Source organism: Shewanella gelidimarina (genome assembly GCF_023283945.1).
Lineage (GTDB): Bacteria > Pseudomonadota > Gammaproteobacteria > Enterobacterales > Shewanellaceae > Shewanella > Shewanella gelidimarina.
Genome location: NZ_JAKIKW010000003.1, coordinates 1 through 336,396 on the forward strand (window position 1 = coordinate 1; position 336,396 = coordinate 336,396).

Consider the following 336,396-nt stretch of genomic DNA (forward strand, 5'->3'; position numbering starts at 1 on the left):
CATGACGCCGGCTTCGAGTACTTCCCCAGTCGCATCTTCAATGGTTGAGGTAATGAGCGGAATATCGTTGGTACCGGTGACAGTCACGGTGACAATTTGAGTGCTGAATGCACCAAACTCATCGGTGACGGTGACTAAGAAGGTCTCGTCGTGGGTTTCACCCGAGGCGAGGGCATCGACCAAGACGTTGTTGGCTAAGGTGTAGCTCCAGACGCCGGTGGTGGCATTAACGCTAAAGCTACCGTAGTCATTGACTTGAGGGACAAAACTCCAGCTCCAACTGGCGCCGTTATCCACATCACTGGCGGCTAGAGCGCCGCCGGTGGTGGGGTTGCCAGGCTCTGGATCATTACCGCCATCTATTACGCCGGCTTCTAAGACTTCGCCTGTGGCGTCGGCAATGGTGGAAGTGATCAACGGAATATCATTGGTACCCGTGACGGTCACTGTGACCTGTTGGCTAGCCGACAATCCGTATTCATCTGTTACTGTTATATTAAAAGATTCGGTAACGATATCGCCAAAGGCTAAGCTATCAGCTAGTTCATTACTCAGTGTAAAAGACCAGACCCCGGTGTCTTCATCGAGAGTGAATAGTCCGTATGGGGTCTGAGCAGGGCTATCCAAACTCCATGTAAGCACGGCGCCATCATCAACATCCATCGCCGTTAACGTTCCGCTTGTTTGGGCTTGACCGGCTGTCTCAATATTGCCACCGACTAAAACTCCCGCTTCAATCACGTTACCCATGGCATCTTCCAATGAGGAGGTCACTTCTGGTGCGTCATTTTCTCCGGTAATAGTAATGATTAAGGTGAGAGAAACCTGATCACCGTCGGCATCTACCAGAAGGTAGTCAAACGATTCAAATACTTGATCACCCAACGCGAGAGCCTGTATATCGGTGGATTGCTCATTGAGGGTGTAGGTATAGCTGCCATCAGCAGCAATGGTTAATGATCCATAGTTTCCTGCAATTAAGTTTTCAGTAGTTAAATCTATTGAACCTGTCGCGGTGGATACTTGTGTCACCTCCGCTAGGTCAGCTCCTAAGGTGTCGTTAGCTAAAACATTACCTAAAACGCCTTCAAGATTGTCTTCATTGATGGCATTTACATCGTCAAGACCCGATGGAGCATCATCAACAATACTGGCAGTGACGATTGCTGTTGTTATATCCCCTTGATTATCTGTTAATTGTACTAAGAATAGTTCTGATAAAATATCTGATTCACTATGGTCTAATGCACTATTAAGTGTGTAGCTGTAGGTGAGGATTGAATTAATTGGATCATAGCTAGAAATGACAAGTGAGCCGTGTTCACTGGGGATAGTGACGGGGCCAATAAAATTACCATCGACAAATACTTGGACACCGTTAATGGTTAATGCGTTTATTCCAGCTTGCACCGTGACAGAAACGCTTTCAGCTTGTGATAGTGATGCCATTTGCGGATCTGAGCCATCAGAGAGGTTTTTCTCGTAAAGCATCACCGAACTAGTTGCAATTGTAGGCAGAGAAAACTGCTCTAAGAAGTTTGGCAACTCCTCTATTCGAGTGGTTTGTACCTGTTCAAAACCGTCAGTGTTATGTCCTGCACCTGCAATAGTTTCGTCACCTGAACGGCTTACTGATACGAACCCTCCACCTTCATTTGCTGTTGGGCTTGCTTCGCCTGCAGCAGTATCGGGTAGGTTTAGAGTTGGATCTTCACCGCTTAAAATTTGTGCCTGTAACGCTGCAATTTCAGGATCAATTGCTTCTGTAATGGTATCCGTCGCTTCAAATCCTGAACTCACCACTTCGTTACTGTCTTTGAAGTCAGCTTGTGTGGCGGTAGTACCATCGCTGTATTGAAGTTTAAATGTTGCATCGACGGCGACATTAAACTTAGTATTTTGGCGTAAGGTATCACCCACTTTTAGTGGGGACGTCTCACCTTGATTATTTTGGCTGTTAACTACGCCAGAAAGTTCAACAATGGTGGCATCCTGCTTTGAAATATATGTACCCATAGTGATCTACTCTACTGTCTCATCCGTGAGATAAATGAAGAATAAGTCAGTACTTAGTCATTTAGAATTAGTGTACTGACAGTACAAATTTCGTACGTCATTGAAGCGTTGTCAAATGGGCTAAAGTCAAGATGAGTAAGCGATATGTTTACTGAGTTTGATACCCATTTTTAAAAATTAACTTTATCAACTAGCTAGCTATAAATAGGATGATAGTAGGAGTGTTGGAAATAGAAAAAGCCACTAAAAAGTGGCTTTTATATTCAAAATTAATATAAGCGGTAGCTACATTTTTGCAGCGTTACGTCGAGTTTGTAGTGCTCTGTTAAGTTCGCCTTGATGCTCTTGAGCATCGGCGAGAGCATACAAGTTAGTTATATCATCTTGCAGGTAGCATGCTTTTTGCCACCATATTTTAGCATTGTGGTAGTCGTGATTTTGCTGATAGAGCTTAGCTAAACAGATTTGATAATCAACATTGTCTTCAAAGTGAGACTCAAGCGTTAGTAGCTGCTTTTTAGCTTCAACATCTGCTGGCAAAAGCACTTGTGATAATGCTTCGAAGATAGGCTTTGAAGGCGCTGCTTTTAGTTGCTTTTGCAGCAACTTTATCGCTTGTTCTTTTTGGTCAAAATGGCTTAATCCAATGGCGTATTCTGCAATATAGTCTGCTTGCTTTCTTTCGCCACGAGATAACCAATGCCAGCATTTTTCTAATTCTTGCTCATTGGTTTTCGAAGCGCTTTGCAGTAAGGAAATATTGGTCTCGAGCGAGAGCGTATTAAAGGCTTCTTCAGTGAGGATCTGCTTTTTACTGACAATAGGTAAGATTAACTTAAGTGCCTGCCAGTCTTGTTGTGCTTGGTATAGATCTACAGCCAGTTTTAAAACAGGGACTTTACTCTTACTGGTCGGATTTAATTTTTCTAGCTCCTCTCGGGCTAAATCGAGCTCACCTTGTTGTAATAAATAACGGGTACGAGTAGTACTTACAGCTTTGACCGCTAACGGTTCCAGCTCCGCTTTTGCTAAATATTCATCACGAGCACTAATGTTATTTTGATGCTGAGCAGCACGGGCTGCAGCAAGTAGATTTAGCGCGGGTATCTCACCTTTTTCGGCGCCTTTAACCATGGCTTTTTCTGCGGCTGGCCAATCTTCTTCTGCTAAGGCTAGTGCGCCCATCAGGGTATGTTTTCTTGCCGCCTTTTTACGCCACTTTTCAGGTAAAAGGCGACTGCCAAGAATGAGGTTAAGTACCCACACAACAACAAATTCGACCACTTGTAGCAGGCTGTAAAATATAATGAGTGCGATAAAAGCAAATACAATACTGGTTTCAGCTTGGTAGTCTCCAAGGGCAATATAAAGGTATCCTTTATTGCCTGCGAGGAAAGGGCTTACACATAATCCAAGTAAAATAATGCCAAGATAGACGAGAGCACGAACCATTATTGTGTCTCCTCAGTCATCAAGTCACCGTATGTCACCAATTGATTTAGTAAGTTAGATGAATCAAAACGCTCAATTGACGCCGTTTGAATCTTTAAGGTTTCCAGTGCGTCGAGTGTGGCTAACGCGTCGATGACATGTTGATCTTCTAGGTCAAAATATTGATAAACCCACTTTCTAGCCAATTTAACCGAATTGCGGTAATTGACTTGATCTTGTCTGTAAAGCGCGAGTTGAGCTTGTAGTAACTTGTTACGTGTATTTTCAACTAGATACCACTGTTGATCAGGCTCTAATAGTGGTGCAGCATCAGTGGTTCGCTTTCTAATAATGACAAAGTCATCGATGAGTGCTTGCCAAGATTTGGCTAGATTTGATTGCCAGTCATCCAGTGAGGTACTTACCTCGGTGTCTTTTAGTTCTTCTGCTGAAAAATGCGTCTCAGCGCGATTTAGCGGTAAGGTTTCTAGTCCTTCAATAAGCGTATCTAGGGTTAATACCGTGCCTGCTATATCAGTGTTTTTTATCGATGCTGTTGCTGCTATATCATTTGCTAATGCCTTTCTTAATGGCATTAAAGAGGGATCGCGCATTGACTTAATACGTTCATCCGCCGCCTTCAATAAGCTCGTTGCTGTGCTTGGATCTTGCTCCAGCCATAACTTCTGCCCAGCAAGTCTGACGAGGTATTTAGCTTCTTCTGCTCGCCAGTGATTGGGGTTACGTTGAGCAATAATCGATACGCGTTCTTGCAACTGTTCTTGCTCGGTTTGAGCGGTTGAAAGGGCTAAATCTACATTAGATTTGAACTGGCTTTGTTGCTGTTCTAAAAAGGCGATCCGTTGATTTGGCTTAACAAGCTCAGCTTGTATTTTTTGCTCTAAAGCCAGCGACTGTGCTTTTTGAGCTTCGAGCTGTTGATAAAGATAATACCCGCCTGCCGCTGCTGCAAAAGTGACCATCAGCAGAATAAAGAGGGTAATAATAATCCCCCAAGGAGCTGATTGATTAGATTCAGTCGGCGTGTCGTTGACAGCATGCTGTGAGGTACTGGTTTGTGGTTCTGACTGAGCGTCGATAGCTGGTTGCGCCGCAATGGTTGTTTCAGGCCTTGGCTCGCTAGAGCTGACGTCAGTGTGCTTGTTTTCCATTAAACAGTCCTTGAAAGCGATGATGCTGCAGTAAAACGAGTACATTACTAATGTTAGTGTGACAGGCTATAAAGATAGCGTAGTCAGCATGGCATTAGTATTAGCGGCTTTAGCATTGGTTACGGTACTTAAGCCGTATGCGATAGCTTTGTCATATACTCGGGAGCTTGGGACTATAATATGACAAGTTTGCAGCCATGCAAATAGTTCATTTGGAACAGTTTTGACGAGGTTATCGAGAATATCGCCACTGGTTATGATGATAGTGTCTATACCGAAGGTTTGCCATTGTTGGCAAATATTGGAAATATCTAACTCCGGACAGCCTCTTTGATAGACTTCCCAGTAACTCAAATTAGCTTTTCGTTGGCAAAGTTCAAGTGCTAAATCTTCTCGGCCACCCACGCCACGAACAATGACGATATTCTTATCATCCACATGTTTTAATTTTGCTAAACTGAGTAACCCTTCCGTTTGCTGGCAATCAACAGGGGCTTTTTCGGCGTTAATGCCAAGTGCTTTTAAGGCTAAATAGGTGGCTTCGCCAACGGCAAAGTATTGTGCTGATGATGGCCATTTATCAGCAATTGCAGTTGATGCGAATTTGACAGCATTAGTACTAATGAAGATGAAGATATCAGCTTGTTGTAACACGCTGTCTATCTGTTGAGTTTCGAGGTTTGAAGTGGGTTTTACGTGTAATAAAGGCGTCGTAAGGTAAGAGACGTTTCTTAACGATAACGCCTCTTCCATTAACTGATTACGCCCTTGAGGGCGTGTCAGTAGTACTTTCATCAATACGATTTACGCTTTTGCATATACAGCATCAAGAATCGTTTTAGCGCCTTTGGCTAGCAACTCTTCAGCAAGTGCTATACCTAGCTTTTCGGCGTCGTCTTTGTGGCCAGATGAAGCCGCTTCGATAATTTGGCTACCATCTGGGTTACCCACTAGACCACGAAGGTTTAATGTGTCGCCGTCAAGTTCTGCATAAGCACCAATGGGAACTTGGCAACCACCTTCAAGGCGAGTATTCATTGCGCGTTCAGCAGTAACGCGAAGGCGAGTTTCTAAATGCTCAAGTGGGGCTAGTAGTGCTTTTACGCGAGTATCAGCGGTACGACATTCAATACCGACGGCGCCTTGGCCATTGGCAGGTAATGAGTCTTCAGCAGAGATAAAGCTGGTAATTCTACTTTCAAGCTTTAAACGCTTAAGGCCTGCTGCTGCAAGGATAATAGCATCATAGTTACCCGCATCTAACTTTGCTAAACGCGTACCAACGTTACCACGTAGATCTTTGATTTGCAGATCTGGACGTGCTGCACGAATTTGGCATTGACGACGCAAACTAGAAGTACCAACAACCGCACCTTGAGGCAGTTCATTAATGCTCTTAAAGTCATTTGAAACAAATGCGTCACGGGGATCTTCACGCTCACAAATGACTTCAAGACCTAAGCCTTCAGGAAAGTCGACAGGAACGTCTTTCATTGAATGAACGGCAATATCGGCTCTGTCTTCTAGTATGGCCACTTCAAGTTCTTTCACGAACAAGCCTTTACCACCCACTTTAGCAAGAGGCGTATCTAAGATGATGTCACCTTTAGTGCTCATTGGCAGCAATTCAACAGTGAGGCCTTGATGGATTCTTTCCAGTTCAGCTTTCACAAATTCAGCTTGCCACATGGCAAGAGGGCTCTTACGTGTTGCGATACGGATTACATTTTGAGACATGCAGAATATTCCATCTTAGATCTTAGTTGCACCAATGCTAACATTGCCCGAAAGCAGATGTAACGTTATGCTGCTAATTCTTTGAAGTACACCCCGTTATATCCTGTTAAGAAGTGTGATCTTGGTCACGCTCGCTTGCCGTTGAACATTTTGACGTATACATTAGACATAGCAATTTATATTAAGGAGTGGACTCAGTTTGGCAGAAAAGCTCGATATGCTCGAATGTGCAGCTGAAAGATTGGATTGTATTCGATATGCGAGAGCGAGTGCGTTATTGTCGCCACTTAAACGGTATTTGCTACGCCTAATCCCCGTTTTATTACACCATCATTCAGATAAACTCCCCGGTTATAATGGACCGCTTACGCCCAATGGGATTTTTGATTTCCATTTAAATGCGGAAGATTTTGAAGCTTGTGACACTCTCGATATTACCGTGCCGCCCAATGCCATTAAGCCTAACCCGCTTATAGAGGGTGTTTATAGTATGGGGAGCACGGCTAGCTTTGGGCAAAATTCTCAAAGTGATATCGATGTTTGGCTGATCCACAATAAGTCGATGAGTCAGAACCAATGTGAGTTATTAGCGCAGAAAGCGAGTTTGTTAACCCAGTGGTTTGCGCAATTTGATTTCGAAGTGAATATTTATTTGGTGCATCCTCAACAATTCGTTATGGCCCAAGATGGTCAAAAAGATCTGTACAGCAGTATGGGCCATGAGCATAGCGGTAGTGCGCAGCATTGGCTGTTGCTTGAAGAGTTTTACCGTAGTCATTTTACATTGGCCGGAAAGGTGATTGCGTGGTGGCCACAAGCTAAAAAAAGAGCCCATTTACTATCGCTTGGTGATGCTCGGGCATTACCTGCTAGCGAATATTTTGGCGCATCATTGTGGCAGCTATACAAGGGAGTAGAAAAACCGCATAAGGCGTTGCTAAAGGTTCTACTTTTAGAAGCTTACGCGAGTGAATACCCCCATACTCGTTTGGTGAGTGACCGTATTTGGAAGCGCACTCTAGAGGGCGATTTCTCTGCAGGAAACGATGCTTATTATCTATTGTACGAGTCTATTGAAACTTATTTACTAAAGTTGGGTGATGCGAGAAGACTTGAGATCACTCGTCGTTGCTTTTACCTTAAATGCGGTGTGAGGCTCAGTTTATCTGAACAAGCAAAAGATTGGCGTTATTACAAAATACATCAACTGGTTGAAAACTGGGGCTGGGCACCAAGCTTAGTTGAAACACTCGATAATTGTGAGCATTGGCATTGTGGCCAGTTGCAGTGGTTTAATGAGCAACTTAATGAGCTAATGCTGGGGAGTTATCAAACGCTGTTGCACTTTGCTTCTGCACATCGCTTGAGTGAGAGCTTGAGGATTTCAGAATTAGGTCTGTTGACCCGTAAGTTACATACCTACTTTAGTGAAGATGAGCATCAAATTATGACGCTTAATCAACTCTGGAGCCGCTCAATTACAGAAGAGCATCTTTCGATTATCTATAGTGAACAGGACAAAAATTACTATCTATATCGATGTGCACCCAATCCCAAACAATTTCTGCAACACAGTGCTGTTTATCATTCGAAGAGCAAAGCTAAGTTGTTGGTGTGGGCGTCACTCAATGGTATTTCAGTGCAAAGCACTCGCTGGTATGAAGTTAAGAAGAGCAAGCGCAGAGCTGAATTTTTAACTCGAGCGGCCAAGCGTCTTGATGGTTTGATCGATCTTGCTTCAATGAAAGTATCAAAAATGGCGCTTTGTCAGCCTTGGCATTTTAAGAAATTGGTATTTCTGCTCAACTTTAATAGTGATCCAACAGAGCAGTGGCTTGGGCAAGAGATAATGGCTGATTATTTGAATAGTAATGTTTTTTCAATGGGCAAGCATAAAACCAATATGCTGGGGTCTATTGATGTTATTAGCTTAAATAGTTGGGGAGAGTGGCATTGTAATCATTTTGAAGGCGAGAAAGCGATTTTAGAAGCGCTGGCTTCTGTGACTCCCGGAATGAGAAGGGCGACGCACGAGGTGTGCATTGAGGTTATTAGCTGCTCAAGTAAGCTTCGTTCGCAAACTGAACGCAGTGTTAAAAATCTGCTAGATAGAGCGGTTCGCTTAACGGATCAAGCTCAAGATTCATCTACCTTGGTTTATCCACTCAAAGTGGGTTCCATCCGCTATGGTATCTTCTTTAATAATCGCGGTATGCATTTCGAAAACCTAAGCGATGCAAAGTCCTTTTATCAGCAGCTTTCAAAAAGAAAACTGGTTGAAATACCGCGCCCAGAACTCGGCAATGAACCTTTTTCAAAGCTCCCCTCGGTTATTCAAGACTATGCCGCAAAAGGGGCGGTTCAGTACTTTTTACGCCAACGTGTAGAAGGGCTCGATGTGTTTATTTTAGATGAGAATAATGCGTTAAATCATTATGTTCAAGAGGGTGCTGACGTTGAAGGATTAGTGAGCCAGGTGAGTCATCATCACGCATTTAATGATTCAGTTTTAGAGAAAGAGCAGTTTAATATGCCACAATTTTTTAAATTGGAACGCGTCAAAGGTCAGCTTATTGCGTTGCCTTTTGGTGTTTCAAAGGAGGCTTACGAGGTAGAGTTTTAAGTTTGGGAGGAGGTGTTATAAAAAGAGGAGTTTCCTCCTCCTTAATAAACACTAGATATCTAGCTTTAGCCCACTTTGCTTGAAAATAGACTCGATAACAAATGGCATGAATTCAGTGTCGTTACGCTGATCTAACCACTTACCTTCAATATAGGCAAAATGATAACCACCAAACTGCGTTGCTAACCAAATCTCATGCATTGGCTCTTGCTTGTTGATCACTATCTTAGAGTTGCCGTTAAATTCTAATTGTAAGACATTACCAGAACCATCGACATCGACGTCAGCATCTTGCTCGTCAATAAGAACCTCTAACGCATTATCAATTGCTTGAAACATTTCATCGGCAAGTTGATGAAATTCGAAATCTGTTATAGCCATGCTAATTATTCCTCAGATTTTTAAGATTGCAGTTAATGGAGCTAATACTACCAATCCAATCTGCGATTACCAATCACATTAATTTTGGGGTTATTGAGTTCTGATGTGTTTAGACTTAACTTTAAATACTTAAGCTTCTGTTTATTATCCGTTTAATTATCTTGTTTGTCTGAGTTGTTGCGCGTGTTTGATAGCGTAAAATATCGATAAATAAACGGCTAGTGCCTATTAACCCATCACGTGGCTATCTTTTAGCTGTTTATCTTAGTAAAACATAGATTACTGGGGACTAAATAACTGTAGAAACAGCGGATATAAATGCGTTATAGGCTTGACTGATAATGGCCTTGTCTGCAAACATCAAGAATAACTATTTTTGCCACACAGCAGGACGTTGACATGGGTTGCTCCTGTCTTAGGTCATTGCGCTAAAGGGTCAACCGATGTTGAAAAAAATGAGGCTGTTTTTGTTGCTCGGGCTTGGTAGCCTAGTACTTTTAGGTTGTGGGCAAAAAAGTGCGTTATTTAGAGCGCCGCCGCAAGATGTTAATCAAGCAGAGCAGGATCAAAAGTCGCCAGACGTAGAGCCTAAGCCAAGCGAAGAAAGTAAGAAGGACTAAAGACGTGGATCATTTTATATATCAAGCAGAAGAGCTTTACGCCGAACAATGTCAGGTGGCCGAGTTAGCTAAGCAACATGGCACACCTCTTTACATCTATTCGCGAGCAACGCTGGAGCGACATTGGCATGCTTTTGATAATGCCGTTGCTAATCATCCACATCTTATCTGTTATGCGGTTAAAGCGAATTCAAATATTGCAGTATTGAATGTGCTTGCACGTTTGGGCAGCGGTTTTGATATTGTCTCAGGCGGCGAACTTGCTCGAGTGATTGAGGCCGGTGGCGATCCCGCTAAAGTGGTGTTCTCAGGCGTCGGTAAAACGGTCGCCGAGATGGAGATGGCGTTAGAGATTGGTATCTACTGCTTTAACGTAGAGTCTGCCGCTGAACTGGAACAATTAAGTATCGTTGCACATCGAATGGGCAAGATAGCGCCAGTATCTTTACGGATCAATCCCGATGTAGATGCGGGCACGCACCCTTACATCTCTACCGGGCTTAAAGAGAATAAGTTTGGTATTGCGATGGAAGAGGCTGAAACTATTTTCCTACGTGCCAAAGTATTACCAGGCTTAGACATTAAAGGTGTTGATTGCCATATCGGTTCTCAACTAACTGAGATTAAACCATTTTTAGATGCAATGGATCGCATGTTGGCATTAATCGATCGCCTAGCGGTTCTAGGGATCGAGATTAAGCATTTTGATGTTGGTGGTGGTCTTGGTGTCACTTATGATGATGAGTTACCACCACAACCCGACGTCTATGCCGCGGCATTACTCGAGCGTTTAGGTGAGCGAGATCTTAAGCTTATTTTTGAACCCGGCAGAGCGATTGCAGCCAACGCCGGTATTTTTGTCACTCAGGTGCTATACCTCAAAGAGAACAGCGAAAAGCGCTTTGCCTTAGTTGATGGTGCCATGAACGATTTAATTCGACCGGCGTTATACAGCGCGTGGCAAAAAATTATTCCGGCTATTGATCGTGGCGGCGAAACTCAAAGCTACGATGTGGTGGGACCTGTGTGTGAAACCGGCGACTTTTTAGGTAAAGATCGCCAGCTTAATGTGCAAGCGGGTGACTATTTAGCCGTTCGTTCTTCAGGCGCATATGGTTTTACCATGGCGTCGAACTATAATTCACGGCCACGAGCGGCTGAACTGATGGTTGATGGTGATAATGCGTACGTGATCCGAGAAAGAGAAAAGCTTGCCCAATTGTGGCAAGGTGAGCAATTACTACCGTAAACTCGATCAATAGAATGTAGCGTGATGGACACCATCCGCTGCGGTTACCTTTAAGGAAGTCCATCTTGATTCAATTCACTAAGATGCACGGTTTAGGCAATGACTTTATGGTTGTTGATGGAGTCACACAAAATGTGTTCTTCTCACCGGATCAGATCCGACGTCTAGCAGACCGAAATTTTGGCATCGGCTTCGATCAATTGTTATTGGTTGAACCCCCGTACGATCCGGATCTTGATTTTCATTATCGAATTTTTAATGCCGATGGCAGTGAAGTGGAGCAATGCGGTAATGGCGCCCGTTGTTTTGCTCGATTCGTGAGCAATAAAGGCTTAACTCAAAAGCATAAAATTCGGGTGAGTACCTCGTCAGGCAAGATAACCTTGAGACTGGAACGAGACGGTAAAGTCACGGTTAACATGGGCGTGCCCGTGCTTGAACCGGCTAAAATACCTTTTAGCGCAAAAAAAGTGGAAAAGACCTATTTGCTAATGGCGTCCTCAGCGACTTACCTTTGTGGTGCTGTATCGATGGGTAACCCGCATTGTGTGATTGACGTTGGTGATGTAGCAAATACTGATGTCGATACTATTGGCGCCGAGTTGACCCAACATGAGCGTTTTCCTAAAGGGGTTAACGTTGGTTTTATGGAAGTGGTTAACGCTGGTTATATCAAACTGCGCGTTTATGAGCGCGGCGCGGCTGAAACATTAGCCTGTGGTACTGGCGCATGTGCTGCGGTGGTGGTGGGTATTTTACAAGGTAAGCTAGACAGAAATGTACGTGTTGATCTGCCTGGTGGCACATTAATGATCAACTGGGATGGCGAAGGTAAGCCGTTATGGATGACAGGGCCTGCAGAGCACGTTTATGATGGACAAATTCCTCAATGACAGATAACACCATGAAGCAACCGCCGTTTGACGAGATCTTGATCCGAGAATACCTGCTGGATAACCCTGATTTTTTTAGCCGTTACCCTGAGTTATTAATTGCGATGCGTATTCCTCATGCTGAACGAGGAGCCGTTTCATTGGTTGAACGTCAGCAAGAATCATTACGTCAGCGAGTCGCGCAGCTTGAAGAGGAGATCACTGCTCTACTGTCAATGGCGTCACGTAATGAGCAGATCTACATGTTTAACAGTGCACTGTCGATGCAGATGCTAAAATGCGAAGATATGGGCGAGTTGCGTCAGGTATTATCAAGCGGCTTAAAAGAGCAGTTTCAATTTAGCCACGTTCGATTAATAACCGTGCATGACATCGACAGTGCCTTGTCTCATATTTGGAGAAAGCGTTTAGATTCAGGTTATTATTTTGGTCGATTAACCATTGAAGAGTCGAAACGCTTGTTTGGTTCTGAGGTAGGCTCAGTGGCTTTATCTCGTTTGTCTAACGAGTGTGGTCAAGTGATATTTGCTATCGCAAGTTCAGATCCTATGCACTTCCATCCCGATATGGATCATCTATTACTTTCTCAACTCAAGCAGTTATTGGACCATCAGTTGTCTAAAATTTAACAGAGAGGCTTTAATGGCTGACAATGTATCTTCGGGCACGTCACCTTGGCTTATCGATTTTGAGCGTTACCTGAAAACAGAACGACAAGTGTCACCCTACACGGTGAGAAATTACTTGTTTGAACTGAAACGAGTTGAAACATTGTTTTCAGTTAATGATAGCTGGCTAGACTTACAACATGAATCACTGCAAGCCATGCTTGCCAAACTACACCGCCAGGGGCTAAGTCCTCGCTCTTTGTCCCTGACGCTGTCATCGATTAAACAATTTTTCGATTTCTTGCTAAGAGAGCAACAGATCTCGGTTAACCCCGCACTTAACCTTAGATCCCCGAAGCAAGGCAAACCTTTGCCTAAAAATATGGATATTGATTCCGTTACCCATCTACTCGAAATCGATGCCAATGACCCATTAAGCTATCGAGACAAGGCGATAATGGAGCTGTTTTACTCCTCTGGTTTACGGCTTGCAGAGCTTGCAGCACTAGATGTTGCTGATATTAAATTTTCACAAGCGCAAGTCAAAGTGCTGGGCAAGGGCAGTAAAGAGCGCATCGTGCCAATTGGTCAGTTAGCATTAGATGCAATAACACAATGGCTTGATATTCGGCGTGCTATTGCCTGTGAGGATGGCGCTCTGTTTGTGACGGCAAAGGGCCGTCGCTTAGCTCACCGCAGTATTCAAGCAAGGCTAGCTAAGTGGGGCCAAGAGCAGACGCTGGGCATAAAGGTACATCCACACAAATTACGTCACTCGTTTGCGACCCATATGCTCGAATCCAGTGCTGATTTACGTGCAGTACAGGAACTACTTGGACACGCCAATTTATCGACCACGCAAGTCTATACCAGTCTTGATTTTCAGCATTTAGCGAAGGTGTATGATGGCGCGCATCCGCGAGCGAAAAAGGGCGGTAACAAATAATGAATATCTCTATTCGACCGCAAGCATTTAGCGTGATTAGCTTTGATCTGGACGATTGTCTCTACGACAATCGACCCATCATTGCTCAAGCTGAAAAAGCCATGCAACAGTTTTTATTACAGCATTATCCTCGTTCGACCCAATGGCAGCTAAGTGACTGGCGTCAGCTTAAAATGAGCTTATTGGCTGCGCAGCCAGCGCTTAAACACGACACCAGTTTAGCGCGATTGATGTTGCTGCAGCATGGGTTAACCGCCCTGGGTTATTCGACTGAAGAAGCTCAAAAAGGTGCCAAAGCTGGGTTAGAGCACTTTAGGTTTTATCGCAGTAACTTTAGTGTGTCGAAAGAGGTTATCGCATTACTGACGTCGCTGAAACAGCACTATCGTTTAATCGCCATAAGTAATGGTAACGTCGATTATCAACGTATAGGGTTGGGTGACATATTTGAATTTGCGCTGAGTCCGGGTAATGGATTAAAGCAGAAGCCGGCAAAAGACATGTTTGTTCATGCAGCTCAGAAGTTGGGTACCCCACTGGCCAGTATTCTTCATATTGGCGATAGCGCCAAAAGTGATGTGGAAGGGGCAAGACGTGCAGGTTGTCAGGCGGTCTGGCTCAATCCCGGTTTTGGGGTCAAGGAATGCGCCAAGGCGCATCAACAGTTAGCGCATATTACACTCTCTGACATTCAATTACTAAAGTGCTTCATTAATTAGATCATATCGATAAGCCAGCTTAACGAGTAAGCTGGCTTAAAATATTTTTATGCTGTTAGCGCAATTGCCTGCGGGAACAAAATAGTATTTTCGATGTGAATATGTTGTTTTAAATCCGCTTCAAATTCCGCAAGGGTCGCATAACAAACTCGCCATGTGGTACAGGCGTGTGCTGGCGGTTGAAAACCATTTGTAAGCTCGCTTATCTTGTCGAATACCTGCAGAGCATCATCATGTTCATGCAGCATGGCATTAATCGGGTTGCTGATATGGCCGAAACACGTTTGCGTTTGTGCTTGGTTGTACAGGCCTTGAATTGCCGGAAACAAGATCTGCTCCTCTTTCATTAAATGTGGCATCAAATCATCGACTAATGCAGTGATCCAACCTGCTAGTGGCTTAATCTCACTGTGTTTCTCACCATGAGCACGGACCATTTTTTGGCTGTATTCAACTAATAACGGAGCCTTTTCTCTAACATAGCTATGGTGAGTTGCTTCAATGTAAGTCAGTAGATCTGGCAGTGGTAGCTTTGCCAGTCCTTGCTCTGTATCCACATTTGAATCTAAGCTTTGCAGCGCGCTTAATACGGCCTCAGCATCTGCATCAAAACGAATTATTGCGCGTTCAAGTGAGATCCCGCCGCCACAGCAGAAGTCGATGCCAAATTGACTGAAAATGTGAGCGGTACGAAAATCGTTTGCAACTAACTCTCCAACACGGGTAGCTAGCAGAACTTCTTTTGATTGAGACATGATGGCACTCCAACAACTGCAAATAATATAACATGCATATTATTTGCAGTTTATGCTCGTCGCAATCATTACTTGAGTAAAATGCTCGGGTAATCACACTTTTACTCTGGAAATCTTACTTTAGAGGTATGATGATAACTTGATTACTGACGCTTTGATGGCTGAGCATGCCACCCATGAGTATGGCTTGATGCTTATAGATAATAAGGCCGCGATGATCCATGGTTGCAGTGTCTAAAATTTCAGCTGGGTGCCATTGATGTGAAGTTAAGTCAAAGCGATGCATCAAATCTGATGGTGAGCTTGGTTGGCCGTTATAACCGATGCCATCATAGTTATAGGGGTTACTACTGCCACCCATGAAAACAATTTGCTTAGATTGTGGTTCACCTGCTGCAGCCATACGGTAATGCGCCATAGGAGCTGGAATTGGCAACGCGTTAACGACATTCTGCGAGTAATGAGGCAATAACTGCCAGTCAATGCGTAAGTGATTGTCAGCCTTTATTTTTCCGTAAAGGCAAATAGGAGACGCTTCAAAGGTTCTAGCTTGATTAAGCCTAGGTATAACGGTGACCCCATCGCACATAACGATTTCATTACCTACAATTCCTGCTGCTTGCCCAAAGACTGCGGGGACGGGTAACGGGCTTGCTTGCGCCCAAGTATTGTTTTTTATGTCGTAGACTTGCACCAAGTTGACGTTGCCATGTTGGTGCCAGCCACTGAGCAAGTATATATAGCGATCTTTATAGACCAGTGCCGCAGTGTCATCAACCGCCACTGGCATATCAGCAATACGCGTGTAGCTGTTATCTTTAATAGAGAAACGGTAGTTGTCAGCGGTTGACACTTCTTCATGATCCGCTGATACGGTAAAACCACCAAACAAGTAGGCGTTCGATTTAATGCCTACCGCAATAGCGGCTAATCGACCACTGATTTTTTCAATATGAGGCACTGAAGGCAGGCTTTGCCATTGCGTTGTTGGCTCGTCGAGTTTTAGCGCCCAAGCCTTGTTATGAATAGCGCTGTAATCTTTTTTCTCGCCTAGCCCCATAAAACTTAAAAGGTAATCACCTGTGCTGTCGCTCACCAGTGTGACTGCGTTATTAGTGACAGCTTCGGGCATGACTGCATAGGGGGCAGCAAGAGCGGGCATGGCGTTGGCGGCCATTAACAATAATAGGGCACTCATTTTCATATGCAGACAGCTCTTATTTATACGAAATTGCAGTGTAGCAAACTGTAGCAAGATTGTTTTATATTGAATATGAGCGCAGTTGAACTCTTAACTGGAAAACTCATTGGATAACGTGATTGCGTTCATTGCTGGAGTTGATAATCTATTCGGTAACGATGTGGCTCATCATCAGCGCCATGTCATCGAGGTCATATTATCAGAGCCTTAATGCTTACCGCGTAACATGCGAGCTAATGGGATGTGATATTTATTGCGCTGAAATAGGCTCTATAGCATTAGCGGGTTAGTCATTAGGGTTTTGGTGCTAATGCTTGCTCGATAGCTTAATAATACGAGCTTGCCAATAACAATAACAATAACAATAACAAAAGGTCAGCGATCATTTTTAGCCCAACTAAAACCCTCAAGCGAGTTTCATCGGCTTACTTTTTACATCGATGGCTGATGCTATTACTTGCCGTGCCTATCGTTATTTGGTCGGTGACTGGCAGCTATTTTGTATTAATGGATCTTGGCTTTATCCGCAGTGATCATATTAGCGAACAAAGCAGAAAAAAACTCGATGCGAGCCAAATAAAATACCCCTTGGCTGCTGTATACCAACGCTACCCTAACGCTCAAACCATCACTTTAAAGGTTATGGTAATCGGCCAATATTACCAGGTTAAACTAAAAGAAAAGTCGCTGTTACTTGATTCTAATAGCGGTGAGGTTTTAGCTGAGATAACAGAGCAACAAGCCAGAACAATTGCTAAAGGCTTTCAGCATCAGCAATCAATTTCGCGTGAGGCAAGATTGATTAAGGTGGCACTGCTTCGGGATGTCGCCCCAGCAGAATTAGCGGCAAGACATCTACCCGTTTGGGAGATGGGTTTTGACGATAGTGCAGCAACGACCTTGTACTTATCTGCAAGCACGGGGGATCTCGTTACGCGTAGGCATGACTACTGGCGTTTATTCGATCTGTTTTGGAAGTGGCATATCATGGACTATGACGATGGTGAGGCCATTGATAATCAATTGCTATTGATTACGACTATCGTCGCCATTATTGCTGTTATAGCGGGACTGTTTCTTATTTGGCAGCGTAGACGGAGGTATCTGTAATGTTACCTGAATCAACCCAGACTAAAAATAGGAGCCAGCAACGCAAGCGAATGCCGCATTGGATTAAGGTAGCTCACTATTGGATCGGTGCCTTGGTCAGTATTCAGCTACTGCTATGGCTTATCAGCGGGCTATATTTCAACTTAACGCCCCATGACGAGATTAAAGGCATGGTGTATAACCACAGCCATAAAACAGAGCCACTCCAGCCACCATTTGTGTCGGAGCTGCTGGCAGATATCGCGCCGCTACTTGCTGCACATCCTCAAGTTGAAAAGCTGCGTTTGCTGAGGCTGGGTGAGCAGCCTGTTTATGTGCTTGATGCAAAGGTGCAGCGCTATAAACATCAATGCCAACAACAAACATTGATTGATGCGTACACTGGTAAGACGTTAACCATTGATAAGCCTCGGGCGACGCAGCTTGCGCGCGATAGTTATCAGGGCCCTGGAACCATTAGCACCGTTGAACGGATGTCAGCCCCATTCTACGATTGGCCAAAACAGTGTAATCCTCTGTGGCAGATAGCCATGGAAGATGATTTATCGACCCGGATCTACATCAATGCCATTAATGGAGAGTTGGTAGGTCATAAAAATGATCAAACCGATATCGCAGACCTAATGTTCAAACTGCATTTTATGGATTACTTAAACCAAGGCAGCTTTAACAATCTGTTTAGTTGGCTGTTTGCGTTATTAACCCTGTTGCTCTCTTTATCTGGGCTGTATTGGGTTGCCGAAAATATAATACTTAAACGCTACAAACTTGCAGTTAAGCGCGTTAGCAAAAAGGTGTTCTTAGGCTCAAAAGAGTAGAGGTCTGTAGGGAGTGAAAAACTTGAGTTTTAAAGGATAAAACAACTAGCCTATATTACCCTCAGGCAGAGCCGTTATCCATGTGGCTGAGTGCCAGCCATTATGCACAGTCATTATTCACAGTTATCGCCACTTAGGACGGCACACTGATATTCTCTATGCCAAGAAAGATGATGCTAGGCCGCTAATAATTGAGATATAGTAACGCCAACATATCAATTGCTTAACGCGCATTACCAATAGCACTAAGTATTTGACCCATTCAGAGCCGCTTAACAAGTGCGGCCGACGTTTACAGCAAATGGCAAAGCCCTTTAAGTTTGGTTGTGGGCTGACGGTATCCGACTAAATGGTTATTTTGTTGCATACAAAATATGACATTCTCACCCTCCTTAGGGTTAGATTTAGGAGCCATTACCGAGAATGCCAGAGCCGAGAATAACGATTAGTTTCAATCGCCCATCTCCTACAGGGTTTTGAATTGCCGTTGAATGGTCAAACTTTTAATGCAACGGGTATAAAGCCATTTAGTTGTAGGTTTTAATTTGTCACCTCAAAACATCGAAAAAAGTATAAACCTTAGTTGGTTTGGTCAGTTTTATTTAGGCCAAGCGCATGCGGTTAAACTCACTGCGGTGGGAATTGAGTTTACTCGCCCTCAAGGTCAATTTTTAGCGCGCTACCGTCAACCAAAACAGCCGATAGCAGTAGAACACTTTTCTTGGTTACAGCTAGCATCGCCGCCTGTTTTTAGCTCGAGTTTTTTAGGCAGTCTATTGAGCTTTCAAGCCGACGGGCAGGCCTATCAGCTTTCATTTATCAGTTATTTTGCTAAATCAAAATTCAAACAACAAATTGAATTGCTGTGGGCACAAGCGCATGAACAGCAACTGTACGAATTAATATTACGCCTTGAAAAGACGATTGCTAATCGCTACTTACGTCAGTCGTTACTGGATAAAATGCAGCCTAGGATTGCACGTGAATATAAACGTTGGTTTCCATGGTGCGAGTCTGTTGAACTATCGACACTGGCTCGGGCAGCATTGAATAAATTGCAGAGGTTTTATCGCTGGGATAAGGCCAATATAAAGCAAGTTCAACAAGGCTACATTCAATCACAGCTAGAACAGCATGCTGACTTTTTTGATCAAGTCGAATCTAATCCATTAACTGATAAACAGCGCCTGGCTTGTATTGTCGATGATGATAATAATCTTTTGTTAGCGGGAGCTGGCACGGGTAAGACGAGTGTGATGGTTGGGCGTTCAGGGTATTTGTTGGCCAGCGGCCAAGCGCAAGCTGCAGATATTTTATTGCTGGCTTACGGTCGGAAGGCCGCTGATGAAATGGATCAGCGCATTAAAGATAAGCTCGCTACAGATGAGATTAAAGCGAGCACTTTTCACAGTTTGGGGCTAAAGATCATCGCCGCAGTGGAGGGAACTGCGCCCAGTTTGTCGCCATGGGCGGACGATGAAAAAGCCAAAGATAACTGGGTACAACAAACACTCGCTGCACTGCTTGAAGATCAGGACTATCGTCAGCAGATTTTCGAGTATTTCAGTCAGTTCTATTATGTTGAGAAAAGCCCTTTCGATTTTGACTCCGAAGGCGAATATTTTGAATACCTTAATGACAACGATATTCGCACGCTTAAAGCGGAGAGGGTAAAGAGTTTTGGTGAACTTTATATTGCTAATTGGCTCTTCTGTAACGGTATCGAATATCAGTACGAAGCCAAGTATGAACATGATGTCAGCAGTATCGATTTTCGCCAATATCAACCGGATTTTTACCTGGCAGAGTATGGCGTTTATATTGAGTATTATGGCGTTGATGAAGCAGACAATACCGCACCTTACATTGATAACAAGGCATACCTTGAATCAATGGCGTGGAAGCGCGAACTTCATACAAACAATGAGACTGCTTGTATTGAGCTATTCTATTACCAACATAAAAAAGGGCTGTTAATTGGCGAGCTAGAACAGGCGTTAACGGCGTTTAAAGTTAAATATTCGCCGTTACCTGATGCCGCTATCCTTGCTACTTTGCATGAGCTAGGACGGGTTACTGAGTTGGCAAAACTCTTTAGCCAACTTATTGGATTGTATAAAGCGGCTTGTGTTGATGATCGCGGGCTCGAGAAGGTATTCGACAACGCAGCGGACCCCAAGCAGACACGTAAGGCGTTCGAGCTGCTAGTGCCAATCTTGAGTCGTTATCAGCAACATCTATCAGACAGTGGCGATATTGATTTTGAGGACATGATTGGCAAGGCGATCTCTTATGTTCAAAGTGGTCAATTCATTAGCCCATGGCGTTATATTTTGGTTGATGAGTTCCAAGATATTTCAGAACCAAGAGCTCGCCTAGTGCGCGCGTTACGAGACTCTAGCTCACCTCACTCCAACAGTAAGGCGTCACTATTTTGTGTCGGTGATGACTGGCAGGCCATTTATCGTTTCACCGGGGCGGATGTGAGCTTAACGACTAAGTTCACTGAATATTTTGGCGCAACGGCTGAAACTTATCTCGATCTCACCTTTAGATTTAACAGCAGTATTGGCGAGGTCGCGACCCAATTTGTGACTCAGAATCCGGCGCAGCTAAAAAAGGATATTCGATCGGTTGTTCAAGCCACTCAACCTGCCGTGTCACTTATACAGCGTGGAGATAATGACAAGCCGACGACGGACAACCCCAGCACCAATGCACTGGAACAAGCATTAACTGCGCTGAGTACAAGAGTGAACTTGGGTGATAATGAGCTCAAGCGCAAGCCGACGGTGTATTTACTTGGCCGTTTTTGGTTTCAGTTACCTGACCGAAATGAGCTGAGACTGCTAAATGCCAAATACCCAAGTTTAACCATTGAGTGTCAGTCCTTTCATGCATCTAAAGGTAAAGAGGCCGATTATGTGGTGATTACCGGCATGAAAACCGGTAAGCATGGTTTCCCCTCAAAGAAAGTCACTCCTGCATTACTGGATGCCTTTTTGCCGAAGTCGGAAGCATTTGAATATGCAGAGGAGCGTCGACTTTTTTATGTGGCATTGACCCGGGCAAAGCAGCGCGTATATGTATTGGCTGACATGACGGATGTTAGTCCGTTTGTGGTTGAGCTGGTTCAAGACGGATACCCAATAGCGCAAGCAGAGTTCAGCACGTCTTTAGTACAAAAGTTGTTTGAACAGATCAAATGCGTTCGTTGTACTACGGGGACCCTAAAGCCAAGAACAGGTAACTTTAGATCCTTCTATTCATGCTCTCACTTTCCTTTGTGCGATCACAAAGAGGAGGGCTGTGAGCGCTGTGGTAGCGCGATGACACGTAAACGTTTCACTGGCTTCAAGGTTTGCATTAATGATGACTGCAGCCATACCACTCCGCTTTGCAATGTTTGTGGTGGCGATATGGTATTGAGACAAGGTGCTAAAGGGGAGTTTTGGGGTTGCAAGAATTATCGCGGCAAGCAATCACCCAGCTGTCGCAATGCTGTGAATAAATCTAAGGTAGCCTTACCGAGTTAGTTTTGATATTGGTTGGAACATTTATTCTACACCTGCGCTGTTGCTCTTTGATAAGGGCTGGCTGCGAGCTTTTTTGGACACAACTAACATATCGACTTAGAGTTGACCATCAAACTGAGGATGGTCATCCTTTTAATATAAGAAGTTCACAAACCAACGAGTCACGAGTTTATCGTCAACGGGCAGCGACAGTGACTCGATGCCAATTTCAACTCTTTGATGGGGGATTCGGTCACGGCGAGCATTCATTAGGTCCTCTGAGTAGCGCTTGCTAAACTCAGGATGTCCCTGAACACCAAGAAAGTGGTCGTTTATCTGGATCATATAGAAAGGGCAGAAATCACTGGCCGCAATAATTTCAGTATCTTCAGGCAGTTTACTCACTTGGTCTTGATGACTCACCACCAAAGATATCGCCTCAGCAGCACCATCCATCCAAGATTTTCTCTGAGTGATCATGGACGTAGTCACACCTACGCCCCAGCCTTTTGGAGATTTGATGACCTCACCTCCCAACGCTTTGACCATCATCTGATGACCAAAACAGATCCCAATGAGCTTTTTCTTACAGGCATAGAGTTTGGCAATGAAATGCTTAAACTGGATCACCCAGGCTTCATCATCGTTGACCCCATAACGGCTCCCAGTCGTAATATAGGCATCGCATTCATCCACTGAATTGGGGTAGTTGCCATCAATCACTCGGTAAACAGAAAATGCTAATTCAGTGTCTAAATGCTCAAACAGGCGAGTAAACATCATCGGATAATTACCATGCTTAGCTTGCAGTGCTTCGGTGACATCATCGCATTGCAAAATACCTATTCTCATCGCAATCCTCCTCTGTGAAAAACGTTTTATTGCCTGATAAATCTGTTTAATTAAGCAGGCTGAGAGCCACACATAGTGACTCCCTGACGGGTATTATTTTAATTGGCCTTTAACCGCATCACTAAAGAGCAATGAATACTCGGCATCGGTTAATATTATCGGATTGCCTGCGGAAGCCGCATCTTTGGCTGACATTTTTCCGACCAAAACCACGTCATCTAAATTGATCCCTATCTCGGCTAAGGTGTGCGGAATATTAAGTTGCTCCCTTAGCGTTAGCACCCAAGACAAAAAACCATCAAAACTAGCGTCATCTAACTCAAGGTATCGCGATAAACGTGTGATGCGCTCCTCTATAACACTGCGGTTTCGTATCAACACATAGGGCATTAAAATCGCATTTAATAATCCGTGATGTTTGTTATACAGCGCACCAAGGGAGTGAGCGATGGCATGCATTGCGCCCAAACCACGTTGAAAACTGGTCGCGCCCATAGTCGAGGCTACCAGCATCTGCGTTCTCGCTTCAATGTCTTCACCATTGGCCACTGCTCTGGGAAGGTAGTCTTTAACTAAACGTATCCCCTCAATAGCAATACCCTCTGCCATAGGGTGATAAAAAGGCGCGCAATAGGCTTCCAGATTATGCGATAAGGCGTCTAAACCCGTCGCCGCCGTGATGTGAGGGGGCAAGCTCAAGGTTAATATTGGGTCGAGCAATACATGCGCCGGTAGCATATTGGGATGAAAGATAATGCGTTTAATATGATGTGCTCCATCGGTGTCGGTGATCACCGAGGCTCGTCCCACTTCAGAACCCGTCCCCGCAGTGGTGGGCACTGCCACTACTGGCAACATTAGGCTTGCATCGATACGAGTCCAATTGCTGCCAATATCTTCGGCGCTCCATAAAGAGATCGCTTGCTTGGCTATCATGGCGATTGCTTTTGCGGCATCTAAACTCGAGCCGCCACCGAACGCGACCACACCATCGAAACCGCCAGCGTTTAAAAACAGTGCGCCATCCCGAACATTGTTGCCGGTCGGATTTCCCTGAATGTCAGCAAAAATATCCGCTTCAAGCCCAGCTTCAGTGCAATATCCTATCGCCTCTTTGACCATCGATAGACCGGATAACCCCGGGTCGGTGATCAACAGCACTTTGGTCATATTAAGTGCTTTGCAACGCTCACCAAGCTGCGCTAAACAGCCTTCACCCACTGTGATGGCGGTGGGGAAATTCCAACTTGCTTGTAAATCCATGCAGATCCCTTAACCCTTTACGGGCACTGAGTTAACGATGCTTTATATGAAATGACTTAGGTCGAGTCAGCTGTTCAAATCCTAACTGAGATAGCGTGCAGCCACGTCCCGACTGCTTCACCCCTGTCCAAGCTAAGGCGGGATCTAAGTAATCACAGCGATTAAGGAAAAAAGTCCCCGTCTGCAGGCGCTCACCTAACTCAAGCCCTAAGTCGATATCTTGGGTAAAGATACTGGCAGTTAAGCCAAAATCGCTGTCGTTCATTAACCTAATGGCTTGCTCATCAGTGGATACTTTCATTATCCCAACCACAGGGCCGAACGACTCCTGTGTCATCACGCTCATGGAGTGATCCACATCGGTGAGGATCTGTGGTGCAAGGTAAGGCGTGCCGTTCTGGCTCAGCGGAAATAGAGCTTCGTCTATATGGGCTATGGCACCTTGCTCAATGGCATCAGCTATCTGCTGCCTGACAAAATCTGCCGCAGAAGTTCGCACCATAGGCCCTAAGGTGACGCTTGGATCATCTGCCCGGCCTAACTGGTATTGTTTGGTTAAGGTCACTGCCTTACTGACAAATTCATCATAAGCGTGCTGGTGGACATAGATCCGCTCAATACCGCAGCAAGATTGTCCTGAGTTGAAAAAAGCCCCGTCGACTAAGGTTTCAACGGCACTGTCTATATCGGCATCCTCACGCACATAGGCGGGGTCTTTGCCGCCAAGCTCCAGACCAACACCAATAAAGCGCCCACAAGCGGCCTTTTCTACCATCTGTCCGCCATAAACCGAGCCGGTAAACGCCACATAATTGATCTGCTCATGGGCGATAAGTTTGGCGGTGTTAGCGTGACTCATATGCAAGTACTGAAAAACCCCTTCAGGTAATCCCGCCTCTTTAAACGCCTGATATAAGCGCTCGGCGCACAGTGGTGTTTGAGCTGAGTGTTTGAGGATCACGCAGTTACCCGCCAATAAAGCAGGAATGATGGCATTTATCGCGGTTAAAAAAGGGTAGTTCCAGGGGGCGATAACCAAGACTGTGCCTAAGGATTCACGTTTGATATAACGGGTAAAACCTGGCTTTTCTTCGAGTTGGATATCCGCTAAGGCTTGCTGGCAAACCTCAATCATATAGTCACTGCGCTCAGCAACGCCGGCAAGCTCACCAGCAGCGTAACGTATAGGTCTTCCCATCATCCAACTCAGCTCTTTGGCTATGTCCTCTTTATGACTCAACAACTGCTCAATAGCCTGTTTGCATAGCGCTTTACGTTGAGATAAAGGGGTCAGTTTCCAGCTAGCCTCAGCACTGTTATAAGCGGCCGTTGCTTGCTCGACACAGGCCAGTAGCTGATGCTCGTCAGCGAGCTGACGGCTGACAAATACGCTGCCATCTATGGGAGATAGGGTGTGCTGCATCTCTGTTTTCGAGAATGATTCCATAAATTAGGTAACTCCGTTGCTACAACTTTAACTTTAAATAAGTGGCTTACAGCATAAAACTCACCGCAGCCAAAAGATGCTTGTGGGGTTAAATTATCTCGAAATAACGCTCCATCTCCCAGTCGGTAACATGCTTTCTAAACTCACGTTCTTCCCACTCACGGCTGATGGCGTAATGCTCGACAAAGGTTTCACCAAAACAGCTTTTAGCCGCTGAAGATTGCTTGAATCGTTGCGTCGCATCCCACAGGGTAGCGGGCAGTGCAAGTGCAGCATCATGACTCTGCTCGTAAGCATTACCTTTCACTTGAGCTTGTGGCTCTAGCTCATGCTCTATGCCATAAAGACCGCTGGCAAGTGCTGCTGCAAGTGCAAGATATGGGTTTGCATCGGCTGCACCGAGTCGATATTCAACCCGCTGAGATGACGCGGAGCCAGGAATAACCCTCAACGCCGTCGTTCTGTTTTCAACGCCCCAAGTGGCATCAGTCGGTGCCCAGAATCCGGGGACCATCCGAGAATAACTGTTAATCGTCGGGGCTATCATGCACAGAAATTCGGGCATCAATGCCTGTTGACCAGCCAAAAAGTGTCGCTGTATTTTGCTCATGCTGTGAGTCTGACTTGGGTCATAAAAAGCCGAGCTGCCATCTTTGTTCTGTAATGAGATATGAATATGGCCACTTTGCCCCGGATAGTCTCCAGACCACTTAGCCATAAAGGTCGCCATCAGATCCCGCCTCTGTGCCAACACTTTCATAAAGGTTTTAAACAGCGCGCCTTTATCGGCCGCGGCTTCAGCATTATCAACCGCAATCGCCGCTTCAATTACGCCAGGGCCTGTTTCGGAATGGATCCCTTCGATAGGAAAATCCATGGTCTCAGACATCGACAAAATAGCCTGATAAAGATCAGAGTGCACCGAGTTACGGATCATTGAGTAACCGAACCAATCTGGGGTTATTGTCTCTAGATTACGGAAGTTCTTTTCGCGGATTGATTTTGGTGTTTCGTTAAACAGAAAGAACTCATATTCCAATGCTGCAAACGGATTAAAGCCCATGCTTTGAGCTTTCTCTATCACCCGTCTTAGTGTCCCTCGGGGGCAGACAGCTTCAGCTTCTCCGGAAAACTCTGCGATAAACAGCAGCATGCCCTCTTCACCAATCACATCACGGCAGGTATGGGGTAATATCCGTACCGGCGCATCGGGATAACCTGTGTGCCAGCCGGTGTATTTAGCATTGTCATACAGTTGATCTTTGACGTCCCAACCCAGAACCACATCACAAAATGCAAAGCCTTTCTCTAAGGAAGCTATAAACTTGGACTTAGACATATACTTGCCGCGCATCACCCCATCATTATCAAATAGACCGACCTTAATATGGGTTAAACCACGTTCTTCTATAATGGCAATGGCATCGGCAATACTGTTAACTTGTCTCGCTTCCATATTCGCGCTTCCTTATTATTGTTCTTGATAAGATGAGCTTGGCTTAGCGCTGCAGCTCATCGTCAGACATCATTTATCACTGCATTACGTTGTTAATCTGAGTCGCTAAATTTGCTGGGAATAATGTCGGCTGACAGAATAAAATGACTTACTGCCAGCCTCTAAATACTATTTAAGTTCTGACTCAGCCGAGGCGATCATGTCAAACTCCTCCTCTGGCGCTGAAGCCACCAATCGATGACGACTGTATAAAACAAAGTAAGTCACCATTATCAGATAAAAGAGGGCTGACCACATGGCAGCCTGAAGGCTCACCACAAAGGTGGATGCGAGTGCGACGAGAGAGAGTACTAACGCGATAGAGGATGTAAAAATACCGCCAGGGGTTCTATAAGGGCGTTCAAGATTAGGCTCTTTTTTACGCAGTAAAATATGTGACAAACTCATCATCGCGTAGGAGATAGTCGCGCCAAAGACTGCCATGGTGATCATCAAGTCACCTTCGCCAGTTAGCGACAACAGAAAGCCCAATATTCCCGGTACGATTAACGCCCAAACGGGCACTTTACGTTTTCCTGATAACGACAGGAAACGGGGCAGATATCCGGCGCGGGAGAGGGCGAAAACTTGGCGAGAATAGGCATAAATAATAGAGAAAAAGCTGGCGATCAAGCCGAACAGACCGACAATATTAACAAACTTGGCTGCCAGTGAATCAAGACCATAAACAGATTGCAGTGCCCCTACTAATGGTGCTCCGTGGGTTTTCATCGCTTCGGCGCCAGCGCCTCCAGGAACCAGCAATAACACCGCTGCAGCAAATACGATTAATACCAACATAGAGGCGATAATCCCCTTTGGCATATCTTTGGCTGGGTTCTTTGCTTCCTCAGCGGCCAATGGCACGCCCTCTACCGCAAGAAACAGCCACATCGCAAATGGCAGCGCGGCCCAGATCCCCATATATCCTTCAGGCAGAAAACTGCTGGAACCTGCAACATCAGGGTTGGCGGCAATATCGAATAGATTGGCCGAATCGAAATGTGGCACCATGCCCACCATAAAGACACCGATAGCGATCACCGCGAGCAAGGTTATCCCCATCATGATCCTCAGTGCTTCACCTGCTCCCCACAGATGCAAACCAACAAACACCACATAGAAGGCCGCATAGACAATCGGTCCGTCGATACCGACAAGCTCATGGACATACCCGCCAATAAAGATGGCGATAGCGGCAGGCGCGATGGCATATTCAAGTAAAATTGCCGTGCCAGTTAGAAAGCCGCCCCAAGGCCCCATGGTGCGTCTCGCAAAGCTGTATCCGCCTCCGGCCGTTGGCAGTGAAGATGACATCTCAGCCAAGCTTAATACTAAGCAGATATACATTAAGCCCATGACCAGGGTTGCGATAAGCATTCCGCCAAATCCGCCAAGTTCAAGGCCAAAGTTCCATCCGGCAAAATCGCCTGAAATCACATAGGAGATCCCGAGACTGGCCAGCAGTACCCATCCGGCGACACCCTTTTTGAGTTGACGTTGGCTCATGTATTCATCGGAAACGGCTTCATACTCGATGCTTTTATTTTTTGTGTTAGGTGCATGTTGTAGCTTTGATTCATGTGACATGACACTTCCCTTTATCTTGGTTTGCGAAATGGCCCGGATAATTCGCTTTGAATTAATACCTGACCGAACCTAATAGCCTCCTGGCTTAACGACAACAACAATCATTTGTACTAACGCTGTAGTATTAATAATTTTAATACTATGTAACTTATCAGTAGTTTATTTTAGTTTCTGGCAGCACAAATCCATTCTATGCACTAACCAATATCAATGGCTGATACCAGCCAAGGCAGATCCTTTTCAAGCTCTGGCAGGAAACACTGAGACATAATTTGACAACTGTCTCTGGCCATCTGCTCTGCCAGGTCGCTCAGTTCATGTCGCCGTGTGACCAAGGTCAGACGCCTGTTAAAGCCATCATTAACAGGAAGGGGTAGGCACCTTACTTGCGCTAAAGGGATCCCACTCTGGTATAAACACAGCGGTGTAGTGATGGTCCAGCCTAGGCCTGAGGCGACCATAGAGAGCACTGCAAAGGTATTGTCGAGCTGTAACCTCATGGCAGGCTCAAGGCCAACACGCCTTAAGTAGCGCTCTATATTGGTGCCGATTAACGAGTCATTGGTGTAGCGCACAAAATCGAGTTTTTGCAGCAAACGATTAATATCATTTATAGAACTGACATCTTCAGACTGACAGCTTAAATTCAGAGGCACCACTAACACGAAAGGTTCGCTTAATATGGGGTAGCGACAGAGGTCATCACAGTCTTCAAGTGCATCATCAGAAATAATAATATCGACCTGACGAGACACCAGCGCATCCGCGTGCATATGAGATCGCCCTGTGGTTAGACTCCAGTTCTCGGTTCGTCGCTTCACCACCTCAATTAACGGCTTACCTAAAGAGGTTGCCAGAGAATCAACCATGGCAATACGCACTAAATGAAGCTGCTCAAATGTCCCCTGAGTAAACACCTTTTGGGTTTGCTCTGCCTGGGAAAGAAGATGGCTAGATTGATCGAAAAAATAACGCCCAGCAATAGTCAGTGCCAGCGGCCGAACACTGCGATCAAGCAGCTCGACCTTAAGGTTCTTTTCTAGCATCGACAGGGTCTGCGAGACCGAAGATTGTGTTAAACCTAAACGCTTAGCTGTCTCTGTCATGCTGCCAGTTTGAGCTGCAATCACAAACACCTGCAGACCTTTTAAATCAAAATCAAATGCTCGCAATGACGTTCCTATTTAGCTTGAATAAAGTGGTGAATAAACAAAAATATGGCATGAATATCACTCAGTTAGAAGCTTTTTTAATCACAATGGAAGATTAAGCAGCTTACAAGCTTGCTTATTGTGAGAGGTTACTTAAGCAACAGGTCATTAAATGGAACAGCGTGAAACATCAAATTATGCCAATGCTTTGTTGAGTTTATCGTCATTGGTATCATCTGAGCTTCATGTGCGTGGCTGAAGCCATGGTCTTTGAGGAAGTATGGTCGAATGAAGTTTTAGGCCGTTATCGTCAATCAGTGTTGAAGACTTTGGTGAGCATCTTGTCGGATGAAATATTCTGTGGCTGAGTAGCCGTAGGCTTAGGTGATTTTCGAAAGAGCAACAATACAGCAGGGGGACATATGGGGGCACATATAAACAAAAACGGGCTTCCCATTGCTGGAAAGCCCGTTTCGATACAACATGTTAAGACGTGAGTCTTAGTTCATGCCATATTTCTTTAATTTTTTACGCAAAGTACCACGGTTGATACCTAGCATGTTTGCAGCACGAGTTTGGTTGCCGCGAGTATGTTGCATAATGATATCTAGCAGCGGAGCTTCAACTTCGCTTAACACCATTTCATATACTTCTTCAGCTTCTTGCCCGTCCATCTGAGCGAAAAAGTTTGTTACCGCACGCTTTACCGCATCGCGTAATAACTGTGGCTTGATTGCGCCACTTGCGGTTTCGATTTTGCCAACAGTCAGTGGGTGAACTTCAGTGTGAGTTGTTTGATCAAACATTCGTATTCTGCTCTTTATTTATTTGCTGCAAATTCATCAAAATAGTGTTCCACCATGGAACATTGTTCTTCAACGGTCACAAGCTGATTAAACTCAGCTCGAAAAGCGCGTTGTGTTTCTTGGTTTAGATACCATCCAACGTGCTTTCTTGCGAAACGGATGCCTTTATAATCGCCATACAATGCGTAAAGCAATTTAAGGTGTTCCAGCATCAATTGACGCTTTTCATCCATCTCAACGGGCGCTAGCTTATTACCTGTGTCCAAGTAATGTTGGATTTCCCTAAATATCCAAGGCCGTCCTTGAGCGCCCCGTCCTATCATCAAAGCATCCACACCAGTATAATCCAGCACAAAGCGTGCTTTCTCTGGCGTTAAAATATCTCCATTAGCGACGACAGGTATCGAGATCTGTTTTTTAATTGCTTTAATCGTGTCGTACTCGGCATTGCCTTTGTACATGCACTGTTTTGTTCTGCCGTGAACGGCTAACGAAGCAATGCCACAATCTTCTGCAATCTGGGCGATATGAACACCATTCCTGTGCTCTGGAGCCCACCCCGTTCGAATTTTTAGTGTCACAGGCACATCAACTGCTGCTACTACGGCGCGTAGAATTAATTCTACTTGCTGTGGATCTTGCAACAAGGCCGAGCCTGCTAGCTTTCTATTCACTTTTTTTGCTGGACAGCCCATATTGATATCAATGATCTGAGCGCCTTGTTGCACATTCACAACAGCGGCATTCGCCATTAATTCAGGGTCTGAACCGGCTATTTGAACCGAACGTATTCCGTCTTCACCTACGTGTGTCATACGTAAGCGGCTTTTATCGGTGTCCCAAACATCAGGATTAGATGAAAGCATCTCTGAAACCGCCATGGCTGCGCCATAACGAATACAAAGATTTCTAAAGGGCTGGTCCGTGACACCTGCCATTGGGGCCACGATCAGCTGATTTTTCAGTCGATAGGGTCCAATCTGCATTTATCAAATCACCTTGCTCGTCAAAGGGGCGCTATAGTACGCCTTTTTCAAGCCTGTGAAAAGGTCAATAAATGACCTGAGGGCAACTTTTTTTCTTGACTTTTGCTAGGTGAGAAGTCTGTCGCGGCGCAGAGTGCGCCGCGTATTACCGTTATTTGCGTATCCCTGTCAAGCGGCTCCAGTCGTCTTTGTGAGCAGGCTCGTCCATGTCGAACCATTTGCTATAAAAGGTTGAAACTTCTTCAGCTTGTTCTTTTAGTAGACCTGAAAGGGCAAGTTGACCACCAGGTAACACTTTATCTGCAATTAATGGTGCCAATTCACGTAATGGGCCTGCAAGAATGTTTGCCACTAAGATATCTGCTTTCAGATCTGCAGGTTGATCTTCTGGCAGATACAGTGAAAGCCTGTCTTGTACACCGTTACGCTCTGCATTAGCTTTAGAAGCGTCAATCGCTTGATAATCGATATCAACGCCTGTGACACGTTCAGCGCCTAGCTTAAGTGCGGCTACAGCGAGAATGCCTGAGCCACAACCAAAGTCGATGACCTCTTTATTGTGGTAGTCGAGTCCATCTAGCCACTCTAAACATAAAGCCGTCGTTGGGTGAGTACCTGTGCCGAAGGCAAGGCCGGGATCTAAAATCACGTTAACTGCGGTTGGATCTGGGATCTCACGCCAGCTTGGGCAGATCCAAAGGCGGTCACCAAACTTAATCGGGTGGAAGTTATCCATCCATTCACGTTCCCAGTCTTTGTCTTCAACTTGCTCTATCTTATGGCCGAAGTTTTCACCTAAATAGGGGAGCAGTTTTAGACGCTCAACCACAGGCGCTAAATCATGATCGGCCTCAAAGAGTGCAATGATCACGGTGTGACTCCACAACGGTGTTTCACCTAAAGTGGGTTCATAGATAGGGGTGTCTTTACCGTCTTCGAAGGTAATAGAAATTGACCCTTCTTCCATCAGCTGATCGCTAAGTGCGTCTGCGTGAGGGCCGTCGGTATCAATTCTTAGTTGGATCCAAGGCATGAGAATTCTCGTTAGCTAGATATATCGGCGTATTGTATACCCAAACGACCTCAGAATGCAGTATTCAGCATGTCGAAAAGGGAATAACCATTATCTCAATCATTGCTTTGTTCAGCTATCCTACTTGAGCTCTGAAACCAGCGTTTTGAAGTGAGTTGGGTATTTCGTTAAGCTTAAATCAGGTGCAGGACTCTATGGCAATTAGTCACTGTTTTACTTGAGCAATTAGTGACTTATAGTCCGCTTGTAATAACAGTATCCCTCAGAAGGACGTTTAGATTGTTTTGTTTGAAATGTTGCTTCAAGTAGCTGAAAATCATTGGTTAAAAGGTATTACCGCTGTTCTGTGTTTTATGCCTTGTTTGTGATCTTACTCTAATACTCACTTGAAAGAGCGTGAGCAAGATCACGATTGAAAATGCAGTTTCAACGAGGTGATTAACAAGTTGCTAGAGTGTAAATCCCACGACTAGGCATAAGATAAACAAGATAACTACTATGTTAGCATCCTACGTAAGCGCAACCGGACATCCCGCATCAGCTAAAGCGGACAAAATACAAAGCATCACCGGTGTATTGATGGGCTGCTTTCTATTAGCTCATCTACATTTTGAATCTAGCATTTTACTTGGTAAAGAGGCGTTTTATACCGTAGTGCAGTTTCTCGAAGGGGGCATGTTTAGCTCAACGGGACATGGCTTCCCGATTGTCACTAAGGTTTTTTCGGTGTTTATGTTACTGGTGGTGATGGCGCATGCGGCAGTGGCTTTACGTCGTTTCCCTGCGCAAATAGGGCAGTGGCGTGCACTTAGACGTCATATGTCAGTGATTAATCATAAAGACAGCCATGCGTGGTTCTGGCAGCTGATTACGGGCTTTGTGTTGTTCTTCCTTGTGCCTGTACACCTTTTTACCATGATAGCCAATCCAGAAATAGGTCCCCATCTTTCGGCTGACAGAGTCTACAACCAAAATGCTTGGTTGCTATACGCCTTACTGCTACCTGCTGTGGTGATCCACGCGATGATAGGACTTTATCGCGTGGCAGTTAAGTGGGGTTTAACCACTAAACGTACGGGGCTGCGTAAGCTGGCTAAAGGCTTGATTATTTATCTTATCGTCATTGGTCTTATGAGTCTTATATCTTATCTCATCATTGGCAGTGATTTGAGCTTGCCCGTTGAAGCTTATCGCCCTAGTTAGTTACGGCCATATTTTATTAATCGATAAATTAGGTATCGCTGGATTAATTACTTTTTTGTTGATCTACCTCACTGTTGGGAAGTTATTTGTGAGCGACATTGGTTACAGTGTCTTTAAGCGAAAATTCAACAACATGGATAGGGAAGCGAATGAGAATAATAAAAAATCGCGGTAAATTGAGTGGTTGGCTTGATATAAGCCAAAGCGCCAGTGGGGTAGTGCTAGCGGTATTTTTGTGGACGCACCTGTTATTGGTGTCATCCATATTATTGGGTAAAGATGCGATGACATGGGTCGCTAAAACCATGGAACTGAGTTTTTTAACGGCTGACGGTCATGGCTACCCTTGGGTGGTGACGGTCATCGCCGTTGTTATTGCCGCTATCGTATTGGTTCACGTTTTGGTTGCGGCGCACAAAATGCCGCTCAACCTACGTCAACAAAAAGCGCTAAAGCAGCAACTCAGCATGGTGAACCACGGCGACACTCGTTTATGGGTTTGGCAAGCCGTTACTGGCGTGGTGATTTTTTTGCTATTGCCAGTGCATTTGTGGCTCATTGGCGCAGCACCGGAAACCATTGGTCCCTATGGCAGTGCGGATAGAATTTGGCAGCAGGGCGTATGGTTACTGTATTTACCTTTACTCTTTTGCGTTGAACTGCATGCAGCCATTGGCGTATATCGTGTTGCGGTTAAGTGGGGTGCTGTCAGAGACCTCAATAGCCGTAGCAGGCTGAAAAAAATAAAAAGCATTATCAGCGCCATCTTTATTGTGGTGGGTATTGCTTCACTACTGGCATTTTTGCCTTATGCAAATGCCTAGAACAGATTACAAGCATGCTGAGCCATTAATGCTGAGTGACACACTTTTTGAATATTCGAACTATAAACCGACTCTGCAGCCGCTTAAGGAGCATGTGTGAAACTGATATATACCGATTCGTTAGTGATCGGCGCTGGACTTGCTGGATTACGCGTCGCCATTGCCTCAAAAGAGCGCGGGCTAGATACCCTTGTATTGTCATTAGTCCCTGCTAAGCGGTCGCATTCGGCTGCTGCGCAAGGTGGCATGCAAGCAAGTTTGGGCAATACCGTGAAAGGTATGGGAGATGATGAAGATGTGCATTTCCAAGATACGGTAAAAGGATCGGATTGGGGTTGCGATCAAGATGTGGCTCGTATGTTTGCTCATTGCGCCCCTAAAGCGGTGCGTGAATTAGCTAACTGGGGCGTGCCCTGGACTAGAGTGACCAAAGGTCCGCGTCAAGTGGTGGTGAATGCCGAGAAAGTCACTATTGAAGAAGCTGAAGAGGCTCACGGTCTGATTAATGCCCGTGACTTTGGTGGCACTAAAAAGTGGCGTACTTGCTATACCGCTGATGGTACTGGTCATTCACTGCTATATGCCGTCGATAACAAAGCGATATCGATGGATATTCCGGTGCATGAGCGTATGGAAGCCTTATCGCTTATCCACGACGGTAAGCGCTGCCATGGCGTGGTCGCACGCTGTTTGGTGACTGGAGAACTGCGTGCTTATGTCGCTAAGTCGACCACGATAGCCACTGGTGGTTACGGCCGAATTTATGAAGTATCAACCAATGCCATCATCTGTGAAGGAATAGGCCAAGCACTTGCGCTTGAAACCGGTGTTGCCAAGTTGGGTAACATGGAAGCGGTGCAGTTCCATCCAACCGCCATCGTACCCGTCGGGATCTTAACGACAGAAGGTTGTCGTGGTGATGGTGGCCTATTGCGGGATAAAGATGGTCACCGTTTTATGCCAGACTATGAGCCTGAAAAGAAAGAGTTGGCATCGCGTGATGTAGTGTCGCGCCGTATGACTGAACATATGCGTAAAGGTAAGGGCGTTGATAGCCCTTATGGACCGCATCTATGGCTTGATATTACCTTGCTTGGCCGTAAACATGTTGAAACTAACTTGCGTGAAGTGAAAGAGATCTGTGAGAACTTCTTAGGCATAGATCCGGCAAAAGATTGGATCCCGGTGAGACCGACCCAGCATTATTCAATGGGCGGTATCCGCACCGATGCAACAGGGCAAAATCCGCAGTTAAAAGGCCTGTTTAGTGTGGGTGAAGCCGCTTGTTGGGATATGCACGGTTTTAACCGACTCGGCGGTAACTCTCTTGCTGAAACCGTTGTTGGCGGCATGATTATTGGCAAGTACGTGGCTGATTTCTGCCAGCAGAATACCTTAGAGATTGATACTGGCCTGGTTGAGTCTTTTGTCGGAAAAGTGCAAAGCGAGATTGATGACTTAGTCGATGGAGAAGGAACTGAAAGTCCGTTTGAGCTGAAAAAACAGATGCAACGGATCATGATGGATTACGTGGGTATCTTCCGTAATGGCCCTGAGCTTGAAAAAGCCGTTAACGAGCTACAAGAGTTGCTTAAGCGTGCTCAAGCATTAGGCCTTAAATGTAAGAAGCGCCACGCTAACCCAGAACTTGTAGAAGCACTGCGGGTTAAACGTATGCTGAAAGTTGCGCTAACGGTCGCTGCTGGCGCTGCAGCACGCACTGAGAGTCGCGGAGCACACGCTCGTGAAGATTTTCCGCAGCGTAACGATAAAGACTGGCTAAACCGCACTTTGGCAAGCTGGCCAAACGCAGAAGCGTTATCGCCGACGCTGGAATATGAGCAGTTGGATGTAATGAAGATGGAGTTACCGCCTGGCTACCGTGGTTATGGTATTAACAATGCGATAGCGCATCCTGATACGGGCAAGCGCGAGCAGCAGATCACTGAGATATTGAGTCAGTTAGGTGATGATGCCGATAGGCACGACAGACAAAATGCCTTAATGCCATTTGAGGTGCCAGAGTCATTAATACCTAAGAATGAGCGTTTGAGTGAAATGTTAGATCAGCAAGTTGCAGGAGAGACGAAATGAGCCTAGAAGCCACAAAAGGGCGGATGTTAACCTTTAATATATTCCGTTATGATCCACAAGAACCGGGCGATAAGCCTAAAATGGTGAAGTACCAGCTTGAAGAAACACCGGGTATGACGGTCTTTATTGCGCTTAACCGTTTACGTGAAGAACAAGATACCTCGTTGCAATTTGATTTTGTGTGCCGAGCAGGTATTTGTGGCAGTTGCGCTATGGTCATTAACGGTTTTCCGACGTTGGCTTGCCGAACATTAACCCGCAAATACCCGAAAGGTGACATCATGTTGATGCCGCTACCTGGGTTTGAATTGATTGGTGATCTGTCGGTCAATACCGGCAAGTTTATGCGCGAGCTGGCTGAGCGTTTAAAGTTGTGGCTACATCCCATCAGTGATGATTTGGATGTTCACCGCTTAGAAGCGCCGATGGACCCTGTAGAAGCAGCCAAACTCTACGAGCTAGAACGGTGTGTAGAGTGTGGTGTATGTGTATCAGCCTGTGCCACTAAACAGATGCGCGAAACCTTTGTTGGTGCCGTGGGCATGATGAAACTTGCGCGTTTTGAGCTTGATAGCCGAGATGGTCGAGGGCTTGAAGATTATTATCATGTGATTGGTAACCAAGACGGTGTCTTTGGCTGCATGACTTTGTTAGGGTGCCAAGATAATTGCCCTAAGGACCTGCCGCATATGCAGCAGATTGCCTATCTAAGACGAAAAATGGCAGTCACTTTAGTTTAGGTTTATGGGTTAAAAAAGTGCTCAAACCCCATGGTTATCAACCTTTGTGGGGGACTAAAGCCGCTAAACATTGAAGCCTGCACTTGCAGGCTTTTTTTTGGCTGATATAAAAATCACTAACAGTGATGATCTGATTAAGTATAATTTTTATTGGTAAAAACGTGGTGATTTAATACAATAAAGTTTAGGGGCTGTTAATGTTTCACGGTTGTTTTTGCCGCCGTTTATTGGCTATTTTGACAAGGCGGAGGCTATGCCGTTTAGTTATTCTCCACAAATAGCCTACAACACCGTAAAATAGCCAAGAAGCGCGGCCCTTAGGGTTCGTTTCAATGCTTTTATTCTTTTATGACTAGAGTGCGTTACGAGCTTTTCGCTTAGACTGCTAAATCATCGCTCAAGCCTTGTACTAAAATCATTGAATTCGAACAAAAACTAAGCTCGAAAGATCAACAGCCCCTAGTAATAGTTGGTCGTTTATAAAGGAATAATTGATAATGCAGCTAAATGATCTAACTCTGTTTGTGAGAGTCGCTGATTGTGGCAGCCTAACGGGCGCAGCAGTTGAGCTGGATATCTCTTCGGCCGTGGCAAGTGCAGGCCTTAAAAGGTTAGAGAAAGAGCTAGGGACAACCTTGTTTATTCGCAGTACTCGCAGCCTTAGGCTAACCGATGCTGGCGAGCGGTATTTGATCCATTGTCGATCGGCATTAGCTGATCTTGATATGGGGCAGCGGGCAATTACCTCGAGCCTGACCCAGATCTCGGGCACTGTGAGTCTAGCCGTGCCATCGGATGTTGGCCGCAATATCATATTACCTTGGCTCGATGATTTTCTATCCGAGTACCCAGAACTCAAACTTCGTCTTCATATTGGCGATAACTTGTCTGATTTTTATCGAGACAAAATTGATGTCGCATTACGCTCAGGTAAACCCAAAGATTCATCGCTGGTGGCCTTTAAAATTTGTGACTCCACGCGAGTACTCTGTGCTTCCCCTGAGTATATCGAACGCATGGGAGCGGTTAATACTTTAGAGCAGCTTCAGCAACATAACTGCTTGTTCTTTATGTTAGATGAGCGCACGCATGATCAATGGTTTTTCAGCAAAGAGGGTCAGCAATATAAGGTGCGAGTGACGTCTAATCGAACCTGTAACGATGCTGATGTTGCACGGCGCTGGGCTGTGGCTGGCCAAGGGGTGGTGTTTAAGTCTTGCCTTGATTTAACGGATGATCTTGAAGCGGGACGATTGGTGCCGATGCTAACGGATTACGTTGGTGAAGAGGCCGACCTCTATCTTGTTTGTCCTGGCCGAGAGCATGTGACGCCGGTGGTATTGCTACTCAGAGATATGTTAAGGATGCGCTCGAAAGCGTGGCTGGCACGGACAAATGGCAAATTGATAACAGATATTCCAGACAGGCAACCAATGAAAAAAATTAGGCAAGCCAATACCGCAGATTTAGAGACTCTAAAGATGTTAGCGAGAGAGACGATAGACAAGTGTTATCGTTCCTTCTTAGGTGATGAAGGCGTCGACTGGTTTATCAATGGTGGTGGTTCAGACAAAGAGGTTATTGACCATCTTGAAAATATCATGCTGCTTGAGGTTGATGGCAAAATCCAAGGTTTCTGCGCTGCTGAAGAGGGATTTATTCATCTCTTGATGATTCATCCTCAGTTGCAGCAAACTGGTTTAGGCGAGTATCTATTAACGCAGGTTGAAGCTATGCAGCGAGATGAAGGTTATGAACACCAGCGGTTAGAAATTTTTAAAGGCAATGAGCACGCGATCAATTTCTATGTCAAACATGGCTGGTCCATTATTGGAGAGGATCAAGATGCATCGTTTGGACTGGTAAGAGTCTTTATGCGAAAAATACTCGATCGATTGTGAAAATCACAGCGTGAAAGAATAACCATAAAAAAAACCGCATAAATGCGGTTTTTTTAGCAGTTGAGACGCTAGATCTTAGAAGAATTAGCTCTTAGCGCGTTTCATTGCTGTGAAAAACTCTTCGTTTGTTTTGGTCATAGCCAATTTGTCGATTAAGAATTCCATACCAGTGACTTCATCCATAGGGTGCAAGATTTTACGCAAGATCCACATTTTCTGAAGTTCATCTGTTGTGGTGAGTTTCTCTTCACGACGTGTACCTGAGCGATTGAAATCAATGGCTGGGAATACACGTTTTTCAGCGGCTTTACGAGAAAGGTGTAACTCTTGGTTACCAGTACCTTTAAATTCTTCGTAAATAACTTCGTCCATCTTAGAGCCTGTATCAACCAACGCAGTGGCGATAATAGTCAAGCTGCCGCCATGTTCGATGTTACGAGCTGCACCAAAGAAGCGCTTAGGACGGTGCAGAGCATTAGCGTCAACACCACCGGTAAGAACTTTACCTGATGATGGGATCACAGTGTTGTATGCACGAGCAAGACGAGTAATAGAGTCGAGTAAGATAACAACATCTTTCTTGTGTTCTACAAGACGCTTAGCTTTTTCAATGACCATCTCAGCCACTTGTACGTGACGGCTTGCTGGCTCATCGAAAGTAGAAGCAATAACTTCACCTTTCACCATGCGTTGCATTTCGGTGACTTCTTCAGGACGTTCGTCAATCAGCAGTACCATTAGCACAACATCTGGGTTGTTATAAGCAATGCTTTGCGCCATGTTTTGTAATAATAGCGTTTTACCCGCTTTTGGCGGAGCAACAATCAAACCACGTTGACCTTTACCGATAGGAGAACATAGGTCCAAAATACGTGAAGTGATATCTTCCGTAGAACCATTACCACGTTCCATACGCATACGTTCTTCAGCATGCAGTGGCGTTAGGTTTTCAAAAAGGATCTTGTTGCGAGAGTTTTCAGGCTTATCGAAGTTAACTTCGGTAACTTTAAGCAGAGCAAAATAACGTTCGCCCTCTTTTGGCGGGCGGATCTTGCCAAAAATGCTGTCACCAGTACGCATGTTGAAGCGACGAATTTGGCTAGGTGAGATATAGATATCATCAGGACCCGCTAAATAAGACCCATCAGAGCTACGTAGGAAACCAAAACCGTCCTGCAAAATCTCTAATACACCACCACCGAAAATATCTTCACCGCTTTTGGCGTGGGCTTTTAGGATCGAGAAAATGATGTCCTGCTTACGAGCGCGGGCCATATTTTCTAGCTTCATGTCTTGGGCTAGTTGTACTAAATCTGAAATCGGTGTGTCTTTTAATTCTGATAAATTCATCTTGGGGGGTCTTGTTTTCACGTGACTATGCCATCTTAGATCAATGGGTATGAAGCTTATTGAGTATCGATCGGATAGCGGGAAGTGGGTTAGTTAGAATCTCTTTGGTTATTAAAGTAGCACTAACAAGGCAGGGCGTCTAGAAATTTAATTAAACCCGACACATTTTCTTATTGAAGCTGTGTCGGGAGTCACTCAATCTAGCTTTAGTGGGCAGGTTTAGCCTCTAAAGTCTTAAAGTTGTCCGTCGATAAACTCTCTTAGTTGAGTTTTTGAAAGTGCGCCTACTTTCGTTGCCGCTAACTCACCCGCTTTAAATAAAAGTAGAGTTGGAATGCCACGAACACCGTATTTAGCTGGTGATACGTTGTTTTGGTCAACGTTTAACTTAGCAACAGTGATCTTGCCTGCATACTCTTCAGCTACGTCATCTAAGATTGGGGCAATCATTTTACAAGGACCACACCATTCTGCCCAAAAATCAACCAGAACTGGTAGTTCAGAGTTAATTACATCATTTTCGAAGCTATCGTCGCTTAAGTATACAATCTTGTCGCTCATGTTGTTCTCCAGTTTGGCTGCCATTGCTGGTTTGTTAATGGCTTAACCTGTATATTGGGTCGGTAAAATAGCTTTTCAAGCTATTAAAGTTAATCATTTATTAAAGACGCCACTCGAAGCGATCGTAAAACGCTTTAGACAAGTCGATCAATTGTAGGCATAGTGAGCCTAAGTCGACGACGACTAACGCCTAAAAGCGTATTTAGTTCGCCCTATAGAGAACGTTTAATACACGCTAAAATTCCAAGCATCATAATAAAAAGAGGGAATAGTGATTCCGTCACCGATGCTAATAATACCGTGAAAACCGTTTCTCTGAGTGAGCCCCAATTTTCAGCGATAACAATTCTATCGTTATTTCAAACGATCGAGTTCCTTATTGCAACCTTTTACAGGTAAGCCTGCGCTATGAGCGATACACATTTATCTACAAAAAAGTTTGCCGACTTCCCGTTACAGAAAGAAGTACAACTGGCACTTAACGAAGTAGGCTTTGATTTTTGTACGCCTATTCAAGCATTATCATTGCCGATTTTATTAGAGAAAAAAGATATAGCAGGGCAAGCACAAACGGGTACAGGTAAAACCCTTGCCTTTTTAGTCGCCACGTTTAATCACCTACTAACTGAACCCGTTCCTGCTGATCGTCAGATCAGTCAGCCACGAGCCATCATTATGGCACCAACACGTGAGCTTGCGATTCAAATCGCTAAAGATGCCAACTTACTGGCTAAACATACTGGCCTTAAAGTCGGTATCGTTTATGGCGGTGAAGGCTATGACGCACAGCGTAAAGTGCTTGATAAAGGTATTGATATCTTAATTGGCACCACGGGTCGTATTATCGATTATGTTCGCCAAGGTGTTATTAACGTAAGTGCGATTCAAGCGGTTGTGCTTGATGAAGCGGATCGTATGTTCGACTTGGGCTTCATTAAAGATATTCGTTTCTTGTTTAGACGTATGCCTGATGCTAAGTCGCGCTTAAATATGTTGTTTTCAGCCACGCTGTCAATGAAAGTGCAAGAGCTGGCTTACGATCATATGAATGAGCCTGTAAAAGTTGAAGTTGAACCGGACGAGAAAACCTCGAAAAATATTAAAGAGGAGATCTTCTATCCATCAATGGAAGAGAAGATGCCACTTTTACTCTCACTGCTTGAGGAAGATTGGCCAGAAAAGGCGATTGTTTTTTCTAACACTAAACACAGCTGTGAAAAAGTGTGGTCATGGCTTGAAGGTGACGGACACCGTGTCGGTTTACTGACTGGTGACGTGCCACAGAAGAAGCGTTTACGCATTCTGGAGCAGTTTACTAACGGTGAAATAGATGTTTTAGTCGCGACAGATGTTGCTGCTCGAGGTCTACATATCGCTGATGTTTCGCATGTGTATAACTATGATTTACCTGATGACTGTGAAGATTACGTGCACCGTATTGGTCGTACTGGTCGCGCAGGTAAAAGTGGTGTGTCAGTTAGCTTTGCATGTGAAGAGTACGCATTAAACTTGCCAGCAATTGAGAGCTATATTAACCATTCAGTGCCAGTAACCTCATATGACAGTGAAGCGCTGCTTGATGATATTCCAGCACCTAAGCGTATTCACCGTAAGCCAAGCAGTCATACGCGTAATACTCGTGACCGCAATGGCTCTCGTCCACAAGGCGGGCATCGTAACAGTGGTCCGCGTCGTCATGACACGACACGCAGACACTCGTAACAGAGATTTCGCTTAATGAGCGCTCCTTGCTACGCAGCTATAACGTTAGGCTCAAATAGTTTTAATATGATGGTGGCTAAGACCGTTAGTCATCATCCACAAATTATTGCCAAATATAAACGTAAAGTACGTTTAGCTGAAGGGATCGAAGCTGACGGATTACTTAATTCGTCAGTCATGACGCGAGGCATTGACTGCCTCGCTATGTTCGCTGAAATGCTTAAGAAAGAGGGTGTCTCAGCGGATAATGTCGAGGTCATTGCGACAGCCACTTTAAGAAAAATCAGCAACGCTGATGACTTTTGCCAACAAGCACTCACTGTATTACCTCATCCCATCCGTATTATCTCTGGTATCGAAGAAGCTGATCTTATCTATCAAGGCATGGCTGCTACAACTGAAGGTCGTGGGCGGCGGTTAGTGATTGATATCGGTGGTGCTAGTACTGAATTTATTATTGGTGACGGTAATAAGGTGCTGTTAAAAACCAGTTTAACAATGGGCTGCGTCACTTTTAATCATAGCTTCTTTAACCAATTTCCTTTTCAATCATCGGATTTTGATCATGTTAGACAGCATGTTGAAAGCGTACTGGGAGAATATCAGCAGCAACTAAGCAGGCTTAGCTGGCATAGTGTTGTAGGTGCTTCAGGTAGCGTACAGTCGGTTGTTGAGCTGCTCTGCGCTCGAGGTGAGTCACGCATGATTACCTTGCATGTTTTACAACAACTGAAGCAAGAAATTCTGGCACAAAACTCCGTATCCATGCTCGACATTAAAGGTTTAAAGCCGGAGAGAGCCCCGACTTTCGCCGCTGGAGTTGCTATTTTACTCGCTTTATTTGAGTTGCTTAATATTGAAACGTTACAGCTTTCAGGTGGCGCTTTACGTGAAGGGATTTTACATCAATTAGCCCAACGCTGCGGTTAAATAATCTCTGCTCACATCCAAGTTGTAACCCTTTCCCAAGAAGACCAAAATAAACTATATAACTTTATATTGTATACTATTCCATATTAATCTTAGTTGCATCGAGGTTTTTGACTGATTTAAGAACTTCCCCCCGCTCATTATTCGACGTATTTCCGAAGCGTTTTAATAAAAAACCAATAATTTCAGATCCTTAATTACCTAGCTGTTCAGTGGATAAAATAAATTGTATACATTATGCTAATGGTGTTAATGTAATGTTGCGATTAATGGCGGGTTCAGTTGTTGGCGATTAACGCTAAAAAAAACAAAAAAGTTTGCACAATAACTATAGATAGAACTAAGGGAAATTAGATTATGAACGGAAATAGCGCTTTAAAGCGATTTACGCCGAGAAAGACACTCGCAGCGATTGCTGTTGGATCAGTGTTAATGTTTTCTGCACCAGCAGCTATTGCAGCTGATACTAGTATTGTTAAAGGTCATGTAATCAACGCCACTGGCGCTGACTTGTCGAACGCAACCATTACACTTAAGCACAAAGCTAAAGGGCTAGTGTTCACTGTTGAAACAAACGCCAATGGTGATTACCTGCTGCGTAATGTCCCTGTTGGTGATTACGACATCACCATTAGTAAAGATGGCTTTGTTCAAAATCAAGAAAATGGCATTCGAGTTAGTATTGGCCAATCAGTTATTTTAGATGGGCAGTTAACAGAAACAGACGTTGATAATGTAGAGCGTATTTCGGTCACTGGTAGCATGCTCCGTCGTGTAGACACCGCTTCGTCAACCTCTGGCTTAACGTTTAGCCAAGATGAATTACAAACCATGCCAGTCAATACGGGCTTTGAAAGTATTGCCTTGCTGGCTCCTGGTACTGCAGCGCCTGGTGGATCTAACTTTAATGGTGCATCGAGCTTTGGTGGTTCATCTGCTGCAGAAAATGGATATTACTTTAACGGACTTAATGTCACGAGTATTCGGACAGGTCTTGGTTCTATTCGTTTACCTTGGGAAGCTATTTCGCAAACTCAAGTTAAAACGGGTGGTGTAAGCCCTGAGTACGGTGGTGCATTAGGTGGCATCGTTAACGCTGTCTCAAAATCAGGTGAAAATGAGTTCAAATTTGGTGCTGAAGCACGCTGGGACCCATCTTCATTACGTGCGACACAAGATAATATTTATCAATCAAATGGTTCTATATCGACTAATAATCAACAAGATAGCTATGATTTTAAAGAACTGCAGCTATGGGCAAGCGGTGCTATTATCGAAGATTCTCTCTTTTTATATGGTCTGTTTGCACCTCGAAGAGAGGAGTCTGAATGGGCAGGACAAACGACTAAAGGCAGTCAAGACAGAGAAGAAGATCGTTGGTTTGCCAAACTTGATTGGTACATGACAGAAAATCATTCAGTGGGTTTTTCTGCTATGAACAACAAGCGTACTTGGACGAATAAGACTTACGCTTATGATTGGGAAACCAATGTTGTTGGTGAACAGCAAGGCGTAAATGCACCTGGTGAAGATGGTGGTAAAGTTTATAGCTTGAACTATAACGGTTATCTTACCGATACATTCTCAGTCTCAGCAGTTGTTGGACGAGTGCAAGAGGATGTTGAGAATGTAGTGGCCTCTACTAATCCAGGAGTATGGGATTATCGTGATGGCTTTACGACATTAAGCCAGCATACTAATTCGTCAGTATCAGAAGAGCATTACACTCGTGACCAAGCGAGAATTGATTTTAGCTGGGATCTCGAAGATCACTCAATTCAATTTGGTATTGATTATACAAAAGTTAAAGTTGATTACTCTTCATCACAAAATGGTGTTGGAGATGCTCAGGGATGGTGGTCGATTGAGACTGCAGGTGTTGACGATATTTCTGGGCAGGTTGCCGGTGAAGATTATATTGAGCGCCGTATACGTGAACGCTTTACTGATTCTGATGTGACCTCAACTGCTTTTTATATTAACGATTCTTGGCAGGCTACTGACAACCTGGTATTAAATCTTGGTTTACGTTATAGCGAATTTGAAAACACTGTGTCAGACGGACGTGCGTATGTAGAGATGGAAGATCAGTTCGCGCCACGTGTTCAAGCTATCTATGATGTATTTGGTGATGGCGAAGCGAAAGTATTTGCAACTTATGGTCGTTATTTTCAACCTGTGTCTGCAAACATGAATATTACACAAGGTTCATCTTCAATAGAGTGGTTTGAATACTCTGAACTTGATCAAGTAGACGCTGATGGTCATCCAACGCTCATTACAGATGGTTCACCAAGTCGTGGCGCAATGTTGAGAGACCGTCGCTATCGTCAAAAAGGCATTACTGAGCCTGGTTTGATCGCTTCATCATCTCTTAAATCAATGTACTCTGATGAGTTTACATTGGGTTATCAGCAAGAAGTGTTTGAAACGATGACTGCTGGTATTCGTGGTATTTACCGCGACTTAGGCCGCAGTGTTGAAGATACTGATGTTGCACCAGTCTTGAGTAAGAAACTAAAAGAGTTAGGTATTGACGACAATGTTGGGCAGGGATCTTATTATGTCCTACTAAATCCAGGCGAAGACGTGGGTATTTCATATGACTTCGATGGTGATGGAACCGTTGATAATGTGAATTTAACTGCCGCAGAGATGGCGCTGGCAGAAGCTGAACGTAAATATGTAGCCATGGAGTTAACGCTTGATGGTGCTATTACCGATGATTTACGAATCAACTCCTCTTATACATGGTCACACAGCTATGGTAATACTGAAGGATTAGTTAAGACAGATAACAATCAAGCTGATCCAGGTTGGACAACTTCTTATGATTATGGCGACTTGATGGATCACTCAAATGGTGATTTACCTAATGACCATACACACGCTTTTAAGGTCAGTGGTGCATATAATATAACTGAGGATTTGATATTTGGTTTCGTGACGCGTGTAACTTCTGGTCGTCCACAGAGTTATTTCTCACAGCATCCTGAAGGTGTAGATAGCTGCGCTGCCGGTAGCCCATGGGAAGACTGTATCAGTCGTTATTATGATCAAGCATCTCATTATGATGAAAATGGTAATCCTGCACCACGTGGTGAAGCGGGTAACTTACCTTGGGTAACTAATATTGACTTGTCATTGACGTATATGACCGATATTTTTGATGGTGACTTCTTAATCAAAGGAACGGTTTATAACGTATTAGACTCTGATTCGGCAACGAACGTTAATGAAGAAAGATCGCGTTATGCAGATACTCCTTCTGGCATAGAGTTAAACCCTGATTATGGTATGGTAACGGGTCGTCAAGAAGAGCGTTTCTTCTCGGTTGTAGCACGCTACGAGTTCTAAAAGCCGTGTAAATAAAAAGGCCGCTTAAGCGGCCTTTTTTAATTCTAAAATTGACGTTTAAGAAGCCTTTAAGATAGCCGCTAAGTCTTTTTCAAGCGTCACTTCAGGTCTTTCGACAATACGACCAATCTCTTCATCTTTTTGTGAAACGATGAAAGTCGGTATACGTGAGAAATCATAGTGTTTAGCCAAGCCCTTTGGATCTTCTTTAGCTCTATCAACACCAATGTATTTTACCGTGATCAGAGGGTTATTCACCTGCTCCATTATACGAATAAGTCGCGGCGTTTCACGATGACAATCTGGGCACCATGTACCAATAATAACAGTGATTTCTGTTGGTATATTAACAGCCTTTAACTTAGCGATTACCGCTGTGTCGGCTTTGTAATCAGTATATTCTTGATTGAACCAATCAAGCACGTTGAGTTGTTCAGTTGTAACGCTACCAGTTAAGATCACTTCTTGTTTCTCCTCACTACAAGTGGCCATAAAGCCCTCTTGTTGGCCTTCGAATGCACAGCCGCCACTAGCCACGCTTTGGCTACTAAAAAATAAAACGGTGGTGGCAAGCAATGCTTTGACGTTATTGTGCATGATTATACCTCTGGCAAGAAGAAATGAATTCCGCTTTATTCAATCATGTCTTAACTACGGGGTGAAGCATGCTCTGGAAGTACTGTTATAGCGATCACTGCATGATTGTTAGTTTAGCGGTGTAGCTCACACATTAAGGGTTAAGTTTGAATCTCGGACGAAAGAATTGAACTATTTAATGGGGAGTTTTTCGGTGGAGGAAAATAAAATGCCACTCGTTGGGGAGTGGCATTTAGGTATTCATAAACGGCTATTTATCTTCTTTTAACCACTGTGCAGCGCGCTTGGCAAAGTAAGTCAGGACGCCATTTGCACCCGCACGTTTAAAGCAAAGCAATGACTCCATCACAATCGCTTTTTCAGCTAACCAACCATTTTGAATAGCGGCCATATGCATCGCATATTCACCACTTACTTGGTAAGCAAAAGTGGGTACGGCAAGCTCAGTCTTAACGCGACGGACGATATCAAGATAAGGCATACCAGGCTTAACCATTACCATGTCTGCGCCTTCTTGAATGTCGAGAGCCACTTCATGAAGTGCTTCGTCACTGTTAGCAGGATCCATTTGATAGCTATGTTTGTTGCCACCTTTTAGATTACCCGCTGATCCGACCGCATCACGGAAAGGACCATAGTAGTTTGATGAATACTTGGCAGAGTATGCCATGATCTGTGTGTTGACATAACCTGCGGCTTCAAGCGCTTTGCGAATAGCACCAATACGGCCATCCATCATATCTGAAGGTGCGATAATATCAGCACCGGCTTCAGCATGAGAAAGTGCCTGTTTAACTAAAATATCGGTAGTGATGTCATTGATGATATAGCCAGTTTCATCAATGATGCCATCTTGACCATGAGTGGTAAACGGGTCCAGTGCGACGTCAGTCATCACGCCCAGCTGTGGGAAAGCTTCTTTCAATGCACGCACGGCACGTTGTGCTAGCGCGTCGGCATTATAAGCTTCCTCAGCCATCAGGGTTTTCTTCTCTGAAGGCGTGACAGGAAATAGCGCAATAAGTGGGATCCCAAGTTCAACTAATTCTGCCGCTTCTTTAAGCAGTAGGTCAATTGAAAGGCGCTCTACACCAGGCATAGAAGCCACTTGCTCTGTACGATTATTCCCTTCCAGCACAAACATCGGATAAATTAAGTCATTTACAGAGAGTTGGTTTTCAGCCATGAGACGACGACTAAACTCATGTTTGCGCATACGACGCATTCTACGCTGTGGGTAGGCACTAGTAATTATATTCACATTCGACTCCAGACTTTTTGATGATGTCAATTTTGCTCAGGGCTCAATCTTACTCAGGGCTGTATAGCATAACGCGATTACGCCCTTCGTTCTTTGCGCGATAAAGTGCTTTATCGGCTTGATCTAATAACAATGTTGTATGTTGTTCGGATGAAACGATTTCAACGCTCACTCCAATACTGACCGTTAGAGGAATGGTTATTTTTCCCCAACTGATCGGCAATTCAAAAATAGCTTTCCTTATGGTCTCAGCAACTTGCAAGGCGCCTTCTTGATTCGTATTCGGTAATATAATAGCAAACTCTTCACCGCCAAAACGTGATACTAGATCGGTTGGTCGCTTTAATTTTCGCTTAAGTTCATCAGCGATAGCTCGCAAGGCTTGGTCACCGGCAAGGTGTCCGTGAGTGTCATTAATCGACTTAAAGTGGTCTATATCTAACATGACGACGGCCATTGGCGTTTGTTGTCGGCGGCTTATTCGGCCTTCTGCAAGGATACGCTTATCAAACGAACTTCTATTTTTTACACCCGTAAGGCTATCAATCGTTGTTTGTTCCGTTAGTTTTTGATTTGCTTCGTTGAGTTCTCTTAGTGCAATTTCTAATTCTAAGGTTCGCTCTTGAACCATCTGTCCAAGTTGCTCACTACTTCGAGCCTCTATTCGAAGTGCATCTTCTCGGGTTATTTTCGCTCGTTCAGCTTGAGTTAACGCTTCTTTCTGGATTTGCAGTTTAGACAGGCGTTCATCGTTATAGCGTATCGCTAGTAATGCCGCCATAAATAGAATTTCGAAGCTTAATCCAAGCATAAAGGGCGTCTTAGCGTGCAGATCAAGTTCGATATAGCCCAAATACATCATGCCGGAAATTAAGGCACCTAGCATCATACAGGCCCAGCCAATAGCGAATAGCTTAGCCAGTTTATGGCCTCTAAATCCTTGAACGAGTGCGATATACATCAGCATTAAGCTGCTGAGCATAACTACGCAGACATCCATTTTTAGCGCTAGGTTGTAGTCGAGCAATAATCCAAGAAAAAGCAGGAAGATTGAAATGGCCGCACCGACCCGGCAGACTCGTAGCATCGGCTGGCTATGGTATTTAAGCTGCATGACTTTCTCTGAAAACAGAAAGGCAAAGGCCATCGATAAACATAATAGTACAGGCAAAATAAATGTTTGAACTATCGGTAAATTAGGCCAAATAAAACGAAAAGCGATGCCATGCAAGGTTGCGACAAAGAGAGTTAAAGAAAGCACATAACCCGCATAATAAGTATAACTAAATGAGTGTGAGCTAATAGCAATAAAGAGGCTGAAAATACCAATTGCGGTTAAAACGCCTATTTGAAAACCATATAATAATGATTGCTGCTCAGCGCTTTGATAGTAGGCGTTATCGGTCCAAAGCGTGAGTGGAATACTTGCCGTTCCCGCAGTGCTTATTTTTAAGTAAAAGGTATGGAAATCATTATTTTTACTGCTAAACGGGTACGAAAAGTCATTACTGACAATGGGCCTTTGAGAAAAAGGGATGCTGTCACCCATAACCACTTTGTTGACTAATCGGTGTCGATTGAAGTGGTATAACTCAATCAGATCCAAGTGGGGGTTGGTTATTGATAATATTCTATTGGTTACAAAAGAACCGCTGCTGTGCACACTAAACTTGACCCAAAATTGCTTGTTACTTAGACCGCGAATAATATCCGGCGTGAGCTTATCCCAACGTGTTGATGACAACTGGCTGACTTGGGCTACGTCCGTGTTTGGGGTTACTGGTGTGTAATAGATCCAGTCATTTAAGGGCTGCTCTGTAGGGGTATGGCTATCGAGCGTTAAGATGTTTTCGGCGTTTACATAGCTTGATATGAAAAGCATCGCGATGGCTAAAAAACGAATGAATATCCGCATTAATACGTTAAACCAAAAAAGGAGCGGCTGTTTTGATAAGTTTGTAGTGCAAAATCATCAATCTGTTGCCCACGAAGATTAGCAATATATTCAGCGATATAAGGTAAGTATTTAGGCTGGTTTTTACTTGATTTCGGTTTTGGTCGCATGCTTCTTGGCAGTAAATAGGGGCTATCGGTTTCAATTACAATACGATTGTCAGGAATAAATGGCACCAGCTCGGCTAGCTCTTGGCCTCGACGTTCATCACACACCCAGCCAGTGATCCCTATGTGTAAGTCTTGTTCTAGATAAGCCTCTAGACTTTCGCGGTTCCCTGTAAAACAGTGCAATAGCGCCGCGGGTAATGCTGAGCGGTATTCTTTTAATATGGCGAGGAAGTCTGCATGAGCGTCTCGCTCATGCATTAATACTGGCAGTTTTAGCTCAACGGCCAGTTCAAGTTGCTGGGCAAAAGCCTGCCTCTGTTTGGCTCTTGGTGAGAAATCTCGATTATAGTCCAGACCGCATTCACCAATGGCAACGACACATTGAGACAAGCTTAGTTGCTTAATGCGATGACAGCTTTGGGGCGTCCATTCACTCGCATGATGCGGATGAACACCTGCTGTGCTATAGAGCGTTCCTGAAAATGAATTGCATAGCGCAATCGCTTGCTCACTCTCTTCAATGTGGCTGCCGATAACCACCATAGAGGAGACGCCAACATGATTAGCGGCTTCAACAACCCCGTGAAGATCTTTTTCTAAGCTGCTGCCAATGAGATTGACAGCAATATCCATAAACTGCGGCATTATTTAAGACGTTTAACCCGAATGGTGGTGTTACGATCTTTTATGCCTAACATGAAAGATCCAAGGGCTGCTTTTTCAATATAGACTTGTTGTTCTGGCTTTAGTTTGAAAGAGCGTGAATCCGTTTGTTTCCAAACTTGACCATTATCAAATTGAATTTTAAGCGCGCCATATGGATCTTTAGTGACTTTATTCACGGTTAGATTGATGACCACCACCTCTTGCTCGGCTTTGTCATTCTTGATTTTGCCAAACTCTTCAGCAGCGTTTTTTGGTGCATTAGCAGTACTGGTGACAACGGTTGCTGAGGCGGCGACGGCAATTGTTTCTGGCGCTGAGCTAACACTGCTAACGCTGTTTGTTGCTAATGACGCCGAGAGGTTGTCGTAACAGATAAGACGATCCAGTTTGTCTGGTACCGCAGCACATTGTGATAGCTGAGTTTCAACAGAGGCATTTGCAAATGTCGATAACAAAATAGAGGCTGTTGTCAGTAATAACAGATATGGCTTAATCATTAAAATTTCCTTTTTATTATTGGAAAGCAGGCTACAGGACGATTTTATACCAATTCCGTTATATATGTAATCAATTCAGAGTCTCAATGTTAAGGCCATTGAGGCGTATAAAGAGGCTAAGGTCTATTGCTTTTTTGATTCAATATATCTGCAGGGTTACCTGTGAAATAGAGGATGGACTTACTGCCTTGCATAGCAACCTAATGGTTTGTCAGTGCAAAAAAAAGGTACTGCCTTCATCAACTGAATGGCAATACCTTTTATCTCTATCAACAAATGTTTAGTTACTTTTGTTCACTCTCTTCAGGCGTATCTTCATCGTCTTCAGATTCATCTTCATCTTTACTATAAAAGCGTGCTGCGATGAGTCCGCCTTCAAACAAGATGAGCATTGGAATCGCGAGCATCGTCTGCGAAATAATATCGGGGGGTGTTAAAAACATTCCCACAATAAATGCACCAACCACTATGTATGGACGTTTCTTTTTCAGCTCTTCAGGTGTAGTGACACCTGCCCAGCACAAAAGAACGACTGCCACAGGTATTTCAAACGCTAAGCCAAAGGCAAAAAACAGTTTGAGAATAAAACTCAAATAGCTACTGATATCGGTCGCAACTTCTACACCTTCAGGTGCTGCAGACGCAAAAAAACCAAATACCACAGGAAATACTACGTAATAAGCAAATGCAATACCTAAATAGAACAGCAAGGTACTACTGGTAAGCAGCGGCACCACTAAGCGCTTTTCATGCTTATAAAGCCCTGGTGCGACAAATGACCATACTTGAAACAGAACATAAGGTATGGCAATAAAAAATGACAGTACCAATGTTAGTTTGAATGGCGCAAAAAAGGGTGCGGCAACATCCGTTGCAATCATGCTGCTCGAGTCGGGCAGAGCTTGCATCAATGGTATCGCCATATAATGGTAAATATCATTGGCCCAATAGACCAAACAGATAAACACCAAGAGAACACTCGCTATTGCTCGAAGCAGCTTATTACGCATCTCAAGCAAATGGCTTATTAATGGCTTTTGTTGTGACATGGACTACCCGTTAGGTTTGTCTGACTTAGCACTATCTGTTGAAGAAGTCTCAATAGTAGGGGCGTCTTTGGCTGGCGTTTCTTTTGCCGAAGGAACATCTTCTACTTGATAGGGACGATTAACAGATTGCGCTGCTTGTTTTAATTGATCGATTGAATCCTGTAACTCAGGCGCAAGGTTTTTTAAGCCTTGGCTTTCTGCTTTTTTCAAATCAGTATGCAATTGCTCTATTTTAAGCTCTTGTTCTAATTCGTCTTTAACTGAGTTAGCCATCTTTTTCATGGCGCGGATCCAGCCTGAGATTGAGCGCACGGCGACAGGAAGTCTTTCAGGGCCAAGTACAACTAGCCCTAAGACTCCAATCAACAGCAACTCCATAAAGCCGATACCGTCGAACATAGTCGATTACGCCTGTTCTTTGTCCTTAGATTCAGCCTTTTTTTCGGCTGTCTCAGTGCCCTGAACTGTTTTTTCAGCTGCACTGTCTTCTAGCGCTGTTTTCTCTTCTAGCGCTTTCTTATCTTCTTCAGAAGACATGGCGTTTTTGAAGCCTTTAACAGCACCGCCTAAATCGCCGCCTAGAGAACGTAACTTCTTTGTTCCAAACAATAATACGACAATCAATGCAACGATAAGAAGTTGCCAAATACTAATGCCACCCATGAATGAATCCTCTTAATTTAGATATTAAATCTATTATGAACCTTTGGTTATTTAGGTCTAGCTAAAGTTTACGGATCTTTGGTCTAGATCGCCATCCGAGCAGCCACAATGTGGCGCCTAGGCCGATACTGCCGTAAGACGCCCATAGTGTAGCGTCTTGATTGAACAAAATAGTGCCACAGATCACTAAAATAGCGGCTGTGATCAAAAGATAGTTACTTTTATGTGCTTTTTGCTGATGTTTTAGATATCGATCGAGTAATTTGTTATGTGTCTTTGCTAGGTTGCGACCCATTTTTAAATTATCGTAAATGAGTTCCGGCAGCTCTGGCAGGTGTTCTGCCCAATAAGGCAGTTGCTGCTTAATTTTGCTTGCCATGGCTTTAGGGCCTACTTGCTCGGCCATCCAGTCTTCAAGAAAAGGTTTAGCGGTTTGCCATAAATCTAATTGCGGGTATAGCTGACGCCCTAAACCTTCGATATAGAGTAGGGTTTTCTCTAACAATACCAGTTGAGGCTGGACAACCATGTCGAATCGACGCGCAGTTCGAAATAGCTCAAGTAAAACGTGACCAAATGAAATTTCATCTAATGGTTTATTAAACATGGGCTCACAAACAACTTTAACCGCTTGTTCAAATGCACTGATATCGGTATCCGGTGATACCCAACCCGATTCAATATAAAGCTGAGCAATACGGTGATAATCACGATTGAAGAAGGCGAGAAAGTTTTCTGCTAAATAGCGTTTATCTTCATCGGTAAGCGTGCCCATAATGCCGCAATCTAAACCGATGTAAAAGGGATCATCTGGGTGTTCACGGCTGACAAAGATATTGCCGGGATGCATATCTGCGTGGAAAAAATTATCACGGAATACTTGAGTGAAAAACAGTTCTACACCGCGTTCAGCAAGCAGCTTTAGGTTGGTACCTTGCGCGATAAGTGCCGCTTTATCTGATACAGGTACGCCGTCAATACGCTCCATTACAATTAGTCGGGTAAAACAAAGCTCTTCATACATAAAAGGGATATAAAGCGAATTTGAACCCAAGAAATTATTACGCAATTTAATTGCACTAAGGGCTTCAAGTTTTAAGTTGAGCTCACCCTCAATGGTGGTGCGATAATCTTCGACAACTTCGGCTGGACGTAAGCGATTGTTTGCCCCTAGCAGTAACTCTAAAAAGCCCGCAGCTTGCGACATTAGCTGAATGTCGGCATGAACTTTTTGTTCTACATCTGGGCGCAGTACCTTTAATACTACTCTAGCGCCGTTAGATTTTAGCGTCGCGGTATGTACTTGTGAGATCGAGGCTGATGCAAGCGGCGTATCTTCGAAGTCATCAAAGTAATCTTCGATGGGGGCTTTAAGTTCGGACTCAATAGAGGCGCGAGCAATAGCGGAATCAAAAGGAGGCACTCTGTCTTGCAACATCGCCAGCTCTTCAGCCCATTCATCACTGAGTAGATCTCGTCGGGTTGAGAGCATTTGGCCAAACTTAATATAAACTGGGCCAAGCTCTTGCATCGCTAGCTTTAAGCGTTCGCCGCCGATTTTATCTTTGTGTTGGTTTCTGAGCCAGAAGAGACAACCTCTTAATAGCTTAAAGTACCAAGGCGTTAACTTTGAGGGAATTAAATCATCTAATCCGTAATGCAACGCGGTGCGGATGACTTGATAAGCGCGCCTGATACTTGTTACTGTCATGGTTTAACTCTTGCCCTATTTAGTAATTGCTCTATCCGTGTTTCCAAGGTGTCGACGTCGACGGCGATATCTTCGATGGTATCACTTAAGTGAATATATTCGAGTTTATGCGGTGCAAGTCGATACTCTTCGGTCGTTAACTGACCTAAGTGGGAGCGTGTTTTGAGCCATATTTGGGTGATATCTTGTTTTGCTCGCTTAACCGTTTGGAAAACAAAGTGAGTTGGAATATCACCGATATAACGAGATAGAGGCTCGGCAAAATCGAATTCAACACTTTGAATATAGTGGCTAAAAGCTTGCAATAAACTGAGGTCGCCTTCGAGGCTAAGTTTATCTTGTTTGATCAACTCGGTGAGGTTTGCACCTTCAGTGAGTTGATATAAAGTGGTGATATCGGCATTAACTTGAGTAGTAACCTCACCTTCGTATTGGCTGTAAACTTGGATCTCTTTAGCAAACAAGAGATAAAGTGGCCAATTAAGCTGAGTCAGTTGAATGCAAAGAACTTTGCCATGCAAACTACGCAAGGTCGCGTAGTCTTCAGGCGATTGGGCGATTAGCTTGTTTAAGCTAACCTCAATCGCCGCACATGTAAGCAGTGACATGTCACGAGACATAGTGAGTCCAATCAGAATTTGTAACCTTTATGCAAGGCCACAATACCGTCAGTCATATTGGTATAGTTTACTTGCTCAAAACCAGCATCTACCATCATCTGTTTCAATGTCTCTTGATCTGGGTGCATGCGAATAGATTCAGCAAGATACGCGTAACTCTCAGCGTCTTGTGTAATTAACGCACCCATTTTAGGCATCACTTTAAAGCTGTATAGATCATATAATTTACGCATCACGTTGTGCTTAGGCTTAGAAAATTCAAGCACTAATAATTTTCCGCCGGGTTTCAATACTCTTAGCATTGAAGCGATAGCGGCATCTTTATCGGTGACGTTACGTAGACCAAAGGCGATGGTAATTATATCGAAGTGATTATCAGGGAATGGCAGTGCTTCAGCATTCGCTTGCACATAGTTCACATTACCCACAATGCCTTTGTCTCTTAACTTTTCACGACCCACTTTAAGCATCGAGTCATTAATATCAGCGAGAGTGACTTGGCCTTTCTCACCGACAATACGAGAAAACTTAGCGGTTAAATCGCCAGTACCGCCAGCTAAATCAAGAACCTTCATGCCAGGACGTGCACCAGCACTTTCGATAGTGAAACGTTTCCACATACGGTGGATACCGAAAGACATGACGTCATTCATGATGTCGTACTTAGCGGCGACAGAATGGAATACGCCAGCGACCATCTCGGCCTTTTGCTCAGCTTCAACCGTTTTGTAACCGAAGTGAGTGTTCTTTGGAGTGTCCTCTGACATCTATCTATTCCTATACGTTAACAATTGAATTATCGCGATTGTAAGTCATCGAGCCAGATTGCTGAATCTTTCATCCATCACTATGTGATGTATGTTATCTATCAGTCGCTGGAGTTCGTAAAAATGAGCGATGACACAGGGTTTCGCAAAATTGACTGCGCATTACACCATAATACTAGCCAATGTTGAATCGTTATTATACCAATTGTATTGAGTATCTGTTCATTCAGTGGGAATTCAAAGCACTGAAGGCAAGTCGGGAACTTGATGCTTATAGTTATTCTATATCAAGAGTTTCCGCCGCAGCATGCAGTGTTTTGCCATTAGCTTTAAACGTCAGCCACCCTTCGGGAAGCGCTCACTCATTCCACTTCTGTATTGCATTGGCTCACAAGGGAATAACCATTCTTTCGTCAATGCGCCTTGAATTGAAAAGATTGAGCGCTTCTGAATTGACTACATACTTAATGCAATTGGTATTTACTACAATGCATTAATACGTCCGTTGATATAGCTATAGATCAACTCGCCAATACTTTGTCCTGTTTCACGGTACCCAGCATCGAGCCCTGCCACATGGCAACTTGGGGCCGCTTCAGCTAAATGTAAATAGGCGCAAGGGCAATGCTTAGCAACATAGCTGACGTAGTGTAATGCATCGAGCAAAGGCACTCCGGCTGCGGTTGAAGCGCTGCTGGGCATGTTCGTGATGGCATCTAAGTCCAGCTCAACCGCCACCGGCAACGAGCTGTTATTGAGCTCTTTGGTAATTGATTTGAGTGCGGTTTCTAAGCTCAGTTCTCGACGCACCCAAATTTGCTGAAAAGTATGCCAGTGGCCACCAAATGCTTTGAGTTGTTCTAATGTTGCTTCGCTGTTTTTTAGCTCATGCAGTCCAAGCACATGATAAATACCCAGTGCACCAGAAGCGGCTGCGTAACTAAACCCGTTACCACTGTGGCGACCTTCTTTGGGCCTGAAATCTGAATGAGGGTCTAAATTAACAGCGGCAATTGGGCGCTTATGGCTGGCTTTAGCAGCCATGAGCAAACCGTAGGCATTGTTGTGCCCGCCGCCAATCACAATGGGTTCTAATCCTGCTTGCATTACGCGAGTTAATACCTCAATCACTCTTAAATCTAACTGCTCTACATTGTGGCGTAGTTGCTCTGCGGTACTGCTGCCTGGCAGTTGTAAGTCAGTGGTTTCTATTTGGCCTAAGACTAAACATTGGGTACCGGTTAAAAAGCGGTTGGATTGAAAATTGAGAAACTGTTTCATTGCGCTGTCAAAAGCGTCTGTAGAGCCACCTCGCCCCAAATTTGCACGGGGGCCAATATCTTCGCCAATGCCAATAATTGCAAAGCGGACATTAGCTGCCTTGGCCTGTGCCAGTACTGTCGAGAGATCATCTGTCGCTGTAGGAATGTGTACTCGTTGTCCGAGTTTAGTCTCGCCTGTTCTCGGCGCGAGTAAGCTCTCAAGCTTAATGGTGGTGAAGGGGCTGAGATACTGCATTGAGTTATTCTTATATTTGAGTGCTCATTACCGACAGTGTAAGGCCTTGGATTAACACCGCAAGCCTTGCCGAACAATCGGCCACAAAAAAGCCAGCACTTTCTGCTGGCTTAGTCGGTAAAATCAAATCGAAATTTGATCCCAATGTATTTTTTGATTAATCAATGTCGAGCGGTTCAGGTGATAAAATCATGCCAGTGTTATCTGCATAAACATGGTCACCGGGTAAGAAGCTCACGCCGCCAAAATTGACTGGAACTTCAAGTTCGCCAATGGCGTGACTATCGGCGCCAACGGGAATAGAGGCTAACGCTTGTACGCCAATGTCTAAATCTTCTAATGCATCAACATCACGAATTGAACCATAGATGATGATCCCTTCCCAATTATTGTCCACTGCCACTTGGGCAATCGTTGAGTCGAGTAGGGCGCGACGCAGTGAACCGCCGCCGTCTACGAGCAATACTTTGCCTTCGCCATCTTCCTGCAGAGCATCAATGATGAGGCCATTATCTTCGAAACATTTGATGGTGCTAATCGAGCCACCAAAAGAGTTACTACCACCGTAATTACTGAACATGGGTTCGACAACATCAACTACATCGATATAAGTGTCACAAAGTTCTGAGGTGTTGTATTCCATAAGAACGCTCCTGGTAGATAGGCGTAGCTCAGTAATTTGAGCAAAAGAGTAATTTAACCAGTATATAAGGGATTGTTGAAAAGAAAAGTCTTATCAATCACGCAATTGCCGATAAACACATCACTCACCTATGTTGTGGTAATATTTCGACATCTAGGTTACTAATTCAGCAAAAATATGACATAGGTCATTATATAACGTTTTTTTATTACCAAGATGGTGTATTTTTGTTAGCATAAGTGTAGACATATTAACTTAACTTAATTTTTGAGTCGCTTTAGGGGCACGGATCCCCCGGTTAGCTTAGGGACGGCAGAGGGCCTAAAAGGTGCCTTATGGAAGCTATTAATACTATTGAAATCATCGGTTATGCTGCGTCAATTATGGTCGCGATTTCGCTAATGATGAAAGACATTACCTGGTTGAGATGTTTGAACTTTACCGGTTGTTCACTGTTTGTTATTTATGGAGCGTCAATTGAAGCATGGCCTGTCGCGGGTATGAATGCCTTTGTTGCGTGTATCAATATTTACCACCTGCAAAAGATTTACCGTAATCGCAATAACGTCGAGCTCGCTACTGATTAATTAGTAGATATACCTAAGCTACTTGGGTATTTCGTGCTGGTCTGATTATCTATGGATAATTAGGCTAGCAAATTGGCTTCCTCCATTATTTTTCCTCGGTCATCATCCAACGCTAACAAGCCTATTTTTTGCGCTGTGTCATAAAACTTTAGGGTAGTTGTCACCTTCACGTCATGGATTTTTAATAGCTTGCTATTAAATAATGATTTTGGAGTTTGCAATGATCACCTCACTATCAAGACTGGATCGCAGTGGCTATCAATTTTTGGTTAAGCAAGGCCAGGAGCATGGTTTACAACCTTTGGCTTTATCACTTTCGGCCTCCGGTAACGGACCTGTATACCTATACATGGTGGTGCTGTTTTTACTGTTCGATAGTCATGGCGAGTCACTGCTTAATACGCTATTAGCTGCATATTTGGTTGAGTTGCCACTTTATTTTCTGCTTAAAAATATGATCCGTAGACAACGTCCTTGCCATGCGCTTGCTGATGGAATTGCCCGTTTTGAACCCGCTGACAAATTTAGTTTGCCCTCGGGTCACACTGCTGCTGCATTCGTGATGGCCACAAGCATCTACTTTATCTATCCACAACTGTTTTATATTGCCACGTGCTGGGCAATAGGCATTGGTCTGTCACGCATTATTTTAGGGGTTCACTATCCGCTGGATATTATCGCCGGTGCCTTGCTCGGTATCGCTTCTGTCGTGTTTAGTCAGCACATTATTTAGGAGAGCGCATTGAAGATCCTCTACGGAGTACAAGGTACTGGAAATGGCCATTTAAGTCGGGCAAGAGTGATGGCTAAAGCGATGCATAAGCAAGGAGCGGACGTAGACTTTTTCTTTTCTGGCCGCTCCGCGGAGCATTTTTTTGATATGCAGTGCTTTGGGCAATATCGGGTGCAATCAGGCCTGACGTTTGCGACTAAAGATGGCCGTGTGAATGTAGGGCAAACCGCTAAGATGAACGCATGGTTTGGATTTGTTAAAGATGTCAAAAACCTAGATTTAAGCGGCTATGACCTGGTCCTTAATGATTTTGAGCCCGTATCCGCTTGGGCAGCTAAAAATCAAGGTGTGCCGTCCATTGGGATCAGCCATCAAGCCGCGCTCAATTTCTCGGTGCCTAAAGTGGGTGACAGTTGGTTTAACGAAACGATGTTGAACTACTTTGCACCAGTGGATATTGCGTTAGGCTGCCATTGGCATCATTTTGGCTTTCCAATTTTGCCCCCTTTTGTCGAGGTCGATAAAGTTGAGAAAGAGTTAGCGCATCAAGTATTGGTCTATCTGCCTTTTGAGTCCCCAGATGCGATTGTAGACTTCTTGGCACCTTTTACTGATTACACCTTTTTGGTGTACCACGCAGGGATACCTCATCGGTCAATGCCGCCACACATTAAATGGCATGGTTTTGACCGCGATGGTTTTAAAGCGGCAATGGCAAGTTGTGGTGGCGTGATTGGCAATGCGGGTTTTGAGCTTGCCAGCGAAGCGTTAACCTTGGGCAAGAAGCTGCTGATTAAGCCGTTATTAGGTCAGTTTGAGCAGTTATCTAATGTTGCAGCACTTGAACTACTCGGGGCCGCTGAGTGCATGAAAACATGTTTAGATCCTGATGCACTGCGGCGTTGGTTAAAGTCACCGACGCCCGAATCTATAGACTATCCTCAAGTGGCTGATGAGTTAGTGAGCTGGTTACTCAAGGGCGATTGGAATCAGCCTGAGGAGTTATGCCAGTCACTTTGGTCGCAAGTCAATTTACCTCAGAGCTGGCAAAAAAAGAGCCCTTAAAACTGATGGTGACTACTGGGATTTAATATGTCACTAATATAAAGAGACAATGCTGCCGCTGTACATACCTAGGCGTGCCTATTACTACTGACTTTTAAAGAGGTATAATGCTTAAGTCTTTCGCCTAACATAAATCCATATCGGCAATATTATGCAGCTAAAACCACTCGAGAAAGGGCGTTTTCATTCATTATGGCATCAAGAACATGATGCTATTGAGCAGATTATGCGTGAGTGCATTACCGAAACGAAAACGGTGACTGCACAACATCGACTAATGGAACAAGGCCAAAAGGTTAACGACCTGATCTTGGTGCCACGTGGCCGTATCTCAATGGGTTATACCGCTCGAAATGGCCGTAGCTTTCAGTTGGGAACCATGACTTGCGACTCTCAGCTGTTTGGGGAAATGGAGTTTTTTACCCACTACTTGTGCCAGTTAGATATTATTGCCGAAGAGCCATTAGAAATCTCCATTATTAATGGCGATAAGTTACAACAGGCTTTATTAAAAACGCCTCAGTTTGCACTATTTTTTGCCAGCGCTATCGCCATAGACTATCAAGATACTGTGGATATTTTGACCCGCCGCATGTTATATCCCATCGCTTATAATATTGCTTACGACCTCTATCATCAGTATTTAAAAGATCAGCCGGTAGAAGGTTTCACTAAGTGCTATTTAGAAGCTGAACGCTTTGCGACAACCGATAGAGTCTATCGCCGTGCAGTTAAAAAGCTGGAAGATTTAGCCTTGATTAAACGAGATAAAGAGGGGCTGATAATTTGTGATCTTGAAGGGCTTAAGTCCTTTATTGAATAAATCTCAAACATGTAGCTCTAGGGGCCGTTGAACTTTCTAGCTTAATTTTTGTTCGATTATTTACCGTAATGAATAATGATTTGAGTACAAGGCTTGAGCGATGATTTAGCAGTCTAAGCGAAAGCTCGTAACGCATTCTAGTCATAAAAGACGAATAGAATTGAAACGAACCCTAAGGGCCGCGCTTCTTGGCTATTTTTACGGTGTTGTAGGCTACTCGTGGAGAATGACTAAACGACATAGCCTCCGCCTTGTCAAAATAGCCAATAAACTGCGGCAAAAACAACCGTGAAAGATCAGCTGCCCCTAGTACCATTCGTTTAAGGATTAATCTTGATATTCGATTAAAGGTTAGAAATGAAAGAACCCAGTGATCACTGGGTTCTTTTGTTTTTAACTGTTTTAGAATAATGCCAAATTATTTATGCTGTTTGAGCTGACATACTGGCTTTTTGTTTATTGGAAATGAGTAACATCGCAATAATCAGGCCGTAGATCACTGGGATTGCATACATAACTGTTTGTAAACCAATGATACTTTCAAATAGTGAGCTAATTGCAGGGCTGAACATTGCACCGGCACTACCACTAATCAAAATATAAGATACGTTTCGGCTGCTGGCACTTTTCACAAATGACACTCCATAGGCAATAAAAGCGTTATAAAGTGCTGCACAAGCGAAGCCGTAACCATAAGTTAAGTAACCAATCCAAGCCAAGTTATCTGTAGTGACAATCAAACTAGTGATAACAAATGCAAGTAAAATCATACCCATAATGAAATGCTGGATCTTAACTCTCGACACGATAACAGTCGACACTAGCGCACCAATGAGTGCTGCAGACCAATATTGAGTGATAATATTACCGGCGTCTTCGAATGGAATATCGAACTTGGTTTTAACGAACATCGGTGCCCAAGTAAGGAAGGTATACAGTGCTAGCATTCCGAGAAATAAACCAACTCCGCCGCTAATTATCCCTAAGTTCCACTCTGATTCATCTTTGCCATTCTCTGCTGATGTTTGATTTTCTACGAGTTCGAAATTGGTTGCAAGCGCGATGGCGGCAGTGGCTAATGCAACAATACCAACAGCTAGGTAGCTGTAGCTCCAAGAGAGTGCATGGCTTAATGCATAGGTGGTTATGAGTGGAAATACAACGCCAGCAACGTTAAAGGTGGCATCTTGTACTACTAACATCGTGCTTTGAATTTTGTCTTTCCACACCGACACGACGATTGTACCCGCGATACAGAGGCCAACACCGCCACAAAGCCCGATAATTGTCATTGCAATCATTACTACGGTTAGCGAACCCGTGAAGTGTAAAGCGGCTGCACTGAGTGCAATGCCCACATAGCTGATAAGCGTCATGCGTTTTACGCCAATTCTTTCAATTAAGAAAAAAGCGACTATGGTCCCGGCAAGAGCACCACCATTAAGCAGTGAGAATATTGAGGCGACTTCGTTGACGTTAGCTGAAAACTTCTCAGCTATAGGTTCAATCAACATGCCGAACTGTGTGGCAAAGCCTGCCATAACAAAATTGGCTAAAAAGCTGAGCAAGGTTAAGGATATTTTATTTTTCATCATTGGTTCCTAGTATCGCGGTATCAAGACCTAAAGTTAAGCCGCTGGAAGTGGTGCTTCGAGCGGCTTAATAAAGCGTTACTGACAGGCTGTTTCTAATGCCAGCTCTATCATTTGATTAAAGGTTAACTGACGAGCCTCTGCACTGGTCTCTTCGCCAGTTAAGCAATGGTCTGAAACAGTAAGAATCGCAAGTGATTCAAAACCTTTGTGATGCGCAAGGCCATATAAGCCAGCGACTTCCATATCAACCCCTAATACACCAAAGCGCTCTAATGCTGGGATCATGTCTTCATCTGGATCGTAGTACATGTCACCACTGAACACATTACCCACTTTTACGTTGATCTGCTTTTGTTGGGCGATAGTGTAGGCTTTGTGTAGCAGATCAAACGTAGCAGAGGTTGCCATTTGATAACCACTACTACGCTTGGCATTCGTGGGGGAATCAGTACCCGCAGCTTGGGCCAAAATGACATCGTTGATCTTGACGTTATGCTGGGTTGCACCAAGGCTACCAACGCGGATGATGCGTTTAACATTAAAATCAGTCACTAGTTCATGGGCGTATAAAACCATCGATGGAATACCCATACCATGACCCATAACGGAAATACGTTGGCCCTTATAAAAACCGGTATAACCGAACATATTGCGGATATTGGTGACTTCCACCGCATCGTCTAAAAAGTTTTCGGCGATATACTTAGCGCGAAGTGGGTCGCCAGGCATGATGATGGTTTCGGCAAAATCACCGGCTTTACCATTAATATGTGCAGTCATGAGTAATCCTCTTTTTTGATTACTCCCGATAGTAATTGCCTGATTATGATCCGTGGAGGACATAAGTCCGCATAGAGTGATTAAGCGTAAAATCTACTGTTTGAACACAAAAAAAAGGCGCTATCGGCGCCATTCTGTGATCAAATATTTGTTGCTGCAATTTTAATGAGTGACTCAGGTCACTTTACTGCTGGTCTGCTATTTGTGATATTTCACAGCCATGTCAATAAGGGGTTCGCGGCTAGCTTTTGCTGCTCGTAATCGCGCTAAGTACTTTTCCCAGAGATCGACTTGATGGGTGGCTAAGTCATAAAGCACCTTCCATGAGAAGAGTCCTGTATCGTGGCCATCATCAAAGATGATTTTAACGGCATAATTGCCGACAGGCTCAATAGCAGAGATATTGACCATTTTCTTGTGCGTAACCAGCACTGGATTGCCATGACCGTGTACTTCTGCTGATGGAGAGTAAACCCTTAGCATTTCGCAGCTCAACTGATGAATGTCGCCATTATCAAAGTGCACCTCTAGCTGACGAGATTTACGCTTAAGCTTTAAGGATTCAACATTAGGGGTGTTATCTTGAGTCATAAGTCTACCAATGATTAAAAGTCTCGGTTCATAAAACAGAATAGCGGTTAAGCACAGAACTGTCCTTAACCGCCATCACTAAATTAGCGTTTGGCTACTGTAAGATTAGAGAATAAAGCGACTCAAATCTTCGTCTTGAACCAAGTTATCGAGATGGGCGCTCACGTAATCGGCATCAATTACTGTTACAGAGCCTGATTTGTCAGACGCTTCGTAAGATAGCTCTTCCATCAAACGTTCCATCACCGTGTGTAGACGACGGGCACCAATGTTTTCTGTGCGCTCGTTGACTTGCCATGCGGCTTCTGCGATAGAGTCGATACCCGATTCGGCAAATTCAACTTTAACGCCTTCTGTTCCCATAAGGGCCACATATTGCTCAGTTAACGATGCGAACGGTTCTGTCAAAATACGTTTGAAATCACCTGCTGACAACGCATCAAGTTCGACTCTAATCGGCAAGCGGCCTTGCAGCTCAGGGATTAAGTCTGACGGCTTACACATCTGGAATGCACCTGATGCAATAAACAGAATGTGATCTGTTTTGACCATACCGTGTTTAGTATTAACCGTACAACCTTCAACGAGTGGGAGTAGGTCACGCTGCACACCTTCACGAGAAACGTCTGGGCCTGAAGAGTCACCGCGCTTACAAATTTTATCAATCTCGTCCAAGAAAACGATACCGTGCTGTTCAACCAATTCGATCGCTTGCTCTTTTAGATCATCAGGATTAACGAGCTTGGCCGCTTCCTCTTCAATAAGCAGTTTATAGGCTTCTTTAATCGGCATTTTACGGCGCTTACTTGCACCCGGTCCCATGTTCTGGAACATGCTTTGTAGCTGGTTGGTCATCTCTTCCATGCCTGGAGGCGACATGATTTCAATACCGGCTTGTGGCGCAGAGACGTCAATTTCAATCTCTTTATCGTCTAGCTGGCCTTCACGTAGTTTTTTACGGAAAACTTGGCGAGTGCTATTGTCGCTAGCTTTTTCGCTGTCCCAATCTTCTTTTGGTTTAGGCAATAGGGCATCAAGAATGCGCTCTTCAGCCGCTTCTTCGGCTCTAAATTTACACTTAGCCATCTGCTCTTCACGTGTCAGCTTTATGGCTGAATCGGTAAGGTCGCGAATAATCTGGTCAACTTCTTTACCGACATAACCCACTTCAGTGAACTTAGTGGCTTCCACTTTAATGAACGGTGCTTTTGCAAGGCGTGCTAAACGGCGGGCAATTTCAGTTTTACCCACACCTGTTGGGCCAATCATTAGAATGTTTTTAGGCGTGACTTCTTGACGAAGGTCAGCATCCAGTTGCATACGGCGCCAGCGATTACGTAGCGCGATTGCGACTGAGCGTTTGGCCTTTTGCTGACCAATAATGTGACTATCTAGTTCGTGAACAATTTCACGTGGTGTCATTTCAGACATATTCTTTCCTCATGCTTAAGCATCAGTCTTGGGTATAAACGAAAGTTCGTTTAGTACTTTAACTCTTCGATGGTCTTAAATTGGTTGGTGAAAACACAGATGCCGCCGGCAATTGTTAATGACTTCTCTGCAATTTCTAACGCGCTAAGATCGGTGTTTTCAAGCAATGCTATGGCTGCTGATTGGGCAAAGTTGCCACCAGAGCCTATAGCTATTAAGTCATTTTCTGGCTGAATCACATCACCGTTACCGGTAATGATCAATGACGATTCACCATCAGCGACAGCTAACAATGCTTCAAGTTTGCGTAGCACTTTGTCTGAACGCCAGTCTTTAGCCATTTCAACGGCAGCGCGCATAAGATGGCCTTGATGCATTTCGAGTTTGGCTTCGAAGCGCTCGAATAATGTAAATGCATCTGCTGTACCGCCAGCAAAGCCTGCCAATACCTTATTGTGGTATAGACGACGAACTTTTCTAGCGTTGCTTTTCATCACGGTATTACCAAGAGAAACTTGGCCATCACCGGCGATAACCACTTGGTTATTTCGGCGTACTGATACGATAGTGGTCACGATAAATCCTCTTCTCTAGCCAGCGACAATGTGCCTGCTGGTTGGTGATAATAGAGATATGGGGATGCATGCGTAAATATCAAGGGGTAACTTGTATTGCTGCTGACTCAACATGTGTCTGTTTGCTAGTCACTAGAGTATCTGCAGGCGTGGCTGCCGCAGGTCATTTAAATCGCAAACGCATCAAGCTGCGCTTGTTGACCAAGGTCGTGGTGCTTCGCCCACACCAGAGCCAAGGGGCAAAGCGCTTGTGCCCGCTGTTGATTTCATAAGGGTCGAACCCTCAGCGCCCCGGCGAAATTTAAAAAGCGAAATTTCCAACGGGGGAGATTTGATTCTGCGAGTTCATTTAAATATGTTTAAGTCATGGCGTTTACCGAAAGGTTACAACTTACTGTATTGAAAGATTAAAACTCAAATGCTGAGTGTTTGCGCTTTTCAAACCCAGTGTAGACGCGGCTGAGGCCTGCGGTTTCAGGGATCAAACCGCAGAGCGGCCATGGCCAATTCTGTTCCCGACTGAATTTGGCATTCCCTCCGTCCTTGGAGGTCAGACGGCGTAAAGCGTGTTTCAGTCGTAACTGCTAGTTAATTGCCGCATAACAAACCACTTTCCCCATTCCTGCAAGCCAATAAAAAAGCGCTGCATGAGCAGCGCTTTTATAGAGTTAGTCTTGTTGAGATTACCCTCTACGAACTTTCCCAGAACCAGATTTGACAACCGTTGGTGCCGGAGTTTTGCAGTACGTGACGTTGTCTTTCGGCATCACGTTTCATATCGTAAGGGCCTAAAACGACCTTATACCACATTCCACTCGTACCTTTAACTTTACGCACTTGCGCTTCTAAACCTTGGAAGGCAATGGTTGCCTTAAGCGAATTTGCTTGAGATTCTTTTCTAAATGAACCGCATTGCATCTGGTAAGGACGCTTAGGCTTAGTGGAAGCTGCAGGCAGGTCCACCTCGACCTTTTTATTTTCCAGCTCCTTAAGATAAGTCCACTCTTCTTCTGGGGCTGGCGGTAGCGCATTAGGATCTTTTTTAACCGTAGTTTTCTTTGGTTTATCAACCACTACTACCGGCGTTGTGACTGTTTCATCAGTACTGTTTAATAGCCACAATACATAACCAAACCCAGTTAGACCTGCGAGCGTTATTAATAGCAGTAAAACAGGGAAACGCTTAGGCGGATTTCCCTTTGACCCACGCTTTTTAGTACTGCCTTTGCGCGTGGGTTTACGGTTTGCGTAGTCACGACTCGTCATAGGGTTATGATTACATCCGCTCTAAAGTGTCTAGTCCTAGCAAGTTCAGCCCTTGCTTAAGTGTTTTCGCTGTTAGCTTAGCCAATAGTAGGCGGCTCTTCTTCTGTGCTTCGTTATCGGCTGCCAGTACTGGGCATGCTTCATAAAAACTAGAGAATGCACCGGCAAGTTCAAATAGGTAAGCACATAGCGCATGTGGTTGACCTTTATTGACGACGCGGTTCATCACTTCACCGAACTGAGCTAACTTAGTGCCAAGATCTTTCTCTCTCTCGTGTTCAAGGACGATGGTAGCACCACTCAAATCAACGTCTTGTGCACGGTTGAAGATACCCACAACACGAGTGTACGCATAGAGTAGGTAGGGTGCGGTGTTACCTTCAAAACTCAGCATCTGCTCAAAGCTGAAGATGTAATCGCTAGTACGGTTCTTAGATAAGTCAGCATATTTAACGGAAGCAATACCAACGACGCGAGCGATTTCAGTCAGCTCTGCTTCATCCATATCAGGATTTTTACTGCGGACTAAATCAAGTGCACGAATGTCAGCTTCTTTAAGCAGATCAATAAGCTTAACCACACCACCAGAGCGCGTCTTAAAGGGACGACCATCAGCACCATTCATGGTGCCAAAGCCCATATGTTCGAAACTCATCTCTTCGCGAACAAAATTGGCTGTTTTAGCCAACTTAAACACTTGTTGGAAGTGTAAGGCTTGGCGCAGATCGACAAAATAAAGTGCTCTATCTGCTTTTAACACATTTGAGCGATAGCGCATCGCGGCCATATCGCTGGTCGCGTATAGGTAGCCGCCGTCTGCTTTTTGAATAATAACAGGGAGTGGCTCACCCTCTTTGTTTTTAAACTCTTGTTGGAACACCACTTTAGCGCCATTACTTTCAGACAATAAGCCCTGGGTATCAAGATCGGCGACGACTTGCTCTAAGTCAGCGTTATATGAGCTTTCACCGCGAACATCTGCGCGGGTTAAGCTAACGCCTAAACGCTCATAAATTTCGTGACAGTGACTCAAGGATATGTCATTAAACTCACGCCATAATTTATTGCAGTACTCGTCACCTGATTGCAATGCAACGACCAGCTTACGGGCACGGTTGGCAAAATCTTCAGACTCATCGAAGCGGACTTTAGCGGCGCGATAGAAGTTTTCAAGATCTGAAAGCTCCATTTGGGCTTGTTCACCATTTGCTGCAGCACGTAACTCTTCCATGTACGCAAGCAACATGCCGAACTGAGTTCCCCAGTCTCCGACGTGGTTTTGGCGAATAACCTTGTGACCCATAAACTCAAGTGAGCGGGCAACGCTGTCACCGATGATGGTCGATCTTAGGTGGCCAACATGCATCTCTTTCGCAAGGTTAGGTGATGAGTAGTCAACGACAACCGTTTGCGACTCAGGCAAGGTTAGGCCTAAATGGTCGCTGTTAAGTGCGTCCATAAGTTGATTGGCGAGCGCATTGTCATCGATAAAAAAGTTGATAAATCCTGGTCCTGCAATCTCAACCTTTTCGACATGGCTAGATTCAGGCAGGTTATCAATGATGAGCTGAGCTATCTCACGTGGATTCTTGCGCGCTGCTTTTGTTAGCATCATCGCCAAGTTGGTAGCAAAATCACCGTGGCTCTTATCTTTGGTTCGGTCCACTTGAATGCGAGCTTCAAAATCAGCAGGAACAACACCTTGTTGTTTAAGGGCATTTAACGATTCAGCGAGTAAAGATTGAGTATGTGATTTCATTGGCGTTTAATCGGCACTTACAAAAAGAAAAAGTAATAGGGGTAACCGACTATTTTAGCCGCTTGTGGCACCCAATTACTATCCTCTAGCGAACTTTTTCTACTTTAGTGACGATTAAATCGATTTAAAGCAGATCTTGTGGATCGCGATCGAGACTCCAACGGCATTTTTTAGCCAGAGGTAACTGTTCAATTTGTGGTAGTGCTTGTTCAAATGCTTGTTGCAGTTGATTGCGGTTTTTAGTTTGGAAAAGTAGCTGGCGACGATATTTACCGGCCTTTCTATCCAGTGGGGCAGGCATCGGCCCTATCACTTCACACTCTTCATTTTGTGGCAGAAGTGCCCCTATTTGACTCAGCAGTGCATCGGCGTCTGCTGCCAAATGGGCTTCTGCGCGAATGAGGATCATATGCCAAGCGGGCGGGAGTAATGCTTGTTTACGCTCATTGAGCTGATTGCGAGCAAACTCACCGTAGCCTTTATGCATGAGCTCTCGAAGCATGGTGTTGTCGCTTTGATGGGTTTGTAATAACACGGTTCCAGGTTTGCTGGCACGACCGGCACGACCTGAGACTTGAGTGTAAAGCTGGCCGAAACGTTCCGGTGCTCTAAAGTCTGCACTAAAGAGCGCGCCGTCGACATCCAAAAGCCCGACCAAGGTCACATCAGGAAAGTGATGGCCTTTTGCTAGCATTTGAGTGCCCACTAAAATTTTGTATTCGCCTTTATGAATCGCGTTGAGATGGGCCTCCAATGAACCTTTATTGCGCGTGGTGTCGCGATCGATACGCACAACGGGGTGGTTGGGAAACTCTTTCTCAAGGAAGCTGGCGAGTTGCTCGGTACCCACACCTTGGCCAGCAAGCATGGTGCTACCACATTGATGACACTGCTTGGGGATCGCATATTGATTACTGCAGTGATGACAGCGGATCTCTCCTAAGGCTTGATGCACAGTAAAGAAGGCATCACAGCGATCGCATTCATGTAGATGTCCACATTCATGGCAGATTAACGCGGGAGCAAAGCCCCGTCGGTTGAGAAATAAAATGACTTGGTTGCCCGCATCAAGGTGGATGCGCATTTCATTCAACAATGCATGGGACATACCGGTGCGCAGTGGCTGATTACGAATGTCGACAATGCCTTGACGCACTTTTTCTGCATTGCCTGCACGTTGACCTAGCTGCAAATGCTCATATCGACCACTAAGTGCATTTTGTAAGGTTTCCAGTGACGGTGTTGCAGTGCCTAAAAGAACTGGAATATCTTCTAGATGCCCACGCATAACGGCAAGATCACGTGCGTGGTAACCCACGCCCTCTTGTTGCTTAAAACTCGAGTCGTGCTCTTCGTCTAAAATAATCACCCCAGGATAAGCCATCGGCGTAAATAACGCCGAACGCGTGCCGATAATAATGGCAGCTTCGCCCGTTTTGGCATGGCGCCATGCATCTAATCGTTGATTGTCAGTCAAACCAGAATGAATGACTGATACTTTGACATTAAAGCGGTGTCTGAATCGGCTAATGGTTTGGGGAGTTAAGCCGATTTCCGGGACTAGGACGAGTGCTTGCTTGCCCTGCTTTAATATTGTTTCTAATAAAGCCAAGTAAACTTCGGTTTTCCCCGAGCCCGTAACACCTTCGAGTAACGTGCAGTGATAGCCAGATTGCAGCGTGAGTGTCGCGACCGCGATGGCTTGTTCTGGGTTGAGTCTATGTGGCTCTTCAGTCATTTCAAGCTGGGTTCGCCAGCTGAGATCAACGGACACAACACGTGAATTCTTCGTTATCCAGCCTTTATCATCGAGTGCTTTTAGCGCGGCTTTACTGAGTTCTAATGCGGTGATTTCGTGCTGTTCGAGATCGCGTTCTGCTAAGGCGTTAAACAGTTTGCGTTGCGCGGGTGCACGGTTGAGTTGATTAACATCAGCGGCGCGTCCCGCATCCGTTAAAGTCCAATAGGTCGCCGTCGCCGCTTTCGACTCCGCCCCTTTTCTCAGTGCCACGGGTATCGCTTGTGATAGCATTTGCCCTAAGCTGCAGAAGTAATATCTTGCAGCCCAAGCCGTTAATTTATACAGTGAATCAGGTAATAGTGGTGCATCGTCTAAAATGCTAACAATAGGCTTTATTTGCTTAGGCGTTAAATTACAAGTATCCGTTATGGCCGTAATCAGGCCGATAAGCTGCTGACGACCAAATGGCACTTGTACTCGCATGCCTTTTTGAGGAACGATTACGATATGCTCAGGAACTTGGTAACTAAAGGTTTGCCGCATCGGAACGGGCAGGGCGACCTCAACAAACAAAGGCATAAAACTCTATTTCGATAGGAGATAAGCCTGTAGTGTACCGAGGCGAGTCTAGGAGAGCCAGTCAGATTTAACTTATTATGATGCGCTAGAAAAGGAAACGATGAAAAGAATAATAATATTAGCATTAACGACGTTAGCGCTGTTTAGCACCGCGGTTACTGCTGAGGTTTCTCATGTCAGCATAAATCAAAGGTTATTTGAACTGGGAGAGTACCCAAAACTCAAAGTGAATATGATTTCAAGCCATAAGAACCCCAATAAAGTGCAGTTCTTTTTGCGGCAATCGACCGGAGAAGAGCGCCTTGTGAGTTCACCGTTGAGTAATTTCCTAGTGTTAGTTACGGGCGTTGACGATGTTGTCGATAGTGAAGCGGTGTTGGTGGTGAAAGAGCATCGAATAAACCGCTGGCGAGAAGTCACGGTGCTTAACTTATTCAGTGACAACCCTGTCGAGAATGTGCCGCATACGGCATACGTTGAACAGACTCCATCGCCAGCGAAGGTCAATGAGAAAGAAAACCGTACTGTAAAAGCGATTTCAAATTCGTTAACGACCAGCACGGCAGCTACTGCCGTTAAACTCGAAGAAAATTGTAATGTAGACTTTAATGGTAGCGAAACACTCTGGCGTATTGGTTTACGTCAATCTAAAGTGTGGGGAGTCAACACTTATGGTGCAATACTTGCCATTTATGAGGCGAATCCACGTGCTTTTAATAAAAATAAAATCAATGGTTTAAAGGCTGATGCGTTATTGAAATGTCCTTCTGTAGCAATATTAGATAAATATACTGATGCCAAGGCTGCCGAAAAATTATTTGATTCGATGTACTAGGGATTGCAGCAACTTAGGGTAGGATAGCGCGCTCACTGATTCTATTTATGGTGATTCATGACGGGTAGCTGGATCTATTGCTTAAATGCTGTATAATCCTGCGCCCTAAACTATTATTAACTGCATGTGGTGTCCGACTTCGGGTTGGAAGAGCGACATGGCCTTAACCTTGAGGTAATTCCAATGAAAGCAGGTATTCATCCTGATTATGCAGAAATCACTGCAACTTGTACTTGTGGTAACGTTATCAAAATTAACTCTACTATCGGTAAAGACTTACATTTAGACGTTTGTGGTGCATGTCACCCATTCTACACTGGTACCCAGAAAGTTACGGATACTGGCGGACGTATCGATAAGTTCAACAAGCGCTTTGGTGCACTTGGCAAGAAGTAATTACTTCTGCAATGAATTTAAAAAAGGCGCCTTCTGGCGCCTTTTTGCTATTCTGAGGTTGAGCTTTTCTATCTTTCTTACTGATATATGTCTATTTGACGACTCAACAGGATCCCAATGGGCTTTAAAACATCACTCTGCGCCTTATTATTAGTTTTGACTCTTTCGCCTGTTCACGCCAGTCAATGTGTGCCGACTAGCTTTGATGAAACCGTGGTGCTTGATTACGTCAATGACGGCGATACCATTACCTTAAAAGATGGTCGACGAGTGCGGTTCATCGGTGTTGATACTCCTGAAATTGATTTCCAGTTTAAAGAGCTTTCAGACCCATACGCCGCAGAGGCTAAATCATTTCTGCAAAGTACAGTCAAACCAGGACAAACACTTAAACTTGTTTTTGGGCAGCAAAAACTGGATCCATACGGCCGTACACTTGCTTATGTGTATACCGCTGCAGGTGAACATCTGCAGGAACTGCTACTCAGTAATGGCTTTGCTAAAGCCAAGGTGTTTCAAAATGACTTTTTTTGGCAATGTTTAGCGGACATTGAACATGATGCGCGGACAAATCAACGAGGTCTATGGCAGCATCTTGACTACCAAGCTAAATCACCTGCACAGCTTTCAAGAAGCGATAGCAACCAATGGCGAGAGGTCAGAGGGGTGGTGACTGGCTATGAAAGAAAAGGTCAGGATTTAGCGCTGTTAATCGATGATAAGTTGGTTTTGATGATATCTAAGCAAGATATCAGTAAGTTTAATAACATATTGAATCTTAATCTGCTGCAAAGCCAGGTAATAGTGCGTGGCAAGGTGTACTTTTCTTACAGTAAGTGGCGCGTAAATGGCACTCATCCATCACAGATAACCGTCGAAAAAGACAGTTTGGAATAATATATAGCGATAAAGTTAAAATTTTGAAAGATCTTATTTGAAATGCTTCTATATTCGAGTATCTTAGCGACTATCAGCTTACGTTTATTGTTTAGGTAATACACTAGACCGACCTCAACCTAAACAGCTTCAATAACCGTTTAGCTGTCGACCTTTCGCTTTGGATAACATTAGTCGCACTCAGGATTAGAAAAATGGCAGATCTTCGTCAACAAGCCCTCGATTATCATGAATTACCCGTACCAGGTAAAACAGCAGTTTGCCTAACAAAACCCGCAGAAACGAGCATGGACCTTGCACTGGCGTATAGCCCCGGTGTGGCAGAACCTGTGCGTGAAATCGCGGCAAACCCTGAAAATGCATATCGCTATACCGGTAAAGGCAACACAGTTGCTGTTATTTCTAATGGCACCGCCATTCTAGGTTTAGGTAATTTAGGTCCGTTGGCATCTAAGCCTGTGATGGAAGGCAAAGCGTTATTGTTTAAGCATTTTGCCAATATCGATGCGACTGATATCGAAGTAAAACACAGAACTTCAGAAGAGTTTATTAATATAGTTGAAGCGATTGCCGATACATTCGGTGGTATTAACCTTGAAGATATTAAAGCGCCAGAGTGTTTTGAGATAGAAAAAGCCTTGATTGAGCGTTGTAATGTGCCTGTTTTTCATGACGATCAACACGGTACTGCGATTGTGACTACCGCAGGCATGATCAATGCGTTAGAGATCCAAGGTAAGTCGATGGAAAAAGCTGTATTTGTTTGTATGGGCGCTGGCGCTGCTGCCATCGCTTGTATGACAATGATGGTTAATTGTGGTGCCCAACGCGAAAATATCTACATGTTAGATAGAAAAGGCGTAATCCACACTCGTCGCGAAGACATTAACGAATATAAAGCTTTATTTGCAAACAATACGGATAAGCGCACGCTACAAGATGTTATCAAGGGTGCAGATGCTTTCTTAGGTTTATCTGGCCCAGATGTTCTTGGCGCTGAAGATGTAGCCTTGATGGCTGAGAACCCGGTGATTTTTGCCTGTTCAAACCCAGATCCTGAAATCAGACCTGAAATCGCCCATGAAACCCGTAAAGACTTAATTATGGGAACGGGTCGAAGTGACTATCCAAACCAGGTCAACAACGTATTGTGTTTTCCATTCATTTTCCGTGGTGCATTAGATGTGCGTGCATCGAAGATTAATGATGAAATGAAAATTGCTGCCGTGCATGCTATTGCAAGCTTAGCTAAAGAAGCCGTGCCAGCATCAGTGCTTGCTGCATATCCAGATGTTAGCTCTCTGGAATTTGGTGCCGAGTACGTGATTCCTAAACCAATGGACCCGCGCTTATTACCGAATGTTGCTAAAGCGGTAGCCCTTGCTGCCATTGAGTCGGGTGTGGCTCATATTACGACGTTACCTATCGGTTATATGGAGTCGTAATCACTTATTCTGCTAGTGATTAAGAAAAGGGGCTTAGGCCCCTTTTTTGTTTTCTGTCGTTTTTATTTTGCCTTTTATCACCTGCTGTTTAATAATCCTCAAATAAGCCGCTATTTGCGGGATAATTCTTCTACATCAAAATAAGATCCTGCAGGAAGCGGACATATACCCATCTTGCCTGAAGATGCAGGATTCAGTGGGAGTTTAATGGGCTTTAATCAAGGCATTGATTGCCACTAATGGTCGTTCCCTTAGTAAAATCAATAACACGGAGTAAAGCCCATTAAAACCCATCGCAGAAGGCGTTGTGCAAGCTCACTTCGTTGTTGCACTAACTTAAAAGGGAATAACCATTTCTATGTTAACGCGCCTAGAATTGAACTGGCACAATGCCTCTGAAACGAGCATCTTCAAGTAGGATGGGTATATGATACTCACTCGAATTCTTACTAAGAAACTCACTAGCTTTTGGCTGATGTCGTTAGTTGGTGTCGCCTTTATCTGTTTTTTAACCGCTATGTTTAGTTTCGTGCAGCTGACCTATGCATTTCAACAGCAAAAAGTGTCAGAACTAGAGGGCATGTTACAACAGCAGTTTGCCGTCACTGTGGCACCAGAAGAGAAGTGGCAGCTTAATAATTGGTTGCCACCATTGCTACATGCCTACCAAGCGCAATCGTTTGTGCTGACTAAAGGTAACGTCACTCTATTTGAATATAAGGCGCTAAAGCCTCAACCTGGTGGTGTGCAATACAGCAGTCAGCTTGAAAATGGCCTAATGATGGAGCTGGCATTGCCACAGCCGTTTAATAAGCATGAAGTCAGTGCTTATGAATGGATGATTCTGTTGGTGGGGTGTCTCGCCGTTATGCTGTTTGTACGATTTGGCTTTCGATGGTTTTCGGACCAACTTAATGGCATCGAAGATCTCACCGAGCGGGCTAACCTTATCTTAACGGGTAAGCGCGATAAAGCATTGGCAGAAAAGGGGCATGGAAGACCTCGGATGATTAACCGCGCCATGACGCAGCTACTACTTGAGCTGCATGATGCACATAAAGAGCGGGCGAGGTTTGATCAATTTATACGTTCCAACACGTTTCTTGATGCTGAAACGGGTGTTGGTAACCGTTTGTTCCTTAAAAACCGTTTGGATGCACTGAGCAATAGTGCAGGCATGATGACACCCGGTGTGTTGTATCTGTTTGAGATGGAAGATCTAGACCTATTAAACCGAGAAATTGGTGAGCAAGAGGTCAATGAAATACTGTCACAAATCATCGCCACTATTAATCAAATTTTAGTGAGTAAAGCTAATATCATTTTCTCGCGCCGCTCTTATAATCAGTTCGCGGTGGTGGTGCCACAAATTTCACAAAAAGAAGCGGACCAAGTCGCGGCTAAATTGTTACGGGTGAGTTTAAGCCAGATTGATAGCTTGCTCGATACACCTGATGATTTTCTGCATCTAGGCGGGGCCTATTTTAAAGTGGGTGATGACAAAGATGCTTTAGTGGAAGAGGCGGAGCTCGCTTTGCGCTCGGCTCAGTTTCAAGGCGGTAGTAGTTGGTTTATGTATGACAAGGGCGCTGTTGATGGTGATTTGTCTAAAGGCTCTGTGCGTTGGCGTAGCTTTTTGGAGAACGTGCTCGTTAGCAAGCGAGTCTTTTTATTCTCGCAGCCTGTGGTTGATAGTGATTTAACTGCGCATCATCAAGAAGTGTCTTGTCGACTGCGTGATACCCAAGGTAATTTGGTCCGAGCAACCCTTTTTCTCCCCATGGCAATTAAGTGCGGCCTCATCCCTCAAATAGAAAGGCAGGTTATCGAGATGGTGCTGTTTGATATCTTGCCGAAACAAAATGATACTAGCCTTAAGTTCAGCATTAACCTGAGCTTAGATACATTAACCAGCCGAGCCTTCGTGCGCTGGTTAAAAACCACATTGTTGGAATATCGGCACTTAGTCCCGCGGATCATCTTTGAGATAAATGAAGACATTCTAGTGCACCACCAAGATGTGCTCAAAGAGCCGCTCGATATGATCAGTAAAATGGGTGCGGGGATCTGTGTTGACAGAGTGGGGCAGCAAGTTGTGAGTACCGAGTATTTACAACGTTACCCTATCTCGTTAATTAAACTGCACCGTTCTATCGTCAGTCAAATCCACCTGCGAGCGGAGAACCAACTCTTTATCCGCAGTTTAATCGCCGGGCTGTATGGTACCGATGTGCAAGTTTGTGCTGAAGGTGTTGAGGTTTTTGAAGAGTGGCAGACGTTACAAATTTTAGGCGTGAGTGCGGGTCAAGGTAGTTTTTTTAGTGAGCCAATAGAAGAAGTATAACTCGTTTACAGAGTCGGCAAACGATAAGATGTAATGGCTTTATAGATGTTTTTCTATAATATTCAAATATTAGTAGTTACAATGAGTGACATAAGAAGACTCTCTTTGCTTTTAACCTAAATTAGATCAGTATTATCATCATCTAATTCACAAGTCGTTATCAGAAACTCGATAATATGAACATTTACGGGTAAGAACTAACAGTATTTAAGGCACGGATGAATGGAAGCTAGCTTGCTAAGTAAACTCCAATTTTGGCGAAAACCTGCTCCAACATCAAAGTTGGGGTTATATGTGTGTGCCGATAAAATATTTGTATACCAAGCAGCAACTGAAGAGTCTGTCGCCAATTTTTCTACTTTCAACTTTAAAAAACTGGATTGGGCAGATGCCTTTGAGCAGATCGTCAAGTCACTCGGCATTGCAAAAATTCAAATCGTTTTATCTGCTGAGTTTTATCAAGTCTTACTGGTCGATAAGCCCAATGTAGAGCCAGAAGAGATGACTGCGGCGCTGCTATGGTCAGTTAAAGATCTCGTTAGCCAAGCGGTAACCGACATCCATTTAGATTACTTCGAATCCTCTAAGCAAACGACCAATAAAGTTAGCGTCGTCGTCGCAGATAAAAAACAGCTCACCAGTATACTGCTGGCAGCGAGAGCGACGGGTATGGAAACCTGTGGCGTCACCATTGAAGAGATGGCGATTACCCATTTGTTTAGTGATAACCAAGCAAGACTATTACTCAGCCATCGCGCTGGCGGAGAGCTTTTACTTGCCGTCGTAAAGGATGGCGAATTATTCATGCAGCGTCGAGTGCGAGGCTTTTTACAGCTTGATAGTGTTGCCGCTGAAGATCTCGCTTTTGGTCTTGCTGACAACTTGAGTCTAGAGATCCAACGTTCAATGGACTTTTTTGAAAGCCAGTTACGTGAAGCCCCCGTGGCATCGATTGACTTATTGATGCTGGGCGCCCGTGACAAGTTGGCTGCGTTAGTGAGTGAAAACTTCAATCAAAGTGTGACACCGTATCAAGCTGAGTCGGTAGAGGCAGTTTTTTCGCAGATGGCATTAGCTGAGTTTTCACAAGGTGACTCAATATGAAATTAAGGGTTAACCTCTACTCAGAATCTTTGTTTCCTGCTGAAGTACGTTTATCTTTTTTAAGATTGAACCAAGTGCTGGTGGGCTTAGTTTTAATTTTATTATTAAGCAGTGCCCTCGCATATGGATTCGTGTCGAGTCTGGAATCTGAAAAAGATGAGTTACAACACGCTAAGGCCACTTTAGATGAGCGCAAATTGGAACTCGAAGATGAGCTAGCCAAGAGGCAGCCAAGTCCGTCTTTGGTGGCTGAGGTCGAATTAAAAGCGCAACAGTTAGAGCTCAAGCAGATGTTAATCGGTAAGTTGAGTCAACAAGAAGCGCTTACAAGCTTTGGTTATTCGCCATTAATGACTGATTTAGCCAGCGTGGCAGATCGTAGTATTTGGCTGAATCGGATTCAGGTTAACGAAAACCGCTATATCTTCGAAGGCTACACCTCTAGCCCACAAAGTGTGCCAAATTGGATTGATAGACTTAAAACTACGACCACATTGAAAGGTCATGCATTTGCATCGATGACAATGAGCTTAGGTGAAGATAAACCGCTGGCATTTAAATTAACCAGTGATGCCGATACTGAATCTAAAGCCGCGGAGGGTAGAAAATGAAGCAGCGCTGGTATGATCTAGCCACCAAATTCGATGTGCTAAGCCAACGAGAAAGAGTGTTAGTTGCAGCTGCAGTGCTTATCGTTGCAGGGTTGATTTTTTATCTGCCGTTGGAGTCATTGTTAACCCAACATACTCAGTTAAGTCAGCAGGTTTCTTCTTTAAAGAATGAGAATAATATTTCAGAGCAGCAGATTGCGCTCTATGAACAAAGCTTGGCGACCGATCCAGACACCGAGTATCGCCAGCGCTTAGCCAACATTATTCAGCAGACTAAGCAGATAGATGAAGAGCTGTCTTTCCAAATGGTTGATATGGTGCCAGCAGATCATATGCCTACCTTACTTGCAGGGCTACTTTCAAATGTAAAAGGCATTAAATTGAAAGCCTTTACCTCAATCGCCCCTACGCCATTATTGGAAGTCGGCGAAGAGAAGAAAATGAACTTGTATAGTCATGGGATCCGGCTGGAGTTTACCGGCGATTATTTTTCGGTATTACGCTTTGTTGAAGCCGTGGAGAGCATGCCAAATAAACTTTACTGGCGTAGCATGGATTATAAAGTGGATGCCTATCCTAAAGCCGCAATCACGTTAGAGCTTTATACCCTAAGCATAAATAAGGACTTTATTAGTGTTGCTAAAACAAATTAGTCGCTTAGCACTGCTCATCGTCGCTGGCAGTTTTTGCGTTAACTTAAGCGCAGACAGTTTACGAGATCCAACGTTACCTGGTGCTGGTGCAAGCATAACCAATACCGCCACCGTATCGTCAAACAAAGCATTGGTACTGAACAGTATTTTAATTAAGCAAAGCGGTTCTTTTGCAGTGATTAACAATGAAATATTTAAGCAGGGTCAGCGAGTACAAGGTGTAAAAATCGTGCATATTGACAAGGATACTGTGTCGTTAGCCGATGGCCGTAAACTGACAATGTTTAAAGCAATACTAGAGATTAAGGGACACTAAACAGATGCGCTCAACACTATATATAACCCCTTTGCTGACATTGTTACTGGTGGCCTGCCAAACGGTTGATAGGCCAAACCCAGTAGCGTCAAAGCAAGCATTAGCGGATTCTATTGCAACCGCTGAAACGGCCACTTTAGCGCCGCCTCCAGCGGTATTGCCAGAGGAAGTGCAAAGAGAGCTAGCGTCAAACAGTTTACTTGCTGGTTTTACCCCAGCCAAAAGAGCTGAGCGTCGTTTTGATGTGTCTGCTCATGAAGTTGATGCTAAAGTGTTTTTCCCTAGTTTAGTGCAGGGGACGCCATTAAGTGTGGCAGTGCACCCTGATGTATCCGGTCAAATTTCACTTTCATTAAAAGGGGTTACCCTTCAGGAAACACTGCAGGTTGTTGAAGATATTTATGGCTATGAAGTGAGTCGAGAAGGGCGCATTTTACGTATTTATCCTGCTGGTATGCGTACCGAAACCTTTTCACTCAATTACCTTTACATGCAGCGCGAAGGCTTATCGTTAACCTCAGTTAATTCTGGGCGTATATCAGATGATAACAACAGCTCCAGTGGCGGTAATAGTAGCGATAGCGGCAATAATAGTAATTCAAATAACAGCTCCAATAGTGATTCTAATTCAAGCAGTAGCAACAGCAGCAGTGAGAAAACGAACGGGACTTTTATCCGTTCAAAAACCAAGTCTGACTTTTGGGGCGAGTTAAAAGAAACATTAGTCTCCATTGTTGGTGAAAGCGGTGGTGGGCGCCAAGTGGTGATTACACCACAAGCTGGACTCGTTACTGTTCGTGCCTACCCTAATGAAATTAGACAAGTGCGTAATTTTATCAAAACGGCAGAAAGCCACTTGCAGCGCCAAGTTATTATCGAAGCCAAAGTGCTTGAAGTGACTCTGTCTGATGGTTACCAGCAAGGGATCCATTGGGAAAGCGTATTAGGTCACGCTGGTAGCACTGATATCTCCTTTGGTACTAGCCCATCAACAGGCTTAAGTGACAAGATCACCAGTGCATTGGGTGGCGTAACTTCCATTAAGCTTCAAGGGTCTGATTTTAGTACCATGATTAGCTTGCTGGATACGCAAGGTGATGTGGATGTGTTATCGAGCCCGCGTGTTACCGCGTCAAATAACCAAAAAGCCGTGATTAAAGTCGGTACCGATGAATATTTTGTCACCGATGTTTCTTCAACGACGATTGCTGGCACCACGCCTGTGACCAGTCCTGAAGTTGAGCTAACACCATTTTTCTCCGGCATCGCACTTGATGTCACTCCGCAAATTGATGCCGAAGGCAATGTGTTATTACATATACACCCATCGGTCATTAATATTAAAGAGCAGGTTAAAACAATTAAGATCTCCGATAGCACTTTGGAGCTGCCCTTGGCACAAAGTGAAATCCGCGAATCCGACACTGTTATCCGAGCAGCCAGTGGCGACGTGGTTGTTATTGGTGGCTTAATGAAAAGTGAGAATATAGAGATAGTCTCTAAGGTGCCATTATTGGGAGATATTCCCTTTTTAGGTGAGGCCTTTACTAACCGTGCTAACTCTACCGTAAAAACAGAATTGGTTATCTTACTGAAGCCTATCGTTGTAGGTGCTGACACTTGGGAGAGTGAACTTAAACGCTCTCAAGAGCTACTCGACCGTTGGTATCCTGAGGGGGAGTAGATTTGTATCTGCAGCATTTTCGGTTAACTGAAACGCCATTTTCACTGACACCGAATACGGAGTTCTTTTTTGGCTTAGCACCGCACGTAGAAGCCATGCAAGTGCTACAAACTGCGTTACAAACAGGTGAAGGTTTTATCAAGGTTACCGGCGAAGTCGGTACTGGAAAAACCTTGATCTGTAGAAAACTAATGAATGAGCTTCCTGAGCGTTTTCACTGTGCTTATTTACCTAACCCGTACCTTACGCCTGCCGAACTTCGGTGGGCGGTGGCGATGGAACTGGGCCTTAAACACTCTAGCCAGATTGATCAACAACAGCTGACAGGGTTAATTCAGCAACAGTTAATGGCGTTAAGCGCACATGGTCATTCGATTATTTTAGTCTTGGATGAAGCACAAGCTTTACCTGACGATAGTTTAGAGGCGTTACGGTTATTTACTAATCTAGAAACAGAGAGCCGCAAATTATTGCAAGTGGTGTTGTTTGCTCAACCTGAGCTCGATGAGCGTCTTGCCATGAGTAAATTTAGGCAGTTGAGGCAAAGGATCACCTTCAGTTACTGCCTTCGTTCCCTCACATTAGATGAGTCTGCCGCTTATATTCAGCATCGGTTAAAAGTGGCAGGCAGTAAAGGTGACGAATTATTTACCGCCGTGGATGCTAAGCGTCTAGCCAAAGCGGCGCGTGGGATCCCGCGTTTGATTAATATTTTGTCTCATAAGGCATTGTTAGTCTGTTTTGGCGAAGGGGCGAGCAAAATTTCAAAACAACATGTAGATGCTGCTATCGCAGACACCGAAGATGCATCCCTTAGCCGGCATTCAGGGTTACGTTGGACATTGGCTGCAGGGGGGTTCATTAGCATGGTGTTAGCCGCTTTATATTGGTTTAAGGGAGGTGTTGTATGAGCGTAATCAATAAAATGCTCAAAGATTTAGACAAACGACAACAGCCTCACGGTATTGAGAGCATGGCAAAACCACAAAATGCGCTGATACCTCAACGCCAATCTAAGCTACCTCTGGTTGTTACCAGCTTACTGTCGCTGCTGATAGGCGGTTTTATTGTCTTTTTTGTTATTGAGCCGAGCAACCCTAGCGCAATTGATAATCTGGTGACTAATGAGCAAAGCGAATTAACGTCCGATCAAATTGCTGGCTCGCTATCAGATAGCGAGCACATGGTGTCATCAACAGCGCAAAGCTTGGCGGTTGATACTCAAGAAGCACTATCCGATAAAGAGGCTGTAACACCTGCCCCAGCTACTCGCATCGTCAATGTCAACAACAATCAGCCAACGGCAAAGCCTGAATTAGTGCCGTCAGCGGTTAACACGGCGAAAGCGATAGCAGAGGTTACTGATGAAAATACAGCGAGAAATAACCCTGAAGCTAAAACGACAACAGCCAATACGAGTCCAAGCAGTCAACCGGTGAGACAGCAAGCAAGTTCTATGAGTATTGAGCCCGCTAAGCGAGCGACTCGAACTTCTTATAGCAGCAGTAATATGGCGATAAAAGAGGTTAAGTTGACCTCCGAGCAGTTGGCACAAAAGCAGATGATATTAGCGAATGACGCCCAGCAGCAGGGGTTACATAGTGATGCGCTCACCTACTACAAAGCGGCTTTGTCTTATAACCCCGCTTTACATCAAGCTAGAAAGCAAGCCGCTGCACTTTATTATGGGCAAAACAAGTTGTCGGAATCGGCTCAGCTATTAAAACAAGGGCAACTATTATTTCCAGACGAATATGAATATTCGCTGCTGTTAGCCCGTGTGTTGCAAGCCGCGGGACAGAATAAGCAAGCCTTGAGCAGTTTGAACCTGATCCCTGATACTAGCGAATTAGCGGTAAAAAAATGGCATCAGCAAAGTGATTTAGCACAGAAAGAACAAAACTTCCCCGTTGCAGAGCAAAGCTTTAGGCAACTTGCCAAAAATGAGCCTAGCCAAGGGCGATGGTGGATGGGACTGGGTTACGCACTAGATGCTCAAAAAAACTATACAGAGGCTAAAAATGCCTACAACCAAGCTTTGGCCCAGGGGAATCTCTCTTCTCAAGCGCAAGCCTATGTTGATAATCGATTGGTGCAGTTAGGAGCATTCCAGTGAAACCTAAGTTAAAAATGCGTTTAGGTGATCTTCTCGTTCAAGAGCACATTATTACCGACGAACAACTTGGCCAAGCGCTTAGTGAGCAGCGTACCAGCGGGAAAAAACTCGGACGCACATTAATTGATCTTTCATCGATCACTGAAGAGCAGCTGCTACAGTTTTTATCTCAACAGCTCAACATTCCTTTCTTAGATATCAGTAAACGTTCAATTGCTGCTGCAGTTGTTGGACTACTACCAGAAGTGCAAGCTCGACGTTATCGTGCCTTAGTAGTGGAAGATAATGGTGATTCGGTCGTGGTGGCGATGAGCGACCCTGCCGATCTACAAGCCATGGATACACTCGAGGGCTTACTTGTCCCCAAGCGTATTTCCATTGCGGTCGTTACAGAAAGGCAACTGCTTGATGCTTTCGATAACCTTTACCGTCGTACGGACGAAATCGCTCAAATAGCGGGTAAGCTCGAAGAGGAGTATTCCGCTGACGATCTGTTCGATCTGGCGAGCTTAACAGATGGCGACAGTGATAATGAAACCACCGTTGTTAAGTTATTACAGTCAATATTTGAAGATGCAGTGCAGATGCGCGCATCAGATATCCATATTGAACCGGGTGAGAATGCATTAAGGATCCGTCAACGTATTGATGGACAACTGCATGAAAACATACTGCCTGAAGTGAATATTGCGGCAGCCCTAGTGCTGCGATTGAAACTCATGGCTGGACTCGATATTTCTGAAAAGCGTCTGCCACAAGATGGTCGTTTTCACATGGAGATCAAGGGCCATAAGATAGACGTGCGTATGTCGACGATGCCTATTTACCATGGAGAGTCAGTGGTAATGCGTCTTCTCGATCAATCGGCAGGTTTACTGACATTAAATGAAACGGGTATGCCACCTGAAATGCTGGCGCGTATTCGCCGGCAGATTAAGCGTCCTCATGGCATGCTTTTGGTCACAGGGCCAACAGGTAGCGGTAAAACCACCACCTTGTATGGCGTACTCAGTGAGCTTAATACCGCCGACAGAAAAATTATCACCGTAGAAGATCCTGTCGAGTATCAACTGCCGCGTATTAATCAGGTACAAGTCAATCACAAGATTGGCCTCGACTTTTCTAATGTATTAAGAACAACCTTGCGCCAAGATCCCGATATCATCATGGTGGGTGAGATGCGAGATCAGGAGACCGTAGAAATTGGTCTGCGTGGTGCTCTTACCGGTCACTTTGTGCTGTCAACGTTACACACTAACGATGCTGTCACCAGTGCGTTAAGACTGTTAGACATGGGGGCGGCGGCTTACTTAGTCGCAAGTGCCTTAAGAGTGATTATTGCGCAGCGTCTGGTACGTCGTGTGTGCCAAAACTGTGCTATTCCTTATACGTTAACCGCACAAGATAAAGTATGGCTGACAACCGTCAGTAAAATTGACATCTCAAAGGCTACCTTTCGAGTGGGAACCGGTTGTCAAAGCTGTAACGGTAGCGGTTATCGCGGCCGAATCGGTGTGTTTGAAATACTTGAGTTAGACGAGCCAATGGTCGAAGCGATGCGTTCAGGCAATCCGCAGGAGTTTACGAATGCGGCCTATAACAGTCCTAATTTTACCCCGTTAGCCGAGTCAGCTTTAGAGTATTTAGCACAAGGCATGACGACCATTGAAGAGGTTGCCAAGCTGGTTGAAGATGTCAGTGATGATACGCTCAATGTGAGTGAGGGTTCATAATGCCTACATATCAGTATCGCGGACGCAGTGCGCTAGGGGAGCAAGTGACTGGGCAACTAGACGCTAGCTCAGAAAGTGCCGCGGCCGACCAGCTGATGTCTCGTGGTGTTATTCCGCTTGAGCTATCGCCTGCAAAAGAGGTGAAGGAGTTTACGCTTAAATCGCTTTTCAAAGGCAAAGTGGCGCTTGATGAACTGCAAATTTTTACCCGTCAGATGTATTCGTTAACCCGCTCAGGCATTCCAATGTTAAGAGCGATAGCGGGTCTTTCTGAGACCACGCATTCACAACGAATGAAAGATGCACTGAATAATATCTCAGAGCAGCTCACTTCTGGTAGACCGCTTTCGTCGGCGATGAACCAGCATCCTGATGTCTTTGATGCACTCTTTGTATCGATGATCCACGTGGGTGAAAACACCGGTAAGTTAGAAGATGCGTTTATTCAGCTGTCAGGATACATAGAGCGCGAGCAAGAGACGCGGCGACGAATTAAAGCAGCCATGCGCTACCCTATATTTGTACTTATTGCTATCTCGATAGCGATGGTCATTCTCAATATTATGGTTATTCCAAAGTTTGCTGAAATGTTCTCTCGTTTTGGTGCCGATCTACCTTGGGCAACCAAGCTGCTGATCAATACATCTAGCCTGTTTGTCAATTATTGGCCTGCTATGATCGTGTTCTTAATTGCATCCTTTATCGGTATTCGCTACTGGCATAATAGCGAAAAAGGCGAACGGCAATGGGATCGTTGGAAACTCAATATCCCCGCGGTGGGCAGTATTATTGAGCGTTCTACACTGTCTCGCTATTGCCGCAGTTTTTCGATGATGCTGAGTGCGGGCGTACCAATGACACAAGCTTTAAGCCTAGTGGCCGATGCTGTTGATAATGCTTATATGCACGACAGCATTGTCGGCATGCGCCGTGGTATCGAATCTGGTGACTCTATGCTTAGAGTGCACAATAATAGCCAATTATTTACCCCGTTAGTGCTACAGATGGTGGCTGTTGGTGAAGAGACCGGTCAAATCGATCAGTTACTTAACGATGCCGCAGACTTCTATGAAGGCGAAGTGGATTATGACCTTAAAAACCTAACGGCAAAATTAGAACCGATATTAATCGGTTTTGTTGCTTGTATCGTATTGGTGCTCGCGCTGGGTATTTATCTGCCAATGTGGGACATGTTGAATGTCGTTAAAGGCAATAACTGATGTCTCAACAGAGTGCAGCCAGTGCTTAGTCAACAAAAGTCTGATATTGAACTGTTAACGCTTTTTAGGAAGATATTTGCGCTAGTTATACTATTGTTAGTGTTGTCTTATTTAGCTTTTAGTCATTTTGATAGCATCAAGCAGGTGGGTCAACAGAGTATTAAAACCGAGCATAATAGGTTGCTTAATATATTGGGGGTTATTCGTTCCCAATGGTTAATTAAAGGTAAGCCTGAGCAGCTTAAGCTGGACTGGCGCAGTCATTTAGACGGTGAGATTGAATCAATAAGTTATGTTTCTATGGCTGTTGGGGGCTGGCCATTACCCAACGAGACAAGTGTTGCTGGCTGTCGTGATTTAATTGAGGAGTTGTTGGGGGAGAGTTACACGCAACAAATTGTCACTAAGTTCAATTCAAATACGGGTGTGTGCCGATATATTGGCGTTTCTGGGGACAGTATTAGCTACCAAACGACTTCTGGGCGGGTCATCTTTTTGACAGAGGATAGATAAGCAGTGAAATTATCTGTTTTTCTATTTTTAACAAACTGATAGAATAAGCTTATTAAATAATGGGGATTAAAATGAATAGACAACATCAAAAGGGTTTTTCCCTTATAGAATTAGTTATAGTTATCGTGATTTTGGGTTTGCTGGCAGCAACAGCCATCCCACGTTTCTTGAATGTTACCGAAGACGCTGAAGATGCGAGTGTTGACGGCGTTGCGGGCGGGCTCGCAACAGCAGTTAGCTTTGTACGTTCACAGTGGGAAGTTGATGGACGTAATAACCCGAATGTAGTACTCGATGGGGCGACAATTTCTCTAGATGATAGTTTTGGTTTCCCGACTGGAAGTACAAATGTTGATGCAGCAGCTATGACTGATCTTACGTGTCAAGAGGTTTTTGATAACGTGCTGCAAAATGCTCCACGTAATGTTTTATTTAACGAAGATGCTAAAAGCCAAAGGTATGTTGTTAGGGTAGAAAGTGGCAAGGGTGGTAACGGTTCTGGAACTGCTATTGACTTAGATGGGAAATCGGTTGGTGGCATTGATTTATGTGTTTATTATTTAGTTGAATCTTTAACATTAAATCAAAATAGTGGTATAGCAGCTCCAGCACCAACACGCGTAACAGGAGCTAAGACCAAAGGTGTAACTTACAACCCTGGTAACGGTCAGGTTCAAAGCTTTATTAACTAATTTTTTTGTAGCTGATGGTTGATTAATATGATGGTCAATTATCAGCTGTAACTGGTATTTTGAGGAATGAAAATGAATATAAACATGCAAAAGCAAAATGGTTTTACCCTAATTGAATTAGTGGTCGTTATTATTATTCTAGGTATTTTGGCAGTCACTGCAGCACCTAAGTTTATTAATTTACAGACAGATGCAAGAGCATCGACTGTAAACGGAGTAAAAGGAGCACTTCAAAGTGCTAATGCTCTTGTTTATTCAAAAGCTGCTTTGAAAGGGTTAGAGAAAGCTGAAAATCAGAGTGTATTGATAGCAACTGGAGTTTCTGTTACGACAGACTTTGGTTATTTAGATAGCTCAACTACTACGGATCTTTTAATTACGAATCTTGAAAAAGCGATGGATATGGATTTCCAGACATTAGCGAGTAATACCGTTTCAGTTACTGATGACTGGGGGCTTATACGCACCGACGATACGACTTTCAGTATCGTACCTAAAGGTAAGACGTCTGCGGATGCGTGTCGCTTAGATTACACTACTTCTACTCAAGCATCAGGCACAGCTCCTATTGTTTTACCAACTTATACTGCAGTAGTGACTGACTGTTAATGGGAAATAAAATGCAAAAGCAAAATGGTTTTACACTAATCGAGTTAGTGGTTGTTATTATCATACTAGGTATTTTGGCAGTAACTGCCGCACCTAAATTTATTAACCTGCAAGGTGATGCTCGTGCATCTACTCTTCAAGGAATGAAAGCTGCACTGCAAGGTGCCAATTCTCTTTATTACTCAAAAGCTGCTATTGGTGGTAAAGAGAAAGCAACCGAGAAAACAGTAGAAGGCGCTGTGTTGAATTATGGTTATATTCAGGCTGATGTTGATAATATTTCAGATGCTCTAGATATCACTGCTACAGATTGGACTATTGTTGAAGTTACAGAAAGTGATCCGGGCAAAGCTCCTGGTGTGATTAGTTTTCAACAAAAAGATGCACCTGCGGACTGTAAATTTACATACACAGAAGCTGAAGATGCCACAACACCACCAGACTACGGCACTATGCCAACAGCTGATAAATGTTAAGTTGAGTTGACAAAAAAAGGCCTGCTAAGCAGGCCTTTTTTGTAACTACTGCCATTATAAACGTGAATTATTTGCCATAATTATTAAACTGTTAGAAAATCTGGCCTATGGGTACTAGGTAAGGCTAAGATGGTGAAAAGTCGGAAAAGCCGGAAAGCCGGAAAAGCCGGAAAAGCCGGAAAAGCCGGAAAAGCTAAAGCAAATCTAGATTAGGTTTTTATCCACCAATACTTCTTTAGTGACACCACAGCATCAATCGGGATTGATAATGCATACAGCGCACCGACGCAGAGGCTTTACCTTAGTTGAGCTTGTGACTACCATCATTCTTATTGCCATTCTTTCGGTGGTGGTCATTCCACGCTTGTTTACCGCTTCTAGTTACAGCGCTTTCACACTGCGTGAAGAGTTTATTGCTGAGCTGCGTAAAGTGCAGATTATGGCGATGAACAACCAAGACCGTTGCTATCGCTTATCTGTCACGCCAACTCAATATCAAGTCTCTCGTTTTAATACTCGTTATAACAGTGGCTGCAAAGGGACACTAGTGCGGACCGATACTGCACAAAGCTTTCAAGGTGGTGCTGCATTGAAGCTTGATGGTATCAGTAGCTTTAAGGTTGAATTTGATGGTCGAGGAGTCCCTTCACTTGACTGTAGCCACTCCCAAGCAAAGTGTATTACAGTAGAAGCTGACGAAACCCAGTGGATTGCTATCGAGTCTGAGGGCTATATTCATGCGGGCTAATTCATTGTTGAAAAAACACTTACGCAAAAAAAACGGCCTCTCTAAAGGCTCTGGCTTAACAAAAGGCTCTAGCGTTATAAAAAATAGCGGCTTTACCCTGATTGAGTTAGTTGTTGGCATGGTGGTGATTAGCATTGCCTTTGTGATGATGACGAGCATGTTATTCCCGCAAGCAGACAGAGCCGCAGACAACTTGCATCGAGTTCGCTCGGCCGAGTTGGCGCACTCGATATTGAATGAAATATGGGGTAAGCGTTATGATCAGAACACTAACTCCAATGGCGGCGTCCCTGCTTGCGGTGCAGTGGACAAACCTTTGCTAGGATTACCGGCTGGAGTGGCTTGTACTGCGCAGAATAAACTTGGACCGGATTGCACCGAGGCTGGTAAAACGGGAGTAAACTGTACGCTGGCCGATGTCAAAGAGAGCCGTAACAACTATAACGATGTCGATGATTATAACGGGCTGAACATTAACAGCAATATGCTTAATAGCAGCGATACCTATGCTAGCCGATACATCAATTATGCGTTAGCGGTTAAGGTTGAATACAACGACGCAGCTAGCTTAAACAGTAAATTGGTCACGGTAAACGTCACTACTCCGAGCGGTGAAGTGATCACTTACAATGCGATTAGGAGGAACTATTAATGCAGCGGTCGTTAATATTTCCCCTGAGGCATAAAGGCATTTCGAATGCTAAGCGCCAAGGATTTACCTTAGTTGAATTGGTAACAGTCATTATCATTCTTGGAATTCTGGTGCTGGGCGTCAGCAGTTTTCTCATTTTTGGCACCCGTATCTTTATTGATTCAACTTCCGTTGAACAAGTCATGAGCCAAAGCCGTTTTGCCATAGAGCGCATGACTCGCGATATTCGCAATGCCGTGCCGAATAGCATTCGAATTGCCGTGCCGAATAGCATTCGAATTGCAGATGGTACCAGGAATAATGGTCATGCTTGGCAATGTATTGAGATGGTGCCGATTACCTCAAGTTCATCGTATATCACAGCACCAATAGCCCCTCTCCCGGCGGCCAATACAGCGGTTGTAATGCAAGGCCATGATGCAGTGTTAACTGCAGGGCAGTTTTTACTAATTTATCCATTAAGCCCCGCCGATGTGTATTCAGCGGGAAAGTTGTTCAAGATTAAAAGCGTTACTCTGAATGCGGCCACTAATGCGAGTACAGTAGAATTTAATGTTCCGGTACAATTTGCAGAAGCATCTCCTCGACAGCGTTACTTTGGCGTGACTGGCGCAGTAAGTTACTGCTTTGAAGGGATCACTAGCGAGTTGAGCGTACTTAAGCGTTACTCTGGTTATGGTTTTAATCAAAGTCAGCGAGGGCCTGATGAGATGGTTGAGGGCGTGTTGATGGCCGAAAATGTGGTTAATACTATCGCAGCAGACAACCCTATGGCCTACACCCCAGGCACTTTGCAGAATAATGCCATGGTGCAGCTTAATCCCTTGTTTGATATCCAAGGGCAATCGTTGCAGTACCACCATCAAGTGCAGGTGATAAATGTCCCATAAATACAGCCGTTTTATCATTAGCAGCCAAGATACTATCGGCCACTCTAAACAGGGCGGTAGTGCACTTATTATTGGTGTCTTCATCATCACGGTAATGTTTTTGCTTGCAGCGACCTTAATCAATGTACTGAACGATGCCGATCAGCAGATCAGTCTTGAGGTCTGGGGCACTCGGGCATTTGCGGCGGCTAACAGCGGCGCCGATCGCGCGTTAGCCGAACTGTTTCCTGTTGCTCAAGTGGGCGTGGGTGCTTGTAACGCAAACACTACTTGGCATATTGAAGCGGAAACGATTCCAAATACCACAACTAAGCTCGTAGGTTTTCACGGCTGTTCAGTCGTCATTAGTTGTAATGCTATTACCACTACCTCTCTGCCGATTAATATGACTCAATATTTGATTACCAGCACAGCCACCTGCAGCACCGGACAATGCGATTCTGGCACCGATAGCGACGCCAGTTGTATCCGCGTGAACCGCACCGTGGAGGTAGAGGCACGTGATTAAACGAATTATTTCTTCACCATTATTTGGCGCCATAGTCATAATGCTTGGGTCCATTTTGGCTATGCCGAATGCTATAGCTTCTGATTGGAGTGAAACTTTCATTGAAGGTATTAATTCTACAGATGAAAGTGGGACAATCGTATTAATGTCATCAGCAAAGTTATTCTACAGCCCGCAAAATGGTCAGTTACCTTCTAAAAGTGTTACTGATAATGGATTCTCCGAAAATGGGGGAGCTTGTTATCCTGGGGAAGCAGACAGCCAGTATAAGAAATGTAAAAGCTCGAACAATACACTTGCAAAGCTTCCAGATGACAGAATTAACTTCGAACAATGCCGTTCTGAGAGTAGTGATAATAAATTTACGACTTGGAGCCAGAAAAGTATTGATATTGAAGGCGGAGAATATGGTGATGTAACTCTAAGCGGCGGAGGAGATCGTTGGGTAAATTTTACGACTACTGATGGTATATATAAGCTGAAAAGCTTGAAGGCTAGCACTGGTAATCTTGTGTTGTCTTCTGGTCAATATTGGATTGGCGAACTAGTGATTAGCAGTGGGGTTAATATTACTTACCCCACTGATGGTAGTGTTAGTTTTTTTATTGGGGAGGATTTTAATATAGTTAATAAGATGCTTCCCGTTGAGCCTCATGAATTACTGCTCTATGGCTATAAGGATATTAACGTTGGTAACGTAGAGGTTAATGCGTATATCGTTGCGGAACATAATCTTAAAGTAGTTGGTGAAATAAACGGGGCGATTACCGCAAATAAGGAAATTTATTTAAATGGCGGATCAAATGTTACATTTACTGATAAAGGTGAAAACATTGATGTCACCCCTAACTGTGATATATCGCTACAAGACTCTAATTTTCAGTTTGGGAAAGCCACGACGGGTAGCGTAAAATTCGAAACTAAATTTCCTACAGGGGTTACGCCACTCGTTTTTGTAATGCCTACCATAACCAGTGATGATCCAGCCAATAATGATGGTCCTGCCTCTGTATTTCTTTCTGATATCACAAATGAAGGATTTACTTGGTCGCAAGTATCGCCACCTGGGCCACCAGGTAGAAGGCCTGGATGGTCTGCTTTAGATCCGAAACCCATGACAGAAATTCACTGGGTAGCGACGGCTGCAGGGGAATTCGAGTTTACGAATGGTACTAAGTTTCAAGCCGGAACTAAGAAGATTAACCATGTGCTTTATAGGGGGAGTGGTTGGTATGAGAGCGTTACCCTAAGCAAACGTTATGATGTGGTTTTAAGCCAGATTCAATCCGCTAATAATACTTGTTGGTTAACAAGTATGGCCAGGTTAACGTCGAATGGTCAGGCGCTTTCAATCGGCATGGATGTCGCTGAGGTTGTTGATGATAATGGGAATGGTTACTGGAACAAGCGTTGTCGACAAACTGATGATGAGAGTACTAAGCTCAATGAATTAGTGGATGAGGATATTGCTTTTTTAGCCATTGAAGCTAGTGATAGTGATAGTGATGAGACTATTTTTATTAGCGGCAAAGAAGTTGAGTATCAATTTGCAAGTGGCTTTTCGACACTTAATAGTGGTTCGGGGAGCGCGGACCAGCAGTGTAGCTATATTAGCACCTTGAATGATTTTGATAATACGCCCACCTTTGTTGCAGGTAAAAACTCAAGATACGGACAAGATGGTGGTTGGCTAAGGCGCTGTGCTTTGACTAAAAATAGCGTCAGTATGGTGACGGATGAAGACCAGTATCAGAATGATGAGCGAACTCACCTTGCTGAAGATTATGGCTTTATTGCCCTTGCGTATGTTGATGATTCGCCGGAATTACAGTGTTTTAATGATAATTTTAATCGGGATGATCTCGGAAGCGATTGGGCAATTAAAACGCTTGGTAACTCTACGGCTCCCGCAATTGAATCTAATCGAATGCGCATTACCCCAGCAAGAGGTAATCAAGCGACATCGAGTACTTATCAACGCCTGTTTCCTGCGGCAGATAACTTCGTTAAGGTTGAGTTTGACTATTACGCTTGGTCTCCCTCGTCAGGAACGGGTGGTGATGGTGTGGCGATTATTTTATCTGATGCATCCATCACTCCACAACCGGGCAGCTTTGGCGGAGCATTAGGTTATGCTCAGCGTAATAACGGTACGCCGGGTTTTGCTGGCGGTTGGATGGGGGTGGGGTTAGATGAATATGGTAACTTCTCTAATCCAACAGAGGGCAAAATCAAAGGGCCTGGGTTTAGAACTCAATCAGTCACAATCCGTGGTTCAGCTAACTCTAATTATATGTACTTAGCGGGCACTGCAGCAAATCTTAATCCTCCTATTGATAAAAGATCGACCAACACAGCATCACCCAATCATAGGTATAGAATCACCGTAGACTCTCGAGTCGAAGGTCAAGCATTAGTGTTAGTTGAGCGAGATATCAAAGACGGCAATGGATTCCAAGTATTAGTGCCTGAATTTGATGCTAGGGATATTAATGGTCAAGGTGGAGTACCTGCAGACTTCTATCTTTCAATAACAGGTTCAACAGGCGGGGCGAATAACAATCATGAAATTGATAACTTTGAAGTTTGTGCTTTAGATTCAAATCCGCTAGGTCAACTTGTGCATCACTTTGAGTTTGATTACTCAAGCAGCCCGTTAACCTGTAATGCTGAAGATATGACAGTACGGGCTTGTCGTAACGCCAATTGCGATCTATTTACTGACCCTGTCGTCGCTAATTTATCTCCTGCGGGAATGTCTAATGGTGGTTGGGTTGGAGGAAATGTAGTTAATTTTGTCGATGGTATTGCAAGGGTGAGTTTACGTTCTAATACTAACTCGCCAGTCACTATTGGAGTGTCTAGCTCCTCTCCATCGACGATAGCGGGCAGCGATACCTTATGTAGGCAAGGTGCTGGTTCACTGAGTACCGCCCGTTGCACAATCACATTTGCTAACAGTGGTTTTATTTTTGACATCCCAGATGAATTTTCAAATAAGCCCTCGACAGACATTTTTGTTAAGGCGGTAAAGCAGGGAGACCCCGGTCTGGCTTGTATCCCAGCATTTGCAAATCAAAGTAAACCTCTCCAATTTTGGAGTGACTATATTGCCCCATCTACAGGCACTAAAAAAATCTCAGTTAAGTCCGGCACAACAGAAAAAGAGGTTGGGGACTCTTTGGCTACAGCAGAAACTTTAATACTCAGTTTTGACGAAAAAGGTGAAGCCAAAATAGACGTTAATTATGCTGATGCGGGCAATATGCAACTCAATGCTAAATACACAGGCTCAGGCGATGAGGCCGGTCTTGTTATGAATGGCAGTAACACTTTTGTTCGCCGACCTGTTGGGATCTGTCTCGAATCTGTAGCTTGCACAAACTGTAGCGTAACAAGTGCTCCATATAAGCGAGCGGGTGAGGAGTTTGATATCACCGTAAAAGCAATGGCATGGGAATCCGATAGTGATAACGATATCTGTCGTGGCAATGTTACTACACCTAATTTTTATCATGACAATATGCTGTTATCGCATGAATTAATAAGCCCCACTATTGCTGAGGGTGGGGAGCTTGGTGACCTAGGTCGTGATGAGTATAAACAAACTTCTGGCGAACAAATTATCACTCAGACCGTGTCAGAGGTGGGTATTTTTACCTTTTCAGTATTACCCAAACCTGGTGGATATTTTGGTTACGATATCCCCGGAGCAACGACGGATAATATGGGTCGGTTTACGCCCTATTATTTGACGGTTACGCCTGAAAAACCTCAGCTTCAACCTAGTTGTGGGCAGTTTACCTATATGGATGAACCCTTTTTGTTTAAAACTGGCGCGGAGCCTAAGCTCCTCATTCTTGGAAAAAATAAAGACGGTAACCAGACTAAAAACTACCAGATTAATGACTGGTGGAAATATGTAAATCAATGGAATGGTCGCCACTTTAGTAACTTGGTCGGCTCTACATTGCCAGTATTAGAAGAACTCGATGCAGCAAGCCGTTCAGTTGCTTTTCTTGATGGGACCACTGGCAAGGCTCGATCGGCTTATCTTCAGAAGGGGACGCTCAGGTACAACCGAACTTCAGCTTTGATTGTTCCCTTTGACGCTGTATTTGAACTTAACCTTCCAGCGAACGACTTAAAAGACAGTGACGGTGTTTGCTATCAAGAAAGCCCAGTGTCAGCCTGTATCGGGGTAACTTTTGAAGATATCGCCAAAGATGATGCTTTTGTTTTGCGCTACGGCCGTTTAGTGATGCAAAACGCCTATGGACCTTCATCGGAAGAACTACGCCTAGAACTTGGCACTGAATATGTTAATGCCAATGCAGAATGGGTGGCGAACAATGATGACAGTTGTTCGGTATTTGATACTAATACCACTAGTGCATCGGCTGATACAGGACTTGCATTAACACCGCAAACCGGACTTGAAGCGGTTGAAGGCTTCACCCGTTCTGGTGGAACAGGTAAGGCTGGGACGGTTGGTTTAGGTAACAGCTTTATCTATTTTCCCGCGCCTAGCGCAGAGGGTGAAGTGGCTTTGCAGTTAAATGTGGATAAGTGGTTAAAGTGGTATTGGGCGTATGACATTAGCGCATTAGAAGATCCACGAGCGACAGCTTACTTTGGCACCTATAGAGGCCACGATCGCATCATATATTGGCGAGAAGTTAACTAAGCGTCATTAAGCCGTGAACAAGGCAAAATATTGACTTGTTCTTTACGCACATATTGCAAAAAACTTTACTTCATTAGCAATTGTTAACGTCTGTGGCCTTGTGGAATTCAAGAAGCATGATAAAGTTACCTGATTTCTTTTTTCTTCGATTCCACTGAGACAGGCTGGTTACATGTTCAAGAAGCTACGCGGCATTTTTTCTAATGATCTTTCGATCGATTTGGGTACAGCTAACACGCTAATTTACGTCCGCGACGAAGGCATCGTTTTGAACGAACCTTCAGTGGTTGCCATCCGTGGAGAGCGGTCTGGTTCAGGTCAGAAGTCGGTTGCGGCCGTCGGTACTGAAGCAAAGCAGATGCTCGGACGTACTCCTGGAAACATTCAAGCAATTCGTCCAATGAAAGATGGCGTTATCGCCGACTTTTATGTGACCGAAAAAATGCTACAGCATTTTATTAAGCAAGTGCACAACAACAGTGTATTCCGCCCAAGCCCTCGTGTTTTGGTGTGCGTACCCGTTGGTGCTACCCAAGTTGAACGTCGCGCTATCCGCGAATCAGCAATGGGCGCCGGTGCTCGCGAAGTGTATTTGATTGAAGAGCCAATGGCTGCGGCAATCGGTGCTGGTCTTCCAGTATCGGAAGCGACAGGGTCTATGGTTGTTGATATCGGTGGTGGTACAACTGAAGTTGCCATTATCTCGCTTAACGGTGTGGTTTACTCTTCATCTGTTCGTATCGGTGGCGACAAATTTGATGATGCTATCATCAATTATGTGCGTCGTAACTACGGCAGCCTCATTGGCGAAGCGACCGCTGAGCGTATTAAGCATACCATTGGTACTGCTTATCCTGGCGATGAAGTGTTAGAGATTGAAGTTCGTGGTCGTAACCTTGCAGAAGGTGTCCCTCGCAGCTTTACACTGAACAGCAACGAAATTTTAGAAGCACTGCAAGAGCCGTTATCTGGCATTGTGAGTGCTGTTATGGTCGCACTTGAACAGTCTCCACCAGAATTAGCCTCTGATATTTCAGAGCGCGGTATGGTGCTGACGGGTGGTGGTGCTCTTATCCGCGATTTGGATCGTCTCCTAATGCAAGAAACGGGCATTCCCGTGATGATTGCCGATGATCCATTGACTTGTGTGGCTCGTGGCGGTGGTAAAGCGCTCGAGATGATCGATATGCACGGCGGCGACCTATTCTCCGAAGAAAATTAAGACGGTTAAAAAGGGCGGTGATTACCGCCCTATTTTTTTATGAAGCCAATTTTTGTTCGTGGTATATCAAACCAATTCAGATTGACCCTAGCTGTCATCATGTCAGTGATTTTGCTTGTTGCAAATGACCGGCTTGAGCCTGTGCGCAACTCACTGTCCTCCCTCTTAAGTCCACTGCAATATGTCGCTAATATCCCTGGGGTATTACTTGACGAGTCCGCAGAAAATTTGGCCACACGTAATATGTTGGCTAAACAAAATAAAGAGCTATTACGCTATCAGTTGTTAATGAGTGAACGCTTACAACGCTTTGAACATCTGCGCCAAGAAAACGACCGTTTACGCGGCTTGTTAGGCTCTCCGGTTTATATGGACGCTAAAAAAGTCGTTGCTGAAGTGATGGAAGTTGCCAGCGATCCTTTTCATCAATATGTGGTACTTAACCGCGGCTCACGTAACAGTGTTTATGTTGGCCAACCCGTTGTCGACGCACAAGGGGTTGTTGGCCAGGTTGTGCAGGTCAGTGAGCTAACCAGCCGAGTACTGCTGCTGTCCGATGTCTCGCATGGGATCCCCGTTAGAATTACGCGCAACGATGTCAGAATGATGGCTATCGGTACAGGCTCTATAGATGAGCTAGAGCTGCGCCATGTGGCTAAAAGTACCGATGTACGAGCCGGCGATTTGTTAGTCTCTTCTGGATTGGGAAAACGTTTCCCTGAAGGCTACCCCGTTGCACGAGTGATGACTGTCGAGAAAGATGACGGTAAAAACTATGCCACCGTAATTGCACAGCCGTTGGCAGCCTTAGACAGAATACGTTACTTGCTATTAATTTGGCCTGATATTGAAGCCGATGACGCGGAACTGGTTGCACCAGAAGGTGTCGAAGAAGCGTTAAAAGCCAATAAGGAGGCCGCGCAATGAGTTTACATGCCGCAAATGGCCGTTGGGTTGTTTGGTTAAGTTTGCTGGTCGCGATGTTATTTCAAATTATGCCCCTGCCTGGATTAGTCGAAGCATGGCGACCCGATTGGTTGCTACTGGTGATTATCTACTGGGCGATGGCGCTGCCACACAGGTACAACATATTAACGGCTTGGGTGCTGGGTGTGATGCTGGATATATTGCTGGGGGCGACCTTAGGTATTAGAGCTTTTGCCATGTCTGTGGTGGTTTATGTGGTGGTATTACATTTTCAACGTCTACGTAACTTCCCTATGTGGCAACAAGCACTGCTGGTGGCAACACAGGTCGCGCTCTATAACTTAATTGTTTTTTGGGTGCAGTTTGTGACGGATACCGCGAACTTTGACATTACGCTGTTTTATCCCGCATTTTCAAGTTTGATCATGTGGCCCTGGATCTTTTGGATCCTGCGTCGTGTCAGGCGTTTATATAAAGTCCGTTAGCCCATTGCCGTCGTGACTTACGTTTATGATGTATTTCCATGTTAGCTCGGTCTCCCTTGATTAGCACCTCTGAATAGGTATTGTAGAATGAAGTTAGTACTCGCTTCAGCGTCGCCAAGACGCAAGGAATTATTGGCCCAGTTGAGCTTTTTAAGTTCAGCTGAGCAAAAGCCGTTTGCCTTTGACATTTTGGCAGCTGATATCGATGAGAGTCACCATGCCGGTGAATCCGCAGCAACCTTTGTGGTGCGCTTAGCAAAAGAGAAAGCGATAGCTGGATTGAATTTATACGCTAAAGAAGGCAAGGCCGTTGTCCTAGGATCCGATACGATAGTGGTGTTAGGCGATAGTATTTTAGGTAAGCCGACAGATGAAGCGGACGCAAAGGCGATATTAACTCGCCTAGCGGGAAAGGCACATCAAGTGATGACGGCTGTCGCGGTAACCGACGGGGATAAAACCCTGACTAAGTTGGTGACCACTGGCGTACAGTTTTGTGCCATGACACCGTCTGATATTTTGGCTTATATCGCTACTGGCGAACCTATGGATAAAGCGGGAGCTTATGGGATCCAAGGTTTAGGTGGCAGTTTTGTAGAAGCTATTGAGGGAAGTTATTCCGCAGTAGTCGGGTTACCTTTGGTAGAAACCCGTGCGTTGTTGTGTGAGATGAACATTTTATAACCCTATAATAATAATTCAATTCTAGGTTGTAAAATCGGTCACTAACGCCAAATCCTTTTTAAATTAGCTATTTCCCTAAGTGGGGTGAGTTGTGAATACAGGTCGAATCGTGCCAGGCAGAGTAAAGCGAAAAATAGGTTCTGAACTGCTAATCAATGTGACACCAACCGAAGCTAGAGTGGCATTGGTAGAACATGGTGTATTGCAAGAAGTACACATAGAGCGACGCATGAAGCGTGGTTTAGTGGGCAATATCTATAAAGGAAAAGTCAGCCGAGTTTTACCCGGTATGCAGGCTGCCTTTGTCGATATTGGCTTAGATAAAGCCGCCTTTTTACACGCCTCAGATATTGTGCCACACACCGAATGTGTTGCTGATGTAGAGAAGGGCAACTTTGTTGTACGTGATATTGCTGAACTGGTGAGACAAGGGCAAGATATCATGGTGCAGGTGGTTAAAGATCCACTTGGCACCAAAGGTGCACGCTTAACTACCGATATTACCCTGCCTTCTCGTTACCTTGTATTTATGCCGGGTTCGAGCCATGTAGGCGTATCGCAACGGATTGAAACTGAAGAGGTTCGTGCCAGACTTAAAAAAATTACCGAGCCTTTTGTCGATGATGATGGCGGGTTTATTATTCGCACCGCCGCTGAGAGTGCCGGTGAAGATGAACTGGTGCAAGACGCTGCTTTTTTACGTCGTGTATGGGCCAAGGTCAGCTTACGACGCAAGCGCAAAGGCGTGTCTTTACTTTATCAAGATTTAGCCCTGCCGGTGAGAATCGTACGTGACTTTGTCGGTACAGAGCTTGACCAAATTCAAGTTGATTCCAAGCAAACCTATGACGAGTTACAGCAATTTGCGCAAGAGTTCATGCCTGAAATTGCCAATAAGCTAGAGCATTACAACGGTCCAGTGCCTATTTTTGACCTTTATGATGTCGAAAATGAAGTGCAACGCGCACTGGGACGTAAGGTGGAACTTAAGTCCGGCGGCTATTTGATTATTGATCAAACCGAGGCCATGACCACGGTTGATATCAATACTGGTGCTTTTGTCGGCCATCGTAACCTTGAAGAAACTATCTTTAATACCAACCTTGAAGCGACTCAGGCGATAGCGCGGCAATTAAGGCTACGTAACCTCGGTGGCATTATCATTATCGACTTTATTGATATGTTAGAAGCCGAGCATCAAAAACGTGTGCTTTCGGGTCTTCAGGGAGCATTAGCCGTTGATAGAGTAAAAACCAATTTTAGCGGTTTTTCTGGTCTTGGCTTAGTCGAAATGACACGTAAGCGTACTCGCGAAAGTTTAGAGCATGTTTTGTGTGGTGAATGTCCATCTTGTCTCGGTACCGGAAGTTTAAAGACCGTAGAAACGGTGTCATACGAAATGTTTAGAGAGATTATTCGTTTGAACAAAGGCTATGATGCTGATGAATTTTTAGTCTATTGTGCGCCAGCGGTTTACCACAGTCTTAAAAGTGACGAAAGCCACCTTCTGGCCGAGCTAGAAGTGTATATTGCTAAGCGTGTTCGTTTACAGAACGAACCTATGTACGCTCAGAATAAATTTGATGTGGTGATAATGTAGTGTCATCTAAGACTCGTAAATTTAATATTCTTAGAGTGTGCCTGCAGTCCCTGGCTATTGTGATGGTGCTTTTTGCACTATTCGTAAGCTTGTTTCGAGGGCTATTACCCCAGCTTGATCAAGTCAGATTAGAGCTGGTCGATTATATTCACAATAAGTATCAAGTCGAAGTGCAGGTGGGTCAATTACAAGCCGAATGGCAAGCATTTGGCCCAGCGCTCACCGTTAAGAACTTTGTGCTTCCTTCCCAAGAAAAGCTCCCTGTTACCCTGCTGTTTGAACAAGTACATGTAAAGTTTGATTTTTGGCAAACCTTGTTGACCGCAACACCGCAAATTGAAGATGTTATTTTTGATGGGGTAAACGTCGCGCTCGATCTCGACCGATTGGCATCGACTTCGACTTCAAGCTCATCAAGTACAAAGATGAACACTGATTGGCTCTATCAGTTGATGTTAGAGCAATTAGAGCGATTTTCCATTACCAATGCTCGTATTCAGCTAATAAGCCAAAAACACCAATACCGCCCTATTTTCATTAAAGATATGCATTGGCGTAACACGGAAAAGCGTCACCGTGGTCAAGGTAAGTTGTTTTTAGACGAAGAAGCCTCAGAAATAGAGCTGCTGGCATTAAGTGTTGATGTCAAAGGCGACGGCCACAAACCTGAGTCATTAATCGGACAGTTTTATCTTGCAGCAGCGTCACTCGATATCGGCGAGTGGGCATCGCGCCAACCTAATCCATTTGATGCAAATAAAAAGCTGCAGCTCGAAGGTGTGGTTAATTTAGAGGCGTGGATAAGCTTTGCTAATCGTGAAATTAATGATGCAACAGTCGCATTTAAACCTAGCTGGTTAGAGTGGTTTTTAAATGGAGAAGCGCAGAATTTTTCAATTCAAGCGGGCGCAATGCGTTGGTATCCAGATACCAACGGTTGGTCTCTAAGCAGTCACGATCTGTCTTTTGCAACCAATGGCAAGAATTGGCCTTCCCCTGTATTGAGTGCCAAGCAACATGGGACTAGCATCGACGCTTATTTAAATACTTTGGATTTAGCCACTGTATTACCGCTATTGCCGTTGCTCCCCGGTATTGAACTCGACACCTTACAGACTTGGCAGGCGTTAAGTCCTCAAGGTGAGATCACCAATACCCAGTTACAGTGGGATACCGACAAAAATCAGCCGCAACTTAGCGCTAATGCACAGCAAATTAGTTGGCAAACGCACGGTGCTATCCCTGGACTTTCGGCTATTGATGCTAAGGTCGTGGTTACTGATAAAGAATTACAGTTTGCGTTGCCAGCACAGCAATATGTGGTCGATTTTGATGGTGGCTTTGAAGCGCCACTCGATCTTATGGGCGATGCATTAGAAGGCCAGTTCGATTTTGCTTCTTCAGCGCTATCATTACCTAAACTGCATTTTAGTAATGCCGACATTTCAGTTGATGCCGCCACTCGACTTGAGTTTTCTGGCGCGACTCATATGGCATTGTTAGCCAATCTCAATATTAATAATGTGGCAAATGCACATCGTTATTTTCCGCTTAAGGGAATGAGTACTGGCCTGGTTGACTATTTAACCGGCGCATTAAAAGCAGGAAAAACAGATGATGCTGTCATCGTGTGGCAGGGGACTTTTGAAGATTATCCTTATTCACAAAGTGCGGGTGTTTTTCAAGCGGGGTTCACCTTAGCAGATGCTAATTTTAAATTTCAAGACACTTGGCCTGCAGTATCCAATTTAAATCTATCAGCACTGTTTGAGAATGCAGCTATGGATTTGTGGGTGAATAAAGGTCAGCTGATGGATGTTTCAGCGGATGGCGCCTATATCGGCATTCCCTTCATGAACCATGAAAGCATGCTTATCGTTAAGGCGGACTTGGCGACCAAAGCCGAAGCAGCTAATGCGGTGATTGAGGCTTCTCCCTTGGCTGATTCAGTAGGCTCAACGCTTGATGTAGTACAAATATCAGGTGATATAACTGGGCAGATAGATCTGAGTATTCCGCTGTTTGATGGTGTGGATGAAATTATTCAGGGCACGGTGAATTTTGATAATACGCCGGTTTATATCAGTGAACCGGGTATTCAGTTAGATTATGTCAGCGGTCAAATTCAGTTTATTAATGATGTAGTGACAGGCAGTGACATTAATGCACAGATGTACAGTCAGCCATTAACATTTAGCTTTGATACGGGGCGGATTAACAAGAACTATGCGGTGAATGTCGACTTGACGGGTCATTGGCTGCTAGATGACTTACCCAATGAGCTCAATAACCCGTTAAGTGATTATTATAGCGGTGAACTTGATTGGACTGGCGGATTGATGCTGATATTCGACCCCTCTGGTTACCGTATTCAAGCACGGGTTGATAGCGATCTTCTTGGGACTGAGCTGGGCCTACCAGCCCCTTTTACTAAGGCGTCGAGCAAGACGGCAGAGTTTACGGCAGAACTTATTGGCGATAACAAGCAGTCCTCTTTGGGGATTAAGCTAGATAAGCAGTTGGAGTTTTGGGGTGGTTTTGATCTTGAGTCCGGTAACGGGCTCGCTCACTTTGATCTATTGCTCGGTCGCCTATTTAAACCCGGCGACCAGTTACGTAAAACAGAAGGGCACCTACAGATAGATCTTGATAAAACCGAATTTTCACCTTGGTTACCCATCATTCAGAGCTTTACCGCTAAATCAGAAAAGACGCTAGAGTTCGATGTCGATACGGGAGTAGAGAGTGAGCCTCTTACCGCGACTGATGGTTTTTTCCCGCCTTTAGTGTCAATTGAAGCTAACTTTAATGACCTGGATTTGATGGGGCAACCGTTGAATGACCTCCATTTCAATGCGAGGCCAACTGAATATTCATGGCGATTCGATGCCACTTCTGATCAATTTGATGGTCGAATCGACTTTTATCCTGATTGGGTTAAGCAAGGATTTAAAGTGGTGGCGAGCAAGTTGTATATGTCGCCAGAGGCGAAGACGGATGAAACCGCGCATTTTAAGTCAGATACTGTTTTGGCTAACTTACCGCCATTAGCGGTCGATGTGGATGACTTTAGATTGTTTGATAAATCGATGGGGCACCTCGTTTTACAAGCCAGCCCTAAAGATGATACTTATCAGATCCAAACCCTATCCTTGAGTACGCCAGAGGTGCAGCTTAAAGGAAAAGGCACTTGGTCGATAGAAGCTGGCCAGAGCCTGACTTCGTTTAATTTGACTCTAGATGCGACTAAGTTTGACTTCCTATCGGCTAAACTAGGCATAGACCCGGGGCTTAAAGATGCACCAACATCGGTGGTCGGTGATATTTCCTGGACCGGAGCGCCATACGCGTTTTCGCTCGACACTCTTGATGGTGAAGTAAGGTTTGATTTAGGCAAAGGGCATTTGTCAGAGGTGAGTGACAAAGGGGCGCGGATATTCTCGTTATTTAGCCTCGATTCACTGCTGCGTAAATTGTCATTAGACTTCTCCGATGTCTTTGGCAAAGGCCTGTATTTTGATTCGTTTGGCGGTACCTTGATGCTTGATAACGGGGTTGTTAAGACCACGGATACTGAGATGAAGGCTGTCGCAGGTAATATGCGAGTGCGTGGTTACACCGATTTAACCACTGAAAGTTTGAATTACGATATTCGCTTTGTGCCGCAATTGGCATCAAGTGTGCCGACGGTGATATTGCTCAGTACCGGCGGTTGGACATTAGGCTTGGGCGCTTTTGCGCTGACGAAAGTACTTGAACCTGTTATTGAAGTGATATCAGAGATCCGCTTTAGGCTGACAGGCACCATGTCTGAACCTAAACTTGAAGAGTTAGAGCGTAAGAGTAAAGAGATTGAGATCCCAGAATCGGTGCTGCCTAAAAAGGCCGTTGAACCTGAAGAGGGGAGTGGACAAGACAGCGCTTTAGAGAAGCAGCCAGAGGGTGCTGTATCAGTCCCAACATCAAACTCAACGTCTGAAATGGTCCCTGTACGGGGACAGGCATCAGAGCCTATTTCAGATATAGCGTCAGCGAAAGTTGGACTTAAAATGGAAGCTAACGACGCTAGTGAAACGAGTCAGTCCAATAAGACAATTGAGCAACCCAATTTGAAAGAGAGTGGCCAAACAATGCCTGCTTTGAAATTGATACCGGGAGAGTCAGATGCAAGTAAGCCTACTGCAATGTCAGAGCAGTCGCAGCGTAATCGAGAATCTCGCCTTTATCGAGTTGCAGCTTAAGCAATTACCTCGGCTGGATGATAATCAACAGCTAGTGGTATTGCCAGAGTGTTGCTTGTTATTTGGTGGGCAAGAGAGCCAACAGCTTGAATACGCAACAGACGAAATACACAGTCAACTTAAACACGACTTAGCGGCACTAGCAGCTAAATATAGCGTGGTGCTAGTGGCGGGGAGTATTCCTATATTGGCAGAAGACGGTCGCATCTATAATCGTTGCTATGTGTTTGACACTGATGCTAGCGTATTGGGCTATTACGATAAACTGCATCTATTCGATGTCGAGGTGTCGGATGGCACCAAGCAATATCGTGAGAGTGATGCATTCTGCCCAGGCAAACATATTACCGTGGTCGATACACCCTTTGGTAAGCTTGGATTGGCTATTTGCTACGATATTCGTTTTGCCGATTTATTCAGGGCGCTACGTGAAGCAGGGGCCGAAATTATTGCACTGCCAGCGGCCTTTACTAAGGTTACTGGTGAGGCTCATTGGCAAGTTCTGCTGCAAGCTCGGGCTATTGAGACCCAATGCTTCGTGTTAGCGGCAGCGCAATGGGGCGTTCACAATGACGGCGGTCGTGAGACTTGGGGCCAAAGCATGATTATCGGCCCTTGGGGAGATATTTTAGCCCAAAAGCCAACGGGTACCGGTTGGGTTAGTGCTGAACTGAACATGCGAGACTTACATGCCGTGCGGGCAAAGATGCCAATAATAACGCACAACCGGTTTCAGTCGCCAACACTTAAGCAGTAATGCTAAGCGAGTCGTGGCAATCTAGGTTAACCTAGCGCTATGTTTGCATTATTCCTTAGCAACAAGCTAATACACAAATCGTATAGAGATGCTTACCTGTAAGGGTCTCTAGAAAAGAACTATATTTGGTCGAAGAGAGAAAATTGATGTCATTTTTAACCCAAGTTGGACACAGCCTACTGCAAGATGGACTGGCGATAGATGATCTACAAAGCTATTTAAAGCGTATTCATGAGCATAAAATTGATTTTTCAGATCTGTATTTTCAAGGTAGCCGCCACGAGTCTTGGGTGTTGGAAGATGGCATCGTTAAAGACGGCAGTTTCCATATTGAACGTGGCGTGGGTGTTAGAGCGATAACCGGTGAAAAAACAGGTTTTGCTTATGCGGATGAAATTACCCCCGCAGCATTAGAAGCTGCTGCAACTGCCGCTCGCAGTATTGCAGTCTCTGGCGGTAGCGGACGAGTTAACGCTTGGAAGCAACAGCATGATAAAGCGCTTTACATAAGTTCAGATCCCATTGCCGCAATGGAAGAGATTAAAAAAATAGCCTTACTCAAAGAAGCCGATGTCTATATTCGTAGTCTCGATAAACGAATTATTCAGGTAGTAGTGAGTCTGTCTGGAGTGCATGAAGAGATATTAGTTGCCGCAAGTGATGGCACTTTAGCAGCTGATATTAGACCGTTAGTTCGATTCAATTGCAGTGTTATTTTAGAAGAAAATGGCAAGCGTGAGCGCGGTGGTTCTGGTGGTGGTGGGCGTCATAGTTACGATGTGCTGCTAGCCAATGGTGACGATGGCCTACCCTATTGCTTTGCTTTTGCGCGTGAAGCTGTACGCCAAGCATCAGTCAATATGCAAGCGGTCGATGCTCCTGCAGGTGAGATGCCGGTAGTGTTAGGCGCGGGCTGGCCTGGCGTATTGCTGCATGAAGCCGTTGGGCATGGCCTAGAAGGTGATTTTAACCGCAAGGGTAGTAGTGCATTTAGTGGCAAGATGGGCCAACAAGTGGCCTCTAAATTAGTCACCGTAGTAGACGATGGCACCATGGCTAATCGTCGTGGCTCGTTAAGCATTGATGATGAAGGTACACCTACTCAAAAAACAGTATTGATTGAAGACGGGATCTTAAAAGGTTACATGCAAGATAAGCTCAATGCAGGGCTTATGGGTGAGCGCTCTACCGGTAATGGTCGCCGTGAGTCTTATGCTCACTTGCCGATGCCGCGTATGACAAATACCTATATGGAAGCGGGCGAGTCGGATCCTGCTGAGATCATTAAATCAGTTAAGAACGGGATTTATGCGCCTAACTTTGGTGGTGGCCAAGTGGATATCACCTCCGGTAAGTTTGTGTTCTCTGCATCTGAAGCTTATTTAATTGAGAATGGCGAGATTACCCAGCCGATTAAGGGGGCAACCTTGATTGGCAATGGACCAGAGGCTATGAGCCAAATTTCGATGGTGGGTAATGACCTTGAGCTCGATAAAGGTGTTGGTGTGTGCGGTAAAGATGGTCAAAGTGTACCTGTAGGCGTGGGTCAACCAACATTAAAATTGGATAAGTTGACTGTAGGTGGCACTGCGTAAGGATGTATATCTAAGTCGTTTAGGTAAAAAATTCAAAGTAAACTAGGATTTAGCGGTAAGCTCATTACGCTAGATCCTAGCGAGCAGTGGTTAGCAATGGTACTATTCACAAAATAATTAGAGTAATAACTCTAGAGGTGTAAATGAAACGTTCGCTCTGTGCTCTTTTGCTAGTTCTTCCGCTGTCGATACAAGCCAAACCTATTGCGTTTAACCAAGCTTGGGATCAATTGCTCAAGGTGAGTGATAAATTGCAAGCTGGCACGCAAGAGGTCAATCGTGCAGAGGCTGAGCGAGAGGCGGGTGAAGACATGAACTTACCCTCAATTAACCTCACTGGTAGCTATACCCGTTTAGAAAAGCCCATTGAGTTAGACCTGCGTGATCTCAATCCTCTGGCCTCGATGGACCCCGGGACTTTGCCCCCAGCAATCGGTGGTGCATTGGCTGGGATCCCCGGCTCACTATTTGTGACCCCTTTTACTGAACAAGATATCTTCCGTTCTAGTCTGCAAGCGATGTGGCCTATCTACACCGGGGGTAAAATTACTGCTGCGCAGGGTATACATGAAGCCCACGTTGCAGAAAAAGAAGAACAGCTAAAGCTGACGACTCGCGATCTGTTTGTGAGTTTAGTTGATCGCTATTATGCCGTTGCAGTGACAGAAACCTTAGCGCAAACAAAAAAGCAATTGGTTGATTCTCTTACGTTACACGTTTCTCATGCGCAAAAGCTTGAACAGCAAGGGCAAATAGCCAAAGTTGAGCGACTCAATGCCCAAGTGGCACTTGAAAATGCGAAGGTGAGTTACGGCAGTGCTAAGCGTCAATCTGAGATGGCAATGATTGCCTTATCGCGGATGTTACACGAGCGACAAGTCGATGCGACCTCATCGCTATTTATGCTGAACAGTGCTCCGTCTTTACCGCAGCTGTCACAACTCACGATGAATCAGCATCCAGCATTAAAGCTACTTGAGGCCAAAGAGGCACAAGCGCAAGGGCTGATTATGGTTGAAAAGGGCAGTTACTACCCAATGGTTTTTCTTTATGGTAATTACACCCTTTATGAAGACGATAGCCTGTTTTCAAAGATGGAACCTGATTGGATGCTTGGCGTTGGGGTCAACATTCCGCTGCTGAGCCGTGATGGTCGTAGTGGCAAAGTCGAAGCGGCTAAAAGTGCATTATTGCAGGCTCGATATACTAAAGCGCAAACCCAACAAGATTTGAACCTACTGCTGGAGCAGAGCTACCGCCAGTTACTTCAAGCGCAAGAGGAGGTGATATCGCTCAACACCTCGCTTAGCTTGGCCCAAGAGAATAAACGCTTACGTGACATCGCTTTTAAGCAGGGATTGTCGACCTCAATTGAAAAAGTGGACGCGGAACTTAAACTTACTGCGGTAGAAACTCAGCAACTGGGTGCGCAATACCGTTATATACAAGCATATGCAAGGCTGATGGCGATTAGTGGTCAGTTAGATGAATTTATTGGCAGAAGCCTTAAGCAAGGGGAACTAAATGCGCACTAACCGTATCTTGGCAGCAATAGCACTGATTGCACTCATCGGAATATTAGCTTACGGACTCGTGTTGGCTTACACCCCTAAACCCCAAGTATTGCAGGGGCAGATTGAAGCCCGCGAATATAATATCTCTTCTAAAGTACCTGGTCGTGTAGAGCAAGTTCTCGTGCGCCGCGGTGATAAAGTTAACCAAGGCGATCTGCTGTATGCGATATATAGCCCCGAGCTGAAAGCCAAATTAATGCAAGCAGAAGGTGGCCGAGACGCTGCCAAAGCGATGCAGCAAGAGGCCGATAATGGCGCTCGCAAGCAGCAAATTTTGGCGTCGAGAGAGCAATGGTTGAAGGCGCAAGCAGCCGCTACATTAGCAAAAACCACCTTTGAACGTATTGAAGCGCTATTTGAGGAAGGTGTACTAGCACGGCAAAAGCGCGACGAAGCCTTTACGCAATGGCAAGCGGCTAAATATACCGAACAAGCGGCATTGGCTATGTATCAAATGGCGGATGAGGGTGCGCGTGATGAAACCAAAGCGGCAGCTGCGGGTAATGCCAGAATGGCCGAAGGCGCGGTTAACGAAGTGAACGCAATATTGGCTGATAGCCAAATGCGATCGCCGAAAACAGCTGAGGTTAGCGAGGTTTTATTACAGGCGGGTGAATTAGCGCCGAGCGGCTTTCCCGTTGTGAGTTTAATCGACATGAGCGATGCCTGGGCAGTGTTTCAGGTGCGTGAAGACCAACTTAAGCAAGTTAAGCAAGGTCAGACTGTATTGTTAACCATTCCTGCTCTTGAGCGTGATGTTGAGTTTACCGTTAGCCATATTGCAGTCATGGGTGATTTTGCCACTTGGCGTGCAACTGAAAGCGGCCATGATTTTGATATGCGAACTTTCCAAGTCGAACTGCGCCCTAGCGAGGCGATTGTGGACTTGAGAGTCGGTATGTCTGTTCTGTTCGCCTTATAATACTCAGTAGCGCGGGGCTGATGCTTTGATAAGAATGCTAAAAAGAGAAATGGCGGCGTTGCTGGATGACCCATGGCAGCTTGCACTGATCAGCTATATTCCGCTATTGAGTATCATTGGGCTGTGGTTGCTATTTAGCGCCGGCTTACCCAGACAACTTCCAGTGGCGGTGGTCGATTTAGATCAAAGCCAAATTTCCCGAGCCCTTGCCCGGCAGTTACAAGCAAACCCTGTAACAAAACCGATTAGTTATACTGATTTGGCCAGCGCTGTTGAAGCCATGCAACAAGCAGAGGTGTATGCGCTGCTAGTGTTGCCCCATGGCTTTAAACGTGACCTGCTTACCGGTAAAAGCCCAACGATAGATATTCGCTATAACAGCCAGTTTTTATTAGTTGGCAAGTTATTGTCGAGTCAGCTACAAGCGAGTATGGCCGATGGTTTAAAGCCATTAGCGGCGATAAAACAGCTTGCTGCTGGGGTACCTAAGGCCAAGGTCGCGGTGAATCTCAGTCCGGTAAGCAGTCAAACTACCGCACTGTTTAATCGCAATAGTAACTATGTGGGGTTTCTGGTTCCACCGGTATTGATAGCGCTGCTGCAGCTTGTCGCCATGATGGTGTTTGCTAATAGCCTTAATCGAGAACTGCGCTGGAATACTACCTCTGAATGGATTTCGTTAGGAATGTGGAAAGGTATTGCAGCTAAAGTGCTGTTCTATACGCCAATCGTGTTACTGCATGGTGGCTTTATTCTTGCGCTTATTTACCTATATTTAGATCTGCCTATCGCGGGGAGTATTGCGTTATTGTTAGTCGCACAACTGTTGATGTTATTGGCGGTGTGGTTAATGGTGCTGTTGATCTTCTTCGCGCTTAAAGACAGCGCTCGAGTGATTAGCTTTTGTACCGCGATGTTTGCGCCCGCATTTGCCTTTATGGGGGTGACGTTCCCCACTCATGAGATGCCGCAGCTGGCCCAGTGGTGGCGAGTCATCATGCCATCGAGTCATTATATTGAAACTCATATTGCGATTGTGAGTTACGGGCAAGGTTGGTTAGCGACTTTTCCTCAGTTTGCGAGCTATTGGGGTTACCTATTGCTGCTTATTCCGATTAGCGTGTTGGCTGCCAAAGGCTTCGATTCCGCTGCTAATGTAACAGCACCCGCTGTACCACTTGCCTCGAAGGAGCATTAGTATGAGCTTCTTACAGCTTATCATCGCAGAATTTAAAGCTATTTTGGCTGACAAAACCATTGTTATTACGGTATTTGGTGGCGTACTTTTTTACTCTATTCTTTATCCGCTACCGTATCTTAATCAAGTACCGACAGAGCAGCAGTTGGTGGTGGTTGATCACGACCATTCATCATTAAGCCGTCAGCTTATTCGCCATGCCGACGCCAGTGCAAAAATTCAAGTGATCGCCAAAGTGGGCTCAATCGATGAAGCTAAAAGCTGGATAGAATCTGGGCAAGCTCATGGCCTGTTGGTCATTCCGGCTGACTTTAGGCGTGATCTATTACTGGGCCGTGGAGTGACATTAAGTTACGGTGGCGATGCGAGTTACTTTTTAATATACTCCGCCGTCGCTGAAGGGCTTATTTCAACCGGACTTGATGCCGGGAAGAGTGTGCAACGTTTGGGGTTACTGGCTCAAGGGCGTGGTGCTCAAGCAGCAGATCAAAGTCTTAATGTGGTTAAGCTCAATAGTATTCCGGCTTTTAATCCGAGTTTAGGCTACACCCCTTATATTGTGCCAGGATTGTTCCTATTACTACTGCATCAAACATTGTTGATTGGGACCAGTATTCTCGGTGCGAGTCAGTGGAAAGAAACCGGCTATTGGCGGCAGGTAAGCCCGCTTAAATTAGTCTGTGGCCGAATGGCTGCGTTCATGTGTATTTATACGCTGCTAACCAGCTACTATGTTGGATATTGCTACTATTGGTATGACGTGAGTTTACAGGCAAGCTTTAGCACGGTGGCATTATTGCTACTGCCTTTCTTACTGGCCACTACCGCTGCTGGTATTGCTTTTAGTTGCTTGTTTACCCGACGTGATCTACCTACTCAAGTGTTACTGCTGATCTCCATGCCGATCCTATTTGTGTCAGGCTTTGTGTGGCCGACAGCGTTAATCCCAGAGTCTGTTGTGGCAGTGTCGCAAATCTTTCCCGCCGTGCCCGGCATTATGGCCATGTTAGAGCTTAATCAGATGGGCGCGTCGTGGCAGAGCATTATGCCGCAATGGTTGCAGTTATGGGCTATGACAGCCATTTACTTTGCTATGGCCTATTTTGGGACTAAGGCTAGGTTAACAGCTCACTTAAAAGCTGATGCGCACCAATCTGAATTAACACCTTAAAGGTTAAGTCAATTAATGGAGTGCTCGTCGGCAGCATAGCCTCGAACAGATAGAGCGACAAATAAAAAAGCCCGCTGCAATATTATTGCAGCGGGCTTTTTTGATTAACATTTAGTTCTTTATGGTTGAACTGGTGCTGCTAGCTCAACAGTAAAACCTATGCCTGATTTCACCGATTTAGGGGTTTCAACACTTATTGAAACTGAGCTGGTTTTTGCTAGTTCACCAATACTTGTCGGATCGATATCGTTGGTGAGTATAAAGCTGGTAGTACTGCCCTCTCTGTATCTGTTTTTTGCTTTGAAATCGATATCTTCATCACCTCTGATATCGTAGTAGCCATTGCGATTCTGTACCTCGAACACATCAGCGTCTAGTTCACCTTGAGAGGCTGTGGTCGTCAATGTAGTCTTTGCTGGCATGATCTGGTCTGCACTATCAAAAAACCTAACGCTGAAGGTCGATGATTTACCAGCGGGAATAGCTTTAAGTTCGACAAGGTCCCTATCTTTTATATCGCTATAGAAAGGAAGAACATTATCACCTTGGCTTATCTCAAACTGGGCTGTTGAACCAGACATGGTCAAAATGAGCGCTTTACGGATATAAGTTTTATTAGCTTGCCCTTGACCGCAAAGTGAGTGTTCAGTGGGAGTTACTGATGATTGGCATTGTGGGCCATTGAAAAGCTCATCAGCACTTTGGTAGTTGGCGCTTGATGCAGTATTAATGTAGGGCTCTCCTGAATCCCACTTTCCATTTTCATTATCATCTCTAAATGCATCACCTAAATCGTTAAAGCCATTTGGATGGTAGGTTTCAATATCCATCCCATTGCCTGAGCATGTTGTAGCTTTGCCATCAACATCTAAGCAAGCTGCGATTATTTTACCGCCATCATCGATTGTTTCTTTAACTTCATTGCCACTGGAGTCTGTAGATGTAATGACAAATTTGTTGTCAAAAACGTTATTACCATTGCTATCGAAAAAGGTCTCATGACCTAAAGCATAGGCAAGTATTGTAATACGGTGATTAGAAACTCGAGTACCAGTTGATTTCCATTCCAAGCTGCAGCTACCACCTAGAGTTAAGCATTTAGCAGGGATTTGTCCGCCTTCGGTGGTGAAGTTAATCGCGGTATCATCGGGTGCAGGGTTGCCAAAACTGTCGGATGCATAGGCAGTAATTACCACCTTTTCACCGCTGTAATCTCCCGCTTCGGGGTTGAAAAGATCTGCTGAAAGACTAAAGCCCAGTTGTTGTGGTAAACCCGTATTGATACTGAGTTGTTCAGACTGTGTTGTGACGGATTTATTATTGGTGTCAACGGCAGTTGCTACTACACGCACTGGAGTGGGTACGGTGCCGGATAATACGCTTGCACTGACGATTCCTGCTGAGTTGCTGGTATTTGTTGTTGTGATTGCACCTTCGGCAAAGCTAATACCGCCAACTACAGTGTCGAGCGAAAACTCAACGGTTTGCTGCGCAATAGGCTGGCCATTCGCATCTGAGACTTTAAAAGTAATGAGCGATGATTCACTTGAGTCGGTGCCGCCAGCGCCTTTGATGCGTATTGATGAAGGTTCTGCAGAGACAAAGCTTAAGTTGGCTAATGTCTGGCTTTCAAGAGAAAAATCGAGTGTTGCAGTCAGTATTTGGTTGCCCGCTGTAACCGTGGCAATTATTTGATCGTCTCTTTGACTGTTGCCACTGCAGCTAGTGTTTTGGAATGTTGCGCTTGCTGTACCTGATAATGTGGTGACAGGAGAGTCAATACTGGCATTGTTACTCTGAACACAGCTCGAGCTGAAGTTTACGCTAGTTGGCGTTTGTAGACGGGTAATCGTACCATCATCGCTCTTACTGACTAAAGCGGCAGTGACTCCGAATGTCCCACCTGCGCTGACGGTGTATGAACTGTCTGCTGAAGGAGGTGTTGTTGCTAGTTTATTCTCAACGAAAGTAACACCGTCGGCTAAAAAAGAACCGAGCATGATAATGCCGGTATCACTGACAGCATCTTTGGCGAGCACTTCATATAGGCCTGAACTTTGGTAAGTTTTGTCATCATCTTTAAGTGTGACCGACATATTGGCTGCGCCAAGTTCACTTTCTGTTGGGGTATAGCTAACTTGAGCAATACCATTTTCTTTAGTGAGTGCTGAACTTGGGTTTAAGCTGGCGCTGCCGGCGACAAAAGTGGCCATCTTACCCGCTACGCCCTGACCTTGATCATCTAAGAATAGCGCCTGTAGCTGAACGGTTTCGTCTGCCTTAAATTGAGTGACAACTGCAGTACCATTAATGATGGCGCTATTAAGCGTGAATATCGGCTCTGATGGCGAGATGGACAGAGTGAATTGATAGTTTCGGCTGCCATTAACCGCGGTTTCACCCTCGGTAAAGCTGGCCGTTAATGTGCCCGCATTTTCAGTACCTGCAGCATTGCTGATAATGACTTCGGCTAAACCGTTAGTATCCGTTAGTTTACTTGTCGCTGATAATTCACCAAAAGAGGCCGTAAATGCGATGAGTTTCCCATTACGATTACTGCCATCTTGTTTTAGATGTGCGACGGCACAAAAAGACTCTGAGGCATCAAAACTTTGGGCGTCGGTTGTTGTGGCACAAACTCCATTCTCAACCGTTTTAAAGCTTAATGCGAGGCTGTAACTGCCTCCAGTGTCTGGATCTTCGTTATCACCTGATGCGCCATTACAGCCGCTTAATAGAGATAAACATAAAAGAGTAAAAGGGATGGCGGCCAGCTTCTTGGTGAGGCGCATTCACAAATTCCTTGTGCAAGTATGAACAGTACTGTTTGAAGGGGTTAGTTAATTTGATCACAACGATACTATGAGTATTTATCATCGATCAAAAAATAGCTCTCTGAATAAACGACTTATTCAGAGAGCTAATATCTAGATTGGTAACGATTATTCTGGGATGCCGTTACGTATATATTTACTGAACTCTTTTGCTGTTTTTGATAGCTCAATATCAGCATTTTTAGTAAGTTCTTTCTTAGTTTGACGGACGAATTGACGCAACTTTTGTCTGTCTAAATCTGGGTGTTTCTCGATCAACGCTTGAATCGCAGTGTCACCATCGTTGAGCAGTTGGTCGCGAGTCTTATCCGCAACATTACTCTTGGCGCTTTCATTGCTATTTTTATTCAATACGTTTTTAATTGCGAGCTGTAGCTCTTCAATATCAACGTAGCGCATTAACTTGCCAATATATTGCAAATGGCGACGATAAGCTTCAGTGTTGCTCTTAATCGTCTTAGCTTTTAACACATTGTCATAAATAATTTCATCAAGATTGAGTCTTTCAATCTGACTTTTACTTAGTAAAGTCAATTCGTTACCAATTTCTTGGTAGATGGCAATACTACGCTTAGCTTCAGCTCTGCTTTCGTAGTCATCATCTTTGTCATAGGGCTGGTGGAAATGTTCTGAGTCACCGACAATCTTCATATCTAAAATCTCTTACAAATACTGATTTAATAATAACATTTATAAAGCCAGTTGACCTGCCATATTTTATCTAGGTGAATCGAAAGCACGCTAATAAGTAAACTGGCGCAATTATACTAATTTAATTAAATACGTGATCATTCAGCGGGAATTCAAAGCCCGTAGCCAAGGCGGATGATTGAAGCTAATCGTTATTCTGTATCGAAAGTATCTAACATAGCTATAGGGCTTTGTCATCGCTTTGAACATCAGCCGCACTACGTGAGCCTCTCAGGCGTTCCATTGACTTAAAAGGGAATAACCATTTCTTCATCAATGCGCCTTGAATTGAAAAGCCAGAGGGGCTCTGAAGTGACCAGATATTTAATGAGATTGGTATTATTTAATGTGATTGTTTTTTGGGTTTGTTATGCTTAAGTCATTACCGATTATTGAAGAGTAGATTTGTGTCCTCACCTAGCATTGATATCGAATTAGATTCCCTACAAGACGCCGTTTCAATGGCACTGGAATATGCAAAAACCTTAGGCACATCTGGTGCTGAAGTTGCGATTAGTAAGCAGCAAGGGCTATCTGTTTCAACTCGTATGAAAGAAGTTGAGACGGTAGAGTTTAATAAAGATGGTGCACTGGGGATCACACTCTTTAGAGGGGGTTGTAAAGGCAGCTCCTCGACTTCAGATCTCAGTCCTGCAGCCATTAAACAAGCGGTAAAAGCGGCCGATGATATTGCCCGTTTTACGTCAGCGGATCCTTATAATGGTTTAGCCGATAAATCACTGATGGCGACAAAGTTTCCTGATTTAGATCTATATCATCCGCAGAACATTTCACCTGAAGAGTTAACTCGTATCTCGATTTTGGCCGAAGAGGCCGCACTCGACACCGATAAGCGAGTGCAAACCTCTGATGGCGCCAGTGCCAGTGCCCATTCAAGTGTCAAGGTATACGGCAACAGCCATGGTTTTTTACATGGATATTGCAGCTCTCGATATAGCTTAAGTTGTGTTGCTATCGGTGAGATTGATGGTGGCATGCAGCGTGATTATGACTACACCATCGCCAGAAAATACAGCGAACTGTTAGCGCCAGAGTTGGTTGGAGCCTCAGCGGCCGAAAAAACGGCAGGCCGTTTAGGCGGTCGAAAGATTGCGACCACTGAATTACCGATTTTATTCTCTCCAGAGATCGCGACCGGATTGATGGGGCACTTAGTCGGCGCGATTAGTGGGGGGAGCATTTATCGCAAATCTAGCTTCTTGTTGGATGCTATCGACACTCAGGTTTTTCCGGATTGGTTTAGTATTGATGAGCAACCGCAATTAGTCGGTGCATTAGCCAGTTCGGCTTATGACAGCGAAGGTGTCGCGACCCAAGATCGTAAGATTATTGATAATGGTCGATTGGCCACTTATCTACTCACGAGTTACTCAGCCAGAAAATTAGGCCTGACCAATACTGGCCATGCGGGTGGGATCTATAATTGGACGTTGTCATCAACGGGGCAAACGTTTGATGAGCTCGTTAAAGAGATGGGCACAGGCTTGATTATTACCGAGGTAATGGGACAAGGCGTTAATACCGTAACGGGTGACTACTCACGCGGCGCCGCAGGTTTTTATGTTGAAAATGGCGTTATCTTATATCCAGTTGAAGAGATCACTATTGCTGGTAATCTAAAAGATATGTATAGCAATATTGTTGCGGTTGCGAAAGACAGAGATTTACGCTCGTCGATCCGTACTGGTGGGATCTTGATGGACAAAATGAAGATTGCGGGTAGCTAACGGGCTATCGTATATTTTAATATTAGGCTTCTTCGGAAGCCTTTTTTATGAGTGTTTTCTACCCGTCGTGGTCACCATTTCGTGATGGTTTACGGCTTCACTCTTATGTTTAAGTTCAGACTCTCGCCCAAACCAATAGATGAGGTGGAGTGCGTTTACTCGCTGCAAACCGCTACTTTCAGTTGTTTTACCTGCCTTAATGTTCGACCTATCATTATATAAATCATCTAGATACTAAACTTATAATGACTTAGTCAAACATTAACCTGTCTGCAGCGAATTTTTCAGAGTGAATAATATTTTTAAATCTCCACTTGAATATACGGTAAAACATATATATTATTTTTCATATATCCTATGTGTACAAAACTATATGTACAAAAACATGGCTAATCTGGTTTTCTAGACACCTTTTGCGAAGAGCACAATATGACTCCATTAGCTTTTTTTAAAGCACTCGCCGACGATACTCGACTACGCAGTATATTGCTGATCCAATCGGAATCAGAATTGTGCGTTTGTGAATTGATGACGGCACTCGATGACATCCAACCTAAAATATCTCGCCATTTAGCGCAGTTGAGAAAACTGGGGATGTTAGTTGACCGACGTCAGGGACAATGGGTTTTTTATCGTATTAATCCAGAGTTGCCGTTATGGGCAAGCGATATTTTGCAGACACTAGCGCAGCAACAACCTGAGTTAATCGAGATTAATTTGGCCAGGCTGTTACAAATGGGCGATCGCCCTGAAAGAGTATTGCGCTGCTGTTAATTGAACAATGATCATTATTATAGGTTTTAGATTATGGGTATTTTCGAGCGTTATTTAAGTGTGTGGGTTGGGTTAGCCATCGTTGTAGGTGTGTTTTTAGGCAATGTGATGCCGGGTGGGTTCACGCAAATTGCTGGGCTTGAGTACGCCCATGTTAATTTGGTTATTGCGGTTTTAATCTGGGTAATGATCTACCCCATGATGGTACAGATAGATTTTTCTGCAATAAAAGATGTCGGTAAAAGTCCAAAGGGGCTGGTGCTGACATTGGTGATCAATTGGCTAATTAAACCGTTTACGATGGCGGCGCTGGGTTGGCTGTTCTTTAAAGTTTTCTTTGTTAATTTTGTTGATCCACAAACGGCGAGTGAATATATCGCAGGGATGATTCTACTCGGCGTGGCACCTTGTACTGCAATGGTATTTGTCTGGAGCCAATTAACTAAAGGTGATCCTAATTACACACTCGTGCAGGTGTCAGTGAATGACTTGATTATGGTGGTGGCCTTTGCGCCCATCACGGCGTTGTTGTTAGGTGTGAGTGACATTCAAGTTCCCTGGGAGACATTGCTGTCATCCGTTGCGCTTTATGTGGTGCTACCGTTAGTGGTGGGGGCGGCTACACGCTATTTGTTGCAGAGAAAGGGCGATGATAGCCAATTAAATGCATTTGTGGCTAAGCTAAAGCCTTGGTCTATGGTTGGCTTACTGGCCACTGTGGTATTGCTGTTTGGTTTTCAAGCCGAAACCATTATGAGTCAACCTCAAGATATTTTTCTAATCGCAATTCCGTTACTGATCCAAACTTACGGCATTTTCTTTATCGCTTTTTATGCGGCAAAGAAGATGAAGCTAAGCCATAAAATTGCAGCTCCAGCCTGTATGATTGCAACCTCTAACTTTTTCGAGTTGGCAGTTGCGGTCGCTATATCATTGTTTGGCTTGCACTCCGGGGCTGCGCTTGCCACTGTGGTGGGAGTGTTGGTTGAAGTGCCTGTGATGTTATCGCTGGTGGCAATATGCAATCGCAATAGACATCTGTTCGTTGCGGACGAAGTATCTGCAACTTAGGGTCTGTTGAACTCGATAACTGAGTTTTGTTGGTCTCTTTTTATAATTGAGAAGCAACATTGATAAGCACTCGAAGGGTGGTAAAAACAACCTTGTCAGATCAACGACCCTTGTAAGACAAAGTGATATTTATTTGAGTTTAAAAACTCTATTTGTATTTAAAAAATTTAAGGTTGAGAAACGACAATGACAATCAAAATTGGGATTAATGGCTTCGGCAGAATGGGACGCTTGGCATTAAGAGCTGCGTGGCAGAATCAGGATGTTGAGTTTGTACAAATTAATGACCCTGCAGGTGATGCTGCGACATTAGCGCACCTGCTGACATTTGATTCGGTGCACGGTCGTTGGACTGAAGAGGCAATCGCCGAAGGTGATGACATTGTTATTGGTCAACGTCGTATCGCGACTACTGGCAATAAAACCATTGCCGCGACTGACTGGTCAAATTGCGATGTGGTGATTGAAGCTTCCGGTGTCATGAAAACCAAAGCGCTGTTGCAAGCTTATCTTGATCAAGGCGTCAAAAGAGTGGTTGTCACCGCGCCAGTCAAAGAGGATGGCGTACTTAATGTGGTCATGGGCGTTAACCAGCATCTTTACAATAAGGATATTCACCCTATTGTGACGGCAGCGTCATGCACTACTAACTGCCTTGCGCCTGTGGTGAAAGTGATCCATGAAAAAATTGGGATTAAGCATGGCTCGATGACCACCATACATGACATTACCAATACTCAAACCATTCTTGATGCGCCGCACAAAGACCTAAGGCGTGCCCGCGCCTGTGGTTTAAGCCTAATACCAACGACCACCGGCAGTGCTACCGCTATTACTCATATTTTTCCTGAGCTAAAAGGTAAGCTCAATGGCCATGCCGTGCGCATTCCACTTGCCAACGCCTCACTCACGGATTGCGTGTTTGAGTTAGTGCGTGAAACAACTGAAGTGGAAGTTAACGCCTTGCTAAAAGCTGCGGCAGAAGGAGAGTTGAAAGATATTCTTGGTTTTGAGGAGCGTCCATTAGTGTCGGTTGATTACAAAACTGACCCGCGCTCAAGCATCATCGATGCACTATCGACGATGGTCGTTAATGGCACGCAAGTGAAGCTGTATGTGTGGTATGACAATGAGTGGGGCTATGCCAACCGCACAGCTGAACTGGCCATTATGGTGGGTAAGTTAGATAAGGTCGGAAAAGCAGGATAAAGCAGGGAAAGCAGGATAAAGCCGAATAAAGCCGGAAGAGCTGGGAAGGGCTAAGACGGGAAGGGCTGAGACGGTAAGGGCTGAGATGGTAATGGCTAGGATGGGAATCGAACGTGCTTTGCCTGATAGCATTCGTCAGTATCTACTGGTGACGGGGTAAGTTATTTGTGGGGGCTTTACCTTCGTTTTTGTAAATCTAACCGTTTATCACTTTGGTTAGCTTGTTATTCGTGTATAAAAATTATGAGGGTTGGTGAACAGTGTTAGCTAAATACCGTGCTTTGCCTGATAGCGTTCGTCAGTATTCGTTGGTGACGGGGCAAGTTATTTGAGGGGGCTTTACCTTCGTTTTTGTAAATCTAACCGTTCATCACTTTGGTTAGCTTGTTATTAGTGTATAAAAATTATGAGGGTTGGTGAACAGTGTTAGCTAAATACCGTGCTTTGCCTGATAGCGTTCGTCAGTATTTGTTGGTGACGGGAAACTACTGGGCGTTTACCTTGACCGATGGCGCGCTGCGTATGCTGGTGGTGCTGCACTTTTATGATTTAGGCTACACCCCGTTAGCGATTGCCATGTTGTTTTTGTTTTATGAGATTTTTGGGGTTATCACTAACCTAGTCGGTGGCTGGCTAGGCGCTAGGCTTGGCCTGAATCGCACCATGAACATAGGTTTAGGCTTGCAGATAGTCGCGCTGTCGATGTTATTGCTACCAAGTGCTATGTTGGCGGTACCTTGGGTCATGGCTGCTCAGGCACTCTCTGGTATCGCAAAAGATCTTAATAAGATGAGTGCGAAAAGTGCGATTAAAACCTTAGTCCCCAAAGATGCCGAAGATAAGCTGTATCGTTGGGTTGCGATGCTTACAGGTTCTAAAAATGCGCTTAAGGGGGCAGGGTTCTTTTTAGGTGGCGTGTTATTAACGGTAGCTGGCTTTACGGGGGCGGTGGCCATCATGGCGACGCTACTGTGCATTGTTTGGCTATGTAGCATATTCAATTTAAAAGCGGACTTAGGTAAGGCGAAATCTAAGCCTAAATTCACCGAAATATTTTCAAAAAGTCGCCGGGTTAATATCCTTTCAGCAGCCCGTTTGTTCTTATTTGCGGCTAGAGATGTGTGGTTTGTCATCGCTCTGCCAGTGTTTTTAGCCAGTCAATTAGGTTGGGAGCATAGTAGTGTTGGCGCCTTTTTGGCATTGTGGGTCATTGGTTATGGTGTGGTTCAGTCCGCGGCGCCGTTAATCACCGGACGCAATAGCGCAAAGACGCCTGATGGCGCGAGTGCAACGCTATGGGCTGGATTATTGACATTGGTGACAGCAATATTAGCCGTTGTGATGTTTACCGGCTGGATTGATCTACAGTTTGCATTAATCTCAGGTTTGATGCTGTTTGGTGCGGTGTTTGCCATCAACTCTTCTCTACACAGCTACCTTATAGTGAGCTACGCTGGTGATGACGGTGTCTCACTCGACATTGGTTTTTACTATATGGCGAATGCAATGGGTAGGCTTATCGGGACCATACTGTCTGGTTGGGTGTATCAAGTTGCAGGGCTTGGGGCTTGTTTGGCGGTTTCAACGATCTTTTTACTCCTTACTTATATCATCTCTTTTAAGCTACCCAGAACAGATCCTGCTTTGTGATAAATAATCGCAGTTTTGAAACAAGTCCGAAGCCACGCTTGTTGGCTGTTGTTACTGCATTGCTGGCTAGTGTTGCTGCATTGTAGGCTGCTTGTGGAGAATGACTAAACTGCATAGCCTCCCCTTGGGTAAAAAAACCAAGCGGCAGCATTATAAATATTCATGAAATTCAATGCCATATAGTTTCTTTGGGCGCTATTGTCATTTTCTTCAAGTGCCTTTCTCTCGTGTAGCCTTTTCAAAGGTTAACATTTCGTTGTACTCTGTTTGACCCGATGCGTATTGTTTGAGCTAGCGCAATCGGTGAGGACCTTTTGACCTTGCTCTCATAGGGAAGATCAAAAAGCCCTAAACACTTAAAATAAAATTATAAAAAATAACTATAAATAATCTGTATCTACGAGGTCTGAATGGAAGCTATTACTGAATTTATTGGCATGATTAACGGTGTAGTGTGGGGGACTCCTATGCTGGTCTTGATCCTAGGGGTAGGGTTATTTCTCACTGTTGGTTTGCGTTTTATGCCGATTTTAAAGCTGGGCACCGGCTTTAAATTGTTATGGTCAGGTCGTATTCCTGACAAAGATAAGAACATGAAAGGTGAGATTAGCCCGTTTAACGCGCTAATGACGTCGCTTTCCGCAACTATCGGTACGGGTAATATTGCGGGTGTTGCTACCGCTATTTTTATTGGTGGCCCAGGTGCACTTTTTTGGATGTGGTGTACGGCATTAGTCGGTATGGCAACCAAATTCGCAGAAGCGGTGTTAGCGGTAAAATACCGTGAAGTTGATGACAATGGTAACCACGTCGGTGGCCCAATGTATTACATCAAGAATGGCCTTAGCTCTAAGTGGGCTTGGTTAGGCACTGCATTTGCGTTGTTTGGTGCACTGGCTGGGTTTGGTATTGGTAACACCGTACAGGCTAACTCAGTCGCTGATGCGTTAAGCAGTAACTTTGGCGTACCAAGCTGGGTTACCGGTGTGGTGCTGATGGTCTTGGTAGGTGCAGTATTGATGGGCGGTATTAAACGTATCGCTGATGTTGCCGGTAAACTCGTACCGATTATGACGATATTCTATATAGGCGCTGGCATCGCAGTACTGGTCGTTTATGCTTCTGAAATCCCAGCAGCATTCGAACTGATTATCCACAGTGCCTTTAACCCTGTCGCGGCTCAAGGCGGTTTTGCCGGTGCAGCAGTTTGGGCCGCTATTCGCTTTGGTGTGGCACGTGGTGTGTTTTCTAACGAAGCGGGTCTTGGTAGCGCGCCAATTGCTCACGCTGCAGCGCAAACAAATAACCCCGTAGCTCAAGGCTTAGTGGCGATGTTGGGGACGTTCATTGATACCTTAATCGTTTGTACTATTACTGGCTTAGCGATTATTGTGTCCGGTGCTTGGACTTCGGGTGAAAATGGGGCAGCATTGACCTCTTTTGCTTTCTCTCAAGCGTTTCCATTAGGCAATTATGTCGTGGCTATAGCCTTGAGTGTGTTTGCATTTACAACCATTTTAGGTTGGAGCTTTTACTGTGAGAAGTGTGTGCAGTTCTTGTTTGGTGTAAAGGCGATTAAGCCCTTTAGAATTCTTTGGACACTAGTAGTGCCATTAGGCGCTGTGAGTTCATTAGAGTTTATTTGGCTGTTAGCGGATACACTGAATGCGATGATGGCAATACCGAACTTAATCGCTTTGGCATTGCTGAGCCCGGTGGTATTTGCGTTGACGAAAGAATACTTTCTCAAGAAGCGTGAAACAGAGGCTGCAGAGCAGTAAGCTTTTTAACTAGGTTTTTTGGTATTACTAAGCTCCTGGATTTGATTCAGGAGCTTTTTTTGCGCTTATACCAATGAGATTAAGCCCAAAATTCATCTTCGCCCATCGCTCGGTTGAGCTGGGTTTTTTCTAAATAAGCTTCTAAGCGTTTCTTTACATCTTTCTTATGCGCTAAATCATCAGCAGCCTGTTTATTTTTTGGCGCTGTAAATGATTCCATCTCTGCATCGTTGGGCACAAAATCTAGTATCTGAGCCATCACGAATTCCTCTCAATTGAGTACCTATTTCCCTGATCCTTAATCGTTGTCGAATAAAGAAAATATTATTGATACATATAGGTTAATAACAGATTTTATCGTGCTCATATTGACAGTGGTTACTGCCACATTAGTGAGCGCTTAAGAAAGAATTTAGCAGGCAATTAGCCAAAAATATGCGATCTATGTAACAAAATTACAGTTTCACGAAATTAACGGCATAAAACACTATTTATCGAGGCGTTGACTGAAATTTAATAACAATGAGAAAAGCTGTTGAGCGTAGATAAACATTTCATTAAGGGCCACTGTTGTTGCTAGAAGCTACGCTAGAAATAACAAAGCCCTTAATGAAAAACGTATTTAAAGACTACAAGTCGAAACTGTAGCTATAACCGACAAGAACTTTAGCATCATCATCTGTTAAGTCTGTATCACTGACCATAAAAGAGACAGTACCAAAATCGGTGTCTTTACTGAGAGCAATCGAATAGTCAGCGTAGTTGTCTGTACTGTACCAAGCCGTCACAACGTCGCCCATTGAGTAACCGTAGTGCGCTGCAATAGAGAGAGTGTCTGAGATGGGGTAGGTCAATGTTGTTTGCACATAGCCCATGTCTTTCTCATCTAGTGTGGGGTCGCCTATGACATCACCTCCGGCGTTGACCACGTGTGCGTAGCTTACTTCAATCCATTTCCAGCTTACCGCAACTGTAGCTTCGCCAAAATCGATGCTGTCGTCAGCATCTGGGTAAGCATAATAAAGATAGCTAATATCATAGCCAAACTCATCGGCTATGCTGCCAGCAAAGCCTGCATAGAAATCAACCTCATAACTGGTCTCATTACCAAAATCGACATTTGATGCCCATGTTCCAGCGTAAAAGCCGACGTCGTGGCTGTAATCAATGCCACCTTGAACAGCTACAGCATCATTGGTTTGGGTAATACCGCGCCATAAGTAGTTAGAAGTGGCGCCAATATTGGCTTCTACTGCGGCATTTGCCGATAAGCTTATTAGCGCAGTTGCAGTCACGGCTGCGGTATTGGTAAGTAGCTTGTTCATTCTCTTCCCCTATAAATATTATTTTTGTCATCGTCAAAGAGGATGTAGCAAAGACCAAGCCAGAAATTTTAATGTTATAAAACAGATGGTTATTTGTACTGTTGCTAATTTGCTAATTGGAATTGATTCAATCTAGGGCAGGTGGCACTGGATGAGTGCAAAGTTGAAGTGAAAAAGGGTTGAACTTGCAGTGGTAGCCGATTAGCAGGCATAAAAAAACCTCCTAATTAGGAGGTTTTATATAAATCACAAGAGTTGTGATTAGTTAACGCTATCTTTAAGCGTTTTACCCGCTTTAAACTTAGGTACGGTAGCCGCAGGGATCTGGATTTCTTTGCCAGTCTGTGGGTTACGACCTGTGCGAGCAGCACGCTCTGATGTTTCAAAAGAGCCAAAACCAACAATAGAGATTTTCTCTCCATTCTTCATCGCTTCTGCAACAGTTTCTTCAAAAGATTTTAACGCACGTGCGGCTTCAGCTTTAGTGAGTTCCGCAGATTCAGCCATTTTTGCAACAAGTTCAGTCTTATTCATTTGAATCGTCTCTTCTTTCCGTAGATTTATTTATTAGTAGCGTTATGTAACATGCCACAAGCTTTTGCATTTGAAAAGAGCTTTAAGTGGATGAAATGACCTTTAAAGTCAAAAACAGGAAGGATTTCTCAATTTTTCTACTCTTCAAGCAGTTGATAGAGGATTTGTTTGACAACTTGAGGTTCAAAAGGCTTATCACAAAGTGCATTCACACCCGCTTGTGAAACGTTACTCAGGTGAGTTTCGTTAGCTTCAGATGACACCATTAGAATAGGAACATGAGATTGCTCGCTATCATTACGAATAAATTGGGTTAATGCTAAACCATCAACGCTGGGCATATTGTAATCAGTGATGACCAGATCAAACATCTGCTGCTGCAGTATTTCAATGGCTTCTTGGCCATCTTGAGCCTCGGTTATCATTCGTAAGCCCAAATTGGTAATCGTACGCTTAATGACATTTCTTGCCATCTTGCTGTCATCGACGACGAGCACTCGCAGATCTTGTACATCGAAGTGGGTGAGGTCTAATTCGTCGTGGCTTAGTAGATCAATCGTGGCGTTGAGTGCTTTTCCGAGGTGGATTGAAGTAAAGGGCTTAGGGAGAATAGCGACAACGCCTGACTGACGATAGCTTTCTAACTGCTCGCGGCGACACTCGCTAGAAACCAGCATAAACTGGATGTCACTAAACTGCTCTGATGATTTGAGTTGTTTTAGCAACTCTAATGCGGTGCCATCTTCAAAGTGCATTGCACTGGCAACCAGATCTGGCTGGTGGCGCTTAATAATACTGAGTGCCTGCTCAAGGTTGGTGGCTGTTTGGATCTGTTTCACGCCCTCTTGTTCTAATCGGTTAACGATAATTTTACGTTGAGTATCTGAAGGCTCAACGAGCAATATGGAGAGTTCGCTAGGTTGTAAATTGCTCATAAATAGCTTTACCACTTGTTATTATTATTTATTATATGGTTGATTTTAAACATTATAAATCGATGTCGTTTATCAGTTTTGAAACTATTCTTCTTGTTTAAAGTAACGCTTTGTTTTTTGACTAAAGGCGACCCAGTACTGGAAGCTCATGGCGATTAATGCAGAGATAACAATGGTACTAATAGGAATGTTTCGTCCTTGGAAAACCACTTTCACATCTTCAGGCGTAATTTGATAAGCAATGATTGCGGCTGTAGCCAGTGCGAGCAGTGCCACTGTTTGAATCGCTAGGTATATTTTTAATAACACAACAGCCCAAAATTGACGTAGTACCAGCCCGTACAACACTGGAAACACACCAAGGGTGAACAAGTCGTATGTTTGTGTTGTCGCGGTGCGCCATAACGCTACAAAGGCAACCAAGACATATATAGCCATTAAAATTGCCAGCATTGGGTGAGGTTTCTTCATTGGATACCTAATTATTGACGCATTAAGCGTCGTCGTGCTTGAGGGAGATAACGGTGAGTGTAAAAAAATCAGTGCGGCGAGTCCATACAATCGCTCATTTAGTTTTAATTGCCAAGCTTGGCTATTTTATCGGGTATTACGCTAGAATAGCGTTATACCACCGTATTTTTAGAGAGCACAATGACAGAGTCACAGTTTTGGGAACTGGTTACCCGTACATCTCCTCAGCAAAATCAAACAGATTTAGCTGAGTCATTAAAGCAAAACCTGAGCCCGCTGAATAATGATGAGCTTCGTGATTTTGACAAGATCTTTGGCCAGCAAATGCGTCGTTCGTATTCGTGGTCAGTGTGGGGGGCTGCCTATATCATCACTGGATGTGATTCTGAGTATGCTTTTGCTGAGTTTCGCTGTTTTTTGATCTCACTGGGAAAACAGTGGTACGACACTGTTGTCGAGTCGCCAGATGAGCTTGGTAAGTTACTTGAATGGCCTGAAAAAGATGGTTCAGCTTATCCTTTTCTCGATGAGTATGACTTGATAGCGGGTCAGCTCTATGAAGAGCGTGCGGATGATGAGCTTCCTTATGTGCCATCAGGACAAGCTTCCCCTGTAGGGAAGAAATTTTCACATAAGAAAAAACAACTAAAAGCGACCTATCCAATCCTAAGTGCAGCTTTTCCGTTTTAGTTTATCCTCGAAAGGCAGGATTCAGCTTATCGATAAGTGACAGAGTTCTATGTATGAAGTCGCTTGGGTGTATGGGGAGTTAGAAACCAAAAAACGAGGCTATGCCTCGTGTTTGTGATATTAAGTTCGCTTAGTCGACGCAGGCGCTTACTTCACTGTCGAAATCAAAACCGTGAGCCTCACAAGTCAGCTCCATAAACTCTTCTTCTGAGTCGCTGACTTGGTCATCAAATTCAGCCTGAATTTTGTTCTCTAACGCAATATCTGATTGAGCCTGCTGCTCTGCTAGGATCTCAAAGTGGCCGTCCACTGCTGCTTGCTCTGCAGGGGTAAAGTCATTGGCATTTGCTTGGCCGATGAAGCTCAATGAGAAAAGTATTGCTGCAAAAAATGCCATACGGCCAGAAAATGGCAGTGTTGTAATGTTTGAGTAGTTCATATTGGACTCCAAATATTAATCAGTAACCAGTTTAGGAACCGTTGACTCTTAACGACGATTTATAGCTCGTCAGCTAAGAGGTTTTCCTCTGGGGATGTGTTTGCTTGATACGTATGTTAACGAATACTTCATGTACCAGAGCTGAACAAAAAGTGAGCTGTTAATTGATTGCGTTGAACTTCAGGTTTTTATCATATTAAAACAGCTGGTTATGTATTTTCTTTACGGGGAATATGACTTGATAGCGGGTCAGAACTATGAAAATAGTGCTGATGATGAGCTTGCTTATGTGCCTACAGGGCAAGCTTCACCTGCGGGGGAAGAAGTTTCACATAAGAAAAAACAACTAAAAGCGACCTATCCAATCCTTAGTGCAGCTTTGCCAATTTAGTTTATCCTCAAATATCTTCGAAAGGCAGGATTCAGCTTATCGATAAGTGACAAAGTTCTATGTATTAAGTCGCTTGGGTGTATGGGGAGTTAGAAACCAAAAAACGAGGCTATGCCTCGTTTTTGTTATATTAAGCTCGCTTAATCGACGCAAGCGCTTACTTCACTGTCGAAATCAAAACTGTGAGCCTCACAGGTCAGCTCCATAAACTCTTCTTCTGAGTCGCTGACTTGGTCATCAAATTCAGTCTGAATCTTGTTCTCTAACGCAGTATCCGATTGAGCTTGCTGCTCTGCTAGGATCTCAAAGTGGCCGTCCACTGCTGCTTGCTCTGCAGGGGTAAAGTCATTGGCATTTGCTTGGCCGATGAAGCTGAATGAGAAAAGTATTGCTGCAAAAAATGCCATACGGCCAGAAAATGGCAGTGTTGTAATGTTTGAGTAGTTCATATTGGACTCCAAATATTAATCAGTAACCAGTTTAGTAACCGTTGACTCTTAACGACGATTTATGGCCCGTTAGCTAAGAGGTTTTCCTCTGGGAATGCGTTTGCTTGCTACGTATGTTATCGAATACTTAATGTACCAAGGCTGAACGAAAAGTGAGCTGTCGATTGATCGTGCTGGACTGTCGGTTTTTATGAAATAAAAACAGCTGGTTACCGATGGAGTTTTTCTTTGTGATTGATATTTTAAAATTGCAGTTAAAGGAATTCAGTTTAAGTCGCTTAACAACACTTACTCATTAGTCATTGTTTCACAATGAAATCCTTGTCGCATAGAGTCGAAGCTACAGTTAAGGCCACATTCCCAAACAACATTATTGAGTTGCTCTGACTGTTGTTCTGAAAATGCCTTGCAGCTTGGGTAATCGTCGAAATCATCGGTTTTTTCATATTTACTTGAGTTATAGCCATTCTTATAAATGAAAGCGGACCAAGTTTCATAAGATGAGGTCTGTTCTGTTTGATTGATGCTAATAATTGTCCACACTAAACCTGTAAACAACAGAATGACAAAAATGACAGGTGCAAGTTTCTGCATATTACTATTTCCAATTTATTAGATAGCGATTTATTTTAGACAGCATAATATTAAGTACTAATAATGCAAACTAAGCATTGATTTTGGTTAGCTAAAGCCAGTTTTGATGCAATTTGATGCAACAAAGCACCATATAGTGTGGTTAACTAATATAATACTGCGGTATGTTGGCATTTTACATTAAGCACTGATTCAGCTTCGGTCGTTTATCATTGGTAAAGTAAAACGTACCCCTTTGTTCAATCGTGGAGGCAAATATGAATTTTAAACACATACTGGTTGCAGGACTATTGCTATCTGGGTCAATGTTATCAGGTTCAACATGGGCTGCTGATGAAGTCGTTGAAAATCCAGTGACTGAAGAAGGCATCGTTAAAGTCGAGTGGCAAGATCCAAAGAGCTTTCGTGATGTTAAGGCTAGCAGTGATATCCAATCCCGTTTTGAGAATCGTACGTTTAAAGAGTTAACTAAAAATTTAAATAAAGAAGCCGCTAAGATTTTAAAGCCTAATCAAAAGCTTGAAATGGTTGTTACAGACTTAGATTTAGCGGGTGATGTTAGACCTACGTTTGGTGCGACAATGAATGATTTACGGGTGATTAAAGATGTTTATCCACCCCGTATCACCTTTAGTTATAAAGTGACTGAAGGCGAACATGTCATCATAGTTGGCGATGAAAAATTAACCGACCTTGGCTTTATGCACTCTATTCATAAGGCTAATAATAAAACTAATCGGTATGAAAATGCGTTACTCACATCGTGGCTAAAAGAGACTATTAAGCCAAAAATTTAAACTTAAAGCCGTGCTGACAGCGCGGTCACGTTAAGCACCTTTTCCTTGTGCAATTGAAATAGACTAAATAAGCCACTGGCTTGTTTAGCCTGTTTTTTTGCTAGAGCACTATAAACGGACAGTTGGTGTTCATTGCAATTTGAGGTGACCTGCGGTGGTAAAATGCCTGCCGTTAATGTGATTAAGGCGTGATAACAGGTAACGCCTTCTCTGTCATCTGCCAGCATCCGTTTATCCTGCCAATGCTCATCGGAGTAAAATAGTGACTTCACGGCTTCAAAGTCACTAATGATGGTGAGTGCTTGCTGCTGAATATCATCGCAGGTGCTAATGATGACGAAGTCGTCCCCACCAATATGGCCGATAAAATTATCGCTACTTCGTTGACGTTGTAATAATCGTGATACCTCCATAATGACTTCGTCTCCACGACAAAAGCCGTAAACATCGTTATAAGGTTTAAAATGAGATAGGTCAAAATATGCAAGGTAGAACGGTTTGTTTTGCTGTTTTAAGCGTTGTAACTCCTGTTGAATTGGAATATTCCCAGGTAACCCCGTCAGAGGGTTCGCATGACGAGCGACGGTAATTTTTTGTTCAGTTATCTGTGCCAAGAGATCTTTAGTATGACCAATCCCCAATAGTCGCCCTTGTTTTAATACAATAAACTGTTGCGCTACAAGTCCGGTTGACTCTGATGTTAGACGTTGACTGACTTGAGATAAAGGCTGGTGAGCTTCAATCTGAATCACATTGGTATCGAGAATGTCATCAACGGGTTGGTGTTCATGTAGTGATCGACCGTAAGGCGTACTAAACAGTTCTATAACGTGAGATCGAGCGATCAACCCTATCACTCGTTGTTGGTCGACGACGACAATGGCTTGTACAGCGGGTTGCTGATTAAATTGCTCGTCGATAAGTTTTAGCTTAGTGCCTGATTGGCAAGTAATCGCACTGCAGCTGAGGCTTTCTGCTGAGTCTGCAAACCGAATATGGTAAGGAATGGGCTCAATGTTATCTTTGAGGGTAATGCTTCGATTTGGCGACGCTTCTGGTCGACCCAGTAGGTAGCCTTGACAGTAGATAATGCCCAACTGTTTTAATACCGCGAGCTCTTTTTCTGTTTCAATACCTTCAGCAATAACTTTGCAGCTTAGGTTTTGGCATAGATTGACAATAGAGCGCACGAACTCCTGTTTAACCGGAGACGAGTCAATTGAATCAATGAAGTGCCTATCAATTTTGACGTAATCTGGTGCAAGCTCTGACCATAGTCTCAGGCCAGAATATCCCGCTCCAAGATCATCAATAGCAGTGAGAAACCCTTGGCTACGGTAGTGGTTTAAGCAAGATTTGAGCAGATCGATATCATCGGCGGGGTACTGCTCTGAGAGCTCAATGACCACTTGAGAAGGATGGATCCCCAATTCCTGCACCAAGCTTAACGTGAGACCCTTAGCGTGATTGGGTTCCAGCAAGGCTTTAGGTGAAATATTGATGAACAACTTGCCTGATAGTGCAATATTGTTGAATTGTTGGATGGAGATCCGTCGGCAGAGGCTTTCAAGTTCAGATAAGCGTCCTTCGTGGGCCGCTGTTTTAAATAGTGGTACAGGAGAGTAGAGCGGGCTATGTTCGGGTCCACGGCTGAGCGCTTCGAAACCATGAATTTGATAGGTTGAGATATTACAGATGGGCTGAAAAACGGCTTTGATTTTCTCTCGATCGATGATCTTAGCGAGTTCACTTTTTAGATCAATAGCGGTCATGTGTTCTACTCAATATTTAAGAAGTAGAGGATTGTATGACGCTTGGATGACATTAAGATTTCAAAAAATCAATCCATTAACATTTTTTCACGCTTTCACTTACCTTAATGGTTATAAGGTAAGTGCCGGTTTTGTCAATGGATCGACTGACCCTATAAGGCTATTTTGTGTTGGCTTTAAAAGTCTGCATCGTTTGCAATAATAGGCCAAGCTTACGGACGTAGCTTTCTAATCCCGTCGCCATGGTTTCAGGTTCGTGGCTCATCGCGTCCATTTCAGCAGCGAGTTCTGTTACATAAGGCTGAAAGCGATTGCTACTGGTAGAAAATCCCTCGTCCTTAGTGAAAATAGTATTAAACTTAACGTGGCCGGCTTTTTTGAGCCCATCGAGTCTTGTATCTGCATCGATAGCTTGACGGTAGGCGGTTTGCAAACTGGCTTTTAGTTGCTCGATAACCTGTGTGTGTGGCATAACAGCCTCTCATTTTAAAATTTGCTGAATTATAAGGGGCAAGTATGTTGGCAACAAGTATTCAGAAAGGTTTATTATCGATAGTTGGCATGTGTTGTATCGTTGTAGCCCAAATAGCCAGCGCTGCGCCAACGGATAAACCGCCTTTCTACCAAGTTTCTTATCAAGGTAAAACCGCCTATCTATTGGGCTCTATCCATATTGGTAAAGCTGATTTTTATCCATTAGCGGATCAAATTGAACAGGCGTTTGCGACATCAAAAGCAATTGTCGTAGAAGCTGATGTTCGCGATGCTAACATTGCAGCATTATTACAAACATATGGCGCTAAGCAATTCCCCATTGATGATAAAACCAAAGGCGTATTAGCCAGTTACTGTAAAGATAAAGCCAACTTATGTGCCGCTTTAAGCAGCTATGCACCCTGGTTACAATCAATGCAACTGAGTGTGGGTCGCTACACAGCTCTGGGATATAGTGCGCTTTATGGCGTGGACTCAGTGTTAGTTGCTCAAGCAGATAATAGACCTGTATATGAGCTCGAAAGCACCGAATTTCAGTTTGAGTTGCTGTCATCTTTTAGCGCAGAGACGCAGTGGGAGATGGTACGCGAAGCAATAGAAGCACCAGATGAGGATATGCTAAAACTTATTTCGGCGTGGCGCCGTGGCGATGAAGCTGAGTTGGCAGATTTAATGGAAGGAGAGATGCTCCGCGAAGGCAATACTGAAATGGTAGAGAAGATGCTGTGGGACCGCAATAAGGGCATGGCTAATAAAATCGAGGAACTGATGACATCTGCTACAACTAAACAACCTTTATTCATTGTCGTTGGGGCCGGACACTTAGTGGGGAGTCGGAGTGTACAGTCCTACTTGGAGCCAATGGGTGTGAGCAGTAAAAACTGTTGGCAAACCACCTGTAGTTGAAGCAATTGCTCATCGTGATTATCGGCTTTTTCTGTTTTAGGGTATAATCTGCGGATCGTTTATTTTTTGTCTGTGTTTTAATGTAAGGTTTGATTAGTTTGACTGAAGAATACTGTATTGATTTAAAGGCTATGCCATCGCTGTTTTCGCTGTATCGAAAGATATTTTTTGGGCGCAAACCTGGTTGGGATGAACAGCCGCTGCCTATGATTAAAGTAAGCAGTCCAAATGTGGCATTGTCCGCAGAAAAAGTTGAGCAGTATGCCAAGGTATGCGGTTTTGATTTTGATGGTCAAACGTTACCGCCGACTTATTTGTATGTAATGGCGTTTAGATTACATGCGGTGATTTTCACTCATGACGCAATCACATTTCCTTTGCTTGGTATGCTCCATTTAAAGAACAGCATCACCTTATATCGTCCGACAACGGTTGCTGAAAACTATGATATTGAATGTTCATTAACGACCAGCCAAATGACCGACTCTGGCTTGGAGTTTGAATTGGTATCAAAAGCGTTTGTTGCCGGCGAGTTAGTCTGGGAGTCACTCTCAACCTACCTATATCGCATTGAAGGTAAAACTAAGCGAATGCGCCCACCCAGAGCCAGTGATATCAACTGGGATACTGCCCAAGCATGGAGCTTAAGTGAAGATTTGGGCCGCCGTTACGCCAAAGCATCAGGCGACTATAATCTTATCCATCTGCATCCAGTATTGTCTAAACGCTTTGGATTTGATCGTATTTTAGCGCATGGCATGTGGTCTAAAGGCCGCTGTATTGCAGAAGTGATGCCGGAAATTGTGGCTAAACCTTGTAAGATTGATGTTGCCTTTAAATTACCCTTATTTATGCCTGGTAACGTCAGCTTTGCGGCGGAACAAAAACAAGATAGTTTGATATTCGAGCTAAGAGATCAAAAAGGTCGACGTCCGCATTTGACCGGTGAAATAACCTTTTTATAAAGCATTGGTCATGATAAAAAAAGGCGCTATATTGCGCCTTTTTCGATCTAAACCCAGACAATTTCCAATGCTGTTTTCAGAACTGCGGTAGGAAAGTGAAACAAGGCAGTGATTGAGATAATGGTTATTCCAATTTAGATTGTAATGCCATTCGCCAAAAGCCAGCCATAGTTGATTTTCATTGAAAATCGCTATTCTGCATGATCTACTCCTGTCATCTGGTGATGATTTTATTGATGTAGATTACAAAAAGCTAAAATAGCATTCGCTCACTATTCAACCTCGGTTTCAGATCCTCTATATTGCACTCGTGACTCTACCTTATCTTAAATAAAACAGTGGATACCTACAAATGCTGTCAGATATACAAATTTCTAGTGAGCATACCTGCAAACCGATTGCGGATATCGCCACTAAACTCGGCATTATGGACTCTGAATTGTCCCTCTATGGCGCTAACAAAGCCAAAGTTTCCCTCACCGTTGCCCGCCGCTTGGCTGACAAACCTGATGCCAAGCTTGTGATCGTGACCGCAGTAACACCGACACCTTTTGGCGAGGGAAAAACGGTAACCACGATTGGTTTGACGCAGGCGATGAATGCCATTGGGATAACAACCTGCGGCTGTATACGCCAGCCAAGCATGGGACCGGTATTTGGTATTAAGGGCGGTGCTGCAGGGGGCGGCTACGCACAAGTGGTGCCAATGGAGGAACTCAATTTACACCTTACTGGCGATATACATGCGGTGAGCAGTGCGCATAATCTCGCTGCAGCGGCTATTGATGCTCGTTTGTTCCATGAAACAAGACTCGGCGCAGAAGCATTTTCCAATGAATCAGGTTTAACAGCGCTCAATATTGATGTTGAAAACATTCTTTGGCGCAGAGTGGTGGATCATAATGAGCGTAGCCTAAGGCAGATTGAAGTCGGTCTTGGCGCGAACAATGGCCCAGTACATGCCTCAGGTTTTGATATTACTGCGGCATCGGAGTTAATGGCGATTCTAGCATTGAGCAAAGATCTTCAAGATCTACGGCAAAGAGTGGGGCGGCTAGTGCTGGCACTCGATCTAGAAGCAAATCCGATTACTGCAGAAGATATCGGTGTGGCAGGCGCCATGACTGTGATAATGAGAGATGCGATTAAGCCAACATTGATGCAGACGCTCTCTGGCGACCCTTGTTTTATTCACGCGGGTCCTTTTGCCAATATTGCCCACGGTAACTCCTCGATTATTGCCGATGAATTGGCAGCAAAATTGGCTGATGTGGTGATAACGGAAGCTGGCTTTGGCTCTGATATGGGCTTTGAGAAGTTCAGTAATATCAAAGTCAGAGAATCTGGCTATAAACCGTCAGCAGCAGTGGTTGTGGTCACGCTAAAAGCGCTTAAGGCCAATAGCGGTATTGAATCTGATATTGCGATAGACCAACCTGACTTGGCCCGTCTAAAAGCAGGTTTCGCCAATTTAGAATGGCATATTAATAATGTGCATCAATACGGCGCACCCGTCGTGGTTGCTATTAATCGTTTCCCAACGGATACCGCCGCAGAGCTTGATTGGTTACAAGCAGAAGTGAGCCACACCCGTGCCTTTGGTTGTGAGATCAGTGATGCTTTCGCTCACGGCTCCGAAGGAGGCGTTGAGTTAGCAAAGATGGTTTATGCTGCTACCCAATTAAAATCTGAATTTAAATGTCTATACAAAGCGGAAGATAGCTTAGAGGCTAAATTGATGACGTTAGCTGAAGTGGGATATGGTGCGGCGAGTGTTGCTATGTCAGATAAAGCTAAGCAGCAATTGGCTTGGCTAGGTAAGCATGGCTATAGCCATTTGCCAGTGTGTATTGCTAAAACGCCGATGTCTATCAGCCATGATGCAAGCTTAAAGGGAGTACCTGCGGGTTTTGAGCTGCCTATCAATGAACTCAGGCTTAATGCTGGTGCAGGCTTTATAACGGCTTTAGTGGGGAAGGTGATGACGATGCCTGGCTTGGGAATTCGCCCTGGTTACTTAAATATCGACATCGATAGTAATGATGAGATTATCGGCTTAGCTTAAGTGACAGCTGATCTTCATTGTTAGATTTTAATTAAAAAGCCCCGCCAGCAAATGCTCGCGGGGCTTTTAGCTAATACTACAATCTAGGTCTCTTGGTAGATATGGACATCGCGTTGTGGGAACGGAATACTAATCCCTTCAGCGTCAAAGCGCATTTTGACTTCACGGGTGATATCCCAATAAACGTCCCAGTAATCAATAGGCTTAACCCATGGGCGTACAATAAAGTCGACTGAAGATTCACCTAACGTGTGTAGCTTTATCATTGGCTCAGGGTCTTTGAGCACTTTAGGGTGCGACATCATGACATCGTTCAAGACTTTTTCAGCATGTTCAATGCTGTCGCTATAACCGATGCCAAACGTTAAGTCGACTCGACGTACTTGCTCAACAGTGATGTTGTTAATGGTATCGCCCCAGATCTTATTATTGGGGATGATTAACCTTTGGTTATCTAACGTTTTGATGGTGGTTGAAACAAGGCTCATATGACTGACTCGCCCAGTGACGCCGGCGGCATTAATGAGGTCATCCACATCAAAGGGACGGTAGATCAAAATCATCATGCCAGAGGCGAAGTTAGACAAGGTATCTTGCAAGGCGAAACCAATAATCACACCCGCGATACCAAAACCTGCAAGCAGCGGTGCCAGCTCAAACCCGAGCTGTGACAGACCAATTAATAAGCCTAAAGCAAATACTGCTTTTCCCGACAGTGAAATAAAGAAATCTTGCAGTAAGTAGCTGAATTTAAGCTTAGAATTGCTCACGGTTTTTTGTATGATGCGCTTAACCACTTTTCCTATCAGGCTTGATAGAAATAAGATGAGACTAAAAATGATGAGTTTAAACACCACACTGGCACCATTTTCTAAGGCTTGAGTCTTAGCAATCAATATCCATTCACTCAGCAGGCTGCTCGCTACATCAAAGTTCAGCACATCTTGAGTAATGTCGCCTGAGATACTAAATAAAGTTTGTTTATATACTGCAGTATCTTGGCCTAGTTCATCTAACATTTCGATTGCTGTCGATAAGCTGGTAGAGCTTCGTTCAAGACGCTCTTTTAGCTCGACAACGATAGCAGTTTGTTCACTGCTAACATCTTTACCCGCAACCGTTACATCCGCGATGGCTTGTGCTAATCGCGATTGGTTGTAGTGTACAAAGCTATCGAGGTCATTAGCCCGCTCCGCGATTGTCGCAATAAATTGCTGATTCTTGGCTTCAACATCAACCCCAGCAATAGCAGCCCAAGTCAGTAGTTGCTTTTCTGCGACGTAGAGTTTGTCTTGCTCGCGTTCTATCTGCACCAACTGCAGCATTATGTTACGGTCATTATCCGCACCAACTTGACTCATCAACGTCTTTTTTTCGTTTTTGAAATAGTTTTCAACTTGATTGGTAAATGCGAGTTGCTTGACGATATAAGGCTTTAGTAACTCAAGTTTAGGCGGTGTTTGTTCAATCTGTTGCTTCAGGTTTTCCTGTAATAAGGTGGCATTGCGACTGATGCGGTATTCAATAAATGATTTTATTTCTCCCTTGGTGCCCGTTAATACTTTTACATCACTATCAATAGCGCTTTGGATCCTGTTTAGCTCAATCGTGAGTGGCTCATCATTTGCCGAAGCGATGGAGGAGAATAAGCATAAGCCGATAAAGAGCAGCTGGGTAAGCAATCTATGCATTTGTGGATATCCGTTAGTTCCCTGAAGTAACTATATTATTACTCAGATTTAACAGTGTCGATTTGTTATTTTGATTTTATGATGACTTTGAGCAATAAAAGGTCTGACTAAGGCCCAAATCTGTTAGAATTGGCGGCCAGTTTTGGGCCCTAAAGTGCCAGTTTCTGGGGGGTGTTCGTCATACGACAACCTTAACTAACTAATTATATAGAGAGAAGCGCCTGTGATATGTGCACATTGTTCTAAGCCTTTCGCCATAGATAAAATCGTTAACCAAAGAGGAAAGGGCCTAAATGGTGAGATCCAGTGTCCACTTTGTGACGCTTGGTTGGGTAAAAGTGCACCCATGGCACGCGTTAAAATGGCGAGTTTTTATATTGGGTTTATGGCAATAGTGTGGGGATATTTCGATGAGACTATGCGGACGGTCTGTATCCCGGTGACAATATTTGCAGTGATGTTACTGTTGGTAAGCCATATGATGGATCATATGAAAGTCATCGAAGCACCAGAGAGAGTTGATGACAGCGAAGAAAGGCAGAAATACCGTTAAATTCTGATGACTCACTGCCATCAGAATAGAGGCTTATTGAGCAGCGAGTTACACCTTGGCTAATTCAAGTTTTCATTCGAAAACCAATCCAAAATTCAACTTGAATCTTAACGATATAATTCGTTGATAGCGTTATTCTATGACTTGAACTTGTGCTTCAAGTGCGGCTTCTACATAGTAAATGCCGCCAAGTACCACACCAAAAAATAACGCTGTCATGATAATGAATTTTAAGTTTGAGCGAAGAAGTTCAAGCATGATGTTGGCGCCTTATTAGTAAATAAACTCTTATTTCATATCTCTATGAATTAATGCTAGTGCTGAAATCTTAGCCCTATCAGCTTAAAACAGTATTAATTGTCATTCAAGTTTTAGTGATATTCATCACAAACACTTTGTAACGCTTTCACTTTAGGGAGTACTTGACTTCAATCTTGAACCACCTAAACTTGGCTGGTTTTTTAAAACAAGGTTAACACTTTGATTCAACTGAGTAGCGTGAAGCAGAAACTGGTAATAGGGCTTATTGCCGTATTCTTGTGCCTGTCATTTGCAGCGTCCGCTCATGATCTGAGTCACTTGGATGATGGCGCTAAGAACCATTGTACTCTGTGTTATCACCAACACCACATCAACAAACTGCTGCCTAGCTTTGAGTTTAATATTGCGGTAGTACGCCAGTTCGTTGAGAGCCAAGAGTATATCCTTCCAACATTTAACTCGCAGCATGTGAGTTTTTTCAATAGCCGCGCTCCCCCCGTTACTGTCTAAGCAATTCAATAAAAAAAAACAACGACTAAATTAAACAAGTATTCCCTATGGGAAGGCTTTGCTTAGCTGTATTTCGGAGAACAAATGACTATTTCAACTATGCGCCTAACTGGCGTAGCTGCTGCATGCGCAATTTTTTCTATTAACGCTTTTGCTGAAGATTCAAGCTTAACCAACCCTGCCATTAGTGCGGTATTAGATGGCTACTATCAAAGTGCTGAACGCCCAATGAGCGAGCGTGTCGAAGGTTTTGGCTTGGGCCACACTGAAGTGGCAATGAGTGCCAATATCGATGATATGTTTTACGGTAAGTTAACTGCTGTAATAGAGATGCATGACGGTGAAACTGAGCTGGGTCTGGAGGAGGCATTTATTCAGACACTGGCAATGCCTTATGGCCTTTCAATGAGGGCGGGACGTTTCTTATCCGACATTGGTTATCTTAACAATCAGCATGTGCATACCGATGCATTTTCTGACCGGCCGGCGGCATATCGTGCATTTTTAGGCAGCCATTATTTCGATGATGGTGTGCGACTAAGCTATGTTGCACCAACGGATCTTTATTGGACTATGGGAGTCGAAGCGTTCAAAGGTGACAATATGCGCGCTGCTGACGAACATAACGAGCGCGATTACAAGTCAACAGGGGTTTATACCGCATTTACTAAGATTGGTGGTGATGCTGGTATTAATGGTTCATGGCAGGCGGGTTTGAGTTATTTACGTAATGAAAATGGCCGTATGACCGCAGAAGAGCATGACCATGTTGCAGTACTCGATGAACACGACCATGAACACAGTCATAGTGCTCAGTACACTGGTGAGAATACCTACGTAGCAGACTTTGTTTATAAGTGGGCACCTAACGGTAATTATAAATATCAACACCTTACCCTAAGCGGTGAGTTCTTTAGAGTGACAGATTTTAAACCTTTAGAAGAGGAACATGACGAGCATGATGCTCATGATGATGAAGGTAAAGACTATCAGGATGGTTGGTATTTGAGCAGCGTTTATCAATTCTCACCGCATTGGTCTGCAGGCTTACGTTATGGCCAAGTCGACACTCAGATGATGCATGATGATCATTTTGATCCACAAAAGTTGAAAGAAACTGAGGTGAGCCTAGCATGGCACCAAAGCCATTTCTCAACAGTGCGTCTGCAATATACCAATCAACAAGGGACAAACTTCGATGGAATAGAAGACGATAACGTTATCACTCTTCAATATATTATGACTCTGGGGGCTCACGGTGCGCATCAATTCTAAGCAGTTCTTACCTAAAGCATTAAAAACACTTACCTTAGCCGTAACGCTAGGTTTTATCAGCAATGCACAAGCAGAATTTAATATTTTTGCCTGTGAACCTGAGTATGCAGCACTTGCAAAAGAGCTCGCGCCTGATGCACGGATCTATTCGGCCACCACGGCGATGCAAGATCCTCATCAAGTGCAAGCAAGACCCAGTTTGATCGCTAAAATGCGTCAAGCAGATCTCGCCATTTGTGCGGGGGCAGATCTTGAAATTGGCTGGCTGCCGATGCTGCAGATGAAGTCGGCAAACGCTAAGGTACGTTCTACCGATCAAGGGCTGTTTTTTGCTGCAGAGCAAATCGACACTGTGGATCAAATGAAATCTGTTGATCGCTCAATGGGTGATGTTCACGCCAAGGGCAATCCACACCTGCATTTTGACCCGAAACGCTTGCTTGGTGTTGCCGAGGCATTGACGCAAAAATTGATGCAACTTGATCCAGACTCCACTGCGCAATATCAGGCTAACTTAGCCCGTTTTAGCCAGCGTTGGAATGACGCTATTCCTCGTTGGGAACAGAAGGCAAAGCCACTAAATGGTAAAAAGATTATTGCTTACCATTCAAGCTTTAAATATCTGTTTAACTGGTTAGGGTTGGAGCAGGTTGCTGATCTTGAACCAAAACCTGGGATACCGCCTAGTAGCTCACATCTAGCGAGTCTACTTACCCGCGCTAAGCAGGGGGATATCTTGGCCATCATTATCGCGTCATATCAAAGTGAACGTGGTGCGGATTGGTTGGGCGAACGTGCTGATTTACCGGTCATTGTGCTGCCGATGTCAGTGGGTGGAAATGAGCAAAGTGTTGATCTGTTTAGCCTGTACGATAGTGCGATAGACTTATTACTCGCCGCTAAATAGCCACTGTCCAAGAGTAAAGCAAGTGAACGCGATATATTGCGTTCACTTGCTTTTTAAATGACGTTAACCAGAGTAAATACCGATGTTTGATCTGGATCTTTTATCTATTTTGTTCCCTGCATTTGTTGCGGGGATACTCGTTTTGTCTACCCATGTGGTACTAGGACAACAAGTGCTAAAGCGTGGGATCATCTTTATTGATCTTGCGATTGCACAGGTCGCTGCATTAGGTGCCATCGTGGGCCATCTCAATCATGATATTGAAGCCTTACCTTTCTCTAATGTGTGGATGCCTGCATTATTTGCCATTGCGGGTGCGGGCTTTATCGCTTGGTTATCTAAACGGATGGCAGATGAACTGGAGGCGATTATTGGTTGTTTCTATGTATTAGCTGCCGTGGCTGCGATGCTGCTATTATCGAATGACCCCCACGGGGCTGAAATGCTAAAGCAGTTGATGTCAGGGCAAATACTTTGGGTTAGCTGGAGCCAATTGTTTCTGCCTGCCAGTATATATGCAGCTATTCTTCTATTATTGGCTTTTAAACCTAAAATTCTTGCCGGGCGCGGTTTCTATCTGATATTTGCGGTAGTCATTACCCTGTCAGTCGAGCTGGTTGGCGTCTATTTAGTGTTTAGCTCTCTGATATTACCCGCGCTGGCGGTTAATCATTATGTTGGACGTTTTAAGCTAGGCTGGGCTTATGTGGTCGGCTTGTTCGGTTACGTTGCAGGCTTAGTATTATCCGCTTCATTCGATTTGCCAAGCGGCGCGGCCATCGTGGCAACGTTAGCAGTTAGCGCTATTTGCTTTAGATTAGTACTGTTTTTACGGAAAAAATATTGGCCTGCAATGGCTGATTTAGTTGAGGTCAGACCTTAACGCTACACTCTATAGGCTATTATTCGCGATGATTAAATGTGCGCTAGATTAAAGTTCGCTTAAGTTGAGTGCGCTAAAGTAGCCTAAGTCTGGTGCCGTATAGCCTAGGTTCAGGCTACATGTGTAAACTAAATATTGAGTCGTTAGTACTTGCTGGCTATACTGGCGCCAATTAAATCGCGGGAGATTGTAGTGCTGTTAATCCTTAGGTGTTTGATTTTATCTGTCATGCTTGTTTTAGCCTTTATTATTGGTGGTTTAGCGTGCGTTTTACGACCACGTCACCGTGATAATGTGCATATGTTCGCTAAGATTTTTTCTTGGGCTGCCCCCGTGTTGGGCATTAAAGTTATTGTGCGCAAGTCTAAATGTGAAAGCGATGAGCCTCGCGTGTTTCTAGCTAACCATCAAAACAATTTCGATATGTTTACCCATACTGCGGTGGTACCTAAAGGTACGGTGAGTTTGGGTAAAAAGAGTCTTGCGTGGATGCCGTTGTTTGGTCAAATCTACTGGCTATCAGGTAATATTTTGATTGATCGTAAAAATCGCAGCAAGGCGTTTGATACCATGGCAGCGACAGCGAGAAAAATCAAAGAGAAGTGTTTGTCGGTATGGATCTTCCCTGAAGGCACACGTTCTCATGGCAAGGGATTACTGCCTTTTAAAGCCGGTGCTTTTTATACGGCAATTGCGGCGGGCGTGCCTATGGTGCCTGTACTGGCGTCTAATCAAAGCCATATCAAGCTGAATCGTTGGAATAATGGCGTTGTTATTATTGAGATGATGGAGCCTATCGAAACTAAGAGTTTTGATAAGACACAAGTTAAAGAGCTGTCTAAGCGGATCCATACCTTGATGTCCGAAAAATTGTCACAGTTGAACCAAGAAGCTTCTGCATTAATGACTAAAGCGGTATAATCTTCGCGAAATTTTTGAGGAGTAACTGATGTCTATTGAACGCCTGTTAAACGAACAGAAAGCAGAGAACCGTGAAATCGTTGAAGCAATACTTGCTGACGGTTCATTACCTGATGCCGATTACACGATTGAGCATCACTTCTCATCGACCAATTTTGAACGCTTAGAAAAAGCGGCAGTAGAAGCCTTTAAGCTTGGCTTTGAAGTGAACGATGCTGAAGAGATGGAGCTGGAAGACGGTTCTGTGATTATCTGCTTTGATGCAGTCGCTTCACACCAACTCGATGTTGAGTTACTCGATACCGCTTGTGAGAAGTTAATTCAGTTAGCGGCAAAGCAAAAAGTTGATTATGACGGATGGGGCACTTACTTCATTGATGAAGATGGCGAAGTCCGTGATGAAGAAGATGAAGACCTAGAAGATGAAGAAGACGAAGATAAGCTGCATTAAGCTTTACTGCTTTTAGTCAACATCTGAATAAAAAATGCCCATCAATGATGGGCATTTTTGTACCTAAATCTTGATTAACTTGGCGGGTGTTGGTGAATAACACAGCCGTTTTTTCCTGCCTCTTTTGCTTGATATAAAGCTTGGTCTGCTAATGACAACCAAGATTCACTGCTAAGGATCTGTGGCTGAATGTCACAAATGCCAATACTGATAGTGACTTTAATAATATTGTCAGCATACATGGTTTCAGACTGTTCAACTTTTTTGCGTAATCGCTCCGCAAAATAAAGCGCATTCGCTGCAGGGGTATTGGCTAATACTACGCCAAACTCCTCGCCACCATAGCGACCAGCACAATCGGTTTCACGCAAAGATTTATTAATTAAGTGAGATACATTCTGAATCACTTTATCGCCAGCCTGGTGGCCATAGGTATCATTGATCACTTTAAAATTATCAATGTCTAGCATCACTAAAGTGGTTTCATCGCCGTAGCGGCTGTTACGGTCGAACTCTTTTTGCATGCATAACTGCCAGTGACGACGATTATACAGTTGAGTTAAACCATCTATCTGGCTTAGCACTTCAAGGCTCTCATTGACCGCTTTAAGCTGCAATCTGTTGACGGCAACATCCGTCACATCATAAACAATCATGCTTAAATGGGTCACTTCACCTGTCAGTGATGACAACGGCAATAACGTCACATTCTGGTACATGAAATCAGCGCGGCCGGTGATGGGGCGGTAATTTTTAAATTGAAAAACAAACGGTCGTTGTTCCCAACTAATAAATGCACGATTTTTAAGCAGGAATACTGATTCCATTTTATGCTTAAGCCACTTAGAAGGTAAGTACTCAAACTGTTCAAATAGGTTCTTGCCCTTAATCGAGTTGGGTGACACACCACTGTGGTTTTCCATAAAACCATTCCACAGTTGGATATTGTAATCTTGATCGAGTACGACTAAGCCCACTTCAATGGTTTGCACCATATCAATTAGCCAGTGGAGCTCATTCATTGCGCTTAGATCGTTTGCCATCTTATGATCCATCTTAATCTAGCAAGTAGCCGAGCTTATAATTAAGCGTGGGCAAAGAGTCTTCAGTAAACAACAATAGTAAATCACATTGAATGTCATGATCTTCAATACGATAATTAATTTCCATTGCCAGCGTGCGTTCCCATTTGTCAGCATTCTCATGAATGAGATCATTGGCTGTACAGTGTCGGCCAAGCACCACGGGGTGACTTTGGCTGAACTTCATATGCAGTTGCTCAGAGATCCCATTGAGAAAGGCACCGATAAGTACGTTGCCGGTATCCATCATGACCTCAAGCTCAGTATTTTCATCTTCGGGATTTTCAAGCTTCATCAGCTTTGCCATGTCTTGAAAAGAGGAGTCGTGGAATAGCAGCAGTGCTTCGCCTGCGATGCCAGCGCCGATAAAACCTTGGCATAGAGCAGACACGGTGCCATTTTCTTCTGTGGCTTTAAGCGTCATCGTCAGCTCGCTAACCTCGAGCACATTGACGTTGGGGATAGGCAGTAATACAAATACGTTGAGTAGCTTTGAAAGTAGATCCGCTGCACGACCCATAGCGACGTTAGCGACCTCCTGACAAGCATCACGTAAGTCGACCTCAACCATGGGGTTTTGTGTTTGGCCTGCGCCAACAGCGAGCTCTAAGATGCCGTATTCCTGCAGAATATGGCTAATAGCGTCAACGCTAACGGGTTTTTGAATAAAATCGAGCGCACCGAGTACTTTGACTCGTTCATGCGCTTTTATTTGAATGTCACCAGAAACAACAATGACGAGCGCAGGAAGATCTTCTCTTTGAATGGCTTCGAGCACTTCATAGCCATCCATAACGGGCATGTTCAAATCTAGGAAGACAATCGCGCCTTTACCTTGGCGAATCGCATCAATCCCTTCGGCACCATTCGCGGCATAGGTGAGTTCTACGTCCCACTCTTTTGGCAGCGTTCGCGCCATCTGCTTTCTTGCGAGCGCAGAGTCGTCACATATCAGTACAGGGAATGACATTATTATTCTTACGTCCTAGTTTCGTGCCCAAATCAGCTATTTGTTATTATTTTTAAATCTCAATTATCAATTTGATAACCTATATCTTTATGAATACAAACATTTTTATTAAAGTTTTACCTATTCACTCAGATTTCTAATAGTTTGCTACGTTAGTCGCTACGTTGCAATTGAATTAGTTTCTTATCAATGTCATAAAATGGGCGTTTTAACTAAAATTGTCGCTATTTAGACTGATTATTAGCCATCAACTCAGAATCAGAAAGCGACATTTATTTGACGATAGTCAAAATTCAAGTGCATGTTATAGGTATTAACGATTTATGCCAAATATGTTAACTTGATCTTCTGGACAGACCAGTGCCAAGGAAAAGGAATTGAAAATGAGCAATAATTTAGTCTGTGTGAGAAAAGAAGAGGGTATTGCTTACGTGTCTCTAAATCGCCCAGATAAGTATAATGCTTTGAATTATGAGCTTTTTAAAGAAATAGATGTCTGTATCAATACCCTTAAAAAGGATAAAGCACTGCGAGCCGTTATTCTGTTTGGTGAAGGACATAGTTTTTGTTCTGGTCTCGATGTAAAGAGTGTTAATCGTTCGCCATTCGATGCCGTGAAGCTGTTATTTAAACTGCTACCTGGCAATGCTAATTTGGCTCAACGTGTTTCTATCGGTTGGCGCCGATTGCCTGTGCCTGTTATCGCCGTGCTTGAAGGCGTTTGCTATGGTGGTGGTATGCAAATCGCCCTAGGGGCAGACTTTAGAATCGCAGCGCCAGAGTGTAAATTGTCGATAATGGAGGCTCGTTGGGGGTTAGTGCCTGATATGGCTGGTTTTGTTGGGCTTAGAGAGCTAATGCCTAAAGATCAGGCGCTTATGCTAACGATGACGGCGGATATATTGACGGCTGAGCAAGCACGGTCTTTCAACTTACTGACTGCGGTTGAAGCCGATCCTATGGCTGCTGCGATAGTCTTAGCCCAGCGGTTGATACAAACATCTCCCGATGCCAACGCGGCGATTAAGCAAAGTATTCAGAAAAGTTGGAGCGCGCCCATTCGGCAATTACTGCGAAGAGAGTCGTGTTATCAAGTGAGATTGCTTGCTGGAAAGAATCGAATTATTGCGGCAATTCGGCAATCAAAAAGCCCTCAGAAAGAGTACAAAAATAGACAATCTGGTTGGTAGTTTTTATTAATCACTCAATTTGTGATCCGCTTCACAAATTGCTGTGAAGTTTGTATCGCAAGCAGAGGCATATTTTACACTTTTGATTCTTAGCTTAATTTATGGGAATAAATGATTGTGCACCAACTTTTTGAACGGTTTTTATGGAGTAGCCGACTCTCGGTGATGGTAGGCGTTGTGTCCTGCATCATCGCGGCATTTGTGGTGTTCGCGATGGGGCTTAAAGATGTGGTGCATATGCTGCAACTTATCTGGGGCTACGTGTTTAGTGGCAGTCATGCCATCCGTAACGACTTAGTGATGGTCGTGGTAGAGATTTTAGATACTTTTTTACTGGGTTCAGTGTTGTTGATTTTTGCTTTTGGTTTATACGAGCTATTTATCAGTAACTTGGGTGAAGCGAGTAAAAGCGAAGCTGGCGGAAAAATTCTAATCATTAGCAGTATCGATTCCCTTAAGAGCAAGTTAGGCAAAGTGATACTGATGATGCTTATCATCAAGGTCTTTTCATTCTTTAGTGAAATGAAACCCGCTACTAGCTTAGACCTGCTGTATATGGGGGTGACCGTGGTATTAATTGCCTGGTCGCTAAAACTAAGTAAAGACTAAGGCAATTATGCAGAGCCTATCTATTCGGATAGGCTTTATTAATTCGCAATGCGAATCCTTCAATCATTTTTAACCCCCCGCTCCAACCTTCTTTATGCTGCAGATCAAGTAAGATCTTATATTGATGATATCTAAAAGGCGCATTTTGAGGCGAAAGATCAAATCGACTTTGCTGGGTAGCAAGTGAGGCGGAGGTGCCATCTCTAGACTGAATATCGAGAACTGGAATGGTCAGCTCCGCCAATTGAGCTGCTAGTGCTTGGTTTTGGCTGGGATTGTCATTATAGGGATTGATGATAGCGAGCATATCGGGCATGGGTAGCTTATTGTCTTTGAGCAATTCGATGATGATACCGGCGCTGTCGTCACTGCTGATCAACAAGCGTTTGCCCTGAAATTGCTTACCTAGGCTATCGAGCTGCGACATAGAACTGATGAAAAAGCTCTGCTGTCGTTGAATATTAAGTGTTTGTTGTTCTTCACTAAAAACCGGCATGGCTTGGTTGCTTTGTTGGCTAAGCTGCTTTTCCCCCGCGTTGGCGACATGCACTGCTTGTGTGGTGTAATTGGGCATGCCTGGTCTTTGCGGTGGTGTAATGGCTAATGTGGCCCAACCCGCTTTGTTTAGTTTACGGCGTAAGTAAGCGGTGAAGCCGCCTTCGTCAGGGCTGAGGCCTAATCCAGGAACAATAATCGCTAGCCCTAATTTTTTATTTCCTTGCCAAGGCCTCAATAGAATAGGGTAATCTTGATCGTCAACTTGGACATAGTTGATTTCGTTTTCTGGCAGGTAATTGAATTTTGATGTCGAGGCTAAAGTGGTAAAAGAGACTATTGATACGAGTAGAGCAAAGGCGAGCGTAAGTCCGCAAGAGGCAACGCTTAAATGACGATGATACATATGGGAGAAACAACCTTAGGGCACAATAGTTGGGGAATAGGTTAATGGTGTCAGCCAGTATATCGTAAATGATAACCGCAGTATAAACCTTGCCCGCTATAATCCTATCTCGCAGAAAATATAGCGCTAGAAATGAAAAAGCCCTACTTTAATAAGCAGGGCTTTGGTCAGCTGAAGCTAATGATTAGGTTAAGCGTGGCTAACTAACACTAAGCGAACCGCATCCAGCTGTAGCTGGCTGCCATCCAAGTAGCGGTTTAGCTCACTCATTTGTCCACTGAGATGGGTTAACTCTTCCTCACGGATATTTGGGTTAACCGCTTTAAGTGCTTTTAGTCGCTCAAGTTCACCTGACAGTTGTTGAGTCATTTTCTCACGAGCGCTTTCCGTTAGCAATTTCAGCTCGGCTGCAGCAAAGGTCTCAGCTTTAGCAAATAACGGATGTAAAATCGCTTGCGATGCGGTGACCAACTTACTGGCAAGATGACGATTAACAGCACTTAATTGTCTATCGAAGCTTTCGTAAGTCACATTCTCTGACAAGTTATTACCATTCTTATCGAGCAAGATACGAATAGGTGTCGGCGGTAAATAACGATAAAGCTGGCTCGATTTTGGTGCAGAAGCATCAGCCATATAGATAAGCTCTAAGAAAATAGTACCAGCGGGTAATGCTTTGTTCTTTAGCACTGCCACACTTGTGGTTCCGGTTTCTGACGAGGTGATTAAATCTAGCCCGGTCTGCACTATCGGGTGTTCCTGAGTGATTAAGGCGATATCATCTCGAGATAGTGCGATATCACGATCGAAGGTGACCGTAATGCCATCTTCTGGCAAACCTGGATAAGTTGGGAACATCATATGTTCACTTGGGCGCAGCACAATGGCATTTTCGCCACTGTCTTCTTGTTCAACACCAATGATGTCCCATAGACGAATTACCGAACCGATTAAGTGAGTATCTCCATCTCTTGCCGCCAAGCTTTCAACCAGTTTGTTTGCTCGTTCGCCGCCATGAGAGTTAATCTCAAGCAGTTTATCGCGACCTTGCTCCATGGCCACTTTAAGCTCTTGATAACGCACCTTGGTGTTTTCGAGCAAAGTCTCAAGAATAGATTCATCGCTATTGACTAAGGTTTCGAGCAACTCGGCTGCAAATTCACCAAATAGAATGTGTCCACTTGGACAAGTACACTCAAAGGCGTTTAGCCCTTGGTGATACCACTGCATTAAACGTTCTTGAGCGGTACCGGCTAAATAAGGCAGATGGATTTCAACGTCATTCTTTTGCCCGATACGATCGAGACGACCAATGCGTTGCTCAAGCAGATCCGGGTTAAGCGGTAAATCAAATAAGACTAAGTTGCTGGCAAACTGGAAGTTACGACCTTCTGAACCAATCTCACTACAGATCAATGCCTGTGCTCCACCGGTTTCTTGGGCGAAGTATGCGCCGGCTTTATCGCGTTCGATAATCGACATGCCTTCGTGGAATACAGTCGCTTGAATACCTTCACGGGTACGCAATGCTTCTTCCAAGCTCAAGGCTGTTTCAGCTTGGCTGGCGATAATCAGCACTTTTTTGCTGCGATTAGTCTTAAGGAAATCAATTAACCAATCAACACGAGGATCAAACTTCCACCAACTGGCACTGGCACTGTCAAAATCGTGGTAGATTTTTTCAGGGCTGAGCACTTGTCTCACTTTGGCATTAGTGTCTAAGTGTTTGTTCATCATTTCGCTAACGCGAGAAGCGGTAACGTATTGTTCTGGCATCGTCTGCGGATGAATATGCAGGTTACGTGTTGGGAAACCTTTTACCGACGCACGACTGTTACGGTATAGCACGCGGCCAGTACCATGACGGTCAAGTAGCTCTTGCAGCAGCTCTTCACGGGCTTGATGACGCTTATCGTCGCTCGCGCTCTCGTCTTGAATAAGGCTAATGCTGTCACTGATATCTTTTTCAGATAACAACTCTGTTAGGCTGGCAATGGCATCACTTGAAAGAGCATCTCCACTGGCTAATCCCTCTGCAGCGGTGGCGACATCTTTATAGCTCTCTTCCTCTTTTAAGAAAGAGGGATAGTCATAAAAACGATCCGGATCGAGTAAACGCAGACGAGCAAAGTGACTCTGGTGACCTAATTGATCTGGGGTTGCAGTCAGCAGTAACACGCCCGGAACCACTTCACTTAAGGCTTCAACAACCTTATAAGCACGGCTTGGTGCATCTTCAGACCACTCTAAATGGTGAGCTTCATCTACAACCATTAAGTCCCAGTCAGCATCTAATGCTTGCTCTAACCGTTTTTTCTTACGTAATAGTTCGAGTGAGCAAATCACTAATTGTTCAGTATAGAAAGGGTTGTCGTTATCAGCATAAGCCTCAACACAACGGTCTTCGTCGAAAACAGAAAAACGCAAGTTAAAGCGGCGCAGCATCTCAACAAGCCATTGGTGGCGTAATGTATCCGGCACAATAACCAAAATACGTTCAGCGCGGCCAGTCAGCAGTTGTTGATGAATGATCAAACCCGCTTCAATGGTTTTACCCAGACCCACTTCATCGGCTAGTAATACGCGCGGCGCAAAACGTCGACCCACTTCATGAGCAATCCACTGTTGATGTGGGATCAGTCCAACTCTTGGCCCTTGTAATCCAAGTAGATCGGATGTCGCCAATTTATTTCTGAGTAACTGACACTGATAGCGCACACCGAAACGGTCCATGCGGTCAATTTGACCTGCAAATAGACGGTCTTGCGGTTTATTAAAACGAATATTGTGATTAAGTAACGTTTCACGCAGGCTAACTTGCTCGCCGGTTTCGTTATGAGTGCCGTGGTAGGTAATAAGGTTATCTTTTTCTTCAACTTCAGTGACGGTTAAGCTCCATTCGTCATGGCTCTCAACTTTATCGCCTGGATTGAAGATAACGCGTGTTAGCGGGGCTTCTGAACGAGAAAACAATCTATTCTCGCCAGTCGCAGAAAAAAGTACAGTGACCATACGGCCTTCCATACCGACGACTGTACCCAAACCTAATTCAGATTCGGTATCGCTGATCCAGCGTTGACCTAGGGAAAACGGCATTTAAAATTCTCATATACTGGGTGAATCACAAGGGGGCGCGTATGTTATAACAATCCCACACATTTTGAAATTGAACCTACTAATATTAGCTTAATTCTGTTGACGATAGATTATAAATCATTCAGTTGAATATGAGTATTTTTCTGTGTCATCAAGTTGTCACATTATAGCGATAATCATGAAACCTTAGCTTACGATTAAAAACCGTACGAGGGCATTGAAGCTTGGCTATATTGGTGGCAGTATGAAATGAACGAAATATAACCAATATCGACCATAAAGGAGCTTAATTTATCTCGTAATCAAAACTAATGCACAATTGGAGGCGCCATGGAACAAGACGACAGAAAGTTGTTTGTACTGGATACCAACGTATTACTGCATGAACCTTTGGCTATTTACTCATTTAAGGAGCATGACGTAGTCGTACCAATGACGGTTCTAGAAGAACTGGATCTGATTAAGGACAGAAAGCGAGACGTTAGCCGCGATGCAAGGGTCGCGATTAGAGCATTAGAAGACATTTTGGGCGGTAAGACTACGCCAGAAGAGATAGTTAAAGGGGTGCCGCTACCTAGGCGAGAAGATCATAGTGATGCTAATGGCACTTTATCGATTTTCCCTGACCATCAAATTGAATTTACGATGGGCAGCATGCCGGGTGACAGTAACGATAACCGCATTATTAATACCGCACTATACCTACAAGAACAGCATAAACCTCGCAGTGTGGTCCTCGTCACCAAAGACATCAATATGCGCTTAAAAGCGAAAGGCGCAGGCATTCAATTGGTTGAAGACTACCGCACTGACCAATTAATTGACGACATCCGCTTTTTAACCAAAGGCTTTCACAAGTTTGATGGCGACTTTTGGCAACATACCGATGATGTCACCACCGAAAGTAATGGTCGCCATACGGTGCATAAGGTGCCTATCGATAAACTCGGTGATGATATTTTCTACACCAATCAATACCTGTTGGATGAAGGTAAAGAGTTCTGTGGCCGCATTATCGAGAAAACCGCAACCGAGTTGAAGTTTTTAGATCTCGGACAAGAACGATTGATGAACCTCAATGCATGGGGGATTAGGCCGAAAAATATTTATCAAGGCATGGCGTTACAGGCATTACTGGATCCAGACATTGATCTGGTGATCTTAACCGGCCCAGCTGGCTGTGGTAAAACCTTACTGGCGATGGCCGCTGCGCTGGAGATGGTGGTGGAACGGGGTAAGTATGACAAAATTATCGTCACCCGAAACACGCCTGAAATTGCCGAGTCGATAGGGTTTTTACCTGGCACGGAAGAGGAGAAGATGACGCCTTGGTTAGCCGCGATTACCGATACCTTAGAGGTGTTGCATAAAAATGATGTTAACCCCAGTGGCAGCATGAACTACATCATGGACAAGGCCAATATTCAGTTTAAATCAATTAACTTTATGCGTGGTCGTTCTATTCAAAACTCTGTGGTGCTGCTGGATGAGTGTCAAAACTTAACCGCGTCACAGATCAAAACCATGATCACGCGGATGGGAGAGGGGACTAAAATGATTTGTAGCGGTAATTTGGCGCAGATAGATTCAAATTATTTAACTGCGGTTACCTCTGGTCTCACCTATATTGTCGAGCGTTTTAAGGATTTTGATGGTAGCGCTAACATTTATTTAAACGGTGTTGTACGCTCTCGATTGGCGGAGTTTGCTGAAGAAAACCTATAATACCAATTGCATTAAAAGTTTGATCATTCAGCGGGAATTCAAAGCCCTGTAGGCAAGATGGGGGATTGAAGCTAATAGTTATTCTATATCAAAAGCCCACAGCGAAGCTTAAAGGGCTTTCAACCCCGCACTACGTGAGCGACTCAGACTTTCCACTTCTGCTTTGCATTGGCTTAAAAGGGAATAACCATTTCTTCACCAATGCGCCTTGAATTGAAAAGTCTGAGGCGCTCTGAATTGGTCAAATACTTAATGTAATTGTTATAAGATCCACAAGGCGATTTAACGTCAATAATTGTAAACTCAAAGGCCTCACTTATATTGAGGCCTTTTCTCCACTTATTCGTTACATTTTAAGCTAATATAGAGTATTCCAATCAGCTATCTTCCTGATACTATTGGCCAGCATGCCAAGATAAACGTTGTTTAGGCATTGGCACTCACGATTATGCATTTCGCTTGAGCATTACCAAGGGTTGTAAATGAAACCGACTGATCCGGCTCCTCAGCTAAAGTCACAGATACAAAAAAATTATAGTAGGGCTGTTTTTTACACTTACATCGGTGTAATTATCATGGCCTTGGTGACTGCTTGGTTCTTTTTTGAAAGACAAAAAACACAAGTGATGGAGCAGCGTGAAGAGCTTGTTGAGCGTCACGTACTACAAATTGACTTGCTACTGGAATCGAGTATTAGAGCGGTAAAGAGTCTGCGCAATGTCGCCATTGACCATTTAAGGTTGGGTGAACTGGTGCGTAAAGACCGCTTACCCCAGTATGAAAAATTTAATGAAAGTGGTCAGTTTTTTACACTCGAACCGAGTTATGCCCACAGTGGTGAACCGTTTACTAGCATGGGGCGGATCACTGGTGCAGGCTCTCTTAACGGCCGCAGTGATAAGTTCTATCAAGAACTGGAAATGCTGTTTGAGTTATCGCTGTCATTCCCGGTTGCGACGCAAGCCGCGCCCAAAGCCTCATCCATCTATTACATCTCTAAACGTCGAATAATGTCCTATTATCCGTGGCCATCGGATGATCAACGTTTTCGCGATGAACTGCTCAATAAAAAGCAGTTCCAGTTAGTCACCCCAGCGATGAATCCGCAGCGCAGTATTGCATGGAGTCCGGCCTATGTTGAGCCTGCTGAAAAGGGCTTGCTAACCACTCTAGGCGTGCCTATTTATCTCGAAGATGAGTTTATTGGATCAATCAACTTAGATATGACCTTATCTTCATTAGCCAAGCAGATCCGTCTCTATTTCAAAATGCCGGGTACGGTAATTTTACTGGATCAGGACAATAATATTTTGTCCCATAGCGATATCGACACCTCGGACTTTAGTCGGGTTTACCATATCAGCCAAAAGATCCCTTCTGAGTTGCACTCGATCCCAGAGTCTGAACTGTTTGATGCCCATGAAGGTATTATCCGTAATGGCTATTACATTCACTCTGTAGCGTTAAATAATGCACCTTGGCGACTGCTGTATCTGCAAGATGTGGATGATCTGTTTAAAGATTCATGGGAAAAACTTGAACTGTCATTTGTGTTGGTGGTGATGGCGTTATCCATTTTGGTTACGATTGTGCATTGGCAGACACGTCGCTCGTTCGTTAACCCTGCCACTAGGCTACTCACGCACTTAGAAGAGTGCTCGGCGGAGCCGATAAAGCCACCGGAGAAGATCACCGAAGGCTGGGCCCCCTGGTTCCAGCTCGTGAGTCGGATTTTTGAAGAGAACAAACAATATACCCGACATCTAGCAGAACAAAACCGGCGACTCGACAAGCAAGTTGCTCAGCGTACAGAGCGACTCAAAGAGACCACCGAGCGGCGTGAGCAAGAGTATGCGTTATTACGTTCATTACTGGACTCGATCCCCGAAGCTATTGTGTTTAAAGATAAAGAGGGTCGTTACTTAGGGTGTAATAAATCTGCCGAGCGCATGCTTGGTTACACCGAAAATGAGATCATAGGCCAGTACGCTGATGCGCTCATACCCAACGAGCAAGCGGTGCGTATTCGCGCCGAAGATGAACGCGTCCTCGCCAACCGCGTGCCACTGCGTTACCAAGAAAAAGTGGATCTGGCAGGTAAACCAGTACTGCTTGATACGTTAAAAATTCCATTCTATAACCGCCGTGATGAGCTGTTAGGATTGATTGCAGTATGGCGTGATGTTACCCGCGAGTATGAATCAGCTGAGCAGTTACGTTTGTCTGAAGAGCGTTATCATCTTGCGATGGACGCAGTAGAGGATGGCCTCTGGGATTGGTATTTAGATTCAGAGCAAATTATTTGTAATCCAGCGTATTACTCAATGCTCGGTTATAAGAGCAATGAGTTTCCTGCGTTAGTCTCTACAATCGATGAGCTTATTCACCCAGATGACCGTTTACGGGTAGAAGAGCATCGTAACGAGTACCTGAGCAATCCCGTGGGCACTTATGATATTGAATTTAGAATGCTCGGTAAAAATGGTGAGTACCATTGGTTGCTATCCCGTGGTCGAGTGGTCGAATTTACTGCGACTAATCAACCTAAGCGTATGGTCGGAACCCATAAAGATATTACCCGCCATAAGCGCAATGAAGGCGCCATGCTTGAAGCTAAACAAGACGCTGAAATGGCAAACCTTTATAAGAGTGAATTCTTGGCCAACATGAGCCACGAGATCCGTACACCGATGAATGCGATTATTGGTATGTTGCAATTGGCGCAGCGCACATCGCTCACGGTTCAGCAGAAAGATTACCTTGAAAAAGCCGGTTTTTCAGCCCATTCATTACTGCGGATCATCAACGATATTCTCGATTTCTCTAAAATTGAGGCCGGTAAGCTTGAACTTGAGCGGGTAGGATTCCCACTCGATAAAGTGCTCGACCATGCGTTGGATCTTAATGCGCTAAAAGCGCAAGAAAAGGGTGTCGAGCTACTGTTATACGCGCCGGTCACTGCAGGGTTAATACTTGAGGGCGATCCACTGCGTCTTGGGCAAGTGTTGATTAACATGCTGTCTAACGCGGTTAAGTTCACCCAGTCAGGTGAAATTGAGCTTGGCTGTGAAGATGTCGGTGAACGAGATCATCGCATTACGCTTAAATTCTGGGTACGTGATACTGGTATCGGGATCAGCAAAGAGCAGCAAGCCATTTTGTTTGACGCCTTTGCCCAAGCTGATGGTTCAACCACCCGTAAGTACGGTGGTACGGGTCTAGGCTTGTCTATCAGTAAGCACTTAGTGTCAATGATGGGCGGCACCATGCAAGTTGAAAGTGAGATGGGGGTGGGCAGTACCTTTAGTTTCACCATCAGCTTTGAGATTGCCGAAGAAGCCGAAGTGTTGCCATTTGTGGTGCCTGCAACCGTAGGCAGCTTGAAGACCTTAGTTATTGACGATAACCCGACGGCGTTACAGATCTACTCAAGCGTGATGCGAGATTTTCACTTCTCTGTTGATACTGCCGCCAGTGGCCCTGAAGGCTTATATAAATTAAGTAAGAATCCAGTCGATTTATTGCTGCTTGATTGGATGATGCCAGAGATGGATGGCATTGAGGTGATTAAAGAGATCGACGCCATGGTGGCAGAAGGCAAGCTGGCTAAGCGGCCAGTGATCATCATGATGACAGCCTATACGGCAGAGCCGATGCATAAGGATATTGAAGGTGCTAATGTGTTTGCACTGCTGCAAAAGCCCTTTAAAGCGTCATCTTTGTTTGACGAAATCATCTCGGCATTCTCTGACGAACCCAGTCTAAATCCGCTACCAGAGGCGAGTGAAGAAGAATCAGACAAAGACGCTGGCTACATATTGTTAGTTGAAGATAACTTTATTAATCAACAGGTCGCCACTGAACTGCTCAAGAGTGCAGGTTATACGGTAGATGTGGCTGAAAATGGTCAAATCGCCTTAGAGATGATTGATGCGGCAAATTACGATGCTGTCCTTATGGATATACAGATGCCAGTGATGGATGGTTTAACCGCCACCAAAGAACTGCGCAAACGTTATTCTGCATCAGAACTGCCCGTTATCGCGATGACGGCCCACGCTATGTCTGGTGATAGAGAAAAGAGTTTATCAGCAGGGATGAATGCACATATCACTAAACCTATTGTGCTTAACGAGTTATTTGAAACCATCAGTTATTGGATTAATGAATGTGGTAGAAAATCATAATCGGCTTGATAATTTTTCATATAGGCTTGCTATAGTGCAAGCCTATTTATTAAGCTAACCAATAATAAAGATTATTGTATCGATACAATAGCGAATAATAAGGCTCAAGGAGAGACCATGAAACCCTACAAACTTGCACTGGCAATCGTCCTGGCGACAATGCCACTGACCAGTGCGAATGCTGCTACTAATACCAACACTATCATTAAGAAAAGCCAAGCAGCCACAGGTTTCATTAATCTGTTTTATGAGAAAGCCTCTGGCGATCTCTACATGGAAGCCAACAAACTCAACCAACCTTTTTTATTGCTCACCAGTTTACCCCATGGGGTTGGCTCCAATGATATTGGTCTTGATAGGGGGCAATTAGGCCGTACCCGAATGGTACAGTTTGAACGCCATGGTCCTTACCTTATTCTTAAACAACTCAACACCGCTTACCGGGCGGACACTGATAATGCTGCCGAGCAACGTGCCGTAAAAGAAGCATTTGCTGAATCTGTTTTATGGCGCGGAAAATTGGTCACAGGTAAGCGCAATTTAGTCGCCATAAATGACCTCGTCGTTAACGACCTACATGGTATTAGCGATGTACTAGAGCAGACTAAGCAGGGTAACTACCAATTAGACAAAACAAAGTCTTTGATTTTACCTGAAGGGGTTAAGTCATTTGAGCGTAATAGTGATGTGGATGTATTACTGACTTTTAACAGTGCCAAAGAGGGCAACTATGTTGCGCAGGTAACGCCTGATGCAAAACATATGTCAGTGCGTTTACGTTACTCGTTTATCGCTTTGCCTGAAGAGCAATATCAGGCGCGTTCTTATCACCCCATGAGCGGTTACTTATCTGATGATTATCTCGATTATGGCACACGTGTCGATCAAGATATTCGTCAACGTTTTCTGCTGCGCCACCGATTAGAGAAAGTCACCCCTGGTGCTGCGCCAAGTCAGGTTGTTAAACCTATTACTTATTACCTCGATCCTGGGGTGCCAGAGCCTATTCGCTCTGCACTTCTTGAGGGCGCAAGCTGGTGGGAAGATGCCTTTACTGAAGCTGGTTTTATCAATGGCTTTAAAGTTGAGTTATTGCCAGAAGATGCCGACCCACAAGATGTACGTTATAACGTTATTCAATGGGTGCATCGCGCTACGCGTGGCTGGTCTTACGGTTCCGCAGTGACTGACCCTCGCACGGGCGAAATCATTAAAGGGCATGTCACACTGGGTAGCCAGCGAGTACGACAAGACCACCTTATTGCACGAGGTCTTACCGCGGGTTGGGAAGATAGAGTCGCAGCTGATGATGCCGCCATGGCGTTGTCACTTGGGAGAATAAGACAGCTTGCGGCCCATGAAGTTGGCCACACGTTAGGGTTAGATCATAACTTTGCCGCATCGAGCAATAACAATGCCTCAGTGATGGATTATCCACATCCTATGGTCACGATTAACGGTGACAAGATTGATATTTCTCAGCCTTATGATGAAGGTATTGGTGCCTGGGATAAATATACCGTTGCTTATGGTTACGGTGAATACTCAGATCCTGCACAAGAGAAAGCCGCACTCAAGGATATGCGCGCAGAAGTTGAGCGCCAAGGACTTAGATACATTGGTGAAGCCGATTCAAGAGGGGCGGGAGCCAGTAATGCTTACGCCAGTCTGTGGGACAACGGCAACGATCCCGTGGCTGAATTGACACGTTTAAGTGCTGTACGCGCTAAAGCGATACAAGACTTCTCTGCCACTGCACTATTAGCGGAGCAGCCAAAAGGTGAGCTTAGTGATGCTTTTGTGCCGATCTACCTATTAACGCGATTCCAAATCACCGCCGCCGCTAAGTTTATCGGTGGCACAGATTACACCTATGGTGACGGAGTGGATGGTAAATCATGGCACTACCTTGCACCTGCCTTACAGCAGCAAGCATTGCAGGCCATTTTAGCGACCTTAACACCGAGTGAGTTAGCCATTTCTGAGTCTCTGCAGGAGATGCTAGTCCCTAAAGCGGGCAACTATAGCAATACTCGAGAAAGCTTCCATTCGGGACTCGGTGTGGTCGCGGATCCGTTAGGGATGGCTGAAGTCTTAAGTCGGCATGCACTATCGCAAATTTTTGTGCCAGAGCGAATGAATCGCATAAACCAAGCTTATCTTAATGATAAGGAGCAATGGTCGGTGTCAAAAGTGACCGATAAAGTGCTCGCTAAAACGGTTTTTGCTGATATGCCGACGGGCCCTGAATTAGGTGTGTGGATGCGAGTCAATGCGGTGACTGTTGATGTGTTATTAGCAGCTTACCACAACGATAAAACACGACCTGAAGTTAAGGCTCAATTGGCCGAACGTTTAGGCTATATGGTTAAGCAGCTTAAACGAAAAGTAAAGCGTGTCAGTGCCTACGAAGCTGCACACTTTGCTTGGTTGCAACATGGCATTGAAAAGGGCCTGAGCGATCCCAAGCTTAAGCTCATTGCTAATCCTTTACCTATGCCACCAGGTTCACCTATTTAAGCGTAATAGCCTTGAAAATAATCAAAGCGCTTAGTGAATAACTAAGCGCTTTTTTATTGGCTGCGGAGTGTAATTTCAATCTTTAATAAAAAAATCTAAATGGAAACTATTGAGCGGATCATCTGTCTACTACTGTGCATTCACGGATCTTAACGATTGAATTTTTAGCAAGGGTAAGATGATTAAAGGGTTAACACATTGGGTATTACTCATCTCATTGGTTGGGCAGTTTCTGCTGAGCCCTGCGATGGCGTTGCCTGATATGCTACATACCCTAGATAAAAGCGATATACAGATCCAACAACGTCTTACTGATACCGGTAAAACATCTTTACAGATAGACCTTTCAAGCACCGCTTCGTCGATTGAAACGCAATATGGTGAACATGGTTATTTGTCTGATAGTCGTTATATCTATGGTGCTAATTGCGACGATGTGTGCCAAGTCTTAGCGTCGGGTCATTGCACTACTCACGGACATTGTCCGATCGGTTTACATTTGTTTACTGATTTGTTTCCCATACAAGACAAGCTCGAAGGTAAGATTTACGAGAGTTCTTGGCCGATAAAAACAGTTACCCTTCATATAGTTAATCCTCCTCCAATAGCATAGTTGTCTAACATAGTTTTAATTCTTTGTATGTTATATGTATCAAATTGCAAAACTTGTCCTTTTTTTGTTCTCTAAAACAGGTAAATAACTTAGACTGTTTGTTAACGAAATAGGCAAAATAGATTGGAGTTGTATATGAAAATGTTAACCAGCGTAGCCTTATCTGTAATTGTTACTTTATTTTCTGCATCAGCAATGGCAGAACGACCAGATTTTTCTAAAACATCAGCCGCACGTGCTGATTACGATTTTTCTAAAAATGTTGCCGCAGCAGCGCAACCCAATAATATTCAGCGTGGCTCGACTCGGCATGATTTTTCAAAGACGTTAGCAGCGACTAACGCTTATGATTTTTCGAAAAATGCGAAGTCAAAAATTATTCAGCATACTCAGCCGACAACGCAGCATGATTTCTCTAAAACGAATGCCGCTAAAGCGTCATGCATGTAATCGCGATTGGGATTCTGCTTTGTTGAAATCAGCATTGTTAATAAAAAAGGGTTACTCAATGAGTAACCCTTTTTTATGGGTGAATTTGACTATATCGCACACCTAGTCACTATCTTGGCGGCGCCCTAAACGGTAAGCATCTGCAATGCCAATAATCCAAGTCACTATAAAGCCAGCGGTGGCAAGGTTAATCCAAATCGCTACATTGCCGACAGGCGCTTGAGTTACTGCGCTATATATAGCATCAAGCTGTAATGGGATTTCTCCACTAAAAATCTGCTCCGATATTAACTGTGCTCGTTGATAAGCATGCCAACATAAGTAGGATAAAGAGGCGATGGTGGTGACTAAAATGAGATTGCCTACCCCACGCTGCTTTAAATAAAAATGGCCTGCACCAGGAAAGATAAATGCCGATAACAAGGCTGCTTTTGTTGAGGTTTTCATGGTTATACCCATTCGATTCAAGAGGGTTTAGGCGTCTTTATTCGAGATCTATACGTCGTAACGCTTGCTGTAAAAATTCAATTTTTTCTGCTAATGCTGCTTTGTGAGTATGGCGATCTTGGCTGGCATAATATTGGCTTTGCACGCCACTAAGCACCTGTACTAACCAGCCTCTAATCATCACATAATAACGCGAGTCTGTGCCGTAGTGAGTAATAATCTCTAATGAGTCGTTAGATGGGTTTTCAAGTGCAGTATTTATCGCTTTCACCATTACGCCAATTGAATGCTCTTCACTCTGTTGTTCTAACGGGGGTTTATCATCCACTGTTGTATTGGCAATAGCTTCGCTTGATAAGCAGGTGATAGATAGCAATGCTGCGGTGATTACCAGCTTGGAAGGTATTATTCTGAATATTAATGGCTTCATAAGCAGACCATGATAGTAAGCAACAGCTGTTTACATTAACAGCCTCGTTGACTGATTACTCGTAAACTTTTGTTCATCAAGCATCAGAAAGTATTCCGGCTTGACCCACTAATGGGTCAAGCCGGAGCTGCCGGGAAGCATTTTTGTAGTACTAATTTAATTGATTTACGGGGTTAATTTAATGCGTTGTAACCTCCTTACTTCGCATTTCTATGTGGATAAGGAATGCGGAACATTAAGGTATAAGTGACAGGCAGTACGATGAGGGTCAATACTGACGCAAAGCCTAATCCGAAGATGATGGTGATGGCCATTGAACCAAAAAAGGCATCGGATAGCAGTGGCACCATCCCCAGCATGGTCGTTATCGCGGCCATCAATACCGGGCGCACGCGGCTGACCGACGAGTCTACAACCGCCTGATATGCCTCTTTACCTTCGCTGAGTTCGAGATTGATCTGATCGACCAACACAATGCCATTTTTAATGATCATACCGGTAAGGCTCAATAAGCCCAGTAGTGCCATAAAGCTAAAGGGGGCATCAAAGATCAGTAAGCCCGATACCACTCCAATCAAAGCGAGAGGCACAGTAAACCAGATCACCAATGGCTGGCGTACAGAGTTAAATAACAACACTGTGATTAAGAACATGGCCAAATAACCCATAGGTATAGAGCTGAATACCGACACTTGCGCTTCACCGGCGGTTTCAAATTCGCCGCCCCATTCCAATTCATAGCCACTGGGCAGTGGAATGGCTTCTATATCAGCCCTGATGTTTCTGAAAACGGAATCGGCGGTCTCGTCGGTTCCATTGATGGGGTCGGCATAGACAGCCAGCATACGTTTTCTATCTCGGCGCATAATCAGTGGGTTTTCCCACTCGGTAGTGAACTCCGAGACCACTTGATTTACAGGGACAAAGACGTTGTTTTCACTGCTCCAAACTTGCAGTTTCCACAAGCTGTCGGCGTCGAGTCGCTCTTCTGCAGGAGCTCTGGCAATGATCGGCAACAGGTGGCTATTTTCACGATAAACCCCCACTTGCTTGCCACTGAAGTTAACCAGCAAGGAGTTATCGAGATCTTGTTTACTGATCCCGGTTTCACGAGCTTGTGCTAAGGCCAGTTGCGGGCGGATTAAGGTCACCTGGTTACGCCAGTTATGCCTCACACCAACTGCCGTAGGCTCTGCCTCTAAAATGGCTTCGGCTTGGGTCGCGAGTTGGCGCAGCACTTTTGGATCTTCACCATAGAAGCGTGCCTCAATCTTAGCGGCTGGGCTAGGGCCATTTTCCATATACTTGAAGCGGTACTCCGCTTCTGGGTATTTAAGGCTTAACTCCTGTTCTAGGGTGCGCATATACTGATTCAAGCGAGTCAGATCTGTCATCTCTATCAGCAGCTGACCGTAAGCGTTATAGCCTTTCTCGGGCGCATAGGAGAGCACAAATCGTTGTGCACCTTGACCGATAACACTGGTTAAGTTGACTAGACCGATATCATGGCTTTGTTGCTGTTGCATCAAGTCTTGCTCGATACGGCCGAGTAAGTGTTCGGTTGCCTTAATATCGGTGCCCTCTGGCATCCACACATCAACAAAGAACATTGGTGTGTTTGAGGCTGGGAAAAATACGTTTTTCACATGGCCAAAGCCCATGACTGAGGCTATCAGTGCTGTGATAACCAATAGTATGGTCACTGAGCGAAAGCGCATCGCCGTATTTAAACTGCTACGGTATATTTGAAATACCCAACCCTTATAAGGGTCATCGCTTTCATCATCGCTGACGACACCGTCTTTGAACATCAGATGACAGAAAAACGGTGTCAATGTCATCGCGGTGATCCAACTGATAAACAAAGAGATCAGTAATACTTGGAATAAAGAGACACAGAATTCACCCGTGGCAGTATCAGATAAGCCGATGGGTGCGAAGGCGAGAATAGCAATTACTGTCGCGCCAAGCAGTGGCCATTGGCTTTGCTTGACGACTTGTTTCGCGGTTTCTAAGCGAGTGTAACCTCGCTTAATGCCGATGAGAATGCCCTCGGTCACCACGATGGCGTTATCGACCAACATACCTAACGCAATGATCAATGCCCCGAGAGAGATGATCTGCAGCTCAATATTGAGCACATTCATCATGATAAAGGTGCCTAATATGGTCAGTAACAATACCAAGCCCATTAGCAGACCAGCACGTACTCCCATAAATATCAGCAGCACACCGATCACGATGGCAATGGACTCTGCCAAATTGATTAAGAACCCGCTGACCGTTTGGTCGACCATCTTGCTCTGGTCATAGACTTTAAAGAGCTCAAGACCGATAGGACGTTGGTTATCCAGTTCGCCCAACCTTTGGTTTATGGCCTCACCCACATCAACAACATTGACGCCGCTAGAAAATGCAATGCCCACCGACAACGCAGACTCGCCGTTACCATGATAGAGAGTACTTGGCGTTTCATCGTTGGCTTTATAGATCTTAGCAATATCACCTAAATAGATGAGTTTAGTGCTACCTGGCGCGCTAATAAGCAAGCGTTCCATCTGTTTAACGTGTTTAAATTCGCCAGTGGGATGTAAGCGGATACGGTTATCACCGACACGGATACTGCCTGCATTGGACACCACATTTTGGCTATTGATCAGGCTATAGATATAGTCTTGGTCCAGACCGAGTGCATTGAGCTTCTGTGGTGAAATTTCGACCACCACTTGCTCGGTAATATCACCGGCAATATTGACCTTTTTAACCCCATCGACCAGTACCAGTTCACGCCTGAGAAAGTCAGCATAATTTTGCAGTTCTCGGCTGGTGTAACCATCGCCAGTGATGTTGAGTAAAATGCCATACACATCGCCAAAATCATCGATAACCGCTGGGGTCGAGACCCCGGGTGGCAACAAGGCTATGTTGTCATTAACCTTACGGCGAAGTTCATCCCATACTTGCGGCAGTTCATCTGCCCCGTAATGCTCTTCAATTTCCACTTCAATCTGAGATAAGCCCGCACTGTTGACCGACGTTATGTGCTTGACGGCATCGAGTTGCTGTATGGCATCTTCAAGGACTAAGGTGACCTCTTCCTCTACCTGCTCGGGTGAAGCGCCGGGATATGAGGTGACCACAAGTGCTTGTTTAAGAGTGAATTCAGGGAATTCTAGCTGACCTAAGCCAAGAAACGAAATACTGCCCCCCACGAGCAGTAATAGGGCAAACATCCAGCTAATGACTTTATGTTCGATTGAATATTGAGCAAAATTCACAGATTAAATCCTTGCAGGCGAAAGAGAAACATAAATGCTAATTCCAGTGTCATCAGGGCTTATACGCCACGCTGCCAACGCAGTGGTTTAACGCTTTGTTCGGCTGATAAGTATTGCACCCCAGCGACCACAAGTTGATCGCCTAGGCTGAGGCCCTCTAAAATTTCAATGCCATGGGTTGTCACACGGCCGAGAGTGACAATTTGTGGCGTCACACTGCCGGTCTCTGCATGGTAGAGCCAGATGATGTTCTCGCCATCTTGATCGCGCTTCATCACCGCACTTGCTGGCACCACGGTTTTGCTGAGTTCATTGCCCAGTGATAGGTCCAATGTTAGCTCGGCGCTCATACCGGGAAGGATGTTGATGTTGGTCGGATTGGGCAGGGTATAGACCACTTCATAGCTTTGAGTGCCTGGGGTGACCTGGGTCGCATGCTCTTTCAAGCTGACCTGATAGCTTTTATCTGACTGAGTGCTAAAACGCACCTGTGGCTGAAACTTGGCATTGGGATTAAATGCGATAGCCTTGTTCGCCATTGATTCAGGTACCTGAATGACGACATCAATATGATGATTTTTCTGCAACACTAATACTGACTGATTGGCTTGGATCATCTGGTAATTGTCGATAGATATTTTAGCGACTGTGCCGTCATAAGGTGCAATTAAGCGGGTGTAACTTAACTGATCTCGGGCATTGGCTAGGGCTGCAGTGGCAGATTTTAATTGCGCCTTAGCAAGATCGTAATCGGCAGGTGAGATCAGCTGACGGCGAAGTAATTCACCCTTACGCTTATAATCGGCGGTAGCCAACTCATGATCAGCTTCTCGATTAAGCAAAGTGTTGCGGGCATCTCTGTCATCTAATTGAGCCAGAGTCGCCCCCTTTTTCACCTGTAGGCCTTCAACCAAATTAAAATCAATTAACTGGCCAGAGACGCGAAAGCTCAAGTCAGCCTGCTTAGTCGCGGCCACTTTTGCCGGGAATACACGAATAGAAGCGGCATTAATATCGGTGACTTCAAGCAACTTGACTGGACGAACTATTGGCGGTGTAACCTCAATGGATTCCGCGCTGCAACCCGCTAAAATAGCAGAGATAAGAATAACTGAAACGGGTTTTGGCAAGTGCATCATAAAGCGAATTCCGTATAAATGTGACAGGATGTATTAACGAGGCGCAACGATAACAGTCATTTTGGTTGATGAAAATGGAATTGTATGGAATCATCAGTTCCATTAAATGAAACCATAGGCGCTTGATCTCCATTAGAGACTGTGAGCAAACTAATAGTGGATTTTTATATCTGTTTGAGAGCTATGTATGAGAAGTGCTATTGATGAGAGAGTTGTGGATGAGAAAAACAGATGAAAACTGAAGATATCGCCCTGTTTCACCGCATTGTTGAAACAGGCAGTCTAGTAGAAGCGGCTGACATTCTTAACCTGCCTAAATCGACGGTGAGTCGGCGGTTACATGCCTTAGAAGATGAGCTTAACGTTAAGCTATTTCATCGTCAGAGCAGGGCAATGACCCTGACGGCATCGGGCAGTCATTTCTATGATAAAACGCTGATCCTGATGGCCGACCTAACTCAAACATTAACGGAGATCACCGATACCGAAGCTGAGCTGGGTGGCCATTTACGTATTCTGATCTTCCCCGTCCCTGAGTTGATGGATATTGTGAATGGTATTTTCAGCTTTATGGATCTGCATCCCAAACTGTCGGTTGAGTTAATTACCACTGCCGAGCCACTGGACATGATCCGTAATAATATTGACGTGGCCTTTATGGTGGAGGAGACGTTCAGTGAAACTGATATGGTGGCAAAGCCAGTGATTACTGAAGCGCTTCATTTTGTGGCCAGTCCAGAATATCTTGCAAGAGAAGGCACACCACAAACCCCGAGTGAAATGGCCGAGCATAACTCGATTTTATTCCGCTTCCCTAACGGAAAAACCTTTAGCGAAGTGCCCTTGGTTAACGATGTGATGCAGTCGGTCAAAGGGAATTTGTGTACCAACAGTATCCAGCTTTGTTATGAAGCGGCATTAGCGGGGCGGGGTATTGCCTATATGCCCATTGAATTTTGTAAGGAGGATATTGATTCGGGGAGGTTAGTCAGATTGTTTGATGACTTGGAACCCTATATTGGCAAGGTCTTTTTAGTCTATCCGTCGAGGCGTTTTATCAGTTTAGCCAGTCAGCGATTTTTAGATTATATGTTTGAACAACTGGCAAACTGCAACAAGGTTAATTGTCAGACCACAGGGGGCAAACTTTGGATTTAACCCACTCGCTTATTTACGAGGGTTTCAATCAGGCGTGACTATCAGCCCCAATGGCGCCAGTAATTGCTCCTGTTGCCATTGATTAATGATCACGCCCTCAAGCCCAACGTTGCGCGGATCTAAACCGTCGAGTTCAACTCGGGTGAGGTTACACCCTTTAAGCTCAAAGGTGCCCCATTGCTCAGGTGAAAACTCGCCGCCACTCAAATCAGACCCTTTCATCGACGCGCCAGTCAGGTTAGCCCCGCGCCAGCGATTATCAAATAGCTCACACTCTTCCAGCAATGCACTGTTTAAGTCGGCATAAGCCAAGTTACAAGCGCTGATATAGGCTGAGCAAAAGTAGCTTTTAGCGGTAATGTAATTGGCAAAGCTAGCCCGACTAAAGTCGCTGCCCTGCAAGTTACACTCGCGCATCTCAATACCGTAACAGCGGGCCCCCTTAAACAGGGTCATGCTCAAATTACAGTGTTTAAAGCTGGCGCTGGTTAACGTTGCATAGCTAAAGTCACAGCCTTCATCGTCGCCTTGTCGTACAAATTTACAATGGCTAAAACACGCATCGGTTAGGTCGGCATGGTTAAAGCGGCAGTGGTGGAATTCACAATGCTCAAAATGGGCATCTTGCAGATCTTGGTCACTAAAATCTTCATCGCTAAAAATCTGTTTTGATGCCTGCATCTGGTGTCCTTTAGTGTGCTATTGGAGCGAGTTCAGGTTCTGAAATTCGACGCGCCAGAATATAGCAAGCCAGTCCCATCAACGCATTGGTGATCGGCAGCGCGAGCAACAAGCCCTTTACGCCGCCCAAATATGAACCGAGCGCGGCCAATGGCAGCATAATCAAAAACAGTCGGCAAATATTCAAGATTAACGAACTCATCGGGCGATGGTAAGCATTAAGCGAGGTTGCCACCAAGATAACAATGCCTAATGGGCCATATGCCGCAGGTAACACCAAAATATAAAAACTTAGCCATTCAATCACTTGTGGGTCGCTACTGAACAGCTGTGCTAAAGGCTCGGCTAAAAAGATCAGTGGTAGATAGAGTAGGGTTTGAAATAGTAATACAAACTTAAGTGACAGTAGCAATGCATCACGCGCGCGGGCCGTTTGCCCTGCGCCTAAGTTCTGCGCCACAAACGGCACCAAGCTCGATGACAACGCCATAACGACAATCAGCATCACCGACTCTAAGCGAGTGCCAGCACCAAAGGCAGCGACGGCGCTATGGTCGATACGCGCCAGCATTGCCATGATAATGCCATTTGCCACCGGATTTAATAGGTTCATTAAGGTCGCTGGCTGGGCAATGTGGGCCAGTTGCTTCCAGTTGCACCTAAGCCTCGCGAGATTAAACTCAGCAAACTCGACTAAGTGTCGTTTAAAAATCAGTAGATGAGTCGATAATGACAGCGCCACAATCCAAGAGATCACCGTGGCTATGGCCGCGCCTTGAATTTCTAAGCGCGGAAAAGGCCCTATACCGAAAATAAGCAGTGGGTCCAAAATTAGGTTTATCAGCGCCGCGAGCATCATGATTTTTGCCGGCGAGCGGGTATCGCCGGTGGCACGCAAGCCTTGGTTTCCCACCATCAACAACACCAATAACGGCGCGCCGAGATACCAGGTAAACATATAGTCATTGATCAAGGGTAAACTGCTTTGGTTAGCGCCGAGTAAGCTAAAGAGCGGGTCGATACACACGCTACCAAGCAAGGAGACAACGGCCGTTAACAAGAAGGTTAACAGTAGCGCGTCATGTAAAAATACCTTGGCTTTATTGGCATGACCGCTGCCTATAAGGCGGCCTAAGTTGGTGGACACACCTGCACCAATCCCAATCGCAATGCTGACAATGATTAAGGTCACAGGAAAGGTAAAGCTAATTGCCGCTAAGGATTCGGTGCCCAATTGGCTGATAAAAAAAGTGTCAACGAGACTGAACCCAAGAATGGTTAAGATACCAATCAGGTTTGGGAGGCTCATATTTAGCAGTACACGACCAATTGGCTGTGTTAGCAGCCCGTGTCTGTCTTTCATAGGGAAGTGTTGCCTAGTCTATGCTTGGACGGCGAATTCTATCAGGATTGCCGCAATATTTATAAAACAGAGTTAAAATAAACGGATTTATTTTGTAAATGGGGCTTGGAACTGTCGACCTTGACCCCCATATCTCGAACATCAAGCGAGATTTTTGTTTTCACCGAGGTGAAAACAACCAATGTCGTTACAATCTTTAATAGTCAGCAATAAGCGCTGGCGACCAAAATACTAGGAGCATCCATCGATGAATATTCGCCCATTACATGATCGCGTCATTGTTAAACGTTCAGAAGTTGAATCAAAGTCAGCTGGTGGCATCGTACTAACAGGTAGTGCTGCTGAGCAATCATCACGCGGTGAAGTTCTTGCTGTAGGTAATGGCCGCATTCTTGAAAATGGTACTGTTCAGCCACTTGACGTAAAAGTGGGTGACATGGTTATCTTCAACGAAGGTTACGGCGTTAAGAAAGAAAAGATTGATGGTGAAGAAGTGCTGATCCTTTCAGAATCTGATCTAATGGCTGTTGTGAGTTAAACCACTTCGTTTAAACATTTTTCAATGCTGATGTGTTGCTCGAGCTTAGATGACACATCGGTAATTTAAACAGAATTTAAAGGACAATTAAAGATGGCTGTTAAAGACGTATTATTTGGTAACGATGCACGCGTAAAAATGCTTGCAGGCGTTAACGTACTAGCAAACGCAGTAAAAGTAACTTTAGGCCCAAAAGGTCGTAACGTCATACTAGACAAGAGCTTTGGTGCGCCACTTATCACTAAAGATGGTGTGTCTGTTGCTAAAGAGATCGAACTTGCTGACCGGTTCGAAAACATGGGCGCACAAATGGTTAAAGAAGTTGCTTCTAAAGCCAATGACGCTGCCGGTGACGGTACCACTACTGCGACTGTACTTGCTCAAGCTATCGTGACAGAAGGCCTTAAAGCCGTTGCTGCTGGCATGAACCCAATGGATCTTAAGCGCGGTATCGACAAAGCGGTTATCGCTGCAGTTGCTGAACTTAAGACATTGTCTCAAGAGTGTTCAGAGTCTAAAGCTATCGCACAAGTGGCGACTATCTCAGCTAACTCTGACGAATCAATTGGTGACATCATCGCTACAGCGATGGAACGCGTTGGTAAAGAAGGCGTTATCACTGTTGAAGAAGGCCAAGCGTTAGAGAACGAATTAGACGTTGTTGAAGGTATGCAGTTTGACCGTGGTTACCTATCACCATACTTCATCAACAACCCAGAAATGGGCAGTATTGAACTAGAAACGCCATTCATCTTGTTGGTTGATAAGAAAGTATCAAACATCCGTGAATTGCTTCCTATTCTTGAAGGTCTGGCTAAAACAGGTAAGCCACTGCTTATCGTTGCAGAAGACGTTGAAGGCGAAGCGCTAGCCACATTGGTAGTAAACAACATGCGCGGTATCGTTAAAGTCGCTGCTGTTAAAGCCCCTGGTTTTGGCGACCGTCGTAAGGCAATGCTACAAGATATCGCTATCCTAACTGGCGGTACTGTTATTGCTGAAGAGATTGGTCTAGAGCTTGAAAAAGCGACTCTAGAAGATTTGGGTACTGCAAAGCGCGTTATCATCACTAAAGATGACACCACTATCATTGATGGTAACGGTGAAGAAGTTCAAATTAAAGCCCGCGTTGCACAAATCAAAATCCAAGCTGAAGAATCAACTTCAGACTACGATAAAGAAAAACTTCAAGAGCGTATGGCTAAACTTGCAGGCGGCGTAGCCGTAATCAAGGTTGGCGCAGCAACTGAAGTTGAAATGAAAGAGAAGAAAGCACGCGTAGAAGATGCACTACACGCAACTCGCGCAGCCGTTGAAGAAGGTGTTGTTGCAGGTGGTGGTGTTGCACTTGTCCGCGTCGCAAGCAAGATTGGTGAAGTTGAAGTCATTAACGAAGACCAGAAGCACGGTGTGATTATCGCACTACGCGCTATGGAAACACCGCTTCGCCAAATCGCCGCTAACGCAGGTGAAGAAGGTTCAGTTGTTGCTAACAACGTTAAGAACGGCACTGGTAACTACGGTTACAATGCCGGTAACGACACTTACGGTGACATGCTAGAGATGGGTATCCTTGACCCAACTAAAGTAACTCGTTGTGCACTACAGTTCGCAGCATCTATTGCAGGCCTAATGATCACGACTGAAGCTATGGTGTGTGATGCACCACAAGAATCAGCTGGTGCACCTGATATGGGTGGAATGGGTGGTATGGGTGGAATGGGCGGCATGATGTAATTTTTGCTTCTTTGCTGGTTTAAATCGGTGATTACGGCGTTGCTGTTCGCTCGCGTAAGAAGACTACGCGTCGCTCACAGCGCCTTGTACTAACACGATTTATCCGGCGCCAAGAATGCAAAAACATTTGCTGGTCTAAAGCCTAAAAGCTTAGAACCGAACTTCTTGAAAAAGAATAAAGAAAGCCCCGATACTGGAAACAGCGTCGGGGCTTTTTTGTTTCTGATGAAACTATGATTGGTGTTGTGACTTAAGTTTACTCTGCCCCTAATAATGTTGATGATCTTATGACGCTGTGACTTCAAACGACTAAGATCGTTTGACTTGAATAAATGCGCATATTTGAACAATTTTATCTAACATAAACTTGTTATTACTAAATAAACCCAATATGATTGCTCGCAATTGAATTGCGCGCCATTAAATGATTGTAAGCCATACTCAATGGCTCTGTAGGTGCCGCAGTGTTGAGCTATGTGGATAAAGTGCAAGACCACCGGCAATTCAGTGGGTGCCTTTAGCAAAACAGATTTCAAATCAGAATTAGTTAATAAACTTTAGTAATAAGGAACACCATGAAAGCAGCAATAATGATTGGCCAAGGTGCGATGATTTTGTTCATGACACTGATCAGCAGTGCAGTGAGCACTGCCGCTACAGTGTCCGGTTCAGAAGCCGCAGTTGTAACTGCCGATGAAACAAGTTTTAGCTGCATACGCGACATGACGCCAGTGCGCCACTTTTACGTAGATAATCTTCTGGGAGATATTGAAGGAACTTTGGCCGCTGCTAATTCGCCTGAGGGAGCCATTTATCCAACAGGATCGGTCGTGCAACTGGTCCCCACGGAAGTTATGGTTAAGCGCGAACCTGGCACTTCTCCGGCAACCAGTGACTGGGAATTTTTTGAGTTAGAAGTTAATGAAAGTGGATCTACAATTGCAAAACGTGGTTTTGTTGATGTGATGAATCGCTTCGATGGTAACTGCTTCACTTGTCATGTGCCCGCTAAAGAGAAGTGGGACTTTATTTGTGAGTCGGGACATGGCTGTGAACCGATCCCAATCAATCATAAAATGACAGGAGCATTGCAGCGTTCAGATCCGCGTTGTGGCGAAACGGCACTAGAGTCAGGAGATACCATGGCACTCATAAAGCTTAAAACTATGGTCATTATTGGTATGACTAAGAAGTGGTTGGAAGATCTGTTTTAGGCTTGAGCTCAGGTAGGTTGATTAAAGTCGATGGCGTGGCTATCGACTTCTTGAAATTGGAGTCAGAGTAAGATTAGATTTATGCGCTAAAGTAAAGGCTACACGTTTGCTGCAAAAGGAGCTTACACATGCCGAGAGCACATAGAATCGCCCCCAACAATATTCCTCAACATATCATTCAACGAGGTAATAACCGTCAAGCATGCTTTGCTTCAGAAGATAGTTTTTGTTTTTCTAGCAAATGGCTAAAGCAATATACTGCTGAATATAAAGTTCACATTCATGCTTGGGTGTTTATGACCATATTCTGCGCACTCCGTTGCAAGCAAATGCTGTTAGTCAAATGATGCAATCATTGGGCTGGCAGTGCGTTTCCTATTTTACTCTGACCCCAATAATAAAAAACCGGCCTCAAACATTGGTTTGAGACCGGTCATAGCATTACTGCGTGTTACAGAGCTTTTCTCTATATCGAGTCGTTATCGGTATAACGCGTATTCGCTTTTTAACCCTTTAATCAGACTAACGCACATCAATAACAGCACAAAGGTGAAGGGTAATGCTGTAGCAACGACACCGGACTGTAATGCCTGTAACGCTTCTTTACCGCCAACCCAAAGCATGACTGCTGCAATAGCACCTTCTACAGTTGCCCAGAAGACGCGCTGAGGGATCGGTGCATCAATTTTGCCGCCAGCGGTAATGCTGTCGATCACCAGTGAACCTGAATCCGATGAGGTGACAAAGAAGATCAATATCAGCACCACCGAAAGAATCGAAATGGCAGAGCCGTATGGTAGAGCATCGTATACATGGAACAGAGAGAGTGAAATATCAGTCAAACCATTAGCACCCAGCTCACCTACCTTATTGGCGACTTGATCGAGCGCAATGCCACCGAAAACAGCCATCCAAATGATGGTCATTAATGTAGGAATAAAAATCACGGCAAACAGAAACTCACGTACTGTACGGCCTTTAGAGATACGGGCAATAAACATACCGACAAAAGGTGACCATGAAATCCACCACGCCCAGTAGAATACGGTCCAACCGTGCATCCATGTTGTGTCTTCACGACCATACGGATTGCTCAGGCTAATGACATTGTTCACATAGGCCATTAATGTATCTGGAATCGACGCCATTACAATATCAAAGCTGACGTAAGTAACGAATATCAGCAAGGCTAATGCAAATAGCATATTGATGTTACTCAGCACTTTAACGCCGCCATCGATGCCACGAATAACAGAACCAATAGCAATTAAAGTCACCAAGATAATGACAGCAAGCTGCATCCCGATACCGCCATCAGTACCAAATACATGGTTAATACCGCTGGTGGCTTGCATCGCCCCCAATCCTAGCGAGGTCGCCAAACCAAACAAGGTCGACAGTACAGCCATAACATCGACGACATGTCCTAGCCAGCCCCAAGCTCTGTCACCAAAGATCGGGTAGAACACAGAACGAAGCGACAGCGGCAATCCCTTGTTATAGGTGAAAAATGCCAGCGCGAGCGCGACAATCGCATAGATTGACCAGCCGTGAATACCCCAGTGGAAGATAGTCGCACCCATGGCCAATGTTTTAGCTTCAGGGGTTAATGGTTCTACATTAAATGGCGTGCCCCACCAGTCAGTAAAGTAAGCGGTAGGTTCAGCAACACCCCAGAACAGCAGTCCTATGCCCATACCTGCGGCAAACAGCATCGCCAGCCATGAAACTCTGGAGTGCTCTGATTTGGCCTCTTTGCCGCCAATACGGATTTTACCAAGCGGCGACAGCATCAATGCCAAAGAGAACAGGACGAAAAAGTTGGTTGACCACATGAAGAGAGCATCAAAGTTTTCAATGATGCTGCTCTTCAAGGTATTAAGCATTTCTTTTGAAGTGCTTGGATCGACGATGAGGAGTGTGGAAAGGAAGATAAGAATAAGGCCAGCGCTGATCCCGAATACGCGGTTATGTATATCGAAACCCCATTTTTGGACGTTGTCCTGACCAACCTGATAGTCCGTTGTTTCAATACTGTATTTATTTAATGTGTTATCCGAATTGATACTCAAATGTTTTGCTCTTGTAATACTTTTTAATCGAAAAGTAAAAACGAAATGGTCTTTAAAAATAAAGTAATTAGACCACGAAATAAAATAGCGCGAGGGATAATAACAATTTCAGTGCTAAATCTCAAATATCACCTGATTAATAGGGCTTTTTTGCTGTTTTAATGGCTGGTATATATGTGTGTATAGTTCGTGTTCTAAGTATTTGGCTGATGGGTTCCGTTAGGGATTGAGGGCTTAATCTCTATCCCATAAGGCTGGATTAGAACTTGACGTTGGATGGCGTAGCCTAGCTCATTCAAGGGTGCAATGAGCTAGGCATACAATATCAATAGACTATTAAGAAGCGGATTCGGCTTCGTCTTTCTGCGCTTTAAGTAAGACCGTTATCTGCAAATTGAGCATCATCATTTGAGCATCAATGTTTTTACGTTTCTCGTCAGCGGCTTCTGAATGGTCATTCGCAAGCGCTTGTTGCTGCTCTTGTAACTCTTTCATTTCTTCTTTTAGCTTATCTATTTTTCTCTGTGTCGGTGCGTGTATCAACTTTATCACTCTCTTGAGCTTCGGAACTGGCGACATTTTTGTGCATTGCAATGCCGAGTTCAGTAGATGATTTCTTTTGCCCTTCATCTGAAATAGACACGGTATCGGATTCGGCAGTCTGAGAGCTTGATGCTGCTGGTGGAGCAATATCAGTTCTTACCCTGACCTCTGCTTGCTGCATATTATGAATGATCGAAGATGCTGAGCCCAAGCCTGAGATGTTCATTGCTATTCCTTGCATAAGAAGATATTTGTTTATTGACCTTTTTATTAGGGGCTGTAGTGGATAAGTGGGAAGATCCAGACTCTGACCCACTTTCTTCCAAATATTTTCGTGAGAATGTGTAGATGGCGAGTTTAAATAATGAAATAGCATTACAATGTATAAACTAGACAAGATTGGACTAAATAGTCACTTGAACACATAAGCTTGTTAATATTTAGGGCGATAAGAGATAACTCTTGGCCCTTTTTTTGAGATATACATTAGTGAGGGTTTAGCGTGTCTAAACAAGATTATTACAGCGTGCTAGGTGTTTCAAAGGCCTCCTCAAATCAAGAGATAAAAAAAGCCTATAAAAAGCTAGCGATGAAGTACCATCCCGATAAAAATCCTGATGATGCAGCGTCAGAAACAAATTTTAAAAATGCTAAAGAAGCCTATGAAGTACTGACTGATGCTGACAAACGCCAGCAATATGATGATTTTGGTCATGATTCGTATGTAAACAATGGACAGGATGGACAACGTTATAGCCAAGGCGGGTTTAACGATATGTTTGGTGCCGGGTTTAGTCAGCGTGAACGTGGCTTTGGTGGTCACAGCTTTGATGCAAATGATTTTGAAAGTATGTTTTCTCAATCAAGAGGGCGAAGCCGAACTCAAAAAGGGCAAGATAAAGAGTTTGTGTTCACTGTAGACTTTGTTGATGCAGTGCAAGGTGCTGAAAAAGTCGTTGAACTACCGGTTAATGGCGAAAATAAAAAAATAAAGGTTAAGATCCCTGCAGGCATTAAAGACGGTGAGAAAATACGCTTCACCGGCAAGGGGAGTGCAGGAGTACATGGTGGGGCTGCTGGTGATCTATTTCTGACTATCGCCACCCGCGCTCATGCTTTTCTTGAACGTGAAGAGAACGATCTGATTTACACCAAGGCTGTCGATATGGTGACAATGGCACTGGGTGGTGAGATTGAAGTCAACGTATTGGATAAGCGCTTTAAGCTTAAAGTGCCCGCTGGGACTCAACATGGTCGAAAGTTCAAGATAAAGGGTAAAGGTGTTACGGATCGTAAAGGAGAAACCGGTGATTTGTTTGTGCAAATTAAGGTGGAAATTCCGAAGGATCTCACTGAAGAACAAAGTTCATTACTGGAACAGTTCAACGCTTTAAGAGAAAGTTAATACGCTTTAACCAGTGCTTCAGAGCAAGCTTGAAGCACTGGCCTCAACTTTAATCTCTATATGTACTCAGCGTACGTTTATCGTGAGCCTAGCTTATTTTGGTGCAAAATGAGCTAGGCAGACAATTTCTATAAGTTAATTAGAGGCCGCTTTGGCTTTGGCTTCGACTTCCTTTTTCAGTGCTTTCAGCAGGGTGGTCATCTGTGCACTGAGCATCATCATTTTATTATCGATTTCTTTGCGTTTCTTATCAGCACCCTCTGATTTATCACTCGCGAGCGCTTGTCGCTCCTGTTGTAACTCTTTTATCTCTTCTTTAAGTTTATCGATTTTTTTCTCTATATCGGTACGCGTATCAAGTTCTTCACTTTTTTGTTCTTGCGCTTTTGTGGTGGCAGAGTTTTTGTTCATCGTCATGCCAAGTTCAGTCGACAGCTTTTTTTGCGCTGCATCTGAAATAGACACGGTATCTGATTCAGCAACTGGGGAGGTCGATGTTGCTTGTGGAGCTATATCAGATCTTACCTTGATATCTGCTTGCTTCATGTTTTGAGTGAGCGAAGATGCAGAGCCTATACCTATACCTGAGATGTTCACTGCGATTCCTTGCACAAGAAGATAATTGTTTATCGGCCTTTTTATTAAAGGCTTTAGTACTAATTAATGGACTAATTGCAGCGTAAAGTGTTTGGCTACTCAATATTTGCAGCGGGTTAGCCTATAGCTTTTGCTTAATGCTTATGAAAATTAATCTGTAACTACGAATGAAAGAGGGGGGAAGCAGGATGAAATGGCTCATCCTGCTACTTGTTTGCGGGCAATGAAAGCTTATTCGCTGGCTAAGGACTTAAAGATTTGTCCATCTTTCATCACGAAAGTCACGTTTTCCATTAAGCTGATATTCTTTAGCGGATCACCCTCTACGGCGATAATATCTGCTAAGAATCCTACTTTTATTTGTCCCAAGTTGTTTTGTTTAAGTAAAGCGGCACTGTTAATCGTTGCTGCTTGCAAAGCTTGGGCTGGGGTCATACCAAATTTAACCATACGTGAGAACTGATTGCCGTTATCACCATGAGGGTAGATAGCGGCATCTGAGCCGAACACCATATTTGCACCGGCTTTGACCGCTTTTCTAAAACTGTCACGCTGCGCTTGTGATACCAGCTTTTCTTTGTTGATGTTCTCTTCTGGCACACCGTTGGCAGCGCCAAAGGCGAGGGTATATTCAGTATTGTAGATATCACAAGATAGGTAAGTACCCGCTTCTATCGCCATGTCGATCGCTTCATCATCCATAAAGCTGCAATGCTCGATACTGTCGACGCCAGCTTTTATTGATGCCTTAATACCACTGGTGCCATGTGCGTGAGATGCAATGACTAATCCACGCATGTGGGCTTCATCGACGGCAGACTTTATCTCTTCATAGGTTAGCTGTTGGACTCCCACCTTGGTTCCTTTAGAAAAGACTCCGCCTGTGGCACATACTTTAATGGCATTGGCGCCATACTTTATATTTTCTCGGACTTTAGCGCGTACTGCCCAAGGCCCGTCGGCGACCCCCTGTGCCTTGGCCTTTTTTTCTGGAGATGAGAAGTTATCGTCACAATGTCCGCCGGTAATACTAATAGCATGGCCTACAGCCCAAATTCTCGGCCCAGGAATTTCACCAGCGTTGATGCCGTCGCGGGTAGCTATCACTGCGTAGCCTGAAGCGCCTAGGTCTCGCACTGTCGTAAAGCCTGCCATTAGGGTTTTTTCGGCATTTTTCACCGCTTTTACTGTTTGGCGGGGAACCGAATAATTTTGTGATGCCAGAAAGTTATCCTCTGCATCACCACTTAGGTGAACATGCATGTCCATCACGCCAGGGAGTAAGGTTTTACCACTTAGGTCTACCAGTTTGTAATCGTTATTGGTTGGGATTTTTGATTGTTTGGTTACTTGGCTTATTTGATTGTCGCTAATCACTATTGCAACGTCTTTAATGGTTTTACCTTCGACTACATCCACGTAAGCATCTGCTATTAACAAGGTATCTTGTGCTAGGGTTGGCAGGCTCATTGTGATTGTGATTGCCGCTGCTAAGGATAATTGGAGAGAGGATTTCAAGTTGAATTTAGTTGAAGCCATTAACTCTTTATTATTTACCATCTTTGTGGTCTTCCCTTTATTGTTTTTAGTTGAAATAAGCTTGAAACCTATCATACGACAAATGTTAACTTAGTGTTAATGCTTGTGGCTGTATAATCTAAACTAGTGAGGTCAGAGTAAAATAAATTGGGATTTACTGCGGTGTGACCTTGAGCGAACGAAGAATGTATTAGGCGTTTTTAATATAAATTTCAGTTATGTTTATTATAATTAGTGCTTTGTTATGTATTTCAACCGTTAAAAGAGGAGTCCGTCATCAAGGATAAACATAATTCAAACTCTACTCGCCGAATGCCTTGGGTTTCTATCGGTGTTATCACATCGATAGCGATACTTTTTGGACTGTTGTTAATGGTGATGCCTAAAGGTTTTAAGACCACTCACGAACAAATCGGTACAGGGAGCCCTGCATTGGTGTTTGTTTATGATCCTAACCTTACTGTGAGTGGTAGCCAGACAGAACAAATGAATGAGGCCCGCGATCATCTGGGCGATCAAGCGTTCTTTCTTCTCGCCAGAATGGGGACTCCAGAGGGAGAACAACTGATTGCTAAATACCGCGCCAGCTCTGCTGAACTTTTACTCTTTGATCCCGCCGGCAAACTGATCAAAAGGCAACCCGCGGTGAAAAGTGCTCGCGAGCTTATTCAGTGGCTGCAGGGCTCATAATGAGAGCCTGAGTAAGATTTACTCAGGCGAACTTTTTATCACGATAGCCAGAAGAAGCATAGAGCCTCCATCTGTCTTGTATGGCGTATGTAAAACTCAATCCTATCTACACTATTAAAGGTAAAAGTTAGGTCATTGCAACTTTGCCATCTCAATAGTGTGGGACTTTACGCAGATGCATTTCTGGCTCGCTGCCAGCGAGCAAAGCTCATTTCTAGCGGTTACCGTCGCCTAGAACTACGACTATTATGTGATGTTTCCGGTAACATTAAATAATGAGATCAGCCTTTGGTTAACAGTCTCTTGCCTGAGTTATACCAAGCTAAGAGTACACATTCACATTCATACTCACCATATCTCAGAGTGTTTCGTCCCAGCTCTGCAAACCAGCATTGGTAATATTGTCCCGGTAAAGGTTGTTCAGGTTCTCGACTCAAAGAGTGAGAATCATATGCATGTAAAAGTTGCAGTAGCAGGTCGTTATTTATGGGGGAATGCCACTGCCTGGGCTTGTAATGACTTAAAGAGAAGCTAGGGTTTGTCTCTTTTTGCCCAAATAAAAGGTGTTAGCATGACGACGTCAGACTTGACTTAATCTCACTAACCTATAGCGAGTGTGTTTATGGTCACAGTCATAATACTCATCGGAAAGAGATAGCAATGATCGAATTTACTCCTATAGGATACGCAAAAACCCCCTTCAAACAGATAGAGAATGTTCCGGTACAGGGAGCTGGAATATCCAAAGATATCGGTGAACTTATACTCAATGAAGAATATACATTGGGTTTGGACGATCTCAACGGCTTCTCCCATATTTACATCGTTTTTCATATACATAAATCCGAAGGATATGAGTTAAAGGTGAAGCCTTTCTTGGATAACGAACACAGAGGTATCTTTGCTACACGATCACCTAAACGGCCCAATGCCATCGGATTATCAATCGTCGAAATCGAGAGGGTTGAGGCTAACCGCATCTTTGTTCGGGGCATAGACTTATTAGACGGGACCCCGATCCTGGATATCAAACCCTATATACAGTCTTTTGATAATATTAAAAACACCAAAGATGGCTGGTATGAGCGAGGCTTAGACCCCCTTACTGTTCGCTCAGATAATCGATTTGCCTAATCTGTATCTATCGAGAACGAAAGGGCTATTAGCCTCGACTTTACCTGATTCGTTCTCGTTTTTTATAGGCAGGTGAAAATACCATTTACAAAGCAAATTTAGATAATGAGTATCGCTATATATTTTTAGTTTACGCTGAATTCACTTTTTCGATTGTTGAATTATTTTGGAGTGTTAAAATGCGCTCGGCAAGTCGATTGACTGCTTGAAAGGTCGTTGTGTGGTTCGAATGAAACCACAGTGAAAGTAACAAAAGTAAGGGGCGAAAAGTGCAAGCTGACCTTACCTAACCTCTTTTGCAAACAGTATCGCGCCGGCCTTATGCCCATAATTCTTCATTATTGATTAGAGTGTTTATGAAACGGATTTTATTGTTAACCTTGTTTGCTTTTCCTAATCTAGCTGTCGCTGTTGAGCCTCTGTTTGAAACTCCTGAGAACATGGAACCGACGTGGGTCGATAACATCTTGTCTGTTTTTGGTGCCGACGGTGAGTTTGATGACAGCAAAGCGATTGATATGAGTTACTTACCCACGGCGTATTACACACCCGAGAAGAAGTTTGGTGTTGGTCTGTTGATGGTGGGCTTGTATAAAACCGATGGTGCATCGAGTGAAGAGCAACCGTCGTCGTTAGTATTGAATTCGTTTGTGTCAATGAACAACTCTTACGGCGTTGAAGTTGAAAATATGACCTTTTTCAATGGTGGCAAACAGCGTTTATTACTCGGGCTCGATCTGCATAATGAAGCTTCAGTTTATTATGGGCAAGGTATCGAACAAGGGGATTTAGACAGTAATCATCATGAGTTTGAAGAACAGGTATATGGCTTCAAACCTCGTTGGATGACGGAAGTCGCCGATAATTATTTTCTAGGTGTGGGCGCTGACTTTACTTACGCCAGTGCCGACAAGTTAGAGTTGGTCGAAACGGGCATGCCTGTGGAGTCGGCTGATATTTTGCCAAATAACTTTAGCTCAGGTTTGGTTGTGAGCAGTATTTATGATTCGCGAGATTATCGACTCAATGCCACCAAAGGTTGGTTATTCCAGATTGAAGCCGGTTTATATCAAAACAGCGAATACTCAACGTTTTCGACTTATGATATTGAGTTAGCGAACTACATTGATTTGAGCTCCACGTCATTGTTGAGTGCAGCGCCAGGACTCATCGCCTGGCAAGTGCAGGCACAATTTACTGATGGTGATGTGCCTTGGAACTTATTGCCTGATCTGGGTGGTTCTAGTGCGATGCGTGGCTATATCAAAGGCCGTTATCGTGACGAGCAAATGATGATGGGACAAGTTGAATATCGCTTACCTATATTCCAACGTTACGGCATGGTGTTTTGGGGCGCGGTCGGCAGTGTTGCACCCAAAGTGAGTGACTTAAGCGAGGAGCTATTAACCTCCTACGGCACAGGTTTCCGCTTTAATATAAAAGATAATATCAATTTACGCTTTGATATCGGCGTGGGTGAAAACGAAACTAATTTCTACCTTAATGTGAAAGAAGTTTTTTAACTTTAGTGACAGGAACGGCCACGACGATGAAAGCGATTACGAGCTTAGACAGCATGCAGCGTATTGTGGGTGCTGTAGTGAGTACCGTTAAGTCATGACCACAATGGCCTCAATCATTACTCGATTAACGGTGTGTGGCTTTAGTTCTTTGCTTGGGCCAGTATTATTGCTGGCGCTGGCTTTTTCACTGCCGCTATTGAGCGATAACGCCTTTGCAAGCGCGTTACGGCTGAGCCAACAAGTACCATCTCAAACATCTTCTCAATCGCTGTTGCAAGAACCGGAGCTGATAGCCGAACAGTGCAGCCGCAGTTCACATTACGATATTTATCTCAGTGGTATACATACTGGAACCATGAAGCGAACCGAGACTTGGCAGGGGACAACGGCGGTGGTTATCTCAGAAAGTGAAGCCAGTATTTTAGGGATCGGCACGCAATATCATCAACGGGCAGAGTTATCGTGGTCCAATAGCACCAATGAGTGGCTCACGGATAAATTTCATCAAAAAGTGAGCGGGTTTCGGGCCAGAGATATGCAGGTTTCTTTTAGCAATAACGGTCGTGAGTCTCGGGTTGATCTTGATGGTGACATCGAAAGCTACAGCTCAGCCAATATTGCGCTGCGTGATGTCGATACATTGGCAATTCAAATGCGTCAATACTTGCTTCAAGGCCGCCAACAATTTGCGTTAATCAGACAAGCTTCGGATGCGATAGAGCCTTATCAATTTTATGTTCAAGATAAACAGACCGCAAACATAGAGCCTTGGGGCGAGTTAACCTTAATCCCTATTAAGCAAACAGGTGCTGAAGAGGTGACCTACTATTTTGCTCCAGCGATGGATTATCAATTAATTAAAGCCCGTTATCACGGCATCATCATTGAAGGGCTTATCGAACTGAATCAGTACAGTTCATCTTGCGAGTAAATCTTCTCAAATCTGCAACTTTAGGGTCAGAGAAAACGTTCTTCAAATCACTCCTAATGCCATTAGGGCGCTAGACATATAAGCCTAATAGGCCTGCATATTTCATCCGTTATTTTTTATTTCCCTATAAATCCTGTGCATTACATCAAACAAAACTCATATTCTAATAATCTATCCTAGAATACATATATTAGCCGTTGATAAATACAAAACTAATCTAATCAAATCAGCAACAGGATGTGCATGGGTAACGTTGGACTATCACAAAGTAAATACTCTACACGGGTCATTCTTGTAGGATTTGCAATCATGGTTCTGTTGGTGATGCTATTTGTTTTCATGGCGGTAGATGAAAACAAAAAGCTTGCTGAACTCAATCATAAAATGTACCAGCATCCCTTTTCGGTCAGTATCGCGGTATTAGAAGCCAATGGCGATATCCTTGCCATGCACCGATATATGAAGGATGCGGTGTTAGCTAGAAATAAAGATGAATTAGACATCGCTATCTCGCAAGTTGATCAACATGAAGAAGAAGTGTATCGACATTTCGAATTCATCAAACAACGTTTTCTTGGGGATAAAGAAAAGATTAATGTCGCCTATATATCTTTTGTTGAATGGAAATCTATACGTGATGAAGTGCTGGCTTTGAAACGTAATAACCAACATCAACTCGCTGCAGGTATTACCACAGGAAAAGAAGCGCAGCATGTTAAAGATCTGAACCAAAACATGACTTTTTTAATCGACTTTGCGCGTAACAAGGCACTTGAGTTCAAGGAAAGTAGCCAACGCTCTTATGATTTGAGCAGGACCTCTTTATATTCTTTGCTCATTTTTACAATCTTATCCAGTATTATCACCGTGTTTTTTGTCATCTTTCTGGTCAGAAAAGCAGAATATTCTCGCAATGAAAGTGAAGAACGCTTTGAAGCTATTTTCAATAACGCCGAAGTTTCTATTTGGAGTGAAGACTTTTCTACGGTTGTTATTGCACTAGAAGAATTGAGGCAGAAAGGGATCGTTGACCTAAGAACATATTTGTATGCGGATATAGATTTGGCTTGGGATTTTGTGGCGATGGTTAAAGTAAATGCAGTTAATAATGCAACCTTAAAGCTCTTTGGTGCAAAAAACCAAGCAGAATTTATCAGTAAAATTGACCAAACTTTTGGTGATAATGCGATTGATGTCTTTATTGATGAAATGTGTGCCATCTGGACTAAACAAGAAACTTTTTTATCTGAGGCCAACTTTCAGACGTTAGATGGCAAAGAAATCAAAGCTCTTATTTCATTTCAAACGCCATCATCGACAAATAGTTTCCGTAATGTTCCAGTGAGTATTGTTGATATTTCTGAACATAAGAGATTCGAAGAAAAACTAAAACTGTCATCTCGAGTTTTTAGTGACACCCATGAAGGCATCGTCATTACTGACGCCGACAGAATGATTGTCGACGTTAACCCCGCTTTCTCAGACATTACTGGCTACAGCCGTGAAGAAGTTATAGGTAAAAATCCTAATATGCTAAGTTCGGGTAAGCATCAGCCTGAATTTTATACTAAGATGTGGCAGCAAATCACCGAGCAGGGTTATTGGCAGGGAGAAATTTGGAATCGTAGGAAAAATGGAGAAGTTTACGCAGAAATGCTCACCACCTCCTCACTGAAAGATGCTGATGGCCGCATCGTTAACTATTTAGCTATGTTCTCCGATATAACACACAGTAAACGCCAACAAGAGAGTATGCGTCGAATGGCTCATTACGATGCCCTGACAGGACTCCCTAACCGAACACTACTACTCGACCGTTTTAATCAAGCGATTGCCCACTCAAAACGTTCAGGCACATTGCTTGCCGTTTGCTTCCTTGATTTAGATGACTTTAAGCCTGTAAATGATCTTTTTGGTCATGATATAGGGGACAAGCTACTGATTGAAGTGGCCCATCGCCTTGAATTAGCGTTAAGAACCGAAGACACGGTTTCACGTCTTGGTGGTGATGAATTCTCTATGCTCTTAGGTGATATAAAATCCACGTCTCAATGTTATGAGATACTCGATAGAATGATTCACTCGGTCAGTGCGACCTATTTTATTGACGAACGCTACATTAACATCAGTGCCTCCATTGGGGTCAGCCTATCGCCATTAGATGGTGTGGAGCTAGATACTCTGCTACGCCAAGCTGACCAAGCGATGTATCAAGCGAAACAAGAAGGGAAAAAAAATTACCAGTTTTTTGATTTAGAGCAAGCACAAGAAACAACCCTGCGGCATGTAAAATCACAAGAAATTAAGCACGCTTTATTTAACCATGAACTGTGTCTATATTATCAACCGAAAGTGGATATGGCCTCGGGTGATATCATTGGAGTTGAAGCGCTAATTCGTTGGCAGCATCCTGACAAAGGGCTTATTCCTCCCATGGCGTTCTTACCCCTTATCGAAGGGACTGAAATAGAAATCCAAGTTGGTGACTGGGTGATTGATCAAGCTATGGTTCAGCTTGAGCGATTAAATAACCAAGGCATTAATCTAGAGATGAGTGTCAATGTCTCTTCGATGCAGTTCTTAAATAACGGCTTTTTTGACAGTCTTAATGAAGCACTTAATCGTCATCATAATATCGACTCTCGTAACTTCAAGTTGGAAGTTTTAGAAAGTAGCACCTTAGGAAATGTTGAGCGGATCAGTCACATTATTCGCGCTTGTCGTAATGATTTAGGTGTACGAATTGCATTGGATGATTTTGGCACTGGTTACTCATCACTGTCCCATCTTTGTCAGCTTCCTGCGGACACAATCAAGATTGACCAAAGTTTTGTTCGAGATGTATTAATAGATCAGAATGATTTCTCTATCATTGATGGCGTGATTGGGCTAACTAAGTCATTCAACCGACACGTCATTGCAGAAGGTGTCGAAACGACAGAACATGGCCTGATGTTACTTTTGATGGGCTGTCACTATGCACAAGGTTATGCGATATCAAAACCTATGCAGGCAAGTAAACTTGTTGATTGGATTAAAGAGTACCAACCCAACCAAGCTTGGATAGAAAGCAGTCAAGAGGAAATGACACTGCAAGTCAGGAGAGTAAAACAACTTGAATTGATACTCAAACACTGGCTTAAAAATATAGAGAATTTGATGCAAGAGGATTCAAAGGATCAAATTGATATCGGCAATATGGATTGTCATTTTGACAAATGGGTTAGGCGATTAAGAGAAGATAAATTATTCGAGGGCTCATGGATTAATGAACTGGAACAGACCTATAACGTTATGCACACTGTAGCGCGGGACATTATAAGGAGTTATCAAGCTGGTACTTGTACCTCTAAAATAGATGCATTAAGCAAGCTACATATTGAATTTGATAAAATACTATCGATGCTCGGTAAGTATAGACAACCAAGGGGTATGAGCCCTTTAGCAAGCGTCACATATCTGCATCGGCCCTTGAGTCGATAAATTTTTTTTAAACATGATCCAGCCATAATAATTATCTCACTATGGCTGTTTATCGTGTTTTACTTTTCAGTAAACTCCGCTTGAATCTTTTCTAATTCTTGCTGTTCTCTAAGTTTAGCTTTGACAATGGCTTCTTGTTGAAGCGTTGCTTGTCTTTCCTTAAAGCTGAATTTCTCTTCTTTAGTCAGAAACTTAAAGGCTTTATTATTGGCAAGTACGTAAGCAACGACATCTTCGCCCTTTACTCTGCGCTCATCGACTCGTTGTGAAAAACGGTCGTTATCTCGGACTTTACGCTCTTCAGCATTTAATTTACTCATATCTTGTATCCTCATTAGTTAATCACAGTAGCGTTTCACTACGTTCAGTCAAACAAATGAGTGTGTTGCACATTCATAAAGCTGATAGGGAGATTTTAGCATAATATGCGTTGTAAGCCCTATGGTATCTACCTTTTGTCAGGTTTTATGCTGTTAGAAGTTAGATCATAATCAATAATAAAACCAAGGCACTGCTCCACAGACAAGGTGTAAACAAAGATGCCAAGCCCCTTTTTTTACACTTTTATCATTGAGGGGCCACAGCGCTGGCTTCCGCAAGTTCTGTACCGGGGCAAATTTCTCCAGTTCACTCTCTCTTTGGCGAACTGGGACGTTGGGTTCATCTCTTAATATTCCTTGTTTCATGATAAATAAACAGCCAGTGATTATTCATAGCGGGCAATATTATTGCGTGTTTCTTGTGCGAAATGAGGGGTAGTTAACGGTTTTGATTAGCTTTTTTGTGGAATTTGTTGATATTTTGTTTCAGCTTCGATGACTTTGGTTAGTAAACAGGTTATAACTTTTACAACATAGAGAAATTCAAAATTTTGGGGAAATGATGAGTCCATGGTTTAATAATGTTCAACTTGGCTTCGACATGGCAACAAGTTTGACTATTGTCGGTGCAGCCATTACTTGGGCTGTTCGTCAAAAAAAGCAAACAGAAGCAGAAAAAGTCAGAGGCATCAATCAACAAGTTAGATCGACAAGCCTACAGAAGGTTCAGCATGTGCTGATTGAGATGGAAGATCAGTTTTCAGTATTGATAGATGAATCTCAAAAGTTCGAAAATATGATTGATAATCGTGTTAAAAAAGTTGATGGTCAGTTTGATTACTCACGTTTAAATTCAGCCATTAAAACAGACAGCGACTTTCTTACCAATGCGATTGATAGATTAGGCAATATACGTGAAGAGATTGGTCGTTTTTATGAATCAATTCAAGTTAGGCGTTATAGCCTGATCCCCTTGCTTGATGCTATTGATGAAGGTGATAAGTATATTGGTGTGTTCCAGAAAAACATCGATGAGGTCGGTGAGGCATATAATCGGGTTTCTTCTGGCAATGTACGACTGTTAAAAGAGTTGGAAAATGTCGTTAACTTGATTAATGCAGAATATGGTGATGATCTTAAAGATCTCAGTGATGAACAGCGTCACGCTTTAATCAAGCAAACATCTTCAAATGACACCCTCATGAGACCTATTAAATCTATCGTATTTGACGAGGATTATTTTGAATGGGTGCAAAGATTTGTTCCTGAAGGCAAAGAACAAGACTTTTTAGAAAAAGTGATTAGACCGAGTCAAATTGAAGATCAAGATTTGTGTGCTTCGGTAATCATCAACTTCATCTTGTCACTGTTCCGAAAAAATCATGAGTTGATCTCTCAAGTGTTAAGCACTGCTTCCTACACTGTTATGCAAGCAAGAATGGAGTGCAAAGACATCTTGATTTCATTAAGCGCGATTTCGCATAAGCTGGTCATGGATAATAATCCTGAATCATTAAACTCAGTGATTGAGAAGTATGAATCTAAAGAGTATTTTGGTCGAGAGACTAAGATTCGTTAGATAATCATTAAGTGCGGAACTGTCTGCATTAGAGTGCGTTACTCACTAATAAACCTCAGTTTCTCGTCAAGAGTACTGGGGTTTTTTTATGTCCCATCCCATCGCTGGGTAGAAGATAGTGTCATTCACGTCAAAACGAAAGAAAATCCCTTGTTGATGATGGGCTATTTGGCTGCGATTGATGCTATGGCTTTGCTTATCTGCGATGAAAGCCAAAACGGATCCTTATACCGATTCAGTTTTGCGACTGGTTAGCGACGACAAACTCTCATTGTAAATCACGCCAAAGAGAGTGATTAATAGTTGACTAAATTACTCGGGAATTATAACATGCGTTAAAAATACACCTTTAGCGAGTTATGGAGTTTATATGTCAGTATCATTCAAAAAAATATTTGGGTTGAATAAATCAGAGAGTCAGGCTTCTGTACTAACACCTACCAAGACAGTCGAAAAAGCGGCAAAAGTTGAAACGACTAATGCTGCCGTAAAAGCTGAAAATGCAAAACATGGTGACAATGGTGTGTGTTGTGGTTCTTGCTCCAATTGAGTTTTAAGTCCAAGGGCATTTTAGGCTACCAAATATTGACTGTTTACTGTCGTTATACCAACACAAAAGGTATGTTGTCCGATCTAGGCTAATAGCGGATTTAGCAATCCGCTTGATACTTCGTTAACGATAGTGCAGATACTTTTTGAGGGTGACAGAGTGGTTTGTCTGTTTAAGATTGTTAATAGCTAGCGAATAGCGTTTTTTTAGATTGATTGACTCAGGGAGTGAGAGCGGGGGGAAATGACCTCCGATATAAACTCATCTTTCAAGTTTATCCGGAGATCTGCAAGTGTACTGTTAGCTAGCTCTGGCGCTACTTAGCTTGAACACACAGGGCTATTAATTTCCACATCGACCTCTACATTTATACCCACATCAGATTTATCATCGTCTTTTATCTTATTAGTCTTGAGTGAATACACCTTTTCGCCGCCGATCCATGTCTCAAGTACGTTATCGGTATGACGCATTCTTAAGAATGGATCTTTCATTGTCACCGGATCGATTTTGAGGATGACAAAGTCGGCAAATTTTCCGATTTCGAGTGACCCCACCCATGCGTCGGCATGACATTGCCATGCGGCGTTGTACGTCGCGGCGGCTAATGCCTGTGAGCCAGTTAGGCGTTCTGCTGCATTTAATGTATTTAGGTCTCTAACAGGGCTGCTTATTGGGCCTACCTCGTTATTTTCTATGAAGCTTTTGGTGTAGTTTTTTATCGCTGGACTAGCCTCTGTTATCCGAGTCATCGACTGCTCCATCAAGCGCAGGGTGCCAATTGGTGATACAGGGAAGTCACTGTGGAGGGTGATTTTGGCACCTGATTTGATTGATGATTGACACAAATCGAGACTTTTTCTTGCTTGCTCTTTAAAAATGATTTGTTCAAATGCATGACCCCAATAACCGACATGACCGATTAAAAAACTGGGATGCAGCGAAAGTGTCTTCATGTCTTCAATTCTGTAGATATCAAGCAGTGAGCAATGTTCAATTCTATGCCTCATATTGGCCCAGTCTAGTGGCGTGTAACCGATATCAATGGCGGTGTTATATGCCGTTTTATAAACTTCAATGGTATTGTCGATGGCATTATCACCATTGGCATGGATCATCAGTGGCCAGCCTTTGAGGTTAATGGCGGTATTTACCATCACTGGAAAGGAGAGGTTATTGGTATTTTCGGCTGGAAAGGTATCCATCTTCATGTTGAAGTTAAATATTCCCTTCGAATTTTTTATATACGCATCTGCGGGGGTTGGGGGGTAGCAATCGTAAGATTGATATTGGTAGCCGGTTAAGCCTTGATTGGAGCCGTCAGCTACTAACTTGATATTACCGGTAAAAGTATATTGATACTCGGATGTCTTCGGGCAGTCAATGGCTTGCTGTATACCGTTTAAATCAGCATATTCTAGCGCTCCACCAATACGCACTGGCGGTAAAGCCGTTTCATATTTTTGCAAAAATCTTATTTGCTCGTTGGTCAATGCAGCATCATATAAAAAGGTCATCCCTTTTTTCAGCGCGTTGGTTAGCAGTGCATCTAGGGACTCTATTACGCTTTTTTGATTTATATATAGCGCTAGTTGATCATCTGGAATGGCACACAAAGCCCACAGTATTTGCTCCATTTCTTGCAGTTGGCCATTATATTTGTCAATAAACGCCATTTTTGCGGCTTTGCTTTTATCGCCCAATTCGTTTTTAAAACTTTGATACGTCGTAGGCCTAGTTTTCTCTAACCATAATAGAAGTGGGGTCTTCTCACCCGCTGATTGTTCTTCTTTGGCATATTCGGCCCAAAAGTCCCAGGTCGCTTCTGAGGCTCTAGTGTTGATATACAATGTATGGGCTGAAGCACTGAGAATGGCGAGTGGGTACTTTGGGTCTTCCTTAGTTGCCCCGTTTAGGCCATCTAAGGTGGCTAGATCGAGAGTGGTTAATAAGTCTCCATCAAAAGGCATGAATGAGGGATCGATATCCTTTCCCAAAACCCAAGTGTTATTTGTTATTTCTTTGTCTTTGTACTTGGCAATTGCTTCAGTGAGCGTGTCCTTGATATATGCTAAGTCGTAATCAGGCCTCATCATCTGATTGTCTATGCCAGAAAAGGAGGTGAATTTGCTTATCAGTGCATCACCGCAAGTATGAACATGGGGGTCAATTAATCCAGGGAGCAGAGTTTGGTCAGAGGTTAGTTTTTGGTGAGTAATCGTTAGTTCGTTTATCCTTTCTTGCTGTACCTGTTGACTCTGGGTTTTATCAATCTGTTGTTTCTTTTGGTTGACCGCAAGTTCAACTGCTGTTTTTACATGTTGGAGTGTGCCCACCGCGATAATATTACCGCCGATCGCCCCTATTGCTTCAACGATTTTATCCGCATCACCTTGTGTGACTGGGCGTATGGTACCGCCGCTAATAATGAGTGGTTTACTGCTGTTTTTATCAGCCTGATTGGGCAGTGGCAGCGTTTGTAGAGAAACCTCAACATTAATATCAGTCTCTACTACTATTGCATTGAGTAAGCTCTTACCAAACGGGTCATTACAGCCACAGTGTGTACAAGCATGATCGTGAGTATGTGTTTTCATGAATAATCTTCCTTTACTATGTCATGTGATCTAATCATTAGTGACTCAGAGGTGGATCGTCCAACCCTGCTGGCCGTTACTATTACTGTTTTCTAACAGTGCTGCAGCATGGCAACAGTAATAGCGTATATACGGGGCTATTACTGTCATCAACCTTAAGCCTTACCGAGTAAGCTGGGTGCGTTTTTTTTAGCGCTGACAGGTGCTGGTTTTGCTGTTTTTATCTCAGCAAAAGAGGCATTGGCGCCAACTCCTGCACTGTGAGAATTGTAAGTTGTACGTTCAATGGGTTGCGATTGTGTTGGTAGTTTCATATCAATTTCCTTTTATATGATGAATAAAATATCAATACATAAATGATCAATTGCGAGCTGCTGATATCGGCCCAACGGTTATTTATTACAACAACCGCAAACTGTTTTGCCTAATTGCACCTTTGTCGTGGCATTCTGATTGCTCCATTGGCCATTCCATTTCAGTAACTCTGAAGATTTGGTACAGGTGGCTGGACAGTCCACACTCGCTTGAGTGTCGCTATTAATGATATTAGCCGCTTGCACATCTAGGCATTGGTTCGAGCCTACTGCAATGTCATCAAAAATGTGGCTTAAGCTATTGGATGTGGTATTGCTGATACCGCTTTCTTTACCTTGAAAGTTATGACAACCGAAGCAGTTGGAGACGAACCCGGCTGAAGGTGATGAGTCTCCATTAAGGTTTATCGCAGTAGTATTAATATTTTGATATTCAGTTTCAGCCACCGCATTAGCAAGTCTTAATGAACCTCTTTGGTTGCTTATTTGAGTGATGGCTTGGCCACCAGTAGGTGTTGTGTATGATCCTTGTTGAATATCACTTACCCATAATGCACCGACATTAAAGTAGTTTTTCAGCACGTTAAAATTGCCGGTTAAATGGGGCTGTACATTGGCATTTAATGTCTTAATAGAACCAGTGTTGTCATCAAACTTGAGATCACCTTTAGAGGATCCATAAGGGTACATCCGGCAGATTTCAGTAGGTGTGCCTGTAATGGTGTTCTGTTTTTTAGGGTTATTAAACTGGCACATGGCTTCATTATTCTTAAGTCCTGTAGCACAAGCTTGGCTAGCAAAAGACCAGCCTTTAGTGGCATCGGGCAGAGTACAATCTGGTGCATTGACCTTATGCTCAAAAGTAGCCCAAACAAACTCAGGGTGGTTTGGTGTCGCCACTGCAATATGAAACCCTATCATGCCCAGTTTGGTGAGCTTGCTGTCGCTTTGCTCTGACACGACAGGAGTAATATTGGCATCCATCGTCACGTACTGACTTGGGTCGTCACTGTCAGTAAGCACCTTCCAGGCGGTTTTCAATTCAGTGGTTCCACCGGGGAAGTTCTGTTTCTGTTGGATTTTTTTCACTTCACACATGTTTTTACTAAAACGCACATCGTAATAGACCACATTGCCATTTTGATCGTAAATGGTCGCGCCGCCTCCGGCTTGGCCAATCATCTCTGGAATGACAATGTCGGTGTCATTCTCTTCATGTTTGGCGGTGCGAATAAACAGGACTTGGGAGTCATGTATATCGTCACAAGAGTTGGCTGGAGTGCCATCGGCATTTAACTCAAGCTGATTAAACTGGGTATTATCTTGAAAGTTGATCACACTTGGATCGTTTTTAGATTGTGCCATTAAGTAGGCAAATGTTTGCCAAGAAAACTGATAGAAATCGCAAAATGAGCTGTCGCCTGGGCCATTACTTTGCGCGACCTCTGAGGGTAAGCTCGGCGATGTAAACCAGCTAGCCTTAGCTCTGCAATTATACGTGGTGGTGGGAGGAGTACTTGTTGCCGTTTTAGCCCGCACCACTAATTCACTGTCTTTATATCGCTCTTCAGATGTCGCAGCCTGGGTTATACCGTTACCCAATATACACAAAAGTAGCGTAGCCATTAATGTGCTTACATTCCTTGTTGGAGGCGTATTCATACTATATTCCTTTATTTAATGTGTCTGAAATCCACTTTGAGTCATAGCCAGCTGCGCATTGATATCGTGATACAGGTAATGGCAATAAGTTCGAATAATGAATATAGCCAAGTAATTCACGGGTTACTCTTCTGATAGTATTCTTCATAAAAATCAGAAGTTAAATCAATGCAGCATCGATGTTATTAACACTAATGGGCGTGGGGAAAAGGGAGGGTGTCAGTAAGGTTTTGTATTATTGCTGATTCGACTGTTTGCTGCTGTCGCTCTTTATCCAGTGGGAATGAAGTTTGTTGTGGCTTTGGGAGATGGGTTTGTGGAAAATATCTTTTCTAACTATGCGCAGATGCTTTTCTTGTTATCGATGCAGTTATCTACAGCAGCACGCATCATACAAAGCTTCCAGCAGTATATTTATTGTGGCACTAGCCATGCTCAGCTTCCATCAATGCGATGTAATCTTGCATCTCTTGACCTGGTGATATGGCAAAGTGTTGCGCTAACCCTGCCAGATTTATAATTCTGTCGACTCTGAAATTGCGAAAGTCATTTCGCAGCTCACACCATGCCAGCAGAGTCCAAGTGCCTTTCCAGAAATAGATGGCCAGCGGGCGCACCTCTCTTTGACTTATGTCCTCTTTGGCATCGCGGTAATCCATCAATAAATACTCTCTTAATCGAGATGCTTTTCGTAGCTGATCGAGAAACTTAAGCTCATCGGTATCGATGTAAAAGTCAGGTGCAAACATCAAAGATTGGTATTCTTGTAGTCGTGCAGGCAATACCGCTTCGACTTTTATCATTGCTTGTTTAGCGGCGCTGGCCAGCTCTTTGCCACCCCAAGCTTGCACCATACGCATGCCAACCTGAATCGCCTCAAGTTCAGCTTCATTAAACATCAATGGCGGTACATTCACCTCTTGCCGCAGAAGATAACCTACGCCAGCTTCACCCTCTATTGGAATACCATTTAAGCAGAGGTCTTGTACATCACGGTAAACGGTTCGAGTTGATACCTCTAGCCTTTCGGCCAGCTCTTTGGCCGTGGTTAAGCGGCGATGACGTAGGATCTGAACTAACTGAAATAATCTATCGGCGCGGCGCATGTTATACCAACTCCATTCAATATGTGCTTAATCATGCTGACAAACAACAGAGCCAAATTCAATCTTAGAGTAAACTTGGCTCTTATTTTTAGTTTGGCAAAGTAGGGTTAGTCTCAGGGCTTTATGCCGATATAGATCTCCACCCCATTGTTATCTAAATACATTTCATAATCAGTGAGGTAACAGCGTTGATATTCACATTTTTCGGAGGCGAAATAGCGCCATACTTCGCCCCAGAGGTTGACCACACATTGGGGCATCTCCCCTTGCGCACTAAACTTAAGGTACTCGCCTGCAATTAACGTAAGATCACAAATCTGATCTTGCGTAGCAGTGGTTCCAGCTAGCACTGAAAACTCACCCTCCATATCCGATTGATAATCGTAATAGACACCATACATTAGCTGAGTATTGCAGTGTGTTTGCATCCGCTCAGTAAAGTAACGCTGCCAAAGAGGGCCTATTTTTTGAGTGCTAACATGCTGTTCGGCAAGATTACTTGTCCTTGTGATTAAGCCAACAAGTTCGACTGCTGCTTGCGTTACCCGCTCAGGTGAAGCGACATCCTTGGTGATATTACTCATGTTCTCTCCGTTGAATATGGATTTCAAGCGCAGTGCCTAAGCCCGCAACTTCGTTTTATTTTTGCTGGGACCAAAGGCCAACAGTATTGCCTTCACAGTCTTGAAATAGCGCAATGAATCCGCACTCACCGTCTTTTATTGGCATCACTGGCAGCAACACTTTTACCCCAGATTGGGCTATTTTATCCACGAGTCCCGTGAGCTGTTGACTCAGATGAAGATAAAGCACACTACCATGGGCTGACGGCTGCATCATCTCATGTTTCACTAACCCGATGCTGGCGGCGTCTTTATCTTCTGTTTCTAGCACGGCCATCTCCATATCATTCATCACTTCACGTCTGAAACTGACGCCGAAATGCTGAGTGTAAAATGCGACGGCTCTGTCCATATCTGTAACGGGGATCTCGCCCCAAACTAAGGCTGCTTTAGGTAACATGATTAACTCCTTGTATGAGCTGAGTGAGCATTCGAGATGAAGGTCTTGGCTCAGCGACACAGCAAGAATAAAGCAGGGCTACTGACAGCGTGATGTCAGTAGAGATTCCACCGTTGTCGATAATGATGAATAAACAGGAGAATGGGAGCATTAGGTTGTTCAGGGATTGCTACTGTGGATAGCCGTTTTTCTGGGTCTTTAGAGGGGGTTATCGTGGGGGAGTGTCATTGAAAAATAGAGTTGCTCACTTCCGTGTGAGCGAGATACGTTAAAACGTTACTCTTTGTCGTATATTGCTTCGCGTAATTTAGCTTTTTCATCCCACTGAGGCAGTACTGTCTCAATAAAATGGGCCTTTTCGGCGTTTAGCTTGTCCATGTTTAAGCCAATAGCCGCTTGTGCTTTTGCCTTAGTTGAGATGTCAGGAATAGCGACAGGTTGCTTAACCCCTTTGCGACTCAATAATCTGGCAAGCTTAATACGGGCGTTAGCCGCTCTGTCGATAGCAGTGCCTAACACTCTGAGTGCTTCATCAGGGTTATGCATAGCGATACCGTGTGAAGCGGTAGCGTGATCCCAGCGCCATTGTGCGTGACGTATATCTTGCTGAATCGAGTGAACCTCTTCATCAGTTGCGCCCGCCGCAAGAGCTGCTGCAGTTTCATAATGAGCATGTACTAATTGTGTCTCAGCATGCATCTTCAGCTCATCAATCTTAGCCTTTCGCTGAGCAACAATATCTTGTAACTGCGCTTTAGTTTGATCATGACAACTTGCGCAGGTCTGTTCGAAACGATCGAATGGATTACCTACTCTATGATCGGTATATTTACGTCCTTCTTTATTGACCACTTTTGGCATATGGCAATCAATACAGGTAACGTTGTTTTGACCATGTATCCCTTGACTCCAAGTCTCGTAGTCAGGGTGCTGTGCCTTGAGCATTGGTGTTTTCGAAAGTTGATGCGTCCAATCAGTAAACTCTATTGAGTCAAAGTAGGCTTCAACTTGGTCCGTTTTTACGCCGTTATCCCAAGGGAATTTAGCGCTTTTGTTTTTGCCTTCGAAGTAGTATTCGACATGACATTGTCCACAGACCATGGCTTGTTTATCTTTTCGTCCAGCGGTTTCCCAGGTTAAGCCAATGCTTTCCATGGCTCGCTCTGCAAAAGGTCTAGCCATACGTAGCTTTGACGAACCGGGTTCGTGGCAATCTTGGCAACCGATAGTATTGACGACCTCAGGGCCACCTTTACTCCACTTACCTTCGAAGAATCCATCTTCTCCCTGCTCAGTGATCATTCTTGGTACATCGGGTCCCTTACAGCTCCAACATGCCATTGGCATCATGTCTGGATGGTCTGCATCAGGAGTACCGGTTCTGAGCGTTTCTCTGAGATCGGTAACGGCGTACTGATGACCTCGGGCGCGGGTATAATCTCGTGAAAAGGCATAACCTGCCCATAAGATTGCAAGATTTGGGTCTTCAGCTACTTCATCTGGTTTGTCACTGTAATCAGTGGTTTTTTTCCAGCTTTGGTACTGTTTTGGAAATTTCTTAGCATACTGCTCACTACGTGGATCCAGATCTTTATCTTGAGCATAGGCAAAAGATGAAGATACAAGCGCCACTGATATAAGTAAACTTATTGGCGCTAGCCTTAAAGCTATTGATTTCATTTACGTTAATTTCCTGTTTATTGATTAAATGGAGAACAGGAATAGGTGGGATATATTCAAGTAACCACAAGTAACAATAAAGATTCGACAGTGAATGTTAAAACCAATCGGAAGGTAAGAATAGTTTACTGTTTTTAATGATGTGTTAAGTATTTCTTAATTTATGAGTTACTTAACGACTGTTCATTCATTTGGGTATCGATGTGATGATGGCGATAGGAAAGGTGAGCTCAACATAGTTCGCTAATGCGGCGGTGATTATTGACCTTCGGTTCTTAATGGAAAAATAATCATAAATAGCAGAGATAAAAAAATGCCAGTCGGTGGGAGGACTGGCATTTCAGGTCGAAGACAATAGGTTACTTAACTACATTCGTGATTAACGTAGCTCAGCAGGCCATTCTTTTTTAACACGTTCTTCAACGAACTTGTCTTTAGCTGTTTTCATTGCTTCTAAATTAAGACCAGCAAGAGGTTGTACTTTTGCTTTAGTATCGTACTGAGTAGCGTCGTACGTATACTCTGGTGCGTACTTAGTGAGCAAGGTATCAGCTTCAATGATAGCCGTATCTAGAATAGCATTAGCTTTAGTAAGCAAGCGTTTAGCTTCTTCTGGGTTATGCGCAGCTATGCCGTGAGATGCGGTTGCACTGTCCCAGAACCATTGTGCGTTACGCACTTGACCCAATAAGCTGTTCATCTCAGTAGCCAGTTCGTTTCCTGCAGCAAGTGCGCCTTCATAGGCCGCTTTAGCTTCGCCAATAGTTTTGCCAGCGTCTAGACCTTCAATGCCATTTGCAGCCCAAATTGCTTGTGCTTTGAAATGTACTTCGGTTAGACGAGGGTCGGTACCGTTTGCTTCAAAACGCAATTTGTCGATTTCAGCTTTACGATCAGTAATGATCGTGTCTATATCTAAATAGTCGGCATTATGACAAGCAGTACAATTTGCGGGTAGCTTGTCTGCGTCAAATGTGACTTTATGGTTTGAGTACTCTTGGCCTTCAGAGTTAGTCGATTTAGGCATATGGCAGGTATTACAGCTAAACTCTAAATGGTTTGGTCCTTTGTGTTTAACGCGGTCTGACATGTTTTCAAACTCAGGGTGTTGCGCTTTTAGCGACGGTGCACCAGAGATGGCATTAGTCCAATCTTTAAAGTCGATGTTGTCGTAGTAAGCTAGCTGAGCTTCTGCTGCGTAACCTTTATAAAGATTATCAGTCCCTTCGTAGTCAGTAACATTTGCGTAATCGGTGTCAACAGCTGGCACCCAATGATCCCACGGGTAACGTACTTTCTTAGAATCGCCGCCGTCGAAGTAGTATTCTACGTGGCACTGAGCACAAGTTTGACCAGCTTGAACAGTGTGGTCTTGAGCCGCAAAGGTAAGCTCAACTTTGTCCATGGCACGTTCTGTGTATGGACGGCTTAGGCGCAGTGTATTTTCGCCTAATTCATGACAGTCGGCGCAGCCAATGACGTTAGTCATCTCTTTGCCCCAAACAGACCAGCCGTTATCAGCAAATTTCCCTTCGCCAACCTCGTCATACATACGGGCTACGTCAGGAGATTTACAAGACCAGCAACTTGCTTTCATCGCTTCACCAACAACGACGCCGTCGTGACCTACCAGTGGGGCGCCAGTACGAAGAGTTTTGATAATGTCCGTTAGTGCAAATTGGTGACCACGAGCGCGGTTGTAGTCTTTAGCAAAACCGTAACCCGCCCATGCACTCACTAGGTTTGGATTTATTTCCAATATATCAGTGGGTGCGCCTGATACTGGGTTAGTTTCTTCAGTTTCTAGCCAAGTAGTATGCTGATCAGGGAAGGTTTCTTTCCAGTTGTCGCTATTGTAGAAATCAGTCGCTACTGGTGGCACTACGACTGGTGGTACGACGACTGGCGGTACGACGACAGGTGGAACAGTGACACAAGTATTAGTGTTTGTATCTAAAATGGTACCATCAGAACAGGTCTTAGCTGAATCGTCATCACTATTACAACCGGATAATGCAGTCATTACTGCTACAGCGATAGCAAGCTTTTGTAATCTCATCATAACTCCTTTAAATAACTATATTTGTTATTTTACTTTTGATTATTTACTTATTTAGATTTATCTTATGCGTTAAAATGTTTATTTTTATTTGTACTATAGGTTTGTCTAATTTGTTTTCTATATTAATTAAACTCATCTAGTCTTATTAATATAGAACGGGTGCATTATTAACATGAGGGATGTTGTTGCTACACATTTTATTAACAACAACGTGAGTGCGATCAATAAATTTACAAAAGTGAGTTGTTAACAAAATAAGAAAAATCTAACAAATACCTAGTTGGGAGTACTACTTAGTGGGTACTTAGCTGTAGTGTTTATCAGCGATCCAGTTGTAAGTGCTTGTTCTAATTTAGTGAGTGACGTTTTTCTGCGCTAGAGTAAAATCTTCTTATTTGTAATGTAAATGTTTCATTTTTGGTGGCGATTTAGCTGGGGTAACTTAAAAATTACAACTGGAGTGTGTCGTAACGGTTTGTTTTTCTGAGCCAAATTAGTTAATTGTTTATTGTTGTTAGAATGCTTTAAATTAAATAATATATTTAATTTAAGTTGTGCTATTTATATTTTTAAAAAAGATTTATTAACGGCATTATATTTGTTGTTTTCTATAAGTTATGTTGGTAGGGAAGTTTTAAAGGGATTTGCATTTTAATATTATCTTATAACTATATGCTATTTTTTGTTTAAATTTGGAGGGGATAATTGATGTTGTTGGTTATTATTAATAAATATAATCTTAAAACAATGGAGGTTAAAGTATCTTTGTTGCTTGTTTTTCTGATTATAGATCCATTTTTTTCTGCTATTAATTGGCATAGTGCCGTTGAGGTTCTCGACTCTAAAGATAATGAGTTTTGCTAATGGGAATAGTGCTAGCGTGCTTGTTTGCTGATGAATCTTTACTGTAATGCTTAGGGAGATAATTTTAGGGGCCTAAATCACCAATATAAGTGATTTATAGGTATTCTTTATCACTGATAAACAGTTATTTTTTATCAAAACTAGCGCGATAATGGGCTGAGTTTGTACTGTTACCTGATAGTGATGATAGCTGTTTTTACTTTATATAGACGATAGCTGATGGCTAAAATGATGCAGATCCCAGCGGGAACACTGAGCGCGTAGAATTGAAAATGGTGAAATAGCACCGCGCCGATTGTACCGCCACAGATAAAGCCTGTGATGATAAGTAAAAACAGTACCGCTTTTCGTTTATCAAAAACTTCCCCTTTGAACCAACCTCCTAACATGATCCCAAGATCTGTAAATATCCCGGTGACATGTGTTGTTCTGACAATCGCGCCACTATAAGTTGTCGCCAATGCATTTTGCAATCCACAGGCCGCAGACGCCAGATAGTGGCCAAAATAGGTCCCTCCTTGCAGAAAATAAATAGCAGAAAGAAGCAGTGAGGCTTCGATAATAAGCAAGGTATCGTAATGGCGGCCGAGTTTAACTGAGCTTCCAGATAGCAGCGCACCCGATAATGTGGCCCCCAGCATAAAACTGACAAGGAGCCCAATAAGATGAAACAACACTTTAGGTGATGAGTTCAGTAACTGGGTGCCAACTAAAGTGGCGGTGCCAGATAGATGAGATACTGCTTGATGCTCAAACCCCATCAACCCAATCGCATTGATACAACCTGCAGTCAGCGCAAGAATAAAGGCGCCATATTCGACCCATTTGGGTAATTTTGATATCACATGAACTCCAGATTCGAGCGCGGTAAGTCGATGATTTTTTTTGCTGAGAGCGTAATGGCCAGTTTGTATAGCGTAGAGACTAATAGTGCCATGTCGCAATGTGTGAAGATTGTTTTAAACATCAAAGCGGTTTGTTTCGCTGTGAGTATTTTACCGCCTATCAAAGGGTTCAACTGTTTAGTCGATCGCAAAACTGATGTCACTCGCCGCTAACTTATCGCTAGAACTCAGGCTGTGAATACTCACCTAACCTTAGTCCAATATCTGAAGCGTTTATTAACCTGTTTTATCGCGAGCAATCGCGTATTGATAAATGCATATTCTCCGATAAGGTTAAGCGAGTGCGAATATTGACCAGTGTGAACTAAGCCACAGTTTGTTGATGGGTGATTGCAATACCATATAGTTATTGGCGTAGGCCAATAACTAGAGCAGCGATGAAGAATGGCTGTTTCATCTATATCCGTTGATTAGGCTGATTTATGTCCAGACCCAAAAAATGTCGACACTTATCCTGTTGCGCCCCCTATAGCCTGTTTAAACCTAATGGCGTTCCGTCCGTCGAACTGGAAAAAATTCAGCTCGACGCTGATGAGTTTGAGGCGTTGAGTTTGGGTGACGTGAAGAAGATGAGCCAACTCGACGCCGCGGCATCGATGGGGATCTCACGGCAAACATTTGGTTATTTACTCGCGAGTGCACGGCAAAAGGTGGCAACGGCTATCACTCAAGGTCATGCGCTGGTGCTACCCCAATCGGCCAACACCCAATAAGGAAGTTTTATGATTATTGCAATGCCAATGAGTCGAGGTCGACTCGCAGGCCACTTTACTAAAGCACAACGTATTGGCTTTTTTAATGAATATCATCATCTAGTGACGAGTTTTGACAACCCTGCACTCGCCGGTGGTTGTAGTGCAAAAAAAGCAATGCTGAATCTTATCAAAGAGCAAAAAGCCGATATTGTAATGGTGCAAAATATTGGCGAACGCATGCTGGGCAAATTACTCGATGCTGGAATAAGCGTGAGTCAAGGCGATAACAGCTTAGGCATCGAGCAGCTATTAACAAGCTGTAGCGATGTAAGTCTTAGACTGCTTAACGCATCAGAGGGCAGAGCCTCGCTTAACCATCTAAAAAAAGACGGTTGCTGCAGCAGTAATGGCGGTGGGTGTGGCTGCGGTGGTGGTGCTGAGGCACAACCTTTATTGAGTAAGGTGGCTCCAGATAGCGGAATAGAGAGTGCAACCCGGAGCGTAAAAGTGAATTACGCTGGATTTAGACCGATAAACTAGCTTTATCTTCAAGCAATAGCGCTAGCTCTCTTTGTTGCAAGTGGAGGGGTTTGAACGCAAGGTACTGTTTTTAATGACAAGGTCGTTATTAATGGTGGCATCAACGGTAGCTTTAACGCTACCGTTGATATTTGTTGTTATTGCCACTTATATTTAATAATCAAGGTTTTCAGCTGCCCCTAATACGTTGGCGGAGCATTTGGATTAAGGTGGGTGCGATAGACGCTAGGATCATGCTGGCCATCAATAAATACTGCTGTGGCGTAAATGATTCTCCTAACAAGACCATGCCACTCACAATGCCTGCTACCGGATTGGCGATGCCGCCAAAGGTAAAGTCGACGACCGTCATACGCTGTAATAACCACACATACATGATGTAACCCAGCACGGTATTGAGCAGAATTATCCAGCCCAATCCAAAGCCGTTAGTCATACTAAACTGCTGTATGACACTGACATATTGTTCAGGGGAAAACAGTGCATGAATGGCCGCGGCAACTAACAGCAACACCCCACCAATAATCAACTGCCAAGTTAATACCGTCCACCAATGAATGCGTGTCCCGAGTGCTTTAATAATGGTGCTGCCGACCACAATGCAGCTAATAGCAGCAAACATCGCCAGTAATCCGAGCGGATTTAGCGTGATAGCACTGGGGTCAAATAGCCTCCAAGCCAAGATGATTAACACCGCTCCAAATACAGCCTGCAGTGAATTAGGGCGTTTTTTACTGATCACCCAATGAAAAAGCATGGCAAAAACAGGCACAGAAATCATGCCTACGCCCGAAATTGCCGAGGGTAATGTGAGTGCCATAATAAAAATCAAGCTAAAGAATGCGGCAATGTTGATGGTGCCTAACTTAATCAGTACAGGCCAATCCGCTTTCTTGGGCAGGCTAGGCTTAAGGGCAAGTAAGATCAGTCCTGCTGGCAAAGCACGAATGGCACCGAGCAATAAAGGGGGCCAGTCAGGCAGCGTAAACTGCGTCATAGCGTAGGTTGTACCCCAAAAGAATGCGGGGATCATAGCGAGAAAAATATTCATAGACTGCCTTGTTATTATATATCTTCACGTAAAGATAAGTGCTGATTGTGGGGCCATAATATATTTTTGTAAAGTATCTTTTTATCAAGTATCTTTACGCTAAGTTTATTTTGACTGTATTTAGTCGCTTAGAAAATAGAGTAAGGTGGAAAATGGAGGATATCGATAAAGTCGTCGCACAATGGGGTGAACAGAAACCACATTTAGACACGGTACCAATGGCAATTTTTGGACGTATTATGCGTTTGCAAAAGCATATCGAAGCGGAAGTTGCTGCTTGCCATAAGCACTATGGGCTAACGATGGGCGAATTTGATGTACTCGCGACATTACGCCGCGCGGGTGAGCCTTTTAACTTGACCCCGTCAGCCTTGTTGTCGTCGATGATGTTGACCTCTGGCGCAATGACAAATCGTTTAGATAAGCTTGAATCTAAGGGGTTTATTGAACGGGTGCACAGCACTGAAGATCGCCGTAGTGTTTCTGTTGGTTTGACCGAAAAAGGCTTTGCCACCATTGATGATGCTATTGAAGCTCACGTCCGTGTGCAGCATAAGTTGGTTCAACAACTATCTGATACGGAAAAACCAGAATTAAATCAATTGCTCAAAACGTGGTTAGCCGCTTTTGAAGGCGGTCAGTAATAGAAAACCCCCTCTCTTTGAAAAGAGGGGATAATGGTTGTAGATGATGTGATAAATCATCTTTGGGGCCTAAGGCGACGTTAAGTAAACCATAACCTTGCTAGCTAGCCGTTAAACCAGATTTAACACCCAACCTAGAATGGTAAATGACACCAGTAGCAGTACAAATAAAAGTGCCAATAAACGCCATTGCATTACTTGCTTTAACATCACGAATTCTGGGAAGCTAACGGCAACAGTACTCATGCAAAATGCCAGTGTCGTTCCTAATGGTACGCCTTGTAGCAACAAGCTTTCTAATACGGGTATTACGCCTGTCGCATTGGCATACAGTGGGATCCCCATTAATACTGCAAGAGGAACAGACCACCATTGGCCATCACCTAAATTGGCTTCTAACCAGCCAGCAGGCACAAACCCATGTAGCGCCGCGCCTATGCCTACACCGATAATGACCCATTTCCATACTCGTCCAAATATCTCAACCGTTTCAGACTTAGCAAACTGATGTCGCTGTTGCCAGCCCATCGTGCTAGCAGCTTGGGTCGATGATTGGCCTGGTGGTATTGCTGTTGCGGTCGATAGTTGGCCTCTAGCATAGGCTTTAGCGGCTAAGGGTTGTAACCAGCGCTCGGCTTTTAATAAGTCGAGTAGCGCGCCACCTAATATCCCTATGGTTATGCCCGTTAAGACATATAACAGGGTGACTTTTAACCCTAATAAGCTGAACAGTAATAGAATCGCAACTTCATTGATCAAAGGGGAGGTGAGCAAAAAGGCCATGGTAATACCGATGGGGATGCCCGCGGAGGTGAAGCCTAAAAACACCGGAATACTAGAGCAAGAGCAAAAGGGGGTAATTGCGCCAAATCCAGATCCTAAACCATAACCGACCACTTTGGGTTTGCCTGATAAATAGTCACGTACTCGCTCAACATTAAGTGACGCTCGTAACCAGCCAATGGCATAGATCATCACGATCAGCAGGGCAAATATCTTGGTGGTGTCTTCAACAAAAAAATGTACCGCTTGGCCAAGTTGGTTTTGGCTGGATAAGCCTAATAAATCATAAACCAGCCAATCGGCAAGTACTGAAAACCAAATCAACATTGGTTTACCTCGCTAAAGGGGTTAGAGAAAGTTAGCAATCGTCGTTAGCCGTCACTAGCGCTCTCTTGCTAGCTCACTGATGACTATTTACCGATGACGAGCTATAGATAAATAGTGACAGACGCTTATTGAGTGTTGTTAGCTTGATTTAATAACAGCTCAATTTCAGCATGGGAAGGCACATTCCCCGCGCTCATTACCACGCCATTAATGACAATAGCGGGTGTCGACATGACACCATAATCTAGAATGGTTGTCATATCGGTGACCTTTTCAAGTTCAAAGTCTAGCGCTAATCCCTTGGCAACTTGCTCTACATCGGCGGCTAAGTTGGTGCACTTTTTACAACCACTTCCTAATATTTCAATTTTCATATTGTTGTCCCATTTTTAATTAATGTACGTAGATTATTGCGATTAACACTTAGCAAAGTGTGTACTGTTTAAGAGGGCTTAAGCAATGCGGCTTGAGCTTTGGCATTCTTTTCCAATACCGCCTCAACACAGCCAAACATTTTTAATAGGCAAGGGGTTTCAAGGCGATAAAAGATCTTTTTTCCATCGCGGCGGCTACTGATAATTCCCGCCTGTTTTAATACCGATAAATGTTTAGATACCGTTGAAATATCGGCGTTAACACCATCGGTGAGATCGCAAACGCAATGCTCTTGTTGCTGTAATTGTTCTAACAGCCATAGACGTGTTGGATGCGCCAGCGCTTTGAGCACTGCTGCACGAGCAGTTAGTCGCAGTTGTTCCTGTTCTGTCATACCAATGTCCTTCGTGGGTAACCCGATAGGCGTTCAATACTTTATCATTTGGCAAAGTGACCAAATGTTATGGTGCAAGTATAGCGCAAAAATTTTATTGATTATCGTGACCGAGGGAACAGTTCTAGTAAGTTTGCAAACAAGAGGATAAGTCTAATAGGTTGTTAATGGCTGTTAGGGAACAATGGATTGTGACGGAGATTAACAGTGAGCTTTTGAAGATAAATATCGAGGGCGGTGACTTGTTTGGAGGTGTGGGGAAGGAGAGTTGATTAACTCTCTTCCCACAAAAATCTTTTTTGTTACTGTTGTAACTGAGCTTTTGCTGCTTCAACTTTTGAAAAATCTAATCCAAGCTCGGTGACAGCTTCTTTAATTAGACCTGGCGCTTGCATTACTAAGCCCATCATCTGTTGCAGCTTTTCTGCTGGAATACCTAACTGGCCAACGGTCGCCATCGCCATCATTGGATTTTCAGTCAGTGTTTGGAACAGCTCACTGATTTGTGCGTCACTGATATTGTGTTCTTTTAAGATAGCAAGAATCGGATTCATTGAACTGCCTTCATATGCAAATTAAGTAAAATAGAGGGGGGATTCTATCACTCATGGCAGCTAATTCGATGCTTTGGTAAAATAAAATTATCTGATGTTGAAGCGTATCGAAGAAGAGTAATCAATGAATGTTTTCGATTCAGTAGCTTACAGTTTACTTTTGTGGGATGGATAGCTCAAAGACAAACGCGTTAAGTGATAAGGACTTGGGTAGTTATAGCAGAATATCTTTTTGTATTATTTATGACGGTTCTCTTGCAATGCTTGGTTCATTTTAAAGATGAAGCAACGTACCTTAGTTAGCTCTGAGGTACGTTGTTTTGCTGACAAGGTATTCAGTTAGATTAAGGCGCTTTAGGGCGTTGCAAATCGAAGCGGTTTTCTTCGGTAATGCTGTAGTAAGCAGTGGGGCCGCCTGCGCGTAATATCGGTTCAGCTAAGGCGGTTTGATAAACGCCGTCAGCGCTAATCAAATGCTTGGCGATATGTACGGCGACCACTTCGCCTAATACTAACCAGGTATCAAGTTTCTCGCCGTTGGTATCTTGCAATTGGATCAGCTGTGTCAGCTTACATTCGAAGTTGACGGGGCTTTCAGCCACTCTGTCCGCGGCAACAACGTTTCCTTCAATGGGCGTCAGCCCTGCAAACTCAAACTCATCCACTTCATTGGGTAGGGCGACTGAACTTTGATTCATTTTCTCTGCAAGTTCTCTGGTGGCTAAATTCCAGATGAACTCTTTGGTCTCAGCAATATTAGCGACACTGTCTTTCCAGCCGATGCTGGTGAAACCAATAATCGGAGGGCGATAGTTAAAGCAGTTAAAAAAACTGTAGGGAGCAAGATTGCGCTGTCCTTGAGTGTTTCGTGATGAGATCCAACCTATTGGCCGCGGACCTATAATCGCATTTAATGGATCATGGGGCAGTCCATGGCCTTTACTGGGTTCGTAAAAGTAGCGGTTATCTTCGTTCATCGTTATCTTTCCGTGATGGCTGTCAGAGGTGCACAAGGCAGGCTCAACGTCTCAACTTCTCGAGGTATTGTCAACCAGCCAGTGCCGGCCCATTGCTGATACTCATAAGTGATGCGGATATTGACTGAAAACTTAAGGTTGAATCAATTACGTAATTTGTCGCTACTCTTTTTTGCACGCAATAAAAAAACGTCTAAAAAGACGTTTTTTCGTTATTGGATAACCTATTCAGCTTGGCATTTTAGCTCGGGCAAAGCCCTTGTTTCATCACTGTCTGGCAGTTTAATGGAGCAAACATCGGCTTGGATCATCAGCTGCACCATTTGTGGCATCTCATCGTTTCTGCCCATAATTAATTGGCCACTAGGGTCTTTATGGGGCGCACGTTCAATGGCCAGCAAACTGCTTTGAGTAAATGCTGTTTGGCCTATTTGTATCTTGTTAGCCTCGAGTAAACTGGCAATGGCTTGCTCGAGCAGGCGAGTGTTATTGGCAGTCGATGATACTAATACGGCAGGTACCGCTTTAGTGTCATTTTCAGCAAAAGCACTGCAGCCACCTAGGCCGATCACGCCCATTGTAAGCACGGTGCCAAACACTCGCCGTAGCATTATAAAGCTCCTTTCATATCGATAATGATACGGTTGTTTTGCAAGAACGACTGGTTACGCTCATCTTTTAGCATAAAGCCTTCATCGATAAATTCATTGGCGGCTTGAGAGCGAGCAACGCTGGCGGCAACTGCTGGGCAGCGCTCGTTATTTCGATAATAAAGCGCGGCACTTAATAGACGTTCATCGGTATCACCCAATGCATGCCCTAAATCATCATCAAGCATACAACCTTGAACTTGGCTGGCTAATGTTGGGCTTGTTGAAGGCACAAAGCCGTCAGAGTACTCACCAAAACCTTTGTCATTCACCCCTTTAAACTGAATGGTGAAGTAGGTGGTGTCGCAGTTGGGTGTTGGATAAAAACCGTAGGGTTTGCCGCAGGTTGTTCCGCCTAATTGAATGACTTCTATATCGACACCGCGTAAGCCGTTCATTAACGCTTCACTGGCAGAACAAGTGCCTGAGGTCGTAAGCACATACACTCGTTTAAGATCGAGTGTTGGAAGCGTGGTACCGCCAGTGAGTAAAGCAGTATTAAAGCCCAGTGTTTCGTCTATAAAGGGCATCGGCGATAAAGCCTGATTGGTCACTGGGTTGCTATTTGGATATTTGTCATTGAAGCTGGTTTCTTCAAAGGTGCGGTTGGCGGTGGCGTCTCTACCGGCAATCATGTAGCCGAGTTGGCTTGCCATCGCGAGTAATCCCCCGCCGTTATACCTAAGATCGATGACCAGATCGTTAATACCTGCTTGGCTCAATGTGGTCACGGCATCAAATAATCCACGTTCAGCGGTGGCAATATGAGAATTAAACTGCAGATAACCCACTTTACCGCTAGTGGTTTGAATGGTTTTAGTATTTTGCACCGGGGTCGAGACTATCGTTTGTGCTGTTAATGTTACCGTTCGATCGGCTGCAGCGCCAAGATCGCGCACCGTAAATGTCGTTTGCTTACCATTTTGGTTTGGAAATAGGCCTGCATTGATGATGTCGATACTGGCACTATCACTGGCATCTTTTACGTTCACGCCATCAACTTCCACAATAACCGCGCCGCGATTCAGGTTAGCATCGCTGGCGGGAGAGCTGGGCTCATTGTATGTGATGGTCACGTTACGGGCACCGCTTTGGGAACCGTTAGTGAGCTTGAAACTCATACCGTATCCAACAGAGGCACCAGACTGATTCAGCTTCTCCCACTCGTCGGTTGACATTGAGAAGTGGAAGTTATCTTTTTTATTGCCGGAATCTGATAGCTCGTCGGTGACCAAAAGATCAAAATACTCAGCAACTGTGTATGGCGCTGGGCTGAGATCGACAATCTCGTTGTACCAAAGGTAGGTATCATTACTCCATGAACGTAACCAAAGCTTTTCAGTCTCAGCGCTACCGGTTTGATTGGCACTGCATTGGTTAACTAAACTAGAGTCATTAGCAAACTGACCTTGCACCCAAGCTGTTGTGTCAGAACCTCCACCACCACAAGCGGATAACCCAAGTGTAGCGACGATAACCAGCGGCAGCAATTTTGTTGAACCCAACATCATAAATAATCCTTTGGTTTTGCTAATATAGTTAACAAACCGGAATGCAATTAGTAGTGGTTGCAACTTTATTACAAATGAAACAATTTGTAATGTAAATTCGCTTTAATGTAAGCCTTAATGTTGATGTTTTTGGTTGGGGTTTGACGATTGATCTTGCCAGCGACTTTATTATTTCGGCAAAGAAGATGTTAATGGCTGAGTATATTGAGTCGTTAGTGCGAAACATTAACGTGTGAGATACAAAGGGTGAGCGTCTTTCATTACACTCAAATGATATTGTAAGCATCTTATTTTGTTCGTTATGATGTTTTCTGCCGTAGTTTTTAGGCTGAGGACGCAAAGGAGAAAAGTTCACTCATTTGAGGCTGAATACAACAAACTTTAGCTTTAGTCCGTGTATTGAGGCTTGGCTCAATAGTTGACATATCAAACGTTGAAGATGATGAGAGTCCGCAGTGTACTCGGCGGTCTAGGCTGGGTCATATAATTACAGACAAATTGTACTTTCATCCTGTGCTACTGTAGATAAAGTCGTATTATTAATTGTTTGCCCGCTATCACCATTGGCCATCACCGCTCTATTGCGATACTTGTTGTCGCAACTTGCTTAATAGCGGTTGGGCCTAGTCTTTATTATTACTGCTACAGATAAGGCAATCTATGAAATATCCCTCATTATCGAGCAATATCACTCAGCTTATAGGTCATACCGATCTGCTGCGGATCGACAGCTTATCCACGCTGAGTGGCTGTGAAATTTTAATTAAATGTGAGCAACAAAATCCTGGTGGTTCGATTAAAGATCGTGCTGCACTGCAGTTGGTTACCGATGCCATTGAAAATGGCAAGCTCAAGCCGGGCATGACGATTGTTGAAGGTACAGCGGGCAACACCGGTATTGGTTTGGCGCTGGTGGCTAAAGCGCTGGGGTTCAACATGCTGGCGGTGATGCCACGGGGCCAAGCATTAGAAAAAGAGCAGATGATCACTCTATACGGTGCCAAACTCATGTTGGTTGATGCTTGCCCATTTGCCAACCCCGATCATTTTTACCATACGGCTAGGCGTCTGGCGGAGGCTAATGATGATTATTGGTGGGCCGATCAATTTGAAAATACCAGCAACAGCAAAGCGCACTATCAGCACACTGGGCCAGAGATCTGGCAACAAACCAATGGCAACATCGATGCGCTAGTGTCGGTGGCGGGCACCGGCGGCACGATTGCGGGCAATTCTCGTTATTTATCAGAACAAAACCCCGCGTTGCAAACATGGTTGGTCGATCCCGGCGGTTCGGGCATATACGCCTACCTGAAATCAGGTGAGTATGTATCAAGCGGAAGTTCGTTTACCGAAGGGATAGGGATCATGCGCCTTGTTGAGAACTTTAAGCAGGCTAAAGTCGATAAAGCGATCACCTTGCCCGATCTCGACCTTATTGCTATCGCACGTCACGTTCAGCGTGAGGACGGCATTGTGCTCGGCAGCAGTGCAGCGCTGAATGTTGCAGGGGCACTCTATGCCGCGGCGAAAATGGGCAAGGGCAATACGATTGTGACTTTTTATTGTGACTTAGCAGAGCGTTCTTCGTCCAAGCTGTATAACGCAGAGTTTCTTAATAGCAAAGGCTTTAATCAACCGATTGAGTCGCTTGAAGAGATGTTTCAGCGATATAAAAACCAAGCTAGTGAGGCGGTGGTTAATGTCGCGCGTTAACCCCGTGAGAGCGATGTGCACTTTTGCTTTAAAGAAGTGCAAAATCGAGATAGAGGCTAGCAACACAAGGTATACTATGCGCTCTTTTTTGCGGCTTGCGAGTTGATATGATTATTTTTACCACTAACTTTGGCGATATTGAGATAGAGCTCGATTTCGACAAAGCCCCCGTTAGCGCTAAAAACTTCCTCAAATATTGTGAAGATGGTTTTTACCAAGGCACCATTTTTCATCGGGTGATTAAAGGCTTTATGGCACAAGGCGGTGGTTTTACTGCTGAAATGGAAGAAAAGCCAACCCGTGCTGCTATTGTCAATGAAGCCAATCGAGGCCTTAAAAACCTCAGAGGTACGCTTGCGATGGCACGTACTGATGCACCGCACTCTGCTACTGGTCAGTTTTTTATTAATTTAGGCGACAATGCATTTCTTGATTATACCGCGACGACTAATGCAGGCTGGGGTTATGCTGTGTTTGGTAAGGTAACGGCGGGAATGGATGTGGTCACTAAAATAGGTCGAGCTAAAACGGTTTCTCAAGCAGGTCATGACGACGTGCCTAAAGAGCAAATCATTATCGAAAAGGTCACTATTAAGGATTAATCACTCCCGCCTAAAACCACTTACTCATTAAAGCGCTAATATCAATAGCGCTTTTTTGATCGCGACATGATTAACGCCATCAGCTGTGCAAACATAACCCCTAAAAAGCTGCTTAGCAGCAGACTTATACCCGCTTGCTGCAAGCTCCAACTTGGCTCGTTGGTCGGTATCAACAGCATCAGCAGAAATATCGTAACCGCAAAAGTTTGTCCGATTTTTATGGAACAGTGATTTTTATTAGGTGTAGGAGGGTTGGCTTTCATTGCGGTTACTTTTTGATAGCTTCTTGCGAGCCAGCGTTTCTTAAGCGGTTGCTTCATCAACCACCACAATGGTGCACTCAGTGTCAGTAGCAATAAACTGGTGAAATTCCATAAACAGGGGATAACGCCACTGCATTCTGGGCAAACATAGCCAAACCAATGGCCGAATGCATTGCCATTACTCCATAACATGCCTGGGTTCATCGCATGGCAATGTGGGCAGGGAACAACTTGTCTGGCTGATAATGGCTGCTTACTGTGTTTTTCAATGAGCATGACCTCGGGAAGCCGTTGACCTAATACTAATTCGTTAATTGCCAATACGGGATTGATGGCCCAAAACAGTAATAATGGGCTCGGCAGCTGCAGTATCTGATACTTGTTAGGGTCATATCGCATCTTAACTCCTGATCAATATAGGGCGTTCTCGGCTTAGCTGTTAGCCTCGTTAGTTAGCATTACACACAAGCATTAATTCGGTTACGTCCGTCGGCTTTGGCGCGATAAAGCGCGGTGTCTGCGGCGCATAGCAATGCAGTGCTGGTTCTGAATTGTCCATTAATTTCGCTAGCGTGTCCTTGGCTCACACTGACCGAAACCGACGCATCAAGACCGATATCCATGTAGCTTAAGTCGTTAATGTTCTTTTGAATCAGTCGTGCGGTTTGCGCTACCTGCCTAGCATTGCTATTGGGCAGAATAATGGCAAACTCTTCGCCACCATAGCGGGCAGCGGTGCAATCTAAATTCGGTAATGAGGCTTCAATCGCTCTGGCTATTTTCTGTAAACAGTAGTCACCTAATATATGGCCGTATTTATCGTTAAAAGATTTAAAGTGGTCAATATCGATAATCAAAACACTCACCGGGCGACCTTTATCGACACAGGTTTTCCAGTGGCTTTGTATTTCAGAATCAAACACACGGCGATTGGCTAGCTTGGTTAAACAGTCGGTGGATGCCCATTGGTGTAGCTGCTTATATTCGGCGCGATACTTAGTCAGATCTCTAATCACAATGGCAAACAGGGGCGTGCTTAATGCAAAATGTGTTATCGACACCTCGACATCTTTGCTGACATCGTTTGGTAACCGCAGCGTGGTCTCTGCTGGTGCGTGGTTTAGTGGGCGGCTACCGGTACGTGATTCGATAATCATTTTTTGGTAAAGGGTTTTTTGTGGCTCTAATAAATAGTTTTGCCACTGCTGGCCAATCAATGTTGGTGTTGTCATCGATTGATTAGTATTTAGCTGTTCACTACTGAGATCTTCGCCAATCAATAGGTCGAGAGCATGTTCGTTGATAAGTTGAATGGTGCCGTGTTCGTCGACGACGACTATGGCTTCCATAAGCAGATTAACCATCATCTTAAGGGGTTGCAGGTGGGTGCTTTGAAGCTGGCTGGCGACGGCTATCGGCTTAAAAGGTAATGTTTCACTGGTGGCAGCGTGCTCTGTAGGGCCATCGCTGATAGCGGTATTGGCGATAATCGCGGTCGGCTGCGACGCGACAGTCGCGCTGTTTTTGCCCGTTGCAATAGTCGTCGCCATCGAGAGCGTTGAGCTTACAGCTGCCTTAGAAACGGTATCCGTTGGAGTCGCCAACATAGCAAATATCCCTTTTAAATGATTAATTTAACGCTTAGCCCACGTCAATTGAGTTAATACTTTAGCTAAAGGGGAAATGCTTTACCTTTCGGCAACCTTCCTAGTTAAGTAATTGTTACTATGTGGTTTTATTCTTAATATGGATATTGCGACGTCAACTTAAAGTGCTGGAATTGGATGTGGCTATAGATAAAAGTATTATTTTATAGGCTATTAGCTTGAGTATTTAGGCTAGGTGCTAGTAGGTGCTAGGTGCAGCAGAGAAGTAGGACTGATCTGTTATGGGTCACTCGTTTATAGGGTCGACAGCTTACTGGAGACATTTCTTAGTACAGAAAAATATGGCTAGCCATCCGCTTGGTATGTTATTGATTGAGAATGGGTGACTTATCTATTTTGTAGAAGGAAGGAAAAATATGGCCACCCATCAATAATCGCATGTTTGCAGCCTGCCGACTAAACTTGAACAATGAGCTTATGTAGGAGGTTGCCATGCCCCGTCCACGAAGAACGCAAATTAGTCTTGAAGACACTCCTTTTTACCATTGTTGCAGCCGTGTGGTTCGACGTGCTTTTCTCTGTGGCGATGATAAATACACGGGTAAAAACTACGACCATCGGCGAGGTTGGGTAGAAGCGCAAATACTCAAACTTACAGAGGTCTTTGCCATTGATGTCGCAGCTTATGCAGTGATGAGTAACCATTTGCATTTAGTACTTTATATTGATGTTGAAACCGTTAATAACTGGTCCGATAGAGAGGTCGTAGAGCAGTGGCATAAATTATTCAATGGAACGCCGTTGACGCAAAAGTTTGTTAAAGGCGAGGTGATTGATGACTATTTAGTTGCTCAACTAAAGCATGCTATCGCAACTTACCGTTCAAGGCTTTGCGACATTAGTTGGTTTATGCGCTGCCTCAATGAGCCCATAGCACGGCAAGCTAATCTTGAAGACAACTGCAGCGGACATTTCTGGGAAGGGCGTTTTAAATCGCAAGCATTACTTGATGAAGCTGCAGTGCTGGCCTGCATGGCTTATGTTGAGCTCAACCCCATTCGAGCCAAAATGGCCAATACGCCTGAATCTTCAGATCACACCAGTTTGCGACTGCGTGTTAAAGCGGCATTAAACGGTAAACAACCCACAAACTTACTGCCATTTATTGGTAACGAGCATCAACATCAACCTAAAGGCATCGCATTCAGCCTGAATGATTATCTTGAATTGGTTGACGAAACAGGACGAATTATTCGTGATGATAAGCGAGGATCAATATCTGCGAATGCACAAAAGATATTGCATCGACTGAATATACCTACTGCCAACTGGCTGAAAATAACCACTGAATTTGGCAGTCTTTTTCACGGCCCAGTAGGAACGCTGCAGGAGCTAAGCACCTACTGCGAACATCTAGATAAAAGGCGACGGCATTTTTCGAGTAGTTGTCAGTACCTGCCATAAGGTTAGATTCTATCTCAAAACTCTAAAGCTGCTTTCTCTGAAAATCAACAGAGCTGAAACTCCGCACCTGTAAATCAACGATTTCACGACAAATCGGTGAATTCAAACTCTTAGAACAAGATACCTGTCCAGCTAAAGCACAAACAGCACAGTGAAATATCCAGAGTCCCAATATTCATTACTTGCTTCGTATGTTATTGATTAACAATGGCTGGCTTATCTATTTTCATTACTTGCTTCGTATGTTATTGATTAACAATGGCTGGCTTATCTATTGGCTTATAGTGGCTGGCTAATCTATTTAGAATAGCGGCGCTGAGTCTGGTGATGGTTTTCATTTTAAAGTCCTTTTAAGTGGTGCGGTGTGGCTAACCGATATATTGATTAACAATGGCTGGCTTATTTATTCTCTCATTGATTAACAATGGCTGGCTTATTTATTCTCTCAAAACTCTAAAGCTGCTTTCTCTGAAAATCAACAGAGCTGAAACTCCGCACCTGTAAATCAACGATTTCACGACAAATCGGTGAATTCAAACTCTTAGAACAAGATACCTGTCCAGCTAAAGCACAAACAGCACAGTGAAATATCCAGAGTCCCAATATTCATTACTTGCTTCGTATGTTATTGATTAACAATGGCTGGCTTATCTATTGGCTTATAGTGGCTGGCTAATCTATTTAGAATAGCGGCGCTGAGTCTGGTGATGGTTTTCATTTTAAAGTCCTTTTAAGTGGTGCGGTGTGGCTAACCGATACGAAAAAGATGAGGCAAATGAGCCTCATCTTTTGGGGTTAACTATGGGTGTCTAGTTAATTTATTTATTGATTTGTTTTCATGTTAAGTCCTTTTAAATGGAGCTGGGTCATTTATTCATACGAAAAGATGAGGCGAAACGGCCTCATCTTTTTGGGGAGCTATGGGTGTCTAGTTAATTATTCCGTGCCGCGATTAACTATTTCAGGGTCAGGACTTGATATTAACAAACTACTCTTGGCCGAAGATAAAATAAAACGGAACCCCGTCTTACCTGGCGCCTTATCCAAATCGATCAAGTCCAACTGCTTACCATTAGAGGATACTTCTACCTTTTCAATCACTCCGTCGAAAGGAGTTGCAAAGGCTGCACCGACAAACTTCAGTTCCATATCTGTGTCATCATCAAGCACATAGCGGATGGTCTCTGCACTGTTAGCCGCTAAGCTACCTGTAACTGCTTTTCCGCCTTTAGTGTAGTTAAACTGCGGCACATTATTGTTGTTTAAGCTAACGGTAAGCACAAAATCAACGATGTTGGTTAAATCTGACATATCATATTTCCTTTGATGTTGAGAGTAATTAGGGGAATCAAGGTTGCTATATTTTCGTCTAGGGCTGTTAAAACTGATTAACTATAATGCCGACGTGTTTTAGTTTTTTATTAGTTCTGCTTGTTCGGTTCGCTCTTGCAGGCAGCTTAAAGCTCGAGCGTAAGTGATGGTATGTTCAGGGCTATTATTGATGCTAATTATACTTTGCATTCGTTTTCTAGCTTGTTGGCACAAACGTGTATCTAATGAAATACCACCTGAGGCTTTTGCTATTTCAACTTGTAGAAGTTCACTCGCAGATAACTTACTAAGATAAACTGTATTTTTAGGGTGTATAGTTACTATATGCTTAAAGAGTTCCGTAGCTTGTTCAGCCTGTTGTGCACTCTGCAAATATTCCCTACTTTTAAGGTAATATTTGGCAACAGAAAAATGATATTTGGCCCATACTAGTTCGAATTTATTCGATTTTTTCAATGAAAGATCGGCTTGGAGTATTGCCTTGATCTTGCTTGGTTGAAATTTTTCAGATAGATCGTTTGGATTATCAATGAATCTCAACATAATAAAATAAGTATAATATTGTTGGATTCTAAATACTTCATTTATAGGGTCGCGTTTTAAAGCTGCTGTTATTGCCTGATAGCTCAATGTTGCTTGTTCAAAAGCGCTGTTATGTTGATCAAGATAGTGGTAAAGAGATGCTAGAGAGTGATTGCTACCTGCTAGCCTTTCTAGGGTGTATGCATCAGTACTATTATTGCTTCTAATTTGTTGCTGAATTTGTTGATGTATCTTAATTGAGCTATGAATATCGCCTTGTGCTAATGCAGCACGAGCCAACCATGATTGAGTGTTTGCTACATCAGCTATAAGTTGAGGTTTATCGCGATCATTTTCCAACGCTTTAAGTTTCAATTCTAACGATGCTTCAAACCCTTGACGTGCTGAAGTAAAATCCATCTGCTTCATCGACAATGATCCCAACGTACTCTGCGCATAGGACAACTCCATCAGCGCATCGTTATCCTCTGGCGCAATATCAAACATGGTCTGGCTGTAGGCGAGGTACTTTTCAAACCACACTCTTGCCGCATCCCAATCGCTTTTATCGTAATCGAGCTGACCTATCCAAAAAGCATTAGCGCCTAAGGTTTTAAGCAACTCTAAATTTTGTGGCTGGGCAGTTAATAACGCGGTTAATTTGTTGCGAGCGGCATGAAAGGCGGTGCTGGCTTCGTCTAATTTATTACGCGAATAGGCGACTTCACCCATGGCCTCTAGGGTTTGTGCGTGTTGGAAGTTAGCGTCAAAGCCTAGGTTGTTATCATTAGTGAGGTCGGCGTCGGTAAAGTATTCTAGCGCTTTATTACTAATACCATCGAGCAGGTCCATGCGGCCAATGCCGCGCATCTTGTCGGCGAAATCACCCACCATAAAGCCGAGTAGATTTTCTGCCGCTAAACGCTTTTGCTGCGCCATTGTTTCCGCTTCGGTGCTCTTGTAACTCATCACTATGGATACGACTGACAGCACGCACAGGGCTGCAATGGTGAAATGTCGACGCCAGCGTTTGATACGTTGTTGTTTGGCGGAAGCGGCAATCAACTCTCGCTCCTGGGGTTCAATGGTAAACAAGGGATTATCTTGCAGGGCTAATGCCTCATTGAGAGGTTTGCCATCGGCGAGCAGGTAGGCGCTATTTTTGTGCTCTTTGCGCCAGCGCTTGGCAAGATGATATAAGCGGCTTTTTATCTGCAAGCTAGTATTGTGCTCGTCAATCCAGCTCGTGGCGCGCGGCCAACGCCTTAATAGTGCTTCGTGGGCAATGCTAAAGCAGGGCTCACCATTTTGCAGGTGTGAGACAAACAATCGGCTGTCGACCATGGCTTGCACTAAGGCGGTTTCGACCTCGGATTCTGACTGTGATTTAGCGAGCAGTTGTGACCAACGGGCGGTGCGGCTGGTGATGGATATTTCATCTTCTCTGAGCGTTACCAGCAAGGATAATACATGGGGCAGGCAGTTTTTTTGCTTTTCAGTTAAGCCATTGATGGCATCTTCTGCATTTTTACCGATGGCGCCCTCGATGCCGCCGAGCTCTTGATACACAGATACCAGCAGTTGATTGTCGGCGCTTTGCCTTAGATACAAGGCCTGCAACATGTATTGCAGCATCGGCAGTGCATCTGGGTTGCTGGCGGCTTCGCTACAGAGAATTTCGTCCAGCGGCATGGCGGTGTCGGGATCGCTATCCCAGGTTAAATTGGCTGCGATAGCGGGCAGACGGATCATCTGTAACAGTTCACTGCGAGAGGGCGGTGCTAAGTCAAAATGTGCGCCGCGACTTTTACCCGCCATTAATGTGGGGTAGTTCACCAGCAAGGGGTAAAACTCATTACGACAAGCACTTAAGATAAGCACAGTGCCTGAGGTGGCTAAGTGTTCAATAAGCTCGACAAAGATATGCCGCTCTTCATCTTTAAACAGCGGTGATGAGAGTAATATTTCAAGTCGATCGATGAATAGCGCGAAATGGGTATAGTTATTTGTTTGCGTTTTTAGCGCTTGCTGGCATAGCTTAATGACGGCATTGGGCTCATCAATCAATGTGGTTGCAAGGGTGTCGGCACTATAACCGTCAAACACGGGCAGATCGTTTAACTCCCAGTCGAGCATGGCGCTGGCCAGTTCAATAAACAACTGCGAACAGCTCACATCAGCAAAATCAAGACCACTATAGGACGCGACTTTAACGCTGTTATAACCGGCGGTGGTCATTAAGTTAGGCATAATACCTGCATTAATGAGTGATGACTTACCACTGCCGCTGGGGCCTAAGGTCAGGCAGAAGGCTCTGCCGTACTTAATTTGCTGGCTTATTCTATCCAGCAACACGCTGATCTGTTTGCCTCTACCAAAGAACACGTCGGCATAGTCGGCGCTATAGGCTTGTAAGCCGGGAAAAGGAGAGCCACTTTGCCAGCTTTGGTGAGCGGCTACCTCTTCTTGGCCAATGGGAAAGCGTACTTCGGCTAAGGTGCGATAACCCCGTTTACGAATGGTTTCAATGAATATGGGGGAGGTGGCGCTGTCGCCGAGTGCTCGGCGTATTTGATTAATGATTTTGTGCAGTGGGTTGTCACCCACATCGGTGTTGGGCCAACAATGATTGACGATGTCGTCGCTACTCAATACTTCACCTGCGCGTAGGCAAAGTAGTTTTAGCACATCCATGGCTTTTGGCTCTAGCTGCTTGACCTGCTTACCCGCGCGTAAGCTGTTTGCATTGGGGTCAACTTGCCATTCACCAAAGAAAAAAGTGTGATCACTCATCGTTTCATTCCATTGAGTCCTGATAGGGTGATACCTAAACGACTTAGAACAGCTCCCAAGTCAATGCTATTTATATCAGCGCTGCATTTCCAAGTGGCTTGAGCATAGCAGCCTGACACTAGGTCATCGTTATTAGGTTTAGCCTGCATCTAGTCCAAAATAAATTAATAAATCAGGCGTTTAAAGTCTAAATCCTAAACGATTATGTCACCGTTTTGAATGTAATAGAAGTGTGGCGCTTGTTATTTTTATGTTTATTTTTTCCGTGTTATTGAGATGTTTTTAACTTGGATTTTAAAGGAGGTCAATCTGATGGTTCAGTAAAATGAAGAGTGATATATTTTAATCTTAAGTAACAAAAGGCTTAATCAAGTCAGTCGAACTTTACTTTTGTTGATAAATGGCTGATGTTTATAAAAGTGTAAAATCGATTTGTGGTCAATAGAGGGCGTTATGTCGGTATTAACAATTGGTTTTTTGGTGCTGTGTTGTGGGATCGCTTTTATGGGAATGCCCGATCTTAACCGTACGCTTAAGCTGCACGATAGAGAGCAGTGGAATGCTTTGTTAGGATCTCAAGGTAGCTTTATGGCGTCTTTCGATCGGTTAACATTGTTTAGCTGGACCTTGAGTCGTCGGTTTGAGATCTCTGATAATATTGATATTCAGTACGCTGGCCACCAAGCTTTTAAGCGGGCTACTCGGGTTAAATACACCATGTTACTCGGTATGTCTCTGATTATTATTGGTTTCATTTCCTCTTTTTTTGGATATTAGTCGGCAGAAGAAAAAAGCCGCAAGCTAAGTTACGTTGCAGCTTTGATGAGCATTTAGTCTACAGCAACCATAACATTGCTTGCTTTAATGATCGCGTAAGCCTCGCCACCAACAACTAGACCTAGTTGTTGACAAGACTTCTTAGTCACAACTGAAGTGATCTCAACGCCAGGCGCTAATTCAATAACAACTTCATTATTAACTGAACCTTCATCGATAGATTTAATTTTGCCACTTAGGGTATTACGTGCGCTGATTCTCATGGATTAGTTCCTTTAGTATATGAAGCAGAAATTATACGTTGTAATGGCTTATCTCGATAATTTTAAAGCGTAGTCGTTACAATTGTTTGAAGTAAATCGCAAATTGCTAATAAATTGCATCGTTATTTTCTGTGGATGCGGTTTTATTTTTTAAGTAACTGTTATTAATAGACTAAAAATGTAGCGTGATTGTGTGAGTTGCATTGGCAGTTTTATATGTTTTCTACGGCCGTAATATCCTTCTACTTTTCTAGCATTTCAAGATATTTCAAAAGCACCCGCTATTGGCGAGTATAAACGACGCCGCTAAGCTTGTTTCATTCGAGTTATCGCCAGTCGTCACGCTATTTACGCTATGTGGGTTCATGGCAAGATCTTAAGTTAAGCATTTGAGTTGAGTCTTACGTTAGTGTTCTGCCGCGACATATGGTGGTAAGGAATGTCGCGCATGTATTTTAATGCGCGACATGTTGGGCGTTAACCAATGGCTGGCGTGTGACCGCTGTGAGTTCTTTGTAAGCTTTTTAACAGCATATAGATTGACGTTGTTGTTAACACAAAGCCTAAATACAGTATTAAAGAGTGTGCTGATTGACTACTATGTGCGGCGATTAATGGCCCAAATACTGAGCCAACACTGTAACTGAGCAGCATTAATTCGGTCGCAGCGACAATCTTTTCAACGCTTAAAGCATCACAAGCAAGCGTTATTGCAATGGGGTAAAGTGCAAAGCAACTGGCACCAAGAATAAAGTAACTCACGCTGACTAACGTCATCGATTGTCCATTCAAAATCCCTAGAGCCCCTATCGTTCCAAGTAAACAAAACAGCGCCATTAATAGGCTTTTACTGACTTTTATTGATAAATAACTGACCAGAGGTTGAATAAGCATGCCACCCAGAATAGTCAACGCCATCAAAAAAGCGGTTTGTTCTGTACTCGCAACTTGATTATGGATGTAGGTCGGCATCAAACCATAAATTGGCCCAAGTAACATACCGGAAACTAAACAACCAATAATGGCTGGCATACTTATCTTTCTTGCTTCTCGAAGGCTGATTTTTTGATGTTCAATCACTTCTGGTTGACCTTTTTCTATTAATAACGGCGGTAAAATGGCTATGAATAATAAGCCGATAACACACATAAAAGGTGTGAGTCCGTTTACGCCGATAGGGCCAATGGCAAGTTGGCCTAATGCACTGCCACCATAAAGTAAGGTCATATATAGACCTAAACGTTTAGCTCTTTTTTTTGCACTATCTGCCATTAACAGCCAAGACTCAACCACGACAAACACACCTGCCACAGCGATACCCGCTACAAAGCGTGCCGCTAACCAAACCCAAGGGGTTGGGAAAAGCAGCATTAGCACTATAGTCATAATGAGTAGGGCAAGAAACATCACTAATGCGCAGCGGTGGGTGCTTCTTATGATAACCGCCTGAATGCAGGTGGTGCCAACCAATATCCCCAAATAGAAGACGCTTGCGAGCCAAGCAATGAGCGATGTGTCCATTGCAAATGAGGTTAAAGATAATGGAATAAGGCTCATTAGAAAGCCTGAAGCGATAGCGAAAAAAGCTAAGCCTGCCACCGGAGTGAAGGTGCTGTTTTCTGATGTTTTAAAGGCAGATTTATCCACCTTGTACTCCTTAAAGTTATGCTTTTGCATGTTTGAATGCAAATTTGAGGAAGCGGATTTTATGCCTTTTTTGGGCAAAGTAAAGTTTATTTTTCAAACGCTGAAACAAGGTAAGTTATTGACTGGAGTTTTAACTAGTATCTAGTTGTATTTAAGTAATATTAAACTCAATTTACTCTAAGGTTCGTGATGAGGTTGGTCGTTATTTTATATGAGATTGTTGGGTGGTTTAAAAAGCAGGAACTCGTTGTGTGACTAGCCAAGTAAGCTTTTTCTTTATAGCGGTTAGAGGCTAGATTGTATTGTAATAGTAAAAATGACGAGTTTAATGTCGTCACTTTTACTGTATTCAGCATGTTTCTGTTGACTAGCTTAGGGTTAACGCGACCATTTTTAAGGGATGATTGCCATCAAAAGATGGGAAGTCTTCATGGCAATCGAGCCATACATGCTGGGTCACCTGACGCCCTTGTTTTTCAACGCAGCGCACTAAACTGTCAAACCAAGTTTGGCGGTCAACTTTAGCGACATTGTTACAGCACACTATGGTGCCGCCAGGCTTAGTGGTTAGCATTGCTGGCTTAAACAAGCTCTGGTAATCATTAATGAGATCGACAATACCAAAGACGCTTTTTGCATATCTTGGCGGGTCTAAAAAGACGAGATCAAATTGAGTCGCAGACAGTTTTGGATAGGCGGGCAGCTTCTGGTTTCTGCGGCCGCCGACTTTCAAGCCAGCCAGCTGTCTTAATGCCGGAAATGCATCACTTTGAATAAATTCACAGACATTTTCAACGTGGTTGAGTTGCGCATTCCTTTTACCCGCAGCCAGTGCGAATGAGGAAAAATCAATATTAACAACCCGTGTCGCGCCGCCAACGGCTGCAGCGGTGCCAATACCGCAAGTATAAGAAAATAGATTGAGTACCGTACGATCCTGACTGTGTGATTTTACATATTCACGGCCAATGCGCATGTCTAAAAATAGCAGTGGATCTTGGCCTTCATGGCGCAATTTACTGCTGAACAAAATACCATTTTCCTGCATTTGCTGTTCACTTGTCGCGAAAACTTCATTGTCATCACTTAAGCTATTCAGTACGCGAGAATTCTTGTTGGAGCGGTCATTATAAATGACCGGTAACATTGACTCTTGGGTCAGCTGAACTGTTATCTGGCTAAGCTCATCCTCAGTCAATGCTTGGTGAAAACTTTGGATCAGCCATGCATTGCCATAGCGATCAATATTGAGGCCATTGATGCCCTCTACCGTACCGTGAAATATTCGATAGCAATCGGTTTCGTTTTGCTTTGCATTCGCTAAAAATTGAGTTCGTTTGCTAATGGCAGCACTCAAAGCTTGTGATACAGACTGGAGAGTTGGGTTCGATGGACTTATCGACATAAATACAGGGCTCACTTGAAATAAAGGCAGATGGGACGCCGCTAATAATAGCAAAGTTAGCGCAATAAATATCGTTACCGAAAGCCGAGTTGTGTTTTAGTTGCCTTATAAAGTGTGAGTGGTATTTGTTAATATGGGTTGCTACGCTTGAGGCATGAGACTTGACCAAAAGAGGTGTTGATGAAAATTGTGTTAGTACATGGCATTTTTAATACTGGGCATGTGATGCGCTGGATGCAGCAACAATTTACGCGTGCTGGGCATGAGTGCTTTTCACCGACGATTGCTCCGTTCGATGGACGTTTGGGTATAGAGCACGCTGCAGCCAACTTAAAGCGGCAGATTGAGCAAGAGTTTGGCCTTGCGGAAGAGATTGTTGTCATCGGCTTTAGTATGGGCGGCATAGTGGCACGTTATTATTTACAGCTTTTAGGGGGAGCTACAAGGGTCAGGCAGTTTTTTAGCTTGTCGGTGCCTCATGCGGGCAGTATATGGGCCTATTTGCCATACCCATCAAAGGGCGTTAAACAATTACGCCCTAAAAGCGAGCTGTTAAATGAGCTGCGCGCAACAGAACATATCCTTGAAAATGTTGAACTTTACTCTTACAGAACCCCTATCGATTTTACTATTGTGCCCAACTCAAGTTCCATCTGGCCAGTGGCTGAGAATAAGTCATTTTGGATAGTACTGCATTTGACGGTGATATTTAGCCACAAAATTGTGGCAGAGATAAACCGTAATCTCGCATCGCAAGGGGGCGATGGGGATTAAATAGAGTGTCGCTGATTGAGAGTTGCCACGGCATCGTTACTTAAACTGTCTACTTTATCGGTTTTCAGATCCTTGTAGGTTCGTTCAAATGCGTCCTGTCGCGCTTGTTTTTGCAGTTGATCAAATTCAAACGATTTTTTATGTAATTGTTGGATTAGCCGTTGGTTATCTTGAACTAATTGTGCCTGTTGATAGACACGTTTGAGGTCAGTTTCAACGACTAATTTAAATCGAGTCAGCAATTGTTTGGTGGGGTTATCGAACTGCATCGGTTGCGAGTCAAGCATACAGATGGTGCCAAAGACATCACCATTGGGCCAACTCAGTGGTAATCCTAGATAGGCTATCATACCCAGTTTTATATCGGGATTATTAGACCAATGAGGGTCTTGGGTGGCATCGTTAACCGTGAGCAGTTTTTTCCCGGTGATCACTGATTCACAATATAACCCCATGCCCAAGCGTTCGCGTTCTTTAGCTTGGTATGGGTTGTGGGGAGTATTGCTGCTAATAAAAACTTCAATCTCTTTAGGGTAGGTTCGCATGATGAGAGTGGCAGGAATTTGAGATATTTCAGATATTAAGTTAACCATCTCTTGCCAGCTTTGGCTTATGTCTTGGTGGATGTCGATATTCTGAGTGTCGAAAGTAACCATATCTATCTTCCTTTTGTTAACGCCTTACTTGCTAAGAGTAAGGGCTATTCCATGCGTCCTAGTATTAGTTAAGTTGGTTTCTAGCCAAAATCAACTGGGCAAACATAAAATATGTGCTTAACAAATGGAAAAGGCTGGTTTAGGAAAATAACTGACTTTTTACTGTTGCGAATAAGGTTGCTCAACACAGGGCTTCGAGTAGGCCGTTGACAGTGTGTTTTTAGTCGATGATGACTCTGTAAATACCGTTTCAGCCGTCAAGGGTTAGCGCAATTTTTATCTAAGCTTTAGCGCTAACGGTATGTCCATTAGCGCTAAAGTCATTTCCATCATCAGTCCTACCCGGAACATTACAATGTTAATAGTGGAAAGGTTAATTGTGCGCTGCAGCCTGTTGGTTGCATATTGGATAGGTTGAACTGCCAGTGGTAGCGTTGACACAGACTATCGACAATCAACAAGCCAAGTCCGTGACCATGTTCATTGTCTTGCTCTGATTCGGTAAGCCCGCGACCTTTGTCGGTGATGACTATCTCATGACGATTGATTGATATGGTGATCTCTCCAGAGTTACTTGCATTAATGGCATTGCTGATGACATTAGTCAGTAACATACGCAGTACTGCGGGGGCCGGTTTTATGACTGGAGCTTGCTCAAAGTTAATGCTGATATTAATACTCTTACTATTAGCCAGCCCTTGTAGCGGTTGAATTATTTGTTGCACTTCGTCTAAAGATAGAGATCTTGGCGGATTGCTTCCGGTTGCTCTTTCTTGTTTAACTAAATTGAGTAGGGCATCAATAGTGTGCTGCATATCAAGGGCTGCGCGTTGGATACGGCCTCGTTGACGTGCTTGAAACTCGAGTGCGTTGTTTTGCTCTTGCAGTTTTGCAGCGCCGCTGATCACGGTCAATGGCGTTCTCAGTTCATGGCTGGCATAACGAGCAAAGGCTTGCTCCTGTTTCATCATCATCTCATTTTGTTGTCGATAATGGTTCAGGCTATCGGCAAGCTCACGAAATTCAGCCGCCGATTGGTCTGAAACACTAAAGGTTTTGTTGGACTCTGTTGATTTTAATTGTCGACTTAACTGCTCTACGGGCTCAACTAGGCGGCGACTCAGCTTATGGATAGCAAAACCAAATAAGCCAAAGAGTACGCCGATAAAACAAAGCACAAACAGATTAATCGCGGTCCATTCAGTGTCACTCAATTCAACATTTTCGGTTGGCATAATTAGAAATAATGACTTCAGTTGGCCATCGAGTAAAAATTCTCCTCTATACAGAAAAATCTCCTCTCGGCTATTTGCTCCCTCTGCGCTTAAAGGCGACAACGCGACTAACTCATGCAAAAAGCCAACCTGATTATCGTTATAGACCTCACCATTAAATCCGATAGGAAAATCGCCTAACTCACCATATTTCTCTGGAATTAATTCTAGAGAGTAAAAAGCTTGCACGTGCATACCGATATCTAAGGGTTGTTTAGCCCCTTGTTGAAATAGGCTAATGGCGTAGGGGGCACTTGTTTCAAGCTCGTGTTGATTAACTTCATCTTCAATCCATTGCATCAGTCCAAGCATTGACAGGTAAATCGTCAGACCGATCATTATTGCGATAGCACTGAAATACCACATCAACTTATGCGGTAGGCTTGAGGCTGAAGAGACCTTGTTAAGCAGCTTGTTTAGCAAAGTTCCTCTCCGAGCTGCAGTCTAAAGCCTATTTTTGGCACTGTGGCTAGCATGGGCTGTTTAAAAGGTTTGTCGAGCTGATTACGCAGTTGGTACATATGGCTGCGTAAAATATCATTGCTGGGTGGCGATTGTCCCCAGATCTCTTCAATTATGATCTCTCGCTTAACCACATTTGGCGCATGTTTCATCAGCAGTAACAATATTTGATAGGTGGTAGGTGTGAGTGCTAACTGCATCTGTTGACGGTAAGCTTGGTGCTTGGCAATATTAAGTTCGACATCGCCGAATCTGAGACTGCCTTGTGCTACTTGGCCACGGTGACGTTTTATCAGTGCTTTGACACGGGCATCTACCACATCGAGATCGAAAGGTTTACCAAGATAGTCATCGGCACCACAGTCAAAACCACTCAGTAGATCCGCTTTGTTATCCAGTGCCGTTAACATCAGAATTGGGGTCGTACAACCAAGCGAACGCAATGCTTTACATAGGCTTAGGCCATCGAGTTTGGGCAGCATTAAATCTAATAAGATGGCATCAAAGTCAAATGCTTGTGCGAGTGACAAGCCTAGCTCGCCATTATCTGCGAAATCAAGTTCAGCGCCTTGAGCCTCAAAGTAGTCTCCAAGAATACCGGCTACATCTATGTTGTCTTCAATAATGAGTAGTTTTAGTGTCATCGTTAAGCGATTAATGAGTCTGGTAGTTGTACCCACTTTAGCACTATTTTTGTCGAAAAAATGTCAATGACATTTTCTTCACTTTAATACAGGCATGCTACTGCAAAAATAAATCGACTAGGATTTTTCATGCCATATTCTCATGCGGAAAAAAGTGCTCCCAATGCTGAAATATGTTTGTCAGTTATTGTGCCGCTGTTTAATGAATCACAAATGATAGCACCATTAATTTCACGGCTAACAGCGGTATTATCTGAGCTGGATGAAAGCTCTGAAATTGTGTTTGTGGATGATGGCAGCAGTGATGATTCCTGGCAGCAGGTCAGTCAATTACCTTTGGCAAATAATGAGTATCAATGCATTAAATTAAGCCGTAATTTTGGTAAAGAGGCTGCAATGTCGGCGGGTATTGAGCATGCGAGAGGGCTCGCGGTTATTATGCTAGATGCCGACTTACAAGATCCTCCAGAGCAAATACCGCTCATGCTAGCCCAGTGGCGTGCAGGATACGAAATCGTCAATATGAAACGACGAAAGCGGCTAGGTGAAACCTGGTTTAAGCGTTTTTCTGCAGCTTGCTTTTATCGATTGATGAATTGGCTTTCTGATTCCCCCGTGCCTGAGAATGTGGGTGATTTTCGTTTAATGAGCCGTCAGGTTATCGACAGTATTAAAGCATTACCTGAGCGTAATCGATTTATGAAAGGCCTATTTAGCTGGCCTGGATTTTCGCAAAAAACTTTGGAGTTTGATCGCGACCCCCGCTTTGTGGGTGAAACAAAATGGAATTACAGCAAGCTATTTGGCTTAGCAATGGATGGCATCACCTCTTTCAGTTTTAAACCGCTGCGTATTGCTACCTGGTGTGGCGTGTTTACGGCTTTTAGTGCCTTTGCTTATGGTGGTTGGGTGGTCACTAAAACGCTTGTATATGGTGACACGGTTGCCGGTTACCCCTCAATGATGGTGGTGCAACTTGGCTTGGCGGGGATTCAGCTCTTGGCGCTAGGGTTAATTGGCGAGTACCTAGGACGAGTCTTTGTGGAAGTTAAGCAACGACCACTTTATTTCATCGAAGAGGTCGCTTATCGCCAATCTATTTCACAGATAAAACCACGCCATCAACCCGTCGCTAGCGACGTTCCAGCTCATAGTAATATCAGCTATTTGGAGGCCAATTGATGCAAGCTTTGAGTTCTGCGCAAAAAAGCTTGGCTGTGCTGTTGCTGGTGGTATTGACTCGATTATTGCTACTGCCTTGGTATCCGTTAATGGATACCACGGAGGCTCGATATGGTGAAATGGCGCGTTTGATGGTTGAAACCGGTAATTGGATCACGCCGTTATTTGATTACGATGTGCCGTTTTGGGGAAAACCCCCACTGCATACTTGGATGAGTGCAGTGTCTATTTTGGGCTTTGGTGTCTCTGAATTTTCAGTGCGTTTTCCGCATTGGATTGCTGCCATGCTCACCTTAGGTGTGGTGGCACTTTTTGCTAAAAGGCTACGTTTACCGATAGTGCCAATACTCATTATTTTAGCCTCAACCGTGGTGTTTATTGTTAGCGCGGGTGCAGTGATGACCGACATGGCATTGACCTTAGGTTTGACGATGGCAATGGTGGGGTTTTATCTGTGTTGGCAAGGCGAAATTCGCTGGGGCTATTTGGGCTTTGTTGGTCTTGCGATTGGCTTGCTGGCGAAAGGCCCTGTTGCGTTGGTTATTTTCGGCATTGGCACTGGGTTATGGCTACTGTGGCAGTATGGATTGATTCGACCGTGGCTCCTTTTATGGCAGCGGGTTCCCTTGATTAAAGGGGCTATATTAATGCTACTGATTGCCCTACCTTGGTATGTTATTGCCGAAAATACTACGCCGGGTTTTTTAAGTTATTTCATCGTTGGTGAGCATTGGTCAAGGTTTGTTGATAGTGGTTGGCAGGGGGATCTGTACGGCACTGCACACGATCAAACCCGTGGCACTATTTGGCTGTATTTTATTGTCGCGGCGTTGCCTTGGTCTTTGTTTTTACCTCAAGCGCTTTATAAAATAATGATGGCAGAGCCGAAGAAAAACGATGCAGACACAGCGTTACATGGCAATGCGTTAGCAAGTTATCTTGTTTGCTGGATGATAGCGCCTATGGTGTTATTTACCTTTGCAGGCAACATATTACCGGCTTATGTGTTGCCTGGGATCCCTGCATTGGCGATATTGATCGCTTTTGCTTGGCGAGATACACAAGTGCCTATGTTGCATCGAATAGCACTCCTCATTCCGGCGTTACTAATTATCGCGGTCGGGGTGATCCATTTCGACGCGGGAAAGAATAAGAGTGAGCGTTGGTTACTGCAGCAACGACAAGAGGTTCTTGCCACTTATTACTGGAATAAACAGCCTTTCTCCGCCCGTTTTTATACTGCCGGTAAAGCTGAACTCATCACCTCGTTAACCGATGTAGACTTACGCGGTAGTCGATATTATCTGGTCGTTCAACGCGCAAAAATGGATGATGTTCGTTTTTCAAATTGCGATGAGGTTGCCAATAACAGCGATAGAGGATTATTGCTTTGTCGTCCCAGCCGATAAGTTTACTGAGTCAGTACTGGCGTAAGTACCAACAAGAAGGGCGCTTCTTGTTGGTCGGTGCTAGCGTATTTGTTGCTGATGCAGTGTTATTTTACCTGCTATTTGAAACGTTTGGTTTACCCCTGATATGGGCGAGAGTAGGGGCATTTTCTGTCGCGGTAGTGTTGTCGTGGTTTGCGAACCGCTGTTGGACTTTTAGTGATAGGCAGCAAGAGACTAAAAGTCGGCAGTTAATGATGTCGCTGTTGGTGTCGAGTATGGCGGCGGTTGCTAATCTGTCTGCTTTTTATTTGATATCACTGTGGCTTGGTCAATCGCTGTTAGATGCCGCATTCGCCTTTAGTGTGGGGGTATTAACAGGTTTAGTACTCAATTGGTTTGGTGCCAACTTTTGGACTTTTAGAGCGCTGGAGATTGATTAATCCCGTATAAAGAGGGTGATATGTTACAAACTGTTAAATTCGCTTTTACTCTTAGCGTAAAACCGCTAGCTTGAATCATTGTACTTTTGTGATGGCTAATGGAGTAAATCAAACATGGAATCGGTTTTAAAAGGCTTGGGTATTGGATTAGTGGTATTAGGGGGCATTGTTGCTCAGCCCGCTGAAGCCAAATCAACGTCTAAATTGACGCTGACGGAAACGACGTTGAATGCGCCTTTTAATTTGACGCACCCTATCGTGTCGGCCGATCTATTACCGGCAGACGGTAAAGAGTTAGTCGCCTTTGGGGTTGATGATTTAAGCCAGCGCTGGATGGCGGTTTATGCGTTAGAAAACAATAAGTATGAACTTGCGATTAAATTGGAGTTGCCTCAAGCCTTCCACTCATTCGATATTACTGAATATCAAGCGGGTAAACGCCAACAATTGTACTTTCTATCCCAAGAAAAACTCCATGTTTTCCAGCCTCAAAAAGACAGCGGGACTGCCGAGTTAATCGCGTTAGCCGATATCCATTCTTTGTCCTTTAAATCTCGCCCGGATTATTTAAGTCGAGGCGAATTTATTGCAGATTTAAATGGCGATAAACAGGATGATATTTTGATCCATGACTTTAATCAGGTACATCTATTTATTGCTGATAACGGTGAGTTTAAACAGCAGGTGTTGCCGATTAAACCACAGTCTAGATTGTTTGAAGATGGCGCAACGTATACCCAGTCGAAGCTCTATAGTAGCGATATCAACCTTGATGGTTTAGTCGACATTGTCAAAATTGGCGAAGGAGAGTTAGAGCTTTATCGACAAACAAAGGACAAGATGTTTCACCCCATTGCTGAATTTGTGTCAGTGCGCCAACCTATAAGTGGTATTGACTGGTGGAACAAACGTGATGCCTATGGCGAGCAGCTCGACCAAAGTGAGTTGGTGTATCGCAAAGTGGAAGAGCTTATGGACATCAACAACGACGGCATTACCGATCTCGTGGTGCGCTATACCAAAAGCTCAGGTGTATTCGATAGGGAGAACGACTACGAGGTCTATCTTGGTGAAAACCAAAAGGGCAAGTTGGTGTTCCCAAAGTTGGCGAGCAGCGTTGTTAAAGCGGATGGGACATTAACGGGGCTACAGTTCATTGACATTGATAGTGACGATAAAGTCGAAGTGATGGTGGCTGGGTTCGATATCGGGGTGTCACAGATTATCGGTGCATTGCTTTCTGGCAGTATCGATCAAGATGTTCACCTGTTTAAAATGGATGAACAAGGACGTTTCGCTGAAGAGTCAAATGTCAGTAAAGAGGTTGAACTCAACTTTAGTTTAAGCTCAGGCCAAAGTGGCAGTCCAGTGGTAAAGTTGGCTGATCTTAATGGCGATGGTTTGAAAGATTTAATGCTATCTGATGACGAAGACACGTTAAGGATCTATTTTGGTCAAGCGGGTGCACGCTTATTTAGTCGTGATGCAGAAAAGCACGATTTAAAGTTGCCTATTGATGGCGGAATGCTGCAAAGCGATGACTTAAATGGTGATGGTAAAGAGGACATCTTAATTAAATATGGTAAGCAAGATGATAAAGCATTAGCCAACCAATTTAGAGTGTTCTTCGCCAGCTAAATCATTCTTTGAAGAGGCAGTGAATAGCTGCCTCTTGTTACCCTCTGTTAACACCTCATCTCTACTTAAAAGTGATTTATTGTTCAATCTATACAAGTAACAACCCTAATTTACAAAGCTATTCAAAGCCTTTCCTTACATTGCACTTATTGACAGTTCTTGACGTGAATCCTTGGTCATAGGTAGTGAGTTTGTCATTAATTAGTTAAGGAAAATAAATGAATTTCACACCTCGGGGTATAACTTGTCTCTTTTTTGCATTGGCGACAGCGGTCGGTTGCAGCTCAGATGATGAGAGTGATTCAAGCAACGAAGCTTATGTGCAGTATTACAACGCGTCGCCCAATAGCACGGCAACAGCCCTTGTTTTAGATGGCTATCAATATACCGCGGTGAACTACGCGGATGCGCAGCCGCGTTATGTTTACAGCACTGGGAGTTCGGAGATGGAAGTGATTGGTACTGATGAGCTGGGCGAGGAGTTATCGCTTTACACATCGACGCTTTCACTTTCCAATAACGATGACCACTTCTTTGTTTTGCTCGGCGACTATGCTTCGACTGAGTTACTCGATATTCAATACGATCGCAGCGAGATGGATGAATTAAATCTTGATGAAAGTGACGATTACAGCAAGATGCAAATATTGGTTACGCATGCCGCAATCGATGAGCCGACTTATGATGTTTACTTTGGTATCGATGGAGAGGATTTTAGTGCTGCAACCATGCTCGATTCACTTAGTTATAAAGGGTATTCAGCTGAGTTGATGTACGACACGGGCGAATATGTGCTTTATCTGGCTCAGGCCGGAGAAAGCACGCCAATCTACACGACAGCGACACTGGATTTGAGCGCTAATACGGTTTACAAATTTGTTATTCGTAATAGTTTTGGCCCCGGCACACCTAAGCTCACCATTGATGCTGTTGATTCGACCGGAACTCCAACTCAATATGCCAATATCGATGCCAACGCCGAGTATCGTATTTTTAACGCTTTAAACAGTGTCGATAATATTGATATCACGCTGGCAAGTAACCTAGAGACTCAATATCTTTATGATCTAGCCAAACATGGTTTAAGCGACTTTAAGACAATAGGGTATAACGACTACGGCGTTACGATTACCAGTAAAGATCCTAGTGAGGTATTAGCCAATAATTTGTTGGTGACTTTTAATCAGGATGAAAGCAAGTCGATACTGGTTTACCAAGATGCGCTAGGAGGGACCAAAGGGATGACGTTGACTCATGATCATCGTCCTCGTGCTTTTACTCATCAAATTGACTTAGCTAACCTCGTTTTTGATTATGAAGCACTGACCATTTACTTTGTTAAATCAACCGAAACTATTGAATCTGCGGAGTATAAAATCACTGGTTTCGAATTCACTGAGTTGGAGTCTATTAGCATCCCATCTGGAGAGTACGAGATTAATGTGGTCTTTGAAGATGAAAACGACACACTCACTCTATTGTATCAATCTGCGCCATTGGTTTTTGATAATGCAGGTAACTACACCATGGTGTTGAATAAAGATGACTCACAACCCTTGGGTTATCGACTGACTCGGTTTTAATTGAGTTAAGGCATAAACAGGCGGCGGTTTATTGCGCGGCCTGGTATGTTTTACATTACTGTTTCTCTAGGCTTTTGAAGGGCGTCGATGTCGACGCCCTTGATGACTTTTTGCTCTAATGTGTGTTGCTGAGCAACATAAGTCGGCTGGGGGACAATGTAGGGCAAAATTGCGTAACCAGCTGAGGTATTCGCGGGTTTTATGGCGTATCGGCTGTATGATTTTAGTGCGCTTAGTTCAGCGGCCATTGTCTATTCGTTCGCTGCTTATATAATGTTAACAAAATAACTCGATATGTTGTCGTCTTCACTTGGGTGAAGACAGTTAGGAGTAATGTTTATGAATGTTAAGCACGGCGGAATTATCGCAAGCTGTCTGGTTGCAGCAGTGTTCGTTTCAGGTTGTCAGACAACCAATCCATACAGTAATGAATCCCAAAATGGTAAAGCGACTAATGGTGCCTTAATTGGTGCTCTGGCGGGGGCGGTCATTGGAGTCGCTTCTTCAAGTAAGAGTGACAGAGGTAAAGGCGCTTTAATTGGCGCAGCATCAGGGGCGGCTCTTGGTGGTGGTATTGGTTATTACATGGATGTGCAGGAAGCTGAATTGCGTAAGCAGCTGCAGTCATCTGGCGTCAGTGTCACTCGAAGTGGCGATAATATTATTTTGAACATGCCTAACGATGTGACTTTTGGCGTCGATCAAACTGATCTTAGCCAACGGGCGCAGCAAGTGTTAAATAGCGTCGCTTTGGTGGCGTTAGAATATGATGAAACCAAGCTAAATGTGATGGGTCATACCGATAGTTCTGGTGCTGCATCTTATAACTTGAGACTGTCGCAAGTCAGAGCGAGTGAAGTCGCTAGTTATTTGATGAGCCGTCAGGTTCCATCAGCAAGAGTGGTGTCTCATGGCGTTGGGGAAGAAAGACCAGTAGCAGGCAATGAGTCTAAAGCGGGCAGGGCGGACAATCGCAGAGTAGAGATAGTGCTTAGCCCACTAAGCTAAATAGTGTATTTATTCAGATAAAAAGCCACCGATTCGGTGGCTTTTTGCTATTCATTCATTGAGACTTTTTGTCTGGCGACGTTAATTTTTGAGTGATCCATTTCAACAGTTTTAAAGCCCCTTTTGCTAATGGAGCCTTGACTGTTGTTTTTTATGAGCAAATGCTTTTTGATTGGCTAAATCGTTATATAAACCGATTGTACCTTCAGTGCTTACTATGGAAATTATCATGAAAAAATGGATTGTAGCTTCGTTATTAATATTGCCACTAACGGCAACTGCCGCGCCGATTGAGATGCGCGCAGCAGGCAGTTTAAAAAATGCCATGTCAGATATTGTTGCGGCTTATCAGTTGGAGTCGAAGCAGGCTGTTAATACCGATTTTGCACCCTCTGGTCTACTCAGAAAGCGTATTGAAAAGGGTGAGACTGTGGATGTGTTTGCGTCTGCCAATATGAAACATCCACAAACCTTACAAAATGATGCACTGGCAGAAAGTGTGGTGATGTTTGCACAAAACCAAATGTGCGCGCTGACGCAAGCCAGTGTTGAAATTAATGCTGACTTATTACAACAGATGCTCAGTAGTGACGTTCGCCTTGGCACGTCGACGCCTAAAGCCGATCCGTCGGGTGATTACGCGTGGAAGGTTTTTGCAAAGGCTGAGGCATTAGTTGCTGGAGCGAAAAATAAATTAGAGAACAAAGCATTACAGCTAACGGGCGGTGAAACCAGTGCTAAAGCACCTAGTGGCCGTAATACCTATGGTTGGGTGATGGAGAATAATCGCGCTGACATCTTTTTAACCTATTGCACTAATGCTGTTCTTGCACAAAAAGAGGTGCCTAGCTTGAAAGTGGTACAGCTGCCGAATGAGATAGCGGTGGGAGCAGATTATGGCTTAGTGGTGTTAAAAGCGGCGCAACCTGATGCCTGGAAGCTAGCAATGTTTGTACTATCTGAAAAGGGTCAAACAATCTTAGCTGACTATGGTTTTAAAGCGCCACTCAAACGATAAACACAATGTGGTCAGCGTGAAGACTGATGAATACTAAAAGACCGCCTTCTTGTAATAACAAGTCGGCGGTCTTTTGTTTTAAGCAATTAGTGTTAATCAATCAGTTTGAATTGATGCTTATTAAGCTACTTTATCAAGAATACGGTCGCCAGCCCCAAGAAGGCAAATAAGCCGATAACATCAGTCACTGTGGTTAATACCATGCCGCCTGCAAGCGCGGGGTCGATGTTCATCTTTTTAAGCAATAACGGAATACTTGCGCCAGCCAGGCCTGCAACCGTCATATTGATGAGCATAGCTCCACCAATCGTTGCTCCCAAGGTAATGTCACCTTTCCAAGCCCACACTGCTGCAAACACAAGAACGGACCACAGCAAGCCATTAAGAAAGCCAATGGCAAGCTCTTTGCCAATAAGCCATCTGGAGTTACTTTGACCAATTTGACCTAAGGCGATACCACGAATGACCAGCGCTAAGGTTTGATTACCTGCAACACCGCCCATACTAGGAACAATAGTCATTAAAATCGCGATAGTGGCAAATTGCTCTAATGTTCCTTCGAACATATTACTCACCGATGCCGCGAGCAGCGCGGCAAACAAGTTGACGGTTAACCACAGTGAACGGCGAAAGGTACTTTTGAGTACAGGACCAAAGGTATCGGTATCATCATCCATACCAGCCATACCCATCATCGAATGCTCGGCATCTTCTCGAATAACATCGACCACATCATCAATGGTAATACGACCAAGCAACTTGTTATCATCATCAATAACGGGGGCAGAAACCCAGTCATGACGCTCAAACAGTTGCGCCACCTCACTGTCGGACATCCCCACAGGAATAGCTTCGAGATCGGCTGCCATGATCTCTCTAATCGATGAATCTGGATTACAGGTGAGTAGATCGGCAATGCGCACACCGCCGAGCACTCGGTCCTGTTTATCGACCACATACAGCATATCGGTTGCGGCTGGCAGTTCGCCGCGAATTCTCAAGTAGCGCAATATCACATCGATATTAACGTCGGGTCTTAGGGTTACCGTATCGGTATTCATGATACTGCCGGCGGTATCATCAGGATAAGAGAGCGCCTGCTCAACCCTAACGCGGTCTTGGGCACTCATCGACTGCAGCACTTCATTAAAGACACTGTCTGGTAAGCTTCTAAGAATATAAGCTAAGTCATCGGTATCCATGTTTTCGGCCGCTTTAGCGACGCGCTCTGGACTCATTTGGCGTATAAGGTTGTCTTTAAGCTCTTCGCCTAACTCATCAAGAATTTCACCCGTGTGCTCTTGGTCAATCAACTGCCATAAAACTTGGCGGGTGCGGGGCGGCGAAGATTCGAGAATAAAGGCGATATCGGTGGCAGCCATGTCCTGCAACATATTGCGGACATGAACAAACATTCCACTACCTAATGCTTTATTTAGCTGATTGAGGCGTTGGTCTGTTGTTTCGTTGTCTAAGACTTCAATCGGCATGGGTCCCTCGCAGGGTCTTTTAAAAGGCGCTTATCATAACGTAAGTAAAGGGGGATAAATAACAAATATTAGGAAAATGGACGGACTAATTATCTTCGTCGAATTTGGTATTGATCAAATGACATATGGCGTCTAATGCTGGTTTTGCATCTGGGCCGTTAGCGAGAAGCTGTATGGATTTACCCATTCCAGTTTCTAACATGAGTAAGCCTAGTACACTTACCGCTGAAGCTTGCTTTTCACCTTGGATAATAGTGACTTCGGCATCAAATTCTGAGGCTAACACCACCAATTTTGTTGCCGCTCTGGCATGTAGCCCGAGCTTATTGCAGATAGTGACTTGCCGTTCAATCGTTGGCATTTTTTAACTCTCTGTGGCTAGAAGTGACTTTATGTCGGCCTTTTTTGAAGTGTTCAGCGAGTCGTTCTGTGACATAAACAGAGCGATGCTGGCCCCCGGTGCAACCAATAGCGATAGTGAGGTAGCTACGGTTATTCCGCTCTAAATCGGGTAACCAAGTCTCCAATAAATTCTCAATCTGCCAGATAAACTTATTCACTAAAGGGTGTTGATTTAGAAAGTCTTGTACTGGTTTATCTAGCCCTGTCATCGGTCTAAGTTCGGGTTCCCAATGTGGATTTGGAAGAAATCGAACGTCAAACATAAAGTCGGCTTCCGTTGGCATACCATGCTTAAACCCAAAGGATTCAAACTTAATCATCAATTCTTTGTCGATGTTGCCTAATAAAATTTCACGCACCTGATCATTGAGATCGTAAATATTCAGACTCGAGGTATCAATATAGTGATCGACTACCTTGGCGAGAGGCTCAAGTTGGCGCCCTTCAAGCTGAATTGCTTCTTTCAATGAAATGTTTGCATGAGACAAAGGGTGCAGACGACGAGTTTCGTTGTAGCGCTTGAGGAGCACTTCATCGCTAGAGTTTAAAAAGAAGCTTAGTAACTCCACACCTTCTGGCAAATTGGTCAAATGCTTAATCCATTCGTTCTCTTTTTCTGGCATGTTGCGGATATCGACACTAATAGCGACTAACTCTGAGTTACCAGAAAGTTGTTCAAGCAAGGTGCCCATCATTGGCAATGGTAGATTATCGACACAATAATAGCCGAGATCTTCTAGCATTCTTAACAGTACTGATTTGCCTGAGCCGGAACGACCAGAGACTAGAACGAGTTTCATCTTTTCACCACCTAATAAAAGTTAGAATTAATGTTTTATAAATGTATACGGGGTGTACAAGATTATAGATTAACTTTTTTCTGGCTGAAAGCAATAGCTTAGGCTAGTTGGTAATAATAAATAATATTGCTGTAATAAATGCCTAGAACGTTAAATCTTACTGCTTGTATATCGGTCATCGTCAGCGACTTACAGGCTGAGTCCATCGCGGCTGGTGCACTTTTAGGTTTGTTTTTACCGCAGTTTATAAGTCATTTTGGCGAGATGGGACGATAAGGAGGCAATGCTGTTTAGTTATTCTCCACAATAGCCTAAAACACGGCAACAATAGCTTAGGAACACTGGTTTAAGTGTTTCTAAGCTATTCCTACAAGAGTGTGTAAGTGCTTATCTTTGCCGATTAAGCGTCTTCGCTCATGTTTTTGTACTTCTTGAGCATCAAGAAGTAAGTGCAAACTAAGCTCGACAGATCAGTGTCCTCTCGCTATTGAGTGATTAAGTCGTATAACTCAGATTCACTCTTACTTTTTCTCAACTGCTTCACGATCGCTTTGTCGTTGAGCTTTTCTGCCATTGAAGACAGCGTTGCGAGATGTTGCTCGCATTGATCTGCGGGCACTAACAGGGCAAATAATATATCAACCGGCTGTTTATCTATCGAGTCAAAAGATATCGGTGTTTCACATTTGATTAATATGCCCAATGGATGGTCAATATTAGCCAATCTCCCGTGAGGGATTGCGATACCGTTGCCTATACCTGTGCTACCCATTTTTTCGCGAGCCAACAGGCTTTCGAAAATCTCTTGTGAAGAAAGGGTAGGGTACTGGGCAGCGGCAATATCGCTGATGAGTTCCAGTACTTTTTTCTTACTGCCCGGAGTGGCACAGGTAGTGCATTCCGGCTGCAGGATGGTACATAGTTCCATCGTTAGTGTTTGGTCAGCTTCTCTTTGTGTTTAATAACCTGACGATCTAATTTGTCGATCAGGGAGTCGATTGCGGCGTACATGTCCGCATGTTCCGAAGTGGCAAAAACTTCACCTTTTTTCAGGTGAATTCGTGCTTCGGCAATCTGTTGCATTTTTTCAACATTCAATATGACGTACACATTATTGATCTGATCGAAATGACGTTCAAGCTTTGTAAATTTTTCTTCAACATAACTGCGTAATGACGCAGTGATTTCAATGTGATGCCCAGTAAGGTTAATTTGCATAGAAAGATTCCTCCAAGTGTCTAATTTAAATTATAAACTCTTGCGTTGGTTTGAGGGCGGGATCATCATTGCTTCGCGGTATTTCGCGATGGTACGTCGTGCAACTTTAATCCCCTGTTCTGCCAACAGTTGCGCCATTTTGCTATCGCTTAATGGTTTCTGTTGGTTTTCAGCTGCGACTAACTTCTTAATAAACGCTCTAATTGCTGTTGATGAGCACTCTCCACCGTCATCGGTTCCGACATGACTAGAGAAGAAATACTTTAACTCGAAAATACCTCTAGGGGTATGCATATACTTTTGTGTAGTCACCCTTGAGATGGTGGATTCATGCATCTCTACGGCTTCAGCAATGTCGTTGAGTACCATAGGTTTCATGGCTTCATCACCATATTCGAAAAAACCCTGTTGGAATTTTACAATACAGTTGGAGACTTTTAGGAGGGTCTCATTACGACTTTCAATGCTTTTAATAAACCATTTAGCTTCTTGCAAGTGACTACGAATAAATTGGCCATCAGCTTGATTTTTTTGGCTACGAGCCATAGAAGCATAGTGTTGATTGACGTTGATTTTTGGCATGTAGTCGGGGTTGAGCTCAACGACCCAACGGCCTTTCTTTTTTGTCACTGAAACGTCAGGGATTACATATTCGTCTTTACTTCGCGTGACTGCCAGACCCGGTCTTGGGTTCAAGGTTTGAATAAGACTGATGGCGTCACGCAGATCATCCTCTTTGAGCTTAGTCTTACGCATCAATTGCCTAAAGTCACGTCCAGCAATCAAATCTAAGTAATCTTTAATGAGGAGTCTTGCATTGTCTATGTGTGGTGTTGTTTCTGCATATTGCGCTAATTGAATAAGCAGACATTCACTGAGATCTCTGGCTGCGACGCCGATAGGGTCGAAATGCTGCACGCGTTTGAGCACGGCTTCCACTTCGTCTAACTCGATCTCTGGATCGCCCATCGCTTCAAGAATATCTTCACAGTTCTGAGTGAGGTAACCTCGCTCATCAACCGCATCAATAATGGCGGTGGCAATTGCCAGATCATTATCAGAAAAAGGCGTTAGATTTTTCTGCCATTCAAGATGTTCGTACAAACCTTCAGTGGTTTCACCTTGGAATGGCATATCATCATCGCGCATTCCACCGGAGCTTGAATTCGAAGACACGGTATAGACTTCATCCCAAGTGGTATCCATTGGGAGTTCATCTGGCATTGAATCTTGCGTTAATGCATCAGAGGTGTCTACCGCAGCGCTATCCTGCTGTGGATCAACATCTGTGTTACTGCTGTATTCATTGTCGCTATCTGACTCTGAATAGCTGTCAGAGTCACTGGTGGTTCTATCTTCGTTGCTGATAGGCTCGCCATCGGATTGCTCTTCATCTAATTCAAGCAGTGGATTAGAGTCTAATGCTTGCTGGATCTCTTGCTGCAGCTCTAAAGAGGACAATTGCAAAAGGCGAATAGCCTGCTGTAATTGTGGAGTCATAGTTAGCTGCTGACCCATTTTGAGCTGGAGTGACGCTTTCATCTTACCGCTATTCCCTACACTGTAATTAAACGTTGAAGCTCGGTGATTTGACGAAGAGAGCTTAAAGAGTCAACACTTTGATTGTATTCATATACTTAGCTAATGCTATACAATTAAACCCACATACTGTGGGTTAACTATAGCCTGAATTGTTCACCTAAGTACACTGCTCGAACCTGCTGATTATCTAATATTTCGGCAGGCGTGCCTTCTGCAATCAAATTTCCGTGACTTACGATATAGGCATGTTCACAAACGTCCAATGTTTCACGCACATTGTGGTCGGTGATCAACACCCCTAAGCCGCGGCTTTTTAACTGTTCAATAATCTTTTTAATATCGATAACGGATATAGGATCAACGCCAGCAAAAGGTTCATCGAGTAGAATAAACTTTGGGTTGGCTGCCAGTGCCCGAGCGATTTCAACTCTACGGCGTTCACCACCTGATAACGCCATGCCTTGGCTATCGCGGATATGGGTGATGTGAAACTCTTCGAGTAGGTGTTCAAGTTGCTCTTCACGCTGCTCGTTATTGATATCTTTGCGAGTCTGTAATACTGCCATGATATTGTCGCGCACTGAGAGCTTTCTAAAGATACTTGCCTCTTGTGGCAAGTAGCCAATGCCTTTACGTGCTCGAAGATGCATTGGGTCTAAGGTTAAATCATCGTCATCGATTAAGATCTGACCCTTGTCGCTCTGAACTAAACCAACAACCATATAAAATGTTGTCGTTTTACCGGCACCATTAGGACCCAGTAGCCCAACAATTTGCCCTGTTTTTACCGTTAAACTCACATCTTGAACAACGGCACGGCTCTTATAACTTTTCGCTAAATTGCGTACGGTCAGCGTTTTTTGGGTCATTGCTGCTCCTGCTTTTTAATGGGTGCAGCTGGGGTTTCAGGCGTTTCTTCTTGATAAGCTTCAGGCTGAATAATAGTGATCACGCGATCATTACCTTTACCCGTACTTTCAGCGACTAATTGTTGTAGTCCGATATTATACTTGATGCGGTTACCCGTGACTTGGCTACCCTCTTGCTCCAAGGTTGCATTACCTAACAAGGTTAAGGTTCTTGTTGCCAACTCATAACGGATCTCTTTCGCACTTGCCATCGCCGGGCGGCCATCCTCCATCATTTGGGTATATGTCGCAGGGTTACCCGTTGCCACGAGTATTTTTCCTGAGCTCGCTTCTTTGGAGAACACCCGTAATTCATCAGCGTTCATTTTAATCGAACCTTGAGTCACTTCTACGGGACCAAAAAAGATTACCTGATTATTTTTTATATCAGCTTCTTGGCTGGCAGCAGCAATTTTAACTTCCTGCTTTAAGTCATCGACTTGCGCATAGCTACTAACGCTAAGCAGACACAATAGACCTGCAAGTATTGATTGATTGTATTTCATAACTTCCTTCTACTCCGCTATTGAGTTGCTAGCATGAGTGAGTATATTTGTTTTTTTGAACCGCTTACTTAACATCGTAGGTCCCTTCGACTTCACTGATCAACTTTACACTTTGGGCGTTAAGATCAGCATAAAGGCCTGTTCCCTGAATCACAAACTCATTGCCAGTGACGTAAATGATTTCATCAGAGGTCATAACCATCGTCTCTAGATCAAGCTCTAAATAGGATGTAGACAATGTTTGGATCGGTTCTTCTGGGCTAATAGAATCGATAATAACATTGTTTTCCAATGAGACCTTACCGGTTAAATTGTTATGGGTGCCTTTCGCCGCGGTTAAACGCCATTGGGCTTGACCATCATCGGGATAAATCAAATAAACTGGCTCAGTGAAGTAAGTCATACTGGCTGCTTCAAAGTGTTCCATGTGCTTGGCGGTGACCTTGCTATTAATGAGACCCGCTTCATTGTATTCAGTGCTGCGCATATCATTGATGATGTAGTTAGGGCGTTCGCTTACATCAATGTCTAACGTTTGGTCGCTTTTTTTAGACTGCACTTGCCAATAAAGGATCAGTGCGGTGCCAAATAAAGCGATAATCGCTAGGGTGACGCGATTCATATGCTCATCCCGTGAGCCGACTCAAACTTACCTTGGCTAAGTAATAACAAGTCTGTGAGCTCTCTAAGGGCGCCATGACCACCATTAATATGAGTTGTCATCAAAGCATGTTGCTTCACGTAAGGGTGGCCATCAGCGACGCAAACCGATAAACCGACCTCTTTCATCACCGGCAAGTCGACCATATCATCACCTATATAGGCAACTTCATTTGGACTGACATTGTAAAGTGCAAGTAACTCATTGTAGGGGGTTAGCTTGTTATCAACGCCTTGATAAATATGAGTGACGCCGAGTGCTGTCATTCTATCTTCAACAATTTTTGATTTTCGACCAGTAATAATTGCCACGTTAATGCCGCTAGAAAGAACAGAGCGCACACCGTAACCATCTCGAGTGTGGAATGTTTTAAGCTCTTCGCCGGAGTTGCTCATATAGACTAGGCCATCGGAAAATACGCCATCTACATCACAAATAAGCAGTTTGATTTTGCTGGCTGCTTGCCAAACATCATCGCTAATCGGGCCATAGAATCCCTGTTTAGACATGTTAAATAACTCCTGCTTTCACCATGTCGAGCATGTTAAGTGCGCCGACAGGTTGTTGTTGTGAATTGATGACGATCAAACCATTAATGTTTTTCTCTTCCATTACTTTTAATGCTTCTGCTGCGAGTACATTATCAGTAATGGTGACACAGCCTTTAGACATAACATCAGCAATGGGAGTGGTGCGTAAGTTCACTTCTGCATCAATCACTCGGCGTAAGTCGCCGTCGGTGAATATACCGACTAAAGTGCTTTTCTCATCGACAATGGCAGTCATGCCTAAGCCTTTTTTAGATATTTCGTAAAGCGCATCGGTAATACAGATATCATGCTTTACCAGCGGAAGTTCATTACCTTTATGCATTACGTCACTGACTTTTAAGAGTAGCTTACGCCCTAAAGTTCCACCGGGATGAGACAGTGCAAAGTCATCTTTAGTAAATCCGCGAGCTTGCAGTAAAGCAACCGCTAATGCATCGCCCATCACCAAAGTGGCCGTCGTGCTCGATGTTGGTGCTAATCCCAGTGGGCAAGCTTCTTCGGGCACTTCAATACAAAGGTGCAGATGGGCTAGCTTTGCCATGTTGGATTCCGGCTTGCCTGTTAACGAGATCATCGGCAGCCCCATGCGCTTGATTACTGGCATCAAGGTCAAAATTTCGCTCGATTCACCTGAGTTCGAGATCGCAAGGACGATATCGTTTTCGCTTAATACGCCTAGATCACCGTGACTGGCTTCACCTGGATGGACAAAAAATGCAGGCGTTCCAGTGCTGGCTAATGTGGCTGAGATCTTATTACCAATATGGCCTGATTTACCCATTCCCATCACGATAACTTTGCCTGTGCACTGCAATATTAATTGGCATGCTTGGGCAAACTCATTTGAGTCTACATATTGGTAAAGGTTATCGAGTGCTTTTTTCTCGATATCAATGACCTTGGTGCCCCACTGGCGTAGCTGCTGTTCATCTACCATTTCTTGGTCTCTCTCTAATTTACTGCTTTATAGGTCGCATTCATATTTAAGATAGGAAAAGTAACGCTTGATACGCGACAAATGTAATGAGTAGGACAACGCCATGCCAAGGCTTTAGTTGTCTAGCGCGTCCGCTCAATAATATCAGTATTGCAAGCGCACTGCTCGTTGCAAGTACCATGTAGAAATCTCTCGTGCTTGCCGCGGCATCGACGGCACCCGGCGCGATAATGCCGGGTATTGCAAGTACCGCTAAAATATTAAATAAGTTTGAACCCACAATATTACCGATGGCTAAATCATCTTCTTTTTTCAACACGCCAGAAATACAGGCTGCAAGCTCAGGAAGACTGGTACCCACGGCAATAATCGTTAGTCCAATGACTAAGTCTGAAAGGTGATAAGCCTTAGCAATGCCTACAGCACCTTGAACCATCCAATCGGCTGAAAGAGGTAATAACACCATGCCGATGACCAGCCAAAAAATGGCTTTCTTGGTGGGGACATTTGATGGAACCTCATTATCGGCATCAATGGCTAGCGCATCGCGATTCTTATTCGTCAGACCATGCCAAATGAGGTAGCCCATTAATGCGAAAAAGAGCACTAAAAGAGACACACCTTCAATCCGGGTTAAAAAGCCGTCATGTAAAAAGTAACCCACAATGGCGGTGGCGGCTAACATTAAAGGGATTTCACGTTTCAGCGTTTGTGAACTCACGGAAATCGCCCCGAGTAACGCTGTAATACCTAGAATAAGTGTGATGTTAGCGATATTGGAACCGAGCACATTACCAATGGCTGTATCAGTCATGCCTTCCATTGACGCGGTTGCGGCAACAAACATTTCTGGTGCAGAGCTGCCCATAGCTACAATGGTTAAGCCGATTAACATTGGTGGAAGGCCTAAGTTGCGTGCAAAAGCTGCCGCACCATATACAAACTTATCTGCGCTCCAGACTAAAGCACTTAAGCCAGCCACTAACAAAAATATATTAAATAACATCGATTCTAAGTATTTGAGGATATAGCCGCGTATTTTCGCTGTAATTTAACAAAAATGAAAGTATTGAGGCGAGATAGTGTTGATTTGGTTGTACCTGATTGTTCAATTACGTACAATTTCTCCCTTTCCAGTACGGAAAAATGGATGTTTCTTAATTCGATTGCAGGGCTCATGCATGACTCAAAACCATAATTCATTGGTCGAAATTCAGAATATGGCCTTTAGCCGCGGCTCACATGTCATTTATGAAGACATCAGTCTGTCGATCCCTAAAGGCAAGGTTACTGCAATAATGGGACCCAGCGGCATAGGCAAAACCACCTTACTGAAATTAATCGGTGGTCAGCTTACGCCTAGTAAAGGCAAAGTGCTTTTTGATGGCATCGATGTGCATCAATGTAGCCGCAACCAATTATTTGTATTGCGTAAACGCATGAGTATGCTGTTCCAAAGTGGCGCGCTATTTACCGACATGAATGTGTTCGATAATGTTGCGTTTGCGCTTAGGGAACACTCTGGTTTACCTGAAGCGATTATTCGCCGCATCGTGTTGATGAAGCTCGAAGCGGTTGGACTGCGCGGCGCGGCGCCGTTAATGCCGACCGAGCTTTCGGGAGGTATGCAGCGTAGAGCTGCCTTGGCTCGTGCCATCGCCTTGGAACCGGAAATCATTCTTTATGATGAACCGTTTGCGGGACAAGACCCTATTTCAATGGGGGTTTTGGTTAAATTAATTCGTGAACTGTCCGATGCACTTAACCTGACTTCAGTGGTGGTGTCCCATGACGTGCAAGAGGTGCTAGGCATTGCTGATTATGTCTATGTACTGGCAGATAAAAGAATTATCGCTCATGGCACACCTGAAGAGCTGCGCTTGGCTGACAATCCGCAGTTAACACAATTTATTGGCGGTAAACCTGACGGGCCGGTGCCGTTTCATTACCCTGCACCGGACTATAAGAAGGAGCTGCTAAGTGGGCTTGATTAATCAAATCGCTAAATTGGGTCGTGGTGCAATTGATTTAGTTGTAGGTCTTGGTAGCGCGGGGATGATGCTTTGGGGCGCGATAGCGCATCGCCCAAGAGTTAGAAAAGGTACGCCGTTGCTCATCAAGCAATTGTATGTGATTGGCGTGCAGTCAATGGTGATTATTTTAGTCTCTGGGCTCTTTATTGGCATGGTATTAGCGCTGCAAGGCTATAATATACTTGTTGGCTTTGGCACTGAAGAGAGCCTAGGCCCCATGGTTGCCTTGAGCTTATTGCGTGAATTAGGTCCTGTTATTACCGCACTATTATTTGCCGGACGCGCGGGCTCAGCATTAACGGCTGAGCTTGGCTTAATGAAAAGCACTGAGCAGCTCTCGAGCCTGGAAATGATGGCGATTGATCCGCTACGGCAGATTATTGCACCGCGCTTTTGGGCGGGAGTGATAAGTTTACCTTTGCTAGCATTAATGTTTACCGCCATTGGTATTTACGGTGGTCATATTGTTGGCGTTGAATGGAAAGGGATCGATAGTGGCGCCTTTTGGTCAATATTGCAGTCTTCAGTTGAATGGCGACAGGACATTGTTAACTGTATTATAAAAAGTGCATTGTTTGCGGTGGTGGTGACTTGGATAGCGCTTTATCGCGGTTATAATGTGGTGCCTAATCCAGAAGGGATCAGCCGAGCAACAACCCAAACGGTAGTGCAGTCTAGCCTAGCGGTGTTGGCGTTAGATTTTTTGCTGACAGCGATGATGTTTGGCAGCTAGCGCGAGATCGCGAGCATGTTAATTGTGGTTAATTATTGTTTAGATTTATTGAATAGAGTGGTAAATGAGTTATGTTGACACGGAAGATTGAGGTGTTAGTCGGCCTATTTTTATTGTCAGGATTGGCAGCGTTTTTAATATTAGTTTTCAATGTTGCCAATGTAGAAGTAAAAACGGGTGACAGTAGTTATTCCCTCCACGCCAAATTCAGCAATATTGGCGGTTTGAAAGTGCGTTCTCCAGTGAAGGTAGGTGGCGTGGTCGTTGGCCGTGTTAGTGCTATCAATTTGGATCCAGAAAGATTGGTTCCTATCGTTACGCTCTCGATGGATAAGCGCTATCAGTATTTTCCAGAAACGAGCACGTTATCGATCTTAACATCCGGCTTATTAGGCGAGCAGTTTTTGGGGCTAGCCCCAGGTTTTATGGATGACGATGTTGAGATGTTGGCTGATGGTGACAGTATTGACGATACCCATTCGGCATTGGTATTAGAAGAGCTGATTGGCCAGTTTTTATATAGCGCAGGTTCAAAAGATTAGTGGTTGGAGTAATTGATATGTTGAATAAATTTTGTCGCGGATTGATGTTGGTTACAGTGGCGTTTATGAGTCTTAGCGTACAAGCGGCTGATGTCGAAAATAGTCCCCATGTTGAGATAGATAAAACGAACCCTTATACAATGGTTGAGGCTGTATCTAAAAAAACATTTGCGCGCTTTAACCTAGATAGGCAGTTGATTGCAGATAATCCTGAGCATTTAAAGGTTATCGTTACCGAAGAGTTGATGCCGTATATCGATTATAAATACGCCTCTTATAAAGTGTTGGGTCAGTATTTACGTGACACAACAAAAGATGAACGTACTCGCTTTGTTGAGGCTTTTAGAGGTTATTTAATCTCAACGTATGCACAAGCGTTTACTGAATATACTGATCAAACGGTTAAATTTAATCCTGCTAAAGATTTTTCTGGCGAGAAGATGGTCAACGTTAATGTTAGGATCATCGAGAAAGGGCGCCCTGAAATCAAGTTGCAGTTTAGAGCTAGGCGTTTAAAAGATGATACTTGGAAAGCATTTGATCTTGTTGCCGAAGGTGTTAGCTTATTATCCTCAAAGCAATCAGAGGTCACTAACTTGGTTCGTCAAAAAGGCATCGAAGCAGTGATTGAGATGCTCATTGAGCGCACCGCGACTCATATTGACTTAACCCCGAGTGAGCAGGCCAACTAGTGGCAAGCTTTCAACAGCAAGGTATTATTTGTGCGATTAGCGGCCGCTTAGATCAAGATGCCGTAATCAGTCTATGGAATGACAGACGTTGCTTATTGGATGTCGACACTGCTTTTTTACAGTTATCGGACATTGAATATTGTGACAGTGCTGGAGTGGCATTTCTACTCGAATTAGTCAGTATTTTTGCCGCAAAAGGTGCTAGCTTGAAGTTGATTTCAGCTTCCGAGCAGCTTAAGAAATTTATCGTATTATATGATTTAAACGACTTCTTTTATGAAGAAGCACAGTAAGGTGAACAGTTCCATGGAATGTAAAGATATAGAAGCGATCCTGTTAGAAGCATTATCCTTAGAAGAAGTAAAAGTGACTCAAGAAGGGACTCATTACAAGATTGTTGCCGTCGGTGAGTGTTTTGACGGTATGGGGCGCGTTAAGCAGCAACAGACAATTTATGGTCCATTAATGGCTCACATTACTAGCGGTGAGTTACACGCTATTACGATTAATGCATTCACGCCAACACAATGGAAGCGTGAAAAAGTCTTTAATATGTAATTGCTGATTTAGAGAGTTAATGTGGATAAATTAAAAATTGAAGCGAGCAATGCGCTTGCGGGTGAAGTTGTCATTTCAGGTGCAAAAAACGCGGCTCTGCCAATCCTGATGGCCGGTGTGTTAGCTGAGACAGACTTTAATATATCTAATGTTCCTAGCCTTAGGGATGTTAATACCAGTTGTGAATTATTACGCTGCTTGGGTGCCGAAGTCACCCGCTCAGGCGATGATAAAGTTTGTATCTCAACCACCAATCTTAATGAGTTTTGTGCTCCTTATGAATTAGTTAAAACGATGCGTGCATCGATATTGATTCTAGGCCCTTTACTTGCTCGATACGGTAAGGCCGATGTGTCTCTGCCTGGTGGTTGTGCTATTGGTGCCCGCCCGGTGAATTTGCATCTGCAAGGACTAGAGCAAATGGGTGCCAAGATTGAGGTCAAAGAGGGCTATATCAAGGCCCGTGTTGACGGTCGTCTTAAAGGCGCGCATATCTTTATGGATATGATCAGCGTCGGCGCGACCGAGAACTTGTTAATGGCTGCAGCATTAGCTGATGGCGAAACCGTTATCGAAAATGCAGCACGTGAGCCTGAAATTGTAGATTTAGCCAATTGTTTGATTGCAATGGGGGCAAACGTTGAAGGCGCTGGTACTGATACCATTCGCATTCAAGGTGTTGAGTCGCTCCAAGGTTGTGATTACCGCGTGATGCCTGACCGCATCGAAACCGGTAGCTTTCTTGTGGCTGCTGCGGTGACTCGTGGAAAGATCCGTTGCACTAAAGCGGATCCTAAATCGCTTGAAGCGGTACTGGCTAAGCTTGAAGATGCTGGCGCAAAAATTACTACCGGTGATGACTGGATTGAACTTGATATGCAAGGGCAGCGCCCTAAAGCAGTCAATATTAAGACGGTGGCTTACCCTGGCTTTCCAACTGACATGCAAGCACAATTTTGTGTGCTTAATGCATTAGCAGAAGGTACCTCAACGATCACTGAAACCATTTTTGAGAACCGCTTTATGCATGTTCCAGAGTTGAGCCGTATGGGCGCAACAATGGAGCTAGAGGGTAATACCTGTATTATCCACGGCATTGAAAAGTTAAATGGTGCACAAGTGATGGCAACCGATTTACGGGCATCAGCCAGTTTAGTGATTGCAGGGCTTGTTGCTGATGGGACAACGATTGTTGATCGCATCTATCATCTGGACCGTGGTTACGAGCATATTGAGCAAAAATTCAAAGGACTTGGCGGACACGTTGAGCGAGTAAAATCGTAGTCTGATTGAGCCTAGCTTTACCAACCAAAGAACCATTTAGGCGTTATCGCTTAAATGGTTCTTTGTTTTATGCGCTAGCGCAAATTAACGAATGGCTAAATAAGAACAAGATCAATACATAGGTATCTTTACAATGTTATGTTCTCACTATGCCTATTTTTGTCACTTTTAACATCTATCTATTTTACGGCCTAGTATTCTTCTCTATAGGTTGCGCTGTGGTGTTTCGTAATTTTAGATATAGCCAGCTTAAAGTCGCTCCCACTCTTTGGGCATTGGCCATTTTTGGCTTTTCTCATGCTTTTCACGAGTGGTCAGAGCTATATGTCATTATTTTTTCAGATAACATGGACCCGCAATATCAGCTACTGACTGAGTGGCTTCGCCTTGCCAAGTTGTTTTTATCCTATCTGGCCTTAATGGTGTTTGCTTGGCAAATACTGAGTATCACGACTAAGCGAATAGCCTTGGTCGGGCATGGGATCATTCTGGCGATATTAGCCTGTTATTTTTGGCTGGTTATTCCCAATGTGCATGATTTAGACATCAACAGAATGGGGCTTATTGAAGCGAGTCAATATACCCGTGTGCTTATCGGTTTTGGTAGCGCTTCTTTAGCAGGTGTTGGCATGGCGGTTTATGGCAATAGTTTACGTCAAGAGCAGCATCACTATGGACTGTACTTTGTGATTAGCGGCGTGGGTCTACTTATATACGGCGTGCTATCTGGCTTAGTGGCGACCGATTATCACCATAGTGTGCCAGTATTGAGAACCTTAGCGGGGGGATTGATTTTAGTTGCACTGTTTAAAGCACTTAAAGTCTTTGATTTGGAAAAAGAGCAAGCAACCGCGGCTAAGCTTAAACGTGCGCTTGAGGCTGATAAATATAAAGCGATAGGACGATTAGCCATGGGGGTTGCACACGAAATCAATAACCCATTGGCTTCGTCGACGTTAGCATTAGATCTTTGGCAGCGAAAAAACCCTCAACACTTTGCTTTTGAAGACGACTACTTGAATCGAGCTAGACTGGGTATTGAGCGTGCGTCATCGATTAGTAAGGAGCTGTTGAACTACGCTCGGCCCGCATCCGGTAAGCGCAGTGATTTTGCTATTGCAGATATTTTAAATAGTGCAGTCAAGCTGTTGGCTCATCGCTGTAAGCAGAATGTCATAGAGCTTAACTGTGGTGCTTATATTCACCTCTATGGTGAAAAAGTAAAGCTAGAAGAGTTGATTATAAATTTACTTTGTAACGCTATTGACGCATCACAGAGCGGTCAAAAAATCGTTGTTGATGTTAGTGAGGGCGATACCACGGTAACGATTATGGTGACTGATTTTGGTTGTGGTATGGATAGGGAAGCGTTAGCGCGGGCAACAGAGTTGTTTTACTCTAGTAAACCGGTCGGTAAAGGCACTGGATTAGGTTTGGCTATTTGTGAGCAAATTACATCATTACATCATGGGAAAATGAATATTGTGAGTGAGCTAGGTAAAGGTACCACTGTAGAGTTAGTCTTTTATCGGGAGCACAAGTAATGGTCTCTATTCTATTGGCTGAAGATGACAATGAGCTTAGGCGCAATGTCGTCGAGCTACTTGAACTTGAAGGTTATCAGGTGACTGCAGTGGCAAGTGCTGAAGCTGCTATTGCTGAAAGTGAACAGCAACACTTTGATATTGCGCTGTTAGACCTTTTGATGTCTGGCATGACCGGAGTGGAGGCAATATCAAACCTACGTCAACATCAGCCCTTTATCGCCATCGTGATTATTACCGCCTACGCAACCGTCGATACCGCGGTGGATGCGATGAAAAAGGGGGCTGATAGTGTGATGACCAAACCTTTTAAGAGTCAGGAGTTGGTGGTCACCATTAAGCGAAGCTTAGCGGAAAAAGAGATTCTAAAGAACCGCGCCGACCTAGACCCTGATTTAGTCTATAGCGCCCTTGCAAATCCATACCGCCGTAAGGCATTAAAAATACTGGCAGCACATCAAGCATTGAAATTTATGGATCTGTGTCGTTTAGTTGAAATCGATGATCACACCAAGTTTAACTTTCATCTACGTCAGCTAAAAAAGGCAGGCCTTGTCATGCAAAATGAGAAGAAGATCTACATTTTGACAAATACAGGTCAATTTGTTTTACAACATCATAACTTATCTTAAGGTTAAATGTATTTAATAAATAAAGAGTTACCTGTAACTTGATAACAATAGTTCACAGTTTGTTAATAATAGTGAACTCTAGTCATCTATCTCTTTAGTAGTATCTCTTCAATACTTGCCCTATGTCCATAGAGGCATATCAATCGCCAAAAAAAGCTATCCCGGCGATATGAATATGAGCAATGTTGAGGATGAATATATGAACGCACAAATTCCATGCAAAAAGCTATTACTCGCCAGTATGATCACCATGTTGGTTGCTTGCGGTAGCGATAATGATAATGATGACACCACGCTGCCTGTGAATAATGCCCCCGTAGTTGTTGCTGATGCGGCTACGGTAACCGTATCAGAAGTTGTGACCATTGATGTATTAGCCAATGATACAGATGCAGATGGCGATAGCTTATCAATCGTATCCGTTGACAATGATAGCGCTGTGATTACTGATGGAAAGATTAACTTTACTGCTGGTGATACTGCTGGCGAATTGAAGTTTAGCTATACCATTGCAGATGGCACTGATGAGGCGACGGGTGAAGTGACTGTCACCGTTGAAGCTGTTGTCATTCCAGAGCCCGAAGTTCTAGCGTATGTGGGGTCAGCAGCCTGTGCAACGTGTCACAGCGGTAAGCATGAATCTTTTGTTAAGACTGGTCATAACTTTAAGATTATGAAAAACCCGGGCAATGATGCTCCTGTATTTCCGTATACCCCTGCTACAACCATTACTGGTGCTATCGATCTGCTGGTCGATTCAGTACCCAATAATGTTTTAGGTGCACCAACAAGTTACGACGAAGTCACATATACAGTCGGTGGTTACGGTTGGAAAATGCGCTGGTTAGACAAAGATGGCTACATCGTCACCGGTAAAGACGTGCAATACAACATTCGAAATTCTGCTGGAGAATTGAATATTCCTGATAATCATCCAGGTGATGCGGATGTTATGGGTGATTACAAGGCAACCGAATTCAATGTTCAGTATAGTTGTGGTAACTGTCATACCACAGGTTGGAAGCGTACGACTGATGTAGCGGGTGGTGATAGTCGCAACCCATTACGTCAAGATGACCTTCCAGGCATGAATGGTACCTTTGCTGAGCAAGGCGTTCAGTGTGAGTCTTGTCATGGCGCCGGTAGTATCCACGTCAAAGCACCGTCTAAAGACAATATCACTAAGATCGCGGTTGCACGTATAACGGAAGATTTCTTAGCCGATGATATGGGCTACGGTAAAGCGGTAACGTGCGCCGAGTGTCATACTCGTGATGGTGAGAAAGATTACCCATCGTTTGTAAGTCATTACAACGAATCCTTCCCTGAAGGAAGCAAAGTTGGTGGCCGTATCATCTCTAAAGGTGGTTTATCTAAGCATCACCAAACCGGCGATGAAATGCTAGGTGTGGTTCCAGAAGACCATGGCACTTATAAAGCGGGTGACGAAATTGGTCCTAAGAGTGGCATGGCGTGTACCTCTTGTCATGACTCTCACAAGTCTACCTTGAATGCAGATAGTGCTGATGGTCTACACACTGGAGCAGTTAAAGAATGTACTTCTTGCCATACTGGCGACTACAAAAAAGAGTTCACCGTTGGACTACATGAATTTGCTGCAGAGTGTACAGATTGCCATATGCCTAAACTGGCTAAGAGTGCTGTTACTCATTTAGCTAAAGACGGTACAACAAAATACGGTGATGTGAAGTCTCACTTATTTACTATCGACTTAGACCCAACAGCGAAGCAGTTCACTGAAGATGGCAAGTTCCAAATGCCTTGGGCTACGGCGCAGTATTCTTGTGGTGAGTGTCATGCTGATGTCGCTGGTTATGTTGAGAAACTTCCTGAAGGAAAAATGCATAAGTAGTAACTAAGCTTACCTCTTCTCTTTATCCCTGCCAAAAGCCGCTCTATTTCATCATTAGAGCGGCTTTTTTATATCTTTAACTTCCAGTACCTCTGAATAAGATAAACAAAGGTTAATATACTCGAGCGTACTCCTTTCGCTCATTTTGCTATGTTGACACTGGGTGTTGAAGAAGCGTTGACTGAAAGGGAGTTGAGATAGATGACACTATGGCAAAGGATGGGCTTATTGCTACTACTGATACTCGCTGCGTTGTCCTGTTACGCTGTTGGCTTTGCATCTGGGGCGACAGGGCTACTGTTATTGGGTGTGGCTTTAGAGAGCGCATTTTGGTTTGGTTTACTGCAAAAGAAACCGCAGCGGTTATCTACAGCAACGGAGCCCAATTAACTCTGATTGGAACCGAAGTGATAACCACGGCTGGCATATTGAATGCCTAGTAAGGTAAGAGTGCCTTGAACCATCGTAATAGCGATTTACGCTATGCCTAAGCAACAAGCAACAAGCAACAAGCAACAAGCAACATGTTTGTTTCCGTACTGCCGTAGCACCGCGAGCAAAACTGTGATTGAGGCAGTGATTCAGAGAGTGGTATTCCATTTTTAATATCACTAACGCAGTGTTACCTACGGTAACTCCTGTAGGGAAAGGCATATGTTGCTGCATTTTTGATTGATAAACATTTATATTGAATTTTGATGGCATGGCCTATTTTGTTCCATACAAGATTAGATATTTGCTTCCTCTATGAAGGTTAAACTCAGGAAATACTAGCTCGTAGTTGGGCAAAGGGATAATGATGCAGCATCTTCTATTAAAAGGGGGTTTGGCTGTCGTCATAAAAAAGCCTGCATTAAGCAGGCTTGTTATGGGTCAAGGAGGTTAGCGGTTACTCTTTGTAGTGAACTGGCTTCTCATCAATTATCACAGGTACATCGTAAGACTTACCTTCGCGAATAATGGTGATTTTAACTTCCATACCTGGTTTTGTTTCAGCGATTCTATCCATCAACATCTCAACGCCCGGTATCGCTTCACCTTGATAATGCGTTATAACATCACGGATTTGCAGTTGTGCTTTTGCCGCCGGACCAGCAGGGTCGATACTTGTTACTAGTACACCGGTTAAGTCTGGAAGATTAAGAATTTGTGTCATCACGGGACCAACCGCTTCACCACTAATACCCAAAGCACCACGAATCACGCGGCCATCTTTAACCAACTTACCCATAATGCTATGAGCCAGTTTGATTGGGATTGCAAAACTAATACCGTGAGTACCGCTTTCTTTACCAATCTGAAAAGCCGCAGTGTTAATACCGACTAATTGACCGGTAGTATCAATGAGTGCACCCCCCGAGTTACCCGCATTAATCGCCGCATCAGTTTGTAGAAAATCAAGGTAACCAGAACTAAGTCCATTTCGACCCGTTGCACTAATAATGCCTTGGGTAATGGTTTGGCCTAAGTTGTAGGGATTACCAATGGCCAATACGACATCACCCACTCTTGCTGGTACCTCGAGTCCAAGTGGAACGATAGGAAGATTATCGCCCTCGACTTTTAATACCGCCAAATCGGTTTCGGGATCGCTGCCAACCACTTCAGAGGTGAATTTTCTACCATCTTGCAACGCGACGACAATCTCGTCGGCTTGTTTGATGACGTGGTAGTTGGTAAGGATATAACCCTCTTTGCTCATGATCACACCTGAGCCCAATCCTTGTAATGAACTGGGTTTAAGCGGTTGTCTTTGATCAATGCTGAGGCTATAAATATTGACAACTGCGGGTGCCGCTCGGCGCACTGCGGTTGCAAAAGATAATTCGTTGCTGCTGGTTACCGCACGGCTCATTAAGCCATTTGTGAGGCTTTGCCCGGTAATGAAAGGCATCACAATAATGATAACCACAGCCATGATAAGGCCAAATGCTATGGCTTTACCGACATATATAAGAGTGTCTTTAATCATCATGATTGGGAGTTAATACTGAAAAGATGAGTTAGATTAACATGTTTATACCCACCCTACCTGAAAATGCAGGATTCAGTGGGAATTTAATGGGCTTTAATCAAGGCATTGATTGCTACTAATGGTCGTTCCCTTAGTAAAATCGATAACACAGAGTAAAGCCCATTAAAATCCATCGCAGAAGGCGTTGTGCAAGCCCACTTCGTTGTTGCACTAACTTAAAAGGGAGTAACCATTTCGGCATTAGCGCGTCTAGAATTGAACTTGCACAACGCCTCTGAAACGAGCACCTTCAAGTAGGATGGGTATATATTAAACACGTATACGAAAGCACTTTGACCTGCAATAAAATAGCCGAGTATATTACTCGGCTATTAAGTTTACGCTGATGAACTTAGCGAAGGATCAAATATATGCTGGTATTGTCTCGTTGTATTTTTAACGCGACAGAGCCTTTCTGCTCTTCAAACACTGACTTGAGTGATTTCAGATTTTTCACTTTAGTGCGGTTTACACCCACAATTACATCACCTTTTATCAAACCACTCGCCGCTGCTGGTGAGCCCTGAGCTACATCGGTAATCGCTACTCCTGATGAGGCATCAGCATTTTCAAGTTTTGCACCTTGTAACATTGGGTGTACTGCCCCCGCGGCAGCTTCTGCTGTTTGGGTTGATTCTCCGAGTGTTGCGGTCACTGACTCTTCATCTCCGTCACGGATCAGGCCAAATTCAACTTTGCTACCGGCGCCCATAGTGGCAACTTTGGCGCGTAGCTCTTGGAAACTCTTAATCTTGCGACCATTAACACTGGTGATAATGTCGCCTACTTTTATGCCTGCTTTGTCTGCAGCGCTGTCTGGCATGACCTCATTAATAAAACCACCGTGTTGGGTTTCAATGCCAAAGCCTTTTGCCAGTTCGCTGGTAAGGTCTTGACCTAAGACCCCAAGTACGCCACGACGCACTTCACCATGTTCAATAATCTGATCGACTAGATTGTTGACCATGTTTGATGGTATCGCGAAACCAATACCGACGTTACCGCCGCCAGGGGCGACAATCGCGGTATTGATACCGATGAGGTCACCATTTAAATTAACTAATGCCCCCCCGGAGTTACCACTGTTGATAGCTGCATCGGTTTGAATAAAGTTCTCAAGCATTTCAATGCCAAGGCCACTTCGGCCCATGGCACTGACAATACCCGATGTGACGGTTTGACCAAGACCAAACGGATTACCAATGGCGACGGCAAAATCTCCTACTTGTAGCTCGTCGGAGTCAGCGCGCTTAAGGGCTGTGAGGTTTTTGGCTTCGATTTTTAATAGGGCGATATCTGATTCGGTATCAGTACCAATGAGTTTTGCTTCAACTTCGCGGCCATCAGATAATCCGATAAGGATTTCATCAGCGCCCTCAATAACATGGTTATTAGTAACAATATAACCCTCTTTAGCATCGATGATGACGCCCGAACCTAGTCCTTTAAATGGACGTTCCTGTACTTGTTCTCTTGGTGCGTTAGGGCCAAAGAAATAGCGGAATGCATCAGGGACTTTTTGCTTAGAAACATGTGTGCCCGACACTGCTACGGCGACCACTGCTGGCGTCGTTTTATGTAACATAGGAGCTAAACTCGGTAAGAGTTCGCCGCCGACGGCAAGAGGGATTGCGGCCTGAGATACAGTGGGGGCTAGCATTAAAGAAGCACTTAAAAAGGCTGCTGAAAGTAAGGATAATTTAGTCTTCATTTATACGTTGCTCCAATTTCGTCAATACTAATGTTTGCACGGTTCGGCACTGTTTTACCTTTAACAAAAGGTGACTGCCATGCAAATCATATAATCTGTTTTATATCATTCGTTATTGAGTCGGACTCAAGCGAGTATCAAAAAGTTCATCAATGATTAACAAAGGTTAATTTATCGATACATTCTTTATATGGATGCAGCCTTTTCAGTATAGGTGCTATCGGTCGCTGCGCTGCGGTTATCGACAGGCGCTAAATCAGATAGATGTTTATCAGTCGTTGGGAAGGTTAATAAGCTCGCGGATGTATTCCATTGCTGGTTAACCTTATTGACTAGGTGGGTGAGTTCCGTGAGTTGTTTATAGTGGCCGTCAAAGTGATCTGACACTTCTTGCTTATACTGACAAAGTTCCAGCTGAGTTTGCTCCAGCTGTTTATTTTGACTTTTGTCTTTATTTTTTCTAGTTAAAACGGTATGCCCAACGTAGCCAAAAACGCTGCCTATAACAAAGGCTGCAAAGGTTAATGCCCATTCCATATTGACTCCAATGACGACTTTAAAAAGAGAGATGCTGCCAAATATACATGGCGGCTTTCGGCCGTGGTACTATTTACTGAAATAGTTTAATGATAATTAATCGCCAAACAGTCCTGAACGGCTGATTTGTGTTTGTTCCTTACTTACAGATAGAGAATGATTTACGTGTCGCATTTAACTCCTTGGCAGCATTATCAACAAGATTTAACTCGAGATGACTTTTCCCACGACGTTGCACAAGAAGAAGCGGTAAAGCAACTGCAACGCGTTTATGACGATCTTATCGTACTGAACAGCCAAGGACGCAGCAAGAGTAAGCTGTTTTCTCTATTTGGGACAAAATCAAAGCGAAGCGTACAAGGGCTCTATTTATGGGGCGGTGTGGGTCGCGGTAAGACGTATCTAATGGATACCTTTTTTGATTCTCTTCCGGGTGAAAAAAAGTTGCGTGCGCATTTTCATCGATTTATGCATCAATTACATATTGATTTGGCAGAGCTACAAGGCCAACGCGATCCGCTGGTCATTATCGCTAAAAAAATGGCGACACAATATCAAGTGATCTGCTTTGATGAATTCTTTGTCTCTGATATTACTGATGCAATGTTGTTAGGGTCCTTGTTTGAATCCTTGTTTGCAGAAGGCGTCGCCTTAGTTGCGACGTCTAATATCATCCCTGATGAACTTTATCGCAATGGTTTACAGCGGGCTAGATTCCTACCCGCGATTGCAGCCATCAATAAATATTGCGATATTTTAAATGTCGACTCAGGCGTTGATTACCGACTAAGAACACTAGAGCAAGCTGAGATTTATCACTCACCGTTAGATGCACAGGCCGAGCAAAACTTACAAGAGTATTTTGCGAAGTTAGCGCCGGAATCTGAGATCTTACAAGAGGGGGTGTTAATTGATGGCCGCGTCATTGAGATCCGTCAACAAGCCCAAGGGGTATTGTTGATTGATTTTAGAGCGTTATGCGATGGCCCGCGTAGCCAACGAGACTATATGGAGGTTGCAAGACTTTACCATACCGTGCTGCTCAGTAACGTAGAGCAGATGGGCGAGCATTTAACCGGTGATGACATAGCACGTCGATTTCTAGCGATGGTAGATGAGTTTTATGAGCGTAATGTTAAATTAATTATTTCATCGGCAGTCTCTTTAGATGATATCTATACTAAAGGCTTACTGAATTTTGAATTTAGACGTTGTCGTTCCAGATTGACCGAAATGCAGTCCCACGATTATTTAGCGTTAGAGCATTTACCTTAAGTTTAGAGCCAATCACTCGCTGCTTTTTAACTTGATTATTTGTCTCCAAAACGACCTGATTTCCTACGTTATGAGGCCATCAGAGGGTCATCAGCAGCCTTGATAGATGAAACGTTTAAAAAGAGATAAGAATTTATCTAGAAATTAGGTGATTTTTAACTCATCTTTGTCTATAATCCGCCACCTGCCCTCGTTATCCACCACTCTAGGTGGAAGTTGTAAAGCCTAATTCTTTGCTCGAAGGGGCGGGGAAAGGCATTTTTTGTGTTTTTGCCAATAATGGCATTAGCATGTGAGACAGAATTTTAACATTGGGTTTTTGTAAAATGAAGACTACTTTTACTGCTACACCAGAAACAGTCACTCGTGATTGGTTCGTCGTTGACGCCGAAGGTAAAACTTTGGGTCGTATCGCTACTGAAATAGCTTCTCGCCTACGCGGAAAGCATAAGCCAGAGTATACGCCTCATGTTGATACTGGTGACTACATCATCGTTATTAACGCTGAGAAAGTTACCGTGACTGGAAACAAAGCCAAAGGCAAAGTTTACTATTCACACTCTGGTTTCATCGGTGGCATTAAGCAGATAACTTTTGAGAAGCTGCAAGCTCATAAGCCTGAAATGATTATCGAAAAGGCTGTTAAGGGTATGCTACCTAAAGGCCCATTGGGCCGTGCCATGTTCCGTAAGCTTAAAGTTTACGCTGGTACAGAGCATAACCACGCTGCACAACAACCTCAAGTACTTGATATCTAAACGGGATTATAGCAATGGCTGCAACTCAATACTACGGCACTGGCCGTCGCAAAACTTCTACTGCTCGTGTATTCGTTAAAGTAGGTACTGGTAACATTATCGTTAACCAGTTACCTCTAGACGAATATTTCGGTCGTGAAACTTCTCGCATGGTTGTTCGTCAGCCACTAGAGCTAGTTGAAATGACTGACAAGCTAGACATCATGGTAACTGTTAAGGGTGGTGGTAACACTGGCCAAGCAGGCGCTATTCGTCACGGTATTACCCGTGCGTTGATGGAAATTGACGAGACTCTACGTCCTTCTCTACGTGCTGCTGGTTTCGTTACCCGTGATGCTCGTAAAGTTGAGCGTAAGAAAGTTGGCCTACGTAAAGCACGTAAGAAGCCACAATTCTCTAAGCGTTAATTTCGCTTTCAGAATTCAAAAAGCCCAGCTATATGCTGGGTTTTTTATTGCCTAAAAATCAGCTTCTCTCCATAAAACCTATCGTACTAATTATACTCATTGCACTAATCACACTGGTTTTACTCATTATGTCGTTAATTAAAAAGTGCCCAAGCTGCTTAATTCAAGGCGCATTGATGAAGTAATAGTCACTTCCGTGTGAGCCAATGCAAAGCAGAAATTGCCGTTGGGCGGCTTTCAAAGCAGCGCATGCTGCGTTAAGCACTCTGGAGAACCGATTGAATTGTCGATTTTCCCATACTCACGGTCAGATGCCAGCTTTGGGGCGAAGGTAGAGTCATGCAGGAGCTGTTACTAAGGATGCCAGAACTGAGAATAACGATTAGCCTCGTGCTCCCCACTGACTTGCTGTGCTTTGAACGCTAGCTGAAAGTAGTGATACTTAATCGCATAGCTAATACGATACGAATCGACTTCCTTAGTTTGTTTGACCGACGGTAGTGGGTCAGTACATTTGTTGTTATTGCTTTTAAAAGCCCTGCACTTTGGTTATTGGTTAAACTCATTTCACTATCGATAGACCCGTTAAACATCTGGCTGATAGGACCACAGTGGCAGATGTGAGGTTTATATGCTGTTATAGATGCAAGTCTTGCCCTAATACCTCAGTGAGCGCGATAGCGCTTATGAGAGCGTTATAATCACCATGCTAAGTCGGCTTGTCAGTGTGTTGAGATAGTTCTTCGACATTTATCCGAGCTTACACTTACGATTAGGCCGTTGAAGGGCGACTTAGGTAAGTAGCCCTTGAAATGGACCCCATAAACAGTGGTAAAGTACTCTTATGTTTTACACTGTTCGGCAGCGGAGATTCTTTGTTATGTCTTTTGAGTTAATCATGCTTGCGTTAGGTTTAGTACTCATCATTGAAGGTATTGGCCCCTTATTATTTCCCAATCGTTGGCGAGCGTATTTAAAAGAAATTTCCAATCAAAATCAGCAGCTTTTACAACGCCTAGGTGGTTCTTTAGTCACTGTCGGTGTGGTTATATTGATTATTTTTTTATAAATTACTTGCCTACCGCCCCTATAGATCTGCTAAAATCCCGTTTTAACCACTACCGTGCAGCAAATAATGGGCAAAAACGTTGTAGTTCTCGGCACCCAATGGGGTGACGAAGGAAAGGGTAAGATAGTCGATCTTCTTACCGAACAGGCTAAATATGTCGTTCGTTACCAAGGTGGCCACAATGCGGGTCATACTCTTGTTATCGATGGCGACAAGACAGTTCTTCATCTTATTCCGTCAGGGATCTTACGTGATAATGTAAAATGCATTATTGGTAACGGCGTGGTGCTTGCACCTGACGCACTGATGACAGAAATTAACATGCTTAAAGAGCGTGGCGTACCTGTAGAGGAACGTTTATTAATTTCTGAAGCATGTCCTCTCATTCTTCCATTCCATTGCGCATTAGATGTGGCACGTGAAAAAGCGCGTGGCAATAAAGCTATTGGCACGACGGGTCGTGGAATTGGTCCAGCATATGAAGATAAAGTATCACGTCGCGGTTTACGTGTAGGCGATCTGTTTAATGCAGAATTGTTTGCAGAAAAACTGAAAGAAGTGATGTCTTATCACAACTTTATGTTGACCGAATACTACAAGTGCGATGCAGTTGATTATGAAGAGACATTGAAAGATGCTCTTGGAATTGCTGATTACTTGAAGAGCATGTGTACCGACGTTTCTGAGCTTCTTGATCAAGCTCGTAAAGCCGGTGAGCCAATTCTATTTGAAGGCGCTCAAGGCACGTTACTAGATATTGACCATGGTACTTATCCATTTGTAACCTCTTCTAATACTACCGCAGGTGGTGTTGCAACGGGTTCTGGATTTGGTCCTCGTCATCTAGATTACGTTTTGGGTATCATGAAGGCATACACCACACGTGTTGGTGCCGGTCCGTTCCCTACGGAATTGAAAAACGAAATTGGTGACTACTTAGGTACTAAGGGTCATGAGTTTGGTGCGACTACAGGTCGTAAACGCCGTCCAGGTTGGTTGGATGTTGTCGCGATGAAGCGTGCAGTTCAAATCAACAGCGTAAGCGGCTTCTGCTTGACTAAACTAGATGTTCTAGACGGTCTTAAAGAAGTGAAGATTTGTGTTGGTTATGAGTATCCTGATGGAACTGTAGCAACTACAACACCGCTAGCAGCAGAAGGCTATGAGCAGGTTACGCCTGTTTTAGAAACTCTGCCTGGTTGGAGCGAAACAACTTACGGCGCGACATCTGTAGAGCAACTGCCACCGGCAGCAATCAACTACATTAAGCGTTTAGAAGAGTTGTTAGAAACGCCGATTGATATTATCTCAACGGGTCCGGATAGAAACGAGACCATGATTCTAGTGAATCCGTTTAGTTAATAAGAAGAGGCCGCGTTTAGCGGCCTTTTTATTAACGGTTAATGATGTTTTACCCTCGTTTATAGTTTGTTTCGGTAAGCCTATGTATTAGTTGCTCTCCACAAGTTGTCTACAGCATCGCTAAAATAGGTTAGTAATGCGACCATCAAGATTTATTTACATACCTCGACAAGAATGCGTTATAAGCCCTTCATTAAGCATCATCGTTCAAGCCTGACACTACATACATGATTCTTTATAATACATAGACGAACAAAAACTAAGCTCGAAAGATCAACAGCCCCTAATATTTAAAACCGCGTAATCAGAAATGGTTAATGTGCAGTTAGTACTCAAGAAATGCGGTATACTGCCGATGACAAAAGACAGATGTGCTTAGAATTTGCTTTTAGCAGACTCGATATTTTGTGCTTGAATTAACCCACTGTCATTGAGAGACCTTATGCTGCGTTATGTATTAATTATTGTATTATCGATAATTTCTTTGCCTAGTCTGGCGACTCCGAAAGCGGTAGACGTCTATACTCAAGAGCAACTTGTTGATTTAATTCGTACCAAAAGCTATTTAACCCAAGTTAAAGGCGATGACTGTCAAATTGTAGAAGATATTGAAGCAAGAGCTGAAGTACTAAAGCAGCCTTTGTATCAGTATCTTTGGGCTGAAATGCTCAATCATGGGATCTGCGTAAAGGCGAATCCGCCGCGTGGGATCTCAATGTTAAAAACCTCAGCAGAGCAAGGCAGTGCTGAAGCCATGGTTAGAATGGCAGAGTATTACCATGACGGTAAATTCGTCATGGAAGATAAAGAACGTGCTGTGCACTATGTGCTACCAGCAGCCGCGACAGGTGATTTACCTGCGCGAATGATGTTGGTTCGGTTATTTGGTGAAGGCTATGGTAGCCCCCGCGATTATGAAACTGGTTTTCATTGGCTATACAACGAAGTTTTTAGCGATGAAACGGTACAAACCGAAGCAACCAATTTGTTAAAGGTGTTAGAGGCAAAAATGCCGCCCAGCGCAATAGCTAGGGCAAAGAAAGAACACCTGAGAACGCAACAATAAGCATAGCTCAGAGCAGCCATGCCAATAATTTGGAAAATGAATGATACAAGATCCGCATATTAAGCGAGAGCAAGAAAACTACGAGAATCCGATCCCAAGTCGTGAGTATATTTTAGAATACTTACGCTCTCAAACGTCACCACTCACCCGTGAACACATTGCAAACGCACTTAAAATCGAAGGCGAAGAACAGCTAGAAGCTATCCGTCGTCGGTTACGTGCAATGGAGCGTGACGGTGAACTCGTATTTACTCGCGGTAAATCATATGGCTTACCAGAAAGAATGGATTTGCTAACCGGCACCGTCATAGGCCATCGTGATGGCTTTGGATTCTTAAAGTTAGTAGAGGGTGGAGACGACCTTTATATTAATAACCGTGACATGATGATGTATTTTCACGGTGACAAAGTACTGGCACAAAAAGCCGGCGTTGACCGTAAAGGGCGTCGTGAAGCTAGAATTGTACGCTTAGTTGAACAGCGGAGCGCCGCACTCGTTGGCCGCTTCCATCTTGATGCTGGTATGGGGTTCGTTATCGCTGACGATCGTCGTGTCACTCAAGAGATACTGATCGCTGAAGAAGACCGTTTAGGCGCACGACAAGGCGATATCGTTGTTTTAGAACTAACTCGTCGACCTGGACGCTATGTCAAAGCGGCCGCAAAAGTGACCGAAGTACTTGGCCAGCAAATGGCGCCGGGCATGGAAATTGAAATAGCACTGCGCAATTATGACTTACCACATGAGTGGTCTGCACTGATTGAAAAGAAGCTTAAAAAGATCCCTGATGAAGTGACCGATGCGGATAAAGAAGGTCGTGTCGATCTACGTCAATTGCCTTTAGTCACTATTGATGGTGAAGACGCGCGAGACTTTGATGACGCCGTTTACGCCGAGAAGAAAAAGTCAGGCGGCTGGCGCTTATGGGTGGCCATTGCTGATGTGAGCCATTATGTGCGCACAGAGTCAGCATTAGACAGAGAAGCCCGTTCACGCGGCAACTCGGTTTACTTCCCGTCGCAAGTGATCCCGATGTTGCCAGAGAAGATCTCTAATGGATTGTGTTCTTTGATGCCTGAGGTCGATCGCCTATGCATGGTTGCAGAGATGACCATCTCTGCCGCTGGCAAGTTATCAGGATATAAGTTTTACCCTGGCGTTATGCACTCTCATGCTCGTCTAACCTATACCCAGGTAGCGGATATGCTTGAAGGCGGTGAGGTGAGTGATAAGCTTAAACCTATCTTCCCTCATCTGCAGACACTGCAATCTCTGTATCTGACATTAGATGGCATTCGTGCAGACCGTGGTGCTATTGCTTTTGAAACCACAGAAACGCAGTTTGTATTTAATGAACAGCGTAAAATCGATAAAATCATACCGCGTAATCGTAATCAAGCGCATAAGATCATTGAAGAATGCATGATTTTAGCCAATGTTGCCTCTGCTAAGTTTGTCAAAAAGCACAAAGGTGAAGTGTTATATCGCGTGCATGAATCGCCGTCGGAGCAAAAGCTAACCAACTTTAAGGATTTCCTTAAAGAGCGTGGCTTGACGATGGAGGGCGGACTTGAGCCGACACCAAAAGATTACCAAGCGGTAATGGAGCAAATTGCCGACAGACCGGATGCTGAGCTTATTCAAATAATGTTGCTGCGTTCAATGAAGCAAGCAACATATACCCCCGATAACGAAGGCCATTTCGGTCTAGCATTGGAAGAGTATTCGCACTTTACTTCGCCAATTCGCCGTTACCCTGACTTGATTTTGCACCGAGTGATCCGTTACTTGTTAGCAAAAGAAGAGGGCGATCTCGCCGACCAGTGGACTGCTGACGGTGGTTTCCAATACAAGATTGAAGAACTTGATCAGCTGGGTGTTGAGTGTTCTACCACAGAGCGACGCGCAGATGAAGCCACTCGAGATGTGAGTGATTGGCTCAAATGTGAGTTTATGCAAGACCATGTGGGTGACACGTTTGAAGCTGTTATCGCCTCCGTGACTCACTTTGGTATGTTCGTACGCCTTAATGATCTATTCATCGACGGCTTAGTGCATATCTCAAGCCTTGGCAGTGATTATTATCAGTACGATAATATGCGCCAACGTCTAGTCGGTGAAGCATCTGGGCAAGTGTATCAAATTGGCGATACGGTCACGGTAAAAGTGGCGGCCGTCAATCTCGATGATCGCCAAATCGACCTGATGATGGAAGGTGACTCTGCTGGCGGAAAACGCCGTAAGCCGAGTAAGCCAATGACCGCCAGAGAGCGCGTCAATCGTGAAGGCGCTAAGATTGCCGATAAAGAAAAGAGCGCTTCTAAAGGCAAACGTTCAAGTGGTGGTAGAAGTGGATCCAAAGCAACATCGGGTTCAAAATTTGCAACCAAAAACAAATCAAGCAGTGGTAGCCAAGCTCCCACGACTAAGACCAAAGCTTCAGCAACAAAGCCTTCGGCTAAAAAAGCCAAGCCAGCGAAGCGTAAAACGAGTAAGAAATAGATGAAAAAGCAAGATATTACCTTTGGTTTGCATGCCGTTGAATCTGTATTACAGAATAGCCCTGAGCGTGTTATCGAAATGTGGGTGTTACAAGGACGCGATGATAAGCGACTGACTCCAATATTAGAAATTGCAGCAGAATGGGGCGTGACAATACAGTATGCGTCACGTAAAGCGTTAGATGAGAAGTCTGCTGGCGGTCAACACCAAGGTGTTGTCGCTAAAGTAAAAGTGGCCAAAATTCTCAATGACAGCGATCTCAATGCGATGTTGGAAGAAACTGAAACGCCTTTCTTATTGATTTTGGACGGAGTAACCGATCCACACAATTTGGGTGCTTGTTTACGTAACGCCGATGCTGCAGGTGTACAAGGTATTATTGTACCGAAAGATAACTCTGTTGGTTTGACACCCGTTGTCAGCAAAGTGGCTTGCGGCGCCGCTGAGATTGTCCCGTTATATCAAGTGACTAACCTGGCACGAACCATGCGTAGTTTACAGGATAAAGGTATATGGATTATTGGCGCGGCAGGTGAAGCTGATTGTGAGCTTTATCAAGCAAGTCTAACGGGCCCTATTGCTATTGCGATGGGCTCAGAAGACAAAGGCCTTCGCCGTCTAACACGCGAGAGTTGTGACTCTCTAGTGTCTATTCCTATGGCGGGTAGTGTTTCAAGCTTGAACGTGTCAGTGGCGACTGGTGTCTGCTTATTCGAAGCGGTACGTCAACGTCTTACTAAGACTAAGTAAGCAAGCTATTACGGTCTAGTTTTCCGTAGAAGCGCTTAATATTAAATGCCGATGGGGTTTGTGCCTCATCGGCATTTTTGTATTTGGCGTTATCACATTGAATGTGTGCTTTCCTTAGCTTGAATCCCCACTGAATGAACAGATACTTAATGTAATTGGCATGACTGCTATTTAACTTTTATACAACATGCAGTAACTTAGTCGGACTCACTAGAAGAACAGGATGTCTCAATGCGAAATCAAATTTTATCCTTATGCGTGCTAAGTTCAATTGCCGCAGCAGCCCCGACTTTTGCTGAGGAAGATAAATACCTATGGCTGGAAGATGTAGAGGGCGCGAAGCCTTTGGAGTGGGTTAAGCAACAAAATGCTATCTCCGCCAAGGAGATCAAAGCCTATAAAGGCTTTGATGGATTAGTCAGCAACAGTTTAGCGATTCTGAACAATAAGGAACGCATCCCGTATGCAAGCCGCATGGATGGCTTTCTGTATAACTTTTGGAAAGATGAAAACCACGTGCGCGGTATTTATCGTCGAACGACAATGGAAGAGTACACCAAGGCTGAACCTAAATGGGAGACGGTGTTAGATATTGATGCTTTAGGCAAAGCTGAAGGCGTTAAGTGGGTCTATAAAGGCATGAGTTGTCGTTATCCCGATTATGACCGTTGTCTGGTGTCGCTATCACGCGGTGGAGCGGATGCGGTTGAGGTACGGGAGTTTGATTTAACGAGTAAGTCATTTGTAGATAAAAAGCAGCAGCCTTTTGCCTTAGATGAAGCTAAATCTAGTGTTAGTTGGATAGATAAAAACACTGTTTTTGTTGGAACTGATTTTGCTGATGGCAACAGTCTTACTGATTCTGGCTATCCTCGAGTGGTTAAGCAGTGGCAGCGAGGAACACCTTTATCTGCTGCAAAAACTATTTTTAGCGGCGATAAAACATCAGTAGCAGTCTCCGGTTATGTCATCTATGACGACCAGAAATCGCTACAGTTAGTGTCTGAAAGCCTTACTTTTTATACCGCGCAGCACTATGCATATCGCAACGACAAACTCATCGCTTTGCCATTGCCAATGGATACGGATATTAAAGGCTATTTCAATGATCAGCTTTATATCGAACTTAAAAGTGACTTAACAATAGCAGGTAAGACTTTTAAGCAAGGCGCCATTGTTTACACGGATCTCGATAAGCTTATTGCACAGAAACCAGAATTTAGTGTCCTGGTTGAGCCAACTGCAACCGCTTCAATTTCACAAGTACGATTCACTAAAAGCACCATTCTTATTACTTGGCTCGATAACGTCAAAAGTAAGTTGATGCGTTACGTGCAAAAGAAGGGTCAATGGCAAGCCGAACAAGCCCCATTTGCGGTAAACGGCACATTGAGTGTGTTTGGTGGTGAAGATAACAGTGATGAGGTTTTTGTCGATTACACCAGCTTCTTGGAGCCAGCAAGTCTGTATTTGTTCGATAGCAACAGCATGAAGGCTAAAAAGATAAAGGCAATGAAACAGCAGTTTGCTGCTGATAAGTTTGAGACTAAGCAATATTTTGCTAAATCGAAGGACGGCACTAAAGTGCCTTACTTTGTGGTCATGGCTAAAGATCTGACGCTAGATGGCACTAACCCAACATTACTTTACGGCTATGGCGGCTTTGAAATCTCATTACGACCATCATATTCAGCAACCATCGGTAAAAATTGGCTTGAGCAAGGCGGTGTATATGTCTTGGCTAATATTCGCGGTGGTGGTGAATATGGCCCCGCATGGCATCAAGCAGCACTCAAAGAAAATCGTCATAAAGCTTATGAAGATTTTGAAGCCATAGCGCAGGATTTAATTGCCAGAAAAATCACCTCAAGTCAACATTTAGGGATCCAAGGTGGTAGCAATGGCGGCCTACTTATGGGCGCGGCGTTTACGCGTAAGCCAGAGCTATATAATGCGGTAGTTTGCCAAGTGCCGTTGCTTGATATGAAGCGCTACAATAAATTGCTCGCGGGGGCGAGTTGGATGGGCGAATATGGCGACCCAGATATCCCTGCTGAGTGGGATTACATTAAAGGATTCTCGCCATACCATAATTTAAAGGCGAACACGGCTTACCCTAAAGTGTTCTTTACCACTTCAACTCGAGATGATCGTGTTCATCCTGCTCATGCACGTAAAATGGTGGCGAAAATGGAAGGCATGGGGATAGACGTCTTGTATTACGAAAATATAGAGGGTGGTCATGCCGGGGCGGCAGATAATAATCAAGCTGCTGAATTAAGCTCAATGGTCTATGCCTATTTAATGCAACAACTTAAGTAGTCGGGAGGTTAAGCCATTCAGCTAGGCGATGCGTGTAAAAACTAATCTTAATGAAGGTGATTATGTTTTTGCTCGTATCGCTCACACTTTGGGATGGCTTTATGATTTGCTTTAATGAATCAACCCGACGTTCATTCTCTGCATTGATAGTGTCGAGCCGTAACTTAAGTACTCAAGCCCGTCACATCATTATTGAAAGGTATAAAGTAAATTAAAGGTAGTGATAGTATCTGTTTGTTTTGAGCCTTCTGGCACCACCTGAGTGTATTTGATATTGACACCAATTTTGAATGCCCAATCTTGGAAAAGAGTATTTTTGTAGCTCATATCTAGGGTTAGCGTGTTGTTATCTTCACCCACTTCTGACGTCAAATCCGCATTCAAAGTCGTATACTCTTGTAGTTTTTGTTCAAACTTTGCTGCGGTACGGAGAATGACATCTTTATTCGCATCTGGCTCTAGAATGCTATCGGTGGCGATGGGCAAGTTATATCGATAACCAGGACCGACTTCTAAGCTTAATTTGGTACTCGAGTTAGCAATGGCATCGAAACCATAACCACCTGATATTGTTGATATACGCGTATAACTACCAAATTTATCCCAAGTGAAATCACCTCGACCATAAACATAGCCACTGTAGAGTTTATAACTTGATTGCAGTTGTAGCTCATACTTTTCAGAGGTGGTCTTTTCATCATCGGCGGCAAAGTAGGCTTTAAAAGTGCCCTCTTGTCGTGTCGCGTCAGTGTCATAAACAATTTTTGTTCTGCCGTTAAAGCTGCTCGATTGAGTGTTGCCCGTATTGAGTTGAAAGCCCGCTTCAATTTCAGCGGTTAAGTCACTTGGTGGCTCTTGATAGTCAGGCGGTACCAGTGCAAAGGCCGCTGGAGAGCAACAAAGAGCGAAGACTGCAATGAGGATTCTAGACATTATTATTATTCTTGGAGTGCCGTTTAAAGTTGAAAGTAAAATCAATTAACCCGACATCATACCTAGAATCAGCAACAGCGCAAACAGATTCCAGCTTGTTACTTATGGCGATTGGATGACTCTATTACCTATCAGCAACCTTATACATGAGCTATAAACAACTTCAGTTAATGCATGTAGGCAGGGCTTGTGTATTAAATTAAGAGTAATTGCAGCATAGGGTAATTATTGCTTGAATTGTGCCGCTAGTTTATGTAAGATTCCGCGGCTTAAATCAGTCACTTTAATTAGTTCCTTGCCTCTATTAGGTTTGACTGAGCCAACAACGAGGCTAGATAACCGTAAGGAGCAAAAAATGCGTCATTATGAAATCGTATTTTTAGTTCACCCTGATCAGAGTGAGCAAGTGCCAGGTATGATCGAGCGTTACACTGGTTTAATTACCGAAGCTGGTGGCCAAGTCCACCGTTTAGAAGATTGGGGCCGTCGTCAATTGGCTTACCCAATCATCGAGTTGCATAAAGCTCACTACGTTCTTATTAACGTAGAAGCGACTGCAGAAACGGTTGAAGAACTAGAAACAGCTTTCCGTTTCAACGACGCTGTTTTGCGTAGCATGGTTATGCGTACTAAAGCTGCCATGACTGAAGCATCTCCAATGGCTAAAGCTAAAGACGAACGCGATACACGTCGTTCATCTGAAGAGCGTGCACCAGCACCTCGTGCAGAAGCTACTGAAGAAGTTAAAGAAAGCGCTGAAAACACTGCTGAGTAAGTTTTTTTGTGACCACAAACAATTTTGTATTAGCAGGAACCATTACGCGTTCTAGACGATTTGATAGTCCAGCAGGCATTGCCCATACGGTACTGATGTTGGAACACAAATCTCAGCGTTACGAAGCAGAAATGTTACGTAACGTTTACTGTCAAATTCAAGTTGTGTTGAGTGGTGAACGCTTTAATAGCGTTACAGAAAATCTGAAAGCCGGCGTTGAAATCCAAGTCGAAGGTTTCCTTAATCTGCAACAGAGCAGAAATGGTCAAAATCGTTTGGTTTTACACGCCGAAAATGTCGAATTGAAAACTTAGGAGACTGTCACATGGCACGTTATTTCCGTCGTCGCAAGTTCTGCCGCTTTACTGCAGAAGGCGTTACCGAGATCGATTACAAAGATATCGTTACTTTGAAGAACTATATCACTGAAAGTGGTAAAATTGTTCCAAGTCGTATCACTGGTACAAATGCTAAATATCAACGTCAACTAGCTCGCGCTATCAAGCGTGCTCGTTATCTTTCTCTACTGCCGTATACTGATTTACATCAGTAAACTGCATTAATTTAGAGGAATATAAAATGAACGTTATTTTACTTGATAAAATCGCTAACCTAGGCAACTTGGGTGACCAAGTTTCTGTAAAATCAGGTTACGCACGTAACTTCCTTTTACCACTAGGTAAAGCTGTTGTTGCTAACGCTGCTAACACTGAAGTCTTTGAAGCACGTCGTGCTGAATTAGAAACTAAGTTAGCTGGCCAATTAGCTGCTGCTACATCTCGTGCAGAGATCATCAATGCACTTGAGTCTGTTGTTATCGCTTCTAAAGCTGGTGACGAAGGCAAGCTATTTGGATCTATTGGTAACCGTGACGTAGCTGATGCAGTTACTGCTGCTGGCGTTAAGCTTGCTAAAAGCGAAGTACGTCTACCATTAGGTGCATTGCGCAACACTGGTGACTTTGAAGTTGAAGTTCAACTTCATACTGAAGTTAAAGCTATTGTTAAGATTTCTGTTGTTGCAGAAGCTTAATATATTGCCTTAATACCTTTTTGGTATTAGCAAAGCTTTAATTTAAAACACCGCACTAATTTGATTAGCGCGGTGTTTTTTTATGTCTGAAAAGCAGGAAAAGCAGGAAAAGCAGGAATAGCAGGAATAACAGGAATAGCAGGAATAACAGGAATAACAGGAATAACAGGAAAAGCAGGAAAAGCAGGGAAAGCAAGAAGAGTAGGGTGATGGAATGATTGTTGTGAATTAAAAAGGCATATCAGCTGCGCTGTATATGCCTTTTTCAGTTTTCTATTTGTTTAATTTCTAACTAAATCGAGCTCTTCGATTAAGTTGTCAGCATGATCGACTTCATCCATCATCCACAGTATGTATCGAATATCGACATGTACCGCTCGGGTAATTGTTGGGTTGAAGAACCAGTCTTTGGTAATGGCTTCGTAAGTCGAGTCAAAGTTAAGACCGACTAGCTCGCCTTTGCCGTTAAACACTGGTGAACCTGAATTCCCCCCCGTGGTGTCGACACTTGATAAGAAGTTGACGGGGACAGAGTTAAATTGCTCTGGCTTGTCTAAGCATGAGAATAGTCGGCATAACCAAGAAGCGGGATCTTGATAAACATTCTCTACTTTATGACTACCATAACGCTGTTCTTCGATTGCTGTTAATAGCTTAGCCGGTGCATTGAAAGGCTCGACGCCGGTACTTTTGGCTGGGATCCCTTCTAAGCGAGTAAACGGTTGCTTGTAGAGCGCATCTTTCGACTGGTATCCATCAACCATCCCGTAGGTGATCCGTAACGTGCCGTTGGCATCTGGGTATACTGGCCAGTTATTTGATTTGTAGTAGGCGATAATGGCTTTCATGTAATCAGGACGTGCCATCGATAGCTGACCCGCCATTGTTTTTGCTTCTTTTTCGGCTGCCATGTTTTTCTCATACAATGAGACGGCAAGACGAATGAAAGGGTCGGCACTGGTTTCGAAAGCGGTTGCGTCAGCATCCATCCAAGCGAGTCGCTTCTGTTTATCCGTTAACGATGTTAGTGCATAAAGTGCGTCCAACTTTTCAGACAATGTGATTTCAACATCGCCTTCATTTAGCGCGGCATCAAGTTCGCTAACACGAATATCTTGGTTTAGATAAGCTTCTAAATCTTGTAACCATAGTGTTTTATCAACGCTAATGGCAAAGCTCGAATCAAGGCGTTTTAGGCGTGCTTTAAACATCTTCATGTCACGCTGTTGATAACCTTCTTCTCGCTTAGCATCGGGCTTGGTTTTCTCTTTTGCCAAACGGTATAGCTTGTTAGCGGTATCGAGTAGCGCGCTGCTTTGAGCACTGTCGAAATAGTAACGTGTTTGACGTTGCTTACGCTGCTCAACCAGTAAGGTTTCGAGCTCATCAAACTGAGTTTGAAAAGACATGTACGTTTTATCTTGCGCTAACCAAGCTTTAAAATTATCTTCACGGGCTTGCTTAATGCCTGCAATATCGGTGGCTTTAAATCCATCGAGCAGTCCGTTGTACTTTTTCATACGGTTGGCCATGCCTGCAAGCTTACCCGCATATTTAATCTTAACGTCGTTATTGGCAGCGCTCATCGTCTCAATAGTATCGATGCGTAGCTGATAGCGGGTTGCGAGTGTTGGGTATAACCAATTGCTGGCAAACTTGAGTTCGCTGGTTAAGCGATAGCGACTGGTTGAACCTGGATAACCGGCAACAAAAACACCGTCGCCAGCTTTAACACCGTCAGCGTTAATTTTTAGATAGCTCTTTGGCACATAAGGCACGTTGTCTTTGTTGAATATTGCAGGTTTACCATCTTTACCCACATAGGCACGTAAGAAAGTGAAATCAGCTGAGTGGCGTGGGTATTCGTAGTTATCGATGTCACCGCCAAAAGCCGCGGCACTTTCTGGTGGCGCATATACCAAACGAACATCTCGTATAATGAGCTGTTTAGTGAGGTAGTATTCTAGGCCATTGTGAAAGCTTCGCACTGAGCAGCGATAGTTGTCATCACTTTCACACTCTTTAATCAGCGCCTTACGGTTGGCTTGAATGTTTTCAAAGCGAATGAGTGGATCCTTGCCGATATTCTGTTTTACCTGTGCAGATACGTCGGTGACGGCTTCAGTAATATAAAGACGTTCATTAGGACCTGCAGTAGGTTCTTTATCTTTACTGCTTGCTAAAAAACCATCCGCGAGATAATTATGTTCTTTTTTACTGTTATATTGAATCGCGCGGTAGGCACAATGATGGTTTGTGACAACTAAGCCTTGGGGCGAAACAAAACTGGCGGTACAATAGCCCAAACCGACAACAGCGTTCATAGGGTAGCTAGTGAGATCCGCTAGCTGTTTAGCAGGAATATCGATACCACGTTCGCTAAGTTTGTCAGCGATCGAGGGCATTTGATACGGCTGCCACTGTCCTTCATCGGCCTTAACCACAGAGGATGACAACATCCCTGTCGAGAGAGCAATAGCGGCAATCAATGCATTGCGCATGTTCTTTCCTTATTTTGTTATTGTGTGTTTTTTACCTGCAGGTCGAATGTTGTTAATTGCCTGCTCTGCTTGAGCCCGTTTTATACCACATTTTGCCTAATCGTTGGAATTTTGGAGATTTAATGTCACAGCAACGCCCCTTTAAACCTAAAGCAAAGCCCAGAGATATTCAGATGGATGCGCTAAAGATGCCACCGCATTCAATTGAAGCAGAGCAATCTGTTTTAGGTGGCTTGATGTTAGATTCTGATGCATGGGACAGAGTTGCTGAAGCCGTCGTTAAAGAAGATTTTTATTCTCGCGCCCATGCAACGATTTTCACGGCGATGGAATCTTTAGTGAGTGCCGGTAACCCTATCGATTTGATCACCGTTTCAGAGCAGTTAGAGCTTACCGATCAATTGGAAGATGTAGGCGGCTTTGCTTATATCGGTGAAATTGCCAAGAACACGCCGAGTGCCGGTAATATTCACTCTTACGCTGACATCGTGCGTGAGCGTGCCGTTGTTCGTGACATGATTAAAGTGGCCAACGAAATTGCTGACGCTGGTTTTAATCCTGAAGGGCGTAACTCGGGTGAACTACTTGATTTAGCCGAGACAAAAGTATTTAAGATTGCTGAGCAGCGCGCCAACGCTAACGAAGGCCCTGAAGACATTAAAAGCATTCTAGAAAAAACCGTCGATAAAATTGAAGAGCTATACAATAACCCGACCAACGGTGTCACCGGGGTGTCGAGCGGTTTCGGCGAACTCGACAAAATGACAGCAGGTTTCCAGTCGGGTGATTTAATTATTGTCGCAGCGCGTCCTTCAATGGGTAAAACCACGTTTGCGATGAACTTGTGTGAGCAAGCGGCATTGAATGAAGATAAACCCGTGCTTATTTTCAGCTTGGAGATGCCGTCAGAACAGATCATGATGCGTATGTTGGCATCACTTGGACGAGTCGATCAGACCAAAATTCGTACCGGCCAGTTAGATGACGATGATTGGGCACGTGTATCGTCCACCATGGGCATCATGCTCGAGCAAGGCAAGATGTATATCGATGATGGTTCAGGTTTAACACCGACCGATGTGCGAAGCCGAGCAAGACGTGTTGCGCGTGAATATGGCGGGCTATCGATGATCATGATCGATTACCTCCAATTGATGCAGGTTCCCGCACTGAAAGATAACCGTACCTTGGAAATTTCTGAGATCTCTCGTTCGTTAAAAGCTTTGGCGAAGGAGCTAGAAATTCCCGTTGTAGCACTATCACAGCTAAACCGTTCATTGGAGCAACGTGCTGATAAACGACCAATTAACTCGGATTTGCGTGAATCTGGTGCAATTGAGCAAGATGCGGATTTGATCATGTTTATTTACCGTGACGAAGTGTATAACGATGATTCGGAAGATAAAGGCACCGCAGAGATTATTATTGGTAAGCAGCGTAACGGCCCAATTGGGCGTGTGCGGCTAACATTCCAAGGCCAATACTCTCGTTTTGATAATTATGCTGGCCCACAGTTTGAAGAAGATTAAATTGAGTTTATAAAAGTTTTTATGCAACACAATTAACTACAATAGAGCCTCATTGAGGCTCTTATTTTTTGATTAGATACAACAAGGTTACTCTTGAAACCATTCCCACGAGCAGAAATCAGCCGTAAAGCGCTCAAGCATAATTTGGCGCGGCTACATGAGTTAGCACCGTCAAGCAAAGTCATGGCGGTGGTTAAAGCTAATGGCTATGGTCATGGCCTACTTAATGTTGCCCAATGCTTAGATGATGCCGATGGTTTTGGCTTAGCTCGCTTAGAAGAAGCGTTAGCGTTACGCGCCGGTGGCGTTAAAGCCAAGCTACTCTTGCTCGAAGGCTTTTTTCGGGTGGGCGATCTTACCACGCTAGTGGAGCATAATATCGATACTGTGGTGCATCATGAATCTCAGCTTGAGATGTTAGAAAGCGCCGCTCTAGCAAAACCGGTGACCGTTTGGCTTAAAGTCGATAGCGGAATGCATCGTCTTGGTTTTTCTCCTGAACAGTTTGATTCAACTTATCAACGGCTATTGGCCAATGATAATGTTGCCAAGCCTATTCATTTAATGACGCATTTTGCCTGCGCTGATGAGCCGAATAATCCGAGTACAGCAGCGCAACAGAAAGTGTTTGACGCGTTAACGCAAGATTTGCCTGGAGATCGCACTTTAGCCAATTCTGCTGGCACACTTTTCTGGCAGCCAAGCCAAGCAGACTGGATTAGACCGGGGATTGCACTTTATGGTGTGTCACCTGTTTTAGGGGATTTAGGCACAAAGCACGGTTTGATCCCCGCGATGGATTTAGTATCGCAACTGATTGCAATTAGAGAGCATAAAGCGGGCGAGCCTGCTGGGTATGGTAGCTTTTGGACTGCGGAAACAGACACCAAATTGGGCGTTGTCGCAATAGGTTATGGTGATGGTTATCCGCGAAATGCTCCGCTTGGCACACCGGTGTTGGTGAATGGACGTTTGGTGCCGATTGTGGGCAGAGTGTCGATGGACATGTTGACGGTTGATCTTGGTGTCGATGCCAAAGATAAAGTAGGCGATCTCGCTGTCTTATGGGGTAAAGATCTGCCGGTTGAAGAGGTCGCTGAACATATTGGTACCATAGCCTACGAGCTTGTCACCAAACTGACACCCCGAGTCGCTGTTTGCCTAGATTGAGCAAGTAACAAATTTATGTGCTGCTGTGATGAGGCCGGATGCCCATCATCAGTGTGAAGATGTCTTAAATTGAAAATACATTCATTAATTCCCGCTGCAATGTTGTTGATGCAGCCAATGGCATTTGCCTACCCTAATATAGAAACAAAGCCGCAAATTCAATCGGCTAATACTACCGATACACCATCAGAACAACCGCAAGCTGACTTAGCCGTTGCAACGCCACCCAGTGCCGAATTCGTCGCCGTGCCGTTTGCGTTCTCGTCTGAATCGCTGAGTACCGCATTGGGCGGAGCCGTGGTAGTGAAGCATGCTGGCCAAGTACAAGCCTCTATATTGGGCATCGGTTTATACAGTACTAACGACAGTTGGGTGACCTATTTAAGTGCACGTAATTATCAAATTCCTCAAGTCGATAGCTGGCTATTTTCGGTAGAAACCTATCAAGCCCAGTTTAAAGAGGGGATCTATTATCTCTCTGAATTGCCGCAGCTCAATCAAGAGGCAGATAAAGTCGTTACCCTTGGTGATGAGTCATACACTCGATTTCATGCTCAATATGTGTTGCCTTGGGGCCGAGGCGTTAATGGCGCTGCCCGCAGTCTTGCAAGATCTGAAGAAGCAATTAAGTGGAATCCGTTAACATCGGGCGTGACGAGCATTAAAGTCAGTCCATTTGTGCAAACGCGCGAGCTGCAAAGCTATGAGTATTTGCCACAAAAATCCCAAGGTGTCGCGTTAGAGCTCGATTGGGATAATCGTGACAATGGTAAAAATAGCACTCAAGGTGGCCAAATAAGCCTCAAGTTCAGTCGAGACTTTGGTTCGGAAGACCGCAGCAGTTGGACTACCTGGGAGTTTGAACAAAGTGCATTTTTAGCAATCGGGGCTAGTGATTGGTTTGCTAAGCAGATCATGGCGTTTAACTTCTACTTAGCTGACACGCCAACTTGGAATACACAAAGCGGCGATAACTATCATCGCCCGCCGACATTCGCAGGGATTAGTTTAGGTGGTTTTGACCGCTTACGAGGCTATGCCAGTAAGCGTTTTACCGGGCGCTCAGCGGTACTTTATTCCGCCGAGTACCGAATTCAGCCAAAATGGCAGCCGTTACAAGAGTGGCCCGTGTTTAACTTATACAATGTACCTTGGTGGCAATGGGTTGCATTTGCCGAGGCAGGGCAGGTTGCCGATGAGTTTAATGCAGAAGCGTTGCACGATGACTTAAAGTGGTCAGCGGGTATTGGCGCAAGGTTTGAAGTCGAAAGTGTTGTCGTTAGAGCAGAGCTGGCTTTTGGCAGTGAAGATCGTCAATTCTGGGTGATGGTGAATCAGCCCTTCTAAATCAAAGGTGTTAATGGCGCTATTTGATGGCTTTCTATCGAAGTCATTTCTCAGGATAGTTGCTCTTGAATATACAAAAAAGGCACCCGAGGGTGCCTTTGGCTTTTGCAGGGATAAATCGTTAGAGTAAACCTAGGGACAAGTTAGGACTCTGTTGTTACTGGGACTGCTTATAAAGTAAATCCATGATGCTCCATTACTTTTTCCGGGCTGTGGCAAGTAGCACAGGCTTCTTTCGCATCTTTTGCGTTACCCGCATCATTGACATCAACAATATGCTCGGCATCTTTATTGGCACCGAAATAACCACCATTGCTGTTGATATGAGACATTGCTGAGTCAGACAGGTACTTCTGGTGACAGCTCATACACGCTGCCGCATCAGGAGAGGCATACCAAGTTTCAACAACTTCATCAGCAGCCGGGCTTTGAGTGCTAGGAATCGCATGAGCTTGACCTGCATTACGGCCTAACTCAAAACCATACTTAAGACCACCATAACCTTCTACAGCCGAGTGACACGTTGTACAATCAGTCTTAAGGATTGTGCCGCTACCACCGTGACCATTATCATGACCTTGCGCTTTATGGGCTTTGTACATGAAGCTTGTTGATTTAAGTAAGTCAGCACCATTGCTGGCTTTGCCATTACCTTTAAGGCTCTTATCGTTAGTATGACAAGCGATACAGTTCACACCATTTGAATCATGGTAAAACTCATAGCTATGACAACCATGACAAGAGGCAGTATCGACAATCGAACGACGTTCGCCGACAACGGCTTCAGCATTGGCTAGCACAGTGCGATAAGCAGGGGTTTGAACATAAGCTGGGTAGGCGTTTTCAGCATCACAGCCAGTACGCTTGTCTGTTCCTTCTTCAAAACACACTTTAAGTACGGGGAGTACTTCTAATGAACGTGAAGCGATGTCAGTTGGGAAGTTAATGGTCACAGCTACACTGACTGTGTTATCAGCATTCCAAATCGCTTTAGTCTCATCTTTAATATCGATGCGACGTTGGCTATAGGGGGCTTGATTGTAATCTGGGTAATCTTTTTCTACATCCCAGCTCACGACCATGTATGGCTTACTATAACCTTGCTTATAGACTTCATCTTTAGAGGCTAACTCACCATTCGCATCCATCACTTTCATGTCAAACTTAATCAGATTAGCAGCATCGATAGTCACATTCATCACTTCAACACTGTAATCTTTAGCCGCTTGGTAAGGCTTAGCAGCTTGTGCATGCACTTCGACACTATGACAATCGGTACAAACCAATTCAGGGTTCTTATCTGACTTATGCTGTGCAGGTGAGTCGGTATGGCAACCCGTACATGCGTTTGCATTCGCATTGGTAAGCCACAGATCTTTGTCTGCTAATTCTTCATCTTGGACATGGCAAACTGCACAGTCCATAAAGGGTTTAGTTGGGAAAGCAGGATAATCGAATGCATGATCGCCACCATAGCCAGCGATGGTGTAAGGCATAGGAACTACATTACCTTCGGCATCTTTACCTTCACGCTCAGGTCCCATATGGATAGCATGCAGCATATGGCCTAATTCAACAGAAACATCATTTGGATCTGAAACAATGCCGTTATGGCATGACTGACAATTTTCAAGGTCAAGTCTGCGACCACCGTGAGCCTTTAAGCTGTCTGGTTGGTGACAGGTGTAACACGTTTCAAGAGCTACTAGCTCACGAGTCTCTACACCCTCAGTCGCATTCGTCGCTGGGATCCAGTCATAGTGCGCGTTCTCTGCCAGCTCGTGACCAGAGGCATACTCAAACTGCATCTCGATAGCAATACGCTGCGTCAATTCAGGGTCGAAAACGACTCCTGCAGGATCGACGGCGGTGGTGAGATTAGTACTAAACGTATAGGTATAGGCGCCATCTTTATGATCGACTAAACACTCCTCACAGTTTTTTATTTGCTCAAAACCTTGCTCAAAGGTAGTGCCAGCATCGTTTGTTGCGTCATTTAATAGAGAGATCCATTGCTTTAGATCTGATCCTTCATTTGTTTTTAGCTGGGCTAATGAGAAGCGGAAATCATGAAACTCATTTTTTGCGCTTAGACCATAAAGTCCAATGCCCTCTTTATTTTCAAGATCGAAATCAAGGGTAATGATACCGTCAGCATATTTAGCATTACTGATTTCAGCAATTGCCTCTGCAGCCATATCGATATGTAATCCAGAGGTCCCGGGAGCACCCGGTCCTCCTGGTTGTCCATCTTCACCATTATTCCCATCTTCACCATCTGAACAGCCTGAGATTAGAAATGCGGAGCTAATCAACAGTGCTAACGATGCTTTTTTTGTTGTTATCATCATACGTTCCTTAAAAGTAACCACTTTTGGTTGTTAAAATGTTAAAGATTTTGGATGATTGTGGATATGAGGTCGGTCACTGATACGGAATGATGTTTTGTAGTCGATATAACTACTTGTTGTTGCATTTATTAGGATTTAACTCTGTCTTTTGTTGGTTTGTTAGTTTGTTATCTTTTTTTGTGGGTGTTTTTTGGTGTGTAACTCCGATATGCGTTAGATGGAAATGTGAAATTCGCATCTTGCAAATCTGAAACTGTCGCTTTCATTGATTTGGGTATGTAAGTCACAGAATTGAGGTGTAACGAAGTAAAGGTCGCAAACTTTGAGCATGCGTATAGCTGAGCTATAAATATGCGGCTAAATTAGTAAACACTGTGTTAATGAGTATTCAGAGGCTGAATGAATAAATTAAATACCAACAGTTTATTTGATATTCAAGTATTTGTTTTATTATACGAATCACTAAATGCAACAATTGTCAGTCAGGTACTAGGCGTTCCCGCTTCCAAAGTCAGTCGGAGCTTAAAATCGATTAGACATTCTTTGGATGCACCGCTATTTATTAGAAAACAGCAGGGATTTGAAAGAAGCAGCTTTGCTGATGATATATATCCTAAAATGAAAAAAATAGTACAGCTGGCCAAAAAATGCGCAGAGATTGACATTGACCAAGATAAAGCGAGAAAACGAGAGTTGATCATTGCTTGTCCTCCAACCTTATCGCTGAATCTTTTACGCCATTTACAAAAAAGAGCGTCAGCAGAAAATGAAGACTATGTATTCCATATTAAATCCTGTAACAGCAACATCGGAGAGTTATTAAAGCAGCAGCGTGTTGATATAGCCGTCACGTATAGCGCTTATAACACTGAGCAGTTGTCTTCAACGTTAATCGTCAAGTCAGACGCCTACGTCATGGTTGCGAGGCATGGTCACCCACTTTTGACTGCAAATCAGCCGTTGCTACTGAGTGACATTATCGATCATCCATATATTAGTTTTGCGGGTAATGAACAGGAAGACATTACTGATCCCCTTGAATGTTATGCCCTCGATACTAATAGTGACTTAAATGTAGTTGCAAAAGTGTGTTTACTTGCGGACTTAATGCTGCAATTGGAACACAGTAATGCCATAGCACTTTTATGTTATAAAGATGCAATTGAGTTTCTATGTCAGCGAGGCGATATAGCTGCGTTAGAGTTGGACTATTCTATCTGCAAGTTAATTAATCAGCGAAGTGGGCACTATCATCACTATATTACCCAAACAAGAAAAAGTTCGTTAATACCCACTTGGTTAAGTCATGAAATTCAGACTTATATAAAAGGTAATATGACGTTGCCGGCTGGAGGTTGATATGAATAAACTGAGTAATATTAGCATCAGTACGATAGAAATATTTTGCCAGTTATATATCAAGGGGAGTACTAAGGTTGTTGCAAATGACTTATCGTTGTCACAGCCCAAGGTCAGCCGTGCGCTGAATTCGCTGAGAGTGGTATTTGATGACCCCCTTTTTGTACGAAAAAATAACCAGTTCATTGCAACTGAGTTGAGTCACCGTTTACATGCTTCGTTATCGGAAATCCTACAGTGTAGTCGCTCTATCGAAAGTGATGCTATCAAAAGCTCATCGCCCGTAGAGCCACCATTAATCATCAGTACCGTACCTCAATTGGAAATAGGACTTGCGCAGAAAATTATTAAGGATGCGGCGGACAACAACCAAAATCCTAATATTCCCATATCAACCACAGCTTGGTCAGAGCAGAGTGAACAGCAACTCATTGATGGTGAGGTTGATGCGGCAATCTGCTTTAGGCCATCAACTCGAAAAGAAGTGTTATCAAAACCAATTATTCAACACCGAGGGGGGTATTTAATCGCCCATTCGCAGCATCCTGTTTGGGATGATTTGACGATTGATAATATGATCAACTTCCCCATTGTTAAGCTTGTTACTATGCCATTCCCTGCGAATAAATCGCCACTAGGGGCTTATGCCATAACACAAGGCAAACCTATGCAGGTGTATGCAACTGCCCCCGACCTTGGTAGCGCCGCGAGTAGCTTACTCCATTCTCATGCGGTTATGATTGTTGGCGTTAAATGTGCTGTCGATTTTTTAGCGAGCATTAAGGGTCTACATGCCCAAAAAATAGATTACTCAGAGGATAAAAGTTTATTAAAAGGCTTTAGCTATCCAACGGTTTACTTATGGCTTAAGCGTGCCATTGACGGAAAAGTCGTGGTACCCCTGTGGTTACAGCAGACCTTAGAAGCGTATATCATCAAGTCCCATAAATAGGTACGTAGCAGCCTGCAACTATAATCTGGCGAAGATTCAAGCGACTCAATTAATGATTGAACTCTTTAATGGATTGGAGACATCAGCATTTAAAGAGGCGCTAAGCTAGCGTTCAATGTGTTAACGCGAATAAACAGTAAAGCTCAATATTACTGGGCTTTACTGTGCGTTGAGGGTGCTATAACGCATTTTAGTCGTGTTTGGATGACGCTAATGTGCATGCTCATAGTGAATGCTAGATTAAGACCAATATTGCTAATGTTGGTACTTATACTTAGCGCTTATTGTTGATTTTAAGCACGACGAGATTGTTGTAACTATTTGATGTTTATGTCTCATAGTGAATGCAATATCTGTTTGGCTACGACTGCATGCTGACAAAGTGCGCTTAACTCTGTCGTTTTAATAGCTGACAGTGTAAAATGCGCGCCCGAATAGCCTCTTGTTATCGTTTATTGGTAAATATATGCAGACCCAACTTAACCGTACCTTCTCTATCGCTCCAATGCTTGATTGGACTGACCGTCATTATCGTTACTTTGCGCGGTTAATGTCATCTGAAGTACTGCTATACACTGAAATGGTGACAACGGGGGCGATTATTCACGGTCGTGGTGACTACCTTGCATATAACGAAGAGGAGCATCCTATTGCGTTGCAGTTAGGTGGCTCGAATGCAACTGACTTAGCGACGTGTGCAAAATTGGCTGCGGAACGAGGATATGATGAAATCAACCTCAACGTGGGTTGCCCATCCGATCGGGTTCAAAGTGGTCGTTTTGGTGCTTGTCTAATGGCAGAGCCGACATTGGTTGCTGAATGTATCGATGCGATGAAGCAGGTTGTCGATATTCCGGTGACAGTGAAGACCCGTATTGGTATCGACGAGCAAGATAGCTACGAGTTTTTAGCGCAATTTATTGATACCGTAAAAGCGGTAGGTTGTAATGATTTTATCATCCATGCCCGTAAAGCGTGGTTACAAGGCTTAAGCCCTAAAGAAAACCGCGAGATCCCTGAGTTAGATTACGAGCGTGTTTATCGGCTAAAACGTGATTATGCTGATTTAAGTATCAGTCTTAATGGTGGGGTTAAAACACTTGCTGAGTGTAAAAGCCATCTTGAGCAACTTGATGGTGTCATGGTTGGGCGTGAAGCTTATCAAAATCCTTATATCTTGGCAGAAGTCGACCAACAGTTATGTGGCCTTGATAAGCCAGTGCTCAGCAGAGATGCTGTTTTAGAGAAACTACTTCCTTATATAGAGAAACATCTGCAAGCGGGCGGACGCCTCAATCATATCACTCGCCATATTATTGGATTGTTCCAAGGCGAAGTTGGCTCACGAGTATGGCGCCGTTATTTAAGTGAAAATGCGCATAAATCCGGTGCAGGTATCGAGGTTATAACCCAGGCTAGGCAAGAGATGAAAGCGGTTGTCAGCCTTTAATTAACCTTTGTTTTTCTCCTTTAAAATATCTTGTAGTGAAATTCACCAGTGCATGGTGAGTTTCACTAACGTTAGCTATCCCTCGTTAAACTCCCTATCGTGTTGATGTTACTAAAAACCCACACCTTGATAATTAATCCTTTCTATTCAGTAGCTTAATTTGTTAATGAAAAGTTGGCACGGCACTTGTATTAGTCTATGTGCAATCAGGCGAAACTCGAAAAGGAATCCATTATGTTTAATTCAATTGTAATGAAAACGGTAAAGACCTCTGTATTAACTGCTGTATTGTTAGGTGCTAGTGTTTCTGCTCAAGCGGAAACGTCGTTGGTCAGTGAAGTGGCAAACAGCTTAGAGCAAAACATTAGCGCTCAAATGCAAGATATGGTCAGTAAAGCACAAACAGAACTGAGTCTTTCCATTCAGTCTCAAATGTCAGAAATGATGTTCGAATTAAGCAGTGATGAAGATTTGAAAGCTGAAATGCTTACCGCCGAAAAGGTTGAAAAGCCACTGGTCACAAGTGCACTAATTAAGGACTAATTATGTGGTTTATAGCTCAGTTCATGGGGTTGTTACTACTGCCAGTTGTTAGTTTAGCGATATTTGCTTGTATTATTTGCTCGCTGCAGTGGCATAAATTAAAAGATTAACTTTGAAGTTAAATGGAGTTTTAAATGGCTGATTTTATTAACAGGTTAAAAGATCCTTCGTCATTAGTATGCGGCGTTACAGCGGCAATGGCAGATAAGTTCGACTGGTCATGTTTATGGACCCGTGTGGTATGTGCACTAGCGGTTTTTTGTAACCCTGCAATGGGATTGATGATCTACTTTGTGTTGGCCTTAGTGTTACCTAAGTGGGAAAAACCATGCTAATACAGGCGCATCTATATAAAGAAGTCGATAATACGACTTATGGATTGATACGTCATGCCAATACGGACTACAGCAATTGGACACTAGATGAGATTATTTGTTATTCAAGAAAGTATGCTCGCTAAAATCGATATTGATATAAGCAAACATACTTTCTGATATTTTTAGCTTATTTAGGCTAAGAGCTATTTTTTTAGAAATGCAGCGAAACGAGATTTTGCTTCATCACTTGCCAGCCTAGCACCAAACTCAACCAATTCTTTTTCCATCTGCGCTCTTATTTCTTCTTTGTTATAACGCATTAACTGTTTGGTTGTTTGCAGTGAAATAGGCGGTTGCTCTGCCAACTTCTTTGCTTTATTCAGTGCATATTCAAAAATATCTTCCGTTGCAACAACGTCGTTAATAAGCCCATATGTTTGTGCTGTTGCGGCATTAAAACTTTCGCCCAACATCAGTAGTTCAGCGGCTTTCACATGGCCGATAACTTGAGGCAATAACAGACTTGCTCCAGCTTCAGGCACCAGTGCTAGTTTGACAAATGGCAGTTGGAATTTAGCCGTGGTATCGGCATAGACCAAATCGCAATGTAATAGCAAGGTTGTCCCAATGCCAACCGCTGCGCCAGTAACGGCAGCAACGACCGGTTTGTTTAAATCGAGTAGGCAAAATAGGAATCTGAAAGCGGGGTGTTTCACACCTAAGTTACTATTTTTTAAAAAGTCAGCAATATCATTACCAGAAGTAAAACACTCAGCTTGACCACGAAACATAAAGGCTCGAATTTCATTGTCCGATTCACCTTGGATAAGGTATTCTGTTAGCTGTGTATACATTTGAAGGTTGAGCGCGTTGCGCTTGTCTGGACGATTAAACGTAATAATACGTACCCCATTATCGTCCTTAATCTGAATAGTACTCATTCGTTATGTCCTCATGTTGCGAATTAGATTTTAAAATGGAGTTTAAGACATTGAAGCAAATATTCAAACAACTGTTTAACCTCACTCTGCTGAGCTGTTTCTCGTTTACGGCTTTTGCGCAAGTGGTGCTTGTTGATGGTTACGTTCGTGCAATGCCGCCAAGCGTGCCCAATACCGCTGCTTATATCACTTTAGAAAATCATGGACCGGCAACACGGCTTGTGGCTGTCGAAGTGCCTTTTGCGAAAGAAGCGCAACTGCATACACTTATTGATGAAGATGGCATGATAAAAATGCGCCAAGTTGATGGCTTTGACATAGACTCTCATGGCAGCTTGGTACTCTCTGAATCGGGAAATCACATCATGTTGTTGGGATTGACCGCGCCCTTAGCCGAAGAGAGCAAAGTAGATTTAACCCTAAGGTTCTCAGACGGTAAGCAGCAAGTGATTTCGCTACCCGTTAAAAAGCAGGCTAGCTCCGCAGAGTCTGAACATCACCATCACCATCATTAAGGAGTAACTGTTAATGAAAATGACCTGGAAAAAAGGCGTAGCGCTAGCCGCTTTAATTTGTTTTATTGGTTACCTTATCGCTATTTGGTGGAGTGCTGAACCTGATGTCATCGAACAAGAGGTTTATAAGCTGGATAATGGGCGTCAAGTTACTGGTTATGCCACGACAACGTCGCTTATTTTAACGGTTGAGGCTCTGTTGGATAAGCCCGGCGGCTGGTTATCGAATGACGTCACACCGCCTTCAATCTTGATGGACAATATGCCTGCATTTGAATTTGGTGCGATTGAACAGGCTCGTGATTTAGCGCTTATTATGCGTAAAGAGTTTAGTCGTTCTCAGTCTCAATCTACAGCCGACAAAGATCTACTTGCCGCGCATTCAAAACTGAACATTGAGCACACCAGTTGGTTAGTACCTAGTGCTGAAAGTGAGTATCGCGATGCCGTTAAGCTGTTGAAGTTGTATCGCGCTCGAATGATTGCGCCGGAGAATCCTGATGCGCAGTTCTATGCCCGAGCAGACAACCTAAATGAATGGTTGAAAGAGATCCAAAAGCGCTTAGGCAGTATGTCGCAACGACTGTCAGCGAGCGTTGGCCAAGAAAGGCTTAATACTGATTTATCAGGTGATAGCTCTGCAAGGCAATCTACACCCGGTTATGTCGCGCAGGAGATTAAGACCAGTTGGTGGAAAATTGATGATGTTTTCTATGAAACTCGTGGGGCAACATGGGCGCTGCTTAATTTCATGAAAGCGGTTGAAGTTGATTTTGCAGATGTACTGAAGAAAAAGAATGCTCAAGTGAGTTTTCGTCAAATCATTCGAGAACTTGAAGAAACACAACAATCCGTTTGGAGCCCATTGATCCTTAATGGTTCAGGCTTTGGGGTTGTCGCTAATCACTCATTAGTGATGGCAAATTATGTCTCCCGCGCAAATGCCGCGGTTATCGATTTAACTAACTTATTAACTCAAGGTTAACTATGAAAAAAACATTATTGGCGTGTGCACTATTAGGCTCTTTAGTAGGCACTTCTGCTCATGCTGCTTCTGTTATCGGTTTTAAAGTAGGTGGCGATTACTGGCAAGCTGATACCAGTGGTACTTTTGCTCAAAGAGGCCAACCACAACAAGAGTTTAACTACAAAGATGATTCTCAAGGTAGCGTTTGGTTGGCGATTGAACACCCAATCCCGTTAGTTCCTAATGTTAAGATCCGTGAAAACCGTCTAAATGATAAGGGCAGCATGTCTGATGCTGACTTTAGCTTTAACGACCACAACTTCATTGGCGATGTTAATGCGACGACTGACTTAAGTAATACTGACTTTGTACTTTATTACGAAATTCTTGATAACGATATTGTGGCGTTAGATATCGGTGCAGCGTACAAAGTGATGCACGGTGAATTCCGAGTGTCTGATGCTGGCCACCCAGAGACAAAAGATATCGATAGCGGTATTGTGATGGGCTATGTCGATGCACAGGTCGGTATTCCTGGTCTTGGTCTTTATGGTTTCGCTGACATTATGATGGGCGTTGATGAGTCAAGCGTTTACGATTATTCAGTGGGTCTTGGTTGGAACTTTGATGGTACTGCGTTGGACTATCGTATCCGTGCTGGTTACCGTGATTTTAAGTTTGATGTAAATGGCTTTGACGGCGTTACAGCAGATATGCAGTTCAAAGGTTACTTTGCTGGTGTAGAATTGGTTTTCTAAGTTTATCTAAAACTTAAGCAAGCTAATAAAAATGCCCGTCGTTGAGATGGGCATTTTTTATATGTAAACGGTTATGTTTTTAATGATGGGTAGTGCTCACTGCTGAGATTAAACAGGGCTAAATAACCGGTTAGGTTACTGCTGTCGCCTTGGCATACTAGTGTGTTTAGGTTGTGTAAAATCAGCCTTTGAGATTTACGTTCAAGCATCAGTTCCACGTCCAGCATTTGCTGGTATTCAGCTTTTTCTAAGCATGACTTACTTAGGCGGCGTAGTTTACGGTAAGGTAAAAGTACTCTAGTTTCCCACTTAAATGTGTCTTGTTGTAGGGTTTGCCATTGCGTGGATGACAGTAAGTACTCTTGGGTGTCTAACCAAAGTGCGAGCAGTAACAAGTTCACATTGACCTGATGTTCGTCCTGTAAACGAAGGCACTGTTGTTGGTGTTTGAGGTAAATGTCGTCGCAGTCTTGCCACAGGCTCAAGTCTAATGTGTTGAGAAGTGTCATGATTACCGTCCATTAAAAAAGGGGCTTAATGCCCCTTTATGTTATCTAGAGTGCAGCCCGGACTATTTGTTCCATCTTTTCAATTTCTTCTTGAACTTCTAACCACTCCATTTCGCTCTCTTCTAAGCCTTGAGTGAGTGTGGTTCGCTCACTGAGGACTTTAGTCAGTTTTGCTTTGTTGTCAGCGTCATAAAGGCTGCTGTCTGCCAGCATTTGCTCTAGTTCACTTAAGCGGTCATTTGCCTTTTGTTGCTCTTTTTCCAGCTTTGTTTGGACCTTCTTCATCGGAGATAGCTTTTGTCTTAACTCCGCTTCCAAACGTTTTTGCTGTTTTTTGTCTTGAGTGGGCTTAGCGGAAGCCCCTGTATCGTCTTTGTTTGCGGCCTTAGCGGCATCAAGTAACCATTGATGATAATCGTCCAAATCCCCTTCAAAGCTTTTGACTTCACCTTGATCCACTAAGTAATAATCACTGCAACTAAGACGCAGTAAATGCCTATCGTGCGATACAATAATCATCGCACCTTCAAATGATTGCAGCGCCATGGTGAGCGCATGGCGCATCTCTAAATCGAGGTGGTTGGTGGGTTCATCAAGTAGTAATAGGTTAGGGCGTTGCCACACCAGTAGCGCCAATACTAAACGCGCTTTTTCGCCACCGGAGAAGGGGCGCACAGGTGCAACGGCCATATCACCGTTAAAGCCATAACCGCCAAGAAAATTACGCAGCTCTTGCTCTTTTGTATTTGGTGCGAGGCGTGCAAGGTGTTGCAGTGGCGTATCGTCTAAGCTCAAAAACTCTAATTGATGCTGTGCAAAGTAGCCAATATTCAAGCCTGGGTTAGTTTCGTATTTACCTTTCATGGGCGACAGCTCGCCTGAAAGCAATTTAACTAAGGTTGATTTACCTGCGCCATTTCTGCCGAGCAAGCCAATACGAGCACCAGGCACTAGGTTTAGCTGCACCTTTTTAAGGATCTCTGTCTCACCATAACCAACGGACACTTGTTCCATGGCGACGAGTGGATTTGGCAATGCTTCAGGCTCTCTAAATGACATATGGAAAGGGCTATCAGCTTGTGATGGCAATAGTTCTGCCATGCGTTCAAGCGCCTTTAAACGGCTCTGGGCTTGTTTTGCTTTACTGGCCTTGTATCTGAAACGGTCCACAAATGTCTGCATATGTGCACGTTCTTTCTGCTGACGTTCATAGGCAACTTGTTGCTGCGCCATACGCTCGGCACGGACATGCTCAAAGGCAGTGTAGTTACCTTTGTAGTAATTCAATTTTTGATGTTCTACATGGACTATTTCATCAACAATACCGTCGATAAAGTCACGATCGTGACTGATCAAAATCAATGTACCTTGGTAAGCTTTAATCCAGCCTTCCAGCCAGTACATGGTATCTAAGTCTAAGTGGTTGGTGGGTTCATCAAGTAGTAGTAAGTCTGAGCGGCACAATAGTGCTTGGGCTAAGTTTAAACGCATGCGCCAACCCCCCGAGAAACTTTTGACTGGGTTAGACTGTTCAGCTTCACCAAAGCCAAGTCCAGCAAGCAAACTGGCAGCGCGGCTACGAATTGCATAGCCGCCAATGGCCTCTATTTTACCGTGTAACAGGGCAATCTTATGTCCGTCATCAAGCTCTTGGGCTTGCTGCAATTGAGCTCCAAGCTCACGATATTCAGTATCACCGTCAATCACATATTCAATGGCTGCAACATCCAGAGCGGGTGTTTCCTGGGCGACAGTTGCTGTTTGCCAACCTGAAGGCATACCGAAGTCGCCTTTGTCTAAACTTATCTTGCCTAGAATTAGCGATAAAAGTGAAGACTTGCCTGTACCGTTGGCACCAACAAGGCCGACTTTATGGCCTGGATAAACAGTTAATGAGGTTTCATCTAGCAGGATTTTAGACCCGCGAACGAGTTGAGCTTGAGTGATGGTGATCATTTATGCCGACTTGAGTCTGAGTGAAAGCAATTATTGCTGGGGATAATAGCCTAGAATCTAGTCTGGCGGCTATGACCAAGCAGCGAAAACTGTCGCTATGGTTCGGCTTATTTGTGCTTTTGTGGCAAAATGACACGAATTTACCCTTAGGGCTCTAATTGATGACGACTACCGCGAAGAAAGTGAAAAAACGATTTGTTGCAGGTGCAAAGTGCCCGAAGTGCCAAGCGAAAGAATCTATCGTGCTATTTAAAGAAAATGGTATTGAAACGGTTGAATGTGTTGAGTGTGATTATCGCGAGCAGCAAACAGAAGACAAAGTGACTAAAAAGGCGACGGGTGCCATGATTGGCGTCTTTAAACCAGAATAGTAATAGCCTGCTTTTACGTTTGCGAGTATACAGTTGTGTAATTACCTGTACTTTTGTTTTGTTGTCCTTTAAGCTTCACGCGATATGTATAGGCTACTGCTTATGTTGAGTCGATTATTAGGGAACATAATGAATATCGCTCGTTTGATTGTTTTAGGTTGCATGTTATTGCTGGTGGGTTGCGGTACTGTTCAAGATTATCGCAAATCGCAGATGTTCAGCACTTTTGAGGATTTCAAACCTGGGCCTGAAGGGGGGATTGATTTGGTGTGGGCAAGACCTGACATTAAAAGCTTGGCAGGTTTTCATCAAGTCCTCAATCAATACGACAATGTGATTGTCGATCAGGCTTGGCTACTGCTTGATGATAAAGAACGTTATGATGGACTCGATGATCAAGAGATTGTTGAGGTGTCTAAATACCTTATCGATCAAATCAAACAAAAAGCCAGCAAGCGTTATACCGTCGTTGAAAAAACGACAGACAAAACCCTCAGAGTAAGTGTGGCACTCACCAATATTGAAACCCCTAATCCCATCTTGGCTATCACCAGTAGCATCATGCCTGTGGGGCTTGGCATTTCAACCATTTCAAAGATCGTGACCGGTGAACATACTAACGTCGGTAGTGCGACGATAGAGCTGATGATTAGCGATGCTCAGACTGGAAAACCGATTGTTGCCATGATTGATCGCAAAGCGGGCAGCAAAGATCTGAGCACCATGATTGATTCTACCGACGATGCTAAAGATGCGGTGGATTGGTGGATTGAGCAATTAGGTGAAGCGTTGCGCGGTGAAACGCTTTAACGCTCACGTTAAGTGGATCGTTTGCACTATTTTTTGCAATCGGTCTTGCCCCCATACGTTCAGTTGTTGCTTACTATCTTGGTAGCAAAAGCTAGGCACTCCCCAGAGACCAAGTTGCATCATCTCATCAAGATTATGTTGCGCCCATTGGCGCCAGCTTGTTTGTTTAAGCAAACTTTGCGCATGTGCCCAATCTAACCCGCTGCGTTCGACGATGACTTTCAGGCCCCTATCCGTATCACTATGCAGTCCTTCGCTGTTGACTGCTCTTGAGTAATTTAAGAGGTACTCAGTCCCTTTGCCTTGCGCCTCTGCATATTCAAATAGGGCGTAACACCTTTCAACTCCCAGCCCTAAAGGATCGGCGACTTTGCCGTAATTGATATTTAAGCGACGTGCTTCACGTTTGGTGTCATGGAATATGTACATTTTCTTTGCGTGAGGCACCGCCAAACCACGCATTACCATCGGCAGGACTGGCTTTACAATGAGGGGGATGTGGTATTTTCTTGCCAGTAACACAGCTTGCTCTAAGCCTAAATGGGAGTATGGGCTGCGTATTGAAAAATAGAGCGTGAGGCTTTTGTTATGTTGACCATGACTTGAGATGTCGGCTTGTTTCAATGTGGATGTAGCGCCGAGTTTCAATCTTGTTTTGGTGAATGTTGGCTGCAAAGGTAATTTGTACAAGCTAATCAAGCGTTGCTCTAAATAGGCTAATCTATCGACTCCCCAATACCATTCTCCAGCATAATGGATCGTGGCGGTTTGATAGTGTCCAAGTTTTTGTATTAAATCACTATTGCGGCTTAAGCTGGTTTTTTCTTGGGGGCTGAACTGGAGCGTTGTTTTAGGTTGATGGCAGTTTTTACCTTGCCAGAAATCGGCAAATATTTTGACTAAATGATGTATGTCTGCGGCAGTCGACCCACAGGCAAGTAGCGCTTTTGTCGCGGCGACTTTGTCAGATTGATGATGTTCAATATCGCTGTTAACGGAGTCAAAACAGTACAGCTTGGCTAAATACTGACAGTCGGAGACGGCATTTTTTTGCCACAAGATGGGTTCAGGAAAAGCATTCTCTGGGACTGAGATTAGCGGATAGAATACAATGTTGAGCGACATTGATGGCACGTAGCGCGGTATAAAATGTGCTAGCGCTTGCAGCAGAATATAGCTGTAAGGGTCATCTATTTTGATAAACACTTTGAGACTGTGAGGTTGACGTAGCAGCTTACGTTTAAACTCAAACAGATATCGTTTGCAGTTAAGTAACGCATTACTGGATAAGCACAGTGCAAGATATGGCATAAGCGATGTTTTAACAGACATGATAATTGATTGACCCTTAAAAGTTAGTTTTAACATAAGGGGCAAAGCCTTAAAGGTAAAGCACAGGGTTTAATCTACTGCTACGGGCAGTATTTGTTGCTGCAAAAGCGTGGGAATGCTGCATCTATTGTAATAACTGCTACAATAGCGCGCTATAATCGTTAGCATTCATCATCGACATTTTAAGCCTTGTGATTTTAAGGCTCTTGTCACTATATTTTATTGCTGTTGAGAATCGGCCAAACCGCCGACGGTATTGAACTGGTTAGATAAACTCTGCCAGCAATGAGCTTCATTCTCGCGGTAAATACTTAGGAAAGAAACTTTGACTCAATCAGTCCTCGACACCGATGGCCAAGTGCCGTTTTCAACCCTAAAGCTCAAAACTGAGCTACTCGACAACTTAACCACGATGGGTTTTGAGTCGATGACACCGATCCAAGCTCAGAGCTTACCAGCGATCCTTAATGGGGAAGATGTCATTGGCCAAGCAAAAACAGGCTCGGGTAAAACGGCCGCATTCGGTTTGGGTCTGCTGCATAAATTGGACGTTAAGCGATTCCGCATTCAGTGTTTAGTGATGTGTCCAACACGAGAACTGGCTGACCAAGTGGCCAAAGAGATCCGTACGTTAGCCCGCGGTATCCACAATATTAAAGTGTTGACCCTTTGTGGTGGTGTTCCTATGGGCCCACAAATTGGTTCGCTAGAGCACGGCGCACACATCATTGTGGGGACTCCAGGACGTATTATCGATCACTTAGATCGTAACCGTTTAGATTTAGATAATGTGCACACCTTGGTGTTGGATGAAGCTGACCGTATGTTAGATATGGGCTTTCAAGTTGAACTTGAAGCCATTATTGAGCAGGTTCCAGTTGAACGTCAGACATTACTTTTCAGCGCTACATTCCCTGATCAGATTAAGTCTATTGCCAATTCGATTATGTTCAAACCTGTCATGGTTAAAGTCGCTTCGACGCATGAAACAAGTACGATTGACCAACACTTCTATGAAGTGAGTAATCCTAATGACCGTATGCGGGCACTAAAATTGTTGTTACTGCAGCATCGTCCAGATAGTGCCGTGGTATTTTGTAATACTAAGCGTGAGACTAAAGATGTTGCTGCGCAGCTGAAGAACGATGGTTTTAGCGTAGTGGCATTGCACGGCGATCTCGAGCAACGAGATCGTGATCAAACGCTACTGCAGTTCGCCAACAAAAGTGTGTCTATTATGGTGGCAACAGACGTTGCGGCGCGTGGATTAGACATTGACGCGCTTGATGCTGTGATTAACTACCAGGTTGCTTTTGACACTGAAGTTCACATTCATCGTATTGGTCGTACCGGACGTGCTGGCAGTCAAGGCGCCGCATATACGTTTTATAACGATGAAGATGGATATAAAATTGCGTTGCTCGAAGATTACCTTGAGCGTGATATCGTCAATGAAGCGCTGCCTGCAGAGAGCTTACTCGACACGCACCCTACTCAACCAAATATGATCACGTTGCAAATCGACGGCGGTAAAAAGCAGAAGTTGCGTCCAGGCGATATTCTAGGGGCACTTACGGGTGAAGATGGCATTGATGGTAGTGAAGTCGGTAAAATCAAGATCACTGATTATCGTGCTTACGTTGCGGTTAATCGTAAAGTCGCAAAGCGTGCGCTGCATAAAATTGTTAATGGTAAATTGAAAGGGCGCACATACCGCGCTTGGGAAATGCATTAACTGAATACGAGTTCAGATTAAATACTCAATAAGCTAGCTGTTGAGCCGATAAAAAATCCAGAGAGATCTGGATTTTTGTCTATGTGGAGACAGCGAATGAACGGCGAGATTGCATTGCCGTCAGTTGCTGTTGGTAGAATCGATATTTAGGGATAGGTTAATCAGTGGCAATTTCGGTAGCGGGTGGGGTAAAACCCGGCAAAATTATAGAAATAGAGCATAGGCTGCAAGAGCTACTCATTGTTGGCAAAGGCAAACCTGTCTCTATTCCTGATGAGCTCCACGCAGAGCTTGAAGATGATGCCAATAAACTCGAAATTGAAAGAGACGCTATTCGAGCACGAATAGAGAAGCAGAATAAGGCTCAAGCGTTGTACAAGGTTGTTTCGACCCAACTGATTACCAGTGTTAACCGTGCTATAGAACATCAGCTGACATCGGTAGAGCTGGTTCTCGAGCATTCTAAGCTCGATGAAAAGCAAATCCTCTTACTTGAGCTCCTGTATTCCAAACGAGTTGACCTTTCACGTATACGTCCGTTAGTCATGGACTTACCTTGGTTACAGCGTGACTTAGTTAATATGATCAATAGCCCGATGTTTCGGCATCGTCGGCCGCAAACTTCAGACATTCAAGTGACTGATATCAAACTCGTGCTTAACTACATTGGTATTGAAAACCTGCAAGCGTTAATCCCCTATTTTTGCCTGCGCTACCTCATGCCGAGTGGCCAGCCTCAACTGTTGTGGGTGACTCGTAAACTATGGCGTTACAGCGTTATAAGTGCGATAGCGGCTCAGGCCTTAGTTGAGTTGCACAATAAGGATCGCGCTTTTGCCTACAGCTGTAGCTTGATGAGTCAGCTTGGCACGACCTGCGTTATTAGCAATTGCGCTAAGATGTTTGATACTACGTTGGGGACCTGGTTGAGAGAAGCCAGTGCTAACGGAGATAAAGAGCTTTATGATGCAATCATGGCAACTGAGTTTCCGGCGATTGATGTTTATCAGCAAGCGTTGACGCACAGTGGTCCGCTCAATTGGCAGTTACTTAATCAGCTGAGTTTTGAACAGAGCCGTTTAACCAAAACGTTTAAAGCGATTGATGAGAGTCTTAAATATGCCGATCTTGATGAAGATTCAGCACTTATCGAAAGGGCTAGCTGTTTTGCGAGGGTCTATCTATTAAAAGAGGCGGGTAATATTACCTCCGCTGAATGCCGTTTAATGTACGATTACTATGAAATTTCGGCACAAGAGCTGATCCGTTTGAATGGAAAAAACTACCGTAAATTAGCACTGCTTTAAGCCCGCAATAACGGAGTGTGCTCATTGTACAATCGTAGACTCATTCTCCGATGTTGAGTAATCTCATTGAACATCGAATAGCCGTCCAAACATCCGCTAATTTCCGTCACTAAATAGTATACAATTATTTATCATTTAGACGCTTTTGGTTAGTTAATCAAATCTTGGTCAAAAAACTGTCTAATTTACGCTAACTCAGCCTATATACGCCATTTCAGTGAACTAGTTATGCATTAATGCTGAATATTTAGTATTCGGAGGCGCTAGAGAACTTTTTTATGACTAATTATGCTTAAACCCCCGCTATATACGCTTTGATAATTCTAAATCTCAACTCTTTATGCACTATAAGGCATGTTCGGCCCGATGAAGGTTGTGAAAAACTGGTATTTTGATCACATTTTCGCTAATAATGTCTTCCTAGTAATACAAGCAACCGTGATGTCACCTATAAAAGATAAAGACATCAAGCGGAATACGACGGCTTTATCGCGGTCGATAATTTGAAAGGATGGAAGGAATGAGCGTTAAAATGAATCTTACACGTGCCCAGTTTGACGAAGTTATGGTGCCTAACTATGCGCCTTCAGCAGTAATCCCAGTTCGCGGCGAAGGTAGCCGAGTTTGGGATCAAGAAGGTAAAGAGTTTATCGATTTTGCTGGTGGCATTGCCGTTAACTGTTTAGGTCATTGTCATCCTGCTTTGGTTGGTGCGTTAAAAGAGCAAGGCGAGAAGCTTTGGCATCTATCTAACGTCATGACTAACGAACCAGCTCTTGAGCTTGCCACTAAACTTGTTGAAGCGACATTTGCTGAGCGTGTTTATTTTGCTAACTCTGGCGCTGAAGCCAATGAAGCAGCACTTAAGCTAGTTCGTCGTTACGCGATGAATAAGTTCGGCGCTGAAAAAGATCAAATCATTGCATTTGATAAAGCATTCCATGGTCGTACTTTCTTTACGGTTAGCGTTGGCGGCCAAGCAGCTTACTCTGACGGTTTTGGTCCAAAGCCACAGAGCATCACTCACGTCCCATTCAATGATATTGCCGCACTAGAAGCGGTCTTTTCTGATAAGACTTGTGCCGTAATGATGGAGCCACTACAAGGTGAAGGCGGCATTATCGACGCTGATCCTGAGTTCCTAACAGCCGTACGCGCGCTTTGTGATAAGCACAATGCATTGCTTGTATTTGATGAAGTTCAAACGGGTGTTGGTCGTCTAGGCGAGCTATACGCTTACATGCGTGGTGATGTGGTACCAGACATTCTGACAACCGCTAAAGCATTGGGTGGCGGATTCCCAATCGCTGCGATGCTGACAACCAAAGAAATTGCTGAGCACCTTAAGATAGGTACTCATGGTTCAACTTACGGTGGTAATCCACTTGCTTGTGCTATCGGTAACGCAGTACTTGATGTGGTTAATACACCAGAAGTGTTAGATGGCGTTAAAAAGCGTGAGCAATTGCTGCGTGATGGCCTGAGCAAGATCAATGACAAGTATGATGTTTTCTCTGAAGTTCGTGGCCAAGGCCTGTTGCTTGGTGCCGTGATGAATGAAAAGTATCAAGGACGCGCTAAAGAGTTTTTAGTGGCTGGCATTGAAGAGGGTGTTATGAGCTTAGTGGCTGGCGCAAATGTTGTGCGTTTCACACCTTCACTCGTGATCCCAGAAGCTGATATCGCCGAAGGCCTAGCGCGTTTCGAGCGAGCTGTCGCTAAAGTAGTCGCAGCCTAAATTGGCAAACGAAGCGCTAGGTCACCTTAGCGCTTCTTTTTTGTCTTTAGGATACTTGATAGCTGCAGTGTCAGTATTGCCTGTTAAAGGCAATGCTTACCTGATAGCGACAAGTGATAGTGAGGAGACTCATAGATGTTAATAATACGTCCAATCCGATCCACTGATTTTGACGCACTATATCAAATAGCCGAAGAATCAGGACATGGATTCACATCTTTACCTGTAAACGAAGATCTTCTTAGACGCAAAATAGCGCGGGTTGAAGCTTCGTTTGAAAAACAAGTCGATAAGCCGTTTGATGAAGGCTATTTAATGGTGCTTGAAGACACAGAAACTAGCGAAGTCGTTGGTACTTGTGGTATTGAAGCGGCTGTTGGTATGGAAGATGCGTTCTACCATTACCGTCTTGGTACAGAGGTTTACCACTCCGAGCAAATTGGCGTGCGCAACGAAGTCGAGACGTTAACCTTATGTCATGACTATACTGGCGCCGCAGAGCTATGCACTTTGTTTTTGCGAGGAAGTTACCGTAAGAATAACAATGGTCGTATGTTGTCCCGAAGCCGCTTTCTCTTTTTAGCACAACATGCCGCGCGTTTTGGCGAAACTGTGATTGCTGAAATGCGTGGCGAGAGCGATGACGAGGGTAACTCGCCTTTCTATGATTGGTTGCAAAAGCACTTTTTAGGCATTGATTTTATTGAAGCTGATTACTTATCAGGCCTAGGACAAAAAGCATTTATGGCGGAAATGATGCCAAAAAATGCGGTTTACGTGTGCTTATTGCCAGAAGAAGCGCAAAAAGTCATTGGTGAAGTACATGCCAATACTCGACCCGCGCTTAATCTATTGCAGGCCGAAGGTTTCAGATGTCGAGGTTACGTCGATATTTTTGATGGTGGACCCACCGTTGAATGTAACCTGCATGATATTCGCTCTATACGCGAAAGCCGTTTGTTAACGGTGACCATTGCTGATGCTCCAGTAGATGCACCAAGCTATATCGTTTCAAACACCCAACTCGCAAATTACCGCGCTACAGCTGTAAATCTAGCTGTATCAGAAGACAATGACAACGTGATCTTAGACGCTGAAACTGCTGCAGGCCTTATGGTTGCAGACGGTGAGCAGATCCGTGTATTGGCCATGTAGGAATAGAATATGACACAATTTATTGAAGGTAAGTGGATAGCAGGTTTAGGTCACGATGTGACATCAATTAACCCTGCAAACCAAGAAGTCATTTGGACAAGTAAAACGGCAACACCAGCGCAAGTTAATACTGCGGTTGATGCTGCGCGTAACGCACAATTTGATTGGTTTATGCTGGGTTTTGAAGCGCGTTTAGCGATTGTTGAAGCATACCGTGATCAGCTAGAAGCCAATAAGGCCGATATGGCTGAAGTGATTGCCCAAGAAACGGGTAAGCCACAATGGGAAACCGCAACAGAAGCGGGTGCTATGATCGGTAAAATCGGCTTGTCTGTGGCCGCTTATAATAAGCGTACGGGGACGTCTGAAAGCGAAATCCCTGCAGGACGTGCTGTATTGCGTCACAAGCCACATGGTGTGGTTGCGGTATTTGGCCCTTATAACTTTCCTGGCCACTTGCCTAATGGCCATATTGTACCTGCGCTACTAGCGGGTAACACCGTGGTATTTAAGCCCTCTGAATTAACCCCTAAAGTGGCAGAGCTAATGCTTAAACTTTGGGAGAAAGCCGGTCTACCTGCTGGCGTGCTTAACCTTGTTCAAGGCGAAGTTGAAACGGGTAAGGCGCTTGCCGCTCATCCACAAATCGACGGTTTGTTCTTCACCGGTAGTTCACGTACGGGTCATATTTTGCATCAGCAATATGCCGGTGAACCAGGTAAAATCTTAGCACTTGAAATGGGGGGGAATAACCCACTTATTATTAAAGGTGTTGAAGATACTAAAGCTGCAGTACATGACATTATTCAATCTGCTTATATCTCATCAGGTCAGCGTTGCACTTGTGCTCGTCGTCTATACGTTGAGAAAGGTGCGCAAGGTGATGCACTGCTTGAACAGCTTGCAGCCGCCGTTAAAAAGATTCAAGTGGGTGCGTGGAATGCACAGCCACAACCATTTATGGGCTCTATGATCTCAGAATCTGCCGCAAAAGGCATGGTTGAAGCACAGCGTAACTTAGTTAACTTGGGCGCAGCGCCACTCGTTGAACTAACTCACCTAGAAGCGGGCACGGGTCTGGTTTCACCGGGTCTGATTGATGTGACTGATGTGATTGAATTGCCTGATGAGGAGTACTTCGGTCCACTACTTCAAGTGATCCGTTATAGTGATTTTGATCAAGCAATCAAACTGGCTAATGCCACTCGCTACGGTTTGTCTGCTGGCATACTTGCTGATAACCGTGAAGATTATGACTACTTTTTAGCGCGTATTCGTGCCGGTATTGTTAACTGGAACAAGCAGATAACAGGTGCGTCAGGTGCGGCACCATTTGGTGGTGTTGGCGCATCGGGTAATCACAGAGCTAGCGCATTTTATGCCGCTGATTACTGTGCATATCCAGTGGCGTCTGTTGAAGCCGATGCAGTGAGTCTGCCGGCGAAATTGAGCCCAGGCTTGAGCATTTAGTGTTAACGTAAAGGGAAGAGCTTCGGGCACTTCTTTATATCAAAGGCTTTGCTGAATCTGTTAAAGCCTTTGAGCAAGTATCAACAGCATTTGATACGACGCAAATCTAGCAATCATTAGCAGCTCTTACCTACCAACCTAGGTGGAGCTGCTAAATCCCTCAAATGTGTACAGCCGCGTGACATAAAAAATAATAAGCACGATGGCGTAAAGGAGTTAACGATGCACACTAATGTAAACGCGTTATTTGAAGCACTTTGGCAAGATTATATTGAGATGGCACCCTCTGCCGCTAAAGTTCATCAGTTACTTTCTAAGGGCGAGAAGATCATCAATGATCATATTGCACTGCGAACGTTTAATATCAGCAAGGTTAACCTTGACGTACTCGCTGCACATTTTGAATCAATCGGTTATGTCGCTTGTGGTGATTATAAGTTTGAAGCTAAAAAGCTTAACGCTAAGCATTTTGAACATCCTGATAGCACTCAGCCAAAGGTGTTCATCTCAGAGTTGTTGGTCGAAGAGTTTAGTGATGAACTCCAAACGACCATTAAAGGTCTAATTGAGCAGGTAGAACCAAGGGCAACGACGGCAGATAACTTCCTGTATTCTGGACGTCATTGGGCGCTTGATTCTAAGACTTATGCGTCGTTATTAGCTGAAAGTGAGTATGCAGCTTGGGTTGCGGCATTTGGTTACCGAGCGAACCACTTTACGGTTTCAATTAATCATTTACCTAACTTTGATACCATTTTTGAAGTGAATGACGCACTAAAAACTGCCGGTTTTGTCCTTAATGCTGCTGGTGGTGAAGTGAAGGGCAGTGCTGAAGTATTGCTCGAGCAATCGTCAACGATGGCAGATAAGCTTCAAGTTAGCTTCTCAGACGCTGTGATTGAGATCCCTAGCTGTTTTTACGAGTTTGCTATACGTTATCCAAAAGCTGACGGGGAGCTTTACACAGGCTTTGTGGCTGCGTCTGCCGATAAGATTTTTGAAAGTACTAATGTGAATTAAGTCGGCAATTAGGTTACTGGCTCAATGGTGAACTAAACTGGGTGCTAGATTTTTAGCATTAGACACAAAAAAGCCGGAGTAAATCCGGCTTTTTTGTGTCTAGATTTTACGGCTGATACAGCCATTGGCATTAAACCGAAAAATGCAGTGTCACTTTGAGACCGGATAAAGATAAGCTGTGTTGAAATTGCAGTACAATCTTATATTGTTCGGCAATATCCTTAACAATCGATAGCCCGAGTCCGTGGCCCATGGTGGCTTCATCTAAACGTTTTCCCCGATGAGTCAATAGCGCCAACTCTTCTGTTTTCACTCCTGGACCATCATCTTCAATACTGACAATGAGCTGCTGATCATGATTGCTGATACACACTCTAATTTCAGTGTCAGCCCATTTAAACGCGTTGTCTAATAAGTTACCCAGCAGTTCCATGCCATCTTCGCGATGCATGGGGAGTCGTCTGATGTCAGCTGGAATATCTAAGCGACAATTGATGGTCTTAGTGCGATGCACTTTTTTCAGAGTCTGCACTAGATCCTCAATATCCTTGGGTAACTGCATTTGCGCCGCCGGTAACATATCACCGGTTATACGCGCTGCAGCGAGCTTTCTCTCAATCATCTTATGCACTAGATCGAGTTGTTTTTGTAATGCTTCTGCAGAATCAGGATCTTTTAAGCCTAATACTTCAACCTGTTGCTGCATGACCGCTAGCGGCGTTTTAAGTCCGTGGCTTAAATTGCCTAAATTATTGCGACTGCGCTCAATCTGCTTACTCGAATACAGTAAAAGCTCATTATAGTTCGAGGCTAATGGTTGCAACTCTAACGGGATAGTGTCGAGATCGAATGAAGATATTTCGCCCTCACGTAACCGAGCCAAAGTATCTTTCATTTGACTGACGGGTTTAAAGGATTGACGCAGCACCAAAAAAATCCCCATTATCATTGCCATCAACATAACAAGATTGACGATAAGCTTGGTGCCATAAATTTCTGAGACTATTTTGCGACCAATACTTAAGTCTTGCGCTACGGTAAGTGTGGCATTGAGCCCTGAAGTATCAGAATTAAGCCCTATCGATAACAGTTGAATATCATGATTTTGTGGCCCTTTCGTCTGCCATGCTCGCGTCTCGCCCTCTTTTAAGTCGGCAACTTCTAAGCGTTGATCCCACAGTGACCGCGATCTTAGCTCCTGCTCTGGCAGATCGAGTTGATAGTAGCGACCTGAATAGACGGGTTTATAGAAATTTGAAAGTTGGGTTTGATCAATGCTGAGGCTGCCATCCTCGATGTGAGTGGCGAGTAATACTTGTTGAAGATCTTCTTGCAGCCTTGCAATAATCGAATCATGGAAGGCTTGGCGTAGCATGGACTCGAAAAAGACCAGCGCCACTATCGTGGCGATAACAACTAAGCCTGTTAACCACAGGCTTAGTTTGCTACGGATGGATATCATTGCACCACGCCGTGAAAAATATACCCCTGGCCGCGACGTGTTTCGATGGCGGTTTTACCCAATTTTTTACGAAGATGAGTGACGTATACTTCAACGACATTACTCTCTTTTTCATCGTCAAATTGATATAATTTATCAGTGAGCTGCGCTTTTGAAAGGAGTTTTTTAGGTGACATTAAGAATATCTTTAATAGCCTAAATTCCATTGCGGTTAGCTCAAAAGTATTTTCACCTATAGTGACAGATTGCTGTCCTTCGTCTAAAGCAACGCCAGCATAAGTGAGCTGTTTGTTAGGTGAGTTGGCTTTACCATGAGCACGTTGGATCAACGCTTGGATCCTGACAAGTAGCTCTTGGGTATGAAAAGGTTTACCTAAGTAGTCATCAGCGCCAGAGTTAAAGCCTTCGACTTTCTCATGCCATTGGCTTCGCGCAGTTAGCATGATAACCGGTGTATGTATGCCTTGTTCACGCCAGCGCTCGAGTAACTCAAGGCCATTACCGTCAGGTAAGCCAATATCAAGAATCACGCAATCATATTGAGTTTCATTCATTAGGTAATCAGCTTCGCTAATCTTGTCGGTAGCATCGGTGACATAGCCTGCTTGCTTAAGCTGTTTTAGCAGTTCTTCAACAAGTAGGGTGTTATCTTCAACAAGGAGTAATTTCATAAAGTGTGCTCTCAATCATGCCTGTAGAGTAAATAGCGCTTAGCTTTTGACAGGTAATGTTAACTCAAAAGTAATGCGAACAGTGCAAAGCGGTGTGTTTTATATATTACAGCGTTTCTGCAATACAACGGCTTGGCATTTTTGCTGGGTTAGTGAGTTGTCCGTTACGTGCATTTAGGATCAGATCTACAATCTCACCATTTGGGCTGCGAATTTGTATCTCATACAGCCAGTTGCCATTATGTTGGTAAAGATGGGCATCGATAAGCTTACCGTGACAGATAGCTTTGATGCCAACAAGTGTAACGTCCAATGACAGGATTTGACCACTCTTCACCAGCAGTTGCGCCTGATAGTGCTGCACTTCCACCTTTTGATTGGCAAATACCAATACCGGGAGTTTTAGTAAGCAAACTAAAATGCTTAAATAAATGGCAATTTTCAAGCGGTACTCCTAAAAAAAATGGCCTGAGATTAATCTCAGACCATTTTATAGAAGCTGTATTAAACCGAGCTTAATACTGTATTAGCGAGTACCGTATACTACGATAGTCTTACCATGAGCTTGTATAAGGCTTTGTTCTTCTAGCATTTTCAGGATACGACCAACAGTCTCACGAGAACAACCAACAATCTGGCCAATCTCTTGACGAGTGATCTTAATCTGCATGCCGTCAGGATGCGTCATCGCATCTGGCTGCTTAGCTAGATGAAGCAATGTCTGCGCGATTCTGCCAGCAACGTCTAAGAAGGCTAAGTCACCCACTTTTTGGCTTGTGCTGTGCAGGCGGTGAGCCATTTGTGAAGAAAGCTTCATCAAAATTTCAGGATTAACCTGAATGAGTTGCTTAAATTTCTTATATGAAATTTCAGCAATCTCACAGGCTTGCTTAGCACGAACCCAAGCAGTACGTTCAGCTTGTTCTTCGAACAGACCTAATTCACCGATAAAGTCGCCCTGGTTAAGGTAAGAAAGAATCATCTCTTTACCTTCTTCATCTTTAATCAAGACGGCTACAGAGCCTTTTACGATGTAATAAAGCGTATCTGAATCTTCACCAGCGTGGATCAAAGTGCTTTTGGCTGGATACTTATGAATGTGACAGTGTGATAAAAACCATTCCAAAGTAGGATCTGGTTTTGGCTTTCCAATCAGAGCCATGCCTATGTTCCTCGACTGATTTACGTTAAGAGTAAGAATATGCTAATTAAGCATCTTACGTCAATTAAGCAGGTGAAACCTTGATGGAAGTCTTACTTTAGACTTACCGCATAAAGGTAACTAGCTATGATGATAGTCTTTTATTCTGATACATTAGTAATATATGTCAACTTATTACGTCTTTTCCAATAATAGTATGGTTAACTCTGCAAGCGATATCACATCTTGTTTGGTCGCTGGCAGTTAGGCGAATCATGGCATAATACAAGACTGGATTTAATGTCATAAATTTGGATGCTTTTAATGAAAATCATTCTCACTTGGCTGTTCAGGGGCTTTATCCTCGACTTTTGTATGAATTTCTGGCTAACTGCTAAAAGATATAGTTCAGCATTGATCAATTAGCCATGCTTGAGTTGTTTGATTTAATAGGAGCGCGTGTGAAGTTTAGACCTTGGATTTTAAATACTGTAGTGGTCTTTTTGATAGCCGCGAGCCCAGCTGCTCAAGCTTTTTCAATTCCTCAACCGGTAGGCACAGCAGAAGCCAGCCGGGTAGCCCATATTCATTTGAAAGCGGCTCACGGTGATTCCGATGCCCAATATCTGCTTGGGTTGATGTATTTGTCTGGACGATTTGTTGAACAGAACCAAACTGTAGGCATGGAGTGGGTGACCCGCGCTGCCAAGCAAGGCCATGCTAAAGCGCAGCAAACCGTCGCTGACTTGGCGTTTGAAGGCAGCATAGTGACTCGTGACCTGCCAACGGCAAAACAGTGGTACACGGCGCTGAGTAAACAGGGCAATAAGCGGGCTGACTTTAGATTAGGCTTTATTTATGCCGCTGGTGGCGAAGGGGTTGAGCGTAATTGTGGTAAAGCGGTAGAGCAATTTAAGCTGGTCGGCGATGAGATCTCATTAAGTAATGTTGCTTGGATTTTAGCGACGTGTCCGGAAGCGAAGTATCGAGACGGTGATCAAGCATTAGCGCTGTCACTTAATCTGCTAAAAGCGAATAAAAAAGACCCGACCACATTGGATAACCTTGCCGCAGCGTATGCGGAAGTTGGCGATTTTGATGCCGCCATTTCGACTCAGCAAAAAGCGATTGAGGCGTTAGCACTCACCTCCGATCAAAGTAAGACGGGTGCGTTTATCCAGCGATTGGAAACATACCAAAACTTTGAGCCCTTTCGTGAAGTTGTTCCTTTAATCGGTAATTAACATGCATCAAATTTGAAAATCGCTTAAGTGATTAAGCGTTTTTTTTGTGCCTCGAATAAACCCATTCAGCTAGTTATTTACTTTAAATCAAATATGGAAACCCGCAGACCGACTCAATCGAGGCTGTTACCTGCGGCTATGTTCCGGAGGATAATCTGATCGAGATGGATACGGAATTCACTTGGTGTTGATTGTTAAGAGGGGTTAGCCAGCATCTTCAAGGAGATGAATAGATCAATATGGATGTGGAATTCACTTGGTGTTTTTTGTTAAGAGAGGTTAGCCAGCATATTCGAGTAGATGAATAGATCAACATAGATGTGGAATTCACTTGGTGTTGATTGTTAAAAGAGGTTAGCCAGTATCTTCAAGGAGATGAATAGATCAATATGGATGCGGAATTCACTTCAATAATATATTACGGTTTAGTTTGAGGTTAGCCTGCATACCCAAGGAAATAAACAGATCAACATAGATGTGGAATTCACTTGGTGTTGATTGTTAAAAGAGGTTAGCCAGCATCTTCAAGGAGATGAATGTGGAATTCACTTTATTTAGAGGTTAGCCAGCATGCCCAAGGTAATAAACAGATCAAGATGGGGGAATTCACCGCCAAGAGCATGCTAACTTATCGTTCTTTCGCCTGAAATCCCGATAAGCCAAAGTCTACAGAACCTACCTTAAACAAATCTTAAGATAGTGAATAGTCGGATTGAATTACTCATTTTCTGGTGTGATGAGTTGCAGTCGCTTATCCATTAAGTCCTTAACCAGTGGGGTAAGGATCAGTTCCATAGCTAACGACATCTTGCCACCTGGCACCACTAACGTGTTGATTCGAGACATAAATGAGCCTTGGATCATCCGCAAGTAATAAGGGAAGTCGACATTTTTAATACCACGAAAACGGATCACCACAAAACTCTCATCTAAGCTCGGGATGCTTTTCGCACTAAAAGGGTTCGAGGTATCTACGGTTGGCACCCGTTGAAAATTAATATGGGTGCGAGAGAATTGTGGTGTCATATGGTTAATATAATCGTCCATACTGCGCACTATCGAGTCCATGACTTTTTCACGGCTATGACCTCGTTCAGAGGTGTCACGAATAATCTTTTGAATCCACTCTAAATTGACAATAGGTACCATCCCTATCAGCAGATCGACATGCTGTGCCACGTCACAATCTTCGGTGACTACGCCACCGTGTAGACCTTCATAATAAAGCATTTCGGTATTTTCGGGCAGCGGATGCCACTGGGTGAAAGTGCCTGGCATTTGGTTGAATGGGACGGCTTCGTCAAAGGTATGCAGGTATGCGCGAGTCTCACCTTGGCCAGTGCTGCCATAGTCGCTAAAGCACTGCTCTAAACGTTGAAAATCGTTAGCCTCAGGGCCAAAGTAACTGATGTTACGATTTTCAGTTTTTTCTTTACGGATCATCACTGCCATTTCTGGGCGAGTGAAATGATGAAAGCTATCGCCTTCAACAATGACGGCATTAATCCCAAGTTGCCTAAAGATATGATTGAATGCAGTTGTTGTCGTTGTCGTACCGGCACCGGATGAGCCTGTAACAGCAATAATAGGATGTTTCGCTGACATTTTTTTACCTAAAATAGAGACAGTTGAATATCACCTGGACACTGCCAAATATGGCTAATGGTTTTGATCCTGCAACAAATCGGGTTCTTCAAAAACTGTATGTGAATTTTATACCCATTCTACTTCAAAGTGCCTTTGCTCAGGCGCTCCCTTTGGGTGGGTTTAAAAGTGATTTAAACCGCGTAACTGAACTTGACAATAGACCAGCTATTGCGCTGCGCCCAAAGCCTTGTTTAAGTCACTTTTAATTCCCACTGAAATCATACATCTTGAAGTTGATTGGGTATAGTTATACGTATTCGAATCACTCAGGTCAATCTTGAGCTGGATCCATTGTTACAATATCTTCTTTACGCCTAATCGCGATAGATTCTTCCTCTTCGCTAAACTCGACGACTAATTCGCCACGTGCGAGTGCAGCACGACAGGTCGAAATCGCACTCTTCATACTGTCTGCGTCAGTACCTGAAAAACTGCCATCTTCTAACTGACCAATGAGAAACTCTTTGATGATGTTTTCAAATGTTTCAGGGGGCAATTGGTTTAATGATTCATAGGGAACTAGCATGGTGTATTCTCAGGTTGATTGAGGTGAGAGGTTAAAAAAGACAAAATTCTCTTTTCAATATAGTAGCGTGGGCGCCATGGCGTACCGCCTTCAATAAAGCCGACATGGCCACCATTCTCATGCAATTCATATTCGACTTGTGCGGCTAACTGGTCACTCGTCGGGATCACAGCATGGGTCATAAAGGGATCATCTTTGGCATGGATCACTAAGGTTGGTTTTTGAATTTTGCTCAAATAGGGAAGACCGCTGGCGCGATGATAATAGTCGTCCACACCATTAAAACCGTGCAATGGCGCTGTAATCTGATCATCAAAAGCATAAAAAGTGGTCAATTGTTCAATTTCAGCTTTGCCAATAGGCATTAGGGCTTGTAGCGCTGGAGTCGATAATTTGCCAATCATCTTCTCTTGCAACTGCTTAATGAGATAGCTCTGGTACACCTTTGAAAAGCCGTTCTCTAGGCGTTTAGCGCATGCTGCAAGGTGTAACGGTGCAGAGATGGCAACGGCTCGATCAATTAAGCTCTTTTCTTGTTGTTCGCCTTGATACTTAATCAAAACGTTACCACCAAGACTATACCCCACAGCCAGTAAAGGGGAGTCCGGATAGCGTTGTTTAAGTAGCATCAGAGTGGCCTGAATGTCTTGAGTATCACCGCTATGATAACCCCTGACCAGCCTATTTAATTCTCCAGAGCAACTTCGATGATGATGTACGACGGCGCATCGTTTTTGCGTTTTACACTCGGCCAGAATACGGCGTGCATAATGAGACGCTGAACTGCCTTCTAGGCCATGTACGATAACAACAATGACCTGGCCTGTTTGGGGCGTACCTTGCCAGTCCAGATCAATAAAGTCACCATCGTCTAGCTCTAATCTTTCCCTTTCTAACTGTGGTCTGTCCACTTTGGTTAGCACGGGTAAAATCGTTTGGATATGGGGGTTTTTAGCCCACCAGGGAGGTGAATATTTGTGTGTCATCATAATTGGCTATTGCTGAAAATTAAAACGTGTGTTTAATTGTTATTATGACGAGAGTGTAACACAGATCGAAAAAGCAAATTTGGAGCGCTTTAACTCAGTGTCTTAGTGGTGATTAGGTAAGACGAAAACCCCACCTTTTATCAACGTCAGCTTTTATAAAAAGCCAATAATAACAATAAGAGGACAAGATGGAACGACGTACTTTTATAACGACTGCATTAGCTGGAACGGCTTGCCTAGCGCTAGGCGTTAATTATTGTTCTACCGATTACATCAGTGTCAATCCTAAGCTTGATGGTAAACATCGACTGCTTTTTAGCGTATTACTGCCAGTATTTCTCGACGGTGCACTCCCTGACGTACCTGGATTAAAAAGAGATGCTGAAAACCGCACCTTAGATGCTATTGAACAAACGATCTTGTTGTTACCTGAAGATAGCCAGGCCGAGCTTGAACAGTTGTTAGACCTATTAGAAGGGCGATTGGGGCTGCTCATTCTTACGGGTAGCATGACGCCATTAATGATGCGTAACAGCGTGGAGCTAATAGAGATGCTGCAAGGATGGCGTACAAGCTATATTGAAATGATGGTGACAGCTTATCAAGGCTTGAGAGAGTTGGTCATGGCAAGCTATTACTCGGACCCAGATCATTGGAGCCGATTACATTACGCTAAACCTGATTTTCTTGAGGAGATTAATTGATGTTATTGATAAACCTTGTCGGTAGTGAGGAGTAGTTTGTGGCCATTGAAGATCCGATTGTTACTGGACTAAATTCGGGCTGGGCGCATATAAATGCGGGACAGTTAACATCAAATCAAACGTTTGAAGCTGATGTGGTTATTGTGGGGAGTGGCGCTGGAGGCGGAACTGCCGCAGAGATCCTCACTAATGCTGGCCTGTCAGTCATTATTGTTGAGGGGGGGCCTCTGAAGTCCTCTAAAGACTTTGTGATGGAGGAGCGGACCGCTTATCCCGATCTCTACCAACAAGCAGCTGGAATGAAGACAACCGATAAAGCGATTGGTATATTTCAGGGCAGAGCAGTAGGGGGGTCCACTACGATTAACTGGACGACATCTATCCGAACTCCAGATCCGGCTTTAGCTTATTGGGCCTCAAAAAAATCGGTAGTCGGACTCTCGACTGATGAGTTGACACCTTGGTTCAAAAAAATGGAACAGCGGCTCAATATCAGTGAATGGACATTCGATCCTAATCGCAATAATGCCGCTTTAAAGGAAGGGTGTGAGCAGTTAGGTTGGGATTACACTGTTATTAAGCGCAATGTAAAAGGATGCTGGAATACAGGGTATTGCGGTATGGGCTGCCCGGTGAATGCTAAACAATCAATGTTGGTCACCACCATACCTGCTGCGTTAGAGCTGGGCGCTACACTGGTCAGTCAGGCCAAAGTGATGAAGCTTGAGCATCACAATGACAAAATTTATGCATTAAAAGCACAGGCATTAGACAGTAATATGAAACCGTTGCCGGTGGAGATCGTCTTCAAGGCAAAGCACTATATTCTGGCCGCGGGTGCCATCCATACACCGACGATAATGTTGCGCTCAAAGTTACCGGATCCCTATGAGATTATCGGTAAACGGACTTTCCTGCATCCAAGTTTACTTAGTGGTGCTATTTTCTCTGATCCCATTAATGGCCATAGTGGCGCACCACAATCCATTTATTCAGATGAGTTTGTATGGAAAAATGGTGCCGATGGTGAGCTCGGTTATAAGCTAGAAGTACCGCCCATTCATCCTATTTTGATCGCATCTAAAACGATAGGTTACGGACAAAGTCATGCCGAATTAATGGCGAACTTTAACCAGCTACAAGTCACCATCGCGTTGGTGAGAGATGGCTATCATGAGAACAGCCCTGGCGGTGAGGTTAAGTTAACCGATCATGGCAGTACATTGGACTATCCGCTCACTGATGCTTTTTGGCGAGCCGCAAGACGTGCTTACGCCAGCATGGCTGAGCTGCAATTTGCTGCCGGCGCCAATAAGGTGTTGCCCATTAGTGAGGGCATGCCTTATTTAAACAGTTGGTCGGAGGCTAAAAAGGCGATTGCGGAGATGGATCTGGCACCATTAAAGACGGTTGTTGCCTCTGCACATGTGATGGGAGGGTGTCCGTTAGGGGAAGATCCTAAAATGTCGATGGTGAATAGTTACGGTGAGTCCCACTACTTTGACAACTTATCGGTAATGGATGGCTCCATATTTCCCACGAGTTTAGGGGCAAACCCGCAATTATCGATATACGGAATAACTGCACGCAATGCGACTCGTCTTGCTGAAAAATTGACCGCCAGTTAAACAACAATATTTAGAGTAATAAAAAAACCCGCTGATAACAGCGGGCTTTTTATTGTTCAATAATCTATCTTAGTATTTACAGTGGTGCTATTAGGCCACTGTTAATGTTGCTAACATCATCTTCATTCAATGTACCAGCAGCTTGCTTAAGCGCAATGATTGAATTGATATAGCCATAACGCGCATCAGACAGTTTACGCTTTGAATCATACAAGTCTCGAGTACGGTTTAACACGTCAACGATAGTACGAGTACCCACTTCAAAACCGGCTTGAGTTGCTTTTAGTGCACTCTCTGATGAGATCACTGATTGCTCATATGCACGGATTGAACTGATCGAAGCGCCAACGTTGTTAAAGTTATTACGGATATCTTTAACGACTTTACGGTGCGTCTGTTCAAGCTTCTCGCTTGCTTCAACATATTGATACTGAGCTTGATTGACTTGAGAAGTGACTTTAAAGCCTTCAAAAATAGGAATGCTCAGTGTGACACCAACAGTGCCGTTATCGAAGTCAGGTTGGTTAATACCGCCGCTGTCTTGTTCAATTCCCTTCTTATACCCTGCATTTAGGCTCAGTGAAGGCATGTGACCGGCTTTATAAAGCGTAATGGTCTCTTCAGCAATATCTTTACCAATACGTGTTGTCATTAAATCAACGTTATTGGTTTCTGCTATTTTGATCCAGTCAGCCGATATTGCAGGGGCAATGGGTGCTGCTGAAAAACGGGTAGTGTCTAAGATATTAATACTCTTATGATCAATACCGGTAATTTCACGTAGTGCTTCATAGCTATTGGCAAGTGTATTTTCAGCTAGAATTTCAGTTGCGTTGGCTAAATCATATTGCGCTTGGGCTTCATGCACGTCGGTAATCGCGGTAAGACCCACGGCAAAACGTTGTTTTGTTTGTTCAAGTTGACGATCAATTGCACGTTTCTCTGAACCTTGGAACTCGTAGTTATCTTTTGCGGTAAGGACATCGAAGTATGCTGTCGTTACACGAATAATCAAATTTTGCAGCGAAGATGCATATGCAGAGTCAGCTTGTGATGCCGCTTTTTCTGCCAAGCTTAAACCTACCCATGCACTGTGATCATAGATAACTTGATTTAAAGAAATGCCACCAACGATACCGCTGGTATCTTCAGCGGTGTTTGCTGAATTATCGTTCCACGCTTTATCGTAACCGACGTTGGCACTAATGGTTGGCAATAGCGGTGCACGTTGCTCTTCTATTTGCTCATAAAGTGCATCACGCTGTGCTTTGGCTTGCAGCGCAATAGGATCACTGGTTAATGCTTGTTGATATATCTGTAGAAGGTCGTCGGCATGTGCGACCTGAGCAGAGACGGCCAGCGTCAGCGCGGCACATAGATAGCGGATCTTGAATTTCATTTGCTGTCCTTTTAGACAAAATTCCCCATTGAGGAGCGAATTTAACTTTGTTTTGTTTAGTTATGCCTAACTTATAATGAAAAGTTAGGCGGTTTGCGCTTCCCGACGCTTCCCAATACATCTAAACTTAGTGGGTAGATAGTAAAAACCTACAATTCCTAAGTCAACTATGAAGTGTAACAGTTTTTTATCGCAATAATCAGATCTGCCTTTTATCTTAGTATTAATATATTTACTTTGCTTTATTTTGGCATAAACACCTTGATAAACAAGTAGGTTTAGGGGAATAAATGAACAATACTTTTAGTCATAAAGATGTTGAATTACTCGCTAAGAAAACCTTATATAAAGGCTTCTTCAAAATGGAAGAGTATCGCTTTAAACATCGGCTGTTTGACGGCGGTTGGAGTGGTGAAATAACCAGAGAGGTGTTTGAAAGAGGGCATGCTGTGGTTGTGTTACCCTATGACCCGATTAACGATAAAGTGGTGCTGATTGAGCAGATCCGCATACCAGTGCTCGGCAGCGCTAAATCGCCTTGGTTGTTTGAATTAGTCGCCGGGATGATTGATCCGGGTCAAACATCTGAAAATGTTGCCCTTAAAGAGCTTAAAGAGGAAACCGGTCTTGATGCATTTAGTGTTACTAAGGTGAATCAGTATTTTTCAAGCCCTGGTGGTACAAGCGAGCGTTTTGACTTTTATTGGGCTGCAGTGGATTCATCAAATGCGGGTGGCAACTTTGGTTTACCTGAAGAGCATGAAGACATCAAAGTCCATGTAGTGGACAGAGAATTGGCTTACAAAATGTTGATTGATGGAGTCATAGATAATGCTTCCACCGTCATTGGCCTGCAATGGCTGCAATTGAACTATCGAGATTTGGTTAAACGCGATAATGAAAAATGATCATTGTTGCTCGACTTAAAAAATTCCTTGGAACTATATCGTGTCAAAAGTCATCTTCGTCCACAAGAATAAGTACCGGCCCAATGTCAGTCAGTTTTTAGCTGTCTGTGCTCGCAACTATATGCACATTCAGCGTTGGCTTACACAAGAGCCTTGCGAAGGTCAGCATTGGCAAGTTGATGGTGAGTTTGGTCGGCTGGATGTTCGGCTGTTGGAAAATACTAAATATACTCAACTGGTCGAAATTTCAAGATGTGCAGGCGATCATGCATTAGTGTCAAGGCCCAAAGTATCAGTTCGCGTTTATCATGATGCTAAATTAGCAGAAGTGTTAACTAGTCAACAGATTTACCAATTGCGTCCAGTGTATGATTATCCAAATATGCATATGCATCATCGTGATGAGAAGTATCAAGTGAATGCGTTTCTTGAAGAGTTATTGAAGATAGATAACTTAACTAAATTTATTTGTTAATCTGGTATTTAGGTAATTACTTTGCTAAAAGAGGCAATCTCTTATTCAATTTCTGAGTCAGGCAGTGTGAGAATGGTGCAAGTCACCGACCCTCATCTTTTTGCTGATCCTGAAGCTCAGTTACTAGGTTTGAACACTTCCCATAGCTTGAATGCAGTATTGAATACCATTGCTGCTGTTGATTACCCTGCACACTTTATGTTGGCGACAGGGGATATCAGTCAAGACTATTCAAACCAGTCTTACCATAATTTTATCGATGCGATTACCCCGTTAAACATGCCTTGTCATTACTTGCCTGGGAATCATGATGACCCCCGTATTATGAATCTGCATATGCAGGGTGAGAAAGTATATGGGCAAAAAAGGATACTGGCAGGTAATTGGCAAATTATTATGCTGGATTCTACGGTTAGAGGCAGGCCCGGTGGGCATATGTCTGATGACGAGTTAAGTCTCATTGATAATGCAATTAAAGCTGAACCTAACCGCTACACCTTGCTGGTGATGCATCACAATCCAGTTCTTGCGGGATGTGCTTGGTTAGATCAACATTGTATGGACAACGGCAGCGACTTTATTGAGCAGGTCTCGCGTTATCGACAAGTCAAAGGGCTACTTTGGGGGCATATTCACCAAAGTCTTGATACTGTTCATCTAGGGCCGCATGGGCCAGTCAAGTTAATGGCCACGCCGTCGACTTGTATTCAGTTTAAACCTAAGTCTCCCTATTTTGCATTAGATGCACTTCAACCGGGTTACCGTTTGCTGGAGCTTAAGTCTGATGGTAGCATCCTAACTAACGTGTATCGGGTACCAGGCGAAAACTTTTCACCTGACAATGAAGCTGGCGGTTATTAAGTAAGACATAACACCGCAGCGTGAGGAACTATGCTGCTTTATATTCATGGATTTAATAGCTCTCCGCTTTCAGACAAAGGACTTGTGACCGCAAGTTTTATTAAGCAACATTATCCCGAATTAGACTTTTATCAACCGCAGCTGCCTAGTGAACCACTAGAGGCGATGGCGTTATTGATTCAAATGGTAGAAAAAGCCAAAGCTGCAAATAAGCCGATTAGCTATATAGGCTCTTCATTAGGAGGCTATTTTGCCAGTTATTTGGCTGAAAACTACGGTGGACGCGCAGTTTTGATTAATCCTGCGGTAAAACCCTTCGAACTGTTTGATGAATTCATCGGCACTCAGTACAATCCCTATACAAATGAAACCTATCAGGTTTCAGCTAAACATAAACAGGATATCGCTGAGTTCGATACTGCAGCTATTATGAATCCTGATCGCTTTTATGTACTGTTACAAACAGGCGATGAAGTACTCGACTATAAACAGGCCGTACAGAAATATCATTGTTGTAAACTGTTAATAGAACCAGACGGCGAACATCGCTTTATTGGCTATGAAAAGCAGCTTGCTTCCATTTGTGAATACCTGTTTTCTTGACAAATAGACCCGTAGGGCCGCAACATGGCCTGAATAACAAAAAAATATGTGTGCCATGACAAATCAATACACCTCAGATGCTATTGAAGTCCTAAACGGACTTGACCCTGTAAAACGTCGCCCGGGTATGTATACCGATACTTCGCGCCCGAACCATTTAGGACAGGAAGTCATAGATAATAGTGTCGACGAAGCTCTCGCTGGGCACGCAAGTCGTATCGACGTTATCTTACATACTGACAACTCACTTGAAGTCACCGATGACGGCCGCGGTATGCCTGTGGATATTCATCCTGAAGAGGGGATCCCCGGCGTTGAGTTGATCCTCACTAAGCTGCATGCTGGTGGTAAGTTTTCTAATAAAAACTACCAATTTTCCGGTGGTCTACATGGGGTGGGTATTTCTGTTGTTAACGCCCTGTCTAACCGAGTTGAAATTACCGTAAGGCGAAATGCTGAAGTCTATGATATGGCTTTTGAGCACGGTGAAAAAGTGGAAGATCTCCGAGTCACCGGCACTTGTGGTCAACGAAACACCGGTACTAGAGTCCATTTTTGGCCAGATATAAGCTATTTTGATTCAGGCAATTTCTCAGTGAGTAAGCTCAGTTATTTGCTTAAAGCTAAGGCTGTATTGTGTCCTGGTTTGAGAATTAAGTTTGTAAACAAGCAGGCTAATGAAACACAAGAGTGGTTCTATGAAAGCGGCTTAGAAGATTATTTAAAGTCGTCAATTGCTGGTGCCCCAACGTTGCCAGAAGACCCATTTGTAGGGAGTTTCAAAGGCAACATTGAAGCCGCTGATTGGGCTATCACTTGGTTACCTGAAGGTGGCGATTACTTAAATGAAAGTTACGTAAACCTTATTCCAACACCGTTAGGTGGTACGCACGTCAATGGTTTTAGGCAAGGTTTGCTCGAGTCCATGCGTGAGTTTTGTGAATTTAGAAACTTAATGCCACGTGGTATCAAGTTAACTCCTGAAGATATCTGGGATCGTTGCACCTTTATCCTGTCTATTAAGATGCAAGACCCACAATTTTCAGGACAGACCAAAGAGAAGTTATCGAGCCGACAATGTGCAGCTTTTGTATCAGGGATTGTACGCGATGCATTTAGCCTGTGGTTGAACACCAATACAGAACAAGCTGAAGCCTTGGCTGATATGTGCATTAATAATGCACAGAAACGTTTAAAAGCAGCAAAAAAAGTTGCGCGAAAGCGTATAACCTCGGGTCCGGCATTACCAGGGAAACTGACCGATTGTAGTGGTCAAGACCCAATGCGTGGCGAACTGTTCTTGGTGGAAGGTGACTCTGCAGGCGGTAGTGCTAAGCAAGCGCGTGATCGTGAATTTCAAGCGATTATGCCGTTGCGGGGTAAAATCCTCAATACTTGGGAAGTCGATGCATCGCAAGTGCTGGCATCACAAGAGGTTCATGATATTTCGGTTGCCATTGGTTGTGATCCCGACAGTACTGATATTTCTGAATTAAGGTACGGTAAAATCTGTATTTTAGCGGATGCTGACTCCGATGGATTACATATTGCCACCTTGTTGTGTGCGCTATTCATGAAGCATTACCGTGTCTTGGTAGAGCAAGGACATATTTATGTGGCTATGCCACCTTTGTTCCGTATCGATATTGGCAAAGAAGTGTTCTATGCACTCGATGATTCAGAGAGAGACGGCATTATTGACCGCATCGCAGCTGAAAAACGCAAAGGGAAAGTCCAAGTAACACGATTTAAAGGGCTAGGTGAAATGAATCCACTGCAGCTGCGTGAGACCACAATGGATCCCAATACGCGTCGATTGGTTCAACTGACCATTGATGATGTTGACGACACATTAGCACTGATGGATATGTTGTTAGCTAAAAAACGTTCTGGCGACAGAAAAATTTGGCTGGAGACAAAGGGTGATTTAGCGCAGATCTAGATAGATCGCTTACCTCAACAGAGCACTAAACTAAAAGAATAATAATGACGTTTAAAAATTACCCCAAACAAATATGTGTCGGTTTGTCCGCAATATTGATTCAGCTTATTTGTAGCGCAACGAGTATAGCCGCGGAGCCTGTGATGATCACAGTCTCTAAAGGCTTTGGTTTAACACTGTTTGCTTCCGATTTGGGCGATGCTAAACAGCTGGCCTTGGGGAGCAAGGGCACACTGTTTGTTGGCTCCTACAAAGAAGGAACCATAACCGCGCTCGTGGATGCAGACCAAGATGGTAGAGTAGACAAGCGTTATATCATTGCTAAAGGACTGCATTATCCCGAAGCGATTGCTTTTCATGATGGCGCTTTATATGTCGCTGAAGATGAACGGATCTTAAGATTTGTTGATATTGAATCACGGCTAAGGCGTCCGGGCCGAGCGAAAGAGATATATGACCGTTTACCTGGTAACACCCAAAAAAGCAAACGTGCGATGCATTTTGGCCCTGATGGCAGGCTTTATATCGCGATTGGTGCGCCCTGTAATGTATGTGAGCCAGAGGCACCGTTTGGTAGCATTATTGCTATCGACGTCAACACTGGCGAAAGCGAGCAAATTGTGAGTGGTGTTCGTCGAGTTGCGGCTTTTGATTGGTCAATTAAAGATAAAGAGTTGTGGTTTTCAGACTTAGGTCGAGACTGGATGGGCGATAACCTACCGCCAGATGAGATTAATAAAGTTGAAACCATAGGCAGTCATTATGGCTTTCCCTATCTCCACGGAAAAGATGTTATTGAACCCGCTTATGATAAGCCTAAAAACTTAAAAGTGGTCGCTCCCCAATACGAGCTACCTGCTCACGTTGGACCTAAGGGGCTGCACTTTTATCGCGGAGATCAATTTCCAGAACGTTATCAGAATCAAATGTTTGTTGCTGAAAATGGTTCGTGGAATCGCTCAAGCAAAGTTGGCTATCAAATAGTAATGCTTGAGATAAAAGATAAACAAGTCGTCAAGCGTAGCACCGTTGTTAGCTTCTTAGATGGTGAATTTCCGGTAGCCAGACCCCATTCGTTGATCACCGCACCCGATGGTGCCATGTATATTTCGGACGATTTGAAAGGTAACGTTTACCGTTTGTATTACAAAGAGACACAAAAAAATCAGTCACAGGATAATGATTAATGAGTGATGCGATAGATTTAAGCTTAGACGGTGTAGAGCAAATGCCAATGCGCCGCTTCACGGAAGAGGCATACCTTAATTATTCCATGTACGTGATCATGGACCGTGCTCTGCCGCATATTGGTGACGGACTGAAACCGGTACAAAGGCGGATAATTTACGCCATGAGCGAGCTTGGCTTGTCCGCAACGTCAAAGCATAAGAAATCAGCGCGTACGGTCGGTGACGTGCTAGGTAAATACCATCCTCATGGTGACAGTGCATGTTACGAAGCCATGGTGCTTATGGCACAGCCGTTTTCATATCGTTATCCATTGGTCGACGGTCAAGGAAACTGGGGAGCACCCGATGATCCTAAGTCATTTGCGGCGATGCGATATACCGAAGCTCGACTGTCAAAATTTTCTGAAGTTCTATTAAGTGAACTTGGACAAGGGACTGTTGATTGGGGCGTAAACTTTGATGGCACCATGAAAGAGCCGTTAGTAATGCCCGCGAGACTGCCTCATATCTTACTCAACGGCATTACCGGCATTGCTGTTGGTATGGCGACAGATGTGCCGCCACACAATGTTAAGGAGCTTGTGGGAGCTTGTATCGAGTTACTCGATAACCCGAAAGCTGACCTGCCACGTTTGATGGAGTTTGTTCCTGGACCTGATTATCCAACAGAAGCAGAGATAATTACTCCGGCTGCGGATATTGCCAAAATATATCAGACCGGTAAAGGCTCGATTAGAGCCCGTGCTGTATACACTGTTGAAAATGGTGAAGTGGTGATTACCGCGTTGCCACATCAAGCGAGTAGCGGCAAGATATTAGAGCAAATGGCAGGGCAGATGCAGGCTAAGAAGCTGCCTATGGTAACGGATTTACGTGATGAGTCTGATCACGAAAGCCCTGTTCGGATGATCATTGTGCCGCGTTCTAACCGCGTTGATTGTGATCAGATGATGGCACACCTTTTTGCGACCACGGATTTAGAGAAAAGTTATCGAGTCAACCTTAATATATTAGGTCTAAACGGGCGCCCACAGGTTAAAGGTCTACTTGAAATATTAACGGAGTGGTTGGTGTTTCGTACCACGACGGTTAAGCGCCGTTTAGAATACCGTTTAGATAAAATCTTAGCGAGACTGCATATTCTTGATGCCTTAATGGTTGCATTTTTGAATATAGATGAAGTGATTGAGATCATTCGTTTTCACGATGAGCCCAAAGCTGAGTTGATCACAAGATTCAATCTGTCAGATAAGCAAGCCGATGCGATTCTGGATCTGAAATTACGCCACTTGGCTAAGTTAGAAGAGTTTAAGATCCAGTCTGAGCAAAATGAGTTAGCTGCAGAGCGAGACAAGCTGCAACTGTTGTTAAGTTCTGAGCGTCGTATGAAAACGTTAATTAAAAAAGAACTGATTAGAGATGGCGAAAATTACGGTGATGAGCGACGCTCGCCACTGGTAGAGCGCGGAGAGTCTAAGGCGCTTACGGAGCTAGAACTTGTCCCTGTAGAGTCTGTTACTGTCGTATTGTCAGCGAAAGGCTGGGTACGATGTGCCAAAGGGCACGAGGTTGATGGAAAGAGCTTGTCCTATAAAGAGGGCGATGAATATCTTTGTGCCGCTCCTGGCCGCAGTAATCAACCGAGTGTGTTTATTGATACTTCCGGTCGGTCATTTGCCACTGAAACCCATACATTGCCGTCAGCCCGCTCTCAAGGCGAGCCTATAACCACTCGCTTTAATCTCGCACCTGGTGCAACGGTGGAGCATGTATTACTGGCAGATGAAGAGCAGTGTTATATTTTAGCTTCCGATGCCGGTTACGGATTCGTTGCGGCAAATAAAGATATGATATCGCGTAATAAAGCGGGTAAAGCTTTGTTGAGCTTACCTGCTAATGCGAAAGTATTACTGCCACAAAAAGTCGATAAATCGACAGCACAATCTATCCTCGCGATTACCAACGAAGGCAGGATGTTACTCTTCTCGTTAGATGCTTTACCGCAGCTGACCAAAGGTAAGGGCAACAAGATCATTGGTATACCGACTGAACGCGCTAAAAGCCGGGAAGAGTTGCTAACACATCTACAGGTGATCCCTGAAGGTATGTCAGTCACCTTGTGGGCTGGTAAGCGAAAACTCACCTTAAAGCCAAGTGATTTGGAGCATTACCGAGGAGAGCGTGGCCGTCGAGGAGCTAAGTTACCCCGTGGACTTCAGCGTGTTGATAGTGTTGAGTTAGGCGAAGGCTCGCCGCAAGAGTAGCGGAAAACTCTGAATGATAGACAATAAAAATGCAGCCAAATGGCTGCATTTTTTTATTGATAAGTCGTTAAGCGACTTCATAACAATTGGGTTCAATATCGACTTGTCTTTGGATGATTTGAGTTGCCATTTTTGCACATTTACCACATTGGCTTGCAACGCCGAGACGCTTCTTTACATCCGCTAATGAAGCATCGCCTTGGCTAACGGCTTCTTTAATCTGGGTATCTGTAATGGCATGGCAAAGACAAACGTACATAAATAATGATCCAACAATCGAATATGCACGCAGTATAAATGAAAACGATTCTCAATGCTAATAACTAATGAGAATGGTTATCAGTCGTTTGTTAGGTTTGCCGTTATTAAAAAGGTTGCAGTGGCTCACAACCCAGTGGCAGCTTGCGCACTTGGTTGTGTTTTATGTTGATTTGTCGATTCATGACTATTGTGCTTGTAAGGCGGGTTTAGTAGCCACGTTCGAAATGAACTCGATGAGATAGCTCTTCACCCTTTATCCACTTACGGTAGTTTTCTGAGAAGATCTCTATCACTTGCTCGGGGAAACTTGGCGCGGCAATATGCGGCGTAATCACCACATTGTCTAGTGACCAAATAGGGTGTTCCTCAGGCAAAGGTTCTTGATTAAAGACGTCAAGAATAGCTTGTTGCTGTTGGTTTTGAATCAGCTGAATATATAAAGCATCCAAGTCGAGTACATCGCCTCTACCGAGATTAAATAACACCACCTCTTTTTTTAATAGCGATAGCGTATGTTGGTTGAGTGCTCCTCGTGTTTCAGGGGTACTGGGTAAAATACTGGCGACAGCATCAGCCCGAGGCAGGTGGTGTGTTAGGTTCGCTAACGTGTCGACTTCATCAAAGCCTTTTGTCGGTTTTGCGCCACGATTAATGCCAATGACATGCATGCCAAAATGTTTCGCTGTTTGGGCTATATGCTTAGCGATAGAGCCTGTTCCTAACAGCAATAGGTTTTGCCCTTGCAACGTTTTGTAGCTACCCGGAAGCCAAATTTTTTGAGCCTGCTGATTTCTATATTTGACGTGCTCTCGCTGATACGCCAGTAGATAACCAAACAAGTACTCACTCATTAATGGACCAAAAATGCCACGCACATTGGTCAGCTCATAGTCTCGGCGCTGTCTCGGTTTTACGAGCGCATCTACTCCAGCAAACGTCGATTGCATCCATTTTAAATTGGTAGCATGGGGCAATATGGGGGCGGCGAGGCTAGGTTCTGCGAGCCAGATGTCGGCATTGAAAATATTTTGTGGGTTATCATCCAGAATGTGGATATTAGGCAGATGGCAAGAAGCCAAAAGCTGACGATAGCGTTCATTTTCTCTGGTAAGCAATAGTAACTTGTGTCCCATGCAGACTCCCTTTATTCTAGCTCTACATCGTTAAACTCGAGGATATTAATGTCTAAATTAATTGAATTTCTTAGCTATTTAGGTTCGTTTATCTATCCTTGGCTAACAGAAGTGTCAACTGCAATTATTGCTTGTGCACTTGTTGTATTTGGTAGTGATATTAACCTTTTTTTGCGCCGCTATTTAACGGGGCGATCTTTTATTATTCGAACATTCATTTTTGTCTTAGTAAATGCATTTGGTTATGGCTTAATCATTGTGAAGTTAAGCCCGCTACTAGCACAATATATGGCTGGAGTGTCTTCACACTGGTTGTTCCTGCTTATCATCGCGATTTTCTTTACTATAGGGGGTTGGGCTCAACGAAATAAACAAGTTTAAGCCATTAATTCTAGTGTAGATTACATTGCACTATTTTGAGAAAGAGATATCCAAACAATCGGCTATAAATTGCATGACTGGCTATTCATTGGCTCAATTCTATGCGGTTAATCTTCCGCTAATGCGGTAATGGCTTTATCTGGAAAGTTAGTAAAGATGCCATCCACTCCAAGTGCCGCCAGCATTGTTATGTCGTCGGCAAAATCCACGGTATAAACATAAACCTTGGCTCCGCGTTGGTGTGCATCATTAATCATCTCTTCGGTGACAAAACTCAGGCCTAAATGGATAGAGTAGGCGTCGAGGTCGGTGACCACTTGCGCTAAATTAAGTGGCACGCCCTCAATCAGTGGCGCCACATTGGCGCTAGGAAAAGACTGTTTAAATGCTTTTAACATCGGGTGATTAAAAGATGAGATTAGCAGTAAGTTTGGATCATAATTCTGCTCGTGGAGCAGATTAGCGTACACCTTAATAAAGGCGGGCAACACCGATAGGCCTTTAAGCTCTATATTGACTTCAATATTGTGAGGCTTTAACGCGGCTAATACCTCTGTCAGCTTCGGAATTGCTTCACCAGAGACGAAGATACTTCGTAAATAATCTTTACTCGCTTTATCGATAAGCCCCTTACCTGAGCTTTTGGCGTCAAGCCTTCTATCGTGAAACACATAGAGTTCGCCTTCGACCAAATGAATATCCAACTCAACGGCTTTTGCTCCTAGTGCAACCGCCTTCATAAAAGCTTTGGTGGTATTTTCAGGAGCGCAGCCACTTGCGCCGCGGTGAGCATATATTTTCATTAGTTGGCTTCTTGAGTCATTGAGTATTAGGTTCTTATCAAGCTTTGGACATCTTTACTCTGTCCCGTCGATAAATGAACTTCTAACTGAGGGTAGGCGAGTTCCAAATTGTTATCGCGTAACTTCTTGCTGATCTGCTTGTGCAGTTTGTGTCTTAATGGCCAACGAGTGCCCATATCTTTGGCATAGGCTCTCACTTCAAAGTCCTGAGTATGTTGGCCAAAGCCTGCAAACCAAACTTCAGGCTCAGGTGTTAACAGTGCATCGTCGCACTCTTGAACCGCTTGATAAAGGGCTGCTTCCACACGAGCAGGATCGGAGTCTCGCGCAACGGAGACATAAACAATCACGCGTGTAATAGGGTCTGACAGCGACCAGTTAATTAATTGCTCGGTAATAAAGGCCTTGTTGGGCACAATAATCTCTTTACGATCCCAATCAATAATGGTGGTTGCTCGGATCTGGATTTTACTCACGGTACCAGTGAGATCTCTAATCGTCACCGTATCGCCAATTCGAACCGGTTTTTCAAACAGAATGATCAAGCCAGAGATAAAGTTTGCGAAGATCTCTTGTAGACCAAAACCTAAGCCGACCGATAATGCAGCGACTAGCCACTGCAGCTTAGACCACTCCATTCCGAGTGTTGAGAAACCACTTAATATACCGAAGAAGATCACCAGATAGCGGCTAACTGTCGTAAGGGCAAAACCAGTACCTTGGCTTAAATCGAGCCGTTGCAGGATGGTCAACTCAATCAAACCTGGCAGATTAGTGGCTATCATCATCGAAAAACCAACAATGATAAACGACAGTAGCAATGACTTTAAGGTTATGGGCAATTGCTGCTCAATGCCATTGAGCGTGGTATTACTAGACCACAACGTCACCCCATCCAGCAAAGAGAACAATGCAGTATGAGTTTGGGTCCACAGGCCTACAATACTGGCTAAAAATGCCAATAGTAACAATGAGCGGACTAGGCCCAGAGATTGACCTGAAATGGTCTCTAAATCGACCTCTGGTTCTTCATAGGTATCTAATTGTTCTGGAGCGTTTACTTCACCTTTCTCACGTTGGGCGAGTACCTCTGCACGTTTAGCTTTAGCGCGTTCGAACGCAATACGTCGTCTTTCAATGAGCATCCAACGTTTGGTTAATTGATATAACAGTAAGAAACCTAAGCCTAAAATGAGTGATATCTGTAGCTGTAAAAACATTTGAAATGCAGTGTAGTAGTAGCCGAGAAAAGCTAATAACGCACAGGCAATCGGGGTAATGATCAGCAATGCCCAAAGTAGTTTTTGGATTAGTTTTCTATTTTTATCGTTCTGATGATGTTTATTGCCTCGATTAGCAATGTTTAAAATATCTTTATAGAACCAGAACAGCATTAAGCAAAAAATAATGAATGCACCGCGGCCAAGGCTATTTCTAACAAGAGAGGTGTCGATGATCTCTGCAAATGCGGCGAATCCCAAAAATGGCATAACCATAATCGTGAGTTGTTTAAATCGCTCTTGCCCGACACGAATAATATTACGTTGCGCTTTAAAGTGGTTGATTAAAAGTCCTTTATCTAATGCAAGTAAATGCACAAGACGATAGAGCTGATAAAAAGCCCCTATTGCGATAACGCCCATGCCAATCGCTGACACAAAGTTAAGACTCGAAGTATAGAAAATGGCCCCAGCTAAAATAATCGGTAATGGCTTTAATAGGCTATAGCTGACAGAGTTAACGAACACATGCCAAGTATAAATAAATTTATCTTGGGTGACATTGCCAACAAAAGGTAACTCGCGGCGCATGGCGGCTTTGAACTTAGGGGTCAGAATATCCTGCGCGATTAGGCTGACGATGAATAAAATCAACCACCAAGACCATAAGCTCCCCTGTTCACTGAATGATTTTTGCAATTGCTGCAAGGGTGCTTGCTGGATCATCCATTGCACACTTTGTTGCAGATCGGTAAGCCACAAACCGCCAATTCGATTAGCATTAGGCACCCAGAATAGGTGTTCGTTTAGGGTATCTCTTAACGTTAAATACTGCTGATTTAGCTGCTCATTACTCACTCTTAAATCAGCCAGTTCACTTAAGTACAGATCGTAGCTTTGTAATAACTGTTGCAATAATAGCTCTTGAGAGACAAGCAATTTAGCGTGCAGTTGCGTTGGTTTAGGCACATTGTTGAGTTGTTGTACACTGACGGTTTGCGCCTGTTCGATTTGATAGCGCGCTAGCCGTGCATTGGCAATGTCATTTTGGACCGGGTCTTGGCTTGGCGGCTTAGGAAGCGCTTGCAACATTTGCAAAAAACGCTCGCCAAAAGCAGAGTTTAGTTTAATCCAACTTATCTGCTGTTGGATATTGGTTAGCTGTTTAGCTTGAGCTTGGTATTGAGCTTCTGCTTGCTCTTGTTGTTTAAGCGCTTGGCTTATTTTTAAGTTGAGTGATTTTAGTGTTTCACCATAGCCCAAATTTGCATCACTAAGCGCTTGGGCTATTGGGTCTGCGCCATTTGACTCTGGCAATAAACTACTTGCGATAGCAGCCTCTGTACGTTTATGCCGTTGTATGTCTCGCTCTTGATTGAGGCGTTCAATGAGTTGCTCTTGTTGCTGTAGTTGCTGTCGTACCAATTTGAGCTGCAGTTGATTGAGATCAATCTCTTTCTGGCTGCTTGCTAACATCGCCTCTAACGTTGCGACACGCTGCTTATATAAGGTTTCCTGGGTAGTAAGTAGTTGGTTTGATAAGGTTTGATCGATAGCAATACGGTTTTTTTTATGTTTAGTGAGTGTCGCTCTTGCCTTGCTTAAAGCATCGGGGAGGCTGTCGAGTGACTTTATTAAGTTGTTGATTTTATTGCTTAAGCTGACTTCAATCTCTTTAAGTTCAGATAAACGTAAGTACGCTAGTGAACCTTGTTGATTCAAGTCTTGCTTATTTGACCATGCAAGCGGCTGCTGCGCCTCTCTGATTTGATTCAGAAGATTCGATTTATGCTGATCAAAATTGTGTACCAGCGCTCTAGCGCTTTCTTCGGTGAGAGATAACTCACTTATTTTGCTGTTGAGAAGCTCGAGTTGTTCTTGTGGCGTACTGCTAATGCCCGAAGGGCTTAACCCCAACCTTTTTTCAAGTTGAGTTGACGGGTTAGCGTTGGCTATAGTGCAAATAAAACACAGGAAAACCAATAAAAAACGATGCATGATTAGTGGCTTGCATAAATCGAAAAGGACTTACTCATAGTAGCCAAGTTATTCAGATAAATACATGGATCTATATAGTCTTTTTAATCCGTTGTGACTTATGGCTCTGTTGAGTTTCAAATAATGCAGTGGCAACGACCAATGTTCCACCAATAATGGTCTTTAGTTCAAGATCTTCACCGAGAAGAAGTAATGCCAGCACCGCACCATACAAGGGTTGCAAACACGACACTAAACCGACGGTTTTGGCGCTGAGTAATCGCAGTGCGGAGGTAAATAGCGCATGAGGGGCTGCTGTAAATACCACGCCGAGTAATACGATTAACCACCAAACATTGAGCTCAATACTGCTTACTTCAGTGGTGAACCATGGCGCAAGGAAAACCACTGCAACCATGGTTTGATAGAACATTGCTTGTTGACCGCTATATTGTGAAAAATAGCGTTTATGTAATAGGTTTCTAGCGGTGAATAGTGCAGCTGAGAGTACGCCAATGGCTATGCCTAGGGTGACATCGTTGCCAAGACTCGCCTCAGGGATAAGTAAAGCCACCCCGGTCAATACCAAAATGCCACTGATGACGTCGGCAAGTTTTAGTTTGGATTTAGTGACCAATGGCTCAATGAGCACCGTCATAACGGGGTAAGTAAAGAAGGCTATCATGCCAATTGCAACTGAAGATAGTTGCATTGAGGCGAAGTAAGTTACCCAATGCAAACTGACGATAATACCCAGTCCAATAGCGACGAAATAATCCTTTGCTGCCTCGAGTGCTATTTTTTGCTTACTCAGCTTAACGATAAGTGCGAGTACCGCTGCTGCGACAACACAGCGCAGTACGGTAATATCTAACGCACTTAAGGGGATGAGTTTAGAAAACAGGGCAGTACCACCAAAAAGCAGTACCGCTAAATGCAGCTCAAGTAGCCCTGTTTTTTTATCACTTGGATTCAATGGTGTTAGTTAGTCTTCAATTTTTGCAAAAGCTTGACCCATACGAGTAATGCTTGTTGGCTCTACGCCGTCAGCAAACTCGTCGAGTGCGTCTTTAGCAAATAACATAACGACAGTGCTGCCCAATTTGAAACGTCCCATTTCTTCACCTTTTTCAAGGGTGAGTGCCTCAGGCCCCTCAGTTGGGTAATCCCAAGTAAACACGTCTTGACCCGTTGGCGGTGTAACAGTACCAGCCCATATTGTTTCAATGCTGGCCACAATCGTTGCCCCAACAAGTACCATTGCTATAGGGCCAATCTCTGTTTCGAAAATGGCCACAACACGCTCATTCCGGGCGAATAAGCCTGGAACATTTTGCGCGGTTAGCGGGTTAACTGAAAACAGTTCACCTGGTACATATGTCATTTTAGACAGAGTGCCTTTTATTGGCATATGAATGCGATGGTAATCTTTAGGCGCTAGATAAATAGTAGCAAAATCACCATCTTCAAAACGTTTAGCATCATTAGCCTGATTACCGAGTAACGCTAGAGATGAATAGTCATGGCCTTTTGCTTGAAAAATGCGTCCATCTTCAATAGGACCTAATTGACTGACTGCGCCATCCACAGGGTGGATGATGTAATCTTTGTCTTCACATAGTGGACGAATACCAGGCTTTAATGCACGAGTAAAAAACTGATTGAAAGTTGGATAAGCTTCAGGCGCAGGCTGCGCGGCTTCACTCATATCAATTTTGTATTGCTTGATAAACCATTTAATTGCAGCCGTGGTGACAGCGCCCATTTCAGCTGCGGCTAATTTACCCACAAGACGTGATACCAAATGCTTTGGCATAATATATTGCAGTGCAATTTTGACTTTATCCAATTTCAAATTCCTTTAAGTTCTATTTTTTATTCGTCTGGACCAGCTCTAAAATGACGAGCGTGTCTTTGTTCATCCAAACTGGCAATGATTTTGTGGTAGTTATAGTATCGATCTGCGCTGATGTTACCGGCTGCTAACGCTTCGGTGATTGAGCAACCAGGATCATTGAGGTGTTTGCAGTCTCTAAACTTACACGTCCCTAGATATTCTCTGAATTCAATAAAGCATTGGCCCACTCTTTCAGCGGGTAAGTGCCATAGTGCGAATTCACGGACGCCAGGGGAGTCAATTAAGTCACCGCCGGTGGATATGTGGAGTAGCTTAGCGGTGGTCGTTGTATGCTGACCCAAACCTGAACTCTCAGATATATCACCAATGACGAGCTCTGCGTCTGGCATCATGGCGTTGATCATCGATGATTTGCCGACACCTGATTGGCCTACAAACACACTGACTTTTCCATTCATCAGTTGGTTTATCTGTTCGACACCTTCACCCGTTTTACTACTGACTTTATAGACGTCATAACCCACATCGCGGTAACGTTGCAGTGCAGCTTCTATTTCAGCTAGCTCTTCAGGTAAAATCAAGTCGACTTTGTTGAGCACGATAACGGGCGCAATTCCGGTATCTTCTGAGGCAACAAGATAACGGTCGATAATTTGCGTGGTAAACGCAGGCTTAACAGAAGTGACGATAAGGATCTGATCGATATTCGAGGCAATAATCTTAACGCCATCGTACATATCCGGTCTAGACAGTAGTGAATGCCTTGGATGAACGGCTTCAACAATACCTTCTATTCGGCTTGCACCAGATTCACTCGTTACTGCTAAACGCACAATAACTTTGTCACCAGTGACTAAACTTTTAATATTACGGCGTATATTGCAGCGCGCTAAATGGCCTGTCTCGGTCTCAACATCCGCATGTTGACCAAAACGAGAAATAATGGTGCCTAACTGCTCAGGGCCTAAAGAGTTATCCTGTAATTCAGGAGTCTTTTCGCCAGCTTCGCTGCTATGCAATTTCTTTTTCTGGTTGTTACGCATTCTGCGTAACTGACCTTGGCTTAATGGTTTCTTTTTGCTCACGTATTAGTCTTCAATGATAAAGGTGATTTTTTGTCGCTTAAAAAAGCAGTATGATACACCGTCTTAAACAAAAAAGCCTGAATTTAGGCTAACGGGAATAATAGGTCGCTTTATGGCTATAGATGAAAACAACCTTATTTGGGTCGATCTTGAAATGACGGGGCTTGAGCCTGCAGTCGACAGAATTATTGAAATCGCGACTATAGTGACTGATAAAGAGTTGAATATTATCGCACAGGGTCCTGTGATTGCGATTCATCAGACTGATGAACAACTTGCATTGATGGATGATTGGAATCAAAAGCACCATGGCGAATCAGGACTTGTTGAACGTGTAAAAGCCAGTGAGTTTAGTGAAGAAGATGCGATTGAACAGACGATCGCATTTTTGTCACTGTATGTTCCAGCGGGTGCTTCACCTATGTGTGGCAACAGCATTGGCCAAGATCGCCGTTTTTTAAACCGCTATATGCCAGCGCTTGAGGACTTCTTTCACTATCGAAATATAGATGTCAGTACAGTAAAAGAACTAGTTCGACGTTGGGAGCCATCAGCAATGAAAGGTTTTACCAAGCAAAATACGCATCAAGCTTTACTCGATATTCAGGAATCTATCGCCGAATTGCAGTTTTATCGTGCGAAAGTTTTCAAAATTTAAGCAATCAGTCATTTTTTTGCAAGAAGGGGTTGCAGAGCAGTGAAATTCTCCTATAATGCGGCCTCAACTTTTCACTAAACGGCAAACTTAGTGATTAAGTAAAAAAGTTGAAATGCGACATTAGCTCAGTTGGCAAAGGTGAGAAACGATACCTTTAATCCAGCGAGTATAGTTAAGACAGCATTTAAAGATTTACGCGACATTAGCTCAGTTGGTAGAGCGATACCTTGCCAAGGTATAGGTCATCAGTTCGAACCTGATATGTCGCTCCAAATATTAACTTATGGAATTACCAAATTCGGTAAGCAAAAAAAGATTTACGCGATATTAGCTCAGTTGCTAAAGGTGAAAACGATACCTTTGGTTAATGTACACAGCTAGAGTGTGATGAAAAGATTTATGCGACATTAGCTCAGTTGCTAGAGGTGAAGAACGATACCTTTGGTTAATGTTTACAGCTAGAGTGTAATAAAAAGATTTATGCGACATTAGCTCAGTTGCTAGAGGTGAAGAACGATACCTTTGGTTAATGTTTACAGCTAGAGTGTAATAAAAAGATTTATGCGACATTAGCTCAGTTGGTAGAGCGATACCTTGCCAAGGTATAGGTCATCAGTTCGAACCTGATATGTCGCTCCAAATATTAACTTATGGAATTACCAAATTCGGTAAGTAAAAAAGATTTACGCGATATTAGCTCAGTTGCTAAAGGTGAAAACGATACCTTTGGTTAATGTACACAGCTAGAGTGT

General features: G+C 44.0%; 302 protein-coding genes, 2 tRNA genes and 2 pseudogenes. 170 read left to right on the forward strand and 136 right to left on the reverse strand.

Annotated elements, in window-relative coordinates; all coding sequences use genetic code 11:
- The 5 genes from L2729_RS03480 to hemC form a co-directional block, all read right to left on the reverse strand.
- On the reverse strand, positions 1-2,016 hold a 2,016-nt coding region (locus L2729_RS03480; protein ID WP_248987004.1), incomplete at its 3' end, for a retention module-containing protein.
- 285 nt (positions 2,017-2,301) lie between these two features.
- Entirely contained in the window at positions 2,302-3,468 is a 1,167-nt protein-coding gene (locus tag L2729_RS03485) for a heme biosynthesis HemY N-terminal domain-containing protein (protein ID WP_248987005.1), read from the reverse strand.
- On the reverse strand, positions 3,468-4,619 hold the full coding sequence (locus tag L2729_RS03490; protein WP_248987006.1) for a uroporphyrinogen-III C-methyltransferase: 1,152 nt from the start codon (positions 4,617-4,619) through the stop codon (positions 3,468-3,470). Before L2729_RS03490 ends, L2729_RS03485 begins: the two co-directional genes overlap by 1 nt.
- Before the next feature lie 66 nt (positions 4,620-4,685).
- Complete coding sequence (locus L2729_RS03495) at positions 4,686-5,414, reverse strand: uroporphyrinogen-III synthase (protein ID WP_248987251.1); 729 nt, start codon at positions 5,412-5,414, stop codon at positions 4,686-4,688.
- Between the two features lie 9 nt (positions 5,415-5,423).
- On the reverse strand, positions 5,424-6,356 hold the full coding sequence (gene hemC / locus L2729_RS03500) for a hydroxymethylbilane synthase (protein ID WP_248987007.1): 933 nt from the start codon (positions 6,354-6,356) through the stop codon (positions 5,424-5,426).
- A gap of 217 nt (positions 6,357-6,573) precedes the next feature.
- On the opposite strand from hemC, the gene L2729_RS03505 reads away from it, so the two are divergent.
- Positions 6,574-8,979: a class I adenylate cyclase gene (locus tag L2729_RS03505; RefSeq protein ID WP_248987252.1), complete on the forward strand. Its 2,406-nt coding sequence runs from the start codon at positions 6,574-6,576 to the stop codon at positions 8,977-8,979.
- Between the two features lie 51 nt (positions 8,980-9,030).
- Here L2729_RS03505 and cyaY read toward each other — a convergent pair whose 3' ends face one another.
- Positions 9,031-9,360, reverse strand: a complete 330-nt coding sequence (gene cyaY, locus L2729_RS03510; protein ID WP_101089766.1) for an iron donor protein CyaY — start codon at positions 9,358-9,360, stop codon at positions 9,031-9,033.
- A gap of 443 nt (positions 9,361-9,803) precedes the next feature.
- Here cyaY and L2729_RS03515 point away from each other — a divergent pair, with 443 nt between their 5' ends.
- The 6 genes from L2729_RS03515 to L2729_RS03540 all read left to right on the forward strand — a co-directional run bounded on the left by L2729_RS03515 (position 9,804) and on the right by L2729_RS03540 (position 14,395).
- Positions 9,804-9,980: a hypothetical protein gene (locus L2729_RS03515; protein WP_248987008.1), complete on the forward strand. Its 177-nt coding sequence runs from the start codon at positions 9,804-9,806 to the stop codon at positions 9,978-9,980.
- 4 nt (positions 9,981-9,984) lie between these two features.
- Positions 9,985-11,229: a diaminopimelate decarboxylase gene (lysA, locus tag L2729_RS03520; RefSeq protein WP_248987009.1), complete on the forward strand. Its 1,245-nt coding sequence runs from the start codon at positions 9,985-9,987 to the stop codon at positions 11,227-11,229.
- A gap of 65 nt (positions 11,230-11,294) precedes the next feature.
- Positions 11,295-12,122, forward strand: a complete 828-nt coding sequence (dapF, locus tag L2729_RS03525; RefSeq protein WP_248987010.1) for a diaminopimelate epimerase — start codon at positions 11,295-11,297, stop codon at positions 12,120-12,122.
- Complete coding sequence (locus tag L2729_RS03530; protein WP_101089769.1) at positions 12,119-12,751, forward strand: DUF484 family protein; 633 nt, start codon at positions 12,119-12,121, stop codon at positions 12,749-12,751. The genes dapF and L2729_RS03530 overlap by 4 nt, the downstream gene beginning before the upstream one ends.
- Positions 12,752-12,764: 13 nt before the next feature.
- Positions 12,765-13,676, forward strand: a complete 912-nt coding sequence (gene xerC, locus L2729_RS03535) for a tyrosine recombinase XerC (protein WP_248987011.1) — start codon at positions 12,765-12,767, stop codon at positions 13,674-13,676.
- The gene (locus L2729_RS03540; protein WP_248987012.1) at positions 13,676-14,395 is read left to right on the forward strand and encodes an HAD-IA family hydrolase; all 720 of its coding nucleotides are present in this window, start codon (positions 13,676-13,678) and stop codon (positions 14,393-14,395) included. The genes xerC and L2729_RS03540 overlap by 1 nt, the downstream gene beginning before the upstream one ends.
- Positions 14,396-14,442: 47 nt before the next feature.
- Here the strand turns inward: L2729_RS03540 and ric are convergent, their stop codons facing one another.
- Together ric and L2729_RS03550 are read right to left on the reverse strand one after the other, a co-directional pair.
- Positions 14,443-15,150, reverse strand: a complete 708-nt coding sequence (gene ric, locus L2729_RS03545; protein WP_248987013.1) for an iron-sulfur cluster repair di-iron protein — start codon at positions 15,148-15,150, stop codon at positions 14,443-14,445.
- A 115-nt stretch (positions 15,151-15,265) separates the two neighbouring features.
- Positions 15,266-16,354 carry a Kelch repeat-containing protein gene (locus tag L2729_RS03550; protein ID WP_248987014.1) on the reverse strand — a complete coding sequence of 363 codons (1,089 nt, stop codon included), beginning with the start codon at positions 16,352-16,354 and terminating at the stop codon, positions 15,266-15,268.
- Between the two features lie 444 nt (positions 16,355-16,798).
- On the opposite strand from L2729_RS03550, the gene L2729_RS03555 reads away from it, so the two are divergent.
- The 3 genes from L2729_RS03555 (at position 16,799) to L2729_RS03565 (ending at position 21,815) form a co-directional block, all read left to right on the forward strand.
- Entirely contained in the window at positions 16,799-17,461 is a 663-nt protein-coding gene (locus L2729_RS03555; protein ID WP_248987015.1) for a peptidase, read from the forward strand.
- A complete protein-coding gene (locus tag L2729_RS03560) occupies positions 17,461-18,279 on the forward strand; it encodes a PepSY domain-containing protein (protein ID WP_248987016.1) in 819 nt (272 codons plus the stop codon). Before L2729_RS03555 ends, L2729_RS03560 begins: the two co-directional genes overlap by 1 nt.
- A 545-nt stretch (positions 18,280-18,824) precedes the next feature.
- The gene (locus L2729_RS03565) at positions 18,825-21,815 is read left to right on the forward strand and encodes a UvrD-helicase domain-containing protein (RefSeq protein ID WP_248987017.1); all 2,991 of its coding nucleotides are present in this window, start codon (positions 18,825-18,827) and stop codon (positions 21,813-21,815) included.
- A 132-nt stretch (positions 21,816-21,947) separates the two neighbouring features.
- Here the strand turns inward: L2729_RS03565 and L2729_RS03570 are convergent, their stop codons facing one another.
- The 9 genes from L2729_RS03570 to prmA form a co-directional block, all read right to left on the reverse strand.
- Positions 21,948-22,646, reverse strand: coding sequence for a glutamine amidotransferase-related protein (locus tag L2729_RS03570; protein ID WP_248987018.1), 699 nt, complete (start codon positions 22,644-22,646; stop codon positions 21,948-21,950).
- A gap of 93 nt (positions 22,647-22,739) precedes the next feature.
- Positions 22,740-23,909, reverse strand: a complete 1,170-nt coding sequence (locus L2729_RS03575; RefSeq protein WP_248987019.1) for an iron-containing alcohol dehydrogenase — start codon at positions 23,907-23,909, stop codon at positions 22,740-22,742.
- A gap of 31 nt (positions 23,910-23,940) precedes the next feature.
- The gene (locus L2729_RS03580) at positions 23,941-25,356 is read right to left on the reverse strand and encodes an aldehyde dehydrogenase family protein (protein ID WP_248987020.1); all 1,416 of its coding nucleotides are present in this window, start codon (positions 25,354-25,356) and stop codon (positions 23,941-23,943) included.
- Positions 25,357-25,444: 88 nt separating this feature from the next.
- A complete protein-coding gene (locus tag L2729_RS03585; RefSeq protein WP_248987021.1) occupies positions 25,445-26,812 on the reverse strand; it encodes a glutamine synthetase family protein in 1,368 nt (455 codons plus the stop codon).
- A gap of 168 nt (positions 26,813-26,980) precedes the next feature.
- Positions 26,981-28,441 carry an ethanolamine permease gene (eat, locus tag L2729_RS03590; protein ID WP_248987022.1) on the reverse strand — a complete coding sequence of 487 codons (1,461 nt, stop codon included), beginning with the start codon at positions 28,439-28,441 and terminating at the stop codon, positions 26,981-26,983.
- Between the two features lie 197 nt (positions 28,442-28,638).
- A complete protein-coding gene (locus L2729_RS03595; RefSeq protein ID WP_248987023.1) occupies positions 28,639-29,613 on the reverse strand; it encodes a LysR family transcriptional regulator in 975 nt (324 codons plus the stop codon).
- A gap of 479 nt (positions 29,614-30,092) precedes the next feature.
- Positions 30,093-30,398, reverse strand: a complete 306-nt coding sequence (gene fis / locus L2729_RS03600) for a DNA-binding transcriptional regulator Fis (protein WP_012153658.1) — start codon at positions 30,396-30,398, stop codon at positions 30,093-30,095.
- Positions 30,399-30,412: 14 nt separating this feature from the next.
- The gene (gene dusB, locus L2729_RS03605) at positions 30,413-31,384 is read right to left on the reverse strand and encodes a tRNA dihydrouridine synthase DusB (protein WP_101089781.1); all 972 of its coding nucleotides are present in this window, start codon (positions 31,382-31,384) and stop codon (positions 30,413-30,415) included.
- Positions 31,385-31,535: 151 nt separating this feature from the next.
- Entirely contained in the window at positions 31,536-32,417 is an 882-nt protein-coding gene (gene prmA / locus L2729_RS03610; protein WP_248987024.1) for a 50S ribosomal protein L11 methyltransferase, read from the reverse strand.
- Positions 32,418-32,915: 498 nt separating this feature from the next.
- Between prmA and L2729_RS03615 the strand changes: the two genes are divergently transcribed.
- The 6 genes and pseudogenes from L2729_RS03615 to L2729_RS03640 form a co-directional block, all read left to right on the forward strand.
- On the forward strand, positions 32,916-33,620 hold the full coding sequence (locus L2729_RS03615) for a fumarate reductase cytochrome b subunit (RefSeq protein ID WP_101089783.1): 705 nt from the start codon (positions 32,916-32,918) through the stop codon (positions 33,618-33,620).
- Positions 33,621-33,769: 149 nt separating this feature from the next.
- Positions 33,770-34,444 (forward strand): fumarate reductase cytochrome b subunit, encoded by a 675-nt coding sequence (locus L2729_RS03620; protein WP_248987025.1) that lies wholly within the window; start codon positions 33,770-33,772, stop codon positions 34,442-34,444.
- A 96-nt stretch (positions 34,445-34,540) separates the two neighbouring features.
- On the forward strand, positions 34,541-36,538 hold the full coding sequence (locus tag L2729_RS03625) for a fumarate reductase flavoprotein subunit (RefSeq protein ID WP_248987026.1): 1,998 nt from the start codon (positions 34,541-34,543) through the stop codon (positions 36,536-36,538).
- Positions 36,535-37,278, forward strand: a complete 744-nt coding sequence (locus tag L2729_RS03630) for a fumarate reductase iron-sulfur subunit (RefSeq protein WP_248987027.1) — start codon at positions 36,535-36,537, stop codon at positions 37,276-37,278. The genes L2729_RS03625 and L2729_RS03630 overlap by 4 nt, the downstream gene beginning before the upstream one ends.
- Positions 37,279-37,775: 497 nt before the next feature.
- Positions 37,776-38,675 (forward strand): annotated as a pseudogene (locus L2729_RS03635) (LysR family transcriptional regulator); the annotation flags it as partial.
- Positions 38,676-38,885: 210 nt separating this feature from the next.
- A pseudogene (locus L2729_RS03640) lies at positions 38,886-39,179 on the forward strand (N-acetyltransferase family protein); the annotation flags it as partial.
- Positions 39,180-39,263: 84 nt separating this feature from the next.
- Here the strand turns inward: L2729_RS03640 and rho are convergent.
- Complete coding sequence (rho, locus tag L2729_RS03645; RefSeq protein ID WP_248987028.1) at positions 39,264-40,529, reverse strand: transcription termination factor Rho; 1,266 nt, start codon at positions 40,527-40,529, stop codon at positions 39,264-39,266.
- Between the two features lie 234 nt (positions 40,530-40,763).
- Complete coding sequence (trxA, locus tag L2729_RS03650) at positions 40,764-41,090, reverse strand: thioredoxin TrxA (RefSeq protein WP_101089788.1); 327 nt, start codon at positions 41,088-41,090, stop codon at positions 40,764-40,766.
- Positions 41,091-41,498: 408 nt separating this feature from the next.
- On the opposite strand from trxA, the gene rhlB reads away from it, so the two are divergent.
- The 3 genes from rhlB to L2729_RS03665 all read left to right on the forward strand — a co-directional run bounded on the left by rhlB (position 41,499) and on the right by L2729_RS03665 (position 47,099).
- Entirely contained in the window at positions 41,499-42,812 is a 1,314-nt protein-coding gene (gene rhlB, locus L2729_RS03655; RefSeq protein ID WP_248987029.1) for an ATP-dependent RNA helicase RhlB, read from the forward strand.
- 15 nt (positions 42,813-42,827) lie between these two features.
- Positions 42,828-43,742, forward strand: coding sequence for a Ppx/GppA phosphatase family protein (locus tag L2729_RS03660; RefSeq protein ID WP_248987030.1), 915 nt, complete (start codon positions 42,828-42,830; stop codon positions 43,740-43,742).
- A 357-nt stretch (positions 43,743-44,099) separates the two neighbouring features.
- Positions 44,100-47,099 (forward strand): TonB-dependent receptor, encoded by a 3,000-nt coding sequence (locus L2729_RS03665; RefSeq protein ID WP_248987031.1) that lies wholly within the window; start codon positions 44,100-44,102, stop codon positions 47,097-47,099.
- A gap of 57 nt (positions 47,100-47,156) precedes the next feature.
- On the opposite strand, the gene L2729_RS03670 is transcribed toward L2729_RS03665, so the two are convergent.
- The 13 genes from L2729_RS03670 to rraA all read right to left on the reverse strand — a co-directional run bounded on the left by L2729_RS03670 (position 47,157) and on the right by rraA (position 59,155).
- Positions 47,157-47,696: a thioredoxin family protein gene (locus L2729_RS03670; protein ID WP_248987032.1), complete on the reverse strand. Its 540-nt coding sequence runs from the start codon at positions 47,694-47,696 to the stop codon at positions 47,157-47,159.
- Positions 47,697-47,946: 250 nt separating this feature from the next.
- Positions 47,947-48,957 carry a porphobilinogen synthase gene (gene hemB / locus L2729_RS03675; protein ID WP_101089793.1) on the reverse strand — a complete coding sequence of 337 codons (1,011 nt, stop codon included), beginning with the start codon at positions 48,955-48,957 and terminating at the stop codon, positions 47,947-47,949.
- A gap of 49 nt (positions 48,958-49,006) precedes the next feature.
- On the reverse strand, positions 49,007-50,872 hold the full coding sequence (locus tag L2729_RS03680) for a sensor domain-containing diguanylate cyclase (RefSeq protein ID WP_248987033.1): 1,866 nt from the start codon (positions 50,870-50,872) through the stop codon (positions 49,007-49,009).
- Entirely contained in the window at positions 50,872-51,666 is a 795-nt protein-coding gene (locus L2729_RS03685; protein ID WP_248987034.1) for a TatD family hydrolase, read from the reverse strand. Before L2729_RS03685 ends, L2729_RS03680 begins: the two co-directional genes overlap by 1 nt.
- A complete protein-coding gene (locus L2729_RS03690) occupies positions 51,666-52,184 on the reverse strand; it encodes a hypothetical protein (protein WP_248987035.1) in 519 nt (172 codons plus the stop codon). The genes L2729_RS03685 and L2729_RS03690 overlap by 1 nt, the downstream gene beginning before the upstream one ends.
- 284 nt (positions 52,185-52,468) lie before the next feature.
- A complete protein-coding gene (gene tatC, locus L2729_RS03695) occupies positions 52,469-53,233 on the reverse strand; it encodes a twin-arginine translocase subunit TatC (protein ID WP_248987036.1) in 765 nt (254 codons plus the stop codon).
- A 3-nt stretch (positions 53,234-53,236) separates the two neighbouring features.
- Positions 53,237-53,632, reverse strand: coding sequence for a Sec-independent protein translocase protein TatB (gene tatB, locus L2729_RS03700; RefSeq protein ID WP_101089798.1), 396 nt, complete (start codon positions 53,630-53,632; stop codon positions 53,237-53,239).
- A gap of 6 nt (positions 53,633-53,638) precedes the next feature.
- A complete protein-coding gene (gene tatA / locus L2729_RS03705; RefSeq protein WP_101089799.1) occupies positions 53,639-53,896 on the reverse strand; it encodes a Sec-independent protein translocase subunit TatA in 258 nt (85 codons plus the stop codon).
- A gap of 61 nt (positions 53,897-53,957) precedes the next feature.
- On the reverse strand, positions 53,958-55,607 hold the full coding sequence (gene ubiB, locus L2729_RS03710; protein ID WP_248987037.1) for a ubiquinone biosynthesis regulatory protein kinase UbiB: 1,650 nt from the start codon (positions 55,605-55,607) through the stop codon (positions 53,958-53,960).
- Positions 55,604-56,227: a ubiquinone biosynthesis accessory factor UbiJ gene (locus tag L2729_RS03715; RefSeq protein ID WP_248987038.1), complete on the reverse strand. Its 624-nt coding sequence runs from the start codon at positions 56,225-56,227 to the stop codon at positions 55,604-55,606. Before L2729_RS03715 ends, ubiB begins: the two co-directional genes overlap by 4 nt.
- An 11-nt stretch (positions 56,228-56,238) precedes the next feature.
- Positions 56,239-56,994: a bifunctional demethylmenaquinone methyltransferase/2-methoxy-6-polyprenyl-1,4-benzoquinol methylase UbiE gene (ubiE, locus tag L2729_RS03720; protein ID WP_248987039.1), complete on the reverse strand. Its 756-nt coding sequence runs from the start codon at positions 56,992-56,994 to the stop codon at positions 56,239-56,241.
- Between the two features lie 483 nt (positions 56,995-57,477).
- Complete coding sequence (locus L2729_RS03725; protein WP_248987040.1) at positions 57,478-58,512, reverse strand: formimidoylglutamase; 1,035 nt, start codon at positions 58,510-58,512, stop codon at positions 57,478-57,480.
- Between the two features lie 157 nt (positions 58,513-58,669).
- On the reverse strand, positions 58,670-59,155 hold the full coding sequence (rraA, locus tag L2729_RS03730) for a ribonuclease E activity regulator RraA (RefSeq protein ID WP_248987041.1): 486 nt from the start codon (positions 59,153-59,155) through the stop codon (positions 58,670-58,672).
- 335 nt (positions 59,156-59,490) lie between these two features.
- Here rraA and L2729_RS03735 point away from each other — a divergent pair, with 335 nt between their 5' ends.
- From L2729_RS03735 to L2729_RS03750, 4 genes are all read left to right on the forward strand, one after another.
- Positions 59,491-59,742, forward strand: coding sequence for a uroporphyrinogen decarboxylase (locus tag L2729_RS03735; RefSeq protein ID WP_248987042.1), 252 nt, complete (start codon positions 59,491-59,493; stop codon positions 59,740-59,742).
- A 220-nt stretch (positions 59,743-59,962) separates the two neighbouring features.
- Complete coding sequence (locus L2729_RS03740; RefSeq protein ID WP_248987043.1) at positions 59,963-60,475, forward strand: phosphatase PAP2 family protein; 513 nt, start codon at positions 59,963-59,965, stop codon at positions 60,473-60,475.
- Between the two features lie 9 nt (positions 60,476-60,484).
- Positions 60,485-61,540 carry an MJ1255/VC2487 family glycosyltransferase gene (locus L2729_RS03745; protein ID WP_248987044.1) on the forward strand — a complete coding sequence of 352 codons (1,056 nt, stop codon included), beginning with the start codon at positions 60,485-60,487 and terminating at the stop codon, positions 61,538-61,540.
- A 151-nt stretch (positions 61,541-61,691) separates the two neighbouring features.
- Positions 61,692-62,363: a Crp/Fnr family transcriptional regulator gene (locus L2729_RS03750; RefSeq protein WP_248987045.1), complete on the forward strand. Its 672-nt coding sequence runs from the start codon at positions 61,692-61,694 to the stop codon at positions 62,361-62,363.
- Positions 62,364-62,785: 422 nt separating this feature from the next.
- On the opposite strand, the gene tsgA is transcribed toward L2729_RS03750, so the two are convergent.
- From tsgA to hslV, 5 genes are all read right to left on the reverse strand, one after another.
- Positions 62,786-63,955, reverse strand: coding sequence for an MFS transporter TsgA (tsgA, locus tag L2729_RS03755; protein ID WP_248987046.1), 1,170 nt, complete (start codon positions 63,953-63,955; stop codon positions 62,786-62,788).
- Positions 63,956-64,033: 78 nt separating this feature from the next.
- A complete protein-coding gene (gene deoD, locus L2729_RS03760) occupies positions 64,034-64,738 on the reverse strand; it encodes a purine-nucleoside phosphorylase (RefSeq protein WP_101089810.1) in 705 nt (234 codons plus the stop codon).
- 198 nt (positions 64,739-64,936) lie between these two features.
- On the reverse strand, positions 64,937-65,329 hold the full coding sequence (locus L2729_RS03765; protein ID WP_101089811.1) for a gamma-butyrobetaine hydroxylase family protein: 393 nt from the start codon (positions 65,327-65,329) through the stop codon (positions 64,937-64,939).
- A gap of 105 nt (positions 65,330-65,434) precedes the next feature.
- Positions 65,435-66,760 (reverse strand): ATP-dependent protease ATPase subunit HslU, encoded by a 1,326-nt coding sequence (gene hslU / locus L2729_RS03770; protein WP_248987047.1) that lies wholly within the window; start codon positions 66,758-66,760, stop codon positions 65,435-65,437.
- Between the two features lie 50 nt (positions 66,761-66,810).
- Complete coding sequence (hslV, locus tag L2729_RS03775; RefSeq protein ID WP_101089813.1) at positions 66,811-67,335, reverse strand: ATP-dependent protease subunit HslV; 525 nt, start codon at positions 67,333-67,335, stop codon at positions 66,811-66,813.
- Between the two features lie 68 nt (positions 67,336-67,403).
- Between hslV and L2729_RS03780 the strand changes: the two genes are divergently transcribed.
- Positions 67,404-67,607, forward strand: coding sequence for a hypothetical protein (locus tag L2729_RS03780; protein WP_248987048.1), 204 nt, complete (start codon positions 67,404-67,406; stop codon positions 67,605-67,607).
- Positions 67,608-68,025: 418 nt separating this feature from the next.
- On the opposite strand, the gene L2729_RS03785 is transcribed toward L2729_RS03780, so the two are convergent.
- The 3 genes from L2729_RS03785 to priA form a co-directional block, all read right to left on the reverse strand.
- Complete coding sequence (locus L2729_RS03785; RefSeq protein ID WP_248987049.1) at positions 68,026-68,601, reverse strand: SPOR domain-containing protein; 576 nt, start codon at positions 68,599-68,601, stop codon at positions 68,026-68,028.
- A gap of 10 nt (positions 68,602-68,611) precedes the next feature.
- Entirely contained in the window at positions 68,612-70,360 is a 1,749-nt protein-coding gene (argS, locus tag L2729_RS03790) for an arginine--tRNA ligase (RefSeq protein ID WP_248987050.1), read from the reverse strand.
- 124 nt (positions 70,361-70,484) lie between these two features.
- Positions 70,485-72,680, reverse strand: a complete 2,196-nt coding sequence (priA, locus tag L2729_RS03795) for a primosomal protein N' (RefSeq protein ID WP_248987051.1) — start codon at positions 72,678-72,680, stop codon at positions 70,485-70,487.
- A 100-nt stretch (positions 72,681-72,780) separates the two neighbouring features.
- Between priA and L2729_RS03800 the strand changes: the two genes are divergently transcribed.
- The 35 genes from L2729_RS03800 to L2729_RS03970 all read left to right on the forward strand — a co-directional run bounded on the left by L2729_RS03800 (position 72,781) and on the right by L2729_RS03970 (position 114,185).
- The gene (locus L2729_RS03800; protein ID WP_248987052.1) at positions 72,781-73,515 is read left to right on the forward strand and encodes a FimV/HubP family polar landmark protein; all 735 of its coding nucleotides are present in this window, start codon (positions 72,781-72,783) and stop codon (positions 73,513-73,515) included.
- A 183-nt stretch (positions 73,516-73,698) separates the two neighbouring features.
- On the forward strand, positions 73,699-73,911 hold the full coding sequence (rpmE, locus tag L2729_RS03805) for a 50S ribosomal protein L31 (RefSeq protein ID WP_101089817.1): 213 nt from the start codon (positions 73,699-73,701) through the stop codon (positions 73,909-73,911).
- A 117-nt stretch (positions 73,912-74,028) separates the two neighbouring features.
- On the forward strand, positions 74,029-74,808 hold the full coding sequence (locus tag L2729_RS03810; RefSeq protein ID WP_248987053.1) for a thermonuclease family protein: 780 nt from the start codon (positions 74,029-74,031) through the stop codon (positions 74,806-74,808).
- A 194-nt stretch (positions 74,809-75,002) separates the two neighbouring features.
- Positions 75,003-76,253, forward strand: coding sequence for a malic enzyme-like NAD(P)-binding protein (locus tag L2729_RS03815; RefSeq protein WP_101089819.1), 1,251 nt, complete (start codon positions 75,003-75,005; stop codon positions 76,251-76,253).
- Positions 76,254-76,680: 427 nt separating this feature from the next.
- On the forward strand, positions 76,681-78,597 hold the full coding sequence (csrD, locus tag L2729_RS03820) for an RNase E specificity factor CsrD (protein WP_248987054.1): 1,917 nt from the start codon (positions 76,681-76,683) through the stop codon (positions 78,595-78,597).
- Between the two features lie 222 nt (positions 78,598-78,819).
- Positions 78,820-79,701 carry a type IV pilus biogenesis protein PilM gene (locus tag L2729_RS03825; protein ID WP_248987055.1) on the forward strand — a complete coding sequence of 294 codons (882 nt, stop codon included), beginning with the start codon at positions 78,820-78,822 and terminating at the stop codon, positions 79,699-79,701.
- A complete protein-coding gene (locus L2729_RS03830) occupies positions 79,698-80,312 on the forward strand; it encodes a PilN domain-containing protein (protein WP_248987056.1) in 615 nt (204 codons plus the stop codon). Before L2729_RS03825 ends, L2729_RS03830 begins: the two co-directional genes overlap by 4 nt.
- Positions 80,309-80,965: an MSHA biogenesis protein MshJ gene (locus L2729_RS03835; RefSeq protein ID WP_248987057.1), complete on the forward strand. Its 657-nt coding sequence runs from the start codon at positions 80,309-80,311 to the stop codon at positions 80,963-80,965. Before L2729_RS03830 ends, L2729_RS03835 begins: the two co-directional genes overlap by 4 nt.
- A complete protein-coding gene (locus tag L2729_RS03840) occupies positions 80,946-81,281 on the forward strand; it encodes an MSHA biogenesis protein MshK (RefSeq protein ID WP_346347752.1) in 336 nt (111 codons plus the stop codon). The genes L2729_RS03835 and L2729_RS03840 overlap by 20 nt, the downstream gene beginning before the upstream one ends.
- A 4-nt stretch (positions 81,282-81,285) precedes the next feature.
- Complete coding sequence (gene mshL, locus L2729_RS03845) at positions 81,286-82,965, forward strand: pilus (MSHA type) biogenesis protein MshL (protein WP_248987058.1); 1,680 nt, start codon at positions 81,286-81,288, stop codon at positions 82,963-82,965.
- Positions 82,966-82,967: 2 nt separating this feature from the next.
- On the forward strand, positions 82,968-83,876 hold the full coding sequence (locus L2729_RS03850; RefSeq protein ID WP_248987059.1) for an ExeA family protein: 909 nt from the start codon (positions 82,968-82,970) through the stop codon (positions 83,874-83,876).
- The gene (locus L2729_RS03855; RefSeq protein WP_248987060.1) at positions 83,873-85,081 is read left to right on the forward strand and encodes a tetratricopeptide repeat protein; all 1,209 of its coding nucleotides are present in this window, start codon (positions 83,873-83,875) and stop codon (positions 85,079-85,081) included. The genes L2729_RS03850 and L2729_RS03855 overlap by 4 nt, the downstream gene beginning before the upstream one ends.
- On the forward strand, positions 85,078-86,814 hold the full coding sequence (locus L2729_RS03860) for a GspE/PulE family protein (RefSeq protein WP_248987061.1): 1,737 nt from the start codon (positions 85,078-85,080) through the stop codon (positions 86,812-86,814). Before L2729_RS03855 ends, L2729_RS03860 begins: the two co-directional genes overlap by 4 nt.
- Positions 86,814-88,034, forward strand: a complete 1,221-nt coding sequence (locus L2729_RS03865) for a type II secretion system F family protein (RefSeq protein WP_102038890.1) — start codon at positions 86,814-86,816, stop codon at positions 88,032-88,034. The genes L2729_RS03860 and L2729_RS03865 overlap by 1 nt, the downstream gene beginning before the upstream one ends.
- 21 nt (positions 88,035-88,055) lie before the next feature.
- The gene (locus L2729_RS03870) at positions 88,056-88,547 is read left to right on the forward strand and encodes a hypothetical protein (RefSeq protein ID WP_248987062.1); all 492 of its coding nucleotides are present in this window, start codon (positions 88,056-88,058) and stop codon (positions 88,545-88,547) included.
- A gap of 71 nt (positions 88,548-88,618) precedes the next feature.
- Positions 88,619-89,239: a type II secretion system protein gene (locus L2729_RS03875; protein WP_248987063.1), complete on the forward strand. Its 621-nt coding sequence runs from the start codon at positions 88,619-88,621 to the stop codon at positions 89,237-89,239.
- Between the two features lie 84 nt (positions 89,240-89,323).
- Positions 89,324-89,848, forward strand: a complete 525-nt coding sequence (locus L2729_RS03880) for a type II secretion system protein (protein WP_248987255.1) — start codon at positions 89,324-89,326, stop codon at positions 89,846-89,848.
- 11 nt (positions 89,849-89,859) lie between these two features.
- Entirely contained in the window at positions 89,860-90,324 is a 465-nt protein-coding gene (locus L2729_RS03885; RefSeq protein ID WP_248987064.1) for a prepilin-type N-terminal cleavage/methylation domain-containing protein, read from the forward strand.
- A 268-nt stretch (positions 90,325-90,592) separates the two neighbouring features.
- Entirely contained in the window at positions 90,593-91,072 is a 480-nt protein-coding gene (locus L2729_RS03890; protein WP_248987065.1) for a type II secretion system protein, read from the forward strand.
- A complete protein-coding gene (locus L2729_RS03895) occupies positions 91,062-91,724 on the forward strand; it encodes a type IV pilus modification PilV family protein (RefSeq protein ID WP_248987066.1) in 663 nt (220 codons plus the stop codon). The genes L2729_RS03890 and L2729_RS03895 overlap by 11 nt, the downstream gene beginning before the upstream one ends.
- The gene (locus L2729_RS03900) at positions 91,724-92,614 is read left to right on the forward strand and encodes a PilW family protein (protein ID WP_248987067.1); all 891 of its coding nucleotides are present in this window, start codon (positions 91,724-91,726) and stop codon (positions 92,612-92,614) included. Before L2729_RS03895 ends, L2729_RS03900 begins: the two co-directional genes overlap by 1 nt.
- Entirely contained in the window at positions 92,604-93,122 is a 519-nt protein-coding gene (locus L2729_RS03905) for an MSHA biogenesis protein MshP (RefSeq protein WP_248987068.1), read from the forward strand. The genes L2729_RS03900 and L2729_RS03905 overlap by 11 nt, the downstream gene beginning before the upstream one ends.
- Positions 93,123-93,183: 61 nt before the next feature.
- Positions 93,184-97,809, forward strand: coding sequence for a DUF6701 domain-containing protein (locus L2729_RS03910; protein WP_248987069.1), 4,626 nt, complete (start codon positions 93,184-93,186; stop codon positions 97,807-97,809).
- 172 nt (positions 97,810-97,981) lie between these two features.
- Complete coding sequence (locus L2729_RS03915) at positions 97,982-99,031, forward strand: rod shape-determining protein (protein WP_101089835.1); 1,050 nt, start codon at positions 97,982-97,984, stop codon at positions 99,029-99,031.
- A 39-nt stretch (positions 99,032-99,070) separates the two neighbouring features.
- Positions 99,071-99,958, forward strand: a complete 888-nt coding sequence (gene mreC / locus L2729_RS03920; protein WP_101089836.1) for a rod shape-determining protein MreC — start codon at positions 99,071-99,073, stop codon at positions 99,956-99,958.
- Positions 99,955-100,443: a rod shape-determining protein MreD gene (mreD, locus tag L2729_RS03925; protein ID WP_248987070.1), complete on the forward strand. Its 489-nt coding sequence runs from the start codon at positions 99,955-99,957 to the stop codon at positions 100,441-100,443. Before mreC ends, mreD begins: the two co-directional genes overlap by 4 nt.
- Before the next feature lie 87 nt (positions 100,444-100,530).
- A complete protein-coding gene (locus L2729_RS03930; protein WP_248987071.1) occupies positions 100,531-101,127 on the forward strand; it encodes a Maf family protein in 597 nt (198 codons plus the stop codon).
- Between the two features lie 133 nt (positions 101,128-101,260).
- Positions 101,261-102,727: a ribonuclease G gene (rng, locus tag L2729_RS03935; RefSeq protein ID WP_374702335.1), complete on the forward strand. Its 1,467-nt coding sequence runs from the start codon at positions 101,261-101,263 to the stop codon at positions 102,725-102,727.
- A complete protein-coding gene (locus tag L2729_RS03940) occupies positions 102,727-106,968 on the forward strand; it encodes a YhdP family protein (protein ID WP_248987072.1) in 4,242 nt (1,413 codons plus the stop codon). The genes rng and L2729_RS03940 overlap by 1 nt, the downstream gene beginning before the upstream one ends.
- Positions 106,892-107,725, forward strand: a complete 834-nt coding sequence (locus L2729_RS03945; protein WP_248987073.1) for a carbon-nitrogen hydrolase family protein — start codon at positions 106,892-106,894, stop codon at positions 107,723-107,725. Before L2729_RS03940 ends, L2729_RS03945 begins: the two co-directional genes overlap by 77 nt.
- Before the next feature lie 146 nt (positions 107,726-107,871).
- Entirely contained in the window at positions 107,872-109,320 is a 1,449-nt protein-coding gene (gene tldD, locus L2729_RS03950; RefSeq protein ID WP_248987074.1) for a metalloprotease TldD, read from the forward strand.
- Positions 109,321-109,463: 143 nt separating this feature from the next.
- On the forward strand, positions 109,464-110,855 hold the full coding sequence (locus L2729_RS03955; RefSeq protein ID WP_248987075.1) for a TolC family protein: 1,392 nt from the start codon (positions 109,464-109,466) through the stop codon (positions 110,853-110,855).
- Complete coding sequence (locus L2729_RS03960; protein WP_248987076.1) at positions 110,845-111,816, forward strand: HlyD family secretion protein; 972 nt, start codon at positions 110,845-110,847, stop codon at positions 111,814-111,816. Before L2729_RS03955 ends, L2729_RS03960 begins: the two co-directional genes overlap by 11 nt.
- Before the next feature lie 34 nt (positions 111,817-111,850).
- Positions 111,851-113,014 (forward strand): ABC transporter permease, encoded by a 1,164-nt coding sequence (locus L2729_RS03965; RefSeq protein WP_428848219.1) that lies wholly within the window; start codon positions 111,851-111,853, stop codon positions 113,012-113,014.
- A gap of 1 nt (position 113,015) precedes the next feature.
- A complete protein-coding gene (locus L2729_RS03970) occupies positions 113,016-114,185 on the forward strand; it encodes an ABC transporter permease (RefSeq protein ID WP_248987078.1) in 1,170 nt (389 codons plus the stop codon).
- Positions 114,186-114,304: 119 nt separating this feature from the next.
- On the opposite strand, the gene L2729_RS03975 is transcribed toward L2729_RS03970, so the two are convergent.
- Complete coding sequence (locus L2729_RS03975) at positions 114,305-116,977, reverse strand: Ig-like domain-containing protein (protein ID WP_248987079.1); 2,673 nt, start codon at positions 116,975-116,977, stop codon at positions 114,305-114,307.
- A 150-nt stretch (positions 116,978-117,127) separates the two neighbouring features.
- The gene (yjgA, locus tag L2729_RS03980; protein ID WP_248987080.1) at positions 117,128-117,670 is read right to left on the reverse strand and encodes a ribosome biogenesis factor YjgA; all 543 of its coding nucleotides are present in this window, start codon (positions 117,668-117,670) and stop codon (positions 117,128-117,130) included.
- Positions 117,671-118,116: 446 nt separating this feature from the next.
- Here yjgA and pmbA point away from each other — a divergent pair, with 446 nt between their 5' ends.
- From pmbA to L2729_RS04010, 6 genes are all read left to right on the forward strand, one after another.
- Positions 118,117-119,457, forward strand: a complete 1,341-nt coding sequence (pmbA, locus tag L2729_RS03985) for a metalloprotease PmbA (protein WP_248987081.1) — start codon at positions 118,117-118,119, stop codon at positions 119,455-119,457.
- A gap of 429 nt (positions 119,458-119,886) precedes the next feature.
- Entirely contained in the window at positions 119,887-120,231 is a 345-nt protein-coding gene (locus L2729_RS03990; protein ID WP_248987082.1) for a metalloregulator ArsR/SmtB family transcription factor, read from the forward strand.
- Between the two features lie 33 nt (positions 120,232-120,264).
- Positions 120,265-121,302 carry an ACR3 family arsenite efflux transporter gene (gene arsB / locus L2729_RS03995; RefSeq protein ID WP_248987083.1) on the forward strand — a complete coding sequence of 346 codons (1,038 nt, stop codon included), beginning with the start codon at positions 120,265-120,267 and terminating at the stop codon, positions 121,300-121,302.
- Between the two features lie 186 nt (positions 121,303-121,488).
- The gene (locus tag L2729_RS04000; protein ID WP_248987084.1) at positions 121,489-122,511 is read left to right on the forward strand and encodes an ArsJ-associated glyceraldehyde-3-phosphate dehydrogenase; all 1,023 of its coding nucleotides are present in this window, start codon (positions 121,489-121,491) and stop codon (positions 122,509-122,511) included.
- Between the two features lie 423 nt (positions 122,512-122,934).
- Positions 122,935-124,161, forward strand: a complete 1,227-nt coding sequence (gene arsJ, locus L2729_RS04005) for an organoarsenical effux MFS transporter ArsJ (RefSeq protein ID WP_248987085.1) — start codon at positions 122,935-122,937, stop codon at positions 124,159-124,161.
- Between the two features lie 410 nt (positions 124,162-124,571).
- Positions 124,572-125,942, forward strand: coding sequence for an alanine/glycine:cation symporter family protein (locus tag L2729_RS04010; protein WP_101089855.1), 1,371 nt, complete (start codon positions 124,572-124,574; stop codon positions 125,940-125,942).
- Between the two features lie 79 nt (positions 125,943-126,021).
- Here L2729_RS04010 and L2729_RS04015 read toward each other — a convergent pair whose 3' ends face one another.
- The 5 genes from L2729_RS04015 to L2729_RS04035 all read right to left on the reverse strand — a co-directional run bounded on the left by L2729_RS04015 (position 126,022) and on the right by L2729_RS04035 (position 129,207).
- On the reverse strand, positions 126,022-126,201 hold the full coding sequence (locus L2729_RS04015; RefSeq protein ID WP_248987086.1) for a hypothetical protein: 180 nt from the start codon (positions 126,199-126,201) through the stop codon (positions 126,022-126,024).
- Positions 126,202-126,571: 370 nt separating this feature from the next.
- Positions 126,572-127,267, reverse strand: coding sequence for a TorF family putative porin (locus L2729_RS04020; RefSeq protein WP_248987087.1), 696 nt, complete (start codon positions 127,265-127,267; stop codon positions 126,572-126,574).
- A 261-nt stretch (positions 127,268-127,528) separates the two neighbouring features.
- Positions 127,529-127,801, reverse strand: coding sequence for an HU family DNA-binding protein (locus L2729_RS04025; RefSeq protein ID WP_020910742.1), 273 nt, complete (start codon positions 127,799-127,801; stop codon positions 127,529-127,531).
- A 137-nt stretch (positions 127,802-127,938) separates the two neighbouring features.
- Entirely contained in the window at positions 127,939-128,736 is a 798-nt protein-coding gene (locus L2729_RS04030; protein ID WP_248987088.1) for a response regulator, read from the reverse strand.
- An 84-nt stretch (positions 128,737-128,820) separates the two neighbouring features.
- Entirely contained in the window at positions 128,821-129,207 is a 387-nt protein-coding gene (locus L2729_RS04035) for a hypothetical protein (protein ID WP_248987089.1), read from the reverse strand.
- A 180-nt stretch (positions 129,208-129,387) separates the two neighbouring features.
- On the opposite strand from L2729_RS04035, the gene L2729_RS04040 reads away from it, so the two are divergent.
- A complete protein-coding gene (locus L2729_RS04040; protein WP_248987090.1) occupies positions 129,388-129,897 on the forward strand; it encodes a DUF4240 domain-containing protein in 510 nt (169 codons plus the stop codon).
- Positions 129,898-130,027: 130 nt separating this feature from the next.
- On the opposite strand, the gene L2729_RS04045 is transcribed toward L2729_RS04040, so the two are convergent.
- Positions 130,028-130,336, reverse strand: coding sequence for a hypothetical protein (locus tag L2729_RS04045; protein ID WP_248987091.1), 309 nt, complete (start codon positions 130,334-130,336; stop codon positions 130,028-130,030).
- Positions 130,337-130,547: 211 nt separating this feature from the next.
- Between L2729_RS04045 and L2729_RS04050 the strand changes: the two genes are divergently transcribed.
- Positions 130,548-130,727, forward strand: coding sequence for a hypothetical protein (locus L2729_RS04050; protein WP_248987092.1), 180 nt, complete (start codon positions 130,548-130,550; stop codon positions 130,725-130,727).
- Positions 130,728-130,867: 140 nt separating this feature from the next.
- Here L2729_RS04050 and L2729_RS04055 read toward each other — a convergent pair whose 3' ends face one another.
- Both L2729_RS04055 and L2729_RS04060 read right to left on the reverse strand, forming a co-directional pair.
- A complete protein-coding gene (locus L2729_RS04055; RefSeq protein WP_248987093.1) occupies positions 130,868-131,176 on the reverse strand; it encodes a hypothetical protein in 309 nt (102 codons plus the stop codon).
- Positions 131,177-131,464: 288 nt separating this feature from the next.
- Entirely contained in the window at positions 131,465-131,770 is a 306-nt protein-coding gene (locus L2729_RS04060; RefSeq protein WP_248987094.1) for a hypothetical protein, read from the reverse strand.
- A gap of 272 nt (positions 131,771-132,042) precedes the next feature.
- Here L2729_RS04060 and L2729_RS04065 point away from each other — a divergent pair, with 272 nt between their 5' ends.
- Positions 132,043-132,567 (forward strand): DUF3016 domain-containing protein, encoded by a 525-nt coding sequence (locus L2729_RS04065; protein ID WP_248987256.1) that lies wholly within the window; start codon positions 132,043-132,045, stop codon positions 132,565-132,567.
- 2 nt (positions 132,568-132,569) lie between these two features.
- Here the strand turns inward: L2729_RS04065 and L2729_RS04070 are convergent, their stop codons facing one another.
- Positions 132,570-134,339, reverse strand: a complete 1,770-nt coding sequence (locus L2729_RS04070) for a GGDEF domain-containing protein (RefSeq protein WP_248987095.1) — start codon at positions 134,337-134,339, stop codon at positions 132,570-132,572.
- 160 nt (positions 134,340-134,499) lie between these two features.
- Positions 134,500-134,811 (reverse strand): prephenate dehydrogenase, encoded by a 312-nt coding sequence (locus L2729_RS04075; RefSeq protein WP_248987096.1) that lies wholly within the window; start codon positions 134,809-134,811, stop codon positions 134,500-134,502.
- Positions 134,812-134,858: 47 nt separating this feature from the next.
- On the opposite strand from L2729_RS04075, the gene L2729_RS04080 reads away from it, so the two are divergent.
- From L2729_RS04080 to L2729_RS04090, 3 genes are all read left to right on the forward strand, one after another.
- Entirely contained in the window at positions 134,859-135,740 is an 882-nt protein-coding gene (locus L2729_RS04080) for a TraB/GumN family protein (protein WP_428848222.1), read from the forward strand.
- Positions 135,741-135,871: 131 nt separating this feature from the next.
- Positions 135,872-136,705, forward strand: coding sequence for a MaoC/PaaZ C-terminal domain-containing protein (locus L2729_RS04085; RefSeq protein ID WP_248987257.1), 834 nt, complete (start codon positions 135,872-135,874; stop codon positions 136,703-136,705).
- A 352-nt stretch (positions 136,706-137,057) separates the two neighbouring features.
- The gene (locus L2729_RS04090; RefSeq protein ID WP_248987098.1) at positions 137,058-138,770 is read left to right on the forward strand and encodes a formate--tetrahydrofolate ligase; all 1,713 of its coding nucleotides are present in this window, start codon (positions 137,058-137,060) and stop codon (positions 138,768-138,770) included.
- Between the two features lie 83 nt (positions 138,771-138,853).
- On the opposite strand, the gene L2729_RS04095 is transcribed toward L2729_RS04090, so the two are convergent.
- Positions 138,854-140,461, reverse strand: coding sequence for a mechanosensitive ion channel family protein (locus L2729_RS04095; RefSeq protein ID WP_248987099.1), 1,608 nt, complete (start codon positions 140,459-140,461; stop codon positions 138,854-138,856).
- A 346-nt stretch (positions 140,462-140,807) separates the two neighbouring features.
- On the opposite strand from L2729_RS04095, the gene L2729_RS04100 reads away from it, so the two are divergent.
- Complete coding sequence (locus L2729_RS04100) at positions 140,808-141,014, forward strand: hypothetical protein (RefSeq protein WP_248987100.1); 207 nt, start codon at positions 140,808-140,810, stop codon at positions 141,012-141,014.
- 132 nt (positions 141,015-141,146) lie between these two features.
- Here the strand turns inward: L2729_RS04100 and L2729_RS21615 are convergent, their stop codons facing one another.
- Positions 141,147-141,272 carry a hypothetical protein gene (locus L2729_RS21615; protein WP_283104121.1) on the reverse strand — a complete coding sequence of 42 codons (126 nt, stop codon included), beginning with the start codon at positions 141,270-141,272 and terminating at the stop codon, positions 141,147-141,149.
- Between the two features lie 231 nt (positions 141,273-141,503).
- Between L2729_RS21615 and L2729_RS04105 the strand changes: the two genes are divergently transcribed.
- From L2729_RS04105 to rraB, 6 genes are all read left to right on the forward strand, one after another.
- Positions 141,504-141,785, forward strand: coding sequence for an ABC-type zinc uptake system zinc chaperone (locus tag L2729_RS04105; protein WP_248987258.1), 282 nt, complete (start codon positions 141,504-141,506; stop codon positions 141,783-141,785).
- An 84-nt stretch (positions 141,786-141,869) separates the two neighbouring features.
- Positions 141,870-143,060 (forward strand): hypothetical protein, encoded by a 1,191-nt coding sequence (locus L2729_RS04110; RefSeq protein WP_248987101.1) that lies wholly within the window; start codon positions 141,870-141,872, stop codon positions 143,058-143,060.
- Positions 143,044-143,967, forward strand: a complete 924-nt coding sequence (locus L2729_RS04115; protein WP_248987102.1) for a metal ABC transporter solute-binding protein, Zn/Mn family — start codon at positions 143,044-143,046, stop codon at positions 143,965-143,967. The genes L2729_RS04110 and L2729_RS04115 overlap by 17 nt, the downstream gene beginning before the upstream one ends.
- Positions 143,968-144,049: 82 nt before the next feature.
- The gene (locus L2729_RS04120) at positions 144,050-144,850 is read left to right on the forward strand and encodes a metal ABC transporter permease (RefSeq protein WP_248987103.1); all 801 of its coding nucleotides are present in this window, start codon (positions 144,050-144,052) and stop codon (positions 144,848-144,850) included.
- Positions 144,851-145,042: 192 nt separating this feature from the next.
- Complete coding sequence (locus tag L2729_RS04125; RefSeq protein ID WP_248987104.1) at positions 145,043-145,771, forward strand: 1-acylglycerol-3-phosphate O-acyltransferase; 729 nt, start codon at positions 145,043-145,045, stop codon at positions 145,769-145,771.
- Positions 145,772-145,799: 28 nt separating this feature from the next.
- Entirely contained in the window at positions 145,800-146,222 is a 423-nt protein-coding gene (gene rraB / locus L2729_RS04130) for a ribonuclease E inhibitor RraB (RefSeq protein ID WP_248987105.1), read from the forward strand.
- A gap of 74 nt (positions 146,223-146,296) precedes the next feature.
- Here the strand turns inward: rraB and L2729_RS04135 are convergent, their stop codons facing one another.
- Both L2729_RS04135 and L2729_RS04140 read right to left on the reverse strand, forming a co-directional pair.
- Positions 146,297-147,265 (reverse strand): sensor domain-containing diguanylate cyclase, encoded by a 969-nt coding sequence (locus tag L2729_RS04135; protein WP_248987106.1) that lies wholly within the window; start codon positions 147,263-147,265, stop codon positions 146,297-146,299.
- Between the two features lie 13 nt (positions 147,266-147,278).
- Entirely contained in the window at positions 147,279-148,274 is a 996-nt protein-coding gene (locus L2729_RS04140) for a response regulator (protein WP_248987107.1), read from the reverse strand.
- 383 nt (positions 148,275-148,657) lie between these two features.
- On the opposite strand from L2729_RS04140, the gene L2729_RS04145 reads away from it, so the two are divergent.
- Together L2729_RS04145 and L2729_RS04150 are read left to right on the forward strand one after the other, a co-directional pair.
- Positions 148,658-149,464: a crotonase/enoyl-CoA hydratase family protein gene (locus L2729_RS04145; RefSeq protein WP_248987108.1), complete on the forward strand. Its 807-nt coding sequence runs from the start codon at positions 148,658-148,660 to the stop codon at positions 149,462-149,464.
- A gap of 111 nt (positions 149,465-149,575) precedes the next feature.
- Entirely contained in the window at positions 149,576-150,073 is a 498-nt protein-coding gene (locus tag L2729_RS04150; RefSeq protein ID WP_248987109.1) for a YqhA family protein, read from the forward strand.
- A 16-nt stretch (positions 150,074-150,089) separates the two neighbouring features.
- On the opposite strand, the gene L2729_RS04155 is transcribed toward L2729_RS04150, so the two are convergent.
- Positions 150,090-150,974 carry a DUF3530 family protein gene (locus L2729_RS04155; RefSeq protein WP_248987110.1) on the reverse strand — a complete coding sequence of 295 codons (885 nt, stop codon included), beginning with the start codon at positions 150,972-150,974 and terminating at the stop codon, positions 150,090-150,092.
- 189 nt (positions 150,975-151,163) lie between these two features.
- On the reverse strand, positions 151,164-154,070 hold the full coding sequence (gene rapA / locus L2729_RS04160; RefSeq protein WP_248987111.1) for an RNA polymerase-associated protein RapA: 2,907 nt from the start codon (positions 154,068-154,070) through the stop codon (positions 151,164-151,166).
- A 330-nt stretch (positions 154,071-154,400) separates the two neighbouring features.
- Here rapA and L2729_RS04165 point away from each other — a divergent pair, with 330 nt between their 5' ends.
- From L2729_RS04165 to L2729_RS04185, 5 genes are all read left to right on the forward strand, one after another.
- Positions 154,401-155,795 carry a PhoH family protein gene (locus L2729_RS04165; RefSeq protein ID WP_101089880.1) on the forward strand — a complete coding sequence of 465 codons (1,395 nt, stop codon included), beginning with the start codon at positions 154,401-154,403 and terminating at the stop codon, positions 155,793-155,795.
- 482 nt (positions 155,796-156,277) lie between these two features.
- Positions 156,278-159,982, forward strand: a complete 3,705-nt coding sequence (locus L2729_RS04170; protein WP_248987112.1) for a response regulator — start codon at positions 156,278-156,280, stop codon at positions 159,980-159,982.
- 117 nt (positions 159,983-160,099) lie between these two features.
- Positions 160,100-162,502, forward strand: a complete 2,403-nt coding sequence (locus L2729_RS04175) for a zinc-dependent metalloprotease (RefSeq protein ID WP_248987113.1) — start codon at positions 160,100-160,102, stop codon at positions 162,500-162,502.
- A gap of 178 nt (positions 162,503-162,680) precedes the next feature.
- Entirely contained in the window at positions 162,681-163,115 is a 435-nt protein-coding gene (locus L2729_RS04180; RefSeq protein ID WP_248987114.1) for a hypothetical protein, read from the forward strand.
- Positions 163,116-163,250: 135 nt separating this feature from the next.
- Positions 163,251-163,565, forward strand: coding sequence for a hypothetical protein (locus tag L2729_RS04185; RefSeq protein ID WP_248987115.1), 315 nt, complete (start codon positions 163,251-163,253; stop codon positions 163,563-163,565).
- A 102-nt stretch (positions 163,566-163,667) separates the two neighbouring features.
- Here L2729_RS04185 and L2729_RS04190 read toward each other — a convergent pair whose 3' ends face one another.
- The 4 genes from L2729_RS04190 to L2729_RS04205 form a co-directional block, all read right to left on the reverse strand.
- Positions 163,668-164,012, reverse strand: a complete 345-nt coding sequence (locus tag L2729_RS04190) for a DUF6677 family protein (RefSeq protein WP_248987116.1) — start codon at positions 164,010-164,012, stop codon at positions 163,668-163,670.
- A gap of 37 nt (positions 164,013-164,049) precedes the next feature.
- Positions 164,050-164,442: a hypothetical protein gene (locus L2729_RS04195; RefSeq protein WP_248987117.1), complete on the reverse strand. Its 393-nt coding sequence runs from the start codon at positions 164,440-164,442 to the stop codon at positions 164,050-164,052.
- Positions 164,443-164,639: 197 nt separating this feature from the next.
- Positions 164,640-167,720: an efflux RND transporter permease subunit gene (locus tag L2729_RS04200; RefSeq protein WP_248987118.1), complete on the reverse strand. Its 3,081-nt coding sequence runs from the start codon at positions 167,718-167,720 to the stop codon at positions 164,640-164,642.
- A gap of 59 nt (positions 167,721-167,779) precedes the next feature.
- On the reverse strand, positions 167,780-168,859 hold the full coding sequence (locus L2729_RS04205; RefSeq protein WP_248987119.1) for an efflux RND transporter periplasmic adaptor subunit: 1,080 nt from the start codon (positions 168,857-168,859) through the stop codon (positions 167,780-167,782).
- Between the two features lie 231 nt (positions 168,860-169,090).
- Between L2729_RS04205 and L2729_RS04210 the strand changes: the two genes are divergently transcribed.
- Positions 169,091-170,017 carry a LysR family transcriptional regulator gene (locus L2729_RS04210; protein ID WP_248987120.1) on the forward strand — a complete coding sequence of 309 codons (927 nt, stop codon included), beginning with the start codon at positions 169,091-169,093 and terminating at the stop codon, positions 170,015-170,017.
- 24 nt (positions 170,018-170,041) lie between these two features.
- Here the strand turns inward: L2729_RS04210 and L2729_RS04215 are convergent, their stop codons facing one another.
- Positions 170,042-170,698 carry a Qnr family pentapeptide repeat protein gene (locus L2729_RS04215; protein ID WP_248987121.1) on the reverse strand — a complete coding sequence of 219 codons (657 nt, stop codon included), beginning with the start codon at positions 170,696-170,698 and terminating at the stop codon, positions 170,042-170,044.
- Between the two features lie 10 nt (positions 170,699-170,708).
- Positions 170,709-172,061 (reverse strand): MATE family efflux transporter, encoded by a 1,353-nt coding sequence (locus L2729_RS04220; protein ID WP_248987122.1) that lies wholly within the window; start codon positions 172,059-172,061, stop codon positions 170,709-170,711.
- A 247-nt stretch (positions 172,062-172,308) separates the two neighbouring features.
- On the opposite strand from L2729_RS04220, the gene L2729_RS04225 reads away from it, so the two are divergent.
- From L2729_RS04225 to L2729_RS04235, 3 genes are all read left to right on the forward strand, one after another.
- A complete protein-coding gene (locus tag L2729_RS04225) occupies positions 172,309-172,599 on the forward strand; it encodes a co-chaperone GroES (RefSeq protein ID WP_248987123.1) in 291 nt (96 codons plus the stop codon).
- Positions 172,600-172,692: 93 nt separating this feature from the next.
- Positions 172,693-174,336 carry a chaperonin GroEL gene (gene groL / locus L2729_RS04230; RefSeq protein WP_248987124.1) on the forward strand — a complete coding sequence of 548 codons (1,644 nt, stop codon included), beginning with the start codon at positions 172,693-172,695 and terminating at the stop codon, positions 174,334-174,336.
- A gap of 575 nt (positions 174,337-174,911) precedes the next feature.
- Positions 174,912-175,550 carry a hypothetical protein gene (locus L2729_RS04235; protein ID WP_248987125.1) on the forward strand — a complete coding sequence of 213 codons (639 nt, stop codon included), beginning with the start codon at positions 174,912-174,914 and terminating at the stop codon, positions 175,548-175,550.
- Between the two features lie 479 nt (positions 175,551-176,029).
- Here the strand turns inward: L2729_RS04235 and L2729_RS04240 are convergent, their stop codons facing one another.
- From L2729_RS04240 to L2729_RS04250, 3 genes are all read right to left on the reverse strand, one after another.
- A complete protein-coding gene (locus tag L2729_RS04240) occupies positions 176,030-177,622 on the reverse strand; it encodes a BCCT family transporter (RefSeq protein ID WP_248987126.1) in 1,593 nt (530 codons plus the stop codon).
- Between the two features lie 336 nt (positions 177,623-177,958).
- The gene (locus tag L2729_RS04245) at positions 177,959-178,117 is read right to left on the reverse strand and encodes a hypothetical protein (RefSeq protein ID WP_248987127.1); all 159 of its coding nucleotides are present in this window, start codon (positions 178,115-178,117) and stop codon (positions 177,959-177,961) included.
- 13 nt (positions 178,118-178,130) lie between these two features.
- Positions 178,131-178,391, reverse strand: coding sequence for a hypothetical protein (locus L2729_RS04250; protein WP_248987128.1), 261 nt, complete (start codon positions 178,389-178,391; stop codon positions 178,131-178,133).
- A gap of 276 nt (positions 178,392-178,667) precedes the next feature.
- On the opposite strand from L2729_RS04250, the gene L2729_RS21765 reads away from it, so the two are divergent.
- Entirely contained in the window at positions 178,668-179,570 is a 903-nt protein-coding gene (locus tag L2729_RS21765; protein WP_248987129.1) for a DnaJ C-terminal domain-containing protein, read from the forward strand.
- A 135-nt stretch (positions 179,571-179,705) separates the two neighbouring features.
- Here L2729_RS21765 and L2729_RS04260 read toward each other — a convergent pair whose 3' ends face one another.
- Together L2729_RS04260 and L2729_RS04265 are read right to left on the reverse strand one after the other, a co-directional pair.
- Complete coding sequence (locus L2729_RS04260; RefSeq protein WP_248987130.1) at positions 179,706-180,167, reverse strand: hypothetical protein; 462 nt, start codon at positions 180,165-180,167, stop codon at positions 179,706-179,708.
- A 231-nt stretch (positions 180,168-180,398) separates the two neighbouring features.
- Complete coding sequence (locus L2729_RS04265; protein ID WP_248987259.1) at positions 180,399-181,637, reverse strand: Xaa-Pro dipeptidase; 1,239 nt, start codon at positions 181,635-181,637, stop codon at positions 180,399-180,401.
- 303 nt (positions 181,638-181,940) lie between these two features.
- On the opposite strand from L2729_RS04265, the gene L2729_RS04270 reads away from it, so the two are divergent.
- The 5 genes from L2729_RS04270 to L2729_RS04290 all read left to right on the forward strand — a co-directional run bounded on the left by L2729_RS04270 (position 181,941) and on the right by L2729_RS04290 (position 189,467).
- Positions 181,941-182,396, forward strand: coding sequence for a hypothetical protein (locus L2729_RS04270; protein WP_248987131.1), 456 nt, complete (start codon positions 181,941-181,943; stop codon positions 182,394-182,396).
- Positions 182,397-183,056: 660 nt separating this feature from the next.
- A complete protein-coding gene (gene tsaA / locus L2729_RS04275; protein WP_248987132.1) occupies positions 183,057-183,530 on the forward strand; it encodes a tRNA (N6-threonylcarbamoyladenosine(37)-N6)-methyltransferase TrmO in 474 nt (157 codons plus the stop codon).
- Between the two features lie 356 nt (positions 183,531-183,886).
- The gene (locus tag L2729_RS04280; protein WP_248987133.1) at positions 183,887-185,053 is read left to right on the forward strand and encodes a BamA/TamA family outer membrane protein; all 1,167 of its coding nucleotides are present in this window, start codon (positions 183,887-183,889) and stop codon (positions 185,051-185,053) included.
- A gap of 103 nt (positions 185,054-185,156) precedes the next feature.
- The gene (locus tag L2729_RS04285; RefSeq protein ID WP_248987134.1) at positions 185,157-185,984 is read left to right on the forward strand and encodes a hypothetical protein; all 828 of its coding nucleotides are present in this window, start codon (positions 185,157-185,159) and stop codon (positions 185,982-185,984) included.
- Between the two features lie 243 nt (positions 185,985-186,227).
- Entirely contained in the window at positions 186,228-189,467 is a 3,240-nt protein-coding gene (locus L2729_RS04290; RefSeq protein WP_248987135.1) for an EAL domain-containing protein, read from the forward strand.
- Between the two features lie 59 nt (positions 189,468-189,526).
- On the opposite strand, the gene L2729_RS04295 is transcribed toward L2729_RS04290, so the two are convergent.
- Complete coding sequence (locus tag L2729_RS04295; protein WP_248987136.1) at positions 189,527-189,787, reverse strand: DNA polymerase III subunit epsilon; 261 nt, start codon at positions 189,785-189,787, stop codon at positions 189,527-189,529.
- 562 nt (positions 189,788-190,349) lie between these two features.
- Here L2729_RS04295 and L2729_RS04300 point away from each other — a divergent pair.
- Positions 190,350-191,366, forward strand: coding sequence for a hypothetical protein (locus tag L2729_RS04300; RefSeq protein WP_248987137.1), 1,017 nt, complete (start codon positions 190,350-190,352; stop codon positions 191,364-191,366).
- Positions 191,367-191,432: 66 nt separating this feature from the next.
- Here the strand turns inward: L2729_RS04300 and L2729_RS04305 are convergent, their stop codons facing one another.
- A complete protein-coding gene (locus L2729_RS04305) occupies positions 191,433-191,582 on the reverse strand; it encodes a hypothetical protein (protein WP_248987138.1) in 150 nt (49 codons plus the stop codon).
- Between the two features lie 154 nt (positions 191,583-191,736).
- Between L2729_RS04305 and L2729_RS04310 the strand changes: the two genes are divergently transcribed.
- Positions 191,737-191,916: a CCGSCS motif protein gene (locus tag L2729_RS04310; protein WP_248987139.1), complete on the forward strand. Its 180-nt coding sequence runs from the start codon at positions 191,737-191,739 to the stop codon at positions 191,914-191,916.
- Between the two features lie 320 nt (positions 191,917-192,236).
- On the opposite strand, the gene L2729_RS04315 is transcribed toward L2729_RS04310, so the two are convergent.
- From L2729_RS04315 to L2729_RS04355, 9 genes are all read right to left on the reverse strand, one after another.
- Positions 192,237-194,513, reverse strand: a complete 2,277-nt coding sequence (locus L2729_RS04315) for an amidohydrolase family protein (protein ID WP_248987140.1) — start codon at positions 194,511-194,513, stop codon at positions 192,237-192,239.
- 155 nt (positions 194,514-194,668) lie between these two features.
- Positions 194,669-194,827 carry a hypothetical protein gene (locus L2729_RS04320; RefSeq protein WP_248987141.1) on the reverse strand — a complete coding sequence of 53 codons (159 nt, stop codon included), beginning with the start codon at positions 194,825-194,827 and terminating at the stop codon, positions 194,669-194,671.
- 78 nt (positions 194,828-194,905) lie between these two features.
- Positions 194,906-196,489: a mannan-binding protein gene (locus L2729_RS04325; RefSeq protein ID WP_248987142.1), complete on the reverse strand. Its 1,584-nt coding sequence runs from the start codon at positions 196,487-196,489 to the stop codon at positions 194,906-194,908.
- Positions 196,490-196,914: 425 nt separating this feature from the next.
- On the reverse strand, positions 196,915-197,595 hold the full coding sequence (locus L2729_RS04330) for a helix-turn-helix transcriptional regulator (protein ID WP_248987143.1): 681 nt from the start codon (positions 197,593-197,595) through the stop codon (positions 196,915-196,917).
- 113 nt (positions 197,596-197,708) lie between these two features.
- Positions 197,709-198,179 (reverse strand): GyrI-like domain-containing protein, encoded by a 471-nt coding sequence (locus L2729_RS04335; RefSeq protein WP_248987144.1) that lies wholly within the window; start codon positions 198,177-198,179, stop codon positions 197,709-197,711.
- Between the two features lie 55 nt (positions 198,180-198,234).
- On the reverse strand, positions 198,235-198,618 hold the full coding sequence (locus tag L2729_RS04340) for a VOC family protein (protein WP_248987145.1): 384 nt from the start codon (positions 198,616-198,618) through the stop codon (positions 198,235-198,237).
- Between the two features lie 276 nt (positions 198,619-198,894).
- Positions 198,895-200,298, reverse strand: a complete 1,404-nt coding sequence (gene nrfA, locus L2729_RS04345) for an ammonia-forming nitrite reductase cytochrome c552 subunit (protein ID WP_248987146.1) — start codon at positions 200,296-200,298, stop codon at positions 198,895-198,897.
- A 379-nt stretch (positions 200,299-200,677) separates the two neighbouring features.
- Positions 200,678-202,357: an ammonia-forming cytochrome c nitrite reductase subunit c552 gene (locus tag L2729_RS04350; RefSeq protein ID WP_248987147.1), complete on the reverse strand. Its 1,680-nt coding sequence runs from the start codon at positions 202,355-202,357 to the stop codon at positions 200,678-200,680.
- Positions 202,358-203,394: 1,037 nt separating this feature from the next.
- A complete protein-coding gene (locus L2729_RS04355; protein ID WP_248987148.1) occupies positions 203,395-204,069 on the reverse strand; it encodes a YoaK family protein in 675 nt (224 codons plus the stop codon).
- Here L2729_RS04355 and L2729_RS04360 point away from each other — a divergent pair, their 5' ends adjacent.
- The 3 genes from L2729_RS04360 (at position 204,070) to L2729_RS04370 (ending at position 205,364) form a co-directional block, all read left to right on the forward strand.
- Entirely contained in the window at positions 204,070-204,282 is a 213-nt protein-coding gene (locus tag L2729_RS04360) for a hypothetical protein (RefSeq protein WP_248987149.1), read from the forward strand.
- Between the two features lie 269 nt (positions 204,283-204,551).
- Positions 204,552-204,842, forward strand: coding sequence for a DUF134 domain-containing protein (locus L2729_RS04365; protein WP_248987150.1), 291 nt, complete (start codon positions 204,552-204,554; stop codon positions 204,840-204,842).
- 9 nt (positions 204,843-204,851) lie between these two features.
- On the forward strand, positions 204,852-205,364 hold the full coding sequence (locus L2729_RS04370) for a NifB/NifX family molybdenum-iron cluster-binding protein (RefSeq protein WP_248987151.1): 513 nt from the start codon (positions 204,852-204,854) through the stop codon (positions 205,362-205,364).
- Between the two features lie 169 nt (positions 205,365-205,533).
- Here the strand turns inward: L2729_RS04370 and L2729_RS04375 are convergent, their stop codons facing one another.
- Entirely contained in the window at positions 205,534-206,415 is an 882-nt protein-coding gene (locus L2729_RS04375; protein ID WP_248987152.1) for a DMT family transporter, read from the reverse strand.
- Positions 206,416-206,567: 152 nt separating this feature from the next.
- Between L2729_RS04375 and L2729_RS04380 the strand changes: the two genes are divergently transcribed.
- Positions 206,568-207,059 carry a MarR family winged helix-turn-helix transcriptional regulator gene (locus L2729_RS04380; RefSeq protein WP_248987153.1) on the forward strand — a complete coding sequence of 164 codons (492 nt, stop codon included), beginning with the start codon at positions 206,568-206,570 and terminating at the stop codon, positions 207,057-207,059.
- 111 nt (positions 207,060-207,170) lie between these two features.
- Here L2729_RS04380 and L2729_RS04385 read toward each other — a convergent pair whose 3' ends face one another.
- The 7 genes from L2729_RS04385 to L2729_RS04415 all read right to left on the reverse strand — a co-directional run bounded on the left by L2729_RS04385 (position 207,171) and on the right by L2729_RS04415 (position 212,630).
- Positions 207,171-208,169 (reverse strand): permease, encoded by a 999-nt coding sequence (locus L2729_RS04385; RefSeq protein ID WP_248987154.1) that lies wholly within the window; start codon positions 208,167-208,169, stop codon positions 207,171-207,173.
- Between the two features lie 125 nt (positions 208,170-208,294).
- The gene (locus L2729_RS04390; protein ID WP_101093508.1) at positions 208,295-208,543 is read right to left on the reverse strand and encodes a thioredoxin family protein; all 249 of its coding nucleotides are present in this window, start codon (positions 208,541-208,543) and stop codon (positions 208,295-208,297) included.
- A 68-nt stretch (positions 208,544-208,611) separates the two neighbouring features.
- Positions 208,612-208,938 carry an ArsR/SmtB family transcription factor gene (locus tag L2729_RS04395; RefSeq protein ID WP_102039089.1) on the reverse strand — a complete coding sequence of 109 codons (327 nt, stop codon included), beginning with the start codon at positions 208,936-208,938 and terminating at the stop codon, positions 208,612-208,614.
- 302 nt (positions 208,939-209,240) lie between these two features.
- Positions 209,241-209,492, reverse strand: a complete 252-nt coding sequence (locus tag L2729_RS04400; protein ID WP_101093510.1) for a DUF2999 family protein — start codon at positions 209,490-209,492, stop codon at positions 209,241-209,243.
- Positions 209,493-209,836: 344 nt separating this feature from the next.
- Positions 209,837-210,469, reverse strand: coding sequence for a flavin reductase family protein (locus tag L2729_RS04405; RefSeq protein WP_248987155.1), 633 nt, complete (start codon positions 210,467-210,469; stop codon positions 209,837-209,839).
- A gap of 224 nt (positions 210,470-210,693) precedes the next feature.
- Complete coding sequence (locus tag L2729_RS04410; protein WP_248987156.1) at positions 210,694-211,080, reverse strand: hypothetical protein; 387 nt, start codon at positions 211,078-211,080, stop codon at positions 210,694-210,696.
- The gene (locus tag L2729_RS04415) at positions 211,080-212,630 is read right to left on the reverse strand and encodes a S41 family peptidase (RefSeq protein WP_248987157.1); all 1,551 of its coding nucleotides are present in this window, start codon (positions 212,628-212,630) and stop codon (positions 211,080-211,082) included. The genes L2729_RS04410 and L2729_RS04415 overlap by 1 nt, the downstream gene beginning before the upstream one ends.
- A gap of 660 nt (positions 212,631-213,290) precedes the next feature.
- Here L2729_RS04415 and L2729_RS04420 point away from each other — a divergent pair.
- Both L2729_RS04420 and L2729_RS04425 read left to right on the forward strand, forming a co-directional pair.
- On the forward strand, positions 213,291-214,346 hold the full coding sequence (locus tag L2729_RS04420; protein WP_248987158.1) for a cysteine synthase A: 1,056 nt from the start codon (positions 213,291-213,293) through the stop codon (positions 214,344-214,346).
- Between the two features lie 107 nt (positions 214,347-214,453).
- Complete coding sequence (locus L2729_RS04425) at positions 214,454-214,948, forward strand: peptidylprolyl isomerase (protein ID WP_101093514.1); 495 nt, start codon at positions 214,454-214,456, stop codon at positions 214,946-214,948.
- 41 nt (positions 214,949-214,989) lie between these two features.
- Here L2729_RS04425 and L2729_RS04430 read toward each other — a convergent pair whose 3' ends face one another.
- Both L2729_RS04430 and L2729_RS04435 read right to left on the reverse strand, forming a co-directional pair.
- Positions 214,990-215,610, reverse strand: coding sequence for a hypothetical protein (locus tag L2729_RS04430; protein WP_248987159.1), 621 nt, complete (start codon positions 215,608-215,610; stop codon positions 214,990-214,992).
- 59 nt (positions 215,611-215,669) lie between these two features.
- Positions 215,670-216,818 carry a sensor domain-containing diguanylate cyclase gene (locus tag L2729_RS04435; RefSeq protein WP_248987160.1) on the reverse strand — a complete coding sequence of 383 codons (1,149 nt, stop codon included), beginning with the start codon at positions 216,816-216,818 and terminating at the stop codon, positions 215,670-215,672.
- A 492-nt stretch (positions 216,819-217,310) separates the two neighbouring features.
- Between L2729_RS04435 and L2729_RS04440 the strand changes: the two genes are divergently transcribed.
- On the forward strand, positions 217,311-218,282 hold the full coding sequence (locus tag L2729_RS04440; protein ID WP_248987161.1) for a transposase: 972 nt from the start codon (positions 217,311-217,313) through the stop codon (positions 218,280-218,282).
- 936 nt (positions 218,283-219,218) lie between these two features.
- Here the strand turns inward: L2729_RS04440 and L2729_RS04445 are convergent.
- Together L2729_RS04445 and L2729_RS04450 are read right to left on the reverse strand one after the other, a co-directional pair.
- Positions 219,219-219,593: a DP-EP family protein gene (locus L2729_RS04445; protein ID WP_248987162.1), complete on the reverse strand. Its 375-nt coding sequence runs from the start codon at positions 219,591-219,593 to the stop codon at positions 219,219-219,221.
- A 99-nt stretch (positions 219,594-219,692) separates the two neighbouring features.
- Entirely contained in the window at positions 219,693-222,929 is a 3,237-nt protein-coding gene (locus L2729_RS04450) for an nSTAND1 domain-containing NTPase (RefSeq protein ID WP_248987163.1), read from the reverse strand.
- A gap of 453 nt (positions 222,930-223,382) precedes the next feature.
- Here L2729_RS04450 and L2729_RS04455 point away from each other — a divergent pair, with 453 nt between their 5' ends.
- Positions 223,383-223,706 (forward strand): hypothetical protein, encoded by a 324-nt coding sequence (locus L2729_RS04455; RefSeq protein ID WP_248987164.1) that lies wholly within the window; start codon positions 223,383-223,385, stop codon positions 223,704-223,706.
- Between the two features lie 53 nt (positions 223,707-223,759).
- Here L2729_RS04455 and L2729_RS04460 read toward each other — a convergent pair whose 3' ends face one another.
- The 3 genes from L2729_RS04460 to L2729_RS04470 all read right to left on the reverse strand — a co-directional run bounded on the left by L2729_RS04460 (position 223,760) and on the right by L2729_RS04470 (position 227,021).
- Positions 223,760-223,969, reverse strand: coding sequence for a TOBE domain-containing protein (locus L2729_RS04460; RefSeq protein WP_101093521.1), 210 nt, complete (start codon positions 223,967-223,969; stop codon positions 223,760-223,762).
- 477 nt (positions 223,970-224,446) lie between these two features.
- Positions 224,447-225,616, reverse strand: a complete 1,170-nt coding sequence (locus L2729_RS04465) for an MFS transporter (protein WP_248987165.1) — start codon at positions 225,614-225,616, stop codon at positions 224,447-224,449.
- 367 nt (positions 225,617-225,983) lie between these two features.
- The gene (locus tag L2729_RS04470) at positions 225,984-227,021 is read right to left on the reverse strand and encodes a class I SAM-dependent rRNA methyltransferase (RefSeq protein ID WP_248987166.1); all 1,038 of its coding nucleotides are present in this window, start codon (positions 227,019-227,021) and stop codon (positions 225,984-225,986) included.
- A 180-nt stretch (positions 227,022-227,201) separates the two neighbouring features.
- Here L2729_RS04470 and L2729_RS04475 point away from each other — a divergent pair, with 180 nt between their 5' ends.
- Positions 227,202-227,795, forward strand: a complete 594-nt coding sequence (locus L2729_RS04475; protein WP_248987167.1) for an esterase/lipase family protein — start codon at positions 227,202-227,204, stop codon at positions 227,793-227,795.
- Here the strand turns inward: L2729_RS04475 and L2729_RS04480 are convergent.
- The 3 genes from L2729_RS04480 to L2729_RS04490 form a co-directional block, all read right to left on the reverse strand.
- Complete coding sequence (locus tag L2729_RS04480; RefSeq protein ID WP_248987168.1) at positions 227,792-228,451, reverse strand: GAF domain-containing protein; 660 nt, start codon at positions 228,449-228,451, stop codon at positions 227,792-227,794. The two genes, L2729_RS04475 and L2729_RS04480, sit on opposite strands and share 4 nt — an antisense overlap.
- 350 nt (positions 228,452-228,801) lie before the next feature.
- Entirely contained in the window at positions 228,802-230,148 is a 1,347-nt protein-coding gene (locus L2729_RS04485) for a sensor histidine kinase (protein WP_248987169.1), read from the reverse strand.
- The gene (locus L2729_RS04490) at positions 230,142-230,831 is read right to left on the reverse strand and encodes a response regulator transcription factor (protein WP_248987260.1); all 690 of its coding nucleotides are present in this window, start codon (positions 230,829-230,831) and stop codon (positions 230,142-230,144) included. The genes L2729_RS04485 and L2729_RS04490 overlap by 7 nt, the downstream gene beginning before the upstream one ends.
- Before the next feature lie 129 nt (positions 230,832-230,960).
- On the opposite strand from L2729_RS04490, the gene L2729_RS04495 reads away from it, so the two are divergent.
- The 5 genes from L2729_RS04495 to L2729_RS04515 all read left to right on the forward strand — a co-directional run bounded on the left by L2729_RS04495 (position 230,961) and on the right by L2729_RS04515 (position 237,065).
- Positions 230,961-232,013, forward strand: coding sequence for a glycosyltransferase family 2 protein (locus L2729_RS04495; protein WP_248987170.1), 1,053 nt, complete (start codon positions 230,961-230,963; stop codon positions 232,011-232,013).
- Positions 232,013-233,422, forward strand: a complete 1,410-nt coding sequence (locus L2729_RS04500; protein ID WP_248987171.1) for an ArnT family glycosyltransferase — start codon at positions 232,013-232,015, stop codon at positions 233,420-233,422. The genes L2729_RS04495 and L2729_RS04500 overlap by 1 nt, the downstream gene beginning before the upstream one ends.
- Positions 233,404-233,844, forward strand: coding sequence for a GtrA family protein (locus L2729_RS04505; RefSeq protein WP_248987172.1), 441 nt, complete (start codon positions 233,404-233,406; stop codon positions 233,842-233,844). The genes L2729_RS04500 and L2729_RS04505 overlap by 19 nt, the downstream gene beginning before the upstream one ends.
- A 114-nt stretch (positions 233,845-233,958) precedes the next feature.
- Positions 233,959-235,482, forward strand: a complete 1,524-nt coding sequence (locus L2729_RS04510; protein ID WP_248987173.1) for an FG-GAP repeat domain-containing protein — start codon at positions 233,959-233,961, stop codon at positions 235,480-235,482.
- Between the two features lie 218 nt (positions 235,483-235,700).
- Entirely contained in the window at positions 235,701-237,065 is a 1,365-nt protein-coding gene (locus L2729_RS04515) for a DUF4397 domain-containing protein (RefSeq protein WP_248987174.1), read from the forward strand.
- Between the two features lie 50 nt (positions 237,066-237,115).
- Here L2729_RS04515 and L2729_RS04520 read toward each other — a convergent pair whose 3' ends face one another.
- Positions 237,116-237,313 (reverse strand): hypothetical protein, encoded by a 198-nt coding sequence (locus L2729_RS04520; protein WP_248987175.1) that lies wholly within the window; start codon positions 237,311-237,313, stop codon positions 237,116-237,118.
- A gap of 91 nt (positions 237,314-237,404) precedes the next feature.
- Here L2729_RS04520 and L2729_RS04525 point away from each other — a divergent pair, with 91 nt between their 5' ends.
- Positions 237,405-238,073 (forward strand): YiaD family glycine zipper/OmpA-like lipoprotein, encoded by a 669-nt coding sequence (locus L2729_RS04525; RefSeq protein ID WP_248987176.1) that lies wholly within the window; start codon positions 237,405-237,407, stop codon positions 238,071-238,073.
- A gap of 229 nt (positions 238,074-238,302) precedes the next feature.
- On the forward strand, positions 238,303-239,091 hold the full coding sequence (locus tag L2729_RS04530) for a molybdate ABC transporter substrate-binding protein (protein WP_248987177.1): 789 nt from the start codon (positions 238,303-238,305) through the stop codon (positions 239,089-239,091).
- 125 nt (positions 239,092-239,216) lie between these two features.
- On the opposite strand, the gene mgtE is transcribed toward L2729_RS04530, so the two are convergent.
- From mgtE to L2729_RS04590, 12 genes are all read right to left on the reverse strand, one after another.
- Positions 239,217-240,581 carry a magnesium transporter gene (gene mgtE / locus L2729_RS04535; protein ID WP_248987178.1) on the reverse strand — a complete coding sequence of 455 codons (1,365 nt, stop codon included), beginning with the start codon at positions 240,579-240,581 and terminating at the stop codon, positions 239,217-239,219.
- 85 nt (positions 240,582-240,666) lie between these two features.
- Positions 240,667-240,942 (reverse strand): HPr family phosphocarrier protein, encoded by a 276-nt coding sequence (locus L2729_RS04540; protein WP_248987179.1) that lies wholly within the window; start codon positions 240,940-240,942, stop codon positions 240,667-240,669.
- Entirely contained in the window at positions 240,929-241,783 is an 855-nt protein-coding gene (rapZ, locus tag L2729_RS04545) for an RNase adapter RapZ (RefSeq protein ID WP_248987180.1), read from the reverse strand. Before rapZ ends, L2729_RS04540 begins: the two co-directional genes overlap by 14 nt.
- Before the next feature lie 484 nt (positions 241,784-242,267).
- On the reverse strand, positions 242,268-242,711 hold the full coding sequence (gene ptsN / locus L2729_RS04550; RefSeq protein WP_101092614.1) for a PTS IIA-like nitrogen regulatory protein PtsN: 444 nt from the start codon (positions 242,709-242,711) through the stop codon (positions 242,268-242,270).
- Positions 242,712-242,713: 2 nt separating this feature from the next.
- Complete coding sequence (gene hpf, locus L2729_RS04555; protein ID WP_248987181.1) at positions 242,714-243,001, reverse strand: ribosome hibernation promoting factor; 288 nt, start codon at positions 242,999-243,001, stop codon at positions 242,714-242,716.
- 30 nt (positions 243,002-243,031) lie between these two features.
- Entirely contained in the window at positions 243,032-244,543 is a 1,512-nt protein-coding gene (locus tag L2729_RS04560) for an RNA polymerase factor sigma-54 (RefSeq protein ID WP_248987182.1), read from the reverse strand.
- A 137-nt stretch (positions 244,544-244,680) separates the two neighbouring features.
- Positions 244,681-245,412: an LPS export ABC transporter ATP-binding protein gene (lptB, locus tag L2729_RS04565; protein WP_101092611.1), complete on the reverse strand. Its 732-nt coding sequence runs from the start codon at positions 245,410-245,412 to the stop codon at positions 244,681-244,683.
- Positions 245,409-245,957: a lipopolysaccharide transport periplasmic protein LptA gene (gene lptA / locus L2729_RS04570; protein ID WP_248987183.1), complete on the reverse strand. Its 549-nt coding sequence runs from the start codon at positions 245,955-245,957 to the stop codon at positions 245,409-245,411. Before lptA ends, lptB begins: the two co-directional genes overlap by 4 nt.
- A gap of 64 nt (positions 245,958-246,021) precedes the next feature.
- Positions 246,022-246,579 (reverse strand): LPS export ABC transporter periplasmic protein LptC, encoded by a 558-nt coding sequence (gene lptC, locus L2729_RS04575; RefSeq protein WP_248987184.1) that lies wholly within the window; start codon positions 246,577-246,579, stop codon positions 246,022-246,024.
- Positions 246,576-247,127: a 3-deoxy-manno-octulosonate-8-phosphatase KdsC gene (gene kdsC, locus L2729_RS04580; RefSeq protein ID WP_248987185.1), complete on the reverse strand. Its 552-nt coding sequence runs from the start codon at positions 247,125-247,127 to the stop codon at positions 246,576-246,578. The genes lptC and kdsC overlap by 4 nt, the downstream gene beginning before the upstream one ends.
- A gap of 1 nt (position 247,128) precedes the next feature.
- Positions 247,129-248,106: a KpsF/GutQ family sugar-phosphate isomerase gene (locus L2729_RS04585; protein ID WP_248987186.1), complete on the reverse strand. Its 978-nt coding sequence runs from the start codon at positions 248,104-248,106 to the stop codon at positions 247,129-247,131.
- Between the two features lie 46 nt (positions 248,107-248,152).
- Positions 248,153-249,112 (reverse strand): calcium/sodium antiporter, encoded by a 960-nt coding sequence (locus L2729_RS04590; protein ID WP_248987187.1) that lies wholly within the window; start codon positions 249,110-249,112, stop codon positions 248,153-248,155.
- A 175-nt stretch (positions 249,113-249,287) separates the two neighbouring features.
- On the opposite strand from L2729_RS04590, the gene L2729_RS04595 reads away from it, so the two are divergent.
- From L2729_RS04595 to L2729_RS04645, 11 genes are all read left to right on the forward strand, one after another.
- A complete protein-coding gene (locus tag L2729_RS04595) occupies positions 249,288-250,100 on the forward strand; it encodes an ATP-binding cassette domain-containing protein (protein WP_248987188.1) in 813 nt (270 codons plus the stop codon).
- The gene (mlaE, locus tag L2729_RS04600; RefSeq protein ID WP_248987189.1) at positions 250,087-250,872 is read left to right on the forward strand and encodes a lipid asymmetry maintenance ABC transporter permease subunit MlaE; all 786 of its coding nucleotides are present in this window, start codon (positions 250,087-250,089) and stop codon (positions 250,870-250,872) included. The genes L2729_RS04595 and mlaE overlap by 14 nt, the downstream gene beginning before the upstream one ends.
- A gap of 71 nt (positions 250,873-250,943) precedes the next feature.
- Positions 250,944-251,414 carry an outer membrane lipid asymmetry maintenance protein MlaD gene (mlaD, locus tag L2729_RS04605; protein WP_248987190.1) on the forward strand — a complete coding sequence of 157 codons (471 nt, stop codon included), beginning with the start codon at positions 250,944-250,946 and terminating at the stop codon, positions 251,412-251,414.
- Between the two features lie 17 nt (positions 251,415-251,431).
- Complete coding sequence (locus L2729_RS04610) at positions 251,432-252,106, forward strand: MlaC/ttg2D family ABC transporter substrate-binding protein (RefSeq protein WP_428848220.1); 675 nt, start codon at positions 251,432-251,434, stop codon at positions 252,104-252,106.
- A complete protein-coding gene (locus L2729_RS04615; RefSeq protein WP_248987191.1) occupies positions 252,106-252,399 on the forward strand; it encodes an STAS domain-containing protein in 294 nt (97 codons plus the stop codon). Before L2729_RS04610 ends, L2729_RS04615 begins: the two co-directional genes overlap by 1 nt.
- A 13-nt stretch (positions 252,400-252,412) precedes the next feature.
- Positions 252,413-252,664, forward strand: a complete 252-nt coding sequence (locus L2729_RS04620) for a BolA family protein (protein WP_202286488.1) — start codon at positions 252,413-252,415, stop codon at positions 252,662-252,664.
- Between the two features lie 21 nt (positions 252,665-252,685).
- Positions 252,686-253,948, forward strand: a complete 1,263-nt coding sequence (gene murA / locus L2729_RS04625) for a UDP-N-acetylglucosamine 1-carboxyvinyltransferase (RefSeq protein WP_248987192.1) — start codon at positions 252,686-252,688, stop codon at positions 253,946-253,948.
- Positions 253,949-254,097: 149 nt separating this feature from the next.
- Positions 254,098-255,492: a sensor histidine kinase gene (locus L2729_RS04630; RefSeq protein ID WP_248987193.1), complete on the forward strand. Its 1,395-nt coding sequence runs from the start codon at positions 254,098-254,100 to the stop codon at positions 255,490-255,492.
- The gene (locus L2729_RS04635; RefSeq protein ID WP_248987194.1) at positions 255,492-256,124 is read left to right on the forward strand and encodes a response regulator; all 633 of its coding nucleotides are present in this window, start codon (positions 255,492-255,494) and stop codon (positions 256,122-256,124) included. Before L2729_RS04630 ends, L2729_RS04635 begins: the two co-directional genes overlap by 1 nt.
- 199 nt (positions 256,125-256,323) lie before the next feature.
- On the forward strand, positions 256,324-257,997 hold the full coding sequence (locus L2729_RS04640) for an Ig-like domain-containing protein (protein WP_248987195.1): 1,674 nt from the start codon (positions 256,324-256,326) through the stop codon (positions 257,995-257,997).
- 201 nt (positions 257,998-258,198) lie between these two features.
- Entirely contained in the window at positions 258,199-258,387 is a 189-nt protein-coding gene (locus L2729_RS04645) for a hypothetical protein (protein ID WP_248987196.1), read from the forward strand.
- 499 nt (positions 258,388-258,886) lie between these two features.
- Here the strand turns inward: L2729_RS04645 and degS are convergent, their stop codons facing one another.
- From degS to L2729_RS04660, 3 genes are all read right to left on the reverse strand, one after another.
- A complete protein-coding gene (degS, locus tag L2729_RS04650) occupies positions 258,887-259,972 on the reverse strand; it encodes an outer membrane-stress sensor serine endopeptidase DegS (RefSeq protein ID WP_248987197.1) in 1,086 nt (361 codons plus the stop codon).
- Between the two features lie 391 nt (positions 259,973-260,363).
- A complete protein-coding gene (locus L2729_RS04655) occupies positions 260,364-261,722 on the reverse strand; it encodes a DegQ family serine endoprotease (RefSeq protein ID WP_248987198.1) in 1,359 nt (452 codons plus the stop codon).
- A 186-nt stretch (positions 261,723-261,908) separates the two neighbouring features.
- Positions 261,909-262,259: a ZapG family protein gene (locus tag L2729_RS04660; RefSeq protein ID WP_248987199.1), complete on the reverse strand. Its 351-nt coding sequence runs from the start codon at positions 262,257-262,259 to the stop codon at positions 261,909-261,911.
- 165 nt (positions 262,260-262,424) lie between these two features.
- Here L2729_RS04660 and zapE point away from each other — a divergent pair, with 165 nt between their 5' ends.
- The 9 genes from zapE (at position 262,425) to L2729_RS04705 (ending at position 273,771) form a co-directional block, all read left to right on the forward strand.
- The gene (gene zapE / locus L2729_RS04665) at positions 262,425-263,534 is read left to right on the forward strand and encodes a cell division protein ZapE (protein ID WP_248987200.1); all 1,110 of its coding nucleotides are present in this window, start codon (positions 262,425-262,427) and stop codon (positions 263,532-263,534) included.
- Positions 263,535-263,860: 326 nt separating this feature from the next.
- Positions 263,861-264,292, forward strand: coding sequence for a 50S ribosomal protein L13 (rplM, locus tag L2729_RS04670; protein ID WP_101092593.1), 432 nt, complete (start codon positions 263,861-263,863; stop codon positions 264,290-264,292).
- Positions 264,293-264,306: 14 nt separating this feature from the next.
- The gene (gene rpsI / locus L2729_RS04675; protein ID WP_101092592.1) at positions 264,307-264,699 is read left to right on the forward strand and encodes a 30S ribosomal protein S9; all 393 of its coding nucleotides are present in this window, start codon (positions 264,307-264,309) and stop codon (positions 264,697-264,699) included.
- Between the two features lie 880 nt (positions 264,700-265,579).
- Positions 265,580-265,768 (forward strand): DUF2065 domain-containing protein, encoded by a 189-nt coding sequence (locus tag L2729_RS04680; RefSeq protein ID WP_248987201.1) that lies wholly within the window; start codon positions 265,580-265,582, stop codon positions 265,766-265,768.
- A 66-nt stretch (positions 265,769-265,834) separates the two neighbouring features.
- Positions 265,835-267,130 carry an adenylosuccinate synthase gene (locus L2729_RS04685; RefSeq protein WP_248987202.1) on the forward strand — a complete coding sequence of 432 codons (1,296 nt, stop codon included), beginning with the start codon at positions 265,835-265,837 and terminating at the stop codon, positions 267,128-267,130.
- Positions 267,131-267,572: 442 nt separating this feature from the next.
- A complete protein-coding gene (locus L2729_RS04690) occupies positions 267,573-268,196 on the forward strand; it encodes a tetratricopeptide repeat protein (RefSeq protein WP_101092590.1) in 624 nt (207 codons plus the stop codon).
- Between the two features lie 40 nt (positions 268,197-268,236).
- Positions 268,237-270,699, forward strand: coding sequence for a ribonuclease R (rnr, locus tag L2729_RS04695; RefSeq protein ID WP_248987203.1), 2,463 nt, complete (start codon positions 268,237-268,239; stop codon positions 270,697-270,699).
- On the forward strand, positions 270,700-271,449 hold the full coding sequence (gene rlmB / locus L2729_RS04700) for a 23S rRNA (guanosine(2251)-2'-O)-methyltransferase RlmB (protein WP_248987204.1): 750 nt from the start codon (positions 270,700-270,702) through the stop codon (positions 271,447-271,449).
- A 231-nt stretch (positions 271,450-271,680) separates the two neighbouring features.
- Positions 271,681-273,771: a prolyl oligopeptidase family serine peptidase gene (locus tag L2729_RS04705; protein ID WP_248987205.1), complete on the forward strand. Its 2,091-nt coding sequence runs from the start codon at positions 271,681-271,683 to the stop codon at positions 273,769-273,771.
- 189 nt (positions 273,772-273,960) lie between these two features.
- Here the strand turns inward: L2729_RS04705 and L2729_RS04710 are convergent, their stop codons facing one another.
- Positions 273,961-274,704, reverse strand: coding sequence for a DUF481 domain-containing protein (locus L2729_RS04710; protein ID WP_248987206.1), 744 nt, complete (start codon positions 274,702-274,704; stop codon positions 273,961-273,963).
- 355 nt (positions 274,705-275,059) lie between these two features.
- Between L2729_RS04710 and rpsF the strand changes: the two genes are divergently transcribed.
- Genes rpsF through rplI form a run of 4 tightly spaced genes read left to right on the forward strand, consistent with a single transcriptional unit; the run spans position 275,060 to position 276,511 of the window.
- Positions 275,060-275,479 carry a 30S ribosomal protein S6 gene (rpsF, locus tag L2729_RS04715; protein WP_248987207.1) on the forward strand — a complete coding sequence of 140 codons (420 nt, stop codon included), beginning with the start codon at positions 275,060-275,062 and terminating at the stop codon, positions 275,477-275,479.
- A gap of 8 nt (positions 275,480-275,487) precedes the next feature.
- Positions 275,488-275,793, forward strand: a complete 306-nt coding sequence (priB, locus tag L2729_RS04720; RefSeq protein WP_248987208.1) for a primosomal replication protein N — start codon at positions 275,488-275,490, stop codon at positions 275,791-275,793.
- 11 nt (positions 275,794-275,804) lie between these two features.
- Positions 275,805-276,032: a 30S ribosomal protein S18 gene (rpsR, locus tag L2729_RS04725; RefSeq protein WP_005497284.1), complete on the forward strand. Its 228-nt coding sequence runs from the start codon at positions 275,805-275,807 to the stop codon at positions 276,030-276,032.
- A gap of 26 nt (positions 276,033-276,058) precedes the next feature.
- Positions 276,059-276,511 carry a 50S ribosomal protein L9 gene (gene rplI / locus L2729_RS04730; RefSeq protein WP_248987209.1) on the forward strand — a complete coding sequence of 151 codons (453 nt, stop codon included), beginning with the start codon at positions 276,059-276,061 and terminating at the stop codon, positions 276,509-276,511.
- A gap of 281 nt (positions 276,512-276,792) precedes the next feature.
- Here rplI and L2729_RS04735 read toward each other — a convergent pair whose 3' ends face one another.
- Positions 276,793-279,012, reverse strand: coding sequence for a S46 family peptidase (locus L2729_RS04735; protein WP_248987210.1), 2,220 nt, complete (start codon positions 279,010-279,012; stop codon positions 276,793-276,795).
- Positions 279,013-279,134: 122 nt separating this feature from the next.
- On the opposite strand from L2729_RS04735, the gene dnaB reads away from it, so the two are divergent.
- The 3 genes from dnaB to L2729_RS04750 all read left to right on the forward strand — a co-directional run bounded on the left by dnaB (position 279,135) and on the right by L2729_RS04750 (position 283,058).
- A complete protein-coding gene (gene dnaB / locus L2729_RS04740) occupies positions 279,135-280,541 on the forward strand; it encodes a replicative DNA helicase (protein ID WP_248987211.1) in 1,407 nt (468 codons plus the stop codon).
- A 93-nt stretch (positions 280,542-280,634) separates the two neighbouring features.
- Positions 280,635-281,711 carry an alanine racemase gene (gene alr, locus L2729_RS04745; protein WP_248987212.1) on the forward strand — a complete coding sequence of 359 codons (1,077 nt, stop codon included), beginning with the start codon at positions 280,635-280,637 and terminating at the stop codon, positions 281,709-281,711.
- A gap of 69 nt (positions 281,712-281,780) precedes the next feature.
- On the forward strand, positions 281,781-283,058 hold the full coding sequence (locus L2729_RS04750) for an outer membrane protein assembly factor (protein WP_248987213.1): 1,278 nt from the start codon (positions 281,781-281,783) through the stop codon (positions 283,056-283,058).
- A 170-nt stretch (positions 283,059-283,228) separates the two neighbouring features.
- Here L2729_RS04750 and L2729_RS04755 read toward each other — a convergent pair whose 3' ends face one another.
- Complete coding sequence (locus tag L2729_RS04755) at positions 283,229-285,406, reverse strand: OmcA/MtrC family decaheme c-type cytochrome (RefSeq protein WP_248987214.1); 2,178 nt, start codon at positions 285,404-285,406, stop codon at positions 283,229-283,231.
- Positions 285,407-285,808: 402 nt separating this feature from the next.
- Here L2729_RS04755 and L2729_RS04760 point away from each other — a divergent pair, with 402 nt between their 5' ends.
- The 5 genes from L2729_RS04760 to L2729_RS04780 all read left to right on the forward strand — a co-directional run bounded on the left by L2729_RS04760 (position 285,809) and on the right by L2729_RS04780 (position 290,048).
- The gene (locus L2729_RS04760) at positions 285,809-286,768 is read left to right on the forward strand and encodes a LysR family transcriptional regulator (RefSeq protein WP_248987215.1); all 960 of its coding nucleotides are present in this window, start codon (positions 285,809-285,811) and stop codon (positions 286,766-286,768) included.
- A gap of 1 nt (position 286,769) precedes the next feature.
- Positions 286,770-287,720 (forward strand): LysR family transcriptional regulator, encoded by a 951-nt coding sequence (locus L2729_RS04765; protein WP_248987216.1) that lies wholly within the window; start codon positions 286,770-286,772, stop codon positions 287,718-287,720.
- A 466-nt stretch (positions 287,721-288,186) separates the two neighbouring features.
- Positions 288,187-289,170 (forward strand): tRNA dihydrouridine(20/20a) synthase DusA, encoded by a 984-nt coding sequence (gene dusA / locus L2729_RS04770; RefSeq protein ID WP_248987217.1) that lies wholly within the window; start codon positions 288,187-288,189, stop codon positions 289,168-289,170.
- 234 nt (positions 289,171-289,404) lie between these two features.
- On the forward strand, positions 289,405-289,713 hold the full coding sequence (locus L2729_RS04775; RefSeq protein ID WP_248987218.1) for a hypothetical protein: 309 nt from the start codon (positions 289,405-289,407) through the stop codon (positions 289,711-289,713).
- A 134-nt stretch (positions 289,714-289,847) separates the two neighbouring features.
- Positions 289,848-290,048 (forward strand): PspC domain-containing protein, encoded by a 201-nt coding sequence (locus tag L2729_RS04780; protein ID WP_248987219.1) that lies wholly within the window; start codon positions 289,848-289,850, stop codon positions 290,046-290,048.
- 185 nt (positions 290,049-290,233) lie between these two features.
- Here the strand turns inward: L2729_RS04780 and L2729_RS04785 are convergent, their stop codons facing one another.
- A complete protein-coding gene (locus L2729_RS04785) occupies positions 290,234-290,971 on the reverse strand; it encodes an enoyl-CoA hydratase-related protein (protein WP_248987220.1) in 738 nt (245 codons plus the stop codon).
- Between the two features lie 35 nt (positions 290,972-291,006).
- Between L2729_RS04785 and L2729_RS04790 the strand changes: the two genes are divergently transcribed.
- Genes L2729_RS04790 through L2729_RS04800 form a run of 3 tightly spaced genes read left to right on the forward strand, consistent with a single transcriptional unit; the run spans position 291,007 to position 293,211 of the window.
- On the forward strand, positions 291,007-291,486 hold the full coding sequence (locus L2729_RS04790) for a copper chaperone PCu(A)C (protein WP_248987221.1): 480 nt from the start codon (positions 291,007-291,009) through the stop codon (positions 291,484-291,486).
- A 13-nt stretch (positions 291,487-291,499) separates the two neighbouring features.
- The gene (locus L2729_RS04795) at positions 291,500-292,471 is read left to right on the forward strand and encodes a DUF2333 family protein (RefSeq protein WP_248987222.1); all 972 of its coding nucleotides are present in this window, start codon (positions 291,500-291,502) and stop codon (positions 292,469-292,471) included.
- A gap of 2 nt (positions 292,472-292,473) precedes the next feature.
- Positions 292,474-293,211, forward strand: a complete 738-nt coding sequence (locus L2729_RS04800; protein ID WP_248987223.1) for a TIGR04219 family outer membrane beta-barrel protein — start codon at positions 292,474-292,476, stop codon at positions 293,209-293,211.
- 71 nt (positions 293,212-293,282) lie between these two features.
- Here L2729_RS04800 and L2729_RS04805 read toward each other — a convergent pair whose 3' ends face one another.
- Together L2729_RS04805 and L2729_RS04810 are read right to left on the reverse strand one after the other, a co-directional pair.
- Complete coding sequence (locus L2729_RS04805; protein ID WP_248987224.1) at positions 293,283-293,720, reverse strand: TIGR02444 family protein; 438 nt, start codon at positions 293,718-293,720, stop codon at positions 293,283-293,285.
- Positions 293,721-293,765: 45 nt separating this feature from the next.
- Entirely contained in the window at positions 293,766-295,676 is a 1,911-nt protein-coding gene (locus L2729_RS04810) for an ABC transporter ATP-binding protein (RefSeq protein ID WP_248987225.1), read from the reverse strand.
- A 161-nt stretch (positions 295,677-295,837) separates the two neighbouring features.
- On the opposite strand from L2729_RS04810, the gene L2729_RS04815 reads away from it, so the two are divergent.
- Positions 295,838-296,047, forward strand: a complete 210-nt coding sequence (locus tag L2729_RS04815; protein WP_248987226.1) for a YheV family putative zinc ribbon protein — start codon at positions 295,838-295,840, stop codon at positions 296,045-296,047.
- 129 nt (positions 296,048-296,176) lie between these two features.
- The gene (locus L2729_RS04820; RefSeq protein WP_248987227.1) at positions 296,177-296,857 is read left to right on the forward strand and encodes a DUF3313 domain-containing protein; all 681 of its coding nucleotides are present in this window, start codon (positions 296,177-296,179) and stop codon (positions 296,855-296,857) included.
- Between the two features lie 3 nt (positions 296,858-296,860).
- Here L2729_RS04820 and L2729_RS04825 read toward each other — a convergent pair whose 3' ends face one another.
- Complete coding sequence (locus L2729_RS04825; RefSeq protein WP_248987228.1) at positions 296,861-298,189, reverse strand: DsbA family protein; 1,329 nt, start codon at positions 298,187-298,189, stop codon at positions 296,861-296,863.
- Positions 298,190-298,547: 358 nt separating this feature from the next.
- Here L2729_RS04825 and dbpA point away from each other — a divergent pair, with 358 nt between their 5' ends.
- The 6 genes from dbpA (at position 298,548) to L2729_RS04855 (ending at position 306,614) form a co-directional block, all read left to right on the forward strand.
- Entirely contained in the window at positions 298,548-299,924 is a 1,377-nt protein-coding gene (gene dbpA, locus L2729_RS04830) for an ATP-dependent RNA helicase DbpA (protein ID WP_248987262.1), read from the forward strand.
- A 164-nt stretch (positions 299,925-300,088) separates the two neighbouring features.
- Positions 300,089-301,231, forward strand: a complete 1,143-nt coding sequence (locus tag L2729_RS04835; protein WP_248987229.1) for an HDOD domain-containing protein — start codon at positions 300,089-300,091, stop codon at positions 301,229-301,231.
- Positions 301,232-301,751: 520 nt separating this feature from the next.
- The gene (locus L2729_RS04840) at positions 301,752-302,969 is read left to right on the forward strand and encodes an aspartate aminotransferase family protein (RefSeq protein WP_248987230.1); all 1,218 of its coding nucleotides are present in this window, start codon (positions 301,752-301,754) and stop codon (positions 302,967-302,969) included.
- A gap of 135 nt (positions 302,970-303,104) precedes the next feature.
- Positions 303,105-304,124 (forward strand): arginine N-succinyltransferase, encoded by a 1,020-nt coding sequence (astA, locus tag L2729_RS04845; RefSeq protein ID WP_248987231.1) that lies wholly within the window; start codon positions 303,105-303,107, stop codon positions 304,122-304,124.
- Positions 304,125-304,133: 9 nt separating this feature from the next.
- Entirely contained in the window at positions 304,134-305,594 is a 1,461-nt protein-coding gene (astD, locus tag L2729_RS04850; protein ID WP_101092560.1) for a succinylglutamate-semialdehyde dehydrogenase, read from the forward strand.
- 222 nt (positions 305,595-305,816) lie between these two features.
- Entirely contained in the window at positions 305,817-306,614 is a 798-nt protein-coding gene (locus tag L2729_RS04855) for a DUF1338 domain-containing protein (RefSeq protein ID WP_248987232.1), read from the forward strand.
- 130 nt (positions 306,615-306,744) lie between these two features.
- On the opposite strand, the gene L2729_RS04860 is transcribed toward L2729_RS04855, so the two are convergent.
- The 4 genes from L2729_RS04860 to crp all read right to left on the reverse strand — a co-directional run bounded on the left by L2729_RS04860 (position 306,745) and on the right by crp (position 309,909).
- Positions 306,745-308,076, reverse strand: coding sequence for a sensor histidine kinase (locus L2729_RS04860; RefSeq protein WP_248987233.1), 1,332 nt, complete (start codon positions 308,074-308,076; stop codon positions 306,745-306,747).
- The gene (locus L2729_RS04865; RefSeq protein WP_102039125.1) at positions 308,073-308,747 is read right to left on the reverse strand and encodes a response regulator transcription factor; all 675 of its coding nucleotides are present in this window, start codon (positions 308,745-308,747) and stop codon (positions 308,073-308,075) included. The genes L2729_RS04860 and L2729_RS04865 overlap by 4 nt, the downstream gene beginning before the upstream one ends.
- 106 nt (positions 308,748-308,853) lie before the next feature.
- On the reverse strand, positions 308,854-309,192 hold the full coding sequence (locus L2729_RS04870) for a PepSY domain-containing protein (RefSeq protein ID WP_248987234.1): 339 nt from the start codon (positions 309,190-309,192) through the stop codon (positions 308,854-308,856).
- 81 nt (positions 309,193-309,273) lie between these two features.
- The gene (gene crp / locus L2729_RS04875; protein WP_101092555.1) at positions 309,274-309,909 is read right to left on the reverse strand and encodes a cAMP-activated global transcriptional regulator CRP; all 636 of its coding nucleotides are present in this window, start codon (positions 309,907-309,909) and stop codon (positions 309,274-309,276) included.
- A gap of 440 nt (positions 309,910-310,349) precedes the next feature.
- Here crp and L2729_RS04880 point away from each other — a divergent pair, with 440 nt between their 5' ends.
- Entirely contained in the window at positions 310,350-311,132 is a 783-nt protein-coding gene (locus L2729_RS04880) for a tetratricopeptide repeat protein (RefSeq protein WP_101092620.1), read from the forward strand.
- 717 nt (positions 311,133-311,849) lie between these two features.
- Here the strand turns inward: L2729_RS04880 and L2729_RS04885 are convergent.
- From L2729_RS04885 to L2729_RS04895, 3 genes are all read right to left on the reverse strand, one after another.
- Positions 311,850-312,737, reverse strand: a complete 888-nt coding sequence (locus tag L2729_RS04885; RefSeq protein WP_248987235.1) for a phosphoribulokinase — start codon at positions 312,735-312,737, stop codon at positions 311,850-311,852.
- Between the two features lie 313 nt (positions 312,738-313,050).
- Positions 313,051-313,305: a YheU family protein gene (locus L2729_RS04890; protein WP_101092553.1), complete on the reverse strand. Its 255-nt coding sequence runs from the start codon at positions 313,303-313,305 to the stop codon at positions 313,051-313,053.
- The gene (locus tag L2729_RS04895; protein ID WP_248987263.1) at positions 313,299-314,291 is read right to left on the reverse strand and encodes a hydrolase; all 993 of its coding nucleotides are present in this window, start codon (positions 314,289-314,291) and stop codon (positions 313,299-313,301) included. Before L2729_RS04895 ends, L2729_RS04890 begins: the two co-directional genes overlap by 7 nt.
- 191 nt (positions 314,292-314,482) lie before the next feature.
- Between L2729_RS04895 and L2729_RS04900 the strand changes: the two genes are divergently transcribed.
- Positions 314,483-314,998, forward strand: coding sequence for a TAT leader-containing periplasmic protein (locus L2729_RS04900; protein WP_248987236.1), 516 nt, complete (start codon positions 314,483-314,485; stop codon positions 314,996-314,998).
- A gap of 38 nt (positions 314,999-315,036) precedes the next feature.
- Positions 315,037-316,626: a GMC family oxidoreductase gene (locus tag L2729_RS04905; protein WP_248987237.1), complete on the forward strand. Its 1,590-nt coding sequence runs from the start codon at positions 315,037-315,039 to the stop codon at positions 316,624-316,626.
- Between the two features lie 76 nt (positions 316,627-316,702).
- Here the strand turns inward: L2729_RS04905 and tolC are convergent, their stop codons facing one another.
- A complete protein-coding gene (gene tolC, locus L2729_RS04910) occupies positions 316,703-318,025 on the reverse strand; it encodes an outer membrane channel protein TolC (protein WP_248987238.1) in 1,323 nt (440 codons plus the stop codon).
- Between the two features lie 290 nt (positions 318,026-318,315).
- On the opposite strand from tolC, the gene nudF reads away from it, so the two are divergent.
- The 7 genes from nudF to parC are packed head-to-tail and all read left to right on the forward strand — an operon-like array spanning position 318,316 to position 326,268.
- A complete protein-coding gene (gene nudF / locus L2729_RS04915) occupies positions 318,316-318,933 on the forward strand; it encodes an ADP-ribose diphosphatase (protein WP_248987239.1) in 618 nt (205 codons plus the stop codon).
- 40 nt (positions 318,934-318,973) lie between these two features.
- Positions 318,974-319,408: a DUF1249 domain-containing protein gene (locus L2729_RS04920; protein ID WP_248987240.1), complete on the forward strand. Its 435-nt coding sequence runs from the start codon at positions 318,974-318,976 to the stop codon at positions 319,406-319,408.
- 21 nt (positions 319,409-319,429) lie between these two features.
- A complete protein-coding gene (gene cpdA, locus L2729_RS04925; protein WP_248987241.1) occupies positions 319,430-320,269 on the forward strand; it encodes a 3',5'-cyclic-AMP phosphodiesterase in 840 nt (279 codons plus the stop codon).
- Between the two features lie 30 nt (positions 320,270-320,299).
- The gene (locus L2729_RS04930; protein ID WP_248987242.1) at positions 320,300-320,872 is read left to right on the forward strand and encodes a YqiA/YcfP family alpha/beta fold hydrolase; all 573 of its coding nucleotides are present in this window, start codon (positions 320,300-320,302) and stop codon (positions 320,870-320,872) included.
- A 55-nt stretch (positions 320,873-320,927) separates the two neighbouring features.
- Positions 320,928-322,814 (forward strand): DNA topoisomerase IV subunit B, encoded by a 1,887-nt coding sequence (parE, locus tag L2729_RS04935; protein ID WP_101092545.1) that lies wholly within the window; start codon positions 320,928-320,930, stop codon positions 322,812-322,814.
- A 44-nt stretch (positions 322,815-322,858) separates the two neighbouring features.
- Entirely contained in the window at positions 322,859-324,001 is a 1,143-nt protein-coding gene (locus L2729_RS04940; RefSeq protein WP_428848221.1) for a PQQ-dependent sugar dehydrogenase, read from the forward strand.
- Positions 324,001-326,268 carry a DNA topoisomerase IV subunit A gene (gene parC / locus L2729_RS04945; protein ID WP_248987243.1) on the forward strand — a complete coding sequence of 756 codons (2,268 nt, stop codon included), beginning with the start codon at positions 324,001-324,003 and terminating at the stop codon, positions 326,266-326,268. The genes L2729_RS04940 and parC overlap by 1 nt, the downstream gene beginning before the upstream one ends.
- Positions 326,269-326,335: 67 nt before the next feature.
- Here the strand turns inward: parC and L2729_RS04950 are convergent, their stop codons facing one another.
- Positions 326,336-326,527, reverse strand: a complete 192-nt coding sequence (locus L2729_RS04950; protein ID WP_101092542.1) for a bacterioferritin-associated ferredoxin — start codon at positions 326,525-326,527, stop codon at positions 326,336-326,338.
- Between the two features lie 208 nt (positions 326,528-326,735).
- Complete coding sequence (locus L2729_RS04955) at positions 326,736-327,662, reverse strand: D-2-hydroxyacid dehydrogenase (protein ID WP_248987244.1); 927 nt, start codon at positions 327,660-327,662, stop codon at positions 326,736-326,738.
- 48 nt (positions 327,663-327,710) lie between these two features.
- Between L2729_RS04955 and L2729_RS04960 the strand changes: the two genes are divergently transcribed.
- Positions 327,711-328,043 (forward strand): DUF3392 domain-containing protein, encoded by a 333-nt coding sequence (locus L2729_RS04960; RefSeq protein ID WP_248987245.1) that lies wholly within the window; start codon positions 327,711-327,713, stop codon positions 328,041-328,043.
- Positions 328,044-328,150: 107 nt separating this feature from the next.
- Here L2729_RS04960 and L2729_RS04965 read toward each other — a convergent pair whose 3' ends face one another.
- The 5 genes from L2729_RS04965 to rsgA form a co-directional block, all read right to left on the reverse strand.
- Entirely contained in the window at positions 328,151-328,846 is a 696-nt protein-coding gene (locus L2729_RS04965; protein WP_248987246.1) for a glycerophosphodiester phosphodiesterase, read from the reverse strand.
- Between the two features lie 26 nt (positions 328,847-328,872).
- On the reverse strand, positions 328,873-332,064 hold the full coding sequence (locus tag L2729_RS04970; RefSeq protein ID WP_248987247.1) for a mechanosensitive ion channel domain-containing protein: 3,192 nt from the start codon (positions 332,062-332,064) through the stop codon (positions 328,873-328,875).
- A 70-nt stretch (positions 332,065-332,134) separates the two neighbouring features.
- Complete coding sequence (locus L2729_RS04975; protein ID WP_248987248.1) at positions 332,135-333,019, reverse strand: DMT family transporter; 885 nt, start codon at positions 333,017-333,019, stop codon at positions 332,135-332,137.
- A 9-nt stretch (positions 333,020-333,028) separates the two neighbouring features.
- Complete coding sequence (gene asd, locus L2729_RS04980) at positions 333,029-333,892, reverse strand: archaetidylserine decarboxylase (protein ID WP_101092536.1); 864 nt, start codon at positions 333,890-333,892, stop codon at positions 333,029-333,031.
- Positions 333,893-333,918: 26 nt separating this feature from the next.
- Entirely contained in the window at positions 333,919-334,986 is a 1,068-nt protein-coding gene (gene rsgA, locus L2729_RS04985) for a small ribosomal subunit biogenesis GTPase RsgA (protein ID WP_248987249.1), read from the reverse strand.
- Between the two features lie 112 nt (positions 334,987-335,098).
- Between rsgA and orn the strand changes: the two genes are divergently transcribed.
- The 3 genes from orn to L2729_RS05000 all read left to right on the forward strand — a co-directional run bounded on the left by orn (position 335,099) and on the right by L2729_RS05000 (position 336,283).
- Positions 335,099-335,644 (forward strand): oligoribonuclease, encoded by a 546-nt coding sequence (orn, locus tag L2729_RS04990; protein ID WP_248987250.1) that lies wholly within the window; start codon positions 335,099-335,101, stop codon positions 335,642-335,644.
- 196 nt (positions 335,645-335,840) lie between these two features.
- Positions 335,841-335,916, forward strand: a tRNA-Gly gene (locus L2729_RS04995).
- 291 nt (positions 335,917-336,207) lie between these two features.
- Positions 336,208-336,283, forward strand: a tRNA-Gly gene (locus L2729_RS05000).
- Positions 336,284-336,396: the final 113 nt, after the last annotated feature.

Bases quoted from the DNA above. Each gene is read 5' to 3' on its own strand.
- L2729_RS03485 (WP_248987005.1), bottom strand. From the start codon at position 3,468: ATGGTTCGTGCTCTCGTCTATCTTGGCATTATTTTACTTGGATTATGT.
- L2729_RS03490 (WP_248987006.1), bottom strand. From the start codon at position 4,619: ATGGAAAACAAGCACACTGACGTCAGCTCTAGCGAGCCAAGGCCTGAA.
- L2729_RS03495 (WP_248987251.1), bottom strand. From the start codon at position 5,414: ATGAAAGTACTACTGACACGCCCTCAAGGGCGTAATCAGTTAATGGAA.
- hemC (WP_248987007.1), bottom strand. From the start codon at position 6,356: ATGTCTCAAAATGTAATCCGTATCGCAACACGTAAGAGCCCTCTTGCC.
- L2729_RS03505 (WP_248987252.1), top strand. From the start codon at position 6,574: ATGCTCGAATGTGCAGCTGAAAGATTGGATTGTATTCGATATGCGAGA.
- cyaY (WP_101089766.1), bottom strand. From the start codon at position 9,360: ATGGCTATAACAGATTTCGAATTTCATCAACTTGCCGATGAAATGTTT.
- L2729_RS03515 (WP_248987008.1), top strand. From the start codon at position 9,804: ATGTTGAAAAAAATGAGGCTGTTTTTGTTGCTCGGGCTTGGTAGCCTA.
- L2729_RS03530 (WP_101089769.1), top strand. From the start codon at position 12,119: ATGACAGATAACACCATGAAGCAACCGCCGTTTGACGAGATCTTGATC.
- xerC (WP_248987011.1), top strand. From the start codon at position 12,765: ATGGCTGACAATGTATCTTCGGGCACGTCACCTTGGCTTATCGATTTT.
- L2729_RS03540 (WP_248987012.1), top strand. From the start codon at position 13,676: ATGAATATCTCTATTCGACCGCAAGCATTTAGCGTGATTAGCTTTGAT.
- ric (WP_248987013.1), bottom strand. From the start codon at position 15,150: ATGTCTCAATCAAAAGAAGTTCTGCTAGCTACCCGTGTTGGAGAGTTA.
- L2729_RS03550 (WP_248987014.1), bottom strand. From the start codon at position 16,354: ATGAAAATGAGTGCCCTATTATTGTTAATGGCCGCCAACGCCATGCCC.
- L2729_RS03555 (WP_248987015.1), top strand. From the start codon at position 16,799: ATGCTATTACTTGCCGTGCCTATCGTTATTTGGTCGGTGACTGGCAGC.
- L2729_RS03560 (WP_248987016.1), top strand. From the start codon at position 17,461: ATGTTACCTGAATCAACCCAGACTAAAAATAGGAGCCAGCAACGCAAG.
- L2729_RS03570 (WP_248987018.1), bottom strand. From the start codon at position 22,646: ATGAGAATAGGTATTTTGCAATGCGATGATGTCACCGAAGCACTGCAA.
- L2729_RS03575 (WP_248987019.1), bottom strand. From the start codon at position 23,909: ATGGATTTACAAGCAAGTTGGAATTTCCCCACCGCCATCACAGTGGGT.
- L2729_RS03580 (WP_248987020.1), bottom strand. From the start codon at position 25,356: ATGGAATCATTCTCGAAAACAGAGATGCAGCACACCCTATCTCCCATA.
- L2729_RS03585 (WP_248987021.1), bottom strand. From the start codon at position 26,812: ATGGAAGCGAGACAAGTTAACAGTATTGCCGATGCCATTGCCATTATA.
- eat (WP_248987022.1), bottom strand. From the start codon at position 28,441: ATGTCACATGAATCAAAGCTACAACATGCACCTAACACAAAAAATAAA.
- fis (WP_012153658.1), bottom strand. From the start codon at position 30,398: ATGTTTGATCAAACAACTCACACTGAAGTTCACCCACTGACTGTTGGC.
- dusB (WP_101089781.1), bottom strand. From the start codon at position 31,384: ATGCAGATTGGACCCTATCGACTGAAAAATCAGCTGATCGTGGCCCCA.
- prmA (WP_248987024.1), bottom strand. From the start codon at position 32,417: ATGCCTTGGATCCAACTAAGAATTGATACCGACGGCCCTCACGCAGAC.
- L2729_RS03615 (WP_101089783.1), top strand. From the start codon at position 32,916: ATGTTAGCATCCTACGTAAGCGCAACCGGACATCCCGCATCAGCTAAA.
- L2729_RS03620 (WP_248987025.1), top strand. From the start codon at position 33,770: ATGAGAATAATAAAAAATCGCGGTAAATTGAGTGGTTGGCTTGATATA.
- L2729_RS03630 (WP_248987027.1), top strand. From the start codon at position 36,535: ATGAGCCTAGAAGCCACAAAAGGGCGGATGTTAACCTTTAATATATTC.
- rho (WP_248987028.1), bottom strand. From the start codon at position 40,529: ATGAATTTATCAGAATTAAAAGACACACCGATTTCAGATTTAGTACAA.
- trxA (WP_101089788.1), bottom strand. From the start codon at position 41,090: ATGAGCGACAAGATTGTATACTTAAGCGACGATAGCTTCGAAAATGAT.
- rhlB (WP_248987029.1), top strand. From the start codon at position 41,499: ATGAGCGATACACATTTATCTACAAAAAAGTTTGCCGACTTCCCGTTA.
- L2729_RS03660 (WP_248987030.1), top strand. From the start codon at position 42,828: ATGAGCGCTCCTTGCTACGCAGCTATAACGTTAGGCTCAAATAGTTTT.
- L2729_RS03665 (WP_248987031.1), top strand. From the start codon at position 44,100: ATGAACGGAAATAGCGCTTTAAAGCGATTTACGCCGAGAAAGACACTC.
- L2729_RS03670 (WP_248987032.1), bottom strand. From the start codon at position 47,696: ATGCACAATAACGTCAAAGCATTGCTTGCCACCACCGTTTTATTTTTT.
- L2729_RS03680 (WP_248987033.1), bottom strand. From the start codon at position 50,872: ATGCGGATATTCATTCGTTTTTTAGCCATCGCGATGCTTTTCATATCA.
- L2729_RS03685 (WP_248987034.1), bottom strand. From the start codon at position 51,666: ATGCCGCAGTTTATGGATATTGCTGTCAATCTCATTGGCAGCAGCTTA.
- L2729_RS03690 (WP_248987035.1), bottom strand. From the start codon at position 52,184: ATGATTAAGCCATATCTGTTATTACTGACAACAGCCTCTATTTTGTTA.
- tatC (WP_248987036.1), bottom strand. From the start codon at position 53,233: ATGTCACAACAAAAGCCATTAATAAGCCATTTGCTTGAGATGCGTAAT.
- tatB (WP_101089798.1), bottom strand. From the start codon at position 53,632: ATGTTCGACGGTATCGGCTTTATGGAGTTGCTGTTGATTGGAGTCTTA.
- tatA (WP_101089799.1), bottom strand. From the start codon at position 53,896: ATGGGTGGCATTAGTATTTGGCAACTTCTTATCGTTGCATTGATTGTC.
- ubiB (WP_248987037.1), bottom strand. From the start codon at position 55,607: ATGACAGTAACAAGTATCAGGCGCGCTTATCAAGTCATCCGCACCGCG.
- L2729_RS03715 (WP_248987038.1), bottom strand. From the start codon at position 56,227: ATGTCTCGTGACATGTCACTGCTTACATGTGCGGCGATTGAGGTTAGC.
- ubiE (WP_248987039.1), bottom strand. From the start codon at position 56,994: ATGTCAGAGGACACTCCAAAGAACACTCACTTCGGTTACAAAACGGTT.
- L2729_RS03725 (WP_248987040.1), bottom strand. From the start codon at position 58,512: ATGCAGTATCTCAGCCCCTTCACCACCATTAAGCTTGAGAGCTTACTC.
- rraA (WP_248987041.1), bottom strand. From the start codon at position 59,155: ATGGAATACAACACCTCAGAACTTTGTGACACTTATATCGATGTAGTT.
- L2729_RS03735 (WP_248987042.1), top strand. From the start codon at position 59,491: ATGGAAGCTATTAATACTATTGAAATCATCGGTTATGCTGCGTCAATT.
- L2729_RS03740 (WP_248987043.1), top strand. From the start codon at position 59,963: ATGATCACCTCACTATCAAGACTGGATCGCAGTGGCTATCAATTTTTG.
- L2729_RS03750 (WP_248987045.1), top strand. From the start codon at position 61,692: ATGCAGCTAAAACCACTCGAGAAAGGGCGTTTTCATTCATTATGGCAT.
- tsgA (WP_248987046.1), bottom strand. From the start codon at position 63,955: ATGAAAAATAAAATATCCTTAACCTTGCTCAGCTTTTTAGCCAATTTT.
- deoD (WP_101089810.1), bottom strand. From the start codon at position 64,738: ATGACTGCACATATTAATGGTAAAGCCGGTGATTTTGCCGAAACCATC.
- L2729_RS03765 (WP_101089811.1), bottom strand. From the start codon at position 65,329: ATGACTCAAGATAACACCCCTAATGTTGAATCCTTAAAGCTTAAGCGT.
- hslU (WP_248987047.1), bottom strand. From the start codon at position 66,760: ATGTCTGAAATGACACCACGTGAAATTGTTCACGAACTAGATAGTCAC.
- L2729_RS03780 (WP_248987048.1), top strand. From the start codon at position 67,404: ATGCGTAAATATCAAGGGGTAACTTGTATTGCTGCTGACTCAACATGT.
- L2729_RS03785 (WP_248987049.1), bottom strand. From the start codon at position 68,601: ATGACGAGTCGTGACTACGCAAACCGTAAACCCACGCGCAAAGGCAGT.
- argS (WP_248987050.1), bottom strand. From the start codon at position 70,360: ATGAAATCACATACTCAATCTTTACTCGCTGAATCGTTAAATGCCCTT.
- priA (WP_248987051.1), bottom strand. From the start codon at position 72,680: ATGCCTTTGTTTGTTGAGGTCGCCCTGCCCGTTCCGATGCGGCAAACC.
- L2729_RS03800 (WP_248987052.1), top strand. From the start codon at position 72,781: ATGAAAAGAATAATAATATTAGCATTAACGACGTTAGCGCTGTTTAGC.
- rpmE (WP_101089817.1), top strand. From the start codon at position 73,699: ATGAAAGCAGGTATTCATCCTGATTATGCAGAAATCACTGCAACTTGT.
- L2729_RS03810 (WP_248987053.1), top strand. From the start codon at position 74,029: ATGGGCTTTAAAACATCACTCTGCGCCTTATTATTAGTTTTGACTCTT.
- L2729_RS03815 (WP_101089819.1), top strand. From the start codon at position 75,003: ATGGCAGATCTTCGTCAACAAGCCCTCGATTATCATGAATTACCCGTA.
- csrD (WP_248987054.1), top strand. From the start codon at position 76,681: ATGATACTCACTCGAATTCTTACTAAGAAACTCACTAGCTTTTGGCTG.
- L2729_RS03825 (WP_248987055.1), top strand. From the start codon at position 78,820: ATGGAAGCTAGCTTGCTAAGTAAACTCCAATTTTGGCGAAAACCTGCT.
- L2729_RS03830 (WP_248987056.1), top strand. From the start codon at position 79,698: ATGAAATTAAGGGTTAACCTCTACTCAGAATCTTTGTTTCCTGCTGAA.
- L2729_RS03835 (WP_248987057.1), top strand. From the start codon at position 80,309: ATGAAGCAGCGCTGGTATGATCTAGCCACCAAATTCGATGTGCTAAGC.
- mshL (WP_248987058.1), top strand. From the start codon at position 81,286: ATGCGCTCAACACTATATATAACCCCTTTGCTGACATTGTTACTGGTG.
- L2729_RS03855 (WP_248987060.1), top strand. From the start codon at position 83,873: ATGAGCGTAATCAATAAAATGCTCAAAGATTTAGACAAACGACAACAG.
- L2729_RS03865 (WP_102038890.1), top strand. From the start codon at position 86,814: ATGCCTACATATCAGTATCGCGGACGCAGTGCGCTAGGGGAGCAAGTG.
- L2729_RS03875 (WP_248987063.1), top strand. From the start codon at position 88,619: ATGAATAGACAACATCAAAAGGGTTTTTCCCTTATAGAATTAGTTATA.
- L2729_RS03880 (WP_248987255.1), top strand. From the start codon at position 89,324: ATGCAAAAGCAAAATGGTTTTACCCTAATTGAATTAGTGGTCGTTATT.
- L2729_RS03885 (WP_248987064.1), top strand. From the start codon at position 89,860: ATGCAAAAGCAAAATGGTTTTACACTAATCGAGTTAGTGGTTGTTATT.
- L2729_RS03890 (WP_248987065.1), top strand. From the start codon at position 90,593: ATGCATACAGCGCACCGACGCAGAGGCTTTACCTTAGTTGAGCTTGTG.
- L2729_RS03895 (WP_248987066.1), top strand. From the start codon at position 91,062: ATGCGGGCTAATTCATTGTTGAAAAAACACTTACGCAAAAAAAACGGC.
- L2729_RS03900 (WP_248987067.1), top strand. From the start codon at position 91,724: ATGCAGCGGTCGTTAATATTTCCCCTGAGGCATAAAGGCATTTCGAAT.
- L2729_RS03905 (WP_248987068.1), top strand. From the start codon at position 92,604: ATGTCCCATAAATACAGCCGTTTTATCATTAGCAGCCAAGATACTATC.
- L2729_RS03910 (WP_248987069.1), top strand. From the start codon at position 93,184: ATGCCGAATGCTATAGCTTCTGATTGGAGTGAAACTTTCATTGAAGGT.
- L2729_RS03915 (WP_101089835.1), top strand. From the start codon at position 97,982: ATGTTCAAGAAGCTACGCGGCATTTTTTCTAATGATCTTTCGATCGAT.
- mreC (WP_101089836.1), top strand. From the start codon at position 99,071: ATGAAGCCAATTTTTGTTCGTGGTATATCAAACCAATTCAGATTGACC.
- mreD (WP_248987070.1), top strand. From the start codon at position 99,955: ATGAGTTTACATGCCGCAAATGGCCGTTGGGTTGTTTGGTTAAGTTTG.
- L2729_RS03930 (WP_248987071.1), top strand. From the start codon at position 100,531: ATGAAGTTAGTACTCGCTTCAGCGTCGCCAAGACGCAAGGAATTATTG.
- L2729_RS03945 (WP_248987073.1), top strand. From the start codon at position 106,892: ATGCAAGTAAGCCTACTGCAATGTCAGAGCAGTCGCAGCGTAATCGAG.
- tldD (WP_248987074.1), top strand. From the start codon at position 107,872: ATGTCATTTTTAACCCAAGTTGGACACAGCCTACTGCAAGATGGACTG.
- L2729_RS03955 (WP_248987075.1), top strand. From the start codon at position 109,464: ATGAAACGTTCGCTCTGTGCTCTTTTGCTAGTTCTTCCGCTGTCGATA.
- L2729_RS03960 (WP_248987076.1), top strand. From the start codon at position 110,845: ATGCGCACTAACCGTATCTTGGCAGCAATAGCACTGATTGCACTCATC.
- L2729_RS03965 (WP_428848219.1), top strand. From the start codon at position 111,851: ATGCTAAAAAGAGAAATGGCGGCGTTGCTGGATGACCCATGGCAGCTT.
- L2729_RS03970 (WP_248987078.1), top strand. From the start codon at position 113,016: ATGAGCTTCTTACAGCTTATCATCGCAGAATTTAAAGCTATTTTGGCT.
- L2729_RS03975 (WP_248987079.1), bottom strand. From the start codon at position 116,977: ATGCGCCTCACCAAGAAGCTGGCCGCCATCCCTTTTACTCTTTTATGT.
- yjgA (WP_248987080.1), bottom strand. From the start codon at position 117,670: ATGAAGATTGTCGGTGACTCAGAACATTTCCACCAGCCCTATGACAAA.
- L2729_RS03990 (WP_248987082.1), top strand. From the start codon at position 119,887: ATGACTCCATTAGCTTTTTTTAAAGCACTCGCCGACGATACTCGACTA.
- arsB (WP_248987083.1), top strand. From the start codon at position 120,265: ATGGGTATTTTCGAGCGTTATTTAAGTGTGTGGGTTGGGTTAGCCATC.
- L2729_RS04000 (WP_248987084.1), top strand. From the start codon at position 121,489: ATGACAATCAAAATTGGGATTAATGGCTTCGGCAGAATGGGACGCTTG.
- L2729_RS04010 (WP_101089855.1), top strand. From the start codon at position 124,572: ATGGAAGCTATTACTGAATTTATTGGCATGATTAACGGTGTAGTGTGG.
- L2729_RS04015 (WP_248987086.1), bottom strand. From the start codon at position 126,201: ATGGCTCAGATACTAGATTTTGTGCCCAACGATGCAGAGATGGAATCA.
- L2729_RS04020 (WP_248987087.1), bottom strand. From the start codon at position 127,267: ATGAACAAGCTACTTACCAATACCGCAGCCGTGACTGCAACTGCGCTA.
- L2729_RS04025 (WP_020910742.1), bottom strand. From the start codon at position 127,801: ATGAATAAGACTGAACTTGTTGCAAAAATGGCTGAATCTGCGGAACTC.
- L2729_RS04030 (WP_248987088.1), bottom strand. From the start codon at position 128,736: ATGAGCAATTTACAACCTAGCGAACTCTCCATATTGCTCGTTGAGCCT.
- L2729_RS04035 (WP_248987089.1), bottom strand. From the start codon at position 129,207: ATGAAGAAACCTCACCCAATGCTGGCAATTTTAATGGCTATATATGTC.
- L2729_RS04040 (WP_248987090.1), top strand. From the start codon at position 129,388: ATGACAGAGTCACAGTTTTGGGAACTGGTTACCCGTACATCTCCTCAG.
- L2729_RS04045 (WP_248987091.1), bottom strand. From the start codon at position 130,336: ATGAACTACTCAAACATTACAACACTGCCATTTTCTGGCCGTATGGCA.
- L2729_RS04050 (WP_248987092.1), top strand. From the start codon at position 130,548: ATGTATTTTCTTTACGGGGAATATGACTTGATAGCGGGTCAGAACTAT.
- L2729_RS04055 (WP_248987093.1), bottom strand. From the start codon at position 131,176: ATGAACTACTCAAACATTACAACACTGCCATTTTCTGGCCGTATGGCA.
- L2729_RS04060 (WP_248987094.1), bottom strand. From the start codon at position 131,770: ATGCAGAAACTTGCACCTGTCATTTTTGTCATTCTGTTGTTTACAGGT.
- L2729_RS04070 (WP_248987095.1), bottom strand. From the start codon at position 134,339: ATGACCGCTATTGATCTAAAAAGTGAACTCGCTAAGATCATCGATCGA.
- L2729_RS04075 (WP_248987096.1), bottom strand. From the start codon at position 134,811: ATGCCACACACACAGGTTATCGAGCAACTAAAAGCCAGTTTGCAAACC.
- L2729_RS04085 (WP_248987257.1), top strand. From the start codon at position 135,872: ATGCCATCGCTGTTTTCGCTGTATCGAAAGATATTTTTTGGGCGCAAA.
- L2729_RS04090 (WP_248987098.1), top strand. From the start codon at position 137,058: ATGCTGTCAGATATACAAATTTCTAGTGAGCATACCTGCAAACCGATT.
- L2729_RS04095 (WP_248987099.1), bottom strand. From the start codon at position 140,461: ATGCATAGATTGCTTACCCAGCTGCTCTTTATCGGCTTATGCTTATTC.
- L2729_RS04100 (WP_248987100.1), top strand. From the start codon at position 140,808: ATGGCACGCGTTAAAATGGCGAGTTTTTATATTGGGTTTATGGCAATA.
- L2729_RS21615 (WP_283104121.1), bottom strand. From the start codon at position 141,272: ATGCTTGAACTTCTTCGCTCAAACTTAAAATTCATTATCATGACAGCG.
- L2729_RS04110 (WP_248987101.1), top strand. From the start codon at position 141,870: ATGACTATTTCAACTATGCGCCTAACTGGCGTAGCTGCTGCATGCGCA.
- L2729_RS04120 (WP_248987103.1), top strand. From the start codon at position 144,050: ATGTTTGATCTGGATCTTTTATCTATTTTGTTCCCTGCATTTGTTGCG.
- rraB (WP_248987105.1), top strand. From the start codon at position 145,800: ATGTCTATTGAACGCCTGTTAAACGAACAGAAAGCAGAGAACCGTGAA.
- L2729_RS04135 (WP_248987106.1), bottom strand. From the start codon at position 147,265: ATGGCAAACGATCTAAGCGCAATGAATGAGCTCCACTGGCTAATTGAT.
- L2729_RS04140 (WP_248987107.1), bottom strand. From the start codon at position 148,274: ATGTCATTCCCTGTACTGATATGTGACGACTCTGCGCTCGCAAGAAAG.
- L2729_RS04145 (WP_248987108.1), top strand. From the start codon at position 148,658: ATGAGCAATAATTTAGTCTGTGTGAGAAAAGAAGAGGGTATTGCTTAC.
- L2729_RS04150 (WP_248987109.1), top strand. From the start codon at position 149,576: ATGATTGTGCACCAACTTTTTGAACGGTTTTTATGGAGTAGCCGACTC.
- L2729_RS04155 (WP_248987110.1), bottom strand. From the start codon at position 150,974: ATGTATCATCGTCATTTAAGCGTTGCCTCTTGCGGACTTACGCTCGCC.
- rapA (WP_248987111.1), bottom strand. From the start codon at position 154,070: ATGCCGTTTTCCCTAGGTCAACGCTGGATCAGCGATACCGAATCTGAA.
- L2729_RS04165 (WP_101089880.1), top strand. From the start codon at position 154,401: ATGGAACAAGACGACAGAAAGTTGTTTGTACTGGATACCAACGTATTA.
- L2729_RS04170 (WP_248987112.1), top strand. From the start codon at position 156,278: ATGAAACCGACTGATCCGGCTCCTCAGCTAAAGTCACAGATACAAAAA.
- L2729_RS04175 (WP_248987113.1), top strand. From the start codon at position 160,100: ATGAAACCCTACAAACTTGCACTGGCAATCGTCCTGGCGACAATGCCA.
- L2729_RS04180 (WP_248987114.1), top strand. From the start codon at position 162,681: ATGATTAAAGGGTTAACACATTGGGTATTACTCATCTCATTGGTTGGG.
- L2729_RS04185 (WP_248987115.1), top strand. From the start codon at position 163,251: ATGAAAATGTTAACCAGCGTAGCCTTATCTGTAATTGTTACTTTATTT.
- L2729_RS04190 (WP_248987116.1), bottom strand. From the start codon at position 164,012: ATGAAAACCTCAACAAAAGCAGCCTTGTTATCGGCATTTATCTTTCCT.
- L2729_RS04195 (WP_248987117.1), bottom strand. From the start codon at position 164,442: ATGAAGCCATTAATATTCAGAATAATACCTTCCAAGCTGGTAATCACC.
- L2729_RS04205 (WP_248987119.1), bottom strand. From the start codon at position 168,859: ATGATGCACTTGCCAAAACCCGTTTCAGTTATTCTTATCTCTGCTATT.
- L2729_RS04210 (WP_248987120.1), top strand. From the start codon at position 169,091: ATGAAAACTGAAGATATCGCCCTGTTTCACCGCATTGTTGAAACAGGC.
- L2729_RS04215 (WP_248987121.1), bottom strand. From the start codon at position 170,698: ATGCAGGCATCAAAACAGATTTTTAGCGATGAAGATTTTAGTGACCAA.
- L2729_RS04220 (WP_248987122.1), bottom strand. From the start codon at position 172,061: ATGAAAGACAGACACGGGCTGCTAACACAGCCAATTGGTCGTGTACTG.
- L2729_RS04225 (WP_248987123.1), top strand. From the start codon at position 172,309: ATGAATATTCGCCCATTACATGATCGCGTCATTGTTAAACGTTCAGAA.
- groL (WP_248987124.1), top strand. From the start codon at position 172,693: ATGGCTGTTAAAGACGTATTATTTGGTAACGATGCACGCGTAAAAATG.
- L2729_RS04235 (WP_248987125.1), top strand. From the start codon at position 174,912: ATGAAAGCAGCAATAATGATTGGCCAAGGTGCGATGATTTTGTTCATG.
- L2729_RS04245 (WP_248987127.1), bottom strand. From the start codon at position 178,117: ATGAAAGAGTTACAAGAGCAGCAACAAGCGCTTGCGAATGACCATTCA.
- L2729_RS04250 (WP_248987128.1), bottom strand. From the start codon at position 178,391: ATGAACATCTCAGGCTTGGGCTCAGCATCTTCGATCATTCATAATATG.
- L2729_RS04265 (WP_248987259.1), bottom strand. From the start codon at position 181,637: ATGAGCCTGCCAACCCTAGCACAAGATACCTTGTTAATAGCAGATGCT.
- tsaA (WP_248987132.1), top strand. From the start codon at position 183,057: ATGATCGAATTTACTCCTATAGGATACGCAAAAACCCCCTTCAAACAG.
- L2729_RS04280 (WP_248987133.1), top strand. From the start codon at position 183,887: ATGAAACGGATTTTATTGTTAACCTTGTTTGCTTTTCCTAATCTAGCT.
- L2729_RS04285 (WP_248987134.1), top strand. From the start codon at position 185,157: ATGGCCTCAATCATTACTCGATTAACGGTGTGTGGCTTTAGTTCTTTG.
- L2729_RS04290 (WP_248987135.1), top strand. From the start codon at position 186,228: ATGGGTAACGTTGGACTATCACAAAGTAAATACTCTACACGGGTCATT.
- L2729_RS04295 (WP_248987136.1), bottom strand. From the start codon at position 189,787: ATGAGTAAATTAAATGCTGAAGAGCGTAAAGTCCGAGATAACGACCGT.
- L2729_RS04300 (WP_248987137.1), top strand. From the start codon at position 190,350: ATGAGTCCATGGTTTAATAATGTTCAACTTGGCTTCGACATGGCAACA.
- L2729_RS04310 (WP_248987139.1), top strand. From the start codon at position 191,737: ATGTCAGTATCATTCAAAAAAATATTTGGGTTGAATAAATCAGAGAGT.
- L2729_RS04315 (WP_248987140.1), bottom strand. From the start codon at position 194,513: ATGAAAACACATACTCACGATCATGCTTGTACACACTGTGGCTGTAAT.
- L2729_RS04320 (WP_248987141.1), bottom strand. From the start codon at position 194,827: ATGAAACTACCAACACAATCGCAACCCATTGAACGTACAACTTACAAT.
- L2729_RS04325 (WP_248987142.1), bottom strand. From the start codon at position 196,489: ATGAATACGCCTCCAACAAGGAATGTAAGCACATTAATGGCTACGCTA.
- L2729_RS04330 (WP_248987143.1), bottom strand. From the start codon at position 197,595: ATGCGCCGCGCCGATAGATTATTTCAGTTAGTTCAGATCCTACGTCAT.
- L2729_RS04335 (WP_248987144.1), bottom strand. From the start codon at position 198,179: ATGAGTAATATCACCAAGGATGTCGCTTCACCTGAGCGGGTAACGCAA.
- L2729_RS04340 (WP_248987145.1), bottom strand. From the start codon at position 198,618: ATGTTACCTAAAGCAGCCTTAGTTTGGGGCGAGATCCCCGTTACAGAT.
- nrfA (WP_248987146.1), bottom strand. From the start codon at position 200,298: ATGAAATCAATAGCTTTAAGGCTAGCGCCAATAAGTTTACTTATATCA.
- L2729_RS04350 (WP_248987147.1), bottom strand. From the start codon at position 202,357: ATGAGATTACAAAAGCTTGCTATCGCTGTAGCAGTAATGACTGCATTA.
- L2729_RS04360 (WP_248987149.1), top strand. From the start codon at position 204,070: ATGAACTCCAGATTCGAGCGCGGTAAGTCGATGATTTTTTTTGCTGAG.
- L2729_RS04365 (WP_248987150.1), top strand. From the start codon at position 204,552: ATGTCCAGACCCAAAAAATGTCGACACTTATCCTGTTGCGCCCCCTAT.
- L2729_RS04370 (WP_248987151.1), top strand. From the start codon at position 204,852: ATGATTATTGCAATGCCAATGAGTCGAGGTCGACTCGCAGGCCACTTT.
- L2729_RS04375 (WP_248987152.1), bottom strand. From the start codon at position 206,415: ATGAATATTTTTCTCGCTATGATCCCCGCATTCTTTTGGGGTACAACC.
- L2729_RS04380 (WP_248987153.1), top strand. From the start codon at position 206,568: ATGGAGGATATCGATAAAGTCGTCGCACAATGGGGTGAACAGAAACCA.
- L2729_RS04385 (WP_248987154.1), bottom strand. From the start codon at position 208,169: ATGTTGATTTGGTTTTCAGTACTTGCCGATTGGCTGGTTTATGATTTA.
- L2729_RS04390 (WP_101093508.1), bottom strand. From the start codon at position 208,543: ATGAAAATTGAAATATTAGGAAGTGGTTGTAAAAAGTGCACCAACTTA.
- L2729_RS04395 (WP_102039089.1), bottom strand. From the start codon at position 208,938: ATGACAGAACAGGAACAACTGCGACTAACTGCTCGTGCAGCAGTGCTC.
- L2729_RS04400 (WP_101093510.1), bottom strand. From the start codon at position 209,492: ATGAATCCGATTCTTGCTATCTTAAAAGAACACAATATCAGTGACGCA.
- L2729_RS04405 (WP_248987155.1), bottom strand. From the start codon at position 210,469: ATGAACGAAGATAACCGCTACTTTTACGAACCCAGTAAAGGCCATGGA.
- L2729_RS04410 (WP_248987156.1), bottom strand. From the start codon at position 211,080: ATGCTACGGCGAGTGTTTGGCACCGTGCTTACAATGGGCGTGATCGGC.
- L2729_RS04415 (WP_248987157.1), bottom strand. From the start codon at position 212,630: ATGATGTTGGGTTCAACAAAATTGCTGCCGCTGGTTATCGTCGCTACA.
- L2729_RS04420 (WP_248987158.1), top strand. From the start codon at position 213,291: ATGAAATATCCCTCATTATCGAGCAATATCACTCAGCTTATAGGTCAT.
- L2729_RS04425 (WP_101093514.1), top strand. From the start codon at position 214,454: ATGATTATTTTTACCACTAACTTTGGCGATATTGAGATAGAGCTCGAT.
- L2729_RS04430 (WP_248987159.1), bottom strand. From the start codon at position 215,610: ATGCGATATGACCCTAACAAGTATCAGATACTGCAGCTGCCGAGCCCA.
- L2729_RS04435 (WP_248987160.1), bottom strand. From the start codon at position 216,818: ATGTTGGCGACTCCAACGGATACCGTTTCTAAGGCAGCTGTAAGCTCA.
- L2729_RS04440 (WP_248987161.1), top strand. From the start codon at position 217,311: ATGCCCCGTCCACGAAGAACGCAAATTAGTCTTGAAGACACTCCTTTT.
- L2729_RS04445 (WP_248987162.1), bottom strand. From the start codon at position 219,593: ATGTCAGATTTAACCAACATCGTTGATTTTGTGCTTACCGTTAGCTTA.
- L2729_RS04450 (WP_248987163.1), bottom strand. From the start codon at position 222,929: ATGAGTGATCACACTTTTTTCTTTGGTGAATGGCAAGTTGACCCCAAT.
- L2729_RS04455 (WP_248987164.1), top strand. From the start codon at position 223,383: ATGTCGGTATTAACAATTGGTTTTTTGGTGCTGTGTTGTGGGATCGCT.
- L2729_RS04460 (WP_101093521.1), bottom strand. From the start codon at position 223,969: ATGAGAATCAGCGCACGTAATACCCTAAGTGGCAAAATTAAATCTATC.
- L2729_RS04470 (WP_248987166.1), bottom strand. From the start codon at position 227,021: ATGTCGATAAGTCCATCGAACCCAACTCTCCAGTCTGTATCACAAGCT.
- L2729_RS04475 (WP_248987167.1), top strand. From the start codon at position 227,202: ATGAAAATTGTGTTAGTACATGGCATTTTTAATACTGGGCATGTGATG.
- L2729_RS04480 (WP_248987168.1), bottom strand. From the start codon at position 228,451: ATGGTTACTTTCGACACTCAGAATATCGACATCCACCAAGACATAAGC.
- L2729_RS04490 (WP_248987260.1), bottom strand. From the start codon at position 230,831: ATGACACTAAAACTACTCATTATTGAAGACAACATAGATGTAGCCGGT.
- L2729_RS04495 (WP_248987170.1), top strand. From the start codon at position 230,961: ATGCCATATTCTCATGCGGAAAAAAGTGCTCCCAATGCTGAAATATGT.
- L2729_RS04500 (WP_248987171.1), top strand. From the start codon at position 232,013: ATGCAAGCTTTGAGTTCTGCGCAAAAAAGCTTGGCTGTGCTGTTGCTG.
- L2729_RS04510 (WP_248987173.1), top strand. From the start codon at position 233,959: ATGGAATCGGTTTTAAAAGGCTTGGGTATTGGATTAGTGGTATTAGGG.
- L2729_RS04515 (WP_248987174.1), top strand. From the start codon at position 235,701: ATGAATTTCACACCTCGGGGTATAACTTGTCTCTTTTTTGCATTGGCG.
- L2729_RS04520 (WP_248987175.1), bottom strand. From the start codon at position 237,313: ATGGCCGCTGAACTAAGCGCACTAAAATCATACAGCCGATACGCCATA.
- L2729_RS04525 (WP_248987176.1), top strand. From the start codon at position 237,405: ATGAATGTTAAGCACGGCGGAATTATCGCAAGCTGTCTGGTTGCAGCA.
- L2729_RS04530 (WP_248987177.1), top strand. From the start codon at position 238,303: ATGAAAAAATGGATTGTAGCTTCGTTATTAATATTGCCACTAACGGCA.
- mgtE (WP_248987178.1), bottom strand. From the start codon at position 240,581: ATGCCGATTGAAGTCTTAGACAACGAAACAACAGACCAACGCCTCAAT.
- L2729_RS04540 (WP_248987179.1), bottom strand. From the start codon at position 240,942: ATGCCAACGATTGAACGGCAAGTCACTATCTGCAATAAGCTCGGGCTA.
- rapZ (WP_248987180.1), bottom strand. From the start codon at position 241,783: ATGAAACTCGTTCTAGTCTCTGGTCGTTCCGGCTCAGGCAAATCAGTA.
- ptsN (WP_101092614.1), bottom strand. From the start codon at position 242,711: ATGGAACTATGTACCATCCTGCAGCCGGAATGCACTACCTGTGCCACT.
- hpf (WP_248987181.1), bottom strand. From the start codon at position 243,001: ATGCAAATTAACCTTACTGGGCATCACATTGAAATCACTGCGTCATTA.
- L2729_RS04560 (WP_248987182.1), bottom strand. From the start codon at position 244,543: ATGAAAGCGTCACTCCAGCTCAAAATGGGTCAGCAGCTAACTATGACT.
- lptB (WP_101092611.1), bottom strand. From the start codon at position 245,412: ATGACCCAAAAAACGCTGACCGTACGCAATTTAGCGAAAAGTTATAAG.
- lptA (WP_248987183.1), bottom strand. From the start codon at position 245,957: ATGAAATACAATCAATCAATACTTGCAGGTCTATTGTGTCTGCTTAGC.
- lptC (WP_248987184.1), bottom strand. From the start codon at position 246,579: ATGAATCGCGTCACCCTAGCGATTATCGCTTTATTTGGCACCGCACTG.
- kdsC (WP_248987185.1), bottom strand. From the start codon at position 247,127: ATGTCTAAACAGGGATTCTATGGCCCGATTAGCGATGATGTTTGGCAA.
- L2729_RS04585 (WP_248987186.1), bottom strand. From the start codon at position 248,106: ATGGTAGATGAACAGCAGCTACGCCAGTGGGGCACCAAGGTCATTGAT.
- L2729_RS04590 (WP_248987187.1), bottom strand. From the start codon at position 249,112: ATGTTATTTAATATATTTTTGTTAGTGGCTGGCTTAAGTGCTTTAGTC.
- L2729_RS04595 (WP_248987188.1), top strand. From the start codon at position 249,288: ATGACTCAAAACCATAATTCATTGGTCGAAATTCAGAATATGGCCTTT.
- mlaD (WP_248987190.1), top strand. From the start codon at position 250,944: ATGTTGACACGGAAGATTGAGGTGTTAGTCGGCCTATTTTTATTGTCA.
- L2729_RS04610 (WP_428848220.1), top strand. From the start codon at position 251,432: ATGTTGAATAAATTTTGTCGCGGATTGATGTTGGTTACAGTGGCGTTT.
- L2729_RS04620 (WP_202286488.1), top strand. From the start codon at position 252,413: ATGGAATGTAAAGATATAGAAGCGATCCTGTTAGAAGCATTATCCTTA.
- L2729_RS04630 (WP_248987193.1), top strand. From the start codon at position 254,098: ATGCCTATTTTTGTCACTTTTAACATCTATCTATTTTACGGCCTAGTA.
- L2729_RS04635 (WP_248987194.1), top strand. From the start codon at position 255,492: ATGGTCTCTATTCTATTGGCTGAAGATGACAATGAGCTTAGGCGCAAT.
- L2729_RS04640 (WP_248987195.1), top strand. From the start codon at position 256,324: ATGAACGCACAAATTCCATGCAAAAAGCTATTACTCGCCAGTATGATC.
- L2729_RS04645 (WP_248987196.1), top strand. From the start codon at position 258,199: ATGACACTATGGCAAAGGATGGGCTTATTGCTACTACTGATACTCGCT.
- degS (WP_248987197.1), bottom strand. From the start codon at position 259,972: ATGATGATTAAAGACACTCTTATATATGTCGGTAAAGCCATAGCATTT.
- L2729_RS04655 (WP_248987198.1), bottom strand. From the start codon at position 261,722: ATGAAGACTAAATTATCCTTACTTTCAGCAGCCTTTTTAAGTGCTTCT.
- L2729_RS04660 (WP_248987199.1), bottom strand. From the start codon at position 262,259: ATGGAATGGGCATTAACCTTTGCAGCCTTTGTTATAGGCAGCGTTTTT.
- rplM (WP_101092593.1), top strand. From the start codon at position 263,861: ATGAAGACTACTTTTACTGCTACACCAGAAACAGTCACTCGTGATTGG.
- rpsI (WP_101092592.1), top strand. From the start codon at position 264,307: ATGGCTGCAACTCAATACTACGGCACTGGCCGTCGCAAAACTTCTACT.
- L2729_RS04680 (WP_248987201.1), top strand. From the start codon at position 265,580: ATGTCTTTTGAGTTAATCATGCTTGCGTTAGGTTTAGTACTCATCATT.
- L2729_RS04685 (WP_248987202.1), top strand. From the start codon at position 265,835: ATGGGCAAAAACGTTGTAGTTCTCGGCACCCAATGGGGTGACGAAGGA.
- L2729_RS04690 (WP_101092590.1), top strand. From the start codon at position 267,573: ATGCTGCGTTATGTATTAATTATTGTATTATCGATAATTTCTTTGCCT.
- rnr (WP_248987203.1), top strand. From the start codon at position 268,237: ATGATACAAGATCCGCATATTAAGCGAGAGCAAGAAAACTACGAGAAT.
- rlmB (WP_248987204.1), top strand. From the start codon at position 270,700: ATGAAAAAGCAAGATATTACCTTTGGTTTGCATGCCGTTGAATCTGTA.
- L2729_RS04705 (WP_248987205.1), top strand. From the start codon at position 271,681: ATGCGAAATCAAATTTTATCCTTATGCGTGCTAAGTTCAATTGCCGCA.
- L2729_RS04710 (WP_248987206.1), bottom strand. From the start codon at position 274,704: ATGTCTAGAATCCTCATTGCAGTCTTCGCTCTTTGTTGCTCTCCAGCG.
- rpsF (WP_248987207.1), top strand. From the start codon at position 275,060: ATGCGTCATTATGAAATCGTATTTTTAGTTCACCCTGATCAGAGTGAG.
- rpsR (WP_005497284.1), top strand. From the start codon at position 275,805: ATGGCACGTTATTTCCGTCGTCGCAAGTTCTGCCGCTTTACTGCAGAA.
- rplI (WP_248987209.1), top strand. From the start codon at position 276,059: ATGAACGTTATTTTACTTGATAAAATCGCTAACCTAGGCAACTTGGGT.
- L2729_RS04735 (WP_248987210.1), bottom strand. From the start codon at position 279,012: ATGCGCAATGCATTGATTGCCGCTATTGCTCTCTCGACAGGGATGTTG.
- dnaB (WP_248987211.1), top strand. From the start codon at position 279,135: ATGTCACAGCAACGCCCCTTTAAACCTAAAGCAAAGCCCAGAGATATT.
- L2729_RS04755 (WP_248987214.1), bottom strand. From the start codon at position 285,406: ATGATAACAACAAAAAAAGCATCGTTAGCACTGTTGATTAGCTCCGCA.
- L2729_RS04760 (WP_248987215.1), top strand. From the start codon at position 285,809: ATGAATAAATTAAATACCAACAGTTTATTTGATATTCAAGTATTTGTT.
- L2729_RS04765 (WP_248987216.1), top strand. From the start codon at position 286,770: ATGAATAAACTGAGTAATATTAGCATCAGTACGATAGAAATATTTTGC.
- dusA (WP_248987217.1), top strand. From the start codon at position 288,187: ATGCAGACCCAACTTAACCGTACCTTCTCTATCGCTCCAATGCTTGAT.
- L2729_RS04775 (WP_248987218.1), top strand. From the start codon at position 289,405: ATGTTTAATTCAATTGTAATGAAAACGGTAAAGACCTCTGTATTAACT.
- L2729_RS04780 (WP_248987219.1), top strand. From the start codon at position 289,848: ATGGCTGATTTTATTAACAGGTTAAAAGATCCTTCGTCATTAGTATGC.
- L2729_RS04785 (WP_248987220.1), bottom strand. From the start codon at position 290,971: ATGAGTACTATTCAGATTAAGGACGATAATGGGGTACGTATTATTACG.
- L2729_RS04790 (WP_248987221.1), top strand. From the start codon at position 291,007: ATGGAGTTTAAGACATTGAAGCAAATATTCAAACAACTGTTTAACCTC.
- L2729_RS04795 (WP_248987222.1), top strand. From the start codon at position 291,500: ATGAAAATGACCTGGAAAAAAGGCGTAGCGCTAGCCGCTTTAATTTGT.
- L2729_RS04800 (WP_248987223.1), top strand. From the start codon at position 292,474: ATGAAAAAAACATTATTGGCGTGTGCACTATTAGGCTCTTTAGTAGGC.
- L2729_RS04805 (WP_248987224.1), bottom strand. From the start codon at position 293,720: ATGACACTTCTCAACACATTAGACTTGAGCCTGTGGCAAGACTGCGAC.
- L2729_RS04810 (WP_248987225.1), bottom strand. From the start codon at position 295,676: ATGATCACCATCACTCAAGCTCAACTCGTTCGCGGGTCTAAAATCCTG.
- L2729_RS04815 (WP_248987226.1), top strand. From the start codon at position 295,838: ATGACGACTACCGCGAAGAAAGTGAAAAAACGATTTGTTGCAGGTGCA.
- L2729_RS04820 (WP_248987227.1), top strand. From the start codon at position 296,177: ATGAATATCGCTCGTTTGATTGTTTTAGGTTGCATGTTATTGCTGGTG.
- L2729_RS04825 (WP_248987228.1), bottom strand. From the start codon at position 298,189: ATGTCTGTTAAAACATCGCTTATGCCATATCTTGCACTGTGCTTATCC.
- L2729_RS04840 (WP_248987230.1), top strand. From the start codon at position 301,752: ATGAGCGTTAAAATGAATCTTACACGTGCCCAGTTTGACGAAGTTATG.
- astA (WP_248987231.1), top strand. From the start codon at position 303,105: ATGTTAATAATACGTCCAATCCGATCCACTGATTTTGACGCACTATAT.
- astD (WP_101092560.1), top strand. From the start codon at position 304,134: ATGACACAATTTATTGAAGGTAAGTGGATAGCAGGTTTAGGTCACGAT.
- L2729_RS04855 (WP_248987232.1), top strand. From the start codon at position 305,817: ATGCACACTAATGTAAACGCGTTATTTGAAGCACTTTGGCAAGATTAT.
- L2729_RS04860 (WP_248987233.1), bottom strand. From the start codon at position 308,076: ATGATATCCATCCGTAGCAAACTAAGCCTGTGGTTAACAGGCTTAGTT.
- L2729_RS04865 (WP_102039125.1), bottom strand. From the start codon at position 308,747: ATGAAATTACTCCTTGTTGAAGATAACACCCTACTTGTTGAAGAACTG.
- crp (WP_101092555.1), bottom strand. From the start codon at position 309,909: ATGGCTCTGATTGGAAAGCCAAAACCAGATCCTACTTTGGAATGGTTT.
- L2729_RS04885 (WP_248987235.1), bottom strand. From the start codon at position 312,737: ATGTCAGCGAAACATCCTATTATTGCTGTTACAGGCTCATCCGGTGCC.
- L2729_RS04890 (WP_101092553.1), bottom strand. From the start codon at position 313,305: ATGCTAGTTCCCTATGAATCATTAAACCAATTGCCCCCTGAAACATTT.
- L2729_RS04895 (WP_248987263.1), bottom strand. From the start codon at position 314,291: ATGACACACAAATATTCACCTCCCTGGTGGGCTAAAAACCCCCATATC.
- L2729_RS04900 (WP_248987236.1), top strand. From the start codon at position 314,483: ATGGAACGACGTACTTTTATAACGACTGCATTAGCTGGAACGGCTTGC.
- tolC (WP_248987238.1), bottom strand. From the start codon at position 318,025: ATGAAATTCAAGATCCGCTATCTATGTGCCGCGCTGACGCTGGCCGTC.
- nudF (WP_248987239.1), top strand. From the start codon at position 318,316: ATGAACAATACTTTTAGTCATAAAGATGTTGAATTACTCGCTAAGAAA.
- L2729_RS04930 (WP_248987242.1), top strand. From the start codon at position 320,300: ATGCTGCTTTATATTCATGGATTTAATAGCTCTCCGCTTTCAGACAAA.
- parE (WP_101092545.1), top strand. From the start codon at position 320,928: ATGACAAATCAATACACCTCAGATGCTATTGAAGTCCTAAACGGACTT.
- L2729_RS04940 (WP_428848221.1), top strand. From the start codon at position 322,859: ATGACGTTTAAAAATTACCCCAAACAAATATGTGTCGGTTTGTCCGCA.
- parC (WP_248987243.1), top strand. From the start codon at position 324,001: ATGAGTGATGCGATAGATTTAAGCTTAGACGGTGTAGAGCAAATGCCA.
- L2729_RS04950 (WP_101092542.1), bottom strand. From the start codon at position 326,527: ATGTACGTTTGTCTTTGCCATGCCATTACAGATACCCAGATTAAAGAA.
- L2729_RS04955 (WP_248987244.1), bottom strand. From the start codon at position 327,662: ATGGGACACAAGTTACTATTGCTTACCAGAGAAAATGAACGCTATCGT.
- L2729_RS04960 (WP_248987245.1), top strand. From the start codon at position 327,711: ATGTCTAAATTAATTGAATTTCTTAGCTATTTAGGTTCGTTTATCTAT.
- L2729_RS04965 (WP_248987246.1), bottom strand. From the start codon at position 328,846: ATGAAAATATATGCTCACCGCGGCGCAAGTGGCTGCGCTCCTGAAAAT.
- L2729_RS04970 (WP_248987247.1), bottom strand. From the start codon at position 332,064: ATGCATCGTTTTTTATTGGTTTTCCTGTGTTTTATTTGCACTATAGCC.
- orn (WP_248987250.1), top strand. From the start codon at position 335,099: ATGGCTATAGATGAAAACAACCTTATTTGGGTCGATCTTGAAATGACG.